We start from the raw sequence: 457,156 nt of genomic DNA on the forward strand, positions 1-457,156 counted from the left end.
GCGGCCGATCATCACGGCCGACGACGGCACGGCCGTGGTGGCGCGCACGGAGGAGGCGGTGCGGGACGCGGTGGCACGGAGTTGAGCGCGTCCTCAACTCGCTTGTGACGCAAGTTACTTCAACTGACTCCCGAAACCGCTGAGTAACCCCGTTCGGTATCTCGTACATAGCGGCGTACGCTCCCCTACCTCTTCAGGAGGCGCGCATGTCGCGTAGGCGAACTCTCAGCACGAAGAAGAAGATCGCGCTGCTGGCCAGTGCCGCGGCGGTGGCGGGAGGCGGGGCCTTCGCCATGGCGGCCACCGGTAACGCCGCACAGCCGCAGAGCCCACGGACCCTCTCCGCCGGGAACTCGACGGTGTGTCAGGGGCTCGCCACCGCCCTCGGCAACAACCAGAAGTTCATCGACGGGCAGAAGGCGAAACCGGACGCGCAGTCGGCGGCCCGGATCGCCAACCGCGAGGCGGTCATCGCCCAGATCAAGGTCCAGCAGAAGGCTGCGGGCTGCACCGTTGGGGAGTCGGCTCAGGGCTCCCAGTCGGCGCAGAACGGCCAGCAGGGCCAGCAGAACGGCCAGAACGGCCAGCAGGGCCAGCAAGGCCAGCAAGGCCAGCAAGGGGGCCAGCAGGCCGGTCAGCAGGCGGGCGGCGCGCAGCAGACCGCGCAGCCCTCGCAGACCGGCGCCGCGGGAAACGCCGGCGCCGCGGCCTCGGGCCAGCAGGTGTGCAAGGGTTCCACCGTCACGCTCTCCGGCGAGGGCGGTGCCCCGGCAGCGTCCAGTAACCAGTTCCCGGCGGGGACGACGCTGAAGGTCACCAACCTGGACAACAACAAGTCCACGACGGTGAAGGTCACGTCGGTCTCGGGCAGCTGTGTCCTGCTCAACAATGCCGCCTTCGAACAGGTCCGCGAGTCCGGCAAGTTCCTGATCCGGCACGCGGTGATCGAGAAGGTGGGGTGACGCTCAGCCCGACAGGAAACCGGTGAGGCGGCGGCCCAGACCGGTGGGCGCGGCCTGCGGCAGCGCGTGGTGGGAGACGTCCGGCAGTACGACGGTCTCGGCCCGCAGCAGCAGCCCGCCCACCTCGGCCGCCACCCGGGACGTGTCGTGGATCCTGCTGTTCCCGACCAGGAGCAGCAGGGTCGGCACGTCCAGGCACCGCAGCGCCTGTGCCGCAGGGCGCGGACGCGGCGGGGCGAGGGCCGCAGCAGCATGGGCAGCGCGTGCAACAGGTACGCCGCCTTGTATCCGGCGAAGCACTGGGTCGGATCAAGGAGGAACAGGCGACGTACCCGGCCGGGCGCGCGCAGGGCGTACCTGCTGCGGGAGACCACGGTGCAACTGAGCCTGCACAGCGCCCGGTTCGCGCAGCGCAACGGCATGCACCCCACCGACGTACGCGCCCTGATCGCCCTGATGGACGCCCGCCGGGCCGGCGAGGAGACGACGGCCGGGCGGCTCGGTGCCGCGCTCGGCCTCAACCCGGCGGGGACGACCGCGCTGCTGGACCGGCTGGAGCTGGCCGGACATGTGCGCCGGGTGCGCCGCGGGTGACCGGCGCAGGGTGGTGATCGAGGTGGACGAGCGGGCGGTCGCACTCGGCCGGTCCTTCTTCGTGCCGCTGATCGACCGGACGGCCGAACTCCTGCGCGGCTACGACGAACGGGAACTGGCCGCGATCCGGGGCTTCTTGGCGGGCGACGGGAGGCGGCGGCCGGCGGCGGCTGAACCGCTGCCCGGTCGCACGACGCGCCTCCGTCCGATCGCGCGGCCTGCCTCCGCGCGATGGCAAGACGCGCCTCCGTCCGATCGCGCGGCCTGCCTCCGCGCGATGGCAAGACGCGCCTCCGTCCGATCGCACCGGGCACCTCCGCCGGCACCCAGGGCACTCTGCCCGTTCTCACAGCGTGTCCCGGGCCACAGGGTCACCAGGTAACACCGGGTTCACACTCGGGCAATGGCCGGGAAATCGCCCGTTGACAAGCTGCCCGCATCCACCGCGGCGCCCCAGTGCCGCAGCGCCGCGGCACCCGCAACCGCGCACAGTGACACCCCCGAAGGATGTGGCCCCGTGACCTTCAAGGCTGAGTACATCTGGATCGACGGCACCGAGCCGACGGCCAAGCTGCGCTCCAAGACGAAGATCCTCAGCGATGACGCCAAGGGTGCCGAGCTGCCGATCTGGGGCTTCGACGGGTCCTCCACCAACCAGGCCGAGGGGCACTCCTCCGACTGTGTGCTCAAGCCGGTCTTCTCCTGCCCGGACCCGATCCGCGGCGGCGACGACATCCTCGTGCTGTGCGAGGTCCTCGGCATCGACCTGGCCCCGCACGCCTCCAACACGCGCGCCGCGCTCAGCGAGGTCGCCGAGCGGTTCGCCGCGCAGGAGCCGGTCTTCGGCATCGAGCAGGAGTACACCTTCTTCGACGGCTCCCGCCCGCTGGGCTTCCCCGAGGGCGGCTTCCCGGCCCCGCAGGGCGGCTACTACTGCGGTGTCGGCGCGGACGAGATCTTCGGCCGGGAGATCGTGGAGGCCCACCTGGAGAACTGCCTGAAGGCGGGTCTGGGCATTTCCGGCATCAACGCCGAGGTCATGCCGGGCCAGTGGGAGTTCCAGGTCGGCCCGCTGTCCCCGCTCGAGGTCGCCGACCAGCTGTGGGTGGCCCGCTGGCTGCTCTACCGCACGGCCGAGGACTTCGGGATCTCCGCCACCCTCGACCCCAAGCCGGTCAAGGGCGACTGGAACGGCGCCGGCGCGCACACCAACTTCTCCACCAAGGCGATGCGCGAAGGACCTGAGGGGTATGCCGCGATCATCACCGCGTGCGAGTCGCTCGGCGAGGGCTCCAAGCCGCTGGACCACGTCAAGAACTACGGCGCCGGCATCGACGACCGCCTCACCGGGCTGCACGAGACCGCCCCGTGGAACGAGTACTCCTACGGCGTCTCCGACCGCGGCGCCTCGGTGCGCATCCCCTGGCAGGTCGAGAAGGACGGCAAGGGCTACATCGAGGATCGCCGTCCGAACGCCAACGTCGACCCGTACGTCGTCACGCGCCTGATCGTGGACACCTGCTGCACCGCGCTGGAGAAGGCCGGCCGGGTCTGATCCACGTACCAGGTCCCACGGCTCCGAAGGGGGCGCCCGCCGCGAGGTGGGCGCCCCCTTCCGCGCGCCGTCGTCGTGACCGGTTTCCGGCCGCGGGAGCGTCCGGGCAGTGAGCCGCGGGAGCGTCCAAGCAGTGAGAGGAGGGTCCTGTCCGGACGCGGTGTCTGCTTCAATGGGCCCATGGCCGGCTTCCAGAAGTGCCCCGAGACGGGTCACCACGACCTCGAGCCCTTCTGGCCTTCCCGTCAGCACCACGACTTCGACCGGGTGTGTTGCCGCGCGTTGAACGCGCGGGCCCTCTGAAGCCGTACACCCCGGCCTTCGGCCAGCGCGAAACGACGTACGTCCCTCGGCGCGCCCGACCACGAACTCGCGGCCGTCGCTCCTCCCGGCGAACCTCTCGCGCGAAAGAGCTGACCTCTCATGGCGACCACTCGTTCTCTCTCCACCGCCACCCTCCCCGCTTCTGCCTCCGCCCCCGCCTCCTCCCCCTCCTCCCCCGCCGCCTCCGCCACCGCCTCCGCCACCGCCGCGCGGCACCGGCTGCGGGCCGTCGACCGGGACGAGGCCGTCGACCTGGCGGACTTCCTGCCGCCGGGCGCCACCTGGCTGCCGGCTCCGCAGCACACCCTGCCCACCCTGCCGGGCCGGCCGGAGATGGTCGGATACCTGGTGCTCGTCCCGGCCGGCCGGCAGCCGCCGTTCCCGCCGGTGGCCGTGCCGGACCACCCGGAGGACGGGCCGGACCACCCGGAGGACGGGCCGGACCACCCGGAGGACGGGCCGGACCACCCGGAGGACGGGCCGGACCACGCCACCGCCGGGGCCACCGCCTCCCCCGAGGACGGTGAACCGCTCGTCCGCATCGACACCGTGCAGCGCACCGTCGAGGTGGCCGGGCGCGAACTCGACCTCACCTACCTGGAGTTCGAGCTCTTGGCGCACCTCGTCACGCACCCGCACCGGGTGCACACCCGTGACCAGCTGGTCACCACCGTCTGGGGTTACGGCCACGTGGGCGACGGCCGCACCGTGGACGTCCACATCGCCCGGCTGCGCCGCAAGCTGGGTGCCGAGCACCGCAAGGCGATCCAGACGGTGCGGCGCGTGGGGTACAAGTACGCGCCGCCGACCGGTCGCTGACGGTCCGCGGCACACCGGCCGCCCGGGTACCGCAGCCGCCGCGGCACACCGGCCGCCCGGGTACCGCAGCCGCCGCGGCACGCCGGCCGCCTCGGCACCGCAGCCGCCCCGGCACCTCTGCTGACGGCAGATCCCCGTTCCCCCCGGCGCCTGCGGCGGGCACAGTCACCGGCATGAGACTTCTGGTGCTGGGTGGTACGGAGTTCGCGGGGCGGGCCGTCGCGGAGGCGGCGGCCGGGCGCGGCTGGGATGTGACGGTCCTGAACCGGGGGCGGCACGCGCCCGTCCCCGGGGTGCGGTCGCTGCGCGGCGACCGCACGGGGCCCGAGGGGCTCGCGGCCCTGGCGGACGGCGCGTGGGACGCGGTCGTCGACACCTGGTCGGCCGCGCCCCGCGCCGTCCGGGAAGCGGCACGGCTGCTGCGGGGCCGCGCCGGAAGGTACGTGTACGTGTCGAGCTGCTCGGTGTACGCCTGGGCCCCGCCGCGCGGCTACACCGAGCTGGCGCCCCTGGTCGAGGGAGCCATGGCCGGCGCGGACCGGACCGACTACCCCCGCGACAAGCGGGGCGGCGAGCTGGCGGCGGTCAGCGCGTTCGGCCCGGACCGTTCGCTGCTGGTGCGCTCCGGGCTGATCCTCGGCCCGTACGAGAACATCGGCCGGCTGCCGTGGTGGCTGAGCCGGATCGCCCGGGGCGGACCCGTGCTCGCGCCCGGCCCGCGGGAGCTGCCCCTGCAGTACGTCGACGTCCGCGACCTCGCGGAGTGGATCCTCGGGGCGGTGGAGCGGGAGCTGAGCGGACCGTACAACCTCATGAGCCCGCAGGGGCACACCACGATGGGCGAACTGCTCGACACCTGCGCACGGGTGACCGGCGCGGAGGCCGAGCTGCGCTGGACCGACCCGGACACCGTGCTCGGCGCGGGCATCGAGCCGTGGACGCAGCTGCCGGTGTGGGTGCCCCCGGGCAGCGACATGCACGACGCCCTGCACGCCGCGGATGTCTCCCGGGCCGTGGCGACGGGCCTGCGCTGCCGTCACGTCACCGAGACGGTCGCCGACACCTGGCACTGGCTCCGGACCGTCGGCGGCACCGCCCCGCAGCGCCCGGACCGGCCCGCGGTGGGACTGGACCCGGCGGTGGAGGCGAGGCTGCTCGGCGTCTGAACGGCGGACCTCCGGCCCCTGATCGCCGACCGCCGGCCACTGCTCGTGAGGTCACCGCAACCACCGGTGAAAAAGCGGCAGTTGAAACGCGGTTTTCCTACGAACCTCGCATCAATTCATGCGTCGGCTGAACACCTCTGGGACCGGCTGCGTATGAGAGGGAGCAGCTTCACTCCTGTCGGGCGCCTCGATGCTGCCCCGCAAGGAAGTCAGAGGAGTTCCATGGGACGCAACACACGAAAACGCCGTACGCCGCTGGCCACCAAGGCCATTGCCGCATCGGCGGCCCTAGCGCTCGGTGGGGGCGGGCTGATCTGGGCGAACTTCTACGCATCCGCGCACGAGTCGAACAACAACGCGTGGGGCAACCAGACGAAGGCCGCCAACGCGCAGGTGGCGACCATCTCCTGCCCGGACATCGGCCAGAAGCTCACGAGCGTGCCGAGGCAGGCCCGTACGGAGGTCGACGGCGAACTGGGCAACCTCGACCGGCAGATCACGGACGCCTACCAGCGTCTGATGACGACCCGGGACGCGCAGGCCAGGGACGCGAGTTTTGTCCAGAACTCCATCCTGCAGCCGCTCAAGGACCGCCGGAAGGCGATCATCGACCGGATCAAGCTGGAGATCAACCGGGTGGGCGGCAGCGCGCCCGGCAGCCTGGACACCCTCGCCTCCTGCACCGGCACCCCCGCCAACCAGACCACCGCCGGTGGCCAGCAACAGCAGAACGGCGGTCAGCAGCAGCAGAACGGCGGCCAGCAGCAGAACGGCGGCCAGCAGCAGGGCAACACCGGTCAGCAGCAGGGCAACGGCGGCCAGGCGGGCAACGGCCCGGTCGCGGCCGACTTCGTCGACATCACCAAGGTCCAGCCGAACGTCGCCGCGAAGCCGCAGAAGTCCGGCAACGCCTCGACCGGCGTCTTCATCACCCGCTGCGGTGTGAACGCGAACAAGAACCACAACACCGACAACGTGATCGTGGCGCCCGGCGTGACCAACGGCGCGCACCACCTGCACGACTACGTCGGCAACCAGAAGGTCAACGCGTTCTCCAGCAACCAGACCTTCCTGCAGGGCGGGACGAGCTGCCAGAACAAGAACGACCTGTCGGCGTACTACTGGCCGGTGGTCCGTGTGCAGGACGGCACGCAGGACTTCGACCAGAACGCGGACGGCGGCGGCAAGGAAGGCAACGTCGGCAAGATCCTGACCCCCGTCCAGGCCCAGATCAAGTACGTGGGCAGCCCGACCAGCAAGGTCGTCGCGATGCCGCAGTTCCTGCGCATCATCACCGGTGACGCCAAGACCACCACCAACGGCCTGGCGAACGCCAACGCGCACTGGAGCTGCACCGGCTTCGAGAACAAGGTCCAGCTGACGACGCAGTACCCGATCTGCCCGCAGGGCAGCAACGTGGTGCGCACGTTCGCCTTCCAGAGCTGCTGGGACGGCCAGAACATCGACAGCGCCAACCACCGTACGCACGTCGCGTTCGCCGACGCCAACGGCAACTGCCAGAACGGCTTCAAGGCGATCCCGCAGCTGACGATGCGCCTGGTGTACCAGGTCACGCCGCCGACCGTGCAGAACGGCGTGGTGAAGAACGCCTTCGCGGTGGACGGCTTCCCGGAGCAGCTGCACAAGCCGGCCACCGACCACGACGACTTCATCAGCGTCACGACCGGCGGCCTGGCCAACAAGATCGCCAACTGCATCAACAACGGCCAGCGGTGCGCGTGACGCATCCAACCGGTGAACCACTGAGCCGGTGACCCACTGAAGAAGGCCGGCGGCGGGAGATCCCGCCGCCGGCCTTCGCCGTGCGCCCCCCGTGCGGGGTCAGCCGCCGTGGGCGTGGTGGTCGGCCCCGATCTCCACGTCGCCGCCGAGCGTGACCCGCAGCGCGCTCACCACACCGTTGTCGCCGACGGCGACCCACTTGCGGCCCACGAGGTAGTAACCGCCGTAGTCCTTGGCCTCGTTGATCCACTCGCGCTGGCCGCGGTCGGTGGAGAAGGTGGCGAGTACGAACCTGCCGGCGGAGTTGGTGCAGATGGCCTGCCGGATCGTGTCGGCGTCGGTCTGGATGTTCGGCTTGCACTTCACCTCGGCGGCCAGGCTCTCCAGGCTGCCGGTCGCCGTCGGCGGCACCTTCGCGGCCGCGTCGCCACCGGAGCCGCAGCCTGCCAGCGCCACCGCCGCCATGGCGCCGGCCACGGCGAGCATCGGTCGGGTCACCCTCATCTGTTCCTCCGGTCGCTCGAGCATGCCGCGGAGAGCCCCGGCGGGGGCCCCGCCCTTCCATACGGCGATGACGCCCGCGGTACTCAAATGCGTGGCTCCGGGAGCACACCCGTGCGAAGGTGTGCCGGTGAACCAGGACTGGGAAGACCGCGTGGCCGCCGCCTGGTCCCGCTTCGACGAGTACCCCGAGGCCGAGGCCCCCGCGTTCCGGGCCGTGATCGACGCCCTGGTCGCCGAGTTGCCCGACGGCAGCCCGCTCGGCCCGTTCGAGCGGGCCTGCGCCTGGGACTCCACCGGCCACTCGGACAGGGCGGTGCCGCTGTACCGGGAGGCGCTGGCCCGCGGACTCGACGGCTACCGGGGCCGCCGCGCGAAGATCCAGCCGTCCAGCTCGCTCAGGAACACCGGCCGGCCGGAGGAGGGCGTCGAGCTGCTCACGCCCGAACTGAACGCTCCGTCGGACGAGCTGGACGACGCCGTACGCGCGTGCCTCGCCCTGTGCCTGTCCGGTCTCGGCCGTGACCGCGAGGGCCTGTCGCTCGTCCTTGGCGCCCTGGCCCCCCATCTGCCCCGCTACCAGAGGTCGATGGCGAACCACGCCCGCCTGCTCGTGGCAGACGGGTCCTGAGCCGTCCGGCCGGCTGTGACCATCCAACGATTCGCTCGTTCTGCTGAACGTGCAGTCACAGCATGTCGCCCCGCGCCCCTCGTCCTCCTCCGAGCCGGTCGTCGACGTCGAGCTGGCCGAGGCCGCGCTCGTCGAGCACTACCCGCGGCTCGTGCGGCTCGCCTATCTGGTGCTGCCGCCGGGCCTCGGCCGGGGCCGCCGTGTACTGACCGCGCACGCCCTCGCCCAGCGCGCGCTGCCCCGGGGACGCTCCTCCACGGCGGTGATCCCGGCCCAGGCCGGGGGGCCCGCCCGCTCGAGCGCGGTCGGGACCTCGGGGGAGGCCCGTGACAGCGACCCGGGCTACGGCTACGTCCGCCTCCAGGTGATCCGTACGGCGCTGGCGGCGGACCGGCCGCGAGGGCGCGGGCCGTGGCACCGGCGCGTCCAGCTGCCGCCGCTGCTCCCCCAGGTGTGGGGGCTCAGGCTCTTCCCGCGCTCGGGCGGCGCCGATGAACTCGCCCTGGACCAGAGGCTGGCCTCGCTGTCCGGAGCGGGACGTGCCGCCTACGTCCTGCGCGGCCTGGAGAAGCTGTCCGACTCCGCCGTGCGCCGGGTGCTGACGGCCGCGGGCGTGGCCGACCCGGGCGACGCGCTGCGCCAGGCCGAGCGCGTGCCGGCGCAGTACGCGCTGCTGGACTCCCCCGAGTTCGACCCCTGTTCGCTGCAGGCCCGGCCCACCGATCTGATGCGGCGCAGGCAGCACGCCAAGGCTGCGCTGGCCGCGGCCGCGGCCCTCGCCGTGTGCGGCGCCCTGGTCGTGCTGCCCGGTGGCGGCTGGGGCCCCGACGGCGCCGCGGCCCCGGCGTACGCGCGCAACCCCTCCGCCGAGGCCGCCCTCGACCCGGCCGGGCTGGTCAGGATCACGCCGGCCGCCTGGCGGACCTCGACGCGCCTGGACTTCTCGGTGTGGCCCGCGCGCGGCGACCGCACCGGCGACACGGGCCTGCTGCGCCGCGCGCTGGCCGTCTGGGCCCGCCCCGGCGAGGCGGTCCGGGTCTCCGCCACCCCCGGCACCGCCTCCGGCGGCCCCGCGGGACCCCCGCAGCTGCTCTACGCGGGCGACGTCGACAACGCGCATGTGGTGATCCTCTACGACGGACTGCGCATCGTCCGCTACGCCGAGCCGAAGGACTCGGCGGCCGGGGCCGCGCTCGACTTCGCCCGTGTGGACGGCGCCACCGGCGCGGAGGCGTCCGCCGTGGTGCTGGGCCGCTCCGACGGCAACGTCCGCTATCTGACGGCGCCCTGGGTGAGGAAGGCGGCCGAGCGGGACCTGCTGAAGCCCGCCTCCAGGGCGCTTGACCTGGGCCTGACGGACGGCGTCACCGGGCCACTGGCCGGCCCGGTCCAGCAGACCGGCGCCTGTACCGCGTGGAACGCGCTGCAGCTGAGCGGCGACTTCGGCACCCATCTGCTGAGCGACCTGGGCGAGCTCGTCCCCGCCCGGCTCACCACGGGCCGCCCCGGGGCCCCGCACGAGGCGGCGGGCGCGGCGGGGCTGCGCGACTGGGCGCCGCTGGCCTGCTCGCTGGAGGCCGTGCGCGCGCAGGGCGTGCGCTCGGTCAACGCCTGGAGTTACGCCGAGCAGCCGCTGCCCGACGGGAGCGGTACGGCCGCGTGGGTGTGCACCCGGGCCGAGACCTGGCGCGGCGAGGACCCCCTGGTGCTGGCCCAGTTCCGTACGCCCGGCGGGAAGTACGCGGCGGTGGCGGCCAAGGCGCAGGACGTGCCGGCCTGCGGTGCGCGCGAGCCGCATGTGCTGGCCGGAGTGCTGTGGAAGGCGCAGGCGGGCGACTGGTACCTGCTCGCGGCCGGCAGCCGGAGCACCGCGTCGATCACCGCGTCGGGCGGCGTCCGCGGGGCCTCCCAGGGCCATCTGCTGGCCGTGGCGGCCTCCCAGGGTGCCCAGGCGACCCTGAAGGGAACACTGGAGGACGGCAGGGCGCTCGGCCCCCTTCGGTAGCGGCGTGATCGTCCGGTGCAGAAGATGTGACGACTCCGTGGGAACACCGCGACCGCTCCGGTCCGTTCGAGGCCGGATTCGATCGGTAAGGTGTGCGCATGACTACCGGGGTTCGCCGCAGAATGGGAGTCGACGAGCGGCGGCAGCAGTTGATCGGCGTCGCCCTCGAACTGTTCAGCCGCCACTCGCCGGACGAGGTCTCCATCGACGACATAGCGTCGGCGGCGGGCATCTCGCGCCCGCTGGTCTATCACTACTTCCCCGGCAAACTCAGCCTGTACGAGGCCGCGTTGAAGCGCGCCTCCGACGATCTGGCGGCCCGGTTCGTGGAGCCGCACGAGGGCCCGCTGGGCGGTCGGCTGCTGCGGGTGATGCGCCGGTTCTTCGACTTCGTGGACGAGCACGGGCCCGGTTTCTACGCCCTGATGCGCGGCGGCCCGGCGGTCGGCTCCTCGACGGCGAACGCACTCATCGACTCCGTACGGCAGGCCGCCTATGACCAGATCCTTTCGCATCTCGGCATCGAGGACCCGCCCGCGCGACTGGAACTGGTCGTCCGCTCCTGGATCTCGCTCGCCGAGTCGACGGCTCTGATCTGGCTGGACGGCCGGCGCATCCCGCGCGCCGAGCTGGAGGTCCAGCTCGTGCACGACTTCGCCGCGCTCGTGGCCGTCGGTGCCGCCTACGACGAGCAGCTGGGCACGCTGCTGCGCGAGGTATTCAAGGGTGAGCCGGCCGAGGGTCCGTTCGGGGACCTGGTCGGCCGGCTCGTCAACCTCGCCTCCTAGTGCCGGGGCCCTGTCAGGCGTCGAGCTTCCGGTAGGAGGCGTCGAGGTCGCGGACCTCGGCCGACGCGTGCAGCGCCAGCCCGTCCACCGGCTTGACATGTGCGCGCAGCGCCTCGAGGACCGCTTCCGCGAGACGTGCCTTGGTCTCGTCGGTACGGCCGGCCAGCAGGCCGATGGTGACGTGCACGATCGCGTGTCCCCCGGCGTCCGGACCGACGGTGGTGTCCTCGGTCCGGCGGAACTGCGTCTTGCACGCCGGGGGCTTCACGGCCGCGATCTCGACCGTCCGGGCGTGCACCTCGGCGGCGAAGGAACGCCGGTCGAAGGCGTCCGCCAACTGCTCGGAGTAGTCGACGGTGATCTGCGGCATGGGCGCTCCTGTTCTACGGCAACCGGAAGGTCAGCCTAGTTCCCGAACACCGCGACGGTACGGGCCGGCACCGCGAACGTCCCGGTCGCCGCCTCGTACGACGAGGTCTTCACCACCGGGTCCGCGCCCGCCGCCTGCACCGGGTGCAGCCGGTAGTGCGCCCCCGCGAGCGCCGTGATCCGCTGCTCCTGCCGCTCGGGGGTCGCGTTGAACACCACGACCAGATCACCGAGCTTCATGGTGATCACGCCGGGCGTCTCGTCCTTGCCCGACAGCGGGAAGGACAGCTGCGACTGCACCTGCGCGGCCGAGGCGAGGGAGAAGGCGTTCTCCGTCGTGCGGATCCTCAGCAGGTCCCGGTACGCGGCCGAGGCGCCGTCGATCTGCGGGCAGCCCACCTTGACCGAGGTCAGCAGCGGCTTGGCATCGGGCCACTTGGACTGGTTGTCGGCGGCCATGGGCAGCCCGCGGCCGAAGCCGTTGCCGTCCGCGCAGTTCCAGTGGATGGCGTTGAACCAGTCACCGCTGTCGAAGGAGTTGCGGTCGAGGGACTTCGAGCGCAGCAGGTCGGTGCCGGCCTGGGAGAGCGCCGGTCCCTGCGAGAGCGCTGCCGTCGCCATGGCCAGCACCTGCATCCGGGCCCGGTCGGCCGCCGGGGTGTCCTTCGGCAGCTTGTAGGCGAGGGCGTCGAACAGCGACTCGTTGTCGTGCGCGTCGACATAGGCGAGGGCGTCGCCGGGGGCGTCCGCGTATCCGGCGGGCGCTCCGTTGTAGTCGATCTCCGCGCCGCTGACCTCCTTGCCGCCCGAGTCGGTGAAGCGGTACTTGGCGAGGTTGCCGCTCAGGCCGACCTTGATCAGGTCTTGGTAGTGCAGCAGGCGGGCCTTCTGCTCGGCCGTCGTGCCGTTGGCGGCCGAGGAGTTGGGGTCGGTGTAGAGGCCGGAGGCGAAGCCCTGGATTCCGGGGTCGGAGTCGAAGGGGCTGCCGCCGCGCACCGCGTCCCGGGCCCGGTCGGAGAAGGTGGCGATGCCCGTGCCGGCCATGTTCTTCTGGGTGGCCTGCACGAACCTGGCGTCGTCGGCGACCTCGCCGAAGTTCCAGCCCTCGCCGTACAGGATGATCTTCTTTCCGTCCACGCCGTCCTTCTCGGGCGTGAGCGCGTCGAGCGCCTTCCTGACCGCGAGGATGTTGGCCTTCGGGTGGTGGCCCATGAGGTCGAAGCGGAAGCCGTCGACCTTGTACTCCTTGGCCCAGGTGACGATCGAGTCGACGACCAGCTTGCCCATCATGGCGTTCTCGGGCGCGGTGTTGGCACAGCAGGTGCTGTTGGCCACCGAGCCGTCCGCGAGGAGCCGCTGGTAGTAGCCGGGCACGACCTTGTCGAGCACGGAGGTGTCCGCCTGACCGCTGGCCGCCGTGTGGTTGTAGACCACGTCCATGACGACCCGGAGGCCGTCCTGGTTCAGCGCCTGGACCATCTGCCGGAACTGGACCGTACGGGCCGTGCCGTCCGGGTTCGTGGCGTACGAGCCCTCGGGGACCGTGTAGTGGTACGGGTCGTAGCCCCAGTTGTAGGCGTCCTTCGCGGCGGTCTTCGCCACGCACGCCTGCTGCTGCTCGGAGTCCGCCGGGTAGGAGGCCAGGTCGCAGTCGGGACTGGCCTGGTCGGCCTTCTTCTCCGGGATGGTGGCGATGTCGAAGGCCGGCAGCAGGTGGACGTACGACGTGCCCGCCTTCGCGAGCCGGCGCAGGTGCCTGGAGCCGTCGCTGCCGCGGTCGGTGAAGGCGAGGTAGGTGCCCTGGTCCTTCGCCGGAACCGTCTTGTCGGCCACCGAGAAGTCGCGGACGTGCAGCTCCTGGATCTGTGCGTCGCGCAGCGGCACGGCCCTGGGCTTGGCCAGGTGCGACCAGCCGCTGGGGGCGAGTGCCCTGTCGTCGAGGTCGGCGACGAGACTCCGCTCGGAGTCCGCGGTGAGGGCGACCGAGTAGGGGTCGGTGACCTTGTTGACGACGATCTTGCGGACGGAGGGCGCCCACACCTTCACGACGTACCGGTAGGGCTTGCCCTTCCAGGACGCCGGGCCGGTGACGGACCAGACGCCGGTGGTGTCGCCGCGGTGCATGGCGAGGGTCCTGCCGTCCAGCTCCAGGGCCACGCTCTGCGCGGTCGGCGCCCACACGCTCAAGGTGGGCCGGCCGTCGTGGAAGACGGGACCGAGCTGGGCGCTGGTGGCGGCGGTGCCGTAGACGTCGTCGAGCACGCCGGCGAGCTGGACGCCCGTGGCCGCGAGGATCGCACCTCCCCCAGTGCTTGACGCCTGGGAGGTACCCCCAGCGGCCCGCTGGGAGGCGACGACCTGGCCGCGCAGCGCCTCACGGACCCGGTCGCGGTCGCGCGGGTCCACGGACCAGGCGGTGTAGTCCTTCAGGTGCGGGAACTTCGCCTTCTGCGCGTCCGTGAGCGTGGTCTTCACCAGTCGCAGCCAGCGCTCGTCGTCGCTGGTCAGCGTCCCGTCCTTGGCGGTGATGGAGCCGTCGTGGGAGTAGAGCAGCTGGGTGGAGGCGGCGCCGTCGGAGCCGTTCCACGCCACCGTGTCCCGGTCGATCCAGATCGCCTTGGAGGTGGTGAGGTCCACGGCGGCCGCGCTGCCCGTGGGCTGCGGCAGCAGGGGCTTGTCCTGGCCGCTCACCAGCCACACCTCGTGGCCGTTCGGGACCTTGAGGTCCAGGGACTGGTCGGCGGGCAGGTCCTTCTCGTCGCCCTTGTGGATGATGTAGCTGAGGCTGGTGGCACCGTCGGTGAGCGGTACCTCGAAGACCGCGCCATAGGAATCAGTCTTGACCGGCTGGAGCGGTTTCGACCAGTCGGTGGGGTTCGCGGCGCCCGTCCAGACGTGCAGGCCCCAGCCGTCGTAGTTCCCGTCCGCGCGGTGGTAGTGGATGACGGCCTTGGAGGTGTCCTGCGCCGGATAGTCGGGCCGCGTGGTCTGCACGGCCTCCTTGCCCTGCTCGATCCAGACCTCACCCGTCCTGGTGACGTCGATGGACCGGTCGGCGGAGACGTCCTTGTTGCCGTCCTTGTCGATGACCAGGAACCCGACGCTGGAGGCGCCCGGCTTCAGCCTGACGTAGGCGAAGGCGCCGTAGGCGTCCCGGCCGGTGAACGGGTGGCTGGCGGGCCAGGTGGTCGACTCGCCGTCGGCGAGGTCGCCCCAGGCGTACAGGCCCCAGTTCGCGTAGTCGCCGTCGCTGCGCTTGTAGTGCACGACCGCGTACTCGCGGGAGGAGGCGGTGGGGACCTCGGGGGCCGGGGGGGTGCCGGTGGTGGAGGCCGCGGTCGCGCTCGCCGTGCGGCCGGCCGAGTCGACGGCGACCGCCTTGTAGCGCAGGGCGGTGCCGGCCGGGACGCTCCTGGCCAGGGTCTGGGTGACCTTGTAGGGGGTGTGGTCGGCGGAGCCGAGCACCTTCCAGGGACCGTTTCCGATCTGCGCGGCGAAGACGACCCGGTTGAGCCGGCCGCCCGTGACGTCGGCGCTCAGGCCGACGGTTCCGGTGGCGCCGGCGGCGGGGGCGGTGAGGGTGACCTCCGGCCTGGTGGTGGGGGCCTGGAGCCGGCCCGCGGCCTTCAGGACGACGGCGGAACCGGCGGGGACCGTGACGGTGACCTCGCGGTCGGCGCCGGAGGTCACGGCGGCGTCGGTGCCGTGGATCCCGCGGTACGTCATGTCCGCCGAGCCGGTCGCGAAGGTCGCCGTCTGCTCCTTGTCGGCGTTGTTGAGGGCGACGACGTACTCGGCTCCGGTCTTCGCGTCCGTCCGGGTGAATGCGTAGACGCCGGCGCCGTCGGCCGCGTACCGCTCGGTCTGGACGCCGTCGGTGAGGGCAGGGTTGTCCCTGCGGAGCTTGGCGAGGGACGCGATCTGCCGGTAGAGGGGCGCGCCCGGGTCGTAGGAGTCGCTCGCGTGGGTGCGGTCGGTGCCGATCTCGTCGTCGTCGAGGTAGTCGGCGACCTTGGAGGCGAACATGGTCTGGCGGGCGTCCTTGTCGCCGCCGGAACCGGTGAAGCCCTGCTCGTCGCCGTAGTAGACGACCGGGTTGCCGCGGCTGAGGAACATCAGCTCGTTGGCGAGCTTGTCCTTGGCGAGCAGCTGGGCGTCGGTCGCCTTCGGGTTGTCCTGCTTCAGGAAGTACCCGATGCGTCCCATGTCGTGGTTGCCGAGGAAGGTGACCTGCTCGTAGGCGTTGGCCTTGTCGCTGGTGTACTTGTAGTCGTCACCGAAGACGCCGGCGAGCCTCTTGGCGCTGCCGCCCTGGGAGGCGTAGGAGCGGGCGGCGTCCTGGAAGGGGAAGTCGAGCGTGGCGTCGAGCCGGCCCTGGGTGACGTACGGGGAGGTGACGGAGGTGTCGGCGGAGTAGACCTCGCCGAACATGAAGAAGTTCCTACGGCCGTGCCGGGCGGCGTACTTGTCGAGGGCCGTCGCCCACTGGGTCCAGAACTCCATGTTGACGTGCTTGACGGTGTCGATGCGGAAGCCGTCGACGCCGAAGTCCTTCACCCAGCGCTGGTAGATCCTCTCCATGCCGCTGACGACCTCGGGACGCTCGGTCCACAGGTCGTCGAGGCCGGAGAAGTCGCCGTAGGTGGCGTTCTCGCCGGCGTAGGTGGAGTCGCCGCGGTTGTGGTACATCGTCGGGTCGTTGAGCCACGACGGGACCTTGAGGTTCTTCTTGGCGGCCGGGACGGTCGGGGTGTAGGGGAAGGAGGCGGCGCCCACGGCGGGGAACCTCCTCGTGCCGTCCGCGTAGTCGGCGTCGTCGAAGGGCCGGCCGTCCTTGGTCAGATACGGGAAGGCGCCCTTGGACAGGTACTCGTGGGAGGCGCCCTCGTAGTCGACGACGTCGGCGGTGTGGTTGGTGATGACGTCGAAGAAGACCTTCATGCCCTTGGCGTGCGCCTTGGAGATGAGGGCCGCGAGGTCGGCGTTGGTGCCGAAGTGCGGGTCGACCTTGGTGAAGTCGGTGATCCAGTAGCCGTGGTAGCCGGCCGAGGCGTCCTTGCCGGTGCCCTGCACGGGCTGGTTCTTGAAGATCGGCGCAAGCCAGATGGCGGTGGTGCCCAGGCCCTTGACGTAGTCGAGCCGCTTGGTCAGGCCCTTGAGGTCGCCGCCCTGGTAGAAGCCCTTGTCTGTGGGGTCGTAGCCGGTGGCCAGGCGTGAACCGGTCAGGCCTCCCTTGTCGTTGGAGGTGTCCCCGTTGGCGAAACGGTCCGGCATGACGAAGTAGAACTGCTCACGTGTGTCGTCGTGCCGGGCGGGCACGGCGGCGAGTTTCGCGTCCGACGGCGGCGCCGGCGGTGTGGCGGCCCCGGCGGCGAGGGGCTGGACGAGGGCGGCGGCGAGGGCGGCGACCGCGACGGCCGCGACGCGTCTGCCATGGGGGAAACGGCGCTTCGGGGGCGCCGGCCATCTCGGTATCACAGGCGTGAACTCCTTGCGATTACGGCTCAGGTGGGTCCGACCCCTGCGCCGCGGGACGGTTTCGTCGCCCGGGCGCCCGCGCGACCGTACCGCCCATGAAAGGTTTACAGCAAGAGGCTTGAAAGCAACGGAAAGAGATTTCAACTCCGCCCGGCATACGTGTCACGTACACCGGGCGGCAGGCCACAACGAGCAGGTCAGCAGGTCGACTTGCCCGCGTAGAGGGCGAGGGCCGTGTTCGGGCCCAGGGTTGCCGTGAGCTGGCCGGAACCGTTCACCGTCACGGTCGTGTTGTTCTGCACGTTGCAGTACGTACCCGCCGGCAGGGACGTCTGGTAGGTGCGGTTCAGGCTGTAGGACTCGTGGTTGATGGCGACGTAACCCTTGTCGCCGCGGCCGAAGGCGATGGCGTCGCCGCCGTTGTCCCACCAGTTCGTCACCGACTGACCGCGGGCGGCGTTGCGGAAGGCGACCATCGACTTGATCTCCGGCCACTTGTGCTGGCACTTCCAGCCGTCCTGCCAGCAGGCGTTGACCTGGCCGCCGTTGGGCGGGCCCGCGTCCGCGTCCGACCACTCGTAGCCGGAGTTGATGTCGGGGGCGCCATAGGGCCACGCCAGCATGAAGACGTTGGCCAGGGTGTAGTTGGCGCCGTCCTTGTAGTTGAGCGTGGAGCCGTTGCGCTCGGTGTCGTGGTTGTCGACGAAGACGCCGGCGACCGAGCTGCTCATGTAGCCCCAGCCCTCGCCGTAGTTCTTCAGGTAGGCGAGGTTCTCGTTGTTGAAGACCCGCTTGAGGTCGTAGGCGTAGCGGAACTCCTGGACGTCGCCGTTGCCGGTGTACTCGGTCGGCTGGACCGCCTCGCCGGCGCCGTAGATGACCTCCTGCTTCCAGTAGGCGTTCGGGTTGGCCAGACGGGACTTGATGTTGGCGAGGTCGTCGGCCGGGATGTGCTTGGCCGCGTCGATGCGGAAGCCGTCGACGCCGAGGGAGAGCAGGTCGTTCATGTAGCCCGCGATGGTCCTGCGGACGTACTCCTCCCCGGTGTCGAGGTCGGCGAGGCCCACCAGTTCGCAGTGCTGGACGTTCCAGCGGTCCTGGTAGTTGCTGACCGGGGACATGCAGTCGTCGAAGTCGTGGACCGAGTACAGGCCCGGGTAGTCGTACTTCGTGTACGACGAGCCCGCGGTGCCGGTGCCGCTGCCCGCCGACATGTGGTTGATCACCGTGTCGACGACGACCTTCACACCCGCCGAGTGGCAGGTGTTCACCATGTTCTGGAAGGCCGCGCGGTCGCCGAGCCGGCCGGCGATCCGGTAGCTGACGGGCTGGTACGAGGTCCACCACTGCGGGCCCTGTATGTGCTCGGCGGGCGGGGAGACCTGGACGTAGCCGTAGCCGGCGGGGCCCAGGGTGCTGGTGCACTCGTTGGCGACCGAGGTGTAGTTCCACTCGAAGAGGACCGCGGTGACGTCCTTGGTGCCGGGCGGGGAGGCGTACGCGGTCCCGGCGGGGACGGCGAGTACGACCGACGCCGCCGCCGCGAGGGCGAGCGCGCCGGAGAGCGTTCTGCTGGCCATGTGGGGGTTCCTTCTCCGTTGAAGGATCTGCTGGGAGGCCCTGGGGAGGCCCGAGATCCCTTGAAGGGATTTGCTGCAAGCTTTCAACCACTCGCAGTGCAGCAGACCGTACGAGCCCCGGCCCCGGCGGTCAATACCCTGGACATGCTCCTGTCACCTATGCGAAATACAGTCCCTGTAGGGCCAGTTGAGCTGGACCACGGTGGGTACGAACACAGCGGGGCCCGCCGTCCGGAGTGGACGGCGGGCCCCTGAAAGCGGACGAAAGTCCTTGCGGCGGATCAGCCGGCGGTCCACCACACGGTCGTGTCGGAGGGCACCTTGGTCTCGCCGTCCGCCTCCGTCACCTCGCCGCTCGCGAGGAGGACGCGGCCGTAGGCCGGGGTGGTGACCGACTCGCCGCTGGTGTTCGCCACGCACACGAACTCGCCGCGCCGGAAGGCGAGGACGCCCTCCGGTGCGCGCAGCCACTGAACCTCCTCGCCCGCGCCCAGGTCGGGGTGGGAGCGGCGGGCGGCGAGGGCGGAGCGGTACAGCTCGAGGGTGGAGCCGGGCACGCCCTGCTGGGCCTCGACGCTCAGCTCGCCCCAGGCCCTGGGCTGCGGGAGCCAGCTGCCGCCGCTGCCGAAGCCGTAGGAGGAGCCGGTGCGGGTCCAGGGGATGGGCACCCGGCAGCCGTCGCGGAAGCCGTCCTGGCCCGCGCCGCGGAAGTACGCCGGGTCCTGGCGCACCTCGTCCGGCAGGTCCACCACGTCCGGCAGGCCGAGCTCCTCGCCCTGGTAGACGTAGGCCGAGCCGGGCAGTGCCAGCATCAGCAGGGTGGCCGCGCGGGCCCGGCGCAGGCCCAGCTCGCGGTCGCCGGCGGTACGGATCTGGGTACCGAGGCCGGGCGGGTTGGCGAACCGGGTGGCGTGCCGGGTGACGTCGTGGTTGGACAGCACCCAGGTGGCGGGGGCGCCGACCGGGCGCATGGCCTCCAGGGTGCGGTCGATGACCGTACGGAGCCCCTCGGCCTCCCAGTCGGTGCCCAGGTACTGGAAGTTGAAGGCCTGGTGCAGCTCGTCCGGGCGGACGTACAGGGCGGTGCGCTCGACGGTCGGGGTCCAGGCCTCCGCCACGAAGATGCGCCCGCCCGTCTCCCGCCACCGCCCTTGTGACGAAGGCCCTCCGGGCCCCTCCCTCTTGGAGTACTCGTCGAGGATGTGCCGCCACTGCCGGTAGATCGTGTGCACACCGTCCTGGTCGAAGAACGGCATGACATCGTTGCCCAGCAGCTTCAGCTGGTCGTGGGCGCCCAGGTCCGGCAGGCCGTCGGCCTTGACCATGCCGTGGGCGACGTCGATGCGGAAGCCGTCGACGCCCATGTCCAGCCAGAACCGCAGGATGGAGCGGAACTCGTCGCCGACGGCCGGGTGGTCCCAGTTGAAGTCGGGCTGCTCGGGGGCGAAGAGGTGCAGGTACCACTCGCCGGGGGTGCCGTCCGGCTCGGTGACCCGGGTCCAGGCCGGCCCGCCGAAGATGGACTCCCAGTCGTTGGGCGGGAGTTCGCCGTTCCTCCCCTTGCCGGGGCGGAAGTGGTAGCGGTCGCGCAGCGGGGAGCCGGGGCCCTCGGCGAGGGCTCGCTTGAACCACTCGTGCTGGTCGGAGGAGTGGTTCGGGACCAGGTCGACGATGATCCTCAGGCCCAGCTCATGGGCGTCGCGGATCAGCGCGTCGGCGTCCAGCAGGTTGCCGAACATGGGGTCGACGGCCCGGTAGTCGGCGACGTCGTAGCCGGCGTCGGCCTGTGGGGAGGCGTAGAAGGGGCTGAGCCACACGGCGTCCACACCGAGGTCGCGCAGGTACGGCAGGCGGGAGCGTACGCCCTCCAGGTCGCCCATGCCGTCGCCGTTGCTGTCGGCGAAGCTGCGCGGATACACCTGGTAGATCACCGCGTCCCGCCACCAGTCGTGGCGCGGGGCGACGGTGGCGACAGCCGCTTCGGTCAGGGGGGATTCGGCCGGGGTGTGCTGCTGGCTCATGGCGTCCTTGATGCGATGAGGGTCCCCCTGCTCGGGCGAGGCCGAGAGCTTGGGGGCGAAGGTCGGGTCATGGGTGGGGGGTGGCCGACGGCCGGTGGACGGCGGGTGAGGAGGCGGCCGCGGTGACAGCGGGGTTTGGAGGTCCTCCCTGTGCGAAGAGCCCAGGGAGGGCACCGCGGCCGCCCGCCCGCGCGGTCAGGCGCGCGGGAGCCCTGCCGGCCAGGGGGGGGTCAGCCCTTGGTGCCGCCCGCGGTCAGGCCGGTCACCAGGTTCTTCTGCACCAGGTAGAAGAACGCGGAGACCGGTATCGCGATCAGCACCGCGGTGGCGGCCATGAGGTTGCGCTGTGCGTCGTGCTCGCTGATGAAGCTCTGCAGGCCGACCGCGAGCGTGTACTTCTGGTCGTCCAGCATGAACGTCGTGGCGAAGGCGACCTCGCCGAACGCGGTGATGAAGCTGTAGAAGGCGGCGACGGCCAGGCCCGGCTTGGCGAGCGGCAGGATCAGCCGCGCGAACGTGCCGAAGGGCGTCAGCCCGTCGACGCGTCCCGCCTCGTCGATCTCGAACGGGATGGTGTCGAAGTAGCCCTTGAGCAGCCAGGCACAGTACGGCACCGCGGTCGAGCAGTACACGAGGACGAGCCCGAGGTAGCTGTCGATGAGCTGCAGGTCGGCAAGGATCTGGTACATCGGCACCATGAGTACGGCCACCGGGAACATCTGGGTGACCAGGAGCACCCACATGAACTTCCGGTAGCCCGGAAAGCGCATGCGGGAGACCGCGTACCCGGTGGTCGCGGCGACCAGGACGCCGAGCACCGTGGTACCGAGCGAGACGATCAGCGAACTCTTCAGCCAGTCGAAGAAGCCCGTGTGCTGCAGGACGAACGAGTAGTTGCCGAACGTCATCTTGTGCCAGATGCCGCCGGGGTGCAGGTAGTCGTCCTTGTCCGGGCCGAGGGACAGGAACACGAGCCAGGCGACCGGGAACAGCGCGACGAGGCTCCCGACGATCAGGATGCCGTGGGAGGCGAGGGATGCGGCGAGGCTGCGCTCGCCGCGGCGGAGCGCGGGGTCGCGGTTCAGGGCGGCGAGGGCCTGGGGGGTCACCGGCTTGTCGGCGGTGATCTCGGGGGGCGTGGTGGTGCTCATCGGAACTCCTGCCTCAGATCGCGAGCTGCTGCTCATTGCGGTTCAGCCAGCGGCGGTAGAACGAGGTGAAGACGATCAGAATGGCCAGCAGCAGGATGCCGTAGGCGGCCGACTGAGCGAAGTCGCGCGGCTGCTGTCCGAAGCCCAAGTAGTACGCCCAGGTGACAAGGATCTGCGCGTCCGGGGCCGTGTTGCCGAAGAGCAGGAAGATGACGGCGAACTGGTTGAAGGTCCAGATGATACCGAGGAGCACGACGGTGGAGCTGACGGACCGCAGACCCGGCAGGGTGACGTACCGGAAGCGCTGCCAGGCACTGGCGCCGTCCATCTCGGCGGCCTCGTACAGGGAGGCGTCGATGGACTGCAGTCCGCCGAGCAGCGAGATCATCATGAAGGGCACACCGCACCAGGTGTTGACCATGATCGCGGCGAACCGCTGCCAGAAGGTGTCCTCCAGCCACTGCGGTGCGGGCAGGTGCAGCGTGTGGAGGGCGGAGTTGATGATGCCGGTGTCGGCGAGCATGAACCGCCAGCCGAAGACGGTGACGAAGGTGGGCACGGCCCACGGGAGGATCAGGATGAGCCGGTAGAAGGTGCGGCCGCGCAGCTTCTGGTTGAGCAGCAGCGCGAGGCCGAGCCCGATGGTGTAGTGCAGGGCGACGCACAGCGCCGTCCATACGATCGTCCAGATGAAGTGCGACCAGAAGCGGTCGTACGACGTCGGGCCGAACAGGATGTCCTTGTAGTTGTCCAGCCCTATGAACTTGTAGGTGGCGTCGATGTGGTTGACGCCGATCGTACGCGCGGTGTTGAGGCTGTTGGCGTCGGTGAGGGTGAGGTAGAGGCCGTACACCAGCGGGTACAGCACGAGGACGCCGAGCACGACCACCACCGGGGCGATCATCGCGTAGGCGTACCAGTGCCGCTGGTAGCCGTGCTTCAGGCGCATGCCCAGCCCGGGCTTCGGCCCGCGGTCACCGCGCCGCTTGCCGGTCGCTCGATCGATGGCGACTGTCATGGTTCGACAACCTTCTCAAGGTTCTGCAGTTCAGGGGTACGGCACACAGGCCGGAGGCCGCCGGACCTCTCCCCCCAGGAGGATCCGGCGGCCGCACGGGCTCACTTGCTGAAGTCGGGGACCAGCTTGGCGATGGCGAGCTCGACGTTGCTCAGGCCCTTGTCCAGGGGCTCCTTGCCGCCGGCGATCTTGGGCAGCTCGATGTCGAGCGGACCCCACAGGGAGCTGTACTCGGGCAGCGCCGGGCGCGGCTGGGCGGCGGAGAGGACGCCCTGGTAGCCGGCGATGCCGGGGTCGGCCTTGACCTGGGCGGTGTAGGCGTCGTCACGGGTGGGCAGCGTGGAGTTCTTCAGGGCGATGGTCTCCTGGGACTTCGCCGAGGTCATGAACTTCACGAACTTCAGGGCCGCTGCCTGGTGGGCCTTGTCCGAGCCGGCGTAGACCGCGAGGTTGTGGCCGCCGGTCGGGGCGCCCGCCTTGCCGGTGGAGCCGGCCGGGACGGTGGCGATGCCGAGGTTGGACTTGTCCTTGAAGGCCGAGCCCTTGTAGAAGTTCGTGATCTCCCAGGGGCCCTGGATGATCGCGGCGACCTTGCCGTTGACGAACGCGTCCTGGATGTGGGCGTAGGCGTCGGCGGTGGTGTCGGCCTTGTGCAGGCCCTTGCCGGAGAACAGGCTCAGCCAGGTGCCGTAGGCCTTCTTGGCGGGGGCCGAGGTCACGGTGATCTTCTTGGCGGCGGCGTCGACGTTGTCGGTGCCCTCGCCGTAAAGGAAGTTCATGGCGTAGTAGGCCTGGGTGGAGCCCCAGTAGCCGTCGACGCCGGCCTTGTCCTTGACCTTGGCGGCGTCGGCCTTCAGCTCGTCCCAGGTCTTGGGGGCCTCGGTGATGCCGGCCTTCTTGAACAGGGCCTTGTTGTAGACGAAGGCCAGGGTGTCGGTGACCAGCGGCACGCCGTAGGTCTTGCCCTCGAACTGGGCCTGCTTGATCAGGTTCGGCTTGAACTGGCTCTGCTCCGCAAGGGCCTCGGTGCCGTCCAGCGGCAGGAAGTAGCCCTTCTTGGCGAAGGCGGGGGTCCAGCCGACCTCGGAGCGCAGGATGTCCGGGGCGCCCTTGGAGCCGGCGGCCGTGTCGAACTTGTTCTGCGCCTGGTCGAAGGGCACGTCGACGTACTTGACCTTGATGTCCTTGTTGGCAGCCTCGAACTGCTTCACCAGGGCCTGGTAGGTCGGTGCCTCGTTGGTGGCGTTGGAGGTGTCCCACCAGGTGATGGTCACCGGACCGTTCGACTTGTCGCTGCTGCTGCCGCTCCCGCCGCACGCCGTCGCCGCGAGGGCGAAGGACGCCACCAGCGCGCTGGCCGCTATGCCACGCCGCATGAGTTCTCCTTGAGGGTGAAAGCCCGTGAACAGAGGTCGGTCCCGTCCGCCGCCCCTGTCGACTTGCCGACTGCGCCGTTGCGGCCGCCGGGCGACCGTGAACGTAACAGCGATGTAAGCGCCGCGAAAGACCTTGCAGAAAAAAAGTGCAAGGTTTCGCGACAGTTACGCCGCCGTGACCTGCCACCCGCTCCCTGCGGCCCGCACATTCAGGCACATCGGTGGCCCTTCGGACACTTGTGCAAGACTCTGCAAGCTCTTGCCATACGGTGGTGAGGGGGGAATCATCCCGTTGCGTACCCCGACGCCGAGACCCGGACGTCGTGACCGGACGCCGACCAGACACGAGGGAACGCGATGACGCAGCAGCCCACAGCGGGCCGATCGACGGCCCGCACCAGGCGCCCGATCGGTGCGCACGGCGTGACGCGACCGGTACAGTCCATTCCTGTGACCACACGGCTTGCCGACATCGCTGCTCAGGCGGGGGTGAGCGAAGCGACCGTCAGCCGCGTTCTCAACGGCAAGCCGGGCGTCGCCGCCGCCACCCGCCACTCCGTGCTGGCCGCTCTCGACGTACTGGGCTACGAACGCCCGGTGCGCCTGCGGCAGCGCAGCGAGGGCCTGGTGGGCCTGATCACCCCGGAGCTGGAGAACCCGATCTTCCCGGCGCTCGCCCAGGTCATCGGCCAGGCGCTCACCCGCCAGGGCTACACCCCGGTGCTCGCCACCCAGACCCCGGGCGGCTCCACGGAGGACGAGCTGACCGAGATGCTGGTGGACCGCGGGGTCTCCGGGATCATCTACGTCTCCGGTCTGCACGCGGACACCACGGCCGACATGGAGCGCTATGAGCGTCTGCACGCCCAGGGCGTGCCCTACGTGCTCGTGGACGGCTTCTCCCCGAAGGTGCAGGCGCCGTTCATCTCCCCCGACGACCGCGCGGCGATGACCCTGGCCGTCACCCACCTCGTCTCCCTGGGCCACACCCGGATCGGCCTGGCCCTGGGCCCCAAGCGCTTCGTCCCGGTCCAGCGCAAGATCGAGGGCTTCGTACGGGCGATGCAGGACCAGCTGGGCCTGACCCGGCAAGCCGTCGAGTCGGACCTGATCCAGCACTCGCTCTACAGCCTGGAGGGCGGCCAGGCGGCCGCGACGGCGCTCATCGACCGGGCCTGCACGGCGATCGTCTGCGCAAGCGACATGATGGCCCTCGGGGCGATACGGGCGGCCCGGCAGCGCGGCCTGGAGGTCCCTCGGGACGTCTCCGTCGTCGGCTTCGACGACTCCCCCCTCATCGCCTTCACCGACCCGCCCCTGACGACGATCCGCAAGCCGGTGCCGGCGATGGGCCAGGCGGCGGTGCGCACGCTGCTGGAGGAGATCGGCGGAACACCGGCTCCACACAGCGAGTTCGTCTTCATGCCGGAACTGGTGGTGCGCGGTTCGACTGCATCGGCCCCCGGCGACCGGAACCGTCCCTAGTGCTGTGACCGGAAAGGTTTGCCGGTGAACCTTTCCGGTCACAGCACCAGGTCGCCGTCGGATTCCCGCCCTCCCCGGCTCTCCGGGTGACGGACATGCGGCGGGAACCCGGCCGCGGGATGATCGGTGGGAGAACGCTTTTCTGGCAGACTCTGTGCCTATGGGTGACACGACCGTGACTCGACCGGAAGGCCCGGAAGAGGCCGTTCCGCACCCCCTCACGGACAGGCAGCGCCGCAGCGTTCTGCGGCGGCTGCGCACCCCGCGCCACCCCCGCCTGTGGTTCGAGATCCTCCTCATCGCGGTCAGTTACTGGACCTACTCCCTCATCCGCAACGCGGTCCCGGAGCAGAAGCCCGAGGCCCTGCGCAACGCCGACTGGGTCTGGCGCGCCGAGCACCAGCTGGGCATCGCCGTCGAGCAGTCGGTCAACCACGCCGTGAACTCGGTGACTTGGCTGATCATCGGCATGAACTACTACTACGCCACCCTGCACTTCGTGGTCACCATCGGCGTCCTGGTGTGGCTCTACCGCAGCCATCCGGGCCGCTACGCGGCGACCCGCCTGGCCCTCTTCACGACCACGGGCGTGGCCCTGCTCGGCTACTACGTGTATCCCCTCGCGCCCCCGCGCCTGATGGCCGGCGACCACTTCGTCGACACGGTCCAGGTCCACCACACCTGGGGCTCCATGGCCTCCGGCGACCTCAAACACATGTCCAACCAGTACGCGGCGATGCCCTCGATGCACATCGGCTGGTCCCTGTGGTGCGGCCTGACCATCTTCGCCCTCACCACCGTCCCGTGGGTGCGCGTCCTCGGCCTCCTCTACCCCACGGCCACCCTCCTGGTCATCGTCGCCACCGCCAACCACTTCTGGCTCGACGCGGTGGGTGGGGTCCTCTGCCTCTCCTTCGGCATCACACTGGTCCGCCTCTGGTACGGCGCGCTGCCGCACGCGCTGCCGAAGGTGGCCCATGCAAGAGGGCCGGCCCTGCAGCCGACGGAGGCGTAGGGGTCTCGAGGCACCCCGAGCGCCCACCGGCCGGGAGGCGGAACGAGATCCGCACCCCCACGCCCCCGACCCACCCATGCATGCACGCCGGGCGCCCCCGCACCCGGCCGAAGGCACCCGCACCCCCAGGCGCCACAGCACTGGCCGAAGGCACCCGCGCTCCCGGCCCCGCCCCCACACGACACACCCGTGGGCGCCCCCTGCGCCCACCTCCTGCGCCTGTCCCCGGCCCTGCCCCCTGCCACCCGGCCGGAGGCCTACGTCCCGTAGAAGAGCGCCTCCACGACCCCCCGGGCCCGCCGGGCCGTCCTCCGGTACGCGTCCAGCATGTCCCCCACGTGTCCCGGCCCGTACCCCAGATACCGCCCCACCGCGGCCAGCTCCCGCGCGTCCGAGGGAAACGTGTCCCCCGCCCGCCCCCGCACCAGCATCACCGCGTTCCGCACCCGGGTGGCCAGCACCCATGCCTCGTCGAGGATCGAGGCGTCCTCCTCCGACACCAGCCCCACCCCCCGGGCCGCAGCCAGCGCCTCCCGCGTCCGGGTCGTCCGCAGCCCCGCCTCCGCCGCCCCACGCCGCATCTGCAGCAGCTGCACGGTCCACTCCACGTCGGACAGCCCGCCCGGCCCCAGCTTGGTGTGCAGCTTGGGATCGGCGCCCCGCGGCAGCCGCTCCGCCTCCATCCGCGCCTTCAGCCGCCGGATCTCCCGCACCGCGTCCTCACCGAGCCCGCCGCGCGGATACCGCAGCGGATCGATCAGCTCGACGAACCGCCGCCCCAGCTCCTCGTCGCCCGCCACCGGCTCGGCCCGCAGCAGCGCCTGCGACTCCCACACCAGCGACCACCGCCGGTAGTACGCCCCGTACGAGTTCAGCGTCCGCACCAGCGGGCCGGACTTCCCCTCCGGCCGCAGATCCGCGTCGATCAGCAGCGGCGGGTCCGCACTCGGAATCTGCAGCAGCCGCCGCATCTCGGCGACGACCCGGCCCGCGGCCTCTCCGGCCTCCCGCTCGTCGACGCCCTCCCGGGGCTCGTGCACGAACACCACGTCCGCGTCCGACCCGTAACCCAGCTCGTGCCCCCCGAACCGCCCCATCGCGATGATCGCGAACCGGGTCGGCAGGGCGTCGTCGGCGCCCCCCCACCCCTCCCGGACGACCGCCCGCAGCGTGCCGGCCAGCGTCGCGGCCGTCAGGTCGGACACCGAACCGCCCACCCGGTCCACGAGCGCGCCCTGGTCCGCCTCGGCGGGCTGCGCCTCGGTGCCGTAGGAGCCGACGATGTCGGCGGCGGCCGTACGGAACAGCTCCCGCCGCCGTACGCCACGCGCCGCCGTGACCCCCTGCTCGGCGCTCTCGGCGCGTCCCACGGCGGCAAGCATCTCCTGCTCCAGCTGGGCCCGCCCACGCGGCTCCAGCCCACCTCCGTCACCACCGCCGTCGCCCAGCAGCGCCACCGCCTCCGGCGCCCGCATCAGCAGGTCGGGCGCGAGCCGCCCGGCCGACAGCACGCGTGCGAGGTTCTCGGCCGCGGCGCCCTCGTCCCGCAGCAGCCGCAGGTACCAGGGGGTCTTGCCGAGCGCGTCGGACACCTTGCGGAAGTTCAGCAGCCCGGCGTCCGGGTCGGCGGAGTCGGCGAACCACCCCAGCAGCACCGGCAGCAGGGTCCGCTGGATGGCGGCCTTGCGGGTGACCCCGGAGGCCAGCGCCTCCAGATGCCGCAGCGCCGCCGCGGGATCGGCGTACCCGAGCGCCACCAGCCGCTCGCGCGCCGCCTCGGCGCTCAACCGCGCCTCGCCCGGAGCGAGTTGGGCGACGGCGTCGAGCAGCGGCCGGTAGAACAGCTTCTCGTGCAGCCGCCGTACGACGCTCGTGTGCCGCTTCCACTCGCGGGTGAGCTCGGCGACCGGATCGCTGCGCAGCCCGAGCGACCGCCCCAGGCGGCGCAGATCGGCCTCGTCCTCGGGGACGAGGTGGGTGCGCCGCAGCCGGAAGAGCTGGATGCGGTGCTCCATGGACCGCAGGAACCGGTAGGCCTCGTCGAGCTGCACGGCGTCGGCACGCCCGACGTACCCACCCGCGGCCAGCGCCTTCAGGGCCTCCAGCGTGCTCCCGCTCCGCAACGACGGATCGGTCCGCCCGTGCACCAGCTGCAGCAGCTGTACCGCGAACTCGACGTCCCTCAGTCCTCCCGGCCCGAGCTTCAGCTCGCGCTCGACCTCGGCGGCGGGGATGTTCTCGACGACACGCCGACGCATCTTCTGCACGTCACCGACGAAGTTCTCGCGCTCGGCGGCCTTCCAGACCAGCGGATCGAGCGCGGCGACGTACTCCTCGCCGAGCGCGAGATCGCCGGCCACCGGCCGGGCCTTGAGCAGGGCCTGGAACTCCCAGGTCTTGGCCCACCGCTGGTAGTAGACGGTATGACTGCTCAGTGTCCGCACCAGCGGGCCGTTCCTGCCCTCGGGGCGCAGATTGGCGTCGACGGGCCAGATCGACCCCTCCACGGTCGTCTCGGAGCAGATCCGCATCATGTGCGAGGCGAGCCGGGTGGCGGCCCTGAGCGCCTTCGCCTCGTCCGCGCCCTCGGCGGCCTCGCCGACGAAGATGACGTCGACGTCGGAGACGTAGTTCAGCTCGTGACCGCCGCACTTGCCCATCGCGATCACCGCGAGCCGGCACACCGCGGCGTCCCCGGGCACGGCGGCGCGGGCGAGGCGGAGGGCGGCGCGCAGGGTGGCGGTGGCGAGGTCGGCGAGCTCGGCGGCGGTCTCGGCGACGCCGGTGGTGCCGCAGACGTCGCGGGCGGCGATGGCCAGCAGGCAGCGCCGGTAGGCGACGCGCAGCGAGACGGGGTCACCGGCGTCCGCCAGCCCCCGCTCGAACTCCTCCACCCCCGGGTGCAGGTCCCGGGGCTCGTAGGTGACGAGCGCGTGCCAGTCGCCGGCGTGCCGGGCGAGGTGGTCGCCGAGCGCGGCGGAGGCGCCGAGCACGCCGAGCAGCCGGTCGCGCAGCGGCTTGGCCGCGATCAGGGTGTCGAGCAGCTCCCGCCGGGCGTTCGGCGCGGGCTGCGCCTCCAGCAGCCGGACCAGGCCCAGCAGCGCGAGGTCGGGGTCGGCCGTCGCGCCGAGCGCCTCCAGCAGCACCGGATCGTTCCTTATCGGCGCGAGCTCCGGACTCTGCAGGAGCCGCTCGGCGGCGGAGGCATCGGTGAAGCCGTGCCGCAGCAGCCGTGTGAAGGTGCTGCTCCTGCGCCCCGGCGCCGTCATCCCCGGCCTCCCGTCGGATCAAGGTCGTCCTGGCCAGAGCCTAACCGGAGTGTCCGGCACTGGCTCCAGGGGTGGACCGGTGGTTTCGTCGCCCTGGTGGCGCGGGCCCGGATTTTCGGCTTCGGCGAGGGGGCCGCACGGTATACGACAAGGGAGCCACACCATGGACATGACCCTCGAAGTGATCCTTCCGCCGGTCTCCGGCGTCGACCGGGCCAAGGAGTGCCACCGTCACCGGGTGCCGGGCGACAGTAGTTCACCTGGTCTTCACCCTCCCGGTTGCGCGAAGCAGGGCGATCAGAGGCGACCTGCGCGCCAACACGGTCACCACCCTGCACACGAACGTCGAATGCCCCTCCCTCTCCCCCGACGGCACGCGCATGGCCTTCAAGAAACGGGTGCGGGGGCTCCCCAAGGACGCCCCCTGGCGCCTCTACGTCCTCGACCTGCGCACGATGCGCGAAACCCCGCTCGCCGAGCCGAGGAGAGTCGACGACCAGGCGGTCTGGAAGGACGCCCACACTCTGGTCTACGCCCTCCCGGGCGACTACGGCGCCGACCTCTACCGACTCCCCGCCGACGGCACGGGAAAGCCACGGCGCATCAGCACCGCTGCGGTCTCCCCGGCGTTCGTGGGGTGAGCGCGCGCCCCTGTCGCGACCGGCCGGCGGTCCAAGGCCCCCGGCCGGCCGTGACCCGGGCCGCGCGGGCCGGCTTCGTGGCCCATACGGCCCGGGGCCGGCCCCGGACGTCTCGGGCAGCCCGCCCCCGGCGGCGGGCCACGACGAGGACGCCGAGACCGGCGGTCACGGCGAGCAGGCCCGCCGTCCCGGCGGTCCAGGGCAACGTGCCCCCACCCGTGCTCGCCATGGAACCGCCCGTGGACGAGCCCTGTGTGCCGCCGACGGATCCAGCACCCGTCCCGGAGGCGCCCCCGGTAAGCGCGGCCCATCACCCGTGGGCGTGGCGGTTGCCCCGTTCGCGTCACTCGGCGTGGGCGGGCCTTCTAGCGTCGGGCACGTCGCGATACGACGCGCAGGACCGAGGGGCACGGAGCACGGATGTCGGTGGACGGCGAGGCGGTACGGCTGCGGAGCGAGGCGGACGAGCCGGGGTGGGAGGTGGACCCGGACGACGACTGGGGCGTCGCCGTGGTCGCCACCGTGGGGCGGCAGCTGAAGCTGCGGAGAGAGGCGGCGGGGATGCGGGCCGCCGAGTTCGGGTTGGCGCTCGGCTACGGCGAAGACCTCGTCTACAAGATCGAGAGCGGGAAGCGGATTCCCCGGCCCGAGTACCTGGACAAGGCGGACGAGGTACTGGGGGCGGGCGGGCTGCTCTCGGCTATGCAGGAGGACGTGAAGCGGGTCCGGTATCCGAAGAAGGTACGTGACCTGGCGAAGCTGGAGGCGCAGGCGGTCGAGCTTCTCTCCTACGGCAGCCACAACCTTCACGGACTGCTGCAGACCGAGGAATACGCGCGGGCCCTCCTCAGCACGCGGCGACCCGCGCTGTCGGAGGACGAGCTCGAGCGGGCGCTCGCCGCCCGCATGGCCCGCAAGGCAATCTTCGAGCGGTCCCCCGCCCCGGAACTCAGCTTCGTCCAGGAAGAGGTGACGCTCCGCCGCCCGATCGGGGGGAGGATGGTGCTGCGCAGGCAGCTCGAACACCTATTGCGTGTGGCGCAGTTGCGCCAGGTCGACGTTCAGGTGATGCCGACGTCTCGTGGGGACCACCCGGGTACGGGAGGGCGGATCCAGGTGCTGAAGTTCGTGGATGGCACGGCGGTTGGCCGGGCCGACGACGAGTTCGGCAACCGTCCTGTCTCGGATCCCCGGCAGCTGCGGATCCTCGAACTGCGCTATGGCATCATCCGGGCCGAGGCCCTGACCGCACGAGAGTCACTCGCCTTCATCGAAGAACTGCTGGGGGAGACATGAACCGTAAGGACTCGGCCGGAGACGTCGTCGATCTGACCTGGTTCAAGAGCACCTACAGCGACAGCAGCAATCCCAGCGACTGCGTCGAGGTCGCCGTCACCACCGCCACCGTCCACATCCGCGACTCCAAGAACACCCAGGGCTCCCGCCTCGCCCTCACGCCCACCGCATGGGCCGACTTCGTGGCCTTCGCGGGCCGCGGCTGAGCCGCGGCCCGCGAAGCTTCCCGCGCTTACGGCACCGGCAGTTCCCCGGTTACAGGTACGGGCGTGTGATCAGCTCAATCGCGTGCCCGGCAGGGTCCTTGAAGTACACCCCTCGACCGCCGTGCTCGTTGTTGATCTCGCCGGGGCGTCGCATGTGCGGATCGGCCCAGTGCTCGATGCCGCGATCGCACAGTCGCCGATACGCCCGGCCGAACAGCTCGTCGTCGATCAGAAACGCGTAATGCTGCATCTGGATCTCCACCGGCGGCTCGGCGAACTGCAGCAGCACGCCGTCGCTGAGCTGGATGTTGGTGAACGGGCCCCAGGACGGTGCTTCCGGAAGTTCCAGCAGCTCCCGGAAGAACCGGGCCGACTCGTTGCGGTCCTTGGAGGCGATGATGGTGTGGTTGAACGTGACTGTCACTCTGCTGACCTCGCTGTTGCTCGACACGAAGAACGGACTCGTGGTGCGCGAGCGTCGGGAGGTCCGCGTGCCGAACCGTTGGTGCGCCTTCTCCGCACCCACCGTGCGGTCAGCCCTCCACCGGATAGCCGATCCGTGTGTGGCTGAGTGCCGGTCCGGTGTTCACGTCGGGTGACCCTACTCGACGCGGCCGGCGGCGACAACGGAGAATCGATCGGCCGTCAGCCGAGCAGTGAGACGCCTTGGGGCCGACGGTCCATGACCGTCGGCCCCAAGGGTCGAGCCAGCGGGAAACCCGCCTTGACCTGCCCTTGCAGCACCGGCAGGTGCCTGCGCAGTTCGAAGGCCGTGACCTCCGAGCGGTACTCCTCCCACTCCTGCTTCTTGTTGCGCAGCAAGCGGCGCGGCCCAGAAGCGACCTCACGCGATCACTGTCAGCGCAGCGCTGGTCGGGACTGAGAGGTCGTCATTGATCGTCGTTGGTCGTCTTGGGCCGCCCTTCGACGGCCCACAGACGGCCCGGCGACCTCTTCGTCCCGAAACAACCTGGGCGGGCGCCCTACCTAGGGGTGGTGTGCCACTCACCTGCGCTGGTGGTCCGCAGGCATCCGCGCTCGTCCACCGTTGTCCGTCGGCGTTGTCACACAGTCAGACACTCACCGTTGTTGCGTGCTCGGCGTGCTGGTGGCAGACGTCATCCGATCCGTAGCTCTGTGTGGATCGGTCAGTGACAGCCATGGCGGTCGCGCCGCAGCCGCAAAGGGCCAATGGACAGGGGTGTTCGTCGCAGTTACTCCGCTGCTGTACCGATCGACAGCCTGTCTTTGCCCTACTTGAAGCGGGAGTCCTTGTTCTGCGCCGCGTCGGCACATCCCTGGATCCAATCCTTCTCGACCAGTTCGTAGTCCGGGGCCATGAGCTGACGCCGCCGCAAGAAGGAATCGCAGTCCGCCTCTACCTGCTCGCGGCTCCGATCGTCTGTAGGCATGAGCGCTCCACCGAAAGCGTTGTAGCCCTTGGTGTAGCTGTACTTGTCCACATCGGGAGTGCCGGAGTGATTGACCACGATCAAGGCAACGACCAGAACAGCGACACCTATCACTACACCCATGACGATCTGGCGTACGAGGTACGTCACTTCACCCTCCTCGGTGGGCCGGGACCCTCTCATACCCAGTACCTGCGGAAGACTCGATCCAACGGCGCCCGAGGGGTGCGAGCGCAACGACTCCCCCGTGGCTTCCCGCCGGACTGGGCACGCGAAGGGCACGGGGCTGCCGCCAACCGCTTTAGGAGAGAGGCGGGGTGATCTGGCGGCTGAGCTGCGGCGTTGCCGACCGAGGAAGCGGACGGCTACTCGACTGCCGGGCACCGGTGTTGACCGCAACTGACCCCTGCATCTGGCACCGTTGCGGCCACTGGCTACCGGTACCTGCACGAGGGAATCGACGTCCTCGCCGACCAAGCCCCGGACCTGCACGAAGTCCTGAACCGATGTCGACGCGAAGGCGTGACGCACGTCATCTCGACGGCACATTGATCTCACCGTGACCCGGCCAACAATCCGTAGGTTGAGGCGAGGGCCCTGCCTGACCATGCACGTCAGACAGGGCTCTGCGGGGCGCGGCACACTGGTCAGGCCGCGTGGACGCGCTGGAACAGCCGGCCGGCGAGGTCGACTCCCACGACCGTGCCCGTCTCGTCGCGGGTGAAGAAGCCGCGCTGCCCCGTCAGGCCGCCGTTGGTGACGATGTAGTCGTCGGCCCCGCCGGGCAGCAGCCCGAAGTCGGCCGGCGGCAGGTCCGGCGGCACCTCGGTGCCCGCGGACGCCCGGACCTCCGGCTTGATGCGCACTGCGATCTTGGGTCCGGCCTCGTCCGCGCTGATGGTGAGCGTCATGATGTCGATCTCGTAGCTGCCGGCGAACTCGCGGATCCGCGCGGGGTCGTAGGGGAGCGGCTCGGGATCCCGGTCGGCCACCCCCAGGTAGCGCTCGAGTGCCCAGCGGACGATGGCTTGGTTGCAGGCCGGCCCGCTGTCCGGGCCGGCGTTGGAGGCCACGGCGACGACGAAGCCCCGTTCGGGCACCATGAGCAACTCGGCGAACTGGCCGTTCGCCGACCCGCCGTGCCCGACGGTGCGAACGCCGTCCACGTGGCGCAGGAACCAGCCGATGCCGACGGCGTCGCCCATCGAGCTGGAGCGCAGCGCGACCGTCGGTTCGGCCATCCGGTGCAGAGTCTGGGCGGACATCACCCGGACACCGCTTTGCGAGCAACCGTCGCCGAGGTGGAACCGGGCCCACCGCAGCTGGTCCGCGACCGAGGAGACGATGCCCCCGCCGGGGTTGTTGGCACGGGAGTCCTTCCACCGCCGCGCGACGGCCAGGGTGCCGTCCTCGCCGACGTTGTGCCCGACGGCGAACCGCCGGGTCATCACCTCGTCGCCGGCGAAGAAGCTGTGGGTCATCCCGAGCGGTTCGAAGAGCAGCGAGGAGGCGGCGCGCTCGTACGTCAGACCGGTGACCTTCTCCACGATCCGTCCGGCGAGGTTGTAGCCGAGCTGGCTGTAGGATGCGCGGGCGCCGACCGGCGCGATCAGCGGAATCTCGGCGAGCTGCGCCACATGGGCGGCCAGCGCGTCGTCGCCGTCGCCGGTGTCGAATGCCGTTCTGACGTCCAGCCCCGCGGTGTGGTTGAGCAGGTTGCGCACGGTGATCCGAGCCGCGGCCTCCTCGTCCGGGAGCGCGAATTCCGGAACGTATCGGCGCACCGGCGCGTCCAGCTCAACCTGGCCGGCCTCAACCAGGCGCATCAGCGCGGTCGCCGTGTAGGTCTTGGTGACCGAGCCCAGCCGGAACAGGGTGTCCTGGGTGATCGGCAGCGGGTTCTCCAGGTTCGTCACCCCGTGACACGCGAAGACCTCCCGGCCGTCCACCCACACCCCGACGGCAACGCCGGGGATGCCGAACTCCGTGGCCTTCGCCTCGACGAAGGCGGCCAGCGACTCCTGTGGCATTTCTTGTCCCCCCTCTTCCAGTCCCGTCAACAGAATGACTTGCACTGCGTTCAAGTCGAAGATAGAGCGGGACTTGCACAGTGTGCAAGTGGTTGTTTGAACTTTGTGCAAGTCGCGGTCCGATGTCCTACCGTTGCCACATGCCCCGCGACACGCTGACCCGCGAACAGATCGTCCAGGCCGCCGTCGAGCTGCTGGACGCCGAAGGTCTGGAAGGCTTCAACATGCGCGCCCTGGGCAAGCGGTTGGGCTCCGCGGCCACTGCGGTCTACTGGCACGTGGGCAGCAAGGACAATCTCATCGCCCTCGCCGCCGATCAGGCATGGAGCGAGATCGCGCTGCCAGGCCTGGCCGCTACCGGCTGGCGCACGGCAGCCACCGCGATGGCCGATGGCCTGCATGCGATGCTCACCCGCCACCCCTGGCTGGTGCAGGCTTTCGGCTCCTTCTTGATGTTCGGCCCCGGCAAAGCCCGCTACGACGACCACACCCTCGCCGTCTACGAGGCCGCCGGATTCACCGGCACGCTCGCCGACCAGGCGGCGGCCACCGTCTTCACCTTCGTGCTCGGCAACGCCCTCGGCCCGGCCGCCGCGGCCTCGCTCTCGAGAAAGCTCAGCGGCGACGGCAACGCCGAGCAGCTGATGCGCGACAGCATGGCCGAAGCCCGCGAGATCGCAGCGCAATTCCCCAGGCTGCGCGCCCGCCTCGAAACCCCCGCCGCCGCCTACGCCGCGGCTCCGGACGACACCTTCGCCTTCGGCCTCCAGGCCCTCCTCGACGGTCTCGACGCCCAGCTCGCCAGTCCCCCCACGCGCACCGCGCCTGGCGAGTAGGCGAGTAGCCGCAGGGGCGGTCAGAAGTCGCCCACAACCGAGGTCACGCAGGTGCCCGAACTGGCCGGTTGTGGTGGCACGCTTGACGTTCCTTGCCGTCCACCCTGATCACGGAGTCACGCTCGCGGAACCGCGCAGCATCGGGCACCGCCCGCCGGAACGGGCCCAGTGCCCGGGAGTCCCGGGGGCCCCGATCAGCAACCGACGCGTGGGCTGCATCGGCGCGCGAGACTACCCATTCGCTGGCGTCAGGCGGCTGATTGCTGTGGCGCGGCACGGGCCCCGGCCTGGAACTCCTCGAGTCGAGACAGGACGTCGCCGCGGTTGAGCTTCATGGGCGGCTGCTCGGTGAGCCATGCTGCCTTGTTGCGCTCGTAGTCGATCTCCGAGAAGCCGCAGATCCCGCGGCTGTACGCCCCGGCCTCGTCCAAGGTGGCGGTCGTCATGATGGCGCGGGCCAGACGGCTCCTCCAAGCCGAACGCGGACAAGCCCGCAGTAGTCCAGTCGACTGAGCCGAGCAAGGCGGCTGGCAAGCCGAAGGCTCCCGCGAAGTCGCTCACGCGGCAGTTCCAGGACTACGTGACCAAGGACAGCACCCCAGTCGAGGCCACTGCGGTCGAGCACCTGACGAAGGTCCAGGGCGGCGACAGCCTGAAGCAACATCCTGGACAGCGCGGACATCTACATCGACTACTCGGGCGGGCTGATGGGTGACCACGCCGGCGGCGGGAAGCTGATCGCGTCCGCGTTCGCCGACTGGCAGCAGGGCCGGGGCAAGGCGAGCATGAACGGCCTGGTGACCGCGTACGACAAGAACGCCGAGATCCTGAGCTCTCAATTCAACCATCTCGGGCCAGAGTTCGCGCCCTCTGGCCCGAAATAGGGTTCAGGATTTCAGTCACGAAGAAGTGATGCGATATCCCGTAGCTGCTCAGCGAAATCCGCAAGGCCATTCTCTTCAGCCCCGGAAATCATTACTTCTAGGTAAGATCGCGGGATCTCACTGACTGCTTCTGGAACGGTCTGTACCGGGACATGAGTGTACGCGTCTCGGTGCACTCCTCCCACCTTGATTTCTACACGCTGCGGCCTGTAGCCACCCCGTTCAATGTCGTCTAGCCGCTGCTGATCCAGCGAACTCATCTCGTATGCGACACCAACGACGTAGCTACTCTCTACATCAGACCTCTGAATGCCCGCAGCAAGGCCACTCATATGCGGTGCGGGAACGCAGAAACTGCGCCGCCAGCCGTACAGATGTGCGATGCCAATGCGTTGTGCACTCGGACATCGATCCCTCATCTGCCTGCTGGAAATGTTGGACCCGTACGCAAAGTACAAAGGAGGGCTCGAAAGCCCCCTCACCTCGTCAGCAGTCATGCGCTGAAGGCTACGCACATGGTCTTCAAACTGACTCTGCAAGCTCACAGCCAAAGGAGAATGGCCATGAAGAAAAACAGCCGCGCTCCCTCGATGCCTCGGTCCGCCAGCGACGATTTCATTTGCCTCGAAGAGTAGTTGAATTACAGGAGAAGGTCCATGCGCGTCGATCACCGCCACATTCACAAGCGGCGAGTCTCCTCGTTCAGCGAAAACCCGCAGGCCCTCAGGGTAGCGCTCTACCAAGTCGGCGTAGGCATTGGCCCACACTTCGTTAACTTTGCCACTGAGCTGAATGCGCGTGATCTCAACCCCGTTGCGCAGGGCTATCTCTTCTGCGCGTACCAAATCGCTAATAGATCCTTCTTGGCGTCGCCGAGAGAACCCTCGGCCCGAGCGATAGATGCTCTCTTGCGCTCCTGAAATACTCTTCGCGAGGGCCTTGTAGAAGGCCTCTTCACCATCTTGGGTCGCAAGATCAAACGTGTACCAGTGACGCTCCTGCCCGCCCCCAGAGCTCTCGTCGCGACGGTCTCGACGCCGAATCTCCACTGCTACATAGAGCGCAACGGCCGCGATACCAGCAAGAGCACCAACGCCTTGCCACAACGGGTTGGCAAGGAACCCCTCCCCCGTGTGCATCCGCCCCCTCCAACTCGCCGGGTCGCCATCTAGCGTCCCAGCCGCGGGCGTTGGGACGCTAGATGGCGACAAGAGGCCGCGCGACTCGCTAGGCGGGACGCCCCTGGGATCCATGCTCATACGGCCCACAGACGGCCCAGAGAAAAAGCGCCTCAGGGTCGACGGCCTGCGCCTACAGCACCGGCAGGTGCCTGCGCAGTTCGAAGGCCGTGACCTCCGAGCGGTACTCCTCCCACTCCTGCTTCTTGTTGCGCAGGAAGAAGTCGAAGACGTGCTCGCCGAGGGTCTCGGCGACCAGGTCGCTGCTCTCCATGAGGGAGAGCGCCTCGCCGAGGTTCTGCGGGAGGGGTTCGATACCCATTGCGCGGCGCTCGGCGTTGGACAGGGCCCACACGTCGTCCTCGGCGCCGGGCGGGAGCTCGTAGCCCTCCTCGATGCCCTTCAGGCCGGCGGCCAGGAGGACGGCGTAGGCGAGGTAGGGGTTGGCGCCGGAGTCCAGGGAGCGGACCTCCACGCGCGCCGAGCCCGTCTTGCCGGGCTTGTACATCGGGACGCGGACCAGGGCGGAGCGGTTGTTGTGGCCCCAGCAGATGTAGCTGGGGGCCTCGCCGCCGGCGCCGGCAGTGCGCTCGGAGCCGCCCCAGATGCGCTTGTAGGAGTTGACCCACTGGTTGGTGACCGCGGAGATCTCGGCGGCGTGCCGCAGCAGGCCGGCGATGAAGGAACGGCCGACCTTGGAGAGCTGGTACTCGGCGCCGGACTCGTAGAACGCGTTCCGGTCGCCTTCGAAGAGGGAGAGGTGGGAGTGCATGCCGGAGCCGGGGTACTCCGAGAACGGCTTCGGCATGAAGGTCGCCTGCAGGCCCTGCTCCAGCGCGACCTGCTTCATGACCAGGCGGAAGGTCATGATGTTGTCCGCGGTGGAGAGCGCGTCGGCGTAGCGCAGGTCGATCTCCTGCTGGCCGGGGGCGCCCTCGTGGTGGGAGAACTCCACCGAGATCCCCATCGACTCCAGCATGGTGATCGCCTGACGGCGGAAGTCCATGCCGATGGCCTGCGGGGTGTGGTCGAAGTACCCGGAGTTGTCGGCGGGGGTCGGGCGGGAGCCGTCCAACGGACGGTCCTTCAGCAGGAAGAACTCGATCTCCGGGTGGGTGTAGAAGGTGAAGCCCAGGTCGGAGGTGCGGGCCAGGGCCCGCTTCAGCACATACCTGGGGTCCGCGAAGGAGGGGGAGCCGTCCGGCATGAGGATGTCGCAGAACATGCGGGCGGTGCCGGGGGCCTCGGCGCGCCAGGGCAGGATCTGGAACGTGGACGGGTCGGGCTTGGCGATCATGTCGGACTCGTAGACCCGCGCGAAGCCCTCGATGGCGGAGCCGTCGAAGCCGATGCCCTCGTCGAAGGCCTGCTCCAGCTCGGCGGGGGCCACGGCCACGGACTTGAGGAAGCCCAGCACGTCCGTGAACCACAGGCGTACGAACCGGATGTCGCGCTCCTCCAACGTCCGGAGCACGAACTCCTGCTGCTTGTCCATCTTCCGCTTCCCCATCCTTGCTGGTCAGGCCGCCTGCGGCCCCCGTATCACGGGGAGGCGGTCGGGCACCTGAGCATCACACCACAACACCATTTCACGCGCGTTGCGCACCTTGATCGCCCGGCCGTCCTGGGCCCGAACGCCTGGTGTACGCCGGGTGTACTGCTCTGTCGCCCATCTTGCCTGTTCGGACCGACATCCGTAATGGCCGAAGTCTTTCCGAAGTGAGCGAGACCACTCCCTCTTAATTTGCATCTCAGATGCAAGTTTTCATACCGTCGTGATCAGTCGAGTGATCGAGCTTTCGAGGAGTCACGATGCTGTCCGAGCAGTCAGCAGCCACCGTCCGCGCCACCCTGCCCGCCGTGGGCGCGGCCATCGGCGAGATCACCGAGCGCTTCTACGCCCGGATGTTCGCAGCCCACCCCGAGCTGCTGCGCGACCTGTTCAACCGCGGCAACCAGGCCGCCGGCACCCAGAAGCAGGCCCTGGCCGGCTCCATCGCCGCGTTCGCCACGTACCTCGTGAACAACCCCGAGCAGCGGCCCGACCTGATGCTCGACCGCATCGCCCACAAGCACGCCTCGCTGGGCATCACCCCGGAGCAGTACCCGATCGTCCACGAGCACCTGTTCGCCGCCATCGCCGAGATCCTCGGCGAGGCGGTCACGCCCGAGGTGGCCGCCGCCTGGACCGACGTCTACTGGCTGATGGCCAACGCCCTCATAGCCATCGAGAAGCGGCTCTACGAGCAGAGCGAGCAGCGCGGCTGGCGCGAGTGGGAGGTCGTCGAGCGGATCGAGGAGACCGCCGACGTGGCCACCTTCAAGCTGCGTCCGGTCGACGACGGCCCGGTGCCGGGCTACCGCGCCGGCCAGTACGTCTCGGTCGGCGTCACGCTCGCGGACGGCGCCCGGCAGATCCGCCAGTACAGCCTGACCGCGGCCCCCGGCTCGCCCGAGCGCCAGTTCGCCGTCAAGCGGGTGAGCGGCGACGCCACGACGCCGGCCGGCGAGGTCTCGAATCACCTGCACGCGCGCGTGCAGGTGGGTGACGTCCTGCAGCTGTCCGCCCCGTACGGCGACCTCGCCCTGGAGGACACCGAGGCGCCGCTGCTGCTCGCCTCCGCGGGCATCGGCGTGACCCCGGTGATCGCCATGCTGGAGCAGCTGGCCCTCACCGGTCACCGGGCCCCGGTGACCGTGGTGCACGCCGACCGCTCCCCCGCCGCGCACGCGCTGCGCTCGGACCACGAGGCGTACGCGGCCAAGCTGCCCGAGGGCCGGGCGGTCTTCTTCTACGAGCAGGATGCCGAGGGCGCCGGGCGGCCCGGCCTGGCCGACCTCACCGACGTGGACGTCCCGGCCGGCACGCACGCGTACCTGTGCGGTCCGCTGCCCTTCATGCGGGCGGTGCGCGCCCAGCTGATCGAGAAGGGCGTGGCTCCGGCCGACGTCCACTACGAGGTGTTCGGCCCGGACCTCTGGCTCGCGAAGGACTGACGCCCCCCACTCACGGCACCCGGGCGCCCCGGGAGGACCACAGCGGTCTTCTTCCGGGGCGCCCCGCCATTTCCGGCCCCGTTTCCGCCGGCGCCACGAGCCCCGGCCGACCCGCGGAAGCGCTGCGGCCCGGCGCCCGGCACCACTACGGCCCGGCCCGGCCGGCGCCCGGGAGTGCTACGGCGCCTCGCCGATCCCCAGCAGCAGCGAGCCCGTCGGGTCCGCGACGATGTCGGCGACCGTCACCGGGTCCAGCGTGGCGAAGAACGCCTCCTGGGCCCGGCGCAGTGCGCCCCGCAGCCGGCAGCCCGAGCTCAGCGGGCAGGGGTTGGCGCCCTGGCCGGCGCCCTCGCAGTCGACGACGTCGCCCTCGCCCTCGAAGGCGCGCACCACGGCGCCCACCGACGCCGTGCGCCCCCGCTCGGTGAGCGCGAGCCCCCCGCCCCGGCCGCGCCGGGCGGCGACCAGGCCCATGTGGGTCAGTTCGGCGACGACCTTCGCGGCGTGGGTGTAGGGCACGTCCATGGCCGCCGCGACATCCCGGGTCGTGGGGCTCGACTCGCCGGCGACGGCGAGTCGCATCAGGACGCGCAGCGCCAGGTCCGTGGAGCGCAGCAGCCGCATGCGGCCAGCGTAGATAATGCACATCTGTGCTTCAAGTTATGGGCCGATACCATGCGGCCTCCCGCTGACCCCCCGGCCCCACTACGATCAGCGGACCCGCCCCTCCCGTCCCTCCTCCTTCCCCCAAAGGACTCCGCCATGGGCTCCGCCGAGCAGACCGACAGCAACCAGCGCAAGGCACGCGTGGAGGAGATGCGCCGCGCCGAACGCACCCGGGAGCGCCGCAATCGCATCGTCACGATCACGGCGAGCGCGGTCGTCGCGGCGGGCCTGGTCGTCGGCGGCGTGGTGGTCGTGCACGCGCAGTCGGGCGACGGCAAGTCGACCGCCTCGGCCGGCGACGCCAAGAACGGCAAGAACGGCAAGAACGGCAAGAACGGCAAGAACGCGGCCGCCGGGCACTTCGTCACCGGCGCGGACGGCGTGAAGACCTGGAAGGGCACCCTGGGCCGCACCCACACCACCAGCGCCGTGACCTACCCGATGGAGCCCCCGGTCGGCGGCGATCACAACCCGGTCTGGCAGAACTGCAACGGCGACGTCTACACCAAGCCCGTCAACAACGTGAACGCCGTGCACTCCCTGGAGCACGGCGCCGTCTGGGTGACGTACAACGGCAGGGCGTCCAAGGCCGACGTGGCCGCGCTCGCGGCGAAGGTGAAGAGGACGCCGTACACGCTGATGAGCCCGGTCGAGGACCAGAAGGACCCGATCATGCTCAGCGCGTGGGGGCACCAGCGCACGGTGACGGGTGCGAACGACCCGGACGTCGACAAGTTCTTCGCCCGGTTCGTCCAGGGCTCCCAGACGCCGGAGCCGGGGGCCACCTGCACGGGCGGGCTGGGCCAGTGAGGTTCATCGGGCTGATCGCGGGAGCGGCGGCCACCGCGCTGGTGGCGGCGGGCGCAATCACGTACGCGGTCGCCGAGGACAGGGGCGGCTCGGGCGGGGACGCCGTCACGACGCCCGCCGCCGACTCCGCGGACGCCGGCTTCGCCCGGGACATGGCGGTCCATCACCAGCAGGCCGTGGAAATGTCGTACATCGTGCGCGACCGCACGGGCGACACCGAAGTGCGCCGTCTCGCCTACGACATCGCGCAGACCCAGGCCAACCAGCGCGGGATGCTGCTGGGCTGGCTCGACCTGTGGGGGCTGCCGAAGGTGTCGGCGCAGCCGCCGATGACCTGGATGGGCATGGGTGACATGGCCTCCGGCAAGGACGGCGCGCTGATGCCGGGCATGGCGACCGACGCCGAGATGAAGAAGCTGGGCGAATTCAACGGCAGGCAGGCCGAGGTGCTCTACCTGCAGCTGATGACGGACCATCACAAGGGCGGCATCCACATGGCGCGGGGCTGTGCCGCCAAGTGCACGGTCGGCGTGGAGAAGCGGCTCGCCCAGGGCATGGTCGACGCGCAGCAGTCGGAGATCCAGCTGATGGCCGGCATGCTCAAGGAGCGCGGCGCCGCGCCCCGTTCATGATCCGGACACACCCCAGCCGGCACCGCGAAAGCGGCAATTCGGCCCCAAGTCACCTCACATGACTGTTCCTTGGGTTTCTCTTGGCTTGCCCATTCCCCTGGCATGAACGGTTCATCGGGAAGAGTGGCCCCCGATCGCGTGATCCATTCACGGGCCGAACCGCCGCGGCTCTACGCGGATCACTCGTGGACCAACCACTCATTGCGTTACATGCGATCCGCATCGCAGGGGGTTCTATGAGATCCAACCGCGCCATCGCACGCGCCGGAGTGAGCATGGCGGCAACACTGCCGATGCTCGCCGGTGCGCTGGCGTTCGGCATACCCGCGGCGCACGCCGCGGGCGACCCGGGCCGCAACGCCCTCGCGGGCACCAAGCCCGTGTGGGCCACGGCCAAGGCGGACAAGGGCGCCACCTCCGACAGCGCCCCGGTGAACGCCCGGGTCTACCTGGCCGGACGGGACGCCGCCGGCCTCGCCGCGTACGCCAAGGCGGTCTCCGACCCGTCCTCGGCCGCGTACGGCAAGTACCTGAGCGCCAAGCAGACGCAGTCGCGCTTCGGTGCGACCAAGGCACAGGTGGCCGCCGTCAAGTCGTGGCTGAAGTCGGCGGGCCTGAAGGTCACCTCGGTGACCGCGCACTACATCGCCGTCACCGGCGACGTCGCCGCCGCCGAGAAGGCGTTCGGCACCCAGCTGCACAACTTCGCCAAGGGCTCCAAGACCTACCGCGCGCCGGCCCGGTCGGCGTCGGTGCCGGAGGGCCTGAAGGGCGCCGTCCTGACCGTCACCGGCCTGGACAACGCCCCGCACAAGGCGAACCACGACGACCAGCTCCCGCCGCCGGACGCCGTGTTCAAGAACTCCGGGCCGTTCTCCTCGTACTACGGCTCGAACATCGCGAGCACGCTGCCGGACGCGTACGGCACCAAGATCCCGTACGCCGTCAAGGGCTACACGGGCAAGCAGCTGCGGGCCGCCTACGGCGCCGGCAGCTACACCGGCAAGGGCGTCCGGATCGCCATCACCGACGCGTACGCCTCGCCGACCATCGCCTTCGACGCGGCCACCTACGCGGGCAAGCACGGTGACGCCGCCTGGAAGACCGGTCAGCTGCACCAGGTGCTGCCGAAGAACTACACCAAGACCAAGGAGTGCGGGGCCGCCGGCTGGTACGGCGAGGAGACCCTCGACGTCGAGGCCGTGCACGCGGTCGCGCCCGCCGCCGACGTCACGTACGTGGGCGCCGGCTCCTGCTACGACGACGACCTGCTCGACTCGCTGAGCAAGGTCGTCGACAACCACCTCGCCGACATCGTCTCCAACTCCTGGGGCGACATCGAGGCGAACCAGACGCCGGACCTCGCGGCCGCCTACGACCAGGTCTTCCAGTTCGGCGCGGTCCAGGGCATCGGCTTCTACTTCTCCTCCGGCGACAACGGCGACGAGGCCGCCCACACCGGTACGAAGCAGGTCGACACCCCGGCCAACTCGGCGTGGGTGACCGCCGTCGGCGGTACCTCGCTGGCCGTCGGCAAGGGCGACACGTACCAGTGGGAGACCGGCTGGGGCACCGAGAAGGCCGTGCTGTCCGCGGACGGCAAGAGCTGGACCAACTTCCCCGGCGCGTTCACCTCGGGCGCGGGCGGCGGCACCAGCAAGACCGTGCCGCAGCCGTACTACCAGAAGAACGTGGTGCCGAAGGCCCTGGCCACGGCCAACGGCGCCGAGGGCAACCGCGTCGTCCCGGACATCGCGGCGATCGCCGACCCGAACACCGGTTTCAAGGTCGGCCAGACGCAGACCTTCCCGGACGGGACGCAGCAGTACAACGAGTACCGCATCGGCGGCACCTCGCTGGCCGCGCCGGTCATCGCGGCCGTCCAGGCCCTCGCCCAGGAGGCGCGCGGCGGCAAGGCGATCGGCTTCGCCAACCCGACGATCTACGCCAAGTACGGCTCGAAGCTGTACCACGACGTGGTGGACCAGCCGACCGGCAAGGACCTCGCGGTCGCCCGTGTCGACTTCGTCAACGGCTTCGACGCCACCGGTGGTCTGAGCGTCTCCGTCCGCAGCCTCGGCAAGGACAGCTCACTCAAGGCCGTCAAGGGCTACGACGACGTCACCGGCGTGGGCTCGCCCGCGAACGGCTACGTCGACTCCTACCGTCGCCACTGACGCCTGGTCATTCGCTCCGGCGACCGTGCGCCCGTCCCTCCTCACCGAGGGGCGGGCGCACGCGCGTGCGGGGACGGCGGCGGCCGCTGCGCGGGTACCTCAAGGGCTGCCAACTCCCCCTGGGCAACCGAATCACCGCGAGCGGCCCGGGCTCCGGCCCTGCCGCCCGAGGGGCGGGCGCACGCGCGCGGGGACAGCGGCGGCCGTCGCGCGAGTACCTCAAGGACCGCCGACGGGCCGCACGCGCGGGGGAAGCACGGAGGGCGGCAACCCCGTCAGGGCGTCGCGCCGCACCTGCTCCCCCCCCTCGGCGAATCACCCCGAGCGGCCCCGCGACCGGCCCTGCTGTTCCCCGAAGGGCGGGCGCACGCGCGTGTGCAGCACGGCGGCGGCGACGTCCTCGGGCCGGTCGAGCATGACCAGGTGGCCGGCCGGGGCGCTGACGTGGAGGTTGCCGTCCAGGGTCGTGGCCAGCGCCCGCTGCCGGGCGAGCCAGTGCTCCCGCCGGTGCGGGCCGCGGCGCGGGTCGTCCGCGGCGAGCACGGTGACGGGCAGGCGGGGCCGCAGGGGCCGCCGCTCGCGCAGGGCGGCGAGGGCCACGGCCTGGTCGGTGTACGCGGTGTTCTCGGCGAGGACCGCACGCAGCCAGCGGCTGGTGGAATACGCGCGCCGGAGTTGGTCGTACGACGCCGGTTCACCCCCGCCGACCCGGCCCGCCCGGACCGCCGCCCGGCGCAGCGACGGCCCCGCCACGCGGGGCAGACCGGCCGCGCCCGCCAGCGTGGCGCACACGCGTGCGGCGGTGTTCCGCACCGCGGGCGCCCTCCGAGGGCGGGGATGTTCCTCGACGCTGGAGTCGACGAGCACGAGCCCGGCAGCCCGCGCGGGGAACAGCCGGGCGAACGCCTCCGCGTGGAAACCGGCGAGCGAGTGCCCCACCACCGTGGCGGGCCCGTCGAGGCCGAGCACGTCCAGGACGGCCGCGATGCGCCGGGCCTCCCCGGCGAGCGTCGGCCACACGCGCGTGTGCCCGCTGAGGCCGAGCCCCGGGCGGTCGAAGCGGACGACGGTGCGGTGCGGAGCGAGCAGCGGGACGACGGGGTCCCAGTCGAACCAGCACATCCCGAGCCCGGGGCTGAGGACGCACAGCGGTCCGCTGCCGTCGACGACGACGTGGTGGACGACGCCGTCGATCCCGACGAAGGTCATGGCCGCCTCCCCTGGTGCGCCTCCCCTGGTGCCGTAGGAACATCATGGCCGCTGGCGCGCACCGGCGCCTGCGTGGGGCGTCCCACACCTCCGCACCCCCCATCGCGTCGCTCTGACGATTACACTGGGCCCGTGCCTCCGTTGAACTTCTGGTCGATCTATCAGCATGGCTTCGCACGCGTCGCCGCGTGCACGGGTCACACCGTCATCGCGGACCCGCACGCCAACGCGGAAGCGGTCCTGCGCCACGCGCGCCGGTGCGCCGGGGAGGGGGTCGCCGTCGCCGTCTTCCCGGAGATGGTGCTGTGCGGCTACTCGATCGAGGACCTGCTGCTGCAGGACGCGCTGCTCGATCAGGTGGAGGAGGCGTTGCAGCAGGTGGTCGCCGGGTCGGCGGAACTGCTGCCGGTACTGGTCGTCGGTGCCCCGCTGCGCCACCGCAACCGGATCTACAACTGCGCGGTGATCGTGCACCGCGGCCGTGTCCTCGGTGTCGTACCCAAGTCGTACCCGCCGAACTACCGGGAGTTCTACGAGCGCCGGCAGATCGGCGACGGCGCCGACGAGCGCGGCGGGTCGATCCGCGTCGGCGGCGAGGCCGTACCGTTCGGCGTGGACCTGCTGTTCGCGGCGGACGACGTTCCCGGTCTCGTGCTGCACGCGGAGATCTGCGAGGACATGTGGGTGCCGGTGCCACCCAGCGCGGAGGCGGCCCTCGCCGGTGCGACGCTCCTCGTCAACCTCTCGGGCAGCCCGATCACGGTCGGGCGGGCCGAGGACCGCAAGCTGCTGTGCCGTTCGGCGTCCTCCCGCTGCCTCGCCGCGTACGTCTACGCGGCGGCCGGACTGGGCGAGTCGACCACGGACCTGTCCTGGGACGGCCAGGCCATGGTCTACGAAAACGGCGTGCTGCTGGCGGAGACCGATCGGTTCCCGCTCGGCGACAGTTACGCGGTGGCCGACGTGGACCTCGACCTGCTGCGGCAGGAGCGGCAGCGCATGGGAACCTTCGACGACAACCGCCGTACGCACCGGGCCCGGACCGACGACTTCCGGACGATCGGGTTCGAGCTCGATCCGCCGCTCACCGACCTGGGGTTGCGCCGTCGCCTGGAGCGCTTCCCGTTCGTGCCCGCCGACGCCGACCGTCTCGCCCTGGACTGCTACGAGGCGTACAACATCCAGGTCGAGGGCCTCCAGCAGCGACTCGCGTCGATCGGCGGCCCGAAGGTGGTCATCGGGGTGTCCGGCGGCCTGGACTCCACGCACGCGCTGATCGTCGCCGCCCGGGCGATGGACCGCGCGGGCCGCCCGCGCAGCGACATCCTGGCCTTCACGCTGCCCGGCTTCGCCACCAGCGACCACACCAAGGACAACGCCCACAAGCTGATGAACTCGCTCGGCGTCACCGCGGCCGAGCTGGACATCACGCCCACCGCGCGGCTGATGCTGAAGGAGATGGGCCACCCGTTCGCGGCCGGCGAGCCGGTGTACGACGTCACCTTCGAGAACGTGCAGGCCGGGCTGCGCACCGACTACCTGTTCCGGCTGGCCAACCAGCGCGGAGGCATCGTGCTGGGCACCGGTGACCTGTCGGAGCTGGCGCTCGGCTGGTCCACGTACGGCGTGGGCGACCAGATGAGCCACTACAACGTCAACTCCGGTGTGCCGAAGACGCTGATCCAGCATCTGATCCGCTGGGTCATCAGCAGCGGCCAGTTCGGCGAGGAGACCGGCAGGACGCTCGCCGCGATCCTCGACACCGAGATCAGCCCGGAGCTCGTGCCGGGCGAGGAGATGCAGTCCACCGAGTCCAGGATCGGCCCGTACGCGCTGCACGACTTCACCCTCTTCCATGTGCTGCGGTACGGCTTCCGGCCGTCGAAGATCGCCTTTCTGGCCTGGCACGCCTGGCACGACCCGGAAGCCGGCGCCTGGCCGCCGAACTTCCCGGAGGCCAAGCGGGTGGCGTACGACCTGCCGGAGATCAGGCACTGGCTGGAGGTCTTCTGCCGTCGCTTCTTCGCGTTCGCGCAGTTCAAGCGATCGGCCATGCCGAACGGGCCGAAGGTCTCGGCCGGCGGTTCGCTCTCACCGCGCGGCGACTGGCGCGCACCGTCCGACAGCAACGCACGGGCCTGGCTGCGGGACCTGGCCCGGTTCGACGTGCCGGAGCCGGGTTCAGCCCCTGAGTGAGGCGACGAAGGGCGCCCAGGCGGCGGCGCTGAGGAGCAGGGCGGGGCCGTCGGGCGCCTTGGATCGACCTCCTCGGCGAGGGCACCCCGGTGACCGTCCGCGTCACCGGCACGGACCACGGCCACACCCGCGTCGAGGTCACCGACCCCGACGCGCGGACCCTCCCCGTGCTCCTGCCGGCCACCAACACGGCCGAGTCCGGCCGCGGCCTGACCCTGATCGACGCGCTCGCCCAACGCTGGGGCGTGGACCAGGGCGCGGGCCACAAGACGGTCTGGTGCGAACTGGCCGGGCCGGTGCCCCGGCCCGGGACGCCGGCCGCCTCGGCCCGAGCGAAAACCAGTGGAGCAGCGCCGCTGTGCGCCACTACCGTGCTGCCGGACCAAGTCGTCTAGTCAAGGACGTGCCGTTGTACACCCTGTGAGACCTCCCGAGTGCTGATTCGTCGCGCGTCGCGCATGTGCGCCGCGCTGCTTTTTGCTGCGGACTTCTCACTGAAACCGGTGTACTTCTGTGCTCGAAAACTGGGTGGTCGTGCCCACCTGCCTGCCGCTCGTTCTCCGCCGTTGCCACGCGTGCGCGTCCGAGCGCTTCCGGGCAAGCGGTAAGTTTCGCGTCAACGCCAACCACAAGCTCATCGACGCCTGGCTCCTCGCGCTCTGCACCGCTTGCGGGGAAACGGCGAAGCTCACGGTCCTGGAGCGGATGAACGTGCGCTCCGTACGACCTGAGTTGCTGGACCGGCTGCATGGCAACGACCCTGACCTGACAGCTGAGCTGCTCCAGGATCCGGTCGTGCAGCGCCGTAATCGCATCGCCCTCGGCTGGGACAACGCCTGGCGCCTCGACACCGGCGGATCGGATCACCTGGACCGCGAGGTGATCGACGTCATGGTCCGCTTTGCGGCGCGGATCCCTGTCCGGCCGGTGCGACTGATCGCTGAAGGGTGCGGTCTTTCGCGCGCCGAGGTCGAGAGACTGATCACGGAGGGCAAACTCGTTTCGGCAGTCCGGCTGAGCGGCAGGCTCTCCGGCGACTTCACCTTCACGCTCAAGCGCTGAGCCCTCCTCGCGACCTGGGGCCTGTCCGGCCGGATCCGCCGGACAGGCCCCAGCGCCGCGCGTAGCCACCCTCCACTCCATGCAGTGATCGCTGGTGACCCGTCATGCGGAGCCACCGCATGGTCGTGACGAGCTCTGCCCAGGCGCAGGGCACAGCCCCCTGGTTCAGCGGTGCAGGACCCCCGACTGCTCCGGCACGTGCGTAGCGACCACCCGGCCCACCCGGACAACCTCACGCCGCCGGTCCACCGCGTACGCCACGCCCGCCACGCCCAGGCCGAGTACGGCCAGCGCCGCCCCCGCCACCGCGGGCGACGTGACCCCGAAGCCGGCGGCGAGCGCCAGCCCGCCGATCCACGCGCCCCCGGCGTTGGCCAGGTTGAACGCGGCCTGATTGGCCGAGGACGCCAGGGACGGGGCCGCCGACGCCTTCTCCATGACCATGAGCTGGAGCGGCGAGCCGGTGACGAAGGCGGCCATGCCCAGCAGGGCCACCGCGAGCGCGGCGCTCCACTCGGCCCGCATCAGCGGCGGGAACAGCATCAGCACCACCGCCAGCGAGCCGAGCCCGCCGAACAGCGTGCCCCGCATCGAGTGGTCGGCCAGGCGGCCGCCCAGCAGGTTGCCGGCGGTCGCGCCCACGCCGAACAGTGCCAGCAGCAGCGTCACGCTGCCCTCCGTGTACCCGGCGGAGTCCGTCAGCATCGGCGTGACGTAGCTGTAGGCGGCGAAGAGGGCGCCGAAGCCCGCCACGGTCGTCAGCAGGGCCAGCCACACCGGCAGCGAGCGCAGGGCGGCCAGTTCGCCGCGCAGGCCGCCGGCCTGGGCGTGGGTGTGGTCGCGCGGGATCAGCAGGGCGAGGGAGACGATCGCCGCCACGCCGATCGCGCTGACGCCGAGGAAGGTCGCCCGCCAGCCGAGGTGCTGGCCCATGAGGGTGGCGACCGGGACGCCGACGACGTTGGCCACCGTCAGGCCGAGGAACATCAGGGACACCGAGCGCGCCTTGCGCTCCGGCGTCACCATGTTCGTCGCGACCACGGCGCCCACGCCGAAGAAGGCGCCGTGCGGCAGGCCGCTGAGGAACCGGGCGGCCAGCAGGGAGTCGTAGCCGGGGGCGAGGGCGGAGAGCGCGTTGCCGGCGACGAACAGGGCCATGAGGCCGATCAGGACGTGGCGGCGGGTCAGCCGCGAGGTGAGCGCGGCCAGCAGCGGGGCGCCGATGACGACGCCCAGCGCGTACGCCGAGACCAGGTGCCCGGCGGTGGGGATCGAGATGTTCAGGTCGTCCGCGACGTCGGGCAGCAGCCCCATCATCACGAACTCGGTGGTACCGATGCCGAAGGCGCCGACGGCCAGTGCGAGCAGGGCCAGGGGCATGAAGGGCCTGTGCCTTTCAGGGAAGGAGCGGAGTTCCGTACAGCATATGTTCAACTGCGGAACAAAGTCTCCCTGGGCCGGTATTCCAGCGGGTTACGAGGACGTGTCCACCTTCACACGCGCCGCGACCGGAAGGTGGTCGCTGCCGGTGCGCGGAAGGGTCCAGGAGCTGACCGGGTCGACGCCCTTGACCATGATCTGGTCGATCCGCGCCATCGGGAACGACGCCGGCCAGCTGAACCCGAAGCCACTGCCCGCCGCGCCCTGGGTGGAGCGCATCTGGGAGGTGACGGCGTTGAGCGAGCGGTCGTTCATGGTGCCGTTGAGGTCGCCCAGCAGCACCACCCTGGGCAGTGGCTCGCCGGCGATGGCCTCGCCCAGCGCGTCGGCGCTCTTGTCGCGCTGCCGGGCGGTGAACCCGGCGTTCATCTTCACCCGCACCGAGGGCATGTGCGCGACGTACACCGCGAGGGGTCCCTCGGCGGTGGCCACCGTGGCGCGCATCGCCCGCGTCCAGCCGAGCTTGATGTCGACGGACCGGACGTCGCTGATCGGGTACTTGCTCCACAGCCCGACCGTGCCCTGCACCGAGTGGTACTTGTACGTCGGCGCCAGCGCGCTCTCGTAGACCGGGACCGCCGACGCCTTCAGTTCCTCCAGGGCCAGCACGTCGGCGCCCGAGGCGGCCACGCCCCGGGCGGTGCCGGAGGGGTCGGGGTTGTCGGCGTTGACGTTGTGCGTGGCCACGGTCAGGTCGCCGCCGCTGCCGGTCTTGCCGGTGAGCAGGCCGCCGAAGAGGTTCAGCCAGACGACGGCGGGCAGCAGCACCGCGATCAGCGCCGTCGCCGACCTGCGCACCAGGGCCAGGACCAGCAGCAGGGGAATCAGCAGGCCCAGCCACGGCAGGAAGGTCTCGGTCAGGCTGCCGAGGTTGCCGATCCGGTTGGGGATGCGCGAGTGCAGCAGCATCACCAGGGAGAGGACCACCGCGAGCGCGGTCAGGACGAGGCCCCGGCGCCAGATCCGCGGGTCGCCGCGCCAGCCGTCGAGGAAGCGTTCCAGCAGGCGCCGGAGCCGGGTTCCCCGGTGCTCGGGCCCCGAGCCGCCGTTGTCCGTCTCCGTCACGTATGCCTGCTGCGCCATACCGTCGCCTCACTGCCCGCCGTGCACACCGTCCGCCCCCGGGTTACGACCCTAGGGGATGATCGGCTCCGTCCCCGCCGTCCAGGACGGCCGTACGGGCACGAGGACGAACAAGTCGGCGCGGGGAGTTCCGGTTACGGCGCCGGAAGCATGGTCTGTGACGAAACGCGCACATTAGGACGGGGAGCTGACGGGCCGTAGCCCTTCGAGCACCGTGTCCACGATCTGCTCCGACAGACCCTCGGGAAGCCCGGCGTCGGGGCGCATGATGGTGCGCAGGAGCATGGGTCCGACGAAGATGTCGTTGAGCAGGTCGAGGTCGATGTCGGTGCGCAGTTCGCCGTTGCGCTGCCCGCGGCGCAGGACCTCGATCTGGAGCCTGCGCCGTGGCTCGACGACGGTGGCGTGGTACGCGCACCAGATCTTCGGGCTGCTCTTCATCTGGGCGTAGACGTTGTGCAGGATCACCGACGAGCGGCTCACCAGTCCGCGCTGGCGCAGCTGCTCCACCAGCGCCACCAGGTCGTCGCGCATGGAGGTGCCGGGCAGTTCGGGGTCCGGCGGTTCGGCGGCGCGCACCACGTCGACGAACAGTTCCTCCTTGCCGCTCCAGCGGCGGTAGATGGTGGCCTTGCCGACGCCCGCGGTGCGGGCGATGCGTTCTATGGAGAGCTCGGCGAGCGGCACACCGTCCTCCAGCAGCTTCATCACGCCCTCGACGATGGCGCGTTCCACCGCCTCGCTCCGGGGGCGTCCCCGTACGGGGGCCTCGGGAGCGGTGTGGCTGTCGGCAAGGCTCACTTGGGACGTCCTTTCGTCGTACAGGGAGATTGTCCTACCTGATGGCCGGACCTGTTTCCCCCGTCGTACGCCCCCGTTCCCCCGTCGCGCGCCCCCGTTGACCACAGCGCGTCGACCGCCCCCACGTCCGTGGTTACTCCGCCGCGACCACCAACTCCGGTTCCTCCTTGCCGGCCTGCGGCGCCGGCGCCTTGCCCGGCAGGAACACCGCCACCACGACCGCGCCGATGAGCGCGACCACGGTCCCGCACAGCGCGGTGACGTGCATGGCGTGCAGGAACGCGTCGTTGGCCGGGTTCACCAGGGCCTGGCCGCGCGGTCCGAGCTTCGCCGCGACGCCCAGCGTGGCCTCGATGGACTCGCCGGCCGTGTCGCGCAGTCCGGGCGGCAGCAGCCCGAGCTTGCCCTCGATGCCGTTGCGGTACGCCGTCGAGAGCACCGAGCCGAGGACGGCGATGCCGAGGGCGCCGCCGACCTGGCGGAAGGTGTTGCTCAGCGCGGAGGCCGAACCGGCCTTCTCGCGGGGCAGCGCCTGCATGATGACCACGCTGGTCGGCGTCATGATGTGCGCCATGCCGGTGCCCATGAGGAAGAAGACGACCTCCAGCACCCAGATCGGCGTGTCCGCCTCGAAGCCGGCGAAGGCGGCGAGCGTGGCGGCGATGACGACCAGGCCGGCCGTGGTGGTGGCCTTGTTGCCGAAGCGGTCGACGATGAGCCGGGCACGCGGCGCGAAGATCATCTGTGCGGCGGCCAGCGGCAGCATCAGCACACCGGACTCCAGCGGCGAGTAGCCGCGCACGCTCTGGGTGTAGAAGACGGCGAAGAACGTCACGCCCATCAGCGCGAAGAAGACCAGCGCAATGGCGGTCATGGCGGCCGAGAAGACCTTGTTCTTGAAGTAGGTGACGTCCAGGGACGGGTGGTCGCTGCGCTTCTCGAACACGACGAAGGCCGCGAGGACGAGCACACCGGCCACGATGGTCGCCAGCACGGTCCCATTGGTGAAGTCGGCCAGCTCGCCGCCCTTGATGATGCCGTAGACGAGCAGGACCAGGCCGACGACGGACAGGACGACGCCGATGGGGTCGACCCGGCCGGGGCTGGGGTCGCGGGAGTCGGGCACCAGCCACACCATCAGCCCGAGCGCGAGGATCACGATCGGCACGTTGATGAGGAAGACCGAGCCCCACCAGAAGTGGTCGAGCAGCAGACCGCCGGTGATCGGGCCGATGGCGATGGCCAGGCCCACTCCGCCGGCCCAGATGCCGATGGCCTTGGGCTGCTCCTCGCGCTCGAAGACGTTCATCAGGACCGCGAGGGTGGCCGGCATGACGAAGGCGGCACCCAGCGCCATCAGGGCGCGGAAGGCGATCAGCTGACCCGGCGAGCCGGACTCCGCGGCCAGCGCGGAACCGGCGCCGAACACCACGAGACCGCCGAGCAGCACCTTCTTTCGGCCCACCCGGTCACCGATGAGGCCGGCGGTGAAGAGCAGACCGGCGAAGACGAGCGTGTAGGCGTTGATGGCCCACTCCAGCTCGCTCTGCGTCGCCCCCAGCCCGGTGGGGGCCGGGGTGGAGATGGTCTTGATGGCGACGTTGAGGATCGAGTTGTCGAGCACCACTATCAGCAGGCTCAGCATCAGGACGCCGAGGATCGCCCAGCGGCGGCGGTGTACCGCTTCCGGAATCCGAGGGGCGGCGGCAGGTGTAGTCATGGCCAGAGCCTAGGCCCCTTCCGATACGAGACCGTCTCGTATCGGAAATGTTTTGCCCAGATGTTACGTACCGGGCCGAGACGTTGCTTACACCGGGGGTTCCTCTGGCCCTCGATGGCACGAGGTGCCACCATGGAGGGGATCCGGGGACGCCGTCAGGGCGCCTCGAGATGACTGAAGGAGCTGTTGGGAATGACGCAGCTTTCGGCTGCCCGGAACAAGCCCTCCGACGGCGGCAACACGCTGTACGGGGGGAAGGGCACACGCCGCATCACCGTTCGTGACATCGCCCTCGCCAAGGAACGCGGCGAGAAGTGGCCGATGCTCACCGCCTACGACGCGATGACCGCGTCCGTCTTCGACGAGGCCGGCATCCCGGTGATGCTGGTCGGCGACTCCGCGGGCAACTGCCACCTCGGGTACGACACCACCGTGCCCGTCACCCTCGACGAGATGACCATGCTCTGTGCCGCGGTGGTGCGCGGCACCCGGCGCGCCCTGATCGTGGGCGACCTCCCCTTCGGTTCCTACCAGGAGGGCCCGGTGCAGGCGCTGCGCTCGGCGACCCGGCTGGTGAAGGAGGCGGGCGTCGGCGCGGTGAAGCTGGAGGGCGGCGAGCGCTCGCACGAGCAGATCCGGCTGCTGGTGGAGTCCGGCATCCCGGTCATGGCCCACATCGGCCTGACCCCGCAGTCCGTCAACGCCATGGGCTACCGCGTCCAGGGCCGCGGCGAGGAGGCGGCCCAGCAGCTGCTGCGCGACGCCAAGGCCGTGCAGGACGCGGGGGCGTTCGCGGTGGTCCTGGAGCTGGTCCCGGCGGAGCTGGCGGCCGAGGTGACCCGGGTGCTGCACATCCCGACGGTCGGCATCGGAGCGGGTCCCGAGACGGACGCGCAGGTCCTGGTGTGGACCGACATGCTGGGCCTGACCGGCGGACGGGTGCCGAAGTTCGTCAAGAAGTACGCCGACCTGCGCGAGGTCATGGGCAACGCGGCGAAGGCCTTCGCCGAGGACGTGGTGGGCGGGACGTTCCCGCTCGAGGAGCACTCGGTTCACTAGACCACTGCGGTACCAAGCAGCCCCGCCGATCGTCCCCCGTCGGCGGGGCTGCCCCGTCTCCTGCGCCTGAACCGGCGCCGCTCTCGCGGAGGTGGCCGGTCGCCGTCGTGGTTGCTCGATTGATGGTTGCGGTGGTCTTCGGCGGGGTCTTGGCGGTGCTCCTCGGCGGCTTGCGGGTGGCGCTCGTCAGTGGCTTGCAGACGGTGCTCGCCGGCGGCCTGCAGGTGGTTCGTCGGTGGCGTCGGTGACCTGTCGGTGGATTGTCGGCCGGGGCTGGCACCGTCCCTGTCATGACGCGAACCGACAAGAACCCAGACGGCGGACGCAACGCCGTGACCGTGCGGGGACTGGTCAAGCACTACGGCGAGACCAGGGCGCTGGACGGCGTGGACCTGGACGTGCGCGAGGGCACCGTGATGGGTGTGCTCGGGCCGAACGGCGCCGGCAAGACCACTCTCGTACGCATCCTGTCCACCCTGCTGACCCCCGACTCGGGACAGGCCACCGTGGCCGGCTACGACGTCGTACGGCAGCCCCGGCAGCTGCGCCGGGTGATCGGCCTCACCGGCCAGTACGCCTCCGTCGACGAGAAGCTCCCCGGCTGGGAGAACCTCTACCTGATCGGCCGGCTGCTCGACCTGTCCCGCAGGGACGCCCGCGCCCGCGCCGACGAGCTGCTGGAGCGGTTCTCGCTCACCGAGGCCGCCCGGCGCCCGGCGAGCACGTACTCCGGCGGCATGCGGCGCCGGCTCGACCTGGCCGCCTCGATGATCGGGCGCCCCGCCGTGCTCTACCTCGACGAGCCGACCACCGGACTCGACCCGCGCACCCGCAACGAGGTGTGGGACGAGGTCAAGGCGATGGTCGGGGACGGGGTCACCGTCCTGCTGACCACCCAGTACATGGAGGAGGCCGAGCAGCTCGCCTCCGAGCTGACCGTCGTCGACCGCGGCAAGGTCATCGCGAACGGCGGCATCGAGGAGCTCAAGGCCCGGGTGGGCGGGCGCACCCTGCGCGTCAGGCCGGCCGATCCGATGGAGCTGCGTCCGCTCGCCGGGATGCTCGACGAGCTGGGCATCACCGGGCTGGCCACGACGGCCGTCGACGCCGGGACCGGCTCCCTGCTGGTGCCGATCCTCAGCGACGAGCAGCTGACCGCCGTGGTCGGCGCGGTCACCGCGCGCGGCATCACGATCACCTCCATCACCACCGAACTGCCCAGCCTGGACGAGGTGTTCCTGTCCCTCACCGGCCACCGCGCCAGTGCCCCGCAGGACACCCCCCGAACCGACTCCCGCGAGGAGGTCGCCGTATGAACGCCGTCACCACCGCCCCGGCCCATCCGTCCGACCCGCGCATCACGCTGCGCGGCCACCTGCGCCACACCGGCGCGCTGATCCGCCGCAACCTGCTGTGGATCCGGCAGGACCCCGAGTCGATGTTCGACGCGCTGCTGATGCCGATCGTCTTCACCCTGCTCTTCGTCTACGTCTTCGGCGGCTCGATCGGGCAGGCGCTGGGCGGCGGACAGGAGCGCTACGTGCAGTACGTCATCCCCGGCATGCTGGCGATGATGAGCATGACGCTGTCGCAGGGCGTCGGCACCGGCTTCAGCCAGGACTTCAACAGCGGTGTCATGGACCGTTTCCGGTCCCTGCCGATCGGCCGCGGCTCGGTGCTGTTCGCGAAGATCGCGGTGGAGCTGGCACGCATGCTGTTCGCGACGGCGGTGCTGATGGTCGTCGCCGTCCTGGTCGGCTTCCACATCACCCACTGGGCCGGTCTGTTCGCGACCATGGGCCTGTCCGCGCTGTTCGCCTCCTCGATCATGTGGGTGTTCCTGACCCTCGGCGTCGTCCTGAAGAACGCCCAGTCCGTGCAGGCGATGGGGTTCCTGGTGCTGTTCCCGCTGCAGTTCGGCTCGTCGATCTTCGCGCCGACCAAGTCGATGCCGGGCTGGCTGCAGCACTTCACCGACTACAACCCGCTGTCCACGCTCGCGGACTCGGCACGCGGCCTGATGACGGGCGGACCGATCGCGCACGACCTGTGGGTGACCCTCGCCTGGTCGGTGGCGATCACCGCGGTGATGGCCCCGGTCGCGATCCACAAGTTCCGCACCAAGAGCTGACCGTACGGCTCCGGTCGGTACGCGTCGTCACACCAGGGCGGCGGCCTCCTGCGGGGAGAGGCCGCCGCCCTCGGCGTAGGCGGCCTCGTACACCTCGTCGCCGAGCACGGTCCGGGTCCGTTCGACGACCTGACCGCGGACGTACCGCTCCAGGGAGGAGCGGATGTGGCGGGGCGGCAGCAGGGCGTCGGCGGCCCCGAGGCAGCGGGCCGCGTCCCGGGCCCGGCCTCCGCCGTCCACGCCGACGACGGCCATGGCGGCGACGGTCAGGTACGCGGAGCGCATCTGCGGCGCGATGGCCCGGGACAGCGGGTCCTCGGCCCGCTCCAGCGCCCGGCGGGACTTGTCCAGGGCCTCCTCGAAGCAGCCGTCGACGGCGTCCACCCAGGCCTCCGCACCCAGGATGAAGGCGTCGAAGATGACGAAGTGGGAGATGCCGAAGTCATCGCGCAGCAGGCGCAGATGTTCACGCGCCTCGGGGACGCGGCCGGTCATGCCGAGCCAGCCGGCGAGGAAGAGCCGGGCGATGGGCATGGCCTCGTTGTGGGCGTACTCCCGCCGGCCTACGACCTCGCGCAGGATCCGTTCGCCCTGTTCGGCCTCGCCCGCCTCCAGCAGGGCACTGCCGAGGCGGGCTTGGAGGACCTCCACCTGGGCGTGGGCACCGAGGCGTTCGGCGTGCTCGATGGCCAGGCGGTAGTCGGCGGCGGCCGAGAGATGGGCGCCGGTGCGCTCATGGGCCTCCGCGCGCGCGGAGAGCGCCTCCGCGGTGCCCCAGGCGTCCCCGATGCGGCGGAAGATCTCCAGCGCCTCGTCGGCGTCACGGCCCGCGTCGCCGGCCCAGTCGGTGCGGTTGGCCAGCAGATTGGCTCGTATCTGGAGGGAGTTGGCGAGCTCCCACTCGAACCCGGGGGCGCTGCGGGAGGTGCGGACGGAGGCGTCGACGACCTCGCGCAGCCGGTCCATGTCGCCGGTCAGTATCACGGCGTAGAACCACAGCATGCCGGGGCTGCGGCAGGTCTGCGGCAGACCGGGCTCGTAGACATCGGTGATGATCCGCAGTTTCCGTTTCGCCTCCGGGGACTCCCAGGCTTCCAGCTCGGTGTCCATGCAGGCGAGATGGGCGAGGTGCAGGCCGCGCCGGGCCTCGGCGAGGACCTCGCCGGTCATCGGCGGCGGGGCGCTGGTGCAGCGCAGCCACACCGGGGCGGCGCGGCGCACCGGCTCGGCGAAGGGGTCGGGGCCGAGCGCCATGACCTCGCGGCACCAGTTGCGGGCCTCGATGCGCACGTCGCGCATCTGCCAGTACCAGCAGAGCGAGAGGATCAGGCACAGCCCCTCCTGCTCGTCGCGCTCGGCGACGGCGTGGCGCAGGGCGGTGCGCAGGTTCTCGTACTCCAGCTCGAACCGGGCGATCGCGGCGGGCTGGCCGGGGCCCCGGAGCAACGGGTCGGTGGTGCGGGCGAGTTCGCGGTAGTACGTCAGATGGGCCCGCTCGGCCTCCGGGCGGCCGCCGGCCTCGTCGAGCCGTTCCCCTGCGTACTCGGCGACGGTCTCCAGGAGCCGGTAGCGCATCTCCCCGTCGGGCGCGGGGGCGGCCACCACGAGGGACTTGTCGACGAGGGAGCCGAGGGCGTCGAAGACGTCGGGCCCGCACACGGCCTCGGCGGCGGCGAGGCCGCAGCCGCCCGCGAAGACGGACAGCCGGCCCAGGACGTCCCGTTCCTCCGCGTCGAGCAGGTCCCAGGACCAGTCGACGACGGCCCGCAGGGTCTGCTGGCGGGGCAGGACGGTACGGCTGCCGGAGGTGAGGAGGCGGAAGCGGTCGTCGAGCCGGTCGGCGATCTGGCGCGGGGTCAGCATCCGCAGCCGGGCGGCGGCGAGCTCGATGGCCAGCGGCAGTCCGTCCAGACGCCGGCAGATCTCGGCGCACGCGGCGGCCGTCCCGTCGTCCGCGTCGATCCGGAACCCGGGCCGTACGGCCGCTCCCCGGTCGGCCAGCAGCCGCAGCGCGACCGGCTCGGGCAGCGGCTCCACCGGCCGCAGCACCTCGCCGGGTATCCCGAGGGGTTCGCGGCTGGTGGCGAGTACGGTGAGGTGCGGGCAGCGGGCGAGCAGTTCCTCGACCAGGTGGGCGGCGGCGTCCACGACGTGCTCGCAGTTGTCGAGGAGGAGCAGCATGCGGCGCCGGGCGCAGTGCTCGACGAGGCGCCCCACGGCGTCGTCGTGCCGGTCGGCGACCGCGACCCGCATCTCCTCGGCACCCGCGCCGTGGAGCACGGTCTCGCGGGCGCCCAGGGCCGTGAGCACGGCCTCCGGCACGGCGTCCGGGTCGTCGACCGGAGCGAGCTCGGCCAGCCACACCCCGTCCCGCAGCGCCGGCCGCACGGCCTCGGCGGCCTCCTGCGACAACCGCGTCTTCCCTGCCCCACCGGGCCCGAGCAACGTGACGAGCCGAGCGGCCCCGAGATCGGCCCGGATGGCCTCGATGTCGGCCTCACGGCCCACGAAGGAGGTGAGCCGGGCGCGGAGGTTGCCGGGGGGCCGGTGGCCCGGGATACCGGGGATACCGGGGATCCCGGGGATCCCGGGACCGGTCACGGCATGATCCTCCCGCTCACCGTGCACACCGGGGGTGCGCGCTCCGGGCGATGCGCCGGGGGCGCACGGTCCGGGGGAGCCGGGCGATCCGGGCGATCCGGGCGATCCGCCGAGGCTGCGCGCGGCGGTCGGGGCGCCGACGGCACCCGCCGGACCGGCCACTCCAGTCAGCTGCCCGGTACCGCCACCGCCACCGCCGTCAGCCCCGGCGCAGGCACCAGCACCAGCACCAGCACCAGCACCAGCACCAGCAGGGGATCCACCCCGCAGCAACTCCTCGTGCAGCGCCCTCAGTTCGGGCCCCGGGTCGGAACCGAGCCGGTCGGCCAGCACCCGCCGTACGTCCGCGAAGGCGGCCAGGGCCTCCGCCGTGCGGCCCGCGTCGCGCAGGGCGCGCAGGCGGAGGGCCTGGAGGGGTTCGTCGAAAGGGTGGGTGTCGCACAGGGCGGTCAGCTCGGGCAGCGCCTGCTCGGCGTGACCGAGGGCGAGGGCGGCAAAGAGGCGGGCACGGCGCACGTCCAGGTGGCGGGTCTCCCAGCGGGCCGCCTCGGCGGTGCGGTCGGGCAGGTCGGCCAGGGCGGGGCCGCGCCACAGGACGAGGGCGTCGTCGAGGACGACGGCCGCCTTGGCCGGGTCGCCGTCGCTCAGCGCGCGCAGCCCCTCGCCGGCCAGCCGTTCGAAGCGGTGCAGATCGACCTCGTCGGCCGCGGCGGTGAGCCGGTAGCCGCCCTCGGCGGAGCCGACCGCGTCCGCGCCCAGCGCCCGGCGCAGCCGCCCGACCAGCGCCTGGAGCGCGCCGGTGGCGTCGGCGGGCGGTTCCCCGTCCCACACCTCGTCCACCAGGACGGACACCGGGACCGTACGGCCGGGGCGCAGGGCGAGCACGGTCAGCAGGGCGCGCAGCCGCGCCCCGCCGACCGGCACGACGGTGCCGTCGGGGCGGAGCGCCTGAGTGGTGCCGAGGATGCGATAGTGCACGGGGTCCATTGTCTCCGGTGGTCTCAGGGCTGGTCACGGGGTTCGGATGGCGCGGCGCCCGGCACTTCCGGGGCGACGAGGACACCGTCCGTGACGAGGACACCGTCCGTGGAGCGGCGCGGCCCCGTCCGAGCGCGCCGGGGCCGGTCTCCTCGTACACCCGGCGCAGCAGCCGGACGGCGCGAACCCGGCCCGTGGTCCCGGGCGGCTCGCCGGCGCCGGCCTGGTGCTCGACGCCCGGTGTCCCGCCGTACCGCTCCACGCCATGTCCCTCGCCCCGCACATCCTCCCACGGCGTGCCGCGGCACCCACCGCAGTTCCGTGCCCCCACCCTCCTGGGAACCGACGGCCGGGCGCGAGACGTTTTCCCCCCGCGCCAGGTACGGTCGGCCTCGCCCGAACGGACGAAGACCCACGAGACCCTCGAGACCCACCACAGGAGCCCTCCCCCATGACCACCGCCACCACCCGCCACAGTGACCGGCGGATCAGTCCCGTCTTCGCCGGGATCCTGGCCGTCACCGCCGTCACGGGGTGGGCCACCTGGACCGGATTCGCCGAGCAGCCGGGCGTGGCGGTGTTCCTGTTCGTGACGGCGGCATGGATCGTCTCGCTGTGCCTGCACGAGTACGCGCACGCGCGCACCGCGCTGCACAGCGGTGACATCACGGTCGGTGCGAAGGGCTACCTCACGCTGAACCCGCTGAAGTACACCCACGCCCTGCTGAGCATCGTGCTCCCGGTGCTCTTCGTGGTCATGGGTGGGATCGGTCTGCCGGGCGGCGCCGTGTTCATCGAGCGCGGCCGGATCAAGGGCCGCTGGCGGCACAGTCTGATCTCGGCCGCCGGCCCGCTCACGAACGTACTGTTCGCGGCGGTGTGCACGGCCCCGTTCTGGCTGCACGCGCTGGACGGGGTGCCGAGCGACTTCCGGTTCGCGCTGGCCTTCCTTGCGCTGCTCCAGGTCACGGCCGCGATCCTGAACTTCCTGCCGGTCCCGGGCCTGGACGGGTACGGCGTGATCGAGCCCTGGCTGTCGTACAACGTCAAGCGGCAGGTGGAGCCCTTCGCGCCGTTCGGGCTGCTCTTCGTGTTCGCGCTGCTGTGGGTGCCGTCGGTCAACACCGTGTTCTTCGACGTGATCGACACGATCCTGCGCGGGCTCGGCATCAGCGAGCCGAACACGTACTGCGGTCAGGAGCTCTACCGCTTCTGGCAGGGCACCAACGAGTTCTGCTCGGTCAGCCCGTGACGGACCCGTCCCGCGGCGTCCGTCCGCGGCGGGCGTAGTACCAGGTCATGTTGGAGGACAGCCCCGCCAGCAGGATCCACACGATCCCCAGCCAGCTGCCCTGGACGAAGGAGACTACGGCCGCGGCGACCGAGAGGACGCAGACGGCGAGGGCGTAGAGGGCGAGTCGCCGGGCCGGGCCGGGTGGGGACAGAGGGTGCATGGCGGTCGGCTCCTGTCGGGGACACTGCTGGTCGGTGCTGGGCACTGCTACGGCCACCAGTGTCCCCCATGGGCCCGACGGCCTCACACGTCGGTGACCCGGAGCCCCGCGTGTGCCTTGTACCGGCGGTTGACGGAGATCAGGTTCGCGACCAGCGACTCCACCTGGTGGGCGTTGCGCAGCCGGCCGGCGAAGATGCCGCGCATACCGGGGATGCGGCCGGCCAGCGCCTGGACGGTCTCGACGTCGGCGCGCTCCTCCCCCAGCACCATCACGTCGGTGTCGATCTGCTCGATCTCCGGGTCCTGGAGGAGGACCGCCGACAGGTGGTGGAAGGCGGCGGTCACCCGGGAGTCCGGCAGCAGGGCGGCGGCCTGTTCGGCGGCGCTGCCCTCCTCGGGCTTGAGGGCGTAGGCGCCCTTCTTGTCGAAGCCGAGCGGGTTGACGCAGTCGACGACGAGCTTGCCGGCCAGTTCCTCGCGCAGGGACTCGAGGGTCTTGCCGTGGCCCTCCCAGGGCACGGCGACGATCACGACGTCGCTGCGGCGGGCGGTCTCGGCGTTGCCGGCGCCCTCGACGCCGTGCCCGATCTCCTCGGCCGCGGCCTGGGCCCGCTCGGCGGCCCGGGAACCGATGATCACCTTCTGGCCGGCCCGGGCCAGCCGGTAGGCCAGGCCCTTGCCCTGGGGACCGGTCCCGCCGAGCACGCCGACGACCAGACCGGAGACGTCGGGGAGGTCCCAGGGGTCGTTGGCCGGGGCCTTGGCAGGCTGCTGTGCACTGTCGGTAGAGGTCATGGGCCGACTCTACGTCCACGGCGTCTGCCCCACCGGCCCGGGTGACCGGCCCGGCGGCCCTTGCCGGGGGCTCCCCGGGATTCCCCGGAGCGGGCGAATTCGGCCCGAACTCCGCGCCTTGCGGGACCGTTTGCGGCAACATGCGCTCGTATGGATGCCGTACGGGTCGCATTGCTGCGCGAAGTGCTCACCGGAACCGAGTGGTTGGGGGCCACGCGACGGTTCGCGGGGGTACTGCGGGGGTCCGTGGTGTCGCACGGCGGCGGCCTGCTGCTCGTGGGCACGCCCGAGTACGAACCGTGGCATCTGGCGGCCCATCTGGTCGACGAGGCGGCCTGGTCGGGCACCCCTGAGCTGACTCCGACGCTGGTACGGCACGAGGCGCGCCCGGCGGACCCCGCGCACCTGGCCGTCGGGCTGGGCCGGCTGGAGGCGGTCCGGCGCGGCGAGACACTGCTCGTCGTGGCCCCCGAGGAACCCGCGCCCCTGCTGGAACGGGTGCACGAGGCCCGGCGCGCCGGTGTGACGGTACTGGCACTGGGCTCGGGCGAGGGCGAGCTGGCGGCGATGGCGCACGACGCCCTGGCGGTCCCGGAGGGCGCCGAACTGGACCTGGACACCGTGCAGCACCTGGTGAGCGCGGCGGCCGGGGAGAACGCGGTGCCCGCCCCGAGGGGGCGCGGACGCTTCCGGGACCGCCTGTCCCGGCTCACGGAACAACTGACGGCTCCCCCACCGCCGCGCTGGTAGCGGCGCGGAGCGACTGACGGCCTGCCCACCGCCGCCGCGCCGGCGGCGGTGGCGGTGGCGGTGGCGGTGGCGGTGGCGGTGGGGAGGCCGTCGCGCGGAAAAGCGGTTGCCCGGGTGGCGGCCGCGCCGGGCATGACCCGACGTGACCGACGCCTGCGCGGCACCCGCCGACACCCCGACTCTGCCCGCCGCCCCGCCCTCGGGGCTGCGGCGCCGCTGTGGGGCGTACGCGCCTCCGTGCGGTCGGGCGGGCTGCTGTGCGCGGGCGCGGTGGGGCTGCCGGCCCCTGTGCCTGCCGAGGCTGATGCGGTACGGCACCCGGACGAACGAGCACGCGGTGCGGCTGCGCGGGGAACGCGCGGCTGCCGTGCGGGCGCCCGGTTGACCGGTCACGGGCATCGCGCGAGGACCGCCTGTCCGAAACCGCGAGCACTCAGGCGCTTCAGTGCTCACGGTTTCGCGCCGGCCCCGTCACCCCTCCTCGGTGCCGCCCGTCTGTGCGTCGTGCCACCGGGGGTCGTTCTCCCACTCGAGGTTGCGCTCGCGGGCGGTCTCCATCGCGTGCTGCGCCTCCTGACGGGAGGCGTACGGTCCGAACCGGTCCTTGGCGGGACACTCGGGTCCCTCCTCGACCTTCTTGTGCTCCAGGCAGTAGAACCACTCGCCCGGCTTTCCAGCGGTCCGCTTCTTGAACAGGGCCATGACCAGCTCCTCTCGCCACCGACATGTTCCCCCATCGCCCCCGGATAGACTCGCCGGCATGTCTGGCCAGTCGCTGCTCGTTCCCGGGGAGCTGTCCCCCTCCCGTTCCGTGCCCGGAAACATCCGCCGTCCGGAGTACGTCGGCAAGCCCGCGCCGAAGCCGTACACCGGGCCGGAGGTGCAGACGCCGGAGACCGTCGAGGCCATGCGGACCGCCGGGCGGATCGCCGCGCAGGCGATGGAGGAGGCGGCGAAGCACATCGCGCCCGGCGTGACCACGGACGAGCTGGACCGCGTGGCCCACGAGTACATGTGCGACCACGGCGCCTACCCCTCGACGCTCGGCTACCGCGGCTTCCCCAAGTCCCTGTGCACCTCGGTCAACGAGGTGATCTGCCACGGCATCCCGGACTCGACCGTGCTGCGGGACGGCGACATCGTCAACCTCGACGTGACGGCGTACATCGGCGGGGTCCACGGCGACAACAACGCCACCTATCTCGTCGGGGACGTCGACGAGGAGAGCCGGCTGCTGGTGGAGCGCACCCGCGAAGCCCTCAACCGCGCGATCAAGGCGGTCCGGCCGGGCCGGCAGATCAACATCATCGGCCGGGTCATCGAGTCGTACGCCAAGCGCTTCGGCTACGGCGTGGTCCGCGACTTCACCGGCCACGGCATCAATTCCTCGTTCCACTCCGGGCTGATCGTCCCGCACTACGACAGTCCGCACGCGACGACGGTCATGCAGCCGGGGATGACCTTCACCATCGAGCCGATGCTCACGCTCGGCACCTACGAGTACGACGTCTGGGACGACGGCTGGACGGTGGTCACCAAGGACCGCAGGCGGACCGCCCAGTTCGAGCACACGCTGGTGGTCACGGACACCGGCGCGGAGATCCTCACGCTGCCGTAGCCCCAGGTCCGGGCTAGACTTTACCGACGGCTTGTCGGCAAATTTCCGGATCGGCGCACGATCGGCACATGCTCATGGACTCCTTCTCCGCAGCCCTGCGCACCGCCTCGCAGGAGCAGCACCGGGCGGCGGAGACCTCCCGGTTCATGAGCGACCTGCTCGGCGGCAGGCTGGGCGTGGATGCCTTCACCCGCTACACCGAGCAGCTGTGGTTCGTCTACGAGGCGCTGGAGCGCGACACCGAGCGGCTGGCCGGGGACCCGGTGGCCGGCCCCTTCGTCCGGCCGGAGCTGGCGCGGCTGCCGGCGCTGGAACAGGACCTGGCCCACCTGCGCGGTCCGGGCTGGCGGTCGACGCTCACCGCACTGCCCGCCACCCTCCGCTACGCCGCCCGGGTCGCGGAGTGCGCCCGCGCCTGGCCGGCCGGCTATGTCGCCCACCACTACACCCGGTACCTCGGCGATCTCTCCGGCGGCCAGATCATCCGCGACCGGGCGGAGCGCACCTGGGGCTTCGCCCGCAAGGGCGCCGGTGTCCGCTTCTACGTCTTCGACGACATCCCCAACCCGGCGGCCTTCAGGCGCGCCTACCGCGGCCTGCTGGACGGGATCGGCGCGGGCGAGGCGGAGAGGCACCGGGTGATCGCCGAGTGCGGACGGGCGTTCACGCTCAACACCGAGGTGTTCGGCGCGCTCGGCCACGAGTTCCGGGTGCGCACCCGGGCGGTGTCCGACAGTTGGCGCCGCCCGCCCGGCGGGACTCGCCGGACCCGGCCTACAGGCCCCTGACTGCGCCGGGGGACCTCGATCCCTCCGGCCCTTCGAGGTGGACCCGGCCGCCGACCTCCACCCAGCCGCCCGGCTGCGGTGCCGTCAGGATCTGTGAGCCGGCGCCCTGGGTGATGTTGAGGGCGCGGCCGAGGCGGTCGGTGAGCAGCAGGGCCGCCGCCCCCGTCGCCTCGTCCTCCTCGATCCCCCCCTCGGTGCAAGCACCGGCTCCACCGGAGCGGCTGCCGCCGCGCTCATCGATTCGCCCGGGGAAGGCGCGGGCGCGGATGCGGCCGGCGGGCTCGTCCTCCCAGGCCCAGGCGTAGATCCACTCGCCGGGCGGCGGTACGGCGAGGGCCTCGACCTCGGCGGCCGTGGCGTACTGGCGCAGGGTGCGCGGCCCGGCCCACTCCGGGCGGGCCTCGACCCAGCTGAACTCGCCGTCCAGGCGGGTGCCCACCACCCCGGCGGGCGTGACGAGTTCGGGCACGTCGAGGAGCCAGGCGGTGCCGACGCAGGGGTGACCGGCGAAGGGCAGGCGCAGGGTGGGGGTGTAGATGTCGATGACGCCGCGCTCGGGGTCGTCGACGAACACGGTCTCGCTGAAGCCGAGTTTCGCGGCCAGCGACTGCCGGTCGTCCCGGTCCGGCAGCAGCGAGCCGTTGCGGACGACGCCGAGCTCGTTGCCGTAGCCGCCGCTGGGCCCGCAGAAGACGCGCAGCACGTCGTAGTCAGTCACCCGGGCATTGAAACATCACCCGGGACCGCACGGATGCGAGCTGAATCACGACCCCCGGTGGGCATGCGGCAGGTAAGACTCGGGTAAGTTAGGCAAGCCTCACCAAACCACGATCGATCTGTTCCCTGTTTCCCTGTCTGGAGCCTGTATGCGAGCCGTCCGACTCTCCGTCACCGCCGCTGCCACCGCGGCCGCTCTGACCGCCATGACGGCCTGCACGGCGAAGAGCGGCGCCAAGGACGGCGAGGCGATCCGGGTGACCGCCGCCGACTCCACGTGCAGGACCTCGACCGCCTCCGTCCCGGCCGGCCAGGTCACGCTGAGGATAGAGAACAAGGGCGCCAAGGCCACCGAGGTCGAGATCGTCCTCCCCGACGACCGGATCGTGTCCGAGAAGGAGAACATCGGCCCGGGCACCAGGTACACGCTGACCGCCGAGGTGAAGGCGGGCTCGTACGAGATCGCCTGCCGCCCGGGCATGAAGGGCCACGGTGTGCGGCAGAAGCTCACGGTCACCGGCGGCTCGGCCGCCGAGCGGGACCCGCGGCTGGACAAGGCCGTCGCCGACTACCGCCAGTACGCCCAGGACCAGGCCGACGAGACCCTGCCCCGCGTGGAGACCTTCGTGAAGGCGGTCAGGGCCGGGGATGTGGCGGCCGCCAGGAAGGCGTACGCGATCTCGCGCCTGGGCTGGGAGCGCACCGAGCCGGTCGCCGAGTCCTTCGGCGACATCGACCCCAAGGTCGACGTCCGCGAGGACGGGCTGGAGGACGGCCAGAAGTGGACCGGGTGGCACCGGCTGGAGAAGGCCCTGTGGAAGGACGGGAAGATCGGCGCCGAGGAGAAGGCCCTCGCCGACCGGCTCGTCACCGACCTCAGTGACTGGCAGAAGCGGGTGGGGACCGCCGAGATCTCCCCGACCTCCATGGCCAACGGCGCCAAGGAGCTCCTCGACGAGGTCGCCACCGGCAAGGTCACCGGCGAGGAGGACCGCTACGCCCACACCGACCTGGTCGACTTCCAGGGCAACGTGGAAGGCGCGCAGAAGGCGTACGAGCTGCTCAAGCCGGTCGCCGCGAAGAACGACCCGGCACTGACCGGGGAACTGGACAAGCAGTTCGCCGCGCTCGACGCGCTCCTCGGCAAGTACCGCACCGGCAAGTCGTCGTACGAGTTCGTCTCCTACGACAAGGTCGGCGAGAACCAGCGCAAGGAGCTCTCGGACGCGGTGAACGCGCTCGCCGAGCCGCTGTCCAAGCTCGCCGCCACGGTCGCGAAGTAGCAGGGGGCGACGATGACCGAGACCCGGGGCAGCAGCCCTTCGGACCAGGACACCACCCTGTCGGCGCAGGACACCGGCCCGTCGGCGCAGGACACGGGCCCGCCGGCGCAGGACACGGGCCCGTCGCGCCGCGCGCTGATCGGCTGGGGCGGGGCCGGGCTGGCGCTAGGCGCCGTCGCCGCCGGTGGTGCGGTGGCGGTGGCCACGGGCGGGGACGGCACGGACCCGGCGGGCGCCGGCGCGGGCGGCGCCGTGGAGTTCCACGGCACGCACCAGGCGGGCATCGCCACGCCGGTGCAGGACCGGCTGCACTTCGCCGCGTTCGACGTGAGGACCGACGACCGCGCCGAGTTCGTGCAGCTCCTGAAGGACTGGACGGCCGCGGCGCGCCGGATGACCGCCGGGAAGGCGGTCGGCGAGGGCGCGTACGGCGGCCTCGCCGAGGCGCCGCCCGACGACACCGGGGAGGCCCTGGGCCTGCCGCCCTCGCGGCTGACCCTCACCATCGGCTTCGGGCCGTCCCTGTTCGAGAAGTTCCAGCTCGCGGACAAGCGGCCCGCCGCCCTGGTGGACCTGCCCGGGTTCCCCGGCGACAACCTCGAAAGGTCCCGCACCGGCGGCGACCTGTGCGTCCAGGCCTGCGCGGACGACCCGCAGGTCGCCGTGCACGCGATCCGCAACCTGGCCCGCATCGGCTTCGGCAAGGTGGCGGTGCGCTGGTCCCAGCTCGGCTTCGGCAAGACGTCGTCGACCACCCCGAACAGCCAGACCCCGCGCAATCTCTTCGGGTTCAAGGACGGCACCCGCAACATCGCGGGGACGGAGCCGGACCGGCTGAAGAGCTTCGTGTGGGTCGGCGACGGGGACGGCGGCGCGAACGACGCCTGGATGAGCGGGGGTTCGTACCTGGTCGCCCGGCGCATCCGGATGAACATCGAGACCTGGGACCGCACTTCGCTGCAGGAACAGGAGGACGTCTTCGGCCGGAACAAGGGCGAGGGCGCTCCGGCCGGCCGGGCGAAGGAGCACGACGAGCCGTTCCTGAAGGCGATGAAGCCCGACGCCCACGTCCGGCTCGCGCACCCCGACGCAGGCGGCGGGATCACGATCCTGCGCCGTGGCTACTCCTTCACCGACGGCACCGACGGCCTGGGCCGTCTCGACGCCGGCCTGTTCTTCCTGGCCTACCAGCGCGATGTGCGCAAGGGCTTCATTCCGCTCCAGCGCCGGCTGGCGGCGTCGGACGCGCTCAACGAGTACATCCAGCACGTGGGTTCGGCGGTCTTCGCGATCCCGCCCGGCGTCCGGGACTCCGGCGACTGGTGGGGCCGCACGCTGCTGTCCGAGGAGGCGTAGGCAAGTGTTCTCCAACTACCTGATCGGTCTGCGCGAGGGGCTGGAGGCCGGCCTCGTCGTGTGCATCCTGATCGCCTACCTGGTCAAGACCGGCCGCAGGGACGCCCTGAAGCCGATCTGGGCCGGCATCGCCATCGCGGTCGCCATCGCGATGGGCTTCGGCTGCGTCCTCGAATTCGGCTCCCAGGAGCTGACGTTCGAGGCGCAGGAGGCGCTCGGCGGATCGCTGTCGGTGCTCGCGGTGGGCCTGGTGACGTGGATGGTCTTCTGGATGCGGCGCACCGCCCGGCATCTGAGGTCCGAGCTGCACGGCAGGCTGGACGCGGCCCTGGCCATGGGCACCGGCGCGCTGGTCGCCACCGCCTTCCTGGCCGTGGGCCGGGAGGGCCTGGAGACCGCGCTGTTCGTGTGGGCGTCCGTGCACGCGGCCTCCGACGGCACCCCCCGCCCGCTGGCCGGCGTCGCCCTGGGCCTGGCGACGGCGGTCCTCCTCGGCTGGCTCTTCTACCGGGGCGCCCTCAGGATCAACCTGGCCAGGTTCTTCACCTGGACGGGCGCCATGCTGGTCGTGGTCGCGGCGGGCGTGCTGGCGTACGGCTTCCACGACCTGCAGGAGGCCGACTGGCTGCCTGGGCTGCGGAACCTGGCCTTCGACATCAGCGGCGCCGTCCCGCCGGACAGCTGGTACGGCACCCTGCTGAAGGGCGTGTTCAACTTCCAGCCCGACCCGACCGTCCTCCAGGTCACGGTGTGGCTGCTGTACCTGGTCCCGACTCTCACGCTCTTCTTCGCCCCGGTAGGGTTCGCCTCCGGGAAGGGGAAGGTGACGGTAGCTGATGAGCAGGGGTCGCGGCCCTCACAGGCTTCGCAGGCTTGAGCGGAAGGCGCTGACGGCGGCCTCGGTGGCCGCTCTGTCGTTGACGGCGAGCGGGTGCGTGGTGGTGCACGGGGAGCGCGAGGTGCTCCCGGCCACCACCCGCGCAGAGGCCGCGAAGGCGCTGACGCAGTTCACGGCCGCGTACAACAAGGCGGACAAGGCGTACGACAGTTCGCTGGACGCCGACTACGTCACCGGCGCCCTCGGCGCCATCGACGCGGCGCGGCTGAAGGCCGGCCACACCAACAGCCCGGGCGGCAACGCCGCCCACACGCCGCTGACGCTGACGGACGCGAAGTTCACGATCCCCAAGAAGGCGGGCTGGCCGCGCTGGTTCCTCGCCGACGCACGGGGCAACAAGGGCGGCGACGCGCGCTGGCTGCTGGTGTTCACCCGCGACAGCCTCGCCGAGCGCTGGCAGGTGGCGTTTCTGACCCTCGTGGCCCCCGGTGACGTGCCGCGGTTCAAGCAGGACAAGGACGGCTGGGCCGAGGCCGTGCCCGCGAACTCCACCCGACTGGCCATCGCGCCCAGTGACTTGAGCAGGCAGTACGCGACGTACCTGAAGAACGGCGGGAAGACCTTCGCGGCGGGCACGCACACCACCGGCTGGCGCAAGCTGCGCGCCAAGGACGCGAGCCGGCCGGGCCTGGCCACGCAGTACATCGACGAGCCGCTGACGAACGGGGCGTACGCGCCGCTGGCCCTGCGCACCGCGGACGGCGGCGCGCTGGTGTTCTTCACCACGCACCACTACGAGAAGCAGACGGCCGCCGCGGGCGCCTCCGTGCCCACCCCGGACAAGGATGTGCAGGCGCTCACCTCCGGCGAGGTCAAGCAGGCACTGACGATGGAGTTCGTCTCCAACGAGGTGGTCCTCGACCCGGCCCGCGGCTCGGGCGTACAGCGGGTGTCGATGCCTGGCCGCATCCAGGGACTGACGGCGGCGCAGGGCGGCTAGCGCGCGAGCGCTGTCAGTGGCGCAGGGGCCAGACCGCGCGCACGTGGTCGGGGTCGGGCTTCTCGCCGGCGTACCGGGCACACGCGTCGGTCAGTGCCTCCAGCAGGCTCAGCGGGTCCGGCAGCGCGTGCTCGGGGCCGTGCACCCAGCGCACCCGCTGGTCGTCGTCGCCGGGCAGCCGGGCCGGCGGTACGAGGACGTAGGAGCCGCGGCAGTGCCAGCGCAGGCCCGGATGCTCGTCCATGGTCTCCGGGTGGCAGTCCAGCTCGCACGGCCACCACTCGTCCTCGACCTCGGGGGTGCCGCGGGTGAGGGTGAAGAACAGCATGCGGCCGTCGTCGCCCTCGGCCACCGGACCGACCTCGACGCCGGCGGCGAGCAGCCGCTCCAGGGCTTCCCGGCCGGCCTCCAGGGGCACGTCGAGCACGTCGTGCACCATGCCGGTCGCGGTGATGAAGTTGGCCTGCGGCTGGTGCCGGGCCCAGCGCTCGATCTGCGCGGGATCGGTCGTGGACTGCGTCTGCCACGCGAACGACAGCGGGTGCCGGGCCGGCGTGGGACAGCCGACGCGGTCGCAGGAACAGCGGTAACCGGCCACCGGGTGCGCGGCGGGCGCGAGGGGCAGGCCCGCGGCGGCGGCGGCGAGCAGCAGGGCCTCCCGACCGCCGTCGTCGGCGGTGTCCTTCGGGCGGCGTCCGCGCAGCCACTGGGAGAGTTTGCCCTGCCGGCCGGTGCGGCCGCCGAACTCCGCGCTCATCTATCCCCTCGCCTCGCTGGTGTGGACAGCTTGCTCCATGGTCCCACCATCCTCCGCCCTCGGTGGCCGGAGCCCGCATCCGGGGTGGCCGAGAAGGAGAACGGAGGGGAAGCGGAAGGAAAACGGAGGGGGTGAAGGAGAGGCGCGGGAGGGGAAACGGAGGGGTGAAGGAGAGGCGCGGGAGGGGAAACGGAGGGGCTGCGGACGGGAGGCGGAAAGGGGCAATCGAGATGCCAGGGAAGGGAAGGGGAAGAGCGGCCGGACGGGAGACGGAAGGGGACGGCGGAGAGGCACGGGAGGGAAAGCGGAGGGGCATCGGACGGGAGACGGACGGGAGACGGACGAGGGACGGACGAGGGACGGAGGGGAGACGGAGGGGAGACGGACGAGGGACGAGGACGGGAAGCCGGAGGTGACGGGGCGGCGGGGGACGGGACAGGGACGGGGGCCGTTCCGGCACCCCCACGCCACTCACGCGGCCGAAGGGTGGCGTCCGGCCCGCGCGCGCGACGCGTCCGCGGCGCACCATGGGCACCAAGCGACCCCTGCGGTATTCGAGGAGCCCACCTTGGCCCTTTCCCGCCGCGCCCGACCCCGGCGCTACCTGATGTGCCCACCCGCACACTTCGACGTCACGTACTCCATCAACCCCTGGATGGACCCGGCCAAGCCGGTCGACACCTCGCTCGCCCTCGCCCAGTGGGAGCAGCTGCGCAGGGTGTACCGCCGCCTCGGACACACGATCGAGGAGCTGCCCCCCGAGCCCGGATTACCGGACATGGTGTTCACGGCGAACGGCGCGACCGTGGTCGACGGCCGGGTCTTCGGCGCCCGGTTCGCACACCCGGAGCGGGAGCCGGAGGCCGGGGCGCACCTGGAGTGGTTCGCGGGGCACGGCTTCGCCCACCTGCACGTGCCCGTCCACATCAACGAGGGCGAGGGCGACTTCGCCGTCACCGCCTCCTGCCTCCTGGCCGGGCGCGGCTTCAGGACGAACCCGCTCTCGCACGGCGAGGCCCAGGAGTACTTCGGCCGCCCGGTGATCGGCCTGGAGCTGGTGGACCCCCGCTTCTACCACCTGGACCTGGCGCTCACGGTGCTCGACGACGCGGCGGACGAGGTGGCGTACTACCCGCCCGCTTTCTCCCCCGGCAGCCGGGAGGTGCTCCGGCGGCTGTTCCCCGACGCGCTGCTCGCGGACGAGGAGGACGCGGCCGCGCTCGGTCTGAACGCGGTCTCCGACGGCCTGCACGTGGTTCTGCCGCAGGCGGCGGGCGGCCTCTACGGCCCGCTGCGCGAGCGCGGCTTCGAACCGGTCGGCGTGGATCTGAGCGAGCTGCACAAGGGCGGCGGCAGCGTGAAGTGCTGCTCGCAGGAGCTACGTCCGTGAGGTCGTCGTCCGGGTCTCGTGGGGCGGCGGCCAGGCGTCGCCCCAGTCCGCGTCGCGGGCGGCCTTGTACAGGTCGCCGTGGCGTTTGGAGACCGTGCGCCGGCGCAGCTGCTCGTCGGGCTCGCACAGGTCGAGGAGAACCTGTCCCTTGCGGATCTGCGGGCGCCGTACGACTCGGGCGGGTGCGGGGGCGACCGGGAAGCGGGCGGCGGCCACGTAGCTGAACTTCTCGTCCTCGTAGGCGAGGGAGCCACCCTTGACCTGCCGGTGCAGGGAGGAACGGCTGACCCGGGCCGAGAAGTGGCACCAGTCCGTGCCGGGCACGATCGGGCAGGCGGCGCTGTGCGGGCACGGCGCGGCGACGTGGAAGCCGGCCGCGATCAGCCGGCCGCGGGCCTCGATGACGCGGGCGTAGCCGTCGGGTGTGCCGGGCTCGACGACCACGACGGCCTGGGCGGCGGCCGCGGCGGCGTCGACGACGGACGCGCGGTCGGCGTCGGTCAGCTCGCCGAGGACGTAGGAGACGGTGACGAGGTCGGTGTCGTCGAAGGTGAGCTCCGCCCCGATCCGGGCCCGCTGCCAGTGGGCGTCGCGCAGGGCGGGGTCGGCGGCGGCGATCTCCCGGCCGAGGGCGAGGGCGGGCTCGGCCCAGTCGAGCACGGTCACCGGCCGGGGGCCGTCCCAGGTGGCGCCGACGGCCCAGGTGGCGGCGCCCGTCCCGCCCCCGACATCGACATGGCTGCCGGGCACCCACTCGGGCACCGCGTCGGCGAACGCCGCCAGCGCCGACCGCACCGCCTCGAAGGTGGCCGGCATCCGGTAGGCGGCGTACGCGGCCACGTCGGCTCGGTCCCGCAGGATCGGCGCGTGGGTGGGGGTGCTCCCCCGGTAGTTGGCGATCAGCCGTTCCACGGCGCCGGCGGCCTGCCGGGGCGGCAGCCCGTCGAGCAGCCCGGACAGCGCAGCACGAAGCCTCTCGGCCGAGGACAGCGACACATTCACCCGCCAATCCTCTCAGGCGGACCACCTCACCCGAACCGCCCGCCCCCACGGTTGCCGGGGCGTTGCCGGGGCGTTGCCGGGGGTCCGGGGGCGGAGCCGCCAGGGACGCGGCGGGCGGGGCCGTGCCGGCATGCGGCTGCACCGCGCGAACGCGAGCGCGAGCGCGACCAGCCTCCACACCCGCGGCGACCCGGGGGGTCCGGCGGCGAAGCCCCCGGGGGGTGGCGAAGCCCCGGGGTAGCGAAGCCACCGGGGTGGGGCGGGCAGGGGACGGCGGGGACTGTGGGCGAAGCCCGACCGTGGGCGAAGCCCGACCGTAGGCGAAGCCCGACCGTAGGCGAAGCCCGACCGTAGGCGAAGCCCGACCGTAGGCGAAGCCCGGCCCCGGGTCAGATCCCCCGCACAGCCCGCGCCAGCCGGCTCGCCGCCGCGGCCCGGGGCCGGCTGTCCGGCGGCCGGCGGCACGGGTGGACCGTGTTGGCCAGCAGCACCAGGAACGTGCCCGTACCCGGGTCCAGCACCAGCGACGTGCCCGTGAACCCGGTGTGCCCGGCCGCTCCGCTCCCCGCCAGCTCCCCCATGAACCACGGCTGGTCCACGGCGAAGCCGAGCCCCGGCGGCGTCAGCAGCAGGTCCACGAAGTCGGGACCGAGAATGCGGGCAGGACCGTAGGACCCGCCCGCCAGCAGGGCGCGGCAGAACACGGCCAGGTCCGGCGCCGTGGAGAACAGACCCGCATGACCGGCGACCCCGCCCAGGGCCCAGGCGTTCTCGTCGTGGACCTCGCCCCGCAGCATCCCCCGGTCCGCCTTGGCCCACGGCCGCCGCTGGTCCTCCGTCGCCGCCGCACCCGGGCACGGACCGAAGCACGTGGACGTCATGCCCAGCGGACGGGTGATGCCGTCCCGGATCAGGACGTCCAGGGCGCGGCCCGTGATCCGCTCCAGCACGTGCTGCAGCACCAGCAGATTGAGGTCCGAGTACCTGTACGTGCCGGGCACGCCCAGCGGACGTTCGGCCCGCAGCATCGCCAGGCGGGCGGCGGCGTCCGGGCAGTCGTACAGCGGCAGTTCGGGCCGCAGGCCGGAGGTATGGGTGAGCAGCTGCCGTACGGTGACGCCGTGCGCCGCGGCGGCGTGGAACTCCGGCAGATAGGCGCCCACGCGCGCGTCGATGCCGAGCGTGCCCCGCTCGATCTGCTGCACCGCGGCGACCGCCGTGAACAGTTTGGTGAGGGAGGCCAGGTCGAAGGGCGTGTCGACGGTCACCGGAACCCGCGCCGCGGGCGGCAGCTCGACGCCGCGGTCGGTCTCGGGGTCGTAGGACGCGTACCGCACGGCCCAGCCCGCGGCCTCCGCGACGGCGATCACCGGGCCGCGTCCGGCGACCACTACGGCGCCCGCCGCCCAGGGCCGGTCCCCGGTGGTGAGGGCGTGGAAGTCGTGGACGAGGTGACGGAGTTCCCCGGGGTCGAGCCCGGCCTTCTCCGGTGTGTCCCCGCGCAGTCTCGGTGCGCTCAGCTCTCCTCCCTCAGGCTCGCGGCTTCGCTGGAGCGGGGGGTGGTCCCGCCCTCCGCACGCATCCGTGCTTTCCCGGGACGGCACATTCCCACGAAGCAGGCCAGCGCCACCAGTGCGGCCGCCAGTTGGACCACCGCCATGGGCACGGCGGTGTGTTCGCCGGCGATCCCGACCAGCGGGGAGGCCACCGCGCCGATGAGGAAGGAGCAGGTGCCGAGCAGGGCGGAGGCGGATCCGGCGTGGTGCCGCGTGCGCATCAGGGCGAGGGCCTGCGTGTTGGGCAGGGTGATACCCATCGCGGACATCAGCACGAACAGCGCGGCGGCCACCGGCGCGAGCCCCACCTCGCCGAACGCTCCGGTGGCCATCAGCAGCAGCGCCGTGGCGGCCGCGATGACCATCGCGAGGCCGGTGCCCAGCACCCGGTCCAGGCGGACCCGGCCGACCAGTACCTTGCCGTTGATCTGCCCGGCGACGACCAGCCCGACCGAGTTGAGCCCGAACAGCAGGCTGAACGTCTGCGGGGAGGCGCCGTAGATCTCCTGGATCACGAACGGCGAGGCGCTTATGTATGCGAACAACGCGGCGAAGGCGAAGCCGCCCGCGATCATGTAGCCGGTGAAGGCGCGGTCGGCGAGCAGCCCGCGCATCGAGCGCAGGGCCTCCCCCACGCCGCCCCCGTGCCGCTCGGCGGGAGCCAGCGTCTCCGGCAGCCGCGTCCACACCACCGCGCCCAGCAGCACCCCGATCACCGTGAGCACCACGAACACGCCCCGCCAGTCCGTGATCCGCAGAATCTGCCCGCCGATCAGCGGTGCGACGACCGGGGCGGCTCCGGAGACGAGCATCAGTGTGGAGAAGAAGCGGGCCATGGCCACGCCGTCGTACAGGTCCCGGACGACCGCCCGGGCGATCACTATCCCGGCCGCGCCCGCCAGGCCCTGCACCAGCCGGAAGGCGACCAGCACCTCGACGCCGGGCGCGAGCGCGCACAGAGCGGTGGCGAGGACGTAGACGCCGAGGCCGATCAGCAGCGGGCGCCTGCGGCCCCAGCGGTCGCTCATCGGGCCGACCACCAGCTGCCCGAGCGCCATGCCGGCCAGGCAGGCGGTGAGGGTGAGCTGGACGGTGGCGGCCGGGGCGTGCAGGGTACGGGTGACCTCCGGCAGCGAGGGCAGGTACATGTCCATCGCGAGCGGGGGCGTAGCGGTCAGACCGCCGAGGATCAGGGTCAGCAGCAGGCCGGCACGGCGGGCCGCGGTGGCCGGTGCCCACGGGGCTCCCGCCTCCGTCGCTGCCTCCGTCCCCTTCTCCGCCCCTGTCCCCGTCCCCCTTCCCGTCGCCGCCGCCGTCCCCGTCCCCGTCCCCGTCCCCGTCGCCGCCGCCGTCCCCGTCCCGGTCCTCGTCCCCGTCGTCGTCTGCGGTACGGCCGGCCGCGGCGCGTGCGGTGCCGACGCCCCACCCTCGGACATGCGTCCCTCCCTCTCCGGCTGATCCGCCGCCTATGCTCTCAGCTCGTACATGGTGCCGAGGGACACATGAACGGGGGTGGGGTCCGGGATGTCCGGGTTTTCCGGTGAGACGGAGCAGAGGGTGCGCTGGGGGATTCTCGCGACCGGGGGGATCGCGGCCGCGTTCACGGCGGACCTGGTGGATCTGCCGGACGCCGAGGTCGTGGCGGTGGCCTCGCGCAGTACGGAGTCGGCGAGGGCGTTCGCGGAGCGGTTCGGCATCCCTCGGGCGTACGGCGACCGGGAGGCGCTGGCGCGGGACGAGGACATCGATGTCGTCTACGTGGCCACCCCGCACGCGGCCCATCGCGCCGCCGCCGGCCTGTGCCTGGAGGCGGGACGGAACGTGCTGTGCGAGAAGCCGTTCACGCTGAATCTGCGTGAGGCCGCCGAACTGGTCGCCCTGGCCAGGAAGCACGACCGCTTCCTGATGGAGGCCATGTGGATGTACTGCAATCCGCTGGTACGGCGGCTGAGGGCGCTGGTCGACGACGGCGCGATCGGCGAGGTGCGCACCGTCCAGGCCGACTTCGGGCTGGCCGGCCCCTTCCCGCCCGCGCACCGGCTGCGGGACCCGCATCTGGGCGGCGGGGCGCTGCTCGACCTCGGCGTGTACCCGGTGTCGTTCGCGCAGCTGCTGCTCGGCGAACCGTCGGAGGTCACGGCCAGGGCGGTGCTCTCCGCCGAGGGCGTCGACCTGCAGACCGGCGCCCTGCTCTCCTGGGACGGCGGCGCGCTGGCCCAGGTCCACTGCTCGATCACGGGCGGTACGGCCACCTGCGCGTCGGTCACCGGCTCCCGGGGCCGTATCGACGTCCCGGCCGGCTTCTTCCACCCGGAGCGCTTCGTGCTGCACCGTGACGGCAGCGAGCCGGAGGAGTTCACCGCGGACCCGGCCGACGGCCCGCGCACCAGCCTCCGGCACGAGGCGCTGGAGGTGATGCGCGCCCTGCGCGCGGGTGAGACCGAGTCGCCACTGGTGCCACTGGAGGGCACCCTCGCGGTGATGCGGACGCTGGACGCCATCCGTGAGCGGATCGGCGTGCGCTACCCGGGGGAGGCGACGGAGCCGGCACTGGCCTGAAGCACGTGGCCTGAAACGCGCACTGGCATCCGGATGGCGGACGGTGGATTTCGCATGACGGATCCCCCTCGTACGCTCCGGGGCCATGACCGACCTCCTGACTGACAGGCAATCGAAGATCGCGGTGGTGACCGGCGCGGGCTCGGGGATCGGGCGGGCCGTGGCCGTGGAGCTGCTGCGCGCGGGCTGGTCCGTGGCGCTGGCGGGGCGGCGCCCCGGGACGCTGGAGGAGACGGCGGCGCTCGCCCCACGGGCCGCCTCCCTCGCCGTACGCACCGACGTGGCCCGGCCGGAGGACGTGACCGCGCTGTTCGCCGCCGCCGTCGAGCGCTTCGGCCGGGTGGACCTGCTGTTCAACAACGCGGGCACGTTCGGCCCCGGCGGCGTGCCGGTGGAGGACCTGCCCTACGAGGCGTGGCAGCACGTGGTGAACACCAACCTCAACGGGGCGTTCCTGTGCGCGCAGGCGGCGTACCGCCAGATGAAGGAGCAGGACCCGCAGGGCGGCCGGATCATCAACAACGGCTCGATCTCGGCGCACACGCCCCGGCCGCACTCGGCGCCCTACACCGCCACCAAGCACGCCCTGACCGGCCTGACCAAGGCGCTGTCCCTGGACGGACGGCCGTACCGGATCGCGGTCGGGCAGATCGACATCGGCAACGCGGCCACCGACATGACCTCGCGGATGCAGACGGGCGCCCTGCAGGCCAACGGGGAGGTGGCCCCGGAGCCCGTGATGGACGTCGCCGACGTGGCGCGCACGGTGCGGCACATGGCGGAGCTGCCGCTGGAGGCGAACGTGCAGTTCGCGACGGTGCTGGCGACGACGATGCCGTACGTGGGCCGGGGCTGAACGGCTGGGCGCGTGCAGCGGGGTACACAATCCTCACAAGCGGAATGTGAACCTCCGCAGCATATGGCCCGATAGCAGGCTTATGCTCAACATCTCCTCCATCAGAGCTTCACAGTTGGAGCACTGAGCTTCCGCCGCCCAGGACCAGCCCCCCATCCCCGGACCACATCTCAGGGCCACATCTCACGACTACATCTCAGGGCCACATCTCAGGGCCACATCTAGGGGGGAGGCGGCAGCCGTTCCACGACACCGGTTGGGGGTGGACCCCGCGCGGGACCGCGGGGTACACACCGGTGTGTGGAACGGCTGCCGCACAGTCGGGACGGTCAACGCCGGTGACGGCCTCCGCAGTCGGCTGCCGCCGTGGCCTCTGCCGCCCCGCGCCGGCGGCGGCGCAGGGCCCACAGGCCGCCCGCGAGCAGCGCGACCGTTCCGGCACCGCCCTCCAGCAGCCGCCAGGTCGAGGGCCGGGCGGGTGCCCCGGCGCCTGCCGCGGCCCGGGCGGCCTTCCCCCCGGGCGCTCCGCCCGCCTTCGCCCCGCCCTCGCTCAGCGGCTCGACCAGCGTGCCGACCGGTCGCGCCGAACGCCCCTGCGTGAAACCCCAGTCGAGCAGCGCCGCGGTCTCCTCGTAGACGGCGTTGCTGCCGGCCGTGGGATGCATCACCGTCACGAGCAGAGTGCGGCCGCCGCGCACGGCCGCTCCGGTGAAGGTGTTGCCGGCGTTGCTGGTGTAACCGTTCTTCACCCCGATCAGGCCCTCGTAGGTATTCAGGCCCCAAGCCCCGGTCAGCAGGCGGTCGGTGTTCTGGATCTGGAAGGTCTTCTTCCCGCCGGCCGGGAAGTCGGCCGTCCGGGTGCCGCAGTAGCCGCGGAAGTCGGCGTTGTGCAGCCCGTGCCGGGCGAACAGGGTCAGGTCGTACGCCGAGGAGACCTGGCCCGGGTGGTCGAAGCCGTCGGGGCTGACCACGTGGGTGTCCAGGGCCTGCAGGTCCTCGGCCCTGGCCTGCATCTCGGCGACCGTCTTCGCCACGCCGCCGTTCATGTGGGCGAGCACGTGCACGGCGTCGTTGCCCGAGCGCAGGAAGACACCCTGCCACAGCTGCTCGACGGTGTAGGTGAGACCGGGCTGGATGCCGACGAGACTGGAGCCCGCGGGGATGTCGGCCAGCTCGGCGGCGGTGACCGTGTGCCGCTGGGCGCGGTCGAACTTCTTCAGCACCGTGTCCGCGAACAGCATCTTCAGGGTGGATGCGGGCGCGAGGCGCTGGTGCGCGCGGTAGGCGGCGAGCACCTCCCCCGTGTCCCAGTCGGCGACGATCCAGGCACGGGAGTTGAGCCTGGCGGGCAGCCCGGTGGCGCCCCGCACCTGCACCCCGTGCCGGGCCAGCCGCTCGCCGCCGACCGTGGGGGTGGCGGCGACGGCGGGCCCGGCCGCGGCGGCCAGTGGGGCGGCGCTCAGCGGGACGGCGGCGGTCAGGGCGAGCAGGGAACGGCGGGACAGGTGGGGGGACGTACGGGACAGGTGGGGGGACGTACGGGACAGGTGGGGGGACGTAGAGGAATGGCGCACCCCGGGACCGTACAAAGCAAGGCCGTGCCCGCGCACGACAGGTCCTCAAAGGCTGATCAAAGGATCACCAAAGGCGACGCGGCGTCACCCCGGACCGACTACGCCTGACCGGTCTCGAACCGGGAGATCCGCCCGTCGTCGGCGACGACGAAGCTCCACCGGGTGCGCATCTCGCCCCAGGTGTCGTTGCAGTAGCGGGCGAGGAGGGCACGGCCGCCATTGGACTCGTTGTCGACCTCCATGTGGCCGTGCGTGGCGAAGATCTCCTCCTCGATCCACTCGGCGAGGTCACGGTCGGAACCGTCGTCCGACATGGTCGCGCCGGGCGCGAGGAGCTGCATGAAGCCCTCGCGGTCGTGGGCGTTGACGGCGGTGACGAAGGCGCGGACGGCCGGGTCGCGCAGTCTGGCGGTCTGAATCGTCATGTCGGCAGCGTCACACCGCCAGCGGGACCCCGCCACCCGAACGGCGCCCAGGACGGGCCGAGCGGGTGGGGGCGGTGCGACGGTGGAAACGCGGAGGAGACCGTTCCTGCTGTCTGTCCGGGGAGTCACCGTGACCTGTTACGACCGGCGTGATCTGGGCCTGCTGCTGCTCCGGTTGGGCACCGGTGGCGTGCTGGCGGCGCACGGCGCCCAGAAGCTGCTCGGCTGGTTCGGCGGGGGCGGTATCGAGGGGACGGGCCGGTTCATGGAGTCCGTCGGCTACCGCCCCGGAAGGACGAGCGCGACGATGGCGGGGCTCGCGGAGGCGGGCGGCGGTCTGCTGCTGGCCATGGGCCTGGCGACTCCGGCGGCGGGCGCGGCGGCGGCCGGCGCGATGGTGGGGGCGGCGGCGGTGCACGCGCCCAACGGCTTCTTCGCCCAGAGCGGCGGCTACGAGTACGCGGCCTCCCTGGGCCTGACCGCCGCCGGCCTCGCGGTCACCGGCCCCGGCCGCCTCTCCCTGGACCACGCCCTCGGCCACTCCGTCAACCGCGGCTGGATGGTCCCGGCGGCGTTCGCGACGGTGGCCGCGGCGACGGCCGTGGTCGTGGGAGCGCGCGTCAAGCGGCTGCGCGAGGAGAAGGAGGGCCGGCAGGAGGCGCTGTTCGAGGAGTAGCCACGTGGCCAGGCCGTGACAGGCTGCGGTGCATGAGCGATCAGGACATCCGCACCGCATCCGCGGCAGCCGCGGACCTCTGGGACTCCGTCGACGCCCTGTGGACCTGGCTGGACGGACACCGCACGCACGAGGGCCGGGAGGGCCTGCTGCTGCGCGTGCTGAAGCTGTCCGAGGAGGTCGGCGAGGTCGCCCAGGCGGTGATCGGCGCGACCGGCCAGAACCCGCGCAAGGGCACCACCCACACCTGGGACGACGTCGAGGCCGAACTGTGCGACGTGGTCATCACCGCCCTGGTGGCCCTGCGCACCCTGACCCCCCAGGCCCGCGGGGTCTTCACCCGCCACCTGGCCCGGGTCACTCGGCGCTCGCTCGGTACGGTGGCTGCGCCCGAGGACTAGGGTGAACGCATGGGTGTGGCGGTGAGGTGGCGCTGTTCCTATGGGCGACGTGAACCTCAGATGCTGCAGGTAAGCGATCTGGATCCTCCTCCCCAGCGTCGCACGCACCTCGCCACCCGTGACCGCACGCGCATACACGCGTCGGCCTCACTGACTCCGACTCCATCGATGCCAGGCTGCTCGACGCCCGGCCGACCTTCCGCATGCCGGAGGAATCAGCCGTGAACAGGGCTGTAGCGGTTCCCTCCGCACAGTCCTCGGTGGTACTCGACGTACTGCTCGTCGATGTCGTGATCGGGGTGCCGCCTCAGCGCGCCGATGTGCGCCCCGTCCTTGCTTCGCCGCACGTTCCAGTCCTCGTCGATGAAGATGGCCAGGGTGTCGAACTGCACGTGGTGGTTGGGGCACAGGCAAAGCAGGTTGGACAACTCGTCCGGCCCGTTGTGAGGGCTTCCGAGTCCTACGATGTGTGCCGCCTCGCTGTAGTGGCTGAAACGTGTCTCCAGTCGGAGCCCGCACACCTGGCACTGATGCCGGTGGAGGAATTTGACCCGCTCCACCAGGCGCTGGTCCCTGTCCGGGCGTGACGCAGTGACTTGGCGGCGGCCTCCGCGCCGAGCGGGGCTCCCCTCGCCCTCACGACCGGCGCCTTCTTCATCCGCTCCGCTGGCATGCGCGTACCCGGCGAGGCCGACTCGCTCCAGAAGTCGTCCCTGATCGACATCCTCGAGGTACGTGGTGCACAGCAGACCGATCGCCTCTGCCCGCGCCAGCGGCTGCCGTAGGAGTCGTGCCGCCTCCCGCCGGAGCCCGGCTCGGTTTCCGGATTCGACGAAGGCCGCAATCGACACCGGCTCGGAGTCCCGGCGCTCCGCGCCTTCGACTTCCCAGAGTCCGTTGTCGCGGAGATGCCGGAACGGGGACTCGAGTGACACCTCGACGCCCGGGGAGCCGAACTCTTGCAATATGGGCACGAGTTGTCGTTGGCAGATGTCCGACGACGTCAGACGGCCGTGCCCCGACACCAGGCGACCGATCGCCCACAGCAGCGTGAGGGGGCGATGACGGGTACGTCTCTCCGTAGGTACATCGGCGTCGAGGGTTCCGAGTGCCCGCAGGAGGTCCCCCCGCCTCATACGCTGCGGGGGACTGTCCGTCGCCTCTCCCTCGCCGGAGGGCCGCGTTTCCCGAGGTGTCTTTCCCGTCAGGAGTCCGTCAAGCAGGCCCAGATGGCGTCGGCGCTCGGCGGCCCTGACGAGGGTGAGGCCGCGAAGTGGAGGTGTCATGGCCAGGGCCATCAGGAGGGGTTGCGCCGCCACTTGGAACTCGACGACATCACCAAGGGCCATGATGTGTTCCCATGTCGCCTGGGTCTCCTCGTCGACCCCCCACACGGCTGCCGCCAAGTCACGGTTGTGGAAGAGTCCCAGAATGCGAGCGCGGGCGATGAACGAGTTCTGGGCGTAGAAGAGAACTTCGTCGCCGACCTTGCGATCCCGCAGCGCCACGGCCTTGGCGTTCCCGGTCTGCTGCGTGGGCGTCGAGCCCCACAGATGCGCCACTCCGTCGGGGAAGATGCGCCGGAGCTCCCCCGCATCCCCTCCCAGAACGTGCTCGAGGTCCGAGAGTCGGATACCCCGTCGGACCGAGTGATCGAAGTGTTGCGGCCCACGCATCCTGGCGCCGCCGCGGGGCTGCAGCACCCACTGGACCGAGCCCGCTTCGGCATACCGTGCCGGGCCGTCCCCGCGCCGGCTGCCATTACCTGCGTCGATGCCGACGACCGACTGACCATCATGACCGTTCCCCATGGTGATCAGATTTTCATACGAACAAGGGCCTGCGGTAAGGCCTTTGGGTAACGGCCACACCGAGGAAGTTCGCCGGTTCCTCGCCCGCTTCAAGCGGGTCTCACCTCACGTGGGGCCCCGCGTCGGCCCCGGTCAGGAAGCGGACTCCCCGGGAAAGGCTCCGGTCAGGAAGCTGTCAAGGATCCGCCCTCGCAGGTCGCGCAGTTTCTCGTCCTCCACTTGCGCGATGCGCGCCCGTTCATGGAGGCGTCCGGCGAGCCCAGCGAAGCGCTCACGCACGTCACTCGGGGGCCACCGAACCGTGATGGCTCCGAACGCGCTACGGCTGAGTTCACGTCCTGCAGATCCATGTGCGGCGGCTGCGAGTTCGGCTCCGCGCGAGCGGATCTCGTGCAACAACCAGTGCGCGTCGTCGGCCGAGTCGAGCCCCAGCACGAGTACGCCGCGGCCGATGGCGACAGGTACCTGGTTCATTACGGCCCGCACGCCGTCTTCCCTGGAGGCGACAAGAAGGGAGCCCGGGGCACACACGCGACACTCCTTGCCCTTGGGCAGCCGTCGCTCGGTGCTGTACAGGTGGGGCAGGTCGCTCTGCAGGATGTCCGCAGGAGCGACGAAAGCGGTACCGCCCTCGGTATGCGTTCCGCCGTCGTCCGGGCGCGGGCGTGGTGCGGTTCCGGCTGTGAGGTGAACCAGGCCGGCGACGGGCCGTTCCGGCCAGGACTCGCTGTTGCGCACCTCGCATGCGAATCGCGCATCGCTCAACTCCGTGGCGCACTCGGCGATACGTACATTCGTCGCTGTCTTCGCCGCCAGAAGCCGCGTCGCCCTCAGCAGGGCGGCCCTCGGCCCTGGTGGCGGCATCGGCACAGGGAGGCTTCGCAGCGCCGCCAGGCTGAGCGTGCGTTGCAGCGTGGAACCAGTGGCCTGCCGCTCGCACCATTCGCGCACTTCCGGTGATCCGAGCCAGAGACTGAGCCAGGCCGCTTCGTCGGGGTTGGGCGCCCGGAGGATCGCGACTGTCCGAGACGCGTTCCAATGGTGGAACTCCCGGGTGACGACCGCTGCTTCGCCCACGCGGCCCACCAGGACCACGACGACGTCGCCTTCCTCCAGCCGACTGCGCAGGTTCGCTTCGTGTACCCGGGGTTCGATACGCCTCGGGTCGTCGGCGCGCAGTCGTCCGTCCTGAACGTCCGCGGCCCGGACCATTCCCACGCCGCCATCGATGTGTTCACCAGGACGAGTGATGCCGTAGCCGATCACTTGCGCTGATCGCAGTTCGCCCAGCGGCACCACGTCCCAGCTCGGCGGAAGCCGGCGCAGCCGGTCGTCGAGTCCGCACGACATCTTCGACATCACAAGTGCCCCAGAAGATCCCGCAGTTGCGCTTCAAGAGCGTGCGAAGTCTCGAAGAGCGCGTAGAGCTCGTCCGTAAGGACCGCAACCTGTTCTTCTCCGTTGACGGTCTGCGATTCGGCAGCAGCCACGCCCACATGATGGGAGGGCAGAACGTCGTACTTGTGCGCTGCGATCTCGTCCACGGAAACCGACCTGCACCAGGCGGGTACGTCCTCGTACGACGCCTCTGCTGTTCCGCGCCAGGCCGCAAAGGTCGCGACGATGCGCTCTCGCACCTCGTCCGGCACCGCGCGGCGGCCACGTCCGACGGTCACCGCGATCTCACGCGCATCGATCAGCAGGATCTGCCCCGACCGGTCGTTGCGGCCCCAGTTGCCGTGGGTCTTCTTGCTCCTGGTGAAGAGCCACAGACTCACGGGGTTACGCACGTGGGGAATCAGCCCGGCCGGCAGTTCCACCACACAGCTCAGGACATCGTCTTCCAGAAGGCGTGCGCGGATGTCGCGCTCCCCCGGCTTGGTTCCGGCGGCTGCTCCCGTGGGCAGCAGGATGGCGCCGCGTCCGGTGCCAGTGCGGGAAAGCTTGCTGACCACGTGCTGCGCCCAGGCGAAGTTGGCGTTGCCGGCCGGCGGTGGACCGTAGACCCAGCGTGGATCGAAGTGCCGGTCGTCGCGGTCGTCCCATCCAGACATGTTGAAGGGCGGGTTGGCGACGACCACGTCGAAGGTCCGGTCGGGGAACCGGTCGTCGGTCAGGGTCGAAGACGGACCTTCCAGACGTGCCTCGGTGCCGTGGACGGAGAGGTTCATCGCGGCGGTCTGCAAAGCGGTCCTGCTTACGTCCTGGCCGTACAGCCGTACGTCCGCATCGCCGTCGGCGGATGTGACGTACTCATGGGCCCGCAGGAGGAAACCGCCCGAGCCGCAGACCGGGTCGTACACGGCCTCGCCGGCTCGGGGCTCCAACAGACCGATCAACAGGTGGGCGATGTCCGGTGGCGTGTAGTAGTGGCCGCCCTTTCCGATCGTCTGGGTATGACGCAGGCATTCCTCGAAGAGCGCTGCCGGGTTTGACGTCGCGGTCAGCCAGTCGATCAGGGGCCTCAACTGGTGGGCATGCACGTCGGCAAGCGACGGCAGGTTCGACAGCGGACCGTGACGCGACTCCCACACGCCCAGACCGTCTCGCATGATGCGTTCGAGCTCGTACGGGTCTCGCCACCAGACGCCCGACATGAGGGCGCCCCACGCCGCGCGGGCGCGAGTGGGGTAGTCCTCCCCACCGGCGCCTTCCGCGTCCGCCTCATGACGCAAAAGCGTCAACGCCATGGCCAGCAGGAGGGCGTCTTGGGGTGCCACCACGCCGCGCAGCGCGTCCAGCGCACGTCCCAGCGACGGACCTCTCGACGCTCTCTCCACCCTCGACTCCTGCCGCTCTCATCCTCTTCCACCGCGGGCAGCCGGCCCCCGGTCCGCCCATCATGCCTGGTGACGCTCAGTCGGAGCGCAGATAGGTCAAGACGACGAAGGCGAGCATGGCAACGGCTATGAACACACCTCCGCCCGTCACCACGGCCTGATCCACACTGTCCGTCCGTGCCAGCCGCCAGAAGGCGGCCCCCAGACCGCAGATCGCCGCCAGCGCCATGGCGAGCGCCGCCGTCATGCCCTTTCGCTCGTTCAACTGCCCCTCCCGTTGCTCGATCTCCATGGAAAACAGCACAAAGTGGGCACAGGGCAGTGCTCGTCCTGCGCACCACACCATCGTACGCCATTGCAGCAGTCGGTTTGGGTTGTGTGCAGCAGTCCGTTTGTGATGCTGCCCAAGATGGAGAATCCACTTCCTGCGGAAATCACGCAACCCAAATTGCCGAGGCGGGCAGAAAGCTCCGGCCATCAAGACCTCGGCCCATGCGCCTGACCCCGCTGCCCGGCCCCGCTACGATCTGATCGGGGAATTTTTGCTGTCTGAACTGCAGCGATCGAGACAGAAGCGACACGAAGCGGGGACAAGCGCATGCGGGACGGCCGGTGGACGACGGTCACCGATTCCGAGTTCCAGCATGAGCACCGGGGCCTGGAGGCCGTCCGCGAGAAGCTCCCGGACAACGACCCGTGGCGGGCCTGGTCGAACTTCACCTTCACCGCCCACACCGGCCACGTCCGGGAAGTGGACCTACTGGTGATCGCCCCGGGCGGCGTGCACCTGATCGAGCTGAAGGACTGGCACGGCTCCGTCGAGTCCCGCAACGGCACCTGGCTGCAGACCCAGCCCAGCGGCCGGCAGATCCCACACGGCAATCCGCTGCACCTGGCCAACAAGAAGGCCAAGGAGCTGGCCGCGCTGCTCCAGCAGAACGGCGAGAAGGTGTGGGTTTCGGAGGCCGTCTGCTTCACCGACTCCTCGCTGCGCAACCGGCTGCCCGCCCACGACCGCAACGGCGTCTTCACGGTGCACCAGCTCACCGAGATGCTGAAGGAGCCGCCGAAGGACGAGTACCGCCGGATCGACGCAGCACGGTCGCGCCGGATCAAGGCGGCCCTGGAACGCATCGGCATCGCGCGCAGCGACGCCGAGTACAAGGTCGGCCCGTACCTGCTGAGCCGGAAGGCGTTCGACTCGGGCCCGACCTGGGCCGACTATCTGGCCCAGCACAGTGAGCTGCCGGAGGCCGCCCGCGTCCGTGTCTATCTGCGCGAGCGCGGCTCCGACGCCGAGCTGCGGGCATCCGTGGAGCGCGCGGCGCGCCGCGAGGCCGCGGTGCTGCGTTACTTCCGGCACCCTGGTGTCGTCCAGCTCAAGCAGTACGACCCGTCCGGGCACTCGGCGGGCCCCGCGCTGATCTTCGACTTCGATCCGCGGACCCTGCGTCTGGACGAGTACCTGATCCAGTACGGCGAGAAGCTGGACATCCTCAGCCGGATGGCGCTGGTACGGCAGCTCGCCGAGACGGTGCGCTCGGCGCACGGCCGACGGATCTTCCACCGCACCCTGGCGGCCCGCGCGGTCCACGTCATCCCGCGCGGCCGTGGCGGCCGGAGCGACTCCGAGAGCGAGACCGGCGCCTGGTCCAGCCCACACTTGCAGATCTCCGACTGGCAGGTCGCCGTCCAGCGCAGCTCCGAGCACGGCGTGACCAGCAGCGGTGAGCGGTTCGCCCCCACGACCTTCTCGCGCGCGGGCGCGCATCTCGCCGAGGGCGCGGACCCGTATCTGGCCCCGGAGCTGACCGCGCTCAGGCCCGACCCGGTCGCCCTGGACGTGTACGGACTCGGAGTGCTCACCTATCTACTGGCCACCGGCAGGCCACCGGCCGCCAGCCAGGCCGAACTGGTGGCCCGCTACGAGGCGGGCGAGGGCCTGCGCCCCAGCTCCGTGGTGGACGGCCTCTCCCCGTACATCGACGAGCTGGTGCAGGCGGCGACGGCCTACGACGTCTCCGCCCGGCTGTCGTCGGTGGACGACTTCCTGGAGATGCTGGAGGTCGTCGAGGCGGACCTGACCGAACCTCCGACGGCTGAGGCCCCGCGCCCGGCCGAACCCGAGAAGGACCCCCTGGACGCGGTCGCCGGCGACGTGCTGGCGGGCCGCTGGGAGGTCAGGCGCCGCCTCGGTACGGGTTCGACGAGCCGCGCGTTCCTGGTGCGGGACCTGACCGCCGGCCCGGATGTGCGCTTCTCGAAGTCCCTGGCGGTGCTGAAGGTCGCGACGTCGGACAGCCGCGGCGAGGTGCTGCGCCGCGAGGCCGAGGTGCTGGGCCGGCTCCGCCCCGACTCCCGCGTGATCCGCCTGGTCGAGCCGGAGCCGCAGCGCATCGGCCCGCGCACGGTCCTGGTCATGGAGTACGTCGGCGACGAGCGCGAGGAGAGCGGCGAGCCGTCCGCACCGGGTACGAAGCGCCGACGCCGGGAGGAGACGGTCGCCCGGCAGCTGCGCGAGTTCGGCCGCCTGTCCGTGGACCAGCTCGAGGCGTACGGCGACTACCTCTTCGGCGCGGTGGACTTCCTCGAGGGCGAGGGCGTGTGGCACCGCGACATCAAGCCGGACAACATCGCGATCCGCATCCGACCGAACCGCACCCGCGAGCTGGTGCTGATCGACTTCTCGCTCGCGGGCTACCCGGTGAACGAGACCGCGGCTGGCACGGACGGCTACCTCGACCCGTTCATCGGCACGCTCACCGACCGCTCGGTCTACGACGCCCACGCCGAGCGCTATGCCCTGGCCGTCACCCTGCACGAAATGGCGTCCCGAGAGCTGCCCGTGTGGGGCGACGGCAAGGTCTCGCCGCGCCAGACCGACCCGGGGAAGGAGCCGTACCCGAGGATCGCCGCCGACGCCTTCGACCCGGCGGTACGGGACGGCCTGGTCGCGTTCTTCCAGAGGGCACTGCACCGGGACGCCTCCGAGCGCTTCCCGGACCTCAAGCCGATGCGGGACGCCTGGAAGAAGATCTTCCTCGCCATGGACGAGGCGAAGCCCTCGTCCCGCCGCCCGTCACGGCACGCGGCACCGTCCGCGCAGGGCGAGGCGGCGCAGCCCGCCCCGGACGCCGCCATCCCGGAGGCCGAGGAGGAGAGCGCCGAGCAGCAGCGCGAACGGCTGGCGGAGCGCGTCGACCGGGACACGCTCGTCTCGTCGTCCGGTCTGAGCCCGGCCGCGGAGTCCTTCGTGTACGGCCTCGGCGTCAACACCGTCGGTGAGTTGCTCGACTACAGCCAGCGCCAGCTCGTCAATGCCCCCGGCCTCGGTGCCAAGACCCGCAAGGAGGTCTTGAGCCGTATCAAGCAGTGGCGCCTCAAGCTCGCGGAGAAGCCCGCCGCGCCGCTCACTCCCGAGGGTCGCAAAGCCGCGAAGGAGGAGCTGTCGGCCGCCGAGGCCGCGGCGGCCGACGCGGTGGCGGCGAGCGGCGGCGCCGGTGCGGGTTCGCTGCCGGAGCGCGCGCTGCGCAGCGTCAGCCTCGACACCCTCGCCACGGTGTTCGTACCGCCGCTACGCAAGGACGGCTCGAACCACAACGAGTGCGAGATGGTTCGGCTGCTGCTGCGGCTGCCCAACGAGCACGGCGTACTGCCGTCGGAGGTCGGGGTCTGGCCGACGCAGACGGAGGTCGCGCACGCGCTCGGGCTGTCGCGGGGCCGCATCCCTCAGATGCTGAAGAACCAGCGGACCCGCTGGAAGAAGCACCCGGCGGTACGGGTGCTGCGCGCCGAGGTCCTGGACCTGCTGCGGCACGACCTGGGTCGGGTCGCTTCGGCGGCGGAGATCGCGGACGCGCTGACCGTGCGGCGCGGCACCCAGCTGCAGGAGCGCGAGCAGCGCCGGGCGCTGGCGCTGGCCGCCGTTCGGGCCGTGGTGGAGGTGGAGCAACTCGTGCCGGACGAGGCCGAGTTCCAGCATGCCCCGAACCGCGACGCGGCCGACGAGAGCATGGGCGCGGGGCTGCTGGCGCTGGAGGTGGGCGCGGACGACGCGCCGGACACACCGTCCGCGCCGGGCCTGCTCCACTACGCCCAGCGGCTCGGCCGTATCGCCGACACCATGTCGGAACTCGACACCCTGCCGACCGCGGCGACCGTGGTGTCCGAGCTGGGCGCCGTACCGCCGCCGAGTGCGGCGGTGCAGTGGGACGACCGACGCATGGTGGAGATCGCGGTGGCCGCCTCCCGCCATGCCGCCGCGACGCCCCGTCTGGAGATCTATCCGCGCAAGCTGCCGCTGGTGCGCGCGCTGCGCCTCACCCAGGCCGGCCTGGTACCGCTCATCCCCGGAATGGCGGAGGCCGAGCAGCCGGGCCTGACGGCGGACGACGTCCACGAGCGCGTACGGGCCCGCTTCCCGGAGCTGCTGAACGAGCGGGGTGGCCATGCGCTGCCCACGGGCGGCACGCTGACGAGGGCGCTGCGTGAGGCCGGCTTCGACCTGGTGCTGTCGACGCGCAAGAGCACGGGGACGCTGCGGTATCTGCCGAGCAGTCCGGACGGAGTGTCTGCGTATCTGTCGTCAGACGCGCGGCGACAGCCGACGGGCACCGTCTCCGCGCACCGCTACTCCGACGACCCGGACCTCGCGGCGGCGGGCACAGCCGAGGACCGGTTGAAGGCCTCGGCGCGCCGGGACGGCTTCCGCGTACTGACGGTGCCGACGGAGTGGGCGCGGGATGCGATCGACGAACTTGGGCGCGACGACTTCGCGGGCGGGGCCGTCGTGGTGTCGGTGGCCGAGCTGTTCGTACGGGCGCTGCACGAGCTGGTCGACCCTCGGCCCAAGCCCACGTGGGAGACGATCCTGCGTGCGGATGTGGCGAAGGCCGGGACGCCGGGAGCGATGAAGTTCGCCGAGTACGCGGGGACGGCGTGGGGACTGGTGGAGCCTCGGATCGGGGAGCTGCTGGTGCCGGGGGGTACGGGTTCCGGGAACGGTGGCGGGGGCGGGTCGGCTGCTCCGTTGCTGCTGACGGACGCCGGGGTCTTCGCCCGGTACGACGCGATGGGCGTACTGGAGCGGCTGGCGGAGCGGTCGCGGGGTGGCGGCCGCGCGCTGTGGCTGCTGTGCCCGCAGAGCGACCCGGCCCGGCCGCCGCGGCTGGGGACGGTGGCGGTGCCGTATCAGTCGGGGCTCGGTGAGTGGATCATGCTGAATGAGTCCTGGGTGCAGAACGCGCACCGTGCGAAGCCGGAGAAGGCCGGGGTCGGCGGGCCACGGGGATGATGCGCTGAGCGCGCGTGCCGTACTCGGAGCGGTTCGCGTGTGGGTGGGGACGACGACAGGAGACGTGACCAGGTGATCGACCGCAAGTCCAAGGCACTGCTGACGGACCTGATCAAGCAGGTGAAGGCGGTCGAGGTCGACCTCGGCCAGCAGGTCCGGGACGGCGAGACCGTCCTGAAGCCGCTGCGCACGGAGTACGGGAAGCTGCAGAAGGCCGATCCCAAGGGGAGCCCCAAGTGGGAGGCCTGGCTGGAGGAACGGCTGGCCGAGCTGCCGGAGGAGCGTGCCGAGCTGGTACGGGCGGCGGAGGCCGTCGCTGGGAAGCTGCGGGCTGAGTACGACCAGGCGTTCAAGCTCGGTCGTACGGGGGCGACTTGGGGCGCGTGGCTGGACGAGCGGGTCACGCAGGTCGCGGTGGCGTGGGTGCTGGGCACGGTGTTCGTGCGGTTCTGCGAGGACAACCGGCTGATCCCGGAGCCGTACCTCACGGGCCCGGACGCCGAGCGGCGGGATCTGGCGGAGGCCCGGTACAGGCAGTACGTCGAGGAGGAGCAGGACCCGACATACCGAGGGTGGCTGGAGCGGGCGTTCGCGGAGCTGGGCTCCGGGCAGGCCGGCAAGCTGCTGTTCGACAAGCGGCGCAACCCGCTGTATCAGATCCCGGTCTCGCACGACGGGGCGCGGGCGCTGGTGGAGTTCTGGCGGGAGCGACGGGAGGACGGTGAGCTGGTCCATGACTTCACCGACCCGCTGAACGAGGACGGGACGAAGGGGTGGGACACGCGGTTCCTGGGTGACCTGTACCAGGATCTCTCGGAAGCAGCTCGGAAGACGTACGCGCTGCTTCAGACCCCGGAGTTCGTGGAGGAGTTCATCCTCGACCGGACGATGAATCCGGTGGTCCGGGAGCTGGGCGGGCGGTTCGGTGAACTGAAGATGATCGACCCTACGTGCGGGTCGGGGCACTTCGTGCTGGGCGCGTTCAGGAGGATGGTGCGGCTCTGGGCGGAACGGGAGCCTGGGCGTGATGTGCATGAGCGGGTGCGGGATGCGTTGAACTCCGTGCACGGGGTGGACATCAATCCGTTCGCGGTGGCTATTGCTCGGTTCCGGTTGCTAGTGGCGGCGATGGCGGTGTCGGGGGTGCGGACGCTGGAGGAGGCTGGACGGTACGACTGGCCGGTCCATCTGGCGGTGGGCGACTCGCTTATCAAGGCTCGGCAGCTTGAACTGACGCTGGGGGATGATGAGTTCGCGGATCCGCTGGCAGAGTTCACATATACCACGGAGGACGTGGACGAGCACCCGGGGATCCTGGAGCAGGGACGGTATGACGTGGTGGTGGGGAATCCGCCCTACATCACAGTCAAGGATAAGCAGCTAAATGCACTGTACCGGGAATTGTATAGGTCTTGCGCGGGACCATACCCTTTGTCTGTGCCATTCGCCGAACGCTTCTTCCAGCTCGCAAGAACCGGAGATGCCAGTGGCCATGGATACGGCATGGTAGGGCAGATCACTGCAAACTCTTTCATGAAGCGGGAGTTCGGGACAAAACTAATCGAGGAATATTTTGCCCACAAAGTTGAACTGACCGAGGTAATCGATACCTCTGGCGCCTATATCCCAGGCCATGGAACTCCAACGGTCATCCTCATCGGCAAACGACGCACAGGAAGTAGTCGATCGGAAAGCATTCGCACAGCGCGAAGCGTGCAGGGCGAACCAGCCACCCCAGAGGACGCCGAGTTCGGCTTGGTCTGGAACGCCATCGTCGATCAGATCGACAGGCCAGGATCAGCAAGCCAGTGGGTATCTGTAGACGACCTCGAGCGACACCGCTATTTCGGCAAGCAGCCGTGGGTATTGGCAGCTGGCGGTCTCGAAATGGTTGAAGAGATTGAATCAGCCAGATGCGCCCGCCTGCACGACAGGATTCACGACATCGGCACTGGAGCAGTACCACGGGAACACGAAGCCTACGAGATTGGTCTCGCCACACTCCAGCGTCGCAGGATTTCCGCAGCCCATCAACGGCCTATCATTGCCGGGAACGACATTCGAGACTACATGGCCTGGGATCCCGTAGTGTCCATTTGGCCGTACTCTAATAACACGCTTACCGCAGAAGCCCCTACGGCCATCGAGCACACCTTGTGGCCATACAGAGTATGGCTCGCGAAGCGTGTCGCTTTCGGCAAGACCCAAGTGGAGCGAGGACTGCAATGGTTCGAGTATTCGATGTTCTTTACTGAGCGATATCGAGTACCAATGTCAATTGCGGCCGCAATCGTTTCGACTCACAATCACTTCCTACTGGACCGAGGCGGCAGAATCTTCAAACAGTCGGCACCAGTGATTAAATTGAACGAAGAAGCCACCGAGTCTCAGCACCTAGAACTCCTGGGACTACTAAATAGCTCTACCGCAGCTTTCTGGCTCAAGATGATGAGTCACAGCAAGGGCACCGAAGGGCATCAATCTGGCATTAAAACTGAACCGTGGGAACAATTCTATGAGTTCACCGGGGCCAAATTCCAGCAACTCCCTATTCCCGTCGACTGCCCCACCACCCTTTCTGTAAACCTCGATGCCTTCGCACAGCACCTCACCGCAACCACCCCATCCGCTGTAGCCGCAGCCAGCACTCCAACTTCAGCCAGGCTCCGCGAAGCACGCACCAATTGGGAGTCCATCCGCGCCCAGATGATCGCCCTCCAAGAGGAGCTCGACTGGCAGGTCTACTCCCTCTACAACCTGCACTCCGAAGACCTCCGCGCTCCCGAGTCCGAAGTCCCAGAACTCGCCCTCGGCGAACGAGCCTTCGAGATCGTGCTGGCTCGGCGAGTTGAGAGAGGTGAGGCATCCGACGAGTGGTTCAAACGGCATGCATCCACCCCCATCACCAAGCTTCCCAACCACTGGTCGGACTCGTACAAGGCCACCGTCCAGAAGCGCATCGACGTCATCGAGTCGTCCCGCGCCATCGGCATGGTCGAGCGCCCCGAGTACAAGCGCCGCTGGGCGACAGAAGGTTGGGACGTGCTCCAGGAGAAGGCCCTGCGCTCCTGGCTGCTCGACCGCATCGAGGCGCGCGAACTCTGGTTCCAGGACGGCCAACCCACCATCCTCACCCGCGCCCAGCTCACCTCCGCTCTCTCCCTCGACGAGGACTTCGTCTCCGTCGCCGAGTTGTACGCACCTCGCAAGGAGTTGGCGACCGTCGTCGCGGATCTCCTGGCCAACGAGCACGTCCCCTTCCTCGCCGCCCTGCGCTACAAGCCCACCGGCCTGAGGAAGCGCGCCGACTGGGAGCACGTCTGGGATCTCCAGCGCCAGGAAGACGCCGCCCCGGACGAGCCCGCCAAGCGAAGGATCCGGGACTCCATTCCCGTACCGCCCAAGTACACATCGGCCGACTTCCTCAAGCCGTCCTACTGGCGCGCCCGCGGGAAGCTGGACGTGCCGAAGGAGCGGTTCATCTCCTACGCCACCGGCACGATTTCCGGCACCCCGGACCTGTTCGGCTGGGCGGGCTGGGACCACCGTGAGCAGGCCCAGGCCCTCAGTACGTACTTCACGAACCACGACGAGCTGTCCGACGAGCAGATGACCCCGCTACTCGCCGGCCTCCTCGAACTTCAGCCCTGGCTCAACCAGTGGCACGACGAGTTCGATCCCCTGTACGGCGGCTCCCCCGCAGCCTTCTTCGCGGGCTACCGGGCGACCAAGCAGGGCGAACACGGCCTGACTGACGACGACTTGCGCGCGTGGCGTCCCGGGAAGCCAACCAAGGGCTGATCACCCCGGCGTGCCCTCCCCGCTCTCCCGCACGGAGGGCACGCCACCGTCCCGCACGGTCAACGGTTCGGCCGCGTGTACCCGTAGCGCCGGGCCCTCGTCCAGCCCGAGCACAACGGCGAGTCCACCAGCCGCGTACGGCTCAGTGCGCACCGTACGGGCAGTGCGCCATTCACCCAACACTCGCACTCGCTGCCCAGGCCGCACCATGACCGCCGCGACCTCCCGCCCGACGGGCTCAGCCACAATGTCCGGCGCCTTCAGCTCGGCCCACACGGTCTTCCCGATCCCACCAGCACGCTCGTCCACTCCCCACCGGTGAGCCAACGCCTCCACGAGCAACAGCCCCCGCCCCCCGGTCTCGTCGTCACCAGGCGCCTGCACATCAGGCCTGCCTGAGCCCGCGTCGCTGACTTCCAGCCGCAGCAGCCCGTCCTCCAGGGATCGCGCGATTCGTACGCCCACCTGCCGATCGCTCGGCACGCGTACACGCAGCGCGTTGGTCACCAGCTCCGAGAGCACCAACTCCGCCGACTCCAGGACGTCTTGGCTGACGCCCCAACCGCCGAGCACCGCATGTAACGCCGCCCGGGATCTCGGCACACTCCGACGGCAACGGGACAGCCGGAACGTGACTTCGTTCGAATTCGGGCTCTCTGCCATGGCGCCCCCTGAGGGTCGATAGCTGCTGATCAAGTCTTCGCGCTGCAGAGTCAGTTACTGACGATCCACTCACAGCGTTCCGCAGCATATGAATCGGCGCAATATTGCATGGAGCCTGTAAGCCTTGTTTCACTCTTTCGAGTAAGCCCAACACCCTGCAGGTCTGGCCTCTGGTAGGAGTCACACATGCCTACTGTCAAACCGTCCACCGTGCTCGGACGCCAACTCGGCGATGAACTTCGCAAGTTCCGTGAGGCGGCAGGTGTGTCCATGGCCGAAGCGGCCGAGGTGCTCGACTGCACCAAAGGAAAGATCAGCCGCATGGAAAACGGGCACGTACCTGTCCGCACCCCGGATCTGAACGCGCTGATGCATGCGTATCGCGTCGAGGACCCGGAGACGCGTAGCCGCCTTGGAGCCATGGCACAGCGAGCCAACCGACGCCGCCGCGACGGCTGGTGGCACCAGTACGGCTCCGTTCTGGGCGACTCGTACCGCGATCAGATCGAGCTGGAGGCCATCTGTGACAGCGTGCGGACCTACGAGGTGCAGTTGATCCCGGGGCTACTTCAGACAGCGGAGTACGGCCGCGCAGTAACCGTCGCTTCACGCGCCTGGAAGACACCTGAGCAGATCGATCAGTTCGTCCAGGTGCGGCTCGCCCGGCAGCAACGGCTCACCGACGAGGATCCGATGTCGCTCTGGGCGGTACTGGCGGAAGGAGTCCTCCGTCAGCACGTAGGCGGCCCCACAGTGATGCAGACCCAATTGGAGCACCTCGCCATGATGGCGGAGCGCCCCAACATCACTGTCCAGGTACTGCCGTTCTCGCGCGGTGCGCACTCAGGTATGTTCGGCCCGTACCTGCTGCTGGGCTTTCCTCAGGTGACATCGCTCGACCTCGTCTTGACGGAGACCCCGACCGGCAACATCTGGATGGAGCGCGAACCAGAGGTCGCGTACTACCGCACCCTCTTCGACGACGCCCGCACCACAGCGCTGCCGCCGGCGGAATCACTCACGCTGATCCGCCGCATCGCCAAGGAGTACCGAGCATGAGCCAGGACCATCACATAGACCCCGTACTCGCGGGAGCGGCATGGCGCGCCAGCAGCCACAGCGGCGGGCAGGGCAACTGCGTCGAGATCGTCGACGGCATCCCCGCACTCATACCGGTCCGCGACAGCAAGCGCCCCACCGGCCCAGTGATCACCTTCACCCACGACGCCTGGCGCACATTCATCACCCACCTGAGCTGACCCCAGCGGCGCCAGAAGTCCTCAGCGAGGGCAGCCGCTTCCACCACGCCGCCCGCCCTTTACCGCGCTCCCAGCCACCCCTCATTGGTCACGCAACGCCACCTCTCAGTTACTCGCATTCTCCATACTATGGTCCACTTGAGTATGTTCAGTGCGACCGGTCTTACGCCCGACCTGCCAAGATGCGTGCCCGTCACACCTCGGGCGGGCGCCATCGCCCCGACGTGAAATCGATCAGCAGTTGCCGGCTGGCGACCGTGAACGGATGGTCGGAACCGAGGCCGCGTTCCCGCCTGGCCACGACATCCGTCAGCAGCTCGATCCCGGCGTCCAAGTGGCCGCGTGCGGCCTGGGTTCGGGAGAGAAGCTGCTGGGCGGAGAGCGCGATCGGGTAGTCGGGGCCGAAGCGGCGCCGGTATGCCTCGGTGACCAGCCGTATCTCCTGGTCGGCCTCGTCGAAGCGGCCCAGTAGGTACAGCGCCCAGGCGTGGTTGTGGTGGGCGCCCAAGGTCACCGTGTGATCGGGGCCGAGGAACCGGAGGCATTCCGAGGGCAGGGAAAGCAGCACGCCGTCGTCTTCAGCGACGATTTCGGAGGCGGACAGCAGGACCAGCATGCTTGAGCGGGAGCGCAACGTCAGGGGGTGCTCAGGGCCGAGTGCCCTTCGCCGGCCGGCGACCGTGGACCGGACAAGCGAGATGGCCTCGTCCCGTCTCCCGAGGTTTCCGAGCACGAGCTGAAGGCCGTGGCCGCTGTCCAAGGTGTCGGGATCGTCGGCCCCGAACAGTCGCTCCTGAGCCGCGCGGACGCGCCCGAGCAGCAGCTCGGCCTCGGCGTACCTGCCCAGCCGGAAGAGCGCTCGGCCGGCCCTGGAGCGGGCGGCCAGCACGAGACGGTGCTCCGCACCGAGCTGCCGCTCGCCGAGGTCCGCCGCGGCCCGGGCGGTCTCCCAGGCGGACAGGTAGTCTCCCGTGCGGTGCAGTGCGACGGACAGCCGGGTCACCACGGCCAGTGCGTCAGCCAGCGTCGACGGGTCGCCGACGCGTCGCAACAGGGCGAGCCCATGGGGCACCAGCAGCCGGAGCAGCGGATCGTAGGGGCCCGCGTCGGGGACGCTGGGGACGGCCGCGTCGAGTAACAGGACGGCTGTGGTGTCGAGAACCGGCACATGTGCCGCCGGTGTCGCCGCCGCGACACTGTCGAGCAGTACCCCGTGGCTCAGTGCGCACCGCACGCCGACGTCGACCAGTTCGGTCAGCGATTGGTCGAGCAGCGCTCTCAGTGCGGTTTCGCAACGGGCGCGGGGAAGGACACCGCTGATCTCGGCCCGGTTGAGCAGAGACAACGGCAGTGGCTCGGGGGCGAAGCGAGCCAGCAGCCTCAGCAATGCGGTCGCTTCGGACAGGCCTCGGGCCTCGAACGCGTCGAGTGTCAGTTGCCACGTCAGGCCGACCAGGTGCCGTGGATCCTCCTCCGACAAGGCATCGGCTCCCTGGTCGATGAGCTCGACTCGCTCCCCTTCGTCGAGATGGCGCCCGTAGGTCTCCATCGTCCAGGGATCGAGCACCTGTTGGGAAAGGAAGCCGCCTGCCAGCGTGAGAGCGAGCGGCAACCGGCCGAGCCGTTCCGCGATCTGTGCCGCCTCCTCCTGTGTACCGCTGTGTGGGGCGAGGTCGCGCAGCACCAGCGCGGCGTCCTCGCGCGGCAGTACGCCGATGTGCTGCAGCTCTGCCCCCGGCCACCAGCGGGCAGCCGACCGGCGTGTGGTCACCACGACCGTGCCGCGTGGACTGGTGCGCAGCCAGCTGCCGTCACGGAGGATCTCGGGTTGGTCGGCGTTGTCGAGTACCAGCAGCCAGGGCTCAGCGGAGCGGTCGAGGTACTGCCAGACGAGATCGGCGGCAGGACGAAGTCCGTTGCGGGCTGCCAGCAGTTCGCCGTCGCCGGCACCTCGGTCCGCGGCGACGGCGAGCATGCCGGCGCGCAGGCTCGCACGGTCGGAAGCGCCGACCCACAGCCCCACCCTGCCGCACTCGTTGGTGGCCATCTGGAAGAACGTGTAGGCGACCGCGGTCTTGCCGCAGCCGCCCATGCCACACAAAACGTAGACCTCTCCGCCACGCTCCGCCCGCACGCTTTCTCGCAGACGTTCCAGCACCTCGGCTCGGTCGCGCAGAACGATCGGAGGCCGACCGACCGCCGGACGGCGAACCGAGTCGGGGCCGCTGGGCGCGGCCGCTTCATCGCCGTAGTGGTGGTGTTCGCTGATGTGCTGGTCACCCGACGCTTGGTAGACACGGCCACGGTCCTCGGCGTGGCCGTCCATCGCGCCTGTCATCGCTCCGCGTTGTGCTGGTCTCGCCCCGCCTGATAGATCCGGGCCTGGCCGGACGCGCTGGCGTGCTGCGTGATCGCAGGGCCGGTCGCGCCCTGCGGCTCAAGTTCGCCAAGGAGTGTGCGGAGTTCCGCAGCGGCGCCGGGCTGGGCGGCGAGCAGGCGTCGGAGCCGCCCCTGCCACTCCAGGTGCAGTTCGCTGAGCGTCTCCTGGTCGTCGGCCTCTCCGGCCGCCAGGGCGTCTTCGCGGGTGGCTTCCAATTCGGCGGCGACAGCCTCGGCACGGTGCGGCTGCATTCGGCGCCACAGTTGCGTGATCCCGTCTCGGGTCCGATGCCAGGCGTCAGTTGTCATCAATGTGACCAGTGTGACTCCCGCGCTCTGCGCGAGTAGGGCCGTCTCCGGGTCCATAGTTCCCTCTGACCAGAATTTGCGGATCTTCGGACTGTATACCGAATAGCCTGCATCTGCTGCGGTTTGGTACCTTGTCGTCTCGTGACCATTTATCGTCGCACTCTTGACCCGGAACGGACAACAAGGGGTTTACCGGCGCCCTCTTCAGTAAGTCCGTTTATGACGTGGTCAAGCCGATACGTTGAGCGCTACAGTGAAGGCACTCTGGCCCAATCGAGGGGGCGATGGCCATGACCAGGCCGTGGGAAGCCGATCCGACCACGACATTCAAGCGGCGGCTGGGGAAATCACCGCAGGAGTTGGGGAACACGACCGACAATCCCGACTGCCCTGACATCTGGGAACTCGAGAACGGGGACATCGCCGTCGTCGGCCGGGACCTTACGGAGTCCCTGGGCAGGAAACTGCCGACCGGGGTCTCCATCGGAGCAGACGAACGACTCGCGGTCATCCCGAGGAACATGTTGATTGCTGCGAAACCGGACATCCCAAATGTTTGACTCCTTCCCGCGTGGCGTTTCCGAACCCATGGATCGCCCCACATATCACGCGGACTTCCGCCGGGTCTACGAGAGCGGAATTCGCCAATTGAACAAGCTCGAACGAGGACAGAACTTCAAAGAACGCGGATTCGCCAGCTGGGAAGCCTTCGCCAGCGGAGAATGGGACCGTGCAGTGTCCCTCATCCAGGAGAAACGCGATGTCTACGCACGGCAATTCCGTGAGGCGGCACGACTGAACATTCTGGAGCGCCGTCTTCGCGTGGTGGAGTTCCCAGTGACCCCGTACGTGCAATGGGAGCTGTTCGTCCTGCGTCTGCGCGTGGAGCTGGGCGACAACATCAAGGTGCTCGATGCCCGCAAGATCTCGGACGTCGAAAAATACCGCACTGTTCCGGAGGTGGTGATCCTCGGGGACGTCGCCATGTACGAGGTGCTCTACGACGATGACGGGAATGCGATGGGAGCCAATCGCTTCTCCGATCGAGCACTGATCCGGGAAACGTCGGCCGGGTTCGATGCGCTGTACGAGCGCGGGAACGACTTCCACGATTTCTTCGACAGGGAGATCGCTCCCCTGGCCCCACCCGCAGTCACCTACTGAGTTGAGCACCCAGCACCCCGTGTTCGGTGGCGCCGGGCGTTGCCGGGCTGGCGCGTATGCGACGGCAGCCCGCGCGCACCTTCACGCCGACCGTCCCACCAGCACCCTCGTCAGCCCACCCCTTCGTGTCCAACCCGCCGCGGCCGCTGGAGACACCCCCAGGGTGGTGCGCCGGGGGCCTGCCCGTGTGGGGCGTGCTCCGGGTGATCGCAGAGGCAGTACGGGACGGCCGCGCAACGGAATATGTGGCGTCCACCCTGGTCGACGCGCTACTGGCGTCAGGTGCACGCTACCCGTGCGGCCACGGCGGTTTCCTCGAGTGGGCGAGAAAGAACGGACTGCGGTGAGCCCCTTACCGGAGGTCGACCGTTCCCCTCCCTCGTCTTCTGCACGCACACAGCCCGTGTCAGACACACCCGATACGATCGAAGACCGTCCGCAGCCGTGTGAACAGCGGCGGACGGTACTTCCGGGACAGCGTGCGGGGCTGAGCGTCACGCGCCGTCCCCATCGTGGGGGCCGCGTCGTGGTGCCCTGTGGACGCAGACGTAGTAGACGGAAAACAGGAGACGCGAGACAGAGATGGCCCCGACCGCCGCCACGGCCCCCCTCCTCCGCGATGTCATCGACATCAAGACGTCCATCTCCACGTCGGACTTCGTCCTGAAGCTGGCCGAGGCCGTCACCCCGGAGGGCGCTGAACGGGCGCTGCGGGACTACGTCGTCACCGAGCGCCTTCTCGAGAACTTCGACGAGGCGCTGAGCCTGATCAAGACCGCGCTGGACGGGCAGACGTCGAAGGCCGCGTATCTGCACGGCTCGTTCGGTTCCGGTAAGTCGCACTTCATGGCCGTGCTGCACGCCCTGCTCCGGGGCGACGAGGCCGCACGCGCCCGGACCGATTTCGATCCGGTGCTGGCCAAGCACGAATGGCTGAGCACCGATGGGAAGCGATTCCTGCTCGTGCCGTACCACATGCTCGGGGCCAAGTCCCTGGAGCAGCGGGTGCTCGGCGGGTACGTCAGTCACGTCAAGGCGCTGCATCCCAATGCGCCCACCCCGCAGGTCTACCGCACCGACTCCCTCTTCGCGGACATCCGCGCGCTGCGGGATCGTATGGGCGACGACAAGTTCATCGAAGGGCTCGCCGGAGCCGCGGCCGACGGAGACACCGTCGATGCCGACGACGAGTGGGGCGACTCCTTCGCCTGGACCCCGGCGCTCCTCGCCACCGCCCTCACCGCCGAGGAACTGGACGGCGCCGAGGTCAACCTCAACCTGGTCAACCCGACCACCCCGGCCGAGCTGCGCGCCAAGCTGGTGCACGACGCGAGCACCAGCTGGTTCCCCGGCTTCGCGAAGAACGCCGCCGAGGACGAGCACGGCTTCATCTCGCTCGACGCCGGCCTCGCCGTCATCGCCGAGCATGCGAAGTCGCTGAAGTACGACGGGCTGATCCTGTTCATGGACGAGCTGATCCTCTGGCTCGCCAACCGCATCCACGACCAGAAGTTCGTCTCCCGCGAAGCCGACAAGATCACCAACTTCGTGGAGGGCGCGGACTCTCGCCGCGCCATCCCGATCGTGTCGTTCATCGCACGGCAGCGCGACCTGCGGGAGCTGGTCGGCCAGGAGGTCTCCGGGGCGGCCGAGACCGCGATCCAGGACAGTCTCAACCTGGCGTCCGGCCGCTTCGACAAGATCACGCTGGAGGACCGCAACCTCCCGCAGATCGCCCACGCCCGTCTCCTGAGGCCCAAGGACGCGGAGGCCGCCGCCAAGCTCGACGCGGCATTCGCGAAGATCAAGCGGGTCGGACCGCAGGTGTGGGACGTGCTGCTGGGCTCCGACGAGGGGACGACCGGTGCCGACGAGGCGTCGTTCCGGCTGACGTATCCCTTCTCCCCTTCGTTCATGGACACCCTGGTTCACATCTCGTCGGCGCTGCAGCGCTCCCGTACCGGTCTGAAGCTCATGGGCCAGTTGCTGGCCGACCATCGCGACGACGCGACGCTGGAACAGCTCATCCCGCTCGGCGACCTCTACCCGGTCATCGCGGACGGCGGCGACCGGCCGTTCGTCGACAGTCTGAAGGTGGAGTTCCAGGCCGCGGACAAGCTGTACCGCACCAAGCTGCGGCCCTACCTCCTCGCGATGTACGACGTCACCGAGGAGGACATCGAGCGCTACCGCCACCGCCGCGAGACCGTCACCGATCAGGGGCTCGTCCAGCGGTGCAAGGCGTTCGTGGGCGACGACCGGCTGATGTGCACGCTCCTGCTGTCCGCACTGGCGCCCAGTGTGCCCGCGCTGCGGGACCTGACGATCCGGCGGCTCGCGTCCCTCAACCACGGCTCGGTCATCTCCCCCATCCCGGGCGCGGAGGTCGGCGCGATCCAGTCGAAGGTCGACGAGTGGGCGGCGCGCTTCGCGGAGATCAAACCCACGGGCACCAAGGTCAACCCGGGCGTACGGCTCGAGCTGGCCGGCGTGGACGTGGATTCGGTCATCGCCAATGCCAACGTCAACAACAACCGGGCCAACCGCCGCTCCCTCGCCAAGCGACTGCTCGCCGAAGAGCTGGGCATCGACCTCCAGGAGCGGCTCACCGCGGACGAGCTGAAGTTCGTCTGGCGCGGCTCGAACCGCACGGTGGAGGTCATCTTCGGCAACATCGCCGACCACGACGACCTGCAGGACCACGACTTCGCGCCCAGCCAGGACGGGCTGTGGCGGATGATCATCGATCTGCCGTACGACGAGGGCGAGTACGGACCGCGCGAGGACGCCAACCGCATGGCCGAGCTCCGCCGGCTTCCCGGGAACCGGCCACGGACCGTGGGGTGGATTCCCGCCCACCTGTCCGCTGCCCGCTTCCAGGACTTCCAGCGGCTGGTCGTCATCCACTACGCCCTCGCCGACCAGCGGCGCTTCGACACCAGCTACGCGCAGCACCTGAACGCCGACAACCGGGCCCGCGCCAAGGCGCTGCTGGAAGACCAGCGCGAGACGCTCACCAAGACGGTGAAGGCGGCCTTCAAGCAGGCTTACGGCCTTGCGGCCAAGAAGCCGGGCGATGTCAACCCGGACTTCAACGAGCACCTGGAGCCGCTGCCCGACGTGCCGGAGCTGCGCGTCTCCATCGGGCAGTCCCTGCACGACGCGGCCCGCCACGTGGCGGGCAAGCTGCTGGCCCACCAGTTCCCCGCACACCCGGACTTCGACCCGGACGGCACCGGCACAGTCGTCAAACTCGCCGACGCACGGACCGTGTTCGGGCACATCCGCGCCGCCGCGGAAGCCGGTGACCGGCAGGCCGAGATCCCGGCCAAGGAACGTCCGATCATGCGGCGCATCGCCGCGCCGCTGGGGCTCGGCCAGCAGAAGGAGGCGTACTTCCGGCTCTCCACTCGCTGGCCGGAGCACTTCGCCCTCCAGGCGCGCGGCGAGGCAGGTCCCGGTGACCTCAGCGTCGTGCAGCTCACCGAGTGGATCGACCGTCCCGCGCCGATGGGTCTGGAGCCGTTCCTCGCCCATCTGGTCATCGCGTCGTACGCGGAGATGGACGACCGGGTCTGGGTACGGGCCGGTGCGCTGCTCGACCCTTCGCCCGAGCTGTCGGCGATCAAGCCGCAGGACGCGCTGCGTTCCCAGCCGCTGCCGGAGGAACATGTCTGGGAGGAGGCGGGGCGCCGCTACTGGGAGATCTTCGGCGAGGAGCCGCCCAGGCTGCGCCGGGGCCGGATGGTCGGGCAGTTCGCCCGGCGGATCACTGAGCGGGCCCGCACGTACCAGCCGCACGCGGCCGATCTGGTGGCGCAGTTGGAGAAGCACGCGACGCTGCTCGGTCTGGACGGCACCGACGAGGCCGGCCGACTGGCGATCGCCCGGCGGGCCCGGGACCTGCTGGACGAACTGCGCGGGCTGGACCAGGGGGCGGGCGGCGGTTCCGCGGCGGCGAAGCAGGTCATCTCCGCCTTCGCCGGCTTCGATCTCGGCGACGTGCCGACGAGCCGCTACGGTGCGTCGATCAAGCAGGCCGAGCCCGTCGCGGCTGCCTTGGCCACCGCGGCCTGGGACATGCTCAAGCTCGCGCCCAACTACGGGCCGCAGGGTGAGGCGGTGCTGGAGGAGTTGCGCGGCGCAGCCCGTGTCGATCAGCGCACCAAGGACCTCAAGGAGGCGCTGAAGGAGGCACGGCGCGCCATCGTCGCCGTCATCGAGCGCAGCCAGGCACACACCGCCGACCCGCGTAGGGCATACGCCGCGCCCACGCCGGCCGAACCTCTCACCAAGCCCGACGCGATCAGCCTGAGCACCGACGCCAGCCGGCCGCCTGTGCCCTCCACCCACCCTGGCACCGACGGCGGACGACGTGCGGGACGCCGCTCGGGCGGGGGCCGGACCACGGCCTCCCGTGCGCTGGCCGAGTTGAAGGCCGAACTGGCCGAACTGACGGCTGCCGAGCCGGACGCGGAGATCGAGATCAGCTGGCGGGTTGTGGAATGAGCGGAAGGCAGCGGGCGGAGAGGGTGTGGCAACAGTGAGTACGGCGGCCGTGACCACCACCAGCGCGGTACGGCTCAACGCCGCGACCATCACCCAGTACCTGGCGTCGCAGCCCGGCCTCAAGCCGGACAAGCGCAGGGTCGTGCTGCTGCGGGCCGCGCCCTCCTGGGACGGCCCCAACGAGCTGCCGTGGGGTGAGCAGCGGCGGGCCACCGTCGCGGCGGCGCCCTCTCCCCTCGGCGTGTACGAGCTGCTCCTGGCACACCAGAAGCCGTCGGCCACCGGGCCCGACGTGCTGGTGATACTCACCGACCGCGAGGAGGCGGAACTCGGGCCCGACCTGCTGGCCAAGGTGCACCGGCAGCGGGTCAACGCCGTCGACACCTGGGACGTCGTACGGGAGGCTTTCGGTGCCGGCGCCTCCGACCACCGGCTGTTCGAGGAGAACTGGGCTGCCGAGGCACTCCTGGACGCCGCTCCGCCGCACGGCGGATGGCCGAAGCTGGCGGGCGGTGTCCTGTCGCGGCGCGAGGCACTGACCTCGCTCGCCCTGCGCAGGCTGGGAATCGGCCGCTACGACCCGGACGCCGAAATCTCCCGCTCCGCGGCGGGAGCCGGTGACGAACTGGACATCCACACCCTGCTGCGATGGTCTCTCGTACCTGGCGGCCCGGAACGGCTCCTGGCGCTGCGAGCGCCCGAGCGAGCCGGGCTCGTGCAGTTCCTCGGCGAAGAGGAGCAGGCCGGGCGCGCGGGACAGGCCCTGCTCGCCCTCGTGACGGCGGAACACGGGCCGGACGCCGTCGCGTTCGGACTGGTCTGCGCGGCTCTGTGGGGGCCCGCCGACGCCGTTGCGGACGCGGAGGACTACCGGGCCCGGGGGCGGGCCGAGCGCTGGTTCGGAGAGGAGCCGCCCGCCGAGGGTGAGCATCTGGACGCCCTCGCTGCGGCCTTCGGGCGGTCCTGTGAGGAGTTCGTCTCCGCCCTGCTGCTGACGGGACGGTCGGACAGTGACGAAACGGCGGCGGAGGCCCGGCGGCTGACCGGGTTCGTTCTCGACCGGGCGGCCGCCCTTGCGCGCCAGTTCGGGGCGGAGCGGGCTGCAGGGACGAGTCCCGTACTGGCGGCAGGACTTGAAGCACGCTTCACCGCTGTCGGCGAGGCGCTGTCGAGCGGCGGCCCCGAGCGGATCACAGCCGCGGTGAAGGCCCTCGGCCGACACCGGCTCGCCCGGGATCCCGACTACAGCGTCCGTATCGAGCGGGCGCGCATGGCGCAGCGGCTGGCACGTTGGCTCGCGACCGACCCGCCGGTAGAGACCCGCACGGTGGCGGATGCCATCGCCCGTCACGTCACCGAGACGGGCTGGGTGGACCTGGCACTGGAGCACATCGAGTCCGGGGGCGATCCCGATCCGGCGCTCCGGTCCGCGTACGACGCTCTGTGCGCCTCGGCGCGCGACCGCCGACGCGAGATCGACCGGCACTTCGCCCAGGTGCTCGCCGCCCGGGCGGCGACCGACCGTGGTCCCGGCTCGATGCCGACCGTGGAGACGTTCCTCCCCGAGGTCGTCGCCCCGGTCGTGAAGGCCGGAGAGCGCAGAGTGCTGCTCCTCGTGCTCGACGGGATGAGCGCAGCGATCGCCGCCGAGCTCGGCGAGCAACTGCGCGACCACTGGGCCGAGTACGACCCGCTGCCCGGAGCGAAGGACACTCCGCGGCGCCGCGCGATGGCAGCCGCGCTCCCCACGGTCACCTCCGTGTCGCGGACCTCGCTCTTCGCAGCACGGCTGATGAAGGGCACGCAGGCCGACGAGAAGAGGCTGTTCCCCGCTCACCGCTTCTGGGGCGGAGAGGACGTGGCGCTCTTCCACAAGGAAGATCTGCGCGCCGACACCAGTGGTGAGCCGTTCGGGCCCGAACTGCACGAGGCGCTCGTCGGCGACCGTACGCATGTGGCGGTGGTCCTCAACACCGTGGACGACCGGCTGGCCTCCGAGCAGAAACTCGGTGACGGTGCCTGGCGACTGTCCGACATAGGAGGGCTGCGAGCGCTGCTTCGGTCTGCCGCGGACCAGGGCCGAGCGGTGATCCTCACCAGCGACCACGGCCACGTCATCGATCGACGGTCGGCTCGGGTGGACGCTGAGGATGTGCGGTCCGCGCGGCACCGCGGCACCGGAGGTCCGCTCGTCGAGCAGGAAATCGCGCTGACGGGCCCCCGGGTTCTCGACCCGGCACCGGAGAGCGAGATCGTCGCCCTCTGGGACGCCGACACCCGCTACACGTCTCGCAAGGCCGGCTATCACGGCGGCGCGTCCCTGGCCGAGTTCGCCATCCCGGTACTGGCCTTCCTGCCCTTCGGTGCGAAGCCGCCGAGCGGCTGGCGGGAGCTGGGGAACCAGCAGCCGAGCTGGTGGTCACTGGTCCCGCGAGGGGAGGAGCAGCCACCGCGGGCCCAAGCCGCCGCGGTCTCGGCGCCGGTACCGAAGAAGCCGCCCAAGAAGACCAAGAACGAGGCGGAACTCGCCAAGAGCCACGAGGCGCTGTTCGACGTGGCGCTGGTTCCTTCGGGATCCGAGGACGGCGCTCTGTTGTCCGTAACCCCTGTGTCTCCGGGTGATGCCTTGGTCGACGCCCTCCTGAAGTCCGAGGTTTTCACGGCACAGGTGCAGTTGCTCGCCCGCAAACCGGACCTTGCCCGGGTGGAAAAGGCCGTACACGCTCTGCTGGACGCGGGCGGCACCCTGCCGATGACTGCCCTCGCCCAGCGCGTCGGACTGCCCGCGAACCGGCCGGCGGACGGCTTCGCCGCCGTGCTGCGGCAGCTGCTCAATCACGATGGTGTCCAGGTGCTGGAGACGCTGCCGGACGGGCGGACCCTGCGGCTGCACACCGGACTGCTGCGGGACCAGTTCGAGTTGAGCTGAGGGAAACGGTGCAGTCGGTGCCGGGGTGTCCCAGGACCGACTGCACCATGCGTCAGGTGAGCTGGCGCAGCAACCCCGCGAACTGGCGAAGCTCTTCGCTCCGCTGCGCCGACAGCGGCTCCGGGTCGAAGTGCGCGATCTGGTTGCGGATGCTGCGCACCCGGTCGAGCTGGTGCACGAACTGGACGCGGTTCACCCCGGTCCAGCCCAGGGTCTGCCAGTTCTGGTCGGCCGCGGCGCACAGCGCCTCTTTGCGGTGTCCCTGCTTGTTGCGCTGATCGCCGTCGAGCAGCATCACGTACTGGCCGAACATGAGGTCCGCGATCTTTCCCGTCTTCCTGTCGTTGTGCTGCACGGCACGGATGGCGTCCTCACTCATCTTCGCGCCGAGGCACTTGCGGAGCCGGAACTCGATCTCGCCCACCACGAAGAACGGCCATGCGGTCGCGTCGAAGCGCTGGGTGATGTCCGCAGCGGTGACGATGCCGCTGATGCGCCCGTTGTGGGCCCGGACCAGCACGTATCCGTGCTCGCAGACGTTGGCGAGCATGGCGAAGAAGTCGTCGTGTGCGTGCGCGACCGGCGGGTCCTCCACTATCGCGTTGGCCAGTGCCGCTTCCGCGCCCGTGGCGTACATCTTGGCCACCGAGCGCCAGGTGACGACACCTGCCACCGTGTACTGGTCCTCCAGGACCGGGACCTGGGAGTAGTTCTTCGTGTGCATGATGTACGTCGCCTCGGTGAGGTCCGAGGCAGGCGTGACCGAGTCGACTCCGGCGTGTGCGCACGGCAGGTCGCCGATCCGGAAGGGCTGCTGCGGCATCGCGCCGGGCAGCAGCCCCGCCTCGTCCTCCTGCTCCTCGTCCGCGCCGTCCCCCTGGTCCCCTGCTGCGGATTCCTGGGCAACGATGTGGATCTCGGACTGGCTGCTGCAGGTGGCGAAGTACGGCAGGGTCGCGAGACCGACGTCCTTCAGCTTCTGCTCGATGTGCAGGATGGCCTGGTCGTTGCGGAACCGGGTGTTGAAACAGGTCAGGAGCTCAACGAGAGGTATGCGCCGGCCCTTGAGCGCCAGCAGTTCTTCGTCGGAGGGTGTCCGGAGCACGGCTGCGTCACCCGACCTTCGCGTCGCGGAAGACGGTGCGCTTGCCCATGGCCGACATGACCAGCTCCAGCAGCTGCTTGGATCTGTTCTCGTAGAACTGCTCGAAATCGGCCGCGTGCAGCGCGGCGGGGTCGATGAGGTGGGTGCCGATCACGTCGTCGAACCACTCGGGGCGCATTCCCGACTCGAGCGCGAGCGTCTTGAGGTAGCCGGCGGGCGATCCGGTCATGCTTTTGCTGGCCCGCAGCGACAGGGGTGTCTTGTTGATGATCGAGTTCGCCCTGTTGCTGTAGGCCCGGTGGTTCTTGTCGATCCACGCCTTCGGAAAGATCTGGCGCACCTCCACGCTGTACTCGGCCAGGCGAGCGGCGTTCAGGGGGGCTTCAGTGAAGTACCAGTCCACCGCCCCCTGCTTGACCAGAAGGGCGTAAACCCCCTTGTACGCAGCGCTGTTGCGCGTGCTGAGGGTATCCAGCCGGTCGTCCAGGAAAGCCGCCTCGGCGATGGTGTCGGGGACCAGTTCCGTGTTGCCCTGGAGTCGTTCGACGAGTTGTTCCACGTCGCGGGTGAAGCGGCTTTCCGTCGAACCGCCGTACATCTCGCCGAGCACACCGCACCAGTACCACTGAGTGAGCAGTTCGTCGGCGGCCGCTGTCTCGGTCTCCTCGCCGAGAATCGTCCGTACGGCGGCCAGCGGCACCAGCTGGGTTCGATACGGCAGGTCGGGAGCGCGCACGATGCACTGCTGCTCCAGGAAAGCCCCCACCCACTCGAAGGCCTCCGCCACGCGCGGGGCGAGCAGGCTGAAGTCGGCCAGGGGTAGTTCCAGCAGGTCACGGCGCTTGCAGGAGACCGCGGCGCGCGGCTCCTGGCGCTTGCGCTCCCAGGTTCGGACGAGCGCCACGGCCTGGAGGAAATCACTGCTGCTGAGCCCGTCCTCGACGCCGGCTTCCATGCGCCCGAACACGGGGTATGACGAGGCCAGACCCTTCTTGATGTCCAGCCAGACGTCGGGGAGCTTGTAGTAGTCGCCGTGCTCGGCCACGTACTCCTGGTTGCCCGCGTAGGTGGCCGTCAGCAGCTCGAAGACGTTGAGCGGCACACCGCCGGTGTTCACCCGCTCGAACACGGCACAGACCGCGTCCATGGTCGTGGAGGCCGCGAGCTTGATCATCGGGACCTGGAACGACTGCATGCGGTTGAGCACGTGCATCTGGAACTGTCCCCAAAACCCCCAGTTCGTGACGTCGACCTTCACGTACTCCTGGTGCCAGGCATTCACTCGCTCGGTGTCGAACACGAAGTGGAGCGGGAAGTAACCGGCCGCGCACTCACCTTCGACGGTGCTCAGGTCGATGAGGTCCCTGCGGTTGAAGCCGGTCTTGAGGACCTTGTCCTCAGGCACGGACACGATGGCCTCGTCGCGTTCGGCCGGTGGCCCGATGGCCTTGGCGATGTCGACGTAGTACCAGCGCCTCAGCTCCTTGCCGCGAGCATCCACCGTCTCCACCGGGCGATCCCGGTGCAGGGCCTGGAAGAGGGAGGTCAACCGTTGCTGGCCGTCGAGGAGCAGGAGGTCGGGCACCCGGCCCTCCGCGTCCTCGGCGCCCTTGAGTGTCCGGGTGCGGAACAGTGAGGTGCCATTGGTCTGCAGCGCCATCACCACCCCGAGCGGATAGTCGAGTGTCACCGTCGCGATGAGCGCCCTGATGCGCTCGTCGTCCCACTTCCATTCACGTTGGAAGTCGGGGAGCTGTAAGGCGCCGGAAGCGACGTCCGCAAGGGCGTCGCTGAGTTTCAGACTGTCGAGTGCCACGCTGTGTCTTTCCGTCTCGGACCGAACGCTGCGTCACCGCCCTTCACAGCGGTGAACATGCCATTGCATCAATGCAGTTGGCGGCAGTCAAGGGCGTTCACGGGTGCCGGTATAATGCGCCGGCACCGAGCACCCCGGGTCGGCCGACGGTCTGTCTGCGCTGCCGGGTATGCCTACTCCGGGGCCGTCCGCTTCGCTGTGCCACCACCCAATCTCCGGCCGATGGGAGACTGTCGGGGTGAGTACAGACAGCCCTGGCCGAAACGGACCCGTCAGTGCCGCCAGGCGCCGCGACGTGATCGACGCGCTGCGCCGGGGAGCCGTCCCGGAGAGCGGGCTCGACCTGCTGGCCACCGGCCTGGACCGGTTCCAGGGTGCGCTGGACGCCGAGCTCGACGCGGTGGCGTCGGGCGCGTCCGTGTTCAAGGCCGTACGCGGCGAGTACGGGTCGGGCAAGACCTTCTTCGCACGGTGGCTCGGGGAGCGGGCCAAGCGGCGTGGCTTCGCCGTCGCCGAGATCCAGATCTCGGAGACCGAGACCCCGCTGCACAAGCTGGAGACCGTCTACCGCCGTCTCACGGAGCGGCTGACCACGCCCGGGTTCCCCCCGAGCGCGCTGCGGCCGGTCGTGGACGCCTGGTTCTACACTCTTGAGGAGGACGCCCTCGCCGCGGGTGCATCCGAGGAGGACCTGCCTGCGAAGGTCGAGCGGCTGATGACGGACCGGCTCACCGAGGTGTCCCGGCACGCCCCGTCGTTCGCGACGGCGTTGCGGGGTTACCGTACGGCGCTCGAGTCGGGAGACGAGGCCACCGCCTCCGCCGTCATGGCGTGGCTGGGCGGACAGCCGCATGTGGCCGCGGCGGCCCGCAGGTCCGCCGGGGTACGCGGCGACCTCGACCACTTCGGCGCCCTGGGATTCCTGCAGGGACTGCTCACCGTGCTGCGTGACTCCGGGCACTCAGGCCTGTTCGTCGTGCTGGACGAGGTGGAGACCCTGCAACGGGTCCGCTCCGACGCCCGTGACAAGGCGCTGAACGCCCTGCGCCAGCTCATCGACGAGGTGCACTCCGGACGCTTCCCCGGCCTCTATCTGCTCATCACCGGCACGCCGGCGTTCTACGACGGCCGACAGGGCGTGCAGCGTCTGGCTCCGCTGGCCCAGCGGCTGGCCACCGACTTCACCACCGATCCGCGCTTCGACAACCCGCGTGCCGTGCAGCTCAGGCTGCCGGGCTTCACTCTGGACTCGCTGATCGGTCTCGGGCTGACCATCAGGGACCTGTATACGTCCGGAGCTTCGTCGGCCGAGCGAGTCAAGGAGATCACAGACGACGCATATGTCGCCGATCTCGCCAAGGCCGTCGGCGGGGCACTTGGGGGCAAGGTGGGGGTGGCGCCCCGCCTGTTCCTCAAGAAGCTCGTCGGCGACGTCCTCGACCGTGTGGACCAGTTCGAGGACTTCGATCCGCGCAAGCACTACGCACTCACGGTGAACCCCTCGGAGCTGACCGAGGTCGAACGCAACGCGGCGGCGGTGGACAGCGCCGATGACGTCGAACTGGACCTCCCGTGAGCGACGTGGCGCCCGATCCGATGGACCTGCTTCACCCGGGGTTGGTCCACCACGTCGTGAACACCCTGGGCTGGCCCCGCCTGCGGACCCTTCAGGAGGAGGCGATCACGCCCCTGACAGATGGGGCGGACGCCGTCCTGATCGCCCCCACCGCAGGTGGGAAGACCGAGGCCGCGTGCTTCCCCTTGCTGTCGCGGATGGCGCAGGAGAATTGGGACGGCACCTCGGTTCTCTACGTATGTCCGCTGAAGGCGCTGCTCAACAACCTGCTGCCCCGGCTGGAGACGTACACCTCTTGGCTGGGGCGCACAGCTGCGCTCTGGCACGGCGATGTCACACAGTCCCGTCGCAAGCGCATCCTGCGCGAACGGCCGGATGTGCTGCTGACCACTCCCGAGTCTCTGGAAGCCATGCTGGTCAGCGCCAACGTCGACCACCGAGCGTACTTCTCCGGGCTGCGGGCGATCGTCGTCGACGAGGTGCACGCTTTCGCGGGCGATGACCGGGGGTGGCATCTGCTGGCCGTGCTGGAACGACTGGAGCGGGTGGCCGGGCGCCCGGTGCAGCGGGTCGGCCTGTCCGCCACCGTGGGCAACCCGGAGGAACTGCTCACCTGGTTGCAGGGAGCAAAGGCCGGGCGGCGCACGGCACAGGTCGTCGCCCCGCACCTGAAGGAGAAGGTACGGAAACTGCCCCCGCCAGGGGATGTCCAGCTCGACTATGTGGGGTCCCTGGCCAATGCGGCGACAGTGATCGCGGCACTGCACCGGGGTGAGAAGCGACTGGTCTTCTGCGAATCGCGCAAGCAGGTCGAGGAGCTCGGCGCGGCGCTGCGTGCGAAGGGCGTGACCACTTTCCTGTCCCACGCCTCGCTGTCCGCAGACGAGCGGCGTCGGGCTGAGGAAGCCTTCGCGGAGGCTCGCGACTGCGTGATCGTCTCCACCAGCACTCTGGAACTGGGCATCGATGTCGGCGACCTCGACCGGGTCGTCCAGATCGATGCACCAAGCACCGTGGCCTCGTTCCTACAGCGGCTGGGCCGCACCGGTCGACGGCCCGGATCCAGCCGCAACTGCCTGTTCCTCGCCACCGACGACGCCGGCCTCCTGTCCGCGGCAGCACTTCTGCTGCTCTGGTCGCGCGGCTGGGTGGAGCCGGTCATCGCTCCTCCGGAGCCCCGGCACATCGCCGCTCAACAGGTGCTGGCGCTCTGCCTCCAGGAGCACCGGGTCGGTGACCGGCTTTGGCAGGAGTGGTGGGGAGGCCTCGGTCCATTCGGCCCTTCCGCCGAGCCGATCGTGCGCCACCTGGTCGAGGAGGGCTATCTGGACCGGGACGGCGAACTGCTGTTCATCGGCCCAGAGGCCGAAAAGCGGTTCGGCTACCGGCACTTCATGGACCTCACCGCGGTCTTCACCGCCGCCCCCGAGTTCACTGTGCTGTCGGGCCGCACCGAGATCGGCACCACAGATCCCGTGCTGCTCACGGACGAGGTCGTCGGCCCTCGCCGACTTCTGCTCGCCGGGCGCAGCTGGCAGGTGACGTACATCGACTGGTCGCGCCGCCGCTGCTTCGTCGAGCCCGTGGAAAGCGGCGGGCGGGCTCGGTGGGGAGGCGTCGGCCTGACCCGTACCTCGTCGTACGAGCTGACACGGGCGGCCCGCGACATCCTGCTCGGCGCGATCCCTCCGGTCAGGCTCACCCGCCGTGCCGAAAGTGCCCTCGCTCGCGTGCGCGACGAGAGCGCCGAGTTCGTGCACCGCGACGGCACCGTCATCATGCGGGGAGGCCGCGACACGAATGTGCGGTGGTGGACCTGGGCCGGCTATCGCACCAACGCCACTCTGGCCGCCACCCTCTCCGCCATCGCCGATCCGCTTCAGCGCCCGACCGACACCTACGTGCGGCTGCGCGAGGACATCACGCTTCAGGACTGGAAGCGAGCAACTGCGGAAGCCGTCGACCACCTGTGCCTCCCGGCAGTGGACCCCCGTGCGCTGGCCGGACTGAAGTTCAATGCGGCCCTCCCACCACGTCTTGCGGAAGCGACACTCGCGGCCCGGTTGGCCGACCTGGACGGTGCCGCAACGTCGCTCCGCGAGACCGTCAGATTCACGAGCGTATGAGGAGAGAAGCCCGCTCCGCAGGGGAAGAGTGACGGGCAGACGAGTCGGGCTGTACGCCGGGTTCTGTTCCGGAGGGTCCTCGCGGGCCCTCCGGCGACGGCCATCCATCTAGGGCCGGTGTTGCCACCGGCCTCGTGCGGTCTACCCGCGGACTCGGGCGGGCAGCCCTCGGACGTCCGCGCAGAGCGCTTTTTACGGCGCTCCTTTTGACCTTGCTCCGGGTGGGGTTTACCTAGCTGCCCAGGTCACCCTGGGCACTGGTGGTCTCTTACACCACCGTTTCACCCTTACCCCGCGCCGGAGCGCCGGGCGGTCTGCTTTCTGTGGCACTGTCCCGCGGGTCACCCCGGGTGGCCGTTAGCCACCACCCTGCCCTGTGGAGCCCGGACGTTCCTCGGGAAGCCCCCTGGGGACTCCACGCGGCCGCCCGCCCGGCTCGTCTGCCGTGCCGACCATGATACCGGGCGGGCCGACCGCTCCGTCCCTCCAGGTCAGAGGAAGGTCCGTGGTCTCCAGTTCGAAGGCGAAGGGCGCGGGCGGGAGCAGCGGATCGCCGAAGGAACGCTTGAGCAGCCGCAAATAGTCGTCCTTCTCCGGCTCGCTGAACAGCGTCACCATGGCGGTCTCACGGTCGACCAGCAGGTGGAGGGGGATGCCTTCGCGGGCGTAGCACCGGCGTTTGGCCTCACGGTCGGCCTCCGGCTTTGTGGAGGTCACCTCCAGCACCATGGCGACACCGTCGCAGGGCATCCAGGAGTCGGCACTCCCGAAGAGATCGAGTTCCATGGCGCCGAAGGTGGCGTCCGGGATCACGTGATTCTTCGGACACGCGCCCCCGCCCGTCAGCTTCAGGCCCTTGTTCCCGGAAAAGTCCATGTCGATGCGGGACCGCTTGATCACTTGCCTCACGACCCGGCTGATGTACTTCTCGTGCTCCAAGTCCGCGGCGGGGTCACGACGATCTCCCCCTCGATCAGTTCGGCCGGAAGCCTTCCGGGGTGTCGAGGGACAGGAAGATCTCCAGCAGGCCCTCGGCAGGCGTGGCGGGCTCATGCGTCGCGGCGGTCATGTCACGCCCTTCCTTCGGTCGCTCGCCAGACTGGGACTTCCCAAGATCACCTGTCCAAGAGATCGGGCACCGTTCCCTCGATCGTGGCACAGGTGCACGGCCGCCGTCGGACGCCGAGCCGGGCACCCTTGACCCTCACGCGACGTCAACGTCTGTACTGGTCGTATGCGGATCGGAGAACTCGCCGCGGCCGTCGGCGTCACCACGCGGACCGTGCGGCACTACCACCACCTCGGCCTGCTGCCGGAGCCCGAGCGGCGTGCCAACGGCTACCGGCACTACACGCTGCGGCACGCCGTCGTCCTGGCCCGCATCCGGCGGCTGACCGAGCTGGGGCTGGGGCTGGCGGAGGTGCGGGACGTGCTCGCCGACGACGCGGGGCGCGATCTCACCGAGGTGCTCGAAGAGCTCGACGCCGATCTGGCGCGGCAGGAGGCGGCGATACGGGACCGGCGGGCCCGGCTGCGCGCCCTGCTCGACGCGGGCGAGCTGCCCGCCGAGGGGCCGGTCTCCCCCGAACTGGCCGCCCTGTTCTCCGAGACGGCCGCCCACCTGCCCGACTCCCCCATGGCCGCCAAGGACCGGGAGATCCTCGCGCTGCTGGAGACGGCCGCCGCCCCGGCGGACCGGGAGCGGCTGATGAACGCGCTGAGCAGCGCCTTCGCCGCGCCGGACGCGGCCGCGCGGGCGCAGGAGGCGTACGCGCTGCTCGACGCGCTCGCCGACGCCGGCCCCGATGACCCGCGGGTGGCCGAAGCCGCGCGCGCGATCGCCGGGTGCGTGCCTCCGCAGATGCTCCCGGACACGGCGATGGACGACGGCGACCACGGCTTCCTGCGCGCCCTCTACGCCGACTTCGCCCCGGCTCAGGCGGAGGCGATCCGGCAGGCGCTGCTGATCCTGACGGAGAAGCGCGGATGAGGGCCGTGCGCCGTCTGGCGCGGCACGAGCTGCGGTTGTTCGCAGGGCTCGCACTGTGGGCGGCCCGGCGCACCCACGGCACCGGCGGGGGCGGGCAGGCGTTCGGGTACGCCCGTGGACAGGGTGTGGTCATGGCCGGACTGGCGGTCGTGTGCGTGATCGAGACGCTGACGATGTCCGTGCTGTTGCGGCGCTGGCCGGTCCCGCACGCGGTGATGCTCTTCCTCGACGTGTACACGGTTGCCCTCGTCGTCGCCCTGCACGCCTCCTCGGTCGTTCGGCCGCACGTGCTGACCGGCGACTGTCTGCGGGTCCGGCACGCCGCCCACGTCGACCTACGTGTTCCGCTGACGGCGGTCGCGTCCGTGCGGCGGGAGCTGCGTACGACGCACGGGAGGACCGACGGCGAGCTGGACGTCCCCGTCGGGTCCCGGACCTCCGTCACCGTCGAACTCACCGCTCCCGTCACTCATGTCACCCTCCTGGGCAGGCGCCGGGACGTGCGCGTCATCCGTTTCCACGCGGAGGAGGCCGAAGGGCTGGTGCGGACCCTCAGTACGCTGGCGCGGAACGCTACCTGAGGAGAGACCCCGTGCTTGTGCTGCTGCCCCCGTCCGAGGGGAAGGCCTCCGCCGGCCGCGGCGCCCCGCTGAAGATGGAGTCGTTGTCCCTGCCGGGGCTCGCCGCCGCTCGTGAGGCGGTGCTCTCGGAGCTGGTCGAGCTGTGTTCGGGCGACGAGGAAAAGGCGCGCGAGGTGCTCGGGCTGAGCGAGGGGCTGCGCGGCGAGGTCGCCAAGAACGCCGGGCTCCGCACGGCGGGGGCCAGGCCCGCCGGGGAGATCTACACCGGTGTGCTCTACGACGCCCTCGGCCTGGACTCCCTCGACACGGCCGCCCGCAGGCGCGCCGCACGCTCGCTGCTCGTCTTCTCGGGGTTGTGGGGCGCGGTGCGGGTGACGGACCGGATTCCCTCCTACCGGTGCTCGATGGGGGTGAAGCTGCCCGGGCTCGGGGCGCTGGGTGCGTACTGGCGGACGGCGATGGCCGAGGTGCTGCCCGCGGCGGCCGGGAGCGGGCTGGTGCTGGACCTGCGGTCCTCGGCGTACGCGGCCGCCTGGAAGCCGAAGGGCGAGTCGGCCGGGCGGACGGTGACCGTACGGGTCCTGCACGCCCCCACCCGGAAGGTGGTCAGCCACTTCAACAAGGCCACCAAGGGGCGGATCGTGCGCAGCCTGCTGACCGACGGGGCCGCGCCGAAGGACCCCGCCGAGCTGGTGGAGGCGCTGCGTGACCTCGGGTACGTGGTGGAGGCGGAGGCGCCGGCGGGGGCGGGGCGGAGCTGGTCGCTGGACGTGCTGGTGACGGAGGTCCACTGACGACTGAGGTCCACTGACGACTGAGGGCAGCCGACGACCGAGGGCAGCCGGCGACCGAGGGCAGCCGGCGACTGAGGGCAGCTGAACAGTCGTTGCAATGTGCGCAACGCTCTTTGCGCATGTTGCTCACCGTGGGCAGGATGACGCCATGCCCGCGCCTTCGCCTGCCTCCGTCCTGGACCTCGCCCCCGTCGTGCCCGTCGTCGTGCTGCGGGACACCGCCGATGCCGTACCGCTCGGGCGGGCGCTGGTGGCCGGCGGCCTGCCCGCGATCGAGGTGACGCTGCGGACCCCGGCCGCGCTGGACGTGGTCCGGGCGATCGCCGACGGGGTGCCGGACGCTGTGGTCGGCGCCGGGACGGTGATCCGGCCGGAGCAGGTGACCGCGGCGGTGGACGCCGGGGCGGGGTTCCTGGTCAGCCCGGGCTGGACGGACGTACTCCTGGAGGCGATGCGGGCGTCCGGGGTGCCGTTCCTGCCGGGGGTGTCGACGACGTCCGAGGTCGTGGCGCTGCTGGAGCGCGGGGTGCGGGAGATGAAGTTCTTCCCGGCGCAGGCGGCCGGCGGCACCGCCTATCTGAAGTCGCTGTCCGGCCCGCTCCCCCAGGCCCGCTTCTGCCCCACCGGGGGCATCGGCCCGGACACCGCGCCCGAGTATCTGGCCCTGCCCAACGTCGGCTGTGTGGGCGGCAGTTGGATGGTGCCGGCGGACGCGGTGCTGGCACGGGACTGGGCCCGGATCGAGCGGCTGGCCCGCGCGGCGGCGGCGCTCAGCGCAGGTGGGACGTGTCGTTGAGGAGCCGGACGCTCGCGTTGCCGTCCGCGTAGTACGCCACCGCCGACAGGGACGCCGCCGACAACTCCATGCGGAACAGGGACTTCGCAGGCGCGCCCAGGGCCAGGCGCACGAAGGTCTTGATCGGCGTGACGTGGGTGACGAGCAGGACCGTACGGCCCGGGTGGGCCGCGACCAACTGGTCGCGGGTGGCCGCGATACGGACGGCGGTCGCCGCGAAACTCTCGCCGCCGCCGGTGGGTTCGGCGTCCGGGGAGGCCAGCCAGGCGCTCAGGTCGTCCGGGTACCTCTCACTCACCTCGGCGAAGGTGAGTCCCTCCCAGGCGCCGAAGTCGGTCTCGCGCAACCCCTCGTCGACCGTCACGTCCAGGCCCAGGCGATCGGCGACGATGCCTGCGGTCTCCCGGGTGCGGGCGAGGGGGGAGGACACGATGGCCTGGATCGTGCCGCGGCGGGCCAGCGCCGCCGCCACCCGCTCGGCCTGCTCCCGGCCGATGCCGGAGAGGGACGGATCGGTGCCCCCACTGCCCGAGAAGCGCTTCTGCGGTGTCAGTGGTGTCTCGCCGTGCCGCAGCAGGACGAAGGTGGCGGGGGCGCCGAGGTCTGCGGGGGCCCAGCCGGGAGTGGCCGTGCCGCTCTTCGCCAGGGTGCGCGCGGCCCGGGCGTCGGTCTCGGCGCGCACCGTCCGGACGTCTGCCCCGGCCCGCGTGGCGACGTCTGCCTCGGCTCGCGTGGTCCGGGCGTCAGTCTCCGCGCGCGCGGGCAGGACGTCGGTCTCGGCTCGCGCGGCCTGGACGTCGGTCTCCGCGCGCGGGGCCCGGGCATCTGCCTCGGTGCGCTCGGGCCGCACCTCGGCCTCCGCCTTCGCCGCACGGGAGGGGCGGGAAACGGCGGCGTCCGGTCCCGCCGTGGATGCGGACGCCGACCACTGCTCGCCGCGGCCGCCCGCGTCCATCGCCTCGTTGGCCAGGCGGTCGGCGTGCTTGTTGCGTTCGCGCGGGATCCACTCGTAGGTCACCCGGTCCGGCGGGAACACCCCGGCGGCCTGCGCGGCGAGCGGCTTGAGGTCGGGGTGCTTGATCTTCCAGCGGCCCGACATCTGCTCGACGACGAGCTTGGAGTCCATCCGGACGTGCACGGCCGCCGCGGGGTCCAGGGCGTGGGCGGCGCGCAGGCCGGCCAGCAGAGCCCGGTACTCGGCCACGTTGTTGGTGGTCACCCCGAGGTACTCCGCGGCCTCGGCCAGGGTCTCCCCCGTCACCGGGTCGATCACGACCGCCCCGTAGCCCGCGGGCCCCGGGTTGCCCCGTGACCCGCCGTCGGCCTCGACGACGAACTCCCGCACGCCGGCCTCCCGCACCCCAACCGCCCCCCTACAGGCCGGACTCGGCGGTCCGCACCAGGATGCGGCGGCAGTTCTCGCAGCGCACGACCGTGTCGGGGGCGGCCGAGCGGATCTCGCTGAGCTCGGTGATGGCGAGCTCCTGGCGGCAGCCCTGGCAGGTGCGCTGGTACAGCTTGGCCGCGCCGATGCCGCCCTGCTGCTCGCGCAGCTTGTCGTAGAGCTTGAGCAGGTCGGCCGGGACGGAGCCGGCGACGACCTCGCGCTCCTTCGTCACCGAGGACGCCTCGCCGTCGATCTCCTCGAGGGACGCGTCGCGGCGGGCGGTCGCATCGTCGATCTTCGCCTGGACGGAGCCGACGCGCTCGGTCAGCTCGGTGACCCGCTCCTGCGCGGACTCGCGGCGCTCCATGACCTCCAGGACGACGTCCTCCAGGTCACCCTGCCGCTTGGCGAGGGAGGCGATCTCGTGCTGGAGGTTGGACAGGTCCTTGGGCGAGGAGACCGCGCCGGAGTCGAGGCGCTGCTGGTCGCGGGCGGCGCGCTGGCGCACCTGGTCCACGTCCTGCTCGGCCTTTGTCTGCTCGCGGGCGGTGTCGCTCTCCTCGGTCTGCGCGGCCACCAGGAGGTCGCGCAGCTGCGTGAGGTCCCGGGTCAGCGACTCGATCTCGGCGTGCTCGGGCAGCGACTTCCGCTTGTGCGCAAGCTGCTGCAGGCGGACGTCGAGGGCCTGGACGTCGAGGAGTCGGATCTGGTCGGCGGGCGCGGCGTTCAGTTGGGGGCTCCCAATTAACTAGTGGTGGCGGGGGACGCCGCGTGGGCGGTCCAGGGGTCGGTGACCGTCCTGGAGACGTGGACGCGCAGGTCCCATCCGTGGCGGTCGGAGATCTCGTCGAGCTGGGTGGCGGCCAGCTCGCACCAGGGCCATTCGGTGGCCCAGTGCGCCGCGTCGAGCAGCGCGAGGGGGCTTCGGGCGCCGGCCGCCATGAACTCCGACGCCGGGTGGTGGCGCAGGTCCGCGGTGAGGAAGGCGTCGACGCCCGCGGCCCGTACGTCGTCGAAGAGGCTGTCGCCGGAGCCGCCGCTGACGGCGATGGTGTGCACCAGCGCCTCGGGGTCACCGGCCACGCGGATGCCCTGCGCGGTGGCGGGCAGCCGGTCGGCGGCGCGGGCGGCCAGTTCGCCGAGGCTCAGCGGGTGGTCCAGTTCGCAGATCCGGCCGAGGCCCCGGCGGCCCTCCGGGTCGGTGGAGTCCGGTACGAGCGGTCGTACGACCCTGAGATCCAGCGCCCCGGCGAGGGCGTCGGAGACGCCCGGGTCGGCGGTGTCGGCGTTGGTGTGGGCCACGTGCAGCGCGATGTCGTTCTTGATCAGGGTGTGCACCACGCGGCCCTTGAAGGTGGAGGCCGCGACCGTCGTCGTACCGCGCAGGAAGAGCGGGTGGTGGGTGACCAGCAGGTCGGCGCCCAGCTTGACCGCCTCGTCGACGATCTCCTGAACCGGGTCGACGGCGAACAGGACCCGGGTGACCTCCTGGTCGGGGTCGCCCACGACGGTGCCGACCGCGTCCCAGGACTCGGCCCGCTCGGCGGGCCACAGGTTCTCCAGCGCGGCGATGACTTCAGACAGACGGGGCACGGGTGCAAGGCTACCTGGGTGTTCGGCCCGGCTGAACCGGTGCCGCCGCCGCCCCGCCGCCGCCCCGCCGTCGTCCCGTGGTCGTCCCGTGGTCGTCCCGCGGCCGCCCTCGTGGTTGTCCTCGTGGTTGTCCCGCCCCGGCGGGGCCTCGCGGTCGCCGGCGCCCAGCACAAACGTTCCGCTTTCCTCAGGCGAATCGTTCCTGGGCCACCCTTATGTGTGAAGCCCCCGCCCGCCGGTCCTCCGCCTGTGCGTAGCGAAAACTACCGTCCTCACCGGAGGTGACCGAACGATGACAGTCTGTGCCATCGAGCCTTCGGCGGCCGACGAGGACGACGGTACGCCGCGGGCAGGCTGCACGATCACGGCGGACGGCTCCTACGCCGCCCGGCTAGCACGCAGCGGTGACTCCTGGTACCCGGAGCGCTGGACGCTGGACGGCCCCGAGCCGTACGCGGTGCCGCTGCCCGGCAACCAGCCCGAGGAGCCGGGCACGGAGGTGCAGCCGATGGGCGACGGCCGGGTCCTCATCCGGCGGCTGGTGGCCGGCCGGCACGCCTTCTCGCTGCTGTACCCGACCGGCCCGGGCACCGGTGAGCTGCCGCTCGGCTGCATCGAGTGCCCGGACGGCACCCGGCTGCGGCTGCTGCCCCCGGCGCCCGGCGGCGAGCGCGCGTACGCGCTCGCCGTGGGCCCCCGCTCCACGGCCGTGTGGCGGGTGGCGGGCGGCGCCTTCGGGCCGGAGTTCCTGGCCGAGGTGCCGGGCCGCTGTTCGGGCGGGGCCTGGCTGGACCGCGCCGGACGGATGCTCGCCCTGGACCGGGAGACCGGCGGGCGCACCAAGGCGGTCGTGGTGGACCTGGAGCGTGGCGGCGAGATGTCGCCGCTGCTGCAGATCGCGGCCGACAGCGACGACCGGCTGCTGCTCGCCGATCCCGACAGCGGTTTGCTGCTGATCCGTTCGGACGCGCCTTCGCCGGGGCATGCGCGGCTGGGCTGGGGGGTGCTCGGCAGCACGCTGCCGGTGCGGTTCCCGGACTGCCTGCGGCTGTCCGACTGCGTGGTGACGCCGTTCGCGATCCAGCCGGGGCAGATGCTGACGCCGGAGCACTGCGCGGTGGCGCTGCGCTGCGACGGCGCGTTCGGCAGCTGGGTCGGCGTGTGGCGGCCCGCCGAGCGCCGGGTACGCCATCTCCCGGCGCCCGAGGGCTGGTTGACCGGGGCCGGACTGTGGACGAGCGACGGCGTGCTCCGGCTGCCGTACGGCACGGGGGCGGTGCCGTGCGGGGTGGCCCGCTGGACGGCACCGGCACGGCCCTCGCAGGAGCCCGCCGCGCACCCGTTCCTGCCGACGCCGACGCCGACGCCGACGCCGTCGGTCGAGCTGCCGCCCGGTAACCGGTCCGAAGGACCGGCCGAGGCGCCGCCGGGGGTGCCGTCCCGGGCTCCTTCCGAAGGGCGTTGCGAGGTGGCGTCCGTAGCGGCGTCCGTAGCGGCGTTCGCAGTGCCCTCCGAAGTGGCGTCCGAAGTGGCGTCCGAAGTGGCCTCCGAAGTGGCCTCCGAAGTACCTGCCGAGCCCTCGGAACCGGAGAGTCCGGTACCGTCCGCGCCACGCCCGGTGCCCTTGCAGCAGGCCCCGCTGACAGGGCGTACGACGAGCAGGTAACGAAGTCGTGCCGGTTGGCGTGGCCGCCTGGAATTCGCCCGAGGTGTGCCGGTTACACTCGCCCGGCTGTACGAAAGATGATGTTGACGGGGTGAATTCTTCCGATGAGCGACGCCAGCACGACCCACCCGCTTGAGGCCTCGACCCAGGAGGCCCCGGGCCACGGCAAGCACCGCGGCCCGGTGTCCTCCCACGACGGCGAGACGGCCCCCAGCGGCCGCCACCGCAAGCCGGCCGAGGAGGCCGGAGCGGCGGCCGCCTGACGGCCCGGCGGAAAAGCGAACGGCCCCGTCCTTCCAGCGAAGGACGGGGCCGTTTCGTATGTGCGCCGGCTATGCGCGCCGCAGTCCCAGTACCTCCGCCGCCGCGAACGTCTCGCCCTCCGGACGGTCGGCGTAGTGCGGGGTGAGGAGGGTGTCGAGTTCGTCGTACGTGAAAGTGGCCTGCTTGCTGTCGAACCTGGCCGCCACGCGGGGACGTTCGACGACCGCGACCATCCCGCCGTGCACGACGAGCAGTTGGCCGTTGATCCGGGCCGCGGCGGGTGAGGCCAGGTAGCCGACGAGCGGGGCGACGTGCTCGGGGGCGAGCGGGTCGAGGCCCTCTTCGGGCCGGGCGAGGCCGGCGAAGACGTCCTCGGTCATCCGGGTCCGGGCACGCGGGCAGATGGCGTTGGCCGTCACGCCGTACCTGGCCAGGGCCAGCGCCGTGGAGGTGGTCAGCCCGACGATTCCGCCCTTGGCGGCGGCGTAGTTGGGCTGTCCGGCCGAGCCGGCGAGGAATGCCTCCGACGAGGTGTTCACGATCCGCCCGTACACCGGGCCGCCCGTCGCCTTGGACCGCTCCCGCCAGTGCGCGGCCGCGAAGTGGATGGTGTTGAAGTGGCCCTTGAGGTGGACGCGGATCACCGAGTCCCACTCGTCCTCGGACATCGAGAAAACCATCCGGTCGCGCAGGATGCCCGCGTTGTTGACCAGGACGTCCAGGGATCCGTACTCCTCGATCGCCGATTCCACCAACTGGCGGGCCTGTTCGAAGTCGGACACGTCCCCGGTGTGCGCTGTCGCCCGGCCCCCCGCCGCCCGGATCTCGGCGGCCACCTCCTCGGCGGGCCCGGCGGAGGCCGCCCCCGAACCGTCCCGTCCCGGCTGCCCGTAGTCGTTGACGACGACGGCCGCGCCGAGCCTGGCCAGTTCGAGCGCCTCGGCCCGGCCGAGCCCCCGGCCGGCCCCCGTGACGATCGCGGACCGGCCCTCCAATGGCAGTGACATCAAGTCCCCTTCGCCCGTTCGCCTGTTCGTCTGTTCGTCTGTTCGTCTGTTCGCCAGTGCGCCTGTTCCTCTGTTCCTCTGGGATGGGGTTCAGGGCTCAGAGCTCGATGCACGTGCGCAGCGCGGCACCCGTGCGCATCTGGTCGAGCGCCTCGTTGATCTCGGCCAGCGGCACCCGGTGGGTGATCAGGTCCGCCAGGTCGACCCGGCCCGCCCGCCACAGCGCGATCGTCCGCTCGTAGGAGCGCCGTACGTCCCCGCCGCCGTACATCGACGGCAGGATCCGCTTCTCGTCGAAGAACAGCTCGAACATGTTGAGCTGGAGGAAGTCGTCCATGGCGCCCGCGCCCACCACGACGAGCGTGCCGCCGCGCCGGGTGTTCTCGTAGGCGGTCCGTGCGGTGGCCGACCTGCCGACGACCTCGAAGACGCAGTCGAAGCCCTCGCCGCCGGTGACCTGCTGCCTGGCGTCGGGCAGCGCGTCGGGCGACACGGCCTTGGTGGCGCCGAACCGCAGCGCTGCCTCCCGCCGCGAGGCCACCGGGTCGACGGCGACGATGTCGGCGGCGCCCTTGAGCCGCGCGCCCTGGATCGCGGAGATGCCGACGCCTCCGCACCCGATGACGGCGACAGACGAACCCGCCTTCACATCCGCGGTGTTGAGTGCGGCTCCGAGCCCGGTGGTCACCCCGCAGCCGATCAGGGCCGCGATGTCGAACGGCACGTCGTCCGGGATGGGCACCGCGCAGCCGGCGTCCACGACGACCTCCTCGGCGAAGGTGCCGGTGCCCGCGAAGCCGAAGACGTCCCCGCCGGGGCGCCGGAAGTTGGGGGTGCCCGCGTTCAGGAAGCCGGCCAGGCACAGTTCGGTCTGCCCCCGCTTGCAGGCGGGACACGTCCCGCAGGCCGGCAGCCAGCACACCACGACCCGGTCACCGGCCTTCAGATGGCCGACACCCTCGCCGACCTCGACGATCTCGCCCGCGCCCTCGTGCCCGGGCACGAACGGCGCGGGCTGCGGCAGCACCCCGCTCATCGCGGACAGGTCCGAGTGGCACAGCCCCGTGGCCCGGACCCGGATCCTCACCTTGCCGGGCCCGAACCCCACCGCCTCGACGTCGTCGAGGACCTCCAGCTTGTCCTGGCCGATCTCGTGCAGTACGGCTGCGCGCATGGTGGCGGCTCCCCTCTGGAGTGCTCGACTCAGGAGTGTTCGACGATCGTGTCGGCCAGTACCGGCGCTTCCCCACGCTCGACGGCGGTCACCGAGACCTGGACCCTGCCGGCCCTGCCGACGTTGCCGTCCTCGCCGTCCTCGCCGTCCTGCTGCCACATGCGGATGCGCAGGGTCTCGCCCGGGTACACCACCCCGGCGAAGCGCGTGGCGTAGGACCGTACGCGGGTCACGTCCCCGCCGAGCAACGTGTCGACGACCGCCTTCAGGGTCATGCCGTAGGTGCACAGCCCGTGCAGGATGGGCCGGTCGAACCCGGCGACCTTGGCGAACTCGGGGTCGGCGTGCAGCGGATTGTAGTCGCCGCTGAGGCGGTAGAGGAGGGCCTGGTCCTCGCGGATCGCGCGCTCGACTGTACGGTCCGCCTCGCCCGTGGGCACCTCCGGACGGGCGGAGGGGCCGCGGTCGCCGCCCCAGCCACCCTCCCCGCGGACGAAGATCTGGGCGTCGTTGGTCCACAGCGGGCCCTCGGCGTCGGCGACCTCCGTGCGCATGACGAGGACGGCCGCCTTGCCCTTGTCGTACACGGCGGCGATGCGGCCGGTGGCGGTGGCGGTGCCCTGAACCGGGATGGGCCGGTGCACGGTCAGCGCCTGACCGCCGTGCAGGACACGGGCGAGGTCGACCTCGACGCCCGGCATGGACAGGCTGCTGATCACGCCGGGCGAGCCTGAGCCGGCGACGGTGGCGAAGCTCGGCAGGACGTGCAGCCGAGTCTCCAGGGTGTAGCGCAGCTCGTCGGGATCCGTCGCCGGGACGCCCGCGCCGATGCCGAGGTGGTAGAGCTGGACGTCCCGGGGGGTCCAGGAGATCTCTCCGGTCCGGGGTTCGGCCGCGAGGGCCTTGGCTGCGTCGATGGGCATGGGGCTCCTTGCGGGTCCAAGACCTCGGTGCGGCCGTCCGCACCGTCGTCCGCACCGAGGTCGCCTTGGGCCGATCTAGAACGCGTTCCAGTCCGGCGCCCTCTGTATAGCCCAGCGCTCGCGGGTTGTGAAGGCTCCTGACGGCATGTCAGATTCGTCTGCCATGACATTTGTCCTGCCCTAGTCCGTACAGGCGCATCTGCCGGGCGCGCCCCCGGCTTTGTAGCGTCATAGGCATGACACAGACACAAAGTGCCGTGTCCTTCACGGGGGCGGTCAAGACCTTCGGCGCCGTGCGCGCCGTGGACGGCGTCGACCTGGAGATCGGGCGCGGCGAGACCGTGGCCCTGCTCGGCCGCAACGGCGCCGGCAAGTCGACCACGATCTCGCTGCTGCTCGGGCTGAACGAGCCCGACGCGGGCACGGTGCGGCTGTTCGGCGCACCGCCGGAGCGGGCGGTGCGCGCCGGGCTGGTCGGGGCGATGCTCCAGGAGGCGCGGGCGGTGCCCCGGGTCACCGTGCGCGAGCTGGTCCGCTTCATGGCCGGCCGCTACCCCGATCCGCTGCCGCTCGCACGGGTGCTGGAGCTGGCCGGGATCGCCGACCTGGCGGGGCGGCGCGTGGACCGGCTCTCCGGCGGCCAGACGCAGCGGGTGCGGTTCGCTGTGGCGCTCGCCGGCAATCCGTCGCTGCTGGTGCTGGACGAGCCGACGGCGGCCCTGGACGTGGAGGCGCGGCGAGCGTTCTGGGACTCGATGCGGGCCTACGCCCGCGGCGGCCGCACGGTGCTGTTCTCCACGCACTACCTGGAGGAGGCCGACGCGTACGCCGACCGGATCCTCGTCCTCGACCGCGGCCGGATCGTCGCGGACGGCACCGGCGAGGAGCTGCGGCACGCGGCGGGCGGCGCTCTGGTCGCCTTCGACCTGGCCGGGCGCGGCACAGCGGGCCTCGAGCGGCTGCCGGGTGTGCGGTCCCTCGAGGTGCGCGGCGACCGGGCGCGGCTGCGCACCGACGACTCCGACGCGACCGTGATCGCCCTCGCCGGACTGGGCGCGATCCGCGGGCTGGAGGTCGCCCCGGCCTCGCTGGACGACGCGTTCCTGGCCCTCACGAGCCCCAGTACGAGCACCGGCACCGGCACCGACACCGGCAGCAACACCGCAACCGACACCGACACCGACAGCAGCACCAGCACCGACACCGACACCAGCACCAGCACCAGCACCAGCACCAGCACCAGCACCGACAGCAGCACCGGCACCGGCACCGGCCACGCACACGAGACACGGGAGACGGTCTGATGTGGGACTACCTTCGCCTTGAGGTGCGCCGCACCCTGCGCGACGTGGGATTCGTGATCGGCGGCATCGCGATGCCGGTGATGATGTACCTGCTGTTCACCAACATCGGCGACGGCGACGACGGGAGCTGGCGGACCGCCTCCATGGTCGGCATGGCCGCCTACGGCGCCGTCGGTTCCGCCCTCAACACCGGTGGCGGGGTCGCCGAGGACCGCGCGGTCGGCTGGCTGCGGCAGCTCAGGGTGACCCCGATGACCGCGCGCCAGGTCGTCGCCGGGCGGGCGTTGACCGGTTCGGTGACCGTGCTGCCGGCGATCTGCGCGGTGCTGCTGGCGGGCGGCCTGGTCAACGGCGTACGGCTGCAGGCGTGGCAGTGGGCGCTGACCGCGCTGCTGCTGTGGCTCGGTTCGGTCCCGTTCACCCTGCTCGGGCTGGGCAACGGCTACGGGCTCACCGCGCAGACCACGGGGGTGGTGAACATGGTGTGCAACCTGGGGCTCGCGGTGCTCGGCGGGCTGTGGTTCCCGGTCACCCTGTTCCCGCGGTGGCTGCGCGTGCTGTCCGCGTACACGCCCACGCACCGGTTCGCCGAACTCGGGGTGTCGGTCACCGAGGGCCGCGCCCCGGCGACGGGCGCCGTCCTGGTCCTGACGGCCTGGCTGCTGGTGTTCGGTTCGTACGCTGTGCTGTCGTACCGGCGGCACGCGGCGAACGTCTGATCGGGGGGCGGAGAGATGGCCTGGTTGCGCAAGGTGTCCTGCCACGTGGAGTCGTGGCGGGCGGCCGTCCGCGAGGCGCGGCAGGCGCAGCGGCACTGGCAGGAGAACAAGCAGCAGCTCAAGGCGGAGTGGAAGGCGGCGCGGAAAGCCGGGCAGGTGCCCGAGAACCCCGGCCCGCCGCCCACCGGGTTCTCCCTGCTGCCCTGGCTGCTGATGGGGCTGGGCTCCCTCTCCAACGTCCTCCAGGGCAAGACCCCCAATCCGTGGATCGGCGGCGTCGGCCTGCTCGCCTTCAACTCGCTGTACATCTACGTGGTCTTCCGCGCCTTCGACAAGGAAAGGCGCGAGGCGGCCTCAACTCGTGTCGCGCTGCTGCTGATGGGCCTGGTGACCACCGGGCTGGCACTCGCCTACGGCGGCAACTGGCTGCTGTTCTTCCCGCTGCTCGGCCTGGCGGCGGGCGCGACCCTGCGCGGCCCCTGGCTGGGGAAGACGGGTCTGCTGCTCTCCGCGCTCGCCGGCGCCGTCTCCGGTCTGCACCAGGGCTGGAACGGGATCAACATCGCCTACGGCACCTTCCTGTCGAGCATGGTGACCGCCGCGATCCTGGGCCTGAGCGAGGCCGTACGGGAACTGCGCGCCGCCCGCGAGGAGCTGGCCCGGCGGGCGGTGGAGGAGGAGCGCCTGCGCTTCTCCCGGGACCTGCACGACCTGCTCGGCCACACGCTGTCGGTGATCGTGGTGAAGTCGGAGGCGGCCCGCCGCCTCGCGCCCCGGGACATGGGTGCGGCGCTGACGCAGATCACCGACATCGAGTCCGTCGGCCGGCAGGCGCTCACCGAGATCCGCGAGGCGGTCACCGGCTACCGCGAGGGCAGCCTCAGCACCGAACTGGACCGCGCCCGCTCGGCGCTGACGGCCGCCGGCATCGAGACCGTGGTGCGCCGCTCGGGGCCGGTCCTGACCCCGCAGACCGAGGCGCTGCTGGGCTGGGTGGTACGCGAGGCGGTCACCAACGCCGTGCGGCACAGCGGCGCGACCCGCTGCGAGATCGCCCTCGGCGGCACAGCCGAACGCGTCCGGCTCACCGTCGCCGACAACGGGGACGGCAGGCCGGACGCCGCCGGCCGGCCGGCGGCCGTGGCGGGCGTCGGCGGTACCGGCCTGAAGGGCCTGACCGAACGCCTCGCGACGGCGGGCGGCTCCCTGCGGGCCGGCCCGTCGCCGCGCGGCGGCTTCACGGTCACCGCCGAACTGCCCACCGACGAAAAGCAGTTGCCGGGGACTCCGGCCCCAGCTCCGGCCCCGGCCCCGGCCCCAGCCCCGGCTCCGGCCCCAGCCCCAGCCCCGGCCCCAGCCCCAGCCCCGGCTCCGGCTCCGGCTCCGGCTCCGGCTCCGGCTCCGGCTCCGGCTGGGTCTACGTCTGCATCCGCGTCTACCCCTACGCCGCCCAAGGGGACGTGACGGCCCTGTGGTCGCACTTGCGCCTGCGCCTGCGCCTGCGCCTGGGTCCGGACCGGCTCTTGCGCTTGGCCGAAATACCGGACAGTGTTCGGATGAAATCCCGAACGAATTCACAGGTCTGAAATTCTGGAATACCGAACATGCGGGAGCACAAAGAACGGCACCGGAACGGAACGGTCCGGCGCTGAATTCCGAGCCGGTTGTTCGCCCGTCGCTCCGGGCCGTCAAGACACTCGGACCCCGACCGTGAAGAGTCTTCAATACGCTTGGGCCGTGAACGAGATGCCCTCAGACCACCGGCCCGCCAAGTCCATCCGCGTCCTGCTCGCCGAGGACCAGGGAATGATGCGGGGCGCGCTCGCCCTGCTGCTCGGCATGGAGGAGGACATGGAGGTGGTCGCCCAGGTCGCGACGGGCGACGCGATCGTGGACGCCGCGCTGACCCACCGCCCCGACGTGGCCCTGCTGGACATCGAGCTCCCGGGCAGGAGCGGCCTGGAGGCCGCGGCCGACCTGCGCGAGCAGGCGCCCGACTGCCGGGTACTGATCCTCACCACCTTCGGCCGGCCCGGCTATCTGCGCCGGGCCATGGAGGCGGGCGCGGCGGGCTTCCTGGTCAAGGACGGACCGGTGGAGGAGCTGGCCGCAGCGATCCGCCGGGTGCTCACCGGGGAGACGGTGGTCGACCCGGCCCTCGCGGCCGCCGCCCTCAGCGCGGGCCCGAACCCCCTCACGGCGCGCGAGTGCGACGTACTGAAGGCCTCCACCGACGGCGCGACGGTCGCCGACATCGCGGCGAAGCTCCACCTGTCGGAGTCCACGGTCCGCAACTACCTCTCCTCGGCCATCGGCAAGACCAGCACCCGCAACCGCATGGAAGCCATGCGCGAGGCCCGCCGCCAGGGGTGGCTGTAGCCGGACGGCGCCTGACGCGATGTCAGTTCCTCACGGAACGGTCAAGAATTCGTTAGTACGCCAAAGCATCGGAATAGTTGCCTCGGCGTACGGGGTTTACCGGGCACTTGTCCCGCACGGGTGACCACCCACCCACCTCAAGGCCCGGAGGCCGCACCCAATGACGCTCACGACGACCAGCCGGCCCAACCGGAGCGCGAGCGGGGCCGTCGTCCCGGTGCTCGCCTTCGCGGGCATCGTTGTCGCGGTGATGCAGACCCTGCTCGTCCCGGTCATCAAGGACCTGCCGCAGCTGCTGGACACCGCTCCCAGCAACGCCACCTGGGTTCTGACCTCCACCCTCCTCTCGGGCGCCGTGGCCACGCCGATCATGGGCCGCCTCGGCGACCTGTACGGCAAGCGCCGGATGCTGATCGCCAGTCTCGCGGTGATGGTGGCCGGCGCGCTCGTCAGCGCGTTCACCAGCACCCTGCTGCCCATGATCGTGGGCCGCACCCTCCAGGGCTTCGCCATGGGCGCCATCCCGCTCGGCATCGGGCTGATGCGGGACATGCTGCCGCGCGAGAAGCTCGGCTCGGCGATGGCCCTGATGAGCTCCTCGATCGGCGTCGGCGGCGGCCTCGCGCTTCCCGCCGCCGCCCTCGTCGCCCAGCACGCGAACTGGCACGCCCTCTTCTACGGCGCCGCCGGCCTCGGCGTCCTCTCCATCGCCCTCACCCTGCTCGTCGTACCCGAGTCCCCGATGCGCGCCGAGGGCTCCTTCGACCTGCTGGGCGCGCTGGGTCTGTCCGCCGGACTGGTGCTGCTGCTCCTGCCCGTCACCAAGGGCAGCGACTGGGGCTGGTCGTCGGGCACCACGCTCGGCCTGTTCGCCGCCGCCGTCGCCGTCCTGCTCCTGTGGGGCGTGCTCGAACTGCGCACGGCCGCCCCGCTGGTCGACCTGCGCACCACCGCCCGCCGCGAGGTGCTGCTGACCAACCTCGCCTCGATCATGGTCGGCGTCAGCTTCTACGTCGTCTCCCTGGTCCTGCCCCAGCTCCTCCAGCTGCCCACCGCCACCGGCTACGGCCTCGGCCGGTCGATGGTCGTGGCCGGCCTGTGCGTGGCCCCGCTGGGCCTGACGATGATGTTCACCGCGCCGGTCTACGCCCGTCTGTCCGCCCGCTACGGCCCGAAGGTCACCCTGATCACCGGCCTGCTGATCATCGCGATCGGCTACGGCGGCGGCCTCGGCCTGATGGACGCGGCCTGGCAGACCGTCGTCACCTCCGTGGTCCTGGGCGCCGGCATCGGCCTCGCCTACTCCTCGCTGCCCGCGCTGATCGTCGGCGCGGTCCCGGCCTCCGAGACCGGCGCGGCCAACGGCCTCAACACCCTGATGCGGTCCATCGGCACCTCGGTCTCCAGCGCCGTGATCGGCATGGTGCTGGCCAACACCGCCAACCACGTGGGCGGCCTCGCCGTCCCCACCATGCACGGCTTCCGCGTCTCCTTCCTGATCGCCACCGCCGCGGTCGCCCTCGGCCTCGTACTCGCCCTGTGCCTGCCGCGGCCGAACCGCCAGACCGTGCCGCAGCTGCGCGCCAGCAGCGAGGAGGACGCCAACCTGGCCCGTGCCCAGGAAGTACTGCGAGGCTTCCGCGGCCGGGTCCTGGACGCCGACGGCGCCCCGGTCGCCCGCGCCAAGGTCACGCTGATCGACCGCCGCGGCCGGCAGGCGGGCGCGACCCTCTCCGCGGAGGACGGCAGCTACGCCCTCACGGTCCCGGCCGAGGGCCCTTACGTCCTGGCCGCCCGCGCCGCCGGACACGGCCCGCACGCCTCCTCGGCGACCCACGCGGGCGACGAGCGCCCGGTCGACCTGGACCTCTCCCTGCCGGGCGAGACGGTCATCGCCTGAGGCCACGACCGCCGGACACCGGGCGGGCGGACACCGGGCGCCGGACACCGAGCACCAAGCACCAAGCACCAAGCACCAAGCGGCCGGACACCGCAACCGGTCACCGCTCACCGCTCACCGCTCACCGGCCACCGGCCACCGGAGCCCGTACTGAGATCCACGCCACGCACCCCCTGTCGCCCGTCCGGCAGGGGGTGCGGCAGCATGGGCGCCCGGAGCGCACGTACGTACGACCGAGAGGAACCCCATGCACGCGGCCCCCGAGCCCGAGATCCACGCCGCCTTCGAGGCCGCCAAGGGCTTCATGCCGGTGCACGAGGGGCTCGCCCTCTACGCGGCCGCCGTCGAGGCCGGGCGGCTCAGGCTGCCGCTGCTGGAGGTCGGCACGTACTGCGGGCGGTCCACCGTCCTGCTCGCCGACGCGGCCCGGCAGGCCGGGGTGACGGCCCTCACCGTCGACCACCATCGCGGCAGCGAGGAGCAGCAGCCCGGCTGGGACTACCACGACCCCGAGACGGTCGACCCGGAGATCGGCCTGATGGACACACTGCCCACCTTCCGGCGCACGCTGCACCGGGCCGGCCTGGAGGAGAACGTGGTGGCGCTCGTCGGCCGCTCGCCGCAGATCGCCGCCCTGTGGAACACCCCTCTCGGTCTCGTCTTCATCGACGGCGGCCACACCGACGAGCACGCCGCCGCCGACTACGAGGGCTGGGCCCCGCACGTGGCCGAGGGCGGCCTGCTGGTCATCCACGACGTGTTCCCGGATCCGGTGGACGAGTTCACCGGGCAGGCCCCGTACCGCGTATACCTCAGGGCCCTTCGGTCCGGCGGGTTCACCGAGGTCTCGGTGACCGACTCGCTGCGCGTCCTGCGGCGAACGGAAGCGGGCACCTGCGCCCGCGGTTAGAGTCGCAGACGTGTCGTACCTGGGACCCGAGTTCGATCGCCCGCACCCCGACGGCCCCCGCCGCCCGCGCCGGGGGCCGCTGACCGTGGCCCTCGCCGCGCTGGTTCCCGGCGCGCTGCTGGGCTGGCTCGTGTACGAGGCGGTGGGCTCCCCGAACGGCTCGGGCAGCGGCCCGGGACCGGACCGGGCGGCGGCGGTACGGACGGCGACGGGCGCCCCCTCGTCCTCCACGGCCCCGGTCCTGCCCTCCTATCCGGGCGAGGACGCCAAGCCGCCCGGCCGGCAATCCACCGGCCCGGCCGTGACCGACTCCGCGCCGGCCGCCTCCGGTCCCCTCAAGGGCAGGGTCGTCGTCATCGACCCCGGCCACAACCCCGGCAACTTCCAGCACGCGGCCGAGATCAACCGCAAGGTGGACATCGGCACCGGCCGGAAGGAGTGCGACACCACGGGCACCTCCACCAACGCCGGTTACACAGAGGCCCGTTTCACCCTGGACGTCGCCCACCGGCTGCGCGCGCTGCTCGAACAGCAGGGCGCCACGGTGAAGCTGACGCACGACGACGGCTCAACGTCCTGGGGCCCGTGCGTGGACGAGCGCGCCCGGATCGGCAACACCGCGCACGCGGACGCCGCCATCTCCATCCACGCCGACGGCGCGGCGCCCGGCGACCGCGGCTTCCACGTCATCCTCCCGGCGTCCGTCCACGCCGGCGCCGCCGACACCCGCCCGATCGTGGAGGCCTCCCACAGGCTCGGCGCCGCCGTGGCGGGCAACTTCGTGCGCGTCACGGGCGAGCCGCCCTCCAACTACCTCGGCAACGGCACCGGTCTCGTCACACGTGAGGACCTGGGCGGTCTCAATCTGTCAACAGTTCCAAAGGTGTTCATCGAGTGCGGCAACATGCGCGATAGCAAGGACGCGGCGTTGCTGACCAGCGGAACCTGGCGGCAGGAAGCGGCGGAAGGGATGTCTGAGGGAATCGTGAGTTTCCTGCGCGGGTCGTGATCACCGCGCTGGTCCCGGCGGACAGCCCGTTCGGACGGGCGATAGTGTCACCCTACGATGAGGGGCCACCCCCGCGCTTCGCACCAGGCCTGACGGCGACATCCCGACGGCGGCACGGTGACAGCGACGCCTCTATTGACGACGAGACGACCTACGAAGGACCTGAAGTGAATATCCGCTCCCTCACTCGGGGCGACGGCGTGGTGATCGGAGCAGCGGTGTTGCTGTTCATCGCGTCGTTCCTCGACTTCTACTCCATCTCCGTTGCAGGCTACTCGGGACTCAGCCGCAATGCGTGGGACTCGCTCGGCATGGGGCTCGGCACCTACATGGGCGCCGTCATCGGCGCCGCCCTGATCGTCGTCAACCGGTGCCTGCCCCAGCCGCGCAAGGTGGCCGGACTGGACCTCGGCACGATCGGCGTGGGCTTCGCCGTCCTGGCCACCTGGACCCTCTTCTGGACGCTGGTGGACCTCGGCGACAACCTCGACCCCGGCGCCGGCCTCATCCTCGGCTTCATCGCGGCCCTCGTCCTCACCGGCGCCGCGATCGCCACCCCGCTGGTCCCCGCCCTCCAGGCCGCCCTCGTCCCGGCCCCCAAGCCGGCCGCGCCGCAGCCCTACGGGGCTCAGCCGCAGGGCGGATACGGCTACCCGGGCGCCCAGCAGCCGCCGTTCAGCGGTCAGCCGCAGCAGACGCAGCCCTTCGGCGGCGGGCAGCCCCAGCAGGGGCAGCCGCAGCAGGGGCAGCCGCAGCAGGGGCAACAGCCGGCGGCGGCCTTCTCGCCGTTCTGGTTCGCCGTGCCGGCTTCGCGTCCGCTGTTCGCGGAGGACGGTTCCTCGCCGATCGCCGAACTGGCGCCCGGCGTCTGGTACCTGGCCGTCGAGCAGCGCGGCCAGGGCCTGCTGGCCGAGATGCAGGACGGCCGGCGCGGTGTCCTGCAGGACGCGTCGAACATCCAGCGCGGCTGAACCGGCCCCTCGAGGGCTCCACGGCCCAACGGCCCAACGGCCCAACGGCCCAACGGCCCAACGGCCCAACGGCCCAACGGCCCAACGGCCCAACGGCCCAACGGCCCAACGGCTCAACGGCTCAACGGCTCAACGGCCCATGACCTACGGGACAACGGCCCATGACCCACGGCCCCTCGCCTTCCGGGCGGGGGGCCGTTGCCGTACAGTCGCAGAACCCGAGAGGAACTGACGTACCGTCAGAAAATGGGAGGCGAGGCGCCATGCGGCTCGGTCTGGCACTCGGCTACTGGGGCCGCGGCCCCAGCGCGGACCATGTGTCCCTCGCCCAGGAGGCCGAACGGCTCGGCTACCACTCGGTGTGGACGGCCGAGTCCTGGGGATCGGACGCCTTCACCCCGCTCACCTGGATCGCGGCCCACACCTCGAAGATCAAACTGGGCACGGCGGTCGCCCAGATGGCGGCCCGCCCGCCGACCACCACCGCGATGCACGCGCTGACGCTCGACCATCTCTCCGGCGGGAGGATGATGCTGGGGCTCGGGCTGTCCGGGCCACAGGTCGTCGAGGGCTGGTACGGGCGGCCGTTCCCCAGGTCGCCGCTGACCGCGACCAGGGAGTACGTGGACGTCGTACGGCAGGTGCTGCGGCGCGAGGCGCCCGTCCGGCTCGACGGCCGCTTCCACGCCCACCCCTACCGGGGCCCGGACGCCACCGGCCTGGGCAGGGCGCTCAAGCCGATCACCCATCCCCTCCGTCCCGGCCTGCCCGTCCTGCTCGGCGCCGAGGGCCCGAAGAACGTCGCCCAGACGACCCGTATCGCCGACGGCTGGCTGCCGCTGTACTGGTCGCCGAGCCGCCCGGAGGCGTACGGGCCCGCGCCGGCCGATCTGCCGGCCGCCCACGAGGACACCCACGAGGACACCCAGGTGAACACTCGCGAGGACGCCCACGCGAACACCCACGCGAACACCCACGAGGACGCCCACGTGGACGCCCACGGATCGAGCCGGCGTCAGTTCCTCGTCGCCCCCATGGCCCAGGTCCGCGTCTGCGACGACGTCGCGGAGGGCCTGCTGCCGGTCAAGGCCATGCTCGGCTTCTACATCGGCGGGATGGGCCACGCGGCCCGCAACTTCCACGCCGACCTGATGGCGCGCATGGGGTACGAGGAGGAGGCCCGGCGGATCCAGGAGCTCTTCCTCGCCGGCCGCCGCGAGGAGGCGGTGGAGGCCGTACCGGACGCCTTCGCCGACGAGATCTCACTCGTCGGCCCGCGTGAGCGCATCGCCGAGCGACTTCAGTTGTGGCGGGAGGGTCCGGTGACCGACCTGCTGGCCCTGGCACCGGACCCGCACACCCTGCGGGTGCTGGCGGAGCTCAACGCCGCCTAGGAACCGCTGCGGAGCTGGGCGGCGGACGGCACCTTGTCCTTGACCTCGGCGCCCGCGCTCTTCCCGGCGTCCTTCACCTTCTTGATGATGTCCTTGTAGTCGTTGACCGCCGAGCCGTCACCCTTGCGGAGCTTGGCCGGCAGGCTCTTCAGGGACGCGATGCCCGCCGTGATGGGGGCCAGGGCCTTGGAGAGCGTCGGGTCGCCCTGGGCGTTGCGCACGGCCGCCTTGAGGCGGTTGTACGCGAACGCGCCGGCGAGGCCCGCCTTGACCAGGGCCAGCTTGCGGCCGTGCGCGCCCTTCTTGAACTTGCCCGCCTTGTAGGGCTTCACGATCCACTGGTAGGTGGCTCCGGCGGCGAGGCCCGCGTTCAGCACGAAGCGGGTCTTGGCGAACTTCTGCTTCTCGGCGGAGGTGCTGGGACTGGGTGCGGCCGCGGCGACGGCGACGGTCGGGTCGTGCCGCGCGGCGCCCTGGCTCGCGGCCCAGGCGGTGGAACCGGCGAGCAGGGCGCAGCAGAGGGTGAGCGCCACGGCGAGGCGGCGTATGGGTACGGGCACGGTGTCCTCCCGTGAGGTGTTGCTCCGTTGGCTCCGTGTGGCCCGCGGGCCCGTGGGCTCCGTGTGGCCCGCGGGCCCGTGGGGTCCGTGTGGCCCGCGGGCCCGTGGGGTCCGTGTGGCCCGCGGGCCCGTGGGCTCCGTGTGGCCCGCGGGCCCGTGGGCTCCGTGTGGCCCGTGGGTCCGTGTGACCCCGGCCGCCCCATCCGAAACAGTGGCATATCGCGCCACAGTGGGGCACAGTGGGTACCGCCCGGGTCACTCCCCGTACGCGTTACAGGTTTCAATCAGGATTCCGGGGCCAGACGGAAGGCATGTCCCTTCGATATCGCACGGGTTCCAATTCCGCCGGGACGGTCATCGCGGTGGTCGCGGACATCATGGCCGTCATCCTCGGACTGTGGATACTGATGTACCTGCTGGACGCCAACCGGGCCAACGAGCTGGTCCAGTTCGTCCATGACGCCGCCAACTGGCTTGCCGGCTGGTCGCGTGACCTCTTCACCTTCGACAGGGCCTGGGCGCGCGTGGTCGCCGGATACGGCCTGGCCGCCGTGGTCTACCTCTTCGTCGGCCACGCCGTCGCCAACCGGATGCACCGCAACTGACGGCGCCGCCCGGCCGCCGCCCGCTCGGCGTCGCCGGACGACGCCGCCCTCGTCCGAACGGCCGGCGGCCCTCAGCCGCAGCAGTCCGCGTCGAGGCCCCGCGGCAGCTGGTCGCCCGCGAAGACCGTGCAGGTGGCCTCGTGGCCGCCCAGCGCGGCGACCGCGAGGAGCAGGGAGCCGGCCGTCCACGTGGTCAGCTCCTGCGGCCATATGGCCGCGTCCTCGAAGACGTAGCCCGTCCAGTACAGGCCGCTCTCCGGATCGCGCAGGTGCTGGATGGACTGCAGGATCTCCAGCGCGCGGTCGGACTCGCCCACGGCCCACAGGGTCAGGGCGAGTTCGGCCGACTCGCCCCCCGTCACCCAGGGGTTGGGGACGACACAGCGCACCCCGAGGCCGGGCACGACGAAGCGGTCCCAGTCCGCCTCGATGCGTGCCTTGGCCTCCGCGCCGGTCAGCGCGCCGCCCAGCACCGGGTAGTACCAGTCCATCGAATAGCGGTCCTTGTCCAGGAACCGCTCCGGGTGCCGGCGGATCGCGTGCCTGAGCGCGCCGACCGCCAGCTCCCAGTCGGGCTGTGGTTCTTCGCGCTGTTCGGCGATCGCGAGCGCGCAGCACAGCGCGTGATGGATCGAGGACGACCCGGTCAGCAGCGCGTCCGCGGTGTCCGTGCCGTCGTCCTCCCGCTTCCAGCCGATCTGGCCGCCCGGCTGCTGCAGCCGCAGGACGAACTCGACGGCCGCGTAGACGGCCGGCCACATGCGGTCCAGGAAGGCGTCGTCGCCCGTGGAGAGGTAGTGGTGCCACACCCCAACGGCTATGTAGGCGACGAAGTTCGTCTCCCGGCCCCGGTCGGTGACGTCGTCGTGCGCCCCGTCCGCGTAGGCCGCGTACCAGGAGCCGTCGTCCTGCTGGTGACGGGCCAGCCACGCGTACGCCCGCCCGGCGGCCTCGTGCTCGCCCGCCGCGTCCAGCGCCATCGCGGCCTCGACGTGGTCCCAGGGGTCGAGGTGGTGCCCGCGGAACCACGGAATCGCCCCGTCCTCCCGCTGCACGGCGAGGATGCCGCGCACGGTCGCGGCGGCCTGCTCCGAGGTGAGGACCCCGGGCAGGACGAGGTGTTCTGTCCGGGGAGTGGTCACTTGGCGGCCGCCAGCGGGAGGTGCGGCTTGGTCGCGTACGCCACGAAGCTCTTGCCGATCAGCGGGTTCAGCGCCTGCTCGGCCACCCGGGTGGCCAGCGGCTTCTTCATGATGTCCCAGACCAGCAGCTTGTGGTACGCCCGCACCGGCAGCGCCTTGTCGTTGTCGACGCCGAAGGCGCACTTCAGCCACCAGTACGGCGAGTGCAGTGCGTGCGCGTGGTGCGTGCCGTACGGCTTGAGGCCCGCCTCGCGGATCTTCGCCAGCAGCTCGTCCGCCCGGTAGATGCGGATGTGGCCGCCCTCGACCTCGTGGTAGGCGTCGGACAGCGTCCAGCAGACCTTCTCGGGGCCGTAGCGCGGCACGGTGATCGCGATCCGGCCGCCGGGCTTCAGCACCCGCACCATCTCGGCGAGTACGCCCTTGTCGTCCGGGATGTGCTCCATCACCTCGGAGATGATGACGACGTCGAAGGACTCGTCGGGGAAGGGGAGCGCGAGGGCGTCGCCCTCCATGGCCGTGGCGGTGGCGCCCGCCGGCGCCTCCCCCGCCTCCTTCATCGCCGCGAACCACTTGGCGACCTCGCGGATCTCCTCGCCGTTCTGGTCCAGGGCCACGACCTGCGCGCCGCGCCGGTAGCACTCGAACGCGTGCCTGCCGGCACCGCAGCCGAGGTCCAGGACGCGGTCGCCCGGGGCGAGCGGGAACCGGGAGAAGTCGACGGTCAGCACGTGGCCCTGCTTTCGGAATTGACGTCTGCAACACTCGCGTCTGCAACACTCGCTGAGGCCGCGGAGCGGCCGGGAGTCGCGACCGCGGCGGGGGTCCCCCCGCTCGGAGAGTGGGGGAGGTCGATGCCCGGTGCCGCGGAGCGGCGCGTGTCCGGGCCCGTGACGGGGGCCGCCCCGCGCGAGCCACGGCGGCCGCCCGGGAGGGCGATGGCCTCGCGATAGCGGGCCACCGTCCCCTCGGCGGCACGGGCCCACGTGAAGTGGCGCAGGACGCGCTCGCGCCCGGCCCGGCCCAGTCGTACGCGCAACTCCGGGTCCCCCAGCAGCCGGCTCAGCCCGGCGGCCAGCGCTCCCGCGTCGCCGGGCGGCACCGCCAGGCACGTCTCGCCGTCCCGGCCGGCGACCTCGGGGATCGCGCCGCCGGTCGTGGCGACCAGCGGCGTACCCGTGGCCATCGCCTCGGCCGCGGGCAGCGAGAAGCCCTCGTACAGCGAGGGCACGCAGGCGACTTCGGCCGAGCGGACCAGGTCGACCAGTTCGGCGTCCGTGATGCCCTTGACGAACTCGACGGCGCCGCCGAGGCCGTACCGCTCGATGGCCTGCGCGACCGGCCCGTCCTCGGCCCGTTTGCCGACCACGACGAGGTGCGCCCCGGGGTGCTCCGTACGTACCTTCGCCAGCGCCTCGACGAGGAAGACCAGTCCCTTCAGCGGCACGTCCGCGCTGGAGGTGGTCACGATCCGCCCGGGCACCTGCGGCACCGACGCGTCGGGCGAGAACAGGTCGGTGTCGGCGCCGATGTGGACGACGTGGACACGGTCCTGGCGTACGCCGAGGTGGTCGACGATCTCCTGCCGGGAGGTGCCGGAGACGGTGAGCACGGACGGCAGCCGGCGCGCGACCCGCTTCTGCATCCGGGTGAAGGCGTACCAGCGCCGGACGGACAGGCGCCGCTGCCAGCCCTCCGCGGCGTCCAGCTCCAACTGCCGGTCCACGGTGATGGGGTGGTGGATGGTGGTCACCAGTGGCGCCCCGACGTCGCCCAGGAGCCCGTATCCGAGCGTCTGGTTGTCGTGTACGACGTCGAACTCGCCGCGCCGGGCCCGCAGATGGCGGCGGGCGCGCAGCGAGAAGGTCAGCGGCTCGGGAAAGCCGCCGGTCCACATGGTGGCGACCTCCAGCGCGTCGATCCAGTCGCGGTACTCGTCGCGCCCGGGGGTGCGGAAGGGATCCGGCTGGCGGTAGAGGTCGAGGCTGGGGAGCTCGGTCAGGCTCAACCGGTCGACGTGGCCCTCCGCCTGACCATCCGCATGACCGTCGTCGAGGACGTCCAGGACGTCGAGCACGGGGTAGGGCTGGGCGCCGATCACCTCGACCCGGTGGCCGAGACGGGCCAGCTCACGCGAGAGGTGGCGGACGTAGACACCCTGGCCGCCGCAGAACGGGTTTCCCTTGTAGGTGAGGAGCGCGATTCCGAGCGGTCGCTCGCCGTCTGCGGCGGGGTCCGTCGGGGACCCCGTCCGACTGGCCTCAGCGGTCACTCTGGGCCCCCTTCTGACTGCATTGTCCCGCGAGATTACGCCGGGACGCTAATCTAGAACAAGTTTCAGACTTGATCGTTCAGGAGGCTCCGAATCTACCGGCAGGTAGCCGCACTGTGAGAAGTGGATCAGGTGATTCGCGCCACGGCCGGCACCCTGCCATGCTGTCTGATCGCCCGGCCTCACCGACTGTCACGGAGCGGGACCCATGCCTGCGGAAGCCAAGCTGGTAGCCAGTGCCGCGCGCCCGGCCTCGCCGCCTCTCACGGAGCGGCAGGAGGCGCGCCGCCGCCGGATCCTGCACGCGAGCGCACAGCTGGCCAGCCGCGGCGGCTTCGACGCGGTGCAGATGCGGGAGGTCGCGGAGTCCTCCCAGGTCGCCCTGGGCACGCTCTACCGCTACTTCCCCTCCAAGGTCCACCTGCTGGTCGCCACGATGCAGGACCAGCTCGAGCACATGCACGGCACGCTGCGGAAGAAGCCGCCGGCGGGCGAGCGGGCGGCCGAACGGGTGGCGGAGACGCTGATGCGGGCCTTCCGCGCCCTGCAGCGCGAACCGCACCTGGCCGACGCGATGGTCCGGGCGCTGACCTTCGCGGACCGCAGCGTAAGCCCCGAGGTGGACCAGGTGTCCCGTCAGACAACGGCGATCATCCTGGACGCGATGGGACTGGACGACCCGACGCCCGAGCAGCTCTCCGCGGTCCGCGTCATCGAGCACACCTGGCACTCGGCCCTGATCACCTGGCTCTCGGGCCGCGCGTCCATCGCCCAGGTGAAGATCGACATAGAGACGGTGTGCCGCCTGATCGACCTGACGACGGGCCCGGAGGAGCAGCATCCGACTCCGGGCGAGCGCCGATAGGAGGCAGGGAGCGCAGAAGCGCGCCGCAGCCACGGCAGAAGGCACGGGCGACGCAGAGGACGCAAAGGATGCAGACGACGCAGACGACGCAGCAGGCACAGATGGAACGGGTGGCGCAGACAGCGCAGCCGGACACGGAAGAACCTACGAGACGGGTTCCCTTCGCCGGTATTGTCCGGATCAGGTGATGGGGGTCGCCGTCCGGTCCAACTGCTACCTTCCGGCCTCTCAGCCCGACCGTCGACGTCGGCCCCAGCGGATGCCGAAGCGTCTCGCCAAAGTCGGCTACTCCGGTCGAACTCCCTCACTCGCCTCGTAGGCCAATTTCAGGATAACTCCCCCGCGCCGAATGGAACCCCCCGAACGGGTAGATTTTTCCTATTCCTCCGGCGGGAAGACCGGCTCCCCGCTGCCCGGCAGAGTGATCACGATGGCCTCCACCGGGCAGTTCTCGGCCGCCCGGAGGATCCGCTCGCCCGCGTCCGAGTCCGGCTCGACGGGATGGGACTGGCGCCCCGAGTCGAGCCGGAAGGCGTCCGGGGCATGGTGGACGCACTGCGCGGAGCCGATGCACAGGGAGCGGTCGACCTCGACGTGCCAGCGGTCTCCCATGGCCGCTCACGCCTCCCAGCCGGCCGGGAGATGGATCATCTTGTGCTCCAGGTACTCGCCGTGGCCCTCCGGGCCGAACTCCCGCCCCAGCCCGGAGTTCTTGTAGCCGCCGAACGGGCCGAGCATGTCCAGGCTGAAGGTGTTGACGGAGTAGGTGCCGGTACGGACCTGCCGCGCGATCTCGATGCCGTGCCCGACGTCGGCCGTCCACACGCTGCCGCTCAGCCCGTAGTCCGAGTCGTTGGCGATCCGCACGGCCTCGGACTCGTCGCCGTAGGGCAGGAGGCAGATGACGGGGCCGAAGATCTCCTCGCGGGCGATCCGCATGGAGTTGTCCACGTCGCCGAAGAGGGTCGGCTCGACGTACCAGCCGCGGTCCAGGCCCGCCGGGCGGCCGCCACCGGTGAGGATCTTGGCGCCCTCCTCCTGCCCGATGCGGATGTAGTCGAGGTTGCGCTGCTGCTGCCGCCGGGCCACCAGCGGGCCGACCTGGGTCGCCGGATCCAGCGGATCGCCGACCTTCAGGGCGCCGGCCGCCTGGGCGAGGGCGTCGGCGAACTCCTCGTAGCGCGAGCGGGGCAGCAGGATGCGGGTCTGGGCGACGCAGGCCTGCCCGTTGTTCATCCAGGCCGCCGGGACGATGCCGGCCACGGCGGTGTCGAGGTCGGCGTCCGGCAGGACGACGGCCGCGGACTTGCCGCCCAGCTCCAGCGTCACCCGCGTGAGGTTGCGCGCCGCGACCTCCATCACACGCTTGCCGGCCGCGACCGAGCCCGTGAAGGCAACCTTGTCGACACCCGGGTGCCCGACCAGGTACTCGCTCACCTCCCGGTCGGCCGGCAGGATCGACAGCACGCCCTCCGGCAGCCCGGCCTCGCGCGCGATCCCGCCGAGGACGTAGGCGTCCAGCGGCGACTCGGGCGACGGCTTGAGCACCACCGCGCAGCCGGTGAGCAGCGCGGGGGCGAGCTTGGCGGCGGCCACGAACTGCGGGACGTTCCAGGGCACGACGGCCGCGACGACCCCGACGGGCTCGCGCCGTACGAGGATCTTCCCGAGGACACCGTCGCGCCCCTCCTCATGGGGGAAGGTCCGCGCGACGCCGATCGCCGCGTCCCACACCATCATGGCGCCGAGCGCCTGGGCGAGGACGCTCCAGGAGTAGGGGGAGCCGTTCTCGGCGGAGATCACGCGGGCGATCTCCTCGTGCCTTACCGCGATCGCGTCCTTGATCCGGGTGACGACCTCGATCCGCTCCGCCAGGCTGCTGCGCGGCCAGGGCCCCTCGTCGAAGGCGCGGCGCGCGGCGGCGACGGCCCGGTCGACGTCCTGGCGCGAGGCGTGCGGCACCCGCCCGATGACCTCCTCGGTGTGCGGGGAGATCACCTCGATGACGTCCTTGCCCAGCGGATCGGTCAACTCCCCGCCGATGAAAAGCTGTCCGTGTTCCACGAGCTCGGTCATGGCCGACGCCTCCCCGGAGCCACCTTGCCTGACGATCCGTCAGATATGGATACGAAGACAGATACCAGCTCCGGCCGGGACAGTCCACGGCCGGCACCGCCAGAGGGAAGGTTCACCAGGGCTACCGTCGAAACGTGTTCTAGTTATAGTGGGCCGCAAGGCGGCGATTGGGGAACCCATGGCGCAGTTGCCCGACCACGGCGTGAGCGACCACCGGGTGAGCAACCAAGGGGTGAGCCACCACGGGGTGAGCCACCACGGGGTGAGCCACCACGGGGTGAGCGACCACGGGGTGAGCGACCACGGGGTGAGCGACCACGGCGGCGGCGTACGGTCCATCGCGGTCCCCATCCCGGACAATCCCCTGGGCCACACCCTGGTGTACGTCGTCGACACCGACCGGGGCCCGGTACTGATCGACACCGGCTGGGACGACCCCGCATCGTGGGAGACCCTCGCCCGGGGCCTGGCGGCGTGCGGCACCTCGCCCGCCGCGATCCACGGCGTGGTGATCACCCACCATCACCCCGACCACCACGGACTGTCGGAGCGGGTACGGCAGGCGTCGGGCGCGTGGGTCGCGATGCACGCGGCGGACATCGCGGTCGTACGCCGCACCCGCGAGGCCCGCCCGGAGCGCTGGTTCGCCTACATGGCGGCCAAACTCACGGCGGCCGGCGCCCCGGAGCACCACGTGGCCCCGCTGCGCACCCCACGCCCGCGCGCCCTGCCGGGCCTCTCCCCCGCCCTCCCCGACCGCGAGGTGATCCCCGGCGAACTCCTCGACCTGCCCGGCCGCCGCCTGCGCGCGATCTGGACGCCGGGCCACACCCCGGGCCACGTCTGCCTCCACCTGGAGGAGCGCCATCCCGCCCAACTCACCGGCCGCGGCCGCCTGTTCTCCGGCGACCACCTCCTCCCGGAGATCACCCCGCACATCGGCCTCTACGAGGGCCCCGACGACACCACGGTCACCGATCCCCTGGGCGACTACCTGGCCTCCCTGGAACGCGTCGCGGACCTCGCCCCCGCTGAGGTCCTCCCGGCCCACCAGCACACCTTCACAAACGCCCCCGCCCGGGTGAGGGAGTTGCTGACCCACCACGAGGACCGCCTGACGGGCCTGCTGGCCCTGCTGGCCGAACCACTCACCCCGTGGCAGCTCGCCGAGCGCATGGAGTGGAACCGCCCGTGGTCCCAGATCCCCCACCCCTCCAGGAACATCGCCGTCTCGGAAGCCGAGGCCCACCTGCGCCGCCTGGTGAAACTGGGCCGGGCGGAGACGGTACCGGGGACCGATCCGGTGACATACGTACGCGCCCGGTGACCGGGGCCGCCCCGGGGCACGCCGCCGCCGGACGGTCCCTCGGGCCCTTCGGACGCCTTGCCCCTTGCTTGGACCCCTTGGACCCCTTGGACCCCTTGGAGCTTCGGGGGACCCACGCGCCGGGTGCAGGGACACAGGCGCGGGGACACGGACACAGGAACCGCGGGTGCAGGGACACGGACACAGGAACCACAGGCACAGGAACCACAGGCACAGGAACCACGGGCACAGGAACCACAGGCACAGGAACCACAGGCACAGGAACCACAGGCACAGGAACCGCGCGCCGGAGCCGGGAATGGGGAACCCGCCCCGGTACCCGGCCACCCCTCGGGCCCGTTCCTACGGGCCGGTAGAGTGGCCGCGTCGTCATCACACCCGTACGGGGGGAAGCCGGTGCAATTCCGGCGCTGACCCGCAACCGTGAGCCGTCCGAGGAGGGCGGCGAGCCGGACTGCCCCGGACGGGACCGTGACCGGCTCACGTGCGTCGGCAGCCCGCCGGCGTACGGCACCGTCGAGGTTTACGGAGCCGAGCCGCCGGGGTGTCCCGTGCTGCCCGGCTCCCCGCAGGGAGAGGCACCCGCCGATCATGAACGTCCGCCGCAGCGCCGCGGCCCTGGCCGCCGTCGCCGTGATCGGCTCCGCGGCGCCCGCCGTCGCCGCCGACTCGTCCCCGGCCCCGTCCGGGTCGCCGTCCTCCGCCGCCCTGCCCTCCGGGCTCTACGGCAGCACCGATCCCAAGTACGACGGCGTCTGGCGGCAGTCCCTCGCCCTGCTCGCGCAGCACACGGCGGGCATACGGCCCGCCGCCAAGGCCGTGGACTGGCTGACGGGGCAGCAGTGCGCGAACGGCTCGTACGCCGCCTTCCGTGCCGAGCCGGCCCGCGCCTGTGACGCCAAGGTGATGGTGGACACCAACAGCACGGCCGCCGCCGTGCAGGCCCTCGCCGCCCTCGGCGGGCACGACGCCGCGACGGCCAAGGCGGTGACGTGGCTGAAGTCGGTGCAGAACAAGGACGGCGGCTGGGGATACGCGCCCGGCGGACCCAGCGACACCAACTCGACCTCCGTCGTCATCGGCGCGCTCACCGCCGTCGGTGAGAAGCCCAACGCCGTCCTCAAGGACGGCAAGTCGCCCTACGACGCCCTGCTCACCTTCGCCCTGCCGTGCTCCGGCGACGGCGACGGCGCCTTCGCCTACCAGCCGGACAAGAAGGGCAAGCTCGCCGCCAACGCGGACGCGACGGCCGCGGGTGTGGTCGGCACGCTCGGTCAGGGTCTGGCGGCCAAGGCCTCGGGCAGGGCCGGGGGCACCGGCGCCCGCTGCGCCGACTCCGGCGCGCCGGCCCCCGCCCGGGCCGCGGCCAACGGGGCGGCGTACCTCGCCAACGCCGTCGCCAGGAACGGCTACCTCACCTCCGTCCTCCCCGGTGCCACCGACCAGCCCGACTACGGCAACACCGCCGACGCGGTCGTGGCCCTCGCCGCACAGGGCGGGGCCGCGCGGGCCCAGAAGCCGCTGCGCTGGCTGGAGCAGCACGCCGGGGCCTGGGCCAAGCAGAGCGGCCCCGCCGCCTACGCCCAGCTCGTCTTCGCCGCCCACGCCACCGGCACCGACCCGCACCACTTCGGTGGCGTCGACCTGGTCTCCCGCCTCAACGCGACAGGACCGGCTCCCCAGGCGGCCGGGCAGGAGAAGAAGAGCGCCACGGACAGCGCCAAGGACGGCGCCAAGAGCGACTCCGGCTACGGCACCTTGTGGATCGTCGGCGTGTTCCTCGTGGCGGGCATCGGCATCGGGTTCCTGCTGAGCGGCCGCAGGAAGAGGCAGCAGCCGTGATACGCCGGGTCCGCGCACTGTGCGCACCACTCCTGGCCGCCGCGTTCCTGCTGTGGGCGGGCGTGGGCCAGGCGCAGGCCACCGGCTACCGGTACTGGTCCTTCTGGGACCGCGACGGCGGCCACTGGACGTACGCCACCGAGGGCCCCTCGACGGCCCGTCCCTCCGACGGCGACGTCCAGGGCTTCCGCTTCGCGGTCAGCGCGGACTCAAGCGACGCCGACAAGCCGCGCGGCCCGGCCGGCTTCGCGGCCATCTGTGCCAGGACACCCGCCCAGCAGGGCAGTAAGCGCATCGCGCTGGTCCTCGACTTCGGTACCCGGGCGGACGCCCCGTCCGGCGAGACCCCGCCGGCGCCGCGCACGGCCTGTGCGCGGGTGCCCGATGACGCCACGACGGCGGAGGCACTGGCCGCGGTCGCCAAGCCACTGCGGTACGACACCAGCGCCCTTCTGTGCGCGATCGCCGGGTATCCGCAGAAGGGGTGCGGGGAGCAGGTCTCGGCTTCGGCGGGGAATGGTTCGGGATCGGGTTCGAGCTCAGGTTCGGCCTCGGGCTCGGGCTCGGGCTCGGGCTCGGGCTCGGGCTCGGGCTCGGGCTCGGGCTCGGGTGCGGCGCCCGCCAAGGGCGCGCCGCACAGCGGTCCTTCGGTGGGCCTCGTCGCGGGGGGTGCCGTGGTGGCCGTGCTGGCCGCGGCGGCCCTCTGGCAGGCCCGGCGGCGCAGGCATGGGTGACAGCCGGGCACAGACACGGGTGACCGTTGTGAGCGACCGTCATGGGACGTTCATGAGCGATCGTCATGAGACCGTCATGAGCGACCGTCATGAGTAGGGCGCCGGGTGGCGCGGGCGGGGCGGCCGGCGTCCATCCGGGCGCCTGGTGGCTGTGGGCACTCGCCCTCGGTACCGCCGCAAGCCGTACCACCAACCCCCTGCTCCTCGCCCTCCTCCTCACCGTCTCGGCCCACGTCGTGGTGACCTGCCGGCCGAACACCCCCGCCGCCCGCTCCTACACCGCCTTCGTCCGGCTCGCTTTCGCCGTCCTCCTCGTCCGCCTCGCCTTCGCCGTCGTGCTCGGCTCCCCCATCCCCGGCACGCACGTGCTCGCCACCCTCCCCGAAGTCCCCCTCCCGCACTGGGCGCAGGGCATCCGGCTCGGCGGCAGGGTGACGGCCGAGGGCCTGCTCTTCGCCCTGTACGACGGGCTGAAGCTGGCCACCCTCCTGGTCTGCGTCGGCGCCGCGAACGCCCTCGCCGCCCCCGCCCGGCTCCTGAAGTCACTCCCCGGTGCCCTGTACGAGACCGGGGTCGCCGTCGTCGTCGCGCTCACCTTCGCCCCGCACCTCGTCGCCGACGCCCACCGGCTGCGCGCCGCCCGCAGGCTGCGCGGCCGCCCCGACCGCGGCATCCGCGGCCTGCTGCACGTCGGGCTGCCGGTGCTGGAGGGCGCGCTGGAACGGTCGGTCGCCCTCGCCGCCGCGATGGACGCCCGCGGCTACGGCCGCACCGCCGAGGTCCCGGCCGCCGTCCGCCGCACCACCGCCGCCCTCACCCTCGGCGGGCTGCTCGGCGTCTGCGCCGGAACGTACGGGCTGCTCACCGCCGAGGGCGCCACCTACGGCCTCCCCGTGCTGCTCGCCGGGCTGGCGGCCGCCCTCGCCGGCCTCAGGCTCGGCGGCCGCCGCTCCCCGCGCACCCGTTACCGCCCCGACGCCTGGAACCTCCGTTCCTGCCTGGTCGCCGGATCCGGCGCGGCGGTCGCGGCCCTGCTCGCTCTTGCCGCCTCCCGGGACCCCGACGCCCTGCACCCCGGCGTCGTCCCCCTCGTCGCCCCCGTCCTTCCCCTGTGGCCCGCGGCGGCCGTACTCCTCGGCCTGCTTCCGGCCTTCGCCGCCCCCGCAAGCCCCTCCCCCAAGGAGCCGTCGTGATCCGCTTCGAGGATGTCTCCGTGACCTACGACGGGGCGGCCGAACCCACTGTCCGCGGCGTGGACTTCGAGGTCCCCGAGGGCGAACTGGTGCTGCTGGTCGGGCCGTCCGGGGCCGGCAAGTCCACCTTGCTCGGCGCGGTGAGCGGGCTCGTGCCGCACTTCACCGGCGGCACCCTGCGCGGCCGGGTCACCGTGGCCGGCCGTGACACCCGCACCCACAAGCCGCGCGAACTCGCCGACGTCGTCGGCACCGTCGGCCAGGACCCGCTGTCACACTTCGTCACGGACACCGTGGAGGACGAACTCGCCTACGGCATGGAGTCCCTGGGGCTCGCCCCGGAGGTGATGCGGCGGCGCGTCGAGGAGACCCTCGACCTGCTGGGCCTCGCGGACCTGCGCAACCGCCCCATCGCCACCCTCTCCGGTGGCCAGCAGCAGCGGGTCGCGATCGGCTCGGTCCTCACCCCGCACCCCAAGGTCCTGGTCCTGGACGAACCCACCTCCGCCCTCGACCCGGCCGCCGCCGAGGAGGTCCTCGCCGTCCTGCAGCGGCTGGTGCACGACCTCGGTACGACCGTCCTGATGGCCGAGCACCGCCTGGAACGCGTGATCCAGTACGCCGACCAGGTCGTCCTGCTGCCCTCCGCGGGCGCCGCCCCGTTCATCGGCGCCCCCGCCGACGTCATGGCCGTCTCGCCGGTCTGCCCACCGGTGGTGGACCTGGGCCGGCTGGCGGGCTGGTCACCGCTTCCGCTCACCGTGCGGAACGCCCGCCGCCGGGCGGCGGACCTCCGGGAGCGGCTGACCGGGCGCGCGCCCACGCCGACGGCACCGGCGCCCACCGCACCGGGGGCCGGGCCGGTGTCCACGGCCCGGACACCCGCCCGGACACCCGTATCCCCTGTGCCCCCCTCCGAGGCACTCGCGCTCCCTGTGTCCCCCTCCCAGGCACCCACGCCCCCGCTGTCCGCGCCCTCGTCGGCGCCCTCGCCGCCCGTGCCCTCCCCGCCCGCGCCCCGGCCGGCTTCCCGGTGGCGTCGGCGCAGGCACTCCGCCGCCCCGAATGCCGGGACTCCCGGGACGCCCCCGCCCGTGGCCGAGGTCCGCTCCCTCGCGATCCGCCGGGACGGCGTCCGGGCGCTGCGGCACGTGGACCTGACCGTGGCCCCGGGCGAGACCATCGCCCTCATGGGCCGCAACGGGGCCGGGAAGTCCACTCTCCTCGGCTCCCTGGTCGGTCTGGTGCGGCCGCAGGCCGGACACGTCCGCGTCGGCGGCGCGGTCCCGCACCGCACCCCTCCCCGCGAGCTCGTACGCCGGGTCGGCCTGGTCCCGCAGGAACCGCGCGATCTGCTCTACGCCGACACGGTCGCCGCCGAGTGCGCCGCGGCCGACCGGGACGCCCACGCCTCGCCCGGGACATGCCGGGCGCTGGTCTCCGGGCTGCTGCCCGGCGTGTCCGACGACGCGCATCCCCGGGACCTGTCCGAGGGGCAGCGGCTCGCGCTCGCCCTCGCCGTGGTGCTCGCCGCCCGGCCGCCCCTGCTGCTCCTGGACGAGCCGACCCGCGGCCTGGACTACGGCGCGAAGGCCCGCCTGGTCGCGGTGCTGCGCGGGCTCGCCGCCGAGGGGCACGCCATCGTGCTGGCCACGCACGACGTGGAACTGGCCGCCGAGCTCGCCCACCGGGTCGTGCTGCTCGCCGAGGGCGAGGTGATCGCCGACGGTCCGACGGCCGAGGTCGTGGTGTCCTCGCCCTCCTTCGCCCCGCAGGTCACCAAGATCCTGGCCCCGCAGCCGTGGCTCACGGTCGCCCAGGTCCGGAAGGCACTGGCATGACCGCCGACCACTTCCGCGCCGAGGCCCGTGCCGAAACCCGTGCCCAGGCCGGAACCGCGCCCGAGGCCCACACCGAGCCCCGGGCCCGGACCCGCGCCGAGTCCCGGGCCGAAAGCCGGGCCCGGGCTCAGGCCCAAGCCCGGGCCGTCCGCCTCGGCCCCCGTTCGCTCGCGGCCCTCGTCCTCGTCGGCGCCGTCGGTGCGGTGGCCTTCACCTGGCCCTTTCTCGCGCCGCCCGCCTCTGGGCTCAGCGCGCACGCGCAGGACGCGCCCTGGCTCTTCGCCGGCCTGCTGGTGCTCCTCGTCGCCGTCGTCGCCGCGACGATCTCCGAGTCCGGCCTCGGCCCGAAGGCCGTCGCGATGCTCGGGGTGCTGGCCGCGACGGGCGCGGCCCTGCGGCCGATCGGGGCCGGAACCGCCGGTATCGAGCCCATGTTCTTCCTGATGGTGCTGAGCGGGCGCGTGCTCGGGCCGGGCTTCGGCTATGTGCTCGGGTCGGTGACGATGTTCGCCTCCGCGCTGCTGACCGGCGGCGTGGGCCCCTGGATGCCGTTCCAGATGCTGGCCATGGGCTGGTTCACCATGGGCGCGGGTCTGCTCCCGGGCCCCGACCACCTGCGCGGCCGCGCGGAGCTCGTGCTGCTGGCGGTCTACGGCTTCCTCGCCGCCTTCGCCTACGGCACCGTCATGAACCTCGCGGGCTGGCCGTTCATGGGCACCCTCGCCTCCTCCATCGCCTTCGACCCTCATGCGACCGTGCCCGCCAACCTGGCCCGCTTCCTCGCGTACTGCCTGGCCACCTCGCTCGGCTGGGACCTGGGCCGGGCCGCCGTCACGGTCGTACTGACCCTGGTGCTCGGCCCGGCGGTCCTGCGGGCGCTGCGCCGGGCCACACGCCGGGCCGCCTTCGAGGCCCCGGTCACATTCGACGGGCCCGCCGCATGACCTGCGGGTCACCACCCGCGTGCGGGACGTGAGCACCACGGTGAAGCGGCCCACATGACCTGGATCACCTACGAAGCCGGGCCGTAGCCACCGGCGCAGGACATGTACACAACATTGCCCGCACTGACCTGGGCTTTGAGAGCCAGCTCACACTCACGACCATCACCCCGAATGCGACCACAACTAGTAAATGGGGTGTTTGCGGACGGATCTACCGACTGCTTGTCTGGTCGACGTCGCCGGGCGCCGACGACCCCCACGGGTCACGGCGCCAGGGCAGGCCCCCACCGCGCCCCCGCGTGGTCGAGGTCTGCTCGCGCTCCCCGTCCCCGACGCAAGAGGTTCTCCGTGTCCGTCTCCTTCATCCGCCGCATCGCCGCCCCCAAGAAGGCCCTCACCACCGCCGCCGTGGCCGCCGCCACCGTCGGCATGGCCCTGACCTCGGCCCCCGCGCACGCAGCCACGACCAACTCGGCCGCCGGCGCGAAGGCGATCGCGCACAAGATGATCCCGGACGCCGCGCAGTTCAACGCGTTCAGCCACATCGTCGAGCGCGAGAGCGGCTGGAACGTCAACGCCACCAACGCCTCCTCCGGCGCCTACGGCCTGGTCCAGGCCCTGCCGGGCTCCAAGATGGCCTCGGCCGGCTCCGACTGGAAGAACAACGCCCAGACCCAGATCAAGTGGGGCCTGGACTACATGAAGTCCCGCTACGGCAGCCCGGTCGGCGCCTGGAACTTCTGGCAGGCCAACGGCTGGTACTGAGCCACAGCGCCGACAACCCGACGCCGGTGACACCGGTCTGAGCCACCTCACGGCACTCGTGGAGGCGGCGGCCCCCGATCCCCTGGGCCGCCGCCTTCGCCGTGTCCGCGGCCGGGGCTCACCGCCGGTCTGCTTTCCTGGGGCCATGCCAGCGGACCCCCGACCGGACGGCGACAGTGCGGCCCGCGCCCGCGACCCGGAGGCGCGCGGGCTGCGCCTGGTCACCGTCCTGTTGGGGCTGACCGTGGTCAGCGGGCTGATCGACGCGGTGAGCTATCTGGGTCTCGGGCACGTCTTCACCGCGAACATGACCGGCAATGTCGTCGTGCTCGGCTTCGCCGCCGCCGGGGCGCCGGGCTTCTCCGTGCCGCACACCGCCGCCTCTCTGGCCGCCTTCCTGGTGGGCGCGGCGGCCGGCGGCCGGGCCGCGGTCCGCTTCGGCGGCGGCTCTCGCCGCACCTGGGCGCGGGTGGCGCTCACCGTCGAGGCGGTCCTCGTCGGCGTGTCGGCGGCGGTGGCCTTCGCCGCGCCCGGTGCCGACGGCACGGCGTACACCCTGATCACCCTCACCGCCTTCGCGATGGGGCTGCGCAACGCCACGGTCCGCAAACTGGGTGTGCCCGATCTGACGACCACCGTCCTGACGATGACCCTGACCGGCCTGGCCTCGGACTCCCGCGCGGGCGGCGGTTCCGGCCACCGCTCCCCGCGCCGCACCGCGGCCGTGATCGCGATGCTGGCCGGCGCCACGCTGGGCGCCTGGCTGGTGGTCGACGGTGGCCTGGGCACCCCGCTGCTGATCGCGGCGGTGGCGGCGGGGCTGCTGGCGGCGGTGACGTCCGGACGGGAGTGAGCTCGCACTCGATCGCGCGCGATCGCGCGCCAGGTGCGTCAGCCGGTGGTGACCTGGAGTTCCTTCACTCCGTTGATCCAGGCCGACCGCAGCCGGCGCGGGCCGGCCACGAGCCGCAGTCCGGGCATGGCGTCCGCGATGGCGTTGAAGATGAGGTCGATCTCCAGGACGGCCAGGGACTTGCCGAGGCAGTAGTGCGGGCCCCCACCGCCGAAGCCGAGATGCGGATTGGGGTCGCGCGTGACATCGAGGACGCCGGGGCTCCGGAACACCTCCGGGTCGTGGTTGGCGGAGGAGTAGAAGAGGCCGAGCCGGTCGCCCTTCCTGATCCGCTTGCCGCCGAGTTCGGTGTCCTGGGTCGCGGTCCGCTGGAAGGAGACCACCGGGGTCGCCCAGCGCACGATCTCCTCGGCGGCGGTCGAGGGCCGCTCCCGTTTGTAGAGGTCCCACTGGTCGGGGTGGGTGAGGAGGGCGTGCATGCCGTGGGTGATGGCGTTGCGGGTGGTCTCGTTGCCCGCGACCGACAGCATCAGCACGAAGAAGCCGAACTCGTCGGAGCCCAGGTTGCCCTCGTCCCCGGCGGCCACCAGCGTGGTGACGATGTCCTCGGCCGGGCACCGCTTCCGCTCGGCGGCCATGTTCATGGCGTAGGCGATGAGTTCGGTGGCGGACTGGGCGCCGACCTCCTCGGTGATGGCGAACTCGGGATCGTCGTAGGCGATCATCTTGTTCGACCAGTCGAAGATCTTGGCCCGGTCCTCCTGTGGTACGCCGATGAGTTCGGCGATGGCCTGGAGAGGCAGTTCGCAGGCGACCTGGGTGACGAAGTCGAAGGGGCCGGCGTGGGCGCGGGCGATGTCGACGATCGCGTGGGCCCTGGCGCGCAGCCGTTCCTCCAGCGCGCGGATCGCCCTGGGCGTGAACCCGCGCTGCACGATCTGACGCACCCGCGTGTGTTCCGGCGGGTCCATGTTGAGCAGGATCAGCCGCTGGGCGTCGATGGCGTCGCGCTGGATGTGCTCGTTGAACCGGATGATGGCGGTGTTGAGGTAGGAGGAGAACAGCTCCGGGTGGGTGGAGACGTACTTGACGTCCGCGTGCCGGGTGACCGCCCAGTAGCCGTCGTCGGCGAACCCGGCCAGCCCGTGCGGCTGGGCGATCCAGCGGACCGGCTCGGCGCGGCGCAGCTCGGCGAACTCCGGCAGGGGCACTCGGTGGTGCAGCAGATCGGGGTCGGTGAAGTCGAACCCGTCGGGCAACGCTGGACAGGGCATGGCGACCCACTCCCACCATATTCCGAGATCGTTCTGACGGACCGTCAGGAATCGCGGTGAAGGTAGTAACGGGTTCTACAAGTGGCAAGGGGCGCGACAGCCTCAATTGCGTGCGGAATTCGTGCAGATCAGCAGATCGAGACTTCGAGCCCTGCACAACCCTTGCGAGGGTGGACACGCTGTCAGCAGACTGCATACAGAACTAGAACGCGTACTAGTTCTGCGTGGCGGGTGGCCGGGACGCCCGCGCCGCGCGGGTCACCGAGGAGAGGACGCACCCCCCATGGCCGCGGAACCCGTGATCGTCGAAGCCGTACGCACCCCGATCGGCAGGCGCGGCGGCGCGCTCGCCAACCTGCACCCCGCCTACCTCCTGGGCGAGACCTACCGTGAGCTCCTGGGCCGCACCGGCATCCCCGCGGACTGCGTCGAGCAGATCGTCGGCGGAACGGTGACGCACGCCGGCGAGCAGTCCATGAACCCCGCCCGCACGGCCTGGCTCACCATGGGGCTGCCCTACGAGACGGCCGCCACGACCGTCGACTGCCAGTGCGGCTCCTCCCAGCAGGCGAGCCACATGACGGCCAACATGATCGCGGCGGGCGTGATCGACGTCGGCATCAGCTGCGGCGTGGAGGCCATGTCCCGCGTCCCGCTCGGCTCCGGCTCCAAGCACGGCCCCGGCAAACCCTTCCCCGACGAGTGGAACGTCGACCTCCCCAACCAGTTCGAGGCGGCCGAGCGCATCGCCCGGCATCGCGGCCTGACCCGCGAGAACGTCGACTCCCTGGGCCTGATCTCCCAGGAACGTGCCGCCATCGCCTGGTCCGAGGAACGCTTCAAACGCGAGACCTTCGCCGTCCAGGTGCCCACGACGGAGGAGGAGCAGCGTGCGGGCCAGGGCATGTGGCGCCTCGTCGACCGGGACGAGGGCCTGCGCGACACCTCCATGGACGCCCTGGCGGGCCTGAAACCGGTCATGCCGAGGGCCATTCACACGGCCGGCAACTCCTCCCAGATCTCCGACGGCGCGGCGGCCATCATGTGGGCGTCCAAGCGGATGGCACGGGCACTGAAGCTGAAGCCCAGGGCCCGGATAGCCGCCCAGGCCCTGGTGGGCGCCGACCCGCACTTCCACCTGGACGGCCCGATCGACGCGACGAAAGCCGTGCTGGGCAAGGCGGGCATGTCCCTGAAGGACATCGACCTCGTCGAGATCAACGAGGCATTCGCGTCCGTGGTGCTGAGCTGGGCCCAGGTCTTCGAGCAGGACCTGGAAAAGGTCAACGTCAACGGCGGCGCGATCGCCCTCGGCCATCCGGTCGGAGCGACGGGCGCCCGCCTCATCACGACGGCCCTCCACGAACTGGAGCGGTCCGACAAGGAGTTCGCACTCATCACGATGTGCGCGGGCGGCGGCCTGGCCACCGGGACGATCATTCAGCGGTTGTAGAGGCCCAGGAGAGGAACTCACTGAAGGCGGTGGGCGCGAGCGTGAGCACCGGACCGGTGGGGGTTTTGGAGTCGCGCACGGCGACCGTGACGCACGGGGCTTCGGCAATCTCCACGCACTCGCCGCCCTGGTCGCTGCTGTACGACGACTTGCGCCACGCGAGCGGGCCGAGCGGCGCGCACTCGACACAGGAGCCCCCTTGGTCACCGCTGTAATTGGACTTACGCCACCGGGCCCCCGTCAGAGTCGCGTTGCTCTCCATAGCGTTACTCCATTACGCGCCGGATCAGATCCGCCGAGTCCCCGAGGGAGAGCGCGGCGGCCTGAAGATGATCGTAACGGAGCGAGCAGTCTTCGACGGTGTCCGGATTGGCGCTCGGATGGCGCGAAAGTCAACAGCTGGGCCAGTTGCTCCCGCATGACCTCACAGCTGCCGATCTCCTGACACAGGACGGCTTCGCTCGTGATCGCCCAGAACACCGGCGGCTGACTCTTCTCGAAGATGCACTGACGCACTAGTCGTACAGCAGTACGGTCATCGAGACCTGTTGTGTCCATCGATCCGAGCACGGCGCGCGCGTACGCCCTGGTCTGCAGCAGACCGTGTACGAGGTGGGTGTGGAAGGTGCGCATCTTGACAGCTCGCGCCTCCAACTCCGCCACCTGCTGGAACCACGCCGGAAGTTGACCGCGCATCACCAGCCCGACCAGCCGGGACAACAACCCGTCCGTCCCCAGCGCCGCGTCCACCCGTTCGCTGAACTCCGGTGTCGGCAGCTTCCGGGCCGTCTCGACCTGGCCCACCAGCGAGCCGGTGTAGGCGCGGACTGCTGCTGGTCGACGCGATGACCGACAAGTGGGGTGTGGAGCCGCGCGGGGCGAGCGGCAAGACCGTGTGGTTCGAGTGCGCGGGCGGTGGTGCCCCTTTGCGATGAGGTGCCTTCTGCGAAGGCATGTCCAGGGCGCTGGCTGAATCGGCCGTAGAGATCTCTGTCTCTCCAGCTGTCCGAGAAAGCGTCGATCACCGCCTTTTCGGCACGGGGTTTCACCGAGCTCGCGCGCCCGTCCCGCGCGGGCTCGCTGTGGAAGCCCGTCAGCGGGCCACGAGTTGCGCTGCCGGTTTCTTCTCCGGTTCGGGCACGGCTACCGCGCGGGGGCCGGAGAGCAGGTACGTCAGCCCGAACCCGGCCCCCACGACCACCGCACCGCCCACCGCGTCCAGCACCCAGTGGTTGCCGGTGGCGACGATCGCCGAGACCGTGAAGAAGGGGTGCAGCAGGCCGAGGGCCTTCATCCACCACTTCGGGGCGGCGACCGCGATGACCACGCCGCACCACAGCGACCAGCCGAAGTGCAGGGAGGGCATCGCCGCGTACTGGTTGGTGAGGGCGGTCAGGGTGCCGTAGTCGGGCTTGGAGAAGTCCTGGATGCCGTGGACCGTGTCGATGATGCCCAGGGCGGGCATCAGGCGGGGCGGGGCGAGCGGGTAGAGCCAGAAGCCGAGCAGGGCGAGCAGGGTGGCGAAGCCGAGGGCCGAGCGGGCCCAGCGGTAGTCGACCGGGCGGCGCCAGTACAGGATGCCGAGGACGGTCAGCGGGACGACGAAGTGGAAGGACTCGTAGTAGAAGTCGAAGAATCCCTGCAGCCACTCGACGTTGACCACCGCGTGGTTGACCGCGTGTTCGATGTCGATGTGCAGGAACCGCTCCGCGGAAAGGATCTCGTGGCCGTGGCGCTCGGCGCGGGCCCGGCCGCCCGCGTTGCTGCCGCCGGTCGCGGCGAGGCGGACCTGCTGGTAGGCGGCGTACGTGACGCGGATGAGCAGAAGTTCCAGCAGCAGGTTCGGGCGGGTGAGGACACGGCGCAGGAACGGCAGCAGCGGGACGCGGCGGAAGCGGGCCGGGGCCGGGGGCGCGTACTCCGTCGGCACCGGGGTCCGGTAGTACTCCGACGTGCGGGACAGGAACGGCACCGCCGTCGCCGCGGCCAGGGCGGCAAGCAGGACGGCGTTGTCCCGCAGCGGGTCCATGGCGTCCACGTTCGGCAGCATCATCCTGGCCGGCAGGGTCATTACCAGGACCACGGCGACCGGCCAGACGTACCGGTCGGAGGCGCGCCGGCCGACCCGGCCGACGACCGCGAGCAGGACCCACAGCAGCTGGTGCTGCCAGGTGGTGGGCGAGACGGCTATCGCGGCGCAGCCGGTGATCGCGACGGCGAGCAGCAGCTGGCCGTCTGCGGCGTAACGCACGGCGCGGCGCAGGCCGAGGAGGGCGACGGCCGCGCCGAGGGCCAGGAACAGGGCTATCTCCAGCGGGCCGGTCAGGCCGAGCCGCAGCAGTGCGCCGTGCAGGGACTGGTTGGCGAGGCCGTCGGCGCGGCCGCCGAGCCCCACGCCCGCCATGTGGTGGACCCAGTAGGTGTCGGAGTCGTGCGGCATCGCGGCCCAGGCGAGCGCGGTGCACGCGGCGAAAGTGAGGCCGGTGGCGGCGGCGGCCTTCCTGCGCTCGGTGAACCACAGCAGCGGCGCGAAGAGCAGCAGGGCGGGCTGGAGTGCGGCCGCGAGGCCGATCAGGGCGCCGCCGGCCCGCTGCCCGCGCACGACGAAGCAGCCGAGCAGGACGAACAGGACCGGGATGATGCTGGTCTGCCCGAGCCAGAGCGTGTTGCGTACCGGCAGGGACAGCATGAGCAGGCTGATCGCGACGGGCGCGGCCAGCAGCGCGGTGCGGCGGCCCACGGGCTGCGGCAGGGCGCGGGCGGCGATCAGCCCGAGGGCGGCCACCAGCAGCAGCGTGCCGAAGGTCCAGCCCCAGCCGAGGGCCTGTTCGGCAGCCTTGGTCAGGGGTTTGAGGACGAGGCCGCCGAACGGGGTGCCGGTGAAGCGCGTCGAGTCGTACAGCGACCCCTTGACGTGCAGTACGCCGTTGGGTCCGACCCAGGTCTCCAGGTCCGTCAGACGCTCCCCGCGCGGGGTGGCGAGGACGACGGCCACCTGCCGTACCGCGAGGACTGCGGCGATCAGCCAGAGGCCCAGGCGGGCCGCGCGCAGCCGTGACCTTGCCTGGTCCGTGACCGCCGCCGCCCCGAACGCCCCCTCCGTTCGCCCGCTGTGCTCCGCATTCGCCACGCCCCGTCGGCCTCCCGCCCCGTAATGCCCGCGCGCGCCGTACGCATGCCGTACGCATGCCGTACGTGCGCCGGGTTCCTCTGCGAACCCTATGAGGCTCGCATCTCCCCCGGACAGAGACGCAGGCAACCCCCTCTTCACCTGTCGTCCGTTCTCCCTATGTCCGGACGACGAAAGTGCGGGCTCGGTGCGGTTGCGTGCCGAGGGCGCGAGAAGGATCACAGCGCGGGGCCGGGAATCGCGGTCGGGGGCGGGCAGACGTACCTGCGCATCGACCATTTAGATGCAGTACGCATCTAGTCGCGCACGGCACGTAAGGGGACCAAGCCCCCGTATGGTCGATTTTCGGTCCGCCCCGTGCGGGCCGTTTTCCGGCCCGCACGTCAGCGCCGTCGCGTGGGCCACGCCCCTGTCCCCGTCGAAAGGTAGGCGAGCGAAGCCTTGTCGGTTGCCACCCTCACCGCTCCCCGGCCCGTGTCCCTCACCAAGACCCCCGACGCCACCGTCACCGACCCGGCACTCGTCAGGCGTGCCGTGAAGGCAGCCGCGCTGGGCAACGCGATGGAATGGTTCGACTTCGGTGTCTACAGCTACATCGCGGTGACCCTCGGCAAGGTCTTCTTCCCCTCCGGCAACCCGACGGCCCAACTGCTCTCCACCTTCGGCGCCTTCGCCGCGGCCTTCCTGGTCCGCCCGCTCGGCGGCATGGTCTTCGGCCCGCTCGGCGACCGGGTCGGCCGCCAGAAGGTGCTGGCCGTCACCATGATCATGATGGCCGTGGGCACCTTCGCGATCGGGCTGATCCCGTCGTACGCCGCCATCGGCGTCGGCGCGCCGCTGCTCCTGCTGGCGGCCCGGCTGGTGCAGGGCTTCTCCACCGGCGGCGAGTACGCCGGCGCGTCCACCTTCATCGCCGAGTACGCGCCCGACAAGCGGCGCGGCTTCCTCGGCAGCTGGCTGGAGTTCGGCACGCTGGCCGGTTACATCGGCGGCGCGGGCCTGGTGACCCTGATGACGGCGCTGCTGTCCTCGGCCGAGCTGGCGTCCTGGGGCTGGCGGATCCCGTTCCTGATCGCGGGCCCGATGGGCATCACCGGACTCTATCTGCGGCTGCGACTGGAGGAGACCCCGGCGTTCGCCGCCGAGGCCGGGAAGGCCGGGTCGAGCCGCCCGAAGGTGCCGCTGCGCGAGATGGTCGCGGGCCAGTGGCAGGCGCTGCTGCTGTGCATGGGCCTGGTCCTGGTCTTCAACGTCACCGACTACATGCTGCTGTCGTACATGCCGAGCTTTCTGACCAGTGAGCTCAGGTACGACGAGACGCACGGCCTGCTCGTGGTGCTCGGCGTGATGGTCCTGATGATGATCGTCCAGCCGTTCGCCGGCGCCCTGACCGACCACGTCGGCCGCCGCCCGGTGATCGCGGCCGGCTGCGCGGGCTTCCTGTTCCTGTCCGTCCCGGCGCTGCTGCTGATCCGCCAGGGCAGCCTGGCGGCGGTGGGCCTGGGCATGGCCGCGCTGGGTCTGCTGCTGGTCTGCTTCACGGCCGCGATGCCGGCCGCCCTGCCGGCCCTGTTCCCGACCCGGGTCCGCTATGGCTCCCTGTCGATCGGCTTCAACGTCTCCGTGTCGCTGTTCGGCGGTACGACTCCGCTGGTGGTGACGGCGCTGATCGGCGCGACCGGGAACATGATGATGCCCGCGTACTACATGATGGCGGCGGCCGTGATCGGCGGCTTCGCGGTCTGGCGCATGGCGGAGTCGGGGGGTCGCCCACTGCCGGGCTCGGCGCCGTCGGTGGAGTCCGCCGAGTCGGCGCAGCACGTGGCGTCGGCGCCGCCCGCCGAGTCGGCGTAGGGTCGGAATTCCCTGACGGCGCTCATGCACCCCGCTATATTCGTTAACGCAGCTAGTTAGCACATCTAACTAGACATACGAAAGGTTTGGTGCATGAGCGACTCGCAGCTCTGGGACGAAGTCGACGCCTACTTCACCACTCTGCTCGCCCCGGAGGACGAAGCGCTGCAGGCCGCGCTGCGCGACAGCGACGCCGAGGGCCTGCCGCACATCAACGTCGCGCCGCCCCAGGGCAAGCTGTTGCAGCTCCTCGCCCAGGTGCAGGGCGCCCGCACCGTTCTGGAGATCGGCACGCTGGGCGGCTACAGCACCATCTGGCTGGCCCGCGCGCTGCCCGCCGACGGCCGGCTGGTCTCCCTGGAGTACGACGCCCACCACGCCGACGTGGCCCGCCGCAACCTCGCGCGCGCCGGCCTGGACCGGATCGCCGAGGTGCGGGTGGGCCCGGCCCTGGAGTCGCTGCCCAAGCTCGCCGACGAGAACCCGCCCCCCTTCGACCTGGTCTTCATCGACGCCGACAAGGTCAACAACCCGCACTACGTGGAGTGGGCCCTCAGGCTGACCCGCACCGGCAGCCTGATCATCGTGGACAACGTCGTACGCGGCGGCCATGTGACCGACCCGGCGAGCACCGACCCGAGCGTGCGCGGCACCCGGGCGGCGCTGGAGCTCATCTCCGGGCACCCGCGTCTGGAGGGCACGGCGATCCAGACGGTGGGCGCCAAGGGCTACGACGGCTTCGCACTGGCGCGGGTCATGGCGTAGGAGACGGGCGAGGGGGCGAGCGGGCGTACGGGGCGGCGCTCAGACCTCGTGGTAGAAGCCGACGTTGACGCTGCGCGGGCTCGTGCGGTCCTGGACGACGATCTCACCGGCGCCGCCCCGGGGCAGCGGGACGGTGCCGCCGTAGGCGAGGGCCTGGGTGTACTCGCCGATCGTCAGGCGGACCTCCGAGGAGGGGTCCGGCTGGGAGCCGCGCAGCCAGGTCACCTGCCAGGTGCCGTCCGGGCCGCACAGGAACTCCAGGTGGACCCGGGAGACGAACAGCCAGTCGTCGGGCGTCACCAGGCGGCACACGGCCCGGTCCCGGCCCACCCGCAGCACGGCGCCCGGGGCGCTGGGCGCGTCGGCCATGAGCATCCCGGCCGTGGCGCCCGCGTCCGTCCCGGAGACGGTGGCCATGGTGAGTTCGAGCACGTGCGTTCCCCCTGTGACGTTGCTGTGCGGTGGCCGGAACGGCGCATCGCCGCCGCATGATAAAACGCCCGGCCCGGTCGCGTCCGGCACAATGGACTCATGACCGAGCGAAAGCCACCCGGTGTTCCGTTCGAGTCCTGGGCCGACAAGCAGATCCGTGACGCGCAGGCACGCGGCGAGTTCGACCGGCTGCCGGGGGCGGGCAGACCGCTGCCGGGCGACACGGTGTACGAGGAACTGTGGTGGGTCAAGCGGAAGATGGCCCGCGAGGGCCTTTCCGTCCTGCCGCCGACGCTCGCCCTGCGCAAGGAGGCCGAGGACGCGCTCGCGGCGGCCTGCACGGCGCCCTCGGAGCGGATCGTCCGGAAAATCGTCGCGGACATCAACACCAAGATCCTCGACATGATGCTCAAGCCGCCGCCCGGCCCCCCGCTCGGCCTCAAGCGGTACGACGCCGAGGAGGTCGTACGCGAGTGGCGTGAACGCAGGGAGCTGCGGGAGCACCGGGCGGCGGAGTAGGCCGTCGGAGGTGCGTCAGCGGGTCGGCGTAGGCCGTCAGAGGTGCGTCAGCCGGTCGGCGAGCTCGCGGTAGTCCCGCAGCGCCAGCCGGAGTTGCTCGGTGTCGGCGTCCTCCCAGGAGGCGCGCAGCGTACGTTGCCGGCGGGTGAGCGCCTCCGTGAACCGCGAGGCCAGCTCCTCCACCACCCGGTCCGCCTCCTGCACGGCGTCCCGCGGCCCGTCGATGAACCCGGTGAGGGCCTCCCGCAGCCGCGCGCCGAACTTGTCGCACTCGTCACGGGGGAGCAGGGGGGCGGGATCGGTACCGCCACCGAGCGCGGTGCCACGCCCCGCCTCAGCGTGGCCCACCGTCTCAGCGTGGCCCACCGTCTCAGCGTGGCCCACCGTCTCAGCGTGGCGCGCCGTCTTCGTGTCGCGCCCCGCCTCCGCGTCGCGTGGCGCCTTCGTGTCGCGTGGCGCCTTCGTGTCGCGTGGCGCCTTCGTGTCACCTTCGGTTCCACCGGCCGCCCCGGTCGCCGGGTCGAGCCCGGCCCCTTCCGCGGAGCCCGGCGACGGGTCGCGGCCCGCCGAGCCGGCCGGCTCTCCACCTCCGGTGGAGGCCGCCGCGGTCGCCGCCGAGCCGCTCCTGCCGGCGGCCTGCGTGCCGGTGACGGGGACGGCACCGGCGGTCCCGGGAGCACGGATGTCACCGGCACCGGCGGCCGCGGTTCCGGCACCGGCACCGGCACCGGCACCGGCACCGGCCACCGCGTCGCGGCCCGCAACCGTTCCACCGCCCTGCGCCGACACCTCGCGACCCGCCTTCGGCCCGGCCCCCGTCTCCGGGTGCATGGCCTTCTCCTCCGCCACGGCGCGCTCGGCGCCCGACTCAGGTGTCCTGCCGGCCATGTCGGTCAGCCCTCCTTCGTCTGACGGCGGTCGAGGGCCCACGGCAGGTGCGCGCGCCCGTTCGAGCGGGCCGACGTGGAGTGTTCGGGCTCCTCCGGTGTGGTGTGGCGGCCGGGGTCGCCGTGGGCCGGGGCCAGCAGCTCCTCGAAGAGGTCGCGGGCCTCGACCATGGACGCGCGCAGTTCCTCGGTGCTCGTGCGCCCCTCGGCCGCGCCGTCCAGGGGAGCGTGCGCGGCGCGGTGGACGCGGCGGTAGCCGTGGACGTGATGTCCGTGGTGCACGGACAGCGCCGCCAGCTGGTCCTCGTACTGGCCGTCGTGCGGGAACCCCCGCGCCCCGGCCAGCTCGGCCAGCAGCCGGTCGGCCTCGGCCACCGCCTCGCGCGGGGAATCGACGAACTGCTCCTGCGCGGCCGTCCAGCGGGCCTCGAAACGTTCCCGCTCGGCCGGCTCCAAGGGCCGCTCGCGCAGGTCGCCGTGGCGCTCCAGGCGCGCCGCCAGCTCCCGCTCGGCGGCCTTGGTGTCGCCGTCGTGCCGGGCCACGGCCCGGTCGTACTCCGGGCCGAAGCGCCGCTTCAGGTTCCGCCCGCCGTTGTGGCCGCGGGCACGAGAGGTCAGGACCGCCGCCACCACGACGACGGCCGCCACGATCACGATCAGAGCGATGATCACGCCTGTTGACATGGATGCCTTCCGGATGCGATCGGCCCAACTGGCCGGTTCTTCGATCGGGTTGCCCGGAAGCAGGACGGTAAACGGTTCGTCAATCCGCGAAGCGGCGCAGTCCCGTCACCGACCACACCACCGCGATGCAGCCGTCCACGACTTCGAACAGGTCGATGCCGCTCTGCTGCACTCCGTCCGGCCGGGTCACGTACCAGCAGCAGGCGACCCGGTCCTGCGCGGGGTCGACCATCGGGGTGCCGTCGACGCTGTAGCGCAGACCGGGGTTGGCGGTGCGGAACGCGGCGACGTAGTCGGCGATGGCCCGCGGCCCGTGGATGGCGTCCGGCGTCTCCGCCCGGTCGGGGTCGTTGGCGAAGCGGATGCGGAAGTCCGGGGCGAGGAAGCTCTCCGGGTCGCCGAAGTCGCCGTTCCACAGGGCGGTCCAGCGCTCGAAGAGGGCGATGCCGGCGGCCGGGGTGAGGGTTTCGGTGCTCGCGAAGGTCATGGCTTGCTGCCTTTCGTCACGTCGTCACGTCGTCAGGTCGTACCGGCTCGGTACGGGCACCAGCCTCCGCGCCGCCCGCGACACCCTCCTGTCGGTGATTGCCGTCACATTCCGAGTCCGTCGAGGGACAGCAGGTCCGAGCCGAGCGTGTCGAGGGCGGCCAGATCGACGGCGCGGTCCGGGGCCCGTTCGCCGAGTGCCTCGACATCCCGGATGCGGTCCAGGCGGAAGCCGCGCGGCGCTCCGCGCATCCGGCACCAGGCCGCCAGGTACCAGTGCTCGTCGCCGCCGAGGAAGCCGAGCGGTTCCACGTCCCGCGTGGTGAGGGCGCCCTGCGCGTCCGCATACTGCAGGCGCAGGACCCGCCCTGCGGTCAGTGCCTCCCGCAGCGGTCCGGGCACGCGCGGCTCGGCGGTCCGCGCCGGACGCGCGGCCGGTACGAGCAGCCGGACCCGTCCGGCCAGCTCGGCGGCCGCAGCCCGTTCGCGCCCCGGCATCACGGCGAGCACCTTGTGCAGCGCGCTGCGCGCGTCGGCGGCGAACGGTGTCCCCACCAGCGCGTGCAGCCCAACCGCCAGCGCGGTGGCCTCGGCCGGGGTGATGGTGAGCGGCGGCAGTGTGCGTTCCCTGTCCAGGACGTATCCGCCGGTGCGGCCCGGCTCGGCGTGGATCGGCACCCCGGACTGCTGCAGCGCGGCCAGATCGCGTTCGATCGTACGGACGCTCACCTCGAAGCGCCCGGCCAGCGCACGGGCGCTGCGCGGCCGGGGCGCTGCCGCACGGAGCTCCTCGACCAGGGCGTAGAGGCGGTCGGTTCGGTTCATGACGACCAGTCAACTCCCCGGAGGCCACACATATTCGTTTGCGCCCGGTGCGCACCGCGTCCCGACAATGGGGGGCGTGACGTGGACCATCGCCCCGGAACCCTACGACTCCCCCGTCGCCGCCGCGCTGTGGCGGGCCTACTACACGGAGGTCAGCGACCGCTGGTACCTGCTGCACGAGGGACACCGCACCGATCCGGCCGAGCTGGAGCGGGAGATCGGCGCCCGCAGCGGCGCCGAACTCGCTCCGCCGCGCGGGCAGTTGCTGCTGGCGCGGTATGCCGGCACACCGGCCGGCACCGCGGGCGTACGGTTGCTGGACCCGGCGACCGCCGAGCTCACCCGGGTCTTCCTGCACCAGGGTTTGCGCGGCAGGGGCGGCGCGGCGCTGCTGGTCGGCGCGGCGGAGGGCGCGGCCCGCGCGCTCGGCGCCCGGCGGGTGATCCTCGACACCCGTGGCGACCTGGTGGAGGCCCGCGCCCTGTACGCGCGGCTGGGGTACGCGGAGACCGGGCGGCACAACGACGCCCCGTACGCCGAGCACTGGTTCAGCAAGCCACTGGAATGAGCCGGCCCATCGGCAACGGAGTTCAGGGCGAAGGTTCAGGACAGGGGTCCAGGGCGGAGGTCCAGGGCGGAGGCTCAGGGCCGAGGTTCAGGGCCGAGGTTCAGGGGCAGCCGGGGCACCGCCCGGCCGTCGTGCGGCCGTTCGGAGTCGGAGCCGCACAGCTCCGCGGTCAGCTCCTTCACCAGCTGCGCCAGATCGGTCGGCCGGTCCGGTCCCCACCAGTCGCCGAGCAGCTCGGCCAGCGACTCCTCACGGGCGTGCGCGAGCCGCTCGGCGGCCTCGTGACCCTGGGCGGTCAGTACGAGGTCCAGGCCCTGGCGCTCGCCGAGTTGCCGCTCCTCGACCTGGCGGGCGGCCTCGATGATGACGTTCAGCGGTACGGAGCTGCGCTCGGCCAGCACGGCGGGCTCCACCCAGCCGTACTTCTTGATCCGCAGCACCAGCCAGCTCGTCGCGGGCCCAAGGTCGTAGCCGGACCGCTCGGTGATCCGCCGGTAGATCTCGCGCCGTCCCTCGCGGGTGCCCAGTACGGACAGCGCGCGGCATACCTCGTCGTACGAGGACCGCTCGACGGGGTTGGTCGCGTACGTCTCCGAGACGTCGGGTGCCGTGACGGAGCCGCGGAGCCTGTCCTCCTTCAGGAACCATGCCAGCACGAAGCCGAGCAGTGCGACCGGAGCGGCGTAGAGGAAGACGTCGGTGATGGCGGAGGCGTAGGCGTGCAGGGCCGCCGGGCGCAGCACGGCCGGCAGGGCGGCGATGCCGCGCGGGTCGGACTTGAGGGCGTCGGCGGAGGCGCCGGGGGGCAGTGGGACTCCCCTGAAGGCGGCGGTGAGCTCGTCGCCGAGCCGGCTCGCGAACACCGTGCCGAAGATGGCCACGCCGAAGGAGGCGCCGATGGAGCGGAAGAAGGTGGCGCCGGAGGTGGCGACGCCCAGATCCTCGTAGCTGACGGCGTTCTGCACGATGAGGACGAGCACCTGCATGACCAGGCCGAGACCGAGGCCGAAGACGAAGAAGTAGCCGCTCATCTCGGCGGCGGAGCTGCGCTCGTCGAGCCGGTGCAGCAGGAGCAGGCCGACCGTGGTGACGGCGGTGCCAGCGATGGGGAACACCTTCCAGCGGCCGGTGTGGCTGACGATCTGCCCGGAGCCGGTGGAGGCCAGCAGCATGCCGAACACCATCGGCAGCATGTGCACACCGGACAGGGTCGGGGTCACGCCCTGGACCACCTGCAGGAACGTCGGCAGGTAGGTCATGGCGCCGAACATGGCGAAGCCGACGATGAAGCTGATGACCGCGGAGAGGGTGAAGGTGCGGATGCGGAAGAGCTTCAGCGGGAGGACCGGTTCGGCCGCCCTGCGCTCCACGGCCACGAACGCCACCGCGAGCACGACGCCCAGCACCGCGAGGCCGGTGATCTGCGGTGAGCCCCAGCCCCAGGTGGTGCCGCCGAGTGAGGCGAGAAGGACGAGGCAGGTGGCGACCGAGGCGATGAGGAGGGTGCCGAGGTAGTCGATGACGTGCCGCTGCGCCTTGCGCGGGATGTGCAGCGCGGCGGCGATCACGGAGAGGGCGACGACGCCGACGGGCAGGTTGACGTAGAACACCCAGCGCCAGCTCAGGTGCTCGGTGAACAGCCCGCCGAGCAGCGGCCCGAGCACGCTGGTCGCGCCGAACACCCCGCCGAACAGGCCCTGGTAGCGACCGCGTTCACGGGGCGAGACGACATCGCCGACGATCGCCATCGACAGCACCATCAGCCCGCCGCCGCCCAGGCCCTGCAGCGCGCGGAACCCGATCAGCTGCGGCATGTTCTGCGCCATGCCGCACAGCGCCGAACCGATCAGGAAGATCACGATCGCGGTCTGGAACAGCTTCTTGCGTCCGTACTGGTCACCGAGCTTGCCCCACAGCGGGGTCGCGGCCGTCGAGGCCAGCAGGTAGGCGGTGACCACCCAGGACAGGTGTTCCAGGCCGCCGAGATCGCTGACGATGGTGGGCAGCGCGGTGGACACGATCGTCTGGTCGAGCGCGGCCAGCAGCATCCCGAGGAGCAGCGCGCCGATCGAGACGAGGACGTTGCCGGAGACGTGCTCGGGCTCGGCGGGTGCGGCGGCGTGCGGAGGTGACGGCGGTGCGGACGACGGCTGCGGGTCCTCCGCCGCGCCCGTCGTTCCGGTGGTGCCGTGCGCATCCCCGGCCATGGAGACCTCCCGAGGCTCTCGTGACACCCTCCATCGTCATCGGTGTGACCCGTTATGGCCTGTTGAGTCCCCTTGGAGGCGGCCATTCCGGGGGCTTCGGGAGAGGGTGTGGAGAGGATCTGCATAACCTTGGAGATCGCGGAGCTCTCGGAGCGCTCGGAGTTCTGGGACTTCTTGGAGTTCTCGGACTCCTCGGAGTTCTTGGACTTCCCGGCGTTCCTGGAGTCCGCACGGGGAGCACCGGGGGAGGGGACCGACGCGTGAAGGAGCCCGTGGAGGAGCCGAAGGGGCACGTCTGCCCGGAGTGCGGGGCGCCCCGGGGGGTGGACAACAGCCCGTCGTGTGCCTGTGGACAGCGGGCGGCGGACGCCCTGCGCGACACCCGGACCGCCGAGGCCGCCGCGGCGGAGGACTTCGACCCGCTGCGCATACGGCCATACGTGGACATCGAGGGCGGCCGCACGGAGGAACGGCCCCGCCCCGCGCCCGCCACCGGGCCCGCGTCCGCCGCCGGGCCCGCGTCCGCCGCCGGGCCCGCGTCCGCCACCGGAATCACTCCGGCCGCCGAGGCCGCGCCCGGGTCCACGATGCCGCTGCCCACCGCCGCCGTGCCCGCGCCTGCGGCACCGCGGGCGCAGGAACCTGGACCCGGCGCCTTGGACGTCGGCGACCTCGGCCTCCTCGAGTCGGCCGACGGCGAGGGCCCGCCGGAGGAGGCGGGGCGGCCGGCCCGGGAGGAGTCCTCGGGCGGTGGCCGCCGCCCCGCCGCCCTGCTCGCCGTGTCCGGGGCCGTGGTCGCGGTGGTGGCGGCGGCCGGGTTCGCGAGCGGGCTGTTCTCCTATGAGGCTCCGGCGCGGGACGGCGCGGCGCCCCAGGAGGTGCGGGAGCGCGTGCCGGACGGCCCGGCCACCCCGTCGTCGTCCTCGCCGGCGGGCACCGTCTCCTCGCCCGCGCCGTCGGCGTCGGCGAGCCGGTCGCCGTCCGCGGGTGCGAGCCCCTCGCCTTCCACATCGCCCCCGGCGACGAACGCCTCGCCTTCGCCGTCCGGGTCGGCGTCCGGGGCGAGCCCGGGCTCCGGGGCAGGGTCCGCCGGGCCCGCCCCGGCAACGACGACCGCCCGGGCCACCGCCACGGTGACGTCCGCCCCCGTCCTGCGCCCCGGCGACCGGGGCCCCGAGGTGACCGAACTCCAGCTGCGCCTGAGCCAGTTGCACCTCTATACGGGCCGGGCCGACGGTGTCTACGACACCCAGGTCGAGGACTCCGTACGCACCTACCAGTTGGCCCGGGGCATCACCTCGGACGACCTCGGCGTCTACGGCCGGGCAACACGAGCGAGCCTGGAAGCGGAAACGTCCGAGCCCTGAGCGGAAGGACGGCCGCACGGTCCTTACCGGCGGGGTGGGCCCGCGGCCCTTGCCGGCCGAGGCGACGCGCGGCACCCATCGGCCGGGGTGGCCCGTGGCCTGAGCAGCGGCGTACGAACCCACGGCCCGTCAGCAGGGGCGCACCGCAGCGGCCCGAGCGGCTGGGACGCCCCACGGCCCTCATCGGCCGGGACGATTCCCGAGGCCTGAGGGCAGGATGCGGACCGCGACCCCGTCAGCAGGAGCGACCCGAGCGACCCAATCGGCGGCGGTGGCCCCACGGCCCCATCAACGAAGCCGGCCCACGGCCCCATCAACGCAGGTGGCCCCAGGGCCCAATCGGCGAGCCCGGCGAGTGGGCCCCGCGGCCTCCGCGGCGAGGGCACCCGGAGCCCCGCTCGGCCGAGACGACCCTGCCGACCCGACCGGCGGCGGCGGCGGTGGCGGTGGCCCCGCAACCCCGGTCTGCAACCCCGGTCTGCAACCCCGGGGCCAACCCCGGCGGCAAACAAGGCCGCAACCCCGCCCGGCAAAGACCGCCAGACCGCCGCACCCCCGCTCGGTGGGGTGCACCCGCGCCCCTGTGATGGCGGCCCCGCCGCCCGCCTACCCGACGTGCAGCCGAACGGCGCCGTCCCCCAGGGGCTCCACCCGTATGTGCTTCAGGTCCTGTACCGCAGCGTCCGGCCCGTGGAAGGGGGCGCGGGGGCCCACGCCGATCACGCGCATCCCCGCGGCGCGACCCGCCGCGATGCCCGCGCCGGAGTCCTCGAAGACCACGCAGTCGGCGGGGGCGACGCCCAGTTCGGCGGCGCCCTTGAGGAAGCCCTCGGGGTCGGGCTTGCTCGCGCCGACGGATTCCGCGGTGACACGGACGTCCGGCAGGGGCAGGCCGGCGGCGGCCATCCGGGCCGTGGACAGGCCCACGTCGGCCGAGGTCACCAGGGCGTGCGGCAGGCCGCGCAGGGCGGCGAGGAACTCCGGCGCACCGGGGACGGGGACTACGCCGTCCACGTCCGAGGTCTCCCTGGCGAGCATGCGGGCGTTGTCGGCGAGGTTCTCCTCCATGGGGCGGCCGGGCAGCAGCAACGCCATCGAGGCGTGTCCCTGGCGGCCGTGGACGACCTTCATCACCTCGTCGCCGTCCAGCCCGTGCCGATCGGCCCAGTCCCGCCAGATCCGCTCGACGACGGCGTCGGAGTTGACGAGGGTGCCGTCCATGTCCAGCAGGAAGGCGCGGGCGGTGAACACGGCGGTGGCCGTCATCGGCAACTCCAAGGCATGGCGAGGACATGGCGAAGGGGTACGGACAGGGCCCGAAAGGGACAAGGCGGCCCCGCCCGCCGGTCAGGGAAAACAGGCGGGAGCCACTTTGTTCCCCCACGGTACAAAATAAGTCCGGCATCCCGCCACCACCCCCTGCAGAGGTTCACCTGCCGTTCGCCTCAGCGCGCCACGGCCTCGTACAGGCTCCACACGCCGAGCGCCGCCATCAGCAGTGCCGCGACCCTGGTGATCAGCCCCAGCGGAACCCGCCTCATCAGGGCCTTTCCGCCGACGATGCCGAGACCGGCGACCGCCCACAGGGCCAGTACCGCCCCCAGGCCCACGGACACCGGAGCGTCGTAGCGGGCCGCGAGGTTCGCCGTCATGATCTGGGTGAGATCGCCGAACTCGGCGACGAGGATGAGCGTGAAACCCGTCCCCGCGACCTTCCAGAAGGACTGGTCGGCGGGCCGGCGGATCTCCTCCTCGCCGTCGCCCTTGTGCAGCAGCAGCATCGCCGCGCCGCCGAGGAACAGCACGCCCGTCAGCGCGTGCACGATCCGCTGCGGCAGCAGGGTCAGCACACTGCCGGCCGCCACGGCGAGCATCACATGCAGCAGGAACGCGGCGGCGACGCCGGCGAAGACGTACGAGGCGCGGTAACGCGTGCCGAGGACGAGCCCCGCGAGTGCCGTCTTGTCCGGCAGCTCGGCGAGGAAGACGACGCCGAAGACGAGCGCCAGGACGCTGATGCTGATCACTGTTCCTCAATCGGTCGGGGACTGCCCCGCCGAGAGTGCTGGAACTTGCGATGAGACACCTCGGCAGGGCAGCACACGGATCACCCCTGCCGTACGGCACGGGCGTGCACTGCTTGCCGAAGGTCTCGCTGGCCGCCCCGGTGATCGATTCCGAGGTCCGCCTCCGGGCGCCGGCTCAGGCGAGCTGAGCAGTATGTCGACGGTCCGGCGAAGAGCTACTCCCCTTCTGCGCCGTCCATGGTACGCGACGGGAAGTTCGGGAGAAGAGCGCGCTGCAGGGCCACCTCGCCGGCTGCTGACCGCCCGGGTCTGTCCGTCCTCCCCCGTCGTTCAATACCGTACGGACCGACGGAGGAGGGCGATCACCGTGGCCGGACTGTGCCTGGGACCACTGCTGAGGTACGTCGACGGCTCGTCCGCGACCGTCTGGGTCGAGGCGAGCCGTCCGTGCGCCGCCGAGGTCCGCTGCGCGGACGGCGCCGGCGGCACCGTCCGCACCTTCCACGTCGAGGGCCATCACTACGCGCTGATCCCGGTGACCGGCCTCACACCGGGCGCCCCGACGCCGTACGAGGTGTTCCTCGACGGGACCCGCGTCTGGCCCGCGCCCGACTCCCCCTTCCCGCCCTCGGTCATCGCCGCGCCCGCACCCGGCGACGCCCTCCGCGTCGCCTTCGGCTCCTGCCGCTGGGCCGCCCCGCCCGGCGACGGCCACGACCCGGTCGGCCCCGACGCGCTCGACACGCTGGCCACGCGGATCGCCGCCGACCCCCAGGGCGAGCGCCCCGACCTGCTGCTCCTGCTCGGCGACCAGGTCTACGCCGACGAGACCTCCGAGGCGACCCGCCGCTTCCTCTACGCCCGGCGGGGCCTGGCCGGCCCTTCCCCAAGTTCTCGGATTCGCTCGAACAGGGGAGACCCCATCGGCAGCCAGGTCGCGGACTACGAGGAGTACACCCGGCTCTACTACGAGTCCTGGCTCGACCCGCAGGTGCGCTGGCTGCTGTCCACCGTGCCCAGCTGCATGATCTTCGACGACCACGACGTCGTCGACGACTGGAACACCTCCGCCGCCTGGCTCGCCGACATGCGGGCCACCGACTGGTGGCAGGAGCGGCTGCTGAGCGGCCTGATGTCGTACTGGGTCCACCAGCACCTGGGCAACCTCTCTCCGGCCGAGCTCGCCGCCGACCCCGTGTACGCCGCCGTACGGGCCGCCCCCGACGGCACCGACGTGCTGCGCGCCTTCGCCGCCAAGGCCGACGCCGACCCCGCCTCGGTGCGCTGGAGCTACCGCCGCGGCTTCGGCCGGGTCCGGGTGCTGATGGTGGACTCGCGGGCCGCCCGCGTCCTGGACGAGGACGGCCGCTCCATGCTCAGCCCCGGGGAGGCGGACTGGGTGCGTGCGCAGGCGCTGGACGGCCGGGGCGGCTATGACCACCTCCTTGTCGGCGCCTCGCTGCCCTGGCTGCTGCCGCACCTGGTGCACGACCTCGAGGCGTGGGACGCGGCACTGTGCCGGGGCGTGCGGGGCGCGCGCTGGGCCCGGTTCGGGGAGCGGCTGCGGCGGGGCGCCGACCTGGAGCACTGGGCGGCGTTCCCGGAGTCCTTCGCGGCGCTGGCAGGGCTGCTCGCCGAGGCCGGTTCGGGCCCGGAGGCCCCCGCGACGATCGCCGTGCTGTCCGGGGACGTCCATCACGCCTATGTCGCCGAACCGCGTTGGCCGGCGCGGTCCGTGGCCGCCCGCGTCCTGCAGCTCACCTGCTCCCCGGTCCACAACTCCGTGCCGCCGTCGATGCGGCTCGGCTTCCGTTTCGGCTGGAGCGCGGTGGCCCGGGCGCTCGGCCGCGGGCTCGCCCGGCACGGGCGCTGCGCCGAGCCGCCGGTCAGCTGGCGCAGGACGGGCGGCCCGTGGTTCGGCAACCAGCTGATGACGCTGACACTGCACGGGCGTTCGGCCCGGTTGCGGCTTGAGAGGGCACGGGCGGCCAGGGACGGGCGGGCGCGCCTGGAGACGGTGGCGGAGTCCGAACTCTCCCCGCCGGCCGCCCCGTAGTTCCAGGTCACCCTCCGCATCCCCGCCGCCCATCGCATACGGGGCCGCCCACCGCGTCCCACGCCGAAGGGGGCACCTCGGACGGAACCGCAGGCGGAGCCACGGGCGGCACCCCCAGCGCGGCCAAATGTTGAACTTGCAAGCACTAGTGAGGCTCACCTAACCTGGTCATCCGTTCGGATCACCCCGACCGGTCCGTCCTGGACCGGCCCGACCGAAGGAGACCCCCCACATGACCAGCCTGACCGGACGCCTCGACTCGGCGCGGCCCTACGCCCTCGGCCTGTTCCGCATCGTCGTGGGGCTGCTGTTCGCCTGCCACGGCGCCGCCTCGCTCTTCGGCGTGCTCGGCGGCGCGGCGGGCACGCACGGCGGCACCCTCCCGGCGGGCACCTGGCCCGGCTGGTACGCGGCGGTGATCCAGCTGGCCTGCGGTGTCCTCGTGCTGCTGGGCCTGGGCACCCGGGCCGCCGCGTTCCTCGCCTCGGGTTCGATGGCGTACGCATACTTCGACGTCCACCAGCGGGCGGCGCTGTGGCCGATACAGAACGGCGGCGAGCTGCCGGTGCTGTTCTGCTGGTCCTTCCTGCTGCTGGTGTTCACCGGCACCGGCGCGTTCGGCCTGGACGGGCTGATCAGCAGGCGCTCGGCAAAGCGGCAGCGGCCGGCGGCGGAGCGGACGCCGGTGACGGCCTGACGGACGCCGCACCGGGGGCAGCGAACAATGAGCCACATCAGCCCCCGCCGACCCCCTTGTCACTCCCCCCGCGTACGCTGTATGGCTGTTCACAGGCCGCCCCTGCCGCTCCCCCGCGACGTCGCGGCACGGTCGGTCCTCGGGGGGAGTCAGGGGAGTCCGCGGTGCTGGAGAGTGTGGCGAAGGTGGGGTCGCTCACCGGCACTCCGTGGATCTATGTCGTGGTGGCCCTGTCCGTTCTGCTCGACGTCTTCGTGCCGGTACTGCCGAGCGGCGTACTCATAGTCACCGCGGCCACTGCGGCCGCCGCGGGCACGGGCGCGGCGACCGGTCGCGTGCCGCAGCCGGTCCCCGACATCCTGGCCCTGACCCTGTGCGCGGCCACGGCGTCCGTGCTGGGCGACCTGGTCGCCTACCGGCTGGCCCGGCGGGGCGGCGAGCGGCTGGACCGCGCGATCTCCCGCTCCCGCCGGCTGAGCACGGCGCAGGAACGACTCGGCGAGGCCCTGTCCCGGGGCGGCGGCGGTGCGCTGGTCGTCCTGGCCCGGTTCGCCCCGGCCGGCCGCTCGGTGGTCTCCTTCAGCGCGGGTGCCGCCCATCGCCGGGTCGGCGAGTTCCTGCCCTGGTCCGCCCTGGCCGGCCTGTCCTGGGCGACCTACAGTGTCGCCCTCGGCTACTTCGGTACCCGCTGGCTGGGCGCGGCCTGGCTGGCCACGGGCGTGTCGGTGGCCGCACTGTTCGCGGCGGGCGCGGGGGCGACGTATCTGATGCGGCGGACTCCGGAGCGGCCGGAGGCGGCGGAAGGGCGCGCATAGCGCCCACCCGCCATGGGCGTCACGCCCGGCCGTCGCCCGCACTGCGCCCATCCCTCGTGGGCGTCACGCCCGGCCGGCACACGCCCGGCCGTCACGCGTATGACGCCGTCAGCCCGCCTTCCGTGCCCCCTGCCCCCGCACCTCCAACCCGGCCAGCAGCTCCGCCGTGGCCCCCGCGATCCGATCGACCGCTTGATCGAAAACGTCCCGGTTGCGGGCGGCGGGCGCCCTGAACCCCGAGACCTTCCGCACGAACTGCAGCGCGGCCGCGCGGATCTCCTCCTGCGTCGCCTCCTCGGGCAACGCGGGCGGACGCAGTGTCTTGATGCTCCGGCACATGCTCCCAGTCTCTCCCGTCCTCCCCCGAGGGAACCCGTCTTCCGGCGGAGGGAATACCTCCGCTCCGCCTCCCCTTGCACCGGCCATGACCACCGTGGAGATCACCTACCTCGGCGGCCCCACCGCCGTCATCGAACTCGCCGGCCTGCGCCTGCTCACCGACCCCACCTTCGACGCCCCCGGCGTCCATCCCGTCGGCTCCCGTGAGCTGGTCAAGACGGCCGGCCCCGCCCTGCCGCCCACCGCTGTCGGCCCGGTCGACGCCGTCCTGCTCTCCCACGACCAGCACCCGGACAACCTCGACACCTCCGGCCGTGCGTACCTCGCGCAGATCCCCCTAACCCTCTCCACTCCCGCCGCCGCATCCCGCCTCGGCGCCCCCGTCCGGGCCCTTTCCCCCTGGCAGCACACCGACCTGCCGCTGCCCGGCGGCCGCACCCTGCGCGTCACCGCCGCCCCCGCCCTGCACGGCCCCGCGGGCTGCGAACCCCTCGTCGGCGAGGTCACCGGCTTCCTCCTCTCCGGCGACGATCTCCCGAAGATCTACGTCAGCGGCGACAACGCCTCGCTGGACCTGGTCGGCGAAATCGCCGGCCGCGAGGGCCCGTTCGACATCGCCGTGCTGTTCGCCGGCGCCGCCCGCACCCCCCTCGTCCCGGACGCCGCGCTGACCCTCACCAGCGAACAGGCCGCGCAGGCCGCCCGCATCCTCGGCGCCCGCCACGTCGTACCGCTGCACTTCGAGCACTGGGCCCACTTCACCGAGGACGGCCCCGCCCTGACGAAGGCGTTCGCCGACGCCGGCCTCACCGACCGGCTGCACCTGCTCTCCCCCGGCGCCTCCGTCCGTCTGCAGGGCCGCCGGACCACCCGTCCGTAGGGCCGCCGGACCGCGCTCTCCCGGACCCTCAGGCCGCGAGGTCGATCCGCCAGTCGTTCGAGGTGATCCAGTGCCCCTTCGGGTACTCGAACTCGACCGGCCCGATCAGCGTGAACCCGGCGCTGCGGCACACCGCGTTCGAAGCCGCGTGGTCCACGCTCGGATAGGCGTGCAGGTAGCGGTGCCCGCCCTCCGCCCGGGCCTCGGCCACGACCGCCCGGGCCGCCCTGGCGGCGAGCCCCCGCCCCTGGAAGGCGGGCGACACCCCCCATCCGGTCTCCCACACCTTCCCGCCCCGCCACCCGCGCTCCCAGAAGCCGATCGCACCAGCGGCCTGCCCCCTGTCCGCCAGCACGATCCGGTACATCCGTCCCGAGGTCAGGTCGAGATAGCGCCGGTGCCGCGAGAGCAGTTGCTCCTCGGTCTCCGGACCGCCCAGGTGTGCCGTCATCTCGGGGCTGTTGTGCAGCCGCAGCAGCCAGAAGTCGCCCTCCGCCCAGGGCTCCAGCCGTATCTTCGTCTCCGCCGTGTCAGCCATTCCGCCACCGTAGGCCAGGGGTCTGACAGCGGGACCGGCACCACGGGTCCAGTTCGAACACATGAACCCGCCGAAGCAAGTCGCGCCCCAAAATCGAACAGGCGTAGCATTGCACTGTGGCTACGCCCTATGACTTTCCGAGTGACCTCCTCGCCGGTCAGGAGGAGTTGCATCAGGTCCGGGCCGAGCTGTCGGCCCTGCTCAAGCGGCTGCCCTGGTCGGTCGAGCCGCTGGACGGGTTCAGCGACGACGGCGGCTGGCGCAAGGTGGAGCGTCCGGCCTCGCCGGGCTGGACGGCCGACGAACAGGCCGAGGTCGAAAAGCTCCGCCGGCGGGAGCACGAGCTCGCGGTGTTCGTCAGCACCCACCGATACTGGTCGCAGTTCACCGGCCCGGACGGCATCGACGCCCGCAGCCGGCTGAAGCACGCCCACGAAGCACCGGAGAGCAAGGACGACGAGGACGCAGACGCATGATCTACCACGTGGTACCGCTCGCCGAGTGGACTGCCGCACCCGACCGCCCCTACGCCCCCGCCTCCCTCGCGGACGAGGGCTTCGTGCACTGCTCCCCGGACGAGCCGACGACCCTGGCGGTCGTCAACGCCTTCTACTCGACCGCGCCCCGGCCGCTCCTGGCCCTCCTCCTCGACGAGGCCCGGCTCACGGCGCGCGTGGAATGGGAGGCGGCCGCCCCCGCCCCACCCCCCGGCGTCCCCGGGGGCACCGCGTTCCCCCACGTGTTCGGCCCCCTGAACCGGGACGCCGTGGCACGGACCCTCCAGGTGCACTTCGACGACGAGGGCCGGGCAACGGGTTTGCGGGACAGTCCCCCTGGCAGGGTACGCTGTCGACTCGTCCCGGGTGCGTAGCTCAGGGGTAGAGCGCCTGCCTTACAAGCAGGATGTCGGCGGTTCGAAACCGTCCGCGCCCACCAGTCGCAGGACGAACGAGAGGCCCAGGTCCACGGGATGACTCCCGAGGCACCTGGGCCTTCGTCGTGGATCGTGATCAGCGTTTGCCCGGCCTGCGCGGGCACGCGCCGACCGGCTGTTCGGTCCCCCTCGAACTGGAGGCCGTGGCGAACCTGGTGGAGATACGGCGAACTGACGGGCCCGTGTGTTCGTCCTGTACAGGTGGGAGAATGAACTCCACGCAGGGCGGACCACGGCACGGGAGAGGGATGTGACGGCCACATCGGCGGCACCGGCGGCATCGGAGACACCTGGGCAGCCGCGTTCGCCGTATTCACGGCCCCGGCCCCGCCCCACCGCTTCCGCGGCGGCCCGTGACGTCCTTGCCCTGATGGGCCTGCCGCTGCTCGCCGCGCTCGCGCTGCCCGCCGCCTTCGCCGGTGGCGGCACCCGGCGCTGGTTCGGGGGGCGGGCCGAGAGCCAGCGGGCCGAGGCGCAGGCCGCGAAGGACGCCGCCGCGGCCGCGTTCTACGAGTTGGACACCGCCCAGCGCGATCTGCGGATCTCGATCGAGACGATCACGGCCGTCGACGACTCCCCCGCCGCGCGTCGCGCGATCGCCGACTTCGAGGCGCTGGGCCGGCGGATCGACGAGGTCAGTCAGCGGTACATCCAGGCGGTCGACGCGCAGGATCTCGACCGTGACGGCCTGGAGGCCGCCACCGCCGCCCGGGCGCGCGGCGAGCTGACCGCGGCCAAGGACGAGCTGGAGAACGTCAAGCGGGAGCTGGACCGTTTCAGCAGTGGTCTGGGGCCGCTGCTCGGCAAGGCCGAGACGCAGCTGGCCCGGCTCGCGCCCGCCGTGGAGCGCGCCCGGCAGTCCCTGCTCGCCGCCAGCAACGCGCTGGACACCGTACGCGGCTCGGGGCTGAAGGCGGACGATCTGGCCGCCCGGCTGGCCGCGCTCTCGCCCGAGCTGACGAAGCTGAACCAGGGCGCGGGGCAGCACGGTGCGCAGCCGACGCTGGAGCGGGCCGAGCGGGTGGCGCGGGAGGCGGAGGCGATCCGGGCGGAGGCCGGGCGGCTGCCGGAGCGGGCCGCCGAGATCGACCACCGGCTGGTGTCGCTGCGGACCCGGGCGCAGGCGCTGACCACGCGCGCCGGTCAGGTGGAGCCGGTGCTCAGCGAGCTCAGGCGGCGGTTCGCGGCCGCCTGCTGGCAGGATCTGCAGCAGGTGCCGGAGCAGGCCGCCGAGAACGTCCGGCAGGCGGAGCGGAAGCTGACTCAGGCTCAGGCCGCGCGGGAGTCCCAGCGCTGGCCGGACGCGACCGCGCTGCTGTCGACGGTGCGGGCGCTGCTGAACACCACCGACGAGGCGGTGTCGGCCGCCGGAGACCGTCTGGCGCGGCTGAACGCGGTGCAGAAGGACCCACAGGCGGAGATCGACAGGACGCGGTTCGCGATCCGGGACGCCCAGCGGCTGGCCATGACCGGCCGTACGACGCCGGACCCGCGGCACGCCCGCCCGTTGGACGACGCCGTGGCCCGGCTGGAGCGGGCGATCAGCGGGCTGGAAGGCCGCCACCCGGACTACTGGCACTTCCTGACGGAGACCGAGGCGGTGCGGGGCACGGCGGCCCGGGTGGTGGCGCAGATCCGTGAGGAGCGGGGAACCGGTCACTGACGGCCCGGTCCCCGCTCCCCAGGGGCACCGCTCAGGTGCGGTAGGCGTAGTACGCCGCGTTCGGGTACGACGCGATGATGCTGGCCACCGACCTGTTGTAGGTGTTGGTGGAGTGGTACGTCACATACGGCACGCCCTGCCGGCTGCGGTAGGTGACGATCATCGAGTGGTCCTTGGACCCGTCCTTGTTGAAGTCCATCTGCAGCACGTCGCCGACGTCCAGCTGGTAGACGTTGGCAAGGCTGGTGACCCGCTTGGAGGACAGGGCGAACCAGGAGAACTCGTTGACGCCGACGAACGAGTCGGACTGGATGTCGGAGTTGCCGAACCACTTGTGGAAGTCGTCCGTGCGGCCCGGGACGTGCTTCCAGCCGCCGGCCTTCAGTGTCTGGCTGACGAAGTTGGTGCAGTCGCCGCCGTCGGCCTCCCCGTTGAAGTTCGGGTAGGCCGGGTTGTAGTTGTTCCAGTACTTCTGCGCGTAGGCGGCCATGGCCTTGTAGTCGTAGCCGGTGGCGGAGAAGTTCTTCGGGTTGGCGGGCGCGGGCCACGTGGTGGCCGAGCGGGCCGCCTCGGGCGGGCCGTCGTCGGCGGCGGTGTCCGGCGCGGCGACGGCGGGCTTGGCGACCTGGTTCACCGCGAGGTAGCCGTCGTCGGTGTCGCGGATGCCGGTCAGCTGCCAATTGCCCTGCTGGTCGGCCTTGAAGGTCAGCTCGTGGTGGGCCTGGAAGCCGGTGGTCTTCGGCTCGGTGCCCTTGACCTTCTTGTACGTCAGGGTCGTGGTCTCGGTGACGTCGACCGTGGCGCGGCGGCCCTTCACCTGGGTGGCGTCCAGCGAGACGCTGGTGCTGGCCCCGCTGTACTTCTCGCCCAGCTTGGCGAGGCGGGACTTGCGGCCACGCAGTTCGGTCAGCGCGGTGCTCTCCTGGTGCGACTGGGTGCCGGACAGGCGCACCTTGCCGGAGAAGCCGGACGTGCGCTGGTGCTGCCCCGTCGCCGTGCTGCCGCCGTCCACCAGGGCCTGGGTGCGGTCGGTGAAGACCGCGTCGGCCAGCCGCTGGAAGGTGGCCTTGGTCGCCGGGTCCACCGTCGGGTCGTCGGTGACCGCCGCGCCCGCGCTCCAGTTGGGCACCAGGGCCACGCCGGCGACCACGGATGCGGCCGCCGCGGTGACTATGGTGGCGCGACGCCGCTTACGGCTCAATCTTCTTGATTTCAATCTCTTGTTCCCCTCTACGCCGGTACACCTACCGGGCGACGGCATCTTCGCACGGCGTGTGTGGCGGTTGTGAAGAGGGGACGCACAAGTGGAACCAATAGGTTGCAGGCGTCACTTGACCACCGTCGACCAGTCCGGCGACTGCGCCGGGTCCAGTCCGCGCAGGGCCTGCAGTGTCTCGGGCTTCTGCACGTCCATCCAGTCGGCGAGTTCCTTGAAGGACACGCACTTGACGCCCTTTTTGGTGCACACGTTCTTGATGACCTGGTCGATGGCCTTCATGTAGATGCCGCCGTTCCAGTCCTCGAAGTGGTTGCCGATGAACAGCGGTGCCCGGCTGCCGTAGTAGGCGCGGTTGAAGCCGGCCAGGTAGGAGTCGACGGTCTGCTGTTCCCACTGGGGGTACTTGGCGGGGTCGCCCTTGGTCTCGCCGTCGGACTGGTTGTAGAGGAAGTTGAAGTCCATGGACAGGCCCTGGTACTTGCCGTCCTCATAGGGAAGCATCTGCAGCGGGAAGTCCCATATGCCGTTCTTCTTCGCCGGCCATATCTGGAAGTCGCCGGGTGAGGAGGCGTCGTAGCGCCAGCCGTAGCTCTTCATGGCCTTCAGCAGGTTGGGCTGGCCCTCCAGGCAGGGCGCGCGGCCGCCGGTGACCTCCTTCCTGAAGTCGAAGGGCAGCGGGGGGATGTCGGTGAAGCCGGTGTTGGTCTTCCACTTCTCCACGAACGAGTAGAACTGGTCGATCTCGCTCTTCCACTCCTCGACGCTCCAGTCGCCGCCGCCCTTGGCGCCGCAGAAGTGGCCGTTGAAGTGGGTGCCGATCTCGTTGCCCTGTTCGTAGGCGAGGCGGAGCTGGCCCAGGGTGTCGCGGATGTGCTCGTCGGTGGCGTAGTCGATCGCGGCTGCGCCCGGGGAGTGCATCGGCGGGTGGTAGATGTCCTTCTTGCCCTTGGGCAGCAGGTAGATGCCCGTGAGGAAGAAGGTCATGTGGGCGTTGTACTCCCGGGCCAGCTCCCGGTAGTGCGAGAACAGGTGGTCACTGCCCTCCAGGGCGCCGTCCCAGGAGAACACCACGAACTGCGGGGGCTTCTCGCCCGGTTTGAGCGGTACGGGCTTCAGCTCGTCCTTCTGCGGCCCGGTGTACGAGGTCGAGCCGTCGCCGAGCACATGGGTCCTGCCGTCCCACTTGGGCTCCTTGGTGGGCTTCGGCGAGGCACCCTTGGAGCCGCCCTTGGAGCCGGCGGACGCGGTCGGTGCGGTGGAGTCGGGGCGGGTCAGCGCCAGGAATCCCGCCACGACGGAGGCGACGACCAGGAGCGCGGCCAGGGTCACGAACTCGGGGCGGGTGGTGCGGCGGCGCGCGCGTGCCTTGCGGCGGCGGCCGGGTGTCGGCTTCATGGGCGGCTCAATCCGGGTGGGAGGTCATCGGTGCGGGTGCGGTGCGGCCGGGCCGCCGGGGTCAGCCGAGCGGGTCCATGGCGCCGGCCCAGATGCCGTACGGGGCGCTGTCGGCGGCGGTGCCGGCGATCCCCTTCAGCGGGAGTGGTTCGAGGCTCTTGGCGAGGTCCATGCGGTAGACGACGACCGCCGTGGACACCGATTTGGCGGTGCCGACGTACCAGGCGGCGGTGTCGCCCTCGGTGGTGCCCGTCTTTCCGGCCACCGTGGGCGCCGCGGCCGTGCCGGGCACGGCCGTGGTGGTGGGCACGGCGGCCGGGTGGGCGCTGCGGAAGGCGTCGCCGAGCGCCTGGGTGACCTCCTCGGCCACCTTCGCGGAGACCGCGCGGTCGGTGGCCGGGGTGTCCAGCTTCACCGTCGAGCCGTTACGGGTGATGCGGCGCACCGAGTACGGCTCGGTGTGCATGCCGCCGGCGGCGAAGGTGGCGTAGCCGCCCGCCATGCGGATCGCGCTCGGCGTGGAGCTGCCCAGGGACAGCGCGGGCACCTGCGGGCCCATGGTGGAGGGCAGCAAGCCGGCCGCGGTGGCGGTCTGCTTGACCTTGTCCAGGCCGGTGTCCATGCCGAGCTGCATGAAGGGCGTGTTCACGGACTCGGCGAGCGCCTTGCGCAGGGTGATCTGCCCCCAGGACTTCTTCCCGTCGTTGTGGGCGGCCACCTTGCGGCCGCTGCGGTCCCAGTAGGGGCCCTCGGGGGTGGTGACGGGCACGGCGTCGTCTCCGTTGTAGAGGGTCTCCGGGTAGACCGGTTCGCGGGCCACGTCGCGCCGCTTGGTGACGCCGTGCTCGAGCCCGGCCGCGTAGACGAACGGCAGGAAGGCCGAACCGGCCGGGACGGTGGAGGCGTTGGACTCGTTGTAGCCCTGCGTACGGTGGTCGGGGCCGCCGTAGACGGCGAGGATCCGGCCGTCGGCGGCCAGGGAGGCGGCGCCGTAGTGCGCGGTCTTCGCAGCGCCGGGGTCGGCGGTATTCGCCTTCTTGCGGGCCTTGGTGACTGCCTCGGTGAGGGTGCTCTCCCGCTTGCGGTCGAAGGTCGTGTAGATCTGGTAGCCGCCCATGTCGAACTCCCGGTCCGAGATGTTCCCGGCCTTCTTGGCGTAACTCGAGGCCAGTTCGACCAGGTAGTCGCTCTGCTGACCGGTGTCGTAGAGCGGGTTGCGCTTGAGCGGCTCGGGGAACGTCCTGTACTTGGCGCGCTCGGCCGGCGACAGCTTGCCGATCTTGACCATGCGGTCCAGGATCCATTTCCAGCGCTCCACGGCGCGGTGGTGGTTGGCCTGGCTCAGCGTCGGGTCGTACAGGCCGGCGCCCTTGAGCAGGGAGGCGAGGAAGGCCGCCTGGCCGGCGTTGAGCTGGCTGACGTCCTTGCCGTAGTAGGCCTGGGCGGCGCGCTGGATGCCGTAGGTGCCGCGGCCGAACCAGCTGGTGTTGAGATAGCCCTCGAGGATCTTGTCCTTGCTCATCCGGTTGTCGAGCTTGAGGGCGATCATCGCCTCGGTGAACTTGCGGCTGACGGTCTGGTTCTGGGAGAGGTAGACGTTCTTGACGTACTGCTGGGTGATGGTGGAACCACCCTGGGTGTCGCCCTCGCCGACCGTGCGCCACAGGGCGCGGGTGATGCCCTTGAAGGAGATGCCGGGGTCGCTGTAGAAGCTCTCGTTCTCGGCCGCCAGCACGGCCCAGCGGACGTCCTCGGGTATGTCCTTCAGCGGCATCGCCTGGCGCTGCACCCAGCCGGTGCGGGCCATCGGGGTGCCGTCGGACCAGAAATAGACGTTGTCCTGCTGGGTGGCATAAGTGTTCAGGTTCTCGGGTATGTCCGTGGCGGCGTAGGCGACGACCAGGAGGAGGCCGGTCAGGCCGAACGCGGAGAGCGTGGCGCCCAGCCACTGCCGCCAGGAGGGCACCCAGCGGCGCCAGCCGGTGCGGCCCGGGCGCGGGTAGACCGGCTTCAGCCTCCGGGCGTACGGCGCCAGCACCGCGGCCAGGGGCGCCAGGCGCCGGACGAGCGGCGCGATACGCCGGCGGGCGGCGGCGGTGGCCTTGGCGACAGCCGGAGGCAGTGTGCGTGCGCTACGCGGCTTGCGGCGGTCGGCGCGCTCACCGGCGGGCCGAGGGGACGCCCCTGGCCGGAACACGCGCAGCTGCATGGTCTCGTGCGGCTCGGGATCGGCCTTCGCCCGAGGCTTCCCGCCCGCGCGCGGCTTCCCCCGCAGGGCGTCGACGTTCAGCTGCATCGTCTCGTCGGGGCGAGGCGGGGCGTCGTCGTCCGGCCGGCGCTGGGCGTCCGGCTGCGCCGTCCGGTCCCGCCCCCGCAGGGCGTCGACGTTCAGCTGCATCGTCTCGTCCGCCGCCGGCGGCGGACCGTCGTCCGGCGCATGCCTCGGCGCGGCTCGGCGCCCTCGGGGCCGCCGGCCCTCCCCGGGGAGGCCCTCCCCCTGCCCTGCCTCGGTCACGACTGCGTCTCCCTCCCGCACTCCGTGGTGCTCGCGCGGGTCGACACAGCCGCCGCAGTCGCGGCTGCCACCCCCTCACCCCCAGCCGCCTCGCGGCTCTCACGGTCCTACAAAATTATCAGCGATCTTTTCAATTTCTCCGCACAAGAATGGGACAGAAACCAACACATGAGAAACACAGAGCTCTGTGGGGCCCGTCACGGCCATTAACCTGGGCCCATGCCTCGCTACGAGTACCGCTGCCGTAACTGCGGCGACACCTTCGAACTGAGCCGTCCCATGGCGGAGTCCGCCGCCCCGGCGACCTGTCCCGCCGGGCACGACGACACGGTCAAGCTGCTGTCCACCGTAGCGGTGGGCGGCTCGGCGACCGCACCGGCACCCGCGCCCCGCGCGGGCGGCGGCGGCTCGGGCGGGTGCTGCGGCGGCGGCTGCTGCGGCTGACCCCCACGGCCTACCGGGGCGTCCGGGACGCGCTGAGGAACTCGCGGACGATCCGCTGACCGGCCAGCACCCCGCGCTCGGGCAGCGCGCCGATCCCCGGAGCCGTCCAGTTCGTCTCGGCCAGCTCGCCGTGGCCCGGCCGCCAGCCGCGGTCCACGGCGAGCAGCAGGTCTGCGTCCAGCAGCGAGTCGCCCGCCCCGAGCACCAGGTCCGCACCGGTGCGGCGGGCGACCTCGCGGACGGCGGCGCTCTTGGTGAGCGGCTTGGGAACGGCGTAGATCTTGCGGCCCTGGAGGGAGACCGTCCAGCCGCGGTTCTCCGCCCATGCGCCGAGCTCCTTCACCCAGTCCTCGGGGAGCAGTTCGCGCTCCACGACGAGGTAGGCGAACAGGTCCTCGGCGACGCGGTGCTTGCGCACCCAGACCGGATCGGCGGTCCGCAGCAGATGCTCCTGCACCTGAGCCAGCGGCGCGCACTCACCCGCCAGCCGGCCGGTCACCCGACGGTGCCAGTCGGCGTCCGACACGCCGTCCACCAGCAGATGGCCGCCGTTGGCGCAGATGGCGTACGTGGGCGCCGGACCCGGCAGGTTGATGCGCAGGTACTGCTTGCGGGTACGGGTCGTGGTCGGCACGAACACCGCCGTGTCGGCCAGCTCGGTCAGCAGCTGGGCCGCCGTCTCCGTCATGTAGGACAGCGGCCTGCTCTCGTGCACCTCCACGCACAGCAGCCTGGGGGCCCGGGCGTCCGGCATGGTCAGGGCCAGGGCCGCGGCGGAGTAGATGAGCGTACGGTCGAGGTCACTCGCCACCAGCACCGGCATCAGAGGGCCACCGCCCTGCCGTCGGCGCCGGTCGCCCCGCGCGTGTAGCGGGGGTGGATCAGTCCCACGCAGGTGTACGGCAGTTCGTCCACCTCCTCGACCGGGACCCCTCTCTGCTCGGCGAGCAGGCGTACGTGGTGCAGGTCCGCGCCGGCCCCCGCCCGCGCCAGGATCTTCCACGGCACCCGGCGCAGCAGCACCCGCGTGGTCTCGCCGACGCCCGGCTTGACCAGGTTGACGTCGTGGATGCCGTACTCCTCGCTGATCCGCTCGACCGCCGCCCAGCCCTCCCAGGTGGGGGCGCGGTCGGCGGACAGCAGCTCCTTGACCGCGGCGTCGACGCCGTCCGCGACCTCGGGGAAGCGGGCGGCGACGGCGTCGAGGAAGACGCCGGACACGTCCGCGCCGGCGAGTTCGCGGTAGAACTTCGCGCCGTGGAAGTCCCGCGGGCCGACCAGGTCCGCGCGCAGGACGGTGCGCGACACCAGTCCGGAGACGGTCGAGTTGAGGCAGGCGGAGGGGATGAGGAAGTCCTCCCGGGTGCCGTAGGTGCGCACGCACGAGCCCGGGTCGGCCAGCACCGCGATCTCCGGGTCGAACCCGCCGGCGCCGCCCGCCTCCTCGAACTCCCGTACCGCCTGGGCGAGCTCACGGGTGATGGCGCCCTTGCCGGTCCAGCCGTCCACGAAGACGACGTCGCCGGGGTCGTGGTGGGCGGCCAGCCAGCGCAGCGCGTTGGCGTCGATGCCGCGGCCGCGCACGATGGAGACGGCGTAGTGCGGAAGGTCGAGGCCGTGCCGGAACCGGGCCCAGCGGCGCATCAGCACGCCGACCGGGGTGCCGGCGCGGGCGAGCGAGACCAGGACGGGTCGCGGCGACCGCTCGGCGAGGACGGTGTCGGTGACCACCCCGACGGCCTGGGCGATCCGGGCGGCGGAGGTCTGCAGGGCCGCGTGGAACAGCTCCTGGTACTGCTCGCTGGGCTGGTACTCCACCGGCAGCGACTCGGCGTAGTGCGCGCCCCCGCTCTGGATCGCCTCCTCGCGCTCCTCGGTCGGCGCCTCCAGCGTCACCTCCGAGAGGTCCTGCAGCAGCCAGCCGACCTCGTCGGGCGCGTACGAGGAGAAGGCGGGGCCGCGGAGGGGCTCGGGCAGCATCGGGGTTCCTTGTCCGGAGGTGGCGGAGGTGGCGGAGGTGCCGGGGGCGGCGGCAGCGGGTGGGGAGGCGGGGACGTACGACGGTACGACCACGAGCAGCACGTGCGGGGTGTGCGCCGCGAGCTGGGCCGGCAGGCCTGTGGGCCCGTGCAGTTCGGGGGTGTCGGCGACCGAGTCGACGACGGTGACCACCGCGTCGAATCCGCCGCCGGCGACGTTGTAGGCGTAACGCTCGCCGGGGCCGTCGGCCGGGTCGTCGTGCGCCGGGAAGACCAGCCGGGTGCGGATCGCGTAACCGGGGTCGTCCACCGCGAGGACGGGCGAGCGGGTGGTGGTCGAGTACCGCACCTCGGCACCGACGACCTGCTCCAGCTCCCGGGCCAGCCTGAGCGGCGCGTACATCAGCTCCTCGAACCCGAGCACCAGCACGCGCCGGGCGTCGGCGGGCAGTGCCCCGGCGACCCGCGCCGCCATCGCGGGCAGCGCCCGCTCCAGCCGCTCCCGGTGCCCGGCCGTGAACCCGTGCCGTCCCCCGTCGGGGACGCCCCGGGGCCAGCGCGGGTCGATCCGGGTGATCCGGCCGCGGGCGCGCTGGTTCGGGACCGTCGCCCGCTCGTACCGGGCGACCAGTTCCCGGCCCTTTTCCAGGACGTGCTCCGGCAGGCGCACCGTGCCCGAGGCGCGGGCCACCAGGTCCACCCGGGCGCCGATCTCGTGGGCGAAGTCGTGCAGGCGGTCCGCGTCGGCCGGGGAGCGCATGTCGACGAGGGCGACCACGACGTAGCGCCCCCGCGGATGGCGGGCGTGCAGGTCGCGGATGGTGTTCAGGACGGTGTTGCCGGTGGAGAACTCGTCGTCGACGAGGACCAGCGGGCCGTTTCCGGACAGCAGGGCCGGGTCCTCGGGCAGCAGCAGGTGCGAGGTCGCGTGCGAGTGGGACTCCTCGAAGCCGCCCGCCGGGGCGACACCGGGGACCGGGCGGCGGGTGGAGTGCAGATAGGGGGCGGTGCCCAGGCCGTCGGCGACCGCGTGGCCGAGGCCGGTCGCCGTCTCCGCGTAGCCCAGGACGACCGCGGCAGCGGCCTGGACCGGGCCCAGCAGGTCCCGTACCCGGCGGCCCAGGTCGAAGCCGTGGCCGTACACCACCGACGGCGACTGGGGCACGTGTTTGCCGAGCACGTTGGACACGAGCAGATGCGCCCGCTTGGGGTTGCGCCGCAGCGCCAGCCCCAGCAGGCCCGTCAGCTCGTCGTCGCCGGCGAGCTCGACCCCGAGCCGCTCGGCGACCCAGGTGCCGGACCAGACGCCGTCGTTCACTGCCTTGTTCATTCGTTCCTTCAGCTGGGGATGCCGGCGGCGAGCAGTTCCACGAAGCCGACGTCCTCGCGGGCGACGCCGAAGACCTCGGCGCGCAGCAGGGTCCGCTCGGCCCAGGCGCGGTGCGGCTTCACCTCGTTCATCTTGTTCGTGTACGCCGATCTCAGCACACCGCCGCCGCCGCGCTCGGGCCGCAGTATGTCGGCCGCGTCGCTGAACTCCTCGTGACTGACCACCGACAGCGCGTGCACGGGCAGGACGTGGGAGGGGTGGATGCAGGTCTTGCCGAGCAGGCCGTTGGCGTGGTCCAGGGAGATCTCCCGCAGCAGCCCGTCCATCGCGTGTTCGATCAGTCTCTCGCGCAGTTCGACCGCCTGCACCTCCAGGAAGGGGCTCTGCCGCAGCTGTGGCTTGAACATGCGCTCCTGCACCCGGAAGTACTCCCACACCGGCCCGGTCACGGTGAACCCCGTGCCGTCGGCCCGCGCCAGCATGTTCACCACGTCGGCGATCACGGAGGCGACGACCTGGACGTCGTAGGCCGTCATGTCGGGGGCTCTGCGCAACCCGTAGGAGGAGCAGAAGTCCGTCACCCCGAGGCGCAGTGCGAGCACCCGGTCCCGGTACTTGTCGACCGCGCGGAAGATGCCCTCCAGGGTCTCCACCCGCGACTCCCGGTACAGCAGTTCGGGCGATTCCAGGACCGGCATGGCGAACAGCCGCCGGCCGCTCACCGCCTCGGCGGTCTGCACCGCCTCCAGGAACGGCAGACCGCGCTCCCCGGTGAACTTCGGCAGTACGAAACCGGACAGCAGCCGGGCGGCCGGTCCCAGGCGCCGCACCAGGTCGGGTATCTGCTCGGGGACACGGACCCGTATGAACAGCAGGGGGAGGTCGGCGCCCGGGGACGAGGCCAGCCGGGCGAACTGGCGGACGAGGTTCTCCTCGCCGTGCGCCACGTCCGCGTCGTCGATGGAGTCCTCCAGGCACAGCACCATCGAGACGACCCCGCGTCCGGCCTGCTTGACGACGTCGTCGGCGAGCCGCGGCCTGGTGGCCGGGCTGTAGAGCGTGGCGCCGAGGGCCGCCGACAACAGCCGGGCCGGGGAGTCGGCGGTGAACTCGCACGGCTCCCGGTGGAAGAGGTGCTGCCGCACCTCAGGTGCGAGGTGCCCGAAATGACGCATGACGCTCCCCCGTGGTGACGCGAGTGGCCTGTGCAGACTGTTGAAAGGTGGCCGGTAATAGTACGTAGAAATCCATGTCAGTAGTTCCCATCGGGCATGAATTTCTGGTAGCCCAGCCGTGTCGACAGTTGTTCGAAGCGTCGTGCGCCGGCCGGGTGCCCGTCCACCCCCGCGTTGTCGTGACCAGGACCGAGAAGGCAGGATGACCGCATGACGCACGCGATGCTGAAGGGGTCGAACATCCCGCTGGAGGCCACCACAGTGCGGGCCGTGCTGCGCTGGACGCCCGGACAGGGCGTCCCGGACGTCGATGCCTCCGCACTGCTGCTGGGCCCCGCCGGCCGTGTGCGCTCCGACGAGGACTTCGTCTTCTACAACCAGCCACGGCACCCCTCCGGGAAGGTCTGGCGGCTGGGCAAGAAGCGGGGCGCGGACGGGCTGACCGACACGATCCAGACGGACCTGGCCGCGGTCGAGTCCGAGGTCGGCCGGATCCTGCTGGTCGCCTCGGCGGACGGTGTGACGTTCGACCGCGTACAGGCCCTGCGCATCGCGCTGTACGACGCGCTCGTCGCCGACGGGGAGCCGCTGGCCCACTTCGACATCAAGCCGGAGACGGGCCAGGAGACCGCGCTGATCTGCGGGGAGCTGTACCGGCGTGGCGAGGGCTGGAAGTTCCGGGCGCTCGGGGAGGGCTACTCCAACGGCCTGAAGGGCCTCGCGACCGACTTCGGGATCTCGGTGGACGAGGCGGAGGAGGCGGAGGCGGCCACGGGGACGGCGGCGACAGCGGCGGCACAGCCACTGCCGCAGCCGCTGCCGTCGGTACAGCCGCTGCCCGCGCCGACTCAGGCGGCGTACGGGTACCCGCAGCCCGCGGCCACGGCTGCGGCGGCGCAGCCGGCTTACGGGTATCCGCAGCCGGCGTACGGGTATCCGCAGCCGGTGACAGCGGTGCCGGATCCGGACTTCCGGCTGCCGCCGCAGGGGCCGCAGTTCATCGGGCGCTAGTCCTGGCTGACTGTTCCCGCCGGACGCCGCCAGCCAGGGGGGGCAATACCGGCCACGGCCTAGTGCTGTGGCCGGAAGGGTTTGCCGGAAGGCTCGCGGCGTCCGGTGCGGTGCACCGCAAGGCGGAGCGTCGCCCGCGTACTGGATGTACTGGGGTGAGGCGACAACGCGGCGAGGTGCCGTGCCGGGCGTCGCGAGCCGGTGAACCTTTCCGGCCGCAGCACTAGCGGTCGGCCGTCTTGTAGCCCCGGCCCCACTGCAGGCCCCAGCCGTAGAGGCGGTCCAGTTCCGCCTGGAAGCCGTAGACGAACTTGACCTCGCGGCGGACGGTCAGTTCACCCTTCACGTTCTCGATCAGGACCACCGCGCACGAGCGGGCCTGGGGGTGGCGTTCGTCGAGGCCGATCTCGATGCGGGGGCCGTTGCTCGGGTACAGGGTGACGATCGCGTGGGTGCGGTCGAAGGCCGGGGTCTGGTCGTAGATGTAGACGAAGACCAGCAGGCGCTTGATGTCGTCCCGGTGGTCGAGGTTGACGTAGATCGTCTCACCCGACGCGGAACCGAACCGGTCGTCACCGCTGAGTTTGACGTACGGCGGTGAGTTCACGTCGCCGAGGAAGCCGCCGAGCGGCTGGACCACGCCCTTGGTGCCGTCGGCCAGCTCGTACAGGCACCCGAGGTCGAGGTCGACGTTGACCATGGACTGGCTGTGTCCCATGACCTCCGGCGGCTTGAGCGCCCTGAAGGGGTGGCGCAGCAGGCTCTGCCGGGTGGGGCCGCCGATGTCGGAGGTGCGCATCCGCCAGGTCAGGTTGATGCGCAGGTGCCCGGTGGCCGCGCCCTGTTTGGTCAGCGACACCTGGTGGTGCCGTTTGGTCAGCTCGATCGCGTTGGTCGCGGCGCTGCCCGAGTCGAAGTCGGCCGCGCGTCCGCCCAGCAGACCGTCGAAGAATCCCATCTCCCGCCCCCACCTTCACCGGCGCTCACTGCCCCGCACACAGACCGCGGGGCGGCCTGGGGACCCGGCCCGATCAGCCGTCGTCCCCTGTGGCCCGTCCGGCGACGGACCACGCCGGCCGCCCCGCAGAGAGCGTTCCTCCCCCGAGGGCTTGTCACACCCGGGAGGAGACCTCGGTCTTCTCGTCCGAGCCAGCCCCTCCCTCGGCCGCCGCCAGCGCGCGGTTGCGGCGCACGGAGGACCAGAAGGACCAGGCGATCAGGACGACACCGACGAGGCCGGTGATGACCTCGTTGATCTCGTACTGGATGGTGACCATGAGGATCACGGCCAGGGCGCCGATCGCGTAGTGCGCGCCGTGCTCCAGGTAGACGTAGTCGTCGAGGGTGCCCTGGCGGACCAGGTAGACCGTGAGCGACCGGACGTACATGGCGCCGATGCCGAGGCCCAGGGCCATCAGGACGATGTCGTTGGTGATGGCGAAGGCGCCGATCACGCCGTCGAAGGAGAAGGACGCGTCCAGGACCTCGAGGTAGAGGAACATGAAGAACGCGGCCTTTCCGGCCAGCACGACGGCCGAACGCTTCTGGCCGGCGCGTGCGGCCTCTTCCTCCTCCTCGTGCTCGCGCTCCTCCTCTTCCTCCAGTCTGTCCTCGAAGTACCCGGACAGGCCGCCGACCACCATGTAGGTGATCAGACCCGCGATGCCGGCGATCAGGACCGTCTGTGCCTTGTCGGCGTGCGCGCCGCCGTGCTGGTGGGCGCTGGTGGCGAAGGTGAAGGAGGTGATCAGCAGGACGATCAGGGAGATGCAGACCGACAGCATGTCGACCTTGCCGAGCTTGGCCAGCGGCCGCTCGATCCAGCGCAGCCACTGGATGTCGCGGTCCTCGAAGATGAAGTCGAGGAAGATCATCAGCAGGAACATGCCACCGAAGGCGGCGATCGCCGGGTGAGCGTCGGTCACCAGCTGCTGGTAGCGGTCCTTGTTGTTGAGCGCGAGGTCGACGGCCTCGATCGGCCCCATCTTGGCGCTGATGGCGACGATCACGACGGGGAAGACCAGCCGCATGCCGAAGACGGCGATGAGCACGCCGACCGTGAGGAAGATCTTCTGCCAGAAGGCGTTCATCTTCTTCAGGATTCCGGCATTGACGACCGCGTTGTCGAAGGACAGCGAGATCTCGAGGATGGACAGGATCGCCACGATGCCGAACGCGGTCCACCCCCCGTAGAAGACCGCGGCGACCAGGCCGAGCGCGGTAATCGCGAACGACCAGCCGAAGGTTTTCAGAAGCACTGGCTACCCAATCCTCTGGGGGTCCCCCCGAGCGGAGCTTGGAGGAGGGTCTCCCCCGCGCCGCACTCGGCTTTACGAAACATTGACTCCGAAGTCTAGAGCGATGCCCCGCAAGCCGGACGCGTACCCCTGCCCCACGGCCCGGAACTTCCATTCGCCCTGGTAGCGGTAGAGCTCGCCGAAGATCATGGCCGTCTCGGTGCTGGCGTCCTCGCTGAGGTCGTAGCGCGCGAGTTCCTGGGCGTCGGCCTGGTTGACGACCCGGATGAAGGCGTTGGAGACCTGGCCGAAGGTCTGGCCGCGCTCGTCCGCAAGGTGGATCGAGACCGGGAAGACGATCTTCTCGCACTGCCCCGGCACCTTGGTCAGGTCCACCAGGATCGACTCGTCGTCGCCCTCGCCCTCACCCGTGAGGTTGTCGCCGGTGTGCTCGACCGAGCCGTCGGGGCTCTTGAGCTGGTTGTAGAAGACGAACCACTCGTCGCCCAGCACCCGGTTGCCGGCGCCGCACAGCAGCGCGCTCGCGTCGAGGTCGAAGGGGGCTCCGGTGGTGGAGCGCGCGTCCCAGCCGAGCCCGACCATGACGTTGGTCAGGTTGGGTGCGGCCTTGGACAGGGAGACGTTGCCTCCCTTGGCGAGCGTGACGCCCATGATGCTGGTCCTCCCCGAGATGGTGCTTGTTTGGTTGTCCTGCACGTCCGGCGCCGCGTGGAAACCACTGCGGCGCCGGACGGTCATGCGTTCGACTCGGACGGGCTGGGCCCGGACGGTCAGACGTTCACCCCGAAGTCCTGGGCGATGCCGCGCAGGCCCGAGGCGTACCCCTGGCCGATGGCACGGAACTTCCACTCCGCGCCGTGGCGGTAGAGCTCGCCGAAGACCATGGCGGTCTCGGTGGAGGCGTCCTCGCTCAGGTCGTAGCGTGCGATCTCCGCGCCGCCGGCCTGGTTCACCACGCGGATGTAGGCGTTGCGGACCTGACCGAAGGACTGCTGGCGGTTCTCGGCCTCGTAGATGGAGACCGGGAAGACGATCTTCTCGACGTCCGCCGGGACCCCCGCGAGGTTGATCTTGATCACCTCGTCGTCGCCCTCACCCTCGCCGGTGAGGTTGTCGCCGGTGTGCTCGACCGAGCCGTCGGGGCTCTTGAGGTTGTTGAAGAAGACGAAGTTCTGGTCGTTGCCGACCTTGCCGGAGTTGTTCAGCAGCAGCGCGCTGGCGTCGAGGTCGAAGTCGGTGCCGGTCGTGGTACGGGCGTCCCAGCCCAGGCCGACGAGGACCGCGGTCAGGCCCGGGGCCTCCTTCGTCAGTGATACGTTGCCGCCCTTGCTGAGGCTGACTCCCACGAGTCCTCCATTGGTGTCCGGGGGCGGGGAGCCCCGTCGTGCATCGGATATGGGATCAACGTGTCGATCCTAGTGACGGGTTCCCGCCCCCCGCAGGCCGCGCGGCCGAAGAATCACAGGGTGTCGAGCGCCTTCACGTACTCGTTCAGGTCGCGCGCGTCCGGCAGGCCGTTGACCACGGTCCACCGCACGACGCCCTCCTTGTCGATGATGAAGGTCCCGCGCACGGCGCAACCCTTGTCCTCGTCGAAGACGCCGTAGGCGCGGGAAGTGTTGCCGTGCGGCCAGAAGTCGCTCAGCAGGGGGTACTCCAGGTCCTCCTGCTCGGCGAAGACGCGCAGGGTGTGGATGGAGTCGTTGGAGACCGCGAGCAGCTGGGTGTCGTCGTTGACGAACCTCGGCAGGTTGTCGCGCAGCGCGCACAGCTCGCCGGTGCACACGCCGGTGAAGGCGAACGGGTAGAAGAGCAGCACGACGTTCTTCTCGCCGCGGAAGTCGGACAGCCGCACGGTGCGGCCGTGGTTGTCCTTGAGCTCGAAGTCGGGTGCCTTGTCGCCGACCTGGATCGCCATCGTCCTGCTTCCCTTCGGTGGGACTGTTCGGGTGAGACCACCCTACGCAGGGATCACCGCATGCCGACGGACGGGCCGACCTGGGTCGGCCCGTCCGGTGGCACCGGATGTCCGGACGTGGCCGGAACGTGCGGGGCCGGAGCTACTTCTTGGACTTCGCGGCCTTGGGCGTCGCGAGCCGGCTGCCGCTCCAGTCCTTGCCCACGCTGACGCTCTTGCTCGCCGACAGACCCGCCGTCGTCGCGGCTTCAGAGATGTCGCTCGGCTCCACGTAGCCCGTACGGCCGGTCTTCGGCGTGAGGAGCAGGATCGCGCCACCCTCCTCGATGTACGTGGTGGCGTCGACCAGCGCGTCCGTCAGGTCGCCGTCCTCGTCGCGGAACCACAGCATCACGGCGTCGGCCACGTCGTCGTAGTCCTCGTCCACGAGCTCGCTGCCGATAGCTTCCTCAATGGCCTCGCGGAGCTCCTGGTCGACGTCGTCGTCGTAGCCGATCTCCTGGACCACCTGTCCGGGCTGGAACCCCAGCCTCCCGGCCGGGTTAGTCCGCTCCTCCGCGTGGTCCGCGGTCGCGCTCACGGGTTGCCTCCTGATGGTGTTGCGATATGGGTCTTCAGCCACGCGCGTGCGCGAAGCATTGGCCGTAGTCCACACGGGCGGGCCCGATCGCGCAAGTACCCGGCGGTCCGGACCGCCGAAACGGTGACGATCCCGGCTGTGTCGCCGCAACTCCTGACACGGTATCGCGATCAGAGGTGACACACACCACACCTTTGCGCCCGGTTTGTCCGAACCGGAACCGTCCACGCCTGGGCCATTGGTCCCGAGTACCCCCCGTTACCCCTCGGTAGAGATGACTTTGCCTGTCCCGAGGTACACGATGGGGAACGGTGCAGGCACAGGCGGACAAACCGCGCCAGGGCCCAGGAAGAACCCCGAAAAACCACAGAAATGTCGCCCTCTGACAGGTAAGGAACAGCGTGGCTTCCGGATCCGATCGAAATCCGATCATCATTGGCGGCCTTCCGAGTCAGGTTCCTGACTTCGATCCCGAAGAGACCCAGGAGTGGCTCGACTCGCTCGACGCCGCCGTCGACGAGCGGGGCCGGGAGCGGGCCCGCTACCTCATGCTCAGGCTGATCGAGCGCGCCCGCGAGAAGCGCGTGGCCGTGCCGGAGATGCGCAGCACGGACTACGTCAACACCATCCCCACCAAGAGCGAGCCGTTCTTCCCCGGCAACGAGGAGATCGAGCGCAGGATCCTCAACGCGACCCGCTGGAACGCCGCGGTGATGGTCTCCCGCGCCCAGCGCCCCGGCATCGGCGTCGGCGGCCACATCGCGACCTTCGCCTCCTCCGCCTCGCTCTACGACGTCGGCTTCAACCACTTCTTCCGCGGCAAGGACGAGGGCGACGGCGGCGACCAGGTCTTCTTCCAGGGGCACGCCTCACCGGGCATCTACGCACGCGCGTACCTGCTGGACCGGCTCACCGAGGAGCACCTGGACGGTTTCCGCCAGGAGAAGTCCAAGGCGCCCCACGGCCTGTCCAGCTATCCGCACCCGCGTTCCATGCCGGGCTTCTGGGAGTTCCCCACGGTCTCCATGGGCCTCGGCCCGATCGGCGCGATCTACCAGGCCCGGATGAACCGCTACATGCACGCGCGCGGGATCGCGGACACCTCCAAGTCGCACGTGTGGGCCTTCCTCGGCGACGGCGAGATGGACGAGCCGGAGTCGCTCGGCCAGCTGTCCATCGCCGCCCGTGAGGGCCTGGACAACCTGACCTTCGTCGTCAACTGCAACCTGCAGCGGCTGGACGGTCCGGTGCGCGGCAACGGCAAGATCATCCAGGAGCTGGAGTCGGTCTTCCGGGGCGCCGGCTGGAACGTGATCAAGCTGATCTGGGACCGCACCTGGGACCCCCTGCTGGCGCAGGACCGGGACGGCATCCTGGTCAACAAGATGAACACCACGCCGGACGGCCAGTTCCAGACCTACGCCACCGAGTCCGGTGCCTACATCCGCGAGCACTTCTTCGGCGACGACCACCGGCTGCGCGCGATGGTCGAGCACATGAGCGACGACCAGATCCTGCACCTGGGCCGGGGCGGTCACGACCACCGCAAGATCTACGCGGCGTTCAAGACGGCCGTGGAGCACAAGGGCCAGCCGACGGTCATCCTGGCCAAGACGATCAAGGGCTGGACGCTGGGCCCGAACTTCGAGGGCCGCAACGCGACCCACCAGATGAAGAAGCTGACCGTCGACGACCTCAAGCGCTTCCGGGACCGGCTGCACCTGCCGATCTCCGACAAGGAGCTGGAGTCCGGCCCGCCGCCGTACTACCACCCGGGCCGGAACACGGACGAGATCCAGTACATGCACGACCGCCGCAAGGGCTGCGGCGGCTACGTCCCGACCCGGATCGTGCGCTCCAAGCCGCTGCCGCTGCCGGACGACAAGACGTACGCGTCCGTGAAGAAGGGCTCCGGCCAGCAGTCCATCGCGACCACCATGGCCTTTGTCCGGCTCCTGAAGGACCTCATGCGGGACAAGGAGCTCGGCAGGCGGTTCGTGCTGATCGCGCCCGACGAGTACCGCACGTTCGGCATGGACTCCTTCTTCCCGAGCGCGAAGATCTACAACCCGCTCGGCCAGCAGTACGAGGCGGTCGACCGCGACCTGCTGCTCGCCTACAAGGAGTCGCCGACCGGTCAGATGCTGCACGACGGCATCTCCGAGGCGGGCTGCACGGCGTCGGCGATCGCGGCGGGCTCGGCCTACGCAACGCACGGCGAGCCGCTGATCCCGGTCTACGTGTTCTACTCGATGTTCGGTTTCCAGCGCACCGGCGACCAGTTCTGGCAGATGGCCGACCAGCTGGCGCGCGGCTTCGTCCTGGGCGCGACCGCCGGCCGCACGACGCTGACCGGTGAGGGTCTGCAGCACGCGGACGGCCACTCGCAGCTGCTCGCCTCGACGAACCCGGGCTGCGTGGCGTACGACCCGGCCTACGGGTACGAGATCGCGCACATCGTGCAGGACGGCCTGCGCCGGATGTACGGCGGCGACGAGCAGCACCCGCACGGCGAGGACGTCTTCTACTACCTCACCGTCTACAACGAGCCGATCCAGCAGCCGGCCGAGCCGGCGGACGTGGACGTGGAGGGCATCCTCAAGGGTGTCCACCGCATCGGCAGGGGCACGGCGGGCGAGATCCCGGCGCAGATCATGGCCTCGGGCGTGGCGGTGCCGTGGGCGCTCCAGGCGCAGCGGATCCTCGCCGAGGACTGGAACGTCAGGGCCGACGTCTGGTCGGCGACCTCCTGGAACGAGCTCAGGCGCGAGGCCGTCGCCTGCGAGGAGCACAACCTGCTGCACCCGGAGGAGGAGCAGCGGGTGCCGTGGGTGACGCGGAAGCTGAGCGAGGCCGAGGGCCCGTTCGTGGCCGTCTCCGACTGGATGCGCTCGGTGCCGGACCAGATCGCGCGGTGGGTCCCGGGCACGTACCAGTCCCTGGGCGCCGACGGCTTCGGCTTCGCCGACACCCGGGGGGCGGCCCGGCGGTTCTTCCACATCGACGCCGAGTCGATCGTGGTGGCCGTGCTGACGGAGCTGGCCCGTGAGGGCAAGGTCGACCGGTCCGTCCTCAAGCAGGCCATCGACCGCTACCAGCTCCTGGACGTGTCGGCGGCCGACCCCGGCACGGCGGGCGGGGACGCGTAGGCGGACCGGCAGGTCGCCCGAGGGGCGGTGGGGCCATGGGCCCCACCGCCCCTGTCCTTGCCGTTTCTTTACGATGCGGTCATGGAGGATCTCTCGGCACAGGCACGGTGGGAACGGCGCACCCAGCGGCCGTTGCTGGTACTCGCGCTGGCGTTCGCCGCCGCCTACGCCGTGCCGATCGTGAACAGCACCGCGAGCCGGCCCGTGACGCTGGCCTGCACGGTGGTGGAGTGGGCGGTGGTGGAGTGGGCGGTGTGGGGGTCGTTCGCGGCCGACTACCTGATGCGGCTCGGACTCGCCCCGCGGCGGCGGGAGTTCGTGCGCACGCACTGGCTGGACCTGTGCGCCGTGGTGCTGCCGATCCTCCAGCCGCTGCGGCTGCTGCGGCTGGTGTCCACGCTCATGCTGGTGGGGCGGCGGGCGCGGATGGCCGAGCAGATCCGGCTGACGACGTATGTCGCCGGGGCGGTGGTGGGGCTGCTGATGTTCGGGTCGCTGGCCGTGCTGTCGGTCGAGCGCGAGTCGCCGAAGGGGAACATCAAGACGCTGGGTGACGCCGTGTGGTGGTCGTTCACGACGATGACGACCGTGGGGTACGGGGACCACGCGCCGACCACGGGGCTGGGGCGGATACTGGCCGTCGGCCTGATGCTGGCCGGGATCGCGCTGCTGGGTGTGGTGACCGCGAACATCGCCGCCTGGTTCATCGCCCGGTTCGAGCGGGACGACGTGGAGGAGCGGCGGCAGACCGAGGCGATCGAGGCGCTGACCGAGGAAGTGCGCAGACTTCGGGCCGAGGTGAGCGCGCTGACCACGAAGGAGGGCCCCAGGCCGGCCGCCAAAGGCCCCTTCCCTCACCGCCCGGGGTCAGAACATGCCGTTGCCCCAGGTTGCCGCGCCCGCCAGCCAGATGATGGCCAGGAGCGTGTCGATGGCCCCCAGGACGAGGGCGACCAGGGCCGGGACCGAGCGGTTGCCGCCCGCCCAGCTGCGCCCCATCGCCAACCAGCCGCAGACGACCGCCACCGGGCCCAGGACGATGCCCAGTACGAAGAATCCGGCGACCGCGCAGATCGTTCCGACGATCCCGAGAGTCGCGCTGTCCGGCCGTCCCCCGGCCTCGAAGCCGCTCGGCCGGGGGGACCCCCATCGTGACCACGTGCGGCTATGTGAACGGGGGTATCCGCGCGTTCCGTGCCCAAAGCCCGCCATCATCAACTCCTCGAACCCCTTGTCGAGTTGGAGTTCTGCCGGGGTTCACGGCTGCGGGTACCCCGGTTCCGGTCGTCAATCCTTCTCCTTCCGGGACGCACTTCCCGCCGGACTCGCGGGGCGTACTCGCAGGCCGGATCCACGGGGCGGGTCCGCTGCCTGCGCGCTGCCCCCCTCCAGCAGCGCGCCGCAGCCGGTCGTCCCCCTCCCCTGCGGAGGACTTGACCCACTGTGACCTGCGGCGCGTGCCGAGGGCGAGCGATCTTCGGCTCAGTCACCCTGATGGGCGAAACCCGGCCCGTGGACTCGGCCGGCCCGCCGGTCAGATGTGGCCGGCGCCCGCGCCCGCCTCGGCGTTCTGCCCGCGCTTGGTGAGCAGGGCGACCAGGACGGCCACGGCGGCGACCCCGGCGGCGACGAGCGAGGCGAGGCTCATGCCGGAGATGAAGGTGTCGTGCGCGACGGAGGCGATCTTCGCGGCGATCGCCTCGGGCGTACCCTTCGGCACCGGTGCCACACCGACCTGGACCGCCTCGGCGGCCTGGTGCGCCTGGGCCGCGGTGAGCGGCGGGAGCCCCGCGTCCGTCCAGTTGCCCGCGAGGTCGTTGTCGACCTTGGAGGCCATCACGGCGCCCAGCACGGCCGTACCGAGGCTGCCGCCGATCTGCATGGCGGCCTGCTGGAGACCGCCGGCCACACCGGAGAGCTCCATCGGCGCGTTGCCGACGATGACCTCGGTGGCGCCGACCATGACGGGTGCCAGGCCGAGGCCGAGCAGGGCGAACCAGAGCGACATGGTGGCGCTGCCGGTGTCCGCCTTCAGCGTCGACATGCCGTACATGGCGACGGCAGTGGCGAGCATGCCGCCGGCCAGCGGGACGCGCGGGCCGAGCTTGGTGATCATCGCGCCCGCGAGCGGGGAGCCGACGATCATCATGCCGGTGAGCGGGAGCAGGTGCAGGCCCGCGTCGATCGGGCTCATCCCGTGCACGTTCTGCAGGTAGAAGGTGACGAAGAACAGGCCGCCCATGAAGGCGATGGCCATGAGCACCATCAGCACCACACCCGCGGACAGCGGGACGGAGCGGAACAGCGCGAGCGGGATCAGCGGCTCCTTGACCCTTGCCTCCCAGAGGGCGAAGACGGCGAAGCCCAGGAGGGAGGCCGCGATGAACATCCACGTCCGGCCGTCGCCCCAGCCCCAGGCCGGCGCCTTGATGAGGGCCCACACCAGGCAGAACATCGCGCCGGAGAGCAGGGCGATGCCGAGGAGGTCGAAGGAGCGCGGGGCGTTCTCGGCGCGGTGGTCGAGCAGGATCAGCAGGCCCAGGAGCAGGGCGAGGGCGCCGACCGGCACGTTGATGAAGAACACCGACTGCCAGTTGACGTGCTCGACGAGGACGCCGCCGAGGATCGGGCCGCCCGCGGTGGAGGCGCCGATGACCATGCCCCAGATACCGATCGCCATGTTGAGCTTCTCGGCCGGGAAGGTGGCCCGCAGCAGGCCGAGCGCGGCCGGCATCAGCAGCGCGCCGAACAGGCCCTGGAAGACGCGGAAGGTGACGACGGCGGCGATGCTGCTGGACAGGCCGATGGCGCCCGAGGCGGCGGCGAAGCCGGTCACGCCGATGAGGAAGGTCTGCCGGTGCCCGAAGCGGTCGCCCAGCTTGCCCGCGGTGATCAGGGAGACCGCGAGGGCCAGGAAGTAGCCGTTGGTGATCCACTGGACGTCGGCGAAGCTGGCGCCCAGGTCCTTCTGGATGGCCGGGTTGGCGATGGCCACGATGGTGCCGTCAAGGGCCACCATCATGACCCCTACGGCGACGGTGATCAGGGTGAACCACGGGTGGCCGCGCAGCCCCCCGGCGGGCGTGGGTTCCGACGGGGCTGCCACGGACGCCTTGTCCCCCGGCCCTGTCGTGTCGACGGTGGTCTGACTAGTCATACCTTCGAGGCTAGTGTCAGCGACTGACAAACGACAACTGGATTCACTAGTCGGTAACTGACGCATCACCCGCGTATAGTCCGAGCTGCGGAAACAGTTCGCGGGAGAGGTCCGGAGAGGTTGATGGAGACGGCGGAAGCCGCCGAGACGGCGCCACGGCCGGGACTGCGCGAGCGCAAGAAGCGGCGTACCCGGGACGCGCTGCTGCGGGCCGCGCTCGAACTGTTCACCACCAAGGGCTACGAGCGGACGACGGTCGACGAGATCGCGGAGGCCGTCGACGTCTCGCAGCGCACCTTCTTCCGCTACTTCGCCGGCAAGGAGGAGGTCGCCCTCGCCGTGCAGGAGACGGTGGAGGAGCACTTCGTCGAGGCGCTGCGCGCCCGCCCGCCCGAGGAGGCCCCGCTGGAGGCCCTGCGCCGGGCGGTGCTGGAGGGATGGGACACGATCAACGAGGCCGTCGCGAGCGTCGTACCCGTGGAGCTGTATCTGCGCATGTTCCGGGTGATCGAGTCGACGCCCGTTCTGCTCGCCGCGCATCTGCGCCGCTCGGTGGAGACCGAGGAGCAGATCGCGGGACTGCTCGCCGAGCGCGAGGGCCTCGATGCGGAGACCGACCCGCGGCCGCGGCTGGCGGTGGCCGTCTTCGGCGGGGTGATGCGGGTGACGGGCCGTCAGTGGAGCACGGGCGAGGACTTCAGCCTGGAGGCGATCCGCGCGCTCACGGCCAGGTACCTCGATCAGGTGGGACCGGCCCTGACCGGGAACTGGCGTACGGGCGACTGATCCTGGAACCGGAGCGCGCCCGGTTGCCACTGAACTGGCGTACGACTGGCCGATCTTGGACTGGAGTGCGAACTGAGGCGCCCGTCACATCGGCCGAAACGTGATCCCTGTCACTCGGTTAACGCGAGACCCGCTCGTTCTCCTAGTGTGTCCTCCCAGTGACTTCCTTCGACACCTCCCCGCAGCTCAACGTCTGGCGCGCGCTGCTCGCACTGGCCGTGGTCTTCGTGATGCTGGCGACCACCGGCTGGACCGCGGTGCGCAGCCACCGCGGGTCCGCCGCCCTCCAGGCCTCCCTGTCCGCATGGGAGCGCGGCCGGCTGCACGGGCACCGGCTGCCGGACCCCGAGGCGGCCCCCGCCCGGCTGTCCCGCTACTTCGCCTCACTCACCGCGCAGGACCGGAGCCGGCTCGCCCACCGCTATCCGCTGACGGTCGGCAACATGAACGGCGCCCCCGTCCAGCTGCGCTACCAGGCCAACCGGATCGCCCTCGGCCAGGCGCGCAAGGCCGAGCTGCGGCGCATGCACGACAACCGGCTCACCCCGGCCGGGCAGCAGGACGCCGGCCGCCGGATGCACCGCTTCACCACGCTGATGGCCAAGGACCGCCAGATCCTGGCCTTCGACCCCGAGGGCTCCGGCCGGATCGCCGAGGTGTTCGGCAACCTGCCGAAGGCCGAGCGGATCTCCGTCGTCGTCCCCGGCGTCGACACCGACCTGCTCACCTTCCAGAAGACCTACCGGCCGTACTCGGCGCCGTACGGCATGGCCAGTTCGCTGTACGCGGCCGAGCGCACGGCGGGCCCCTCGACGCCTACGGCCGTGATCGCCTGGGCCGACTACACCGCGCCCAGCGGGCTCGGCGTCGACGCGGCCACGGCGATGCGCGCCGAGGAGGGCGCCGTCCGGCTGAACTCGCTGCTGCGGGGCCTGCCCGGCAACTCGCCGGTCGCACTGTTCTGCCACAGCTACGGTTCGGTGCTGTGCGGGATCGCCGGGCGCTCGCTGCCCGGCCGGGTGTCCGACATCGCGGTGGCCGCCAGCCCCGGCATGCGCGTGCAGAAGGCCTCCCACCTGCACACCGACGCCCATGTGTGGGCGATGCGGGACGCCACCGACTGGATCCAGGACGTGCCGTACCTGGAGCTCGGCGGCCTCGGTCACGGCGCGGACCCGGTCTCCTCGGCGTTCGGGGCCCGGGTGCTGTCGGCCCGCGGCGCGCACGGGCACGCCGGCTACTTCGAGCCGGGCACCGACAGTCTGACGAACTTCGCCGAGATCGGTGTCGGCGCGTACGACTCGGTGCGCTGCGCCCATGACGACAACGGGTGCCGGGCGGATTTGTCCGCACGTTGAAGGCCGGACGCGCGTAGAGACAGCAGGAACTGCGGTCCGCGCGGGGAGGGACGAAGGAGCTCGTGCCGCCTACGATGAGCCGCATGGGTGACGTACTGACCGGATTTCATGCTGCCTGGGAGTTCGAGTCCGATTCCGTGCTCATCCGCTACGAACGGGGGATACGCACACCGAAGCTCTTCCAGGCGCTCGGCGAACGCCGCGTCCCGCTGGACGCGCTCGCCGGCGTGACGCTCACCGCGGGCCGGCGCGGGACCGTGGTCCTGCGGGCCGAGCCCAGACAGGGCGCCGATCCGCTGATGGACGCGGCCGAGGGCCAGCTCAAGGAGGGCTGCGACCCCTATCGGCTGGTACTGCCCGCCGAGCGGGAGCCCCTCGCCGAGCGCTACGCCGACGAGCTGCGCGCACGGCTCACCGGCGGCGGCCCGGCCGACCGCCACCTGGTGGCCGTGCCCGAGCCGCCGCTGCAGTTCAAGGCGTACGACGGGAAGGCGTCCTTCGACGGCACCGCGGTGCGGTTCCGCTGGTCGTGGACCGGGGCGTCGTCGGCGAAGTGGAAGGCCGGCGACCAGAGCTTTCCGGTGGCCGATCTGGGCGGGGTGGAGTGGCGCTCGCCGGAGGTGTTCGAGGGCCATCTGCGGCTGCTGCGGCGCGAGGCGGGCGGTGCCGCCGCGCAGACGTCCCAGCCGCCGCAGCCGGACCAGGATCCGGCTGCGGTGGTGTTCGGTCTGGGGTACGGGCCGGTGCACGAGTCGCTGCCGTTCGCCGCGGCCGTGCTGGCGGCGGTACGGGCGGCCGCGCCCGCCGCGCCGGTACCGGTCACGGCGGCTGCCCGCCGTGACCCCGCCGACATCGCCGAACGGATCCGGCACCTCGGGGAGCTGCATCAGGCGGGGCTGGTGACGGACGAGGAGTTCTCGCTGAAGAAGGCCGAGCTGCTGGCCGAGTTGTAGGCGGGCGCGAGGACCCGTCAGCGGGCCCGATCGGCCTCCACGGGACGACCGGCGCCGGCGTAGAAGCCGATCTTCCGGTCCAGGACCGCGAGGGTGTCCCGCAGCTCGGCGATCCGGGCCAGGACGTCGCGGCGGGTCGCCTCCAGCAGCTCGTGCCGTTCGCCGTACGTGCTCTCCCCCGCCCGCACCAGCTCCGCGTACCGGACCATGTCGGCGACCGGCATGCCGGTCAGCCGGAGCTTGCCGACCAGGTCGAGCCAGTCCAGGTCGCGGTTGGTGTAACGGCGCTGGCCGGTGTGCGAGCGGTCGACGTGGGCCATCAGCCCGATCCGCTCGTACCAGCGCAGGGTGTGGGCCGTCAGGCCGGTGAAGGCGACGACCTCGCTGATCGTGTAGCTGTCCTGCCCGTCGGGACGCGGATGGCGCGGGGGCGGAGCGGAACAGACGTCGGCTGCCTCGGTCTCCTCGGTGGTCACGGCCGTGGTCTGCATCACCGTCATGGGCTCCACGCTATGACCTTGGAGTGCACTCCAAGCAAGGGGAACCCGGTAACCCGGTAAGAAATACGGACGACGCGGCACGGGTGCGGTGGCTGGTGCTGTGGCCGGAAAGGTTTGCCGGAAGGCTCGCGGCGTCCGGTGCGGTGCATCGCACGGCGGAGCACCGCCCGCGTACTGGATGTGCTCGGGTGCTGCGACAACGCGGCGAGGTGCCGTGCCGGGCGTCGCGAGCCGGTGAACCCTTCCGGTCGCAGCACTAGCGTGCGGGCCATGAGTCTCGTACGACGGGCCGGGCCCGAGGACGCCGGGGAAGTGCTGCGGCTGCGCCAGGTGATGATCGACTCGATGTTCGCCGCCGGCACCTCCACGGACTGGCACGCCGCGTCCCTGCCCACGCTCAGGGCGAAGCTGGCCGAGCCGGACGGAGACTTCGTGGCGCTCGTCGTGGACCATCCGGAACGGCCGGGGGCGCTGGCCGCGCTGGTGGCCGGGGCACTGGAGTACCGCATCGGGCGGAACGGCAATCCGCACGGGCGGGTCGGGCACGTGTTCAGCGTCGCGACCGACCCGGGGGCGCGCCGCCGCGGCTATGCGCGCGCGTGCATGGAGGAGCTGCTGGACTGGTTCCGCGAGCGGGGCGCCGGGCAGGCCGAACTCAACGCCTCCGCCGAGGCCGAGCCGCTGTACGCCGCCCTGGGATTCGTCCGCAAGCCGGACCCCTCGATGCGGTTGACGCTCTGAGCCGCATAGGCTCGGCCTCATGTCGTTGAACAGCCTGGCGTCGATCGAGAACTGGCCGGTCCCCACCGCCGCGGCGGGCGTCGTGCGCGCGGACGGGACGGTCGTGGGCACCCACGGCCCGGCCGGGCAGCGCTTCCCCCTTGCTTCGGTCACCAAGCCGCTGGCCGCGTACGCCGTGCTCGTCGCCTACGAGGAGGGGGCGATCGAGCTGGACGAGCCGGCCGGACCGCCCGGTGCGACCGTCCGTCATCTCCTCGCCCACACCTCGGGCCTGGCCTTCGACGAGCACCGGGTGACGGCCCCGCCGGGCGAGCGGCGGCTGTACTCGAACGCCGGCTTCGAGCAGCTCGGCGACCATGTCGCCAAGGCGACGGACATCCCCTTCGCCGAGTACCTGCGCCAGGCGGTGCTGGACCCCCTGGGAATGACGCGGACGACCCTCGACGGCTCCCCGGCGAAGGACGGCGTCTCCACGGTCGAGGACCTGCTGCGCTTCGCCGCCGAGGTCCAGGCACCGCGCCTGCTCGATGCCCGCACGGTCGCCGAGGCGATGACGGTCCAGTACCCGGGCACGAAGGGCGTCCTGCCGGGCTACGGCCACCAGAACCCCAACGACTGGGGCCTGGGCTTCGAGATCCGCGACTCCAAGTCCCCGCACTGGACCGGCGCTTCCTCTTCCCCGCGCACCTTCGGCCACTTCGGCCAGTCCGGCACGTTCCTGTGGGTCGACCCGGACGCGGGCGCGGCCTGCGTGGTGTTGACGGACCGCGCCTTCGGCCCGTGGGCGATCGAGGCGTGGCCGGCGTTCACGGACGCGGTACTGGCGGAACTGCGCTGACACCGACGCGCAGGCACTCGAACCACACGGTCTTGCCCTGCCCGTCCGGGTGCACGGTGACACCCCACCGGTCAGTGACGGCAGCCAAGAGCGCCAGCCCACGCCCGCCCTCGGCGAGCGGATCGCCGACTCTCCGTACGGGCATCTTCGGGCACCGGTCGGCGACCTCGACCCGCAGCCGGCTGATGGAGGAACGCTATGGAGACCGGACCCAGCCCGAGGAACGCACAGTGGCGTAAATCCAGCTACAGCGGCAACACCGGCGGCGACTGCGTCGAGGTCGCCGACGACTGCCCGACCGGCACCATACCGGTCCGCGACAGCAAGACCCCGTCCGGTCCGGTGGTGACCGTCGGCGCGGAGGCCTGGAGCGCGGTCATCGCCGGGCTGCAGTAGGCAGGCGGCGCAGTCCCCACTTGCGAAACGTCGGCAGCCAGTCCAGGTCAGCGGGTGACACCGGCTCCAGAACTGCGCGGGCCGCGGTCGGGGCGTGGGCGCGGAGCGGTATCGCGAAGAACGGCGGTCGGTATGACCGGTCTGGAGCCCTGTGAGCGCGCCGAGGCTCCAGACCGGTGGACTCGCTGCCCACGATCAGATGGCGGGCACCTGCACCCAGAACCGGGTGTCCTTGCGGAGATCGGCGGAGTCGCTGTCGAGCTGCGCCTTGATCCAGTAGACGGCGGCCTTGTAGTGGTTGATGTCGGTGGTGCTGGGGTTGCTCAGTCCCGACGCGCCGTTGCGGTGGCCCGCGAACCAGGTGTTCAGGCCGTAGTGTTTCTGGCTCTGGTGCAGGCACCTGATGTCCTGCGCGAGATGCTCGTTCAGCGCCGCACCGATGTTCAGGGTGACTTCAGGCGCGCGAACGTCCTGCTCCGCTCGGTGCTGGACCTGTTCTCGGCGCGTCACGCCACCGAGGACCTGCTCAACGCCGGGAGCATGGCGCTGCTCCTCGGCGACATCCCCCGGGCCCGCCATGTCCTCGGCCTCGCCCTGGCGGCCGCGCGCTCGGCCGGAGGCGGGCCTCTCATCGCGCGCGCACTGGAGCACCTTGCCTACGCAGAGCTGCGGGCGGGGCGCCACCACCAGGCCCGTGCCCATGCCGAGGCCGGACTCGCGGCGGCGGCCGCACCCGGCATGCGCAACCTCACGGCGAACCTCTCGGCCATCCTCGCCATGGTCTCCTCCATCTCGGGCGACCTCGCCACGGTGACCGTGCACGCGCGGACCGCGCTCGACATCGCACACCCACACGGGCTGACCCAGGCCCGTACACTCGCCGAGTGGGCGCAGGCCCGGGCCGACCCCGGCCACGGTCACCCCGAGCACGCGGCCGCCCGGCTCTCGCTCCTCGTCCGGTCCGGCCCCCGGCGGGGCCACTTCGGCCTGTGGGTGCTGGCGGTGCCCTGCCACATCGAGGCGACCGTGCTCGCCGAACATGACGGCTGCGTGGACGATTTGATCGACCTGTACGCCGTGTGGGCCGCCATGGGCGCGGATCCGCAGGCGCCTGCGGTGCTCCGGCGTTGCCGAGCGCTGGTCGCGCGCCACGACCGGAGCGAGGCGCTCTACCGGGAGGCGCTCGATCTGCACGAAACGGTGGACGGCCCGTTCGAGCATGCCCGCACCCTTCTCGCCTACGGCATGTGGCTGCGCCGCCGGCGGCGGCCCGTGGAGGCCAGGACGCAGTTGCGGAACGCGGCCGTGGGATTCGAGCGGTGCGGTGCCGCCGTCTGGGCGGAACGCGCCCGCGACGAACTCCGCGCGGCAGGAGAGACGACGGGCGACACCCCGCAGACCGGCCTGATCGAGCTCCTCACGCCGCAGCAGCTGCGCATCGCCCGCAAGGTCGCGCAGGGGGCGACCAACCGCGAGGTCGCTCGCGAGCTGGCGATCAGCACTCGCACGGTCGAGTACCACCTGCGGAATGCGTTCACCCAGTTGGGAGTCCGCTCCCGGGTCGACCTCGCGCGCCTACTGAACGACTGACAGCGGTGTGCCGCTCACGCAGCGGTCATCTCCCACACCAGCAGCTCCGCGTGCGTCACGGCGAAGGCCTCCAGACCGTCGGCGTCCGTGATGCGGGCCGCGTCGCCCGGGCCCAACTGCTCGCTGCCCAGACGCACTTCGCCGCGTACGACATGGACGTACGCATACGCCGCGTCCGGGACCGCCGTCCGTTCCCCCGCGGTCAGGCGCCGCACGTGGAGCATGGCGGCGGCCTCCGGCACGGCGTACGGAGTGGAGTCGGCGATGCCGTGGACGAGCTCGTAGCAGGGGTCGCCGCCGGGTTCCAGGGGCGCCAGCCACATCTGGACGAAGGTCAGGGGGACGTCGGCGTCGTTGCGCTCGACGTGGCGGACCCCGCCCGCCGAGCTGAGGCGCTGCACGTCGCCGGGGCGGACGACCGTCTCGTGGCCCGTGGAGTCGCGATGGGTCAGCTCGCCCTCGACGACCCAGGTGACGATCTCGGTATGGCTGTGCGGGTGCTCGTCGAAGCCGGCGCCGGGGGCCAGTCGCTCCTCGTTGCAGGCGATCACCGCCCCGAAGCGGAGGTTGTCGGGGTCGTAGTGCGGGCCGAAGGAGAAGGCGTGCCGGGAAGTGATCCCGGCGGCCGGCTCGCCGCCCTCGTAGCGCTCTGCCGCGCGCCGTACGTCCATCACACGCACCACCGTAGCCCTGCCGGGCGAGCTGGGCCGCAGCCACGGCAGGGGCACACCCAGGTGACACCCCCTTTGGCGTCCCGAAGGCGGCCGAGCCTCAAGCACAGACCCGGCGACACGCACTGGCGTCCGGATAAGGCAGTCTTGTCCCCGTGCCCGAACCCGAATCCCGCAAGACCGAAGCCACCGCGCACTCCGTCCATCCGCACTCCGCGACCCTGAAACGGCTGGAGAAGTCCTCCGGGTCTCTCGCCGCCCAGGCCATCGCACGCATGGACGAGACGCTGCCGTGGTACCGGGCCATGCCCCCGGAGAACCGTTCCTGGATCGGGCTCGTGGCCCAGGCGGGCATCGCCGCCTTCACCGAGTGGTTCCGGCATCCCGACGCACCCCAGGCGATCTCCACCGATGTGTTCGGGACCGCCCCTCGTGAGCTGACCCGGGCGATCACCCTGCGGCAGACCGTGGAGATGGTGCGCACCACCATCGAGGTCATGGAGTCCGCCATCGACGAGGTGGCCGCGCCCGGGGACGAGTCGGTGCTGCGCGAGGCGCTGCTCGTGTACGCCCGTGAGATCGCCTTCGCCACCGCCCAGGTGTACGCCCAGGCCGCCGAGGCACGCGGTGCCTGGGACGCCCGGCTGGAGTCGCTGGTGGTCAACGCCGTGCTCAGCGGTGAGGCCGACGAGGGCGCGGTGTCGCGGGCCGCAGCGCTCGGGTGGAACTCCCCCGAGCATGTGTGCGTCGTGCTCGGGACCGCGCCCGACGGGGACTCCGAGCTGACCGTGGAAGCCATCCGGCGGGCCGCCCGGCACGCCAAGCTGCAGGTGCTCACCGGGGTGCTCGGGGACCGGCTGGTCGTGATCGCGGGCGGCAGCGACAACCCGCTGGCGGTGGCCAAGTCGCTGATCGGGCCGTATGCGGCCGGACCGGTGGTGGCCGGGCCGATCGTGCCCGACCTGCTGGCCGCGACCCGGTCCGCGCAGGCCGCCGCGGCCGGGCTGAAGGCGTGTTCCGCCTGGCAGGACGCGCCGCGGCCGGTGCTGGCGGACGATCTGCTGCCGGAGCGCGCCATCGCCGGTGATCCGGGCGCGCGGGAGCAGTTGGTAGAGGAGATCTACAGACCGCTGGAGGAGGCCGGCTCCGCTCTGCTGGAAACGCTCAGCGTGTATCTGGAGCAGGCGAGCAGTCTGGAAGGCGCGGCCAGGATGCTCTTCGTTCACCCGAACACCGTGCGCTACCGGCTCCGACGTGTGACTGACGTCACCGGCTGGTCGCCCTCCGATGTACGATCCGCGTTCACGCTGAGGATCGCGCTGATCCTGGGGCGTCTGGCCGACGGTGATCCCCAGGCCTAGGATTTTGTCGGGGGTCCACAAAACCCCTCCGTGTTCTTCGTCCCTGTCCCCACGGGCGGCCGTGGCCGTCCCCAAGAGAGAGTGTGAGAGTGCTCGTACTCGTCGCTCCCGGCCAGGGCGCCCAGACGCCCGGCTTCCTGACCCCCTGGCTCGAACTGCCCGGTGCCGCCGACCGCGTGGCGGCCTGGTCGGACGCCATCGGACTGGACCTCGTCCACTACGGGACGCAGGCCGACGCGGACGCGATCCGTGACACTGCGGTGGCCCAGCCGCTGCTCGTCGCCGCGGGCCTCCTGTCGGCCGCGGCACTCGGTGACATGGCACCCGGTGCCGTCGCCGGTCACAGCGTCGGTGAGATCACCGCCGCCGCCTTCGCGGGCGTGCTGGACGAGACCGCCGCGCTGACCCTGGTCCGCAGGCGGGGCCTGGCGATGGCCGAGGCCGCCGCGATCACCGAGACGGGCATGTCGGCGCTGCTCGGCGGCGACCCGGAGGTGTCCGTCGCGCACCTGCTCAGGCTCGGCCTGACCCCGGCGAACGTCAACGGCGCGGGCCAGATCGTGGCCGCCGGCACCATGGAGCAGCTCGCCGCGCTGAACGAGGACAAGCCCGAAGGCGTGCGCAAGGTCGTCCCGCTGAAGGTGGCCGGCGCTTTCCACACCCACCACATGGCCCCCGCGGTCGACAGGCTGGCCGAGGCCGCCAAGTCGCTCACGCCCGCCGACCCGAAGGTCACCTACGTCTCCAACAAGGACGGCCAGGCGGTGCACAGCGGAGCCGAGGTCGTCGAGCGGCTGGTCGGCCAGGTCGCCAACCCGGTCCGCTGGGACCTGTGCATGGAGACCTTCAAGGAGCTCGGCGCCACCGCCCTGCTCGAGGTGTGCCCCGGCGGCACGCTCACCGGTCTCGCCAAGCGCGCCCTGCCCGGGGTGCGGACCCTGGCACTGAAGACCCCCGACGACCTCGACGCGGCCCGTGAGCTCATCACCGAGCACGCCCACGCCTGACGCCCAAAGGAGCCGACGATCATGTCGAAGATCAAGCCCAGCAAGGGCGCCCCGTACGCGCGCATCCTCGGCGTGGGCGGCTACCGGCCCACGCGCGTGGTGCCCAACGAGGTGATCCTCGAGAAGATCGACTCGTCCGACGAGTGGATCCGTTCGCGCTCCGGCATCGAGACCCGGCACTGGGCGTCGCCGGAGGAGACCGTCGCCGCGATGTCGGTCGAGGCCTCGGGCAAGGCGATCGCGGACGCCGGCATCGACGCCGAGCAGATCGGCGCCGTGGTCGTCTCGACCGTCTCGCACTTCAGCCAGACCCCGGCCGTGGCCACCGAGATCGCCGACAGGCTGGGCACCAACAAGGCGGCCGCCTTCGACATCTCGGCGGGCTGCGCCGGCTTCGGCTACGGGCTCACCCTGGCCAAGGGCATGATCGTCGAGGGCTCGGCGGAGTACGTGCTCGTCATCGGCGTGGAGCGGCTGAGCGACCTGACCGACCTCGAGGACCGGGCCACGGCCTTCCTGTTCGGCGACGGCGCCGGCGCGGTCGTGGTCGGTCCCTCGCAGGAGCCCGCGATCGGCCCGACCGTGTGGGGCTCGGAGGGCGACAAGTCCGAGACCATCAAGCAGACCGTGCCGTGGGACCGTTTCCGGGCGGGCGACGTGTCCCAGCTGCCCCTGGACAGCGAGGGCAACGTCAAGTTCCCTGCGATCACGCAGGAGGGCCAGGCGGTGTTCCGCTGGGCCGTGTTCGAGATGGCGAAGGTCGCCCAGCAGGCGCTGGACGCGGCCGGGATCACCCCGGACGAGCTGGACGTCTTCATCCCGCACCAGGCCAACGTGCGGATCATCGACTCGATGGTGAAGACGCTGAAACTGCCGGAGCACGTCACGGTCGCCCGTGACATCCGCACCACCGGCAACACCTCGGCCGCCTCGATTCCGCTCGCGATGGAGCGGCTTCTGGCGACCGGCGAGGCGAAGAGCGGCGACACCGCGCTCGTCATCGGCTTCGGGGCGGGTCTCGTCTACGCCGCGACGGTCGTTACCCTCCCCTAGGCACTCCGTGCCGGATCATGCTTCCGGTGCGGGCACCGCAACACCTGCCGCTGCCGCGGCGGGCGCCACACCCTCTGGATATCAACGAAGGAGCGCCGACATGGCCGCCACTCAGGAAGAGATCGTCGCCGGTCTCGCCGAGATCGTGAACGAGATCGCCGGGATCCCGGTCGAGGACGTCCAGCTGGACAAGTCCTTCACCGACGACCTGGACGTCGACTCGCTGTCCATGGTCGAGGTCGTCGTCGCCGCCGAAGAGCGCTTCGACGTCAAGATCCCCGACGAGGACGTCAAGAACCTCAAGACGGTCGGCGACGCGACCGACTACATCCTCAAGCACCAGGCCTGATCTACCGATCACTGCCTAGGGCTGACTGCCCCGCCACCCGGCGGTGGCGCCGTACGAATCCTCGTTCCGTTGGAGAAAGAATTCCCGTGAGCTCGACCAATCGCACCGTGGTCGTCACCGGTATCGGCGCAACCACACCGCTGGGTGGCGACGCAGCCTCTACCTGGGAGGGTCTGATCGCCGGCAAGTCCGGAGTCAAGCCCCTCGAGCAGGACTGGGCGGCCGAGCAGGCCGTCCGTATCGCGGCCCCGGTCGCCGTGGAGCCGACCGAGACCATCCCGCGGCCGCAGGCGCGCCGTCTGGACCGCTCGGCGCAGTTCGCGCTGATCGCCGCCCAGGAGGCCTGGGCCGACGCCGGCTTCACCGCCAAGGCGGGCGAGGACGCCGCCATCGACCCGGACCGGCTCGGTGCGGTCATCGCCTCCGGCATCGGCGGTGTGACGACCCTGCTGGACCAGTACGACGTGCTGAAGGAGAAGGGCGTCCGCCGCGTCTCCCCGCACACCGTCCCCATGCTGATGCCGAACGGCCCCTCGGCCAACGTGGGCCTGCTCGTCGGCGCCCGCGCGGGCGTGCACACGCCGGTCTCCGCCTGCGCGTCGGGCGCCGAGGCCATCGGCTACGCCATCGAGATGATCCGCACCGGCCGTGCCGACGTCGTCGTCGCGGGTGGCACGGAGGCGGCGATCCACCCGCTGCCCATCGCCGCGTTCGGCAACATGATGGCGATGTCCAAGAACAACGAGAACCCCGAGGGCGCCTCGCGCCCCTACGACGTGGGCCGGGACGGCTTCGTCCTCGGCGAGGGCGCCGGTGTGCTCGTACTGGAGTCCGCCGAGCACGCCGCCAAGCGCGGTGCCCGTGTCTACGCGGAGGCGGTCGGCCAGGGCATCTCCGCCGACAGCCACGACATCGTGCAGCCGGAGCCGGAGGGCCGCGGCATCTCGCACGCGCTGCTGAACCTGCTGGAGCGCACCGACCTGGACCCGGCCGAGATCGTGCACGTCAACGCGCACGCCACCTCCACGCCGGCCGGTGACATCGCCGAACTGAAGGCGCTGCGCAAGGTCTTCGGCGACGACGCCGACCACATGGCGGTCTCCGCGACCAAGTCGATGACCGGTCACCTGCTCGGTGGCGCGGGCGGCGTGGAGTCGGTGGCGACCGTGCTGGCCCTGTACCACCGGGTGGCTCCGCCGACCATCAACGTCGAGAACATCGACCCCGAGGCCGAGGCGAACGCGGACGTGGTCCGCGGCGAGGCCCGCAAGCTGCCCGTCGAGGGCCGCATCGCGGCCCTGAACGACTCGTTCGGGTTCGGTGGGCACAACGTGGTGCTTGCCTTCCGGACGGTCTGAACGGCCGAAGAAACACCGGTACGCGTCTGAAGGGCCCCCACCGATCGGTGGGGGCCCTTCACCGCTTGAGGGGGTGCGGTGTCAGACCACCTGGTGAAGCCAGCGCACCGGGGCCCCCTCGCCCGCGTACCGGAACGGCTCCAGCTCGTCGTCCCAGGGCTTGCCCAGGAGTTTGGCGAGTTCGGCCTCGAGATCGGTCTCGCCGCGCTGGGAGCGGAGCAGGGCGGCGCGCAGGCGGTCCTCGGGGATGAGGATGTCGCCGTGGATGCCGGTGACGGCGTGGAAGATGCCGAGGTCGGGGGTGCAGCTGTAGCGCTCGCCCTCTGCGGTGGGGCAGGGCTCGGCGGTGACCTCGAAGCGCAGCAGGTGCCAGCCGCGCAGCGCGGAGGCGAGCTTGGACGCGGTGCCGGCCTCACCCTGCCAGGAGAACTCCGAGCGCCAGGTGCCGGGCGCGGCGGGCTGCCGGATCCAGTCCAGGCTGACGCGCGTACCGAGCACCCCGGCGACGGCCCACTCGACGTGCGGGCACAGCGCGCGCGGCGCGGAGTGCACGTACAGGACTCCACGTGTCGTCACCGGGACCTCCGGGCAGAGCGGGCATGGTGCAAGCGGGCGGACGTAAGTGGCGCAGGGCCACGTTGATGGCGAGGCTACCGTGCGACGGCGCAAGGAGTGTGACGTACCGTCCGTCCCGGTGTAAGGAAACGCCTCCCATTCACCCAGGGGGACGCTTGTACGGGTCCGAGCCGTCCCATCGGGTGGGGACGGGAACTCCCGCGCGTTCTTATGGAGGGGAGCGAAGTACTGCACGACGACCGAGGGGATCACCAGGGGATGCGGAAGCGAAGTCACCGTGGGCGGGCCGCTCTCGCCGTGGTGGCGGCGGCCGTGCTGGCCGTCGCGGGCTGCGACACCGTCGGTGACGATGCCTCCGGCCCACGGGACACGGGCGGGAGAGCGGCCCATCCGTCCCCGACGCGGAGGCCCGCCTGGGACCGCAGCCCGGACTCGATCGCCGCGGTCGGCGATTCCATCACCCGCGGCTTCGACGCGTGCGCGGTGCTGTCGGACTGCCCGGAGGTGTCGTGGGCGACGGGCAGCGACGCGGCGGTCGACAGCCTGGCGGTGCGGCTCCTCGGGGTGGCCGGGGCGGCGCAGCGCAGCTGGAACTACGCGGTGACGGGGGCCCGGATGGCCGATGTGACCGGGCAGATGGCGCAGGCGGTGCTGCGGCGGCCGCAGCTGGTGACGGTGATGGCCGGCGCCAATGACGCCTGCCGCACCAGCACCTCCGCGATGACCTCGGTGGCGGACTTCCGCGCCGGGTTCCAGAACGCGATGGACACGCTGCGCCAGGCTCTGCCCAAAACTCAGGTGTACGTCTCCAGCGTGCCGAACCTGAAGCGGCTCTGGTCACAGGGGCGTGCGAACCCGCTCGGCAAGCAGATCTGGAGCCTGGGGATCTGCCCGTCGATGCTGGGCGACGCGGACGCGCTGGACGCGGCGGCGACCCAGCGGCGCGACACCGTGCAGGCGCGGGTGGAGGAGTACAACAAGGTGCTGGCGCAGGTCTGCGCCAAGGACCGCCGCTGCCGCTTCGACCACAACGCGGTCTTCGACTACCGCTTCGACGCCGAACAGCTCAGCCACTGGGACTGGTTCCACCCGAGCAGGAACGGCCAGGCGCACCTGGCCGAGATCGCATACCGCACTGTCACCGCGAAGAACCCGTGACCTAGGGTTTCCCACATGGGCGAACTTTTCGGCACACTTTCCGACGGCACCGAGGTCCATCGCTGGACCCTGGAGCGGGGCGGAGTACGGGTAGGGGTGCTGTCGTACGGCGGGATCGTGCAGTCGGTCGAGGTGCCGGACCGGGAGGGGAACACCACGGACGTGGTGCTGGGCTTCCCGGACCTGGACGGCTACCTGACCCATCCGGAGCCGTTCCTGGGCGCTCTGATCGGCCGTTACGCCAACCGGATCGCCGGCGGCCGCTTCCCGCTGGACGGCCGCACCTACGCGCTCGCGCAGAACGACGGGTCCAACTCGCTGCACGGCGGCGAGCGCGGCTTCGACAAGCGCGTGTGGGACGTCACGCCCGTCGGGCACGGTGTACGGCTCACCCGGATCAGCCCGCACGGTGAGGAGGGCTTCCCGGGCCGGCTGGAGGTCACGGCGACGTACACCCTGGACGAGTCGGGTGCGCTGCGCATCGCCTACGAGGCCGTCACCGACGCGCCGACCGTCGTCAACCTGACCAACCACTCGTACTGGAACCTGAGCGGCTCGGGCAACGCGGGCGGTCACGAACTGCGGCTCGCCGCCTCCCGCTACACCCCGGCCGACGCCGGCCTGATCCCGGCCGGAGCGCCCGCCGAGGTCGCGGGCACGCGCCTGGACTTCCGGCAGACCCGCAAGGTCGGCTCCGGCCACGACCACAACTTCGTCCTCGACAAGGGTGTGACGGCGGCCGCCGAGGAGGTCGCCGAGCTGCACGACCCGGCCTCCGGCCGCGTGCTGACGGTGGCGACCACCGAGCCGGGCCTCCAGCTCTACACCGCAGACCACCTCGGCGCGCCCTTCGGCCCCGGCGAAGGCATCGCCCTGGAGACCCAGCACTTCCCGGACTCGCCCAACCGGCCCGACTTCCCCAGCACACAGCTCAGACCGGGCGAGGTCTTCCGCTCGCAGACGGTGTACGGCTTCTCGGCGCGCCGGGCCCCCTCCCCGCCGCCCATGTGACGAGTCGTGGTGCGGCCGCGGTGCGGCCCCGGTGTGACGAGCCCCGGTCCAGGGTCAGGTCCCGGACCGGGGCTGCTCACGGGGAGGCCCTCCCGGACCTCCCGGCTCAGACGTTAATCGCCGTGGTGACGCGGTGGCCGGTGATCGAGCGTCCGGCCGCAACCTCGTACGAGGTCTTCACAAACACCCATGAGTCCGCCCTCCCCGCCCGCCGCACCCGGGCGGGCCGCCCCGCCGCCCACGCACGCCACGCACCATGGCGCACGCCACTTCCGGCACGCGATACTGCCGCAGTCCGGCACCACGCAACCCACTGTGACGGAAGGACCCGAACTCCGTTGAATTTACTGCGTGTTCGGATCGGAGCCATGGGCCTTGCCCTGGTGGCGGGCCTCACCACCCCCGCGGCCACCGCGGCCGGCGCCGATCCGGCTGCCGCCCCGACCGTCGAGGAAGAGCGGCTCGGCGGGGCCGTCCCCCAGGAGATCCTCAGGCGCTCCGGATTCGACTCCGTGGCCACCGGGTTCGACCGCGAGCTGACGCGCGCCCGCTCCTACGCGCAGGCCCGCCGCGTCGTCGCCGGTGAGGGAACCGCGCTGTGGCGGCGGGCCGTCGACCGGGCGCAGGGCCGCGGCCCCGCGGGCGGGGACATCAGCCGCGACGACGACCGGCCGCTCTACTGGGCGCGGCTGGCGATGACCCGGGAGGTACGCACCTGGGAGCCGGAGTTCGGACTCACCCGGGCCCAACGCGCCGCACTGCTGGACGACTTGGAACGCACCTCACGCGGCCAGACGGACATCTGCTACCCGCACCGCGGCACGGCCGGCCCCAGGCGTGTCCTGCTCACCGGTTTCGACCCCTTCACCCTGGACCGGGACATCCGCATCTCCAACCCCTCCGGGGCGAGCGCGCTGGCCCTCGACGGCACGGTGATCGAGACCCCGGCCGGCCCGGCGCGCGTCGAGACCGCCGTCTTCCCGGTGCGCTGGCGGGACTTCGCCGGGTCCACCTCCCAGGCGTTCGGCTCCGGGGAAGGGACGGTGGAGCGGACGCTGCGGCCGTACCTGCCGAAGGTGGACCTGTTCACGACCGTGAGCCAGGGCCGGCCCGGGCGGTTCGACATCGAGCGCACCAACGGCGCCTGGCGGGGCGGCTTCCCGGACAACGACAACGTCTCCCGCACGGAGACCATCCCGGTCACCGACCCGGCCACACAGCCGCAGTGGACCACGACGACCCTGCCGTACCAGGCCGTCGTGGCCGCGCACACCGGACCCTTCCCCGTGTACGACCACACGGAGGTGACGGAGATTCCGGCGGGTGGCAGCGACCCGGTCGTACGGCCGGACGGACCGACGCCCGGCTCGACCGCCCGGGCGGGAGGGGGCGGCGACTACCTCTCCAACGAGATCGCCTACCGCGCGACCCTGCTCCGCGACCGCCTGGGCCTGCACGACACGCTCCCCGGCGGCCATGTGCACACGCCGGTGCTGCAGTTCGGCCCCGGCAACACCGACCCGGCCACCGGCACGGTCACCGATCCCGAGTTCGTACGGATGCGGCTGGACATCATCGCGCAGGTGCGGGCGATTCTGGCGGTGGCGGTGGCTGCGGCGCCGAGGTGACCCGGTCGTCCGTCTCCTCCTCCAGCAGGTCGCGGACGAGCAGGGTGGCGCCCGCGACCGCGCCCGGCATGAGGAACACCGCGGCGAAGGGGACCAGGAAGGCCAGGCCCAGCGGAGTGCCGAAGCCCCAGACCAGCGTCCTGCGGGAGCGCAGAAGGACGAGCCGGGCGCGGAGTTCGACACCGCGGCGCTGGAGGGCGACGGCGGTGAGTTCCTCGGTGAGGAAGAAGCCGGTGACGAAGAACCCGATCACCGGTACGGCCGTCTGCCCGACGAGCGGAAGGAACCCCAGGGCGAACAGCAGCACACCCCACAGCGCGGCCCGCACGAGGATGCGGAGGCTGTCACGGGCCGAGATCCACAGCTCGCGCGGGAGCGGAAGACCGGACTGGGGTGCGGTGCCGTCGGGGGACACCTCCCGGTCGACCTGCCCGGAGAGGTTCTCGTAGAAGGGCTGGCCGATCAGGAGGGTGACCGCGGTGAAGGTGACCACGGCCAGGAGCAGGCCCAGGGCGAACAGCACGGCGGTGAGGAAACCGCGGAAGAGGCCGGGCCAGGGGCCGGGCCAGCCGTCCGCGAAGGGCGTGGCCCGGATGACCGCGTCCTCGCCCCACAGGGCGAGCGAGGTGAGGGCCGCCGCGTAGAGCACGAGCGTGATGACACCGGGAAGCAGGCCGAAGCCGTACGCCTTTCCGTGCCGGGCCATCCAGCGCTGACCCTTCAGGAGATAGCCGAACCCCGTCACTGGATCACGCATGGGAAGACTCTATCGAGGGCACCCGCGGCGGCCGGTCCCGGCGGTGTTGAGTCGAACGGGCACGCTCCGCCGTACCGAACTGCACGAGCCTTGTTCACTGCGTCACCAGCGGGCAGCGGTCAGGTGGAGGAGAGCGGATGACCCAGGAGATCCATGGCACCGTCGCCGACGGTTACGAGCCGGTGCGTGCGGAGTTCGCCGCGCTCGTGGGGGAGGAACGGCCCGACTACGAAGGACAGTTGTGCGCTTACGTCCACGGGCGGCTGGTGGTCGACCTGTGGGCCGGGGCGAACACCGGCGCCGACGGCGGCTCGCTGTACGGGGTGCACTCGTCGACCAAGGGCGCCGCGCACCTGGTGGCCGCCCTGCTGGTGCAGGACGGCACCCTGGAGCTCGACCGCAAAGTGACGTACTACTGGCCGGAGTTCGCGGCCGAGGGCAAGGGCTCGCTGACCCTGCGGGACCTGCTCGCCCACCGGGCGGGCCTGGTGGGCACCGACACCGGCTTCACCCTCACCGAGCTGGCCGACGACCGCGCGATCGCCGAACGCCTCGCCGACCAGCGCCCGTTCTGGCGCCCCGGCACGGCCTTCGGCTACCACGCCCTGGTCATCGGCGCGCTCACCGGCGAGATCGTACGGCGCGCGACGGGCCGCACGATCCAGGAACTGCACGAGGAACGGGTCCGGGCCCCCTACGGCCTGGACTTCTTCCTCGGCCTGCCCGCCGCCCAGGAGCCGCGCTTCCGCACCACACAGCCCATGGCACCGACACCCGCGCAGCAGGCGCTCCTCGACACACTGCCCGACGGTCCCAGCAGCCTCGCCTCGATCGCCTTCAACCGCCAGTGCTCCGAGCCGACCGACCTTCAGACCCTGCCGAACGAGCGGGTGATCCGCGCCAAGGGCCCGGCCTCGGTGGGCGGAGTGGCGTCGGCGCGTGGCCTCGCCGGGATGTACTCGGCAGCCATCAGCGAGGTCGACGGAAAGGCGCCGCTCCTCAAGCCGGACACGGTGGCGGAGTTCGGGCAGTTCCACTCCGTGGGGTACGACCTGGTGGCACGCGGCCACAAGTCGTTCGGGCTGGGCTTCCAGGCGACCGCGGACACCTGGCACCCGTTCCTGGGCGCGGGCACCATCGGCCACAGCGGCGAGGCGGGCTCCCAGGCCTTCGCCGACCCGGCCAGCGGCCTGGCCTACGGCTACACCAGGCGCCGGTTCGCCTTCCCCGGCGGGGCGGCACCGGAGAACGACCGGCTGGCACGGGCGGTGCACAGAGCCACACTGGCGAGCTGACCCGGATCGAGGGCAAGGGCCCGGCTGGTCACCGACGGCGGGCCGGGGGCCCGCCACCCCCCACAGCCAGGGCCCACCCACAGCACGTCACCCCCGGCGCCGGCCGCGAGGGAGCCGAAGGGGCGCGACGGTGCCGAGAGGACATGGGGGTCCCCCCTTCTCGTCAAGAGCTTGGGGGAGCGCGGAGGCGCGAATCGCTGAGCACGATCGGCCTCCCGGCACCGGCGAGGCGCCCACCGGCGAACGAGCCGTCAGTCAGAGCTTGACGATCATCTTCCCGGTGTTGTCACCGCGCAGCAGACCGAGGAAGGCCTCCAGGGTGTTCTCGACGCCCTCGACGACCGTCTCGCGGTACTTCAGCCGTCCGTCGCGCACCCAGGGACCGACCTCCTGGACGAACTGCGACTGGAGGTCGTAGTGGTCGCCGACGAGGAAGCCCTCGATGCGGCCGCGGGTCTGGATCAGGCGGGCCAGGTTCTTCGGGCCGGGGGCGGGCTCGGTGTTGTTGTAGACCGAGATCATGCCGCAGATCGCGATCCGGCCGCCCTGGTTGAGGGAGCCGATGGCGGCCTCCAGGTGATCGCCGCCGACATTGTCGAAGTAGACGTCGATGCCGTCGGGGGCGGCGGCGCGCAGTTGCTCGCCCACGGGGCCGTTCTTGTAGTTGAAGGCGGCGTCGAAGCCGTACTCGTCGACCAGGAGTTTGACCTTCTCGTCGGAGCCGGCGGAGCCGATCACCCGCGAGGCGCCCTTGAGCTTGGCGATCTGGCCGACCTGGCTGCCGACGGCGCCGGCCGCGCCGGAGACGAAGACGATGTCCCCCTCCTTGAAGGAGGCGGTGCGCAGCAGGCCGGCGTAGGCGGTCAGACCGGTCATGCCGAGCACGCCGAGGTACGTCGACAGGGGCGCGGCCCCGGGGTCGACCTTGACGGCGTGCTGGGCGTCCACGGCGGCGTACTCGCGCCAGCCGCCGAAGTGCAGGACGTGGTCGCCGACGGCGATGCCCGCGGCACGGGAGGCGACGACCTCGCCCACGGCGCCGCCCTGCATGACCTTGTTCAGCTCGAACGGCGCCGTGTAGGACTTGGCCGCACTCATCCTTCCGCGCATGTACGGGTCGACGGAGAGGTACTCGTTCCGCACGAGGACCTGGCCCTCGCGCGGCTGCGGGAGCTCGGCCTCGACCAGGGCGAAGTCCTCGGGCTTCGGCCAGCCGACCGGACGGCTGAGCAGGTGCCATTCACGGCTGACGGCGGGGAGTGTGGGGGTGTCGGGCATGGTGGCGCCTCTCCTCGGCTGGACGGCGGTGCGGGAACAATACTTCAGCACCTGAAACAACCATGCTCCTGAATATTTCAGGATGTCAAGTAAAGGGGTACCCTGGGCATCATGGCCACACCACCGAAGACCCTCCGCCCCGACGCGCTGACCACCGAGGTCGTCGAGCTCATCGGGGACGTGGTGGCCCGGTTCTACGAGGACTACGAGGACGCCGCCGGGGAGCACGCACTGACCGGCCCGCAGGCACGGCTGCTGAGCCTGCTGTCGCTGGAGCCGCTGCCGATGCGGAAGCTGGCGCAGAAGCTGAAGTGCGAGCCGTCGAACGTGACGGGGATAGTGGACCGGCTTGAGGCGCGGGGGCTGGTGGAGCGGCGGCCCGATCCCGCCGACCGGCGGGTGAAGGTGGCGGCGGCGACGGAGGACGGGCGGCGGGTGGCCCGGGAGCTGCGGGACGGGTTGCGGTTCGCGCGGGAGCCACTGGCCGGGCTCAGCGACGGGGAGCGGTTGGCTTTGCGGGATCTGCTGCGGCGGATGCTGGGCGCGGAGGCCTGAGCGGGCGCCGGGTGACCGGCTGACGCCGGCCGCCCGCCGCTATCGGGCCGCACTCACGTGCACCACCACAGGAACCTCTTGCACGTCTGCGTCGGCGTCGGTCGCGGGGCCGGGGCGGAGGTCGTCGGCCGGGCCGTCGCGGTGGTCGTCGGCCGTGGGGACGCCGGGGCCGTCTGCGACGAGGAACCGCCGCCCGTGCCCGTGACCGCGCCCGACGTCGCCGGGGCCGACGGCTTGGGGCCGCCCGACCCGCTCTTGTCCGGCTTCGGCTTCCTGTCCTTCGCAGAGGCGGACGGCGACGCCGACCTGGAGGCGTCCGCCGCGCCCGTACCCGTGCCGCCCCCGTCACCCGGCGGCCGGGCCGTCCCGCCCCTGCCCGGGGACGCCGTGGCACCGTCGGGCGCGGCGGCGCCGGCCTCCGCCGGACGCGGGCTCGAGAACCCGGGCAGCCCCGGCGCGTCGACACCGAGTTCGGCCAGGCTCAGGCCGCCCGCCGCCAGCACGAGGCCCGCGGAGACCAGCAGCACCCGGCGGCGCCGCCTGCGGTGGGCCGCCGCCTTGCGGTCGCGACGACTCGCGGCCGCGCCCGCCGGGCTCTCACCGACGGCCCTTCCGCGCCCCCGGCCCCGCGACCGCCGCCTGTCCGCGCGGCCCCGCGGTTCCTCCAGGCCGTCGTCACCGAGGTCGCCGTCGTCACCGAGGCCGTCGCCGTCGCCGTCGTCACCGAGGTCGCCGTCGTCCTCGCGTCCGTAGCCGCCGTCCTCGCCGCGGAAGACGCCGTCCTCGGCACCGGAACGGCCCTCGCCGCCCCCGAAGCCGCCGCCCCCATGCTCGAAGCGGGGGTCCCCGAAGTGACCGTCCCCGCCGCCGTAACGGCCGCCCTGGTCGCCATGGCGGCCATCCTCCGCCGCACCGCCCGCGAACTGCGCCACCGGCGTGGGGACTTCGCGCACGTCCACCCCGTCCGCATACGCGGGGAGGCTCTCGACCGGAGTCCCGCACCCCGGGCAGGCCAGGGCGCCGTTGAGGTGCCGACGGCACGGGTGGCAGTAGTTCATGACGCCGGAAGAGTAAGTTCCGCGCAGGTGACGTTCCTAGGGGTCACCGTGAAGGTTCTGTGGGAGATCGAAAAAGTTCTCGACAGCCTTGCGAATCCGTTACCCGTTCACCCCATTGACACCCTCCGCGCCCCCTCCTTAATGTCACGCCAGCATTTCGAACGTATGACGAAATATCGAACAAGACTGCCATCACGAACAGCTGAGGGGCTGCCGTGCGCATCACCGGAATCAGCACGCACGTGGTCGGGACGCCGTGGCGCAACCTGACCTACGTACAGGTGCACACCGACGAGGGGATCACGGGAGTCGGCGAGACCCGGATGCTGGGCCACACCGACGCGCTGACCGGCTACCTGCGGGAGGCAGAGGCCAACCACGTTCTCGGGTCCGACCCGTTCGCCGTCGAGGACCTGGTCCGCCGGATGAAGTACGGCGACTACGGGCGCGCGGGTGAGATCGTGATGTCCGGCATCGCGGCCGTGGAGATGGCGTGCTGGGACATCAAGGGCAAGGCCCTCGGCGTACCGGTGTGGCAGCTGCTGGGCGGCAAGGTCACCGACAAGGTGAAGGCGTACGCCAACGGGTGGTACACCACCGAGCGGACTCCGGAGGCGTACCACAGGGCCGCGCAGGGGGTCATGGAGCGCGGATACCGGGCGCTCAAGATCGACCCCTTCGGCACCGGGCACTTCGAGCTCGACCACCAGAGGACCCTGTACGCCGTCTCGCTCATCGAGGCCGTGCGGGACGCGATCGGGCCGGAGGCCGAGCTGATGCTGGAGATGCACGGCCGCTTCTCCCCCGCCACCGCCGTGCGGCTGGCCAGGGAGATGGCGCCCTTCAAGCCGGCCTGGCTGGAGGAGCCCTGCCCGCCGGAGAACCTCAAGGCCCTGGAGAAGGTCGCCGCCAAGGTGGACATCCCGGTCGCCACGGGTGAGCGCATCCACGACCGGATCGAGTTCCGCGAGCTCTTCGAGAGCCAGGCGGCCGACATCATCCAGCCCGACGTCGGCCACATCGGCGGCATCTGGGAGACCCGGAAGCTGGCCGCGACCGCCGAGACCCACTACATGCTGGTCGCGCCGCACAACGTCGGCGGCTCCGTCCTCACCGCCGCCTCGCTGCAGGTCGGGTTCACCTCCCCCAACTTCAAGGTCCTGGAGCACTTCAACGACTTCGCCGACGCGGAGATCAAGAAGGTGGTCAAGGGCGCCCCGCAGGTGAACCCCGAGGACGGGTGCTTCCACCTTTCCGGCGCGCCCGGCCTCGGTGTCGAACTGGACGTCGACGCCGCCGCCGGGTTCCCGCAGCAGCAGGCCCGGTTCGACCTGTGGGCCGAGGGCTGGGAGACACGCAGGCCGAAGGGTGGGAAGTGAGCACCGCGGTCGTCGTCGAGGCGCCGGGCGCGCACCGGCTCGCGGAGCACACTCCGCGGCAGCCGGGAGCGGGCGAGGCACTCGTCGCCGTGCACGCGGTCGGCATCTGCGGCAGTGACCGCGAGGTGTACCAGGGCAACCGGCCCGAGGGCTACGTCCGTTACCCGCTCACCCCGGGCCACGAGTGGTCCGGCACGGTGCGGGCGGTCGGCGCCGGGGCGCCGGAGGGCCTGGTGGGCCGGAAGGTGGTCGGCGAGGGATTCCGCAACTGCCAGGTCTGCGACCGCTGTCATGCGGGCGAGACCACGCTGTGCACCGCCGGGTACGAGGAGACCGGCTTCACCCAGCCCGGCGCGATGGCCGGCACGCTCACACTGCCGGCCCGGCTGCTGCACGTCCTGCCGGAGGACGCCGACCTGACCGCCGCGGCCCTGCTGGAGCCGGCCGCCTGCATCGCCGCCGCCGCGCTGAAGGCGAACGCCCGGCCGGGTGAGAGGGTCGCGGTGGTCGGCACCGGCACCCTCGGGATGTTCACCGCGCAGTTCCTGCGGGCCATCTCGCCGGCGGAGCTGCTGGTCGTCGGGACGCGGCGTGACCGGGAGGCGCTGTCCCGGCGGTTCGGGGCCACCGGCTTTGGCACCAGGGACGCCGCCCTCCCCGGGGACTTCGACGTCGTCATCGAGACCGCCGGGTCCGCGGACGCGGCCCGCACCGCCGCCGCACTGCTGCGGCGCGGTGGGCGGCTGGTCCTGACCGGCATCCCGGCGCCGGGCGCCGCGGGGCTCGACCCGACCGAACTGGTCGTACGGCAGCTGGAGGTGCACACCGTCTTCGGGGCGCCGCCGGACGCCTGGGCGCACACGGTGCGGGTGTTCGCGGCCGGGCTGCTCGACCCGCTCCCGCTGGTCACCCACGAACTCCCGCTCGCCGCCTTCTCGCAGGCCATCGATCTGGTCGGGGCCGGGGATCCGACGGTGGGCAAGGTTCTGCTCCGCCCCTGAACGTACGCCGGTCACGGCGTGACCTGACGGCCGCGGGTGAGCCGAAGGGGCGCGCCCCGAAGGCGAACGAACACTCGAGTGCCGTGACCGGCGTACACCAGGTCTTTTGCACACCCCAAGACGCGAACCGTGTCCGAAATATCGAACATGATGACACGCCGAAACACGAAGGACGACTTGTGACCGACACTTCCGCCACGGCGGCGCGCAGGCCCGGTGAGCAGGCGCTCACCACTCTTGGCCTCGGCGCCCCCGCCCTCGACCCCGCAGACGCCTCGCCCCACACCTTCCCGGGCGGCGGCCGGTGGCGCACCGAGATCCCCTCGTGCGAGGGACCCGAGGCGCTGGCGGTGGTCCTGAAGGAGTCCTCGCGGCTCGACGTCCCGATCCACCGGATCAGCCAGGGCAGCGGCGTGTGGATGCTGAGCGACGCCGAGATCACCGAGATGGTCGAGGCCACCGGTGAACGCGACATCGAACTCTGCCTGTTCACCGGCCCGCGCGGCACCTGGGACATCGGCGGCTCGGTGCGCTCCGACTCGCGCGGCGCGGGCCTGAGGGCCCGCGGCCACGACGCGGTCGCCGGGTGCGTCGAGGACGCCGTGCGCGCGACGGAGCTGGGCGTCCAGTGCCTGCTGGTCGCCGACGAGGGCGTGCTGTGGACGCTGCACCGGGCGCGCGCGGCGGGCATCATCCCCGCCGGCACCACCCTGAAGGTGTCCGCACTGATCGGACCGGTGAACCCGGCGTCGTACGCCGTCTTCGAGCGCCTGGGCGCCGACTCGGTCAATGTCCCCGGTGACCTGACGCTCGATCACCTCACCGAGATCAGGCGGGTTTCGGCAGCCCCGATGGACATGTACATCGAGGCCCCCGACGACCTGGGCGGTTATGTGCGGATGTACGAGGTCGCCGAGCTGATCCGGCGCGGCGCGCCGCTCTATCTGAAGTTCGGCCTGTCCAAGGCGCCCGGCATCTATCCGTACGGCCACCACCTGCGCGAACTGACCCTGGCCACCACCCGGGAACGGGTGCGGCGCGGCCGGCTCGCACTCGACCTGCTCCAGCGCCTTGGAGCGGCCCGGGAAATGGCGCCGCTCGGCTCCCGGCTGCCGGGTGCGCTGAGCCGGTTCGAAACTCCGGCATAACGTTCCGGAAACTGAGCTTCACAGAAGACGACACAGTCGCGCACAATCCAACACAACCGTTCTCGGTCCACCGCCCCGCACCACCCGCACCATCCCGCACAGCGCCCTCCGCACCGCCCGGACCGACCCGCACACACATCAAGGATGATGATCATGCGCAACCGCAGAGCCGCACTCGCCGCACTGGCCACCGGCGCCTCGCTCGCCCTCACCCTGACCGCCTGCGGGCAGAACAGCTCGGGTGGCAGCAAGGACGACAAGGGCAGCACCAAGGGCGGCACGATCGGCATCGCGATGCCGACCAAGTCCTCCGAGCGCTGGATCGCCGACGGCAACAACGTCGTGAAGAACCTCAAGGCCAAGGGCTACCAGACCAAGCTGGTCTACGGAGAGGACGACCCGGACACCCAGGTCTCGCAGATCGAGAACCTGATCACCCAGGGCGTCAAGGGCCTGATCGTCGCGGCCATCGACAACAAGTCCCTGAACAACGTGCTGCAGGAGGCGGCGGACGCGAAGATCCCGGTCATCGCCTACGACCGGCTGATCCTCGGCACCAAGAACGTCGACTACTACGCCTCCTTCGACAACACCAAGGTCGGCGAGCTCCAGGCCGGCTACATCGTCGACAAGCTCGGCCTGAAGAGCGGCAAGGGCCCCTTCAACATCGAGCTGTTCGCCGGCTCCAACGACGACAACAACACCAAGTACTTCTTCAACGGCGCGATGAGCGTCCTCAAGCCGTACATCGACAGCAAGAAGCTGGTCGTCAAGTCCGGCCAGACCGCGCTCAACCAGGTCACCACCCTGCGCTGGGACGGCGCCACCGCCCAGCGGCGCATGGACGACATTCTCACCTCCTCGTACAAGAGCGGCCGGGTCGACGCGGTGCTGTCGCCGTACGACGGCATCTCCATCGGCATCCTGTCGGCGCTGAAGTCGGACGGCTACGGCTCCAAGAGCAACCCGCTGCCGGTCATCACCGGCCAGGACGCCGAGCTGGCCTCGGTGAAGTCGATCATGGCGGGCGAGCAGACGCAGACCGTCTACAAGGACACCCGCAAGCTCGCCGAGGTCGCCTCGACGATGGTCGACGACGCCCTGAAGGGCAAGAAGCCGCAGGTCAACGACACCAAGACCTACAACAACGGCACCAAGGTGGTCCCCGCCTACCTGCTGCAGCCGGTGAGCGTCGACAAGAACAACTACGAGGAAGTCCTCGTCAAGGGCGGCTACTACACGGACGCCGAGCTCAAGAAGTGAACGCCGCATCCACCGACCGCAACTGACTGGAAGGCACGACCATGGCGGGACCCGTCCTGGAAATGCGCTCGATCGTCAAGACCTTTCCCGGTGTCAAGGCGCTGTCGGACGTCACCCTGACGGTTCGTCAGGGCGAGGTCCACGCCATCTGCGGCGAGAACGGCGCCGGCAAGTCCACCCTGATGAAGGTGCTCTCCGGCGTCCATCCGCACGGCACCTACGAGGGCGAGATCCTTTTCGAGGGGGAGGTCTGCCGGTTCAGGGACATCCGGGCGAGCGAGCACCGCGGCATCGTCATCATCCACCAGGAGCTGACGCTGGTGCCGTATCTCTCCATCGCCGAGAACATCTTCCTCGGCAACGAACACGCCAGGCGCGGGTTCATCAACTGGAACGACACCCTCAGGCACGCCACCGAGCTGCTGCGCCGCGTCGGCCTCGACGAGCACCCGGAGACCCGGGTCTGCGACATCGGCGTGGGCAAGCAGCAGCTGGTGGAGATCGCCAAGGCGCTGTCGAAGTCCGTGAAGCTGCTCATCCTGGACGAGCCGACGGCCGCCCTCAACGACGAGGACAGCGGCAAACTGCTCGATCTGATCCTGGATCTGAAGAAGCAGGGCATCACCTCGATCATCATCTCCCACAAGCTGAACGAGATCCGCAAGGTCGCCGACTCGGTGACGATCCTGCGCGACGGCCGCACCATCGAGACGCTGGACGTGAAGGCCGCTCGGACCACCGAGGAGCGGATCATCGCGGGCATGGTGGGCCGCGACCTCGACCACCGCTTCCCCGAGCGCACCCCGCACCATCCCGAGGAGGGTGCGGCCCCGGCGCTGGAGATCCGCAACTGGACCGTGTTCCACCCGATCGACCAGCAGCGCAAGGTCGTCGACGACGTCTCGGTCCAGGTGCGGCGCGGGGAGATCGTCGGCATCGCGGGACTGATGGGCGCCGGGCGCACCGAACTGGCGATGAACGTCTTCGGCCGCACCTACGGCCGGTACGCGGCCGGCACGGTCCTCAAGGACGGCACCGAGATCCGCACCAGGACAGTCGCCGAGGCGGTCGGGCACGGCATCGCGTACGTCACCGAGGACCGCAAGCACTACGGCCTGAACCTCATCGACACCATCAACCGCAACATCTCGCTGACCGCGCTGAAGAAGGTCGCCAGGCGGGGTCTGGTGGACGAGCACGAGGAGCGGCAGGTCGCCGAGGGCTTCCGCAGGTCCATGAACATCAAGGCGCCGACCGTCTTCGAGCCGGTGGGCAAGCTGTCCGGCGGCAACCAGCAGAAGGTCGTCCTGAGCAAGTGGATCTTCGCGGGTCCGGACGTGCTGATCCTGGACGAGCCCACGCGCGGCATCGACGTGGGTGCCAAGTACGAGATCTACACCGTCATCGACCAGCTGGCCGCCCAGGGCAAGGCGGTCGTCTTCATCTCCTCCGAGCTGCCGGAGCTGCTCGGCATGTGCGACCGCATCTACACGATGGCCGCGGGGCGGCTGACCGGTGAGGTGCCGCGGGCCGAGGCCACCCAGGAAGTGCTGATGCGTCATATGACGAAGGACAAAGAGGTAACGCGATGAGCACGGATGTGACCGCCAAGACCCCGGCCCCCGCGTCGCCGGGCGGCGGCGGAGCGGCCACGGGCGAGGGCCTGCTCCAGCTGATGGTGAACGGACTGCGCCGCAACATGCGCCAGTACGGCATGCTGATCGCGCTCGGTCTGATAGTCGTCCTCTTCGAGATCTGGACCGGCGGGGACCTGCTGCTGCCGCGCAACGTCTCCAACCTGGTGCTGCAGAACAGCTACATCCTGATCCTGGCGATCGGCATGATGCTGGTGATCATCGCGGGCCACATCGACCTCTCGGTCGGCTCGCTCACCGCCTTCGTCGGCGCGGTCGCGGCCTCCCTGACGGTCAGCCACCACGTGTCGTGGCCGGTAGCCGTGGTGCTGTGCCTGCTGGTGGGCGCGGCGGCGGGCTCCGTGCAAGGGTTCATGATCGCCTATCTGGGCATACCGTCGTTCATCGTCACCCTGGCGGGCATGCTGCTCTTCCGCGGTCTGACCGAGATCCTGCTCAAGGGCCAGACCCTCGGCCCGTTCCCGGACGGACTGCAGAAGGTCGGCAACGGCTTCCTGCCGGAGGTCGGCCCGGCCACCAACTACCACAACCTCACCCTGCTCCTCGGCATCGTCCTCGTCGCCTCCGTGGTGTGGCAGGAGGTGCGCGACCGGCGCCGGCAGCAGGAGTTCGCCCTCGACGTGCTGCCCGCGAGGCTGTTCGCGCTCAAGCTCGTCGCCCTGGTCGCCGCGGTCCTCGTCGTCACGCTGCTGCTCGCCAGCTACAAGGGCGCGCCGATCGTGCTGATCATCCTGGGCGCCCTGGTGGTCGGCTACGGCTATGTGATGCGCAACGCCGTCTTCGGCCGCCACATCTACGCGATCGGCGGCAACCTGCCGGCCGCGAAGCTGTCCGGCGTCAAGGACAAGCGGGTCACCTTCCAGGTGTTCCTGAACATGGGCGTGCTCGCGGCCCTGGCGGGTCTGGTGGTCGCGGCCCGCCTGAACGCGGCCTCGCCGAAGGCGGGCGTGAACTACGAACTCGAGGCGATCGCCTCGTCGTTCATCGGCGGCGCGTCCATGAGCGGCGGTGTGGGCACCGTCCTCGGCGCGATCATCGGCGGTCTCGTCCTCGGCGTGCTGAACAACGGCATGAACCTCCTCAGCGTCGGCACCGACTGGCAGCAGGTCATCAAGGGCCTGGCGTTGTTGGCGGCGGTCGGGTTCGACGTGTGGAACAAGCGCAAGTCCGGTTCGTAAGTCGGTAGGGCCCCATCCGGCTTCCGTTCTAGTGGTCGTCGCAACGCCCCAGTTCAAGGGGTGCGATGGAACTGAACAGACGCACGGTGATCGCGGGGCCGCGGCGGGTGTCGCCGCGGCCCCGCCGGGCGGTACGGCCGGGGCCGCGCCCGCCTCGGCCGCGGCAGGCGGCACGCCGGTCAGGGAGCTCTTCGGCAGGCTCGCCGACGGCACGAAGGTCTACCGCTGGTCCCTGGAGAACGGCGGCACCCGGCTGAAGGTCCTCTCCTACGGCGGCATCCTGCAGAGCCTGGAGATCCCCGACCGGCGCGGCCACCGCGGGAACGTCGTCCTGGGCTTCGGCGTCATCGGCGGCTACGTGGCCAGGACCCCGTACTTCGGCGCCCTGATCGGCCGCTACGGCAACCGCATCGGCAAGGGGCGGTTCACCCTCGACGGCACGACCTTCCAGCTGTCCGTCAACGACGGCGTCAGCAGCTGGCACGGAGGCCCGGCCGGTCGGTGGCGATCCTCAGGGTGCGGCCGGAGCGCGGGTCGTGCAGGGCGGCGATGTGCTCGGGCGCGGCCGTGATGCCCTGCGACCGGGGCAGACGTGCCGGACGACGACGATCCACTCGTTCGGCGGGTGAGTCTGCGCCCTACCCGGAAGACACACTTCCCACACATGAGTTGAACAGCGCCACCGCCGCCTCCGTACCCATGGGTGGCCCGTGCTCCCCCGCACGGGCCACCCAAAGACGACGGGCCCGGCAGTGACCGTGCCGGGACCGCCCCATACGGAGGTTCCATGGCCGACAACGTCACCTCGCTGTTCCGCGGCACCGCGGCCCACAGCCCGTCGATGGCGGCGCTGGCGCGGGAGAGCGGCGACGGGGCCGGGCCGGTGGACTTCTGTATCCCGTGCAATCCCTACTTCCCCACGCCCGCCATGTTCCAGGACATGGCGGCGCGGCTGCGGGACATCATCACGTACTACCCGTCCAGCGCGGACACCATCACGGCCGAGCTGTGCCAACTGCTGCAACTGCCCCCGCAGTGCGTGGCGATGGGCAACGGCTCCACGGAACTGATCACCTGGATCGACCATCTGATGGTCCGCGAGTCCCTCGCCGTCCCCGTCCCCGCCTTCGGCCGCTGGACCGACCAGCCCATGGAGACCGGCAAGCGGGTCGACATGTTCCCGCTGCAGGAGTCCAGCGGCTTCGCCCTGGACCTGGCGCAGTACGCGGACTTCATCCGCAAGCGGGGCACCCGGGTCGCGGTCATCTGCAACCCAAACAACCCCGACGGCGGCTTTCTGCACAAGCACGCGGTGGTGCAGTTCATGGACGCCATGGCCGACCTGGACCTGGTCGTGATCGACGAGTCGTTCCTCGAGTTCGCCGATGCCGAGGCCGACCCGAGTGTGGTTCAGGAGGCGATGCTGCGCCCCAACGTTGTCGTGCTGCGCAGCCTCGGCAAGAACTTCGGCCTGCACGGCGTCCGCTTCGGCTACCTGGTGGCGAACCCGGCCCTGGCGGGCCGGATCCGCTCGATGCTGCCGAAGTGGAACCTCAACTCCTTCGCGGAGCACGTCGTCTTCATGCTCAGGGAGCACGGCGCCGAGTACCAGCAGAGCCTTCAGCAGGTGCGCCGCGACCGCCTGGAGATGGCCAGCCATCTCTCCGCGCTGCCCGGCCTGACGGTCTACCCGTCCCAGGCCAACTTCCTCTTCGTGCGCCTCCCCCTGGGCGCCGAAGGCACCGTGGTCCGTGACCGGCTGCTCACCGAGCACCGGGTCCTGGTCCGCGAGTGCGGCAACAAGATCGGTTCATCCAGCCGCTTCCTGCGACTCGTGGTGCGCCCCGAGGTGGACGTGCGTCGCCTGGTGTCCGCCATGGAACAGGTGCTCTACGGGACCAGGAGGGGAGCCGCCGTACCCGAGCTGAGTACAGGGACCAACTACAGCTCGGGTACGGCGGCAGTGGACCGGTTGGTGAGCCAGACCAACGGGGCCGGCATGCGGGAGCTGGCCGCTCAGGCCGCCGCGGCCGGTCCCGCTCCGGGGCCGGCCGCCGGCACCGGCATGCCGCTCCCCGCCACCGCCTCCGGCGCGCCCGCGGCGCAGCCGGGCGGCGCCGGGATGCCGATGCCGGCGGCAGCCCAGCTGGGCGCGCCCCAGCCCCTGGCACAGCCCCTGGCACCGGTGCCCGCGCCGGTACCGGCGCCCACCCCGCCGCCGGCGCCCATGCAGCCCCTGGCCCCGGCGGCGCAGCGGATGCCGGCCCCGGCTCCGATGCCGGCGCCCATGCCGACCCCGGTACCCGCGCCCACGCCCGTACCGATGCCGATGCCGATGCCGGCTCCGGTGCCCGCGCCGGCCGCCACCACCGGTCCCACTCCGCCCGGTGTCCCGGCTCGCGGCGGCCTCACCGCCGCCCAGGTACGCGGGATGACGGCACCGCCCTCCGGCGCCGCCGGGCTGACCCCGGCCCCGGCCACGGGCTGGCCCAGCCCGCAGAACTGGCCGAACGCGGCGGGGATGGGGCAGGCGGGCTGACCCGCACCCGGCTCGGCCGGCGCACGGCGTTCAGGGGAGGTACTCCACCGTCACCGGGGCCGTGTTGTTGGCCTGATTCGGGTCGAGCGCCGAGTCGGACGTCACCCTGACACTGCCGCGCGCCCCCTCGACCCGCTTGTCGATGCGCACACGCAGCCCGGTGCCCGCAGGCGCCGGGCCGGGGCAAGCGACGGTGCCGTCCTTCTTCGGGCTCGGGTAGCAGTACGGGATGTCGCTCTCGTGCTCCTCCGGGGGCACCTCGACCAGGCTGACGCCCGGCGGGAGGGTGACCCAGAGCGTGCCCCGCCCGCCGGGCCCGGGCCAGCCGTCGCCCTTCGGATACGGCACGGTGAGGTCGGCCGTCCGGCCCACCTTGCCCTTGATGGTGAAGCCGACCGCGGCCACGTCGTCGACCTGCGTGGTCTCGAAGCTCAGCCGGCCGCCGGAGGCCACCTCGCTGCGGTCCGCCTCGTCCCCGGTGAAGGCGCCACCGTCCACGGGCCGCAGCCGCAACGGCGCACCGGTGCCACGCGGGGCCGACTCGGGGAGCCTGGAGAGGTAACTCATGTCGACGGTGCGCCACACGCTGTACTGCACGAGCCCGCTCCTCGCGGTCCGGTCGGCCAGGGCGGTCACCGGGCCGTCGGTCTCGTACGCCGCCCCCGCGGGCAGCGGCCCGGGAAAGTCGCACTGCGCCTGGGTCGCCCCGACCGCCTTGTCGTAACGGCAGTTGGCGTACCGCAGGGGCAGGGTGGCGCTCTGCGCCCTCACCACAACGCTGATGCCGCCGTCGACGCCGGTGTCCCCCTTGTTGCCGAAGGCCGGCGTGAGCCGCATCGCGTCGCCGGGGCGCACGCCGGTGAGTTTCGTGTTGTCCTGGCGCAGGGTGAGGTACGGCATGCCGACGATCAGGCGGGTGGTGTGGTGCACGGCGGGCGCGTTGGCGGCGCGCACGGTCATGCGGATCACTCCGGCCGGTCCGGAAGCCGAGTTGGGCCTGGGCAGCAGGGAGAAGGGTACGAACTCGGTGAACCCTCCGAACCTGACGTCGCCCGGCGCGCACCTGACGTGGAAGCCGGTGCGGACACAGCCGTAGTCCTTCCGTACGTGCCGGATCTCGGCCTTCCCCTCGAAGGCGGCAAGGTCGAGGTCCACCTCGACCTTGCCGACGGCTCCCGATCCCCCGCCGGGCGAGGCGTTGGACGCCGCCAGGGCGATGTCGTAGTCGGGCACGTAGGGCGCCACGTCGTAGGGGCTGTAGCGCGGCAGGTAGAAGACGTTCGGTGCGGAGCGCAGCGTCAGCAGGCCCTTGCCCGAGACCGGCGTGGGTGTCGGCGTCCACCGGTGGGCCGGCGACGCCGTCGTGTGCGCCCGGTGCGCCGCGCCCGTTCCGTCCGTTCCGGCCGCCGGCCGGGCCGCGGCCCACACCACGGCCGCCACCAGGGCCACGGCGCACGCCACGGCCGCGCTCGCCACCGATCGCCGTCTCCCGCTCACCCACCGTGGACCCATGTCACATCAGACCGTTCCGGGGGCCCTCTGGTTGCCTCGCTTCCCGCAGGGGGGCGGCCGCCGCAGGGCCGCCCCCCTGGTTCCGCGTCAGGGCTTCGGGCACTCCTTCCAGGCCAGGTGGTACACCGTGCTGATGTCACCGTCCGTCGAGTCCATGGTCATGAAGCTGACCTTGCCGGGCGCCGAACTGCCCGCGTTCACGCGCAGTTCGGTGTTGATGTTGAAGTTGCGCAGGACCCCGCAGGGCGCCCATACGAGCTGGGCCCAGTCGGTGCTGTCGGTGGCCTGCCAGTCGTCGTTGTACGGGCCGTTGAAGGGGTGGTTCTTGAACGCCGTGTTCGAGGAGCCCTGGAAGTAGTACGAGGCTCTCTGCGTGCCGGTCGCGCCGGACTGGAGCGAGGCGAAGCCGCGGTAGTCGGCGCTGGCGACGGCGTAGGTGAAGCCCTGCGGCACATGGACGATCAGGTTGAGCTGGCAGTTCTTGCGGAACGCCGTGGGGTCGGAGTTGCCGCCGGCCTGGGCCAGGTACTCGCTGTAGGTCACCGTGAAGGCGGTGTTGTCCGGGGAGACGGCGACGGCCGCCGTGCCCTGGGGACAGCCGGAGCCGTTCACCGTGGCGACATCGATGACGATCTTGTCCGGGGGCGGGTCGGTCACCACCGGGGACGAGGGCTGCGTGGGCAGCGCGGTGGTCAGGAGCGCGGCGATCGCGCCGCTCATGAGAAGTCCGCCGGCCATGGTTCTCCATCCGTTCGGTGGGGGGTGCAGGAACGCATGTGCGTCATGCCTGTGCCGCCATGCACATGCCACGCAGGCAGGCGCATGCGCTCCCTGCCTGTGGAGGAACCATGAATGCGCTGTGAAGGCGGGGAGCGGTCGCATCGTACGCACCCGCCAGGGCCTCGATAAGGTCACTCTCCGGCCATTCACACCGGGGCCCCGGGGCGGGTGGACGCGATCCCCGCTGCGCCGGCCGGCCGGGCCCGCGCGGCGCAGGCCGTCGAGGACCCCCTGGGGCCGGGCCCGGCCCCGTGGAGAATGACGGCACCCGCGCCCCGTAAGATCGCCGCCCGGGAGGCACACCTTTGGCGCTCAGCAGACGTTCATTCAGCGCCCTCGCCGGCACCGCCGCGCTCGGACTGGCCCTGGGCGGCAGTGGCGGACCGGGGGCGCCGTCGGCCTACGCCGCGCGCTCGGTGCCCACCGGCCCGCCGCCCCCGCCGCCGGGCGCCGACGGGCAGCGGCACACCGTCGGCTTCGACCACTACTCGCTGCTGGTGGACGGCAGGCGGCTGGTGCTGTGGTCGGGCGAGATGCACCCCTTCCGGCTGCCGAGCCCCTCCCTGTGGCGGGACGTCCTGCAGAAGATGCGGGCGTACGGCTACAACGCCGTCAGCGTCTGCGTGTCCTGGAACTACCACTCCCCCGCGCCGGGCCACTACGACTTCACCGGCGTGCGGGACCTGGACCTGTTCCTGCGCATGGCCGCCGAGACCGGGCTCTACGTCGTGCTGCGCCCCGGTCCGTACATCGGCGCCGAGGTCGACGGCGGCGGCTTCCCCGGCTGGCTGACCGCCACCGCGGGCGCCGCCCGCACCGCAGATCCGGCGTATCTGAAGCACGTCGACGAGTGGCTGACGCGGGTGGACGCCATCGCCGCCCGGCACTTGTTCACCAAGGGCGGCGGCACCGTGCTGCTCTACCAGATCGAGAACGAGTACGACGCGCACGCCGACGAGGCGACCGGCCGCGACTACATGGCGCACCTGTACAAGAAGGTCCGCGCCGACGGCGTCGACGTCCCCCTCTTCCACAACGACAAGGGCCCCGGCGGCCACTGGGTTCCCGGCTCCTTCGACACCGGCGGCGAGCACGGACGGTGGCTGTACGGCTTCGACGGCGCCCCCTCGCCGTCCCGGAACCCGCCGGACTGGGGGCACTTCGGGAAGGGCGGGAGGACGGGCGGGGCGAGTGCCAGCCCCCGCACGCCCGGTTTCGTGCCCGAGTTCGGGGGCGGCCGGCCCGACCCGTGGGGCGGGCCGGTCTTCAGGGGCGGGGGATACGCCGAGGCGCGGCGCACCCGGGACGCGGCGTACGAACGGCGCTTCCATCTGACCAACCTCGCCAACGGCATCACCCTGCACAACGTCTACATGACCTACGGCGGCACTTCCTGGGGCTGGCTGCCCGCGCCGGTCGTCTACACGTCGTACGACTACGGGGCCGCCTTCGACGAGGGCCGGCGCCCCACCGGCAAACTGGCGCCGATGCACCAGATCGGGCACATGCTGCAGCGTGTACCCGACTTCGCCAAGCTGGACCGGGCCGCGGAGGTGAAGGCGGCCGGGCTCACCACCTACCACCTGACCAATCCGGACACCGGCTCCCACGTCTACGTCCTGCGCAACGACGGCGACGAGGACGTCTCCTCCACACTGCCCGCCGCCGGCGACGAACTGCCGGTCACCGTGCCGGCCAAGGACGCCCGGCTGATCGTCGCCGGGCTCTCGCTGGGCCGGCGCAGGCTGCGGTACGCCACCGCGCAGCCGATGCTGTTCATGACCGCCGGACGGCAGGACGTCGCCGTGTTCTGCGGACGGCGCGGGGACCTGGCGCAGGTGGTCCTGGAGTCCGACCAGGAGCCACTGGTCACCCGGCTGAGCCAGCAGGCCGCGTACGTCTACGACCAGGGTCTGCTGCGCGTGACCGTCCCGCTCGGCGCCGGCGGGCTGGTCGGGGTGCGGGTGGAGGGCGACGGGATCGACCGGCCGCTGCTGATGCTCTTCGCCGACGAGGCGACCTCCGTGCGGCTGTGGCCCTGCGACACCCCGTCCGGCTCCCTGCTGGTCTACGGTCCCGCGCTGCTGCGCACCGCCACCCTGCGCGACTCCACCGTCCGCCTCACCGGCGACACCGTGGGGGCCACCGGCCTGGAGGTGTGGGGGCCGCGCGGCATCGACGCCATGGAGTGGAACGGCACCGCGATGCGTACCGGCGTGACCGGCTCCGGCAGTCTGCGCGCCGCCGCCCCGCTGCCCGGCGTGCCCCGGGTGGAGCTGCCCGCGCTCGGCGGCTGGCGGACGCGCACCGAGAACCCGGAGTCCGCGCCCGGCTTCGACGACTCCGCCTGGCAGATCGCCGGGAAGACGTCCTCGTACAGCACGACACCCGTCCCGAAGGGGCAGCCGGTGCTGTTCGCCGACGACTACGGCTTCCACTACGGGGACGTCTGGTACCGAGGTGCCTTCACGGACGCCACCGGCATCGAGTCGGTCTCCCTCGCCCACAGCACGGGCACGCAGGGCCTGCTCATGGCCTGGCTGGACGGAAAGCCGCTGGGCACGCACCGGATGCCGGTGCCGGACAGCGGCACGATCGGCAGGGGCACTTGGGCGGACACGGCCGAGTTCCCGGTGCCGAGGCGGCTGCGCACCTCCGGGCGGCATGTGCTGTCGGTCCTGGTCCGGCGGATGGCGCACGACCAGGACGGCAGCGCGCAGGACACGCACAAGGCGGCGCGCGGGCTGACGGCGGTCGCCTTCACCGGGGGCGCGCCGAAGGTGCGGTGGCGCATCCAGGGCGAAGCCGAGCCCGATCCGGTGCGCGGGCCGCTGAACAACGGCGGTCTGTTCGGGGAGCGGGCGGGCTGGCACCTGCCCGGCTTCCCGGACCACGACTGGGAGGCCGTCTCCCTCCCGCGGGCCGGCCGCCGCCAGGGTGTGACCTGGTACCGGACCACGTTCCGGCTCGCCGTGGACCCGGACGTCGACGCCTCGATAGGGCTCACGCTGGACGACGACCCGTCCCGCGCCTACCGCGCCCAGATCTTCCTGAACGGCTGGAACATGGGCCAGTACGTCAACGACGTCGGCCCGCAGCACACCTTCGTGCTGCCGAACGGCATCCTGCGCACCCGTGGCGCCAACACCCTGGCCCTGGCGGTCCTGTCGGAGTTCACCACGCCGTCGGGCCCTGGGCAGGTGCGGCTGACGCTGCTGGGCAGCGCAGCCGGAGGGGTGCCGGTGGCCCCGGTCGCCTCCCCCGGCCGCTGAGCCCGGCCCGCACGGCCACCCGAGCCGGATCACGTTCCAGGGACCCTCCTGTTTCGTTCGGTATGCCGTTCGGCATGCCGTCATCCACTCGTGACGTCGGACGGGACCGTGAGATCGAGGCGCGTGCGCGCCAATGGGCCGCACCGGACTTCCGGGCAGTCGTGAGCGCCGGGGGGACGGCCCGGGAAGAACCCGCCTGCACAACGGTCGTTACCCGTTGAACAACGGTCGTCGGATCGCATGACGCGAACACTTCCGAACGCGTAGTCTCGAACGACTGCCCCGGCACGGGCGGCGGTCGGAAGGGGTGAGCGATGGACTGCGCGGGCGCGCGCGGAACGGCGGCGCGGTGACCTTTCCCACCGAAGCGACCGGCGTCTTAGGCCAGTTGGCCGCCCGGCCGGCCGCCGGGCTCGCGCTGGACCCGGCGGCCCTGGCCGGCGAGTGCTCGATCTCCTTCTGGATCCCGGCCGCGGTGCTCACCGCCGCCCTGGCGATCAAGCTGCCGACGATCATCCGGCTGTGGAAGGACCCGATGCTGCGCGCGGTCGGCGGGCTGCTCCTGCTCGCCTGCGCGGTGTTCGTGTTCGTCGCGCCGTCGACCATTCACTGGACCAACCGGGTCACCGGCGTACCGAACATCTCGGCGCCCTGGGTGTACTCGCTGCTCACCGCGTTCTGCGGATCCTGTCTGCTGCTCATCATCGCCTGGCGCAACGGCCTGGCCGACCGCTCGGCCGCGACCCTCCGCGCCACCCGCTGGGTCGTCTCGGTCTACTCGGGCGTGATCGTCCTGCTGTGGGTGCTGTTCGCCCTCGCCGACGTGCCCGTGGAACGGCTGCGGGACCTGGACACGTACTACGCCGACACCCCGTTCATGCGTGAGGAGATCCTGCTCTACCTGCTGGCACACGCCGTCGCGGTCCTCATCACCAGCCGGGTGATCTGGAACTGGGTGCGCACCGACGGACTGGACGCCTGGCTGCGCGGTGGGCTGAAGTCGCTGGGCGCGGGCTACGGGCTGAACCTGGTCTTCGACGCCTCCAAGCTCACCGCCGTGGCGGCCCGCTGGACGGGGCACGACCTGGACTGGCTGAGCACGGACCTCGCGCCGCCCGTGGCCTGTGTGTCGGCGATCCTGATCGCGGTCGGCTTCATCGTCCCGCACGCCGGCCAGTATCTGCACGACCGCTGGCGGGTCCGGCTCGCCCACCACGAACTGCGGCCCCTGTACCTGCTGATGCGCACGGTCGACGATGGCCGGCCGGCCGTTCTGCTGCGGGGCGGACCGGAGCTGCGGCTGACCCGGCGGGAGACGTACATCCGCGATGTACTGCTGCCGCTGGCCCGCCGCATCGACGAGGAGCTGCGCCGGCGGGCGTACGCCGCCGCGCTGGAACTCGGGTACGTGCCGGACGCGGCGCGGGCGCTGGCCGCGGCGGCAGCCGTGCTGGACGCCGTGGCGGCCCGGGGCCGGGCACCGCGGGACGAGGGCGCCGGCGACTGCGACACCACCGAACTGCTGCGCGAGATCGGCGCCGTCTCCCGCGCCCTGCACCACCCCGACCGCATCGAGGCGGTGCGCGTGCGGGCCGCCGCGGCGGAAAGCGTGCCCGCCCATGAGTGACCGCGCGGCCAAGGACTTTTCCCTTCACCGGCCGCCCGGGGATGATGGGGGGACGCGTGAGAGATCCACGGGGGAACATGGTGCGTAGGAAAAGGGAGATGCGGCGGCTCGCCGACGCGCTCATCGACCCCATCCGGGTGCCGGTCCCCGCGGACCCCGACACGCTGTTCGCCGCTCTCGTCGACTCGGTCAGCGCCTGGAGGGGCCGTCAGGTCGTCGTGCGCCGGGAGGTCTTCCCGCCGCACACCGCCAGCGGGCTGTGGCTGGAGGGCGAGACGCAGGACGTGGTGGTCGTCGACCAGCGGGCCGCCGCGTGGCACCAGATCGTGATCTTCTGTCATGAGGTGTGGCACATGAGCCGGCGCGACGCGGACGCCGGCGCGACAGCCGCCCCGACGACCGCCGGGCCGCCCCGGCCGGTCGCGGCCCGCACCGACTTCAGCCTCGCCGACGAGCAGGAGGCGGACCGTTTCGGCATGTTGATGGGCCGCCGGCTGCGCACCTGGCTGGAGGACTCTTCGGACTCCGTGTCCGCCGTCGGCCCGGACGACGAACAGGATCTCGCCGGACGCATCGGGGCGGCGCTCAACTACCGCGGGGTCCGGGGAAGATGAGCGGTCTGATCAACTACATCAGCTGTGGTGTGCTGTGGCTGGGCCTGGCGGTGAAGGCCCCGGACCTGGTTCGCCACCGGCACGATCCGTATCTGCGGGCCATCTGCGCGGTGCTGGGTCTGGGCAGCGTCTGCTTCCTGTTCGGGGCCCCGCCCACGGTGGGGGCCGTCAACCGCGTCAGCGGCGTCCCGAACCTCGCCGCGCCGCTGACCTACGCCTCGATCACCGCCTACAGCGCGGCCTCCCAGGTCCTCATCGTCTACTGGCGGGGCGGCGAGCGGGTGCATCGCGTCGCCCGCCGCTGGATGGTGGCCTACGCGTTCGTGCTGGTCGGCATCGCCACCACGTTCGCACTCGGCGAGGCGCCGGTGGAGCGCCGCACCGACCTGGACACCTACTACGCGACCACACCGTTCATCGCCGAGATGATCGTGCTGTACCTGCTCGGGCACCTCGCGGCCGTCAGTGTCACCACGGTGTCCTCCCTGCGCTGGGCCCGCGAGGTGAACGGCTGGCTGCGGGCGGGGCTGGTGGTCCTGGGACTGGGCTCGCTGTGCACCGGGGGCTACAGCGTGACCAAACTCGCCGCCGTGGTCGCGCGCTGGAGCGGACGGGACTGGTCGGCGCTCGGCACGAACATCTCACCGGCGGCCGCCGGGCTGGGCGCCCTGCTGACGTCGGTGGGCATCCTGGTGCCACTGGCCGGGCCCCGGCTGGCCCAGTGGCGGCGGTCCCGGCGCACGTACGCACGACTGGAACCGCTGGAGCGCGAGCTGGACGACCTGCTCACCCGTCGCGCCCTGCGGCTGCCCCGGCCGCGCTGGGCCTCCCCCACCACCCGGCTGATGTGGCGCCAGACCAGCATCCACAACGCGCTCAGCTATCTGGACGCATCCTTCGACCGCGCCCTGTACGAGCGGACCCACGAAGCGGCGCTGGCGGCGACCGGCGACCGGGACCATGCCGAAGCCGCCGCGTGGGCCGCGGTCATCACCGCGGCCGTCCGCGAACGCCCCGCACGCGTCCTGACCCCCGAGGCCGACCGCCTGCCGGCCCGTCCCCCCTGCCCGTCCACCCTGATCCGCATAGCGGACAGACTCGCCGCGCCCGCACCCACGTCCGCACCCGCATTCACGTCCGCGCCTGCGCCTGGGCCCGCGCCCGCACGGCCCGCCCACGAGGGCACCCACGGCAACCCGACCCCGACGAGCACACCATGAAGGCCGCACGGACAGCGGGACGGCCGGCGCGGCCGGGGCGCCGACGGGGGTGGCCGGCGTGAATCTCGTCGTGTATCTGGCGGCCGGGATCTTCGGGCTGTCCGCCACCGTGCTGCTGCGCCGGCCGCGTACGGCCGTGCGGAACCCGCTGACGCTGTCCACATGTGTGGCGATCGTGCTCGGGTCACTCGTCTTCGTCTGCTCGGCTCCGCTGACCCTGGCCGCCGTCAACGCCCTCACCGGCATTCCCAACTTCGGCGCCCCGCTGACCTACGGCATGCTCTCCGCGTACAGCTGCTCGCTGGTCATCCTGCTGATCCACTGGCGCGGCGGGCCACGGGAGCGGGTCAGGCGGATGGTGCTGCGCAGCATCGCCGCGTACACGCCGCTGGTCGTCGCCATCGTCGTGCTGTTCGCGCTGGGCGACGCCCGCACCGAACGGCTCACCGACCTCGACACCTACTACGCCAACACCCCGTATCTGCGCGAGATGATCCTGCTCTACCTGATCGGGCACAGCGCGGCGACCCTGACGATGTGCGCCCTGTGCGTCAAGTGGAGCCGCGAGGTCACCGGCCTGCTGCGGGCCGGGCTGCGGCTGATCCTCGCCGGGTCGCTGCTGGACGTGGTGGGGTTCCAGCTGACCAAGTACACGGCTGTCGTGGCACGTTGGGCGGGCCACGACCTGGACGTGCTGTCCACGAAGGTCGCCCCGCCGATGGCCTCGCTGGGCGCGCTGCTGTGTTCGGCGGGCTTCGTGCTGCCGCGGCTGCTGCCCGCCGCCCGCTCCCATGCGCGCAGCCTGCGGGACTACCGCAGGCTCGGGCCGCTGTGGTCGCGGGTCCGGTTCGTGTCGACCGCGCCCAAGCCGCCCAGTTCCTGGTGGCAGTTGCCCACCTCACGCCTGCACTGGCGGGAGGTGTCCATCCACGACGCCCTGCTGGGGCTCGCCCCGTACTTCGACGACCGGGTCCGCGAGCGGGCCCTGGCCGCCGCCCGGAGTTCGGGCCGCACTGCGCACGAGGCCCGGATCGCGGCGGAGGCGGCCATGCTCGCCGACGCCGCACGCCGCGCCGCCGCACGGGAGGAGCCGCTGCCGGCGCCGAGCGGGTACCGCCTCCATGCCACGGAGGTGTCCGGGACCGGCGGGCTGGTGGAGCTGGCGCAGGCCCTGCTCCACACGCCCGCCGAAACCGGTGTACGAGAAGGAACGGTGAGGACCTTCCATGGCTGAGCCCATGACCGACTCCGAGGAGCCCCATGCCCCGTAGAGCCCGTAGAGCTGTCGTCGTCGGTGCCGGTCTGGCCGGCATGCTGGCCGCGGCGGCGCTGTCCACCGCCGTGGACGACGTGGTCGTACTCGACCGCGACGACCTGCCCGCCGGGCCGGAGCACCGCAGAGGGCTGCCGCAGGGGCGTCATGCCCATCTGCTGATGGCAGGGGGGCTGGCCGCCATGGAGGACCTCGTGCCCGGCGGGAGCATACGGTCGCGGCTGCTGGCCGCGGGCGCGCGGGAGATACCGCTCGGCCGGGGCATGGTGGCCCTCACCCCCGAGGGCTGGTTCCGCCGCTGGCGGCACGACGGGCCGGCCGTGCTCAGCTGCACCCGCGCGCTGCTGGACTGGACGGTGCGGGCCGCCGTGCTCGCCCACACCGGGGTGCAGGTCCGCAGGGCCCAGGCCGTCGGGCTGGTGGGGGACGCGCGGCGGGTGCGCGGCGTCCGGATCGTGGCCGCCGGCGGGGAGGCGGAGCTGGCCGCCGACTTCGTGGTGGACGCGAGCGGACGCGGGACACGGATCGTCACCTGGCTGGGCGACCTCGGGATCACCGGGGTGCACGAGCGGACCGTGGACTGCGGACTGGTCAACGCCACGCGCGTCTACCGCACACCGGCGGGGGCCGAGCAGTTCCCGCTGACGATGGTGCAGTCCGATCCGTACGGGTCCGGACCGGGCCGCAGCGGCATGGTCCTGCCGATCGAGGACGACCGCTGGATGGTGAGCCTCGCCGGCACGCGCGGCGGTGAGCCGCCGGCGGACCCCGAAGGCTTCCTGCGCTACGCCCTCGGCCTGCCGTCCCCGATCGTGGGCCGGCTCGTCTCCGGTGCCGAACCCCTCACCGGCGTGCACATCAGCCGCAGCACCAGCAATGTGCGCCGCTACCTGGAGAAGACCCGGCAGTGGCCGGAGGGCTTCGTCGCCCTCGGCGACGCGGTGGCCGCCTTCAACCCGGCCTACGGGCAGGGCATGTCGGTGGCCGCGCTCGGCGCGCAGCTGCTGGGCCGGGAGCTGCGGCGCGCCGGCGCGGCGGCTCCGGGCCTCGCCCGCCGGGTGCAGCGCGGGACCGCCCGCTCGGTCGACGCGGCCTGGGCGGCGGCCGTCGGCCAGGACGTCTGGTACCCGGACACGCGCGGCGCGCGGCCGGGCCTGGCCGACCGTCTCGTCACGGCCTACACCCGCCGGCTGACCCGGGCCGCCACCGGCTCCTACCGGGCGGCGGCCGCCCTGTGGGACGTCACCAGCCTGCGCACCGGCCCGGAACGCCTCCTGCGCCCCGACACCCTCCTCGACGTCCTCAACGGCCCCCTCCTCCCCCCGCTGGCGGGCCCCCCGCTCACCCCGGCCGAACGCAAGATTCTGGAGGAACTGGACCGCACGGAGGGCCGGGTCAGCCCCTGAACACCGGCTGCGCCAGCCCGTTCCCCGCCCCCGGCACCACCAGCACCGATCCCGACAGCGGGTGCGGTGCCGGCAGGCCCGTGCGGGCCGTTGTGACGTAGAGGTCGGTGAGGTCGGGGCCGCCGAAGGCACAGGCCGTGGGGCGGGGGACGGGCAGGCCGAGCACGCGGTCCAGCGTGCCGGCGGGCGTGTAGCGGCGGATCGCGCCGCCGTCCCACAGGGCCACCCAGACGCAGCCGTCGGCGTCGACCGTGAGGCCGTCGGGGAAGCCCGCGCCCTCCTCCACGTGCGCCAGCGGGCGTCTGCCGGTGACGCGTTCGCCGTCGAAGTCGAGGACGTCGATACGGCGGGTCGGTGAGTCGACGTAGTACATCAGTCGGCCGTCGGGGCTCCAGCCGGTGCCGTTGCTCACCGCCACGTCGGTCAGGACCACCTGCGCCGAGCCGTCGCCGGTGAGCCGGGTCAGGGTGCCGCCGCCCGGTGCCTCGTCGTAGCGCATGGTGCCGGTCCACAGCGCGCCGTCGGGCGCCACGGCGGCGTCGTTGCCGCGGCGGCCGGGGACCGGGTCGTGGTGGAGCCAGCGGAAGGCGCCGCCGGGGTCCACCAGGCCCACGCCGTCCCTCAGGTTCAGCACCAGTCCGCCGCCCGCGCGGGGCTTGGCCGCGCCCACGTGCTGCCCGGTCGTGCGCACCGTGCGGCGGCCGGACGCCGGGTCGTAGGTGTGGACGCGGGCGGAGAGGATGTCGACCCAGATCAGCCGGCCGGCCGCCGGATCCCAGGTGGGGCCCTCGCCCAGCGAGGCCTGTGCGCGGACCGCCACCTCGTACGCCGTCACGCCACGCCCCGGTGCCCCAGGCGCTCCGACAGCTCTGCGGCGCCCTTCGCGGCGAGCTGCTCCAGCTCGGCCCGCCGCTCCTCGCTCCAGCGGATCATCGGCACGGAGATGGACAGGGCGGCGACCACCTGTCCGGTGCGGTCGCGCACCGGGGCGGCCACGCAGGAGACGTCCGGGTTGGACTCGCGGCTCTCCACCGCCAGGCCCCGCTGCCGGATCCCGGCCAGGGCCTCGCGCAGGGCGGCCGGGTCGGTGATGCTGTTGGGGGTCATCGCGACCAGCTCGGTGCCGTCCGGGAGGCGCGCGGCGAGTTCCTGCTCGGGCAGGGACGCGAGCAGCATCTTGCCGACCGAGGTGCAGTGGGCCGGGAGACGGCGGCCGGCCGCGGACACCATGCGCACCGCGTGCGTGGAGTCGACCTTGGCGATGTAGATGACGTCGGTGTCCTCCAGGATCGCCACGTGCACGGTCTCGTCGCAGGTCTCCGCGACCGAGCGGGCGACCTGCTGACCCTCGGCGGCGAGGTCGAGCTGCTCGGCGTAGCGGCTGCCGAGCTGGTACGGGCGTACGCCGAGCCGGTAGCGTCCGGGCTGGCCGGTCACGGGGACGAGGTACTGGCGGGCGGCGAGCGTGGTGACCAGCTCGTGGACCGTCGTGCGCGGCAGTTGCAGCCTGCGCACGATGTCGGGGGCGGAGAGCGTCCCGTCCCCGTCGAGGAAGAGCTCGAGTATGTCGAGAGCCCGGGTCACGGCGGGTACGAGGCGTCCCACGACCGGCCCCCTCCCTGGATCTAGGCCATGTTCGAAATTTCAACAGGCGGTCGGCATGACGAACACAGGCTAGTCATAGTGGGTGGCGCGGGCAATGGGTGGGAACAGGCCGGTGCCCGCTGCCGTCCGCGGTTCGTGATCCTTGGTCCGTGATCCGTGATCCGCCGTCCGTGGCCCGCGATCCGTGATCCGTGATCCGCCGTCCCTCTATCGCCGTGCTCCAGGATCCCCCAGTTCTCCGCGCAGCCGCTGGGCCCGCAGCACCAGTTCGAGTTCGAAGCGGCGGTCCGGGTCGTCGATCTCGTCGCCCCACAGCTCGCGTATCTGCCGTAATCGGTACCGCACCGTCTGCGGATGGACGCCCAGCCGCGCGGCCACCTCCGGCGCCCCGCCTCTGGTCTCCAGCCAGGCAAGTAACGTTTCCGCAAGCCGCCGCCCGTGTGTGGGGCCGCAGTGGGACAGAGGGGCCAGGCAGCGCAGCGCCAGGTCGTCGATCAGCTCCTCCGGCTGCAGCAGCACCAGCGCCTGGGTGTGCTCGGTGCAGTACAGCACCTCCCCGGCCGGCAGCAGCCCCCGCTCCATCAGCCCCACCGCCGCCTGCGCCCAGCGCAGCGACTTCGCGGCGTCGGTGAGCGCGACCGGTGGCCCGATCGCCCCGGCCCAGCCGGTCAGCGCCCGGTGCAGCAGCTCGGGGCGGCCGGCGGCGGCCGGATCGGGCACGACCATGCGGGGCTGCTCGTACTCCATGTCGAGCAGCACCCCCTGGCCCACCGCGGGCGCGACCGCCTCGCGCGCCGGGCGCAGCAGCACGCCGACGGCGACCCTGCCGGGCAGCGGCCAGCCGATCCGGGCCGCCCGCTCGGCGAGCGCGTCGGCGGCATCGCCCCGGCGCCGTTCGGCGAGCAGCAGCTCCATCAGCCGGCGCTGCAGCCGCAGCCGCTCCCCGGCCTGCCGGGCGGCGGCCTCGGCGTAGCCGCGTACGGACTGGTCGACCAGCCCGTCCAGGTACTCGTAGCCGGCGTCGACCAGCTCGTACATCGCGGGCGGCGGGATCTGCACACGCTGGCCGATGTCGGCGAAGCGCCGCCAGGCCAGGCGGACGCCCATGCGGTAGACCGCCTGGAGCGAGTCGAGGCTGCGGCCGTGCAGTCCCTCGCCGCGGCCGAACTCGTGGAAGACGCCCGGCGGGGCCGTGAGGCGGCCCGTCAGGTCCTCCGCGTTCTCCAGGTGCCGGACGAACACCTCGATCGCACGGCGGATGCCGACGAGCGCCAGGGGCTCGCCGCTCTCGTCGAGGACGACGGGCAGGTGCGGGTACTCGCGGCGGATCTCCCGCAGGATCTCCTCGGCGAGCCCGGGAGCCTCGGCCAAGGCGATCGCCGCGAAACGGCGGACCTGGAGGCGGGGTACGTCGTGCCAGGCCGACCGGGTGGGGACGGCGGCCGGGGGAGTGGCGGGCACGGGTCAACTCCCCTGGCCTGCTTGCTCGTAGGTGATCAAGGGGGTGTTCGGCTGGTCGGGGCGGGCGTCGAGCAGCGCGACGACGCCGAGGGCGGCGGCCACGGCGAGCGCGGCGCAGACGGCGGCGGTGAGCGCGGCGGCGAGCAGTCTGGACATCGCAGGGTCAGCCTCTCTGTCCGGCGAACCGGTCCGGAATCGCTCCGGCGGTCGCCCCACCCGGCATCCCACCCCTGCTGTCGTCAGCCAGTGTCGGCAGGACATTGACACTCCGTCAAGGGGCGCCTACGGTTCCCGCCTCACACCGCACGCGCACTTTCCTCCCCGGATTCTGGAGTGCCGGATGCGCCGTACTGCCTCACCTCTCTCCCTCATCCTGCTGGGCCTCGGCACGTTCCTGCTGGTCCTGGCCCCGATGCTGGCCTGGTACGTGACACCGCGGGCCGCCGTGAACCCGATCGACATCGACACGACCGCCGTCTACACCGGTACCGGCAGCTACTTCGACACCGACGCGATCCGGACCCTGCGCGGTCAGCGGATCACGGTCACCCAGCAGGTGCGCGGGGACGTCGAGGACAGTGAGCGCAGCGGGGACGCCGTGTGGGACGTGACGACGACGGTCGACACGGACAGGACGCTGCCGGCGGCCGATCCGCACGACGCGCTGGAGTTCTTCGCCAACCGCTGGGTGACGGACCGGAGGACCAACAAGCCGGTGCACTGCTGCCGGGAGAACCCGTACTTCGAGGGCGACGCCTATCTGAAGTTCCCCTTCGACGTGCGTAAACACTCCTATCAATGGTGGGACAACTCCCTGGGCTCGACGGTCGTGCTGCACTACGCGGGCACGAAGAAGGTCCAGGGCTACACCGGTTACCGCTTCACCGGCACGGTCCCCCCGACGAGGATCGGCACCCGGCTGGTGCCCGGCACCGTGGTCGACGAGCCGCGCCGGCCCCAGGTGCAGGCCGAGGAGTGGTACTCCAACCACGGCATCGAGCTGGTCGTGGACCAGCGCACCGGCCGGGTGATCTACGCCCAGGTGGGTCCGCGGCGCACCCTGCGCGCGCCGGGGACGGGGAGGGACGCGGTGGTGCTGCTGGACGCGCCGAAGCTGGGGTTCACCACGGCCACCCAGAAGGACCAGGTGCGGCAGGCGAGGCAGGAGAGCGGCCGTCTGCGCCTGGTGGGGCTGACGTTGCCGATCACGGCCGCCGTGACCGGACTCGTCCTCGCGGCGGTGGGGGGCGTTTTGGTGGTACGCGGACGCAGGCGTCCCGAAACGACCGGAACACCCACACCGGCCCTCACGATGTGACGATACGTCAGATCTAATAACCCCCGAAATTGTCACCCCGGTGAGTAGCCGTGGCGAACGGCTGGGCGAAAACTGTCCACCCCCACCCCAGCACAACCCGCCCACACCCCGCCCACACCCCACACGCAGACAGAGCCCAGGCTCCGCACAGAAAGACTCCCCCCACATCGAGACACCGGGTTCCGCACGGGTTCCCGACGCGGAGTCCGCCCTTCCGCCGAGTTTCCCCCCCCCAGATTTCCGCACCCCGAGACGAGTTGGAGCACCCATGCCCCAGCACGTGCCCTTCTCGCTGCGCGCCACGCTCCCCAGGGGCGTGCAGCACCACCCGGCGCTCCCCCCACAGCCGCGCCGGATCGTCTTCCTCGCCCACCGGGACCTCGGCAATCCGGCCGCCGGCGGTTCCGAGCTGCTGGTCGACCGGCTCGCCGACGGACTGACCCGGCTCGGCCACCAGGTCACCCTGCTGTGCGGCGGCCCCGCGTCCTACCGCGACTACCGGGTGGTCTCCGCGGGCGGCTCCTACGGCCACTACCTGCGCGCCCGCTCCGCCTTCGCCCGCCAGGTCGGTGAGAGCGACCTGCTGGTCGAGGTCTGCGACGGGATGCCGTACCTGGCGCCGCTGTGGCACCACGGCCCCACCCTGTGCCTGGTCAACCACGTGCACACCGACCTGTGGAGGATGCGGTTCGGCGGGCCGCTCGCCCCGGCCGCCCGGATCGGCCGAAGACTCGAACACTGGGCGCTGACCGGTGTGCAGCGGCGGAGTCTGCTGGTCGCGGTCTCCCCGTCCACGGCCCACGCGCTGCGCGCCATCGGCGTCGAACGGGAGCGCATCCGCGTGGTGCACAACGGCGTGGCGGAGCCGGGCCCGCGCGAAGAGCGCTCGCCCGAGCCGCTGTTCGTGGCGGTGGGCCGGCTGGTGGAGTACAAGCGGATCGACCTGCTGCTCAGGCTGTGGGAGCGGGTGCGCCCGGTCACCGGCGGCCGGCTGCTGGTCGTCGGCGACGGGCCCGAGCGCGCCCGTCTGGAGCGGCTCGCCGGTCCGGAGGTGGAGTTCACCGGTCATGTCTCCGAGGCCGACAAGCACCGCCTGCTGTGCGCGGCGTGGCTGCTGCTGCACCCCTCCGCGGTGGAGGGCTGGGGCCTGGTGGTGACCGAGGCGGCGGCCCGCGAGACCCCGGCGATCGCCTTCGACGTGCCGGGCCTGAGGGACTCGGTGGTGGACGGCGAGACGGGCGTGCTGGCCCGCGGCGAGTCCTCCTTCGCCGCGGCCTGGTGCACCCTGGCGCTGTCCGGGCACCGTCGCGAGCTCATGGGCAAGGCGGCCCGCGACCGCGCCGCCCGTTACCGCTGGCACCGCACCGTGCGGCAGTTCCGCGCGGTGGCCGCCGAGGCGGTGAGGAGCTGGGCGCCATGACCGGGCAGGGGCGTCCCGGCACCGGCCCGAAGGACCCCTCGATACGCCGGTCGGTGGCCCTCTTCCGTGCCTTCCTGCACGAGCAGGACGACCCCGACGCCTGCTACGCCCTGCTGGCCAGGGACGCCGCCGACCAGATCGAGGCCTGCGACGGCCCGCTCGCCGGCCGCACGGTGCTGGACGTGGGCGGCGGCAGCGGCCACTTCACCGCGGAGTTCCGCAGGCGCGGCGCCGACGCCTACCTGTTCGAACCGGACGTTCGGGAGCTGGGCGCCCGGCCGCCCGACGGGACGGTGGTCGCCGACGGGTATCTGCTGCCGCTGTCGGACGCGGTCGCCGACGTCACCTTCTCCTCCAACGTCCTGGAGCACGTGGCCGACCCGCAGACCTTCCTCAGCGAGCTGACCCGGGTGACCCGGCCCGGCGGGCTGATCTACGTGTCGTTCACCAACTGGCTCTCCCCGTGGGGCGGGCACGAGTGGGCGCCCTGGCACTACCTCGGCGCCGACCGGGCACGCGTCCGCTACGAGCGCCGTACCGGCCGGCCCGCCAAGCACAGCCTCGGCGAGAACCTGTTCGCCGTGCACATCGGGCCGACCCTGCGGCAGGTGCGCGCCCGCGGCGACGTCACGGTCGTCTCGGCGCGCTCCCGCTACTGGCCGTTCCTCGCCCGGGCCGTCGTCAGGGCGCCGGGCCTGCGCGAGTTCGCCACCTGGAACCTCCTCCTCATCCTGCGGCGGTGTCCCCGATGACAACCACCATCCAGGCTCCTCCCCCGGCAGACGTCCCCACCACCGCGGCCCGTTCGGGACCGCCGGAGGGCCCTCGGCCGCGGCGCTGGCTGCTGGGGTTCTGGACCGTGGTGTTCGTGCTGCTGCTCGCGGTGCACCCGGGCCGGCAGACCTTCGACACCAAGCTCGGCGTGACGGCCGACCCCGGGCAGTTCCTCTCCGACCTGGGCCAGTTGTGGCACGACCGGGGCTCCTTCGGCGGCATCCAGGACCAGTACGTCGGCTACCTCTGGCCGATGCTGCCGTTCTACTGGCTCGCCCACGCGATCCGGTTGCCCGTGTGGCTCGCCGAGCGGCTGTGGCTGTCGGTCATCGTGTCGGTCGCCTTCTGGGGCGCGCTGCGGCTCGCCGAGCGGCTGCGCGTGGGCAGCGGCGCCTCCCGGCTGCTCGCGGCGGTGGCGTACGCGCTGTGGCCGGTGTTCACGATCGTCGTCGGATCGACGTCGGCGGCCGCGCTGCCCGGTGCGCTGCTGCCATGGGTGCTGCTGCCGCTGACGGACGAGCGGTACGCCGCCCGGGTCGCGGCCCTGCGCTCGGCGCTGCTGGTGCCGTTCATGGGCGGCGTCAACGCGGCCGCGACCCTCGCCTCCCTGCTCCCGGCCGGCCTGTATCTGCTCTCCCGGCCGCCCGGGCCGCGCCGGCGCAGGCTGATCGCCTGGTGGGTGCCGGGTGTCGTCGTGGCCACGGCCTGGTGGTGGATACCGCTGCTGCTGCTCGGCGTCTACGGCGAGAACTTCCTTCCCTACGTGGAGACCTCGCAGACCACCACGGCCACCATGTCGGCCACGGAGGCACTGCGCGGCGCCGGGAACTGGGTGGCGTATCTGCACTTCGGGCAGGCCTGGCTGCCGGCGGGCTGGACGGTGGCGGCCTCCGTGGCCGTGATCGTCTGCTCGGCGCTCGCGGCGGGACTGGGGCTTGCGGGCCTGGCGCGGCGGGACATGCCGGAGCGGCGGTGGCTGGTACTGACCGTGCTGACGGTCGCGACGGTGCTGCTCGCCGGGTACGGCGGCGCGTTCGGCGGTCCCTTCCACGGGGTGGTGCAGGACTGGCTGAACGGCCCGCTGGTCCCCTTCCGCAACATCTACAAGTTCCAGCCGGGCCTCGCGCTGGCCCTCGTGCTCGGTCTCGCGCACCTCGTGGGCGTGGCGGCCGAGGACCGGGGCGCCCGTCCGGTGCGGGGCCGCCGGCTGGCCCCGCTGCTCGCGGCCGTTCTGGTCGTCCCCGGCCTCGCCTGGCCGTACCTCAACGGCTCGATCCTCAACCCCGGTTCCTTCCAGCGGCTCCCCGAGTACTGGACGGCCACGGCCGACTGGCTGCACACGTACTCCCCCGACTCCCGCGCCCTGGTCGTCCCCGCCACCGCGCACGGCCTCTACACCTGGGGCTCGCCCATCGACCAGCCCCTGGACGTGCTCGCGAAGTCCCGCTGGGCACAACGGGACTACGTGCCCTTCGGCACCCCCGGCAACCGGCGCGCCATGGACGCCGTCGAGCAGGCGCTGACGAGCGGGGGCGAGGTACCCGGGCTCGCCGACTACCTCAGCCGGGCCGGTGTCCACTACCTCGTGGTCCGCAACGACCTCGACCCCGACCAGATCGGCCAGGTGCCGACCACGACCGTCAAACGCACCCTGGAGCAGTCCGGCTACCGGCGGGTGACCGGCTTCGGTCCGGTCATGACGGGCGGCCGGATCGCGCACGGCACCCCGCTCCAGGTGGAGGGCCTCTACCCGCGGCAGCGGGCGGTGGAGATCTACGAGCCGGTGAGCCCGGACGTGCCCCGGCCGGGGCAGGCGCATCTGCTGCCGGTCGCGGACACCGCCGTCGTCTCCGGCGGGCCCGAGTCGCTGCTGCCGCTCGCGGCCGGGCTGCGCGGCCGGGCGACCGTGCTGACCGGCGACGGCCATCCCGGGCTCGGCTCCCCCGGACTCCAGGTCGTCGGGGACGGACTGCGGCGCGCGGACACACGGTTCGGGCTGGTCGGCGCCAACACCTCGTACACGTACACGAAGGGCGAGCGGAACGCGCCGGACGCCGTGCAGGACGCGGGCCGGCCGCCGCGCCAGATCCTGCCCGCGGGGGGCCTCGGCCACCAGACGGTCGCCGAGTTGCGCGGCGCCCGCTCGGTGACGGCGTCCTCGTCCGGCAACTGGCTCTTCCACCTGCCCCAGTACGACCCGGTGAACGCCTTCGACGGCGACCCGGACACGGCATGGGCGGCAGGAGCGCCGGGCTCGGCCGACGGGCAGTGGCTGCGGATCGCCTTCACGGGCACGTACGACATGCCGTCGTCGATCGAGGTGACCCCGCTGCCGCAGCAGGGCGCGAGGTCGGCGGCCACGAGGGTGCGGGTGGAGACCGGGCGGGGCTCGGCGACCAGCTTCCTGCGGCCCGACGGCATGACCCAGACCGTCAGGTCGCCGGCGGGCGCGACGACGTGGATGAAACTGACCGTCGTCGACTCGGTGGCCCGCCACGCCGGTCTCACCGGCGCGGGCTTCTCCGAGATCGCCCTGCCGCACGTCCGGGTGACCCGGCTGCTGCGGCTGCCCACGGACGCGGACGGCTCCGACGCCGCCGCCGGGATCGTCTCGCTGCACCGCACCCCCGACCCGACCGGCCTGTCCCCGGCGGGCAGCGAGACCGGTCTGCACCGTCGCTTCACGACGGGCACGGCGGGGACGTACGAGGTTACGGCGAGCGCGGTCCCGGTACCGGGCGAGCAACTCGACGAGCTGCTCTACGAGGTGGCCCCCGGGCAGTTGGACCGGGTCGTCGCCACGGCCGACTCCACGGCGGCGCTCGGCGCGGGTCTGTCGGCGCGCAACCTCACCGACGGCGACCTGACCACCGCGTGGATCGCCGGCGACCGGCCCACGATCCATCTGCGCTGGCAGGGCAGGCAGCCGGTGGGCGAGATCGTGCTGGCCCCCGCGGGCGGGCTGTCCACCCGGGCCGTGCAGGTGGACATCAGCTCCCCGGACGGGGCGACGACCGCGGGCGTCGACGTGAACGGCGTGGTCCGCTTTGACCCGATCACCACCGACCGGCTGGACATCACGGTCACCCGGACGGCCCCGCTGACCCTGCACAACCCGGTCGCCGACGACGACCTGCAACTGCCGGTGGGCCTCAGCGAGGCGTACGTCCCGGCGCTGGACCAGTACCGCACTCCGCAGCCGCCCGCGTCGAGGACGTTCTCGCTGCCGTGCGGCAGGGGCCCGGTGGTGGCCGTCGACGGAGAGCTGTACGGGACGGCCGTGAAGGGGACGGTACGGGACCTGGTGCAGCGCCGGGCGGTGGACGTGACGCTGTGCCGGGAGGGGCGGTCGGCTCCCTTACTGGAACTGGGCTCCGGCACGCACACCCTGGAGGGCGGCGACGCCGGTCCGCTCGCGCTGACCGATGTGACGCTCACCCGCGGGACGGTGGCGCCCGCCGCCGCTGCGGGTCGCGAGCTGCGGATACGGGACTGGCTGGGCGACCGGCGCGAGGTGAGCGTCGGTTCGGGCGCGGCCGTGTACCTGACGACGTACGAGAACTACAACGACGGCTGGAGGGCCACGCTGAACGGCAGGGAGCTGTCGCCGGTGCGTCTGGACGGCTGGCAGCAGGGGTGGCGGGTTCCGGCCGGGCAGGGCGGCACGGTGAGGCTGTCGTACGAGCCCGCGACGACGTACGAGGGCGGCCTGATCGGCAGCGGGGTGGCGCTGGCCGCCCTGGTGGGCCTGGCCCTTCGGCGCCGGCGCGAGCCCAACCCCGATGCGCCGCAGCCGGTCCCGCCGCCGCCCGGTCTGTGGCTCGGCACGGTGGCGTTGACACTGGTGGGCGTGGTGATCGCAGGGTGGCCGGCACTGCTGGTGCCGGCGCTGGCCCTGCTGGCGGACCGCCGGCACAGGCTGCTGGTGCCGATCGCCTTCGCCGCCCTCGCGGGGGCGGGGATCGCGGCGGCCACGGGCGCCGGTGAACCGGCGGCCGCGGGCGCGGGGGCGTTCGGGCACGCGGCCCAACTGCTGGCTCTGACCGGGCTGTTCGCGGGTCTGGTGAGCGTCCGGGAGCCGGTTCCGGAGCCGGGGGAACCCGGGCGCGGACCCGATGAGCCTGGGCCGGCCGCCGTACCGCCACCGGCGGCCGCCGGACCGGCGCCGCAGGCCGCGGCCCGGCCGTTGCCACACCGACCGGCCGCCGCCCCGCCGGCCCCGGAGCCGCCCTGGCCGCCACGCCCCGGCCACGACTCCCCGAGCCCCGGCTCCGGGAGCGCGGACCCGGGGACTCCGAGCCCGGACCCCGAGGCTCCGAGCCCGCGCTCCGGGCCTCCTGGCCCCGGCCCCGGGACCTCGTCCCTCGGCTCCGCACCCCTTGGGCGTGACTCCGGGCTCCCCGGCCGCGAACCCCCGTCGCCGAACCCCGGGTCCGGGGCCCTGGTCCCCGGACCCGGGCGTACGGGCCCCGGCTCCGGGCGTACGGGCCCCGGCTCCGGGCTCCGGGCGGCACCGGCCGGCGAGCCGGAGGACACCGGGGGGACGCGGGAGGAGGGCCGGTGACCGCGCTGGAACACCGCGCCGGCGGTCCCTCGCGGCGGCCGGTGCGCATTCCGTTCCCGGTGGTGGACGAGGTGGCCCGGCACTGCCTGCAGGAGGCGGAACCGGAGACGGTCCACATCGAGGTCCGCCTCCCGGGCCCGCTGGACCCGCCCCGGCTGCGGGCGGCCTTCGCCGAGGCCCTGCACCGCCACCCGCGCATCCTCATGCGCCAGGCCCCGCGGCCCTGGTACAGCCGCGGCTACGAGTGGGAGCTGACCCCCGAGCCGGACGTGGAGGCGGTGAGTTTCCCGCCGCCGGACCGGGACGCGCTGAAGCACGCCAGGCAGCGGGCCCTGGACTTCGCACCGCCGCTGACGGCCGCACCGCCGGTGCGGCTGGAGGTGGTCACCGCGAACCGGGCGGCGGGCGGCGACTCGGATTGCCCGCCCGGCACGGTGCTCTTCCTCACCATCAACCACACCGCCCTCGACGGCCCCGCCTGCCTTCGCGTGCTGGCGACCGCGGCCGAGGTGTACGGCGGCCGGGACAACTCCCCGGCGGCACCCCCCACCCGGCCCCCCGAGGCCCCCCAGGAGCAGCCGGCCACCCCCTCCACCTGGGCCCCGCCCGCCCGGGTCGCCCCCGGCACCCCTGAGCCCTCCCCCGGCAACGGCGTGCTGGTCGCCGAACTCGCCCTCCCGCACCGCCCCAGGGGCGCCCCCTACACCGTCAACGACCAGCTCATGGCCGGCACCGCGCTGACGATCGCGCACTGGAACCGGGAGCACGGCGCCCGCCCCCGCCCGATGCGTATCACGATGCCCGTGGACGACCGCCCCCGCGATCACACCATGCCCATCGGCAACGGCACCCGCCTCGTCGAAGTCCCCTTCGCACCAGGTGAGTTGACCGCGGACGACATTCCCGGCCTGCTGCGCCGCACGGCGCTGCGCACCCGCGCCCTGAAGTCCCTGCCGCGCCCCCAGCTCGGCCACGGCGCGGCCCTGCTCACCACCCGCTGGGCGCCGGTGGGCGTACGGGCCGCCCTCACCCGGGGACTGCGCCGGGCCGCCGCGCCCTGGACGTCCACCACGCTGCTCAGCAACATCGGGCGCGTCCCCTACCCGCTGGACTTCGGCGAGGAGGCGGGGCGGGCACACGCCGTGTGGTTCTCGGCCCCGGCCCGGATGCCGCGCGGCCTGACCGTCACCACCGCCTCCACGGCCGGCCGGCTCCACCTGGCCCTGCGCTGGTCCCGCACCCTGCTCGGCCAGGGCGACGGCGCCCATCTGCGCGACCTGTTCGAGCACTACCTGCACCTGACGCAGGAGGGCACACCGGCGACAGGCGAGGAGACGCCACCCACGCGGAAGGGCATGCCATGACCACCACCGCCCCGGTGCGCCGGGAACTGCGCGACTTCTACGAGGACCCGGCCGTCCCCGTCGCCTCCGGCACCCCACGCAGCCTGCGCCAGGCCCGGCTCCTCGCCGGCGTCCTGGGCCCGGCCACCGACGGGGTGCGCACCGTCCTCGACATCGGCTGCGGCGACGGCACCGCGGCCGCCACCGCCGCCCCGCTGCTCTCCGGCCACCGCATCGTCGGCGTCGACTGGTCCCAGGACGCGCTGCGGCGCGCCCAGCCCAGGCTGCCGTACGCGGTGCGCGGCGAACTCACCGGCGGCGGGCTGCCGTTGCGGACCGCATGCGCCGACGCGGTGCTGTTCAGCGAGGTGATCGAGCACCTCGTCGACCCCGACGCGGCCCTGGACGAGATCCGCCGTGTGCTGCGCCCGGGAGGCCATCTCATGCTCTCCACCCCGAACCTGGCCGCCTGGTACAACCGCGCGCTGCTCCTGGCCGGGGTCCAGCCGGTGTTCTCCGAGGTCAGCCTGCGGGCGATCCACGGCCGCCCGGGCACGCAGGTCGTGGGTCACCTGCGGCTGTACACGGCCCGCGCGCTCAGGGAGTTCGTGGCCGCGGCCGGATTCGAGGTCATGGGGCTCACGGGCGCCCCCTTCCACGGCGTACCGCGTGCACTGCGGAGGCTGGACCGGCTGGCCTGCGCCAGAGCCTCCCTCGCCTCCATCCTGCTGCTGCACGCGCGAAGGACGTAGCGCCGTGTGGTGGGGAGTGGCCGCGGCACTGCTGGCGAACGTGCTGTACAGCACCGGGTTCGTGCTGGAGAAACGGGCCCTTGCCGCACTGCCCGAGGTGTCCGTGCGGCGGCCGCTGCGGCTGCTGCGGATGGTGCTGGGCAGCCCGCTGTGGATCGGCGGGTCGCTGGCCCTGGCGGCCGGTTTCGGGGCGCAGCTCGTCGTCTACCGGACGCTGCCGATCGCCGCCGCGCAGGGCATCTTCGTCTCCGGTCTGGTGCTGCTCGTGCTGCTGTCCGCGCGGCTGCTGGGCGAGGAGACCACCGGCCGGGAACGGTACGCGCTCGGCGCGATCCTGTTGGCGCTGCTGATGGTGGTGCTGTCGCTGGACCAGCACTCCGACACCGTGGGCCGGGACGCCCCGTATCCGCTGGTGCTGCTGGTGTGCGTGCCGTCGCTGTGGGGCGGCGTCGCGCTGTACCGGGCCACCGAGCGCCGCACCGGGCACCGGCACCGCCGGCCGGCCACCGGTGTCGAGTACGGCGTGGCGGTGGGGCTGCTCTACGGGGTCAGCTCGCTCGCCGTCAAGGGCGTCTCCGGCCGTCTGAGCGCCGGGGACGGTCCGGGCGGCGTGGTGGCGGGCGTGCTGCGCTCCCCGTACCCGTATCTGCTGCTGTTCACCGGCGCGTTCGGCCTCGTCATGTCGCAGGCGGCGCTGCAGCGCTGCCGGGCCTCGCTGATCGTGCCCGTCTGCACGACCGTGACGTGCCTGTTCACGGCGGTGCTCGGCACGCTGGCGTTCGGCGAGGCGCTGCCGCACCACCCGCTGCGGCTGGCCCTGCGCATCACGGGCACGGCCCTGGCGGTGGCCGTGCTGCTGGCCATGCCCAAGCACGACACCGCTCCCCGACCTCCCGACGGTGCCAAGGAGTCGACACCCCCCATGAACCCCGACGACCCGTTGCTGAAGATCCTGGCCTGCCCGCTCGACAAGGGCCCGCTGCACCTGCTGTCCGAGGAGGCGCTCTACAACCCGAGGCTGCGCCGCCGCTACCCGATCGTCGACGGCATCCCGCAGTTGCTGCCGGCGTCCGGGGAGCAGGTCCCGGACGACGAGCACGAGGAGCTCCTGAAGCGGATGGCCCGATGAACCGACCACCCACCCTGGCCGCCCGGCTGGCCCCGCTGCTGCCCGCCCGCCTGGTGGCCGCGGCCGCCCGGGCGGTGTACCCGCGCTTTGAACCGGAGCTGGCGCGGCTGGGCGAGCTGTGCCCGCCGGACTGCGGTACGGCGGTGGACGTGGGCGGCTGGTACGGCCCGTGGACGCACCGCCTGGCGGCCCGCGCCCGCCGGGTGGTGACCGTGGAACCGGTGCCGCACCTGGCGCGGCTGCTGGCCGCGGCGACGCCGGCGAACGTGCGGGTGATCCAGGCCGCCGCGGCCGACCGGCCCGGCCCCGCCCGCCTGTGGCTGCCGCCGGACGACGCGGGCGACCGGGGCGTGTCCTCGCTGGTCCGGCGGGACATCCACGCCCGCGCACTGCCGGTCGAGCGCGTCGCCCTCGACGACCTGGGGCTGCGCGAGGTCGGTTTCGTCAAGGTCGACGTGGACGGCAGCGAGCTGGCGGTGCTGCGCGGCGCGACCGGTCTGCTGGCCCGCGACCGCCCGGCCCTCTTCGTCGAGCTGGAGACCCGTATCCAGCCGGTCGGGCCGGTGGTGCGGTACCTGGAGCTGCTGGGTTACGCGGGCTGGGTGCTGCCGGGCGCCGACTGGCTCCCGCTGGCCTCCTTCCCGCTGGCGGAACACCAGGCGCGGACGGCGCACGTCGCCCAGCACGGCCTGCTGCGCCGGGTGCTGCCCTTCCGCGGCCCTCGCTACGTCAACTCGGTGCTGTTCCTGCCGGACGGCCGCCGACCCGGCGGGGGCCGGGTGGACGCGGCCCGGGTGGACGCGGCCCGGGTGGACGCGGCCCGGGTGAGCGACGATGGATGCCATGCCGACGCCCTCCGGAAAGCGCCCCGGGCACCCCGCTAGCCCCTTCACCCCGCTCGACTTCCAGCTGGTGCTGCTGCGCCGCATGGCCGACCACAATCCGGACCTGGTGGAGGACGCCCGCCACGAGCTGGGCGTCTCCATCGCCGGGATGCGGGAGGCCAACAAGCGCTGGCAGGCGATGCTGCACTCCCCCCGGGCCCGCGCGGCCGCCTCGAGGTACCGCTCGATCCTCGGCGAGCCGGAGTCGGCGACCGCCCGCCGCGTCGGCGACCTGGACTGCGAGGCCCGGCAGTGGCCGCTCCCCCTCTGGCCCGGCCTGCGCTTCGAGGTGCTGGTCGGGGCGAACGGGCAGGTCTGGAACGAGTGGCTGGTCCGCGCCCCGGACGCCAAGGCCCCGGATCTGCGGACCGTCGAGGACCTCACTCCCTGGTCCTGCACGGTCGACGAGGCCGCCCGGGCCTTCGCCCCCGCCCGCCCCCTGGAGGGCACCGCCCCCACCCGCTGGGGCCTGGCGTTCACCGCCCCCGACGCGCGAGGTGTACGGCGAGAGGTGACCGCCGAGTTCACCTGGGGCCTGTTGCAGCGGACCCGGATCAGCGAGCCGTAGTTCGTCGTCGAGCCGGCCTTCGGGGCCGGCGCCCGGTTCGCCGGCCGAGGTACCGCCTGTCGGTGTTCCGGCGCAACACGTCGGCCGGATCGGCGAGCCGCGTCACCTTCGCGCACCGCCCGGCTGCGCGCCGTGGTCGTAGGTGGCGAGTGCGACACGGGACACGGCGGGCTCCCTCTGCGTACGGTGGTTCGGGCTGCGTACGGCGGTTCGGGCGGATCGAGGGATCGCAGGCCAACAACCGCCGCGGCCTTCGAAACACCTGTGACCGGCATCAAGTCCGGGCGGTGACGGATCTCGCCGGGCGTGGGGTAGGAACGGAGGGGCCGTCCCCGGCAGCATCGTTCCCAGCAGGTCCGCAAGCCGTCGAGAGTCGCAAGGAGTCCGCCGCGTGTCCTCCCTCTTTCCCGCCCTGACGGGCGATCCCGGCGAGCGAGTCGCCCTGCGGTTCGATGACCGGTCGCTGACGTATGCGGAGCTCGCGGCGGCGGCCGGGGCCGTCGGTGGGCGGGTGCGCGGCCGGACGCGGGTCGCCGTGTGGGCCACTCCGACGCTGGAGACGGCCGTCGCGGTGGTGGGCACGCTGCTGGCCGGCGTGGCCGCCGTGCCGCTCAACCCGCAGTCGGGCGAGAAGGAGCTCGGGCACATCCTGGCCGACAGCGCGCCGTCGCTGGTGCTGGCCGGGCCCGGGGAGGAACTGCCCTCCGCACTGGCCGGCCTGGAGCGCGCCGACGTCGACGTACGCGGCACCGGTGCCGTTCCCGGTCCCCTTCCCGGGGACCGCGGCGCCGGCGACGGCGACCCGGCCTTCGTCGTCTACACCTCCGGCACCACCGGGCCGCCCAAGGGTGCGGTCATTCCGCGCCGGGCCCTCGCGGCCACCCTGGACGCACTCGCCGACGCCTGGCAGTGGACGGGCGCGGACGTGCTGGTGCAGGGGCTGCCGCTGTTCCATGTGCACGGGCTGGTGCTGGGCATCCTCGGGCCGCTGCGGCGGGGCGGGACCGTGCGGCATCTGGGGAGGTTCACGACCGGGGGCGTGGCCCGCGAGCTGAACGGCGGGGCGACCATGTTCTTCGGGGTACCCACCATGTACCACCGGATCGCGGAGGCACTGCCCGGCGATCCGGAGCTGGCCAAGGCGCTCTCGGGCGCGCGGCTGCTGGTCTCCGGGTCCGCCGCGCTGCCCGTGCACGACCACGAGCGGATCGCCGCGGCGACCGGACGCCGGGTGATCGAGCGGTACGGCATGACGGAGACGCTGATGAACACCAGCGTGCGGGCCGACGGGGAGGCCCGCGCGGGGACGGTCGGCGTTCCGCTGCCGGGCGTCGAGCTGCGGCTGGTGGAGGAGGACGGTACGGCGATCACGGCGTACGACGGGGAGACGGTCGGCGAGATCCAGGTGCGCGGGCCGAACCTGTTCACCGAGTACCTGAACCGGCCCGACGCGACGGCCGCCGCCTTCACCGCCGACGGCTTCTTCCGCACCGGGGACATGGCGGTGCGCGACCCGGACGGCTACGTCCGCATCGTCGGCCGGAAGGCCACCGACCTGATCAAGAGCGGTGGTTACAAGATCGGCGCCGGTGAGATCGAGAACGCTCTCCTCGAACACCCCGCCGTGCGCGAGGCCGCCGTCACCGGGGAGCCGGACGCCGACCTCGGGGAGCGGATCGTCGCCTGGATCGTCCCGACCGATCCGCAGTCCCCGCCCGGCGCCGGAGAGCTGGCCGATCATGTCGCCCGCCGGCTCGCCCCGCACAAACGGCCCCGTGCCGTCCGGCTCCTGGACTCCCTGCCCCGCAACGACATGGGGAAGATCATGAAGCGGGCGCTGCCCCATGGGTGAGCGGCTCTCCGCCCGGCAGGCGATCGCCCTCGTCACCGACGACTTCGCCGAACTGCCCGCCGTCATACGTGAGTACACGCCCGACGGCCCGCTCGGCTGGCAGGGCTACGACGCCTCGCGCGCCCGCGCCGCCGAGCGCACCGGCGAGCGTGAGTCCGTGGTGTGCGGCACCGGGCGCGTCCAGGGCACGCCGGCCGTGCTGATCGCCTTCGAGTTCGGCTTCCTCGGCGGCTCGCTGGGCGAACGCACCGGCGACCGCCTGGAGTCCGCGTACGCACACGCCCGCGAACACCGCCTGCCGGTCGTCCCGCTGATCGCCACCGGCGGCAGCCGGATGCAGGAGGGCATGCTCGCCCTCACCCAGCTCCAGCGCATGGCCCGCCAGGCGGCGCTCACCCGGGCGGCCGGGCTGCCGCAGATCGCCGTGCTGCGCGACCCCACGACGGGCGGCGGCTGGGCCACCCTCGGCGCGGGCGCGGACGTGGTGCTCGCCCTGCCCGGCGCCCAGGTCGGCTTCGCCGGCTCCCGCGTCCGGCCGGCGGACGCCGATCCGGCGGCGTACACGGCCGAGGCGCAGCTCGCGGCGGGCTCGGCGGACGCCGTCGTACCGGCCGGGGAGCTGCGGGAGACGCTGGGGCTGTGGCTTCGCCTCCTGACCAGGCCGTCCACGGCCGCGGCACCGCCACCGCACGCCCTGCCGACACCCGGCGGCCCATCCTCCGGCCGGGCCGACGCAACCGGCGCGGACCGCGCCCCCGGTGCGCGCCGGACGGCACCGGCCGGCCCACACCCCGCGTCCGGCGCAGCGGCGGGCGGCTCCCCGCGGCATCCCAGTCCGCCCGCCGCCGGGCCTCTGCGGCCGCCCACCGCCGACCCTCCCGCCACCGTCCTGCCCGCCACCGGCTGGGAGGCCGTGCGGCGCGCCCGCGCCCCCGAGCGCCCCCGCGCCGCGCGGTATCTGGACGCCTACTTCACCCGGCGGGCGGCCCTGCACGGCGACCGCTGCGGCGGCACCGACGACGGCATGCTCTGCGGCTTCGGCGAGCACCAGGGCCGTACCGTCGCCTACGCCGCCCAGACCGGCACCGCCACCCGCCCCGCCGGCTACCGCGCCGCCGCCCGGCTGGTCCGGCTCGCGGACCGGCTCGGCATTCCGGTCCTGACCCTGGTGGACACCCCGGGAGCCGCCAACGACGCCGAGGCGGAGCGGCAGGGCGCCGGGGCCGCGATCGCCGGCCTGTTCGGCGCGGTGGCGTCCGCCCGTACGCCGATCACCACGCTGGTGATCGGCGAGGGCGGCTCGGGCGGCGCCCTCGCCCTGGCCGCGCCCGGCAACACCTGGGCCACGGCGGACAGCTATTTCTCGGTGATCGCCCCGGAGCTCGCGGCCGCGATCCTCAAGCGCCCGCCGGGCCGGGCGCCCGACACGGCCGACGAGCTCCGTATCCGCCCCCAGGACCTGCTGGAACTCGGTGTGATCCGGGGCATCGTCGGCCACGGGTGACGTGCCTTCACCCGGCCCCTGCCCCACCCGGCCCCCTTGAACAGGCGCCCGCTCCCCCACCCCCGCAGGATGCGAGTAGGGCCGCCGCCCGGCGGCCGTCACGGTCCGCGCTCTCGGGAGGATCTGCCATGACCGCCAGCCTGGAGCAGCTGCGCCGCTGTCACATCGCCGTCGACCTGGGAGCGGCCAGGACCCGTGTCTACATCAAGGGCGCGGGGCTCGTCGTCGACCAGCCCTCGGTCGCCGCCGTCAACTCCCGTACCGGCGCCCTGATCGCGGTCGGCGAGTTCGCCGAGAAGATGACGGGCCGCACCCCCGACTACATCCGCGTCGCCCGCCCGGTCTCCGGCGGCACGGTCGTCGACATCGAGATGGCCCAGCGCATGCTGCGCCATCTGCTGGGCGACCGGATGCGCCGCAGCCTGCGCCGCAAACCCCGGCTGCGGGCCGCCGCGTGCACCCCGCACGACGCCGATCCGCTCGCCCAGCGGGCCACGATCGAGACCCTCGTCGGGCTCGGTGCCCGCCGCGTGGAACTCGTCGACACCCTCATCGCCGCGGCCGTCGGCTGCGGGCTGCCCGTGGAGCAGCCCGAGGCCACCATGATCATGGTGTGCGGGGCCGCCGCGACCCAGGTGGCCGTGCTCTCGCTCGGCTCGATCGTCACCGCCCGGCGCGTCCCCGTCGGCGGCGAGGCCGTCGACCACGCGATCGTCCAGCACCTGCGCCACGAGCACGAGTTGATGCTGCCCAGCCAGTCCGTACGGCCGCTGCAGGTCGCTCTGTCCGGCAACGGGCTCACGGCGCACGGTCCGGCCTCCACGGAGATCCACGGGCGGGACGTGGCCACCGGCCTGGCCCGGTCGGTACGGATCGACACCGCCGCCGTGCGGGAAGCCATCCAGACGCCGCTGACCGCCGTGCTCGACGGCATCTACACGGTGCTGCGCGAGTGCCCGCCCGACCTGGTGGCCGACCTCGCCGACCGCGGGATCATGATGGTCGGCGGCTCCGCGCTGCTCCCGGGCCTGGACCAGATGCTGCGGGAGGCGACCGGCATGCCGGTGCACATCGCCGAGCGTCCCGACGTGTGTGCGGTCCAGGGACTGGGCGCCATGCTGGAGGGAAGGATCGAGCCGCTGGTGCTGAACCCGCTGGGCGCCTGAGGCAGCCCGGACTCCCGGTCCCGGCCGCGCTCGGCTTCCGGGTGTGCGGCTGCTCGTGCTTCCGGGTGTGCGGCTGCTCCGGCGCGGCCTGCTGCTCCGGCGCGGGCTTTCGGGCGCCGCGGTGCAGGCGGGCGGTGGCGATACGGTTCGTCAGCGGACGAACCAGCAGCGAACGGTGGTGCCCTCCTGGCCGGTGTGCGCACGGACCAGGTCGGCGACGAGGTTGACCAGCAGCAGCCCGCGGCCGCCGCGCTGGTCGCGGGCGGCGGGCCGGCGTCCGGCCAGCGGGTCGTCCAGGCGGCCCTCGTCCCGTACCTCGCACAGCACGTGCCCGTGCTCGGCCCACACCCGCAGTTCGCCCGAACCGCCGCCGTGCACCACGCTGTTGGTGGTCAGCTCGGCCGCGACCAGGGCCATGTCCTCCAGCCGGATGTCCGCCAGGCCCAGCCGCGCCCCCTCGGCGGTGGCGACGTGCCGGGCCTGCGACAACGTCTGCGCCGTGAAGGCGAAGGACAGCGCGTCCGGTGCGGGCGGCAGCGGCTCGTTGTACCGCGCGAGGACGTCCTGGGGGTCGTAGGCGGCGCTGTTCTGCTCCCCGCGGGAGCCGGGAGGGATGACGAGGGGGTGGGTGGCGTGGGCGTCCGTGAGGGTCCGCTCGTCCAGACGGGCGGCGTCGTACGGGCACAGGATGGTGACCTCGCGGCCCTGGAAAGCCTCGTTGATCAGCGCCTCGTGCTGGACACAGGCGGGGTACTCGGTGGGCGTGCGGCCGGCCCAGACCGGCTCGCCGACCATCCGCACCCGGCGTCCGGCCGGCTGGGAGTCGGCGAAGGCACGCAGCACCCCGGGGATGATCCGGCCGGGGTTGCGGCCGGCCTCGCGCATGTCCAGCAGCCGTACGGCGCCCGCGTCCGTGCCCAGTTCGGCCTCGATCAGCCGCAGGTTCTCGCCGGGGACGGCCACCGCCACCGGCTCGCCGGACTCCAGCCCGGCGCGCACGAAGGGCACCGTGCCGGCGAGGTACTCCGCCTCGTCCCGGTAGAACAGGGCGGGGTGCACGAAGGGTCCGGTGGTGGCGGTCATGACATCGTCACCTCGATCCCCGGGAGACCTGGCCAGAACATCTCCAGTATCCGGGGCAGCGCGGGCGGCGGCCGGTGCAGCACTATCCGGCGGCCCGGCTCGAGCTGCCGTACCGCGTCCGCCAGTACGCCGACGCCGGCGACGTCGACGAACGTCACGGCCGAAAGCTCCAGGTCGTACACGTCCTCACCCTCGCGCACCGCCCGGTCCAGCGCGTGCTCCCAGATCACACGCGTGGCCAGGCTCACCTCGCCCGCCGCCCGCAGACCGGTCCGCCGGGGCAGCGAAGACACCTTCAGTTCGGGCGCCGTGCCGTCCGGGACGGCGCCGCCCGCCGGAGGTCCCATGCGGTCCGGGGTGTCCACATCGCCTCCCTGTTGTTCCTGGGCGTGGACAACAGTATGCTCCGCGCCCTCGTGGCCCCGTCCCGTTCGGGTACCCCGTCGGGGACCCGGTGCGGCACGGACACCGTACGGGGACCGCTGGTGATGCCTCCGCGCACAGCCCCCGCCCCGGCGCCGGGGCCCCACCCGGCGCCCGGCCCCGGCCCTTCCCCCGGCCGCGGCCCGCCCCCGGCTCGTCCCCCGCTCCCGGCTCCGGCTCCTCCCCCGCGCCCGGGCCGTCGCCGCGCCGGGCCGTCCCGGTGGCGGTGGGGGGCCGTTGACGCCCGGGCCCAGGCGGCCACATCAGGGACGGCTCCCGTCTTCCCCGGGGTGTGTGGGACACCGCGGGAGCGGGCAGGCGCACGGCAGCACCGCCGGGACCCTGCGTACTTCGCGTCACGCGTCCGCGGCCCGCGTCCCTGCGCGGCCCGGTGGCGACGGGAACGCGACGTCGCGAGGACGCGCGAGGACTGCCGGGAGCGAACAAGGCGGGGACATGACCTCAGTGGCACCACCACCTCTCGCACGACGGCTGAACACACTTGCCGACACGCTGACCATCGACGTACGCACGGCCGCGGACGGCCGGGCGTCGCTCACCCCGCGCGGGGAGCTGGTCCACGGCTGCGCGGACACCCTGGCCAGGGCACTGGCCGAACTGCCGCCCGGAACCGGCCGGGTCGGCCTCGACATGGCCGGGGTGACCTTCATGGACACGGCGGGACTGGAGTTCCTGGACACCCTCGACGACCACGGGCGGCGCCATCAGGCCGAGGTGACGGCCACCGGCTGGACGGGCCAGCCGCGCCGCATCCTGGAGCTGGCCGGCCTGGACAGCGCCGATCCCCTGCACCCGCCGCTCGACGGACCGGGGCCAGGGCAGCCGGAACCCCTGGCGGGCTCCGCGGTGGCCCTGGAGCGGGCGGAGCGGCTCCTGCAGTTGCAGGAGGAGGTGGAGCAGCTGCACCAGGCCATGGCGTCCCGCCCGGTGATCGACCAGGCACGCGGGATCCTGATGGCCGCCCACGCCTGCACGCCCGAGCGGGCCTGGGAGATCCTGCGGGAGGCCTCCCAGCGGTCCAACACGAAACTGCGCACGGTGGCCGCGGCGGTCACCGCCGGGGCGCGGCCCGACGGACCCGCGCCCCCGGAGGAGATCCGCACGGCCCTGCGCACGGCGGTCGCCCAGGCGTCCGGCCCCGGTGTGCCGGCGGCGCGGTGACGCACCGGCGGTGTCGGTGTGCGTTCCGGGGTACCCGGCCCCCGAGTGACCACCCCCCGTCCGCAGGAGTCACCACGATGAGAGAGCACACCCCTTCCCAGGCCGAGGGCGAACGCGACGACAACGACTCCCGGCGCACCGCCGAACCGCCGGAGACCCCGTACCCGACACCCTCCCAGGCCGAGGGCGGCCGGGACGACCTCCCCGAGACGGCCGACGCCGCCGACGACCCGTACTGACGCGCCGGTGCCGGGCCCGCGTGACCGCCGCCGTACCGGCGCCGTACCGCTTCCGTGACCGGTACGGCGGCGGTCCGGCTCCGGCGGCAGGTCCCGGCCGGCGCCGTCGCCCCGACGTCGTGGTCACCCGGGCCGTCGTGGTCACCCGGGCCGGCGCGGTCACCCGGGCGCGGTCACCCGGCCGGCGCGGCGGCCCGGGTCGTCGCGGCGCCGCCCGAGGTCTCAGCTCAGGCCGAGGCGGTCCAGCGCGGTCGTCCAGTCGGTGATGATCGCGTCCTGGGCGTCGGAGAGGCCGACGGAGCCGGCGCACACGGCCTTCTTCAGCTTGTTCTCGACCGTGTCCTTGTTCGCGGCGGTCTTGCTGCCGTACTCCGGCTCGGGCCAGAGGTTCTGCTCGCTCTTCGGGGCGCCGCCGAGTTCGAGCGGCACGAAGTGGTCCTCCTCGTAGTCCGACGTGCTCGTGTCGGCGTAGCCGTAGTCGACGATCTGCTTCTTCTTCAGCGCGGTGGTGTAGGAGCTGGACGGCCGTACGGTCGCGGTCCACCCGGAGACACAGATGGTGGAGCCGATGGTGCTCTGGGTGACGTCGGGGTTGAGGGCACCGGGCTGGCAGGCGGGGTCGGGCAGGGGGAGGTGGGCCTGGCTGCAGGAGGCGGCGTGGGCGGTGCCGCCGGCGACGGTGAGGCCCGCGGCGGCGAGGGCGAGTGCCGCGAGGCCGGTGGACAGGGAGCGGGTGAGGCCGGCGGGACCGGTGGGACTGATGGGGCTCGGTATGCGGGACATGTGGGGGTCTCCCGGTGCGATGCCCGGCAGGTTCCGGGCGGTCGTGGGCATGACAGCACCGGTTTCATCTATGCGGGTAGACCCCTTTGCCGACCCGAGAGGCCCATTGGTTGAAGATTTGTCAAGCCCATGACATCCAGAGATGAACACATGGCACCGGCTTGGTTCTTGACGCGGTATCGCCCAGCCGTGCGAGGCGTTCCCCCGGGCGGGTGGGAAACCCGGCCAACACGCGCCAGTGGCCCCCGGATCGACTCCGGGGGCCACAGACTGGGTCAAGGCGAGGCCGCGAAACCGCAGGTCAGATCGATTCTGCGCGCGTAACGCCTGGTGGGGCGGGTGGGACTCGAACCCACGGCCGACGGATTATGAGTCCTTTTCGGATCTTCCGATCCGTCCTCGCTCTTGCCCCGATCTTCCTATAACCGCAGGTCAGAGGCACTTCGCCGTTCTGGCTCTGCGCCGGTCTTCCTGATCCTTCCGGGTCCTTCCGTCCACTGCGTGTCCACTGGCGGTCTCCCGAGAGCCTTCCGGGAGGAGGCGCTTGGGGACGTCAGCTGGATCAATGCAGGTTGAACGTGGGGGAAGACTAGGTCTCGAACTCTCACGCAGCGGAGTGCCTTACAGACGGAAAGGACTCCGCCCCCTTCGCCCGGGGGTGGAGCCATACGGCGTTTCTACTGGTCAGCCGCCTGCGGACAAGAGTACCGAAGTCGGCCCCGAGCAGGGCGAGCATGTCGGCCCGGCTGCGTGCTGACACGCTGGTCGAGGGCATCGACGGCCACTTGTGACCCGCCTTGTTTCCTTGTGAACTTGTCGCATGCACCGCTGGAAAGCGTTGAACGATCGACAACTCACGCTCCTCAGGAAACTTGCTGCCGACGAGGATCCCGGCGCTCAGGATCCGGGCATGCGGCGGTCAACCTATGCGCTGCGCGATCGCGGTCTCGTGACGGTGAGCCGCCGGGGTGGCGGCTGGCGGGCGGAAGTTACTGAGGCAGGGCGGTTCTACCTGCAGCACGGTCATCATCCGGAGCATCCGGCACACGGGCGCACGGCTGCTGGTGAGTCGAAGGCACCGGTTACCGTGGCGAAGGGCAGGGTCCGCGGCTCCACGACAACGGCGACAGCTCATGGGAGCAAGCCAGCGACCACCCATAAGAAGCAGCCAACGCCGTACAGCGAAAGGCCCATCCCCGTCGCGCGCCGCGCAAAAGCGACCAAGCTCGTGGAACGATTGGTCGCCGAGCGCCATGTGGTCATATCAGAGCCTGACGAGGATGAGATCACCGAGTGGCGACGTGTCATCGACTTCGCCAAGCGGCACAAACTCGCGCCGGCGGGCAAGCGCATCGAGAAGCAGCGACTGTGGAACGCTGGCCGTGATCTGCAAATCTCGTTGGTAGACGGCCCACATGCCAACTCTGGGCGGAGGTCCCCAGAGGAGAACCCGCGGGTTTCAGTCCCCGGGCAGTTGCGCTCGCCGCACCGCGTCGTGGCGGCCTTGCGAGACAGCGAGCGCCGGCTTCTTATGCCGCCCTCTCTGCGTCGCCGTGCTTTGCTGCTGCTGCAAGGGCTCGCAGCAGAGGCGGAACGCCGGGGATACAAGGTACGCGAGCAGCGGGTCCCTGAGCGTGACCACCGTTCAGCGCACTATTACAACGGCCGGTACTTCCCCGCGAGTTGTCGGGAAGGGGTGCTGGCGATCGTTATCGACGGCTTCACCAGCTGCGTCGCTATCAAGCAGGAGTTTCCCCAGTCTGCCGATCCAGACCGCTCTCAGCAGCTCGCTCTGGACATCGGGTACAGCCGGTCCAAGCGGCAGCACCACTGGGGCGACCGCAAGCGGTCAAAACTCGAGGACGTCCTCGGCATCGTGCTCCGGGAACTGGAGACTCGCGCGGTCGAGGAGCAGCAGAGGAAGCTGGATGAGGAACGAGCGAAGGAAGAGCGCCGCACCCGCTGGGAAGCGGCCATGGCTACGGCCAGAGAGAAGGCTGCTCAGACTCACTTCGCAACGATTCTCCGTGAGCAGGCAAGGCAGTGGCAGGATGCGCACGCGCTACGCCAGTACTGCGACGCGCTGGAGCGCAGGCTCAACGCAGCGACAGAAGAGGACGTCGACGTCGAATCGGCTCGCGCCTGGTTGCGGTGGGCACGCGACTACGCGGAGACCCTCGACCCTCTGACACAACTACCGACTATGCCGTCCGGGCTAGCGTTCGAGCCGGAAGATCTCAAGCCGCACCTCAATGGGTGGAGTCCCTACGGTCCGGAGGCGCACGCATCGGCATGGAGCACTTTCTAAGGGGAGGCGTGCCTCGCCTTTGTGTAGTGCGAGCATCGCTAGCCGCACTCCTGACCGATGCGACAGGGCCGCGCCGTCTGTACCCGAGAGCGCGGCCCTGTCTGCGGTGAGCAGCCATGGGGTCTCCGGGCCGGTGGCCCCGGCGGTTGCCGGGGCCACGGTGTCAGTCAAGGGGTGTCGAGGTCCGGTCGGCTTGCGGTGAACTCCGCCGCCGCTTCGCGGTACATCGACAGGAGCCGGGCCGGGTCGCACTGCTTGCGGATGCCGTCGAGCAGCAGCTTGGCCATCGTGTAGCCGGGGTAGATGTCGAGGGCTTCGGCGAAGGCGTGGCTGGCGGTGACGGTGTCGCCCTGACGCCAGGCGACCCAGCCGAGAAGGGTGAGGAGCGGCGGCGCCTCACCGGTGTGCGGCGACACGCAGCGCCGGGCGAGGTAGCCCCACAGCTGTCGCTCGTAGGGAAGGTCACTCTCCTCGCCGGTGGACAGCGCGGCATCCCTCGCGTGCAGTTCCTGCAGGCCGAGGATGATGCGAGCGGCGATCTCGTCCGTGAGCTGGGGACGGCCGCTGCGGAAATCGGCCAAGGCTCCGTTGATGAGGTCGATGGTGCCATAGCGGGCGAGGAGTCGTCCGTCTTCGGTCCGGACCTGGTCGTAGTAGTGGGTGGCTGCTGCATCGAGTGCTTCGCGGTAGCGCACCGCGGTGGTGTCGGTGGTGGGGCGGTATTCACTGGCGACCTCGACGGCGTGCTGGAGGTGCGCCGCGTGGTGGGCGCGGCCCTCGCGGGCGGTGGCGAGCCAGTCTCGGGGGTCTTCGCCGTCGATCGTGCCGAGGTGTATGCCCGTGGCCAGCTCGTACTCGGAGTCGGTGGTGATGGCGTCGCGCAGGGCGAGCCGCGCGGCGATGAGGTCGCCTTGCCGCCAGGCGACGAAGGCGAACAGCGTCAGGATGGGCACGGCCTCCTGCGTGAACGGTTCGGCGCAGTGCCGGGCGAGGTAGGCCCACAAGCGTCGGGCGTGGGGAAGGTCGTCGTCCTCCGCGTGGGCCACGCCGGCCTCCACGGCAGCGTCGTTTTGAAGGCCGACGATGAGCTGTGCGGTCAGGGTGCGGCTGAGGGCGGTTGCCCCCTCACGGAACCGGCTCATGGCCGCGTCGATCTGCTCCAGCGTCAGTGCGAGCGTGGCGTCGCGTCCGGCGGTGGTCGCGCACCGCGAGTTGAAGTCGTCGGCGGCGGTGTGCAGGTCCTTGAGGAAGTGGGGGTCCGCCGTGGCCCGGAACTCCTTGATGATGTCGCGGGTGCGGGGGCCGGGAGTGCGGCCGAGGCGGTTCATCTGTGCGGCGACGCTGGTGGGGTCGTCGGGGGACGGGAGCGGTTCGCCCTCGCAGCATCCGTCGATGTCGCACTCGTAGGCCCACCACCGGTTCGCGACGAGTCCGATCGTCTGGAGGACGTTGGCGCGGTGCTTTACGAACTCGTTCGTGAGCCAGGTGCCGATGGGGGCGAGGAGCGCGGCGGTCTCCTCGGGGCTCTGGCCGGGGCGCGGTTCGCGGCACAGGTAGATGATGACGCCCTCAGCGAGGTCACGGCCGCGGTCGTGGGCGTAGGCCACGAACTGACGGGCGGCGTGCTCGGCGGTGGCTTGCCACTCGGAGCTGTCGTCAGGAAGGGGGCATGTCATGGTCGGCCCGTCGTGGAAGTTCGGGCCGGGGGCGTGGAGCGCGATGCTGTCGTCTGGGTAGTGGCCGAGGAGGTACGGCAGGATCTGGGCGAGGTTGGGCAGGCTGGTGACCTGCACCGTGTTGTCGGGCGTGCTCACTTCTGGGTTCCTTCGTTCTGTGATGGGGTGTCGGGCTGCCCGATGCGGGCGGGTGGTGCGGGGGCGGGCATGCCGCGTGGCTTGTTCGTGAGGGCTGGGAGCAGCCGTTCGCGGACGAGTGCGGCAAGGTCGGCGGCGAGGGCTTTGCTGGTGCGGGTGGTCAGGACGGCGTGCCAGGTGCGGCCGGGTTGGAGTCGGGCGTCGTTGGCGGCTTGTGCTTCGGCTTGCTCGATGTCGGTGCCGTCGGGGATCGGCGGCAGGTGGGGGCCTGCGGTGATCCAGGTCTGGATGGCGAGGCCGCGTGGCTGGACGCGGAGGCCGATGCGGTGGCCGGCGGGGTGCTGGTAGGCGGCGGTGCGGTCGGGGGTGTCGGTGTCCTCCTTGCTCCATGGCGGGTCGAGGGTGGGGGCGAGCTGGTCGAGGGGCGGCAGGTCGATCTCGTCGCGGGGGCCGGCGAAGGCCGGGCGTCGGCGGCGCGGTGCCGGGGTGGTGCCTGGTCGGTCGTAGGGGTCGGGTTCGGTCACGCGGCGTTCTCTCTGCTGGGCATGAGTTCGTCGAGGAGGGCGACGGCGCGGCGGTGGGCGATGATCGTGCGAGCCGTGTCCATGTACCGGTCGCGCTGCTCGAAGGCTTCTTTGGCTTCGGCGCGGGTCTTGGCGTGGTCGTCTTCCAGTGCGAGGGAGTCGGCGCAGCCGATGAGGCAGCGTGGGCCGAGGTCCCAGATGATCGCGTTGACGGCGGCGCACCCGGCGGACAGCGAGTCGATGTCGTTGCCGTACCAGTGGAAGTCGTGCGGGTTGAGGCCGAGGTCGCGCAGGCGTTGGGCGACGGAGCGGAACATGGTGCCGGAGCCGACGGCGGGTTCGCGGAAGGACATGCCTGGCTTGGCGAAGTCCTTGTCCACGGTCATGTTGGCCATCAGGTCGGTGACGCACGCCGGCGTGTGGTACTCGCCGCGCCACTTCTTGTCGCTCTTGTGGCGGAGGCCGGTGAGCAGAGGGCTGAGGACGTCGGCTTCGGAGCGTTGCCAGGCGTCGTCGTGGCCGGTGAGGTCCATCAGGCCGGTGTTGATGGCGGCGCGGGTGACGGCGTGGACGGCGCGGAGCTGCTGCTTGTCGGGGTCGGGGTTCCAGGCCCAGTCGTGGAGGCGTATCGCGCGGTTGATCAGGTCGGGGCGCTTGATCCAGTGGCCGAGGTAGATCTCCTTGAGGAGCTGCGGGAGTTGTTCGGGCTGGAGGTTGAGCACCCAGTCCGCCAGGCCGGGCACGTTGCGCAGCAAGGAGAGCCCGGCGACGGTGCCGAGGGGGACGTCGATGCTGCTGCCGCCGAAGGACTGGTACCAAGCATCGAGGACGTTCTCCGCGATCTTGCGGGCGTGCTCGTGTGGGTCGCGCGGGGCGGCGTAGCGGCGGGCGGTGATCTTGCCGGTGGGGCGGGCCTTGGACTTGGGCGGGGGCTTCTTCGCCCACGACGGCGCGGGCCGCGCGGCGGTGGCCGGGGCTGCCGCGCGGGGCAAGAAGTCGTCGGACATGGCTGCGGGTTCCTTTCTGCGGGCGCGCATGGGGCCGCCCCGGTGCGCGGTGCGCGGCCGGGGCGGCGTGTGGTGGGGTGGGGAGCGGGATCAGCTGGTCTGCTGAAGGTCCCGGAGGGTGGCGAAGATGCCGCGGATCTCGACGTCGTAGGCAGCGGCGGGGTAACCGGCTTGGCGCAGGCCGTTGATGAGGAACATCAGGGCCGCCTCGTCGGTGTCCATGTCGCTGATGAGCTGGTCGAAGCTGGTGTCGCGCAGCTCGTCGGGGCGGTGCTCGTAACCGATGCGCAGGGTCTCCTCGATCTCGGCGAGGGTCGCGGCGGTCTGCTTGTCGGTGAGGCCGAGCAGAGTGGACCAGGCCGCCAGGGTGGCGTCGTCAACGGGGAGCTTCACGGGCTGATGCCTTTCTGGTGGGCCGTGCCCGGCCGCGCAGGGCGGCCGGGCACGGGCGGGTCAGGAGGTGGGGGCGGTGGGGAAAGGGTTGTCCCGGTGGTCGGGGTGGCAGGCGGCGTACAGGCCGCCGGGGAGGCGTTCGGTGATGACGCCCCATCCGGCCCAGCGCATGACGGCGAGGTAGCCGAGGTCTCCGCCCGCGAAGCCGGTGCGGCGCTTGGCGCCGGGGTCGGGGGCGATGAACACCCAGCCGGGCAGGTCTCCGGTGTCGTCGGGCAGGACCTGGAAGCCGGGGCGGAGTTCGTGGGTGCCGTCGGTGTGGATGGGCGGCAGTCCGGCGGCGGTCAGGATGCGTACGGCAGCCTGGACGTGCGGGTGGCCGTGGCATTCGGGCAGGGTGCCGACGCCGGTGTGGATGGGCCGCTCGTACGGGAGGCGGCCTTCGGCGGCCTTGTAGATGTCCATGAGGATTTGGGCGTCGTCGCGGCGGCCGGCGTGGCGCATGGCGAGGTTCGCGACGATGGCGATGGAGTGCCGGTCCTGGGTGAACAGGCGGCGGAACTGGTCGAGGGTCATGCCGGTGGTCACCTGCACGCGGGCGAAGGTGCGTGAGGCGAGGCGGACGGCGTGTGCGACGTGTTCGGGGTGGAGCCCTATTTCGTGGGCGAGTTGTCGGACTCCGGGCGAGTAGTTGTCGGTCATGGGGTTCTCCAAGAGGCGCTTGCGCGTATGGGTGCGCCCCCGGCGGTTGGCCGGGGGCGCGGGGTGCTGCTGGGGTTCGGGGTTGGTTAGCGGCGTCGGCCGCATCCGGCGTGGCCGCAGCCGCCGCAGAAGCCGCCGCTGTTGCACTCGCAGCCGCATCCGTGGTTCTGGGTTTCCATTCCAATCCCCCTTTGTTTTCGGGTATTTCCCGAATTCCTTACTTATATCTTAATGGCAAATACCCCAGAAGCAAGGTATGGCCAACTGAATGCGCATTTAATTTCCGCAATTGAATTCCCTAATTTGCGGCTGCCGGAATGAGGTCGGGCCAGCGGACGGCCTCCAGCGCACGGCGGTGCGAGTCGGGCACGGGCACCGTCGGGTAGCCGAGCCAGTCGAGTCCCATCGCGGCGAGGATCGCGGCGTCCGCCTGGTCGTAGCGGCCCGGCCCTTCGCACGGAACGCCGTACCGCTCGACGGCCACCGAGCGCACCATGCCCTTCGCGATACGGGCCGGGTCCTTACGCGGGAAGTCCTGGGCCGGGTTGGCCCGGCCGGTCGCGTAGATCGTGCGCCCGTGCGGGGTCACAACGGCATACGGGATGCGGTGCCGCCACAGGTACTGCGTGACCAGCCACCACAGCCCGGCCAGCTCGTGGTGCCCAGCCTGCCCGCCCTGGGCGTACGCGGCGCCCTCGACGACCACCAGGTCCGCGCCGTCCTTCATGCTCAGCGCGACAGCCGTGACCAGCCAGTCCAGCCGCTCGTGGCTGCGGCGCAGGCCGGGCCGGTACGCCCGCGCCCAGTCCGTCCCCGCGATACCGGTCGAGGTCAGCGACAGGTCGAGGCCGACAACCCGCGGCTGCCACTCCCCCCTCTCCTGCACGCTCGGCAGGGTCACCGGGGCGCTTTGAAGTTCGGCGGTCACCGATCACTCTCGCCGCTTGCGGCGCGATGGTCGGCGATAAGCCGGTTGGCCTCAGCTATGGCCGCAGTCTTGGCGCGGGCCGTCCACTCGCCGTCGTAACTGCCGGGCGGCCCCCACAAATACCAGCCGGTGTCGTGGTAGCCGTCCTTCGGATTCCTGCGGCGGTAGCTCAGTTCCCACCAGCCATCGCGCCAGTGCCACAGGCGCTTCGCGTCCGGGTCGGGCACCCAGCCGGCACGCTCGGCCAGGGCCTGGAGACGCGCCACATCGGTGCGCAGCATCGCCGCTTCGGCGGCGGCGTCCAGGTCGCGCGGAGCGGCGCACTCGTCACCGCCCGCCTGATGCCCGGGTGAGGAGGGGCGAAGGCCGAGCTGCCGCACGGCCTCGTCCCTCTGGCGCGCGACGCGCCGTAGCAGACGGGCCGCGCCAACCATGTCCCGCTGCTCCAGCCACTTCGCCGTGGCGTCGATCTCGACGCCCACAGAACGGTCGTTCATCTCGAACTCCTTCGGCGGGGCCGTCTCGGCGCGTGCCGGGACGGCCCCTGGTGTGCAGCGGGTTACGGGCGGGCAGCCTTGGGGGTCTTGGGGTCCTTCTGGATGCAGTTGCCGGACTCGGGCATCGCCCGGCGGCCCGCGACGAGGTCCTGGAACCGGGCTCCGGGTCGGAACTTCACAACTCGGCGCTCAGCGATCTCCACCGGCTCACCGGTCTGCGGGTTGCGGGCGGTACGGGCAGGGCGCACCTCGGGGGTGAGGCTGCCGAAGCCGGTGATGGAGACGACTTCACCGGCGGCGACGGCGCGGACTATCGCGTCGAGCGCGGCCTCCACGGCGTCGGCCGCCTGAGCGCGGTTGCCGGTCGACTTCGCCACGGCCTGGATGAGCTGGGCCTTGTTCACAGAGGGTTCCTTTCGATTCGGCTTGGCCGCAGGAGTCGAGGGACGGGCGCGCCACGCGGCGGGCCACAGGTTCAGTCCGTAGCCCGGGTCCGCGACCTGGTCGCACCCCGGAGTACGGGACCGCGCAACATGATTCACAAATGTCACCTATCTCGGCTCAGTTAGGCAGGCGGATGAGGAACGTGCCGACCGCGAGCACCTGGGAGATGGGCAGGGTGACGGCCGCGTAGTCCGCCGAGATCAGCCGCGGCTCCTCGCCGGGGCGGGGCCGGGCGGGCACGACCCACGCCGTACCCGTGCGATCCGCGTAGCGCGCCCCGACCTCGAGGAACTGCCCGGCGAAGAGGAACAGGCGGGTGCGCAGCGACGAGGACCAGCCCTGACCGGGCTCCGGCCCGTCCCATCCGTGCGGGGTCTGGAGGCCGAGGAAGTCGGGTCCGGCAGTCACCAGGGTGCCCACCGGTCCAAGGGAGCGGAACTCGATGGCCTCGCCGTTGCCGCCGGCGCTCAGCCACATGGACAGGTCGTCGGCGTTGAGCTGCACGGGGCGCCCCTGCGCCAGCGGGTGTTCGCGGGCGTCGAGCACCAGGCGCAGCAGGGCGCGCCAGGGCAGGCGGCCGACGTGGGGTGCGGCGGGGACGGTGAGCTGCGCGATGCCCTCGGTGAAGCGGAGCATCTGGTGGCCGCCCCTGGTGATGTGTTCGATGGTGACGGTGTCGGACGACTCCAGCCAGCCGCGCAGCGCGGTGGCGTCGTCGTAGCCGACGGGGGCCGTCCACACCTCGCCCGCGACGGGAGTGCGGGCGACGGCGAGCGTCCGGTCGCTGCACGCGACGACGTGGAGGTGGCCGGGCGTGCAGTCGAGGATCAGGGCGTCGAGGTCGTCGGCGTCCTTGTCCGCCCGGAGGCGGTGCGGGGCGACCTGGTCGAGGATGGCCGCCAGGTCGCGGGCCTTGATGGTGAACATGTCGTGTCTCCGCAGGAGTCGTAGGGGTGGTGATCAGGAACCGGAAGCGCGTTTGCGGGCCCGGCGGGCTTGCTGGGCGAGCCGTCCGGCCTCCAGGCACAGGGAGCAGGCGCGCTCCCCGCGCCGGTTATGGGCACGGGCACCGGCTTCAGTGCCGTGGATGATCGGGCGTCGGCCGCGCTCGCGTAGTTCGGCGGGCTGAGCGCCCTCGCAGGTCGCGAGGACCTGGCCGTTGCGCCAGAGCCGCCCGCCGCACACGCCGTCGAACAGGCTCGTGCTCGGCATGACCAGGTCGATGCACTGCGAACGGAACGGGCAGCCCTGGCAGGCCGCGAGGAGGGAGAGGACCAGCGGCTCCGTCGGGGCTTCGGCCGCCGTCTCCTCGGATGTGAAGCGGGCGTCCCCGGCGCAGGGGGCCTCACCGACCCACCCGTTGCCGCTCATCTGCTCCTCCTCCCGTCGGCTAGGCGGTCGGCGGCAGCGGCATCAGGCGGACCTGATCGCTGACGCTGGAGCCGTGGGGGTGGGCAAAGCCGTGCGGTACCGGCATCAGGTGACGGTCGGTCAGCGGCGGGAGAAGGAAGACTTGCGCGACGAGGCGCGTGAGAGCGTCGTCGCATGCGCGGCTGAGGCGTGGCCGGGCCACGGGGACGGGGGCGTCGCCATCAGCCTGTTCCTCGATGACCCCGATGACCCGGCCCCCGCCCGCGCTGCCGTCCACGACGATCGCCGTCGCCGCAGGGTGGTGCCCGCGTATCAGCTCGGCCGCGCGGGCCGCGCGGTCGACCGGGGGCAGCTCCAGAAGCCAACTGCCGTCCATGCCCGTGTTGCGGTGCACGAGCGCCCACGCGGGTGAGGTCGGGGGCAGGAGCGCGTACTCGACGTCCAGGGTGATGTCCGAGTCGATCTCGTTGAGCGGATGGCCGGTCTCGGTGCCGTCCCACAGCCAAGGGCACGCTCCCAGCGGGCTCGGCTGCTCGCCGAGCCCGCCGTGGATGGTGACGGCGCGGTCTTCGCCGCTGCGGTCGAAGGCCACGTAAACGGCCTCGGGGCAGCGGGCACGGATCTTGGCCGCGAGGTGATCGATGATGGCCAGGCAGTGAGCTTGCTCGGCTCGGCGGAGCGCGAGCGACAGCTCCTCCCGCTGTTGAGCCAGGATGGCCACCCGGTCGTGTGCTGACGGTGTCATGGCAGGGGTGTCCCTTCTTCTTGGGGATGGGGTCAGGCGAGGACGGGCTTGAGGCGTTCGCCGATCCACCGGGCGACGTTGACGCTCACCGCGTTGCCGGCTTGCTGGGTCTGGGCGGCCTTGGAGCCGACGACCTCGTAGGTGTCGGGGAACCGCTGGCCGCGCAGCTGCTCGCGGGGCTGCAACATGCGGAAGTGGCAGTCCTCGATCGCGGGCGCGCTGCGCACGACGGCCGCAGAGTCGCGGGTCGACAGCGTGTGCAGAGGCTCGGAAGCAGTCTTCGGCGCTGCCTTGCGGTACGGGATCACCAGCGTGTTGCGTGCCCGGGTGCGGATATCGCCGTCGGGCACGACCAGGCCGTGGTGGCGGGCCGTGGCGATGGTGCTCAGCGGTGCGTCGATCGGCGCGGCGTCGCAGTTGTTGCGGAACTCCACGATGAACGGGTCCACCGTGACGAGGGCTTCGCTCTCCCGGGTAGTGCGGGTGCGCATCGGCTCCTCGACGGGCGAGGCTGTGTCGTTCCACGAGCCGCCGACCGGCACCAGCAGGGCTTCACCGAGCTTGGCCGTGCGGGTGGGCAGCGGTCGGGCGCGCGGGGCGAAGGCCCGGTCGGTGCCGTCCTTGCCGTGCGTGAGCGTGACGACGGACGGCTCGTAGGGGAACTTCGCCAGTCCGGCCGCGATGCGGCGCATGGTGTTGGGCACCAGCGGGCGGGCGCGGTCCCCAATGCGCTGGCCGATGTCGTCCCACATGATCACGTCGGAGGCGGGCCGGACGTACGGCTCTACGAGCGCGTGGCGGCAGCGGCTGTTCGGGCAGCGATAGTCGTACTGCTGCTGGTACTTGCCGACCTTCACCCGCGGGTCACGCCAGCTCTGGCGCGCCTTGACGTCCCGCCCGCACTCGAAGCAGTGGGCCAGCGGGCGCGGGGCGAGGTCGGGTCGGCGGATCCCGGTGAGGGTGAAGACCAGATACACGCGGTCGCGCCACTGCGGGGCATAGGGATTTATCTCCGACCCGATGTGCGCGGAGGACGCGGAGACGATCTGGACGCGGTAGCCGAGCTTCTTCATGGCGCGGATCCACTCGGGGAACAGCAGCCAGTCGGTGATGAATTCGACGACGTTCTCCACGACGACGCACGGGAACCGCTTCGCCTCGGCGGCGCGCAGCACGCACCAGGCGGTCACCCGGGTCATCTCGAATGCCTCGGGCGGCAGTTCGCGCCACTGCTCCTCTTCCTCGAACAGGGCGTCCTGCGCCGGGTCGGGCCGCTTCTTCCCGCCGGCGGGGCTGACCTCGGTGCAGATGACGCTGGCCCACAGCACGAGGGCCTTCGGGAGCCAGCGCATGGGGTAGTTCTGGATGTCGGCGCAGCGCGCCGCCGCGTTCGGGTGGTTGAGCCCGAACGTGTCGACGGCGGTCTGCCAGTGGTTGATGCCGAGGATGGGGTCGAATCCGGCTTCCAACAGGCCGGTGGCATCTCCGCCCGCTCCGCAGAGCAGGTGGATGGATCGGGGCACGGTCTTGGGTCTCCAGGAGGCGGGGCCGCCCGGCCCGGATGCTGGGCCGGGCGGCCGTGGTCAGGACTCGTCGGAGGCGCGTATCGCGCGGTGGTGGCGGCTGTCCTCGATGCCGAGGGCGGTGAACCCCAGCAGGCCGAGGGCGCACACGATCAGCAGCCAGATCACCGGTCCGCGCCCCCGGTGGGGCGCGGTGCGCGGCGCGGCCGGTCAGTCATCGCTGCGGGTGACGCGGAGGGTGTAGATGTGCCCGACGTTCTCGAACAGGGCCAGCGGGTAGCCGCTCTCGGGCCGCTGCCACACGCGCCGGTAGCCCTCGTAGTCCATGAGTCGCTGTGACCACTCCCAGAACCGGGTGATGGCGGTGGCCGCGCCCTCGATCCCGCCGGTCTGGTTGTGGCAGGCGCCGTACGGCGCGAGGTGGCTGGCCGAGACGATGAGCCGGGGCGCGCGGTTGGGCACGTCAAGGGCGTCGACGCGCACCAGCAGCGGGATGAGGCTGTTGCCGTGGTGGCGCTGGGGGCCGTTGGGGGTGGAGTCGTACAGGACGGTGTGCTTGCTCGGGTCCTGTGCGTCCTGCCGGACGGCCGTCCAGCCGTTCACCTCAGTGGGGTCGGCGGGCAGACTGTGCTCGGAGGCGATGATCAGCTCCGTGCCGTCGCCGAGGTCGGCGCGGATGTGGAACTCGCCTCCGGCGGTCTCGATGTCGGTGACCCAGCCCGCGTAGCGCAGCGGGGTGACGACGTGGCCGTAGCTGTGGAACAGCCGCTGCCACAGCGGGTCGGTGGTGCGGTTGTGGTCGGGCAGAGCCGCGATGGTGGTGGTCATGTGCTGGTCTCCAAGAGGGTGTGCACGGCGGGCGCACAGAAAGCGCGCCCGCCGTTGAAAAATGTCACCTATCTTCAGGTGAAGCGGATGTCAGACGGTGGGCAGTTCACTGCGGGCGAGGATCTGCACCGACCACATGCGGCCGCCGTCGGTGACGACGCAGCCGATCGCGCGGCCCTCGTGAGGCAGGACGAAGCCGCTGCCGCCTTCCTCCTTGCTCAGGTCGCTGACGAGCTCGCGGACGCCGTGTTCGGCGCACTCGGCCGAGCAGTAGAGGTGGCCGCCGAGGCGCGGTGCGGCCGGTGCGCCGTGGATCACTTCGGCGACCACGACGTAGGCGTCGGGGGGCGTGGTGAGCGTGTCGGTCAAGGTGGTCTCCAAGAGGTCGGTGAGTTCGGCGAGTTCCGAACTCATGCTTATATCTTAATGGCACACACTGGGGCGTCAATGTTTCCGATCTCGTGAACGCCCCTGGTCCTTGCGGGAGTTGGCACCTTTTTCGCGTCCCATTCGTGCCAGCTCTCGCACTCGTTGGCGGGCCATCTCCAGAGCTTGCGGGTCCGTTGCCGCAACGCGCCGCTCCTGTTCGGCGAAGAACTGCCGTAGCCAGTCCTGCTGCTGGCGGTGCTCGCGGTCGGCCGCTTCGCGCCGCGCCTGCTCCCTCCCGGCACGCGGGTTCGTTCCGCACCCGCGACAGTTCGACACCGGCTCGGCGTGCTTCGGGCAGCCCACCCGCTGTTGCTCTCCGCGCTCCGCCTCCCCTGCGGCGTCAGCCGTGGGGGTAGGGGGGTTAGGAAGAGAAGAGGAAGAAGAAGGAAGAGAAGGGGTTTCCCCAGGGGAACCCGCCCGGTTTCCCGAGGGCAACCCACTGGGTTCCCCCAGGGCAACCCTGCCTGGAGCGTCATCAGGGTTCCCCTGGGGCAACCCTGGCTCCGAAGCGGCCTCGGCGGTGGCCCGTGCCTCTTCCCGTGCGGCGACATCCTGTTGTGTCAGGGCCGCCGACGACGGCTTGCGGCGCGCCGTCTTGCGAGCCAGCCGGGGGTTGGTCGGGGCACGCTGCGCTGCCCGGCGCCGCTCGATCAGCTCCTCCGTCGACGGGATAGGAGGCACGCCGTGCGGGAACACCCGGTACTCGGCGCGGCGGCCGACACGTCCGACCGTGACCCGCTCGACCAGTCCGAGGCCGACGAGCTGCGTCACCACCGTGATGACCTGCTTCTCCCCTACACCGGCCCAGGCCATCATCCGCTCCAGGCCCGGCCGGGCCAGCCGGGTCTGATCGTCGGCCGAGTCCGCAATCTTCATGAGGACCAACTTCTGCGTCGTGTTGATCACCTCCTTCGGCAGGTAGGCGGCCACCACCATCAGTTGGATGCTCACCGGCACCTCTCCGTGTTCCGTCCGTTCTCACCGCGCCGGGGCTAGGACGGAGCACGCCGGCTCCGCCCCCGCCGTGTGGCGCGATCAGGACTTCTTGCGCGCGGTGACGTTGATGCTCACCGCGGTCCGCCGGTCGTGGTCGAGGCGCGTGGGCACGGGGATGCCCACCTCCTTCAACGTCGCCTTCATCGACGCCGCGTCGGGCACCATCGGCACCTCCAGCCCCGCACGGCGGTACAGCGCGACCATCGCCTCTACGTCATCGACCTTGGTCGAGTTGCCGCCGCTCCACTTCAGGACGTTGTCGCCGTAGACACCGGGTTCGGAGCCTTCGAGCTGGGCGCGCAGGAACTTCTGCCTGTCCTTGAGTGGCTTGATCTGCTCGGAGACCTCGGCGTACTCGGCCAGTGCCTTCGCGCGTTCCTCGTCGTCGTGGATGAGCTGGCTCTGCGGGGAGCGCCCGGCGACCAGCGGCCCCCAGCACGCGGTGCGGAACGGGCAGTGGTCGCAGATCACGGAGATGCCCGGCCCCTGGAAGGTGCGCGGCAGCTCCTCCGGGGAAGCGGCGGCCCGCACCTGCTGAACCCACCAGCGGGCACGGCGGGCGCGGTCGGCCTCGTAGGCGATCTCCTGAACATGGTCGTCACCCGAGTCGCGGTTGATGAACCGGAAACGGATGCGAGCGACCGGCACGGGCCCGAGGTGGGCAAGCTGCCGCTGGCCACGGACGCTGGCGAAGCCTTCCGTGCCAAGCAGATGGGCGTACAGGTACACCTGCCGCAGCTCGGCTTCGCTCGCGCCGTACCGCAGGACGCTGTCCCACTGGTACGTGCTCTTCGTCTTCACGTCCTCGACGGTCGTCTCCTCGGCCGGGAGCGTGGGGCGCAGCCGCTTCGGGAGCCGGGCGGCGGTGGCGCTGTCGAGCTGGACGGCGTCGATGTGGCCCCGGACGGTCTCGTCCTCGACGCGGCGCTCGACGAGCCAGCCGTACTCCTCACGGGCGGCCTCAAGTATCCCGGCGTGCAGCCAGGTCCCGAGGATCGCCTTCCGCTTCTCGCCGACGTCAGTCGGGGTGCGGCCGTGCAGAAGGTACCCGGCCCGGCGTGCGCACACGGTGTCGCTGGCGCCGAGCTTGGTCTGCTGGGAGCGCGGACGGCGTGCGTCCGCCGCGTGAGCGGCGGGCCACAGGCTGACAGGCCGCCTCTCCGGCTCGATGGCCATAGTGGTCACGGTGTTCTCCAAGAGGATGGGGTGCCGCCCGCCGACAGCGGGCGGCACCCGGTGTCGTCAGGGATCAGGAGGCGCGGCGGGGCGTAGAGGCCTGCTTACGCGGAGTGCGCTTTGCCGGGGCTGGGGCCTCGTCGGACTCCGCGGCGGCGTCCGGCTTGGCCTTCGAGGTGGCCTTCTTCGCGGCACGCGCCCGCTTCCTCGGCGCGGGCTTGTCCGTGCCCTCGTCCTCGCCCACGGCCTGGGAGTCCTCGGCGGACTCGTCCTTCGCGTCGCCGCCCTTGTCGGTGCCCGCTTCGAGCCCGGCGGCCTCACGCAGGCGTCGGGTCGCCTCTTCCGCCTCGCGGACGACGGCTTCAGCGTCGGCCCGCGCCATCTCCTCGTCCACGTACACGCCGGACAGGTCCTGCGGTGCGGCCATGCGCAGCGCGCCGGCCTCGGCGCACTTGCGGAGCATGTGGGCGGGCATCTGCTGCCACATCTTCGCCACGACGTACGCGCCCTGCTTGCGGTCGTAGTACGTCGGGGCGAACTCCTCCCAGCGGGCGATGAACGGGAACCTGGCGTTGCCGCGCAGGACGGTGACCTTGACCGCCGCCGGGTACGCCTTGGACAGCCAGACCTCGTGGGCGTTGCCCTCGGAGTCGTAATAGACGGTGTCCTCGTACGAGATGGACTCCCCTGCCTTGATAGCCGCGCGGTGGGCGACCGTACGGAAGCCGTCGATACCGGTCTGGATGGTCCAGGTCTTCTCCGGCTCGTCGGGGTTGTCGGCGGCCTTCCAGTTGGTGCGGCCGATCATGTAGATCTGCCGCGCGAACGGGTCGAGTCCGGACCGCACGCAGAAGTGGAAGAACAAGGCCAGCTGGGCACGCGGCGCCTGGGCGAGTCCGGGGCTGATCAGCGACAGCGCGGCCACCTGACGTGCGTCGAACTCCACTTGGTCGGCGCGCAGCACAACTGCGCTCTGAGACACGGTGCGTTCGGGTAGCACCTCGGTGGCGGTCAGGGGCGGGGCGCTGGACGGAGCGTCGTCGCCCTGCTGCTCGGTCGGTTGATTCATGGGTCGTTCGTCTCCAAGAGAACTGGTTCAGTAGGTCCGCAAGGCGCGGACCTCGAACGCGCCCGCCCACTCGGGGTGGCGCTCGATGAGAAGCCGGACGTACCGGCTGCGGAAGTTGTTGTTGAGGCGGAACTCGTCGCCCTCGGTCGCCGTGACGTAGCGCCAGCGCAGGACCTCGAAGAGCATCCCGATGCCGACACGGCTCGCGCCGCGCTTCAGGTAGTCGGCAGTCAGGGCCTCCAACGCGCGCAGCACCCAGGGGTTGAGTTCGTGAAAGGTCTCGAACTGGGTCTGGATCGACGCCGGCTGGCCGTCCGGCTGCCTCACGGTGTGGATGACCAGGCCCGGTATCTCGTCCTGGACGGCTGCCATACCCACCCCCTGATGACTTCTTTCAAGAATGTCACCTATCTTGGTGGTCGGCAGACAGATGATCAACCCCACCGGCTACAGGCGCGACTTCGCGCACTCAGTCCGAGGTCAGACGGAGGTCCGCTCGGCCGCCTCCTCCATGCGCGCCTCGCGAGCCTCGTTGGCCGCCGACGCGGCCTGCAGGGCATCGATGGCCACGTTGGACTCGGGGTGCTTGAGGACGTAGAGCGATAGGGCTCCTTCGACGACCAGGGCCTCACGGGCATTCATAACCGCGATCTCGTCGCCGCCCGGTGTGGCGATGAACTGCACTGCTGCCTCCTTGGTGAACTGCGGACCCCCCACATGGGGATTACTTATATCTTATTTGCAATTCGAGGCTAAGTACAGTGTTTGCGCAGGTCAGAGGGCCTTCCGGGCATGGCGGCCTCTGGTCAGTACGCGACTGCCGGGCCCGTCGTAGGTGCCGTCGCGCAGGGCGGCGACGACCTCTTCGTCCACGTCCCAAGCCAGGCTCCGCGCGCTCTCGCGGAGCTTCGGGACAGCATCGAGGACGGTGTCCAGCATCCAGAGCATTGACCCGGACAGCAGCCAGTCGTGCTCCGGGAACCGCCCTGTGGCGATGGTCGTCGCCAAGTTGCCCTGCGCGGGCAGGTGGAACAGCTCGATGATCTCCTGCTGGCCGACGATCGGCGGCAGCTCACCCCCAAGGTCCGGCTCCCAGCCCTCGCCCTGCTCCGCGATGATCCGCGCCTTCACGTCCAGGTCGACCTGGCGGAATCGCGCCGTGGTCGCTCCCCACCTGGCCGCGAAGCCGAGCGGCCAGTACCGCACCCCGCTGACGATGATGGCGGTCTCCGGATCCAGCACGCTGCCACGGCTCGGGGACAGCCACTGCGCGACCTGCTTCGGATCGACGCGGTACAGCGCGGCGAACTCCTGGTGCCCGACCAGATACGGCTTGCCCCGACTCATCCCCGTCCTCCGGTGTCTGCCCTGGATGCAGAGGGCAGCGTAGCCGTACGCACACGCCGGCGTACGCGGCGGTCGCTGCTATGGTGGCGACGGTCTTTCTCCAAGAGGACCAAACGGCCCCCGCCTCGGCGGGGGCCGTGTGCGTTGCCGCACGCTCTACGCGGTCTTGCCCTCGGGCTGGTCAGAGGTGGAGCTGATCCGGGTCGATCCCCGCTCCTTCCTCTGTCGCGTGAACCGCAGGGCGTGGATGGTGCGCCCGCCGGCCGCCTCGCGGAAGGCAGTCGCCGCCTCGGCCTTGGTCAGCCGCCGCCCATCCAGCGTGAACAGCGGTCCGTCCGTACGGGCCCCGATCAGCTCGCGCAGCGCGTTGGCCGTCGACACTGTGATCCCGGCCTCGTAGACGCCGCCCTCCTTCGCGTGCCGGATGACGACCAGACGGTCATCCAGCTCCGCGTCCGGCACGTCAAACGCCAGAACCTCATCCAGCCGGACCTCCGACTCCCAGAGCAGTTGCCACACCGCGCGGATGGCGGCCGGGACCGCCGGGTCCGCCAGCGCGGTGTCCACCTCCAGGTCGGTGACGAGCAGGCTTGTCGTATCCATCATGACCCCCAGGCCGCAGGAACAAGTGCGCCCTCACGCTATGCGCGCTGTCGGACAACACCTCTTGACGGCAGGGGTGTTCGTCTCAGCCGCGAGCCAGGCCGAAGGCGGTGAGCACCACCGCGGTGATGCTGGCGAGCACGGCGACTGTCGGTAGCGGCCACCTGGTCTTCTCCAGCGCGCTCACCCTTTCCTCCAGATCCTCCAGGGCCTTGTCCGTCTGGTCGCTACGCTGGACGAGCAGCGCCAACTGACCATCGATGCGCGCGAAACCGACCTCCAGCGCCTGGCGCAGCTCCGCCAGGGCGAGCGCGACCTGTCCTTCCGGCACGGTCCGTCCTCCTGTTCTCTCGCTGCCCGGCGGTCAGTACTTGGGCGTGGCCGGGTCGCGCTTGAGCGGGAGCCACGACGCCGTTCCGGGCCTGCCCAGCACGGTGCCGAGGGTGGACTTCAACGCGCTGAGCGCGGCCGGTATCGCGGAGACCGCGGCGGCCTGCCATGCCGACAGGGACACCATGTCCGTCGTGCTGGAGGCTGCCATCAGGCCCAGCAGCGACTGGAGGTAGGTCGCAATTGTGCGCTCGGCGACATCGGCAAGGGCCTGCGGCATCGGGTCGTGCTCCTGGTTCGGGGTGGCCGGGGTCGGGTCGGCGGCAGCGGCCTGGTGCGGGACGCGGAGGTCCGCCCAGGTCTCGGGCCCAGGGATGCCGTTGGCGTCGGCGCCGTGGAAGCCGCGCTTGATCTGGTAGGCGGCGTACGAGCGGCGGTGCGCCTCGTTCCAGACCGGGCCGGGTGGAGTGTCGTAGGAGTCGCAGCCCTCAGCGATCAGGTGCTTGGCCATCGCGGCGATCACCGGCGACGAGCGGCCCTCCCGGAAGAACTGGGCACCCGGGTACGCCGCGTACTTCGGCTTCGGCTTCGGCCGGGGCTTAGGCTCAGGCCGGGGCTTCGGCTTGGGCTCGGGGTGCGGCCTGGGCTTGTCTCCGCCCTTGAGGTGTCGGGCGACCCGGGCGCGGAAGTCGTCCATGTCGATGCCACCCGGATCCGGCTTGCCGGGCTGCCACTCCTTGTGGCCGATGACGCTGTGCTCGTTCCAACCGTGCGCGCGGCAGATCGCCGCTGCTGCTCGCGCCATGGCGTCGAGCTGCGCCGCCGGCCACGGCTGGCTGCCGGTGTTGATGCACTCGAAGCCGTAGAAGTGCCGGTTGCCGTCGGTGTCGGCCTCGTTGTCGCGCGGGAGGGTGGCCTTCTCCGCGATGACGGCGAGCAGGACGTCGGTGTCGCCCATCCCGGCGTGGTTACAGCGCCCGTAGCCGACCAGGTGCACGGTGCCGGAGCGGTCGATCACTCCCTGACACAGGGGACCGGGCAAGTCCTGGTAGCCGGTCCGGCACAGCTCCACCATGTCCTTCTCGGAGCTGTACGGCCCGGTGTGGTGGATCATGACCCCGTTGACGGGGCCCCAGTTGCCGTGGGTGTTGCGGTTGTGGGTGCGCCAGTTTCCGTGCTCGACCACGCCGAGCCCGGCGCCCTTCAGCACGGACAGGAACCTGTCCGCGCTCAGCGGTGTAGCCACGCGCTTCGTCCTTCTCCCCTGCGCCGGATGGCAGTCGGCCGTGGCCGCCGCGGCGGTCCGGTCCCTCGGGGTTACGAAGCGGGTGGAGGGTCACCTGGGCGTCATGCTACCGGCGGCGCCCGGTCCGCGGCCGGGACACGGGGCCGGTCAGGCGTCGTCGCGGTCGGTGCGGAACGAGGTGCCGTCGAGGCTGATCCAGGTCGCGCGAACGCTTCCCCCGCCCTGGACACGTAGCCGCACCAGGCCCTTGGGGTCGATGTCGAGCTGGAGGCTACGGCGTTGTGCATCGGAGGCGACGTTGACCGTGCGCGGCGCCTCGGGCCAGTAGCCCTCAGGCAAGAGCGCGATCATCTGTTCGTCGGCGGCGCCCGCGCCGGCCAGGCCGATACGGCCGCAGAACTCCGTGGTGTCCCAGGGGTTGGCGCGAAACTGCGGCGGCCGCTCCTCGTCCGGGACGGTGGTCTCTCCGGTCAGGGGGAGGTCGTGCCATTCCGGGTAGGGCGCGCGGCTGGCGCGTTCCAGGGTGGTGACCCGCTTCTCCAGGCGGGCCAGTCTCCGGCCGAGGGCGGCGATCGTGTCCGGCATCTACTGCTCCTCTCCCTCGCCCGTCTCGTCCTCGGGCTTGTTGGTGCGCTCCAGCTTTAGCGTCACGCGCTCGGCGGTCTCCCCCTCACCGGGCCGTACGGTCCAGCCGACGATCCGGCACCAGCCGTCGTACTCGGTGTGCGGCTCGAACAGGCGAATCCGTACGTCGTCGCCGATGCGCAGCGCCTCGATCGGGGCGGCCGGGTGGTCGATGATCTCCAGTTCGGTCAGCGTGGGCAGAACCTGGCGGGCCAGACGTTCGCGGCGAGCGCGCCGCTTCAGCTTGGCCTCGTCCTTCTCGCTCGTCTCCAGCCGGTGTTCCAGGCGCAGGCGTCCGTTGCGTACGCCGTCCACGACGACCTTGCGCTTCTTGCCCTCGCCCGCGCCGAGCCCGATGACCCACTGGGCGTAGGAGTCGGCATCCTTGATGACGTGCGGCGTGCCGACGACGTTGGCGCCGGTGGTGAACGTCAGGTCCTCCCGGCGCCGTCCGAGGCGGGGTGCGCCGAGGATGATGCGTCGCTCGGCGTGCCGCCCGCGCCATGCCACGGTCTCGGACCACTCCAGGCCGTCATGGATGTCGGCCATCTCGTCCACCATGTCGCCGAGGTTGCGCGGGTCGGTCTTGGAGGTGGTGTAGGGGTCCTTCGCGGTGCCGGTCTTCGCCTGGGACTTGGTGTCGTCTACGACCACGCCGAGGTCGCCGTCCGGCTGGGCTTGGGCGTAGGCCCATACGTCTCGGATGACCTGGCATGGGTCGGCGTCGATGTAGGGGCCGCGGCCGTCGAGGTTGCCGTGCAGGTCGAAGCGCCGGTGGAGGTAGCTGCCGAAGCCGGAGGCTTCGATGGGCAGGGTGTTGCCCTCCGGTTCGGCGCGCCACAGCAGCCCGCCCCAGTCCAGGCGGGCGTTGCGCTCGACGAGGAGCACCGTGTCGCCGGCGTCGAGCGTGTCGCTGAGCTGGCGGCGAAAAGAGGTCGGCAGGGTGGCTTTCAGAGAGCCGGGCCCGGAGATCTCCGGGCCGTACTCCACTTCGCTCAGCGGCAGGTTCCAGTGCAGGACATCGCCGGTCGCGGCCCGCGCGACGATGTAGCGGTAGTCGGCCATCCTCACACGGGTCCTTCCGTGAAGGCGACGTCGAGGGTGACCGTCGTGCCCTTGGCGACGGTCAGGTCCCCGTCCCCGTACTTGTCGTTCTGGTTGATCTCGACGGCCAGGTGCTGGCGGGTGCCCCGGTAGGCGGACGGCACGGCGAGGGTGTCGGCCAGGGTGACGCTGGCGCGGCGGGTGGTCGTTCCGTCGTCGTCTACGACGGTCGGCTTCGCAGCGCGTTCCCCGAGCCGCGTGCGCAGTTCGGCGTAGACCGGCCCCGCCTCGGCACGCAGGCCGGAAAGGGTAACGACGATGGCGGCGTCCGTCGCCCATGCGGGGACGTCCACGTCCCAGGCGGCTTCCCTGGGCCAGGCCGCCCACTGGCCGTGCTTGCCAGGGACCTTCTCCGTGGTCTCGGGGTGCACGGTGCGCAGCGCGCGCTCGGTGCGCGGGTTGGCCAGCCGCCGCAGGTCGGTGATCATCTCGGCGGTGATCGTCGCGGTGTTCCGGGGGATGGCGAGACGGGCCAGCGGGATAGCCGTCATCTCCCGCAGCGCGGTGGTGTCCTGCATGCCGATGTTCTGGATGAGGTGGAAGTAGCCGATCTCCTGGCGGCGCGGGTCGCGGTCGCCTTCGAACTCCGGGTCCTCGATGCGCAGCACGAGCAGGTCGGTGCGGGCGACCGGCCCGGTTGGCGGCACGTCGACGACGGTGTCGCCGATGTTGGACTGGGTGTAGGCCCCTTGCCACGGCCGGGCACCGTGGATCAGAGCGGAGCCGTCGCCGACGCGAACGCCGGGACCCGGAGTCTCCAGGGGGCGGACCTTCAGGTCCTCACCGCCCGCGACACCCTGCCGGCCTCGGGCCAGGTCGCGGATCATCAGGCGCATCGCGCGGGCCGAGTGGTCGGCCCCGCGCACCATCATCGGGGGTTGCAGCGTCACGAGTGCTCTCCGTTCACAAGGCGGTGTACGCGGACCGCCACGCCACCTCGAGGCGCGCGGTGCCGGACGGGTCGTTCGCGCTCCAGGCGATCTCGGACCGTCCGGGCGGGAGGGTGAACAGGTCGAGACGGGAGGCGGGGCTGAGGTCATTGGCGACGTTGACGGTGCCGTTGCGCAGCGCCCAGCAGGTGCCGGGTCGGGTCTCCATCTCCACCCACTCGCCCTCGCGTAGCGACAGGCCGAGTTCGAGGACGCGGCGGGTGGCGGTGTTCCAGATCCGCGGGTTGGTGACCGGCCCGTGTACGCGCAGGCTCGGGTGAGTGGGCACGTCGCCGTGGTTGGTGACCCATCCGGGCCTCTCGTCGACCGGGTGATGCTCCGACTCGGGCGGGCGGCGGCACGCGGCGGGGCGGCCCATCGCCTCGTCGACGGTGCGGTCCACGCGGTCGGGGCGGGCCGCCTGGTCGAGGCCGAGCGTCAGCGTCGACAGCGCGTCGTCGTACCAGCGCGGGTCGTCCAGGCCGACGAACTCAATGTCCAGGGGGATCCAGCCGTGCACGGCGTTGGCCGTGCTGGTCGCTTCCATACGGCGAAGTCGTCCGTACATGCGGCGGGTGGTGTGCCCTGGCCACCGTCCGCGCAGGATGTGGCGGCCGTCTGGGCTGGTGCGGGCGTCAGGGGTGTCCAGGGCTCGCTCCAGCCGGGCGAGGATGTCGGCGGCCTTCACTGGGTCGCCGGGCGTCTTGATGCCGGCCTCGAAGCGCAGGGAGCGGGGGCCGTAGAAGTCCCGGCCCGGGGTGGTGCCGTCGCTGTTGGCGTTGTCGGTGTCCTGCGGCCGGGTGGCGGGCGACCCGAGCCCTTCGACGTTGCCGACCGGGACGTAGGTGCCGGTGCCGAGGACGACGCCGCCGATCTCGTACTGCCACGGGGCCAGTTCGGGGCGGCTGTGCTTGTTCGGTGCTGTGGTCATCACACTCTCCCGCCCCGCTGCGCGTTGCGCAGGGTGCGCATCATCTCGTTGCCGATCTGCTCAGGGGTGGCGGCGCTGTCGGTGACGCTGATGGGCATGGAGCCGATCAGCGGCTGCTGCTCGCGCACGACGACAACCTGGACCCGGCCGCCGGCGCGGGCGTCGACCACGCGGGTGCGGGCGTGGTCGCTGCTGGTGCGGATGTCGAAGGAGCGCACGACACCGGCGATGGCGTCGACGCTGCGGGCCTGTTTGAAGGAGCTGGCGACCATCGGCGTGTAGTCGCGGCTGCGGGTGCCGCGGACGCCGCCGTTGGCGTACCACTCGACCTGTCCGCCGAAGCGGTCAACGACTTCTTCCACGATCGCCTTGCTGCGCTCGCGCTTGGAGGCGGCCAAAGGCACGTAGGCCTCCCCGCCGGTCTCCCGCTCACCCCAGATCCGGTAGCTGCCGGCCGGGGCGATCTGTGCGACGTGCCGCTCGCGGCGCCCAGCGCCGGTGAGCCCGCCGTCGGCGAAGTAGTCGACCACCGCGCCATCGGCGTGCCGCTTGGCGGCGCGGGCCTGTGCCTCGGCCTGCTTCTCGATGGCGTCCACGATGTTGGTGTTCTGCTCGGCGAGCTGGCTGAAGATCGAGACGTGCCGGGTGGTGACCGTGACCTCCTTGCCGCGCAAGGCATTGATGCGCTGCTGGATGGCGTCCGCGGCCTTGCGCGGGCCGCTGGTCGGCACGATGACCTTGACGTTCTTCGACCCGGGCACCTTCTCGATCCGGAAGCCGAGCGCCTGCAGCTGCTTGCGCGCCTCGGCCGTCGGCGCCTGCACGACGACGTTCTTCGCGCCCGGCGTGGCGCGGATCTTGGCATGGACGGCCTGCAGGCTCTTGATCGCCGCGGCGGTCGGCGCGGAGACGGTGACCTTCTTACTGCTGGGGGTGCGGCCGAGCTTGTCGATCAGGGTGTCCAGGTTCTTCTTCGCCGCCGCGGTCGGCGCCGTGATCTTGATCTGGCGGGTGCCCGGCACGGTCTTCACGGTGAACCCGAGGTCGCGCAGCTTCTTCTGCGCGCCGTCGCTGAGGGAGTCGACCTTGATCGTCCGCTGCTTCGGCAGACGGTGGAACTCGGCCTGGACGGCGATCAGGTTCGCCAGGGTGGAGTCCATGCCCTTGGTCTGAAGCAGCAGTGACACCTTCGACGGCAGCAGGCCGAGGCTGTCGGCGACGCCTTCGGCCTGGGCCTTGGTCAGGCCGTAACCGCGGGCGGCCTTGATCGCCTCGGCGCGGGCGCGGCTCATCTGCTCGCGTGCCTTGGCGAGCGCCGCTGGCAGCGTCTCGCCGTTGCGCTTGGCCAGATCGAACGTCGCTACCGACGCGTCGGCTGCCGCGTCGGACAGCGCGGTGAGCTGGGTGTACAGCTGCTGGCCGTTCCTGGTCGTGGTGTTGAGGGTCTTGTCCTCGTTGACGAGCTGCTTGCCGCCGTAGCCCTGCCCGCGGTTGACGTTCTTGCTTCCCTCCTGCAGATCCAGGACGGCGCTGTTCACCTTTGCCTTGGCGGCCTGGAGGGAGATCTGTCCACCGGACAGCAGGTCGAGGGCCGACTTCAGCGAACGGATTCGGGTGTCAGCGTCGGCGGTCTCGTCGGCCAGGCCGCCGACGGCCGCCTTGAGCCGGTCGTAGGCAGTGGTGCCGTCCCCGGCGCCCCTTGTCGCCTTCGCCAGCTCCCGGGCGTTCTTGATCGACTCGGCCATCTCGCCCTTCACGGACCCGAGCGCGTCAGCGGCGTCCTTGTACTGCTGACCGACATCGGTGTAGGCGAGGACTGTGGCCTTGTCGTTTGCCAGATCCTTGTAGTAGCGGTGCTTGTCGGCGGTGGCTTGCAGTTGCTTCTGCAGCGCCTCCAATGAGGTGCCCTGCCCGAGGTAGGCGTCCGTCAGGGTGGCCAGCGGCACGCCGGCCTGCTCCATGACCTTCGTGAGCTGGCCTTGCTCGGTCTTGGTGTCCAGCAGGACCTGGGCCGCCTGCTGGCGGACGTTGCTGTCGATCTGCCCGCCGGACTCGCGCAGCGCGGAGGTGAGCGAAGAGATGCGCTGCTGGTGTTCAGCGGCGGCCTGCGCGGCCTTTTGCTGGCGTGCCGCGAGTAGCCCGAGGCCGACCGACACTCCCGCCATAACGACACCGAACGGGCCGCCGAGGGCATTGGTCACGCCGCCGAGCGCAGAGCGCAGCCCGGATCCGGCTGCTCGGCCGATCCCGTTGAGGGTGCCGGTGAAGTTGACTCCGGCGCCGTTCGCGCTGCGGAACGCAGCCGTCATGTTGCCGAGGAACCCGATGCGGGCTTGGACCGCCGCCCAGGCGGCGCCGTACCGGGACAGCGCGACGCCGGATGCGGCGGCCAAGGACTGCTGCACGCGCATCTCGTCGTTGAACGCCCGGATTCCGGAGCGGACCGGCCCACTGACGGTGGTGGCCAGGTTCGTCAGGGCGGGCTGTGCGCGGCGAAACAGGAGCATCGCCAGGGCGGCCGACTGGATGGGGGCCGGGAGGGCGCCGAACGCCGTGACGAGGCCACCGACGACGTGCCCGACCGGCACGAGGACCAGGGACAGTCCGGAGACCGCGTCCATGGCGGCGTTGGCGACGGTCGCGACGATGTCGAGCGTGCCGGCCGCCGCGCCGCCCTCCTGGCCCAGGCCCGCGACGGCCTTCAACAGCGGCTCGGCACCGTCGGCGGCGTTGGACAGGACATCGCCGAGGGTGCTTCCCGCGTTGATCAGCAGATTGAGACCGGTAGCCAGAGAGTGCTCGCCGATCTCCTTGAGCGGGCCGACCAGCTGCCGGGCCTCATCGATGAGCCCGCCCAGTCCTGCCTCGGTCCTCGCCTTCAGGTCCGGCCCGTACAGGGTGGCGAGGTCGCGGCCGTATTCGAGGGCCGTGGTCAGGTACGGCGTGGCCCCGGCCATCCCGCGGGTGAGCAGACGGGTCACCCACTCCAGGCCGGGCGCCATCCCCTCGTACAGGGCGATGCCCGTCTGCCGGGCCTGGGTGCGCAGCTGCGACATCGCACCGGTCAGGCCCTGGCCGCGGGAGGCAGTGATGGACGCCGCGGCCCCGGTCTGTCGTACGGCCATCGACAGGGCGTCGAAGCTCTCGGTTCCCTGGTGGGCGAGCGCCACCGCACCACTGAGCGCGGGCTTGCCGAACGCGCGGGTCACTGCGGCTGTGAAGTCCTGCTGTGACATGGAGCGTTCGGCCTTCGACAGGCCGTCGATCACCGTACGCAGGCCCCGGAAGCGGCCCTGTGCGTCCCAGGCATCGATCCCCAAGTCCTTGAGGGCGCCGCGCATCTGTGGGGTCGGCGCCGCGAGGTTCGCAAAGATCCCGCGCAAGCTCGTACCGGCGGTCTGGCCGAGCAGGCCGCTCTTACCGAGCATGCCGACCGCAGCGGCCGTGTCCTGCAGGCTGACGCCGAGCGCGTGCGCGACCGGGCCTGCATACCGCATCGAGTAGTAGATGTCGGTGATGGACCCGGAGGCGTTGTTCGCGGTGGCCGCGAGGGTGTCCGACGCCTTGGACGCCTGATCAGCACCGAGACCGTACTGATCCATGATGTCGCCCAAATACTTGGCCGACGTGGCGGCGTTGACGTCGGCAGCCGCCGCGAGCTGGAGCGAGGCGCGTACGGCGTCGATCGACTGATCAGCGCGGAAGCCCGCCTTGCTCAGCTCGACCATGCCCTCGGCAGCATCAGCCGACGTCGTGGTCGGCAGCGTCAGGTCGTTGCCGAGTTCCTGGGCGACCACGGCCGCCCTCTTCATCTGTGCGGATGTCGCGCCGGTCACCGCACGGAAGAGGTTCATCTGCCGCTGGTAGCGGTTGCCCTCCTCGATGATCTGTCCGGTGCCGAGGACAAGCGCCCCGCCGGCGAGCATGTTCGTGGCGGACAGGCCGCGCCGACCCGCCCCGGCCGTAGCACGCTGGAACCGGGACATCGATCGTGCGCCGTCATCCCCGGCCGTCCGCAGGGCCGCACGGGCTGCCCCCGCGCGAGCGGTAATCCGGTTCAGCTCCCCGACAGCCGTACGGGAGGAACGATTCAGAGCGGCGAACTGCGCAGCGAGCCGCGCCCCGTTGGCGTCCAACCGTGCCAGGGACCGGTTCGCCGCGTCGGTCCGCTCCCCCAGCGTCCGCATCTGTCCGGAGGCAGCACGGGTTCCCGCGATCAGGTCGCGGACCTCGGCGCGCATCGCGACCGTGAGGGTGAACCCGGCCACCGCGGCGGCCTCCTTACATCGTGCGGGGGTGGATCAGGGGCGCGGCTTGTACTGGTCGCGCGGGAGGAGCTGGATTTTCACGCCGTAGCCAGACCGGTCCTGGGGGACGTGATCGCGTTCCTGCTCGATCAACTCGCAGCCGGGGCATCGCAGGGTGTCGGTGACGTAGGCGTGGGGATCGCCGCCGCGTTTGTGGTCCCACTCCTCCAGCCGGGTGTGGCACTCGGGGCAGACCGATCGCTGCCACTCCGCCCAGGCCAGCGCCTTGGCTCGGTCGAGGTCAGACCAGCGGCCGTCGCCGCCGAGGAACTGCGAGTGCGGGATACGGAACTTCTCGCACAGCTCCAGTTCGGCGCGCAGGCCGGAGTCTCGACTCAGCCTTTTCCCAGCTCGACCCGGCTTTCCTGCTGGATCTGCCAGGCCGCGTCCCACAGGGCGTTCGCGTCCGGCGCCGACCAGCCGTTCAGCAACTCCTCGGCCTCCCCGCGGCTCATGCCGTCCACGGAGGCCGCGGCAACCAGCGCGGCGGGAAAGGTGTCGGCGTTGAAGATTGCCCCCTCCCCCGCCTGCTGCTCGGTCGGCGGGTGCTGGGCGATCAGCTCCTCCAGCACCGGGCGCGGCAGTGCGCGGAAGGTCAGGAACTCCGAAGCGCCGTCGAGCGCCTTCAGGGCCTGGTCCCGTGCCGCATCGGCGTCGGCGGCCTGGCGTTCGGCCAGCTCGTCACCAGGGTTGGCCTCGGCGACGAACCGGGCACGGCGGGCGGCCTGCTCGGCGTCGTCGTACCGCTGGCGCAGCTCCTTGTCGTCACAGATACGGAGCCGGTTCTGCGGCCGGGCTCGGCGGCGGAGGCGTTCCATCTTGGCCGACCACGCCCCCTCTGCCGGGCTGGCTGAGGGGGACGGGCGCTTGGCCTGTGCAGGGCGCGACATCATCAGCCCTCGTCGGCGTCGTGCTCGCGGACCGTGGCCTCAGTCTGGGTCTTGGTGGTGCTGACCACGGTCACGTCGACGTGCTCACCATCGTGGTCGTGGTCGCCGTGCCTGCGGTCTTCGTCGCAGTGCTCATCCGGCAGCGTCCGGGGGTGCGCCTGCGGTACCGGGCGGTCGAGCGACGGCTCGTCGGTGATGGTGAAGTCGACCTTGAACTTCGCGGCCTCGTTGCCGGTGGAGTAGGTCGCGGCGCGGGTGGCGACCTGGACGGGGAACACGTCAACCGAGCGGCTGCCGGGCAGGTCGCCCTTGCGGAGCAGGATGACGTAGCCCTTCGCGCCCTTGGGAAGCTGCTGCTCGACCGCATCGGAGAACCGGTCCTCATAGAAGGTCAGGCTGGAGTTCTCGGCCTTGTCGTTGCCCGGGATGGAGGAGTTGAAGGTCGAGCCCATGTCGGGGGTCTCGATGGGATCGTTCTCCAGCGCCCAACCCTCGATGTCCGAGACGGCGTCGGTCAGGCCGAACGCATTGGTGATCTCCCGGCGACTGGGGTACTTCGGGTCGTTGAGGTCCTTCGACCAAAGGATCTTGGAGATGCCGCGCCGCAGAAATCGGGTCTGGGTCTTCTTCGTGCTCGTGGACACAGGTCCGCTCCCACTTCTGGGGCAGCGTCCCGTGCCGAGGCCCTGCCCCTTGAGGTTCAAAGGGGGTTCGCCTGGCCTGGGGCCTAGCGTCCGCGCGGGCCTCCGCGGTGAGGATCAGAAACGTGCCTTCATGCTGGAGTCACGGTGATCGTGACCCGCTGCACGTAGGACACGATAGCGCCTGCCGCCGACATCGAGGGTTCTCCTCCAGCGTCGTAGGTCAACTCCCGGTCGATGACTCGGGCTTCGGAAACATGCAGGTCATGGGTCCAGCGACCGTCGGTCCGGCCGACGACGCCGGCGCGTACACGGTCGGCCAACCACTCCACCTGATCGGCCCGTTCGCCGACCGAGGTGACCTGGTAGCTCCAGGCCGCGTCAGCGTGCCAGTCCCACAGGGGCGGGCCGCCGAACTCGGCGGGCAGCGAGTCGAGGATCGTATAAGGGGCGGGTGCCGGCTCCCAGCCGGACTTGCGCTGCACACGAGGGAGTTCTCCAATCCCGCACGGGCGGCCGGTGGCCTGCTCCACGAGGGTGGCGAGCGCGCGCGTAACTGGAAGGCGGGCGCTCACGGCAGCACCCCGTCCGCCAGGGCCTGGATGAACCCCGGTTCGGTCTGCCGGAACGCGGGCTCGACATGCGGGAACGGTGGCTGCCGGTAGTGCCGTCCCATCGAGTCCACACCGACGAAGCCGTACTCCAGCCGTCTCCCCTGCGGGGCGTCGGAGAACACCTCAGCCGTGACCTCGCCTCCGCTGGAGCGCATCCGCACGTCCCAGGAGGCGCGATATTGCCCGGTGATTACGTTCGGGCCGGGCCTGCCACTCGCGTTCCGCTGGATGCGGACCCGCAGCAGCATGGCGTGGTGCCGCGTGATCGTCCGGGTGCGGGTGCGGGTCGCCGGACCCATCCGGGCCAGCGCGGCGGCCAGCGCGATCGGATCACGGAACGCAGACGCGTCTGGGTGGGCGTTCGGGTGCGGGTTCGCTGAGGCCATCAGTCGATCACCTGGACCCGCACGATGCGCACCACGCTGTAGGTGCCCACCGTTTCGTCGGAGACGCGGAACCTCCGGCCCACCAACTGCGGGTCACGGGGACCTCCGGGGCGCGCGGAACCGGCCATACGGATCACGTCGTCGCGCCGCAGCACCGGGGCGTCGACGGGCAACACGGCCTGATAGTCGGTGGTCGGCGACTCAACGGCGACAGACCCGCCGACGGGCTGGGTGATGGCCGGGCGGCCGATTGGCATCACCGCACCGAGCCCGTCCCAGACCAGTTCCTCGTCCGGTGCAGGCGGCACAAGCCGACCCGTGCTCTCGTCCAGCACGTCATCTGTGCGGCCCGCGCTATCCCGCCACGCCTCCAGCTTGTCGTCCAGAATGCGGCCGACAACCCGACGCGCGCCCTCCACGTCAAAGGCCACGAGCCCACTCCACGAGCTGCATGAGCATCGCCTGCGTCAGGGAGTGCGGATCGGTGCCGAGGTCGGGCCTGGCCAGCGCGGACCGTTCCAGCTCCTCGGCATCGATCGCCGACAGGAAGACTGCGGCAGCCGGGCCCGGGTCAGGCATGTCCGCAACGGAGACACGGGTAAGGCCCTCGAAGGTCGACTCGGCGTAGTCCCCCGGGTACAGGACGACCTGGGGCGGCTCCCCCTCTCGGTGGATGACCGTGTAGCCGCTCAGGCCCCCCGGGTCCACGCGCTGCCCATCTATCTCGATCGCAGCCTTCGCGCCGCGAGCGGTGATCCGCACGCTGTGCAAGGTCTCGTCGCTGTCGTGATCCATTCAACCGACATTAGAAGAGCTGTCGGACAGCCTGTCAGTACGATGCTCACGCGTTCCGGCAAGTGGACAGGGAGGCCCCCATGGGTGCAGGCACACCGTGGTGGTACTGCATGCCACCAGGCCACTTGGGATCACCGTCACCTGCACCGTTGCCATCGTGATCATCATCAGCACGCCCGACATCGCAACAGGCGGCACCGTCGCCGCCATACTCGCGGGCGGCTGCGCCGGCCTCCTCACACAGTTTGTTCAGGGCGCGGCGCAGGCCCGCTACGACGAGCGTTCACGACAGGAGTGACGCCCGCCTACAGATGAGCGGGATCACCTCTCCCCGCCAGTTCCCCCAGGCGTCCCGAGCGCGTGTGCTCCGCGAAGAGCAGGACTCCGAGCGCCCCGCCAGCCAGCGTGATGGAGCCGTCGGTAGCGGCGGCCACTGCGTCTTGCAGGTCCCACCACTCCACAGTCATGCCGCTCTCGTTGCTGCTGAGCTTCTGCTCGCCGGGGGTGAGATCCATCGCCGCGAACAGGTGAAGACGTACGGTCGAGCGGTTCAGCAGGCGTGTCACGGTGAGGGGGGTGAGCTGCTGCGCGATCACGCCTGCCTCTTCCTCCAGTTCGCGTCGGGCTGCCTCCTGCGGGTCTTCTCCCGGCTCGATCGTTCCGCCGGGGAGGTTGAGGGTGTCGCCGTGCAGGTAATGCCAGACGCGGACGAGTGCGATCTTGCCGTCTCCACGCTGGGCAACGACAGCCGCGCCGTGCCCGATTTCTTGGTACTCGAACACGGTCCTGCTGCCGTCGGGCCGCGTGACGTCGTCCCGTCTGATGCAGAAGTCCTGGGTACGCACGGGCTCCAGGTGGCCATGGCGGGTCCAGCCGCCTCCGGGTTGGTGGGTCACTTCACTCCTTGGGTAGGGCGAGGTGCATGGGCTTGGTCGGGTGATCAGCGGTCCTTGGCCAGGGCGAGGAGTTCTGCGAAAAGCCCACCGCTGTTGGCGAGTTCCTCGTATCGGCCCTCTTCGGTGATCCGGCCGTTTTGCATGACGATGATCCGGTCGGCGATCTTGGTGTTTTCGAGTTGATGAGTGACCACCACTGTGATGCGGTCGGCGGCGATGCTCTTGATCTCCTCGAAGATGTCGTGTTCGCCTCGCGGGTCCATCTGCGAGGTTGGCTCGTCCAGGATCAACAGTGGTGAGCGTCGGTACAGCGCACGGGAGCAGGCCAACCTCTGCCACTGCCCTCCGGAGAGTTCGGAGCCACCGAAGAACTCTCGGGCGAGGAGTGTGTCCAGTTCCTTGGGCAGCTCTTCGATCGCGGTGCGCATGCCGACGGCGTCGATGGCCTCCCACACTGGGTCGTCGTTGAAGGTGCGGGGCTGTCCGAGCGTTACGTTCTCCCGCGCGCGCAGGGGCCACTGAGCGAAGATCTGCGGGACCAGGCCGGTGTGCGCCCACACACTGCTCGGGTCAGCGGATGCCAGGTCGACTCCATCCCAGGCCACGCGGCCTTTGTCGGGTAGGAGGATTCCGGTGATCAGTCGGCTGAGGGTGGACTTTCCGGAGCCGTTCTCGCCGACGATCGCCAGGATCTCGCCTCGGCGCAGGGTGAGGGAGACGTGGTCGACGGCCGGCCGCTCCTTCCCGGGATAGCAGTAGACCGCTTCCTCCAGTCGGATCTCTTCGACCGGTGCGGAGATTTTCACCTTCCCGCGCTTGGGGGCACGCTCGGCGGCGAGGTCGAGGAAGGAGCGCATGTCGGCGAGGTACAGGGAGGTGTGGAACAGCGCGGCGCCGTTGATGACGAGCTGGGACAAGGCGGCCAGGGAGGTCTGGACTGCGACGACAGCGGTGGCTGCAATGGCCAGGTCGAGGCGTCCTGTGGCGGCAAGCCAGGCGAGGGTGGCCCAGGTGGCCAGGAGGAAAATGCCGCCGAGTGCCGAGGTGGCCAGCACGATGCGCAGCATGCGGGGAGCAGCAGTAAGGGTGCGCTGGTCGATGCGTTTGGACAGAGTGCGGTACCAGTACGCGATGTAGTCGGTCATGCCGTTGGCGCGGACTTCGTCCCCGTGCCGGGAGGTGGTGGCCCACCAGCGCATCATGCCTCGGACGTTGCGGTCGCCGACGTTGGCGTAGTGCGTCTCGTAGTCGACTCGGGCAGAGAGCACGGCCCCGAGGCCGGCGGGCACGACAGCCAGGAGTAGCAGCGGCAGCATCAGGGGGTGCAGCGTCGCGAGGACTCCGCTGGCGGCGATCATGCGGACGAAGGCGGCGGTGAACCGCTGCGCGTCCTTGACCATCATCGTGGTGCGCGAGACACCGACTTCAGCGGCTTCCTGCCGGTTGGCGAACCCGTCTTCGCTGTAGGCGGAGGCTTCCACGCGGCAGACCGCTTCGACCAAGGAGGTGTCGGCCGCGGTGATCAGGCCGGGGCTGATTCGGCCGTCGCAGTAGGAGGACAGCGCACTGGAGATTCGGCCAACGACGACCGCTGCCGTGATGACCAGGAGGGTGGGGAGGGCGGCGTGCAGCCGTTCGGACACGGGCTCGTCGCCGACGAGGTGCCGCATGGCCTTTGCCGTAGATGCCAGAACTACGGCGGCGGCGAGACCGGTGAGCACTTGGCACGCCAGGAGCAGGATGACGGCCAGCCGGTCGATGGCCCAGGCCATCTGTGCGGTCTGCCGCAACACGCTGGGCAGCCGGGCGCACATGGCCGTGAAGGTGGCCTCTCCCAGCGGGTTCCTCCCGTAGTTGCTCTCGAACGAGATGGTCGCTGGGGGTGGTGGAGGGGGCGTCTGCGAGGCTTCGATCGGGGTGTCAGTGGCAGTCAACTGCGTCCCTCCTGTGCGGTTGTTGCGGCACCTGGGCGGTGTCGCGGTGCCAGGCTCAACGAGGCTGCGAGCGAATCGAACGTGCTCGATTTCGGACGACGCACAGGCCTGGAATCTGGGGGCGTCGAACGCGTGGTCGTGGTGACGTACGGCTTTCAGAGCGACCGAAGTTGGCCGAATCGCCGACACCTGTGGCGGTTGTGACTTTTGAGGTTTCCTGACTGAGGGGCGACCGTGTTCCGTCGCCCTACGGCGTGATGGCCAACGTGAGGGCCACGGCAGCGTGTCGGTCAGTCCCCGGCCATCGCCGAGCTGGATGCACGAGCTGACGCCTGTCTGGCCCCCGTAGATTGACGGCGTCACGACGAGGATCAAGGGGAAAGCACATGACTCAGTCGCTGGAGATCAAGCCCATCGGCATCGTGGTTGGAGGGCGTACCGAAGCCACCGACGACCACTGGAGCGGGAGCGCGATCATCCGACTGAACAGCGACTTCCCACTCGAGGTGGTACGTGGCCTTGGGGAGTTCTCCCACCTGCTGGTCGTCTGGCACTTCCACAAGACGTCTCCCAGCGATGTCGCCCTGCATGCACGCAGCCCTCGTAACAACCCGCGGTGGCCGGCCACCGGCACGTTCGTGCACCGAAACCATCGTCGCCCGAACCAGCTCGCGCAGTCCTTCCCACGCCTCCTCAACGTCGACGGCCTGGACCTGCACGTCACCGACCTCGACGCTATCGACGGCACCCCCGTCTACGACCTGGGGCCATACTTCGCGGAAATGGGTCCCCGTGGCGAAGTCCGGGAGCCGAAGTGGCCAGCCGAGATGCTGTCGGACTACTGGGGCCAGGCGCAAGACTGAGCCAGCGCGCGCTTCAGCGCGGGAACATGCCACCTTCAGCACCCTTTCGTGCAACCCCTTGGCTGCTCCGCGGTTCCGGAGACCGCCTGCGGGTGGCCGGGGCAAGAGCTGCCGGTCACGAGCCAGTGCCACGCATCGATCACGGTCGGCCTCCAGTGGAGGAGCGGAGCACATCTTCGAGATCCTCAAAGCGGTCCAGGAGTCGGCGGATGCTGGTCTGCCGCTCGTGCCAGTGCCGCTGCAAGTCCGCTTCCGCTTCCGCAGGCAGGCCGTACTCGGATGTCACAGCGCCGAAGAAGCTGAACAGCATGTAGAGCAGCGCAACACGTACGCACGCCACCACGTCGGCCAGCGGCAGAGTGGGGTTCTCGGATCGGTAGGCCTGAATCATCACCAGAGCGCAATCAGCCCACTGGTCGCTGGTGGCGACCGTGCGGGGATCGAAGGCAGCGCGTCCCAGCTCCCAGGCCGGAATCGCCCTCGCTCCGCGGAAGTCGATGACGCCGGTGACGACATCGGCGAGGACGAGCATGTTGGTGCGGGTGAAGTCGGCGTGTACGGCCTGCTCCACGAACTCCTCGGGAAGCCCCGCTCGCAGACCGCCCACGTGTGCGCGCAAGTCATCGCACCTCTGGTTCAGTTCGTGGCTCAGAAGCACCACGTCCGGGTGTTGCTGCCGCTTAGCGGCCGCCAGCACTGCGCCGGCTTCGACCATGGCGTCTTCGACCGAACCGGTTCGCCACCGTGTGTGCTGCCGGAGCCGGGGCAGCGGATAGGCGGCCAGAACTCGATGCATACGTCCCAGCACCATGCCGATGTGCTCCGCACGCGCCACGCCCATCGCCGAGGTGGTCACCCGGCCGGGATGTTCGTCGACCACGGCCCAGGCACTCCCTTCGGTCAAGGCAACCAGATTGCCGTGGCGGTCGGGCCAGACACGTGGCACGGGAAGATCGGCCGCCCGGCAGAACTCAGACATGTCCCACGCCGATCTAGCCGCGTCCAAGTCAGCTGTCGGTTCGTACTCCTTCACGAACAATCTGCGACCATCGGTAGTCAGGACCCGCCGGTTGATGGTGTCCGTGCCCATCGGCACACGCTCCACCGCCTCGGCGGTAACCCCGTATTGCTCTGCCAATACGTCGGCCGCCAGTTCATCCCAGCCCGCGTCGTCCATGCCCCTCACCGGCTTCCGTGTGAGGAGGGGCAGCGAGCGGTGGTGATCGCGTCGGGGATACTCGGCTTGGGCGGACGCTGTACTTGGCGTGGAGATGCCACAGCATGGTGTACGTCTCGTCGATTTCGCGCCGATACGGCCTGTGTCCGAGATGACGTCCGCCGAACCATCGGCACCCGTCGGAGCCTTCGATCTGCCACGCAGCAGGCCGTCCTTCGCCAGCCGATGAAGGGGCGGCGACGATGCGGAAGCTGTTGGTCACCGACGTCGCCAAAGCGGCGGACCGTTTCGGGCATGTCGGTCACTGCGGCACATCCTCCCGTTCATGGAACCTACCCGTGGCACCCAGCGTGATCACGAGACCACGCGGGGTGCTCCCCTATGGGTGTGCAGCTTGCCAGCCGCCACTGACGACGCGGCCCAGGTGATCTTCTTGACGAGACGACACCGTCACGTTGCGAGTGTTCTGAGCGTCGCGCGTTCTTGCTGGCTGGGATCCAAGGGTGTGACGGAAAGCCCGCGTTGGCACATCCCCCTGGTGATATCACTGAGGTGATTGCGCCCACGAAGATCACTGACCAGGATCTCGGTGCCCTGATGGGAGGTGGCAGTGGCACACGAGGACGATCGCCGGTGCACCCGTTGCGGCAACCCCCTGAGCCGGTACAACACTGACGAGCGATGCGCCGCGTGTACCCGAGCTGCGGGCAACGAGGTCGCCGCAGCGCCGAGCGTTCCGGATCACGTGTGGCAGAACCCGGCGGTGACTGCAGCTCTGGCCGACTGGGACTTCGGCACCGCCTTCCGCCTGATCCGCCAGATTGCGTCACTCCGCCAGGAAGACATGTCGGCAGTCACCGGCCTGAGTCAGTCGTTCCTGTCCACGCTCGAATCCGGGACGCGGCGATTGGTCAACATCGACAAGATCATCCCCGTCCTTGAGCGACTGGGCGTCCCCCCGCATGTTGCACCACTTCCCGTCCCGGACTCTGCTGCCCAGCATCAGCCGCAGGCTTCCGGCGCACAGTCCACGCTGTTACCCACCCCTGAGTGGGAGAGCCCTCTCGACATCGCGAAGAGACTGAACGCCACCACCTCGTCAAACATCGATCCCACGACCGTCGCGGTCCTGGAGCAAGGCGTGGCGGACCTCGTCGCCCGCTATGAGGCCGAAGGGCCGCACCGCCTCGCCCCCGAAGCCGTCGATCTACGAAACTTCATTCAGGACCGACTGGAGGGTCGGCAGCCACCTCGCCAGCGCGAAGCCCTGTTCCGTCTCGCAGCTCAAGCCTCAGGACTGCTCGGCTACATGGCCGTCAATGCCGGCCGTGAAACCGTGGCGGAGGCGTACTGCAAGGAAGCAGAGGCACTGGCGAAGGAGATCGCAGACCGTGAACTGATCATGTGGATCCAAGGCACGCGATCACTGAACGCCTACTACGCAGGCCACTACGACCAGGCCGTCCAGTGGGCAGATGCGGGCCTCCAGGTCAACCCAAACCATCCGCAAGCCATCCGACTCCAGTCGAATGGACGCGCGCGAGCTCTGGGTAAGCTCGGCGACCGCCCCGGCGCGGAACGCGCGATCGCCGCCGCTGAAGAACTGAGCAGCCAGCATCTTGTACCGGCAGGGCTGACCTCGTGTATCTCCTTCGAGCCATACGGCATGGCTCGCACACTGGCCAACGCCGCGACAGTCCATGTCTCGCTCGCCAACGCCCCACGGGTTCTTACCTACGCCGATCAGATCGACGAACTCGTCGAGCAATCCGACTCCGCCTGGAGCCAGGCCCTGGTCCGCCTGGACGTCGCCACCGCTCTCCTGGCCGGCCCGCGCCCCGACGTCGAGCACGCGATGGTTCTCGGCCGCCAGGTTCTCGAAGCCGGGGGTGGTCCGCCCATCCGCTCCGTGGTCCAACGTGCCGGTGAACTCTACGCTGGAGCCAGCAGATGGCAGGATCTGCCGGCCGTACGGGAATACAACGACGCCCTGCGCTCATGGCAATCCGCCCCGCAAACGAGGGACCTGGCGAAGTCTGCCAAAATGACACGCCCGATGGAGCAGACGAGAAGGGCCGCGGATGCAGCTCACAGCCGACCCGGGCGCATTTCCTCCCACTCCACCACCCAGCACAACTGACGCGACCGTGATCGCGAAGCACGACTGGGCCGCCTTCGATGCCGTCGAGGAGATGAACGACCACTGGGACCGGCCCGGCTGGACGTCCTCGACCCGCGCCTATTACTGGATGCTCACCTTCCCAGACGCGACCCCGCTAATCGACCACGCAGGCCATTGCCAGAAGGAGCTGCGCCACCTCGCCTTCGACGACATTGATGCGGACGGCCTGCACCTGACCCTGGGACGTATCGGCCGCGTCGATGAGATCGACTCCGGACATCTGGACCGCCTGGTCGCCAAGGCGCAAGAACGCAGACCAGAGAGTTTCACGCTCCGGGCGGTGCCGCTCACTGCATCCCGCGGCGCGATCCGGTACAGCGTTGCCCCTTGGGACCCCGTCCTTCATCTGCATGAGGCTCTATTCGCAGCCGACGCCGAGTCGGGGATTCCGCAGCGCAAGCCGACATCGCTTCTTCGCCCGCACCTGGGCATCGCCTACTGCAACCGCCCCGTATCCGCCGACATCGTGCGAGACGCCATACGGCCCCTCCGGGAACTCGATGCGGTGGATGTAGCGGTGCAGAAGGTTCGGCTGGTCGAACTGCGTCGTGAAGGGCAGGCCTACCGCTGGCAGGTCATCCACTCGCTGGAATTGCGCTGAGTTCAGGCATCCCTTCGGTTCCGTGCGTACAGGAGACGGGTCTGTTGCGCGGGCTCGTGTGGATGCTGGAGGACTGGCGTCCTCCAGCATCCACACGAGCCATATCAGGAGAACGAGAAACGGAGTCCGGTCGCCCGCGGGGCCAGTCCGAGCGAGCATCGGCTCATCGGACCAGGTGGTGGGCTATGGATCTACCTGCAATCGCGCGTGCGGTCCTGTCACGTCGTTCGTACGCCGCCGATCTTGGTGTGTGTCATCGCGTAGCCCTCTCTGACGCTGGGCTGAGCGGTGTGGCGTTCCGTGGGTGGTGGGGGTTGAGGAACCACTTACGGGCGGAAACGAGCCACCAGGTTCCCGCGAAGGCGAGGACCACGCCGACGGCGAGGGGCGCGTAGTTGAACGTCTCGACAGTCACAGGGCGAGACGGGGGCAGCATGAACAGGACTGTGATCAGAGCCACCCACATCACTGCGATCAGACCGACGGGCTTGGACCAGCGGCCCAGGTGCCAGGGACCTCGTCGGAAGTCGTCTCCTTGGCGAAGGCGCAGAAGGGTTGGGACGACGTAGGCGATGTAGAGGCCGATCGTTGCGATGGAGGTGACGGCGGCGTACGCGGTGGTGTTGAACAGGTAGGGCAAGCCGAGGACGAACGCAGAACCGGCAGCGAGCCAGACGGCATTGGTTGGGGTGCGGGTTCCCGGGTGCAGCTTGTGCCACACGGTCGAGAACGGGAGTGCGCCGTCGCGGGAGAAGGCGTAGATCATGCGGGAGTTCGCGGTCACGGAGGCCATGCCACAGAAGAGCTGAGCACCGATGACGATGAGAAGCATCAGCTTGCCGGTGCTCGCGCCGAGCGCGTCCATGAAGATCTGCGCCGGCGGCACGCCCGTCTGTGATTCGAGAGCGCCGGTGTAGGACTGGATGGCGAAGGTCAAGCCGAAGAGGAGGGCGAGCCCGGCGGCCCAGGAGACGAGGATGGATCGGACGATGCCCTTCGGCCCTTCCACGGAGGCGTTCTTCGTTTCCTCGGTCATGTGGGCGGACGCGTCGTAGCCGGTGAAGGTGTACTGGGCCATGAGCAAGCCGATGAGGGCGACGTAGACCGTGGAGCCCCAGCCGGTGTTGTTTACGAACTCGGTGAGCACAGACCCGGGCGACTGGTGCTTGGCGGGAACGGCCAACAGCGCGCCGACGATCACCACGACGCCGATCAGATGCCACCACACGGAGACGGTGTTGAAGAAGCCCACGACGCGTACCCGGAAGGTGTTCACGACGGCGTGCAGCAGGAGGATGAGACCGAAGAGAGTGATGGTGTGACCGGGGGTCGCGGCATACTCGAACTGAAGGTTCAGGTACGCGTTGAGGAACGATGCGGCGCCGAAGTCGATGCCTGCGGTGACGGCGACCTGGCCGAGGGTGTTGAACCAGCCGGTGAACCAGGCCCAGGCTGGAGCGGAGGTGCGCGGAGCGAGTTTGTGGGCCCAGAAGTAGAGGCCGGCGGAGGTCGGGTAGGAGGAGCAGACCTCGGCCATGGCCAGGCCGACAAAGAGCGTCATCAGGCCGACGAGCACCCATCCCCACATGATCAGAGCGGGCCCGCCCGTGTTCATGCCGAAGCCGTACATGGTCAGGCAGCCGGACAAGATGCTGATGATCGTGAACGAAACGGCGAAGTTCTGGCGCCCCGACATGGAGCGGTCCAGAGTCTGGGTGATGCCGAGTTCGGCGAGGCGATCCTCTTCTGATGGTGTGACGCTCGGTATGTCCAAGGGCATGACGAGACCTACTTTCGTTCGTCGTAACTGGTAATTGGTAGGGCATATTGGAGTGTCGCCAGATGGAAAGCGCCCTTACGCTGCAGACGCCTTGACCGCCCAGGTGCGATGGCGGGCAAACAGCGTCGGCGCGTCCCCGCAGTAGCTCCAGGGAACGTCAGTGGCGTACGGGCCGATGGCGTCAAATACCTCTGCGGCTTCCCTGTGCTGGTTCGCGAAGGACAAGGCATGGGCGAGGAAGTTGGCGTCCTCATAAAAGGCAGCGTGCGGGCTGCCAGGGGCCCGATACGTCCACCAGTTCTCCCACGTTTGCCGAGTCGAAGGGTTGTCAGTCCACGGATGAACCGTCAGCCCGTACCGGTGCCCCTCCCTCTCCATCCGTACCCGGTGTGACTCGGCGAGAGCGACCAAAGGGAGAGTGTGGAGCGGAAGCCCACGGGGAATGTGAGCGCATCGCTCTTGTGCCCAGTGGAACACTTCGCCCCCTACGCCATGCCAGGCGGGGAACATATAGGTGAGGAGTTCGTGGTGTGCCTCTCTGTTCCATGGGTCGCGCTCCACCACCTGTTTCCACACCGTCTTTACTGTCGCCCGCCATTGCCGGTCACAGCTTGGGGAGTGGTAGCGGAGGAGAGCGAGCATGACGACGTACGGTGTCGGATCAGCTGGCAGGGCCTCGCACGCGGCATCGCATACTTCCCACGCTTGAGCCATCGCCATGTTGTTGCCCCCGCCTCGCGGGCCGGCCATCGACCGCAGGGCTTGGACGGTCGCCAGGAGCGCCAAGGCGTGGGGGGAGCGTGGTTCTGCCTGCGCCCAGGTATCGGCGAACGTCAACCGCACCCCAGCGCGGGCGAGGACCTGGAGGCGGAAGATGCGTCGGTCCCAGTCCGCAGCGGTCGCAGCCAGCAGCTCCCGGGCCCCTTCCCACCGGCCCATCGCAGCATCATCCAGCACCGCCCGCAGCGGGAAGTCATCACGAGCCGGATGCCGGTCGAAAGCCGGTATATGTCTCATGGCTATCCCACCACGGTCGCTTCAGACGAGTGGGACATCTGCTCGCCGCGCTCCATGGCGGCGTCCATTAACACCTTTTAGCCTCCGGAATGCGTCCGCCGCAGCGAAATCGCGACATAGGAGAACGAGTGATTATGCACAGCGGCCGAACGGTCAAGTCGGAAGAAACAGACGACTTGCCGCCCTGTCGGCGGTTGGACACACCGCTAGAACTTGATCCCGCCGATCATTTCAATCACGCGCGACGTGGCTCCAGAGATCGTGGGCGCGATAGAGGAGCCGGCCAGATAGAAGCCCAGAAGGATGCAGACGATCGCGTGCCCTGCGTTGAGCCCGCCTTTCTTGATGAGCAGGAAGGCGATGATGGCCAGCAGCACGACGGCGGAGATACTAACGGCCATAGGACGGCCCCCAGATATCATCCGGCGGCGAGCACGCCAGCACGCTGTGCGTCGCCTCGCGACCGCGGGTAGAAAGAAGCACACGATCTCCCGTACGTAGAGGCGCGCGTTGGTGTACGCCCTCGACCACGGGCCTCGCGCGATCGACGGCGGCTGACCCACAGGACTGTGCCGCCAAACTGGCTCTACGTACATTCCGCAGGTGATATCACTGAGGTGATATCCGTTCCAGAAAGGTCCGTTGAGGCCACGCAGCCCACTTGAAGCACAGCCAGACGTGGCTGACGAGCCCATGCTGATCATTCGCGCCCCGTACGCTCATGGCCTGCTGGAACGGGCCACCGCCGCCAAGGCGCGATGAGGAGCTGACGTGACCGAGGCCGACCTGGTACTCGTACTGTGGGACATTGACCGGACGCTGCTGTACGTCGGTGACATCGACCGGCAGGTCTATCGCGAAGCCTTTGCGGAAGTCGTCGGCCGCCCGGCAGAACGCCTACCAGCCCGCGGAACAGGCGTAACCATGCCACTCGCGATCCGCGGACTGCTCCTCGACAATGGTGTGCCGGAAAGGAACATCACCGAACTCGTTGCGCGCATAGTCGAGTTGTTGCCGCAGCGGTTGGCCGGCCACTGGGCGGACCTCCGCAGTAAGGGCGTACTCATGCCGGGAGCGATCAATGCCCTGCGCGCCGTCCACGATCACCCCCATCTGGTACCGACCGTCGTGACCGGCAACCTCAGAGCGAACGCTCTCCTGAAGCTCGAAGCCTTCGGCCTGGACCGCTTCGTAGACACCGGAATCGGCGGCTACGCCTCCGACGACGCTCACCGGCCCAATCTTGTTGCCACCGCCCAGAAGCGGGCGGAAGTCAAATACCGCACATACTTCAGCCGTTCCAACACCGTGATCATTGGGGACTCCCTCGAAGACGTCCGCACCGGGCGCGAAGGCGGATCCGCCGTAGTGGGTATTCCCTCCGGCAAGGTGACCGCAGTCCAACTACAGGAAGCAGGGGCCGACGTCGTCTGCAACAGCCTCGAGGATGTACGGGGCCTGATCGAGGCCGTCGCGCGCGTTACGGCCCAATTTATGCAGCCTTGACCTGGACGACACCGACACAAACGCGCCACATGGCGGCGGGAGCAATGGCCGTATCACGAGAGTGATACTCCAGCGCCAAGGTGCGGTCGTATGCTGTCGTGCGGATGAGACTCTTCCACGACCTGCTATCCGCGTGAGACCGCTCCTTCGGGGTTCGTGGACGGGCGCCACGCTTGATACACCCAGCGAGCCCGCCGACGAACAATCTCGGTGCTTCCAAAGGAATCCACTCTGATCGGAGACGGAAATCGATGCCAGGTCGCATGGTTCGCGCATCGTCGCGCAGAATGCACCCTCACAGGTATCAGCTAGAACGCGGATAGTGAGTCGGTGGAAGAACGACCCGACATCCGTGGCCGTCGGCCTACTCGCCTTCGGCGGAGGGACGCTGTTGGCGAGTTCGCTCTTCGGAGTATGGATTGCCTTCAGCATCGTTGCTGCCTTGGCGATTGGGATAGCTGTGGGAGCAGAAGTGCAGCGACGTAGAGCACTTCGGCATGAGTACGAGCAGCAAGAGTGGAAGCGCATCGTCTGGGAAGAGTGGGGCTACCGAGGCGAGTAGGGACAGCGGCCAGTGCCCCGCGCCGCGGGCACAACAGCACCCGGCTGGGTCTCTGCGCATGGGACACCCTGCGTCATCAAGGTCAACCAAGAAGCAGGACTGACCTCTGGGCCCAGATGAACAGCAGCAGAAAGCTGGCCGCGGCCGCCGAACCTACCCGTACGACGACTTCAACGCAGTCAGGAGGAACACCGACCGTGAGCCCTGAACGGCTGTGGATGTGGGCGATCGCACTACGCAAGCGAGATCACCGCTGGCTCGCCAAGCGCGTCAAGCAACTGAACTCGTTCCTCTACCACAACTCACTTGCTGCTGGCGGAGACGTCAGCCCCGACGTGTATCTCGGGCACCACGGACTCGGAACGGTCGTCCACGACAACGTGACAATCGGCCGGCGGGTACGTATCTGGCAGAACGTCACGCTGTCAGTTCGCGCCCCTGCAGGATCACCGCACCGCATCATCATCGGGGACGATGTCATGATCGGGGCAAACGCCGTAGTGATCACCCCGTTTGAGAAGAGCCTCCACATCGGACAAGGGGCGAACATCGGAGCCGGAGCTGTCGTAACCCATGATGTTCCGGCCGGTGCCACAGTCGTCGGCGTACCCGCCCAGGTCGTAGGAGAAAAGACGACCTAGCTCGTCCGTTCCACTTGAAGATGACGGATAGAGCCGAGCGAATCAGGCCGCCAAGGGTGCTGGATGATCGAGATACCGGACGACTTCGCAAGCAGCACAGTCGATCGGGAGGGCGAAGGCAGCAGGGCCTGGCTTGCGTCTCTGCCCCTTCTGGTGGATGAGCTACTCGAACGTTGGAGCTGCACACCGACTGCTACAGCAATGCACGGACAAGTCGGGCTCGTGGTCCCCGTGCTGCACCATGGCGGCCCCGCAGTCTTGAAGATCTCGCATCCGCACCCCGGCCTTGTCCACGAGCCCCACGCTCTTGCCTGCTGGGGTGGACACGGTGCCGTGCTGCTGCATGAGCGTGACGACTCGAACTTCGCCATGGTGCTGGAGCAGGCAGAACAGACCAGCCTTGCTGATATCGACGACGTCGACGATGCGGTGGCCGCCGCAGGCCGCCTCGTCCGTCGATTGGCCGTGCCAGCTCCGCCGCGCCTGCCACGGCTACGTGATCACGCCGAGCAGTGGTGGCTGGATGAAATCCGCGAGGGAGCACAGGAGTTGGCCTATCCGCTGCCGCAGCGGGTAGTCGACACGGCGCTTTCGACCGTGAAGGAACTTGGCCCCGACCAGCCGGACACGCTCGTCCACGGCGACCTGCACTATGCCAATGTGCTGCGGTCCGAGCGAGAACCCTGGCTGGCGATCGACCCCAAAGGGTACGTCGGCGATCCGGCTTACGACGCCATCAAGCTACTCCGCGGCCACTTCGATGATCTGCTCACCGCGAGCAACCTGAGGAGCGCGCTGTTTCGTCGTCTCGACATCTTCGCCGATGCCGCCGAACTCGACCGAGAGCGCGTCTCTCGTTGGGCCCAGGCACGTGCAGTGATGTCCGCGCAATGGGGTCGCCAGAACGGAGACCCTGCTTGGCTCGTGGACATCACGGACCAGATCGCCGAAATCCTGACCTGAGCTCCAGGTGCGGGGCCGCCTGACCGCGCTCCTTCACCTCGACCCGCCGGAAAACCACGGGCGCAGTCCGTGAACGCACGGGACCATGAGGCATGCGCCCGGACGACTGGCACCTCACCCACGACGTTGACAGCTTCCTAGCCCGCGCAGGGGATTTCCTGCACTCGCGCCCCGCCCTGCACACCATCCCCCTGACGGTGACCGAGGCGCTGCGTACGCGAGGACCGCACGCATACGGCGCCGAAGACCCCGTCTTCGGCATCCTGGAGAGGGCGGGCGAGGTCCGCGCGACCTACTTCCGCACCCCGCCCCACCGCCTGAGCCTCACCCCCCTCACCCCCGACGAGTCCGACACCCTCGCTGCCCATCTGGCCGCCCTCGGCCTCCCCGTCCCCGGTGTCAGCGCGGACCGCGACACCGCCGCCGCCTTCGCCGAGGCCTGGCAACGACACACTGGTGCGACTCCGACGCTTCACGAGCGGCAGCGGCTGTACCGCCTCGGCACCCTTACCGCGCCAGAACCGCGTCCGGAAGGCTGGAGCCGGGTCGCTGGCGGCCAGGACCGCGATCAACTCATCTGCTGGCACCGAGAGTTCGCCGCAGCTCTCGGAGCGGCCCCCTCGGCGGACGCCGGCTCTTGGGCCGACACGCGCATCGCCCACGGACGCATCACACTCTGGGGGACCCCCGATGGCACCCCGGTCTCCATGGCGGGCGTGACCCCGATGGTCGCTGGCCAGATCCGGGTGGCACCCGTCTACACCCCGGCCCACCTGCGTGGCCGCGGCTACGCAGGTGCCGCGACGGTCGATGCCAGCCGCGCGGCACTGGTGGCGGGCGCGGCGGAGGTGTTGCTGTTCGCGGACTTGGCCAACCCCACAAGCAACGGTCTGTACCAACGGATCGGCTACCGTCCGGTGACGGACTTCGCACTGTACGACTTCTAGATCAGATCGGCACCCCGTTGATGGTTTCCGGTGGACGCTGCATTCCAAGGAGAGTGCGCAGCGTCCCAGTGCGGGCCCAAGGGCCTGGCTCCGGGGGATCGCTCATCGGCCGGACCCACCTCTCCACGAAGCTCAGAAGGATCGCCGAGCGCGAATGGGGAGAGGTGTTGAAGCCCGATCGGTGCCACGTTGCCGCTGCCATGATCAGCAGTGAACCCGGCTCGGCGTCGAATACCACCTGGCCGTGGACCGGTTGTGGCTCGGGCGGCGACTTCCTTGTGTGAGAACTGGGAACTAGCTCAGTGGCGCCATTGGTGGAATGGAACGGGACCAGCGGCAGCACGCACTGCAGCCCGAGGAGTGATCCGGACACGGGTGCCGGCATCTCGTTGTATGGATAGTCGATGTGCCAGCCATCGACGGGCTGTCGCGGATGGACGACGTTCAGGCTGAAGTCGGAGAGAAGATGGTGCTCGCCCAGAAGCTCGTCCAAGACGGCCGCGAGAGAGGGGTTGGCCAGCAAGTCCACGAACGGTTCGCCGTGACGGAACAGGTCCCACACCCGTGTGGACTTGGGGTAGTGATTCGCATGCACTCCGGACGCGAGGCGGGTCGCGTGGTCTTGGAGCTGCGCTGTGACCGGTTCTGTGAGGAAGCCTGGCCAGATCGCATAGCCCTGCGTCCGCACGTCAGCTGAGACATGGGCCGGATATTCGGGGAGCGTCATTGCTTTGGTGTCCTCCGCGGTTGTGCTCGCAGTTCGATGGCGGTACCGCGATGGTCATGGTGCGAGACGTCAACGAGTGTCACGCCTGACGCGAGGAGCCTTAGGACCTGGGTGACGAAGCCGTCCACGTCGCTGTCGGCTCGACGGATGTCGAAGCTGGTGACGTGGTCCAGGTCCGGTTCGACGTTGGGTTCCACGGAGTCTTCAGGTGCCATCACGGCTGTTCCAGGAGGCGCTGGGTAACGCAAGCGATGGTCTCTTCCGAGCTGAGCAGCGTGACGGGCTGTGTGCCCAGCCACTCCGCCAGCCCATGCAGGTAGTGCTTGACAGAGTCGTCGTCATCGGCCAGGCGGGACAAGTCCAAGATCAGGCATGCAGGTTCGTGGTGCGTGGCTGTCCGCGCCACCCGGCGGAGGGTCTCATCAAGGCGCCCTTCGCGCGCCACGACGCATCCGGCTGCCAACACCCCCAACGCAGGCACAGCAGGTGCCAGCTGAATCCAGCGTGTGATCGCCCGTGGTACAGGGCCCGGTGTGATGGCCAACCTGACTCCGCGGTCAACGAACTCCTGAGGAGGGACGGAAGGGGGCTCACCCGCTGGCAGAGCCACGATTCCCGCTCCTTCACCACGACGTGGCACGCTCTCCGAGGGAAGGCTGTCAGCATCAAGCACTGAGGTTCCGTCGAGCAGCACCGCACTCCCCAGCAGTGGCGGAAGCACGCCACGCAGGCTCGTCACATCGCGACCTTCCCCGAGGGTCAGCGCAAGCATGAGCTGACGCTTCAGCACCCGGGGCTCCACAACGTCAGCCAGGTCCTCGATGGCATCCAACGTCTGGAAAACCCCCTCGTGATTCGCCTCAGGACGCTCCGTGCGCGGGGGCCGAGCAAGAGCATCGCGGACGAGCGGTTCAAGCGCGTCGGGGTCGGCAGTGGAGGTCGCGCCGCCGTACTGGTCGACGACTCGACCAGCGTGTTCGTCGAGCCCTTCGAGGAAGGACACGTCGGGCACGAGCACTAGGTGGGCCCGCCCGCTCAGGGCCTCGGAGAGCGCGTTGTTCCCGGGCTTGATGACTGTCACGTGGGCTGCTGCTAGGAGCGCCGCGAGGCGCGGCTCGTAGCGGCGAACCGTGACATTCGCGGTTTCGCTCAGGGGCCTGCCGGCGTAGTACGGGCCGGTGACGAAGACGAAGCGGGCGCGGTGGCCTGTGGTCAGCAGGCGTTCCGCGACCTGGGCGCAAGCGCCAAAGAGCCGGTCCCCGTAGCCGTCGGGCATCTGGTCGCCGCCCGCGCCGCCGTTCACGACGACCAGCGGCTCACCGTGAGGTGCGTACTCGGCTCGCGTTCGCGCGATCTCCTCGGGCGTGGGCGTGTAGCTCAGGTTACCGACGAAGGAGAACCGGCCGCTGCACTCGACTGCGGCAGCGGAGTCTCCGCTGTGGCCCTCACGGGCAAAGTCTGCGCGGCTTTGGGCTATGAGGATCTTGTCGAAGGACGCGAACCTGCCCTGGGTGCGCAGGTGGTCGAAGGAGGCTCCATCGAGGCGGCGCATGACCAGTAGCCGCGGACGGTGGGCGAGAGAAGGAACAGCGAGGTAGCGCGGGTCGGGGTAGGTGTCCTCAACAACCACGGCAGGGTCGAGCTTGTCCAAGAGCCGATCGAGGATCGCGATATACGCGTCCTCGGCGACGGCCGAGGAGACCCTGTGCAGCAGCGGAAAGTTGATGACGTCCACCGGGGTGTTCTTGAAGAGGCTCAGGGAGCTCGCCTGACTGATGATCACCGGCTTCAGACGGCCCCTGCTCTGCATGGCCTCGGCTATCAGCACAGCGCGTCTGAGATGGCCAAAGCCGATGCCGTTCTTCACGAGTATCGCAACGGTCTTCACGAGGCTCCTCTGCAATCTCTGCTGGCCTACTTGCGGGCGAGCAGGGCGTACAAGAGTGGAATGCGGGGCTCGCTTGCAGGGAGCTGCCACCAGCCGTCCGGAGTGGGCTCCATCCGGTGCCATCTGCGCCACGGCAGTTGATGAGTCTCACGCAGAGCCTCGACGCGCAGGCCGGCTCCGATCACAGCGTTGATCACATCGTCCAGCCCGTGCATCCACTCGAAGAACTCGGTGGAACCCTGCAAGGCGGGGCCGTCGGTATACGTGTGGGTGGACTCACGCTGGATGGCGCCATTGGCCAAGTAGTCGTGTCCGATCACCAGCTCCTCGGCCTCGAAGTTGTGGCCGACGAGGTCGGGGCCGTCACCGCTGTGCGGCCTTGGACGTAGAGCGTTGAGGAGAGGATGGAACTCAGCGATGTAGAGCTTGCCGCCGGGGCGCAGGAGCTGAGTGACTGCCTTGGCCCAAGCCTCCAGGTCGGGCAGATAGTACAGAGCGCCCTTACCTGTATAGATAATGTCGAACTGGCGACCCTCTAGGATCCGCGGGGCGTCATAGACGTTTGCGTGCACGTACTCGACGGGGACTGCGGCCCGAGCAGCGAGGTCTCGTGCCGCAGTGATTGCATCGCCAGAGATGTCCAGCCCCACGGCGTGGGCTCCACGTTGGGCGAAGGCAATCGTCTCTATGCCCAAGTGGCACTGCAGATGGAGCACGTCGAGGTCGTTCAACTCCCCGAGGTCGACCCATTCGAAGGGGGCGAACCAGCGGGACGGGTCGGGAGACTTCCCTTCCTCGAGGCCGTAGTACCGACTGGCGATGTGGACGGATGTTCGCGCGTCCCAGTTCAGCTCGTTGACGCGCATCATGTCCTGGTGCTCGGGGGCAAGCCCTCCTGATGCCTCGGTCATGCGGTTATCGAAGCACCGTCGCAAACGACTGGCGCATCACTGTGGTGATATCACACCAGCAATAGACGTCAGTCCCCCATGAGGCCATCCTCGGTCGGAAGTTGCTTGCCCAGGTCAAACAGGCCTGAGGGCAGACTCTCGCCGGAGTTGAATCAACAACTTTCGGAAGAGAGGGAAGCGCCACTTCTTTCCTGGGAAGTGGCCTCCCGCGTGCTCGTGTCCAAGTCCGAACAACTCACTCGGCCAGGAGAAGGGGCACAACGTGACCACGCTGACGCGCCGATGGTTCCCAAGGCGAATGCCGGACGACACGCGAGTTCGCCAGGTCTACGGCTTCTGCTTCGACAGTGCCGGCCGCGTGCTGCTGGGCGACGAGAGTGAAGACGGAACTCATTGCACCTTGCCCGGAGGAGTCCCAAAGTGGGACGGATTTGACTGCCTCGCCGCTTTGACCAGTGAGTGCCGAGAGAAATATAGGGTCAGCATCACCAGGCCCATCTATCTCGGCTACTGGCAGGTTTTGACTGAAATTCCCGGACTACCCGATGCTGAGCTGTTCCTCGCAGCGAGGGTCACCACGTTCCACCGCACGAGTTCGACCCCGAGGGCTCACCGATTGTCCGGCAGGCTACTGTCCCCGCTTCCCGAGGTCGCCGACCGGCTTGGCTGGAGCGAGGATGGCCCGATTCAGGTGGCTAGCTCAGTAGCAGCCAGCATCTTCGGCCTGAATCCGTCCGCAGCACGACAGGCCGTGCGACGCACCTAGTGGCCAGTGGAAGCAAGGCGAATTTTGAACTCGTCCGGACGAGGCCGCACCAACCAGGGCTCGAACAGTTGATATCACGTCGTGGTGCTACGCGACCCCCTCGCGGCCGTTTTGTGAACTCGTCAGATTCCTAGATGCAGGCGTACGGGAGTGCGTGAGGCCGCAATGCAGATGAAGCGAAGGGAGAGTTCATGAGGGCCGTGCCGCCCAGCCCCAATCCCCATGAGCGCGGGATCCGAAAGGTGAGCGAACACCCCAACCGCGGAATCCTAGTCCTTGCCTACGGCCACAAGCGGTACCACCGCCAGGCGCACACGCTAGCCCTCTCTCTGCAGCGGCACTCACCCGGGCTACACCGCACGCTGGCCACAGATGATGGCGACTGTCGTGCCGCCGAGCTGTACGACGACGTCATCGAGGTAGGTGCGGTGCAGTCGGACGACTGCCGCCAGAAGCTGCACCTCGACAGGTACGCGCCCTACCCGTGCACGCTCTACCTTGATGCCGACGCCCTCGCTGTACGCGCCGTCGAGCCAGTCTTCGACCTCTTCGACGAATCCGACATCGGAGTCGTCGGCCGCGACATCACCCCAACCCAGGAGAGCTCCTGGTACGGCGACGTCGCCTCAATGTGCCACAAGGCAAGCTCAACCTGGCTGCCCAAGTGCAACAGCGGGCTGATGCTCATACGCCCCACGGACACAACCCGAAAGGTCTTCGGGCGAGCCCGCCAACTCGCCCATGGCTACCACGAGTTGGGACTCCATCCTTTCCGGCGCGGAATCGCCGATGAGCCCCTTCTAGCCATGGCGCTGGCCGAGAGCGGCATCCACGCACAAGACCTCACCGCGGTCACGTCCGCAACCCCCATCGGCATCAGCGGACCGCTCCAACTTGACGTACTCAACGGGGAATGCGCCTTCGCCAAGAACGGCACGAAAGTTGCCCCCGCACTCATTCACTTCGCCGCCGACTACAGCTCGGACTACCGGCTCGCCGGCGCCCCCTACCGCCGTGAACGGTGCGCCCTCCGGCTGGCACAGCACAGGCACATCACCGACACGACAGCTCGGCTAATCGCTGGCCTCCGGTACGGGCTCCAATGCGCCGCCTTCAACACCTGGATCCGGATGGCAGGTCGCGCTCCACGTGACCCCTCCGGCGTCTTCGACGAACCGCGACGGCGCACCACCAGCCCTATGGCGATCAGCAGCACGAAGCAGTCCCCAGCCCAGGAGGAGACCACGTGAAGCAGGCAGGTCAGCCCAGAGGCACAGTGCAGAACAACAACGCGGGAGATCCAACCTTCAGGATCTCCTTCCTCTTCCACAAGGATCTCGCGCTGCTCAGCCAGACCCTGCCGCGCTGCCTGGAAGCCCTGACTCGGCACACCCAGGAGACCTACGAAGTGGTGCTGCACTGCGACGGAACCCCATCCGAAACCATCGCTCGACTCGCCAGCCATCTCGACCAATGGGGCGTCGACGAACTGCGCGTCCGCCGTCGCGACCGATTCGTCCCCTCCGGAGACGCATCGAACAACGGGCACCGCAGATTCTTCGACCTGCGCTCTCCGTACCTCATCGTGATCGAAGACGACGTGATCATGTACCGCACCGACCCGTCCTTCGATCCCCTGGCAGCCTGCCGGCGCATCTTCGAGCGCCACCCGCACGTACCCGTGCTGAGCAAGGTGAGCGACTACGACCAATGGTCGTGGAAGCTCGAAGACAAGGGGGACGAAGTAGAGCCCGGGGTGCGCTCAGTGAACCGGCTGTCCACCCACTTCATCGCCTACGACGTGCAGCGGTTCACCCCCGTCGCTAACCGGTTCGGTGCCTTCGACCTCGACGTGTTCATCGACCGGCACGACCTCAGCTACAACTGGGAAGACCTCGTGTCGCACGTCGGTACCACAGGGGGCCGCCACATCGCCTTCCCCGAGAGCTGGCCCGTCGAGGTCTTCCACTGCGACCGCAAGGTCGAGCCGGGCTCGATGTACCACACCCAAGACCCGCAGATGAAGGCAGACGTCGTGGCCGAACTGGAACAGCGGTTCCGCCCGGTCACGGACAAGAGCGAGGGGGCGGCGGCATGACGTCAGCTCCACGGACATCTCGACTGGCGCGCCCGTATGCCGAGCGGCTGGCGCAGTGGCGTACGGCCATGGAAGCAAATCGGCGCATCTCCGACCGCTTCCGCAGCCGGTACTCCATCGTCCTCACACAAATGGAAGCCTTCGCGGCCTCCACGGACATGGCGGCGGCGCGGGAACTCGCCGTGCATCATCCGCACCACGCCATCAGTGCCCTGACAGGGGCCACCACCACCATCGCACCGGCCGGGACAAACAGCCCGCTGACCTTCAGCGGCGACAGGAGCCTGGTGAACGCCCTCCAAGAGCTGTTCACGACCACGGTCGAACTGGACGCATTCCTGGCCAGGCAGGCCCCCCTCACCCAAACCGCGGTCCCTATCCACCCGTCGCGCCAAGCGCGGCTCATCCCGGCAGACGGGCCGCTGCCGTACGACCTAGTGGCTCTTGTGTGGCCTTCCACATCCGTGGGCACCAGGCGCACCAACGAGGCGCTGATCGTCAACCTCCTGCCGCAGACTGCCGGTGACGGCCAGTTCCAGTTCACCGTCCAACGCTCGTACGCGCTCGTCCAGGCAAGGGACGCCACAGACCCCTGGGCGTTCTCCCAGAACTTCGGCATCACGCTCGAGGACCAACTGCGCTCGGGCAACCTCGCTCCGACTGAACGGCACCACGTCGTCACTGCCCTACGAGACTTGCGGCGGGCCATGCTGGATGCGGGCCTGATCTGGCAGGGCTTCGCACCGAGGAACATGTTCCTCAGCAACGGCGTGATCGTCCTCATCGACTTCGAGGAAGTCGTCGACATCGCGACTGCGCCGGCCAGAGCAGCCGAGTGCCTGCTGTGGCACCGCATCTTCTTCGCGGACAGCCTGACCCCCGACGAGGCGCAAGAGATCTTCGCCAACGACGACGGTGCGCCTCAGATTCCGGACAACCACGCGCTTCCGGCGGACCCCTTCGAGAAGGCACTGCTTGCCGTCGAGTCCGTCACCTGGGGGCAACGCCGCGACCTTCTGATGCAGTCGCTCCGTCTCGAAGGCCGCCACAACCGCCCCGAGCAGTCACGCGACAACGGAACCCTCTACGGGCATGAACTGGGCCACTTCTGGGGTGACTTCCTGCCCGTAGCCCAGGAAGTCCGCCTTTTCCAGCATCTGTCCCGGCTCGGAGACGAAACAACGCTGGTCGGATGCCTCGAAGCGTTCGAGGCGGCCATGGAAGCGGACATCTGCCGCACCATCCGTCTGGCTTCCACCGGCGACGACCGTCCCGCGATGCGCACCGATAGCCTCATCGAGGTCCTGGAAGCCGCTGGCACGGCCGCTCTGGCCGAAGCACGCCACAGCACCGCGAACTGGTACGAGCGTCTGGACACGGACCCTGCACGCCTGGTCGACGACCTGCTGTTCCACCTGGGCACGCATGTCGGCGGCGTGACGCAGGAAACCCGAGACACATACCTGGTCGGAAGCACTCAAGCTCGCGACAAGCACCAAGCCGACCTCATTGAGACCCTGCGGTCTGGACTGGACTTCCTACACGGCCGCGAGCCGGAACAGCCCTTCCTGCGCTACGCCGACCCTTCCGCGCTGAGGAAGTCCATCGCGCAGCCGCTCCCACAGCACGGCATCGGCTTCGGACAGGTCCTCGCCGAGGTCAATGACGTCCTTGCCCGCCACTCGATCGGGCAGGGCCACTCCCGGTATCTCGCATTCCCCGACTCCGGCAATGCCCTGGCTGCCCTCGCCGGCCACGTCCTCAGCCCGCTACTCAATCAGAATCTCATCGCTGTCGACCGCAGTGCCCCCTCAGCAACCTTCGTGGAAGCCCAAGTCATCGAGTGGCTGCGCGAGTTAATCGGCTACCCGACGGCCCCGCTGACCGAACTTCGGGGCGTCAAGGACGTCTCCGGCCTGTGGACAACCGGCGGTCACCTGTCGAACCACATCGCCATGCTCGCCGCCCTGGGGCACACGTTCCCGCAGGCACGCAAGGACGGCCTTCGTGCACTCGACACCCAGCCCGCCGTCGTGATGGCTGGCCCCATCGCTCACTACTCCCACAGCGACTCCGCCTTCCACCTGGGCCTCGGCTGGGACGCGGTCCTCTCTGTCGACGCCGAAGACGGCTTCACCACGGACCCGAAGGCCGTCGACAAGCTGCTGTCCAACCCGCCGTCCGGACGCACTCCCTTCATGGTGGTCGGCGTCGCGGGCAACTGCCGCACCACAGGCCTGGACGACCTCCAGGAGCTGGCCAACGTGTGCCGTAAGCACGGCGTCTGGTTCCACGTCGACGCCTGCCACGGAGGCAGCCTCATCTTCAACAAACGCTTGAAGCAGCAGCACCTGCGCGGAATCGAGCAGGCCGACTCCGTGTCGCTCGACCCACACAAGGGCCTTTTCACCCCCTACCCCTCCTCCTACGTGCTCTTCCGGCAGCGGGAAGTCCTGACCCAGTTCAGCCGCCACGAGAAGACCGTCATGGAGGACGACTGCTGGGACCTCGGGCTCATCACACCCTTCCTCGGCTCCCGAGGCTTCGAGAGCCTGCCGACCTGGATGCTTCTCCGCCACGTCGGCACGGACACGCTGGGCGCCCTCGTCGAATCACGCCAGGTCCTGGTGCGATACCTGGAACGGAGGCTCGACGAGACCGGGCTGTTCGTTCGACTTAACGACGTCGACTTCTACCGGTTGGCGTTCGTGTTCTGCCCTCCCGCCGTACGGCGAGCCGTAGCGACGCTCGATCCGGCAGGCAAGACGCGCGCGGCGAAGATCGTCAGCTCCTACACGTCCCGCATCAACACCGCCCTGTACCAGGCCGGCGAGGTCTGCTTCGACGAGCACTCCCTGTCCGACCTCGCCGACCGCGTCGGCGCAGGACGAGGCACTGGCTACACGATCATGGCCGCATGTCCGGGCAACCCGCTGCTCACCCAGAACGATCTTGACGTGGCAGTGGAACGGCTGGTCGAGGAGGCGCTGCCGCTCACCCAGGCCATGCTCACGGAGATATCCGGCAACACCACCCCCGACGCGCCACGGTTGAGCGGCCCGGCCGGTTGGAACGACGCCGAATGACCAGCACAGTCACTGCAGCGATCGACCAGTACCTCCACAAAATGTGCCCTCATGCCATCGGCGTGTTCATTTACGGGTCCGTCGCGACCGGCCAGGCCGGGCCCGGCAGCGATATCGACTGCTTCGTGCTGCTCGCCGAACCCGAGACCGCCGAGACGACGACACATCTGCGATCCGGGTTCGTCGAACTCCAAAGACACCTCGGCTACACACCGGACCCCGAGTACCCGATCGAAGTCTTCACCCGCCAGCAGTGCCGAGAGGCCCTCGATAGCCGCACCGTCCGCCAAGCCATCCAACAGGCACGGACGCACGGGCACGTAGACCCCGAACTGGCCGCATCAGACGAAGCAGAGGTGCTGCGCGCCCTACTCGGGACACGCCTCACCGTACGTACCTGTCCCCAGCTCGACGAGCTGACCGACCACGCCAAGCAGGTCGTCGCACAGCATCTGGGCATCCCGGGAGCACCAGCGGAGCACACGGCGCTTCAGGCGCTCGGCGTCCGCCACGGCAGTTGAACTACACAAGGAAGGACGATCAGTTGGCCACGGAAGACTACGCATGGAAGGCCACGCCGGGACAGCCGCTTCCGGCAGACAACCACGTCCACACGGAGTGGTCCTGGGACGCCTCGACAGCGGTGATGGAGAAGGCCTGCGAAGAGGCTATCCGCCTCGGCCTGCCGGCCATCTCCTTCACCGACCATGCGGACTTCACCACATGGGCGTTCCCCGGGGAGAAGGAAGACTCCTCCATTGTCCGTGTCATCGACACACACGCGCACAGCGGCCTGTTCGACACGGACGGGTACTGGGAGTGCCTGGAACGCTGCCGCGCCCGCTACCCGGATCTCAAGATCCTGTCCGGGATGGAGCTCGGTGAGCCCCACCTGTTCAAGGACGAGATCGGCGCGCTGCTGGAGCGTAGGACCTTTGACCGGCTCCTTGGCTCGCTGCACTCGCTGATCGTCGACGGACAGATCCACTATGCGCCGTTCCTGTTCACGGCCGACAACGCCCAGGAACTGATGCGCACCTACCTCACCGAGACTCTCCACATGGTGGAAAGCAGCGACGTGTTCCACGTCCTCGCCCACATCGACTACCCGATGCGCGCCTGGCCGAAGGACGCGAAGCCGTTCAACGCAAACGACTACGAAGAGGAGTACCGGGCCGTCCTGCGTGCCCTGGCCCGCTCGGACAGGGCACTCGAAATGAACACCCAAGGCCCCTGGCCCGCGGCCGAGGTTGTGCGCTGGTGGTACGAGGAGGGCGGTTCAGCAGTGTCTTTCGGCAGTGACTCCCACGAGCCGGAGACCGTCGGCCGGAACTTCGCCGCGACTGCGGCCATGGTCGAAGCGCACGGCTTCAAGCCGGGCAAGGACCCCATCGACTTCTGGCGCCGATGACCAACCCAGGACAGGAAACGAGGAGATTGCCCGTGCCATCGAAGCCAGCACTGGATCGCCTGGTGCCATCGCCGGTGTTCATCCTCAGCTCGATACGTTCCGGGTCGACGCTCCTGCGGTGCATCCTGGACACTCACAGCAAGATCCGGGCACCGCACGAGCTGCACTTGGCCGATCTTGAAGTCCAGCTCTCCAGCCCCTACATCGAATTGGCGATGCAAGCCTTGAACCTGGAGAAGGACGAGATCGAACACCTGCTCTGGGACCGCATGCTTCACCGCGAACTGGCTGTCGCGGGCAAGGACATCGTGGTGGACAAGACCCCCGGCAACCTGCTGCTATGGCGCAGGCTCGCCGCGTGTTGGCCGCAGGCCCGGTATATCTTCCTGCTCCGGCATCCACTGCACATCCTGGAGTCGTCGCTGGCCGGGAAGCCCGAGCAAGATCCGGCACAGACACAGCAGTTGGTGACAACGTATCTCCGGGAACTCGACGCGGCTCGTCGCACACTCAACGGTGCCACGGTGCGCTACGAGGACCTCACCCGCGATGCGGAGGAGGTGACCCGGGAGATCTGCGCCTACCTCGACGTGCCGTGGGAGCCCGAGATGCTGAACTACGGGACCGTGGATCACGGCCCGTTCGTGCAGGGGATCGGCGACTTCACCGAGAACATCAAGAGCGGCGTCGTCCAGCCCGGCCGGAGCCTGCCGGCAGACGCGGATGTGCCGGACAGCCTGATGGAAGCCTGCCGCGCCTTCGGGTACATGGAGGCCCATCGGTGACAGCCCCGGCAACCAGGGGGGAGGCGCCGGACAACGGCGCCTCCCCCCTTCAACGACAGGACGCCAGGCAAGAGCAGGCACGTGGTGTCATGAACGCGCTGCAACCGCTCCATCGGTGGGAGCAGTTCGGTGTGCCGAAGCTGTGTGGGGCTATGTCGTACGGCCTGCTGGTTTCCCCCGACATTGACATTGAGATCTACGGTTCTCTACGTGTCGATGCCGGGTTCTCCCTCGTATCCGAGTGGGCCCAAGACCCGGCCGTCGACAAGGTCCTGTTCCTCAACGCGGTCAACGAGCCAGATGCCGGTCTCGGCTGGGAGGTGCGCTACCGGGTTCGCTGCGTGCCCTGGACCGTGCAGATGTGGCTGCTACCCACCGACTACGAGGGGCCACGCTCGGCTGACCTCGTGGAACCGATGCGCGCCGCACTGAGTTCCCAGACCCGCAGTGCGATCCTGCGCATCAAGGAATCCCTCGTGGCGCGCGGCACTGAGTACCGGTCGATCGATGTCTACCGCGCGGTCCTTGACGACGGAGTTAACGACGTTGAGGAGTACGACCGGTGGTGCGGGTCGTACTCCTCAACAGGATTGCTCAACTGGCGCCCTGTGCCTCGCCGGTAGCGGGCGCCTACGGCTCACATACGGTCTGGGGCGTCAATCCCAAGGAGGCCCAGGCCCAGCTCCAGGGTCCGAGCGGTGATGTCACACAGAGCCAGGCGGCTCTGCTTGACATCGCCCTCGGCGCGCAGGACAGGGCACTTCTCGTAGAAGCTTGTGAACGCCGACGCCAGCCCGTACAGGTAGTTGGCGAGCTTGTGGAACTCCAGCGTCTCGGAGACCTCGTCGAGGAGGCTGCTGAACTCAAGCAGCTCCAGAGCGAGGGCACGCTCGGCAGGCTCGGTGATGACCAGCTTCTCGACACCTTGCAGCGGCGTTTCCACACCCGCGCGGCGGAAGATGGAGCAGATCCGGGCTCGCGCGTATTGCAGGTAGGGGGCGGTGTTGCCTTCGAAGGACACCATCCGGTCGACGTCGAAGACGTAGTCTCGCGTGCGGTCGGTGGAAAGATCCGCGTACTTGACGGCTCCGATGCCGACGGCCTGGGCGACTGCGGCACGGGCTTCTTCATCAAGCTCGGGGTTCTTCTCGGCGACCACCGCGGATGCCCTGACCACGGCCTCTTCGAGGAGATCCACCAGCTTCACTGACTTGCCGGCACGGGTACGCAGCATCTTGCCGTCGTCGCCGAGGATCGACCCGTGTCCGACGTGCTCAGCGCGGGCGGGTGGAACGAGCCAGCGTGCGTCCCGGGCCACGTCGTAGATCATCGCCAGGTGCTGGTGCTGGGGCAGCCCCACGACGTACAGCAGGCGAGTGGCGTGGAGGTTCCGCAAGCGGTGCCGGATCGTGGCAAGGTCAGTGGCGCCGTAGCCGAAGCCGCCGTCGCCCTTCTTGACGATGATCGGCAGAGGGTCGCCGTTCCGGTTCTTGTAGCCCTCGGGGAACACGCACTGGGCGCCATCGCTCTCCCGCAGGAGGCCGAGCTCGTCCAGCTCATCCACTACGGACTGGAGCTGGTCGTTGTAGTAGCTCTCGCCGAAGAAGTCGTCTTCGGTGAGGCGGACGCCCAGCATGCCGTAGACGGTCATGAAGTACTTCTTCGACTCGTCCACGAGCGTCTTCCACAGACGCAAGGTCGTCTCGTCGCCGCTCTGCAGCAGGACGACCCGCTTGCGGGCCCGGTCCTTGAACGTCTCGTCGGCGTCGAACTTGACGCGCGCGGCCCTGTAGAAGCCGTTGAGGTCGCCGACCGACAGTTCGTGTGCGGCTTCGGACTCTCCGATGTCCAGCAGGTGCTCTACGAGCATGCCAAAGGGGGTGCCCCACTCGCCGATGTGGTTCTGACGAATGATGGTGTGCCCCTGCCACTCCAGGAGACGCACGGCTGCATCGCCGATGATCGTCGAACGCAGGTGTCCGACGTGCATCTCTTTGGCTGCGTTTGGGGCGGAGTAGTCGATCGCGATGGTCTCCGGGGCCTTGGCCTGCGCTACGCCGAGCCGCTCGTCACCGACGGTGTCAGCGAGGAGACGTGCGAGAACCTCGTCGGAGAAGGTCAGGTTGATGAACCCAGGCCCGGAGATCTCGACCGAGGAGCAGAGATCGTCAAGCTGCGCGGCCTCCACGACCCGGCTGGCGATCTCGCGCGGGTTGCCACCGATCTTGCGAACCAGCGCCAGGGCTGCGTCCGACTGGAAGTGAGCGTGCTGGGATCGTCGGATGACCGGGTCGACGGGGGCGCCTGCCACCGTCTCGAATGCCGGGGCCAACCTCTGATGCAGCAATTCTTCCAGATTCGCCATTCTAAAAATCTATCCGAGGCGAAAGAACAGTGTCCAATCACAAGACCCGGGGGCTGGCAGCACCTGAGAGGCGCATCGCGGGCCCCATTACCCGCAGGGATGAGGCGAGCTTAGAAGCTCACTGATCAGGCACTACAAAGGATGTGCGGCATTTGTCCGCCAGGATTTCAAGATCATTTACGCCTGGCTTCCTGCAGCCGCCTGGGCCACCTGCTACCGGGCGGCCCCCTCCTCGTCGTCCGCACGTTCGCCCAGAGCTTCAAGGCCTTCAGCGAAGGTCTCCTTGAGGGTAGCCAGCACGGCCTTCGCCTCGCCCGCGGTGCCGTAGGACGGGTAACCGATCACGCCGGAGTCCGTGTAGGCGTCCACACCTGGGGTGAGCCGCCGAGCACCGCCATCGTGATCGGCGTCCCGTAGCCGAGGTGCACAAGCCCGAGAGTGGAGTGCAAAAGGATGGAGGTCTCGATCTCGCCGGCGTGCCTGTCGCCATGTTTGTCGGAGATCAGGCCGCCATGTTCCCTTACCTAGGCCCGGTTGGAGCTGAGCGGGAACAGCGACATGCGAGACCCATCGACGGTGGGCTCTTGGACCACGTTGGGGAGCACGTAGTTCCTCACGCTGGCCGCTCACGATCACCGGCTTCTTGATCCCTGAGCGTGCGAGGGATGCCCGGATGTCCTCATCAACGCAAACAACCTTTTTGGTGCTGACGCTGACCTTGCCAGGAACCGTGCTCGTGACTGCACGACACCGTTGGCACCTCCTCACTCGTGGGTGTAGCCGGACAAAGTGTCCGGGCCGTTCTAGGCCGGAGAGCGGATGTTGAACATGGCACCGCAGCCCGAATCGCTGCCTGATCTCGCGGCCTGCTCGGCCGCTACCGTGAATGACGGACCAAAGTTGGGGAGGCAGCGCGCATGCGTGGTCTTGGTGATCACCTCAGCATAGGAGAGCGGATCGCGTTCTACCGCGAGCGCCGGGGCTACACGCAGCCCGTCCTCGCCGGCCTCGTCGGGCACAGCACCGACTGGCTGTCGAAGATCGAGCGAGGAGTACGAAAGCCGCCGAGAATCGACAAGCTCGCTGAACTCGCTCGCGTACTGCGTGTCCCTCTCGGCGACTTGATGGGGCAGCCCGTCCTCTTGGAGGACGAAGAAAAACACATGGACGACGTGCCAGCCGTCCGCGATGCGCTGATGAGCCCTCGACGGCTCTCCAAGTTGCTGTTCGGTCCCACGGCGGAGAGGCAGTTGCCGAGGTCAGAGCAGGTGCAGGTCCTCGTCGAGCGCAGCTGGGGCGACTACCAGGCAGGCATGCTTGGCGACGTCATCGCCGCCCTGCCCGGTCTGCTGAGGACTGCCCAGGAGCTGGAAGACCACCCGCCTGGCCATCAGCGGCGCCGCGGCCTCGCCGTCTCGGCCCGTACGCATCACCTGGCGGCAACCACCCTCGCCAAGGTCGGCGAGTCCGACTTGTCGTGGCTCGCGGCCGAGCGCGCCATGCGGGCCGCCGACGAATCCGAGGACCCGCTGTCGCTCGTCTCCGCCGCCCGCTCCGGTACGCACGCACTGCTGGCCAACGGGCGATACGAGGACGCCCTCGAACTGGGCGATACCGCCGCGGCCTGGCTCGCGAGTCAGGTTCGCGACGACGACCCGGCCGCCTTGAGCCTGCTTGGCATGATTCATCTGCGAGCTGCTGTGGCCGCTGCACGACACCAGGATCGGCACACTGCCAACTCCCTGTTGGACAAGGCGAAGCGGCTCGCCGACCGACTCGGTTCCGACGAGAACCACTGGCAGACGTGCTTCGGGCCGACGAACGTCGAACTGCACCGCCTGTCAATCGAGCTCGACCTGGAGAACATCCCGTACGTCGTCGAGCATGGCCGCATCGATGTCTCCCACATGCCAGCGGAACGCGCCGTGACTCATCGCATCGACTATGCGCGCGGCCTCTGCCTCAGGGGGCTCGTCGACGAGTCCTTCAGGGAACTGCGCGAGGCCGAACGCACCTCGCCCCAGCTCGTGCGGAACAATCCACGTGTCCGCGAGACCCTTCGCGATCTTAGGAAGCAGTTCCCGGTCACGGGCGGCAGCCACTCGTCCGAGCTGCTGGCCATGGCCCACCGATGCAGGGCGGTGCAGTGAGTTCGATGCGGGGCAAGGTGCTGGGCGTCGTCGGAGCGAGCGCCGGCGGGATCGAAGAACTGAGTACAGGGCTCGTGATCCCGGCGCTCGAACGGGGCTGGACGGTTGCGGTCACGCTCACACCGACCGCAGATCAGTGGCTCCGCGCAAGCGGGGAGACGGCGAAACTCGAGCGGCTGACCGGCCTTCCCGTACGGTCCGAATCACGTCTGCCGGGTGACTCCCGGCCGCATCCGCCTGTCGACTGCTACGTCGTGGCCCCGGCCAGTGCCAACACCGTCGCCAAGCTCGCCCTGGGGATCTCAGACAACCAGGCGTTGACACAGGTCAACGAAGCCATCGGAACACTGGACCTCCCGGTAGTCGTCTGGCCCCGCGTGAACGCCGCACACGTTCGCCACCCCGCATGGCAAGGGCACATCAAGGCCCTTCACGATTCAGGGGTTCGGTTGATCTACGGAGACGAGGTATGGCCGCTCGCCGAGCCGCGGGCTGGGATGCCGGGGCGCCGGCATCCGTGGGAAGCCGTACTAAGCGAAGCCAGCGAGGCAATGTCCTGACCCAATCAACAAGCCTTGGAAGTAAGGGAAATTGGACCCGGACAGTCTGTCCGGGTCCTTCGCTTTGACCGGCGCCAGTCTGAGGGCATCACCGACTAATGGAGGGAACGGATGCCCGATCAGGGATTGACCGCGGCGCCCCCCAGCGCAACGACCTGGGGCGACGCACCCAAGGGCGGCCCGAACGCACGCACGGATGCGGTAGGTGGCAATGACTACTCATCTCGACACTCGTCTGTTGCTGCCACAACGCCGTCGGGCACCGAGCGCACCGCCGTGAGCGTCGCACGAAGCGCCCCCACGCCAACCACCCGCACCCGGCTCTGCAGCCTCTGCCGAGGTCGCCTGAGTCGGTACAACAGCGAAGACATCTGTTCCGGCTGCGCTCGCAGTGGGACAGCCGTGCAGCCCGCGCGCCCCTTCGTCCCATCCGACGTATGGGCTTGCCAGGACGTCAGACCTGCCCTGTTACATAGAGACTTCGGCAGGCTGTGCCGACTCGTACGAGAGAACGGCCACCTCCGTCAGGAGGACATGGCCCTCCTCACGGGGCTGAGCCAGGCTTTTCTGTCGATGCTGGAATCTGGGCAGCGACGCCTCACCAACATCGACCGAATCATCGTGCTACTGGACGGCCTCAACGCACCCGTCAACATCACGGGGCCGATGCTCCGCTCCGTAGCTGCCGCTCCAGGCCCACATCTGCGGACAGCCTCCTGACGTTCCACCTCATATCGTGATCTCGCCATCAGACTGCGGTGGCGAGTAATCGCAGGCCAGGTGGTGGCGGCCACCGGGTGGATCGCCCCAGCCGCTCATGAGAAATGCGTCGCGCAGGCAGATGTACTTCCCTCACCCTGGCGGAATGCCGAACATCATCACCCCGCGTCTTCAGTACAGCGCCACGGCCGTACGCCCGCGCTGGGACGACCTCCCGCAGGACGTCCGTCGGCTCGTCTCCCGCCGCCTGGGGGGCGTGGTAGCCGTCGGGCCGAGCGCCGGAAGCGGGTTCACCAGCGGCTTTGCCGCCGTGCTCCACGGGAACAGCGGGCCTCAGTTCATCAAAGCAGTCGCCCTGGACGACACCGCGATTGCTGACTGCTACCGGCAGGAAGCAGTGATCAACCAGGCGCTTCCCGCAGAGGTCCCGGCGCCCCGCCTGCAGTGGATCGAGGAACGGGTAGCCGGGTGGATCGTCCTGGGCTTCGATGCGGTCGATGGGGGCCGCATGCCCAGCGCGCCGTGGAATCCTGGCGATCTGGCAGCAACGCTCGACGCCTACACGGTCACAGCCGCAGCACTCTCAACGCCACCCGCGGCCCTCCAGCAGGTCGGTCTCAAGCTGATCGGTGACGGCAGTGACTTCGACGACTGGCGCGGCCTCGCCGGCGGTGCCTCCAGTGCGGAAGCCCTGCCGCCATGGGTGCCGACCAACCAGTTCGACACATTGGCTGAGCTGGAGACCCAGTGGCGGCAGGCCGTGGCCGGCGATGCAGTCCTTCACCACGACCTGCGCCAGGACAACGTCCTGCTCGATACGAATGGATCGGCTTGGATCTGCGACTGGAATTGGCCTTGCCTAGGGGCGAGTTGGTTTGACCTCGTGCTCCTCCTGGCCACAGCGCACGCCGACGGACACGGTGCCACCGAGCTCTTCGCAAACCACCCCACGGCCCGCGGAGTCGACAGTGAGCAGCTCGATGCGGCCCTGGCCGCCCTCTCGGGCTTCTTCCTGGTCTCCGGCGCACAAGCCCCGGCCGACTGGTCCCCGTACATTCGCCAGCACCAGACCTGGTGCGGCGAGGTCACACTGCGATGGCTCGCCGACCGGCGCGGTTGGACCTTCTAACCACGGAGAGTGACCCAACGGGCAGCCCCACCGGACCATAAGTTCACGAGCGAGCCGTCAATCCGTCGCGACCTGCGCGGCGCAGACGATGATCGAGTTCCCACAGGGCCGAGCGGTTGGAATCCCACTGCACAGCCGTCATCGCCGCGTCGAAGGCGAACCATCTGTACTCGGTGTGTTCGTTGGAAAGCGTCAGCTCCGGGCTGTCGACTCCCACCCCGAAGGCGAACTCCGGGATCACCAGTACATCCGGTCCCCAGGTGAACTCGCCGGTGACGTACACCACCGGGATCGTCGCGCGAGAGTCGAGTTCGACGAACTCAAGATCGCCGTCCAAGCCCGCCTCCTCGGCCGTCTCTCGCCGAGCCGCCTTCATCGGGGATTCCCCTGCTCCGCCGCCTCCGGCCACACCCTGCCAGCAGCCCCGATCTGCACGCCGGAACAGGGCGTATCTCAGCCCATCCCCGGTTTGCCGGAAAGGCAGAACCAGCACCTGGAACGGGGCCCGGCCCTTCGGATCGTCAGTCATCGCTTTACGGTAGGGCACCGCCAAGCATCCCGCTGTCGTCTGGCCCCCGGGAACTCCATGCTCACGGCGAGAACGTCGACGAACCTCGGTGCCGACACTTCACGTCGTACGGCTACCAAATCCGTCATGGCGTTCCGCTGCGCCGGTAGCCGGCCCACAAACGGCCGCCGCCCTGCCCCAGCACGTCGTCGACCACATCGACAAGGGCCTCGTCCTGGCCCTCCAGCGCATCGCGGACAGCGTGGTGCAGGCGCACGCCGAGGCCGGGTGCATGGGCCTCAAGACGACGCGCGAGCCACTTCCCGCCACCACTCCAAGCCCCGCCAACAGCCAGCGCCAACTCGGCGGTTCGACGGGTCAATTCGGTAGCGATGAACAGGCGCTCAACCCGGTCGGTGCTCGCAGCGAGATCATCCAGGAGATCAGTGATCGCGTAGCGATAGTCTTCGATCTCTTCGCCCGTCACAGCGCGTGGTCCAGCGGCGGCCAGCTTCCGGGCTTCAGCAGCGAGACGTTCACCTACTCCATCCCTGTCGAAGAGCAGCAGGCCGTCCGCGCACATCCACAGCAGAGGCGACCGGCGCTTCACTACCTCCCGCATTACGAAGGCGTGCCACGTCTCCTCGGTATGCACGAACAATTCGACCGGCCATTCGCCATGCTGAAGGCTCTCCCGGTATGGAGCCGGCGCTCCGTGCAACAGCACCACGATGTCGAGGTCAGACGTTGCCGTGCGGCGCGCCGTGACGACGCTGCCCCCTAGGAACGCCGCGCGAGCGGCAGGATGACGTTCCTCTGCAACGGCGCGAGCTGCGGCAACCGGATCCATGTAGGCCACTATTCAGGGCCTTTGGGCAACGTGCATCCTCTTTCTGCATCCGGACGCGCGGACAGTGACCGGCGGTGAGGGTGTTCACAGGCTGTGGAGAACGGCATGTGGTGATCGCGGCGCTAACGTTGCCAGTTCTCTCCTGCGCCCGTTCGCAACATCGCCCACGCCAGCCAAGGCCGTCTCGTCCACTGGCCAGACCTCGTGACGACCGCTGGGCTCAGCTAGGGTCTCGCGCTGTGCAGAAGCTGGTGCTCTTTGACCTCGACAACACCCTCATCAACCGCCAGTGGGCGCTGACGGAATGGGCGGCCGACTTCTGCCGCCTCCAAGGCCTGAGTGACGAAGACGAGGGGCACCTTGTTGGGGCGCTCCGGGAAAGGGCCTACCCGGCCACCTTCGAACGACTGCGTCAGGAGCTCGGCCTCGAGGCGCAGGCTACGGACCTCTGGGATAACTACGTCACTGGAATCACCGCCGGAGTTCCCCGTAGACCGGACATCGTCGAGGCCCTCGACCAGCTACACGAGGCGCGATGGCGACTGGGCATCCTCACCAATGGAGCCGCCGACATCCAGCGCGCCAAAATCGCCGCCGCAGGAATAACGGAGGCTGTCGACGCCATCGTGATCTCAGAAGAGATCGGAGCACGCAAGCCAGAAGCGGACGCCTTCCACGTCGCTGTCGCCCGCTGCGGCGGCACCCCCTGGGAGGAAGCCTGGATGGTTGGCGACAATCCCGAGAACGACATCCGCGGAGCTCAAACCGCTGGCCTCGGAACCATCTGGGTCAGCCACCACAGACCATGGCCCGATCACCTCACCCCGCCCAACCACGCGGTACCCGACACGCTCAGCGCCATCGCACTGCTGCTGAACACCACCCAGACGAGGACAGCACGATGATGGTCACGGGGATAACTGTCGGGCTGATGCACCCCGGCAGCATGGGCGCTGCTTTCGGTGCCCAATTGCGAAAGCAGAACGTCCGGGTGCTGTGGTGCACAGATGGCCGCAGCCGCCAGTCGTGCGCCCGGGCCGAGAACGCTGGCCTCGAAGGCGTGCAGAACCTTGCGCAACTCGTGGCGCATGCTGACGTGTTGCTGTCTCTGTGTCCGCCTGCCGCCGCGGTGGATGTCGCACAGCAGGTGGCTGCCTGCGGGTTCGATGGCCGACTGTATATCGAGGCGAACGCGATTACGCCGCGCCGCGTCCAGGATGTCGCAGAACTGCTTCCTGGCACCAAGGTCATCGACGGCGCGGTGATCGGCTCCCCGCCTGTGGGCGGCAAGCAGCCCACGTTGTATCTGTCCGGAGACCCAGACGGCTGTTCCCAAGCCACGGCCCTGTTCGCCGCGAGCGACGTGAAGGCCAACGTGCTGGGCACCGAGGTGGGAGCGGCCTCTGCACTGAAGCTGTCTTACTCGAGCTACCAGAAGGCCTCCCGCGTCCTGGCGGCGCTCGCCTACGGCGTCGCCGATGCGAGCGGCGTAGCCGACGAGCTCCTCAAGATCGCCGGGAAACGGGGCGGCAGCTACCTGACCGAAACCGACTACATCCCCAAGACAGCGTCCCGCGCCTGGCGCTGGAGCCCTGAACTCGACGATGCAGCAGCTCTGCTGAGGGAGATCGGGCTCCCCGATGACCTGATGCGAGCAGCCAGCCGAGTCCTCCACCAGTGGTCGGACGCCCGAGACCGCGAACTCAGCGTCGCCGAGGCACTCTCGCTTCTGCAAGTTGACCAAGGCCGGGAGGGTAACGCCGAACCATAGCGAGTTGCCGTGGTTCGCCTGCGGTCAGATGCCGTGGCGAATCAGACGATCAATCTCCTGGGCCGCCTCTGTGGGCGACATGGCATCGGTATCGAGTCGCAGATCCCAGCCGAAATCCGAGCTGGCCTCGACGTCTTGGGCCGTAGCGTCCCAGGCGGCCAGGCGGGCCTCGGTGTCGCTGTCGCCGCGCCCCTTGGAACGGGCCGCGGTGCTCTCCCGTGAACACCACAGCAACACACTGCTCCACGAGGCTGGGAACCTATCCACTACCGCCTCAAGTCCCGCAACCTGCCCGAGATGCAGGATGGGAACGGACCCGTCCTGCATGGTCTGGACAAGGCCCGGACGGTCTACGAGGTAGATGTTGCCGTACCTGTCGTTACGGTAGATCACGTCTCCGCGTGCCTCGAGCTCTACGAGCTGATCGGCGGTCCCCATGCGGTAGCCATCGGTGCGGCCACTGCCAATTTTCAGACGCTTGAACGCGCTGTAGGACTGGTTGTGTTCGCACAGCACCGTAGTGATGGTGTCCTTCCCAGATGCGGGTGGACCGTAGAGCAGGATGCCCTGACTCATGCGAACACCGCCCCGAAGATCTGTCGCACCTGGTCGGTGAGGGATATTGCCGCACCCAGACGGTTGTCGACCACCAAGTGCGGTACGACCGGACGCAGCTCCGGGTCAATCGTCGAGGCGTACTCGTCCCAGTTCTGCAACTTCCAGCTGTCGCGGGCTGCCGAGCGGAAGCTGATGTACTCGTGCATCGTCTCCAGATCACACTGGATCCAGATGACCGCCACGGTCACTCCCCGAGCTTCGCACCGGTTGATCAGCCGGCGCATCCACCGCTCGTCGCTCACCTCGGCAACGAACGGTGCGGTGAGCACCGTGCTGATCGAACAATCGACATTGGCGTAGGCGGTCTCCAGCAAGCACTGGTACTCCAGGGGTCGCACACTCTCCCGATATACCGGGGAGTGGCGGTCGTTTGGATCGCTTCCCATCTCAACCAGCAGCCGCTCAACAAGCGGACGGGTGATGGGGTCCTTGTCGAGGACAGGCCATCCGGTGAGCCGCGAGATGAACCGTGAGAACTCCGACTTCCCACTGCCGGCGAAGCCGCCCACCATCAACAGAGTAGGCCGGTTCGGATCGCCGCCAGTGTGACGACGTCTCCAGGCGTCGATGATCCTCTGCTGAACCTCCTTACCGTTGCTGTTGGCGTCGCCCGGAGCGATCTGCAGCACCGCGCGCTCAACAGCCAGCACGTGGTCGCCGAGCGGTTCCGCCTTCGACGGTGTGAGCTTGAGCTGAGTCTGCTCACCCGGCAGTGCCTTACGGAACCCCAACTCCGGCTCAGTGGCACGATAGAGAAGGCAATAAGCCCGACGGTAGTGAGGGCCGGGATACACCTCGCCCTGCTCGTGCTGCCACAGCGTCTGGAAGTTCGCTGCCGGCACAGTGAGTCCGGCAGCGCCGGCCACTTCACGAAGCCGCTCGCCGGCGCCCTCAAGCGTCAGACCATGTGCTTCGCGCATGGCACGAAGCTGGTCCGGACGCCACCCCGCGCGGCCTTTGCCCATGCCTGCTACCACCTGCCCGCTACTCACCATGATCGTGACCCTAAGTCTGCCCCGAACGAACACATGTGTAAGCGGATGTTGAAAAGTCACGTCGCCCGACGTTGAGCAGTTTCGCCAAGCGCCAGTGATACGCCACAGAGTCGAACGCCGGTGTGATGGGGCCCACGCCGGCCGGTGCCGGATCGAGGTTCATCAGCGAGCGAAGGAGACGATCAGGTGTCGGGGCCGCGGATCACTGAGGTAGCTGCAACTTCGTGGGACACTCGCCGGTGCCGTACCTGCCAGTGCCGCCTGAGCAGGTACAACAGCGACGACGCCTGTTCCGGCTGCGCTCGCAGCGAGGCGGCTGCACAGCCTGCGGGCCCATCCGTTCCGCCCCATGTATGGGCTTGCCAGGACGTCAGAGAAGCCTTGTTACATAGGGACTTCGGCAGGCTGTGCCAGCTCGTACGGGAGTACGGCCGTCTGCGTCAGGAAGACATGGCCCTCCTGACGGGGCTGAGCCAGGCTTTTCTGTCGATGCTGGAGTCTGGGCAGCGGCGCCTCACCAACGTCGACCGGATCATCGTGCTCCTGGACGGCTTGAACGCACCCGTCGACATCACGGGGCCGATGCTCCGCCCCGTGCCTGCCGCCCCGAGCACGCCTCTCCGGACGGCCTCCTGACGGAGCACCTCGGAGCGCGATCTTGCTGGCAAGCGTGCCTGCGTCACAGACCATCCTGATCGTCTTCCCAGAACCCACCGAACCTGGGGAACTCACCGTTACTCTCCGCTTGTCACCCAGTTGTGCAAGGGCGTGAGCATGGTAGAGCCGACATGGAACAGCGACCGGAGGCTGACTGCGATCCGCCGTGCGAGCCTCTCCGTGCCAGCCAGACAGGCCGTGGTCGATAAGCAGGTACTCCCAGATCGCACTGTCTTGGATTACGGCTGCGGGCGTGGCGGCGATGTCCGTGCCCTTCAGCAGCTGGGCTGCCGCGCAATCGGCTGGGATCCCTACTATCGGCCCGAGGAACAGCTGCGGAGCGCAGACGTTGTTCTCCTGACTTACGTGCTCAACGTCATCGAGGACGCCCAGGAGCGCCGGCGGACGCTGCAGGCAGCCTGGGATCTTGCAGACACGGTCTTGGTTGCTTCGGCCCGGCTCACATGGGAAAGGTCCAAGGTCAAGGGTGAGGCATTCGGTGACGGCTTGCTCACGAGCCGGCAGACTTTCCAACACCTCTTCGGGGCAAGCGAGCTACGCAACTACGTCGAAGAGGTCACCGGTGTGCGCACGGTCTCGGCGGCGCCCGGTGTGGTCTACGCCTTCAAGGATGAAACGGCGCGGCTAGGCTACCTGGCGCAACGGATCGTTCCCGACGCGGTCTGGCTCGCTTCAGAGGACACGACTTCGGCGATCGCAGCAGTCGTCGACTATGTCGAACGTCGCGGACGGCTGCCCCGCATGGAGGAAGTCCCGCACCCGATGGCCGAGCTCCTCAGCCATCTCAGTCCCGGCGAGCTCCGTCGGCTGGTTCGGGACTCCGCCGACGAGACCGAGGTCGAGGAGGGCATGAAGCGAACTACCCTCAACACGCTCCTGTTTCTTGCCGTTGAGCTCTTCAACGGCCGCGGCCCCTTCGGCAGCCTTCCCCTCAGCGTCCAGCTCGACGTCCGGGCGTTCTTTTCCTCCTACAAGGAGGCCTGTCAACGATCCGACCGACTGCTGCTCAAGCTCCGCGACGATGCGTATGTCCGCGGCGCTATGAACGCCTCGAAGGTCGGCAAGCTCACTCCGACGGCCTTGTACGTACACCAACGCGCCATCGATCGCATGCCCACCGTCCTGCGGCTGTATGAGCACTGCGCTTCGATCGCAGCCGGCCGTCCGCAAGATTGGACCGTGGCCAAGCTGCGCCACCAGGGGCGGGCCGTAAGTTGGCTGCAGTACCCGGACTTCGATACGGACCCGCACCCGCGAATCCTCTCGTCCTACCAGGTTGACCTAAAGACGCTCGAGACCAGCCACACGTCGTACGCCGACTCGAAGAACCGGCCGCTACTGCACCGCAAGCACGAGTTCCTGGCTCCCGACGATCCGAACGTCGAGCGTTACAAACGACTCACGGCCGCAGAGGTGAAAGCGGGGCTGTACGAGCACCCGCACCTCATCGGTACGGAGAGCGGCTGGGAAGCCGAGCTCCTCCGCTGTGGGCGCGAGTTGCGGGGGCATCGTCTGGTCCGGCGTACACCGCCTGACCCTTCAAACTGAGTCCGGCTGCAGGCGCATGATCGTATTTGCCAGCTCGGCAGGGTCCAGGTCCGCCGTCTGGCTGGGGAACCACGACAGGCGGAGCCCGTTGGAAGCCACATCTTCAGGCAGGCCCATGGCGGTCAGGACGTGGCTGGGGGTATAGGAGGCGCTTGTGCAGGCGGAGCCCGTCGCTACGGCGACCTGGTCCTTCAACATCACGATGAGCGCCTCGGCGTCCACGCCGTCGAACGTCAGGTTGAGAATGTGAGGCACAGTGTGATCCTGGTCGCCGTTGACCCGGAAGCGGGTCTTCGCGAGTGCGTCCAGGAGGCGAGCACGGAAAGCAGCCGCTTCCTTGTTCCACTCGGCGTGTTCCTTATGGAAGATCTTCGCCGCTTCAGCCAACCCCATGATCAACGGAACCGGGAGGGTGCCCGGCCGCAGTTTCCGCTCCTGACCGCCGCCGAACATGATCGGCTTGAGGGGCAGGGTGTCCCAGCCGCGGTGGCGGGCCAGGAGCATCCCGACACCCTTGGGTCCGCCGATCTTGTGCCCGCTGACGCTGATCATGTCGATCGGCGCCGTGAGGTCCTGCGTCATCTTCCCGTAGCCCTGTGCGGCATCCACGTGCATGTATGTGGAGGTCTCCCGCAGCTTGTGCGCGAGCTCGGCGACAGGCTGCACGACTCCTGTCTCATTGTTGACGTGCATGAGCGAAACCAGCAGGGTGTCCGGACGCAAGCGTTCCATCACGGCGTCGGCGCTGACGCGTCCTGACGGACCGGGTTCGATGAAGTCGACCTCGAAGCCCCGTGTCTGCAGGTACTCAAGAGGCTCGATGACCGCTTTATGCTCAATTGCCGAGGTGATGATGTGACGTCGGCCAGTCTCTTCGCCGTGGGGGGCCAGACCCAGCAGGGCGATGTTGTTGCTCTCGGTCGCGCCGCTGGTGAAGATCAGCTCGTCCACCTCGGCGTTGAACGTGCCGGCCAGGTACTGACGCGCCTGCTGCACGGCGCGCTTCGCCCGGGAGCCGTACTCGTGGGTGCGACTGCCTGCGTTACCAAACTCCTCAGTCATCCAGTGCAGGACAACTTCGGCCACGCGCGGGTCCACGCGCGTGGTTGCTGCTGCATCCAGGTACGTCACCACTAGCCCCACCACACCCCTGTGCGTTATTCCTGCATGGTCTGTACGTTGAATCTCTGACGTACAAGTACGATACCGTTGCGTAGGTGGGATCACAGTCACCTTCGCAGCTCGCTGACACCGCCACTTCCTCAGGCTTCGAGTACATCTTTCCAGCCATCCGAGGGGTGCAGGCGGGGCGCGAGTTCTACGTGTCCATGTGTCCGCTTCGTCTCATTCCGAAGATCTTTCTGTTCGATGAGGACGAGCTGGCACCTGAAGTCCGCGCGCAACGGGTGCTGAACAAGGGGAGACTCCCGGCCCTCACCAGGTACATCGTGGACAATCCGGACGACTACGTCTTTAGTGCGCTAACGGCGTCCGTCGACGGTGAGATGCACTTCGAGAGCATCGCTGACTCCGGTGTCGGGATGCGGGCGGGGCAGATCCGCATCCCCATGGCCGCTCGTTTCCTCATCAACGATGGACAGCACCGCCGAGCGGCGATCGAGCAGGCGCTGAAGGAGAACCCGGATCTCGGCGAAGAGACCATCGCCGTCGTCTTCTTCCACGATGCCGGCCTCGCCCGCTGCCAGCAGATGTTCGCCGACCTCAATCGCCACGCAGTGCGGCCGCCCCGCTCCATCGGTGTCCTCTACGATCACCGCGACGACCTGGCGATCATCGCCAGGCTCCTGGCCATGAAGTGCCCTGTGTTCAAAGGCCATGTGGAGATGGAGAACAGCACCCTTTCCCAGCGGTCCCGCAAGCTCTTCACGCTCAGCTCTGTCTACTACGCCACCCAATCCCTCCTGCAAGGACTGGAGATCAAGAAGGAGAAGGCACAGGAGCTTGCTGCGCAGTTCTGGGAGGCGGTGGACGAAGCCATCCCAGAGTGGGACCTCGTACGCCGCCGAGAGCTGGCGGCGTCTGAGGTGCGTCGTGACTACATCCACAGCCATGGCATCGCTCTCCACGCCATCGGCCGGATCGGCAACACCCTTCTGCGAAGCTCGGAAGCTCCCAAGGTATGGAAGCCGAAACTGGTTCGATTGCAGTCGGTGGACTGGAGCCGCACCAACTCGGACTGGGAAGGACGTGCACTCGTCGGCGGTCGCGTCTCAAAGAGTCACCAGAACCTGACCCTGACCGTGAACTACCTCCGTCAGCACATGAAGCTCCGGCTGAGCCCAGAAGAGCAGCGTGTAGAAGACGCCTACCTGCGAGGAGACGCATGAGCACCCCGACTCGGTCTGCCCCATTCCAGGGGAGGACCCTCTCCGAAGTCGTAAACGAGCTGACGGAGGAGGTCCGCGAGCTCTACACCGCGGACGAGGTGCCCTGGGTCATCGGGTACAGCGGAGGTAAGGACTCCACCGCCGTCCTCCAACTTGTCTGGCTCGCGCTGAAGGACCTGCCAGTCGAGCAGCGCACCAAGCCAGTGCACGTCATCAGCACCGACACCTTGGTCGAGAACCCGGTGGTCGCGGCCTGGGTCAGCCAGTCGCTCGAAACCATGCGCAAGGCCGCCGAGGAGCAGGGACTCCCGATCGAACCGCACCGGCTCATCCCGAAAGTTGAGGACACCTTCTGGGTGAACCTGATCGGTCGCGGCTACCCGGCGCCCCGCCCGAAGTTCCGCTGGTGCACGGAGCGAATGAAGATCAAGCCGTCCAACAGGTTCATCCGAAGCGTCGTCCGCCGGCACGGCGAAGCCATCCTCGTACTCGGTATCCGCAAGGCAGAGAGCCAGGCGCGTGCACGCGCCATGGCGAAGCACGAGAAGGGCCGCGTACGGGACCGGCTCTCACCCAACGGCAACCTGCCCAACTCGCTCGTCTACAGCCCGGTCGAGGCGTGGACTAACGACGAGGTCTGGATGTTCCTCATGCAGCAGTCCAACCCATGGGGACACAAGAACAAGGACCTGTTGACCATGTACCAGGGCGCGTCCAGCGACTCAGAGTGCCCGCTGGTCGTGGACGACACCACCCCGTCCTGCGGTGACAGCCGCTTCGGCTGCTGGACCTGCACCCTTGTGGATCAAGACAAGTCGATGACTGCCATGATCCAGAACGACGAGGAGAAGAAGTGGATGCGTCCGCTCCTTGACCTCCGCAACGAGCTCGACGATGTCTCCAAGGAAAAGGAGACCCGCGACTTCCGGCGCATGAACGGTCGCGTCGACCTGTTCAACGACCGAGTCATCCCTGGCCCGTACACCCAGGCCGCACGCGAGGCATGGCTGCGGAAGCTGCTTGAGGCTCAGGCCCACGTGCGAAAGAACGCTCCAGACAACATGAGCAACATCGAGCTGATCACGATGGAAGAACTCCATGAGATCCGCCGCCTCTGGGTCTTCGAGAAGCACGAAGTCGAAGACTCTCTGCCGGGCATCTACGAGGCAGCCACAGGCGAGACGTTCCCCGGGCCGTCGCTGGATGAACAACTCGTTATCCGTGCTGACGAAATCGGTCTCCTGCGGGAGGTCTGCGGAGACGACGAGATTCACTTCAACATGATCCGTGAACTGCTGGCCGTCGAGCGCCAGTATCGGACTAAAGCTCGCCGTAAGGGCCTCTTCGAATCCCTTGAAAAGGTCATCCAGAAGGGATTCTACGAGAACGCAGACGATGCACTCGACTTTGCTAAGCGGAAGCGAGAGCTTCGTGAAAATGGCACATTGAGCGACGACGAGCCCCAGGTTCTGACGCTGGACGAAAAGACGAACGATGCTTCTGCATAACATCACCCTGCATGACTTCGGCGCGTACCAAGGTGAGCAGCAGCTTGATTTGCGTACACGGCCAGGACGACCGATCGTCCTGATCGGTGGGTTGAACGGCTGCGGCAAGACCACTCTCCTCGACGCCATCCAGCTGGTTCTCTACGGCCCCAAGGCGGAGTGCAGCGGTCGCGGCGCCCGTGGCTACTACGACTACCTTGAGCAGTGCATCAACCGGAAGGCCGATCCATACTCTGGCGCATCAATCACGCTCGAGTTCTCCATCAGCGTGGAGGGGGAAGACCGCCACTACAAGGTGGTCAGGAACTGGTACTTCACCGGCAGCAAGACGCTAAAGGAATTTCTCACCGTCATGGTCGACGGAGAGTTCAGCCGCACGGTAACGGAGAGCTGGCCCGACCATGTTGAAACCATCCTGCCCATAGATGTTGCCTCGCTGTTCTTCTTCGACGGGGAGCGGGTAGAGCAACTCGCTGATCCAGAGCGAGCCGCCAAGGTCATCGAGTCGGCCGTCCAGTCACTAATGGGCGTCGGCACGGTGGAACGTCTCCGCAACGACCTCAAGGCTCTCCAGAATCGGCAGCAACTCTCAGGACAGCAACAGGAATTCCTCGACAAGATCCAGTCGCTGCAACAAGAGCTGGAGCACGCCAGCCAAGTCGTCTCGGACAGCAAGCAGACGCTGTCGGGCTTCACCTCGCATCTCGACGTGTGCAAGAACAACCTTGCCAAAGTCGAGCGTGAATTTGAGCAAGCGGGCGGTAAGGCCTTCGAGCAGAGCAAGGAACTGGAAGCTGAACGCGCCCGCATCGATGAACTCGCGAGGGACAAAAATAAGGCTCTAGTTGCCGTGGCCGAAGGGCCCCTGCCTCTTCTGCTCCTTAAGAAGCAGCTCGAGGCAGTCAAGAAACAAGCACAACTGGAGCGGGAAGCCGACGACGCATCGCGTGTTGTCGGCGTGCTGGAGGAACGAGACGAGTGGCTCATCCAGCAGCTCACTGAATCGCTGCCAGCGGCGGCACGCGCGGCACTGAAGAAGAAGCTGACCACTGATCGCCGGAAGCGCGCAGCTACAGCCAACCTCGACCAGTCGCTGGGCCTTCCCCACGACGCCCTGATGCAGCTGTCGGCGCTTGACCAGGCTCTGAGCAGCGATTCGCTTCGCGCCCGCGACCTGCTGCGAGAAGCCGCCGATATTGCTGAGCAGCTGGAATCCGCGGACCAGCAGCTTGGCGCCGTCCCCGAAGAGAGCTTTATCGCAGACCTCGTGGAAAAGCGTAAGGCGGCAATGGAAAAGGTTGCCGTCGCGCAAGCTCAAGTGCAGCGCGGTGAATCCCACTTCGCCGAGGCAACCGCGCGCAAGGAGCGTCTCAACGCAGAGTTGAAGCGAACTCAGCGGGATCGCAGGGAAGTTAAGTGGCAGTCAGAGCTACTGAAGCGAGTCACTAAGTACTCCGACAAGGCTCGCCACACGCTGGATAAGTTCCGCGCCGCCCTTATGGCCCGTCACATCAAGAGCGTGGAAGTCGCCGTCCTCGAGAGCTTTAACAAGCTCATGCGTAAGCAGGGACTCATTCGCGACATCCAGATCGACACGGACAAGTTCACGCTCCAACTGACCGACTCCGAGGGCGCCCCCGTCGACCCCGGACGACTCAGCGCCGGCGAGAGGCAGCTGTTGGCGGTGTCTCTTCTGTGGGGACTTGCCAAGTCAGCGGGTAACAGATTGCCCAGCATCATCGACACCCCCCTCGGCCGCCTGGACAGCCGCCACCGCCAGCACCTCGTCGACCGCTACTTCCCCGAAGCTGGCCGCCAGGTCCTGCTCCTGTCCACGGACGAGGAGATCGACGAGAAACTGCTTGGTCGCCTAAAGCCGTACCTCGCCCACACCTACACGCTCGTTCACGACGACAAGACCTTCACCACCACCGTTGAACCCGGTTACTGGTGGACCGCAGGAGCAGCGCATGTCGCTTGAAACGATCCGCCTCTCGCAAACAGCTAGAGATCAACTCGTCTGGCTCAAGCGCCAAACAGGGATCGCTCATTGGAACGTCCTCTGCCGATGGGCGCTCGCGCTCTCCCTGCAAGACGAATCCACCCCGCTCGTCAAGGAGATCATCACCGACTCCAACGTAGAAATGAGCTGGCGGACCTTCTCAGGCTCCTACGGCGACATCTACCTGGCGCTGCTGAAGCAGCGGTGCATCGCCGATGGCGAAGAACCGACCGACGAGGCCGTGTCCCGCACGCTCATCGTCCACATCCACCGCGGCGTCGGCTACCTCCATGGCCGGGAGCTCAAGAGCATCAGCGACTTCGTCGAGTTGGCTGTGGCCTGAGCTGCAAGATGCCCGGGTGGAGAGATCGTTGGACCATCTCCACCCGGGCATCTGCATCAGCCACTGACTACCTGATGGTCAGAGAACGTCCTTGATCTTGTTGAGGTAGAGCTCCGCGAACCCGCCCCACTGCTTCCTCAGCTGCCCGTACTGATCATTCGGCGTGTCGTGCATCGACTCGGCCTTGGCGTAGGCCACGAGCAGCAACGTGATCGCTTCGATCGCGCGACGAGCCGTTGACTGCAGGGACGGCGCGCTCGCCGAGCTGGCATCCTTGGACAGCGCGTGGAGCGGCTCGTACATCTCCCGGTAGAAAGCGTGCCGCTGGTTCAGCCGGATGATCGTCTGGTCTCCGAGGTGAGTGAGCTCGATCAGCTGGTCGCCGGGGAAGCTGACGGTCTCAATCACAAACGGCAGGTCCTTGATCTCCTGGACGTACTCGGCCTGTTCCTCTTCGGTCGAGTTCCGCCCCGCATCCTGCGCAAGGTCGGCGTACTCCCTTTCACGCTCGGCGGGCGTGGGTACGGCCTTGACTCGGCCCTTGGGCATCGTGCGGTCTGCCTCCTTCACCGCCTTCGCGAGGGGGGCGTGTTCGCCGGACTTCACTGCCTCCTTGCGGTCGTCTTCACCCCACACTCGCTGGAGTTCCTCACGGGCCCTGGGAATGACGGTGCGGGCCAAGTCTCGGAGAGTCCTGCGGAGTTCATCAGCAGGAACGGCCCCGCGCTTCACGTTGCGAACGCCCATCAGGCGGTCAAGCTCGGGAGTGAAGTACACCTCGAATCCGATGAACCTGTCGGGCGTCAGAATCCCGTCGGGGAAGAGGCGAGCGACCGGGGTGTAGCTGATCTCGCGGTCCAGCCGCATGAAGCTGATGGCGCCTTCGTTCTCAGGCAGCCGCAGTTTCTTGGCCAGAGCGTCACCCCCCAGCCCCTTGGCCCGTAGCACTTCGCGCGGGGCGAGGGTAATGACTACCCGAATCTTGTGAGTGGTCCCCTGAACCGGTACTTCGTCATTGAAGAAGACCTGGCCGGCGAAGTGGGCGGACTCGGCCCCTCCCTTCCGCGACGTGCCGTCGCTGCGGGCAGCCTCCTCTGTGAGGACCTGATCTACCCATGTGCCCTTGCGCAAGAAGGTGGGGTCGTGCGGCACGAGGTCCGTGTGATCGACCGTGATCTTGATGCCCCCGCAGAGGAAGTCACGGAAGATCCGGGACAGTTCCTTAGTCACTTCGTTGCGGATGTGATCCGGGGTGCTTCGGCCATGTCCATCGGAGACCCGGTCGATCTTCGACCAGAGGACAAGCGTGCCCGTGCCCTCCGGGAAGTAGGGGACCAGATGGGCGGGCAGGGGCTCATCATCTGGCGGGTTGATACCGATCTTCTCGCCCCGCTTCTCTGCCTCGATGGCGTCGTCGAGGTCGAACTTCACGTGCCTGATCGCGTCGCTGCCCGCCACACGCGACCACGCCTCGATGCAGGTGCCCACACTGAGGCCGGCGAGCTTGGCTCCCACGCCGAACTTGCCGATGGTCTTGTCGGACATGAACCGTGTAGAGAAGCCCAGTTGCAGGTAGTGGTGCAGGGTCTTGTCATCCATGCCCTCGCCGTCGTCGATGAAGGAGATCTGGCTGATCGCCTTCTTACGGCCCTTCATGAACTCCTCGGTCAGAATCTGGATGTGGTTCGCACGCGCTTCGATGCTGTTGTCGATCACTTCGCCCACGGCGGAGGGGAAGTTGTGGCCAGACTCACGGAGGCTGAGAAGGGCCTGTCCGGAGAGGACGACCGGAATGGCGCCCTCGACGATGTCGTTCATGGTGAGCTCCTTGGTCTACGGGGTGCGGGGTAGAAGGAGGGCGCGGCGCAGCGCGCGCTCGATTTCGGTTTCGGGGCAGTAGGGGCAGCGTCGGCCCGTTCCTGCGGGGCTTGCGGGGTGGATCTGGTTCGTGATTGGGGTGCCCGTCGCTTGGTACCGGTGGTACCAAGCTGACTCGATGGCGTAGGCCTGGTGGCGGTTGGTAGTAGGTGAGGCGACGAAGTGTGTGGCGCGGCCGCGGAGTGGATGACGTGTGAGCCGTCGGCGGAGACAGGTGTCCGATCGGCCGACGTAGAGGGGCGTGACCTGCTGATGCTCGTGGCGCAGCAGCAGGTACGCGCCGATGGTTCCTGCGGGGATCTGCATGTGCACGATGCTCTTGGCGAACCGGAGGGCAACGCTTCCATTGCCCTCATACGGCTCGGCGAGACGCACTGAGAGCCCTTGATGGTGGCCGGTCACGCCGTGATGCTGATCAGGGTCCTTGCGTGTTCCCTCAGAGCACGCCGGGTTCGTTCGACCGTGGCCACGGACACCCCTGCCTGTTTCGCCGAGTCGGGGACGGTCAACATGTCGAGCATGCCCTGGAGGCAAGCCGGCCCGTAGGCCCCGAGCGTGGACGCGAACGCCTTCAGCTCCTGGAGCATCTCTGCGGCGATGACCCGCGCTTCGGGGGTGTCATGAGTGATCATCTCGGCGGCTGGCGCGCCGTCTGCAGCAGTGGTGCACACGCGGCGACGGGCGGCGTCAGGAAGGGGCCGGCAGGCGGCGTTCTGGCGGGCGGTGGCCTGCGAGCGGCGGATGGTGCGACGTGCGTCCCTGATGACGTTCCGGCACAGGAGATCAGGGGTCTCGGCCGCGCGCTTGTGGCCGAGAGTGAGATTGAGCGCGGTCTCGAGAACGTCGAGGAACTCGCCGTCCCACGCTCGACTCTTCTGCTTGCTGTACAGACGGCACATCGTCTCGACGCGCACGTCGGTGAACTGGAGCATCGAAGCCCCTCCCCGGGTGCCCGGCTGCTATAAGCCGGACCCACTCAGTTGTGACCCGCTCGCCCTTTGGCCGTTGTCGCCATGCGGTCGACTTCGGCATGAGCAGGTAGTGAAACTGTAGACCCCGCCGCTGACAGCCGGTGGCGGAACGTCCACATCTCTTAGGGGACAGCAAGGGTCGAGAACCCCTCACGGTGGACCTAGCAACTGCCCGCGCGCGGCACCGACTTGGAACCGCCCAAGCTCGGCAAGGCCGTGTGGCAGCCCACAGCACCCGCCACGGACGACGCCAACACCACATAGGGGACAGCTCTTTGTCCGATCCCGTCATGCCGTCCAGCGCGGGATGGGTATCGAGCCCGCCGGCTCCTCCGGGTGCGACGTGAGGGGATCTGGACACGCACCGTCCCCTATGGGGTGTGGCTTCTACCCCAACTGGCCGTCAGCTGGGCACGCCGCGCAGGGACTTCGCCCGCGGATCTCCTCTCTTCTCGAGTCGTGGGGGGGGGACACTCCGATTGAGCATCGGCTGCCAAGGTCGCTCGCCGTTGGTGAGCTGCCTCTTCCGTAAGGAGGCGGGTAGGGTCAGCGACCCCTCGTGGAAGGCCGCACATGAGGTAGGGCTCCGAACGGCCCGTGATCGGCATACCCTGATCACGGTCCGCTGCGGGACTGCCAGGGAAGAGCAACAGACAGCAGGAGACGGGATCGGTCTTGGGTGTTTTGGAGGACGCCGATGTCGGAACTGAGGATCATGCAGCATCGCGGTTCGGCATGCTCGAGGTCGAGCAGGCCCCTGAGTCCCCGGGGATTTACGCCTGGTATGTGACATTTCAGGCAAGTGCTCAGGACTGGGAAACGAAGCCGGTCGACGGCCAGGATGCCTCCATCGAGGGCTTCTTGGGCCTCCTGCGCGAGTACGCCAGTTACTACGAGCCGCTCCCCATAACGCTGCACGGATCTGCACCGTACGGCGGGCGCTGGGACGGAGCCCTTGAGCTCGATCACGGCGTCAACCGGCGCGAGACGACCTCGGTGCCCGAGGGCACTGATCGGGAGAGGGAGCGGCGGGAGCGGGACCGGGAGGCGCTGGATAACACCATCAGTTCGCAAACCGGGCGCCGTTTGCTCGCTCAATTCCTCGGTCGCGCGACACCAGTCTTCTCGTCGCCCCTTTATATCGGAGTTGCCGAGAATCTCAACGAGCGCCTCCAGCAGCATCGCAGTAATTACAACAGGGCCATGGATTGGCTACGCGGTAACCCTAATGATGCAGACAGGCTGAAAAGGGACGCCAAGAACTTCGGGCAACGTGCTGCGGCGCGCGGAATCGCGATGGAGAATCTCGAGGCCTGGGTAATTGACTTGAAATCTCTAGAATCGGATATCTCCGTCAGGTCTTTGCGTGAGAGCGCCCAATCCGCAGAGTGGCTGCTCCACCGTCTGTTTGCGCCAATCCTGGGAAGGCAGTGACTGTGTTGTTCAGCTCCACCGTCAAGAGTACGTTCCGCGACTACATCCAGGGGACCTGGGGTACTTTCAGCACTCCAGCCGGGCGGGTCGAGTACATCATGACCAAGGCACGCTTGGGCGAGGAGTCGCCGGCACCCGAGCGGCTCTTGACACAGCATCTGTCGCCGGTTCGGGAGGTGATGGATGCTGATGTTCTCGACTTCAATCAGCTACTCCAGCGTGACCTCGATGATCACCGTGTTGCAACGGGCCTGATCCCGTATCTGCTCAAGAACCGCGCAACCGGGCCGGCGTTCTTTCCTCCGATCATGGCTGTCCTCTTGCCCTTCAAGGAGGGATCGCCCTCTCGCTTTCCCGCGTTTGGGGACGCCGAGATCGTCGAAGATCAAGATCTTCCCTGGAAGCAGGTGCAGGCGGGAGACGCCTTTGCCGTGCGACGGGTCGTCGACGCGCAGGGGGAATACCACCCGGTCAACCTGGCCCAGCTTCGCTGGAACGAGCACGCATCCAGGCTCGTCGTCCTGGACGGCCAGCACAGGGCCATGGCGCTCTTGGCCATCGACCGCACCATGTCGCACAAGTGGCGCGGAAGTCGAGGCGAAAAGTTCCGCGACTTCTACGAAAAGCAGGTGCAGAGGTATCTTGCAGATGAGGCCATCGCGTCGAACATGGACTTGTCCAACGTAGAGGTCCCAGTCACGGTCTGCTGGTTCCCTGATCGAGTCGGCGAAACGGGCCATGCGCACGAAGCAGCACGAACACTCTTCGTGGACGTAAACAAGGAAGCCAAAGCACCAAGCGAGTCGAGGATCATCTTGCTCTCGGATGCAGAGCTGGTGAACGTCCTCACTCGCAGCATGCTCAGTGACTTGAGGCGTCCCGACAACGACGACCTCATGCCGCTCTACGCCGTCGAATACGACAACCCTGACATCAACACGACGCGACCAGCCCGCTGGTCCGTCATGACCAACATTCATCTGCTCAAGGAGGCGGTGAACCGTTGCGTCTTCGGTCCTCCGAAATACTTGAGAGACGTGACGAAGAAGATCAGCAGTCGCGAAGGGAAACCAGAGCGAGATGCCTTCATGCGACAGCAGCTTGAGGTAGGAAAGCTGTTCAAGGCAGAGGTGCAAGACGAGGGATTCACGTATCGGCGGGATGCCATTGGTAACGAGAGCTTCCCTCTCGGAAAAGCGGACATTCTGAGCACTCGCTTCTCTGAGACCTGGGGTAGTTCCATCCTGACGCTGCTGTCGAAGGTAGAACCATACGCCGCTCACGCACGCGCTCTCCGGCGCATGGAGGCTGGCTGGAGTGGGGTGGAGATTTACGCCTCGCTCGCACGCGATGCCCTGTTTGGTGGCGTAGGTGTGTACTGGACCTTGAAGGACAGTTACGAGCACTACAAGGAAGAGTCACGAAACAAGCCCGGGGCCAGCCGGCGCAAGCCGGATGACGATGTCCTCCGCGCGTGGGAGGTGATAGAGGAAAAGGAGAGTGCCTTCGAGGTGTTTCGGGCAGAGGAATACCTCGGTTCGGCCGCAGAGGATAAGCGCGAGGCCAGCAAGTCTGCATACCTGGTGCTGAACACTCACGCCTGCCAGCTCGGATTGGCAATGACCTTGGGGTCTCTCTGGGAGCTCAGGAAGAGCGAAGTCAAGCGATGGAAGCTTGACGAGCTTCCCGCGTTCGCTGGGGCACTCGCGCAGGGTTGGAACGCCTTCTTCTTGCACGACGCAGGGCGAGGGAAGGCCCGGGACCGGCGTCTCGCGTTCAGTAAGACGGTCTCAGATCCGATCAATCAGATCCCAAAGCTCGAAACTGCCCGCGCCGTCTACTTTCGATACTTCTGGCTCCAGGCTCTTGCCAGCCCCGAGTCATGGAATCTTGTGGCTGAGTGGTTCGACGGGCGCGAGGGATTCGAGAAGATGCTCTCGGACGCCCGCAGCATGTACCTGGGTTTCTGCATCGAAGAACGAAAGAAGGCACTCAAGACCAGCAAGCCACGCCAAACGGATGACCAGCGGCGGAACGAGGCTGAAGAACTCGCCACGAAGACCCTCCGAAAGGCGCTCGTGAACTGGTTCTTCGTGACGGAGGCCGAGTTCAACGGCTGGCTCTCTCCCGACACGCTTGCAAGCGCGACACAGGATGCAGCTGAAGGCGTCGACGAAAATGACGATTCTGTCGATGACGACGAGGCTGAAGACAACGACTCGCGACCACTGAGCTACGAGGAGCTGCTCGACGACGAGTGACAACTGTCAACGAGCTGGTGTCGATTCGTGATGTTCCACGGGGTAGGAGGGGTTTCGGTGGAGGATGAGATCATCGCCCTCGCGGAGGGCATGAATTTCACAGCACACCAGCATGAAAATAGGACGACTCTGCGGGTCGGATGCATGGGCCTCGCGCTTGTGCTGGAGAGAATTGACGACGATCAAGTCTTTCCATACCTCCATTGCCAGAAGCCGCCGGGTGTCTGGAGTGGAGGCGCCAGTGACATCGTTGATATCACGACATACATGGCCGCCGCCTTCATGCATGGCGAAGGGAAAGCGTCATACCAGCTCATCGATAGCGAACATCCTGCGGCGTCGTGGGAACTGGGTGAGCGATTCCTTGTTCCTCGCCAGCCCATGAATCTCAGTATCCGTCGCGATCTTGAATCGATGGAACACGCCCTAATGGATCTGTGGTCCTTCGGGGCATTCATGCACATGAATCTGCCTGAATATTGCCCCGATCGCGCAGAGGGAGACACCCTTGCGCACCAGTCGACAGAAGCAGACGAATGGGCACGGCAGCTAGCCACCGCAGTTCCTGAAATATTCGACGTAAGCAAAGACTGGTACACCGTTCGCGAGAGCCCTCGTAACTTCTACTACAGGGCAGCTAATGGTGAGATATCGATAACGCGTGACTCGGACGTGGCCTTCGCTCTCGGGATGTTCGCTGGCAACATCGAAACAGTCACCGGCCCTGACGGGGAGATCCGGCACGTTGGCGACCTCCAAAATGCTATTTCGTACAGGGATGTCGATAAAGCTCTACAGATTATCAGGGCGTCTGGCGAGCGAGTCGACAGCCGAGAAGACGTGACGGTATTTCCATTCGAGAACGCCCTCCTGTGTGCGGGTGCCGAGACGGTTGTACTTCTCGGAAGTCCGGGTGGAAGGCAGGCTTACCAAGAGCAGCGCGAACGCATAATCGATCAGTACCGAGTCATCTCATCGACACTCCTGGCACCGGACTCATTTACATGGGCCCCTAAAATTGACGGGCAGGAGTTTGAGGACTTGGTTCGCGAGCTCCTCGAAGCCGACCCATTCGTGCTCCAAGTTCGCAGCGCAGGGCCAGCCAGGGAGCGGGACGGCGGGAAGGATCTGCTCATCAAGCAGCTTGTTCCTGGGTTCCGCGCTGCGCGATGGAGCACCGAGGACGACAATCTCCAAGAGATACGGGTTGTTGTTCAGTGCAAAGCTACGGCAAGCACTGTCGGGGTCAGCGACGTCAGGGAGATTCGTGACGTCATTGAAGATGTAGGTGCGCAAGGGTTCCTGCTCATCACGTCAAGCAGGGTCAGTTCCGCCCTGACCAACCGCCTCGACACGATTAGAGACAAGAATGGATTTCACACCGACTGGTGGGACAGGCATCAACTCGAGGTGCTCCTTCGACGAAATCCCCACATCGTAAGGCGATACCCCAGAATTGTTCAGCCAGTGCGCTGATGCCCATTTCGCTTCGAGTGCGCGTGCCAACGACACGACGAGGTCTACCGGTAGCGGCGCGCGGGGGACAACCACGCCACCTCCATCACTCCCTGCGCGGCTTCATCCCCGTCGCCGGGTCCGTCCGGGGCGGGGGTCTGACGCACCTGCTCGATCTGGCGCTCGATGCCGCGAAGGTTCTCTTGGAGGTCCATGGTCACCACGTTGTCGACGGTGACCTTCAGCGGGTCGGCGAGCAGCTTCGCTCGGCGCTCGCCCAGTACCTCAAGCGCGACTAGGCGCGCCGACCGCAGTCGGAAGAACCGGCGCTCCAGGTCGGCCGGGTCGGTGTCCGGCCCGAGCTGCGCCAACAGCCAGGACCGCTGGAACTCATCCACCCGCTACTCCCTGCTCCACGCGGGGCGGCCCGCCGTCAGGCTGTTCCCAACGGCGTGCCGCCTCCAGATGGTCACGACGACGAGGACACCGAACGGCCCCCGCTCCGCCTTGACGGGGACTTCCTCGCCCCGCCCGCGCCGGCTGTCTCCTCCTGGCCGCTGTCCTTGTTCCCGGACGGCCCGAACTTCTCCACCGCGACAGCCTCTTCCGGCTTGTCGCAGGCGTCCGGCGGTTCCTCCCACGCGTCCGGGTTGGTGATCAGCACGGCCACCTCCGGATCCGGGCAGTCGCCCGGCAGCAGGATCACCTCCTCCCGCGTGGTCGGGTCCTGTACGTAGACCGCGGCTTTCAGCCGCCCGCGGCCCGCCATCACAGGACCTTCGCCACGATGTGCGCGTCCGGGGTGTGCATGACGGGCATCCCGACCGCGGCGCCCTTGGTCCAGATCTGCACGGGGTCATCCTGGACCCCTCGGGTGATGATCAGGCCGGGGGCGTCCTCGCGGATGATCTCGGGGTTCGACCCGCGCGAAAGCACCAGGGCCTCCGCAGTCACCCCGTACATGGTCTGGGCCCACTTCTCCCGCTCCGGCGGCACGAGAATCCACAGGTCCTCGGGCAGCACCTTGCGGGGCTTGCCGTCCACCCTCACCTGTGCCTTGTAGAACTGGATCGGCGGCAGGCTGTAGTTGCCGCGCACCACGTTGATCTGCTGCGGGGTGAGCGTCGCCGTCGGCGTGGTCGACGGGTTCACGCTGCCGTAGTAGGCCGCCCTGTAGGCGTTGTTGGCTGCCAGGTAGCTAAACGCCTTCCGGGAGGTGATCACCAGCTCCGGCTCCGGCGCGCCGATGTCGTCCAGGTGCTGGATCCACCGCAGTTCGTCCGCGATCGGGTCGGAGGCCGGGTCCGACCACGGGATACGGGCGATCGGCATGTTCTCGGCGGGGACGTTCCAGTCCACCTCCAGCGTCAGGCCGTTCTCCTGTTCCAGCGTGAAACGGCCGTCCGCGAGTACGTCGCCGGCGGCCAGCTCCAGCCGGGAGCGGATGGCTTCGACGTGACGTTCCACGTCGTCGTACAGCAGCTCGATCAGCCGGTCCTGGTCCGAACCGTGCGACGCCTCCAGCAGGATCTGCTCCTGCTCGGAGACGACGAGCTTCTGGCCCAGCGCAGGCAGCGCGCCCTCTCGGGACGTCTGCCACGCCTCACGTGTCGCGAACGGCACCGAGGCGTTGAACGCCCGGTACTTGGCGACGTTGACGTACCGGCCGGAGTCCTTCGTACGCCACTTCACCTCCCGCATCTCCACGGTCGGGAAGATCGTCTGGGTGAGGAGGAAGTCCTTCGGGGACGGGATCGCCCGCGCGAACGCCGTCAGGTCCATGACCGAGACGTCCTTGAGCAGGTCCTGAATCGTCACAGCTCAGCCCCCGCTCACACGAAGCGGATCTGCGCGGCACGCGGGTGCCATACGAGCTGGGACACATCGATGCCGCCCGGCACCTTCGACGCCTTCACCGCGCCGTGCCACAGCAGCGCGGCCGGAACACGGGTCTGCCCCGGCGCGAAGGGGGCCTCGGCGATCACGAAGCCACGCAGAATCTGGCGGCCGCAGTGCGCCTCCGGGTCGTACGGGCCGTACAGGCCGGACTCCGCGACCCTGCCGACCGGCACACCGGACAGCACCCGGCCGTACGGGTCAGAGCCGTCGCCGCACACGTAGTGCGTGCCCTCGCAGAAGAGGTTGAGGTCGAGGGTGATCGTGTCGACGGAGTCGGTGCCGTGCAGGGACGTCAGCCACTCGCGGTTGGCGGTGGTGTACTCGGACTTCGAAACGGGCTGGATGGTCATGTGCGTGTCTCCATGGACGCTGCGGTCAGAATCCGCACATCGCCCACGGAGGCGATGCCGTCCACGACGTTCAGGGGGCGTGGTCCCCCAAGTTCTGGTGCCTGGGACTACCGGGCGGCGGAGTCGCTGAACTCCGGGATCAGACCACGGCGCTTGGCCATCTCCAACCCGGCCGAACCGGGCTTGGACACCGAGGCCGTACGGGTCGGGCCGCGCCCGGCCGGTGCGCCCGCGGGGGCTGCCGGCACAGGCAGGCGGACCCCGCCGAACAGCTCAGGGCGACGTGCCCGCAGGGCCTCGGCCGCCGACTGGATCTGTGCCTCGTCCGCCTCCTCGTCGTCCACGGCCAGCAGACGCTCCGCGTCCACCAGATCGTCGCCCTCCGCGCCGAGCGCCACCAGCGCGGCCCGGCGAAGCGCCGCCCTCTCCCGCTCGGCGGCCAGCTCCTCCCGGCGTGCGGCCTGCAACTCTCGCTCGGCAGCCGCCTGTTCCCGACGTTCCACCTCCGACAGCGCGGCCTGCTCGGCCTCCCGCTGCGCGGTCACGAATTCGGTGAGCGCCTTCGGGGAGTCGAACCCGAGCGTGGACAACAGCCGCTTGATCGCGGCCCGTTCGCCCTGTGCCTTCTCGCGGGTGAGCATCTTGCCCAACCGGTCCTGTGTGACCGTAACCTGCTGCTCCTGGTCGCCGCCGTCCGGGGCGTCATCGAGCTGGTCGTTCGTCTCGTCCTCCGAAGAGGCACCGAGAATCGGGTAGATCGGCCGCCCGTCACGGCGGTGGCCGACAGGACGGCGAGGCGGCAGGGGCTGGACCATACATCTCCTCCAGAGCGCGCCCCCGCGCTGACGGCCAGTGTAGCCACCTGCACCGACACGGCCACGAACCCTTGTCCGACCGCCCCCACAGGATGGCCTCGAACAAGGAGGCACCACCCATGACACTCGACCCCTACACCGCTGTCGGGCTCATCCCGGAGATCACCGAGATCCAGCAGCGCGACGACATCGCCGTCAACCTCGACCACCTCTACGCCCTCACCCGCACCGCCGTCTCCCTCGGCGGCCTCGACCACCCCGTCCGACTGGTCGCCCTGCCCGAAGGCGCGCTCCAGGGCTTCACCGACGAGATCCACGACCTCGACCACGCCACCTACGCGCGCACCTGCGCCATCAGCCTTCCCGGCGCGGAAACGCAAGAACTCGGCCGCTGGGCCCGCGAGTTCAACATCCACATCATGGCCCAGGCCAAGGCCCTCCACCCGGCCTTCCCTGACCGGTACTTCAACGTCGGATTCGTCATCGACCCCGACGGCGAGATCGTCCTGCGGCACTACAAGCTCGCCCCGCTGCCACCCATGGAACACAGCCTCAGCCCGCACGACGTGCTCGACCAGTGGACCCGTCTCTACGGCCGGAGCCCCGAGGCGTACTGGCCCGTGGCCGACACGGCCATCGGCCGCCTCGGCGTCATGATGGCCAACGAGGCGTCCTACCCGGAGAACGCACGCGGCCTCGCCCTCGGCGGATGCGAGATCGCCTACCGCACCAGCTACCCACTCCCCGGCGTCGCCTCCGACGCCTACGACATCCAAAACCGGGCCCGGGCCCTCGATAACACCATGTACGTCCTCGCCCCCAACCCGGCCTCCTACACCGGCGCCGACGTGCAGCGCGTCGACTTCTTCGGCGGCCACTCCACCATCACCGACTACACCGGCCGCACCGTCGGCCACCTCGACCACGGCGGAGTCGCCACCTTCGTCACCGCCACCATCGACCTGCCCGCCCTCCGCCGCCAGCGCACCACCGCCGCGTGGACCAACTGGGTCAAGGACCTGCGCACCGAGCTGTTCGCCACCCTCTACGAACAGCCCGTCTACCCGGCCAACCTCTACGCCGACCGGCCGCCGTACAACCACGCCGAATACCGCGAGCACATCACCGAACCCCAGATCGACCTGATGCGCACCCGCGGCATCTGGCGCTGAACCCGCGTCACGCACCCCGAGGCCGCGTCACCGGCCCGCCTCCACCGGCTCCCGCTCGCTCACCTTCCCCACCGGCTTCCGCCCCCTGGCCGACCCCGACCCGTCGTCGTCCTCCTGGTCCTCGTCGTCCTCTTCACGCCCACGCCGAGCAGCGGCCTCCGCCATCGGCACCGCAGCCTCCTGCTCCACCTTCGCCCTGATCCGCTCCACCTCCTGCGAGGCATCCTTGATCGGGTACCCGGCCTCCAGCAACATCGCCACCGCCGTCTCCAGCGACAGCACCCCCGCCCCGTACGCCTTGACGACCTCCTCCAGCACCGCAGCACGGTCCGTCGGCGTGTGCGGCGCCCACGCCAGCCGCGCCGGCAGCGTCTCCCCGGCCGTCCAGCCCTCCGCTCGCCCGGCCTGGTACAGCCGCTGCACCATCTTGAACAGCAGCCGGTACTTGTGCTCCCGCGCCAACCGCATCATCCCGATCAACGCATCCAGCGGCCCCAGCGCCAGCTTCAGCGCGTACCCCGACGGCACCTCCGTGGCCTCCAGCGTCCCGAGCCCGGCCGCCGTCACACGGCTGTTCGCCGCAATCCGCTCCAACAGGTGATCCACCCGCGCCCGAAGTTCGGCCAACTGCGGCGACGTGTCCAGAGCATCCATCCGCCCCGTTTCACCGAGCTGCCACACTGCCCCGGCCTTCACCTGAAGCTCCTGCGGCCTGCCCGTCGCCCGGTCCACCGGCAGCCGCGCACCCGCAAGCCCGATGATCGGCGTGCCCGTCGTCGCCGAGGCCGCCGAGCTGTCCGAGTCCGTGGCCGCGAGCTCATCGAGCGCCTGCAAAACCCGCGCCAGAATCGAGCGCCCCCAGTGCTCTCCACCGTCGGGGATCGTGTTCGCGATATGCACCACCGGCACGAAGTCGATCATCAGATCCAGTCGGTTCAGCTCCGTGCCGTCCGGCCGTACCCGGAAGCTCGCCTTGTCCATCGGCAGCCGGTCCAGCGTCTCGCCGTTCTTCAGGTCCTCCAGCAGCCACTCCGCGTCCGTGAGGTAACACGTCATGTTCGACGTCCGGCCCGGCTCCCACGGGTACTGCCGCCCGCCAGCTGCATGCCCATCGTCGCCGGGTTTGCCCTGCTCGGAGATCGGACCAAGCTCGTACGTCACCCGACGCACCCTTGCCTTCAGCCCGGCGTCGTCGTCCGCCGGCAGCTCCCACGCCAGATGCACACGGCTCGGGAAGTCCTCGTCCTCGTCGTCCCACTGGGGGAAGAAGAACCCTGCATCGTAGACCCGCAGTGTCGGCCGCTGCTTCTGCGGGTTCCACGCCAGAACCAACACGCTGTCCCCAAGGAGCACCGCCGCCCGCTCGGCCTGCTGGACCCGGTACGTCAGCAGCTCCTTGTCCGCCCACCTCCGCAATCGATCCTGCACCGCGGCCGCCTCCGCCGCACCGGGCGTCTCATCGTCGGCGTGTACCGCCCCCTCGACCGCGACCTTCTGCTCCGAACCGAGGAGGTAGCCGAGCGCGGTATCCACCAGGTTGGCCGCATCGCCTAGCTCCCGCCGCTCCAACGCGCTCGCATCACCACCGGCCGCCGCCAACTGCCCGGCCTGGTTGTTGTCGTACGACGCCAACACCTTGTACGCGGCCAGCCGCCGCAACTCGTGCCGCGGCACCCACGTCTTGGCCAGCTCCGGAAACGCGCGGCTCCCCGGACGGCCAGCGTCGGCCATCACCGGCTTGTAGTTCAGCCACGACCAGGCGTCGATCACGAATTGGCGCAGGCCCACAGATCCCCTCCAGGACGTCGGCCCCGCGCCAAACCGTTACCTTATCGGCCGCCTACAGCCCTTCCGGGGGACGCCCATGCCGGAGAACCCCGCCATGTCTCAGTGAAGCAGCACCGTCCTGCTCGTCGGAGCGATCCCGCTCTTGCGCACGTGAGCATGACGACACCTCAGCCGTCGTCAGCATCAGTAATCAGTTCAGCTGGCCCGGCTTCACTCTCAGCAACCCACCTCTAGACCCACCGATCGACCGATGCCCTAGTCGTCGGCGTCCGAGTCCATAGCGGCCAGTAGACGCTGGGCACGTTCGACGCTGGCCTTGAGTTCGCGCTGAAAGTCTGGGTCTCGGCGGCGTGTGTCGACGTGCTGGGCGATGGCGGCGCGGATTACTTCGGACACAGGCCTGTTCTCCACGCTCGCGACGGTGGCCAGCGCCTCGGCCTGGTCAATGGGCAGGCGGACCGTCATTGCTTTCGTTGCGTCCTTCATAGACCCAGCCTAGCGTCACGCTCCCACGGCATCAAGCAACCGTGATACCGTGATACCGCGGCGTCACAGTGGCGCCTGAGGAGGCTGTGATGACAGGGACCCACGGGCACGGCGCCCGTTTCGAGATCCAAATCGACCGGGTGCACTACACCGTCCGCGAGCCGGAGCTGACCGGCGCGCAGCTGCGCGCTCTGGTCAGTCCGCCGGTCCCGGCTGACCGCGATCTGTACGAGGTACGGCCGGGTGGCGAGGACCTGCTGGTCGCGGACGGCCAGGCGGTACCGATGCGCAACGGGCTGCGGTTCTTCACCGCCCCCGGTCACATCAACCCTGGGTCGGGGGGCGCTCGGTGAGCCTGCCCGGCGCCGATGCGGCGCACCTGGCAGAGCGTGGTATCGCGTACACCACGCAAGTTGAGTCGGGGATGGTGTGCGTGGTCCTGCCCGATTGGCCGGTTCCTCCCGGGTACAACCGGACGAGCGTGGACCTGCTGGTCCGGCTGCCCGCGGGGTTCCCTGACGCGGCCCCGGACATGTGGTGGGTGGACCCGGCACTGGTCCGGGCCGACGGTCGTCCGGTAGAGGCGACACAGATCACCGAGGTGTACCTGGGCCGGTCCTGGCAGCGTTGGTCACGGCACTTCAGCCCGGGCCAGTGGCGGCCCGGCATCGACGGCCTGGAGACCTATCTGGCGCGGATCCGCGGCGAGCTGCTGCGCAGCATCCAGCAGGTGGTCGCGTGAGCGCGGTGACGCTGGTCCTGACCCAGGAGCTCGCCGACCAGCTATCCGCAGGGGCGGCGCAGCATTCGGAGTCGGCCGCGGTGCTGATTGCCGGGGTGGCCCGCGAGGGGCAGCGGCTGCGGCTTCTGGGACGGGAACTGCACTGGGTGCAGGACCGGCACTACGCGCAGCGGACCTTCACCGGAATGACCATCGTCTCGGGCGGCTACGTGCCGGCGCTGCGGCGCGCCGAAGAGCTCGGCGCGGTGGCCGTGTGGGTGCACACCCACCCGGGTGGCGACCCTACGCCCTCGCGGCGCGACGCGGGCGTGGACGCCGCGCTGGCGCCGCTGTTCATGGTCCGCACTGGCCAGAACCTGTACGCCAGCGTGGTGGTCTCTCCGGCGGCCGCCGGGGAGGCTGGCACCATACGGTTCAGCGGCACCGTCCTCGATGGTGCCGGTGAACCGTGGCGGATCGAGCGGCTGTGGATCGTGGGGCCGCGGTTCCGGGCGGTCACCGCCGCCGACGCCGCCGAACCCCCGGTGGACGAGGTGTTCGACCGCCAGGTCCGCGCCCTGGGCCCCGCCCTGCAAGCCCAGCTCGCGCTCCTGCGGATCGGGCTGGTCGGCGCGGGGGGCACCGGTTCCGCGGTGGGCGAGCAGCTGGCGCGACTGGGCGTTGGGCAGCTGCTCGTGGTCGATCCCGACCACCTCAGTGCAAGCAACCTCACCCGTGTGCACGGCGCTGGCATCGGGGACGTGGGCCGCCCCAAGGCCGAGATCGTGGCAGGGCACGCGGTGGCGATCGGCTTGGGCACCGAGGTGGAGCCGGTGGTGGGCAGCGTTGTGCAGGAGGGTGTCGCCGCCCGGCTGCGCGGCTGCGATCTGGTGTTCGGCTGCACCGACGACCACGCGGGCCGGATGGTGCTCTCCCGCCTGTCCAGCTACTACCTGCTGCCGGTCATCGACTGCGGGGTCCTGATCAGCAGCGATGCCGGAGTGCTCGCCGGCATCGACGCCCGGATCAGTGTGCTGTCGCCCGGTTACAGCTGCCTGCTGTGCCGCGACCGCGTCGACCCGCAGCGGGCCGCATTGGAGCAGATGGAGCCGGACGAGCGCAGGAGCCGGGCCGCCGAGGGCTACGCGCCCGAACTTCCCGGGGTCGAGCCAGCGGTGGTTGCCTATACAACCCTTGTGGCGGCACTCGCCGTCAACGAGATGCTGGAACGGCTCGTGGGGTACGGCGTCACCCCGCCCCCCAACGAGATCCTCGCCCGCATCCACGACCGCGAACTGTCCACCCATAACCGGCCGTCCCGGCCAGGGCACTACTGCGCCGACGGCGCCGCAGTGCGCGGCTGCGGTGACCGTACCCCCCTGCTGGAGACGACGTGGGCATCGCCCTGACCCTGACCGCCTTGTACGCCCGGACCATCCGCCGGACGCTGGTGCTAGGACCGGGCGTGGAGGCCGCCGACCTGATTCCCCATTTGCCGGCTCGGGTGGGGATCCTTGTCCAGGGGAGCACCGGTCCGGCCTGGGCCGCGTTCACCTGCCCCTGCGGCACCGGCCACCAGGTGCTACTCAACCTGAGTCCGGCGCGCCGGCCCCGGTGGCAGCTCTCCGGTAGCCGATCTGCGCCGACCCTTCACCCAAGCGTCGACGTCATCGACAACGGGTACCGCTGCCACTTCTGGATCCGCCGCGGCCGCCTACAGTGGGCCGACCCCCCTCGCTCACCTATGCGTCCATCCTCTTGAGACGAGAACCATCGATGAATCAGCCTCGCACCCCGGCGCGGCCCGAACCCATATCTGACGACACCCTTCTGCGGGTACCGGTGCAGACGCCACTGTTCCGGGCGCTTCAGGCCGGCCGCTACCAGCGCCAGGAACAGATCCGCGCCATCGAGGAGCACACCGGGCGACGGCTGATCTGCTACGTCAGCGGACCGAGCGCACTGGTCAGCCGCGACGACGTCCCCCCGCTCTACGACCTGCTGCAGGACGTCCGCGAGGGCGACGACCTGGACCTGCTGCTGCACACCATGGGCGGCGACGTGGACGCGGCCGAACGCATAGTGCTGCTGTTGTACAAGACCATCGGGCGCAAGGCCCAGTTGCGCGTGATCGTCCCCGATAGCGCCAAGAGCGCCGGGACCCTGATCGCCGTGGCCGGGGACAGCATCGTCATGGGCCCGCCCAGCGAGCTGGGGCCGATCGACCCGCAGGTCATCGTAAGCACCAACGACGGCCAACGCCTGAATCGACCTGCCCAGTCCTACCTCGACGGCCTCACCTACATCATCGACCAAACCAAGGACGTAGAGCTGCCCACCGCCTACGTGCCGCTGCTCGGCAAACTTGACCCCGCACTGATCGACGTATGCCGTAAAGCCCTCACCCGCTCCCAGAAGTTCGCCGAACGCTTCCTTGCCGAACGGATGCTGCGTGACCAGAACGACAAGATCACCCGCGTCGCCACCCGACTGAACGACAACAAGCAGTGGCTATCCCACGGAGCAGTGATCAACTGCGACGAGGCCGCCAGCATCGGGCTCAACGTGACTTACCTGCCCACCGCCGACCCCCTGTGGCAGAACTACTGGCGCCTGTACTGCCAAATGAAGGCCGAGCTGCATACCCCCACCAGCAAACTCTTCGAGTCCCACTACAGCTCCCTCCAGATGGACGCCTGACTGACCGCCCCGGCCCAAGACTGCTGATGCCTACACCGCCGTACGACCGTCTTGCCAGTCGTCTTTCGTAGCCCTCGGCCACGATTAGACGGCCCGGCCCCGGTGCGAGCCGTGACGCGAGTGAGTTCGCCGCGTATCTCATCACTCTCAGACACCTCGTTCCCGAGAGGCCATCACCGCCGACCACTCAGCCGCTGGTCATTCCCGCCACGCGGTGGCGGCATCGTCGGATCAAGGAACAGGTCCCATAGCGCCCATACTGCGGAGTCCAGCAGGTCGGGTGAGTCCTCGGTCTCTCCCTGGCCAACGAACGTCGTCATCTGCTCCTCCAGCTCCGCGAACCGCCGGGCCGAACCGACGTGCGACACCCTGGCCTGCTCGTACAGCTGCGCCGCCGGTGCCGCCCGCGCCCGCTTCCCACGCGTTGCATGAACGATCCGCCAGTTCACCGTCGGGTCCACCTGCTCCAGCAGCGCGGGCAGGTAGTCACCACCGTTGTTGGCCTCGATCACCACGCAGTCGGCGCGGTGCTCGTGGTATAGCTCGGCGGCCCGCTTCATCGCCTGCGTCGGCGTATGCCGGTCCTGCTCGCAGTGCAGCAGATACCCGCGGGGCCGGTCATCCCCGAACATCGTCTCCACTGGGAACCCACGGCCCGCCACGGTGAACGCGGTCATGTCCGCGTTCTCGTGCGACTTCGTGGCCGGATCGACGGAGACCACCACGCGCTGGAGGTCAGGCAGACGCTCGGGCCGGGGGCGGAAGCCCTCGACTTCTAGCATCCACCCCTTCCACAGCGCGCCCTCCACGTCCTCGAGTAGCTCGCCGGAAAGCTCCTGCCGCCCCAACCGGGTGCCGGCGTACTCCTCCTCCAGCTCTTCTCGGGCCGCCGCCGACAGGTTCGCGTCGTTCTCCCGCATGTGCCCGCGGGTCAGCACCACCCGAGGCGGCGTCCCTCCCTCCAGGTGCGTCTTCTCCTGGGCACGGCCGCGCTCGACGAGCCGCTTGACGTGCGGGAGCGGCTTGGGCGTCGTGGAGATGACGACCTGCGGGGTGTCCGCCTCTCGCAGGCAGAACCACAGCATGTCGTAGACCTCTTGCGCGGTGTGCCGCGACCAGGCCGCGTACTCGTCGCACCATGCCTTGTCGAACGCCCAGCCGCGCAGGTTGTCCGGCGTCTCCGCACCGAATCCCCGTATCAGCGTGCCGTTCACCAGGCGCAGCGTCGTCTCGCCGAGCGAGGAGTTGTACTTCGCCACCTCCTCCGGCGGGAACACCGACAGCAGCCCGGACTTTGGGGACTCGAAGCAGATGTCCCTCACCAGCGTCGCGTTCTTCGCCACCACCGCGATCTGAAGACCTGGTGTCTGCGCCCACTCCCGGACCGTCTCCGCCGCCGTCCGGGACTTGCCCCAGCCGCGGCCGGTGAGCAGCATCCACACCGTCCACAGCCACAGCGGCTGACGCTGCGCCGCGCGGGCATGGTGGTGCAGCCACCCCGCGTGGGGCAGGCCGTCACAGTTCGAGACCTCGCACGCCCACCTGCGCGCCGACAGCTCATCGGCGCGGACCAGGGCGGCGACCTCGGCCTTCAGCTGCTCGTCGCTCATTACCGACGGGTCCGCGAACCCCTGGATCATGCGGCACTTGGCCCGGCCGCGGCTCACTGCGCGCCCTCCGACAGCCGGCGCTCCAGTTCACGGCGGAGCTGGTCCATCCGGGCCCGGCGCTCCTCGTCCGACAGTGAAGCCACGTCCACGCCCTGGTCCCGGTCCTCGACCGTCCCGGTCGCCGGAGCCTCACCCACGGCCCGCCGTTCGATCTCCGCCGCGACCTGGATGTAGCGCAGCAGCTCGGACGGCGACAGTTCCCGCGGGTCGAGTGTCTGGAGCCGCGCGACCGCCTTGCTCTGAACGGCTTGCGCCAACTTCGCGTGCCTGCGGGCGATGTCCCGCCGCGCCTGCGCCTGTTCCGCGAGGAACAGGCGGTCCTGCTCCCGGTCGTAGGCCGCGGCCCGCATCACCCATGCGTACTGCCGCGACCACCGACCCAGCAGCGTGCGGGATTTATGCAGCTCGCGTGCCGTTTTTGTCAGACTCCGCGCTGGGCCGAGATCGCGGTACACGGCGAACGCCTCGAACGCCTGGACCGACTCCCCGCTCTGCCGCTCCCAGGACTCCACGGTGTCCTCGGCCACCGCTCACCTCCTGGCCGGCGGCCGTTAGTTGCTCTGTGCGGCCAGGACTTCCAGCGCCCGCCACGACTCGTCGGCTGGCACGATGCCGTCCTGCACCATCCGATCGATGGCCGCCCTTACGACGGCGGCCGTCTCCACCGGCACGTCCCGCACGCCGAACACCGTCTCCAACGGTGCCGTTCCCGCCCTCGTCGCCTCCCCGGTGGCCGCGTCGAACCAGCCTTCGGCCAGTTCACCCAGGTGCCGCTCGAACACAGCGAGGATCACGCCGAGCGCCGTCGCGCTGTTGCCGATCTTGTACGCGGCTCGGGAGGTCTCCAGCGCATCGAGCACGGGCTCGTACTGCTCCAGCCCGGCCACCCACCGCTGGTCCGCCGTCGCCGTGGACCGGGCCGCGTCGAAGGCAGCCTCGGCTCGCTCCAGCTCATCGGGCAGGAACATGAACTGCACGCTGGCGAAGTCGAGGTTCGCCTCGCCCAGGGAGGCAACGTCCACCTTCTCCAGCAAGTCCAGGGTCTTGTCGTCCAGGCCCGTGTACTGCCGCCACTCCACCGACTCAAGCTCGTCGTACAGCTCCTTGAGGATCGCCGGGTCGTCCTGGCCTGCGATGGCGTTGTGCGAGAGCTGGAGAGCGATCTGCCGCTGGCGGGGCAGCGGCTCGTCTATCTGCATCCACCAGATCTGCGACAGGCCGGCTTCGATCGCGGCGAGCGTGCGGTGGTTGCCGGACAGGACGACCAGCCGCCCCGTCTCGCGGTCGTTCCACACCAGCGGCGTCGAGGTCAGGCAGCCGTCACGCTCGATGTTCGCCACCAACTGACGGAACTGCTCGTGCGGCAGGAACCGCGCGTTGACGTCGAGCAGCGTCAGCGTGCGCGGGTCGCCCTCCACCATCTGCGGCGGGGCGAGCCGAGTGGTCTCCTCCATGATCAGACTCCCGTCTTCGTCGTCTGGGCGCCCCACCGCTTCGCCCACGTCTGAAGGGCCTCGGCCAGCGTGTGCTGGCCCATAGCCCCCTGGTACTGGAGCTGGAACTTCCAGCCGTTCTCGTTCGATGGGCTGCGCTTGTTCAGCCGCAGCAGCCCGCGGTACTTCATCGACACCGGGTTGTTGCTGAACGCCGTCGTCGCCACCCTCCGGATCCGCCGAGAGAACGCCCGCTGGCACAGCAACTGCGCCTCGGCGCTGGTGGCCGCGAGCACGACCAGCTTCGACAGCCGCGGGTAGTCGGTCGGCGCGACCGCGAAGTCCGAGAGCACGTACGCCTCGTCTGGGGTGAACGTGCTCGGGGCCATCGCGAACACGCCCAGGAGCCGTCCGCCGCCGTCCTTCACCGCGACGGCCAGGTTCGCCGCACCCGGCGCGATCTTCGGGTTGAGGTACCGGGAGCGCAGCGCGTTGAACTGGCCGGGTTTCAGCAGCGACAGCGTGAGCGGGCCGACCAGTTCGTCACCCTGGCGCAGGCGGGGGACCTTCACCGGTTCGATCGGCTGGCGCGGAGCGACGATCCTTGTCCGGGCCCGACTGGCGTACACGTAGAAGGGAGCGGCGCGCGGGGTCGCCTTGATCACGCCGCGCAGGTAGCGGTGCAGCTCGGGCACGTCGTGGTTGGAGGCCGTCAGCCAGTACGGCCTGTCCGTGATCGCGCCGAGCACGCCGACCACGTCGTCGTCGGACAGCGGCTCGTACTCGGGCGCGTCCCAGGTGAAGTGCGCCTCCAGCGGCTCGTACAGCTTCTCGTAGCCACCGCCGTAAAAGGGAGGGAAGGAGCACACCGGGGCGTCACGGGGAACCTTCTGGAGCCAGGAGCGCACGTCCTCCACCTCGTACGAGGCGAGTTCAATGCCCGAGCCGGACAGCCGCTCGACCGTCTCCGCGTGCTTGACCTTCCACTGCTCCCGATAGGAGCGCACCACCCGCTCGTGCCACAGCCCCTCGCGACCGACGCTGGCAAGGAACCGCGTGCCGAGCATGAGCGTGGACACGGTGCCGACACCGTCGTCCAAGGAGTCCGCGAGCCAGCCGAGTTCGTCTCGGCTCTCCTCGCGGAGCTGGATGCCGACCGGCTGCCGCGTGAGCCATCGGCCGACCGCGCTGGTGTAGATGGACACGTCGGAGGAGCGGAGGGCGAAGCCCATGCCGGCCACGCTGCGCTCGATGGTGAAGTTCCCGCAGCACGGGACGTACACCGGGCCGCGCGGCCACTGGCTGGCGGTCTCGCGCACGATGGAGCGCATGGGGCCCGGGATGGTGCCCTGGAACATCTATCGCCTCCCGACGAACGACAGCGCCCGGCCTCGGCGGGATGCCGGGGCCGGGCGCTGCGCTGGAACCTTACACAAGGAGCAGGCAGCCCCTTGAAATCATGTCATCTATCTTTGCGGCGCGGTTCCGACGCTCAGATCAAGGTGCCCTGGTGATCCATCGGGGACAGCTCCCGCACCTCGTCCCCCGTGACCTCCTTCCACCAGGCGCCGAACACGCGGCGGTGGCACCACAGGCCCGGCTTGGCCAGGTCCTCGAAGCAGAGCAGCACCAGGCGGTGATCGCCCTCCGCCTGCGTGATCTGCCGCAGCCGCGCGGCGATCCGCTCGGGCCCGAGCTGGTCGAGGTCGGCCCGGTAGGCCGTCGCGAACTCGGGCTCGGACTGGGAGAGGTAGTCCCGACGCGGCGCGAGCTCCCGCACCGAGTGGGTGAGGGAGTAGGGGAGTTTGAAGCGGGGAGCGCCCAGGGTGATGCGCACCGGCACCCCTTGCGGGGGCTGGAACGCCTGGAACCGGTTGGTGAACAGAGTGAGCACGTGGTCATTCCTTTCATGGTGCTCAAATGCCGGGGTGCGTCGGCGTCGCCGCCGGCGGCCCCGCGGTGACCGATGATGCCGCCCACTCGGACCTTCGGGGGCCTGAGCAGCACCGGGCGCGCAGGGAGAGTCCCCCTGCGCACCCGGCCCGGGCCGAAACGGGTTGGAATTCCGAGAGGAATTCGATCGGAAACGGGCGGGGCCGGGAATTCCGGCCCCGCCCGCTCGTCCAAATGCGCAGGAGAGAAGGGGCGCGACCGCGCGCCCCTCCGTTCTACTTCGCTGCCGCTTCAGCCTTCTTCGCGGGCGTCCGGCGCGCCGGGGCCTGGGTGCCTGTGGCCGTGCGCGCCGCGGGCTTCGGGGCGGGCTTGGCCGCCGCCTTCTTCGCCGTGGACTGCGGCTTGTCTGCCGTCCTCGCCTCAGTCTTGGCCGCCGCCTCGGTCTTCTTCGCAGCCGCCGCCTCCTGCTGGACCTCCACGGCCGCCTTGTTGAAGTCCTCGGCCATGGCCCGCTGGATGCCCTGCGCCTTGCTCAGCAGGTTCCGCACCATCTGCACCTTGGCGTACAGGCGGCCGACGACCCGCAGGTGACGGGCGAGGTCGTCACCGAGGATGACGGCCAGGTCCTCCGGCTTCTTCTCGGCCAACTCCTCCAGCAGCGGGATCAGGACCTCCTCGGCCTTGCCGAGCCCGTCTTTCGCCTTGGCCTTGGCCTTCTTCTGCTTCTCCTGCTCCTCGGCCGTCGGCGCCTTCTCGTTGGTGAGGGAGGTCTGCTGCTCCATCATCTTGAGGCCGTTGGCGAAGTGCTGCGCCTCGGCCTCGCTGTCGAAGTCACCGCGCACGTACCGCATGGCCGCCACCATCTGGTTCGCCGGGTTGAGCTGAGCGATGTGCCAGGCGAGGTTGTTCTTGATCTGACCCTGATCGACCATCTCGGCCACCTCGGGGCGCAGGGTGAGCAGTCCCAGCCGCCAGGTGATGTGCGTCTCCGTCTTGCCGAACTGCTTGGCGATCTTCGCCGGGGTCCATCCGGCGGCCTTGAGGTCGGCGTACGCACCGGCCTCCTCCATGATCGTCATGTCCGCACGGTTGACGTTCTCAGCGATGCTGAGGACGTACGCCTCTTCCTCCGTGGCACCCTCGACGACCTTCGCCGGGATGACCTCCAGGCCGGCCGCCTGGCAGGACCGCCAGCGCCGCTCGCCCGCGATCAGCATGTAGGGGACCTTGGCGCCCTCGACCGGCCGGATGACGACCGGCTGGAGGAGGCCGTTCTCCTTGATGCTGTTGGTCAGTTCCTCCTGCGCCTCCTCCGAGAAGAACTTCCTCGGCTGCTCCGGGTTGGGTGCAATCTCGCTCACCTTGATGTTGATGAAATCGACCTTGTTGTCAGCCATTTTCCCGCGCCTTCCATGAATTCCGTTGGAGCGTTTCCCTTTGTTCTTACACTTATATCTTAATGGCGAATACCGCCAAATCAAGTTCGGAACTCTTTTAATTCAAGGGAATTCAGGAAGGGGAATTCTCTGCATTTCCAATTCCCCTTTCTGGGTGCGGACACGAGAGAGCCCGCCATGACCAAGCGGTCACGGCGGGCTGGCTCCCGTCACGCACCCCGACGGCCGCACCGGACGGCCGACTCCTCGCCGGGTGGGGCGCGGGGGGGTCGGCCACCCGGCGAGGAGCAGGGAAGGACGTCGCTCACGCGACGCTGCCGTGCGGGACTCCTGCGGCTGCTGCACCCGCCCGGCACATCAGAACGTACAGCAGGCGTTCAAGAATGTCACCTATCTCGCTTGAACCTGGGCACGCCGTCACCCTGCGACTCAACAGCACCCTTCCCCCTGCAGGCCGTCGTCTGGTTCCCTGCCGCGTATACCGGCCTGCCACTCCAGCAGCTTTCGGGCTTCCTGGCGGGCCGCGACGCCCGCTCCGCCCCGAAGCAAACACGGGGGCTGCTTGGTCAACTCAGCGATCCGCCGCTCGTCGATTTCGGACATGCGATTCCTCCCGTGAACGGCAAGCGCGCCGCCTTCGCCCGCCCAGATGCGACTTCCTCGACAGCCCACCGAGAGGCAGGTAACGGAGCACGTGACGCCCGCAGTTCACCCGCCGGCTCCCCCGAGGAAACTGTCCAACAAACCCTATAACCCCTCCGAGCTGCGATGTATCGTAGAGGCAGGGATGATTGTTACCGGCCAGTCACCTGCGGCGAGCATACGACACGGCCAGAGAAGGCGGACATGGCAGACACCACCGACCGGCGTCAACACATGAGCCTGGCCTCGAAGTTGCTCGTCCTGCTGCGCCTGCGCCGCGATCTGGACGGGTTTACTCCCAGCGCCCGGGACGTCTCAGATGCGACGACCCCGGTGGGCCAGCGCAAGCCCCTGCTGTCGCACGGCACTGTCAACAGCCTGATGAACGGCACCAGTAGCAACCCCAGGTCGTCTACGATCACCGCGCTTGCTCAGGCACTCGACGCCCCGGCCGCGTTCTTGCTCCCAGGACGAGAGTGGGACGACCTCGCAGCCCTGTCCGTGTACCGGGAGCGCCCAGAAGCCCGCGAAGTCCTGCGTTTAATGCAGGGACTTGAAGTGCAGGACATTCTTGAAATCAGTTCGAAGCTCCGGGAGATCCGCGGTCGCAGGGGACTACCCGAAGAGGTCCCCACGATCCCCCCACCTCCCCCCGGCGTCGACCAGCCCCGCGAGGGCCGACCACGCCGCCGGCTGAGCCTGCACGAAGCCGCTGAGAGGGCAGCGGATGATCTGGAAGGACGTTGAACCTCTTGGACGGCCTCATCTACGGCGTCTGTGCCCTTGTCACAGCCGTTAGCGCGGCGATACGCCTGCACTACACCCGTAAGCGTCGCAATCAAGCGGCCTACCGCATTGCCCATAGAGCCCGGGTGTCGGCGTTTGTAGCCTGCTTCTTCGGCTCGCTCCTGGCGATCCCCACAGTCGCCGAAGCCGTTGACCGACTCATGGACTTCAACGAGGTCTCGTCCCTCGCCTCGGACCTCGCCGCGGTGATCTTCTGGGCATGCCTCCAAGTCATGATCGTGGACTGGACGCACTCAAGAAGCCACGTACAGACGGGAGTCGCGGTGCGCATCTTCGCCGTGTGCTGTGTTGTCGCGGCGATGATCTGGGAGTTCCATATGACCGACACCGCGCACACGGGGCTGTCCACGGCCTACGCGCGTAGCGCCGATGTCCGGCTGTACCTGCTCACCTACCTCGGCTTCACAGCCGTTGCTGGGCTGGAAATCGGCGCCTTCTCTACTGGGCTGGCCGTTGCGGCCTGGCAGCAACGACGCGCAGCCGCAACCGGACTGTCCATCGCTGCCGCCGGGGGCATCTTCGGCGTCGCACATGCACTCAGCCGGAGCGCGTACATCATTGCTGAACGGAACGGGCACGCCTGGCCGCTGTCCGTCGAGAACGCCGTCAGCCCCGCGTTGGCGGGGCTCTCCATCATCTGTGTGGCCACCGGTCTCGCGTTGGCCACCATCGGCTACAACATCAGCCCCAGAGGTGCTGGCAGCGCGGTCTAGGCGGACTTCTCCTCAGCCCCCGCGCCCCACTGGCGCCAATGCAGTGCCACCCGGTCCGCGTCCACGGTGCGAGAGCCCCTAGACGCGGCCGGGTACACGGCCACCTTCTCGAGCATGAGAACCAGGGCGCCCTTCTTCGCCTTCATCGGCGCGTGCTTCCACCAGCGCACGAGATCCGGGATGTCGCCCACCGGCACGTGCTTGGCCTGCTCCAAGAAGCGAGCCTTCGTCTCACTCTCGCGGATCAGGTGCGCGAGCTCTTTGTCGGCCGTCCTAAACGCCTTGAGCGACATGTCCGGCGAGCGCGCGTAGTCCTCTCCCAGCTTCTTCTGTCGACGGCGCGCGGCTGCCGCCTCCTTACGCAGGAGGGCAGCCTGGGCCAGCAGCTCATCTCGCGCCTGCCCAATCAGCGCGCTGACCTCCGGCTTGGCCAACTCTGCCAGCAGGTGCTCAGCGACGTACGTCTCCAGCAGGTCAGCATTGATGCGGACCTTGCCACACCCGCCCGGATGCTGCGCTGTGCTGGGCGCACACCGGTAGCCGCGGCTGCCGCGGTTCGAGGGAGAGGAGCCCAGCGGACACGCGCACAGCCCGCAGGCACCCATCAGGCCAGGGATCAGGTACTCGCGCTGCGGGGCCCGTTGTTTGTCGGGGTCATGGACGGGGCGCATGGCACGGATGGCCTCGAATTCCTCCCGAGGGATGACCGCGGGGCCGCCCGTTTCGACGAGGTTGCCCTTCTCGTCTTCCTCCAGGCCGGCGATGGCCGGGTGGTCGAGCACGTTTGCCAGGACGTCTGGCTTCCACAGGCCACCGCGCGTCGTGCGGTACCCCTCGGCGTTCATCCACTCCGTGATGGCGGGATAGGGCTGCTGGAGCAACCGCCGCGAGGCGGCAGCACGAATGCCCTCCGCCTCGCTCTCGCGCACCCGCCGGTACGCCATGTCCTCAAAGCCGTACAGCCTCGGCATCTCCTCGCCCCTCCTACCGACCCCCTTTAGGGAACTAGTTTACCGAAGATAGGTCACATTGTTGGAAACCCAACAAACACCCCAAGATCACGCGCCGCCTCCCTCGATCACGTACTCACCCCCACGTCCCGGCCCTGCTCGATGCCGAGGACCTTCCACAGCTCCACCGTTGGCACCCGGACTGTGCCGCCTAGCGGGAGCGTCCGTACAGGGAACTTCCCATTGCGGATCAGCTCGTACGCCTTGTCTCGGCCAATTCCCAGAGCACGCCCGGCAGTTGTCACGTTGACCGTGGCCGGAAGAGCCAGCAGCTCCTCCAGACCCATCGCTCCGGCCGAAGCCTGTCCGCCCGCTTCCTGAGCAGTCATCTCGTTGGTCGCAATCTCCCCCGCGCCAACTTGTCAGCAACTTTACAACGCTGTCCGACACCCCCAGCAAGATCGAGAGAGAGCACGCCAGACACGTACGGACACGTACGCACACCAACGGCTGGCTGTGATCCAAGCGACAGTCAACAGGGAGCAGTGTCGGATGTTCGAGCCGAGCTACTACAGGCGGTGCCAGTGCAAGGGACCACTCAAGGACAAGAAGGGCAACCCCGTCCTCGACGCCGACGGCAACCCCAAGATCGGCTCCATCGGCACGACGTGCCCCAAGCTAGGCAAGGGGCACGGCACCTGGAACTTCTACTTCGAGCTCGAACCAGCCGAGGGCGGCACCCGCCAGCGGGTACGCCGCGGCGGCTTCGCCAAGTTGGAAGACGCCAAGAAGAAGGCCAGGGAGATCTACGACGCCGCCATGGCCGGCGGCGACGTGCTGTCCGATGAGAAGTGCGGCGACTTCTTCCTCCGGTGGATCAAGGCGAAGAAGTCCCTGGCCCGTACGACCCGCCACGGCTACGAGGAGCACATCAACAACTACCTCCTCCCGCACCTCGGGCACATCAAGTGCCGTGACCTCAAGGTTCGGCACCTCGACAAGATGTACGACGCGATCGAGAAAGAGAACGCCCAGCGGATCCTCCACCGGCTGCATGTCGACGAGCTCCAGAAGAAGCGCGACGCCGCGCACCGGGCCTGGGTGAAGACGGCGGGCTACGCCAAGAAGGAGGAGCGCCGCGCCGCGCGCCGGGCATTTCTCGACGCCAACGCAGAACTGCGCGAGGGCAAGAAGGGGCTGCGGAAGGTCACCTCCGCAGCCACCATGCACCGCATCAACGACACCCTCAGCTCGGCACTGTCCTGGGGCATCAAGCGCGAACAGCTCTTCCAGAGGAACTGGGCCCAGCTCGTGGAGCTGCCCCCAGTCACTCGGCCCAAGCCGCTCGTCTGGACTCCAGAGCGCATCGAGCACTGGAAGCGCACCGGCGAGAAGCCCGGCCCCGTCATGGTCTGGACACCGGAGCTGACCGGCCAATTCCTCGACTTCGTCAAGGACGACTGGCTCTACGAGCTGTGGCACAGCTTCATCTTCCTCGGCCCCCGCCGCGGCGAGATGGCCGCACTGCCCTGGACGGAGGTCAGCCTCGATGCCCTGTGGCTACGGATCTCCCAGCAGATCGTCGAGGTGGCGTACGAGCTCTACGGAGAAGCGCCAAAGGCCGACAGCGTTCGCACCCTGTCCCTGAGCCTGGAGTCCGGAGACAACCTCGCCGCCTTTCGCGCGAAACAGGAGAAGCAGCGCCAGGAGTGGGGAGACGCCTACATCGAGAGCGGCCGGGTGTGGACGCACGAGAACGGCGAGGCGCTGCACCCCGACTGGATATCCCGACGCTTCGCCCGCCTGGTCGAGCTGTCCGGCCTACCGCCGGTCCGCCTCCACGACCTGCGCCACCTCGCCGCCACCCTGTCCCTGCTCGCCGGGCACGACATCAAGGTCGTCCAGGAGAAGCTGGGGCACTCCTCGCGCCAGATCACCTCCGACACGTACACCAGCGTGCTGCCCGAGATGCTGCGGGCCGAGGCAGAGTCGGTCATGGCCGTGGTCCCCCGCGACGTCCCCTTCCGGGTACGCACCCCGCTGACGATCCCCGAGGCAGCCTGGCAGAACGACATCGCCGTCTTCTTCGCGCACGGCGCCAGGCAGTCAGGTGACACCTGGGCCGTCGGAGCGCAGACCCAACCGGACTCCGAGCTCCTCGGGATGATCGCCCTGACCGGCCGGGGCCAAGACGACGCCGCCAATGCAGCGGTGAAGTGGGTACGTGATCACTGCTCCGCGAGCGACCTGGAGCTGGTGCGTGTCGAGAACTTCAACGACCGCTACCCCGAGGAGCAGCGAGCCGACTTCTCGCTCACGCGTTTCACGGTCGCCCGCTCCGAGTCCCCGACCGTCGAAGCTTGGGCCCTACCGACCGGCCTGTCGCCGGCGGCGTCCCGCCCGGGGCGCCGGGCTCCGACCGGGCGTCGGAAGGCGGCGTGAGGGCGCTTCTGTCCCCTGGATCGTCCCCGCGTCCACTGTGCGTCCACTGGATCTTGGTCTGAACGAATGAACGGGGGTCGCCACCCTGGAGTGGTGCCCCCCGTTCTCACGTTTACGCAGGTAGAAACGCTTCTGCGCGTGTAGCGCCTGGTGGGGCGGGTGGGACTCGAACCCACGGCCGACGGATTATGAGTCCGCTGCTCTAACCGGCTGAGCTACCGCCCCGTTGCGGCGCGTCGCGTACATGTGTGCGCGCCGTCTGCCGCAGCATAGCCGCTCATACGATCTCCTGCTTCGCCATGGTCGGCTTCCCGCGGCCCTGCCTGACCTTGAGGACTTCGCCGCGGCCGCGGCGGTTCCCCAGGACATCGAACCGGACATGAAAAAGGACCCCGCAGGGTCCTCGTTCAGCGTGCTCCCCCGACTGGACTCGAACCAGTAACCTGCCGGTTAACAGCCGGCTGCTCTGCCAATTGAGCTACGGAGGACCGAGCTCCCCCGACTGGACTCGAACCAGTAACCTGCCGGTTAACAGCCGGCTGCTCTGCCAATTGAGCTACGGAGGAATGCCTCGTTGCATCGAACGTACCTACCTGGGTATTCGCCAGGGGGCGCGCGCTCGCTGCGACACATACATTAGCGCAAGCAGGGGGGTGCTCCGCCAATCGGTACTCCCCGGCTCCGACCTCGAGGCAAGGAAGGTGGCCACCATGCGTTACCGGCTCGCGTTCATCGCAGGGCTCGCTCTGGGTTACGTGCTGGGCACGAAGGCCGGACGTGAACGCTACGAACAGCTGAGGAAGTCCGCGCGCCAGGTCGCGCAGAACCCCGCGGTGCGCAACACCGCCGAGACGGCGGCCCAGCAGGGCCGCGAGTTCGCGGGCAAGGCCTATCACGCGGTCAGCGAAAAGGTGGGCGACCACGTCCCCGACTCGGTGGCCCAGCGCGTGCGCTCCCTGCGCGGCCACGGTGCCAACGGCAGCGGCGCGGACGACTGGGGCACGAGCAACACCTAGCGCAGCACCAGGGGCCCCACCTGGTCCGGCAGGCCGTCGGGATTCCGGGGGCGCCACCTCCGGGTACCGACGGCCGGACGGCTACCAGGCGCGGCCACCCCCCGTCGTACGGCAGAATTTTCGTCATGGGGATAGTCGCCGGGTTGGACAGCTCGCCCGATTTCACTCGCATCGTGGTCTGCGACACGGACACTGGAGCCGTGCTCAGGCAGGGGTATGCGCCGCATCCGGTGGAGAGCCCCGGTGGGGGTGCCTCCCTGCTCGAGCGAAGCCGAGAGCTCGGCGGAGGCGGACGCCCGTCCGACGTCGACCCGCAGGCCTGGCTGCTGTCTCTCGGGGAGGCCGCGGGCGGCGGGCTCCTGGAGGGCGTGCAGGCCATCGGTGTCTCCGCGCAGCAGAACGCGCTGATCCCGCTGGACGGCCAGGGCGCCACCGTGCGGCCCGCGCTGGTCGGCGGCGACCGGCGGGCCCAGGTCGCCGCGGCCGACCTGATCGACGCGCTCGGCGGCCGCGAGGCCTGGGCGCAGGCGGTCGGCTCCGTACCGCAGGCCGCCCAGCCGGTGACCAAGCTGCGCTGGCTCGCCAAGAACGAGCCCGACGCCGCCCGCCGCACCACCGTTCTGCTGCAGGCGCACGACTGGCTGGTGTGGCAGCTGCTCGGACGGCCGGTGCGCAGGACGACCGATCGCGGCGGCGCCTCCGGCACCGGGTACTGGTCCGCGGCCACCGGCGCCTACCGGCCCGACCTGGTCGAGCTGGCGCTCGGCCACCAGGCCGTGCTCCCCGAGGTGATCGGACCCGCCGAGGCGGCCGGTACGACCCCGGAGGGGCTGCTGATCTCGGCCGGTACCGGGGAGACCATGGCCGCCGCCTTCGGACTCGGGCTGGGACTGGGCGACGCGGTGGTGTCGCTGGGCGCCTCCGGCTCGGTGATGGCCGTCCACCCCGAGGCGCTCGTCGACCAGACGGGAATGATCACCTCGCTCGCCGACGCCACCGGGATGCATCTGCCGGTCGTCACCACCCTGAACGCCGTGCGGGCGCTGCGCGGCGCCGCCGAACTGCTGGGCCTGCCGGACCTGGAGAGCCTGTCCGGCCTGGCGATGAAGTCGACGCCGGGGGCCCACGGCCTCGTTCTCCTGCCGTATCTGGAGGGCGAGCGGACCCCGAACCTGCCGCACACCGCCGGGACGCTGGCGGGCCTGCGGCGCGAGTCGATGAAGCCGGAGCATCTGGCGCGGGCCGCGTTCGAGGGCATGCTGTGCGGGCTCGCGGACGCGCTCGACGTGCTGCGCGGCCGGGGCGTGGACGTGCGGCGCGTCTTCCTGCTCGGGCAGGCCGCCGAACTGCCCGCCGTCCAGGCCGCGGCGCCCTCGCTGTTCGGGGCGCAGGTCGTCGTGCCGCAGCCCGCGGACTACGCCGCGATCGGCGCCGCCCGGCAGGCCGCCTGGGCGCTCGGCGTCTCCCAGGGCGCCCTCGACCCGCGCACCCCGCCGGCCTGGCAGGGCGCGGCCGCCCAGGTCCTGGAGCCCGGCGAGGAACTGGCGGTGGGCCAGGCGGTGCGCCAGCAGTACGTGTCGGTGCGCGAACAGGCCCATCCCGGGGCGTTTCGCCCGTAACGACCCCAACGGCTTAGGTCCATCGGCTGACGGTACGTCGGTCGGTGGACCGCTATTGGATTAATCAGTTGAGGTAACACGGGTGGAGTGTTCGACGATAGGGGCCAGGGGACAGCGACCGCCCCCACCGCCGACTCCGAGAGACCAGCGTGCTCATACGACTTCTGCGGACCTATCTCAGGCCCTACAAGAAACCCATCGCCCTCCTGGTGCTGCTGCAGTTCCTGCAGACCTGCGCCACCCTCTACCTGCCCACGTTGAACGCCCACATCATCGACAACGGTGTCGTGAAGGGTGACACCGGCTACATCCTGACGTTCGGCGCCGTGATGATCGGCATCTCCCTGGCGCAGGTCGTGTGCAACATCGGTGCCGTGTACTTCGGTGCCCGGACCGCGGCGGCGCTCGGCAGGGACGTCCGGGCCGCCGTCTTCGACCGCGTGCAGTCCTTCTCGGCGCGTGAGCTCGGCCACTTCGGCGCGCCCTCCCTCATCACGCGTACGACCAACGACGTGCAGCAGGTCCAGATGCTGGCCCTGATGACGTTCACCCTGATGGTGTCGGCGCCCATCATGTGCGTGGGCGGTGTGGTCCTGGCCCTCGGCCTGGACGTGCCGCTGTCGGGGGTACTGGTCGCCGTCGTACCGGTGCTCGGCATCTGCGTGACCCTCATCGTGCGCCGGCTGCGCCCGCTGTTCCGGGCCATGCAGGTGCGGCTGGACACGGTGAACCGGGTGCTGCGCGAGCAGATCACCGGCAACCGCGTCATCCGCGCCTTCGTCCGCGACGAGTACGAGAAGGACCGCTTCCGCAGGGCCAACACCGATCTGACCGAGATGCAGCTGGCCACCGGCCGGCTGCTCGCGCTGATGTTCCCGATGGTGATGACGGTGGTCAACGTGTCGTCCATCGCGGTGGTGTGGTTCGGCGCGCACCGCATCGACAGCGGGGGGATGCAGATCGGCGACCTGACCGCCTTCCTGGCCTATCTGATGCAGATCGTGATGTCCGTGATGATGGCCACCTTCATGTTCATGATGGTGCCGCGCGCGGAGGTGTGCGCCGAGCGCATCGAGGAGGTCCTGGACACCGACTCCAGCGTCGTACCGCCGACCGCGCCCGTGCTGGAGCTGCGCCGCCACGGCCATCTGGAGCTCCGGCAGGCCGGCTTCCGCTACCCGGGAGCCGAGGAGCCGGTGCTCAAGGCCGTGGACCTGGTGGCCCGCCCGGGCGAGGTCACCGCCGTCATCGGCTCCACCGGCAGCGGCAAGTCCACCCTGCTGGGCCTGGTGCCCCGGCTGTTCGACGCGACCGACGGGGAGGTCCTCGTCGACGGGGTGGAGGTGCGGACCGTGGACCCCGGGCTGCTGGCGCGGACGGTCGGCATGGTGCCGCAGAAGCCGTACCTGTTCGCCGGAACGGTGGCGACCAACCTGCGCTACGGCAACCCGGACGCCACCGACGAGGAGCTGTGGCACGCGCTGGAGGTGGCACAGGCCAAGGACTTCGTCGGCAAGCTGGAGGGCGGGCTGAACGCGCCGATCGCGCAGGGCGGCACGAACGTCTCCGGCGGTCAGCGCCAGCGTCTGGCCATCGCCCGCACCCTCGTGCAGCGCCCGGAGATCTACCTCTTCGACGACTCCTTCTCCGCGCTCGACTACGCCACCGACGCGGCCCTGCGCGCGGCGCTGGCGCGCGAGACCGCCGAGGCGACCGTCGTCATCGTCGCCCAGCGGGTGGCGACCATCCGCGACGCGGACCGGATCGTCGTCCTGGACGAGGGACGGGTCGTCGGCACCGGCCGCCACCACGAACTGATGGCGGACAACGAGACCTACCGGGAGATCGTGCTCTCCCAGCTGACGGAAGCGGAGGCTGCCTGATGGCCGGGCCGATGGGGCGGATGATGGCCGGGGGCGGTCCCGAGAACCGCTCGATGGACTTCAAGAAGTCGGGCAGCCGGCTCATCGCCCGGTTCAAGCCCGAACGGGCCACGATCTACGCGCTGCTGGTGTGCGTGGTCCTGAGCGTCACGCTGAGCGTGATCGGGCCGAAGATCCTCGGCAAGGCCACCGACCTGGTCTTCGCCGGGATCGTCGGACGGCAGATGCCGTCCGGGCCGACCAAGGACCAGATCCTGGCCGGGATGCGGCAGCGCGGCCAGGGCCCGATCGCCGACATGCTGCAGGGCACGGACTTCACTCCGGGAAAGGGCATCGACTTCGGCGCGGTCGGCGGCGTCCTGCTGTTCGCGCTGGGCACTTTCCTGGTCGCCGGTCTGCTGATGGCGGTGGCGACGCGGCTGGTGAACCGGTCGGTCAACCGGACCATGTTCCGGATGCGCGAGGACGTGCAGACGAAGCTGTCCCGGCTGCCGCTGTCGTACTTCGACAAGCGTCAGCGCGGCGAGGTGCTCTCCCGGGCGACCAACGACATCGACAACATCGGGCAGACGCTGCAGCAGTCCATGGGCCAGTTGATCAACTCGGTGCTGACCATCATCGGCGTGCTGGTGATGATGTTCTGGGTCTCCTGGCTGCTGGCGCTGGTGGCGCTGGTGACCGTGCCGTTGTCGTTCTTCGTCGCCACCCGCGTGGGCAAGCGGTCGCAGCCGCACTTCGTGCAGCAGTGGCGCTCCACCGGCAAGCTCAACGCGCACATCGAGGAGATGTACACCGGGCACAGCCTGGTGAAGGTGTTCGGCCGGCAGCAGGAGTCGGCGCAGCAGTTCGCCGAGCAGAACGAGGCGCTGTACGAGGCCGGGTTCAAGGCGCAGTTCAACAGCGGCGTGATGCAGCCGCTGATGATGTTCGTGTCGAACATCAACTACGTGCTGGTGGCCGTCGTCGGTGGCCTCAGGGTCGCGTCCGGCGCGCTGTCGATCGGTGACGTGCAGGCCTTCATCCAGTACTCGCGGCAGTTCTCGATGCCGCTGACCCAGGTGGCGTCGATGGCGAACCTGGTGCAGTCGGGCGTCGCCTCGGCCGAGCGGATCTTCGAACTCCTGGACGCGGAGGAGCAGGAGGCGGATCCGGTGCCGGGCGTGCGGCCGGAGGAGCTGCGCGGGCGGGTCGCGCTGGAACACGTGTCGTTCCGCTACGACCCCCAGAAGCCGCTCATCGAGGACCTGTCGCTGAAGGTCGAGCCCGGCCACACGGTCGCGATCGTCGGCCCGACGGGCGCGGGCAAGACCACACTGGTCAACCTGCTCATGCGGTTCTACGACGTCACCGGCGGGCACATCAGGCTCGACGGCATCGACATCGCGAAGATGTCCCGCGACGAACTGCGGTCCGCCATCGGCATGGTGCTGCAGGACACCTGGCTGTTCGGCGGCACCATCGCGGAGAACATCGCCTACGGCGCCTCCCGCGAGGTGACGCGCGGGGAGATCGAGGAGGCGGCGCGGGCCGCGCACGCCGACCGGTTCATCCGGACCCTGCCCGACGGCTACGACACCGTGATCGACGACGAGGGCTCCGGGGTCAGCGCCGGTGAGAAGCAGCTCGTCACCATCGCGCGGGCGTTCCTGTCCGACCCGGTGATCCTCGTCCTGGACGAGGCGACCAGCTCGGTGGACACCCGCACGGAGGTGCTGATCCAGAAGGCGATGGCCAAACTCCAGCACGGCAGGACGTCGTTCGTCATCGCCCACCGGCTCTCCACGATCCGGGACGCGGACACGATCCTGGTGATGGAGAACGGCTCCATCGTCGAACAGGGCGCCCACGACGAGCTGCTGGCGGCCGACGGGGCCTACGCGCGGCTGTACAAGGCACAGTTCGCGCAGGCGGTGGCGGAGGTCGACTGAGCCGCACCCGGACCCGTGGGGGCCGCTCGCTTCGGGTTCGAACCGGGGTGAGCGGCCCCTCGTCAGTCCAGGTAGCCCCGCAGCTGGTCGGCGAAGGCGTGGTCGCGGAGCTTGTTGAGGGTCTTGGACTCGATCTGGCGGATCCGCTCGCGGGTCACGCCGAAGATGCGCCCTATTTCCTCCAGGGTGCGCGGCCGTCCGTCCATCAGCCCGTACCGCAGCTGGACCACCTTCCGCTCCCGCTCCCCCAGCGTCGACAGCACGGCCTCGAGGTGCTCGCGCAGCAGCAGGAAGGCCGCGGACTCCACGGGTGAGGCGGCGTCGCCGTCCTCGATGAGGTCGCCGAGGGCGACGTCGTCCTCCTCGCCGACCGGGGCGTGCAGGGAGACGGGTTCCTGGGCCAGCCGCAGCACCTCGGTGACCCGCTCCGGGGGCAGTTCGAGGTGGGCGGCGACCTCGTCGGAGGTCGGCTCGTAGCCGCGCTCCTGCAGCATCCGGCGCTGCACCCGCACGACCCGGTTGATGAGTTCCACGACGTGGACGGGCACACGGATGGTGCGGGCCTGGTCGGCCAGGGCCCGGGACATGGCCTGACGGATCCACCAGGTGGCATAGGTGGAGAACTTGTAGCCGCGGGCGTAGTCGAACTTCTCCACGGCCCGGATCAGCCCGAGGTTGCCCTCCTGCACGAGGTCGAGCATGGTGAGCCCGCGGCCCACGTACCGCTTGGCGACGGACACCACGAGCCGCAGGTTGGCCTCGATGAGCCGGCGCTTGGCCATCCGCCCCATGACGACGAGCCGGTCCAGGTCGAGGGCGAGCTGACTGTCCAGGTCCGGGGTGCTGCCGAGTTTCTCCTCGGCGAACAGCCCGGCCTCGACGCGCCGGGCGAGCTCGACCTCCTCGGCGGCGGTGAGCAGCGGGATGCGGCCGATCTCGCGCAGGTACTGGCGGAACAGGTCGGAGGAGGGGCCGCCGGTCTCGGTGCGTGCGGGGGCGCGCGGCTCGGGCGGTTCCGGCTCCTCGGCTGCCTGCAGCGCCGCGATCGGGGGCTCTTCCGGTCCGGACGGGGTCTCCGTCTCCGGGTGGTGCCCGACCCGGTCCTGCGGGGGTACGGCCGCGAGGCCGAGGTCGGTGGCGCTGTCGGTCTGGGCGAGGGTCTGGGTCTGCACGGGGGCGACCTCCAGGATGTTCGCTGCTGAGTTGTGCGGCAGCGGTTCTCGGGGGGCGGAGTCGGCGGCCTCGCCGCTGTCCGTCCCGTACGCGATGAGCGGAACCGCGGGGTTGTCGGACCCGTGGGGGAAGGACCGGCCGCGCTCCGAGGACTCAGGCACCGGACCCAGTGTGGAGTACGACACATCGCTGCCACGAGGGGCGTGCGATGACTTTTTGCGTCCGGTCCGTGACCGGGCGGTTACTCAGGTCGTTTGACCATCATCATCCGGATTGACGGACAGGGACTCTGGGACCAACTGATTCGGGACGGGGGAAGGCAGGCGCGATATCGACGAGGCGTTGCGCCAGACCCGGCTGGATCACAGCAAGGTGCTCGAAGCGCACAGCAGTACCCTGGCCGAACACGGCAAGCTGCTCCGCGCGCCGGTGGTGGGCCAGGTCGCGATCATGGAGCACTTGGGCATCACCCCGCCCGGATAGTCCACCGGGGACTAGGCAGAGGGCCCCTCACAGCGCTGCCGCGCCGTGCCCCTTCAGGGCCTGGTCATACTGCTGCAGGATCCACAGCTCGTTCTTCGCGGCAGCCAACTGGGCCGGATCACCGCCCGATTCCAGGCGCCTGACGGTGACCTGGATCTCTTGGATCCGGCGCTCCACGGCGCGGCGGCGGACCGTCACCAGTTGGGCGCCGGCGTAGACCTCGTCGGCCTCCCTCGCCCCCCTGTGCAGCTTGATCGGCTCGACGGCCAGCTCCGTCACCATCGCGCGGACCTGGTCGTCGGGAGCCGCCTCACGGACGCGAATCAGATAGTCCTGCGGATCCTGCACGCCGTACTCCACGCCGCCCGCGTCCAGGACCGCCTGGCGTACGGCGGCGTACGGCGGGGCGGTGAACTCGTCGACGCCGTAGGCGTCGAAGGCCGGGGAGACCAGTTCCGGGCGCTGCAACGCCAGCTTCAGCAGCTCGCGCTCGGTGGCGTAGACCGGGTTACGAAGGTTCAGCGCCGGGCCGCCGGGCGTGGCGGGCCGTGCGGCGGCGTACTGCTGCTGCGGCCCCCGCTCCCGGCGGTCCGGCGCGGGGCCGCGGCCGCCGCGCTCGCGTGCCCAGCGGGCCAGCTGGGCCACCCGCTTGACCACGAACTGGGTGTCGAGGATGCCGAGCAGCCCGGCCAGCTGGACCGCGACCTCGTGCTGGGCGCCGCTGTTCTTGATCCGGGCGACGATCGGCGCCGCCTCGTCCAGCGCGGCGGCGCGGCCGGCCGGGGTGTTCAGGTCGTAGCGGGCGACGATCTGGCGCAGCGCGAACTCGAAGAGCGGCGTGCGCGGCTCCACCAGGTCGGCGACCGCCTCGTCGCCCTTGGCCAGGCGCAGCTCGCAGGGGTCCATGCCGTCCGGCGCGATCGCGATGTAGGTCTCGGCGGCGAACTTCTGGTCGTCCTCGAAGGCGCGCAGCGCCGCCTTCTGACCGGCCGCGTCGCCGTCGAAGGTGAAGATCACGCGGGCCGAGCCGTTGTCCATCAGCAGCCGGCGCAGGATCTTGATGTGGTCGCCGCCGAAGGCGGTGCCACAGGTGGCGATCGCGGTGGTGACGCCGGCCAGATGGCAGGCCATGACGTCCGTGTAGCCCTCGACCACGACCGCGCGGGACGCCTTCGCGATGTCCTTCTTGGCCAGGTCGATGCCGTAGAGGACCTGGGACTTCCGGTAGATCGCCGTGTCGGGGGTGTTCAGGTACTTGGGCCCGTTGTCGGCCTCGTACAGCTTGCGGGCGCCGAAGCCCACCACCTCGCCGCCGATGTCGCGGATCGGCCACATCAGGCGGCCGCGGAAACGGTCGATGGGGCCGCGGCGGCCCTCCTGGGAGAGTCCCGAGAGGAGCAGCTCCTTGTCGGTGAAGCCCTTGCCGCGCAGGAAGCGGGTGAGGTGGTCCCACCCCTGGGGGCTGTAGCCGACGCCGAAGTGCCGGGCGGCGGCCTGGTCGAAGCCGCGCTCGGCGAGGAAGGCGCGGCCGGTGTCGGCCTCGGGGCCGGTCGCGAGCTGCTCGGTGTACCACTCGGCCGCGAGCTTGTGGGCCTCGACCAGGCGGATGCGCTCGCCACGCTGGTGGGCGGGGTTGTAGCCGCCCTCCTCGTAGCGCAGGGTGATGCCGGTCTGGGCGGCCAGGCGCTCGACCGCCTCGGAGAAGGAGAGGTGGTCGATCTTCATCACGAACGTGATGGTGTCGCCGCCCTCCTGGCAGCCGAAGCAGTGGAAGAGCCCCTTGCCCGGACTGACCTGGAAGGACGGCGACTTCTCGTCGTGGAACGGGCACAGGCCCTTGAGGTTGCCGCCGCCGGCGTTGCGCAGCTGGAGGTACTCGGACACCACGGCGTCGATCGGGACCGCGTCCCGTACCGCCTTCACGTCCTCGTCGTTGATCCGTCCTGCCACGCGTGAATTCTACGGGGCAGAACTGACACTCCCGGGCTTCGCCGTCCGGCGACCGGCCGGGGGGGGCCGGCCCGCCGCGCCGCGGCCGTCGAACGCGGCGCCCCCGGGAGTCGCAGCCCGGGGACGCACCGGGTGCCGTCGGCTACGAGCCCAGGGTGTCCAGCGGGACGTGCGGATCCGCCAGCGCCTCGGTGTCCACTTGTGCCTTCGTGCGAATCAGCCGCTGGATGGGGTCCGTGACGTCCCACACGTTGACGTTCATCCCGGCCAGCACCCGGCCCTCCTTCACCCAGAAGGCGATGAACTCCCGCTTTCCGGCGTCGCCGCGGATCACCACCTCGTCGTACGACCCGGGCGGCGCCCACCCGCTGTACTCCATGCCCAGGTCGTACTGGTCGGAGAAGAAGTAGGGCACGCGGTCGTAGGTGACGTCCTTGCCGAGCATCGCGCGGGCCGCCGCCGGGCCGCCGTTGAGCGCGTTGGCCCAGTGCTCCACCCGCAGCCGGGTGTCGAACAGCCGGTGCGGGAAGGAGGCCACGTCGCCGGCCGCGTGGATGTCCGGGTCGGAGGTGCGCAGCCGCTCGTCCACCGCGATGCCGCCGCCGTGCGCGCGGTCGGCGAGCTCCAGGCCCGCCGACTCGGCGAGCGCAACTCGCGGCGCGGCACCGATCGCGGCGAGCACGTCGTGGCAGGGGTGCTCCTCGCCGTCGTCGGTACGGGCGGCCAGCACCATGCCGTCCTGTCCGACGATCTCGGTCAGCCGGGCGCCGAAGTGGAAGCGGACGCCGTGCGCGCGGTGCAGCTCGGCGAAGAGCTGGCCGAGCTCGGGGCCGAGCACGTGGTGCAGCGGGGTGTCGGACGGCTCGACGACGGTGACCTCCGCGCCGTACTCGCGGGCCGCGGCCGCGACCTCCAGGCCGATCCAGCCGGCGCCGGCGATCACCAGATGGCCGTTGTCCCGGCCCAGGTGGGTCAGGACGCCCTTGAGTCGCTCGGCGTGGGCGAGGCGGCGCAGGTGGTGGACGCCCGCGAGGCCGGTGCCGGGGATGTCCAGACGGCGCGGTTCGGCGCCGGTGGCCAGGAGCAGCTTGTCATAGCGCACGTGGGTGCCGTCGTCGCCGTAGTGGACGGTCTTCGCGGCGCGGTCGATGGCGACGACGGTCTGGCCGAGGTGCAGCTCGATGTCGTTCTGCGCGTACCAGGCGGGCTCGTGCACGAAGACGCTGTCGCGTTCCTCCTTGCCGAGGAGGTAGCCCTTGGACAGCGGCGGGCGTTCGTAGGGGTGGTCGCGCTCGTCGCAGATGAGGATCACGCGGCCGCTGAAGCCCTCCGCGCGGAGGGTCTCGGCCGCCTTCGCGCCGGCCAGACCTCCTCCGACGATGACGAATGTCTGATCCGCGTCGACCACTTGATGCCTCCTCGTAAGGGTGCCGCCACATGCGAGCGTCCCGCACGGAGCGTGATGCGGGAAGAGGGAGTGGCCCGATCAGGCCACGGAGGGTCACCTCGGGAGTCTGGTCAGGGCCTCTGGAGTCACCCGCGTCCCACCGGTATCACGCGTGCCGGTAAGCGCGCTGTCAGTGTCCTTACTACTGTCGTCCTCACCGTCTTCGATTGCCTGCCCGTCCCGTCAGGCGCGCGTGGAGCGAGCGGGCCGAGGTGTCGGTGAGGGAGGCGATCTGGTCGACGATCACGCGCTTGCGGGCGCGGTCGCCGGCCGCCCCGTCGAACAGGGCGCGGAACTGCGGGTCGAGGCCGTCGGGGGCGCGGGCGGTGAGCGCCTCGGCGAGTTCGGCGACCACGATCCGCTGGTCCGCGCGCAGCCGCTCCTGCTCGGCGCGCTGCATGACGTACCGGTCGGCGACGGCCTTGAGGACCGCGCACTCCATTCGGGTGCTTCTGGGCACGACGAGCTCGGCGCCGTACCGGGTGAGGCGGCCGCTGCCGTAGGCCTGCCTCGTGGCTCCCTCGGCGGCCAGGCAGAAGCGCCCGATGAGCTGGCTGGTGGCGTCCTTCAGGCGGGCCTGGGCGACGGCCGAGCCGTCGTAGCCGTGCGGCCACCACTCCTGGTCCAGGAGGCGGTCCAGGGCCTCGGCCAGCTCCTCGGGGTCGGTGCCGGCCGGGACGTACCGTCCGACGGCGACCGCGAACACCGCCTGCCGCTCCGGCCCGGCGTGCAGGCAGCCGGGGTCGATGTGCCCGGCGTGCAGGCCGTCCTCCACATCGTGCACCGAGTAGGCCACGTCGTCGGACCAGTCCATGACCTGGGCCTCGAAGCATGTGCGCATGCCGGGCGCGTCCTTGCGGACCCAGTCGAAGACGGGCCGGTCGTCCTCGTAGACACCGAACTTCCGGGAGGCCGGGTCGGTGGGGTGGGCGCCGCGCGGCCAGGGGTACTTGGTGGCGGCGTCGAGGGCCGCGCGGGTGAGGTTGAGGCCGACGCTGACGAGTTGGTCCGTCCCGGGGTCGGGGACGAACCGCTTGGGCTCGATGCGGGTCAGCAGGCGCAGCGACTGGGCGTTGCCCTCGAAGCCGCCGCAGTCCCGCGCGAACTCGTTCAGAGCCTGTTCGCCGTTGTGCCCGAAGGGCGGGTGGCCAAGGTCGTGGGAGAGGCAGGCGGCTTCGACGAGGTCCGGGTCGCAGCCTAGGGCGGCGCCCAGCTCCCGGCCGACCTGCGCGCACTCCAGGGAGTGGGTCAGCCGGGTGCGCGGGCTCGCGTCCCAGGCCTGGACGGGGGTCCCCCCTGTCCGGGCGGGACCGGGACCTTGGGGGAGCTCGTCCGGCGTGACCACCTGTGTCTTGCCGGCCAGACGTCGCAGGGCCGAGGAGTGCAGCACACGCGCGCGGTCGCGCTGGAAGGCGGTACGGCCCGGGCGCTTGTCCGGCTCGGCGGCCCAGCGTTCGGCCGACGCCGGGTCGTAGCCGACAGGGGGGAGGTGGTTCTCGTACGGCTGCGCCGCTGCCCCGGGGGCGATCCCTTCCATGCCTCGACAGTAAGCGCAGGCGGTGACAATCGGGGTGTCACCGTCCGTTTCCGGCCGGGGACGGGGTGCGCCGGCGCGGTGGTCAGGCCGATGCCAGCGCGGGCTCCCCGGCCGCGCCGGGCGCGGCGAGCGCCTGGTCGTAGCGGTGCAGGACCAGACGGGCCATCGCCGGGTGGGCGCCGAGCGGGGCGGAGGCGATCCAGGGGGCGGCCGCGGCGCACTGGGTGGCGAAGCGGCCGGGGGCGGTGAAGCAGGAGGCGACGGCGACGCGGTGCCGGCCGCGGGCCGCGAGGGCGCGCAGGGCGTCCTGGACGGTGGGGGTGGCGGCGGAGGCGTAGGCGGGCACGACGGGCACGCCGAGGCGGTCGGCCAGGCGCCGGGCGGTACGGCGGGTGCCGGCCGCCGAGTCGGGGTCGCGCGAGCCGGCGGCGGCCAGCACGACCGCGCCCGCCCGGCGGGTGGCGGCGTCCGGCCGGGCGGGCCAGCCGGCCTCGACGAGCCGGTCGTACAGGGTCTCCACGAGCAGCGGGTGCGGACCGAGCGGCGCGGCCACACGCGTGTGTGCCGCTACGGCCGCCGCCATCTCGGGGATGTCCTGCTTGACGTGGTGGCCGGGGCTGAGCAGCAGGGGCACGAGCACGGCGGCACAGACGCCGAGGCCGGTGAGGGTGTCCGGGAGCAGCGGCTCGTTGAGTTCGATGTGCCCGAGGTGCACGGGCAGAGCGGGGCGCCTCTCGCGGACGCGCTCCATGAGGGCCCGTACGGTGCTCAGCGCGCGCGGGTCGCGGCTGCCGTGCGCCACGAGCACGAGCGCGGGCGGCCCGGGCCGGCGCCTGCCGTCGAGCGAGACGAGGCTGAGCCGGCCGGCGAGTTCGGTGCCGATGCTGTTCATGATGTGCGCCGTGCTGTCGAGGCGGACATCGTGGGGCGGCAACCCGCCGGGGCGGTGGATGGACTCGTCACGAGAGGGGTTCGACGCCGTCATGCATGGATCCTCACGGATGGAGGTTGCGCCGCCGTTGCACGCCGGTGACGGGTATTTTCCGGGGCTTCACGGGCCGGGACGGGCAGGTGTGAGGCATCCGGCGCAGCAGGTGCGAGGGCTGTTGCCGGACCGGTGCACGGACGGCGAACCGGAGCGCCGTGCGCGGCGTCCTCCCTGGTCGAGGCCCCGCCGGGGCTGTCCGGGAGGGACCTTCGATGTGTCCGACGCGCCGATCGAGGCGGATACGACCGCGGCTGCCGCGTACGCGCGCGGGGCAGCGGCGGCTGGTGCAGGCCGTGGTGACCGTGTGCGTGCTGGCGCTGCTGCCGGCGACCTGGCTGTACGTGGCGACGGCCGGCCGGCTGCGCACCACGGCGGACGCACCACGCACCGACGTGGCCGTCGTCTTCGGCGCCGGGCTGTGGGACGGCGAGCCGTCGCCCTACCTGGCGCACCGCCTGGACGCGGCGGCGAAGCTGTACCGCGAGGGCCGGATCAAGGTGGTCCTGGTCACCGGTGACAACAGCCGTGACGACTACGACGAGCCGGACGCGATGCGCGCGTACCTGACGAGGCACGGCGTCCCCGGCGCCCGGATCGTCACCGACTACGCCGGCTTCGACACGTGGGACTCCTGTGTCCGCGCCAAGGAGATCTTCGGCGTGGACCGCGCGGTCCTGGTCAGCCAGGCCTTCCACATCCGGCGGGCCGTCGCCCTGTGCGACGCGGCGGGCGTGGAGTCCTACGGCGTCGGCGTGGACGCCAAGCACGACGTCACCTGGTACTACGGCGGCACCCGCGAGGTGTTCGCGGCCGGCAAGGCGGTGCTGGACGCGGTGTTCCGGCCCGGCCCGCGGTTCCTGGGCCCGAAGGAGCAGGGGGTCGCCCGCGCGCTGGCCGACGCCAGGTGAGGTGGGCGGGCGCACCTCACGGCGGGCCGGCGGATACGGGGAGGTCCCCGTCCCGGCCGTGTAACAGCGACCGTCCGGGCACGTAACACGGCCGACGCACGCTGGGCGGCATGCAGACCTCCGCGACGCCCACGCACTGCCCGTACTGCGCCCTGCAGTGCGGGATGAACCTGACGCCCGCCCCGGACGGGGGCGTGGTGGTCACCGAGCGCGCGGACTTCCCCGTGAACCGGGGCGCGCTGTGCGGCAAGGGCCGGACGGCGCCGGCGGTGCTCTCCTCGCGGGTCCGGCTGACCTCGCCGCTGGTGCGCTCCGGCGACGGCGTGCTCGTGCCGGCCGGCTGGGAGGAGGCCCTGGACCGGATCGCCGCGGGGCTGGCACGCGCGCGCGTGGAGCACGGCCCGGACGCGTGCGGGGTGTTCGGCGGGGGCGGGCTGACGAACGAGAAGGCGTACGCGCTCGGGAAGTTCGCGCGGGTGGTGCTCGGCACCTCGCAGATCGACTACAACGGGCGCTTCTGCATGTCGTCGGCGGCGGCGGCCGGGAACGCGGCGTTCGGTCTCGACCGGGGGCTGCCGTTCCCGCTGGAGGACATCCCGAGGACCGGATGCGTGATCCTGGTCGGCTCCAACCCGGCGGAGACGATGCCGCCGTCGCTGCGGTACTTCACCGAGCTGCGCGAGAACGGCGGCACGCTGATCGTCGTCGACCCGCGCCGGACGAAGACCGCCGAGCAGGCCGACCTGCACCTCGCGCCCCGCCCCGGCACGGACCTCGCGCTGGCCCTGGGCCTGCTGCACCTGGTCGTCGCCGAGGGCCGCACCGACGAGGCGTACATCCAGGAGCGGACGACCGGGTGGGAGGAGGCGCGGGCGGCGGCCATGGCCCACTGGCCGGAGTACGTGGAGCGGGTCTCGGGGGTACCCGTTCCACAACTGCGGGAGGCCGTCCGGCTGTTCTGCGGGCCGGAGTCGGCGATGGTGCTGACCGCCCGGGGCCCGGAACAGCAGTCCAAGGGCACCGACACGGTGGGCGCGTGGATCAACCTGTGCCTGGCGACCGGCCGCGCGGGCCGCCCACTGTCCGGGTACGGCTGTCTGACCGGCCAGGGCAACGGCCAGGGCGGCCGCGAACACGGCCAGAAGGCCGACCAGTTGCCCGGCTACCGCAAGCTGGCCGACCCGGCGGCGCGGCGGCACGTGGCCGAGGTGTGGGGCGTGGACCCGGACAGCCTGCCCGGGCCGGGGCGCAGCGCCTACGAGCTCCTGGACGCGCTCGGCACGGACATCCGCACCCTGTTGCTGATGGGCTCCAACCCGGTGGTGTCGGCGCCGCACGCCGCGCACGTCGAGGAACGCCTGAAGTCCCTGGACTTCCTGGCGGTGTGCGACGTGGTGCTGTCCGAGACGGCGGCCCTCGCGGACGTCGTCCTGCCGGTCACGCAGTGGGCGGAGGAGACGGGCACGACCACCAGCCTGGAGGGCAGGGTGCTGCTGCGGCGGCGCGCGCTCACCCCTCCCGAGGGTGTCCGCAGCGACCTGGAGGTCCTGCACGAACTGGCCGCCCGGCTCGGTGTGGAGAAGGGTTTCCCGACCGACCCCGAGGAGGTCTTCGACGAGCTGCGCCGGGCCAGCGCGGGCGGTCCGGCGGACTACTCCGGGATCACCTACCGCAGGCTGGCGGAGGAGAACGGACTGTTCTGGCCGTGCCCGGCACGACCGGAAGCCACCGCACCGGAAGCCGCCGCACCGCTGGAAGCCACCAGGACCACCAGGACCACCAGGACCACCGGCACCGCCGGGACCGCAGAGGGCCACGCCGAGGCGCCGGGCACCCCCCGCCTCTTCCTCGACCGCTTCGCCACCGAGGACGGCCGGGCCCGGTTCGCCCCCGTGACGCACCGGCCGAGCGCGGAGGAGCCGGACGACGAGTACCCGGTGCTGCTGACCACGGGCCGTGTCGTCGCCCAGTACCAGTCCGGCGCCCAGACCCGCCGCGTGGACGAGCTGAACGCCGCCGCGCCCGGCCCGTTCGTCGAGCTGCACCCGCGGCTGGCGGCACGGCTGGGTGCGACGGAGGGCGACCCGGTCGCCGTCGTGTCGCGGCGCGGGCGGGCGGTGGCCCCCGCACGCATCACCACCGGCATCCGCCCGGACACCGTCTTCATGCCCTTCCACTGGCCCGGCGAGGGCCGCGCCAACACCCTGACCAACCCGGCCCTCGACCCCACCTCGCGGATGCCCGAGTTCAAGGTGTGCGCGGTGCGGCTGGAGGCCGTGCAGTCACGGAGGGCGGAGCCGGAGGCGGCGTAGGGCCGGTGCGGCCCGTTCGGTTCCGGGCCGGCCAGTCCCCGCCCTCGATGCGCCTGCCCCGCTCCCGCAGCCGGGCCGTGACCGACGCCCCGGCGACATAGACCCACGCCCGCACTCGTGCGCCGTCGGTCTCGCGGACCACCTCGCGCTCGACCCTTTCGTACAGGCTGCCCGGGTCCCCGGCCGCGTAGCCCTCCAGCCGGTCGAGGGCGATGAGCAACTCGCCGTACTCCCGCGGCGCGGCGGTGAGCAGTTCGCCCCGCACCATGCCGCCCGGCTCCTCGACGGCGTAGGGATGGCCGGGGCCGTCGTAGAGGACCGCGCCGGTCAGCCGGGCGGGTTGCGCGCAGCGGGTGCGGCCGCGCAGAAACGCGTCGTGGTTGCGCTCGCCCGGGCGCAGGGTGCCGTAGACGAAGAACGGCAGTTCCGGGAGTGCCGGGGGCGTCGGAGGCCACGTCGGAGGCCACGTCGGAGGCGTCGAAGGCGTCACAGAAACGATTCTCTCTCCACACACATCGGCACGCGGGCGCTATGGACATGACATGTCGGCGGCTCTTAAATCTGAGTCAACACCAGCGCAACCCCCACGCGCCCGAGGGCGCCCGCGCTCAAGGAGACCGATGAGTCGGATACGGCACATCCGAGGTTCCCGCCTCGCCACGGCCGGCATAGCCGCCACCACCGCCACCCTGCTGGCCGCCGTACTCTCCCCCGCCGCGCACGCGGAGGCCAGACCCACCCGGGCCACCGCCATCCAGAACGCCGCCTCGGCGCTCCTGGACCACGCCGCGGCCCTGGGACTCACCTCCGCCGAGAACACCACCGTCCGGGACGTGATCGTCGACAAGGACGGCACCCAGCACGTCCGTTACGACCGCACGTATCACCAACTACCCGTGCTGGGCGGCGACTTCGTGGTCCACATCGCCCCGGGCGGGGCGTACCGCGGCGCCGGCCGGGCCACGAAGGACTCGATCTCGCTGGCGAGCGTCACACCGAAGCTCTCCGCTCCGAAGGCCGCCGACCTCGCGGTGAACGCGCTGCGCGCCGCGAACCTCGGCGAGCGCCTGCAACAGGTCAAGGCCAAGCCCCAGTTGATCGTCGACGCCCTGCACGGCGCGCCGCGCCTGGCCTGGCGCACCAACGCGGTCGGGCTGGACTCGCTGGGCAATCCGGTGGCCCGCACGGTGCTGACCGACGCCCGCACGGGCGCGCAGATCGACGCCTGGGACAGCATCGAGACGGCGACGGGCGACGGCAAGTCGCTCTACAGCGGCACGGTTCCGCTGGAGTCCACGCTGTCGGGGTCGACGTACCAGCTCAAGGACCCGACGCGGGGCAACACCTACACGGGTGACGCGGCGAACAAGACCGACCTGTGCTTCTTCGGCATCTGCGTCCAGCGGGCACCCGCCACCCTGTTCACCGACGCCGACAACCACTGGGGCACGGGCGCGACGGCGGACCGCTCCTCGGCGGCGGTGGACGCCCAGTACGGCACGAACGAGACGTGGGACTACTACAAGAACGTCCACGGCCGCAACGGCATCGCGGGCGACGGCAAGGGGTCCTACAACCGTGTCCACTACGGCAACAACTACAACAACGCCTTCTGGGACGACGGTTGCTTCTGCATGACGTACGGCGACGGTGACGGCACCACGTTCGGGCCGCTGGTGGCCCTGGACGTGGCCGGTCACGAGATGACGCACGGCGTCACCTCGAAGACGGCGGCGCTGGCCTACTCGGGCGAGTCCGGCGGCCTGAACGAGGCCACCTCCGACATCCTCGGCACGCTGGTGGAGTGGTACGCCAACAACGCCTCCGACCCGGGCGACTACCTGATCGGCGAGGAGATCATCCGCTCGGGCTTCGGCAAGCCGGCCCTGCGGTTCATGGACAAGCCGTCCAAGGACGGCAACTCGGCCGACTACTGGAGCAGTTCGGTCGGCAACCTCGACGTCCACTACTCCTCCGGAGTCGCCAACCACTTCGCCTACCTGCTGGCGGAGGGCAGCGGCCCGAAGACCATCAACGGCGTCAGCTACGACTCACCCACCTACAACGGCTCGACGGTCACCGGCATCGGCCGGGACAAGCTCGGCAAGATCTGGTACCGGGCGCTGACGGTCTACATGACGTCCTCGACGAACTACGCGGGCGCGCGGACGGCGACCCTGAACGCCGCCAAGGACCTGTACGGCGCGGGCAGCACGGAGTACAACGCGGTGGCGGCGGCCTGGAGCGCGGTCAACGTGAACTGATCCCGACCCGGCGACGCACGCGAGGAGGCCGGCGCCCCCGGAGGGTGCCGGCCTCTGCCGTGCGGGTGCCGGGTCGGACGGCAAGCTCCGGATTCTGCCCATGCCCCCGCTCCGCCCCCCGCTCCTGCCCCTGCCCGGCGCAGGACTCGCCCGCCGCCGTCGCCGCCTCGCCCGCATCACCACCGCCGCCAGGACCACCGCCGCCAGGACGCCGATCGCGCCGACCGCGCCGACCGCGCCGATGGTGAAGGCCGTCGACATCGAGGCGGTGAAGGCCCGGGGCGGTGCCGGCACGGTCCCGGCGCCGCCCTCCCCGCCGGTGTGGGCACGTCGGCAGCGCGAGCCCGACCAGCCCGCGCTCAGCCGGGACGCGATCGTCCGCGAGGCGATCTCCATGCTGGACGCGGAGGGCATCGAGGCGCTGGGCATGCGCAAGCTGGGCGCCCGGCTGGGCGCGGGCGCGACCCCGCTGTACCGGCACGTGGCGGCCAAGGACGAGCTGATGGAGCTGGCGGTGGACGAGGTCGCCACCGAGACCCACGTGCCGCCGGCCGACACCCACGACTGACGGCCGGCGGTCGCCGGGGCCGCGCGGTCCTTCCGCACCACGGCGCTGCGGCACCCATGGCCGGCCTCGGTCCTCGGCCGGGCGGGACTCGCCCGTCCGAGTTCGCCTACGGCCCGGAGGTCGTCCCGGCCGGCCTGGCACTGCGCCTGCCGCGCTGGTGGACCGGACGGATCCGGCCATCGGGTCACCCGTTCATCCCCGCCCCCTGCGCCCTTCGGGTGGTTTCCGACGAACCGTCAGCAGGGGCGCTTTGACCTGCCCAAACACTCCTCGCCGGCCACCCCGGGCGGGCGTGCCGACACTCGTTCACCGCAATTTCTGACGGGCTTTCAGGAAGCGGGCGCGGCCGGGTGCCACTTACCTCGGAAGGGCAGGGGCGCGACCGACGGCGGCACATGCGGGTGTCCGGGCCGTGACCCCACCGACGAAGCTCGGAGGAGCACCGATGCGACGTACCGCCCGCCCGCTGAGCGGGGCCATGGCCGGGGCCGCGCTCGCCGTCGCCGCCCTGAGCACGCTCGCCGCGCCCGCGTACGGCGCGGACGGCGGGAGTCTGGAGGTGTTCCCGTCCTCGGTCGTACCGGGCGGGCAGGTCAGCGTGAACACCAAGGCGTGCGGCGAGAAGGCCACCGCGGCGGGTGACGCCAGCGCGGTGGGCGCGGGCGCCTTCACGCTGGCGCCGAGCTCGCACGAGGGCGACGCGGTAGGCCAGTTCCGGGTGCCGGAGAGCGCGCAGCCGGGGACGTACGAGATCGTCGCCGAGTGCGCCGAGGGCGGCCGGCAGGTCAAGGGCGACCTGATCGTCACGCTGACCGCGGTGCCGGAACAGGGGCAGGTGCAGCCCCGAGGAAGTGTGAAGACGGGGGTCGGCGGCGCGCTGGGCCGCGACCCCGTGCAGACCGCGGCCGGCGTGGCGGCTCTCGCCGTCGCCGCCGCGGGCGGTACCTGGCTCCTGCATCGCCGGGCGAGAGGCGACGGGATCTGACGGACACCCTCCGCCGTCCGTCCGCCGGTACCGCATGTCCCCTCCCCCTCCGGGCGTGACGCCCCTCGCAGCCCGGAGGGGGTACGGGGCAACCTGGGCCTTTCGGGATAGGGGTTCTCGTATGCGCAGAATCGGCAACACCGCCATAGCGACCGTCACCGTGGCCGCCCTCTGCTCCGGGGCGTGGCTGCTGCACAGCGGCGCCGGCACGCACGCCCCGCCCCAGCCGGCCGCGGCCGAGGGCCTGCCCGACCCCGGTGAGGGACGGCTCACGGCCCGCGCGCTGCCGCCGTCCCCGCCCACCCGCATCCGCATCCCCTCGATCCGGGTGAACGCACCGCTGATGGGCCTGGCGCTGACGAAGTCCGGCAGCCTCGACGTCCCGCCGGCCGCGAACAAGAACCTCGCAGGCTGGTACGAGGCCGGCACCACCCCCGGCGAGCGGGGCACCGCGATCGTCGCCGGTCACGTCGACAACGCCGACGGCCCCGCCGTCTTCTACGACCTCGGTGCCCTCAAGAAGGGGAGCAGCATCGAGGTGGACCGCCGCGACGGCGGCGTCGCGGTGTTCACCGTGGACGCGATCGAGGTCTACGCGGCGAAGGACTTCCCCGACGAGAAGGTCTACGGCACCGCCCGGCGCCCGGAGCTGCGGGTCATCACCTGCGGCGGGGGCTACTCCAGGACCACGGGCTACCAGGGCAACGTGGTCGTCTTCGCCCACCTCACGGGGAGCCGGTAGCCATCGGGTCCCGTCGGAGACCGGGCGGCCGCCGCTCTTCGGCGCACCCAGGCTGCCGCCGCCTCACAGAGGCGGGAGCGCCCGCGTCCGCGGACCTCACAGTGCTTCCCAGGCGCCCCGGCGGACCCCTCACATTCCCGGCCCGCGTCCGCTGAGGGCAGCGTTCCTCGTGGGAAACAGGGGCGATGCCACCGGGTAACGTCCGCGCCGCACGCTCAGGGACATGACCTCGAATACGCGTGTGGTGGTGATCGGCGCCGGCCTCGCGGGCGTGACGCTCGCCCGGCGGCTCGGCGAGCTCGGCACGCCCGCGCTGCTCGTCGGCGAGGAGGAGCACCGCCCGTACAACCGGGTCCTGCTCGCCGAGGTGCTGGCCGGCCGCTACGCCCCCGAGGTGATCGCCCTGCCGGCGCCCGCCGGGCTGCTGCGCACCCGGGTCACCGGCATCGACCGCGCGGCCCGCGAGGTGCGGTGCGCGGACGGCTCGGTGATCGCATACGACACGCTGGTCCTGGCCACCGGCTCCAACCCCGTACTGCCGCCGCTGCGCGGCCTGTTCACCCCGGACCACGAGCTGCCCGAGGGTGTCCACGCCTTCCGCACCATGGACGACTGCCTGGGCCTGTCCAAGGCGGTCAGGCCGGGGGTGCGGGCGGTCGTCATCGGCGGCGGGCTGCTCGGGGTGTCCGCCGCTCGCGCGCTCGCGGTGCGCGGGGCCCAGGTGGTGCTCGCCCAGCAGGCCGAGCGGCTCATGGAGCGCCAGCTGGACCCGGGGGCCTCACGGCTGGTGCTGCGGCACCTGCAGGACCTGGGTGTCGAGGTGCACACCGAATGCCGGGTGCGGGACGTGCGCTGCGTCGGTGGGGCGGTCCGCTCGGTGGAGATGGCCGACGGGTACGCCCTCGACGCCGACCTGGTGGTGCTGGCCTGCGGGGTCCACCCGCGCGTCGGCCTCGCCAAGGACGCGGGGCTCGCCGTGCACAAGGGCGTCCTCGTCGACGACGAGCTGCGCACCTCCGATCCCCGTGTCCACGCCATCGGCGACTGCGCCCAGCACGCCGGCACGGTGTACGGGCTGGCCACCCCGGCACTCGAACAGGCCGGGGCACTGGCCGAGTTGCTGGCCGGGGACGCCGAGAGCCCGGCGGCCCGCTACACCGGCACCCGCTCCCTGACCCGGCTCACCCTGACCGGCCAGGACGCGCCCTTCGACCTCGCCGCCTTCGGCGAGACCGAGCCGCGCCCCGGCGACGACGTCGTGCAGCTCGCCGACGCCACCCGCGGCACCTACCGCAAGGTCGTCGTCCGCGACGACCGCCTGGTCGGCGGGGTCCTCGTCGGCGAACTCGGCACCGTCGGCGCGCTCGCCCGCGCCTGGGAGGGAGCAGAGCCGCTCCCCACGGACGGCGGTCCCCTGCTCCACCTGCTCACCAACGATGGAGGCTCCTGAATGACCGCCACCCGGGGGGCCACCCCCACGATCGTGCTCGTCGGCCACGGCATGGTAGGCCAGCGCTTCCTCGAAGCGCTCGCCGAGCGCGGCCTGACCGCCACGCACCGCGTGGTCGTGCTGTGCGAGGAGCCGCGCCCCGCGTACGACCGCGTGCAGCTCACCTCGTACTTCTCGGGGAAGACGCCCGAGGACCTCTCCATGACCGACATGGAGTTCATCAAGGACCACGGCATCGAGCTGCACATCGGCGATCCGGCCGAGTCCGTCGACCGGGCGGCCCGCACGGTCACCGCCCGCTCGGGGCTCACGGTCGGCTACGACGTCCTGGTGCTGGCCACCGGCTCCTTCCCGTTCGTCCCGCCGGTCCCCGGCAAGGACGCCGAGGGCTGTTTCGTCTACCGCACGATCGAGGACCTGCTCGCGATCGAGGCGTACGCCGGGTCCCGGGCGACCACCGGCGCGGTGGTCGGCGGCGGCCTGCTCGGCCTGGAGGCGGCCGGTGCGCTCAAGGGCCTGGGACTGGCCACGCACATCGTGGAGTTCGCGCCGCGCCTGATGCCGGTGCAGGTCGACGACGGCGGCGGCGCGGCGCTGCTGCGCACCATCGAGGAGATGGGGCTGACCGTGCACACCGGCACGGGCACCCAGGCGATCGTGGCCGGCGAGGACGGCGCGGTGACGGCGATGAAACTGTCCGACGGCTCCGAACTGGCCACCGACATGGTGGTGTTCTCCGCCGGTGTCCGCCCCCGCGACCAGCTGGCCCGCGACTGCGGTCTCGCGGTCGGCGAGCGCGGCGGGATCACCGTGGACGCCCAGTGCCGCACGGTCACCGACCCGCACGTCTTCGCGATCGGCGAGTGCGCGCTGGCGGTCGACGGCCGGGTGTACGGGCTGGTCGCGCCCGGCTACGAGCAGGCCGAGACGGCGGCGGCCGCGATCGCCGCCGACGAGGACGAGCAGTTGACCTTCACCGGCGCCGACCTGTCCACCAAGCTGAAGCTGCTCGGTGTGGACGTGGCCTCCTTCGGCGATGCGCACGGCACCGCCGAGGGCTGCCTGGACGTCGTCTACTCCGACTCCCGCGCGGGCCTGTACAAGAAGCTGGTGATCGGCCGGGACGGCACGCTGCTCGGCGGCATCCTGGTCGGCGACGCGGAGGCGTACGGCACGCTGCGGGCGTTCACCGGTTCCGTGCCGCCGATCTCGCCCGAGCAGCTGGTCCTCCCGGCGGGCGCGGGCGCCCCGGCGCAGCTCGGGCCCTCCGCCCTCCCGGACGAGGCGGTGATCTGCTCCTGCCACAACGTCACCAAGGGCACCATCCGCGGCGCGGTCACCGAGCACTCGTGCACGACCGTGCCCGAGGTGAAGAAGTGCACCAAGGCCGGCACCGGCTGCGGCAGTTGCGTCAAGGTGCTCACCCAGCTGGTCAACGAGGAGCTGGAGGCGGGCGGCGTCGTGGTCAACAAGGGCCTGTGCGGCTGCTTCGCACAGACCCGCGAGGAGCTGTACGAGATCGTCCTCGCCCTGCGCATCACCTCCTACCAGGACCTGCTGGACCGCTTCGGCCGCGACGGGGCCCGGGGCGGGGACGGCTGCGAGACCTGCAAGCCGGCCGTCGCCTCGGTCATCGCCTCGCTGGCCCCGGCGATCGGCGCCGACGGCTACGTCCTGGACGGCGAGCAGGCAGCCCTGCAGGACACCAACGACCACTTCCTGGCCAACCTGCAGAAGAACGGCTCGTACTCGGTCGTGCCGCGCATCCCCGGCGGTGAGATCGCGCCCGAGAAGCTGATCGTGATCGGTGAGATCGCCCGGGACTTCGGTCTCTACACGAAGATCACCGGCGGCCAGCGGATCGACATGTTCGGCGCGCGGGTGGAACAGCTGCCGCTGATCTGGGCGAGGCTGGTGGACGCGGGCTTCGAGTCGGGGCACGCGTACGGCAAGTCGCTGCGCACGGTGAAGTCCTGCGTGGGCCAGACCTGGTGCCGCTACGGCGTGCAGGACTCCGTCCGCATGGCGATCGACCTGGAGCTGCGCTACCGGGGTCTGAGGTCCCCGCACAAGCTGAAGTCGGCGGTCTCCGGGTGCGCCCGCGAGTGCGCGGAGGCCCAGTCGAAGGACTTCGGCGTGATCGCCACCGCCGCCGGCTGGAACCTGTACGTCGGCGGCAACGGCGGCGCCACCCCGCGCCACGCGGACCTGCTCGCGCAGGACCTGTCGGACGCCGAACTGGTCAGGCTGATCGACCGGTTCCTGATGTTCTACATCCGCACCGCCGACCGCCTGGAGCGCACCAGCGTGTGGCTGGAGCGGATCCCGGGCGGCCTGGACCACGTACGGGACGTGGTCGTGCACGACTCGCTCGGCATCTGCGACGAGCTGGAGTCCCTGATGGCGGCCCATGTGTCGCACTACCGCGACGAGTGGGCGGAGACCGTCAACGACCCGGAGAAGCTGGCCCGGTTCGTGTCCTTCGTCAACGCTCCCGACACCCCCGACCCGGTCGTCGGCTTCGTCCCCGAGCGCGACCAGATCAAGCCCGACCTGCCGCTGCTGTCCATCGGCACCCGCCCTGCCCACGACGTCCTGGAAGGAAGCGCCCAGCGATGACCCTGGCACCCGAGACGACCGACCTGAAGGTCCAGCTGGAACTCGACGACAGCTGGTTCACCGTCTGCGACCTGAGCATGCTGCTCCCCGGCCGCGGTGTGGCGGCGCTGCTGCCGGACGGCCGCCAGGTGGCCGTCTTCCGCGACCGGTCGGGCCGGCTGTACGGCATCGACAACCGCGACCCCTTCACCGGTGCCGCGGTCCTCTCCCGCGGCCTGACCGGCACCCACCAGGGCCGCCCGTTCGTCGCCTCGCCCCTGCTCAAGCAGCGGTTCGACCTCGTCTCCGGGCAGTGCCTGGACGACGAGTCGGTGCGGGTGACGGCGTACGGGGTCAAGACGGCCTGAGGCGCCCATGAGTGTGCGCGGGCGGGGGCGTGGTGCTCACATCCCTCCGCCCGCGTACTGCTGCGTCACGCCTTCAGGGCTTCGTACGCCACCGCGGTCAGCCCCTCCGAGGCCGCCCACAGCCGCTCGGCGGCCGCGTCGTCCAGGGTCCGGGGCGCACGCCAGGACGGTGCCGGCGCACCGCGCCACATGGCCAGGGACGGGCCGGTGAAGGAGTCGGGGCGCACGCCGGGCGCGGTGGCGGCGTGCAGGGTGGGCAGCGCGCCGGCCTCGGCGGGCTGGGCCAAGACCCGGTTGCCGAGATCCATGAGCCGCTCGGCGGTCCTGCGGCCCTCGGCGCGCGGCCCGGCGGTCTGGAGGTTGGTCGCCGCGTATCCGGGATGGGCGGCGGCCGCGACCACGTCCGCACCGGCCGCCACCAGCCGGCGTGCCAGCTCGTGCGTGAAGAGCAGGTTGGCGGTCTTGGAGCGGGCGTAGGCGGTCCAACGCCGGTATCTCCGCTTGCTGTTGAGGTCGTTGGGGTCGATGTCGGCCAGCGCGTGCATCATGCTGGAGACGGTCACGACCCGGGCGCCGGGGGTGTCGAGCAGCGCGGGCAGCAGGAGCCCGGTGAGAGCGAAGTGCCCCAGGTGGTTGATCCCGAACTGCGTCTCGAAGCCGTCCGCCGTCGTCCCGTACGGGGGCGCCATCACCCCCGCGTTGTTCACGAGCAGATCGAGCCGGTCGTAGGGGTGGGCCGCGGCGAACTCCCTTACGGACGCGAGGTCCGCCAGGTCCAGCCGCGCGCACTCGGCGCGGGCCCCGGGCACTTCTTCGACGACGCGGTCCACCGCGGCCGCGCCCCGCTGCTCGCTCCGGCAGGCGAACACCACCCGGGCGCCACGCCGCGCCAGCTCCCGCGCGGTGACGTACCCGAGCCCGCTGTTGGCCCCGGTGACGACGGCTACACGGCCGGTGAGATCGGGGATGTCGTGCGCGGTCCAGCCGGGCATGAGCCGAGTCCTTCCGATGGGGTCGCCGGGGGAGCATCGGCCACAGGATGTCGCGGCCTTCGGGACGACGTCCATGGTCACACCGCGAAAGGCCGCTCCCGCGCAACCAGCCCGGTGCCCCGCGAGCCCGGCCCGCGCCCTCCGTCACCGGCGCGGCGGTGCGGCCCGTCGGGCCGGGACGGCTTCGGAGTCAGGCCGTCCGGATCCGCCGCTCGTGACGCGCCACGTACCACCGCAGCGCCAGGGACAAGGCCCCTGCGGCCAGGAACAGGGCGATGGCGATGCCGAGGGTCCACCAGCGCAGGTCCCCGTCGGCGACGAGGTCCTTGCCCACCCCCGGGTGGACGCTGTGCAGCAGGACGTGGAAGAAGAAGGTCAGGCCCGACAGATAGAGGGCGTACCAGGCCGGCCTGTTCCAGCGCTTCAGGGTGTGCCCGTCCATGCCGGACAGCGGGAGCAGGCCGAACACCACCACCTCGATGCCCGCGACGACCGCCAGGCCCACGGCGTAGGCGATCACGTAACGGAGGCTGCCGGGCGGGGCGTGCTCCTTCTGGGCGGCCTGGATCAAGGGCGCGCCCAGCACCCAGACGAGCACCGCGGCGGCCAGCACGCAGATCCCGCCGATCAGGACCGCCTGGCCCTCCGGCATGTCGTCGGGCTCGGGGCCGGGGGTACTGAACACCATGTACACGGCGATCAGGCCGTACACGTACGGGACCGGGAACTCCAGGAACCGGGACATCGCCGTCATCAGGACCGCAAGCAGCAGTCCGGCGGGGACCACCCGCAGCTGGGAGCTGAGCCCGCGCCGGCGCGGGCGGAGCAGGGAGTCCTTGGTCTTCTCATAGGCCAGCAGGACCATCAGAATTCCCGCGGCGGCGCCCACGGTCTTGACCGCGGTCGACGGACTCCAACCGGTCCTGGCGTCGGCCCAGACGGCCAGGGAGCCGCCGAGGAGCGCGAAACCGCCCATCCTGGCCCAGCCGGGCAGCTTCGGCTGCCGTGCCGGCCGTCCCTCCCTGCGCCGACGCCACCAGCGGCTGATCGCGTTGTCGGCCAGCTGGCTGGGGAAGGCGCGCTCCAGGAAGAGGACCAGCAGCAGGAAGAAGCCGGCGGCGGCGGCCGACCCGGCCAGGTCCTTCAGCGCCCATGAAACGTCGGCCGGGGTGCGCAGGGCCTCGACGAGACCGCCCACCGGAACGTGAGGGGCCGATCCGCCCGAGCCACCTCCACTGCCACCGCCGTTGCCGCCGCCACTCCCGCCCGACCCACCTCCACTGCCGCCGCCGCTCCCGCCCGAGGCACCACCGCCACCGCCCGTTCCTCCACCCGATGACGAGCCGGAACCGCCACTGCCGTTTCCTCCGGCGCCACCGCCCGACGACGACGGTGAGATTTCCCCTCTCTTCTTCTCCGGGTGGACGTCGGATCCCCTGGGCAGCGGGAAGTACGTCAGCTGGTCCGGTGGCGGCAGGCTGATCCCGCCCGCCGTCTCCCGGTCCCGGCCCGCGCAGTCCAGCTGCACCTCCTGACGTCCCTTCATGTCGCCCGGGACACGGGCGTGCAGGTCGATGAACTCCCAGAGTCCCGCCCCGGCGTCACCCTCGTACGAGTCGAAGTCCAGCCAGGTGTCCAGACGGCGGCCGCCGATGACGATGGCGCCCCGTGTGCACGCGACCGGGTAGCCGGTCATGTGGATGGTGACCTCGCGGGGGTCCTCCGTCGTACGGGTGGGCGGGGGATCCACGGTGAACGTCGCCGAGGCCCGGTCCTCTTCCGGGCTCCCGCACCTCGCGGTCACCTCGTGCCGCCCTGCCGCGGCGGTGGACGGGACGGTCAGCGTGAGGGTGAAGCCCCCCTTCGCGTCGGGTGCGGCGCGGGCGGCGGGCTCCCCGTCCCAGAGGACGTCTGCCCCCGCTCCCCCGTCGCACAGGAATCCCGTGCCGCTGACGGTCGGCTGCGCCGGCGCCCTTCCGGAGCCGGGCGACAGGGAGATCCGGGGGTCGGGGCGGGGCGACGTGACCTCGAAGGTGGCTTCGGCGGTGGGCGCGTGGTCCACCGCCGTGCACCGTGCCCCCATCCGGTACGTCCCGGGCGCGGCGTCCGCCGGCACGCTGACGGGCTGCTCGAAGCGTCCGCGGTCGTCGACCGTGAGGTCCACCGCCTTCTGGCCCTGCACGGCGAGGGTCAGCGGGCCCGCGAGCCCGGTCCCCTCCGAACAGTCGAAGTTCGCGCCGGTCACCGTGAACGCCTCGCCCGGCGCCACGGTTCGGCCCGGCGGTGTCAGTGAGGGATCGGCCGGCGGCGGTGACGGAGACGGAGACGGAGACGGGGACGGGGACGGAGACGGGGACGGGGCGTCGTCCGTCGCGGTGTCCGTCGGCCGCGGGCCGGGGCGCGTCCCCGAGGGATGCGCCGTGGTGGCCGACGGCCCCGGTGTGCCCTCCGCCCGTGCACCGGCCACCACCCGTACGCCGCCGCTCGCCACGGCCGCGCACGGCACTGCCGCCATCGCCAGGAGCAACAACGCCGCCATGACCGCGCCGTACAGCTCCTGCCCGCGCGCCCATCCGGTGCGCCGCCTCATGACCGTGCCCCCTCACGCCCGCACGGCCTCCGCCGCCGTGCCCCCTCGGACCTGTCAGGTCAGACGAACGAGCGGCTCCTGCCGTTTCCGGCCGAGGGGGCGCACCGGGGCGCGTTTCTCTGCCCGGCGGACCCGCGCGCCCCCGGCGCACGCGGAGGGGGCGGCACCCCCGCACAGGATGCCGCCCCCTCATCTCGTGGACCGGAGTCCTCGTCGCAATCGGTATTGAGGGTCGGGGACCACGACGAGGACTCCGGGGCTCTACCGGTGGTCGCTGCCCTCCGACTGGGAGGCGGCGCGACCTGCCTCGAGGCGGGCCACCGGGATGCGGAACGGGGAGCAGGAGACGTAGTCCAGGCCCACCTCGTGGAAGAAGTGGACGGACTCGGGGTCGCCGCCGTGCTCGCCGCAGACGCCGAGCTTGAGGTCGGGGCGGGTGGCGCGGCCGGCCTTGGCGGCGGACCTCACCAGGGAGCCGACGCCGTCCTTGTCGATCGTCTCGAACGGGCTGACGCCGAAGATGCCCTTCTCCAGGTACGCCGTGAAGAAGCTCGCCTCCACGTCGTCGCGGCTGAAGCCCCACACCGTCTGGGTCAGGTCGTTGGTGCCGAAGGAGAAGAACTCCGCCGCCTCCGCGATCTGGCCCGCCGTCAGCGCGGCGCGCGGCAGCTCGATCATCGTGCCGATCGCGAGCTTCAGCTCGGTGCCGGTGGCGGCCTGGACCTCGGCGATGACCTGGTCGGCCTCATCGCGCACGATCTCCAGCTCCTGGACCGTGCCGACCAGCGGGATCATGATCTCGGCGCGCGGGTCGCCCTTGGCGGCCTTGCGCTCGGCGGCGGCCTCCGCGATGGCGCGGACCTGCATGGTGAACAGGCCGGGGACCACCAGGCCGAGGCGTACGCCGCGCAGGCCCAGCATCGGGTTCTGCTCGTGCAGCCGGTGCACGGCCTGGAGCAGGCGCAGCTCGTTCTCGTGCGGCTCCTGGCGGGACTCCGCGAGGGCCACGCGCACCGACAGCTCGGTGATGTCGGGCAGGAACTCGTGCAGCGGCGGGTCGAGCAGGCGGATGGTGACCGGGAGGCCGTCCATCGCCTCGAACAGCTCCACGAAGTCCTTCTTCTGCAGCGGGAGCAGCTGCTTGAGGGACTCCTCGCGCTCGGCCTCGGTGTCGGCCAGGATCAGGCGCTCGACCATCTCCCGCCGGTCGCCGAGGAACATGTGCTCGGTGCGGCACAGGCCGATGCCCTGGGCGCCGAAGCGGCGGGCGCGCAGCGCGTCCTCGGCGTTGTCGGCGTTGGCGCGCACCCGCAGGCGGCGCTTGCGGTCGGCGAAGGCCATGATGCGGTGCACGGCCTCGACCAGCTCGTCGGCGTCGTCGGCGCCCGCGTGCATCCGGCCCTCGAAGTACTCGACGACGGGGGACGGGACGACCGGGACCTCGCCCAGGTAGACCTTGCCCGAGGAGCCGTCGATGGAGATGACGTCGCCCTCCTCGACGACGTGCCCGCCCGGCACGGTCATCCGGCGGCGCTTGGTGTCGACCTCCAGCTCCTCCGCGCCGCAGACGCAGGTCTTGCCCATGCCGCGGGCCACCACGGCCGCGTGGGAGGTCTTGCCGCCGCGAGAGGTGAGGATGCCCTCGGCCGCGATCATGCCGTCCAGGTCGTCGGGGTTGGTCTCCCTGCGGACCAGGATGACCTTCTCGCCCGAGCGGGACCACTTGACGGCGGTGTAGGAGTCGAAGACCGCCTTGCCCACCGCCGCGCCCGGGGAGGCGGCGATGCCCCGGCCGATCTGCTCGACCTTCGCGCCGTCGTCGAAGCGCGGGAACATCAGCTGCGCGAGCTGGGCGCCGGTGACGCGCTGGAGGGCCTCGGCCTCGTCGATCAGGCCCTGGTCCACCAGCTGGGTGGCGATCCGGAAGGCGGCACCGGCGGTGCGCTTGCCGACACGGGTCTGCAGCATCCACAGCTGGCCGCGCTCGATGGTGAACTCGATGTCGCAGAGATCCTTGTAGTGGTTCTCGAGGGTCTCCATGATCTGCATCAGCTGGTCGTACGACTTCTTGTCGATCGTCTCCAGCTCCGCCAGCGGGACCGTGTTGCGGATGCCCGCCACCACGTCCTCGCCCTGGGCGTTCTGCAGGTAGTCGCCGTAGACGCCCTGGTGTCCGGAGGCGGGGTCGCGGGTGAAGGCGACACCGGTGCCGGAGTCGGGGCCGAGGTTGCCGAACACCATCGAGCAGACGTTGACGGCGGTGCCGAGGTCGTGCGGGATGCGCTCCTGGCGGCGGTAGAGCTTGGCGCGCTCGCCGTTCCAGGAGTCGAAGACCGCCTTGATGGCGAGGTCCATCTGCTCGCGCGGGTCCTGCGGGAAGTCCCGGCCGGCCTCGGTCTTGACGATCTTCTTGAACTTGGTGACGAGCTTCTTCAGGTCGGCCGCCTCGAGGTCCGTGTCGACCGTGACCTTCTTGGCGTCCTTGGCCGCCTCCAGCGCGTCCTCGAAGAGCTCGCCGTCGACGCCGAGGACCGTCTTGCCGAACATCTGGATGAGGCGGCGGTAGGAGTCCCAGGCGAAGCGGTCGTCGCCGGCCTGCTTGGCCAGGCCCTGCACGGACTTGTCGGACAGGCCGATGTTCAGGACGGTGTCCATCATGCCGGGCATGGAGAACTTCGCCCCGGAGCGGACCGAGACCAGCAGCGGGTTGTCGGGCTGGCCGAGCTTCTTGCCCATCTTCTGCTCCAGCGCGTCGAGGTGCGCACTCACCTCGTCACGCAGTGCCGCCGGCTCCTCGCCGCTGTCGAGGTAGACCTTGCAGGCCTCGGTGGTGATGGTGAACCCGGGCGGGACCGGAAGGCCCAGGTTCGTCATCTCGGCGAGGTTCGCGCCCTTGCCGCCCAGGAGGTCCTTGAGGTCCTTGTTGCCCTCGGTGAAGTCGTAGACGAACTTCACGCCCTCAACACTGTTGCCGCGCTCGGCTACCTGGGGATCTTTGTTTTCCGACACGGGTCTCGACTCCTCGAGGACGCGGTGGCTGCCCTGACGGCGAGGAACATACCCAGATCAAAGGCTTGTGGGTACGTCCACTCGTGCGTCATGCGCCCGTAACCAGTCGTCCGCCAGCGGATCGAAAGTCAAAGCTTGGCAAGCCGTCAGGGCCGGATGTTTTCACTTCTTGAACGGGTCAATGCCCGTAGACCCATTCAATCGCTCATGTGAGCGGCTACTGGCACGAGTGATTTCGATCGATGAACGATCAAGGGGTGGCACTCAGTGCCACTCCTTGGAGAAATGCAGTCGGTCAAGATCCGCTCATCTGAGCGCGACCCTTATCAAGGGTGGCGAGAATCACGCTGCCACAGCAGCCCGGATTTCACCATGCGGACGGGCCGGCGGACACGAAACAGGGCGCAGGCGGACTCGAAACACGAAGGTCACAGAGCTCCCCGCACGTGTCACACCCCGAGCGCCCGCAGCCGCTCCTCCACCCGCTCCGCCGCGTACAGATGCTCCACGACCAGCGCCCCGGCGCCCACCAGCCCGGCCCGGTCGCCGAGCCGCGAGGTCACCACGTCCAGATGGGCCGTCGAGCGCGGCAGCGCCCGCTGGTACAGCAGTTCCCGCACCCCGGTGAGGAACGGCGTTCCGGCCAGGTCCCCCGCGATCATCAGAACGCCGGGGTTGAGCAGCGTGACCACCGTCGCCAGCACGTCCCCGACCCGCCGCCCGGCCTCGCGGGCGAGCGCGGTCGCCTCCGGATGCCCGGCCGCCAGCAGGGCCCGTACGTCGGAGCCGGAGGCCGCGGGCACCCCCGCCTCGGCCAGCCGCCGCGCCACGGCGCCACCGCTCGCCACGGCCGCCAGACAGCCGCGGGACCCGCACCGGCACAGCGCCTGGGCGCCGACCCGTATGTGCCCGATGTCCCCCGCGCCCCCGTCGATGCCCCGGTAGATCGTGCCGTCGACCACGACTCCGGCCCCGATACCGGTGGACACCTTGACGAGCACGAACGCCGAGCAGCCGGGGTGACCGGTGCGCTGCTCGCCGTAGGCCATGAGGTTCGCGTCGTTGTCCACCAGCACCGGCACAGCCGGTGCGCCGGTGTGCTCGGTGAGGGCCCTGGCCAGGCGGCCCCTTATGTCGTAGCCGTCCCAGCCCGGCATGATCGGCGGCTGCACGACCCGGCCGGTGTCGCTGTCGACCGGGCCGGGCACGGCCAGCCCGATGCCGCACACCTCGTCCGCGCGGTGACCGGTCTTCACCAGCAACTCGGCGAGCCGGCGGCCTAGTTCGCCGAGCACGGCGTCCGGACCGTCCTCGACGACCAGGATCCCGCTGTGCTCGGCGAGTATCTCGCCGGTGAGCGAGAGCACGGCGGCGCGCGCGTGCCGGGTGTCGAGGTCGGCGGCCAGGACGACCGCGTGGGCGTCGTCGAACTCCAGGGTGATGGACGGGCGGCCGCCCAGGGGGGAGTCCACCGGACCGCCGGCCCCCTCGCGCAGCCAGCCCGCGCGGAACAGCCGGTCCAGGCGCTGCCCGACGGTGGCCCGGGACAGCCCGGTGGCCTGCTGGAGGGCGCCGCGCGTGGTGGCCCGCCCGCTGCGCACCAGTTCGAGCAGATCGCCGGCGCTCGCCTGACTCCCGCTCTTCCCCGTTCTTCCGGGCCGTCCGGTCATGCGCACCCCCTTGTGTTTCTCAATCCTGCATTACATATTGGGTTTTGCGTGTTAAATAGACGTAACTCTACGGTAGCCGCGACCGAACCGGTCGGCAGGACGTCTTTCGGGGAGCCCCGAGTGGATCGCACCGCCCAACTCACCGCCCGCCGCGCGGAGCGCGCCGTCGCATACGATCCACCGCCGACCCGGAGTTCACTGGCGGTCAGGGCCGCGCGGGTGCTGGCGGACAACTGGACGGGCGGCTCCACGGTCCCCTCGCGCGGGCTGTATCCCCACCAGTGGTCCTGGGACTCCGCGTTCATCGCCGTCGGCCTCAGGCACGTCTCGCCGTTACGGGCGCAGACGGAGCTGGAGACGCTGCTGGCCGCCCAGTGGGATGACGGGCGGATCCCGCACATCGTCTTCAACCCCTCCGTCCCGCTCGACGCCTACTTCCCGAGCCCCGACTTCTGGCGTTCGTCCACCGCCGGGCGCGCCGCGGGCGCCCCGCGCACCGTACAGACCTCGGGAATCGTGCAGCCACCGGTGCACGCGCTGGCGGCCTGGCTGGTGCACCGCGCCGACCCGGGCCTTTCCCGGGCGCGCGGCTTCCTGGCCCGTGTCCACCCGCGGCTGGCCGCCTGGCACCGCTATCTGCTGCACCGCCGGGACCTGGGCGGCGGCGGGCTGGCGTCCGTCGTCCACCCCTGGGAGCAGGGCATGGACAACAGCCCCTGCTGGGACGCCCCGCTCGCCCGGGTCACCCCGGCCCCGACACGCACCTTCCGCCGCGCCGACCTCGACCACGGCGCCCCCGAGGACCGGCCGACCGACCTGGACTACGGGCGGTACGTGCGGCTGGCGACGGACTACCGCGACCGCGGTTACAGGGATGAGGCGGGCGGCGGACGGGGCGATCGGGCCGGCGGGGGACACGGCTGCGGGGCGGACGGGTTCGCGGTGGAGGACCCGGCCTTCAACGCCCTGCTGATCGCCTCCGAACACGCCCTGGCCCACATCGCGCACGAGCTCGGCGCGACCGGCACCGCCCGGCACGCGCGCGCCGAGCGGCTGACGGCGGCCCTCGTCGAGCGGCTGTGGGACCCGGCCGCGGGCCTGTTCCTGTGCCGGGACGTGCGCGGCGGAGAGCTGATCCCCGAGCGCGGGGTCTCGGGGCTGATCCCGCTGCTGCTGCCGGAGCTGCCCAGGGATGTCGCCGCCGCCCTCGTCGGCACCCTGTACGGGCCGCACTTCGGGCTGGGCGGCGCCACCCGTCTCGTCCCGAGCTACGACCTCCTCGGCGAGTCCTTCGACCCGCACCGCTACTGGCGCGGACCGGCCTGGTTCAACACGAGCTGGCTGGTGGAGCGCGGGCTGCGCGTGCACGGCGAGCGGGAGCGGGCCGACGCGCTGAGGGACGCGGTCCTGCGCGTCGCCGGGGAAACCGACTTCGCGGAGTACGTCGACCCGTACACCGGTGAGGCCTGCGGCGCGCGCGGTTTCGGCTGGACCGCCGCGCTCACGCTCGACCTGCTGCACGACCCGGGAGGCGTGGAAGGCACCGAGGGCACCGAAGTCATCAGCGGCATCAACGGGATCAAGGGAGGGGACCGGGCATGACGGACCGGCATCATCTGCTCGTGCACGGAACGACGTTCGCCGCCGTGGGCGACGGCGGCGACATCACCGGTGTACGCGGCGGCAGTTCCCCGGACGGGCTGTTCGTGCGCGACGCCCGGCATCTGAGCCGCTGGCAGCTCACCGTGGACGGTGCGGTGCCTCAGACGCTGGCACCGGTCGCGGACGGGGACACCGCGCGCTGCGTCCTCGTGCCGCGCGGTGGGCGCGCCGAGCCGCCCGCGTACACGCTCTTTCGTGAACAGGCCGTCTCCGACGGCGCGTTCGTCGAGTGCCTGCGGGTGACCAGCAACCGCCCGGTGCCGACGACGGTCCGGCTCGCGGTCACCGCCGACGCCGACTTCACCGACCAGTTCGAACTGCGCTCCGACCACCGTACGTACTTCAAGACCGGCGTCGTGCGCTCCCGCCAGGTCATGGACGACGGCGTGGAGTTCCGCTACCGGCGCGGCGAATGGCACTCCTGTACGACGGTGACGGCCGACCCCTCGCCGGACGGCGTGGAGGAGACCGGCACCGGCGCCCGCCGTCTCGTCTGGGCCCTGGATCTGGAAGGGCACGGCACGGCGGAGCTCACGCTGCGGGTGATGGCCCGCCCGCACGGGGACAGGCGGGCGGTGCGCGTGCCGCGCTCGCCGGCCGCGGTGAACGAGCGGCTCCTCGCGCTGGAAGGCCGGTTCGTGGAGGGCGTGGCCTTCCCGACCGGCTGGCCGGAGCTGGCGGCGGCCTGCGCCCGGGGGCTGGCGGATCTGGCGGCGCTCCAGGTCCCGGCGACCGGCCCGGACGGCGAGGAGCTGCGCGTCCCGGCCGCCGGAGCTCCGTGGTTCCTGACCCTGCTGGGCCGCGACGCCCTGCTGACCTCGCTGTTCACCCTCCCCTACCGCCCCCGGCTGGCCGCCGCGACGCTGCCCGCGCTCGCCGCCACCCAGGCCGGGGAGGCCGGCACGGGATCGGTCGCCCAGCCCGGCAAGATCGTGCACGAGGTGCGGCACGGGGAGCTGGCGCACTTCGGGCAGGTCCCGTTCGCGCGGTACTACGGCTCGGTGGACGCGACCCCGCTGTTCCTCGTGCTGCTCGGCGCGTACGTCGAGCGGACCGGCGACACGGCCCTGGCCCGGCGCCTGGAACCGCACGCCAGGGCGGCGATCGGCTGGATGCTGGACCACGGCGGGCTGACCTCGCGCGGCTACCTCGTCTACCGGGCCGACGAGGGGGGCCTGGCCAACCAGAACTGGAAGGACTCCCCCGGCGCCATCTGCTCGGCCGACGGCACCCGCGCGTCCGGCCCGGTGATGGCGGCGGGGGCCCAGGGGTACGCCTACGACGCGCTGCGCCGCACGGCGTGGGTCGCGCGCACGGTGTGGCAGGACGAGGTGTACGCGGCGCTGCTCGAACAGGCGGCGGCGGATCTGCGCGACCGCTTCCAGCGGGACTTCTGGATGCGGGAGCGGTCCTTCCCGGCGCTGGCCCTGGACGGGGAGGGCCGCCAGGTGGACGCGCTGGCCTCGGACGCCGGGCATCTCCTCTGGTCCGGCCTGCTGGACAAGGAATACGGCGAGGTGGTGGGCCGCCGCCTGCTGGAACCGGACTTCTTCTCCGGCTGGGGCGTCCGCACGCTGGCGGCCGGGCAGCCGGCGTACCATCCCCTCTCCTACCACCGCGGTTCGGTCTGGCCGCACGACAACGCGCTGATCACGCTGGGACTCGCCCGCTACGGCCTGCACGACGAGGCCCGTGCGGTCGCCCACGCCCTGGTCGACGCGGCGACCGCCACCGGCCACCGCCTCCCGGAGGTGCTCGCGGGCTACGGCCGCGACACCCACGCCGAGCCGGTGCCCTACCCGCATGCGTGTGTGCGCGAGTCCCGATCCGCGGCGGCCCCGTTGGCGCTGCTCACGGCGGTCGGCGGGGCGTAGTCCGGCAGTTGGCGAGCCGTTTGCCGGGTGTTTGCCGAGCGCCGTGAACGGGGGAGGCGGACAGGCCGTACGGGAGTGCGGCGGGTCAGGCGGGCCCGTTCGGGGAGCCGGTGCGTGCCGGCGCCTCCACCGGAGCCCGTCAAGCCTCCCCAGCGTGGCCCGCCGCTTCGCGACTCCGCGCACGGAAGGACCTTCGGGGTGCCTCAGCACACGAGTACACGCCAGTCATCGGGTACGGCCGGGGCGAGCGAGGTCGACGTCGTACCACCGGGCGCCGACGGGAGTCCGGTACGGGCCGACCCGGCCCGCGAGGTACCCGCGCCCCGGGTCGCCCCGGGCGAGTCGCACACGGACGAGGCGAACACGGGCGACGCGGACGCGAACGAGGCGGAGGCGGGCGAGGCGGAGGCGGGCAAGGCGCACGCAGACGAGGCGGAGGCGGGCCAGCCACACGCCGGCAAGGCGGAAGCGGCCGGCCGCTCCGAGGCCGAGGCCGGGGCACCGGGTTCCGCCGAGGAGGGGTCCGCGAAGAACGGGCCTTCGAAGAACGGGTCCACGAAGGACCGGCCCACGAAGGGCGGGCCCGCGGAGGACGGTTCCGCGAAGAACGGGCCTGCGGAGGACGGGCCTGCGGAGGACGGGCCTGCTGGGGACGACTCCGCATCAGCCTCCGCACCAGCCCTGCCGGAAACCGGTGCACCAGAGTCGGCCGGGACCGCCGCCCGCGTCCAGGACGCACCCGCGGAGCCGGACGCTGCGGCGGACGGGCCCTCGGAGCCGGACGCTGCGGCGGACGGGCCCGCCGGGTCGGTCTCCCCCGGCGGCGAGACCCTCTCCCCGGCATCCCCCGGCATCGCCCGCTCTCCGCGTGCCGTGCGCACCTTTCGTACCCTCCGTGCCCTTCACACCCTCCGCGCCCTGCGCCCCCGGACCGCCCGCCGGGCCTGGCGCCGGTGGAAGGGTGCGCACCCGCGCCCCGCGCAGGTGCTCTCCCTCGCTGTCACCCTCCTCGCCCTGGCCCTCGTCGTCCTGGCGTTGCTGCTGCCGAACAAGCAGGAGCAGCTGCGTCTCGCGGCGTTCACTCGGATTCCGGTGGAGGCGCTGCTCGGGGCGGCCGTGCTGATCGCGTTGCCGCGCAGGCCCCGGCTGGTCGTGGCGGTGCTCGGCGGGGTGGGCCTCGGCGTGCTGACCGTGCTGAACCTGACCGACATCGAGTTCAACCAGTACCTGGGCCGCAGTTTCAACGTGGTCCTGGACTGGCAGCTGCTCGACGACGCCCAGTCCTACCTCGCGGACACCCTGGGCGGTACGACGGCACTGCTGGCCGCCGTCGGTGTCGTCCTGCTGGTGCTGACGGTGCTCGTCGTGATGGCCCTGGCGGTCGTCCGGGTGGGCGAGTTCCTCGGCCGCGACAAGTCCCGGGCGACCCGTGGCCTGTTGCTGGTCAGTGCCGTCTGGATGACGTGTTCGACGCTCAACCTCCAGGTCTCCGGCATCCCGCTGGCCTCCGAGCACACCATCACCATGCTCAAGTACCACGAGCAGGCGCTGCGTTCGACGATCCGGGACGAGCGGGAGTTCGCGAAGACGGCGAAGGTGGACGCGTTCGGCGACACCCCGGGCAGCCAGCTCGTGCCCGACCTGCGCGGCAAGGACATGATCTTCACGTTCATCGAGAGCTACGGCCGCAGCGCGATCGAGGACCCGATCATGGCGCCCGGTGTCGACAGGACGCTCGAAACCAGCACCCAGGCCCTGGCCAGGGCGGGCTTCCACGCCAAGAGCGGCTGGCTGACGTCGGCGACGTACGGTGGCGGCAGCTGGCTCGGCCACTCCACCTTCATGTCGGGCCTGTGGATCGACAACCAGAACCGCTACCGCACGGTGACCGCCGGCGACCACCTCACTCTCACCGACGCGTTCAGGAAGACCGGGGCATGGGACACGGTCGGCGTCATGCCGGGCGTGCAGAAGGGCTGGCCGGAGGCGAAGTGGTACGGCCTGGACAAGGTCTACAACGCCTTCCAGGTCGGCTACAAGGGACCGAAGTTCAGCTGGTCGACCATGCCCGACCAGTACGCGCTCGAGTCCTTCCAGCGTCTGGTGCACAGCAAGAAGCATGACAAGCCGCTGACGTCGTTCGTGATCCTGACCTCCAGCCACCAGCCCTGGGCGCCGATCCCGAAGATGGTCCCCTGGGACCAGCTCGGAGACGGCTCGGTGTTCAAGGGCATCGAGGCGGCCGGCACCAAGCCGCAGGACATCATCACCAACCCGACCCGCTCCCGCGAGGAGTACGGCAAGTCGGTCCAGTACTCGGTGACCGCCCTGACCCAGTGGCTGGAGCGCTACGGCAACGACAACACCGTGCTCGTCTTCCTCGGCGACCACCAGCCCATCGCCCGGGTCAGCGGCGACCACGCCAGCCGTGACGTGCCGTGCGCGATCGTCGCCAAGGACCCCAAAGTCCTTGACAAGATCGCCGGTTGGGGCTGGACGGACGGACTGCGCCCGGCCCACGACGCCCCGGTCTGGAAGATGAGCTCCTTCCGCGACCGCTTCCTGACGGCCTACGGCTCCACCCCGCATCCGTCCAAGGGCTGACCAAGGGCTGACCAAGGGCTGATCCGCCCGCTCAGGACGCCTCCATCGCCACGCGCGCCGCTTCGACGAACCGCTCAAGGGAGCCCAGATACGCCTCCCGGGCCGTGTCGAAGCGGGCGCGGGCGTCGGCTTCGCCGAGCGACACGTGCCACAGGGACCGGCTGACCTCGGTCGCCGCCGTCAGCACGGCCCCGGCGGCCGCGGCCGCCCCGGCGGGGCCCTCCAGACCGATGGCGCGGACACCGCGCATGAGCGGGTCGTAGGCTTCGCGCACCGCGACGCGCAGTTCCTGAACCCGGTTCAGGAACCGCTCTCCGTCCCCGTGCTGGAAGTGTGCGTCGACGACCCGCCGATACAGCTCGCCCATGGTGTGGGCGCGCTCCATCAGCTCCAGGTAGGCGGCCCGCCGCCCGTCCCGGATCCGCTCGCGATGCTGGGCCTCGGCCGACGCCTCCGCCTGTGTCCTGGCCGCGCGTACGTTCCCGACGTTGGCCACCCAGCTCGCCAGCACCGCCGTACCGCCGGTGAGGGCCGCCACCCATAACGCGCTGTCCGCCACGCCGATCAGTGTCGGCCGGGCCACCGGCGCTGTCGAGGGCGCCTCAGCCGCCGGAGGTGTCCAGCTCCGCGTCCTCGCCGACGCCCGCGCAGTCGTAGGGGTCCTTCAGCCAGCCGTCGGGGAGCACCACCCGGTTGTTGCCGGAGGTGCGGCCGCGTGGGCCGTCGGCGCCGGCGGGCCAGGGCTGGTCGAGGTCCAGCTCGTCCAGGCCGGCGCGCAGCTGGGCCAGGGAGGAGGTGATCGCGAGCCGCTTGCGCATCTCGGAGCCGACCGCGAAGCCCTTCAGGTACCAGGCGACGTGCTTGCGGAAGTCGACGACGCCGCGCGACTCGTCGCCGATCCACTCGCCGAGCAGCGTGGCGTGCCGGACCATGACGTCGGCGACCTCGCGCAGGCCGGGCCGCGCACAGAAGTCCGTACGCCCCTCGAAGGCCGCCACCAGGTCGGCGAACAGCCACGGCCGGCCCAGGCAGCCGCGGCCCACGACCACGCCGTCGCAGCCGGTCTCGCGGACCATCCGCAGCGCGTCCCCGGCCGACCAGATGTCGCCGTTGCCGAGGACCGGGATCTCCGGCACATGCTCCTTGAGGCGGGCGATCGCGTCCCAGTCGGCGGTGCCGCCGTAGTGCTGGGCGGCCGTGCGGCCGTGCAGCGCGATGGACGTCACGCCCTCCTCGACCGCGATCCGGCCGGCGTCGAGATAGGTGAGGTGGTCGTCGTCGATGCCCTTGCGCATCTTCATGGTGACGGGGAGGTCGCCGGCGCCGCTGACCGCCTCGCGCAGGATGGAGCGCAGCAGATTGCGCTTGTAGGGGAGCGCCGAGCCGCCGCCCTTCCTGGTCACCTTCGGCACCGGGCAGCCGAAGTTCAGGTCGATGTGGTCGGCGAGGTCCTCCTCCGCGATCATGCGGACGGCCTTGCCGACGGTGGCCGGGTCGACGCCGTACAGCTGGATCGAGCGCGGACGCTCGCTCGCGTCGAACCTGATCAGCTGCATCGTCTTGTCGTTGCGCTCGACCAGGGCCCGGGTGGTGATCATCTCGCTGACGAACAGGCCCTTGCCACCGCTGAACTCCCGGCACAGGGTGCGGAAGGGCGCGTTGGTGATACCGGCCATCGGGGCCAGGACGACCGGCGGCCGGACGGTGTGCGGGCCGATCTGCAGGGGGGACTCGGGCGTGGGCATTCCCCCATTGTCACGCATGCCCAAAGATCATGTAGTAGTCATTAGTTAACCGCACTATCGAAATCCCGTACCATGGGACGCATGCCCGAGCTCAGCCCTCGACGGCGTCTGCTGGTGCTCGCAATCTGCTGCATGAGCCTGCTGATCGTGAGTCTCGACAACACCGTCCTCAACGTCGCCCTGCCCTCGATGCAGCGCGAGCTGCACGCGAGCACGTCCGGACTGCAGTGGACCATCGACGCGTACACGCTGGTGCTCGCCTCGCTGCTGATGCTCGCGGGCTCCACCGCGGACCGGATCGGCCGCAAACGCGTCTTCATGGCCGGTCTGGTCGTCTTCGGCATCGGCTCGCTGCTGTGCTCCCTCGCGCCCAACCTCGAACTGCTGGTCGTCTTCCGCATGGTGCAGGCGGTCGGCGGCTCGATGCTCAACCCGGTCGCCATGTCGATCATCACCAACACCTTCACCGACCCGGGCGAGCGCGCCCGCGCGATCGGCGCGTGGGGCGCCGTGGTCGGCATATCCATGGCCGCGGGCCCGTTGGTGGGCGGGCTGCTGGTGGAGTCGGTCGGCTGGCGCTCGATCTTCTGGGTCAACCTGCCCGTCGGCCTCGCCGCGCTCCTGCTCACCCTCCGCCTCGTCCCCGAGTCCCGCGCGCCGAAGGCCCGCCGCCCCGATCCGGTCGGCCAGGTGCTGGTCATCGCCCTGTTCGGCGCGCTGACCTACGCGATCATCGAAGCGCCGAACGCGGGCCTCACCACCGTTCTCCCCTTCGCCGCCGTCGCCCTGGCCGCCCTGCTCGGCCTGCTGCGGTACGAGCCACGCCGCGCCGAGCCCCTCATCGACCTGCGCTTCTTCCACTCCGCTCCGTTCAGCGGGGCCACGTTCATCGCGATCAGCGCGTTCGCGGCCCTGGGCGGCTTCCTGTTCCTGTCCACGCTCTACCTGCAGAACGTAAGGGGCCTGGACGCCCTGCACGCGGGCCTGTGGATGCTGCCCATGGCCGCCCCGACCTTCCTGTGCGCGCCGCTGTCCGGGCGGCTGGTCGGCAGCCGGGGACCACGCCTGCCGCTGCTGATCGCCGGCGCGGCGATGACCGTCAGCGCGGTGCTGTTCGCGGCCTTCGAGGCCGAGACGTCCAACCGCACACTCGTCGTCGGCTACGTCCTGTTCGGCATCGGCTTCGGCTTCGTCAACGCCCCGATCACCAACACGGCGGTCTCCGGGATGCCGCGCGCCCAGGCCGGAGTCGCGGCGGCGGTCGCCTCCACCAGCAGGCAGCTCGGGCAGACGCTCGGGGTCGCCGTGGTCGGCGCGCTGCTGGCCTCCGGTGTCGGCTCGTCCTCGTACCGGCGGATGTTCGTGTCGGCCGCGCGCCCCGGGTGGTGGGTGCTGGTGGCGTGCGGGGCCGCGGTGCTGGTGCTGGGGGCACTCAGCAGTGGCCGGTGGGCCAGGAGGACGGCCGAGCGCACGGCCGGGCGGCTGCAGGAGAACGAGGTGCGGCAGGCGGCGGGCGTCAACGCCTGAACCGCCGTCCGAGCGGCTACGCCCGGCGCTCCAGCGCGATCGCGTGCAGCTTCTCCAGCCGTTCCCGGGACTCCTCGTCCGCCGGCACGTACGTCACCATGCGCGGTCCCGCCTCCGGGCTGAGCCAGAGGTCGGTGTGGTCGACGGTGATGCGGCCGACGTGGGCGTTGCGGAACTCCTTGCGCTTGCCCGCGGGGGCGACCACCTCGTGCCGGTCCCAGGCCTCGCGGAAGTCCGGGGACTGGTCGCACAGCCGCTTGAGCAGGGTCTTCCAGGCGGGCTCGGCGAGATGGCCGGCCATCGCGGAGCGGAAGCGGGCGGCCATGAGCCGGGTGGTGTCCTCCAGGTGCACGATCGAGGAGCGCCACTCCTCGTTGGTGTACGAAAGGATCATGCAGTTGCGGTCCTCGGGCGGCACCGCGTCCAGGTCGCAGAAGAGCAGGCCGTAGGTGCGGTTGTAGGCGAGGATGTCGTACCTGCCGTTCTGCAGGCAGGCCGGGAAGGGCTCGATCTGCTCCAGGACCGACCGCAGGGCCGGGGTGACCGACGGGCAGACGGTCGCCGGGGCCGGGTCCGTGGCGCCGGCCAGCTGGAAGAGGTGGGCGCGCTCTCCGGGGTCGAGCAGCAGGGTGCGGGCGAGGGCGTCGAGGACCTGGACGGAGACCTGGATGTCCCGGGCCTGTTCGAGCCAGGTGTACCAGGTGACGCCGACCGCCGAGAGATGCGCGACCTCCTCGCGGCGCAGGCCCGGAGTGCGGCGCCGGCGGCCGCGCGGCAGACCGACCTGCTCGGGGGTGATGTGCTCGCGGCGGTGACGCAGGAACGCGGCGAGTTCGTGCCGCCGGACGGCCGATGCCGCGGCCTTCGTGGACCGCTCGGGCTGCGCTGTGCCCACCGGCGTCTCCTGTGCCATGGTCGTCATGGTCCCAGCTTGCCGCCGCCCGGACCCTGTTTCCAGGTACTGCCGCTACCAGGATAAGGACACTCTGGTACCCGTCTGAGGACAGGCGCAGGCTCGGAGCCGTGACCACCGAAACCCTCTCCACCCGCACCGTCCGGTCCCCCTCGGCGCCTCCGGCGCTGGGCGGACTCGGACTGTTCACGGTGCTGCTGGCCGCGGCACTGCCCCTCATCGACTTCTTCATCGTCAACGTCGCCCTGCCCACCATCGGCAGGGACCTCCACGCCGGCGAGGCCGTCCTCGAACTCGTCGTCGCCGGTTACGGGGTGGCGTACGCCGTCCTGCTCGTCCTCGGCGGCCGGCTCGGCGACCTCTTCGGCCGGCGCCGGCTCTTCCTCGGCGGCATGGCCGCCTTCGGCCTGACCTCACTGGCCTGCGGGCTGGCACCCGGCGCCTGGTCGCTGGTCGGGGCGCGGGTGGCGCAGGGCGCAGCGGCCGCCGCGATGCTGCCGCAGGTCCTCGCCACCATCCAGGCGGCCACCTCCGGGCCCCGGCGCGCCAGGGCGATGGGCCTGTACGGCGCGACGGCCGGCCTGTCCATGGTGGCCGGGCAGATCCTCGGCGGCGTCCTGGTCGCCGCGGACGTCTGGGGCACCGGCTGGCGCTCGGTGTTCCTGGTGAACGTGCCCGTCGTGATCGCCGGCCTGGTGCTGGCCGCCCGGGCCGTGCCGGAGACCCGCTCGCAGCACCCGGAGCCGGTCGACGGCCCCGGCACCGTACTGCTCGCGGTGTCGCTGCTGACGCTGCTCGCGCCGCTCACCGAGGGCCGCGCGGCGGGCTGGCCGCTGTGGACCTGGCTGTCGCTGGCCGCGTTCCCGGGCGTGGCGGCCGCGTTCTACGCGGTGGAGCGCCGGGCGGACCGGCAGGGCCGTACGCCGCTGGTGCCGCCGAGCCTGTTCCATCTGGTGTCGCTGCGCCGCGGCCTGGTGATGATCGTGCCGTTCTCCATCGGGTTCAGCGGCTTCATGTTCGTCATCGCGGTGGCCCTGCAGCGCGGCGCGGGCCTCGGTCCGGTGCCGGCGGGCCTGGCGCTGGCCCCGATGGCCGTCGTGTTCTTCTTCGTCTCGCTGGCCGGGCCCCGGCTGGTCGCCCGGTACGGCACACGCGTGGTGACCGCGGGCGCGGTCGTGCAGGCGGTGGGCGTGGCCCTGATGACGCTGGCCGCCTGGCGGTCCTGGCCGGAGCTGGGCCTCGTCGAGCTGCTGCCAGGGGCCGCGGTCGCCGGCGCGGGCCAGGCGCTCCAGCTGCCCATCATCTTCCGGATCGTCCTCTCCGAGGTGCCGTCCGCCCGGGCCGGGGTGGGCAGCGGGGTCATGGTCACCACCCAGCAGTCGTCGCTGGCGCTCGGCGTGGCCACTCTGGGCACGCTGTTCCTCTCCCTGGTGCCGGGCCTCGGCATGCGGGACGCCCTGGTGACCACGCTGCTCGTCCAGCTGGCGGGCGTGGCCCTGACCGGACTGCTGAGCCTGCGGCTGCCGCGCACGGTCGGCTGACGCCAAAGCCACGGGTTGGCCAACTCACGCCGCGAAACACCCTGTTGATGTTGGTCTTGCTGCACACTCCTGGCTGCTGAGGGTTTCACCGGACCAGGCCGCTGGAGGCGTCATGCCGCAGATCGACTCGAGCAAGGTGAGCCGCTGGGACGGGCACGGGCGGGAGCACGTGGTCCGGGTGCGGCGCACGGGAGTACAGCGCACGATCAGATGCGACACGTGCGGCTGGCGCCGGAGAGCGCAGTTCCTGCCCTGGCTGAAGGCCGAGGAACACCTCGCCGAGGCCCATCAGGCGACGGTGGACCCGACGGCGGCGCACCCGTCCCGATGAGGTCCGGCAGGTCCGGCAGGCTCCGACGAGATCCGGCAGGCTCCGACGAGGTCCGTCGGGTCCGGCAGGTCCCGCTGAAGGCCGATGACTTGCAGCGGCGCGGAGAGTCGTACGTGGGACGCACCCGCACGCCGGAAGGACGGACATGACCAGCGCTCTGCACGACACCCTGCGCCGGTACGCCGACGACGGGACGGTGCCCGGCGCCGTGGGCCTCGTGGCCCGCGGCGACGACGTCGAGGTGGTGGCCGTGGGCTCGGTGGACGCCGACGGCACCGCCGCGATGGCCCGGGACTCGATCTTCCGGATCGCCTCGATCAGCAAGCCGATCACGGCGGCGGCGGTGCTGATGCTGGTGGAGGAGGGCCGGGTCGGCCTGGACGACCCGGTGGCCGAGTGGCTGCCGGAGCTGTCGAAGCCGCTCGTCGTCCGCACCCCGTCGAGCCCGGTCGGCGACGTGGTCCCGGCGGCCCGCCCGATCACCGTGGAGGACCTGCTCAGCTCCCGCACCGGCTGGGGCTTTCCCTCCGACTTCGCGCTCCCGGCGGTCCAGGCCCTGTTCGGGGTGCAGAAGGACGGCCGCGCCCCGCAGGAGTGGCCCGACCCCGGCACCTGGCTGACCGGGCTGGCCCGGATCCCGCTGCTGTTCCAGCCGGGCGAGGCCTGGCTGTACGGCACCTCCTCCGACCTCCAGGGCATTCTGGTCGCCCGCGCCTCGGGCCGTGCGCTGCCGGAGTTCCTGGCCGAGCGGGTCTTCGAACCCCTGGGCATGCGGGACACGGCGTTCGAGGTGCCGGCGGACCGGCGGGACCGCTTCACGAGCTACTACCGCACGGCCGAGACCGGCGCCCTGGAGCTGGCGGACACCCCCGACGGCGACTGGAGCCGGATGCCGGCCTTCCCGTCGGGCGGCGGGGGCCTGGTCTCCACGGCCGACGACTGGCTGGCCTTCGCCCGGATGCTCCTCGCCGGTGGCGAGGCGACGGGCAGGCGCCTGCTGACCCCCACCTCGGTGAGCCGGATGACCACGAACCATCTCACCGCACGGCAGCGCGAGATCGCCGCCCTCTTCCTGGAGGGCCAGGGCTGGGGCTACGGCGGCCAGGTCGACGTGACTCCCGCCGACCCCTGGAACGTGCCCGGCCGCTACGGCTGGGTCGGCGGCACCGGCACGACGGCCCACCTCGTTCCGCCGACCGGCACGGTCACGATCCTGCTCACCCAGGCGGGGATGCGGAACCCGACGCCTACCGCCCTGATGCGGGACTTCTGGCGGGCGACCGCCTGATCACACGCTGCACACGCCCGGCCGAAGGTGAGAAACAAGTAAGTCATTCCATAGGCCGTGAGCTGCGGGTTTCACCCGGAGTTGGCGTTCTGTTACCCGGAGTCCGAACTGATCCAAGTGGCCCTCACGCCGGGCTCGGGCCAACTTGGATGAGCGCGGCCGGGACCGCAGACCGGGCCGCGCGGTGGGGGGGACATCCTTCGAAAGGAGCGGAACTCCGCCATGAACTCCACCCTCCACAGCCGCTGCGTCCGTGCGCTGGCCGCCGGCACCCTGTCCGCCGCACTGCTGACGGCGGGTTCGGCCGGTGCCTTCGCCGTCACCGCGCCGAAGCCCAAGCCCAAGCCCGGCATGACGCACACCGGCATGCCGAGCACCATGCCCAGCATGACCATGATGCGGTCGATCACCGTCAGGGCCAGCCGGACCACGGTCAAGGCCGGGCAGTCGGTGACGTTCACCGGGCGCACCGCGGGTCTGAAGGCCGGCACCACGCTGGTCCTCCAGCTCCAGCGCAACGGCAAGTGGACCACGCTGCGCTCGACCACCCTGGTCAAGAAGGGCAACACCTACACGCTGACCCGCAAGCTCACCGCCAAGGGCACCCAGCACATCCGGGTGGCGACCTCGTCCGGCACGGCGCACTCCCCGGCCGTCACCCTGAAGGTCACCTGACCGCGGCCCCGGGGCCGCTCACGAAGCCGCTCCAGGGGCCCGCAGCCCGCGCAGCACCAGATCGAGGACCGCCTCGAACTCCTCCTCGATCTCCGGCCGCTCCCACTCCCGCGCGTAGCACGGGTCGTGGAAGCGGCCGGTCGCGTGGAAGAGGGCGTGAGCCGTGACGGCCGGATCGGCGGACACGAGGGTGCCGGCGGCGGCACCCGCCGCGACGATCCGGGTCAGCTGGGCGGTCAGATCTGCGATGTGCTCGCCGACCGCCGCGCCGTTCTCACCGGTGAGGACCGAGTACGTGGCGAACAGCTCGGGGTCGAAGCCGGCCTTGCGGCGCTTGGCGTCGAACAGCGCCCGCAGCCAGTCGTGCAGCCGTGCCTCCGGGTCGCGGTCCTCGGCGGCGGCGATCCCGGCGAGCTCCTTCGAGGTGCGGTCCAGCCACCGCTTGGTCACCGCCTCGCGCAGCGCCGCCTTGGTGCGGAAGTGGCGGTAGACGCTGCCGTGGCTGACGCCGAGCGCGCGGGCCACGTCCACCACGGTGGCCTTCGCCGGCCCGTGCCGGCGCAGCACCTCCTCCGTCGCCTCGAGGATGCGCTCGGCGGTCAGGGTCTCGGTGGTGGGTGACATGCCTAGACCGTACCCGGCGCCACGACCGTGCCCCGAGGTGCGGCCGGGCCCCGAGCCATGATCAGCGCTCGCTGTCCAGCTGGGCCATCTGCGCCTCGGGGTAGCGCTCACCGGCGGCCGCGTCCGCGGGGACGGCCTCCTCGATCGCCACGAGCTCGGCCGGTTCGAGGATGACGTCAAGCGCGCCCAGCGCCTCGCCCAGCCGCTCGCGGGTACGGGCCCCGATCAGCGGCACGATGTCCGTGTTGTGCCGCTGGCCCCGGGAGAGCACCCAGGCGATGGCGATCTGCGCGACGGTCACGCCCTTGGCCTCGGCGACCTTCCGCAGTCCCTCGACGAGGTTCAGGTTGTGCTGGAGGTTCTCGCCCTGGAAACGGGGCGAGTACGCGCGGAAGTCGTTGGCGCCGAGCTGCCGGTCACGGGTGAAGTGCCCGGAGATCAGACCGCGCGAGAGCACCCCGTACGCCGTGATGGCGATGCCCAGCTCACGGGTGGTGGGCAGGATGCGGTCCTCGATGCCGCGTGAGATGAGCGAGTACTCGATCTGCAGGTCGGAGATCGGCGCGGTGGCCGCGGCCCGGCGGATCGTGTCGGCGCCGGCCTCGCTGAGACCGATGTGGCGCACGTACCCCTTCTCGACCAGCTCGGCGATCGCGCCGACCGTCTCCTCGATCGGCACGTCCGGGTCGACGCGCGCGATCCGGTACACGTCGATGTGGTCGACACCGAGGCGCTGGAGCGAGTAGGCGGCGAAGTTCTTCACGGCGGCCGGTCGGCCGTCGTAACCGCTCCAGTTGCCGTCCGGGTCGCGCAGGGCGCCGAACTTCACGCTGACCAGGGCCTGTTCACGGCGGGCGGCGGGGGCGGTGCGCAGCGCCTCGCCGATCAGCATCTCGTTGTGGCCCATGGCGTAGAAGTCGCCGGTGTCGAGGAGGGTCACCCCCGCCTCCAGGGCGGCGTGGACGGTGGCGACGGACTCGGCCCGGTCCGCCTCGCCGTACAGCGCGGACATGCCCATGCAGCCGAGGCCGAGGGCGGAGACCCGGGGGCCGGTGGTGCCGAGGTGGCGGGTGTCCATGAGAGCTCCTTCGGATGTCTCGGGAGGACGGGTACCCACCCTCGCATGACAGATGACAGAATTCAATATCTGTCATCTGTCATGCGCCTCGACCGCGGCGGGGCCTGGTCCGGACCCATTGACGAAAGGTCTGGACCAGAGCACTGTCATGCCTACGACACCTCACCGCACCCCCCACGGGAGGCTCCGCATGATCCGCCGCAGACTGCGCCTGGCGGCCGCCGCGTTCATCACGGCCGTGGTCGCCCCGCTCTCGATCGCCACCGCCCCCACGGCCTCCGCCACCGCCCCCACCACCTCCGCCGCCGGCACCGGCACCTGCGCCGTGAAGCCGAGGCCCGCTGGCAAGGTCCTCCAGGGCTACTGGGAGAACTGGGACGGCTCGGCGAACGGCGTCCACCCGCCCTTCGGCTGGACCCCGATCACCGACTCCCGCATGGCCGCGCACGGCTACAACGTGATCGACGCGGCCTTCCCGGTCATCCGCTCCGACGGAACGGCCCTGTGGGAGGACGGCATGGACACGGGTGTGAAGGTGGCGACGCCCGAGGAGATGTGCGCGGCCAAGGCGTCCGGGCAGACGATCCTGCTCTCCATCGGCGGCGCTGCGGCCGGCATCGACCTGAGTTCGCAGGCGGTGGCGGACCGTTTCGTGGCGACCATCGTGCCGATCCTGCAGAAGTACAACTTCGACGGCATCGACATCGACATCGAGACCGGCCTGGTCGGCAGCGGGGACATCGGCCGGCTGTCCACGTCCCAGGCCAACCTGATCCGCATCATCGACGGCGTCCTGGCCCGGATGCCGTCCGGCTTCGGCCTGACGATGGCCCCGGAGACCGCCTACGTCACCGGCGGCAGCGTCACGTACGGCTCGATCTGGGGCGCCTACCTGCCGATCGTCAAGAAGTACGCCGACAACGGCCGCCTGTGGTGGCTGAACATGCAGTACTACAACGGCAGCATGTACGGCTGCCGGGGCGACTCCTACTCGGCGGCCACGGCGGAGGGCTTCACTGCCCAGACCAACTGCCTCGACAAGGGCCTGGTCGTGCAGGGCACCACCGTCAGGGTCCCCTACGACAGGCAGGTCCCCGGACTGCCCGCCCAGCCGGGCGCCGGCGGCGGCTACATGTCCCCCTCCCTGGTCTCCCAGGTGTGGCGGCACTACGGCACCGCTCTGAAGGGCCTGATGACCTGGTCGGTGAACTGGGACGGCTCGAAGAACTGGACCTTCGGCGACAACGTGAAGGCGCTTCAGGGCCGCTGAGGACCCCGCTCCGCCACCGGCCCCGGCAGCCGCCGCCAGGCCGGAAAGGCGCCGGCGAGACGGGAGTTCAGCAGTCCCCTCGTCTGCGGACCGGGGTCGGCGGCCCGCGGCGTCCCGGCGTCCCGGGCCACCGTCCCGGCGAACTCCCCGGGCCGGGCGCCGAGCAGTTCGCCCCCCACCGGCGAGCACAACGCCCTCGTCGGCCCGGGTGCGGATGCGGATGCGGATGAGGTCGACGACGGCCCGGGCGCCGTAGGGGCGCGCCCGCCCCGCGAAAACGCCCACCCCCCTACCGATATCGAGTCGATTGGGCGGGTGGGCGAAGGAGCCGGAGCCCGGGGGCTCCGGACGGCAAGCCGCAGCGGACCTCAGCAGCCGATCAGACGGCCGGCCAGGTAGCCCTCGATCTGGTCGAGGGAGACCCGCTCCTGCTTCATCGAGTCACGCTCGCGGACGGTGACCGCGTTGTCCTCGAGGGTGTCGAAGTCGACGGTCACGCAGTACGGCGTGCCGATCTCGTCCTGGCGGCGGTAGCGGCGGCCGATGGCGCCGGCGTCGTCGAACTCGATGTTCCAGCTCTGACGCAGGGTCTGGGCCAGGCCCTTGGCCTTGGGCGAGAGCTCCGGGTTGCGGGACAGCGGCAGCACCGCGACCTTCACCGGCGCGAGGCGGTGGTCCAGGCGCAGCACGGTGCGCTTCTCCATCTTGCCCTTGGCGTTGGGCGCCTCGTCCTCGACGTAGGCGTCGAGGAGGAAGGCGAGCATCGCGCGGCCGACACCGGCGGCGGGCTCGATGACGTACGGCGTCCAGCGCTCGCCGGCCTCCTGGTCGAAGTAGGAGAGGTCCTGGCCGGAGGCCTTGGCGTGGGCGCCGAGGTCGTAGTCGGTGCGGTTGGCGACACCCTCCAGCTCGCCCCACTCGTTGCCGCCGAAGTTGAAGCGGTACTCGATGTCGGCGGTGCGCTTGGAGTAGTGGGAGAGCTTCTCCTTGGGGTGCTCGTACCAGCGCATGTTCTCCTCACGCAGGCCCAGCCCGGTGTACCAGTTCCAGCGCTGCTGCATCCAGTACTCCTGCCACTTCTCGTCCTCGCCCGGCTTGACGAAGAACTCCATCTCCATCTGCTCGAACTCGCGGGTGCGGAAGATGAAGTTGCCCGGCGTGATCTCGTTGCGGAACGACTTGCCCATCTGGGCGATGCCGAACGGCGGCTTGCGGCGCGAGGTGGTCTGCACCTGGGCGAAGTTGGTGAAGATGCCCTGGGCGGTCTCGGGGCGCAGATACGCGACGGAACCGCTGTCCTGGGTCGGGCCGAGGTGCGTCGACAGCAGGCCCGAGAACTGCTTGGGCTCGGTGAACTGGCCCTTGTTGCCGCAGTTGGGGCAGTTGACGTCCGCCAGACCGTTCTCCGGGACGCGGCCGTGCTTGGCCTCGTAGGCCTCCTCCAGGTGGTCGGCGCGGAACCGCTTGTGGCAGGAGGTGCACTCGGTCAGCGGGTCCGTGAAGGTGGCGACGTGGCCGGAGGCGACCCAGACCTCGGGGGCCAGGATCACGGACGAGTCGATGCCGACCACGTCCTCGCGGGACGTCACCATGTAGCGCCACCACTGGCGCTTGAGGTTCTCCTTGAGCTCGACACCCAGGGGCCCGTAGTCCCAGGCGGCGCGCTGGCCGCCGTAGATCTCACTGCAGGGGAATACGAAGCCACGGCGCTTGCTCAGGCTGACGATGGTGTCGATCTTGTCGGCGGCCACGGTGCTCTCTTCATTACGACGACGGGCGACGAAGCGAGACGCTTCAGAGCGAATGCTTCAGGGTACCGGCGGGGGCTCCCCCTCAATCAAATCGGTTCCGGGTAAGGGACCGCCGCGGGGCAGGGGAACAAGGCTTGTTGACAACGGTTTCCATTTTTGTTGAAAATGACTGTCATGAACGTACGACGGCGACACCTCGTGTCCGGGACCGCGGTCGCGGCGGCCACCGCCCTCGGTCTCGGCACCCTCTCCGCCTGCTCCTCCTCCGTTGCGGCGGGCAATACGGACAGGTTCGACGTCGTCGCGTCGTTCTACCCCATGGCCTTCCTCGCCGAGCGGATCGGCGGGAGCCACGTCCACGTCACCAGTCTCACGCAGCCCGGCCAGGAGCCGCACGACCTGGAGATCAGCGCCCGGCAGACCGCGCAGCTCCAGGAGTCCGACGCGGTGCTCTACCTCAAGGGCCTGCAGCCCTCCGTGGACGACGCCGTCGCCCAGTCGGAGATCCGGACGAAGATCGACGCCGCCGCGCTGACCACGCTGGAGGTGCACGGCAACGAGGCCGGCGGCCACGCCGCCGCCCACGACACCCACCCGGGCGATGAGCCCGGCGGCAGGGACCCGCACGTCTGGCTCGACCCGGTGCGCTACGCGCAGATCGCCGAGGGCGTCGGCAGGGCCTTCGAGAAGGGCGACCCGGACCACGCGGCCGACTACCGCAGGAACACCGCGGCCCTGGTCGAGCAGCTCGGCGACCTCAACACCCGGTACGCGGCCGGGCTGAGGAACACGAAGAACAAGGTCTTCCTCACCACGCACGCCGCCTTCGGCTACCTCGCCGAGCGCTACGGCCTCACCGAGGAGGCCGTCAACGGCCTCGACCCGGAGTCGGAACCCAGCGCGGCGCGGATCAGGGACCTGGAGAGGATGGCGAAGGCCGACGGCATCACGACCGTCTTCTACGAGACCCTCGTCAGCGACAGGACGGCCAAGACCGTCGCCCGGGACGCGAACCTGCGCACCGACGTCCTCGACCCGGTCGAGGGCATCACCGCCAGGTCGCACGGCCGGGACTACCTCCAGGTCATGGACGCCAACCTCAAGGCGCTGCAGACGGCCCTGGGCGCCAAGTGAGCCACACGGAGGAACACACCATGGGCGAACCCGTCATATCCCTGCGTGGCGTCCGCGCCGAGCTGGGCTCACGTCCCGTCCTGCGCGGCATCGACCTCGCCGTGCACCGCGGCGAGGTCGTCGCCCTGCTCGGCGCGAACGGCTCCGGCAAGTCGACAGCCGTGCGCACCGTCATCGGCCAGGTGCCGGTGAGCGCCGGCCGGATCGAGCTGTTCGGCACCCCGCTGCGCCGCTTCGGCGACTGGTCGCGGGTCGGATACGTCCCGCAGCGCACGACCGCCGCGGGCGGCGTCCCGGCGACGGTCACCGAGATCGTCTCCTCGGGCCGGCTGTCCCGCACCCGCTTCGGCGTCTTCCGCAGGGCCGACCACGCGGCCGTACGCCGCGCCCTGGAACTGGTCGGCATGGCGGACCGCGCGAAGGACCCGGTGAACGCCCTGTCCGGCGGCCAGCACCAGCGCGTGCTGATCGCCCGCGCGCTGGCCGCCGAACCGGAGCTGCTGATCATGGACGAGCCGATGGCGGGCGTCGACCTGGCCAGCCAGGAGGTGCTGGCACGGACCTTGGAGGAGCAGGTCACGGCGGGCACGACGGTCCTGCTGGTGCTGCACGAACTGGGCCCCCTGGAGCCGCTGATCGACCGGGCGGTCGTCCTGCGCGACGGCTGCGTCCTGCACGACGGGCCGCCCCCGAAGGCAGTCGGCCGGCACTCCCTCCCCGGCCACGACCACGTACACCCGCACGACGCCACGGGCGCCGACCCGATCCGCACGGGACTGCTGAGCTGATGGACTTCCTGAACTACGCCTTCATGCAGCGGGCGCTGCTCGCCGCCGTCCTGGTCGGCATCACCGCGCCCGCCGTCGGCATCTACCTCGTCCAGCGCGGCCAGGCGCTGATGGGCGACGGCATCGGCCACGTGGCCATGACCGGCGTCGGCCTCGGCTTCCTGCTGTCCACCTCCCCGGTGTGGATGGCGACGCTCGTGTCCGTGCTCGGCGCGGTCCTGATGGAACTGATCCGCTGGTACGGCCGCACCCGCGGCGACATCGCCCTGGCGATGCTCTTCTACGGCGGCATGGCCGGCGGTGTCATGTTCATCAACCTCGCCCCCGGCGGCTCCAACGCGAACCTGACCTCCTACCTCTTCGGCTCGCTGTCCACGGTCTCGCAGTCCGACGTCACGGCGATCTGTCTGCTGGCGGCCTTCGTCGTGCTGGTCACCCTGGGGCTGCGCCGGCAGCTGTTCGCGGTGAGCCAGGACGAGGAGTTCGCGCGGGTGACCGGGCTGCCGGTGCGCGCGCTGAACCTGCTGACGGCGGTCACGGCGGCGGTGACGGTGACCGTCGCGATGCGGGTGGTCGGACTGCTGCTGGTGAGCGCGCTGATGGTGGTCCCCGTGGCGGCGGCCCAGCAGCTCGGCCGCAGCTTCGCCGCGACCTTCGCGATCGCCGTGGCCATCGGGGTGAGCGTGACCATCGGCGGCACGATCACGTCGTACTACCAGGACGTGCCGCCCGGTGCCACGATCGTGCTGCTGACCATCGCGGCGTTCGTCGCGCTCACCGCTCTGGCCGCGCCGCCGGCCCGGCGACGCGCGCGGGCGCTGGCCGCGGCGCGGCCCGCCGGGGACCCGGTGGAGTGCGCGATTCCGGCCACTCGGGGCGCGGGCGACGAGGCCGGAGCCTGACCGCGCACGGTCCGGGCTGGCACAATGGCCCGGCAGGCGCAGCGTCGAGGAGGCAACCGGTGACGACCGCAGGACCGCCCGTGAAGGGCCGCGCCACCCGGCAGCGTGCCGCTGTCGCGGCGGCCCTCGACGAGGTCGACGAGTTCCGCAGCGCGCAGGAGCTCCACGACATGCTCAGGCACAAGGGCGACTCGGTGGGCCTGACGACGGTCTACCGCACGCTGCAGTCCCTCGCCGACGCGGGCGAGGTCGATGTCCTGCGCACCTCCGAGGGCGAGTCGGTCTACCGCCGCTGCTCCACCGGCGAGCACCACCACCACCTCGTCTGCCGCGTCTGCGGCAAGGCGGTCGAGGTCGAGGGCCCCGCCGTGGAGAAGTGGGCGGAGGCCATCGCCGCGGAGCACGGCTACGTCAACGTCGCCCACACGGTGGAGATCTTCGGCACGTGCGCGGACTGCGCGGCGACGCAGCAGAACTGAGGCCGGGACTCAGAGACGGGTCAGGTTGCGGTCGAGGATCTCCCGCAGCCGGTCCAGGTCCGCGGGGTCCTGGAGGCCGCGCTTGGGCAGGGCAGTGAATCCGACGGCGTTCTTGTCACCGCTCAACAGGACGAACACCTCCCGGGTCTCCGCGTAGCGGGGCTGCGCGGCCCAGTTGACGGCGGCAGTGGTGTTGTCGGTGCTCAGTGCCACCCCGGTGTCCGTCACCGTCGCGCGGAACGTGCCCTGCCGCTGTGAGAGCCGGTGTATCTGCCGTGCCTGGAGCCAGGGCGTGAGCGCGACCAGTCCCGAGGCGACGAGCCCCCAGACGATGAAGGTCACCGACCCGTCGCCTCCGGCGGCCATGAGGGCGGTCTCGATGGCGACACAGACGAGCAGAACACCAGGGAACCATCGCTGCATCCGGCCGGCCCGGCCGGCCCGCCTGCGCGCCTGCGCGCCCGCAGTGCCGACGCGTAGTCCCCCACAGTCGGCTGGTACACCAGCTCGACCCCGTTCCGCACCGCATCCCGCCCCATGTTCATGTCCATGACCATGACCATGACCATGAGTCAGGATCGTACTGCCCATGATCAGCTGTCCTCTGTGCGGCCCTCCATCGCCGGCAGCTCCTCGTTCGGGATCGCGCCGCCGAAGCGGCGGTCGCGGGAGGCGAACTCCACGCAGGCGCGCCACAGGTCGCGGCGGTCGAAGTCGGGCCAGAGCACGTCCTGGAAGACCATCTCGGCGTAGGCGCTCTGCCAGAGCAGGTAGTTGGAGGTGCGCTGCTCGCCGCTGGGCCGCAGGAACAGGTCCACGTCCGGCATGTCCGGGTAGTACAGGTACTTCTGGATGGTCTTCTCGCTGACCTTGGCCGGGTCGAGCCGCCCCGCCTTCACGTCCTCCGCGAGCGCCTTCGCGGCGTCCGCGAGTTCGGCGCGGCCGCCGTAGTTCATGCAGAAGTACAGCGTGAGCCGGTCGTTGCCCTTGGTCTGCTCCTGGGCGACCTGGAGCTCCTTGGCCACCGACTTCCACAGCCTGGGCATCCGGCCCGCCCAGCGCACCCGGATGCCGAGCTCGTCGAGCTGGTCGCGGGTCTTGCGGATGAAGTCGCGGTTGAAGTTCATCAGGAAGCGCACCTCGTCGGGCGAGCGCTTCCAGTTCTCGGTGGAGAAGGCGTACAGGGAGATGTTGCGGACGCCGATCTCGACCGCGCCCTGCAGCACGTCCAGCACCCGCTCGGCGCCGACCTTGTGCCCCTCGGTGCGGGGCAGCCCGCGCTCCTTGGCCCAGCGGCCGTTGCCGTCCATGACGATGGCCACATGCTCGGGGACCAGCTCGCCGGGCAGCTTCGGCGGACGCGCGCCGGACGGGTGCGGCTCCGGCGCCCGGTACTCGCGGCGCTGGCGCCCCAGGAACCCGCGTACGGCCATGTGCTTCTCGTCTCCCTCGTCGTTACTGCGGTTACTGCTTTTCCACGTACCTGAGTGAGCGCAGGCCGCGCTCCAGGTGCCAGTGCAGGTAGGCGGACACCAGTCCGCTCCCCTCCCGGACGTGCCTCGGCTCGCAGGCGTCCGCGGTCTCCCAGTCTCCCGTGAGCAGCGCGGCCAGCAGCGCCAGGGTCTGCGGCGAGGGTACGACACTGCCGGGCACCCGGCAGTCGACGCAGACGGAGCCGCCGGAGGCGACGGAGAAGAACCGGTTGGGGCCGGGCATCCCGCACTTGGCGCAGTCGCCGAAGCTGGGCGCGTAGCCGTTGACGGCCAGCGAGCGCAGCAGGAAGGCGTCCAGCACGAGGTGCGGGGCGTGCTCGCCACGGGCGAGGGTACGCAGGGCACCCACGAGCAGCAGGTACTGCTGCACCGCCGGCTCGCCCTCGTGGTCGGTGAACCGCTCGGCGGTCTCCAGCATGGCGGTCCCGGCGGTGTAGCGGGCGTAGTCGGTCACGATCCCGCCGCCGTAGGGCGCGATGGTCTCGCTCTGCGTGCACAGCGGCAGCCCGCGCCCGACCAGCTCACTGCCCCGTGCGAAGAACTGCACGTCGACGTGCGAGAAGGGCTCGAGCCGGGCCCCGAACTTGGACTTGGTCCGCCGCACCCCGCGCGCCACGGCCCGCACCCGCCCGTGCCCGCGCGTCAGCAGCGTGATGATCCGGTCCGCCTCACCCAGCTTCTGGGTGCGCAGCACGATGCCGTCGTCGCGGAACAGACTCATGGGGTCCATTCTCGCCCACGGAGAGCGTGCCGTGGGCCGCGCGGGCGCGGTCGTGGGACTTCCCTCACCGTGAGCCCCCGCGCGGGCGCGGTCGTCGGACTTCCCTCACCGTGACACCGGCACCGCTCAACGTGACACCGGCACCGGCACCGCTCACCGTGGCACCGACACCAGCCCCGCCTCGTACGCCGTGATCACCAGCTGGACCCGGTCGCGTGCGTCCAGCTTGGTCAGCAGACGGGTCATCTAGGTCTTGGCGGTGGCCACGCTGATGCACAGCTCGGCGGCGGTCTCGGCGTTGGACAGACCGGCGCCGACGAGGGTCAGCACCTCCCGTTCCCGGTCGGTGATGCCGGTCAGCTCGCGGCGGGCGCGGGCCGGTTCGGCACGACCGGGCTGATCCGTACGACGTTCGCGGCCGTCCCCGACCGGCGGGCGCTGATGACCGCCAAGGTGACCGCCGTGACGACGGTGTACGGGGCCGTGATCGCCGGTGCCTCCTTCGCCGCCACCCTCGTCTCGCGCTATCCGACCACGGTGGCGGGCGGCTGGACCGTCTTCGCCGTGTGGGCCGCGGCGGCGGCCGTCCACGGTCGTGGCCGTGGACCACCGCGACGTGTGAGGGCGGCTCACGGCTGCTCAGGGCACCTCACCGCGGCTGCGGGCGTTGGCGTACGCCGTGGCCGCGCCGAGCCGCTCGGCGGGGGGCGCCGCCCGCACCAGCTCCGGCGCGCAGTCCCACTCCCGGCCCCGCCGAGGGGCCGCAACTGCACGTACGGCCCCTCGTGCCCCATGACGACACCGACCCGGCCCGTGCCGGTGTCCATGGCGTACGAGCCGACCGGCGCACGGACCGCGCTCACCGCAGGACCGCGGCGAGCCGGGCGGCCGTCTCCACGGAGCAGCGCCCCAGCTGTCCGCAATTAGGCGAGGATTTCCTCTGCCTCTTCGACGCAGACCGCCGAGTGGACGGGGTTCTGTGCTGCCACCATACAGAGGGCGTGCTGTCGGTCAATCTGCTGGACGAACCAGCAGTAGTGAAGCGGGTCAAGGCGGATTACGATCTTCTCAGGGCCGCGGCTCTGTCCCCGGAGGCGTCCCTGGCCATGACCGAAACGGCGGCGGAGGACGACAGACGATGCGCGGGTACGCCCTGACCAACGCCCGCTGGCGCAGGAGCACTTACAGCGGTGGTAGTGGCGGCGAGGACTGCGTCGAGGTCGCCGACGGAGTCCCCGGGGTCGTCCCCGTCCGGGACAGCAAGGTGCCGGACGGTGCCGTGCTGGTGGTCCGGGCCTCCACCTGGGCCGGGTTCGTCGGTGCCGTGGGGGTGGCCGGCCTCTAGCCCCGAGCTTTCAGGATCAGGGCCGTCACCAGGTACGGCAGCGCGGCCCATGCGAAGGCGGTGGCGTGCGGGGTGGCCGAACTGACGGCACCGTACGCGCCGTACACCACCACCGTCGCCACGTCGGTGCCGAGGCTCGCGACCGAGGTCAGGGTGGCCCGGCGGCCGTCGCCGATGCGGGCCTGGAGCCGGGCGTCGGCCAGCACGGTCGCCAGTTGGAAACCCCCGAAGGCGAGGGCCACCAACAGCAGGCCGGCCGGTGTCCGCAGAACGGCCCCCGCGGCCAGTGCGAGCGCGGCGCCCGCGAGCAGCGTGGCGAGTCCGGACCGGCCCAGGCGTGCGCACGCTCCGGTGAGCAGGCCGCCGGTCGTGGCACCGGCCCAGATCAGCAGGAGCAGGTAGGGGACGGTGCCGTCCGGTACGCCGGTGCCCCGCACCAGAAGCGGGGTGTACTCGTCGAGCGCGCCCCACACGGCGCCCACGGCCGGGATGAGCATCAGGGCTCCGCGCACGGACCGGTCGGCGCGGGCGTCGGCGAGTCCCGCCCGCAGCGTGGTGGCCCAACCCTCACTCCGGGCGACCGGAGTTCGCCGTTCCGGTAGTCGGGTCGCCGTCGCCGCCGCCAGCAGGCAGGACAGAACGCTCCCCGCGCCGACGGCCGGATAGCCACCCAGGGCGAAGACCGGACCGGCAAGCGCCATCGCCGCCACCACACCCACCAGACCGGCCGCGCGGACCCGCCCCATGACGTGGGCGTACCGGCCGGCCGCACCGAGCCGCCCGAGCTCGTCGTATACGAGAGCCTCCAGCGCACCGGAGCCGAGCGCTCCGCCTGCGCCCCAGAGGACGAACCCCAGTGCGAAGGCCCCGTACGACGGGATGAGCACCCACAGTGCGAATCCGGCGGCGGTGAGCAGCGGGCCGAGCGACAGCAACAGCCGGCGGGAGACGGCATCGGCCCAGGCACCTGTGGGCACTTCCAGGGCTGCGCCGGTGACCGACCAGAGGGCGAAGAGGGAGGAGATCTGCCAGGTCGGCAGGCCGGTGTCGCTGAACAGCAGCGCGTACACCGGGTAGAGCAGGATGAAGTCGTCGAGGAACGCGTAGGAGTACAGCGTCGCCGTCAGCCGCCGGACCCCGGTGGCGGGCATACGCGCAGGTGAAAGTGTCATGAGGCCTTCCCGCAGGGACAGTTCGGACGCCGGGGAGGGGAGGGCGTCCGAGGCGGCCCTCGGGAGGCACGGCTGCGGGATCAATGTCGCCAGGTCATGGCACCGCATGGTAGGCGGTGGGTCCCGTGCGGCGCAGGGAATTACCTGCCCGGGGGCGGACCCTCCAAGCTGTGCGTCGACCGCGGCGGCGGCGCGAAGTTCCGCACATACCGCTTCTGCCACGGGGTCTCCACGGCGTGCCGGTGGTAGTGCTCGCGCACGTACGCAATCGCCTCACCCGCCGGTACGCCGTCGAGCACCGCGAGGCAGGCAAGGGCCGTGCCGGTACGGCCCCGACCGCCACCGCACGCGATCTCGACTCTCACGGTGGCAGCCCTCTCCCGGGCCTGCGCGAGCACCGAACGAGCCGCCTCCCGATCCGCCGGAAGCCGGAAGTCGGGCCAGCGCAGCCACCGGGACTCCCAGGGGACCGCGGGAGGCTGCTTGCCGAGGAGATAGACGCCGTACGACGGGACGGGGGCACCGGGGCCGAGCGGCCGCCTCAGCCCCCGCCCGCGCACAAGCCGCCCGGAGGGCAGCCGCAGGATGCCCTGGTCGTGTTCGTCCCACAGTCCCTCGGGCTGCTCGTTCATGCGTGGCGTCCCCCTTGGGCGTGTCCCGGCGCGGCGCGGCGACTATACAGAGCCGTGCAAGGCAGTCGTGGCGAAGCCGGTCAACTGGTCGGTGTGAGGCGGACTTCGTCGTGCAGGCCCTTGGCGTCGGCCCCGGGAAAGAGGGAGAGGTGTCCGTCGGCCCAGCGGACGAGGATGTCGTTCGCGGTGGTGTCGGTGGTGAAGGCGCCGGCGGTGACGACGGTGGCGTCGGCCCAGTTCGACTTGGCGGGCCGGATCTTGATCTCGCCGGGCAGGGCCTTGCCGGTGGTCAGGCCGGGGTAGACGGTGGTCTCGCCGTCGGTCCAGCGCACGAGCAGGTCGTCGGTGTTCTTGCCGGTGAAGGAGCCGGTGGTGAGCTGGTCGGCGTAGGTCCAGGTGTTGTTCTTGGCGACGATCTGGGTCTGCTTCTTCAGCCCGTTGGCGGCCAGATCGGCGAAGAGGGAGACGTGGCCGTCCTTCCAGTCGACGAGCAGGTCGTCGCGGTGGCCGCCGGGGATGAAGCGGCTGGCGGTCAGGAGGCGGGCGTCGTCCTTCCAGGCGGCGGTCCTGGGCGGGGCGAGCTGCTGCTCGCCGTGGAAGCCCTTGGCGTCGACGGTGGTGTACTGGGTCATCTCGCCGTCGATCCAGCGCACCACGAGTCCGTCAGTGCCGGAGCCGGTGTTGACGCCGGTGATGGCCAGGGCCTTGGCCCAGATGCTCTTGGCGGCCGCGAGCCGGTATTCGGCGGCGAAGGGGTGGGCGGGGTCGTTGCTCTGGCCGCCCTGGTAGAGGGTGACCTCGCCGTCGTCCCAGCGCACGATCAGGTCCATGTGGCGGGAGCCGCCGGGCCGGCCGCCGGTGTAGTAGCCGGAGGTCATCTGTACGGCGTGCTTCCAGGGTGCACTGGCGAAGGCGGTGCCGTAGGCGATCTGCTGCACCCAGCCGGCCAGGTCGTCGATCCGGGCGGCCACCGCCCCGGTGCGGGTCTCGGCCGGGTCGGTGCCCAGGCAGCCGCCCTGCCCAGACAGGCTGTTGACGCCCAGGACCGCGCTGTGGCCGCCGGCGGTGGTCAGTGCGGGGCCGCCGGTGTCGCCCTTGCAGATCGCGGCGCCATCGGACTTGGCCGCCAGGTCCATGGTGGTGGCGTTCAGGTTCTGGACGGTGAAGGTGGCCGCGTGGACCTGGTCGGGCACCCACTCCTCCCGGGTGCGCCCGAATCCGGCGGCCTGGATCTCGTCCCCGGCAGCGGGCGCGGCGTCGGCCACCGGGATCGGGGTGATGCCGCTGGCCGGTTTGGCCAGTTGGGCCATCACCACGTCACGGTCGGTGCGGGGAACGAGGTTTGTCACCTGCTGGGCGGTGCCGCCGAGGGTGGCGGTCGTCCTCAGCTTGGGCGCGCCGGGGGTGAGGGTGCCGCCGGGGGTGTCGGTGAAGCAGCTCGCGGCGGTCAGCAGCCACTGCGGGGCGACCAGCACGGCCGAGCAGCCGCGCTGCCCGCCGATGTCGAGCCGGGCGGTGGCCGCGGAAACGGCGTCGGGGGCCTGTGGGCCGGAGACGGCTGTCGCGGGAGCCGCCGAGAGGGTGAGGGCGGCGAGCGTCGCGGCGGCGGCCAGGCCGCCGGTCCGCGCGGAGCGCGGACGAAGGGCAGACATGAGGTTCCTTGCAAATGTGAGGGGTTGGAAAGAGTCGGGCGGTGCGGTCGGGCCGGTACTCAGCCGGTGACGCGGAGCTCGACGAGGACGGATCGCTTGCTGGTGTCGCCCGCCTCGCCGACCGGCGTGTAGTCGTTCTTGGCGGCGTTGACGACGGTCTGCTTGCCGTCCGTGGTGAGCGTGGCCCGGACCGGGTGATCCTGGGTCCAGATGCCGTAGGCGTCGGGGAGTTCCATGGTCAGGTACCCCTGCTTGCCGCTGACCTTGAAGCAGTAGTACATGCCCGCGGTGCGGGACTCGACCTTGATGTCGAAGGCCGAGGCGCAGTCGGTGAGCATGATGTGACCGTCACCGCGTTTCAGGGTGATCTTACGTTCCGCCTGGATCTTGGCCGCTCCGGGATAGTCGAACGTCTCGACCGCGGACGGCATTCGGGCGTCGCCGGGCCCGGGTTCGGCCGGAGCGCCCCCAACAGCTGATGCCAATGTGACAAAACCCACGGAACTTACGACAGCCGCCACAGCTCCAACAACAAGGGTCCTTCCGGTGCGAGACGTCATCACGAGTTCCTTCCGGTCAATGAGTGCTTGATCATCCCCAATGGGTCGCATCAGTGAAGCATATGTAAGGTGATCGTGAAGCACCCCCCAACTCCTCCACGAATCAACCTAGTTGCTGCCCTGCCGCGCCCAGCCTCGCCTGACCAGCGAATTGCATGCGCAAGTTTCGTTCGCTGGTGACGAGACGGACGCGTGGCTGGGCAGTGGTCACCGCCACGGGATGTCGTGGAGCCCATCAGGCACAAAAGGACTTCACATGAGAAAGCGCTGGCGCCCCGTGGGGGCGTCGCACGGCCGGGCCGTTGAGCCCAGACGGGCCCGGACCCGCACCGCCTTGCGCGGTGCAACCACCGCACTGCTGCCGCTCACTCTGGCGGCGGGACTCCTCGGGGCCTCGCCGGCCAGGGCGGCGGACGACGACTCGGACTTCTCCCTCGACCGCGGGCTTGTGGTCGAGTACTGGCGCGACGGTGGCAGCGGTGTCAAGGAAGCCGCTGAGCGGGCGCTGCTCGGCGGGGACGACGAGATCCGGGCGTTCATCCATGACCAGCCTGCTCTTCAGGCGGTCGATGACCGGGTGGACGTGAGCCGGATCATCAATGCCGGTGGTCCGGCGGTGCGGGAGGCGGCGAAGACCGCTCTTGCGTCGCAGAGCCCGGACGATGTGACCGCGTTCCTGCGGGGCGGCTGGAAGGCTCCCCTGGAGCAGGACCAGCGCGTCGAGGCATCAAGGGTCATCAACCTCGGCGGCCCCGGGGTGCAGGACGCGGGCAAGGCAGCACTCAAGGGATCCCCCGAGGACGTGGCGAAGTTCCTCGCGGAGGGCCAGTACACGGCGCGCGAGACGGACAACCGGGTCCAGGTCTCCCAGCTGATCGGCTCGGGTGGTCCGGCGATGAAGGCGGCCGGGAAGGTTGCGCTGCAGGGAACGCCGGAGGACATCGTCGAGTTCCTGGAGGTCGGGCAGTTCACTGCGCGCGACCGTGACCAGGAGCATGCCACGATCGCGCAGCTGACCGAGCAGGCCAAACAGGCCGGCGCGCAGGCCGATGACGCCACGAAGGCGGCGCAGGAGGCGTCGGCCAAGGCGGTCGCCGCCGCCGCGCTGGCCAAGGCGGCGGCGCAGACGGCCGCGAAGGAGACCGCGGCGGCGAAGAACGACTCGTTCAGGGCCGCGGCCAAGGCCCGTCAGGCGGCGGATGCGGCACGGGCCGCGGCCGAGGCGGCGCAGACGGCGATCGGCGCGGCGAACGCCGCCGACCGTTCGGCGCGTATCGCGGCGCTGGCCGCCGCGCAGACCGCGGCCGCGGCGACCGCTGCCGCCAACGCGGCCGGAGCCGCCTACAAGGCCGCCGCCGATGCGGCCAGTGACAAGAACAAGGCAGACTCTGCCCGGGACTCCGCCAAGCAGGCGCGGGCTGCCGGTGCCCTGGCGAAGTCGTCGGCGGCTGCCGCGGAGCAGGCCGGCAGAGCTTCTCTGGCCGCCGGTGCTGCCGCGAAGGCGTCGCTGAGTGCGACCGGCGACGCGAACGCGGCCGCGGATGCGGCCGACGACGCCAACCGTGCCGCGGATGCCGCGGGTGTCCACTCCGGCGAGGCGCAGGCCGCCGCGGCCGAGACGCGGCGCCACGCCCGTGAGGCGAACCGGGCGGCGAACGCGGCCGAGGCCCTGGCCGGCGAGTCCGCCCAGGCCGCCTATGACGCGCGGGACGCGGCGAACTCCGCGGCCACGCACGCCGAGAACGCGGCGGATGCCGCGGAGGAGGCCGCCAAGCAGGCGGGGAAGGCCACGAACGCGGCCAACGAGGCGGCCAAGCAGGCCGCCAAGGCCAAGGAGGCCGCCGACACCGCCACCACGGCGGCCGCCACCGCGCACAAGGTGTTCACCATCGCCCGCAAGAGCGAGGTCGAGGACCTGGCGACACGGACAGGCGCGGCGATGGAGACGGCCCAGTCGCAGAAGGACGCCGCCGACGCCTTCACCTCCCAGCTGGCCAAGGTCGCCTTGGAGGACAAGCAGATCGGCGAGGACACCGCCGCCCTCGCGGCCGAGGCCGACAAGTCCGGAGCCGACACCAAGGACATCGCCGTCAAGGGCCGCGCCGTGGCCCTGCGAGCCCTGAAGCAGTACGGAGCCTGGCGGCAGGAAGCCGCCGCCCAGGCCCTCTCCGGTGACGACAGCGCGGTCCTGGACTACCTGCGCACCGGCGCCAAGCAGGCGGAGACGGACGAGATCCGCCAGCAGGTCACCGACCTCGCCGCGACCAGCCCGTACGAGAGCGTCCGCACCGGTGCCACGGAGGCCCTGGGCGGCAGTGACCAGCAGATCCGGGACTTCTACACCACCGGCCAGTACACGGTGGCCACCGCCGACTACCGGGTGCTCGTCTCCCAGATCAACAACGCCGACGGCCCGGCGGTCAAGGACGCCTCCAAGGCGGCCCTCGCCGACGGCAGCCCGAATGCGATGCGGCAGTTCCTGAACGGCGGCCAGTATCAGGCCCGCAACCAGGACGAGCGGGTGCTGGCCTCCAAGCTGGTCAACGACGGCGGACCGGAGGTGCAGGCGGCCGCGAAGATCGCACTGACCGGCCCCGCCGACCAGCTCCACGACTTCATCCAGGTCGGCCAGTACATGGCCGACCGCAAGGACAAACTCGCCCAGACCCACACCGCGCAGATGCAACGCCTCCTCAACGAGGCCGACGGCATCGCAGCCTCCGCGCGCAAGGACAGCTGGCTGGCGGCCAAGGCCGCCGCGACCGCCAAGAACGCCAAGGACGAAGCGAACAAGGCAGCCGCCCAGGCGCAGAAGAGCGCCGACCAGGCAGGCAAGTACGCCGCCGACGCCAAGAAGTCCGCCGACCAGGCACAGGACAGCGCCAACCAGGCGGCCACCTCGGCGAAGACCGCCCGCAACGCCTCCGACCGAGCCGACCAGGACGCCGCCGACGCCGACGAATCGGCATCCCAGGCGGAATGGTCCGCAACCTACGCACGGGACACTGCCTCCGCCGCGACATACGCGGCCGACGACGCTCGGGCGGACGCCACTGCGGCGGGCAAGAGCGCCGCGGAGGCCAACACCGAGGCATCCAAGGCCTGGTCGGATGTGGTGACCAAGCGCCGGGCCGAAGAGGCCGCGGCCCGGAAACAGGCCGAAGACGAGCGCAAGCAGCAGCGCGAGAAGGAGAAGCAGGACAAGAGCAGGAAGCGCTGCATCGCCTACATGTCCCGGGACAGTCTCCCGCCGTGTGCGCTGGCCGGCCAGACCCTCGAACTGCCCCAGGCATCCCCCGACCTGGCCAAGCTCCTGCTCAAAGGCGGCATGGAGGTCCTCGGCGTCAACGACCTTTTGGACTGCGCGAAAGATCCCACACTCGGCCAGTGCACCCTCGCCGTCGCCGGTGTCCTCCCGATCGGCAAGCTGAAGCTGCTCAAGAAGGCCGCCGAGGGAGTCGAGGACATCGCGGAGGGCTCCCGCGCAGTGAAAGCCGCGGAGAGGTGCTTCCAATGCTTCCTCGCCGGCACCAAGGTCCTCATGGCGGACGGTGCGACGAAGAACATCGAATCCGTCAAGATCGGCGACTCGGTCATCGCCACCGACCCCTTGACCGGAGTCACCGGGGCTCGGGCGGTGACACGCCGGATCGTCACCGAGCACGACAAGCGATTCGACGAACTGACCCTGAGCACCCGCCGTGGCACCGAACACCTCACCGCCACCAACGAGCACCCCTTCTGGTCACCCTCCTCCGGAACCTGGGTGAAGGCCGGGAACCTGCGGGCAGGAGCGACCCTCCGGACCGTCGACGGCAGCACCGTCACCGTCCGGCACAACCGCTCGTTCGAGGGGACCGCCCGGACATACAACCTCACCATTGCCGACCTGCACACGTACTATGTGCTGGCAGGGCAGACCCCGGTCCTCGTTCACAACAGCGGGCCGGGGTGCGGAACGAAGTGGATGTCGTCCGACAAACTTCCACATCACTACATGCGGACCAGCGACAAGGGTGTCATGCATGCCGAGGACTTCGGCATAAAGGGCCCTTACAACAAGGCAAACGGGCAAAAGTTCATTCGTGCAGTTGAACAGTTCGTGAAGAATCCAAATACGCGACAAATTCAGGGCACCTTCAGAGGGCAGCCAGCCATTCACTACGTAGACGACACCGGGCTGCATGCATCGTTTGCAGCGAGTGGCCCTAATGTCGGGGAGTATCTCGGCGGGTGGAAATCCTACGGCGATCAGCTAACCTACTTGCTGCAAGATGGCAAGCTCTAGCAAGAGGGCATAGCATGTAAGTCGCGATCCGAGGAGAGGGTCTCGTGAAGTTTGAATTGACGGACGACCAAGCGCTGGTTTTGTCGGACTGGATGAACCGCTTCATGCATCGAGAAGAATTCTCGGCGCTTGTCGACGATCGCGCCGTCTGGTCTGCCCTGTTCAGGATCAGCGGGGCGTTGGAGACGCAACTCTCATCGATCTTCGATTCCTCCTACTCTGACCGGTTGGAAGCGGCACGTCAGCGACTGATCGGCGAGCTTGGGGAATTCGGCGACCAGTAAGTTGCTGTCATACGCCGACAGCTTTCAGCACGCGGCGTGCAGCGTGCGGTAATGGCAGTGGACAGCGACAGGGTGGTACCTCTTCGAGGTCACCACCCTGCTCTGGTAATAGGTAATTTTTGTGCCGCACGGGACGCTGCCAGTATCCTTTTTCGCGGGAATGATCGATGCCGTGGAATACATTCGTGCGGAATCTGGAAAGCGCAGGGGCTTCAGGTCCTGAACGACGCCGCTGATGCCCTCCTAGATTCCTGCAGGGCACACGGATGGGACGATAACAGGCGGCGGTCGAGGCCCGTGAGAACACGCCAGCCAAACCGGCAAGTACACCCGGCATGATGTCGGGAAGATCTCGGGAGGAGGGTAGGATGAGCCGAAGGCCTCTGCATGCGCTCGCATCCAGGTTCGCTGCGGATGGGACAGCGGAACACGAGGAAGTGTTTCGAAAACTGCGTGAGCTCGGAACGTCTCCGATCGAGTCGGTCTACGTGGCCTCTCGAATTCTTGGCCTGTCCTTGCCGGAAGCGAACTTCGCTCTTTACGAGAGCTCATCATGGCGAGATCAGTATGAGAGGTGGCAGGGAATTCAGTCCTCCCTCGGCGACGGCTCGAACTCGTAGACGACCGGTCCGCTAGCGGGACGAACAGCTCCCGCTTGCGCACCTGAGCCATGGCAGGCGCAGAAGCCTGCCGCGGAGCGGCGCGGCGGCTATACAGAGCAGTGCAAGGAGCATGGCAGTCGTAGAGCGAACCGCCGCATCCAGGGAGCCCTCATGACCTTCCCCGCCCCGCTGACCGGTGTCGTCCCGCCCGTCTGCACGCCCCTGACCGAGGACCGCGAGGTGGACGTGCCCTCGTTGCTGCGGCTGGTCGACCATCTGGTGGCGGGCGGCGTGCACGGGCTGTTCGTGCTCGGCTCGACCTCGGAGGCGGCGTTCCTGACGGACCGGCAGCGGCGGCGGGTGGTGGAGGCGGTGGTGTCCCATCTCGGCGGGCAGCTGCCCGTCCTCGCCGGGGCCATCGACATGACCACCGCCCGGGTGCTCGACCACGTCGCCGCCGTCACCTCGGCGGGCGCGCAGGCCGTCGTCGTCACCGCGCCCTTCTACGCCCGCGCCCACCACCCCGCGGAGATCGCCCGCCACTACCGGCGTGTCGCGGCCGGCAGCCCGGTCCCGCTCCTCGCCTACGACATCCCGGTCTCGGTGCCCGCCAGACTTCCCGCCGCCCTGGTCCTGGAGCTGGCCGCCGAGGGTGTCCTGGCGGGGCTGAAGGACTCCAGCGGTGATCTGGGCGGCTTCCGGGAGGTCGTCACCGGCGCCCGTACCGACCCGGCCACCGCCACCTTCAGCGTGCTGACCGGCTCCGAACTGATCACGGACGCCGCCCTCGCCGTGGGCGCCGACGGGGCCGTGCCGGGCCTCGCCAACGTCGACCCGCACGGCTACGTGCGCCTGTACCGCCTCGCCCGGGCGGGCGACTGGGACGGCGCCCGGGCCGAGCAGGAGCGTCTGTGCGCGCTGTTCGCGATGACCGGCGCCGGCGACCGGGGCCGGATGGGCGCGGGTTCCTCGGCGCTCGGCGCCTTCAAGGCGGCCCTGCACCTGCGCGGCGTCATCGACTGCCCGGCCACGGCGGAACCGCAGATCCCGCTGTCGGCGGGCGAGGTGGAGCGGGTGGGGAAGTTCCTGGCGGGGGCCGGGCTGCTCTAGGCGCCCGCCTCGGCGGGTCAACCGACCTTGCGCAGCTCTCCGTCGGCGAAGACCGCGACCATCACGAGGCTGCCTCCCAGCGCCTCCACGTAGCGGGCCATGACATCCGTTCCGGACACCTGGCCACTCTCGATCTGTGAGACACGGCCTTTGCTCACGCCCATGCGCTCGGCCACCTGTGCCTGGGTGTATCCCCGTTCCTGGCGCATCTCGACCAGCCGCCACGCCCGGGCTTCGGCCAGAAGGTGCTCGGCTCCCCGAAGGAATGCATCCCGGCCGCCGGCCAGTTCCTCCGCACGCTCGCGGTGGCCGCCGGTACCCGACCATGCGGTGTATCCGCTCACTTCCCCGACTCCTTTTTCCGATCGGCCAGGTACTCCGCATAACGGCGCTCGGCCATGGGGATCGCCTCGTCGTACCAAGTGCTCCAGTTGCCGCCCTTGTCCCCTGCCACGAGCAGGATCGCGGAGCGCCAGGGGTCGAACATGAAGAGATCCGTACCTCACTTCGCCCTGTCGACCCAGGACGCAATTCCTTGAGATTGTGCAGGGCCGATCCCTTGATGCGATCGACCAGGGGACGGCCTTCGGCGGGACCGTGGCAGGCAAGAACCCAGATGGCCTGGTTCACGAGCACGTACGTGTCCGAATCGGCCTTCTCCAGATCGTGCAACCACTGATCCACCTCGGTCGTCAGGTAGACGTCCCACTGCTCTTCCAACCCTCGGCCCTCCCCGCGAGTTTAGCATTCACTAAACCTCGCGCCGGCCGATGATGTGGAAACACCCGCAGCTCTTCATCCGAACGGAGGCGATTGCACAGGAAAGCTGACGCGGCCCCCACCGGATCCGGTCCGTGGCCCGGCAACCGGTCGGTCCCGGCCCTGACGCGTCACGACGGCGTCCGCGCCGCCGCCAGCAACCGGGTCACGTCGCCCGCGCAGATCGTCAGCGCCGCGCCCACCGTGGTGAGGGCGTCGCGCTCGGCGGGGGTGTAGGGGCCGTCGGCCAGGGCGATGCGGGCGGCCTGCAGGAGGATCGACTCGCGGCCGGCCGGGGCGAGGTGCGGGGCCAGCGGGTCGAGGGCCTCGTGCAGCTCTATGGCCAGACCCGCCGTGCACGGCTGGTCCTCGCAGACCCGCCCGGTGTCCGCGGCCAGCGCCTCGACCAGGGCGGCCAGCTGCTCCTCGGTGCACTCGGCGAAACCGGCCGTGCGGACGGCCGTGGCGGCGGTCTCCAGGGCCGTACGGGAGCAGGTGCCGCCCGCGGACAGCACCGCCAGGGCGACGGTGTGCACGGCGTCGCGGAGCATCGCGGAGAAGCGGGTGGTGGTCGGGTGGTCCAGGACGTCGGTGCCGAAGTGGCCGCCGCAGGCGGCGCACTCGACGACCGGCCCGGTCGCCCCGCGCGGCAGCAGGGGCACACCGAGGACGGTGAAGCGCCGGCGGCCACTCAGCCGCTGGTAGTTGCGGTCGCCGCCGCAGCCGGGGCAGAAGAACTCGCCGTCGCCGACGGGCGTCCACGCCGTACGGGTGCCCAGCATGCGGGCAAGCCGGGTGGCACGGCCGTTTCGTCCCCGTACTGGCAGCACGTCGCACCTCCGTAACCCCGCGGCAACATCGCCGCGCTGGCGTGATGTTAGCCACAGAGTTGAGGTGGAGTCAGTACCCCGGACGAGACCTTTCCGTGACCTCTCGGGCCCGATGGCCGGTATACGACGGGGCCCCGGCCGCCCTCCTGGACGGCCGGGGCCCCGAAAGAGCCGGTCAGAGCGGTCAGCGGGCGGCCCGGTTGACGGCCGAGACGACCGCCTTCAGCGACGCACGTGTCGTGTTCGCGTCGATGCCGATTCCCCACAGAACCTTGTCGTCGATCACGCATTCGATGTAGGAGGCGGCCTGCGCGGAGGCGCCCTCGCTCATCGTGTGCTCCTGGTAGTCCAGCAGGCGTACGTCCACACCGATGGACTGCAGGGCGTCGAAGAACGCCGAGATCGGACCGTTGCCGGAGCCGGTCAGGACGGTGTCCTCGCCGTCGACGGTGGCCTCGACGGTCAGCGTGTCCACACCGTCGGTGTCGGTCGTCGACTGGCCGGTCCTGACCTGGATCCGGCCCCACGGGTTGTCCGGGTTCGGCAGGTACTCGTCCTGGAAGACCGCCCAGATCTCCTTCGGCGTGATCTCGCCGCCCTCGGCGTCCGTCTTCGCCTGGATGATCCTGGAGAACTCGATCTGCATCCGGCGCGGCAGGTCCAGCTTGTGGTCGTTCTTCAGGACGTAGGAGACACCGCCCTTGCCGGACTGCGAGTTGACGCGGATGACGGCCTCGTAGGAGCGGCCGACGTCCTTGGGGTCGATGGGCAGGTACGGCACCGCCCACTCGATGTCGTCGACGGTGACGCCCTTCGCGGCCGCGTCGGCCTCCATGGCGTCGAAGCCCTTCTTGATGGCGTCCTGGTGGGAGCCGGAGAAGGACGTGTAGACCAGGTCGCCCACGTACGGGTGGCGCGGGTGGACCTCCATCTGGTTGCAGTACTCCCACGTGCGGCGGATCTCGTCGATGTCGGAGAAGTCGATCTGCGGGTCGACACCCTGCGAGAACAGGTTCATGCCCAGGGTGACCAGGTCGACGTTGCCGGTGCGCTCGCCCTGGCCGAACAGACAGCCCTCGACGCGGTCGGCGCCGGCCATCAGCGCCAGCTCCGCGGCCGCCACGGCCGTACCGCGGTCGTTGTGCGGGTGGACGGACAGGCAGACGAACTCGCGGCGTGACAGGTTGCGGTGCATCCACTCGAACCGGTCCGCGTGCGTGGACGGCGTCGAACGCTCCACGGTGGCGGGCAGGTTGAGGATGATCTCGCGGCCCGGGCCCGGCTGGTAGACGTCCATCACCGCCTCGCAGACCTCCAGCGCGAAGTCCAGCTCGGTGTCGGTGAAGATCTCGGGGCTGTACTGGTAGCCGAACGTCGTGCCGTCGGCCTCCGGGCCCAGCAGCTTCTCGGCGTACTCCATCACCAGGCGGGTGCCGTCGACGGCGATCTGCTTGATCTCGTCCTTGGAGCCGCGGAAGACGACCCGGCGGAAGACCGGGGCGGTGGCGTTGTAGAGGTGCACCGTGGCGCGGCGGGCGCCCTTCAGGGACTCCACGGTCCGCTCGATCAGGTCCTCGCGGGCCTGGGTCAGCACGGAGATGGTGACGTCCTCGGGGATCGCGCCCTCCTCCTCGATGATCGAGCGCACGAAGTCGAAGTCGGTCTGGCCGGAGGCCGGGAAGCCGACCTCGATCTCCTTGTAGCCCATCTTGACCAGCTGGTCGAACATCCGGCGCTTGCGCTCGGGCGACATCGGGTCGATCAGGGCCTGGTTGCCGTCGCGCAGGTCGGTGGAGAGCCAGCGGGGGGCGACGGTGATCCGGTTGCCGGGCCAGGTGCGGTCCGGGATGTCGACCTGCTCGTAGCGGCCGTACTTGTGGATCGGCATGGAACTGGGCTGCTGGCGGTTCGCCATGGTTGCGTGGGCTCCTCGAGAAGTCCGCGGGTCCGCGGGTGCCGGAAGGACGGCCGACGGCGCAACGCCGAACTCCGCGGGGAGGGGGTCGGCCTCGACTACAGGCCCTCGCCGCGGCAGCTAAGGAGAAGCAGCCCGAAACGCATGATGCTCCGCAGCCTAGCCGAGCCGCGCCGGATGCGCGGGCCCGTTCCAGTATGCGAAACCAGCGTGATGAATTTGAGCGAAACGGACAAAAAGTGTGCCATGTCACGCCGCGCAACCTTCTCTACCACTTGGCGACGGGGCGAAGGCCCCCTTGCCCCGATATTTCACCAATCATGGTTGCGGGTAGTGACATCGACATAACGCAGTGCAAAGGTGCCGGGCATGACGACCAACGGGGGCTTCGAGCCCGTCTTCTGTACCATCGTGCCGCCCCACGTCCTCGACCGCCTCGCGCGCCACGAGGACCCCGCGCTCGCCGACCCGGCGCGGCGCACCCTGGAACGCGACGCCTTCGAGCGCACCCACCGCAGGCTGACCACCGTCATCGGCGCGCCCGCCGTCGCCCCGCCCGCCGGCAAGCAGGACGAGCAGCCGCACCGCACCCTCTACGACGCCCGGCACGGCACCGGCCTGCCCGGGCACAAGGTCCGCGGGGAGGGACAGCAGCCCGGCAAGGACGCCACGGTCAACCGCGCCTACTCCGGCCTCGGCGCCACCTTCGAGCTGTACCTGAAGGCCTACGGGCGGGACTCCATCGACGGCAGCGGCCTGCCGCTGGACGCGACCGTGCACTACGGCGAGAAGTACAACAACGCCTTCTGGAACGGCGAGCAGATGGTGTTCGGCGACGGCGACGGCGAGATCTTCCTCGACTTCACCATCCCGGTCGACGTCATCGGCCACGAGCTGACCCACGGCGTCACCCAGCACACCGCCAACCTGACCTACTTCGGCCAGTCCGGCGCGCTCAACGAGTCGCTCTCCGACGTCTTCGGCTCGCTGATCAAGCAGTACGCCCTCGGCCAGACCGCCGCCGAGGCCGACTGGCTGATCGGCGCCGGACTGCTCGCCCCGCACGTCACCGGCACCGCCCTGCGCTCGATGAAGGCGCCCGGCACGGCCTACGACGACGACGCGCTCGGCAAGGACCCGCAGCCCGCCACCATGGACGACTACGTCCGCACCGGCAGCGACAACGGAGGCGTGCACAT

General features: G+C 70.5%; 394 protein-coding genes, 4 tRNA genes, 1 other RNA gene, 20 pseudogenes and 2 riboswitches (2 of these 421 cut by a window edge). Of the genes and pseudogenes, 217 read left to right on the forward strand and 202 right to left on the reverse strand.

What is annotated here, in order from left to right; translation table 11 throughout:
• Positions 1-85, forward strand: partial view of an arsenate reductase family protein gene (locus ACH4UM_RS05115; RefSeq protein ID WP_398173739.1) — the final stretch only. Its footprint begins 278 nt before the window's first position; only the last 85 of its 363 coding nucleotides appear in the window; its start codon lies beyond the left edge, outside the window; its stop codon occupies positions 83-85.
• A gap of 121 nt (positions 86-206) precedes the next feature.
• Entirely contained in the window at positions 207-962 is a 756-nt protein-coding gene (locus ACH4UM_RS05120) for a hypothetical protein (protein ID WP_398173742.1), read from the forward strand.
• Positions 963-965: 3 nt separating this feature from the next.
• Here ACH4UM_RS05120 and ACH4UM_RS05125 read toward each other — a convergent pair.
• Positions 966-1,318 (reverse strand): annotated as a pseudogene (locus ACH4UM_RS05125) (alpha/beta fold hydrolase); the annotation flags it as partial.
• Position 1,319: 1 nt separating this feature from the next.
• Here ACH4UM_RS05125 and ACH4UM_RS05130 point away from each other — a divergent pair.
• The 5 genes and pseudogenes from ACH4UM_RS05130 to ACH4UM_RS05150 form a co-directional block, all read left to right on the forward strand.
• Positions 1,320-1,734: pseudogene (locus tag ACH4UM_RS05130) on the forward strand (MarR family winged helix-turn-helix transcriptional regulator); the annotation flags it as partial.
• Between the two features lie 339 nt (positions 1,735-2,073).
• Entirely contained in the window at positions 2,074-3,111 is a 1,038-nt protein-coding gene (gene glnII / locus ACH4UM_RS05135; RefSeq protein WP_398173745.1) for a glutamine synthetase, read from the forward strand.
• A gap of 423 nt (positions 3,112-3,534) precedes the next feature.
• Positions 3,535-4,254: a winged helix-turn-helix domain-containing protein gene (locus tag ACH4UM_RS05140; RefSeq protein WP_398173748.1), complete on the forward strand. Its 720-nt coding sequence runs from the start codon at positions 3,535-3,537 to the stop codon at positions 4,252-4,254.
• Between the two features lie 173 nt (positions 4,255-4,427).
• On the forward strand, positions 4,428-5,420 hold the full coding sequence (locus ACH4UM_RS05145; RefSeq protein WP_398173751.1) for an NAD-dependent epimerase/dehydratase family protein: 993 nt from the start codon (positions 4,428-4,430) through the stop codon (positions 5,418-5,420).
• A 222-nt stretch (positions 5,421-5,642) separates the two neighbouring features.
• Entirely contained in the window at positions 5,643-7,163 is a 1,521-nt protein-coding gene (locus tag ACH4UM_RS05150) for a DUF1996 domain-containing protein (protein ID WP_398173753.1), read from the forward strand.
• Positions 7,164-7,262: 99 nt separating this feature from the next.
• On the opposite strand, the gene ACH4UM_RS05155 is transcribed toward ACH4UM_RS05150, so the two are convergent.
• Positions 7,263-7,667, reverse strand: a complete 405-nt coding sequence (locus tag ACH4UM_RS05155; RefSeq protein ID WP_398173756.1) for a hypothetical protein — start codon at positions 7,665-7,667, stop codon at positions 7,263-7,265.
• Positions 7,668-7,734: 67 nt separating this feature from the next.
• Here ACH4UM_RS05155 and ACH4UM_RS05160 point away from each other — a divergent pair, with 67 nt between their 5' ends.
• From ACH4UM_RS05160 to ACH4UM_RS05170, 3 genes are all read left to right on the forward strand, one after another.
• A complete protein-coding gene (locus ACH4UM_RS05160; protein WP_398173759.1) occupies positions 7,735-8,295 on the forward strand; it encodes a tetratricopeptide repeat protein in 561 nt (186 codons plus the stop codon).
• A 49-nt stretch (positions 8,296-8,344) separates the two neighbouring features.
• Positions 8,345-10,300 (forward strand): hypothetical protein, encoded by a 1,956-nt coding sequence (locus ACH4UM_RS05165; protein WP_398173762.1) that lies wholly within the window; start codon positions 8,345-8,347, stop codon positions 10,298-10,300.
• 98 nt (positions 10,301-10,398) lie between these two features.
• A complete protein-coding gene (locus ACH4UM_RS05170) occupies positions 10,399-11,088 on the forward strand; it encodes a TetR/AcrR family transcriptional regulator (RefSeq protein ID WP_398173765.1) in 690 nt (229 codons plus the stop codon).
• A 13-nt stretch (positions 11,089-11,101) separates the two neighbouring features.
• Here ACH4UM_RS05170 and ACH4UM_RS05175 read toward each other — a convergent pair whose 3' ends face one another.
• The 7 genes from ACH4UM_RS05175 to ACH4UM_RS05205 form a co-directional block, all read right to left on the reverse strand.
• Complete coding sequence (locus ACH4UM_RS05175) at positions 11,102-11,458, reverse strand: 5-carboxymethyl-2-hydroxymuconate Delta-isomerase (RefSeq protein WP_398173768.1); 357 nt, start codon at positions 11,456-11,458, stop codon at positions 11,102-11,104.
• A gap of 35 nt (positions 11,459-11,493) precedes the next feature.
• Positions 11,494-16,935, reverse strand: a complete 5,442-nt coding sequence (gene pulA, locus ACH4UM_RS05180; RefSeq protein ID WP_398173771.1) for a pullulanase-type alpha-1,6-glucosidase — start codon at positions 16,933-16,935, stop codon at positions 11,494-11,496.
• A 197-nt stretch (positions 16,936-17,132) separates the two neighbouring features.
• Positions 17,133-18,515, reverse strand: a complete 1,383-nt coding sequence (locus ACH4UM_RS05185) for an alpha-amylase family protein (RefSeq protein WP_398173774.1) — start codon at positions 18,513-18,515, stop codon at positions 17,133-17,135.
• A gap of 281 nt (positions 18,516-18,796) precedes the next feature.
• Positions 18,797-20,536 (reverse strand): glycoside hydrolase family 13 protein, encoded by a 1,740-nt coding sequence (locus ACH4UM_RS05190; protein ID WP_398173777.1) that lies wholly within the window; start codon positions 20,534-20,536, stop codon positions 18,797-18,799.
• 230 nt (positions 20,537-20,766) lie between these two features.
• A complete protein-coding gene (locus ACH4UM_RS05195) occupies positions 20,767-21,687 on the reverse strand; it encodes a sugar ABC transporter permease (protein ID WP_398173780.1) in 921 nt (306 codons plus the stop codon).
• A gap of 13 nt (positions 21,688-21,700) precedes the next feature.
• The gene (locus ACH4UM_RS05200) at positions 21,701-22,705 is read right to left on the reverse strand and encodes a carbohydrate ABC transporter permease (protein ID WP_398173783.1); all 1,005 of its coding nucleotides are present in this window, start codon (positions 22,703-22,705) and stop codon (positions 21,701-21,703) included.
• A gap of 101 nt (positions 22,706-22,806) precedes the next feature.
• Positions 22,807-24,081 (reverse strand): extracellular solute-binding protein, encoded by a 1,275-nt coding sequence (locus ACH4UM_RS05205; RefSeq protein WP_398173786.1) that lies wholly within the window; start codon positions 24,079-24,081, stop codon positions 22,807-22,809.
• Positions 24,082-24,531: 450 nt separating this feature from the next.
• Between ACH4UM_RS05205 and ACH4UM_RS05210 the strand changes: the two genes are divergently transcribed.
• Both ACH4UM_RS05210 and ACH4UM_RS05215 read left to right on the forward strand, forming a co-directional pair.
• Positions 24,532-25,566 carry a LacI family DNA-binding transcriptional regulator gene (locus tag ACH4UM_RS05210; RefSeq protein ID WP_398173789.1) on the forward strand — a complete coding sequence of 345 codons (1,035 nt, stop codon included), beginning with the start codon at positions 24,532-24,534 and terminating at the stop codon, positions 25,564-25,566.
• A gap of 160 nt (positions 25,567-25,726) precedes the next feature.
• On the forward strand, positions 25,727-26,581 hold the full coding sequence (locus ACH4UM_RS05215) for a phosphatase PAP2 family protein (RefSeq protein ID WP_398173792.1): 855 nt from the start codon (positions 25,727-25,729) through the stop codon (positions 26,579-26,581).
• A gap of 257 nt (positions 26,582-26,838) precedes the next feature.
• Here ACH4UM_RS05215 and ACH4UM_RS05220 read toward each other — a convergent pair whose 3' ends face one another.
• Positions 26,839-29,850, reverse strand: a complete 3,012-nt coding sequence (locus ACH4UM_RS05220; RefSeq protein WP_398173795.1) for a bifunctional [glutamine synthetase] adenylyltransferase/[glutamine synthetase]-adenylyl-L-tyrosine phosphorylase — start codon at positions 29,848-29,850, stop codon at positions 26,839-26,841.
• A 296-nt stretch (positions 29,851-30,146) separates the two neighbouring features.
• Between ACH4UM_RS05220 and ACH4UM_RS05225 the strand changes: the two are divergent.
• The 3 genes and pseudogenes from ACH4UM_RS05225 to ACH4UM_RS05235 form a co-directional block, all read left to right on the forward strand.
• Positions 30,147-30,491: pseudogene (locus tag ACH4UM_RS05225) on the forward strand (TolB family protein); the annotation flags it as partial.
• A 420-nt stretch (positions 30,492-30,911) separates the two neighbouring features.
• Positions 30,912-31,787: a helix-turn-helix domain-containing protein gene (locus ACH4UM_RS05230; RefSeq protein WP_398173798.1), complete on the forward strand. Its 876-nt coding sequence runs from the start codon at positions 30,912-30,914 to the stop codon at positions 31,785-31,787.
• On the forward strand, positions 31,784-31,993 hold the full coding sequence (locus tag ACH4UM_RS05235; protein WP_398173801.1) for a DUF397 domain-containing protein: 210 nt from the start codon (positions 31,784-31,786) through the stop codon (positions 31,991-31,993). Before ACH4UM_RS05230 ends, ACH4UM_RS05235 begins: the two co-directional genes overlap by 4 nt.
• A 49-nt stretch (positions 31,994-32,042) precedes the next feature.
• Here the strand turns inward: ACH4UM_RS05235 and ACH4UM_RS05240 are convergent, their stop codons facing one another.
• From ACH4UM_RS05240 to ACH4UM_RS05250, 3 genes and pseudogenes are all read right to left on the reverse strand, one after another.
• Complete coding sequence (locus tag ACH4UM_RS05240; protein ID WP_398173804.1) at positions 32,043-32,417, reverse strand: VOC family protein; 375 nt, start codon at positions 32,415-32,417, stop codon at positions 32,043-32,045.
• A gap of 314 nt (positions 32,418-32,731) precedes the next feature.
• Positions 32,732-32,812, reverse strand: a pseudogene (locus tag ACH4UM_RS05245) (glutamine synthetase); the annotation flags it as partial.
• A gap of 434 nt (positions 32,813-33,246) precedes the next feature.
• Positions 33,247-33,555, reverse strand: coding sequence for a hypothetical protein (locus ACH4UM_RS05250; RefSeq protein WP_398173807.1), 309 nt, complete (start codon positions 33,553-33,555; stop codon positions 33,247-33,249).
• Positions 33,556-33,831: 276 nt separating this feature from the next.
• Here ACH4UM_RS05250 and ACH4UM_RS05255 point away from each other — a divergent pair.
• A pseudogene (locus tag ACH4UM_RS05255) lies at positions 33,832-33,959 on the forward strand (IS5/IS1182 family transposase); the annotation flags it as partial.
• Positions 33,960-34,052: 93 nt separating this feature from the next.
• Here the strand turns inward: ACH4UM_RS05255 and ACH4UM_RS05260 are convergent.
• The gene (locus ACH4UM_RS05260) at positions 34,053-35,435 is read right to left on the reverse strand and encodes a serine hydrolase domain-containing protein (protein WP_398173809.1); all 1,383 of its coding nucleotides are present in this window, start codon (positions 35,433-35,435) and stop codon (positions 34,053-34,055) included.
• A gap of 140 nt (positions 35,436-35,575) precedes the next feature.
• Here ACH4UM_RS05260 and ACH4UM_RS05265 point away from each other — a divergent pair, with 140 nt between their 5' ends.
• Positions 35,576-36,271 carry a TetR/AcrR family transcriptional regulator gene (locus ACH4UM_RS05265; protein ID WP_398173812.1) on the forward strand — a complete coding sequence of 232 codons (696 nt, stop codon included), beginning with the start codon at positions 35,576-35,578 and terminating at the stop codon, positions 36,269-36,271.
• Positions 36,272-36,543: 272 nt separating this feature from the next.
• On the opposite strand, the pseudogene ACH4UM_RS05270 reads toward ACH4UM_RS05265, so the two are convergent.
• Positions 36,544-36,741 (reverse strand): annotated as a pseudogene (locus tag ACH4UM_RS05270) (hypothetical protein); the annotation flags it as partial.
• Between the two features lie 237 nt (positions 36,742-36,978).
• Between ACH4UM_RS05270 and ACH4UM_RS05275 the strand changes: the two are divergent.
• A complete protein-coding gene (locus ACH4UM_RS05275) occupies positions 36,979-37,155 on the forward strand; it encodes a hypothetical protein (RefSeq protein ID WP_398173815.1) in 177 nt (58 codons plus the stop codon).
• Between the two features lie 11 nt (positions 37,156-37,166).
• On the opposite strand, the gene ACH4UM_RS05280 is transcribed toward ACH4UM_RS05275, so the two are convergent.
• Both ACH4UM_RS05280 and ACH4UM_RS05285 read right to left on the reverse strand, forming a co-directional pair.
• Complete coding sequence (locus ACH4UM_RS05280; RefSeq protein WP_398173818.1) at positions 37,167-38,294, reverse strand: gamma-glutamylcyclotransferase family protein; 1,128 nt, start codon at positions 38,292-38,294, stop codon at positions 37,167-37,169.
• 172 nt (positions 38,295-38,466) lie between these two features.
• Positions 38,467-39,828: a glutamine synthetase family protein gene (locus ACH4UM_RS05285; RefSeq protein WP_398173821.1), complete on the reverse strand. Its 1,362-nt coding sequence runs from the start codon at positions 39,826-39,828 to the stop codon at positions 38,467-38,469.
• Between the two features lie 317 nt (positions 39,829-40,145).
• Here ACH4UM_RS05285 and ACH4UM_RS05290 point away from each other — a divergent pair, with 317 nt between their 5' ends.
• Complete coding sequence (locus ACH4UM_RS05290) at positions 40,146-41,330, forward strand: globin domain-containing protein (RefSeq protein ID WP_398173824.1); 1,185 nt, start codon at positions 40,146-40,148, stop codon at positions 41,328-41,330.
• Positions 41,331-41,507: 177 nt separating this feature from the next.
• On the opposite strand, the gene ACH4UM_RS05295 is transcribed toward ACH4UM_RS05290, so the two are convergent.
• Positions 41,508-41,954: an RrF2 family transcriptional regulator gene (locus tag ACH4UM_RS05295; protein ID WP_398173827.1), complete on the reverse strand. Its 447-nt coding sequence runs from the start codon at positions 41,952-41,954 to the stop codon at positions 41,508-41,510.
• Positions 41,955-42,092: 138 nt separating this feature from the next.
• Between ACH4UM_RS05295 and ACH4UM_RS05300 the strand changes: the two genes are divergently transcribed.
• The 3 genes from ACH4UM_RS05300 to ACH4UM_RS05310 all read left to right on the forward strand — a co-directional run bounded on the left by ACH4UM_RS05300 (position 42,093) and on the right by ACH4UM_RS05310 (position 45,615).
• Positions 42,093-42,806 carry a DUF3105 domain-containing protein gene (locus tag ACH4UM_RS05300; RefSeq protein ID WP_398173830.1) on the forward strand — a complete coding sequence of 238 codons (714 nt, stop codon included), beginning with the start codon at positions 42,093-42,095 and terminating at the stop codon, positions 42,804-42,806.
• Positions 42,803-43,438, forward strand: a complete 636-nt coding sequence (locus ACH4UM_RS05305) for a DUF305 domain-containing protein (RefSeq protein WP_398173833.1) — start codon at positions 42,803-42,805, stop codon at positions 43,436-43,438. The genes ACH4UM_RS05300 and ACH4UM_RS05305 overlap by 4 nt, the downstream gene beginning before the upstream one ends.
• Positions 43,439-43,674: 236 nt before the next feature.
• Positions 43,675-45,615 (forward strand): protease pro-enzyme activation domain-containing protein, encoded by a 1,941-nt coding sequence (locus ACH4UM_RS05310; protein ID WP_398173836.1) that lies wholly within the window; start codon positions 43,675-43,677, stop codon positions 45,613-45,615.
• Positions 45,616-45,930: 315 nt separating this feature from the next.
• On the opposite strand, the gene ACH4UM_RS05315 is transcribed toward ACH4UM_RS05310, so the two are convergent.
• A complete protein-coding gene (locus ACH4UM_RS05315) occupies positions 45,931-46,824 on the reverse strand; it encodes an alpha/beta fold hydrolase (RefSeq protein WP_398173839.1) in 894 nt (297 codons plus the stop codon).
• 132 nt (positions 46,825-46,956) lie between these two features.
• On the opposite strand from ACH4UM_RS05315, the gene ACH4UM_RS05320 reads away from it, so the two are divergent.
• A complete protein-coding gene (locus ACH4UM_RS05320; protein ID WP_398173842.1) occupies positions 46,957-49,020 on the forward strand; it encodes an NAD(+) synthase in 2,064 nt (687 codons plus the stop codon).
• On the opposite strand, the gene ACH4UM_RS05325 is transcribed toward ACH4UM_RS05320, so the two are convergent.
• Entirely contained in the window at positions 49,006-49,059 is a 54-nt protein-coding gene (locus tag ACH4UM_RS05325; RefSeq protein ID WP_398175003.1) for a hypothetical protein, read from the reverse strand. The two genes, ACH4UM_RS05320 and ACH4UM_RS05325, sit on opposite strands and share 15 nt — an antisense overlap.
• A gap of 50 nt (positions 49,060-49,109) precedes the next feature.
• Between ACH4UM_RS05325 and ACH4UM_RS05330 the strand changes: the two genes are divergently transcribed.
• Positions 49,110-49,415: an ATP-binding protein gene (locus ACH4UM_RS05330; protein WP_398173845.1), complete on the forward strand. Its 306-nt coding sequence runs from the start codon at positions 49,110-49,112 to the stop codon at positions 49,413-49,415.
• 118 nt (positions 49,416-49,533) lie between these two features.
• The gene (locus tag ACH4UM_RS05335; protein WP_398173848.1) at positions 49,534-50,082 is read left to right on the forward strand and encodes a DUF1062 domain-containing protein; all 549 of its coding nucleotides are present in this window, start codon (positions 49,534-49,536) and stop codon (positions 50,080-50,082) included.
• A gap of 165 nt (positions 50,083-50,247) precedes the next feature.
• On the opposite strand, the gene ACH4UM_RS05340 is transcribed toward ACH4UM_RS05335, so the two are convergent.
• From ACH4UM_RS05340 to ACH4UM_RS05355, 4 genes are all read right to left on the reverse strand, one after another.
• Entirely contained in the window at positions 50,248-51,462 is a 1,215-nt protein-coding gene (locus ACH4UM_RS05340) for an MFS transporter (protein ID WP_398173851.1), read from the reverse strand.
• A 93-nt stretch (positions 51,463-51,555) separates the two neighbouring features.
• The gene (locus ACH4UM_RS05345; RefSeq protein WP_398173854.1) at positions 51,556-52,605 is read right to left on the reverse strand and encodes an endonuclease/exonuclease/phosphatase family protein; all 1,050 of its coding nucleotides are present in this window, start codon (positions 52,603-52,605) and stop codon (positions 51,556-51,558) included.
• Positions 52,606-52,779: 174 nt separating this feature from the next.
• The gene (locus ACH4UM_RS05350) at positions 52,780-53,406 is read right to left on the reverse strand and encodes a TetR/AcrR family transcriptional regulator (RefSeq protein WP_398173857.1); all 627 of its coding nucleotides are present in this window, start codon (positions 53,404-53,406) and stop codon (positions 52,780-52,782) included.
• Between the two features lie 133 nt (positions 53,407-53,539).
• Positions 53,540-55,126 (reverse strand): MFS transporter, encoded by a 1,587-nt coding sequence (locus ACH4UM_RS05355; RefSeq protein ID WP_398173860.1) that lies wholly within the window; start codon positions 55,124-55,126, stop codon positions 53,540-53,542.
• A 192-nt stretch (positions 55,127-55,318) separates the two neighbouring features.
• Here ACH4UM_RS05355 and panB point away from each other — a divergent pair, with 192 nt between their 5' ends.
• The 3 genes from panB (at position 55,319) to ACH4UM_RS05370 (ending at position 58,316) form a co-directional block, all read left to right on the forward strand.
• A complete protein-coding gene (gene panB / locus ACH4UM_RS05360) occupies positions 55,319-56,185 on the forward strand; it encodes a 3-methyl-2-oxobutanoate hydroxymethyltransferase (protein WP_398173863.1) in 867 nt (288 codons plus the stop codon).
• Between the two features lie 290 nt (positions 56,186-56,475).
• Positions 56,476-57,501, forward strand: coding sequence for an ATP-binding cassette domain-containing protein (locus ACH4UM_RS05365; RefSeq protein ID WP_398173866.1), 1,026 nt, complete (start codon positions 56,476-56,478; stop codon positions 57,499-57,501).
• Entirely contained in the window at positions 57,498-58,316 is an 819-nt protein-coding gene (locus tag ACH4UM_RS05370; protein ID WP_398173869.1) for an ABC transporter permease, read from the forward strand. Before ACH4UM_RS05365 ends, ACH4UM_RS05370 begins: the two co-directional genes overlap by 4 nt.
• A 27-nt stretch (positions 58,317-58,343) precedes the next feature.
• Here ACH4UM_RS05370 and ACH4UM_RS05375 read toward each other — a convergent pair whose 3' ends face one another.
• Positions 58,344-61,904: an AfsR/SARP family transcriptional regulator gene (locus tag ACH4UM_RS05375; protein WP_398173872.1), complete on the reverse strand. Its 3,561-nt coding sequence runs from the start codon at positions 61,902-61,904 to the stop codon at positions 58,344-58,346.
• A gap of 442 nt (positions 61,905-62,346) precedes the next feature.
• Here ACH4UM_RS05375 and ACH4UM_RS05380 point away from each other — a divergent pair, with 442 nt between their 5' ends.
• Positions 62,347-63,147: a site-2 protease family protein gene (locus tag ACH4UM_RS05380; RefSeq protein WP_398173875.1), complete on the forward strand. Its 801-nt coding sequence runs from the start codon at positions 62,347-62,349 to the stop codon at positions 63,145-63,147.
• Here ACH4UM_RS05380 and ACH4UM_RS05385 read toward each other — a convergent pair.
• Both ACH4UM_RS05385 and npdG read right to left on the reverse strand, forming a co-directional pair.
• On the reverse strand, positions 63,137-63,349 hold the full coding sequence (locus ACH4UM_RS05385) for a hypothetical protein (RefSeq protein ID WP_398173877.1): 213 nt from the start codon (positions 63,347-63,349) through the stop codon (positions 63,137-63,139). The genes ACH4UM_RS05380 and ACH4UM_RS05385 overlap by 11 nt on opposite strands.
• 83 nt (positions 63,350-63,432) lie before the next feature.
• Complete coding sequence (npdG, locus tag ACH4UM_RS05390; protein WP_398173880.1) at positions 63,433-64,146, reverse strand: NADPH-dependent F420 reductase; 714 nt, start codon at positions 64,144-64,146, stop codon at positions 63,433-63,435.
• Positions 64,147-64,296: 150 nt separating this feature from the next.
• On the opposite strand from npdG, the gene ACH4UM_RS05395 reads away from it, so the two are divergent.
• Together ACH4UM_RS05395 and ACH4UM_RS05400 are read left to right on the forward strand one after the other, a co-directional pair.
• Positions 64,297-64,896, forward strand: a complete 600-nt coding sequence (locus ACH4UM_RS05395; protein ID WP_398173883.1) for a hypothetical protein — start codon at positions 64,297-64,299, stop codon at positions 64,894-64,896.
• Between the two features lie 201 nt (positions 64,897-65,097).
• Positions 65,098-65,281: pseudogene (locus tag ACH4UM_RS05400) on the forward strand (MFS transporter); the annotation flags it as partial.
• An 86-nt stretch (positions 65,282-65,367) separates the two neighbouring features.
• Here the strand turns inward: ACH4UM_RS05400 and ACH4UM_RS05405 are convergent.
• A complete protein-coding gene (locus ACH4UM_RS05405; protein WP_398173886.1) occupies positions 65,368-65,598 on the reverse strand; it encodes a hypothetical protein in 231 nt (76 codons plus the stop codon).
• A 58-nt stretch (positions 65,599-65,656) separates the two neighbouring features.
• Here ACH4UM_RS05405 and map point away from each other — a divergent pair, with 58 nt between their 5' ends.
• Both map and ACH4UM_RS05415 read left to right on the forward strand, forming a co-directional pair.
• Positions 65,657-66,514, forward strand: coding sequence for a type I methionyl aminopeptidase (map, locus tag ACH4UM_RS05410; RefSeq protein ID WP_398173888.1), 858 nt, complete (start codon positions 65,657-65,659; stop codon positions 66,512-66,514).
• A gap of 74 nt (positions 66,515-66,588) precedes the next feature.
• Positions 66,589-67,221 (forward strand): annotated as a pseudogene (locus ACH4UM_RS05415) (heme oxygenase (biliverdin-producing)); the annotation flags it as partial.
• Between the two features lie 67 nt (positions 67,222-67,288).
• On the opposite strand, the gene ACH4UM_RS05420 reads toward ACH4UM_RS05415, so the two are convergent.
• Positions 67,289-68,020 (reverse strand): PhzF family phenazine biosynthesis protein, encoded by a 732-nt coding sequence (locus ACH4UM_RS05420; protein WP_398173891.1) that lies wholly within the window; start codon positions 68,018-68,020, stop codon positions 67,289-67,291.
• A 148-nt stretch (positions 68,021-68,168) separates the two neighbouring features.
• On the opposite strand from ACH4UM_RS05420, the gene efeO reads away from it, so the two are divergent.
• From efeO to ACH4UM_RS05440, 4 genes are read left to right on the forward strand one after another with little or no spacing between them, the layout of a single operon-like run.
• On the forward strand, positions 68,169-69,302 hold the full coding sequence (efeO, locus tag ACH4UM_RS05425) for an iron uptake system protein EfeO (RefSeq protein WP_398173894.1): 1,134 nt from the start codon (positions 68,169-68,171) through the stop codon (positions 69,300-69,302).
• Positions 69,303-69,314: 12 nt separating this feature from the next.
• Positions 69,315-70,658 carry an iron uptake transporter deferrochelatase/peroxidase subunit gene (efeB, locus tag ACH4UM_RS05430; RefSeq protein ID WP_398173897.1) on the forward strand — a complete coding sequence of 448 codons (1,344 nt, stop codon included), beginning with the start codon at positions 69,315-69,317 and terminating at the stop codon, positions 70,656-70,658.
• Between the two features lie 4 nt (positions 70,659-70,662).
• The gene (gene efeU / locus ACH4UM_RS05435) at positions 70,663-71,535 is read left to right on the forward strand and encodes an iron uptake transporter permease EfeU (protein ID WP_398173900.1); all 873 of its coding nucleotides are present in this window, start codon (positions 70,663-70,665) and stop codon (positions 71,533-71,535) included.
• Positions 71,495-72,496: a hypothetical protein gene (locus tag ACH4UM_RS05440; protein WP_398173903.1), complete on the forward strand. Its 1,002-nt coding sequence runs from the start codon at positions 71,495-71,497 to the stop codon at positions 72,494-72,496. The genes efeU and ACH4UM_RS05440 overlap by 41 nt, the downstream gene beginning before the upstream one ends.
• A gap of 13 nt (positions 72,497-72,509) precedes the next feature.
• Here the strand turns inward: ACH4UM_RS05440 and ACH4UM_RS05445 are convergent, their stop codons facing one another.
• The gene (locus tag ACH4UM_RS05445; protein ID WP_398173905.1) at positions 72,510-73,253 is read right to left on the reverse strand and encodes a bifunctional DNA primase/polymerase; all 744 of its coding nucleotides are present in this window, start codon (positions 73,251-73,253) and stop codon (positions 72,510-72,512) included.
• A gap of 568 nt (positions 73,254-73,821) precedes the next feature.
• Here ACH4UM_RS05445 and ddaH point away from each other — a divergent pair.
• On the forward strand, positions 73,822-74,643 hold the full coding sequence (ddaH, locus tag ACH4UM_RS05450; RefSeq protein ID WP_398173908.1) for a dimethylargininase: 822 nt from the start codon (positions 73,822-73,824) through the stop codon (positions 74,641-74,643).
• On the opposite strand, the gene ACH4UM_RS05455 is transcribed toward ddaH, so the two are convergent.
• From ACH4UM_RS05455 to ACH4UM_RS05465, 3 genes are all read right to left on the reverse strand, one after another.
• Positions 74,632-75,645, reverse strand: coding sequence for a small ribosomal subunit Rsm22 family protein (locus ACH4UM_RS05455; protein ID WP_398173911.1), 1,014 nt, complete (start codon positions 75,643-75,645; stop codon positions 74,632-74,634). The genes ddaH and ACH4UM_RS05455 overlap by 12 nt on opposite strands.
• 389 nt (positions 75,646-76,034) lie before the next feature.
• Positions 76,035-77,165, reverse strand: coding sequence for a serine hydrolase domain-containing protein (locus ACH4UM_RS05460; protein WP_398175007.1), 1,131 nt, complete (start codon positions 77,163-77,165; stop codon positions 76,035-76,037).
• Positions 77,162-78,637: a multidrug effflux MFS transporter gene (locus ACH4UM_RS05465; protein ID WP_398173914.1), complete on the reverse strand. Its 1,476-nt coding sequence runs from the start codon at positions 78,635-78,637 to the stop codon at positions 77,162-77,164. The genes ACH4UM_RS05460 and ACH4UM_RS05465 overlap by 4 nt, the downstream gene beginning before the upstream one ends.
• Positions 78,638-78,725: 88 nt before the next feature.
• On the opposite strand from ACH4UM_RS05465, the gene ACH4UM_RS05470 reads away from it, so the two are divergent.
• Together ACH4UM_RS05470 and ACH4UM_RS05475 are read left to right on the forward strand one after the other, a co-directional pair.
• Entirely contained in the window at positions 78,726-79,760 is a 1,035-nt protein-coding gene (locus ACH4UM_RS05470; RefSeq protein ID WP_398173917.1) for a Gfo/Idh/MocA family protein, read from the forward strand.
• Positions 79,761-79,845: 85 nt separating this feature from the next.
• Entirely contained in the window at positions 79,846-80,616 is a 771-nt protein-coding gene (locus tag ACH4UM_RS05475; RefSeq protein ID WP_398173920.1) for an SDR family oxidoreductase, read from the forward strand.
• Positions 80,617-80,945: 329 nt separating this feature from the next.
• Here ACH4UM_RS05475 and ACH4UM_RS05480 read toward each other — a convergent pair whose 3' ends face one another.
• Positions 80,946-82,190, reverse strand: a complete 1,245-nt coding sequence (locus tag ACH4UM_RS05480; protein ID WP_398173923.1) for a D-alanyl-D-alanine carboxypeptidase family protein — start codon at positions 82,188-82,190, stop codon at positions 80,946-80,948.
• Between the two features lie 98 nt (positions 82,191-82,288).
• A complete protein-coding gene (locus ACH4UM_RS05485) occupies positions 82,289-82,615 on the reverse strand; it encodes a nuclear transport factor 2 family protein (protein WP_398173926.1) in 327 nt (108 codons plus the stop codon).
• Positions 82,616-82,745: 130 nt separating this feature from the next.
• On the opposite strand from ACH4UM_RS05485, the gene ACH4UM_RS05490 reads away from it, so the two are divergent.
• Together ACH4UM_RS05490 and ACH4UM_RS05495 are read left to right on the forward strand one after the other, a co-directional pair.
• Positions 82,746-83,291, forward strand: a complete 546-nt coding sequence (locus ACH4UM_RS05490; RefSeq protein ID WP_398173929.1) for a DoxX family protein — start codon at positions 82,746-82,748, stop codon at positions 83,289-83,291.
• 32 nt (positions 83,292-83,323) lie between these two features.
• Positions 83,324-83,692: a MazG-like family protein gene (locus ACH4UM_RS05495; protein ID WP_398173932.1), complete on the forward strand. Its 369-nt coding sequence runs from the start codon at positions 83,324-83,326 to the stop codon at positions 83,690-83,692.
• Between the two features lie 215 nt (positions 83,693-83,907).
• On the opposite strand, the gene ACH4UM_RS05500 is transcribed toward ACH4UM_RS05495, so the two are convergent.
• The 4 genes from ACH4UM_RS05500 to ACH4UM_RS05515 all read right to left on the reverse strand — a co-directional run bounded on the left by ACH4UM_RS05500 (position 83,908) and on the right by ACH4UM_RS05515 (position 88,575).
• Positions 83,908-85,503, reverse strand: coding sequence for an HNH endonuclease (locus ACH4UM_RS05500; protein ID WP_398173935.1), 1,596 nt, complete (start codon positions 85,501-85,503; stop codon positions 83,908-83,910).
• A gap of 132 nt (positions 85,504-85,635) precedes the next feature.
• Positions 85,636-86,862 carry a hypothetical protein gene (locus ACH4UM_RS05505; protein ID WP_398173938.1) on the reverse strand — a complete coding sequence of 409 codons (1,227 nt, stop codon included), beginning with the start codon at positions 86,860-86,862 and terminating at the stop codon, positions 85,636-85,638.
• Positions 86,862-88,283, reverse strand: coding sequence for an N-6 DNA methylase (locus ACH4UM_RS05510; RefSeq protein ID WP_398173941.1), 1,422 nt, complete (start codon positions 88,281-88,283; stop codon positions 86,862-86,864). The genes ACH4UM_RS05505 and ACH4UM_RS05510 overlap by 1 nt, the downstream gene beginning before the upstream one ends.
• Positions 88,284-88,359: 76 nt before the next feature.
• Positions 88,360-88,575, reverse strand: coding sequence for a hypothetical protein (locus ACH4UM_RS05515; RefSeq protein WP_398173944.1), 216 nt, complete (start codon positions 88,573-88,575; stop codon positions 88,360-88,362).
• 306 nt (positions 88,576-88,881) lie between these two features.
• Between ACH4UM_RS05515 and pglW the strand changes: the two genes are divergently transcribed.
• Together pglW and pglX are read left to right on the forward strand one after the other, a co-directional pair.
• The gene (pglW, locus tag ACH4UM_RS05520) at positions 88,882-93,576 is read left to right on the forward strand and encodes a BREX system serine/threonine kinase PglW (RefSeq protein ID WP_398173947.1); all 4,695 of its coding nucleotides are present in this window, start codon (positions 88,882-88,884) and stop codon (positions 93,574-93,576) included.
• Between the two features lie 72 nt (positions 93,577-93,648).
• On the forward strand, positions 93,649-97,377 hold the full coding sequence (pglX, locus tag ACH4UM_RS05525) for a BREX-2 system adenine-specific DNA-methyltransferase PglX (protein WP_398173950.1): 3,729 nt from the start codon (positions 93,649-93,651) through the stop codon (positions 97,375-97,377).
• Here the strand turns inward: pglX and ACH4UM_RS05530 are convergent, their stop codons facing one another.
• Positions 97,378-98,040: an ATP-binding protein gene (locus ACH4UM_RS05530; protein ID WP_398173953.1), complete on the reverse strand. Its 663-nt coding sequence runs from the start codon at positions 98,038-98,040 to the stop codon at positions 97,378-97,380.
• 186 nt (positions 98,041-98,226) lie between these two features.
• Between ACH4UM_RS05530 and ACH4UM_RS05535 the strand changes: the two genes are divergently transcribed.
• A complete protein-coding gene (locus ACH4UM_RS05535) occupies positions 98,227-99,099 on the forward strand; it encodes a helix-turn-helix domain-containing protein (RefSeq protein ID WP_398173956.1) in 873 nt (290 codons plus the stop codon).
• Positions 99,096-99,299 (forward strand): DUF397 domain-containing protein, encoded by a 204-nt coding sequence (locus tag ACH4UM_RS05540; RefSeq protein ID WP_398173959.1) that lies wholly within the window; start codon positions 99,096-99,098, stop codon positions 99,297-99,299. The genes ACH4UM_RS05535 and ACH4UM_RS05540 overlap by 4 nt, the downstream gene beginning before the upstream one ends.
• A gap of 193 nt (positions 99,300-99,492) precedes the next feature.
• Here the strand turns inward: ACH4UM_RS05540 and ACH4UM_RS05545 are convergent, their stop codons facing one another.
• A complete protein-coding gene (locus ACH4UM_RS05545) occupies positions 99,493-101,637 on the reverse strand; it encodes a tetratricopeptide repeat protein (RefSeq protein ID WP_398173962.1) in 2,145 nt (714 codons plus the stop codon).
• Entirely contained in the window at positions 101,634-101,930 is a 297-nt protein-coding gene (locus ACH4UM_RS05550) for a hypothetical protein (RefSeq protein WP_398173965.1), read from the reverse strand. Before ACH4UM_RS05550 ends, ACH4UM_RS05545 begins: the two co-directional genes overlap by 4 nt.
• A gap of 347 nt (positions 101,931-102,277) precedes the next feature.
• On the opposite strand from ACH4UM_RS05550, the gene ACH4UM_RS05555 reads away from it, so the two are divergent.
• The 4 genes from ACH4UM_RS05555 to pglZ all read left to right on the forward strand — a co-directional run bounded on the left by ACH4UM_RS05555 (position 102,278) and on the right by pglZ (position 110,589).
• Complete coding sequence (locus tag ACH4UM_RS05555; RefSeq protein ID WP_398173968.1) at positions 102,278-102,547, forward strand: hypothetical protein; 270 nt, start codon at positions 102,278-102,280, stop codon at positions 102,545-102,547.
• Positions 102,540-103,151, forward strand: a complete 612-nt coding sequence (locus ACH4UM_RS05560) for a DUF6879 family protein (protein WP_398173971.1) — start codon at positions 102,540-102,542, stop codon at positions 103,149-103,151. Before ACH4UM_RS05555 ends, ACH4UM_RS05560 begins: the two co-directional genes overlap by 8 nt.
• Positions 103,152-103,733: 582 nt before the next feature.
• Positions 103,734-107,660, forward strand: a complete 3,927-nt coding sequence (locus ACH4UM_RS05565; RefSeq protein ID WP_398173974.1) for a phage resistance protein — start codon at positions 103,734-103,736, stop codon at positions 107,658-107,660.
• A 34-nt stretch (positions 107,661-107,694) separates the two neighbouring features.
• Positions 107,695-110,589 carry a BREX-2 system phosphatase PglZ gene (gene pglZ / locus ACH4UM_RS05570; RefSeq protein WP_398175010.1) on the forward strand — a complete coding sequence of 965 codons (2,895 nt, stop codon included), beginning with the start codon at positions 107,695-107,697 and terminating at the stop codon, positions 110,587-110,589.
• A 52-nt stretch (positions 110,590-110,641) separates the two neighbouring features.
• On the opposite strand, the gene ACH4UM_RS05575 is transcribed toward pglZ, so the two are convergent.
• Positions 110,642-111,694 (reverse strand): CBS domain-containing protein, encoded by a 1,053-nt coding sequence (locus ACH4UM_RS05575; RefSeq protein ID WP_398173977.1) that lies wholly within the window; start codon positions 111,692-111,694, stop codon positions 110,642-110,644.
• Positions 111,695-111,701: 7 nt separating this feature from the next.
• Positions 111,702-113,510: a DUF262 domain-containing protein gene (locus ACH4UM_RS05580; protein ID WP_398173980.1), complete on the reverse strand. Its 1,809-nt coding sequence runs from the start codon at positions 113,508-113,510 to the stop codon at positions 111,702-111,704.
• A 238-nt stretch (positions 113,511-113,748) separates the two neighbouring features.
• Between ACH4UM_RS05580 and brxD the strand changes: the two genes are divergently transcribed.
• Together brxD and ACH4UM_RS05590 are read left to right on the forward strand one after the other, a co-directional pair.
• On the forward strand, positions 113,749-115,086 hold the full coding sequence (gene brxD, locus ACH4UM_RS05585; RefSeq protein WP_398173983.1) for a BREX system ATP-binding protein BrxD: 1,338 nt from the start codon (positions 113,749-113,751) through the stop codon (positions 115,084-115,086).
• A gap of 20 nt (positions 115,087-115,106) precedes the next feature.
• Positions 115,107-117,212, forward strand: coding sequence for a DEAD/DEAH box helicase (locus ACH4UM_RS05590; protein ID WP_398175013.1), 2,106 nt, complete (start codon positions 115,107-115,109; stop codon positions 117,210-117,212).
• Between the two features lie 36 nt (positions 117,213-117,248).
• Here ACH4UM_RS05590 and rnpB read toward each other — a convergent pair.
• Positions 117,249-117,651, reverse strand: an RNA gene (rnpB, locus tag ACH4UM_RS05595) — RNase P RNA component class A.
• A gap of 62 nt (positions 117,652-117,713) precedes the next feature.
• Positions 117,714-118,281 (reverse strand): annotated as a pseudogene (locus ACH4UM_RS05600) (Uma2 family endonuclease); the annotation flags it as partial.
• A gap of 165 nt (positions 118,282-118,446) precedes the next feature.
• Here ACH4UM_RS05600 and ACH4UM_RS05605 point away from each other — a divergent pair.
• The 4 genes from ACH4UM_RS05605 to eda all read left to right on the forward strand — a co-directional run bounded on the left by ACH4UM_RS05605 (position 118,447) and on the right by eda (position 121,373).
• On the forward strand, positions 118,447-119,202 hold the full coding sequence (locus ACH4UM_RS05605) for a MerR family transcriptional regulator (protein ID WP_398173986.1): 756 nt from the start codon (positions 118,447-118,449) through the stop codon (positions 119,200-119,202).
• The gene (locus tag ACH4UM_RS05610; RefSeq protein WP_398173989.1) at positions 119,199-119,783 is read left to right on the forward strand and encodes a hypothetical protein; all 585 of its coding nucleotides are present in this window, start codon (positions 119,199-119,201) and stop codon (positions 119,781-119,783) included. Before ACH4UM_RS05605 ends, ACH4UM_RS05610 begins: the two co-directional genes overlap by 4 nt.
• A gap of 11 nt (positions 119,784-119,794) precedes the next feature.
• Positions 119,795-120,577, forward strand: a complete 783-nt coding sequence (gene yaaA, locus ACH4UM_RS05615) for a peroxide stress protein YaaA (RefSeq protein WP_398173992.1) — start codon at positions 119,795-119,797, stop codon at positions 120,575-120,577.
• A gap of 148 nt (positions 120,578-120,725) precedes the next feature.
• Positions 120,726-121,373 (forward strand): bifunctional 4-hydroxy-2-oxoglutarate aldolase/2-dehydro-3-deoxy-phosphogluconate aldolase, encoded by a 648-nt coding sequence (eda, locus tag ACH4UM_RS05620; protein WP_398173995.1) that lies wholly within the window; start codon positions 120,726-120,728, stop codon positions 121,371-121,373.
• On the opposite strand, the gene ACH4UM_RS05625 is transcribed toward eda, so the two are convergent.
• Genes ACH4UM_RS05625 through ACH4UM_RS05635 form a run of 3 tightly spaced genes read right to left on the reverse strand, consistent with a single transcriptional unit; the run spans position 121,348 to position 124,353 of the window.
• The gene (locus ACH4UM_RS05625) at positions 121,348-122,718 is read right to left on the reverse strand and encodes a bifunctional RNase H/acid phosphatase (RefSeq protein WP_398173998.1); all 1,371 of its coding nucleotides are present in this window, start codon (positions 122,716-122,718) and stop codon (positions 121,348-121,350) included. The genes eda and ACH4UM_RS05625 overlap by 26 nt on opposite strands.
• Positions 122,719-122,746: 28 nt before the next feature.
• Positions 122,747-123,490, reverse strand: a complete 744-nt coding sequence (locus ACH4UM_RS05630) for a zinc ribbon domain-containing protein (RefSeq protein WP_398175016.1) — start codon at positions 123,488-123,490, stop codon at positions 122,747-122,749.
• Positions 123,491-123,504: 14 nt separating this feature from the next.
• Positions 123,505-124,353 (reverse strand): Nif3-like dinuclear metal center hexameric protein, encoded by an 849-nt coding sequence (locus tag ACH4UM_RS05635; protein WP_398174001.1) that lies wholly within the window; start codon positions 124,351-124,353, stop codon positions 123,505-123,507.
• Between the two features lie 292 nt (positions 124,354-124,645).
• Here ACH4UM_RS05635 and ACH4UM_RS05640 point away from each other — a divergent pair, with 292 nt between their 5' ends.
• Entirely contained in the window at positions 124,646-126,019 is a 1,374-nt protein-coding gene (locus ACH4UM_RS05640) for a hypothetical protein (protein ID WP_398174004.1), read from the forward strand.
• 104 nt (positions 126,020-126,123) lie between these two features.
• Positions 126,124-126,282: a hypothetical protein gene (locus tag ACH4UM_RS05645; RefSeq protein ID WP_398174007.1), complete on the forward strand. Its 159-nt coding sequence runs from the start codon at positions 126,124-126,126 to the stop codon at positions 126,280-126,282.
• Between the two features lie 69 nt (positions 126,283-126,351).
• On the opposite strand, the gene ACH4UM_RS05650 is transcribed toward ACH4UM_RS05645, so the two are convergent.
• The 3 genes from ACH4UM_RS05650 to ACH4UM_RS05660 all read right to left on the reverse strand — a co-directional run bounded on the left by ACH4UM_RS05650 (position 126,352) and on the right by ACH4UM_RS05660 (position 129,387).
• Positions 126,352-127,290 carry a 3-oxoacyl-ACP reductase gene (locus ACH4UM_RS05650; protein WP_398174010.1) on the reverse strand — a complete coding sequence of 313 codons (939 nt, stop codon included), beginning with the start codon at positions 127,288-127,290 and terminating at the stop codon, positions 126,352-126,354.
• Between the two features lie 97 nt (positions 127,291-127,387).
• Positions 127,388-128,464 (reverse strand): Zn-dependent alcohol dehydrogenase, encoded by a 1,077-nt coding sequence (locus ACH4UM_RS05655; protein ID WP_398174013.1) that lies wholly within the window; start codon positions 128,462-128,464, stop codon positions 127,388-127,390.
• Between the two features lie 29 nt (positions 128,465-128,493).
• The gene (locus tag ACH4UM_RS05660) at positions 128,494-129,387 is read right to left on the reverse strand and encodes a MaoC/PaaZ C-terminal domain-containing protein (RefSeq protein WP_398174016.1); all 894 of its coding nucleotides are present in this window, start codon (positions 129,385-129,387) and stop codon (positions 128,494-128,496) included.
• A 236-nt stretch (positions 129,388-129,623) separates the two neighbouring features.
• On the opposite strand from ACH4UM_RS05660, the pseudogene ACH4UM_RS05665 reads away from it, so the two are divergent.
• From ACH4UM_RS05665 to ACH4UM_RS05710, 10 genes and pseudogenes are all read left to right on the forward strand, one after another.
• A pseudogene (locus ACH4UM_RS05665) lies at positions 129,624-130,178 on the forward strand (ABC transporter ATP-binding protein); the annotation flags it as partial.
• A 15-nt stretch (positions 130,179-130,193) separates the two neighbouring features.
• A pseudogene (locus ACH4UM_RS05670) lies at positions 130,194-130,292 on the forward strand (ABC transporter ATP-binding protein); the annotation flags it as partial.
• A 398-nt stretch (positions 130,293-130,690) separates the two neighbouring features.
• The gene (locus ACH4UM_RS05675; protein ID WP_398174019.1) at positions 130,691-131,410 is read left to right on the forward strand and encodes an ABC transporter permease; all 720 of its coding nucleotides are present in this window, start codon (positions 130,691-130,693) and stop codon (positions 131,408-131,410) included.
• A gap of 15 nt (positions 131,411-131,425) precedes the next feature.
• Positions 131,426-132,874 (forward strand): sensor histidine kinase, encoded by a 1,449-nt coding sequence (locus ACH4UM_RS05680; protein ID WP_398174022.1) that lies wholly within the window; start codon positions 131,426-131,428, stop codon positions 132,872-132,874.
• 282 nt (positions 132,875-133,156) lie between these two features.
• Positions 133,157-133,789, forward strand: a complete 633-nt coding sequence (locus ACH4UM_RS05685) for a response regulator (RefSeq protein ID WP_398175019.1) — start codon at positions 133,157-133,159, stop codon at positions 133,787-133,789.
• 160 nt (positions 133,790-133,949) lie between these two features.
• A complete protein-coding gene (locus tag ACH4UM_RS05690) occupies positions 133,950-135,689 on the forward strand; it encodes an MFS transporter (RefSeq protein WP_398174025.1) in 1,740 nt (579 codons plus the stop codon).
• A 247-nt stretch (positions 135,690-135,936) separates the two neighbouring features.
• Complete coding sequence (locus tag ACH4UM_RS05695; protein ID WP_398174028.1) at positions 135,937-136,599, forward strand: class I SAM-dependent methyltransferase; 663 nt, start codon at positions 135,937-135,939, stop codon at positions 136,597-136,599.
• A 10-nt stretch (positions 136,600-136,609) separates the two neighbouring features.
• Positions 136,610-137,608, forward strand: coding sequence for an N-acetylmuramoyl-L-alanine amidase (locus tag ACH4UM_RS05700; protein ID WP_398174031.1), 999 nt, complete (start codon positions 136,610-136,612; stop codon positions 137,606-137,608).
• Between the two features lie 167 nt (positions 137,609-137,775).
• On the forward strand, positions 137,776-138,579 hold the full coding sequence (locus ACH4UM_RS05705) for a DUF5336 domain-containing protein (protein WP_398174033.1): 804 nt from the start codon (positions 137,776-137,778) through the stop codon (positions 138,577-138,579).
• 263 nt (positions 138,580-138,842) lie between these two features.
• Positions 138,843-139,973, forward strand: a complete 1,131-nt coding sequence (locus tag ACH4UM_RS05710) for an LLM class flavin-dependent oxidoreductase (RefSeq protein WP_398174036.1) — start codon at positions 138,843-138,845, stop codon at positions 139,971-139,973.
• On the opposite strand, the gene ACH4UM_RS05715 is transcribed toward ACH4UM_RS05710, so the two are convergent.
• Positions 139,970-140,533, reverse strand: a complete 564-nt coding sequence (locus ACH4UM_RS05715; RefSeq protein WP_398174039.1) for a hypothetical protein — start codon at positions 140,531-140,533, stop codon at positions 139,970-139,972. The genes ACH4UM_RS05710 and ACH4UM_RS05715 overlap by 4 nt on opposite strands.
• 311 nt (positions 140,534-140,844) lie before the next feature.
• Between ACH4UM_RS05715 and ACH4UM_RS05720 the strand changes: the two genes are divergently transcribed.
• On the forward strand, positions 140,845-141,138 hold the full coding sequence (locus ACH4UM_RS05720; RefSeq protein WP_398174042.1) for a hypothetical protein: 294 nt from the start codon (positions 140,845-140,847) through the stop codon (positions 141,136-141,138).
• A 71-nt stretch (positions 141,139-141,209) separates the two neighbouring features.
• Here the strand turns inward: ACH4UM_RS05720 and ACH4UM_RS05725 are convergent, their stop codons facing one another.
• From ACH4UM_RS05725 to ACH4UM_RS05735, 3 genes are read right to left on the reverse strand one after another with little or no spacing between them, the layout of a single operon-like run.
• Positions 141,210-142,280, reverse strand: coding sequence for a prenyltransferase/squalene oxidase repeat-containing protein (locus tag ACH4UM_RS05725; protein WP_398174045.1), 1,071 nt, complete (start codon positions 142,278-142,280; stop codon positions 141,210-141,212).
• The gene (locus ACH4UM_RS05730; protein ID WP_398174048.1) at positions 142,277-143,011 is read right to left on the reverse strand and encodes a methyltransferase domain-containing protein; all 735 of its coding nucleotides are present in this window, start codon (positions 143,009-143,011) and stop codon (positions 142,277-142,279) included. Before ACH4UM_RS05730 ends, ACH4UM_RS05725 begins: the two co-directional genes overlap by 4 nt.
• Complete coding sequence (locus tag ACH4UM_RS05735; protein ID WP_398174051.1) at positions 143,005-144,552, reverse strand: glycosyltransferase family 4 protein; 1,548 nt, start codon at positions 144,550-144,552, stop codon at positions 143,005-143,007. The genes ACH4UM_RS05730 and ACH4UM_RS05735 overlap by 7 nt, the downstream gene beginning before the upstream one ends.
• 208 nt (positions 144,553-144,760) lie before the next feature.
• On the opposite strand from ACH4UM_RS05735, the gene ACH4UM_RS05740 reads away from it, so the two are divergent.
• A complete protein-coding gene (locus ACH4UM_RS05740) occupies positions 144,761-145,417 on the forward strand; it encodes a TetR family transcriptional regulator (protein WP_398174054.1) in 657 nt (218 codons plus the stop codon).
• Positions 145,418-145,557: 140 nt separating this feature from the next.
• A riboswitch (TPP riboswitch) is annotated at positions 145,558-145,733 on the reverse strand.
• 62 nt (positions 145,734-145,795) lie between these two features.
• Here ACH4UM_RS05740 and ACH4UM_RS05745 read toward each other — a convergent pair.
• Together ACH4UM_RS05745 and ACH4UM_RS05750 are read right to left on the reverse strand one after the other, a co-directional pair.
• On the reverse strand, positions 145,796-146,029 hold the full coding sequence (locus tag ACH4UM_RS05745) for a ferredoxin (RefSeq protein WP_398174057.1): 234 nt from the start codon (positions 146,027-146,029) through the stop codon (positions 145,796-145,798).
• Between the two features lie 6 nt (positions 146,030-146,035).
• Complete coding sequence (locus tag ACH4UM_RS05750; protein ID WP_398174060.1) at positions 146,036-147,493, reverse strand: aldehyde dehydrogenase; 1,458 nt, start codon at positions 147,491-147,493, stop codon at positions 146,036-146,038.
• Positions 147,494-147,671: 178 nt separating this feature from the next.
• Here ACH4UM_RS05750 and ACH4UM_RS05755 point away from each other — a divergent pair, with 178 nt between their 5' ends.
• The 8 genes from ACH4UM_RS05755 to ACH4UM_RS05790 all read left to right on the forward strand — a co-directional run bounded on the left by ACH4UM_RS05755 (position 147,672) and on the right by ACH4UM_RS05790 (position 156,992).
• On the forward strand, positions 147,672-148,820 hold the full coding sequence (locus ACH4UM_RS05755; protein WP_398174063.1) for an MBL fold metallo-hydrolase: 1,149 nt from the start codon (positions 147,672-147,674) through the stop codon (positions 148,818-148,820).
• Positions 148,821-149,206: 386 nt separating this feature from the next.
• Positions 149,207-149,280: riboswitch (cobalamin riboswitch) on the forward strand.
• A gap of 131 nt (positions 149,281-149,411) precedes the next feature.
• Positions 149,412-150,662, forward strand: coding sequence for a prenyltransferase/squalene oxidase repeat-containing protein (locus tag ACH4UM_RS05760; protein WP_398174066.1), 1,251 nt, complete (start codon positions 149,412-149,414; stop codon positions 150,660-150,662).
• Positions 150,659-151,396 (forward strand): SCO2322 family protein, encoded by a 738-nt coding sequence (locus tag ACH4UM_RS05765; RefSeq protein WP_398174069.1) that lies wholly within the window; start codon positions 150,659-150,661, stop codon positions 151,394-151,396. The genes ACH4UM_RS05760 and ACH4UM_RS05765 overlap by 4 nt, the downstream gene beginning before the upstream one ends.
• 89 nt (positions 151,397-151,485) lie before the next feature.
• Positions 151,486-152,589, forward strand: coding sequence for a CbiQ family ECF transporter T component (locus ACH4UM_RS05770; RefSeq protein WP_398174072.1), 1,104 nt, complete (start codon positions 151,486-151,488; stop codon positions 152,587-152,589).
• A complete protein-coding gene (locus ACH4UM_RS05775) occupies positions 152,586-154,430 on the forward strand; it encodes an ABC transporter ATP-binding protein (RefSeq protein ID WP_398174075.1) in 1,845 nt (614 codons plus the stop codon). Before ACH4UM_RS05770 ends, ACH4UM_RS05775 begins: the two co-directional genes overlap by 4 nt.
• Positions 154,427-155,374, forward strand: coding sequence for an ECF transporter S component (locus ACH4UM_RS05780; RefSeq protein WP_398174078.1), 948 nt, complete (start codon positions 154,427-154,429; stop codon positions 155,372-155,374). The genes ACH4UM_RS05775 and ACH4UM_RS05780 overlap by 4 nt, the downstream gene beginning before the upstream one ends.
• A gap of 348 nt (positions 155,375-155,722) precedes the next feature.
• On the forward strand, positions 155,723-156,139 hold the full coding sequence (locus ACH4UM_RS05785) for a transglycosylase SLT domain-containing protein (protein ID WP_398174081.1): 417 nt from the start codon (positions 155,723-155,725) through the stop codon (positions 156,137-156,139).
• Positions 156,140-156,284: 145 nt separating this feature from the next.
• Positions 156,285-156,992 carry a YoaK family protein gene (locus tag ACH4UM_RS05790; RefSeq protein ID WP_398174084.1) on the forward strand — a complete coding sequence of 236 codons (708 nt, stop codon included), beginning with the start codon at positions 156,285-156,287 and terminating at the stop codon, positions 156,990-156,992.
• 38 nt (positions 156,993-157,030) lie between these two features.
• On the opposite strand, the gene ACH4UM_RS05795 is transcribed toward ACH4UM_RS05790, so the two are convergent.
• Positions 157,031-158,266, reverse strand: a complete 1,236-nt coding sequence (locus ACH4UM_RS05795) for a cytochrome P450 (protein ID WP_398174087.1) — start codon at positions 158,264-158,266, stop codon at positions 157,031-157,033.
• Between the two features lie 283 nt (positions 158,267-158,549).
• On the opposite strand from ACH4UM_RS05795, the gene ACH4UM_RS05800 reads away from it, so the two are divergent.
• Entirely contained in the window at positions 158,550-159,719 is a 1,170-nt protein-coding gene (locus tag ACH4UM_RS05800; protein WP_398174090.1) for a steroid 3-ketoacyl-CoA thiolase, read from the forward strand.
• On the opposite strand, the gene ACH4UM_RS05805 is transcribed toward ACH4UM_RS05800, so the two are convergent.
• From ACH4UM_RS05805 to ACH4UM_RS05815, 3 genes and pseudogenes are all read right to left on the reverse strand, one after another.
• On the reverse strand, positions 159,703-159,981 hold the full coding sequence (locus ACH4UM_RS05805; protein WP_398174093.1) for a DUF397 domain-containing protein: 279 nt from the start codon (positions 159,979-159,981) through the stop codon (positions 159,703-159,705). The two genes, ACH4UM_RS05800 and ACH4UM_RS05805, sit on opposite strands and share 17 nt — an antisense overlap.
• Before the next feature lie 4 nt (positions 159,982-159,985).
• Positions 159,986-160,538 (reverse strand): annotated as a pseudogene (locus ACH4UM_RS05810) (Scr1 family TA system antitoxin-like transcriptional regulator); the annotation flags it as partial.
• A gap of 274 nt (positions 160,539-160,812) precedes the next feature.
• On the reverse strand, positions 160,813-162,849 hold the full coding sequence (locus ACH4UM_RS05815; protein ID WP_398174096.1) for a phosphatase PAP2 family protein: 2,037 nt from the start codon (positions 162,847-162,849) through the stop codon (positions 160,813-160,815).
• A 441-nt stretch (positions 162,850-163,290) separates the two neighbouring features.
• On the opposite strand from ACH4UM_RS05815, the gene ACH4UM_RS05820 reads away from it, so the two are divergent.
• Both ACH4UM_RS05820 and ACH4UM_RS05825 read left to right on the forward strand, forming a co-directional pair.
• Positions 163,291-164,703, forward strand: coding sequence for an MFS transporter (locus ACH4UM_RS05820; protein WP_398174099.1), 1,413 nt, complete (start codon positions 163,291-163,293; stop codon positions 164,701-164,703).
• A gap of 93 nt (positions 164,704-164,796) precedes the next feature.
• Entirely contained in the window at positions 164,797-165,468 is a 672-nt protein-coding gene (locus ACH4UM_RS05825; protein ID WP_398174102.1) for an O-methyltransferase, read from the forward strand.
• Between the two features lie 39 nt (positions 165,469-165,507).
• Here the strand turns inward: ACH4UM_RS05825 and ACH4UM_RS05830 are convergent, their stop codons facing one another.
• Positions 165,508-165,900 (reverse strand): hypothetical protein, encoded by a 393-nt coding sequence (locus ACH4UM_RS05830; protein ID WP_398174105.1) that lies wholly within the window; start codon positions 165,898-165,900, stop codon positions 165,508-165,510.
• A 99-nt stretch (positions 165,901-165,999) separates the two neighbouring features.
• On the opposite strand from ACH4UM_RS05830, the gene ACH4UM_RS05835 reads away from it, so the two are divergent.
• Positions 166,000-166,419 (forward strand): DUF1992 domain-containing protein, encoded by a 420-nt coding sequence (locus ACH4UM_RS05835; protein WP_398174108.1) that lies wholly within the window; start codon positions 166,000-166,002, stop codon positions 166,417-166,419.
• A gap of 36 nt (positions 166,420-166,455) precedes the next feature.
• Here ACH4UM_RS05835 and ACH4UM_RS05840 read toward each other — a convergent pair whose 3' ends face one another.
• The 4 genes from ACH4UM_RS05840 to ACH4UM_RS05855 all read right to left on the reverse strand — a co-directional run bounded on the left by ACH4UM_RS05840 (position 166,456) and on the right by ACH4UM_RS05855 (position 169,301).
• Positions 166,456-167,307, reverse strand: coding sequence for a hypothetical protein (locus ACH4UM_RS05840; protein WP_398174111.1), 852 nt, complete (start codon positions 167,305-167,307; stop codon positions 166,456-166,458).
• A gap of 5 nt (positions 167,308-167,312) precedes the next feature.
• Positions 167,313-167,990, reverse strand: coding sequence for a hypothetical protein (locus tag ACH4UM_RS05845; protein ID WP_398174114.1), 678 nt, complete (start codon positions 167,988-167,990; stop codon positions 167,313-167,315).
• Positions 167,991-168,069: 79 nt separating this feature from the next.
• Positions 168,070-168,477 carry a nuclear transport factor 2 family protein gene (locus ACH4UM_RS05850; protein WP_398174116.1) on the reverse strand — a complete coding sequence of 136 codons (408 nt, stop codon included), beginning with the start codon at positions 168,475-168,477 and terminating at the stop codon, positions 168,070-168,072.
• Positions 168,478-168,581: 104 nt separating this feature from the next.
• A complete protein-coding gene (locus tag ACH4UM_RS05855; RefSeq protein WP_398174119.1) occupies positions 168,582-169,301 on the reverse strand; it encodes a helix-turn-helix transcriptional regulator in 720 nt (239 codons plus the stop codon).
• 67 nt (positions 169,302-169,368) lie between these two features.
• On the opposite strand from ACH4UM_RS05855, the gene ACH4UM_RS05860 reads away from it, so the two are divergent.
• Positions 169,369-169,869, forward strand: coding sequence for a GNAT family N-acetyltransferase (locus ACH4UM_RS05860; RefSeq protein ID WP_398174122.1), 501 nt, complete (start codon positions 169,369-169,371; stop codon positions 169,867-169,869).
• Between the two features lie 74 nt (positions 169,870-169,943).
• Here the strand turns inward: ACH4UM_RS05860 and ACH4UM_RS05865 are convergent, their stop codons facing one another.
• Positions 169,944-172,076 carry an MDR family MFS transporter gene (locus ACH4UM_RS05865; RefSeq protein WP_398174125.1) on the reverse strand — a complete coding sequence of 711 codons (2,133 nt, stop codon included), beginning with the start codon at positions 172,074-172,076 and terminating at the stop codon, positions 169,944-169,946.
• Positions 172,077-172,148: 72 nt separating this feature from the next.
• Here ACH4UM_RS05865 and ACH4UM_RS05870 point away from each other — a divergent pair, with 72 nt between their 5' ends.
• Complete coding sequence (locus tag ACH4UM_RS05870; protein ID WP_398174128.1) at positions 172,149-172,340, forward strand: hypothetical protein; 192 nt, start codon at positions 172,149-172,151, stop codon at positions 172,338-172,340.
• An 8-nt stretch (positions 172,341-172,348) separates the two neighbouring features.
• On the forward strand, positions 172,349-173,443 hold the full coding sequence (locus ACH4UM_RS05875; RefSeq protein WP_398174131.1) for a peptidoglycan-binding protein: 1,095 nt from the start codon (positions 172,349-172,351) through the stop codon (positions 173,441-173,443).
• Positions 173,444-174,049: 606 nt separating this feature from the next.
• On the opposite strand, the gene ACH4UM_RS05880 is transcribed toward ACH4UM_RS05875, so the two are convergent.
• Together ACH4UM_RS05880 and ACH4UM_RS05885 are read right to left on the reverse strand one after the other, a co-directional pair.
• Positions 174,050-174,709, reverse strand: coding sequence for an HAD-IA family hydrolase (locus ACH4UM_RS05880; protein WP_398174134.1), 660 nt, complete (start codon positions 174,707-174,709; stop codon positions 174,050-174,052).
• Between the two features lie 179 nt (positions 174,710-174,888).
• Complete coding sequence (locus ACH4UM_RS05885) at positions 174,889-175,470, reverse strand: TMEM165/GDT1 family protein (protein ID WP_398174137.1); 582 nt, start codon at positions 175,468-175,470, stop codon at positions 174,889-174,891.
• Between the two features lie 367 nt (positions 175,471-175,837).
• Between ACH4UM_RS05885 and ACH4UM_RS05890 the strand changes: the two genes are divergently transcribed.
• From ACH4UM_RS05890 to ACH4UM_RS05900, 3 genes are all read left to right on the forward strand, one after another.
• Positions 175,838-177,526, forward strand: coding sequence for an alkaline phosphatase D family protein (locus ACH4UM_RS05890; protein WP_398174140.1), 1,689 nt, complete (start codon positions 175,838-175,840; stop codon positions 177,524-177,526).
• A gap of 241 nt (positions 177,527-177,767) precedes the next feature.
• The gene (locus tag ACH4UM_RS05895) at positions 177,768-178,223 is read left to right on the forward strand and encodes a DoxX family protein (RefSeq protein ID WP_398175022.1); all 456 of its coding nucleotides are present in this window, start codon (positions 177,768-177,770) and stop codon (positions 178,221-178,223) included.
• Positions 178,224-178,387: 164 nt separating this feature from the next.
• The gene (locus tag ACH4UM_RS05900) at positions 178,388-179,038 is read left to right on the forward strand and encodes a DedA family protein (protein ID WP_398174143.1); all 651 of its coding nucleotides are present in this window, start codon (positions 178,388-178,390) and stop codon (positions 179,036-179,038) included.
• Between the two features lie 108 nt (positions 179,039-179,146).
• Here ACH4UM_RS05900 and ACH4UM_RS05905 read toward each other — a convergent pair whose 3' ends face one another.
• The gene (locus ACH4UM_RS05905) at positions 179,147-179,377 is read right to left on the reverse strand and encodes a DUF2277 domain-containing protein (protein ID WP_398174146.1); all 231 of its coding nucleotides are present in this window, start codon (positions 179,375-179,377) and stop codon (positions 179,147-179,149) included.
• Positions 179,378-179,462: 85 nt separating this feature from the next.
• Here ACH4UM_RS05905 and ACH4UM_RS05910 point away from each other — a divergent pair, with 85 nt between their 5' ends.
• Entirely contained in the window at positions 179,463-180,257 is a 795-nt protein-coding gene (locus ACH4UM_RS05910; RefSeq protein ID WP_398174149.1) for an MBL fold metallo-hydrolase, read from the forward strand.
• Positions 180,258-180,285: 28 nt separating this feature from the next.
• Here ACH4UM_RS05910 and ACH4UM_RS05915 read toward each other — a convergent pair whose 3' ends face one another.
• Positions 180,286-180,795 (reverse strand): GNAT family N-acetyltransferase, encoded by a 510-nt coding sequence (locus tag ACH4UM_RS05915; protein WP_398174152.1) that lies wholly within the window; start codon positions 180,793-180,795, stop codon positions 180,286-180,288.
• A 116-nt stretch (positions 180,796-180,911) separates the two neighbouring features.
• Between ACH4UM_RS05915 and ACH4UM_RS05920 the strand changes: the two genes are divergently transcribed.
• From ACH4UM_RS05920 to ACH4UM_RS05935, 4 genes are all read left to right on the forward strand, one after another.
• Positions 180,912-181,271 (forward strand): hypothetical protein, encoded by a 360-nt coding sequence (locus ACH4UM_RS05920; protein ID WP_398174155.1) that lies wholly within the window; start codon positions 180,912-180,914, stop codon positions 181,269-181,271.
• A complete protein-coding gene (locus tag ACH4UM_RS05925) occupies positions 181,268-181,666 on the forward strand; it encodes a DUF952 domain-containing protein (protein ID WP_398174158.1) in 399 nt (132 codons plus the stop codon). The genes ACH4UM_RS05920 and ACH4UM_RS05925 overlap by 4 nt, the downstream gene beginning before the upstream one ends.
• A tRNA-Val gene (locus tag ACH4UM_RS05930) sits at positions 181,657-181,731 on the forward strand. Before ACH4UM_RS05925 ends, ACH4UM_RS05930 begins: the two co-directional genes overlap by 10 nt.
• A 368-nt stretch (positions 181,732-182,099) precedes the next feature.
• On the forward strand, positions 182,100-183,392 hold the full coding sequence (locus tag ACH4UM_RS05935) for a hypothetical protein (protein WP_398174161.1): 1,293 nt from the start codon (positions 182,100-182,102) through the stop codon (positions 183,390-183,392).
• A 31-nt stretch (positions 183,393-183,423) separates the two neighbouring features.
• Here ACH4UM_RS05935 and ACH4UM_RS05940 read toward each other — a convergent pair whose 3' ends face one another.
• From ACH4UM_RS05940 to ACH4UM_RS05950, 3 genes are all read right to left on the reverse strand, one after another.
• Entirely contained in the window at positions 183,424-184,608 is a 1,185-nt protein-coding gene (locus ACH4UM_RS05940; protein ID WP_398174164.1) for an amidase domain-containing protein, read from the reverse strand.
• A 111-nt stretch (positions 184,609-184,719) separates the two neighbouring features.
• Positions 184,720-186,006, reverse strand: coding sequence for a hypothetical protein (locus ACH4UM_RS05945; RefSeq protein ID WP_398174167.1), 1,287 nt, complete (start codon positions 186,004-186,006; stop codon positions 184,720-184,722).
• A gap of 61 nt (positions 186,007-186,067) precedes the next feature.
• Positions 186,068-188,404, reverse strand: coding sequence for a transglycosylase domain-containing protein (locus tag ACH4UM_RS05950; protein ID WP_398174170.1), 2,337 nt, complete (start codon positions 188,402-188,404; stop codon positions 186,068-186,070).
• 336 nt (positions 188,405-188,740) lie between these two features.
• On the opposite strand from ACH4UM_RS05950, the gene ACH4UM_RS05955 reads away from it, so the two are divergent.
• Entirely contained in the window at positions 188,741-188,965 is a 225-nt protein-coding gene (locus ACH4UM_RS05955; RefSeq protein WP_398174173.1) for a zinc ribbon domain-containing protein, read from the forward strand.
• A gap of 10 nt (positions 188,966-188,975) precedes the next feature.
• On the opposite strand, the gene ACH4UM_RS05960 is transcribed toward ACH4UM_RS05955, so the two are convergent.
• From ACH4UM_RS05960 to ACH4UM_RS05970, 3 genes are read right to left on the reverse strand one after another with little or no spacing between them, the layout of a single operon-like run.
• Positions 188,976-189,788: an HAD family hydrolase gene (locus tag ACH4UM_RS05960; protein ID WP_398174176.1), complete on the reverse strand. Its 813-nt coding sequence runs from the start codon at positions 189,786-189,788 to the stop codon at positions 188,976-188,978.
• Complete coding sequence (locus ACH4UM_RS05965) at positions 189,788-192,274, reverse strand: phosphoribosyltransferase (protein WP_398174179.1); 2,487 nt, start codon at positions 192,272-192,274, stop codon at positions 189,788-189,790. The genes ACH4UM_RS05960 and ACH4UM_RS05965 overlap by 1 nt, the downstream gene beginning before the upstream one ends.
• Before the next feature lie 8 nt (positions 192,275-192,282).
• Positions 192,283-193,449, reverse strand: a complete 1,167-nt coding sequence (locus tag ACH4UM_RS05970) for an HpcH/HpaI aldolase/citrate lyase family protein (protein WP_398174182.1) — start codon at positions 193,447-193,449, stop codon at positions 192,283-192,285.
• A 210-nt stretch (positions 193,450-193,659) separates the two neighbouring features.
• Between ACH4UM_RS05970 and ACH4UM_RS05975 the strand changes: the two genes are divergently transcribed.
• Positions 193,660-194,460: a TerD family protein gene (locus ACH4UM_RS05975; protein ID WP_398174185.1), complete on the forward strand. Its 801-nt coding sequence runs from the start codon at positions 193,660-193,662 to the stop codon at positions 194,458-194,460.
• Positions 194,461-194,683: 223 nt separating this feature from the next.
• Here ACH4UM_RS05975 and ACH4UM_RS05980 read toward each other — a convergent pair whose 3' ends face one another.
• The 6 genes from ACH4UM_RS05980 to ACH4UM_RS06005 all read right to left on the reverse strand — a co-directional run bounded on the left by ACH4UM_RS05980 (position 194,684) and on the right by ACH4UM_RS06005 (position 199,216).
• On the reverse strand, positions 194,684-195,418 hold the full coding sequence (locus tag ACH4UM_RS05980; protein ID WP_398174188.1) for a Tellurium resistance: 735 nt from the start codon (positions 195,416-195,418) through the stop codon (positions 194,684-194,686).
• 154 nt (positions 195,419-195,572) lie between these two features.
• On the reverse strand, positions 195,573-196,718 hold the full coding sequence (locus ACH4UM_RS05985) for a DUF475 domain-containing protein (protein ID WP_398174191.1): 1,146 nt from the start codon (positions 196,716-196,718) through the stop codon (positions 195,573-195,575).
• Positions 196,719-196,790: 72 nt separating this feature from the next.
• Complete coding sequence (locus ACH4UM_RS05990; RefSeq protein ID WP_398175025.1) at positions 196,791-197,369, reverse strand: TerD family protein; 579 nt, start codon at positions 197,367-197,369, stop codon at positions 196,791-196,793.
• 119 nt (positions 197,370-197,488) lie between these two features.
• The gene (locus ACH4UM_RS05995) at positions 197,489-198,064 is read right to left on the reverse strand and encodes a TerD family protein (RefSeq protein WP_398174194.1); all 576 of its coding nucleotides are present in this window, start codon (positions 198,062-198,064) and stop codon (positions 197,489-197,491) included.
• A 113-nt stretch (positions 198,065-198,177) separates the two neighbouring features.
• On the reverse strand, positions 198,178-198,636 hold the full coding sequence (locus tag ACH4UM_RS06000) for a peroxiredoxin (protein ID WP_398174197.1): 459 nt from the start codon (positions 198,634-198,636) through the stop codon (positions 198,178-198,180).
• A 142-nt stretch (positions 198,637-198,778) separates the two neighbouring features.
• The gene (locus tag ACH4UM_RS06005; RefSeq protein ID WP_398174200.1) at positions 198,779-199,216 is read right to left on the reverse strand and encodes a DUF3052 domain-containing protein; all 438 of its coding nucleotides are present in this window, start codon (positions 199,214-199,216) and stop codon (positions 198,779-198,781) included.
• Positions 199,217-199,617: 401 nt separating this feature from the next.
• Here ACH4UM_RS06005 and aceE point away from each other — a divergent pair, with 401 nt between their 5' ends.
• Together aceE and ACH4UM_RS06015 are read left to right on the forward strand one after the other, a co-directional pair.
• A complete protein-coding gene (gene aceE, locus ACH4UM_RS06010) occupies positions 199,618-202,365 on the forward strand; it encodes a pyruvate dehydrogenase (acetyl-transferring), homodimeric type (protein WP_398174203.1) in 2,748 nt (915 codons plus the stop codon).
• 81 nt (positions 202,366-202,446) lie between these two features.
• Positions 202,447-203,178 (forward strand): annotated as a pseudogene (locus ACH4UM_RS06015) (potassium channel family protein); the annotation flags it as partial.
• Positions 203,179-203,232: 54 nt separating this feature from the next.
• Here the strand turns inward: ACH4UM_RS06015 and ACH4UM_RS06020 are convergent.
• Both ACH4UM_RS06020 and ACH4UM_RS06025 read right to left on the reverse strand, forming a co-directional pair.
• Positions 203,233-203,580: a small hydrophobic protein gene (locus ACH4UM_RS06020; protein ID WP_398175028.1), complete on the reverse strand. Its 348-nt coding sequence runs from the start codon at positions 203,578-203,580 to the stop codon at positions 203,233-203,235.
• Between the two features lie 319 nt (positions 203,581-203,899).
• Positions 203,900-205,522 (reverse strand): MFS transporter, encoded by a 1,623-nt coding sequence (locus tag ACH4UM_RS06025; RefSeq protein WP_398174206.1) that lies wholly within the window; start codon positions 205,520-205,522, stop codon positions 203,900-203,902.
• A gap of 123 nt (positions 205,523-205,645) precedes the next feature.
• Between ACH4UM_RS06025 and ACH4UM_RS06030 the strand changes: the two genes are divergently transcribed.
• From ACH4UM_RS06030 to ACH4UM_RS06040, 3 genes are all read left to right on the forward strand, one after another.
• Positions 205,646-206,308, forward strand: coding sequence for a TetR family transcriptional regulator (locus ACH4UM_RS06030; RefSeq protein WP_398174209.1), 663 nt, complete (start codon positions 205,646-205,648; stop codon positions 206,306-206,308).
• Between the two features lie 158 nt (positions 206,309-206,466).
• Positions 206,467-207,666 (forward strand): alpha/beta hydrolase, encoded by a 1,200-nt coding sequence (locus tag ACH4UM_RS06035; protein ID WP_398174212.1) that lies wholly within the window; start codon positions 206,467-206,469, stop codon positions 207,664-207,666.
• An 83-nt stretch (positions 207,667-207,749) separates the two neighbouring features.
• Positions 207,750-208,619: a DUF4429 domain-containing protein gene (locus tag ACH4UM_RS06040; RefSeq protein ID WP_398174215.1), complete on the forward strand. Its 870-nt coding sequence runs from the start codon at positions 207,750-207,752 to the stop codon at positions 208,617-208,619.
• Between the two features lie 17 nt (positions 208,620-208,636).
• Here ACH4UM_RS06040 and ACH4UM_RS06045 read toward each other — a convergent pair whose 3' ends face one another.
• Complete coding sequence (locus ACH4UM_RS06045; protein WP_398174218.1) at positions 208,637-209,119, reverse strand: MerR family transcriptional regulator; 483 nt, start codon at positions 209,117-209,119, stop codon at positions 208,637-208,639.
• Between the two features lie 270 nt (positions 209,120-209,389).
• Here ACH4UM_RS06045 and ACH4UM_RS06050 point away from each other — a divergent pair, with 270 nt between their 5' ends.
• The 3 genes from ACH4UM_RS06050 to ACH4UM_RS06060 all read left to right on the forward strand — a co-directional run bounded on the left by ACH4UM_RS06050 (position 209,390) and on the right by ACH4UM_RS06060 (position 211,094).
• Entirely contained in the window at positions 209,390-209,860 is a 471-nt protein-coding gene (locus ACH4UM_RS06050; protein WP_398174221.1) for a GNAT family N-acetyltransferase, read from the forward strand.
• A gap of 19 nt (positions 209,861-209,879) precedes the next feature.
• A complete protein-coding gene (locus ACH4UM_RS06055) occupies positions 209,880-210,698 on the forward strand; it encodes a serine hydrolase domain-containing protein (protein ID WP_398174223.1) in 819 nt (272 codons plus the stop codon).
• Between the two features lie 198 nt (positions 210,699-210,896).
• On the forward strand, positions 210,897-211,094 hold the full coding sequence (locus ACH4UM_RS06060) for a DUF397 domain-containing protein (protein WP_398174226.1): 198 nt from the start codon (positions 210,897-210,899) through the stop codon (positions 211,092-211,094).
• A 195-nt stretch (positions 211,095-211,289) separates the two neighbouring features.
• Here ACH4UM_RS06060 and ACH4UM_RS06065 read toward each other — a convergent pair whose 3' ends face one another.
• The gene (locus ACH4UM_RS06065; RefSeq protein WP_398174229.1) at positions 211,290-211,604 is read right to left on the reverse strand and encodes a hypothetical protein; all 315 of its coding nucleotides are present in this window, start codon (positions 211,602-211,604) and stop codon (positions 211,290-211,292) included.
• Between ACH4UM_RS06065 and ACH4UM_RS06070 the strand changes: the two genes are divergently transcribed.
• Positions 211,578-212,684: a LuxR C-terminal-related transcriptional regulator gene (locus ACH4UM_RS06070; protein WP_398174232.1), complete on the forward strand. Its 1,107-nt coding sequence runs from the start codon at positions 211,578-211,580 to the stop codon at positions 212,682-212,684. The two genes, ACH4UM_RS06065 and ACH4UM_RS06070, sit on opposite strands and share 27 nt — an antisense overlap.
• 14 nt (positions 212,685-212,698) lie before the next feature.
• On the opposite strand, the gene ACH4UM_RS06075 is transcribed toward ACH4UM_RS06070, so the two are convergent.
• On the reverse strand, positions 212,699-213,355 hold the full coding sequence (locus ACH4UM_RS06075) for a pirin family protein (protein ID WP_398175031.1): 657 nt from the start codon (positions 213,353-213,355) through the stop codon (positions 212,699-212,701).
• Positions 213,356-213,510: 155 nt separating this feature from the next.
• On the opposite strand from ACH4UM_RS06075, the gene fasR reads away from it, so the two are divergent.
• The 5 genes from fasR (at position 213,511) to ACH4UM_RS06100 (ending at position 218,483) form a co-directional block, all read left to right on the forward strand.
• Positions 213,511-214,716 carry a fatty acid biosynthesis transcriptional regulator FasR gene (gene fasR / locus ACH4UM_RS06080; protein ID WP_398174234.1) on the forward strand — a complete coding sequence of 402 codons (1,206 nt, stop codon included), beginning with the start codon at positions 213,511-213,513 and terminating at the stop codon, positions 214,714-214,716.
• 89 nt (positions 214,717-214,805) lie between these two features.
• Positions 214,806-215,723, forward strand: a complete 918-nt coding sequence (locus ACH4UM_RS06085; RefSeq protein ID WP_398174237.1) for an ACP S-malonyltransferase — start codon at positions 214,806-214,808, stop codon at positions 215,721-215,723.
• Positions 215,724-215,744: 21 nt separating this feature from the next.
• Positions 215,745-216,776: a ketoacyl-ACP synthase III gene (locus ACH4UM_RS06090; protein WP_398174240.1), complete on the forward strand. Its 1,032-nt coding sequence runs from the start codon at positions 215,745-215,747 to the stop codon at positions 216,774-216,776.
• A gap of 100 nt (positions 216,777-216,876) precedes the next feature.
• Positions 216,877-217,125 carry an acyl carrier protein gene (locus ACH4UM_RS06095; RefSeq protein ID WP_030341284.1) on the forward strand — a complete coding sequence of 83 codons (249 nt, stop codon included), beginning with the start codon at positions 216,877-216,879 and terminating at the stop codon, positions 217,123-217,125.
• Positions 217,126-217,211: 86 nt separating this feature from the next.
• Positions 217,212-218,483 carry a beta-ketoacyl-[acyl-carrier-protein] synthase family protein gene (locus tag ACH4UM_RS06100; protein ID WP_398174243.1) on the forward strand — a complete coding sequence of 424 codons (1,272 nt, stop codon included), beginning with the start codon at positions 217,212-217,214 and terminating at the stop codon, positions 218,481-218,483.
• Between the two features lie 81 nt (positions 218,484-218,564).
• On the opposite strand, the gene ACH4UM_RS06105 is transcribed toward ACH4UM_RS06100, so the two are convergent.
• Positions 218,565-219,059 (reverse strand): DUF3145 domain-containing protein, encoded by a 495-nt coding sequence (locus tag ACH4UM_RS06105; protein ID WP_398174246.1) that lies wholly within the window; start codon positions 219,057-219,059, stop codon positions 218,565-218,567.
• A gap of 258 nt (positions 219,060-219,317) precedes the next feature.
• Here ACH4UM_RS06105 and ACH4UM_RS06110 point away from each other — a divergent pair, with 258 nt between their 5' ends.
• From ACH4UM_RS06110 to ACH4UM_RS06120, 3 genes are all read left to right on the forward strand, one after another.
• Positions 219,318-220,217 carry an SGNH/GDSL hydrolase family protein gene (locus ACH4UM_RS06110; protein ID WP_398174249.1) on the forward strand — a complete coding sequence of 300 codons (900 nt, stop codon included), beginning with the start codon at positions 219,318-219,320 and terminating at the stop codon, positions 220,215-220,217.
• A 15-nt stretch (positions 220,218-220,232) separates the two neighbouring features.
• Entirely contained in the window at positions 220,233-221,228 is a 996-nt protein-coding gene (locus tag ACH4UM_RS06115; RefSeq protein WP_398174252.1) for an aldose epimerase family protein, read from the forward strand.
• 338 nt (positions 221,229-221,566) lie between these two features.
• The gene (locus ACH4UM_RS06120) at positions 221,567-222,856 is read left to right on the forward strand and encodes a pyroglutamyl peptidase (protein WP_398174255.1); all 1,290 of its coding nucleotides are present in this window, start codon (positions 221,567-221,569) and stop codon (positions 222,854-222,856) included.
• Here ACH4UM_RS06120 and ACH4UM_RS06125 read toward each other — a convergent pair.
• The gene (locus ACH4UM_RS06125; RefSeq protein WP_398174258.1) at positions 222,801-223,613 is read right to left on the reverse strand and encodes an EI24 domain-containing protein; all 813 of its coding nucleotides are present in this window, start codon (positions 223,611-223,613) and stop codon (positions 222,801-222,803) included. The two genes, ACH4UM_RS06120 and ACH4UM_RS06125, sit on opposite strands and share 56 nt — an antisense overlap.
• A 137-nt stretch (positions 223,614-223,750) precedes the next feature.
• Here ACH4UM_RS06125 and ACH4UM_RS06130 point away from each other — a divergent pair, with 137 nt between their 5' ends.
• Positions 223,751-224,908: a serine hydrolase domain-containing protein gene (locus tag ACH4UM_RS06130; protein WP_398174261.1), complete on the forward strand. Its 1,158-nt coding sequence runs from the start codon at positions 223,751-223,753 to the stop codon at positions 224,906-224,908.
• Positions 224,909-225,163: 255 nt separating this feature from the next.
• Here the strand turns inward: ACH4UM_RS06130 and ACH4UM_RS06135 are convergent, their stop codons facing one another.
• Positions 225,164-226,186, reverse strand: a complete 1,023-nt coding sequence (locus ACH4UM_RS06135) for an NADP-dependent oxidoreductase (RefSeq protein WP_398174264.1) — start codon at positions 226,184-226,186, stop codon at positions 225,164-225,166.
• 111 nt (positions 226,187-226,297) lie between these two features.
• Here ACH4UM_RS06135 and ACH4UM_RS06140 point away from each other — a divergent pair, with 111 nt between their 5' ends.
• Complete coding sequence (locus ACH4UM_RS06140; protein WP_398174267.1) at positions 226,298-226,741, forward strand: MarR family winged helix-turn-helix transcriptional regulator; 444 nt, start codon at positions 226,298-226,300, stop codon at positions 226,739-226,741.
• 53 nt (positions 226,742-226,794) lie between these two features.
• On the opposite strand, the gene ACH4UM_RS06145 is transcribed toward ACH4UM_RS06140, so the two are convergent.
• Positions 226,795-227,799, reverse strand: a complete 1,005-nt coding sequence (locus ACH4UM_RS06145) for a hypothetical protein (RefSeq protein WP_398174270.1) — start codon at positions 227,797-227,799, stop codon at positions 226,795-226,797.
• Positions 227,800-228,014: 215 nt separating this feature from the next.
• Here ACH4UM_RS06145 and ACH4UM_RS06150 point away from each other — a divergent pair, with 215 nt between their 5' ends.
• The 8 genes and pseudogenes from ACH4UM_RS06150 to ACH4UM_RS06185 all read left to right on the forward strand — a co-directional run bounded on the left by ACH4UM_RS06150 (position 228,015) and on the right by ACH4UM_RS06185 (position 237,962).
• The gene (locus ACH4UM_RS06150; RefSeq protein WP_398174273.1) at positions 228,015-229,178 is read left to right on the forward strand and encodes a mandelate racemase/muconate lactonizing enzyme family protein; all 1,164 of its coding nucleotides are present in this window, start codon (positions 228,015-228,017) and stop codon (positions 229,176-229,178) included.
• On the forward strand, positions 229,175-230,179 hold the full coding sequence (locus ACH4UM_RS06155) for a zinc-binding dehydrogenase (RefSeq protein WP_398174276.1): 1,005 nt from the start codon (positions 229,175-229,177) through the stop codon (positions 230,177-230,179). Before ACH4UM_RS06150 ends, ACH4UM_RS06155 begins: the two co-directional genes overlap by 4 nt.
• Before the next feature lie 179 nt (positions 230,180-230,358).
• Positions 230,359-231,327, forward strand: a complete 969-nt coding sequence (locus ACH4UM_RS06160; protein ID WP_398174279.1) for a hypothetical protein — start codon at positions 230,359-230,361, stop codon at positions 231,325-231,327.
• 153 nt (positions 231,328-231,480) lie between these two features.
• A complete protein-coding gene (chvE, locus tag ACH4UM_RS06165; protein ID WP_398174282.1) occupies positions 231,481-232,590 on the forward strand; it encodes a multiple monosaccharide ABC transporter substrate-binding protein in 1,110 nt (369 codons plus the stop codon).
• A gap of 41 nt (positions 232,591-232,631) precedes the next feature.
• Complete coding sequence (mmsA, locus tag ACH4UM_RS06170) at positions 232,632-234,182, forward strand: multiple monosaccharide ABC transporter ATP-binding protein (RefSeq protein ID WP_398174285.1); 1,551 nt, start codon at positions 232,632-232,634, stop codon at positions 234,180-234,182.
• A complete protein-coding gene (gene mmsB / locus ACH4UM_RS06175; protein ID WP_398174288.1) occupies positions 234,179-235,423 on the forward strand; it encodes a multiple monosaccharide ABC transporter permease in 1,245 nt (414 codons plus the stop codon). The genes mmsA and mmsB overlap by 4 nt, the downstream gene beginning before the upstream one ends.
• A 65-nt stretch (positions 235,424-235,488) precedes the next feature.
• A pseudogene (locus ACH4UM_RS06180) lies at positions 235,489-235,922 on the forward strand (galactose-1-epimerase); the annotation flags it as partial.
• A gap of 288 nt (positions 235,923-236,210) precedes the next feature.
• Positions 236,211-237,962, forward strand: coding sequence for a pyridoxal phosphate-dependent aminotransferase (locus ACH4UM_RS06185; protein ID WP_398174291.1), 1,752 nt, complete (start codon positions 236,211-236,213; stop codon positions 237,960-237,962).
• A 30-nt stretch (positions 237,963-237,992) separates the two neighbouring features.
• On the opposite strand, the gene ACH4UM_RS06190 is transcribed toward ACH4UM_RS06185, so the two are convergent.
• Positions 237,993-239,438, reverse strand: a complete 1,446-nt coding sequence (locus ACH4UM_RS06190) for a hypothetical protein (RefSeq protein WP_398174294.1) — start codon at positions 239,436-239,438, stop codon at positions 237,993-237,995.
• 123 nt (positions 239,439-239,561) lie between these two features.
• The gene (locus ACH4UM_RS06195) at positions 239,562-240,212 is read right to left on the reverse strand and encodes a DUF4360 domain-containing protein (protein ID WP_398174297.1); all 651 of its coding nucleotides are present in this window, start codon (positions 240,210-240,212) and stop codon (positions 239,562-239,564) included.
• Positions 240,213-240,559: 347 nt separating this feature from the next.
• On the opposite strand from ACH4UM_RS06195, the gene ACH4UM_RS06200 reads away from it, so the two are divergent.
• From ACH4UM_RS06200 to ACH4UM_RS06225, 6 genes are all read left to right on the forward strand, one after another.
• On the forward strand, positions 240,560-243,526 hold the full coding sequence (locus ACH4UM_RS06200; protein WP_398174300.1) for a beta-galactosidase: 2,967 nt from the start codon (positions 240,560-240,562) through the stop codon (positions 243,524-243,526).
• A gap of 418 nt (positions 243,527-243,944) precedes the next feature.
• Positions 243,945-245,153: a DUF6545 domain-containing protein gene (locus tag ACH4UM_RS06205; protein ID WP_398175034.1), complete on the forward strand. Its 1,209-nt coding sequence runs from the start codon at positions 243,945-243,947 to the stop codon at positions 245,151-245,153.
• A gap of 98 nt (positions 245,154-245,251) precedes the next feature.
• On the forward strand, positions 245,252-245,767 hold the full coding sequence (locus ACH4UM_RS06210; protein WP_398175036.1) for a toxin: 516 nt from the start codon (positions 245,252-245,254) through the stop codon (positions 245,765-245,767).
• Positions 245,764-246,987, forward strand: coding sequence for an MAB_1171c family putative transporter (locus ACH4UM_RS06215; RefSeq protein ID WP_398174303.1), 1,224 nt, complete (start codon positions 245,764-245,766; stop codon positions 246,985-246,987). The genes ACH4UM_RS06210 and ACH4UM_RS06215 overlap by 4 nt, the downstream gene beginning before the upstream one ends.
• Before the next feature lie 58 nt (positions 246,988-247,045).
• Complete coding sequence (locus ACH4UM_RS06220) at positions 247,046-248,221, forward strand: MAB_1171c family putative transporter (RefSeq protein WP_398174306.1); 1,176 nt, start codon at positions 247,046-247,048, stop codon at positions 248,219-248,221.
• 26 nt (positions 248,222-248,247) lie between these two features.
• Positions 248,248-249,666, forward strand: coding sequence for an FAD-dependent monooxygenase (locus tag ACH4UM_RS06225; RefSeq protein WP_398174309.1), 1,419 nt, complete (start codon positions 248,248-248,250; stop codon positions 249,664-249,666).
• Here ACH4UM_RS06225 and ACH4UM_RS06230 read toward each other — a convergent pair.
• The 4 genes from ACH4UM_RS06230 to ACH4UM_RS06245 form a co-directional block, all read right to left on the reverse strand.
• Positions 249,656-250,501 carry an SMP-30/gluconolactonase/LRE family protein gene (locus tag ACH4UM_RS06230; RefSeq protein WP_398174312.1) on the reverse strand — a complete coding sequence of 282 codons (846 nt, stop codon included), beginning with the start codon at positions 250,499-250,501 and terminating at the stop codon, positions 249,656-249,658. The genes ACH4UM_RS06225 and ACH4UM_RS06230 overlap by 11 nt on opposite strands.
• A complete protein-coding gene (locus ACH4UM_RS06235; protein ID WP_398174315.1) occupies positions 250,498-251,271 on the reverse strand; it encodes an IclR family transcriptional regulator in 774 nt (257 codons plus the stop codon). Before ACH4UM_RS06235 ends, ACH4UM_RS06230 begins: the two co-directional genes overlap by 4 nt.
• A 207-nt stretch (positions 251,272-251,478) precedes the next feature.
• The gene (locus tag ACH4UM_RS06240; RefSeq protein ID WP_398174318.1) at positions 251,479-252,732 is read right to left on the reverse strand and encodes a helix-turn-helix domain-containing protein; all 1,254 of its coding nucleotides are present in this window, start codon (positions 252,730-252,732) and stop codon (positions 251,479-251,481) included.
• 3 nt (positions 252,733-252,735) lie between these two features.
• Positions 252,736-252,888, reverse strand: a complete 153-nt coding sequence (locus tag ACH4UM_RS06245; protein ID WP_398174321.1) for a hypothetical protein — start codon at positions 252,886-252,888, stop codon at positions 252,736-252,738.
• A gap of 184 nt (positions 252,889-253,072) precedes the next feature.
• Here ACH4UM_RS06245 and ACH4UM_RS06250 point away from each other — a divergent pair, with 184 nt between their 5' ends.
• From ACH4UM_RS06250 to ACH4UM_RS06310, 13 genes and pseudogenes are all read left to right on the forward strand, one after another.
• Positions 253,073-254,050, forward strand: coding sequence for a DUF3068 domain-containing protein (locus ACH4UM_RS06250; RefSeq protein ID WP_398174324.1), 978 nt, complete (start codon positions 253,073-253,075; stop codon positions 254,048-254,050).
• Positions 254,051-254,318: 268 nt separating this feature from the next.
• Positions 254,319-255,470: a glycosyltransferase family 4 protein gene (locus ACH4UM_RS06255; protein ID WP_398174327.1), complete on the forward strand. Its 1,152-nt coding sequence runs from the start codon at positions 254,319-254,321 to the stop codon at positions 255,468-255,470.
• Entirely contained in the window at positions 255,467-256,222 is a 756-nt protein-coding gene (locus tag ACH4UM_RS06260) for a class I SAM-dependent methyltransferase (protein ID WP_398174330.1), read from the forward strand. Before ACH4UM_RS06255 ends, ACH4UM_RS06260 begins: the two co-directional genes overlap by 4 nt.
• On the forward strand, positions 256,219-260,808 hold the full coding sequence (locus tag ACH4UM_RS06265) for an alpha-(1->3)-arabinofuranosyltransferase family protein (RefSeq protein ID WP_398174333.1): 4,590 nt from the start codon (positions 256,219-256,221) through the stop codon (positions 260,806-260,808). Before ACH4UM_RS06260 ends, ACH4UM_RS06265 begins: the two co-directional genes overlap by 4 nt.
• Positions 260,805-262,172 (forward strand): condensation protein, encoded by a 1,368-nt coding sequence (locus ACH4UM_RS06270; RefSeq protein WP_398174336.1) that lies wholly within the window; start codon positions 260,805-260,807, stop codon positions 262,170-262,172. The genes ACH4UM_RS06265 and ACH4UM_RS06270 overlap by 4 nt, the downstream gene beginning before the upstream one ends.
• Entirely contained in the window at positions 262,169-262,903 is a 735-nt protein-coding gene (locus ACH4UM_RS06275; protein ID WP_398174339.1) for a methyltransferase domain-containing protein, read from the forward strand. The genes ACH4UM_RS06270 and ACH4UM_RS06275 overlap by 4 nt, the downstream gene beginning before the upstream one ends.
• 16 nt (positions 262,904-262,919) lie before the next feature.
• Positions 262,920-263,825, forward strand: a pseudogene (locus ACH4UM_RS06280) (hypothetical protein); the annotation flags it as partial.
• Positions 263,826-264,032 (forward strand): Trm112 family protein, encoded by a 207-nt coding sequence (locus ACH4UM_RS06285; RefSeq protein WP_398175039.1) that lies wholly within the window; start codon positions 263,826-263,828, stop codon positions 264,030-264,032.
• A complete protein-coding gene (locus tag ACH4UM_RS06290; protein WP_398174342.1) occupies positions 264,029-264,916 on the forward strand; it encodes an FkbM family methyltransferase in 888 nt (295 codons plus the stop codon). The genes ACH4UM_RS06285 and ACH4UM_RS06290 overlap by 4 nt, the downstream gene beginning before the upstream one ends.
• Positions 264,867-265,484 carry a hypothetical protein gene (locus ACH4UM_RS06295; RefSeq protein WP_398174345.1) on the forward strand — a complete coding sequence of 206 codons (618 nt, stop codon included), beginning with the start codon at positions 264,867-264,869 and terminating at the stop codon, positions 265,482-265,484. The genes ACH4UM_RS06290 and ACH4UM_RS06295 overlap by 50 nt, the downstream gene beginning before the upstream one ends.
• Before the next feature lie 391 nt (positions 265,485-265,875).
• Positions 265,876-267,336, forward strand: coding sequence for an acyl-CoA synthetase (locus ACH4UM_RS06300; protein ID WP_398174348.1), 1,461 nt, complete (start codon positions 265,876-265,878; stop codon positions 267,334-267,336).
• A complete protein-coding gene (locus ACH4UM_RS06305; RefSeq protein WP_398174351.1) occupies positions 267,329-268,840 on the forward strand; it encodes a carboxyl transferase domain-containing protein in 1,512 nt (503 codons plus the stop codon). The genes ACH4UM_RS06300 and ACH4UM_RS06305 overlap by 8 nt, the downstream gene beginning before the upstream one ends.
• Before the next feature lie 128 nt (positions 268,841-268,968).
• A complete protein-coding gene (locus ACH4UM_RS06310) occupies positions 268,969-270,006 on the forward strand; it encodes a rod shape-determining protein (protein ID WP_398174354.1) in 1,038 nt (345 codons plus the stop codon).
• 150 nt (positions 270,007-270,156) lie between these two features.
• On the opposite strand, the gene ACH4UM_RS06315 is transcribed toward ACH4UM_RS06310, so the two are convergent.
• Both ACH4UM_RS06315 and ACH4UM_RS06320 read right to left on the reverse strand, forming a co-directional pair.
• On the reverse strand, positions 270,157-271,089 hold the full coding sequence (locus tag ACH4UM_RS06315; protein ID WP_398174357.1) for an anti-sigma factor RsbA family regulatory protein: 933 nt from the start codon (positions 271,087-271,089) through the stop codon (positions 270,157-270,159).
• Positions 271,086-271,454 carry an STAS domain-containing protein gene (locus ACH4UM_RS06320; protein WP_398174360.1) on the reverse strand — a complete coding sequence of 123 codons (369 nt, stop codon included), beginning with the start codon at positions 271,452-271,454 and terminating at the stop codon, positions 271,086-271,088. Before ACH4UM_RS06320 ends, ACH4UM_RS06315 begins: the two co-directional genes overlap by 4 nt.
• Before the next feature lie 514 nt (positions 271,455-271,968).
• Here ACH4UM_RS06320 and ACH4UM_RS06325 point away from each other — a divergent pair.
• Both ACH4UM_RS06325 and ACH4UM_RS06330 read left to right on the forward strand, forming a co-directional pair.
• Positions 271,969-272,694: an ANTAR domain-containing response regulator gene (locus tag ACH4UM_RS06325; RefSeq protein WP_398174363.1), complete on the forward strand. Its 726-nt coding sequence runs from the start codon at positions 271,969-271,971 to the stop codon at positions 272,692-272,694.
• 77 nt (positions 272,695-272,771) lie between these two features.
• Positions 272,772-272,933 (forward strand): hypothetical protein, encoded by a 162-nt coding sequence (locus tag ACH4UM_RS06330; RefSeq protein WP_398174366.1) that lies wholly within the window; start codon positions 272,772-272,774, stop codon positions 272,931-272,933.
• Between the two features lie 222 nt (positions 272,934-273,155).
• On the opposite strand, the gene ACH4UM_RS06335 is transcribed toward ACH4UM_RS06330, so the two are convergent.
• Positions 273,156-273,716 (reverse strand): hypothetical protein, encoded by a 561-nt coding sequence (locus ACH4UM_RS06335; protein ID WP_398174369.1) that lies wholly within the window; start codon positions 273,714-273,716, stop codon positions 273,156-273,158.
• Positions 273,717-274,536: 820 nt separating this feature from the next.
• Between ACH4UM_RS06335 and ACH4UM_RS06340 the strand changes: the two genes are divergently transcribed.
• Positions 274,537-276,024, forward strand: coding sequence for a hypothetical protein (locus ACH4UM_RS06340; protein ID WP_398174371.1), 1,488 nt, complete (start codon positions 274,537-274,539; stop codon positions 276,022-276,024).
• 167 nt (positions 276,025-276,191) lie between these two features.
• On the opposite strand, the gene ACH4UM_RS06345 is transcribed toward ACH4UM_RS06340, so the two are convergent.
• The 35 genes and pseudogenes from ACH4UM_RS06345 to ACH4UM_RS06515 form a co-directional block, all read right to left on the reverse strand.
• Positions 276,192-277,838, reverse strand: coding sequence for a DUF4192 family protein (locus ACH4UM_RS06345; protein WP_398174374.1), 1,647 nt, complete (start codon positions 277,836-277,838; stop codon positions 276,192-276,194).
• Positions 277,835-278,362: a hypothetical protein gene (locus ACH4UM_RS06350; RefSeq protein ID WP_398174377.1), complete on the reverse strand. Its 528-nt coding sequence runs from the start codon at positions 278,360-278,362 to the stop codon at positions 277,835-277,837. Before ACH4UM_RS06350 ends, ACH4UM_RS06345 begins: the two co-directional genes overlap by 4 nt.
• A complete protein-coding gene (locus ACH4UM_RS06355) occupies positions 278,359-279,369 on the reverse strand; it encodes an N-6 DNA methylase (RefSeq protein ID WP_398174380.1) in 1,011 nt (336 codons plus the stop codon). The genes ACH4UM_RS06350 and ACH4UM_RS06355 overlap by 4 nt, the downstream gene beginning before the upstream one ends.
• Positions 279,370-279,459: 90 nt before the next feature.
• Positions 279,460-279,762 (reverse strand): hypothetical protein, encoded by a 303-nt coding sequence (locus ACH4UM_RS06360; protein WP_398174383.1) that lies wholly within the window; start codon positions 279,760-279,762, stop codon positions 279,460-279,462.
• Between the two features lie 60 nt (positions 279,763-279,822).
• A complete protein-coding gene (locus ACH4UM_RS06365; RefSeq protein ID WP_398174386.1) occupies positions 279,823-280,464 on the reverse strand; it encodes a hypothetical protein in 642 nt (213 codons plus the stop codon).
• A gap of 298 nt (positions 280,465-280,762) precedes the next feature.
• Positions 280,763-281,350, reverse strand: a complete 588-nt coding sequence (locus ACH4UM_RS06370; RefSeq protein ID WP_398174389.1) for a hypothetical protein — start codon at positions 281,348-281,350, stop codon at positions 280,763-280,765.
• A gap of 38 nt (positions 281,351-281,388) precedes the next feature.
• On the reverse strand, positions 281,389-281,889 hold the full coding sequence (locus ACH4UM_RS06375) for a hypothetical protein (protein ID WP_398174392.1): 501 nt from the start codon (positions 281,887-281,889) through the stop codon (positions 281,389-281,391).
• Positions 281,890-281,951: 62 nt separating this feature from the next.
• The gene (locus tag ACH4UM_RS06380) at positions 281,952-282,293 is read right to left on the reverse strand and encodes an HU family DNA-binding protein (RefSeq protein WP_398174395.1); all 342 of its coding nucleotides are present in this window, start codon (positions 282,291-282,293) and stop codon (positions 281,952-281,954) included.
• A gap of 157 nt (positions 282,294-282,450) precedes the next feature.
• Positions 282,451-283,260, reverse strand: a complete 810-nt coding sequence (locus ACH4UM_RS06385; protein ID WP_398174398.1) for a hypothetical protein — start codon at positions 283,258-283,260, stop codon at positions 282,451-282,453.
• A 33-nt stretch (positions 283,261-283,293) separates the two neighbouring features.
• On the reverse strand, positions 283,294-283,704 hold the full coding sequence (locus ACH4UM_RS06390; protein WP_398174401.1) for a hypothetical protein: 411 nt from the start codon (positions 283,702-283,704) through the stop codon (positions 283,294-283,296).
• Positions 283,705-283,723: 19 nt separating this feature from the next.
• Complete coding sequence (locus ACH4UM_RS06395) at positions 283,724-284,449, reverse strand: hypothetical protein (protein WP_398174404.1); 726 nt, start codon at positions 284,447-284,449, stop codon at positions 283,724-283,726.
• A 32-nt stretch (positions 284,450-284,481) separates the two neighbouring features.
• Positions 284,482-285,972 carry a DNA cytosine methyltransferase gene (locus ACH4UM_RS06400; RefSeq protein WP_398174407.1) on the reverse strand — a complete coding sequence of 497 codons (1,491 nt, stop codon included), beginning with the start codon at positions 285,970-285,972 and terminating at the stop codon, positions 284,482-284,484.
• 210 nt (positions 285,973-286,182) lie between these two features.
• Positions 286,183-286,800 carry a hypothetical protein gene (locus tag ACH4UM_RS06405; protein ID WP_398174410.1) on the reverse strand — a complete coding sequence of 206 codons (618 nt, stop codon included), beginning with the start codon at positions 286,798-286,800 and terminating at the stop codon, positions 286,183-286,185.
• Between the two features lie 90 nt (positions 286,801-286,890).
• Positions 286,891-287,214, reverse strand: a complete 324-nt coding sequence (locus ACH4UM_RS06410; protein WP_398174413.1) for a hypothetical protein — start codon at positions 287,212-287,214, stop codon at positions 286,891-286,893.
• Positions 287,215-287,244: 30 nt separating this feature from the next.
• Positions 287,245-288,180: a helix-turn-helix domain-containing protein gene (locus ACH4UM_RS06415; protein ID WP_398174416.1), complete on the reverse strand. Its 936-nt coding sequence runs from the start codon at positions 288,178-288,180 to the stop codon at positions 287,245-287,247.
• Between the two features lie 84 nt (positions 288,181-288,264).
• Positions 288,265-289,401 carry a PD-(D/E)XK nuclease family protein gene (locus tag ACH4UM_RS06420; protein ID WP_398175042.1) on the reverse strand — a complete coding sequence of 379 codons (1,137 nt, stop codon included), beginning with the start codon at positions 289,399-289,401 and terminating at the stop codon, positions 288,265-288,267.
• A 73-nt stretch (positions 289,402-289,474) separates the two neighbouring features.
• Positions 289,475-290,470 carry a phage recombination protein Bet gene (gene bet, locus ACH4UM_RS06425; RefSeq protein ID WP_398174419.1) on the reverse strand — a complete coding sequence of 332 codons (996 nt, stop codon included), beginning with the start codon at positions 290,468-290,470 and terminating at the stop codon, positions 289,475-289,477.
• A gap of 27 nt (positions 290,471-290,497) precedes the next feature.
• Positions 290,498-290,842, reverse strand: coding sequence for a hypothetical protein (locus ACH4UM_RS06430; protein ID WP_398174422.1), 345 nt, complete (start codon positions 290,840-290,842; stop codon positions 290,498-290,500).
• A gap of 108 nt (positions 290,843-290,950) precedes the next feature.
• A complete protein-coding gene (locus ACH4UM_RS06435) occupies positions 290,951-291,154 on the reverse strand; it encodes a hypothetical protein (RefSeq protein WP_398174425.1) in 204 nt (67 codons plus the stop codon).
• A 90-nt stretch (positions 291,155-291,244) separates the two neighbouring features.
• On the reverse strand, positions 291,245-291,817 hold the full coding sequence (locus tag ACH4UM_RS06440) for a hypothetical protein (protein ID WP_398174428.1): 573 nt from the start codon (positions 291,815-291,817) through the stop codon (positions 291,245-291,247).
• A gap of 156 nt (positions 291,818-291,973) precedes the next feature.
• On the reverse strand, positions 291,974-292,423 hold the full coding sequence (locus ACH4UM_RS06445) for a hypothetical protein (RefSeq protein WP_398174431.1): 450 nt from the start codon (positions 292,421-292,423) through the stop codon (positions 291,974-291,976).
• Positions 292,424-292,505: 82 nt separating this feature from the next.
• Positions 292,506-292,751 carry a hypothetical protein gene (locus ACH4UM_RS06450; protein ID WP_398174434.1) on the reverse strand — a complete coding sequence of 82 codons (246 nt, stop codon included), beginning with the start codon at positions 292,749-292,751 and terminating at the stop codon, positions 292,506-292,508.
• Between the two features lie 333 nt (positions 292,752-293,084).
• A pseudogene (locus ACH4UM_RS06455) lies at positions 293,085-293,996 on the reverse strand (peptidoglycan-binding protein); the annotation flags it as partial.
• 147 nt (positions 293,997-294,143) lie between these two features.
• Positions 294,144-294,581 (reverse strand): hypothetical protein, encoded by a 438-nt coding sequence (locus tag ACH4UM_RS06460; RefSeq protein ID WP_398174437.1) that lies wholly within the window; start codon positions 294,579-294,581, stop codon positions 294,144-294,146.
• Entirely contained in the window at positions 294,582-295,685 is a 1,104-nt protein-coding gene (locus tag ACH4UM_RS06465) for a hypothetical protein (RefSeq protein ID WP_398174440.1), read from the reverse strand.
• 2 nt (positions 295,686-295,687) lie between these two features.
• A complete protein-coding gene (locus ACH4UM_RS06470; RefSeq protein WP_398174443.1) occupies positions 295,688-296,614 on the reverse strand; it encodes a hypothetical protein in 927 nt (308 codons plus the stop codon).
• 13 nt (positions 296,615-296,627) lie between these two features.
• A complete protein-coding gene (locus tag ACH4UM_RS06475; protein ID WP_398174446.1) occupies positions 296,628-297,584 on the reverse strand; it encodes a phage distal tail protein in 957 nt (318 codons plus the stop codon).
• Positions 297,584-301,852 carry a phage tail tape measure protein gene (locus ACH4UM_RS06480; RefSeq protein ID WP_398174449.1) on the reverse strand — a complete coding sequence of 1,423 codons (4,269 nt, stop codon included), beginning with the start codon at positions 301,850-301,852 and terminating at the stop codon, positions 297,584-297,586. Before ACH4UM_RS06480 ends, ACH4UM_RS06475 begins: the two co-directional genes overlap by 1 nt.
• Before the next feature lie 33 nt (positions 301,853-301,885).
• A complete protein-coding gene (locus ACH4UM_RS06485; protein ID WP_385013630.1) occupies positions 301,886-302,284 on the reverse strand; it encodes a TFIIB-type zinc ribbon-containing protein in 399 nt (132 codons plus the stop codon).
• Positions 302,227-302,709 carry a hypothetical protein gene (locus tag ACH4UM_RS06490; RefSeq protein ID WP_398174452.1) on the reverse strand — a complete coding sequence of 161 codons (483 nt, stop codon included), beginning with the start codon at positions 302,707-302,709 and terminating at the stop codon, positions 302,227-302,229. The genes ACH4UM_RS06485 and ACH4UM_RS06490 overlap by 58 nt, the downstream gene beginning before the upstream one ends.
• Before the next feature lie 74 nt (positions 302,710-302,783).
• Positions 302,784-303,425, reverse strand: a complete 642-nt coding sequence (locus tag ACH4UM_RS06495; protein ID WP_398174455.1) for a hypothetical protein — start codon at positions 303,423-303,425, stop codon at positions 302,784-302,786.
• Between the two features lie 128 nt (positions 303,426-303,553).
• Complete coding sequence (locus tag ACH4UM_RS06500; protein ID WP_398174458.1) at positions 303,554-303,907, reverse strand: hypothetical protein; 354 nt, start codon at positions 303,905-303,907, stop codon at positions 303,554-303,556.
• Between the two features lie 86 nt (positions 303,908-303,993).
• Positions 303,994-304,422 (reverse strand): HK97 gp10 family phage protein, encoded by a 429-nt coding sequence (locus ACH4UM_RS06505; protein WP_398174461.1) that lies wholly within the window; start codon positions 304,420-304,422, stop codon positions 303,994-303,996.
• Positions 304,422-304,853, reverse strand: a complete 432-nt coding sequence (locus tag ACH4UM_RS06510) for a DUF6093 family protein (RefSeq protein WP_398174464.1) — start codon at positions 304,851-304,853, stop codon at positions 304,422-304,424. Before ACH4UM_RS06510 ends, ACH4UM_RS06505 begins: the two co-directional genes overlap by 1 nt.
• Positions 304,843-305,217 carry a hypothetical protein gene (locus tag ACH4UM_RS06515; protein WP_398174467.1) on the reverse strand — a complete coding sequence of 125 codons (375 nt, stop codon included), beginning with the start codon at positions 305,215-305,217 and terminating at the stop codon, positions 304,843-304,845. The genes ACH4UM_RS06510 and ACH4UM_RS06515 overlap by 11 nt, the downstream gene beginning before the upstream one ends.
• Positions 305,218-305,374: 157 nt before the next feature.
• Between ACH4UM_RS06515 and ACH4UM_RS06520 the strand changes: the two genes are divergently transcribed.
• Positions 305,375-305,515 (forward strand): hypothetical protein, encoded by a 141-nt coding sequence (locus tag ACH4UM_RS06520; protein WP_398174470.1) that lies wholly within the window; start codon positions 305,375-305,377, stop codon positions 305,513-305,515.
• A gap of 7 nt (positions 305,516-305,522) precedes the next feature.
• Here ACH4UM_RS06520 and ACH4UM_RS06525 read toward each other — a convergent pair whose 3' ends face one another.
• Both ACH4UM_RS06525 and ACH4UM_RS06530 read right to left on the reverse strand, forming a co-directional pair.
• Positions 305,523-306,113, reverse strand: coding sequence for an NUDIX domain-containing protein (locus ACH4UM_RS06525; protein WP_398174473.1), 591 nt, complete (start codon positions 306,111-306,113; stop codon positions 305,523-305,525).
• Positions 306,114-306,157: 44 nt separating this feature from the next.
• The gene (locus tag ACH4UM_RS06530; protein WP_398174476.1) at positions 306,158-308,047 is read right to left on the reverse strand and encodes an ATP-binding cassette domain-containing protein; all 1,890 of its coding nucleotides are present in this window, start codon (positions 308,045-308,047) and stop codon (positions 306,158-306,160) included.
• Between the two features lie 386 nt (positions 308,048-308,433).
• Here ACH4UM_RS06530 and ACH4UM_RS06535 point away from each other — a divergent pair, with 386 nt between their 5' ends.
• Positions 308,434-308,910 (forward strand): TrmO family methyltransferase, encoded by a 477-nt coding sequence (locus ACH4UM_RS06535; RefSeq protein WP_398174479.1) that lies wholly within the window; start codon positions 308,434-308,436, stop codon positions 308,908-308,910.
• 139 nt (positions 308,911-309,049) lie between these two features.
• On the opposite strand, the gene ACH4UM_RS06540 is transcribed toward ACH4UM_RS06535, so the two are convergent.
• A complete protein-coding gene (locus tag ACH4UM_RS06540) occupies positions 309,050-310,087 on the reverse strand; it encodes a phosphotransferase enzyme family protein (protein ID WP_398174482.1) in 1,038 nt (345 codons plus the stop codon).
• A 763-nt stretch (positions 310,088-310,850) separates the two neighbouring features.
• Here ACH4UM_RS06540 and ACH4UM_RS06545 point away from each other — a divergent pair.
• Positions 310,851-312,227 (forward strand): helix-turn-helix domain-containing protein, encoded by a 1,377-nt coding sequence (locus ACH4UM_RS06545; RefSeq protein WP_398174485.1) that lies wholly within the window; start codon positions 310,851-310,853, stop codon positions 312,225-312,227.
• Positions 312,228-312,234: 7 nt separating this feature from the next.
• Positions 312,235-312,870 carry a 2'-5' RNA ligase family protein gene (locus ACH4UM_RS06550; protein ID WP_398174488.1) on the forward strand — a complete coding sequence of 212 codons (636 nt, stop codon included), beginning with the start codon at positions 312,235-312,237 and terminating at the stop codon, positions 312,868-312,870.
• Positions 312,871-313,123: 253 nt separating this feature from the next.
• On the opposite strand, the gene ACH4UM_RS06555 is transcribed toward ACH4UM_RS06550, so the two are convergent.
• Both ACH4UM_RS06555 and ACH4UM_RS06560 read right to left on the reverse strand, forming a co-directional pair.
• On the reverse strand, positions 313,124-314,650 hold the full coding sequence (locus ACH4UM_RS06555; protein WP_398174491.1) for an amino acid permease: 1,527 nt from the start codon (positions 314,648-314,650) through the stop codon (positions 313,124-313,126).
• Positions 314,651-315,873: 1,223 nt separating this feature from the next.
• Entirely contained in the window at positions 315,874-316,068 is a 195-nt protein-coding gene (locus tag ACH4UM_RS06560) for a hypothetical protein (RefSeq protein ID WP_398174494.1), read from the reverse strand.
• Between the two features lie 370 nt (positions 316,069-316,438).
• On the opposite strand from ACH4UM_RS06560, the gene ACH4UM_RS06565 reads away from it, so the two are divergent.
• The 4 genes from ACH4UM_RS06565 (at position 316,439) to ACH4UM_RS06580 (ending at position 320,286) form a co-directional block, all read left to right on the forward strand.
• On the forward strand, positions 316,439-317,173 hold the full coding sequence (locus ACH4UM_RS06565) for an HAD family hydrolase (RefSeq protein WP_398174497.1): 735 nt from the start codon (positions 316,439-316,441) through the stop codon (positions 317,171-317,173).
• Positions 317,174-317,932: 759 nt separating this feature from the next.
• A complete protein-coding gene (locus ACH4UM_RS06570) occupies positions 317,933-318,376 on the forward strand; it encodes a serine O-acetyltransferase (protein WP_398174500.1) in 444 nt (147 codons plus the stop codon).
• A gap of 63 nt (positions 318,377-318,439) precedes the next feature.
• Positions 318,440-319,339 carry an aminoglycoside phosphotransferase family protein gene (locus ACH4UM_RS06575; RefSeq protein ID WP_398174504.1) on the forward strand — a complete coding sequence of 300 codons (900 nt, stop codon included), beginning with the start codon at positions 318,440-318,442 and terminating at the stop codon, positions 319,337-319,339.
• A 92-nt stretch (positions 319,340-319,431) separates the two neighbouring features.
• Entirely contained in the window at positions 319,432-320,286 is an 855-nt protein-coding gene (locus ACH4UM_RS06580) for a GNAT family N-acetyltransferase (protein WP_398174507.1), read from the forward strand.
• A gap of 1 nt (position 320,287) precedes the next feature.
• Here the strand turns inward: ACH4UM_RS06580 and ACH4UM_RS06585 are convergent, their stop codons facing one another.
• From ACH4UM_RS06585 to ACH4UM_RS06595, 3 genes are all read right to left on the reverse strand, one after another.
• A complete protein-coding gene (locus ACH4UM_RS06585) occupies positions 320,288-321,013 on the reverse strand; it encodes a phytanoyl-CoA dioxygenase family protein (RefSeq protein WP_398174510.1) in 726 nt (241 codons plus the stop codon).
• Between the two features lie 214 nt (positions 321,014-321,227).
• Complete coding sequence (locus ACH4UM_RS06590) at positions 321,228-322,901, reverse strand: hypothetical protein (RefSeq protein ID WP_398174513.1); 1,674 nt, start codon at positions 322,899-322,901, stop codon at positions 321,228-321,230.
• A 26-nt stretch (positions 322,902-322,927) separates the two neighbouring features.
• Positions 322,928-323,812 (reverse strand): class I SAM-dependent methyltransferase, encoded by an 885-nt coding sequence (locus ACH4UM_RS06595; RefSeq protein ID WP_398174516.1) that lies wholly within the window; start codon positions 323,810-323,812, stop codon positions 322,928-322,930.
• A 262-nt stretch (positions 323,813-324,074) separates the two neighbouring features.
• Between ACH4UM_RS06595 and ACH4UM_RS06600 the strand changes: the two genes are divergently transcribed.
• From ACH4UM_RS06600 to ACH4UM_RS06635, 8 genes are all read left to right on the forward strand, one after another.
• Complete coding sequence (locus tag ACH4UM_RS06600; RefSeq protein ID WP_398174519.1) at positions 324,075-324,578, forward strand: hypothetical protein; 504 nt, start codon at positions 324,075-324,077, stop codon at positions 324,576-324,578.
• A 242-nt stretch (positions 324,579-324,820) separates the two neighbouring features.
• The gene (locus tag ACH4UM_RS06605) at positions 324,821-325,828 is read left to right on the forward strand and encodes a hypothetical protein (RefSeq protein WP_398174522.1); all 1,008 of its coding nucleotides are present in this window, start codon (positions 324,821-324,823) and stop codon (positions 325,826-325,828) included.
• Positions 325,825-326,676, forward strand: coding sequence for a glycosyltransferase family A protein (locus tag ACH4UM_RS06610; RefSeq protein WP_398174525.1), 852 nt, complete (start codon positions 325,825-325,827; stop codon positions 326,674-326,676). The genes ACH4UM_RS06605 and ACH4UM_RS06610 overlap by 4 nt, the downstream gene beginning before the upstream one ends.
• A gap of 68 nt (positions 326,677-326,744) precedes the next feature.
• Positions 326,745-329,762 carry a pyridoxal phosphate-dependent decarboxylase family protein gene (locus ACH4UM_RS06615; RefSeq protein WP_398174528.1) on the forward strand — a complete coding sequence of 1,006 codons (3,018 nt, stop codon included), beginning with the start codon at positions 326,745-326,747 and terminating at the stop codon, positions 329,760-329,762.
• Entirely contained in the window at positions 329,759-330,283 is a 525-nt protein-coding gene (locus ACH4UM_RS06620) for a nucleotidyltransferase family protein (protein WP_398174531.1), read from the forward strand. Before ACH4UM_RS06615 ends, ACH4UM_RS06620 begins: the two co-directional genes overlap by 4 nt.
• A 23-nt stretch (positions 330,284-330,306) precedes the next feature.
• Complete coding sequence (locus tag ACH4UM_RS06625; protein ID WP_398174534.1) at positions 330,307-331,173, forward strand: histidinol-phosphatase HisJ family protein; 867 nt, start codon at positions 330,307-330,309, stop codon at positions 331,171-331,173.
• A gap of 32 nt (positions 331,174-331,205) precedes the next feature.
• Positions 331,206-331,958: a sulfotransferase family protein gene (locus ACH4UM_RS06630; RefSeq protein ID WP_398174537.1), complete on the forward strand. Its 753-nt coding sequence runs from the start codon at positions 331,206-331,208 to the stop codon at positions 331,956-331,958.
• 89 nt (positions 331,959-332,047) lie between these two features.
• A complete protein-coding gene (locus ACH4UM_RS06635) occupies positions 332,048-332,581 on the forward strand; it encodes a hypothetical protein (RefSeq protein ID WP_398174539.1) in 534 nt (177 codons plus the stop codon).
• Between the two features lie 14 nt (positions 332,582-332,595).
• Here ACH4UM_RS06635 and argS read toward each other — a convergent pair whose 3' ends face one another.
• Both argS and ACH4UM_RS06645 read right to left on the reverse strand, forming a co-directional pair.
• On the reverse strand, positions 332,596-334,323 hold the full coding sequence (gene argS / locus ACH4UM_RS06640; protein WP_398174541.1) for an arginine--tRNA ligase: 1,728 nt from the start codon (positions 334,321-334,323) through the stop codon (positions 332,596-332,598).
• 213 nt (positions 334,324-334,536) lie between these two features.
• The gene (locus ACH4UM_RS06645) at positions 334,537-334,692 is read right to left on the reverse strand and encodes a hypothetical protein (RefSeq protein ID WP_398174544.1); all 156 of its coding nucleotides are present in this window, start codon (positions 334,690-334,692) and stop codon (positions 334,537-334,539) included.
• Between the two features lie 548 nt (positions 334,693-335,240).
• Between ACH4UM_RS06645 and ACH4UM_RS06650 the strand changes: the two genes are divergently transcribed.
• The 4 genes from ACH4UM_RS06650 (at position 335,241) to ACH4UM_RS06665 (ending at position 338,882) form a co-directional block, all read left to right on the forward strand.
• On the forward strand, positions 335,241-336,473 hold the full coding sequence (locus ACH4UM_RS06650; protein ID WP_398174547.1) for a helix-turn-helix domain-containing protein: 1,233 nt from the start codon (positions 335,241-335,243) through the stop codon (positions 336,471-336,473).
• Positions 336,474-336,478: 5 nt separating this feature from the next.
• Positions 336,479-337,033 (forward strand): flavoprotein, encoded by a 555-nt coding sequence (locus ACH4UM_RS06655; RefSeq protein ID WP_398174550.1) that lies wholly within the window; start codon positions 336,479-336,481, stop codon positions 337,031-337,033.
• A 111-nt stretch (positions 337,034-337,144) separates the two neighbouring features.
• On the forward strand, positions 337,145-337,753 hold the full coding sequence (locus tag ACH4UM_RS06660; protein WP_398174553.1) for a helix-turn-helix domain-containing protein: 609 nt from the start codon (positions 337,145-337,147) through the stop codon (positions 337,751-337,753).
• 145 nt (positions 337,754-337,898) lie between these two features.
• Positions 337,899-338,882 carry a phosphotransferase gene (locus ACH4UM_RS06665; RefSeq protein WP_398174556.1) on the forward strand — a complete coding sequence of 328 codons (984 nt, stop codon included), beginning with the start codon at positions 337,899-337,901 and terminating at the stop codon, positions 338,880-338,882.
• A 43-nt stretch (positions 338,883-338,925) separates the two neighbouring features.
• Here ACH4UM_RS06665 and ACH4UM_RS06670 read toward each other — a convergent pair whose 3' ends face one another.
• Together ACH4UM_RS06670 and ACH4UM_RS06675 are read right to left on the reverse strand one after the other, a co-directional pair.
• The gene (locus tag ACH4UM_RS06670) at positions 338,926-339,411 is read right to left on the reverse strand and encodes an NUDIX pyrophosphatase (RefSeq protein WP_398174559.1); all 486 of its coding nucleotides are present in this window, start codon (positions 339,409-339,411) and stop codon (positions 338,926-338,928) included.
• A 124-nt stretch (positions 339,412-339,535) separates the two neighbouring features.
• A complete protein-coding gene (locus ACH4UM_RS06675; protein WP_398174561.1) occupies positions 339,536-340,240 on the reverse strand; it encodes a nucleotidyltransferase domain-containing protein in 705 nt (234 codons plus the stop codon).
• A gap of 239 nt (positions 340,241-340,479) precedes the next feature.
• Between ACH4UM_RS06675 and ACH4UM_RS06680 the strand changes: the two genes are divergently transcribed.
• Together ACH4UM_RS06680 and ACH4UM_RS06685 are read left to right on the forward strand one after the other, a co-directional pair.
• Entirely contained in the window at positions 340,480-341,145 is a 666-nt protein-coding gene (locus ACH4UM_RS06680; protein ID WP_398174564.1) for an HAD family hydrolase, read from the forward strand.
• On the forward strand, positions 341,142-342,011 hold the full coding sequence (locus ACH4UM_RS06685; RefSeq protein WP_398174567.1) for a DUF1932 domain-containing protein: 870 nt from the start codon (positions 341,142-341,144) through the stop codon (positions 342,009-342,011). The genes ACH4UM_RS06680 and ACH4UM_RS06685 overlap by 4 nt, the downstream gene beginning before the upstream one ends.
• Positions 342,012-342,035: 24 nt before the next feature.
• Here the strand turns inward: ACH4UM_RS06685 and ACH4UM_RS06690 are convergent, their stop codons facing one another.
• Both ACH4UM_RS06690 and ACH4UM_RS06695 read right to left on the reverse strand, forming a co-directional pair.
• Positions 342,036-342,587, reverse strand: a complete 552-nt coding sequence (locus tag ACH4UM_RS06690; protein ID WP_385013918.1) for a guanylate kinase — start codon at positions 342,585-342,587, stop codon at positions 342,036-342,038.
• Entirely contained in the window at positions 342,584-343,594 is a 1,011-nt protein-coding gene (locus tag ACH4UM_RS06695; RefSeq protein WP_398175045.1) for an AAA family ATPase, read from the reverse strand. The genes ACH4UM_RS06690 and ACH4UM_RS06695 overlap by 4 nt, the downstream gene beginning before the upstream one ends.
• Before the next feature lie 411 nt (positions 343,595-344,005).
• Between ACH4UM_RS06695 and ACH4UM_RS06700 the strand changes: the two genes are divergently transcribed.
• Together ACH4UM_RS06700 and ACH4UM_RS06705 are read left to right on the forward strand one after the other, a co-directional pair.
• Complete coding sequence (locus ACH4UM_RS06700) at positions 344,006-344,260, forward strand: helix-turn-helix domain-containing protein (RefSeq protein WP_398174570.1); 255 nt, start codon at positions 344,006-344,008, stop codon at positions 344,258-344,260.
• A 138-nt stretch (positions 344,261-344,398) separates the two neighbouring features.
• Entirely contained in the window at positions 344,399-345,850 is a 1,452-nt protein-coding gene (locus tag ACH4UM_RS06705) for a DNA phosphorothioation-associated putative methyltransferase (protein WP_398174572.1), read from the forward strand.
• Here the strand turns inward: ACH4UM_RS06705 and dndA are convergent.
• On the reverse strand, positions 345,842-346,981 hold the full coding sequence (gene dndA, locus ACH4UM_RS06710) for a cysteine desulfurase DndA (protein ID WP_398174575.1): 1,140 nt from the start codon (positions 346,979-346,981) through the stop codon (positions 345,842-345,844). The two genes, ACH4UM_RS06705 and dndA, sit on opposite strands and share 9 nt — an antisense overlap.
• Positions 346,982-347,067: 86 nt before the next feature.
• Here dndA and dndB point away from each other — a divergent pair, with 86 nt between their 5' ends.
• The 4 genes from dndB to dndE are packed head-to-tail and all read left to right on the forward strand — an operon-like array spanning position 347,068 to position 352,051.
• Entirely contained in the window at positions 347,068-348,198 is a 1,131-nt protein-coding gene (gene dndB, locus ACH4UM_RS06715) for a DNA sulfur modification protein DndB (protein ID WP_398174578.1), read from the forward strand.
• Positions 348,195-349,706 carry a DNA phosphorothioation system sulfurtransferase DndC gene (gene dndC, locus ACH4UM_RS06720; RefSeq protein WP_398174581.1) on the forward strand — a complete coding sequence of 504 codons (1,512 nt, stop codon included), beginning with the start codon at positions 348,195-348,197 and terminating at the stop codon, positions 349,704-349,706. The genes dndB and dndC overlap by 4 nt, the downstream gene beginning before the upstream one ends.
• Positions 349,693-351,687, forward strand: a complete 1,995-nt coding sequence (gene dndD / locus ACH4UM_RS06725) for a DNA sulfur modification protein DndD (protein WP_398174584.1) — start codon at positions 349,693-349,695, stop codon at positions 351,685-351,687. Before dndC ends, dndD begins: the two co-directional genes overlap by 14 nt.
• Positions 351,677-352,051, forward strand: coding sequence for a DNA sulfur modification protein DndE (gene dndE / locus ACH4UM_RS06730; protein WP_398174587.1), 375 nt, complete (start codon positions 351,677-351,679; stop codon positions 352,049-352,051). The genes dndD and dndE overlap by 11 nt, the downstream gene beginning before the upstream one ends.
• 78 nt (positions 352,052-352,129) lie before the next feature.
• Here dndE and ACH4UM_RS06735 read toward each other — a convergent pair whose 3' ends face one another.
• Both ACH4UM_RS06735 and ACH4UM_RS06740 read right to left on the reverse strand, forming a co-directional pair.
• Entirely contained in the window at positions 352,130-353,869 is a 1,740-nt protein-coding gene (locus tag ACH4UM_RS06735) for an ATP-binding protein (protein WP_398174590.1), read from the reverse strand.
• A 458-nt stretch (positions 353,870-354,327) separates the two neighbouring features.
• On the reverse strand, positions 354,328-354,861 hold the full coding sequence (locus ACH4UM_RS06740) for a hypothetical protein (RefSeq protein ID WP_398174593.1): 534 nt from the start codon (positions 354,859-354,861) through the stop codon (positions 354,328-354,330).
• A gap of 714 nt (positions 354,862-355,575) precedes the next feature.
• Here ACH4UM_RS06740 and ACH4UM_RS06745 point away from each other — a divergent pair.
• Genes ACH4UM_RS06745 through ACH4UM_RS06755 form a run of 3 tightly spaced genes read left to right on the forward strand, consistent with a single transcriptional unit; the run spans position 355,576 to position 360,071 of the window.
• Positions 355,576-356,334, forward strand: coding sequence for a hypothetical protein (locus tag ACH4UM_RS06745; RefSeq protein WP_398174596.1), 759 nt, complete (start codon positions 355,576-355,578; stop codon positions 356,332-356,334).
• Positions 356,331-358,595, forward strand: coding sequence for a hypothetical protein (locus ACH4UM_RS06750; protein ID WP_398174599.1), 2,265 nt, complete (start codon positions 356,331-356,333; stop codon positions 358,593-358,595). The genes ACH4UM_RS06745 and ACH4UM_RS06750 overlap by 4 nt, the downstream gene beginning before the upstream one ends.
• Before the next feature lie 57 nt (positions 358,596-358,652).
• A complete protein-coding gene (locus ACH4UM_RS06755) occupies positions 358,653-360,071 on the forward strand; it encodes a restriction endonuclease (RefSeq protein WP_398174602.1) in 1,419 nt (472 codons plus the stop codon).
• 44 nt (positions 360,072-360,115) lie between these two features.
• Here ACH4UM_RS06755 and ACH4UM_RS06760 read toward each other — a convergent pair whose 3' ends face one another.
• From ACH4UM_RS06760 to ACH4UM_RS06780, 5 genes are all read right to left on the reverse strand, one after another.
• Positions 360,116-360,448, reverse strand: a complete 333-nt coding sequence (locus ACH4UM_RS06760) for a hypothetical protein (RefSeq protein WP_398174605.1) — start codon at positions 360,446-360,448, stop codon at positions 360,116-360,118.
• Between the two features lie 71 nt (positions 360,449-360,519).
• Positions 360,520-360,819: a hypothetical protein gene (locus ACH4UM_RS06765; RefSeq protein WP_398174607.1), complete on the reverse strand. Its 300-nt coding sequence runs from the start codon at positions 360,817-360,819 to the stop codon at positions 360,520-360,522.
• Complete coding sequence (locus ACH4UM_RS06770; protein ID WP_398174610.1) at positions 360,819-361,868, reverse strand: major capsid protein; 1,050 nt, start codon at positions 361,866-361,868, stop codon at positions 360,819-360,821. The genes ACH4UM_RS06765 and ACH4UM_RS06770 overlap by 1 nt, the downstream gene beginning before the upstream one ends.
• A gap of 14 nt (positions 361,869-361,882) precedes the next feature.
• Complete coding sequence (locus ACH4UM_RS06775) at positions 361,883-362,299, reverse strand: head decoration protein (RefSeq protein ID WP_398174613.1); 417 nt, start codon at positions 362,297-362,299, stop codon at positions 361,883-361,885.
• A gap of 107 nt (positions 362,300-362,406) precedes the next feature.
• A complete protein-coding gene (locus ACH4UM_RS06780) occupies positions 362,407-363,114 on the reverse strand; it encodes a hypothetical protein (RefSeq protein WP_398174616.1) in 708 nt (235 codons plus the stop codon).
• 119 nt (positions 363,115-363,233) lie between these two features.
• Here ACH4UM_RS06780 and ACH4UM_RS06785 point away from each other — a divergent pair, with 119 nt between their 5' ends.
• Entirely contained in the window at positions 363,234-364,286 is a 1,053-nt protein-coding gene (locus ACH4UM_RS06785) for a nitrilase-related carbon-nitrogen hydrolase (protein ID WP_398174619.1), read from the forward strand.
• A gap of 27 nt (positions 364,287-364,313) precedes the next feature.
• Here ACH4UM_RS06785 and ACH4UM_RS06790 read toward each other — a convergent pair whose 3' ends face one another.
• Together ACH4UM_RS06790 and ACH4UM_RS06795 are read right to left on the reverse strand one after the other, a co-directional pair.
• Positions 364,314-366,074, reverse strand: coding sequence for a hypothetical protein (locus tag ACH4UM_RS06790; protein ID WP_398174622.1), 1,761 nt, complete (start codon positions 366,072-366,074; stop codon positions 364,314-364,316).
• A gap of 255 nt (positions 366,075-366,329) precedes the next feature.
• Positions 366,330-366,560, reverse strand: coding sequence for a ribbon-helix-helix protein, CopG family (locus ACH4UM_RS06795; RefSeq protein ID WP_397897436.1), 231 nt, complete (start codon positions 366,558-366,560; stop codon positions 366,330-366,332).
• A gap of 89 nt (positions 366,561-366,649) precedes the next feature.
• Between ACH4UM_RS06795 and ACH4UM_RS06800 the strand changes: the two genes are divergently transcribed.
• The 5 genes from ACH4UM_RS06800 (at position 366,650) to ACH4UM_RS06820 (ending at position 369,981) form a co-directional block, all read left to right on the forward strand.
• The gene (locus tag ACH4UM_RS06800) at positions 366,650-366,913 is read left to right on the forward strand and encodes a multiubiquitin domain-containing protein (RefSeq protein WP_397897435.1); all 264 of its coding nucleotides are present in this window, start codon (positions 366,650-366,652) and stop codon (positions 366,911-366,913) included.
• Complete coding sequence (locus ACH4UM_RS06805) at positions 366,910-367,302, forward strand: E2/UBC family protein (RefSeq protein WP_398174625.1); 393 nt, start codon at positions 366,910-366,912, stop codon at positions 367,300-367,302. Before ACH4UM_RS06800 ends, ACH4UM_RS06805 begins: the two co-directional genes overlap by 4 nt.
• Positions 367,299-368,690, forward strand: coding sequence for a ThiF family adenylyltransferase (locus ACH4UM_RS06810; RefSeq protein WP_398174628.1), 1,392 nt, complete (start codon positions 367,299-367,301; stop codon positions 368,688-368,690). Before ACH4UM_RS06805 ends, ACH4UM_RS06810 begins: the two co-directional genes overlap by 4 nt.
• 95 nt (positions 368,691-368,785) lie before the next feature.
• Entirely contained in the window at positions 368,786-369,043 is a 258-nt protein-coding gene (locus tag ACH4UM_RS06815) for a DUF6527 family protein (RefSeq protein ID WP_398175048.1), read from the forward strand.
• Positions 369,044-369,123: 80 nt separating this feature from the next.
• Entirely contained in the window at positions 369,124-369,981 is an 858-nt protein-coding gene (locus ACH4UM_RS06820) for a hypothetical protein (RefSeq protein ID WP_398174631.1), read from the forward strand.
• A gap of 173 nt (positions 369,982-370,154) precedes the next feature.
• On the opposite strand, the gene ACH4UM_RS06825 is transcribed toward ACH4UM_RS06820, so the two are convergent.
• The 6 genes from ACH4UM_RS06825 to ACH4UM_RS06850 form a co-directional block, all read right to left on the reverse strand.
• Positions 370,155-371,591 carry a terminase large subunit domain-containing protein gene (locus ACH4UM_RS06825; RefSeq protein ID WP_398174634.1) on the reverse strand — a complete coding sequence of 479 codons (1,437 nt, stop codon included), beginning with the start codon at positions 371,589-371,591 and terminating at the stop codon, positions 370,155-370,157.
• Positions 371,592-371,644: 53 nt separating this feature from the next.
• Entirely contained in the window at positions 371,645-372,178 is a 534-nt protein-coding gene (locus ACH4UM_RS06830) for a hypothetical protein (protein ID WP_398174637.1), read from the reverse strand.
• Between the two features lie 24 nt (positions 372,179-372,202).
• Positions 372,203-373,105: a ParB N-terminal domain-containing protein gene (locus ACH4UM_RS06835; RefSeq protein WP_398174640.1), complete on the reverse strand. Its 903-nt coding sequence runs from the start codon at positions 373,103-373,105 to the stop codon at positions 372,203-372,205.
• Between the two features lie 2 nt (positions 373,106-373,107).
• Positions 373,108-374,442, reverse strand: a complete 1,335-nt coding sequence (locus tag ACH4UM_RS06840) for a hypothetical protein (RefSeq protein ID WP_398174642.1) — start codon at positions 374,440-374,442, stop codon at positions 373,108-373,110.
• A gap of 134 nt (positions 374,443-374,576) precedes the next feature.
• Positions 374,577-374,978, reverse strand: coding sequence for a hypothetical protein (locus ACH4UM_RS06845; protein ID WP_398174645.1), 402 nt, complete (start codon positions 374,976-374,978; stop codon positions 374,577-374,579).
• Positions 374,979-375,252: 274 nt separating this feature from the next.
• Complete coding sequence (locus tag ACH4UM_RS06850; protein ID WP_398174648.1) at positions 375,253-376,374, reverse strand: ParB/RepB/Spo0J family partition protein; 1,122 nt, start codon at positions 376,372-376,374, stop codon at positions 375,253-375,255.
• A gap of 846 nt (positions 376,375-377,220) precedes the next feature.
• On the opposite strand from ACH4UM_RS06850, the gene ACH4UM_RS06855 reads away from it, so the two are divergent.
• On the forward strand, positions 377,221-377,763 hold the full coding sequence (locus tag ACH4UM_RS06855) for a hypothetical protein (protein ID WP_398174651.1): 543 nt from the start codon (positions 377,221-377,223) through the stop codon (positions 377,761-377,763).
• A gap of 5 nt (positions 377,764-377,768) precedes the next feature.
• Positions 377,769-378,536, forward strand: coding sequence for a hypothetical protein (locus ACH4UM_RS06860; protein ID WP_398174654.1), 768 nt, complete (start codon positions 377,769-377,771; stop codon positions 378,534-378,536).
• Here ACH4UM_RS06860 and ACH4UM_RS06865 read toward each other — a convergent pair.
• Complete coding sequence (locus ACH4UM_RS06865; protein WP_398174657.1) at positions 378,533-379,507, reverse strand: recombinase family protein; 975 nt, start codon at positions 379,505-379,507, stop codon at positions 378,533-378,535. The genes ACH4UM_RS06860 and ACH4UM_RS06865 overlap by 4 nt on opposite strands.
• 107 nt (positions 379,508-379,614) lie before the next feature.
• On the reverse strand, positions 379,615-379,875 hold the full coding sequence (locus ACH4UM_RS06870) for a DNA-binding protein (RefSeq protein ID WP_398174660.1): 261 nt from the start codon (positions 379,873-379,875) through the stop codon (positions 379,615-379,617).
• A 163-nt stretch (positions 379,876-380,038) separates the two neighbouring features.
• Here ACH4UM_RS06870 and ACH4UM_RS06875 point away from each other — a divergent pair, with 163 nt between their 5' ends.
• On the forward strand, positions 380,039-381,928 hold the full coding sequence (locus tag ACH4UM_RS06875) for a tyrosine-type recombinase/integrase (RefSeq protein ID WP_398174663.1): 1,890 nt from the start codon (positions 380,039-380,041) through the stop codon (positions 381,926-381,928).
• A 148-nt stretch (positions 381,929-382,076) separates the two neighbouring features.
• Here the strand turns inward: ACH4UM_RS06875 and ACH4UM_RS06880 are convergent.
• From ACH4UM_RS06880 to ACH4UM_RS06890, 3 genes are all read right to left on the reverse strand, one after another.
• Positions 382,077-382,153 (reverse strand) — tRNA-Ile (locus ACH4UM_RS06880).
• Positions 382,154-382,343: 190 nt separating this feature from the next.
• Positions 382,344-382,416: transfer RNA gene (locus ACH4UM_RS06885), tRNA-Asn, on the reverse strand.
• A 5-nt stretch (positions 382,417-382,421) separates the two neighbouring features.
• Positions 382,422-382,494: transfer RNA gene (locus ACH4UM_RS06890), tRNA-Asn, on the reverse strand.
• A gap of 144 nt (positions 382,495-382,638) precedes the next feature.
• Here ACH4UM_RS06890 and ACH4UM_RS06895 point away from each other — a divergent pair.
• The 4 genes from ACH4UM_RS06895 (at position 382,639) to ACH4UM_RS06910 (ending at position 388,374) form a co-directional block, all read left to right on the forward strand.
• The gene (locus tag ACH4UM_RS06895) at positions 382,639-382,944 is read left to right on the forward strand and encodes a YtxH domain-containing protein (protein ID WP_398174666.1); all 306 of its coding nucleotides are present in this window, start codon (positions 382,639-382,641) and stop codon (positions 382,942-382,944) included.
• A 125-nt stretch (positions 382,945-383,069) separates the two neighbouring features.
• Positions 383,070-384,563 carry an FGGY-family carbohydrate kinase gene (locus ACH4UM_RS06900; protein ID WP_398174668.1) on the forward strand — a complete coding sequence of 498 codons (1,494 nt, stop codon included), beginning with the start codon at positions 383,070-383,072 and terminating at the stop codon, positions 384,561-384,563.
• A 149-nt stretch (positions 384,564-384,712) separates the two neighbouring features.
• Entirely contained in the window at positions 384,713-386,446 is a 1,734-nt protein-coding gene (locus tag ACH4UM_RS06905; protein WP_398174671.1) for an ABC transporter ATP-binding protein, read from the forward strand.
• Positions 386,446-388,374, forward strand: a complete 1,929-nt coding sequence (locus ACH4UM_RS06910) for an ABC transporter ATP-binding protein (protein ID WP_398174674.1) — start codon at positions 386,446-386,448, stop codon at positions 388,372-388,374. Before ACH4UM_RS06905 ends, ACH4UM_RS06910 begins: the two co-directional genes overlap by 1 nt.
• A gap of 62 nt (positions 388,375-388,436) precedes the next feature.
• Here the strand turns inward: ACH4UM_RS06910 and ACH4UM_RS06915 are convergent, their stop codons facing one another.
• Positions 388,437-389,708 carry an RNA polymerase sigma factor gene (locus ACH4UM_RS06915; RefSeq protein ID WP_398174677.1) on the reverse strand — a complete coding sequence of 424 codons (1,272 nt, stop codon included), beginning with the start codon at positions 389,706-389,708 and terminating at the stop codon, positions 388,437-388,439.
• Between the two features lie 181 nt (positions 389,709-389,889).
• Here ACH4UM_RS06915 and ACH4UM_RS06920 point away from each other — a divergent pair, with 181 nt between their 5' ends.
• A complete protein-coding gene (locus ACH4UM_RS06920; protein ID WP_398174680.1) occupies positions 389,890-390,030 on the forward strand; it encodes a hypothetical protein in 141 nt (46 codons plus the stop codon).
• A 27-nt stretch (positions 390,031-390,057) separates the two neighbouring features.
• Here ACH4UM_RS06920 and dnaG read toward each other — a convergent pair whose 3' ends face one another.
• The 4 genes from dnaG to ACH4UM_RS06940 all read right to left on the reverse strand — a co-directional run bounded on the left by dnaG (position 390,058) and on the right by ACH4UM_RS06940 (position 395,949).
• Positions 390,058-391,980, reverse strand: coding sequence for a DNA primase (gene dnaG / locus ACH4UM_RS06925; RefSeq protein WP_398174682.1), 1,923 nt, complete (start codon positions 391,978-391,980; stop codon positions 390,058-390,060).
• 142 nt (positions 391,981-392,122) lie between these two features.
• Positions 392,123-393,388, reverse strand: a complete 1,266-nt coding sequence (locus tag ACH4UM_RS06930; RefSeq protein WP_398174685.1) for an NAD(P)/FAD-dependent oxidoreductase — start codon at positions 393,386-393,388, stop codon at positions 392,123-392,125.
• Positions 393,389-393,581: 193 nt separating this feature from the next.
• A complete protein-coding gene (locus ACH4UM_RS06935; protein WP_398174688.1) occupies positions 393,582-394,964 on the reverse strand; it encodes a deoxyguanosinetriphosphate triphosphohydrolase in 1,383 nt (460 codons plus the stop codon).
• A gap of 82 nt (positions 394,965-395,046) precedes the next feature.
• Entirely contained in the window at positions 395,047-395,949 is a 903-nt protein-coding gene (locus ACH4UM_RS06940) for a sirohydrochlorin chelatase (RefSeq protein ID WP_398174691.1), read from the reverse strand.
• A gap of 215 nt (positions 395,950-396,164) precedes the next feature.
• Between ACH4UM_RS06940 and ACH4UM_RS06945 the strand changes: the two genes are divergently transcribed.
• Together ACH4UM_RS06945 and ACH4UM_RS06950 are read left to right on the forward strand one after the other, a co-directional pair.
• Positions 396,165-396,860, forward strand: a complete 696-nt coding sequence (locus ACH4UM_RS06945) for a vancomycin high temperature exclusion protein (RefSeq protein ID WP_398174694.1) — start codon at positions 396,165-396,167, stop codon at positions 396,858-396,860.
• Positions 396,861-396,970: 110 nt separating this feature from the next.
• A complete protein-coding gene (locus ACH4UM_RS06950) occupies positions 396,971-399,172 on the forward strand; it encodes a molybdopterin oxidoreductase family protein (protein WP_398174697.1) in 2,202 nt (733 codons plus the stop codon).
• On the opposite strand, the gene ACH4UM_RS06955 is transcribed toward ACH4UM_RS06950, so the two are convergent.
• On the reverse strand, positions 399,108-399,596 hold the full coding sequence (locus tag ACH4UM_RS06955) for a gamma-glutamylcyclotransferase family protein (protein ID WP_398175050.1): 489 nt from the start codon (positions 399,594-399,596) through the stop codon (positions 399,108-399,110). The genes ACH4UM_RS06950 and ACH4UM_RS06955 overlap by 65 nt on opposite strands.
• A gap of 196 nt (positions 399,597-399,792) precedes the next feature.
• Between ACH4UM_RS06955 and ACH4UM_RS06960 the strand changes: the two genes are divergently transcribed.
• From ACH4UM_RS06960 to nirD, 7 genes are all read left to right on the forward strand, one after another.
• Positions 399,793-401,436, forward strand: a complete 1,644-nt coding sequence (locus ACH4UM_RS06960; protein WP_398174700.1) for a M4 family metallopeptidase — start codon at positions 399,793-399,795, stop codon at positions 401,434-401,436.
• A gap of 100 nt (positions 401,437-401,536) precedes the next feature.
• A complete protein-coding gene (locus ACH4UM_RS06965; RefSeq protein ID WP_398174703.1) occupies positions 401,537-402,004 on the forward strand; it encodes a TetR/AcrR family transcriptional regulator in 468 nt (155 codons plus the stop codon).
• 445 nt (positions 402,005-402,449) lie between these two features.
• Positions 402,450-402,989 (forward strand): hypothetical protein, encoded by a 540-nt coding sequence (locus ACH4UM_RS06970; protein ID WP_398174706.1) that lies wholly within the window; start codon positions 402,450-402,452, stop codon positions 402,987-402,989.
• 121 nt (positions 402,990-403,110) lie between these two features.
• Complete coding sequence (locus tag ACH4UM_RS06975; protein WP_398174710.1) at positions 403,111-403,731, forward strand: class F sortase; 621 nt, start codon at positions 403,111-403,113, stop codon at positions 403,729-403,731.
• Positions 403,732-403,954: 223 nt separating this feature from the next.
• Entirely contained in the window at positions 403,955-405,181 is a 1,227-nt protein-coding gene (locus tag ACH4UM_RS06980) for an NAD(P)/FAD-dependent oxidoreductase (protein WP_398174713.1), read from the forward strand.
• The gene (gene nirB, locus ACH4UM_RS06985) at positions 405,182-407,800 is read left to right on the forward strand and encodes a nitrite reductase large subunit NirB (protein ID WP_398174716.1); all 2,619 of its coding nucleotides are present in this window, start codon (positions 405,182-405,184) and stop codon (positions 407,798-407,800) included.
• Positions 407,797-408,147 (forward strand): nitrite reductase small subunit NirD, encoded by a 351-nt coding sequence (nirD, locus tag ACH4UM_RS06990; RefSeq protein WP_398174719.1) that lies wholly within the window; start codon positions 407,797-407,799, stop codon positions 408,145-408,147. The genes nirB and nirD overlap by 4 nt, the downstream gene beginning before the upstream one ends.
• A 65-nt stretch (positions 408,148-408,212) precedes the next feature.
• Here nirD and ACH4UM_RS06995 read toward each other — a convergent pair whose 3' ends face one another.
• The 4 genes from ACH4UM_RS06995 to ACH4UM_RS07010 all read right to left on the reverse strand — a co-directional run bounded on the left by ACH4UM_RS06995 (position 408,213) and on the right by ACH4UM_RS07010 (position 416,408).
• Positions 408,213-409,139 carry an oxidoreductase gene (locus tag ACH4UM_RS06995; protein WP_398174722.1) on the reverse strand — a complete coding sequence of 309 codons (927 nt, stop codon included), beginning with the start codon at positions 409,137-409,139 and terminating at the stop codon, positions 408,213-408,215.
• A 190-nt stretch (positions 409,140-409,329) separates the two neighbouring features.
• The gene (locus ACH4UM_RS07000) at positions 409,330-411,729 is read right to left on the reverse strand and encodes an FGLLP motif-containing membrane protein (protein ID WP_398174725.1); all 2,400 of its coding nucleotides are present in this window, start codon (positions 411,727-411,729) and stop codon (positions 409,330-409,332) included.
• A 261-nt stretch (positions 411,730-411,990) separates the two neighbouring features.
• Positions 411,991-414,738 carry a pyruvate, phosphate dikinase gene (gene ppdK, locus ACH4UM_RS07005; RefSeq protein WP_398174728.1) on the reverse strand — a complete coding sequence of 916 codons (2,748 nt, stop codon included), beginning with the start codon at positions 414,736-414,738 and terminating at the stop codon, positions 411,991-411,993.
• 449 nt (positions 414,739-415,187) lie between these two features.
• Positions 415,188-416,408: an ROK family protein gene (locus ACH4UM_RS07010; RefSeq protein WP_398174731.1), complete on the reverse strand. Its 1,221-nt coding sequence runs from the start codon at positions 416,406-416,408 to the stop codon at positions 415,188-415,190.
• A 120-nt stretch (positions 416,409-416,528) separates the two neighbouring features.
• Between ACH4UM_RS07010 and ACH4UM_RS07015 the strand changes: the two genes are divergently transcribed.
• From ACH4UM_RS07015 to ACH4UM_RS07025, 3 genes are all read left to right on the forward strand, one after another.
• Entirely contained in the window at positions 416,529-418,010 is a 1,482-nt protein-coding gene (locus ACH4UM_RS07015) for an MGH1-like glycoside hydrolase domain-containing protein (RefSeq protein ID WP_398174734.1), read from the forward strand.
• Complete coding sequence (locus tag ACH4UM_RS07020) at positions 418,007-419,944, forward strand: glycogen debranching N-terminal domain-containing protein (RefSeq protein ID WP_398174737.1); 1,938 nt, start codon at positions 418,007-418,009, stop codon at positions 419,942-419,944. The genes ACH4UM_RS07015 and ACH4UM_RS07020 overlap by 4 nt, the downstream gene beginning before the upstream one ends.
• Positions 419,945-420,862: 918 nt before the next feature.
• Positions 420,863-422,548, forward strand: coding sequence for a CDP-alcohol phosphatidyltransferase (locus ACH4UM_RS07025; protein ID WP_398175053.1), 1,686 nt, complete (start codon positions 420,863-420,865; stop codon positions 422,546-422,548).
• 31 nt (positions 422,549-422,579) lie between these two features.
• On the opposite strand, the gene ACH4UM_RS07030 is transcribed toward ACH4UM_RS07025, so the two are convergent.
• Together ACH4UM_RS07030 and dusB are read right to left on the reverse strand one after the other, a co-directional pair.
• Positions 422,580-423,107, reverse strand: a complete 528-nt coding sequence (locus ACH4UM_RS07030) for a hypothetical protein (protein WP_398174740.1) — start codon at positions 423,105-423,107, stop codon at positions 422,580-422,582.
• 43 nt (positions 423,108-423,150) lie between these two features.
• A complete protein-coding gene (gene dusB / locus ACH4UM_RS07035) occupies positions 423,151-424,293 on the reverse strand; it encodes a tRNA dihydrouridine synthase DusB (protein ID WP_398174743.1) in 1,143 nt (380 codons plus the stop codon).
• An 81-nt stretch (positions 424,294-424,374) separates the two neighbouring features.
• Here dusB and ACH4UM_RS07040 point away from each other — a divergent pair, with 81 nt between their 5' ends.
• Complete coding sequence (locus ACH4UM_RS07040) at positions 424,375-425,820, forward strand: MFS transporter (RefSeq protein WP_398174746.1); 1,446 nt, start codon at positions 424,375-424,377, stop codon at positions 425,818-425,820.
• A gap of 16 nt (positions 425,821-425,836) precedes the next feature.
• Here the strand turns inward: ACH4UM_RS07040 and ACH4UM_RS07045 are convergent, their stop codons facing one another.
• Positions 425,837-426,742, reverse strand: coding sequence for a helix-turn-helix transcriptional regulator (locus tag ACH4UM_RS07045; protein ID WP_398174749.1), 906 nt, complete (start codon positions 426,740-426,742; stop codon positions 425,837-425,839).
• 101 nt (positions 426,743-426,843) lie between these two features.
• Between ACH4UM_RS07045 and ACH4UM_RS07050 the strand changes: the two genes are divergently transcribed.
• The 4 genes from ACH4UM_RS07050 (at position 426,844) to ACH4UM_RS07065 (ending at position 430,568) form a co-directional block, all read left to right on the forward strand.
• Positions 426,844-428,274 carry an MFS transporter gene (locus ACH4UM_RS07050; protein ID WP_398174752.1) on the forward strand — a complete coding sequence of 477 codons (1,431 nt, stop codon included), beginning with the start codon at positions 426,844-426,846 and terminating at the stop codon, positions 428,272-428,274.
• Between the two features lie 112 nt (positions 428,275-428,386).
• Positions 428,387-428,605, forward strand: a complete 219-nt coding sequence (locus tag ACH4UM_RS07055) for a hypothetical protein (protein ID WP_398174755.1) — start codon at positions 428,387-428,389, stop codon at positions 428,603-428,605.
• A 145-nt stretch (positions 428,606-428,750) separates the two neighbouring features.
• Entirely contained in the window at positions 428,751-429,893 is a 1,143-nt protein-coding gene (locus ACH4UM_RS07060) for a serine hydrolase domain-containing protein (protein WP_398174758.1), read from the forward strand.
• 222 nt (positions 429,894-430,115) lie between these two features.
• Positions 430,116-430,568 (forward strand): hypothetical protein, encoded by a 453-nt coding sequence (locus ACH4UM_RS07065; RefSeq protein WP_398174761.1) that lies wholly within the window; start codon positions 430,116-430,118, stop codon positions 430,566-430,568.
• An 18-nt stretch (positions 430,569-430,586) separates the two neighbouring features.
• On the opposite strand, the gene ACH4UM_RS07070 is transcribed toward ACH4UM_RS07065, so the two are convergent.
• On the reverse strand, positions 430,587-431,192 hold the full coding sequence (locus ACH4UM_RS07070; protein WP_398174764.1) for a TetR family transcriptional regulator: 606 nt from the start codon (positions 431,190-431,192) through the stop codon (positions 430,587-430,589).
• Between the two features lie 61 nt (positions 431,193-431,253).
• Entirely contained in the window at positions 431,254-432,270 is a 1,017-nt protein-coding gene (locus ACH4UM_RS07075; RefSeq protein WP_398174767.1) for an aldo/keto reductase, read from the reverse strand.
• Between the two features lie 190 nt (positions 432,271-432,460).
• Between ACH4UM_RS07075 and ACH4UM_RS07080 the strand changes: the two genes are divergently transcribed.
• Positions 432,461-433,540: a chitinase gene (locus tag ACH4UM_RS07080; protein WP_398174770.1), complete on the forward strand. Its 1,080-nt coding sequence runs from the start codon at positions 432,461-432,463 to the stop codon at positions 433,538-433,540.
• Here ACH4UM_RS07080 and ACH4UM_RS07085 read toward each other — a convergent pair.
• Together ACH4UM_RS07085 and ACH4UM_RS07090 are read right to left on the reverse strand one after the other, a co-directional pair.
• The gene (locus ACH4UM_RS07085) at positions 433,528-433,719 is read right to left on the reverse strand and encodes a hypothetical protein (RefSeq protein ID WP_398174773.1); all 192 of its coding nucleotides are present in this window, start codon (positions 433,717-433,719) and stop codon (positions 433,528-433,530) included. The genes ACH4UM_RS07080 and ACH4UM_RS07085 overlap by 13 nt on opposite strands.
• A 189-nt stretch (positions 433,720-433,908) precedes the next feature.
• Positions 433,909-435,291, reverse strand: a complete 1,383-nt coding sequence (locus ACH4UM_RS07090) for a glycine--tRNA ligase (RefSeq protein WP_398174776.1) — start codon at positions 435,289-435,291, stop codon at positions 433,909-433,911.
• A gap of 174 nt (positions 435,292-435,465) precedes the next feature.
• On the opposite strand from ACH4UM_RS07090, the gene ACH4UM_RS07095 reads away from it, so the two are divergent.
• Genes ACH4UM_RS07095 through ACH4UM_RS07110 form a run of 4 tightly spaced genes read left to right on the forward strand, consistent with a single transcriptional unit; the run spans position 435,466 to position 438,594 of the window.
• Positions 435,466-436,425: a metal ABC transporter substrate-binding protein gene (locus tag ACH4UM_RS07095; protein WP_398174779.1), complete on the forward strand. Its 960-nt coding sequence runs from the start codon at positions 435,466-435,468 to the stop codon at positions 436,423-436,425.
• 20 nt (positions 436,426-436,445) lie between these two features.
• Entirely contained in the window at positions 436,446-437,213 is a 768-nt protein-coding gene (locus ACH4UM_RS07100; protein ID WP_398174782.1) for a metal ABC transporter ATP-binding protein, read from the forward strand.
• Positions 437,213-438,115 (forward strand): metal ABC transporter permease, encoded by a 903-nt coding sequence (locus ACH4UM_RS07105; RefSeq protein ID WP_398174785.1) that lies wholly within the window; start codon positions 437,213-437,215, stop codon positions 438,113-438,115. Before ACH4UM_RS07100 ends, ACH4UM_RS07105 begins: the two co-directional genes overlap by 1 nt.
• Positions 438,116-438,174: 59 nt before the next feature.
• On the forward strand, positions 438,175-438,594 hold the full coding sequence (locus ACH4UM_RS07110; RefSeq protein ID WP_398174788.1) for a Fur family transcriptional regulator: 420 nt from the start codon (positions 438,175-438,177) through the stop codon (positions 438,592-438,594).
• 9 nt (positions 438,595-438,603) lie between these two features.
• Here the strand turns inward: ACH4UM_RS07110 and ACH4UM_RS07115 are convergent, their stop codons facing one another.
• The 5 genes and pseudogenes from ACH4UM_RS07115 to ACH4UM_RS07135 form a co-directional block, all read right to left on the reverse strand.
• Complete coding sequence (locus tag ACH4UM_RS07115; RefSeq protein WP_398174790.1) at positions 438,604-439,017, reverse strand: YcxB family protein; 414 nt, start codon at positions 439,015-439,017, stop codon at positions 438,604-438,606.
• A 170-nt stretch (positions 439,018-439,187) separates the two neighbouring features.
• Positions 439,188-440,027, reverse strand: a complete 840-nt coding sequence (locus ACH4UM_RS07120) for an isoprenyl transferase (protein ID WP_398174793.1) — start codon at positions 440,025-440,027, stop codon at positions 439,188-439,190.
• A gap of 31 nt (positions 440,028-440,058) precedes the next feature.
• Positions 440,059-440,808 (reverse strand): DNA repair protein RecO, encoded by a 750-nt coding sequence (gene recO / locus ACH4UM_RS07125; RefSeq protein ID WP_398174796.1) that lies wholly within the window; start codon positions 440,806-440,808, stop codon positions 440,059-440,061.
• Positions 440,809-440,961: 153 nt separating this feature from the next.
• Positions 440,962-441,195: pseudogene (locus tag ACH4UM_RS07130) on the reverse strand (response regulator transcription factor); the annotation flags it as partial.
• A 252-nt stretch (positions 441,196-441,447) separates the two neighbouring features.
• Positions 441,448-441,635 (reverse strand): annotated as a pseudogene (locus ACH4UM_RS07135) (hypothetical protein).
• 162 nt (positions 441,636-441,797) lie between these two features.
• Between ACH4UM_RS07135 and ACH4UM_RS07140 the strand changes: the two are divergent.
• Together ACH4UM_RS07140 and ACH4UM_RS07145 are read left to right on the forward strand one after the other, a co-directional pair.
• A pseudogene (locus tag ACH4UM_RS07140) lies at positions 441,798-441,965 on the forward strand (transcriptional regulator); the annotation flags it as partial.
• The gene (locus tag ACH4UM_RS07145; protein ID WP_398174799.1) at positions 441,947-442,153 is read left to right on the forward strand and encodes a DUF397 domain-containing protein; all 207 of its coding nucleotides are present in this window, start codon (positions 441,947-441,949) and stop codon (positions 442,151-442,153) included. The pseudogene ACH4UM_RS07140 and the gene ACH4UM_RS07145, both read left to right, overlap by 19 nt.
• Here ACH4UM_RS07145 and ACH4UM_RS07150 read toward each other — a convergent pair.
• The 4 genes from ACH4UM_RS07150 to ACH4UM_RS07165 all read right to left on the reverse strand — a co-directional run bounded on the left by ACH4UM_RS07150 (position 442,150) and on the right by ACH4UM_RS07165 (position 446,040).
• Positions 442,150-443,325, reverse strand: coding sequence for an MFS transporter (locus ACH4UM_RS07150; RefSeq protein ID WP_398174802.1), 1,176 nt, complete (start codon positions 443,323-443,325; stop codon positions 442,150-442,152). The genes ACH4UM_RS07145 and ACH4UM_RS07150 overlap by 4 nt on opposite strands.
• Positions 443,326-443,465: 140 nt before the next feature.
• On the reverse strand, positions 443,466-443,957 hold the full coding sequence (locus ACH4UM_RS07155; protein WP_398174805.1) for a protein-tyrosine phosphatase family protein: 492 nt from the start codon (positions 443,955-443,957) through the stop codon (positions 443,466-443,468).
• An 80-nt stretch (positions 443,958-444,037) separates the two neighbouring features.
• Positions 444,038-445,609, reverse strand: coding sequence for a trypsin-like serine protease (locus ACH4UM_RS07160; protein WP_398174808.1), 1,572 nt, complete (start codon positions 445,607-445,609; stop codon positions 444,038-444,040).
• Between the two features lie 59 nt (positions 445,610-445,668).
• Positions 445,669-446,040, reverse strand: a complete 372-nt coding sequence (locus tag ACH4UM_RS07165; RefSeq protein ID WP_398174811.1) for a hypothetical protein — start codon at positions 446,038-446,040, stop codon at positions 445,669-445,671.
• A gap of 385 nt (positions 446,041-446,425) precedes the next feature.
• Between ACH4UM_RS07165 and ACH4UM_RS07170 the strand changes: the two genes are divergently transcribed.
• From ACH4UM_RS07170 to ACH4UM_RS07180, 3 genes are all read left to right on the forward strand, one after another.
• The gene (locus ACH4UM_RS07170) at positions 446,426-450,457 is read left to right on the forward strand and encodes a polymorphic toxin-type HINT domain-containing protein (RefSeq protein WP_398174814.1); all 4,032 of its coding nucleotides are present in this window, start codon (positions 446,426-446,428) and stop codon (positions 450,455-450,457) included.
• A 44-nt stretch (positions 450,458-450,501) separates the two neighbouring features.
• Positions 450,502-450,741, forward strand: coding sequence for a hypothetical protein (locus tag ACH4UM_RS07175; protein ID WP_398174817.1), 240 nt, complete (start codon positions 450,502-450,504; stop codon positions 450,739-450,741).
• Positions 450,742-451,514: 773 nt separating this feature from the next.
• Positions 451,515-452,453 carry a dihydrodipicolinate synthase family protein gene (locus ACH4UM_RS07180; RefSeq protein WP_398174820.1) on the forward strand — a complete coding sequence of 313 codons (939 nt, stop codon included), beginning with the start codon at positions 451,515-451,517 and terminating at the stop codon, positions 452,451-452,453.
• A 17-nt stretch (positions 452,454-452,470) separates the two neighbouring features.
• Here the strand turns inward: ACH4UM_RS07180 and ACH4UM_RS07185 are convergent, their stop codons facing one another.
• From ACH4UM_RS07185 to leuA, 4 genes and pseudogenes are all read right to left on the reverse strand, one after another.
• Positions 452,471-452,797: a helix-turn-helix domain-containing protein gene (locus tag ACH4UM_RS07185; RefSeq protein ID WP_398174822.1), complete on the reverse strand. Its 327-nt coding sequence runs from the start codon at positions 452,795-452,797 to the stop codon at positions 452,471-452,473.
• Positions 452,794-453,173, reverse strand: a pseudogene (locus tag ACH4UM_RS07190) (type II toxin-antitoxin system RelE/ParE family toxin). The gene ACH4UM_RS07185 and the pseudogene ACH4UM_RS07190 overlap by 4 nt, the downstream one beginning before the upstream one ends.
• A gap of 170 nt (positions 453,174-453,343) precedes the next feature.
• On the reverse strand, positions 453,344-454,042 hold the full coding sequence (locus ACH4UM_RS07195) for a TerB family tellurite resistance protein (protein WP_398174825.1): 699 nt from the start codon (positions 454,040-454,042) through the stop codon (positions 453,344-453,346).
• A 184-nt stretch (positions 454,043-454,226) separates the two neighbouring features.
• Entirely contained in the window at positions 454,227-455,957 is a 1,731-nt protein-coding gene (gene leuA / locus ACH4UM_RS07200) for a 2-isopropylmalate synthase (RefSeq protein ID WP_398174827.1), read from the reverse strand.
• Positions 455,958-456,326: 369 nt separating this feature from the next.
• On the opposite strand from leuA, the gene ACH4UM_RS07205 reads away from it, so the two are divergent.
• Positions 456,327-457,156: the 5' portion of a M4 family metallopeptidase gene (locus ACH4UM_RS07205; RefSeq protein WP_398174831.1), read on the forward strand. 241 nt of this gene lie beyond the right edge of the window; 830 of the gene's 1,071 nt are visible here — the first part of the coding sequence; the start codon lies at positions 456,327-456,329; the stop codon falls past the right edge of the window.

This window comes from Streptomyces sp. NPDC020801, from assembly GCF_044334385.1.
Classification (GTDB): Bacteria; Actinomycetota; Actinomycetes; order Streptomycetales; family Streptomycetaceae; genus Streptomyces.

What these genes read in the sequence shown, in the direction of transcription:
- ACH4UM_RS05120 (WP_398173742.1), top strand. Translation starts at nt 207, where the DNA reads ATGTCGCGTAGGCGAACTCTCAGCACGAAGAAGAAGATCGCGCTGCTG.
- ACH4UM_RS05140 (WP_398173748.1), top strand. Translation starts at nt 3,535, where the DNA reads ATGGCGACCACTCGTTCTCTCTCCACCGCCACCCTCCCCGCTTCTGCC.
- ACH4UM_RS05145 (WP_398173751.1), top strand. Translation starts at nt 4,428, where the DNA reads ATGAGACTTCTGGTGCTGGGTGGTACGGAGTTCGCGGGGCGGGCCGTC.
- ACH4UM_RS05150 (WP_398173753.1), top strand. Translation starts at nt 5,643, where the DNA reads ATGGGACGCAACACACGAAAACGCCGTACGCCGCTGGCCACCAAGGCC.
- ACH4UM_RS05155 (WP_398173756.1), bottom strand. Translation starts at nt 7,667, where the DNA reads ATGAGGGTGACCCGACCGATGCTCGCCGTGGCCGGCGCCATGGCGGCG.
- ACH4UM_RS05160 (WP_398173759.1), top strand. Translation starts at nt 7,735, where the DNA reads ATGACGCCCGCGGTACTCAAATGCGTGGCTCCGGGAGCACACCCGTGC.
- ACH4UM_RS05170 (WP_398173765.1), top strand. Translation starts at nt 10,399, where the DNA reads ATGACTACCGGGGTTCGCCGCAGAATGGGAGTCGACGAGCGGCGGCAG.
- ACH4UM_RS05175 (WP_398173768.1), bottom strand. Translation starts at nt 11,458, where the DNA reads ATGCCGCAGATCACCGTCGACTACTCCGAGCAGTTGGCGGACGCCTTC.
- ACH4UM_RS05185 (WP_398173774.1), bottom strand. Translation starts at nt 18,515, where the DNA reads ATGGCCAGCAGAACGCTCTCCGGCGCGCTCGCCCTCGCGGCGGCGGCG.
- ACH4UM_RS05190 (WP_398173777.1), bottom strand. Translation starts at nt 20,536, where the DNA reads ATGAGCCAGCAGCACACCCCGGCCGAATCCCCCCTGACCGAAGCGGCT.
- ACH4UM_RS05195 (WP_398173780.1), bottom strand. Translation starts at nt 21,687, where the DNA reads ATGAGCACCACCACGCCCCCCGAGATCACCGCCGACAAGCCGGTGACC.
- ACH4UM_RS05200 (WP_398173783.1), bottom strand. Translation starts at nt 22,705, where the DNA reads ATGACAGTCGCCATCGATCGAGCGACCGGCAAGCGGCGCGGTGACCGC.
- ACH4UM_RS05205 (WP_398173786.1), bottom strand. Translation starts at nt 24,081, where the DNA reads ATGCGGCGTGGCATAGCGGCCAGCGCGCTGGTGGCGTCCTTCGCCCTC.
- ACH4UM_RS05215 (WP_398173792.1), top strand. Translation starts at nt 25,727, where the DNA reads ATGGGTGACACGACCGTGACTCGACCGGAAGGCCCGGAAGAGGCCGTT.
- ACH4UM_RS05220 (WP_398173795.1), bottom strand. Translation starts at nt 29,850, where the DNA reads ATGACGGCGCCGGGGCGCAGGAGCAGCACCTTCACACGGCTGCTGCGG.
- ACH4UM_RS05230 (WP_398173798.1), top strand. Translation starts at nt 30,912, where the DNA reads ATGTCGGTGGACGGCGAGGCGGTACGGCTGCGGAGCGAGGCGGACGAG.
- ACH4UM_RS05235 (WP_398173801.1), top strand. Translation starts at nt 31,784, where the DNA reads ATGAACCGTAAGGACTCGGCCGGAGACGTCGTCGATCTGACCTGGTTC.
- ACH4UM_RS05260 (WP_398173809.1), bottom strand. Translation starts at nt 35,435, where the DNA reads ATGCCACAGGAGTCGCTGGCCGCCTTCGTCGAGGCGAAGGCCACGGAG.
- ACH4UM_RS05265 (WP_398173812.1), top strand. Translation starts at nt 35,576, where the DNA reads ATGCCCCGCGACACGCTGACCCGCGAACAGATCGTCCAGGCCGCCGTC.
- ACH4UM_RS05275 (WP_398173815.1), top strand. Translation starts at nt 36,979, where the DNA reads ATGGGTGACCACGCCGGCGGCGGGAAGCTGATCGCGTCCGCGTTCGCC.
- ACH4UM_RS05280 (WP_398173818.1), bottom strand. Translation starts at nt 38,294, where the DNA reads ATGCACACGGGGGAGGGGTTCCTTGCCAACCCGTTGTGGCAAGGCGTT.
- ACH4UM_RS05285 (WP_398173821.1), bottom strand. Translation starts at nt 39,828, where the DNA reads ATGGACAAGCAGCAGGAGTTCGTGCTCCGGACGTTGGAGGAGCGCGAC.
- ACH4UM_RS05290 (WP_398173824.1), top strand. Translation starts at nt 40,146, where the DNA reads ATGCTGTCCGAGCAGTCAGCAGCCACCGTCCGCGCCACCCTGCCCGCC.
- ACH4UM_RS05295 (WP_398173827.1), bottom strand. Translation starts at nt 41,954, where the DNA reads ATGCGGCTGCTGCGCTCCACGGACCTGGCGCTGCGCGTCCTGATGCGA.
- ACH4UM_RS05300 (WP_398173830.1), top strand. Translation starts at nt 42,093, where the DNA reads ATGGGCTCCGCCGAGCAGACCGACAGCAACCAGCGCAAGGCACGCGTG.
- ACH4UM_RS05310 (WP_398173836.1), top strand. Translation starts at nt 43,675, where the DNA reads ATGAGATCCAACCGCGCCATCGCACGCGCCGGAGTGAGCATGGCGGCA.
- ACH4UM_RS05315 (WP_398173839.1), bottom strand. Translation starts at nt 46,824, where the DNA reads ATGACCTTCGTCGGGATCGACGGCGTCGTCCACCACGTCGTCGTCGAC.
- ACH4UM_RS05340 (WP_398173851.1), bottom strand. Translation starts at nt 51,462, where the DNA reads ATGCCCCTGGCCCTGCTCGCACTGGCCGTCGGCGCCTTCGGCATCGGT.
- ACH4UM_RS05345 (WP_398173854.1), bottom strand. Translation starts at nt 52,605, where the DNA reads ATGGCGCAGCAGGCATACGTGACGGAGACGGACAACGGCGGCTCGGGG.
- ACH4UM_RS05355 (WP_398173860.1), bottom strand. Translation starts at nt 55,126, where the DNA reads ATGACTACACCTGCCGCCGCCCCTCGGATTCCGGAAGCGGTACACCGC.
- panB (WP_398173863.1), top strand. Translation starts at nt 55,319, where the DNA reads ATGACGCAGCTTTCGGCTGCCCGGAACAAGCCCTCCGACGGCGGCAAC.
- ACH4UM_RS05365 (WP_398173866.1), top strand. Translation starts at nt 56,476, where the DNA reads ATGACGCGAACCGACAAGAACCCAGACGGCGGACGCAACGCCGTGACC.
- ACH4UM_RS05370 (WP_398173869.1), top strand. Translation starts at nt 57,498, where the DNA reads ATGAACGCCGTCACCACCGCCCCGGCCCATCCGTCCGACCCGCGCATC.
- ACH4UM_RS05375 (WP_398173872.1), bottom strand. Translation starts at nt 61,904, where the DNA reads ATGGACCCCGTGCACTATCGCATCCTCGGCACCACTCAGGCGCTCCGC.
- ACH4UM_RS05380 (WP_398173875.1), top strand. Translation starts at nt 62,347, where the DNA reads ATGACCACCGCCACCACCCGCCACAGTGACCGGCGGATCAGTCCCGTC.
- ACH4UM_RS05385 (WP_398173877.1), bottom strand. Translation starts at nt 63,349, where the DNA reads ATGCACCCTCTGTCCCCACCCGGCCCGGCCCGGCGACTCGCCCTCTAC.
- npdG (WP_398173880.1), bottom strand. Translation starts at nt 64,146, where the DNA reads ATGACCTCTACCGACAGTGCACAGCAGCCTGCCAAGGCCCCGGCCAAC.
- ACH4UM_RS05395 (WP_398173883.1), top strand. Translation starts at nt 64,297, where the DNA reads ATGGATGCCGTACGGGTCGCATTGCTGCGCGAAGTGCTCACCGGAACC.
- ACH4UM_RS05405 (WP_398173886.1), bottom strand. Translation starts at nt 65,598, where the DNA reads ATGGCCCTGTTCAAGAAGCGGACCGCTGGAAAGCCGGGCGAGTGGTTC.
- map (WP_398173888.1), top strand. Translation starts at nt 65,657, where the DNA reads ATGTCTGGCCAGTCGCTGCTCGTTCCCGGGGAGCTGTCCCCCTCCCGT.
- efeO (WP_398173894.1), top strand. Translation starts at nt 68,169, where the DNA reads ATGCGAGCCGTCCGACTCTCCGTCACCGCCGCTGCCACCGCGGCCGCT.
- efeB (WP_398173897.1), top strand. Translation starts at nt 69,315, where the DNA reads ATGACCGAGACCCGGGGCAGCAGCCCTTCGGACCAGGACACCACCCTG.
- ACH4UM_RS05440 (WP_398173903.1), top strand. Translation starts at nt 71,495, where the DNA reads ATGAGCAGGGGTCGCGGCCCTCACAGGCTTCGCAGGCTTGAGCGGAAG.
- ACH4UM_RS05445 (WP_398173905.1), bottom strand. Translation starts at nt 73,253, where the DNA reads ATGAGCGCGGAGTTCGGCGGCCGCACCGGCCGGCAGGGCAAACTCTCC.
- ACH4UM_RS05465 (WP_398173914.1), bottom strand. Translation starts at nt 78,637, where the DNA reads ATGTCCGAGGGTGGGGCGTCGGCACCGCACGCGCCGCGGCCGGCCGTA.
- ACH4UM_RS05470 (WP_398173917.1), top strand. Translation starts at nt 78,726, where the DNA reads ATGTCCGGGTTTTCCGGTGAGACGGAGCAGAGGGTGCGCTGGGGGATT.
- ACH4UM_RS05475 (WP_398173920.1), top strand. Translation starts at nt 79,846, where the DNA reads ATGACCGACCTCCTGACTGACAGGCAATCGAAGATCGCGGTGGTGACC.
- ACH4UM_RS05485 (WP_398173926.1), bottom strand. Translation starts at nt 82,615, where the DNA reads ATGACGATTCAGACCGCCAGACTGCGCGACCCGGCCGTCCGCGCCTTC.
- ACH4UM_RS05495 (WP_398173932.1), top strand. Translation starts at nt 83,324, where the DNA reads ATGAGCGATCAGGACATCCGCACCGCATCCGCGGCAGCCGCGGACCTC.
- ACH4UM_RS05500 (WP_398173935.1), bottom strand. Translation starts at nt 85,503, where the DNA reads ATGGGGAACGGTCATGATGGTCAGTCGGTCGTCGGCATCGACGCAGGT.
- ACH4UM_RS05505 (WP_398173938.1), bottom strand. Translation starts at nt 86,862, where the DNA reads ATGTCGAAGATGTCGTGCGGACTCGACGACCGGCTGCGCCGGCTTCCG.
- ACH4UM_RS05515 (WP_398173944.1), bottom strand. Translation starts at nt 88,575, where the DNA reads ATGGAGATCGAGCAACGGGAGGGGCAGTTGAACGAGCGAAAGGGCATG.
- pglW (WP_398173947.1), top strand. Translation starts at nt 88,882, where the DNA reads ATGCGGGACGGCCGGTGGACGACGGTCACCGATTCCGAGTTCCAGCAT.
- ACH4UM_RS05530 (WP_398173953.1), bottom strand. Translation starts at nt 98,040, where the DNA reads ATGGCAGAGAGCCCGAATTCGAACGAAGTCACGTTCCGGCTGTCCCGT.
- ACH4UM_RS05535 (WP_398173956.1), top strand. Translation starts at nt 98,227, where the DNA reads ATGCCTACTGTCAAACCGTCCACCGTGCTCGGACGCCAACTCGGCGAT.
- ACH4UM_RS05540 (WP_398173959.1), top strand. Translation starts at nt 99,096, where the DNA reads ATGAGCCAGGACCATCACATAGACCCCGTACTCGCGGGAGCGGCATGG.
- ACH4UM_RS05545 (WP_398173962.1), bottom strand. Translation starts at nt 101,637, where the DNA reads ATGACAGGCGCGATGGACGGCCACGCCGAGGACCGTGGCCGTGTCTAC.
- ACH4UM_RS05550 (WP_398173965.1), bottom strand. Translation starts at nt 101,930, where the DNA reads ATGCAGCCGCACCGTGCCGAGGCTGTCGCCGCCGAATTGGAAGCCACC.
- ACH4UM_RS05555 (WP_398173968.1), top strand. Translation starts at nt 102,278, where the DNA reads ATGACCAGGCCGTGGGAAGCCGATCCGACCACGACATTCAAGCGGCGG.
- ACH4UM_RS05560 (WP_398173971.1), top strand. Translation starts at nt 102,540, where the DNA reads ATGTTTGACTCCTTCCCGCGTGGCGTTTCCGAACCCATGGATCGCCCC.
- ACH4UM_RS05565 (WP_398173974.1), top strand. Translation starts at nt 103,734, where the DNA reads ATGGCCCCGACCGCCGCCACGGCCCCCCTCCTCCGCGATGTCATCGAC.
- ACH4UM_RS05590 (WP_398175013.1), top strand. Translation starts at nt 115,107, where the DNA reads ATGGACCTGCTTCACCCGGGGTTGGTCCACCACGTCGTGAACACCCTG.
- ACH4UM_RS05605 (WP_398173986.1), top strand. Translation starts at nt 118,447, where the DNA reads ATGCGGATCGGAGAACTCGCCGCGGCCGTCGGCGTCACCACGCGGACC.
- ACH4UM_RS05610 (WP_398173989.1), top strand. Translation starts at nt 119,199, where the DNA reads ATGAGGGCCGTGCGCCGTCTGGCGCGGCACGAGCTGCGGTTGTTCGCA.
- eda (WP_398173995.1), top strand. Translation starts at nt 120,726, where the DNA reads ATGCCCGCGCCTTCGCCTGCCTCCGTCCTGGACCTCGCCCCCGTCGTG.
- ACH4UM_RS05640 (WP_398174004.1), top strand. Translation starts at nt 124,646, where the DNA reads ATGACAGTCTGTGCCATCGAGCCTTCGGCGGCCGACGAGGACGACGGT.
- ACH4UM_RS05645 (WP_398174007.1), top strand. Translation starts at nt 126,124, where the DNA reads ATGAGCGACGCCAGCACGACCCACCCGCTTGAGGCCTCGACCCAGGAG.
- ACH4UM_RS05650 (WP_398174010.1), bottom strand. Translation starts at nt 127,290, where the DNA reads ATGTCACTGCCATTGGAGGGCCGGTCCGCGATCGTCACGGGGGCCGGC.
- ACH4UM_RS05655 (WP_398174013.1), bottom strand. Translation starts at nt 128,464, where the DNA reads ATGCGCGCAGCCGTACTGCACGAGATCGGCCAGGACAAGCTGGAGGTC.
- ACH4UM_RS05660 (WP_398174016.1), bottom strand. Translation starts at nt 129,387, where the DNA reads ATGCCCATCGACGCAGCCAAGGCCCTCGCGGCCGAACCCCGGACCGGA.
- ACH4UM_RS05675 (WP_398174019.1), top strand. Translation starts at nt 130,691, where the DNA reads ATGTGGGACTACCTTCGCCTTGAGGTGCGCCGCACCCTGCGCGACGTG.
- ACH4UM_RS05680 (WP_398174022.1), top strand. Translation starts at nt 131,426, where the DNA reads ATGGCCTGGTTGCGCAAGGTGTCCTGCCACGTGGAGTCGTGGCGGGCG.
- ACH4UM_RS05685 (WP_398175019.1), top strand. Translation starts at nt 133,157, where the DNA reads ATGCCCTCAGACCACCGGCCCGCCAAGTCCATCCGCGTCCTGCTCGCC.
- ACH4UM_RS05690 (WP_398174025.1), top strand. Translation starts at nt 133,950, where the DNA reads ATGACGCTCACGACGACCAGCCGGCCCAACCGGAGCGCGAGCGGGGCC.
- ACH4UM_RS05695 (WP_398174028.1), top strand. Translation starts at nt 135,937, where the DNA reads ATGCACGCGGCCCCCGAGCCCGAGATCCACGCCGCCTTCGAGGCCGCC.
- ACH4UM_RS05710 (WP_398174036.1), top strand. Translation starts at nt 138,843, where the DNA reads ATGCGGCTCGGTCTGGCACTCGGCTACTGGGGCCGCGGCCCCAGCGCG.
- ACH4UM_RS05720 (WP_398174042.1), top strand. Translation starts at nt 140,845, where the DNA reads ATGTCCCTTCGATATCGCACGGGTTCCAATTCCGCCGGGACGGTCATC.
- ACH4UM_RS05740 (WP_398174054.1), top strand. Translation starts at nt 144,761, where the DNA reads ATGCCTGCGGAAGCCAAGCTGGTAGCCAGTGCCGCGCGCCCGGCCTCG.
- ACH4UM_RS05745 (WP_398174057.1), bottom strand. Translation starts at nt 146,029, where the DNA reads ATGGGAGACCGCTGGCACGTCGAGGTCGACCGCTCCCTGTGCATCGGC.
- ACH4UM_RS05750 (WP_398174060.1), bottom strand. Translation starts at nt 147,493, where the DNA reads ATGACCGAGCTCGTGGAACACGGACAGCTTTTCATCGGCGGGGAGTTG.
- ACH4UM_RS05755 (WP_398174063.1), top strand. Translation starts at nt 147,672, where the DNA reads ATGGCGCAGTTGCCCGACCACGGCGTGAGCGACCACCGGGTGAGCAAC.
- ACH4UM_RS05760 (WP_398174066.1), top strand. Translation starts at nt 149,412, where the DNA reads ATGAACGTCCGCCGCAGCGCCGCGGCCCTGGCCGCCGTCGCCGTGATC.
- ACH4UM_RS05770 (WP_398174072.1), top strand. Translation starts at nt 151,486, where the DNA reads ATGAGTAGGGCGCCGGGTGGCGCGGGCGGGGCGGCCGGCGTCCATCCG.
- ACH4UM_RS05780 (WP_398174078.1), top strand. Translation starts at nt 154,427, where the DNA reads ATGACCGCCGACCACTTCCGCGCCGAGGCCCGTGCCGAAACCCGTGCC.
- ACH4UM_RS05790 (WP_398174084.1), top strand. Translation starts at nt 156,285, where the DNA reads ATGCCAGCGGACCCCCGACCGGACGGCGACAGTGCGGCCCGCGCCCGC.
- ACH4UM_RS05795 (WP_398174087.1), bottom strand. Translation starts at nt 158,266, where the DNA reads ATGCCCTGTCCAGCGTTGCCCGACGGGTTCGACTTCACCGACCCCGAT.
- ACH4UM_RS05800 (WP_398174090.1), top strand. Translation starts at nt 158,550, where the DNA reads ATGGCCGCGGAACCCGTGATCGTCGAAGCCGTACGCACCCCGATCGGC.
- ACH4UM_RS05805 (WP_398174093.1), bottom strand. Translation starts at nt 159,981, where the DNA reads ATGGAGAGCAACGCGACTCTGACGGGGGCCCGGTGGCGTAAGTCCAAT.
- ACH4UM_RS05825 (WP_398174102.1), top strand. Translation starts at nt 164,797, where the DNA reads ATGAGCGACTCGCAGCTCTGGGACGAAGTCGACGCCTACTTCACCACT.
- ACH4UM_RS05835 (WP_398174108.1), top strand. Translation starts at nt 166,000, where the DNA reads ATGACCGAGCGAAAGCCACCCGGTGTTCCGTTCGAGTCCTGGGCCGAC.
- ACH4UM_RS05840 (WP_398174111.1), bottom strand. Translation starts at nt 167,307, where the DNA reads ATGGCCGGCAGGACACCTGAGTCGGGCGCCGAGCGCGCCGTGGCGGAG.
- ACH4UM_RS05845 (WP_398174114.1), bottom strand. Translation starts at nt 167,990, where the DNA reads ATGTCAACAGGCGTGATCATCGCTCTGATCGTGATCGTGGCGGCCGTC.
- ACH4UM_RS05850 (WP_398174116.1), bottom strand. Translation starts at nt 168,477, where the DNA reads ATGACCTTCGCGAGCACCGAAACCCTCACCCCGGCCGCCGGCATCGCC.
- ACH4UM_RS05855 (WP_398174119.1), bottom strand. Translation starts at nt 169,301, where the DNA reads ATGAACCGAACCGACCGCCTCTACGCCCTGGTCGAGGAGCTCCGTGCG.
- ACH4UM_RS05860 (WP_398174122.1), top strand. Translation starts at nt 169,369, where the DNA reads ATGGGGGGCGTGACGTGGACCATCGCCCCGGAACCCTACGACTCCCCC.
- ACH4UM_RS05865 (WP_398174125.1), bottom strand. Translation starts at nt 172,076, where the DNA reads ATGGCCGGGGATGCGCACGGCACCACCGGAACGACGGGCGCGGCGGAG.
- ACH4UM_RS05880 (WP_398174134.1), bottom strand. Translation starts at nt 174,709, where the DNA reads ATGACGGCCACCGCCGTGTTCACCGCCCGCGCCTTCCTGCTGGACATG.
- ACH4UM_RS05905 (WP_398174146.1), bottom strand. Translation starts at nt 179,377, where the DNA reads ATGTGCCGGAGCATCAAGACACTGCGTCCGCCCGCGTTGCCCGAGGAG.
- ACH4UM_RS05910 (WP_398174149.1), top strand. Translation starts at nt 179,463, where the DNA reads ATGACCACCGTGGAGATCACCTACCTCGGCGGCCCCACCGCCGTCATC.
- ACH4UM_RS05915 (WP_398174152.1), bottom strand. Translation starts at nt 180,795, where the DNA reads ATGGCTGACACGGCGGAGACGAAGATACGGCTGGAGCCCTGGGCGGAG.
- ACH4UM_RS05925 (WP_398174158.1), top strand. Translation starts at nt 181,268, where the DNA reads ATGATCTACCACGTGGTACCGCTCGCCGAGTGGACTGCCGCACCCGAC.
- ACH4UM_RS05935 (WP_398174161.1), top strand. Translation starts at nt 182,100, where the DNA reads ATGGGCCTGCCGCTGCTCGCCGCGCTCGCGCTGCCCGCCGCCTTCGCC.
- ACH4UM_RS05945 (WP_398174167.1), bottom strand. Translation starts at nt 186,006, where the DNA reads ATGAAGCCGACACCCGGCCGCCGCCGCAAGGCACGCGCGCGCCGCCGC.
- ACH4UM_RS05950 (WP_398174170.1), bottom strand. Translation starts at nt 188,404, where the DNA reads ATGCAGCTGAACGTCGACGCCCTGCGGGGGCGGGACCGGACGGCGCAG.
- ACH4UM_RS05955 (WP_398174173.1), top strand. Translation starts at nt 188,741, where the DNA reads ATGCCTCGCTACGAGTACCGCTGCCGTAACTGCGGCGACACCTTCGAA.
- ACH4UM_RS05960 (WP_398174176.1), bottom strand. Translation starts at nt 189,788, where the DNA reads ATGCCGGTGCTGGTGGCGAGTGACCTCGACCGTACGCTCATCTACTCC.
- ACH4UM_RS05965 (WP_398174179.1), bottom strand. Translation starts at nt 192,274, where the DNA reads ATGAACAAGGCAGTGAACGACGGCGTCTGGTCCGGCACCTGGGTCGCC.
- ACH4UM_RS05970 (WP_398174182.1), bottom strand. Translation starts at nt 193,449, where the DNA reads ATGCGTCATTTCGGGCACCTCGCACCTGAGGTGCGGCAGCACCTCTTC.
- ACH4UM_RS05975 (WP_398174185.1), top strand. Translation starts at nt 193,660, where the DNA reads ATGACGCACGCGATGCTGAAGGGGTCGAACATCCCGCTGGAGGCCACC.
- ACH4UM_RS05980 (WP_398174188.1), bottom strand. Translation starts at nt 195,418, where the DNA reads ATGGGATTCTTCGACGGTCTGCTGGGCGGACGCGCGGCCGACTTCGAC.
- ACH4UM_RS05990 (WP_398175025.1), bottom strand. Translation starts at nt 197,369, where the DNA reads ATGGGCGTCACGCTCGCCAAGGGAGGCAACGTCTCCCTGTCCAAGGCC.
- ACH4UM_RS06000 (WP_398174197.1), bottom strand. Translation starts at nt 198,636, where the DNA reads ATGGCGATCCAGGTCGGCGACAAGGCACCCGACTTCGAGCTCAAGGAC.
- ACH4UM_RS06020 (WP_398175028.1), bottom strand. Translation starts at nt 203,580, where the DNA reads ATGATGGCGGGCTTTGGGCACGGAACGCGCGGATACCCCCGTTCACAT.
- ACH4UM_RS06025 (WP_398174206.1), bottom strand. Translation starts at nt 205,522, where the DNA reads ATGACTAGTCAGACCACCGTCGACACGACAGGGCCGGGGGACAAGGCG.
- ACH4UM_RS06030 (WP_398174209.1), top strand. Translation starts at nt 205,646, where the DNA reads ATGGAGACGGCGGAAGCCGCCGAGACGGCGCCACGGCCGGGACTGCGC.
- ACH4UM_RS06040 (WP_398174215.1), top strand. Translation starts at nt 207,750, where the DNA reads ATGGGTGACGTACTGACCGGATTTCATGCTGCCTGGGAGTTCGAGTCC.
- ACH4UM_RS06045 (WP_398174218.1), bottom strand. Translation starts at nt 209,119, where the DNA reads ATGACGGTGATGCAGACCACGGCCGTGACCACCGAGGAGACCGAGGCA.
- ACH4UM_RS06050 (WP_398174221.1), top strand. Translation starts at nt 209,390, where the DNA reads ATGAGTCTCGTACGACGGGCCGGGCCCGAGGACGCCGGGGAAGTGCTG.
- ACH4UM_RS06055 (WP_398174223.1), top strand. Translation starts at nt 209,880, where the DNA reads ATGTCGTTGAACAGCCTGGCGTCGATCGAGAACTGGCCGGTCCCCACC.
- ACH4UM_RS06060 (WP_398174226.1), top strand. Translation starts at nt 210,897, where the DNA reads ATGGAGACCGGACCCAGCCCGAGGAACGCACAGTGGCGTAAATCCAGC.
- ACH4UM_RS06075 (WP_398175031.1), bottom strand. Translation starts at nt 213,355, where the DNA reads ATGGACGTACGGCGCGCGGCAGAGCGCTACGAGGGCGGCGAGCCGGCC.
- ACH4UM_RS06090 (WP_398174240.1), top strand. Translation starts at nt 215,745, where the DNA reads ATGTCGAAGATCAAGCCCAGCAAGGGCGCCCCGTACGCGCGCATCCTC.
- ACH4UM_RS06095 (WP_030341284.1), top strand. Translation starts at nt 216,877, where the DNA reads ATGGCCGCCACTCAGGAAGAGATCGTCGCCGGTCTCGCCGAGATCGTG.
- ACH4UM_RS06110 (WP_398174249.1), top strand. Translation starts at nt 219,318, where the DNA reads ATGCGGAAGCGAAGTCACCGTGGGCGGGCCGCTCTCGCCGTGGTGGCG.
- ACH4UM_RS06115 (WP_398174252.1), top strand. Translation starts at nt 220,233, where the DNA reads ATGGGCGAACTTTTCGGCACACTTTCCGACGGCACCGAGGTCCATCGC.
- ACH4UM_RS06125 (WP_398174258.1), bottom strand. Translation starts at nt 223,613, where the DNA reads ATGCGTGATCCAGTGACGGGGTTCGGCTATCTCCTGAAGGGTCAGCGC.
- ACH4UM_RS06130 (WP_398174261.1), top strand. Translation starts at nt 223,751, where the DNA reads ATGACCCAGGAGATCCATGGCACCGTCGCCGACGGTTACGAGCCGGTG.
- ACH4UM_RS06135 (WP_398174264.1), bottom strand. Translation starts at nt 226,186, where the DNA reads ATGCCCGACACCCCCACACTCCCCGCCGTCAGCCGTGAATGGCACCTG.
- ACH4UM_RS06140 (WP_398174267.1), top strand. Translation starts at nt 226,298, where the DNA reads ATGGCCACACCACCGAAGACCCTCCGCCCCGACGCGCTGACCACCGAG.
- ACH4UM_RS06145 (WP_398174270.1), bottom strand. Translation starts at nt 227,799, where the DNA reads ATGAACTACTGCCACCCGTGCCGTCGGCACCTCAACGGCGCCCTGGCC.
- chvE (WP_398174282.1), top strand. Translation starts at nt 231,481, where the DNA reads ATGCGCAACCGCAGAGCCGCACTCGCCGCACTGGCCACCGGCGCCTCG.
- mmsA (WP_398174285.1), top strand. Translation starts at nt 232,632, where the DNA reads ATGGCGGGACCCGTCCTGGAAATGCGCTCGATCGTCAAGACCTTTCCC.
- mmsB (WP_398174288.1), top strand. Translation starts at nt 234,179, where the DNA reads ATGAGCACGGATGTGACCGCCAAGACCCCGGCCCCCGCGTCGCCGGGC.
- ACH4UM_RS06185 (WP_398174291.1), top strand. Translation starts at nt 236,211, where the DNA reads ATGGCCGACAACGTCACCTCGCTGTTCCGCGGCACCGCGGCCCACAGC.
- ACH4UM_RS06195 (WP_398174297.1), bottom strand. Translation starts at nt 240,212, where the DNA reads ATGGCCGGCGGACTTCTCATGAGCGGCGCGATCGCCGCGCTCCTGACC.
- ACH4UM_RS06210 (WP_398175036.1), top strand. Translation starts at nt 245,252, where the DNA reads ATGCGGCGGCTCGCCGACGCGCTCATCGACCCCATCCGGGTGCCGGTC.
- ACH4UM_RS06215 (WP_398174303.1), top strand. Translation starts at nt 245,764, where the DNA reads ATGAGCGGTCTGATCAACTACATCAGCTGTGGTGTGCTGTGGCTGGGC.
- ACH4UM_RS06225 (WP_398174309.1), top strand. Translation starts at nt 248,248, where the DNA reads ATGCCCCGTAGAGCCCGTAGAGCTGTCGTCGTCGGTGCCGGTCTGGCC.
- ACH4UM_RS06245 (WP_398174321.1), bottom strand. Translation starts at nt 252,888, where the DNA reads ATGTCCAGACTGCTCGCCGCCGCGCTCACCGCCGCCGTCTGCGCCGCG.
- ACH4UM_RS06250 (WP_398174324.1), top strand. Translation starts at nt 253,073, where the DNA reads ATGCGCCGTACTGCCTCACCTCTCTCCCTCATCCTGCTGGGCCTCGGC.
- ACH4UM_RS06255 (WP_398174327.1), top strand. Translation starts at nt 254,319, where the DNA reads ATGCCCCAGCACGTGCCCTTCTCGCTGCGCGCCACGCTCCCCAGGGGC.
- ACH4UM_RS06260 (WP_398174330.1), top strand. Translation starts at nt 255,467, where the DNA reads ATGACCGGGCAGGGGCGTCCCGGCACCGGCCCGAAGGACCCCTCGATA.
- ACH4UM_RS06265 (WP_398174333.1), top strand. Translation starts at nt 256,219, where the DNA reads ATGACAACCACCATCCAGGCTCCTCCCCCGGCAGACGTCCCCACCACC.
- ACH4UM_RS06275 (WP_398174339.1), top strand. Translation starts at nt 262,169, where the DNA reads ATGACCACCACCGCCCCGGTGCGCCGGGAACTGCGCGACTTCTACGAG.
- ACH4UM_RS06285 (WP_398175039.1), top strand. Translation starts at nt 263,826, where the DNA reads ATGAACCCCGACGACCCGTTGCTGAAGATCCTGGCCTGCCCGCTCGAC.
- ACH4UM_RS06290 (WP_398174342.1), top strand. Translation starts at nt 264,029, where the DNA reads ATGAACCGACCACCCACCCTGGCCGCCCGGCTGGCCCCGCTGCTGCCC.
- ACH4UM_RS06295 (WP_398174345.1), top strand. Translation starts at nt 264,867, where the DNA reads ATGGATGCCATGCCGACGCCCTCCGGAAAGCGCCCCGGGCACCCCGCT.
- ACH4UM_RS06305 (WP_398174351.1), top strand. Translation starts at nt 267,329, where the DNA reads ATGGGTGAGCGGCTCTCCGCCCGGCAGGCGATCGCCCTCGTCACCGAC.
- ACH4UM_RS06310 (WP_398174354.1), top strand. Translation starts at nt 268,969, where the DNA reads ATGACCGCCAGCCTGGAGCAGCTGCGCCGCTGTCACATCGCCGTCGAC.
- ACH4UM_RS06315 (WP_398174357.1), bottom strand. Translation starts at nt 271,089, where the DNA reads ATGACCGCCACCACCGGACCCTTCGTGCACCCCGCCCTGTTCTACCGG.
- ACH4UM_RS06325 (WP_398174363.1), top strand. Translation starts at nt 271,969, where the DNA reads ATGACCTCAGTGGCACCACCACCTCTCGCACGACGGCTGAACACACTT.
- ACH4UM_RS06330 (WP_398174366.1), top strand. Translation starts at nt 272,772, where the DNA reads ATGAGAGAGCACACCCCTTCCCAGGCCGAGGGCGAACGCGACGACAAC.
- ACH4UM_RS06335 (WP_398174369.1), bottom strand. Translation starts at nt 273,716, where the DNA reads ATGTCCCGCATACCGAGCCCCATCAGTCCCACCGGTCCCGCCGGCCTC.
- ACH4UM_RS06340 (WP_398174371.1), top strand. Translation starts at nt 274,537, where the DNA reads ATGCACCGCTGGAAAGCGTTGAACGATCGACAACTCACGCTCCTCAGG.
- ACH4UM_RS06355 (WP_398174380.1), bottom strand. Translation starts at nt 279,369, where the DNA reads ATGTCCGACGACTTCTTGCCCCGCGCGGCAGCCCCGGCCACCGCCGCG.
- ACH4UM_RS06365 (WP_398174386.1), bottom strand. Translation starts at nt 280,464, where the DNA reads ATGACCGACAACTACTCGCCCGGAGTCCGACAACTCGCCCACGAAATA.
- ACH4UM_RS06375 (WP_398174392.1), bottom strand. Translation starts at nt 281,889, where the DNA reads ATGAACGACCGTTCTGTGGGCGTCGAGATCGACGCCACGGCGAAGTGG.
- ACH4UM_RS06385 (WP_398174398.1), bottom strand. Translation starts at nt 283,260, where the DNA reads ATGTTCACCATCAAGGCCCGCGACCTGGCGGCCATCCTCGACCAGGTC.
- ACH4UM_RS06390 (WP_398174401.1), bottom strand. Translation starts at nt 283,704, where the DNA reads ATGAGCGGCAACGGGTGGGTCGGTGAGGCCCCCTGCGCCGGGGACGCC.
- ACH4UM_RS06395 (WP_398174404.1), bottom strand. Translation starts at nt 284,449, where the DNA reads ATGACACCGTCAGCACACGACCGGGTGGCCATCCTGGCTCAACAGCGG.
- ACH4UM_RS06405 (WP_398174410.1), bottom strand. Translation starts at nt 286,800, where the DNA reads ATGACCACCACCATCGCGGCTCTGCCCGACCACAACCGCACCACCGAC.
- ACH4UM_RS06410 (WP_398174413.1), bottom strand. Translation starts at nt 287,214, where the DNA reads ATGAGTTCGGAACTCGCCGAACTCACCGACCTCTTGGAGACCACCTTG.
- ACH4UM_RS06420 (WP_398175042.1), bottom strand. Translation starts at nt 289,401, where the DNA reads ATGGCCATCGAGCCGGAGAGGCGGCCTGTCAGCCTGTGGCCCGCCGCT.
- bet (WP_398174419.1), bottom strand. Translation starts at nt 290,470, where the DNA reads ATGAATCAACCGACCGAGCAGCAGGGCGACGACGCTCCGTCCAGCGCC.
- ACH4UM_RS06430 (WP_398174422.1), bottom strand. Translation starts at nt 290,842, where the DNA reads ATGGCAGCCGTCCAGGACGAGATACCGGGCCTGGTCATCCACACCGTG.
- ACH4UM_RS06440 (WP_398174428.1), bottom strand. Translation starts at nt 291,817, where the DNA reads ATGAGTCGGGGCAAGCCGTATCTGGTCGGGCACCAGGAGTTCGCCGCG.
- ACH4UM_RS06445 (WP_398174431.1), bottom strand. Translation starts at nt 292,423, where the DNA reads ATGATGGATACGACAAGCCTGCTCGTCACCGACCTGGAGGTGGACACC.
- ACH4UM_RS06460 (WP_398174437.1), bottom strand. Translation starts at nt 294,581, where the DNA reads ATGCCGGACACGATCGCCGCCCTCGGCCGGAGACTGGCCCGCCTGGAG.
- ACH4UM_RS06465 (WP_398174440.1), bottom strand. Translation starts at nt 295,685, where the DNA reads ATGGCCGACTACCGCTACATCGTCGCGCGGGCCGCGACCGGCGATGTC.
- ACH4UM_RS06475 (WP_398174446.1), bottom strand. Translation starts at nt 297,584, where the DNA reads ATGACCACAGCACCGAACAAGCACAGCCGCCCCGAACTGGCCCCGTGG.
- ACH4UM_RS06490 (WP_398174452.1), bottom strand. Translation starts at nt 302,709, where the DNA reads ATGGAACGCCTCCGCCGCCGAGCCCGGCCGCAGAACCGGCTCCGTATC.
- ACH4UM_RS06505 (WP_398174461.1), bottom strand. Translation starts at nt 304,422, where the DNA reads ATGGCCTCAGCGAACCCGCACCCGAACGCCCACCCAGACGCGTCTGCG.
- ACH4UM_RS06515 (WP_398174467.1), bottom strand. Translation starts at nt 305,217, where the DNA reads ATGGATCACGACAGCGACGAGACCTTGCACAGCGTGCGGATCACCGCT.
- ACH4UM_RS06535 (WP_398174479.1), top strand. Translation starts at nt 308,434, where the DNA reads ATGACTCAGTCGCTGGAGATCAAGCCCATCGGCATCGTGGTTGGAGGG.
- ACH4UM_RS06540 (WP_398174482.1), bottom strand. Translation starts at nt 310,087, where the DNA reads ATGGACGACGCGGGCTGGGATGAACTGGCGGCCGACGTATTGGCAGAG.
- ACH4UM_RS06555 (WP_398174491.1), bottom strand. Translation starts at nt 314,650, where the DNA reads ATGCCCTTGGACATACCGAGCGTCACACCATCAGAAGAGGATCGCCTC.
- ACH4UM_RS06560 (WP_398174494.1), bottom strand. Translation starts at nt 316,068, where the DNA reads ATGGCCGTTAGTATCTCCGCCGTCGTGCTGCTGGCCATCATCGCCTTC.
- ACH4UM_RS06575 (WP_398174504.1), top strand. Translation starts at nt 318,440, where the DNA reads ATGATCGAGATACCGGACGACTTCGCAAGCAGCACAGTCGATCGGGAG.
- ACH4UM_RS06580 (WP_398174507.1), top strand. Translation starts at nt 319,432, where the DNA reads ATGCGCCCGGACGACTGGCACCTCACCCACGACGTTGACAGCTTCCTA.
- ACH4UM_RS06585 (WP_398174510.1), bottom strand. Translation starts at nt 321,013, where the DNA reads ATGACGCTCCCCGAATATCCGGCCCATGTCTCAGCTGACGTGCGGACG.
- ACH4UM_RS06595 (WP_398174516.1), bottom strand. Translation starts at nt 323,812, where the DNA reads ATGACCGAGGCATCAGGAGGGCTTGCCCCCGAGCACCAGGACATGATG.
- ACH4UM_RS06615 (WP_398174528.1), top strand. Translation starts at nt 326,745, where the DNA reads ATGGAAGCAAATCGGCGCATCTCCGACCGCTTCCGCAGCCGGTACTCC.
- ACH4UM_RS06620 (WP_398174531.1), top strand. Translation starts at nt 329,759, where the DNA reads ATGACCAGCACAGTCACTGCAGCGATCGACCAGTACCTCCACAAAATG.
- ACH4UM_RS06635 (WP_398174539.1), top strand. Translation starts at nt 332,048, where the DNA reads ATGAACGCGCTGCAACCGCTCCATCGGTGGGAGCAGTTCGGTGTGCCG.
- argS (WP_398174541.1), bottom strand. Translation starts at nt 334,323, where the DNA reads ATGGCGAATCTGGAAGAATTGCTGCATCAGAGGTTGGCCCCGGCATTC.
- ACH4UM_RS06650 (WP_398174547.1), top strand. Translation starts at nt 335,241, where the DNA reads ATGCGTGGTCTTGGTGATCACCTCAGCATAGGAGAGCGGATCGCGTTC.
- ACH4UM_RS06655 (WP_398174550.1), top strand. Translation starts at nt 336,479, where the DNA reads ATGCGGGGCAAGGTGCTGGGCGTCGTCGGAGCGAGCGCCGGCGGGATC.
- ACH4UM_RS06660 (WP_398174553.1), top strand. Translation starts at nt 337,145, where the DNA reads ATGCCCGATCAGGGATTGACCGCGGCGCCCCCCAGCGCAACGACCTGG.
- ACH4UM_RS06665 (WP_398174556.1), top strand. Translation starts at nt 337,899, where the DNA reads ATGCCGAACATCATCACCCCGCGTCTTCAGTACAGCGCCACGGCCGTA.
- ACH4UM_RS06670 (WP_398174559.1), bottom strand. Translation starts at nt 339,411, where the DNA reads ATGACTGACGATCCGAAGGGCCGGGCCCCGTTCCAGGTGCTGGTTCTG.
- ACH4UM_RS06675 (WP_398174561.1), bottom strand. Translation starts at nt 340,240, where the DNA reads ATGGATCCGGTTGCCGCAGCTCGCGCCGTTGCAGAGGAACGTCATCCT.
- ACH4UM_RS06685 (WP_398174567.1), top strand. Translation starts at nt 341,142, where the DNA reads ATGATGGTCACGGGGATAACTGTCGGGCTGATGCACCCCGGCAGCATG.
- ACH4UM_RS06690 (WP_385013918.1), bottom strand. Translation starts at nt 342,587, where the DNA reads ATGAGTCAGGGCATCCTGCTCTACGGTCCACCCGCATCTGGGAAGGAC.
- ACH4UM_RS06695 (WP_398175045.1), bottom strand. Translation starts at nt 343,594, where the DNA reads ATGGGCAAAGGCCGCGCGGGGTGGCGTCCGGACCAGCTTCGTGCCATG.
- ACH4UM_RS06705 (WP_398174572.1), top strand. Translation starts at nt 344,399, where the DNA reads ATGGTAGAGCCGACATGGAACAGCGACCGGAGGCTGACTGCGATCCGC.
- dndC (WP_398174581.1), top strand. Translation starts at nt 348,195, where the DNA reads ATGAGCACCCCGACTCGGTCTGCCCCATTCCAGGGGAGGACCCTCTCC.
- dndD (WP_398174584.1), top strand. Translation starts at nt 349,693, where the DNA reads ATGCTTCTGCATAACATCACCCTGCATGACTTCGGCGCGTACCAAGGT.
- dndE (WP_398174587.1), top strand. Translation starts at nt 351,677, where the DNA reads ATGTCGCTTGAAACGATCCGCCTCTCGCAAACAGCTAGAGATCAACTC.
- ACH4UM_RS06735 (WP_398174590.1), bottom strand. Translation starts at nt 353,869, where the DNA reads ATGAACGACATCGTCGAGGGCGCCATTCCGGTCGTCCTCTCCGGACAG.
- ACH4UM_RS06740 (WP_398174593.1), bottom strand. Translation starts at nt 354,861, where the DNA reads ATGCTCCAGTTCACCGACGTGCGCGTCGAGACGATGTGCCGTCTGTAC.
- ACH4UM_RS06765 (WP_398174607.1), bottom strand. Translation starts at nt 360,819, where the DNA reads ATGGCGGGCCGCGGGCGGCTGAAAGCCGCGGTCTACGTACAGGACCCG.
- ACH4UM_RS06775 (WP_398174613.1), bottom strand. Translation starts at nt 362,299, where the DNA reads ATGACCATCCAGCCCGTTTCGAAGTCCGAGTACACCACCGCCAACCGC.
- ACH4UM_RS06780 (WP_398174616.1), bottom strand. Translation starts at nt 363,114, where the DNA reads ATGGTCCAGCCCCTGCCGCCTCGCCGTCCTGTCGGCCACCGCCGTGAC.
- ACH4UM_RS06785 (WP_398174619.1), top strand. Translation starts at nt 363,234, where the DNA reads ATGACACTCGACCCCTACACCGCTGTCGGGCTCATCCCGGAGATCACC.
- ACH4UM_RS06795 (WP_397897436.1), bottom strand. Translation starts at nt 366,560, where the DNA reads ATGAAGGACGCAACGAAAGCAATGACGGTCCGCCTGCCCATTGACCAG.
- ACH4UM_RS06800 (WP_397897435.1), top strand. Translation starts at nt 366,650, where the DNA reads ATGACAGGGACCCACGGGCACGGCGCCCGTTTCGAGATCCAAATCGAC.
- ACH4UM_RS06825 (WP_398174634.1), bottom strand. Translation starts at nt 371,591, where the DNA reads ATGAGCGACGAGCAGCTGAAGGCCGAGGTCGCCGCCCTGGTCCGCGCC.
- ACH4UM_RS06835 (WP_398174640.1), bottom strand. Translation starts at nt 373,105, where the DNA reads ATGGAGGAGACCACTCGGCTCGCCCCGCCGCAGATGGTGGAGGGCGAC.
- ACH4UM_RS06840 (WP_398174642.1), bottom strand. Translation starts at nt 374,442, where the DNA reads ATGTTCCAGGGCACCATCCCGGGCCCCATGCGCTCCATCGTGCGCGAG.
- ACH4UM_RS06850 (WP_398174648.1), bottom strand. Translation starts at nt 376,374, where the DNA reads ATGGCTGACAACAAGGTCGATTTCATCAACATCAAGGTGAGCGAGATT.
- ACH4UM_RS06855 (WP_398174651.1), top strand. Translation starts at nt 377,221, where the DNA reads ATGGCAGACACCACCGACCGGCGTCAACACATGAGCCTGGCCTCGAAG.
- ACH4UM_RS06865 (WP_398174657.1), bottom strand. Translation starts at nt 379,507, where the DNA reads ATGCCGAGGCTGTACGGCTTTGAGGACATGGCGTACCGGCGGGTGCGC.
- ACH4UM_RS06870 (WP_398174660.1), bottom strand. Translation starts at nt 379,875, where the DNA reads ATGACTGCTCAGGAAGCGGGCGGACAGGCTTCGGCCGGAGCGATGGGT.
- ACH4UM_RS06875 (WP_398174663.1), top strand. Translation starts at nt 380,039, where the DNA reads ATGTTCGAGCCGAGCTACTACAGGCGGTGCCAGTGCAAGGGACCACTC.
- ACH4UM_RS06895 (WP_398174666.1), top strand. Translation starts at nt 382,639, where the DNA reads ATGCGTTACCGGCTCGCGTTCATCGCAGGGCTCGCTCTGGGTTACGTG.
- ACH4UM_RS06900 (WP_398174668.1), top strand. Translation starts at nt 383,070, where the DNA reads ATGGGGATAGTCGCCGGGTTGGACAGCTCGCCCGATTTCACTCGCATC.
- ACH4UM_RS06910 (WP_398174674.1), top strand. Translation starts at nt 386,446, where the DNA reads ATGGCCGGGCCGATGGGGCGGATGATGGCCGGGGGCGGTCCCGAGAAC.
- ACH4UM_RS06935 (WP_398174688.1), bottom strand. Translation starts at nt 394,964, where the DNA reads ATGGAAGGGATCGCCCCCGGGGCAGCGGCGCAGCCGTACGAGAACCAC.
- ACH4UM_RS06940 (WP_398174691.1), bottom strand. Translation starts at nt 395,949, where the DNA reads ATGACGGCGTCGAACCCCTCTCGTGACGAGTCCATCCACCGCCCCGGC.
- ACH4UM_RS06945 (WP_398174694.1), top strand. Translation starts at nt 396,165, where the DNA reads ATGTGTCCGACGCGCCGATCGAGGCGGATACGACCGCGGCTGCCGCGT.
- ACH4UM_RS06950 (WP_398174697.1), top strand. Translation starts at nt 396,971, where the DNA reads ATGCAGACCTCCGCGACGCCCACGCACTGCCCGTACTGCGCCCTGCAG.
- ACH4UM_RS06960 (WP_398174700.1), top strand. Translation starts at nt 399,793, where the DNA reads ATGAGTCGGATACGGCACATCCGAGGTTCCCGCCTCGCCACGGCCGGC.
- ACH4UM_RS06965 (WP_398174703.1), top strand. Translation starts at nt 401,537, where the DNA reads ATGCCCCCGCTCCGCCCCCCGCTCCTGCCCCTGCCCGGCGCAGGACTC.
- ACH4UM_RS06970 (WP_398174706.1), top strand. Translation starts at nt 402,450, where the DNA reads ATGCGACGTACCGCCCGCCCGCTGAGCGGGGCCATGGCCGGGGCCGCG.
- ACH4UM_RS06975 (WP_398174710.1), top strand. Translation starts at nt 403,111, where the DNA reads ATGCGCAGAATCGGCAACACCGCCATAGCGACCGTCACCGTGGCCGCC.
- ACH4UM_RS06980 (WP_398174713.1), top strand. Translation starts at nt 403,955, where the DNA reads ATGACCTCGAATACGCGTGTGGTGGTGATCGGCGCCGGCCTCGCGGGC.
- nirB (WP_398174716.1), top strand. Translation starts at nt 405,182, where the DNA reads ATGACCGCCACCCGGGGGGCCACCCCCACGATCGTGCTCGTCGGCCAC.
- nirD (WP_398174719.1), top strand. Translation starts at nt 407,797, where the DNA reads ATGACCCTGGCACCCGAGACGACCGACCTGAAGGTCCAGCTGGAACTC.
- ACH4UM_RS06995 (WP_398174722.1), bottom strand. Translation starts at nt 409,139, where the DNA reads ATGCCCGGCTGGACCGCGCACGACATCCCCGATCTCACCGGCCGTGTA.
- ACH4UM_RS07000 (WP_398174725.1), bottom strand. Translation starts at nt 411,729, where the DNA reads ATGAGGCGGCGCACCGGATGGGCGCGCGGGCAGGAGCTGTACGGCGCG.
- ACH4UM_RS07010 (WP_398174731.1), bottom strand. Translation starts at nt 416,408, where the DNA reads ATGACCGGACGGCCCGGAAGAACGGGGAAGAGCGGGAGTCAGGCGAGC.
- ACH4UM_RS07020 (WP_398174737.1), top strand. Translation starts at nt 418,007, where the DNA reads ATGACGGACCGGCATCATCTGCTCGTGCACGGAACGACGTTCGCCGCC.
- dusB (WP_398174743.1), bottom strand. Translation starts at nt 424,293, where the DNA reads ATGCCCACGCCCGAGTCCCCCCTGCAGATCGGCCCGCACACCGTCCGG.
- ACH4UM_RS07040 (WP_398174746.1), top strand. Translation starts at nt 424,375, where the DNA reads ATGCCCGAGCTCAGCCCTCGACGGCGTCTGCTGGTGCTCGCAATCTGC.
- ACH4UM_RS07045 (WP_398174749.1), bottom strand. Translation starts at nt 426,742, where the DNA reads ATGACGACCATGGCACAGGAGACGCCGGTGGGCACAGCGCAGCCCGAG.
- ACH4UM_RS07055 (WP_398174755.1), top strand. Translation starts at nt 428,387, where the DNA reads ATGCCGCAGATCGACTCGAGCAAGGTGAGCCGCTGGGACGGGCACGGG.
- ACH4UM_RS07060 (WP_398174758.1), top strand. Translation starts at nt 428,751, where the DNA reads ATGACCAGCGCTCTGCACGACACCCTGCGCCGGTACGCCGACGACGGG.
- ACH4UM_RS07065 (WP_398174761.1), top strand. Translation starts at nt 430,116, where the DNA reads ATGAACTCCACCCTCCACAGCCGCTGCGTCCGTGCGCTGGCCGCCGGC.
- ACH4UM_RS07070 (WP_398174764.1), bottom strand. Translation starts at nt 431,192, where the DNA reads ATGTCACCCACCACCGAGACCCTGACCGCCGAGCGCATCCTCGAGGCG.
- ACH4UM_RS07075 (WP_398174767.1), bottom strand. Translation starts at nt 432,270, where the DNA reads ATGGACACCCGCCACCTCGGCACCACCGGCCCCCGGGTCTCCGCCCTC.
- ACH4UM_RS07080 (WP_398174770.1), top strand. Translation starts at nt 432,461, where the DNA reads ATGATCCGCCGCAGACTGCGCCTGGCGGCCGCCGCGTTCATCACGGCC.
- ACH4UM_RS07095 (WP_398174779.1), top strand. Translation starts at nt 435,466, where the DNA reads ATGAACGTACGACGGCGACACCTCGTGTCCGGGACCGCGGTCGCGGCG.
- ACH4UM_RS07100 (WP_398174782.1), top strand. Translation starts at nt 436,446, where the DNA reads ATGGGCGAACCCGTCATATCCCTGCGTGGCGTCCGCGCCGAGCTGGGC.
- ACH4UM_RS07105 (WP_398174785.1), top strand. Translation starts at nt 437,213, where the DNA reads ATGGACTTCCTGAACTACGCCTTCATGCAGCGGGCGCTGCTCGCCGCC.
- ACH4UM_RS07115 (WP_398174790.1), bottom strand. Translation starts at nt 439,017, where the DNA reads ATGCAGCGATGGTTCCCTGGTGTTCTGCTCGTCTGTGTCGCCATCGAG.
- ACH4UM_RS07120 (WP_398174793.1), bottom strand. Translation starts at nt 440,027, where the DNA reads ATGGCCGTACGCGGGTTCCTGGGGCGCCAGCGCCGCGAGTACCGGGCG.
- recO (WP_398174796.1), bottom strand. Translation starts at nt 440,808, where the DNA reads ATGAGTCTGTTCCGCGACGACGGCATCGTGCTGCGCACCCAGAAGCTG.
- ACH4UM_RS07145 (WP_398174799.1), top strand. Translation starts at nt 441,947, where the DNA reads ATGCGCGGGTACGCCCTGACCAACGCCCGCTGGCGCAGGAGCACTTAC.
- ACH4UM_RS07150 (WP_398174802.1), bottom strand. Translation starts at nt 443,325, where the DNA reads ATGACACTTTCACCTGCGCGTATGCCCGCCACCGGGGTCCGGCGGCTG.
- ACH4UM_RS07155 (WP_398174805.1), bottom strand. Translation starts at nt 443,957, where the DNA reads ATGAACGAGCAGCCCGAGGGACTGTGGGACGAACACGACCAGGGCATC.
- ACH4UM_RS07160 (WP_398174808.1), bottom strand. Translation starts at nt 445,609, where the DNA reads ATGTCTGCCCTTCGTCCGCGCTCCGCGCGGACCGGCGGCCTGGCCGCC.
- ACH4UM_RS07165 (WP_398174811.1), bottom strand. Translation starts at nt 446,040, where the DNA reads ATGCCGTCCGCGGTCGAGACGTTCGACTATCCCGGAGCGGCCAAGATC.
- ACH4UM_RS07170 (WP_398174814.1), top strand. Translation starts at nt 446,426, where the DNA reads ATGAGAAAGCGCTGGCGCCCCGTGGGGGCGTCGCACGGCCGGGCCGTT.
- ACH4UM_RS07180 (WP_398174820.1), top strand. Translation starts at nt 451,515, where the DNA reads ATGACCTTCCCCGCCCCGCTGACCGGTGTCGTCCCGCCCGTCTGCACG.
- leuA (WP_398174827.1), bottom strand. Translation starts at nt 455,957, where the DNA reads ATGGCGAACCGCCAGCAGCCCAGTTCCATGCCGATCCACAAGTACGGC.